395 protein-coding genes, 1 tRNA gene, 3 pseudogenes and 2 riboswitches (1 of these 401 only partly in view) are annotated in these 453,653 nt (G+C 70.2%); of the genes and pseudogenes, 155 read left to right on the forward strand and 244 right to left on the reverse strand.

Annotation, left to right across the window (positions count from 1 at the left end; all coding sequences use genetic code 11):
* Together AB0H78_RS05325 and AB0H78_RS05330 are read right to left on the reverse strand one after the other, a co-directional pair.
* Positions 1-2,996, reverse strand: partial view of a hypothetical protein gene (locus tag AB0H78_RS05325; RefSeq protein ID WP_363232898.1) — the 5' portion only. 373 nt of this gene lie to the left of the window's left edge; only the first 2,996 of its 3,369 coding nucleotides appear in the window; its start codon is at positions 2,994-2,996; its stop codon lies off the left edge, out of view.
* Positions 2,997-3,021: 25 nt separating this feature from the next.
* The gene (locus AB0H78_RS05330) at positions 3,022-4,092 is read right to left on the reverse strand and encodes a tetratricopeptide repeat protein (protein WP_363232899.1); all 1,071 of its coding nucleotides are present in this window, start codon (positions 4,090-4,092) and stop codon (positions 3,022-3,024) included.
* A 322-nt stretch (positions 4,093-4,414) separates the two neighbouring features.
* On the opposite strand from AB0H78_RS05330, the gene AB0H78_RS05335 reads away from it, so the two are divergent.
* Entirely contained in the window at positions 4,415-5,668 is a 1,254-nt protein-coding gene (locus AB0H78_RS05335) for a family 16 glycosylhydrolase (protein WP_363232900.1), read from the forward strand.
* A gap of 39 nt (positions 5,669-5,707) precedes the next feature.
* Here AB0H78_RS05335 and AB0H78_RS05340 read toward each other — a convergent pair whose 3' ends face one another.
* Positions 5,708-6,646 carry an EamA family transporter gene (locus AB0H78_RS05340; RefSeq protein ID WP_363232901.1) on the reverse strand — a complete coding sequence of 313 codons (939 nt, stop codon included), beginning with the start codon at positions 6,644-6,646 and terminating at the stop codon, positions 5,708-5,710.
* Between the two features lie 110 nt (positions 6,647-6,756).
* Here AB0H78_RS05340 and AB0H78_RS05345 point away from each other — a divergent pair, with 110 nt between their 5' ends.
* Positions 6,757-7,284 carry a MarR family transcriptional regulator gene (locus tag AB0H78_RS05345; protein ID WP_363232902.1) on the forward strand — a complete coding sequence of 176 codons (528 nt, stop codon included), beginning with the start codon at positions 6,757-6,759 and terminating at the stop codon, positions 7,282-7,284.
* A gap of 28 nt (positions 7,285-7,312) precedes the next feature.
* Positions 7,313-7,966: a class I SAM-dependent methyltransferase gene (locus AB0H78_RS05350; RefSeq protein WP_363232903.1), complete on the forward strand. Its 654-nt coding sequence runs from the start codon at positions 7,313-7,315 to the stop codon at positions 7,964-7,966.
* Positions 7,967-7,973: 7 nt separating this feature from the next.
* On the opposite strand, the gene AB0H78_RS05355 is transcribed toward AB0H78_RS05350, so the two are convergent.
* Both AB0H78_RS05355 and AB0H78_RS05360 read right to left on the reverse strand, forming a co-directional pair.
* A complete protein-coding gene (locus tag AB0H78_RS05355) occupies positions 7,974-9,218 on the reverse strand; it encodes a cytochrome P450 (protein ID WP_363232904.1) in 1,245 nt (414 codons plus the stop codon).
* Entirely contained in the window at positions 9,215-10,480 is a 1,266-nt protein-coding gene (locus tag AB0H78_RS05360) for a cytochrome P450 (RefSeq protein ID WP_363232905.1), read from the reverse strand. Before AB0H78_RS05360 ends, AB0H78_RS05355 begins: the two co-directional genes overlap by 4 nt.
* Before the next feature lie 333 nt (positions 10,481-10,813).
* Between AB0H78_RS05360 and AB0H78_RS05365 the strand changes: the two genes are divergently transcribed.
* Entirely contained in the window at positions 10,814-11,269 is a 456-nt protein-coding gene (locus AB0H78_RS05365; protein WP_363232906.1) for a hypothetical protein, read from the forward strand.
* A gap of 6 nt (positions 11,270-11,275) precedes the next feature.
* Here the strand turns inward: AB0H78_RS05365 and AB0H78_RS05370 are convergent, their stop codons facing one another.
* Positions 11,276-12,094: a maleylpyruvate isomerase family mycothiol-dependent enzyme gene (locus AB0H78_RS05370; RefSeq protein ID WP_363232907.1), complete on the reverse strand. Its 819-nt coding sequence runs from the start codon at positions 12,092-12,094 to the stop codon at positions 11,276-11,278.
* Positions 12,095-12,171: 77 nt separating this feature from the next.
* On the opposite strand from AB0H78_RS05370, the gene AB0H78_RS05375 reads away from it, so the two are divergent.
* From AB0H78_RS05375 to AB0H78_RS05385, 3 genes are all read left to right on the forward strand, one after another.
* Positions 12,172-12,867, forward strand: a complete 696-nt coding sequence (locus AB0H78_RS05375; RefSeq protein WP_363232908.1) for a type 1 glutamine amidotransferase domain-containing protein — start codon at positions 12,172-12,174, stop codon at positions 12,865-12,867.
* Positions 12,868-12,959: 92 nt separating this feature from the next.
* Positions 12,960-14,228 carry a VWA domain-containing protein gene (locus tag AB0H78_RS05380; protein WP_363232909.1) on the forward strand — a complete coding sequence of 423 codons (1,269 nt, stop codon included), beginning with the start codon at positions 12,960-12,962 and terminating at the stop codon, positions 14,226-14,228.
* Entirely contained in the window at positions 14,228-15,004 is a 777-nt protein-coding gene (locus tag AB0H78_RS05385; protein WP_363232910.1) for a hypothetical protein, read from the forward strand. Before AB0H78_RS05380 ends, AB0H78_RS05385 begins: the two co-directional genes overlap by 1 nt.
* Positions 15,005-15,039: 35 nt before the next feature.
* Here AB0H78_RS05385 and AB0H78_RS05390 read toward each other — a convergent pair whose 3' ends face one another.
* Entirely contained in the window at positions 15,040-16,245 is a 1,206-nt protein-coding gene (locus AB0H78_RS05390) for a hypothetical protein (protein ID WP_363232911.1), read from the reverse strand.
* On the reverse strand, positions 16,242-17,888 hold the full coding sequence (locus tag AB0H78_RS05395) for a ubiquinol-cytochrome c reductase cytochrome b subunit (RefSeq protein ID WP_363232912.1): 1,647 nt from the start codon (positions 17,886-17,888) through the stop codon (positions 16,242-16,244). The genes AB0H78_RS05390 and AB0H78_RS05395 overlap by 4 nt, the downstream gene beginning before the upstream one ends.
* Before the next feature lie 126 nt (positions 17,889-18,014).
* Between AB0H78_RS05395 and AB0H78_RS05400 the strand changes: the two genes are divergently transcribed.
* Positions 18,015-19,481 carry a membrane-associated oxidoreductase gene (locus AB0H78_RS05400; protein WP_363233428.1) on the forward strand — a complete coding sequence of 489 codons (1,467 nt, stop codon included), beginning with the start codon at positions 18,015-18,017 and terminating at the stop codon, positions 19,479-19,481.
* Between the two features lie 12 nt (positions 19,482-19,493).
* Here the strand turns inward: AB0H78_RS05400 and oxc are convergent, their stop codons facing one another.
* Together oxc and AB0H78_RS05410 are read right to left on the reverse strand one after the other, a co-directional pair.
* Positions 19,494-21,254, reverse strand: coding sequence for an oxalyl-CoA decarboxylase (gene oxc / locus AB0H78_RS05405; protein ID WP_363232913.1), 1,761 nt, complete (start codon positions 21,252-21,254; stop codon positions 19,494-19,496).
* Positions 21,255-21,377: 123 nt separating this feature from the next.
* Complete coding sequence (locus tag AB0H78_RS05410) at positions 21,378-22,310, reverse strand: LysR family transcriptional regulator (protein WP_363232914.1); 933 nt, start codon at positions 22,308-22,310, stop codon at positions 21,378-21,380.
* A gap of 428 nt (positions 22,311-22,738) precedes the next feature.
* Between AB0H78_RS05410 and fusA the strand changes: the two genes are divergently transcribed.
* Entirely contained in the window at positions 22,739-24,796 is a 2,058-nt protein-coding gene (gene fusA, locus AB0H78_RS05415) for an elongation factor G (RefSeq protein ID WP_363232915.1), read from the forward strand.
* Positions 24,797-24,845: 49 nt separating this feature from the next.
* Here the strand turns inward: fusA and AB0H78_RS05420 are convergent, their stop codons facing one another.
* The gene (locus AB0H78_RS05420; RefSeq protein ID WP_363232916.1) at positions 24,846-25,433 is read right to left on the reverse strand and encodes a PadR family transcriptional regulator; all 588 of its coding nucleotides are present in this window, start codon (positions 25,431-25,433) and stop codon (positions 24,846-24,848) included.
* Between the two features lie 71 nt (positions 25,434-25,504).
* Here AB0H78_RS05420 and AB0H78_RS05425 point away from each other — a divergent pair, with 71 nt between their 5' ends.
* The gene (locus tag AB0H78_RS05425; protein ID WP_363232917.1) at positions 25,505-25,897 is read left to right on the forward strand and encodes a nuclear transport factor 2 family protein; all 393 of its coding nucleotides are present in this window, start codon (positions 25,505-25,507) and stop codon (positions 25,895-25,897) included.
* 88 nt (positions 25,898-25,985) lie between these two features.
* Positions 25,986-26,807, forward strand: coding sequence for a methyltransferase domain-containing protein (locus AB0H78_RS05430; protein WP_363232918.1), 822 nt, complete (start codon positions 25,986-25,988; stop codon positions 26,805-26,807).
* 9 nt (positions 26,808-26,816) lie between these two features.
* Here AB0H78_RS05430 and AB0H78_RS05435 read toward each other — a convergent pair whose 3' ends face one another.
* Positions 26,817-27,803, reverse strand: a complete 987-nt coding sequence (locus AB0H78_RS05435) for a LacI family DNA-binding transcriptional regulator (protein ID WP_363233429.1) — start codon at positions 27,801-27,803, stop codon at positions 26,817-26,819.
* A 251-nt stretch (positions 27,804-28,054) separates the two neighbouring features.
* On the opposite strand from AB0H78_RS05435, the gene AB0H78_RS05440 reads away from it, so the two are divergent.
* The 5 genes from AB0H78_RS05440 to AB0H78_RS05460 all read left to right on the forward strand — a co-directional run bounded on the left by AB0H78_RS05440 (position 28,055) and on the right by AB0H78_RS05460 (position 35,038).
* Positions 28,055-28,981, forward strand: a complete 927-nt coding sequence (locus tag AB0H78_RS05440; RefSeq protein WP_363232919.1) for a sugar ABC transporter permease — start codon at positions 28,055-28,057, stop codon at positions 28,979-28,981.
* A gap of 5 nt (positions 28,982-28,986) precedes the next feature.
* Entirely contained in the window at positions 28,987-29,937 is a 951-nt protein-coding gene (locus AB0H78_RS05445; RefSeq protein WP_363232920.1) for a carbohydrate ABC transporter permease, read from the forward strand.
* 69 nt (positions 29,938-30,006) lie between these two features.
* Positions 30,007-31,350: a sugar ABC transporter substrate-binding protein gene (locus tag AB0H78_RS05450; RefSeq protein WP_363232921.1), complete on the forward strand. Its 1,344-nt coding sequence runs from the start codon at positions 30,007-30,009 to the stop codon at positions 31,348-31,350.
* A gap of 40 nt (positions 31,351-31,390) precedes the next feature.
* Positions 31,391-33,430: a beta-galactosidase gene (locus AB0H78_RS05455; protein WP_363232922.1), complete on the forward strand. Its 2,040-nt coding sequence runs from the start codon at positions 31,391-31,393 to the stop codon at positions 33,428-33,430.
* A 174-nt stretch (positions 33,431-33,604) separates the two neighbouring features.
* Positions 33,605-35,038: an MFS transporter gene (locus AB0H78_RS05460; RefSeq protein WP_363232923.1), complete on the forward strand. Its 1,434-nt coding sequence runs from the start codon at positions 33,605-33,607 to the stop codon at positions 35,036-35,038.
* On the opposite strand, the gene AB0H78_RS05465 is transcribed toward AB0H78_RS05460, so the two are convergent.
* The 5 genes from AB0H78_RS05465 to AB0H78_RS05485 all read right to left on the reverse strand — a co-directional run bounded on the left by AB0H78_RS05465 (position 34,989) and on the right by AB0H78_RS05485 (position 39,935).
* Positions 34,989-35,711 (reverse strand): hypothetical protein, encoded by a 723-nt coding sequence (locus AB0H78_RS05465; RefSeq protein ID WP_363232924.1) that lies wholly within the window; start codon positions 35,709-35,711, stop codon positions 34,989-34,991. The two genes, AB0H78_RS05460 and AB0H78_RS05465, sit on opposite strands and share 50 nt — an antisense overlap.
* Before the next feature lie 12 nt (positions 35,712-35,723).
* Positions 35,724-36,638 carry a carbohydrate ABC transporter permease gene (locus tag AB0H78_RS05470; RefSeq protein ID WP_363232925.1) on the reverse strand — a complete coding sequence of 305 codons (915 nt, stop codon included), beginning with the start codon at positions 36,636-36,638 and terminating at the stop codon, positions 35,724-35,726.
* Positions 36,635-37,567, reverse strand: a complete 933-nt coding sequence (locus AB0H78_RS05475; RefSeq protein WP_363232926.1) for a sugar ABC transporter permease — start codon at positions 37,565-37,567, stop codon at positions 36,635-36,637. The genes AB0H78_RS05470 and AB0H78_RS05475 overlap by 4 nt, the downstream gene beginning before the upstream one ends.
* The gene (locus AB0H78_RS05480; protein WP_363232927.1) at positions 37,564-38,832 is read right to left on the reverse strand and encodes an extracellular solute-binding protein; all 1,269 of its coding nucleotides are present in this window, start codon (positions 38,830-38,832) and stop codon (positions 37,564-37,566) included. Before AB0H78_RS05480 ends, AB0H78_RS05475 begins: the two co-directional genes overlap by 4 nt.
* 83 nt (positions 38,833-38,915) lie before the next feature.
* Positions 38,916-39,935: a hydroxyacid dehydrogenase gene (locus tag AB0H78_RS05485; RefSeq protein WP_363232928.1), complete on the reverse strand. Its 1,020-nt coding sequence runs from the start codon at positions 39,933-39,935 to the stop codon at positions 38,916-38,918.
* A 200-nt stretch (positions 39,936-40,135) separates the two neighbouring features.
* Between AB0H78_RS05485 and AB0H78_RS05490 the strand changes: the two genes are divergently transcribed.
* The 3 genes from AB0H78_RS05490 to AB0H78_RS05500 all read left to right on the forward strand — a co-directional run bounded on the left by AB0H78_RS05490 (position 40,136) and on the right by AB0H78_RS05500 (position 43,906).
* Positions 40,136-41,254 carry a substrate-binding domain-containing protein gene (locus tag AB0H78_RS05490; protein ID WP_363232929.1) on the forward strand — a complete coding sequence of 373 codons (1,119 nt, stop codon included), beginning with the start codon at positions 40,136-40,138 and terminating at the stop codon, positions 41,252-41,254.
* Between the two features lie 100 nt (positions 41,255-41,354).
* Entirely contained in the window at positions 41,355-42,872 is a 1,518-nt protein-coding gene (locus AB0H78_RS05495) for an alpha-L-arabinofuranosidase C-terminal domain-containing protein (protein ID WP_363232930.1), read from the forward strand.
* Positions 42,873-42,886: 14 nt separating this feature from the next.
* On the forward strand, positions 42,887-43,906 hold the full coding sequence (locus AB0H78_RS05500; protein ID WP_363232931.1) for a LacI family DNA-binding transcriptional regulator: 1,020 nt from the start codon (positions 42,887-42,889) through the stop codon (positions 43,904-43,906).
* 52 nt (positions 43,907-43,958) lie between these two features.
* Here AB0H78_RS05500 and AB0H78_RS05505 read toward each other — a convergent pair whose 3' ends face one another.
* Both AB0H78_RS05505 and AB0H78_RS05510 read right to left on the reverse strand, forming a co-directional pair.
* Positions 43,959-44,513, reverse strand: a complete 555-nt coding sequence (locus AB0H78_RS05505) for an isochorismatase family protein (RefSeq protein ID WP_363232932.1) — start codon at positions 44,511-44,513, stop codon at positions 43,959-43,961.
* Between the two features lie 100 nt (positions 44,514-44,613).
* Complete coding sequence (locus tag AB0H78_RS05510) at positions 44,614-45,069, reverse strand: nuclear transport factor 2 family protein (RefSeq protein WP_363232933.1); 456 nt, start codon at positions 45,067-45,069, stop codon at positions 44,614-44,616.
* A 153-nt stretch (positions 45,070-45,222) separates the two neighbouring features.
* On the opposite strand from AB0H78_RS05510, the gene AB0H78_RS05515 reads away from it, so the two are divergent.
* On the forward strand, positions 45,223-46,242 hold the full coding sequence (locus AB0H78_RS05515) for an NADP-dependent oxidoreductase (RefSeq protein ID WP_363232934.1): 1,020 nt from the start codon (positions 45,223-45,225) through the stop codon (positions 46,240-46,242).
* Positions 46,243-46,278: 36 nt separating this feature from the next.
* A complete protein-coding gene (locus AB0H78_RS05520) occupies positions 46,279-46,680 on the forward strand; it encodes a MerR family transcriptional regulator (RefSeq protein WP_363232935.1) in 402 nt (133 codons plus the stop codon).
* Here AB0H78_RS05520 and AB0H78_RS05525 read toward each other — a convergent pair.
* Entirely contained in the window at positions 46,643-47,233 is a 591-nt protein-coding gene (locus tag AB0H78_RS05525; RefSeq protein WP_363232936.1) for a hypothetical protein, read from the reverse strand. The genes AB0H78_RS05520 and AB0H78_RS05525 overlap by 38 nt on opposite strands.
* Positions 47,234-47,365: 132 nt before the next feature.
* Between AB0H78_RS05525 and AB0H78_RS05530 the strand changes: the two genes are divergently transcribed.
* Positions 47,366-50,653, forward strand: a complete 3,288-nt coding sequence (locus tag AB0H78_RS05530) for a BTAD domain-containing putative transcriptional regulator (protein ID WP_363232937.1) — start codon at positions 47,366-47,368, stop codon at positions 50,651-50,653.
* Positions 50,654-50,711: 58 nt separating this feature from the next.
* On the opposite strand, the gene AB0H78_RS05535 is transcribed toward AB0H78_RS05530, so the two are convergent.
* Positions 50,712-50,796 (reverse strand) — tRNA-Leu (locus AB0H78_RS05535).
* Between the two features lie 178 nt (positions 50,797-50,974).
* On the opposite strand from AB0H78_RS05535, the gene AB0H78_RS05540 reads away from it, so the two are divergent.
* Positions 50,975-52,279 carry a DUF2254 domain-containing protein gene (locus AB0H78_RS05540; RefSeq protein ID WP_363233430.1) on the forward strand — a complete coding sequence of 435 codons (1,305 nt, stop codon included), beginning with the start codon at positions 50,975-50,977 and terminating at the stop codon, positions 52,277-52,279.
* Positions 52,280-52,327: 48 nt separating this feature from the next.
* Here AB0H78_RS05540 and AB0H78_RS05545 read toward each other — a convergent pair whose 3' ends face one another.
* From AB0H78_RS05545 to sucC, 3 genes are all read right to left on the reverse strand, one after another.
* The gene (locus tag AB0H78_RS05545; RefSeq protein WP_363232938.1) at positions 52,328-53,869 is read right to left on the reverse strand and encodes an aldehyde dehydrogenase family protein; all 1,542 of its coding nucleotides are present in this window, start codon (positions 53,867-53,869) and stop codon (positions 52,328-52,330) included.
* A 121-nt stretch (positions 53,870-53,990) separates the two neighbouring features.
* On the reverse strand, positions 53,991-54,893 hold the full coding sequence (gene sucD / locus AB0H78_RS05550) for a succinate--CoA ligase subunit alpha (protein WP_363232939.1): 903 nt from the start codon (positions 54,891-54,893) through the stop codon (positions 53,991-53,993).
* A 2-nt stretch (positions 54,894-54,895) separates the two neighbouring features.
* Positions 54,896-56,041: an ADP-forming succinate--CoA ligase subunit beta gene (gene sucC / locus AB0H78_RS05555; RefSeq protein ID WP_363232940.1), complete on the reverse strand. Its 1,146-nt coding sequence runs from the start codon at positions 56,039-56,041 to the stop codon at positions 54,896-54,898.
* Positions 56,042-56,217: 176 nt separating this feature from the next.
* On the opposite strand from sucC, the gene frc reads away from it, so the two are divergent.
* The 3 genes from frc (at position 56,218) to AB0H78_RS05570 (ending at position 61,153) form a co-directional block, all read left to right on the forward strand.
* A complete protein-coding gene (gene frc / locus AB0H78_RS05560; protein WP_363232941.1) occupies positions 56,218-57,447 on the forward strand; it encodes a formyl-CoA transferase in 1,230 nt (409 codons plus the stop codon).
* Positions 57,447-59,576: an acetate--CoA ligase family protein gene (locus AB0H78_RS05565; protein WP_363232942.1), complete on the forward strand. Its 2,130-nt coding sequence runs from the start codon at positions 57,447-57,449 to the stop codon at positions 59,574-59,576. Before frc ends, AB0H78_RS05565 begins: the two co-directional genes overlap by 1 nt.
* A gap of 179 nt (positions 59,577-59,755) precedes the next feature.
* On the forward strand, positions 59,756-61,153 hold the full coding sequence (locus tag AB0H78_RS05570) for an OFA family MFS transporter (RefSeq protein ID WP_363232943.1): 1,398 nt from the start codon (positions 59,756-59,758) through the stop codon (positions 61,151-61,153).
* A gap of 139 nt (positions 61,154-61,292) precedes the next feature.
* Here the strand turns inward: AB0H78_RS05570 and AB0H78_RS05575 are convergent, their stop codons facing one another.
* From AB0H78_RS05575 to AB0H78_RS05645, 15 genes and pseudogenes are all read right to left on the reverse strand, one after another.
* A complete protein-coding gene (locus AB0H78_RS05575) occupies positions 61,293-62,471 on the reverse strand; it encodes a sugar phosphate isomerase/epimerase family protein (protein WP_363232944.1) in 1,179 nt (392 codons plus the stop codon).
* A gap of 95 nt (positions 62,472-62,566) precedes the next feature.
* A pseudogene (locus AB0H78_RS05580) lies at positions 62,567-63,955 on the reverse strand (nucleotide pyrophosphatase/phosphodiesterase family protein); the annotation flags it as partial.
* A complete protein-coding gene (eboE, locus tag AB0H78_RS05585) occupies positions 63,952-65,121 on the reverse strand; it encodes a metabolite traffic protein EboE (RefSeq protein ID WP_363232945.1) in 1,170 nt (389 codons plus the stop codon). The gene eboE and the pseudogene AB0H78_RS05580, both read right to left, overlap by 4 nt.
* A 2-nt stretch (positions 65,122-65,123) precedes the next feature.
* A complete protein-coding gene (locus tag AB0H78_RS05590) occupies positions 65,124-65,975 on the reverse strand; it encodes a TatD family hydrolase (RefSeq protein WP_363232946.1) in 852 nt (283 codons plus the stop codon).
* A gap of 11 nt (positions 65,976-65,986) precedes the next feature.
* Positions 65,987-66,568, reverse strand: coding sequence for an EboA domain-containing protein (locus tag AB0H78_RS05595; RefSeq protein WP_363232947.1), 582 nt, complete (start codon positions 66,566-66,568; stop codon positions 65,987-65,989).
* A complete protein-coding gene (locus AB0H78_RS05600; RefSeq protein ID WP_363232948.1) occupies positions 66,559-67,407 on the reverse strand; it encodes a sugar phosphate isomerase/epimerase family protein in 849 nt (282 codons plus the stop codon). Before AB0H78_RS05600 ends, AB0H78_RS05595 begins: the two co-directional genes overlap by 10 nt.
* A complete protein-coding gene (locus tag AB0H78_RS05605; protein WP_363232949.1) occupies positions 67,404-68,423 on the reverse strand; it encodes an SCO3242 family prenyltransferase in 1,020 nt (339 codons plus the stop codon). Before AB0H78_RS05605 ends, AB0H78_RS05600 begins: the two co-directional genes overlap by 4 nt.
* A complete protein-coding gene (locus tag AB0H78_RS05610) occupies positions 68,420-69,565 on the reverse strand; it encodes an inositol-3-phosphate synthase (RefSeq protein WP_363232950.1) in 1,146 nt (381 codons plus the stop codon). Before AB0H78_RS05610 ends, AB0H78_RS05605 begins: the two co-directional genes overlap by 4 nt.
* A gap of 115 nt (positions 69,566-69,680) precedes the next feature.
* Complete coding sequence (locus AB0H78_RS05615) at positions 69,681-73,382, reverse strand: ThuA domain-containing protein (RefSeq protein ID WP_363232951.1); 3,702 nt, start codon at positions 73,380-73,382, stop codon at positions 69,681-69,683.
* Positions 73,383-73,645: 263 nt separating this feature from the next.
* Positions 73,646-74,650, reverse strand: a complete 1,005-nt coding sequence (locus AB0H78_RS05620; protein WP_363232952.1) for a sugar phosphate isomerase/epimerase family protein — start codon at positions 74,648-74,650, stop codon at positions 73,646-73,648.
* A gap of 13 nt (positions 74,651-74,663) precedes the next feature.
* Positions 74,664-75,860, reverse strand: a complete 1,197-nt coding sequence (locus AB0H78_RS05625) for a Gfo/Idh/MocA family oxidoreductase (protein ID WP_363232953.1) — start codon at positions 75,858-75,860, stop codon at positions 74,664-74,666.
* Between the two features lie 53 nt (positions 75,861-75,913).
* The gene (locus tag AB0H78_RS05630) at positions 75,914-76,963 is read right to left on the reverse strand and encodes a substrate-binding domain-containing protein (protein WP_363232954.1); all 1,050 of its coding nucleotides are present in this window, start codon (positions 76,961-76,963) and stop codon (positions 75,914-75,916) included.
* A gap of 51 nt (positions 76,964-77,014) precedes the next feature.
* Positions 77,015-78,061: an ABC transporter permease gene (locus tag AB0H78_RS05635; RefSeq protein ID WP_363232955.1), complete on the reverse strand. Its 1,047-nt coding sequence runs from the start codon at positions 78,059-78,061 to the stop codon at positions 77,015-77,017.
* Positions 78,058-79,578 carry a sugar ABC transporter ATP-binding protein gene (locus tag AB0H78_RS05640; protein WP_363232956.1) on the reverse strand — a complete coding sequence of 507 codons (1,521 nt, stop codon included), beginning with the start codon at positions 79,576-79,578 and terminating at the stop codon, positions 78,058-78,060. Before AB0H78_RS05640 ends, AB0H78_RS05635 begins: the two co-directional genes overlap by 4 nt.
* A 110-nt stretch (positions 79,579-79,688) precedes the next feature.
* The gene (locus AB0H78_RS05645) at positions 79,689-80,870 is read right to left on the reverse strand and encodes an ROK family transcriptional regulator (RefSeq protein WP_363232957.1); all 1,182 of its coding nucleotides are present in this window, start codon (positions 80,868-80,870) and stop codon (positions 79,689-79,691) included.
* A 202-nt stretch (positions 80,871-81,072) separates the two neighbouring features.
* Between AB0H78_RS05645 and AB0H78_RS05650 the strand changes: the two genes are divergently transcribed.
* Both AB0H78_RS05650 and AB0H78_RS05655 read left to right on the forward strand, forming a co-directional pair.
* The gene (locus tag AB0H78_RS05650; protein ID WP_363232958.1) at positions 81,073-82,233 is read left to right on the forward strand and encodes a low temperature requirement protein A; all 1,161 of its coding nucleotides are present in this window, start codon (positions 81,073-81,075) and stop codon (positions 82,231-82,233) included.
* On the forward strand, positions 82,230-83,027 hold the full coding sequence (locus AB0H78_RS05655) for an NAD(P)H-binding protein (RefSeq protein ID WP_363232959.1): 798 nt from the start codon (positions 82,230-82,232) through the stop codon (positions 83,025-83,027). Before AB0H78_RS05650 ends, AB0H78_RS05655 begins: the two co-directional genes overlap by 4 nt.
* Positions 83,028-83,058: 31 nt before the next feature.
* On the opposite strand, the gene AB0H78_RS05660 is transcribed toward AB0H78_RS05655, so the two are convergent.
* The 4 genes from AB0H78_RS05660 to AB0H78_RS05675 form a co-directional block, all read right to left on the reverse strand.
* The gene (locus tag AB0H78_RS05660) at positions 83,059-83,736 is read right to left on the reverse strand and encodes a GntR family transcriptional regulator (protein ID WP_363232960.1); all 678 of its coding nucleotides are present in this window, start codon (positions 83,734-83,736) and stop codon (positions 83,059-83,061) included.
* A gap of 123 nt (positions 83,737-83,859) precedes the next feature.
* Positions 83,860-84,804, reverse strand: coding sequence for a beta-ketoacyl-ACP synthase III (locus AB0H78_RS05665; protein WP_363232961.1), 945 nt, complete (start codon positions 84,802-84,804; stop codon positions 83,860-83,862).
* Between the two features lie 144 nt (positions 84,805-84,948).
* Positions 84,949-85,098, reverse strand: coding sequence for a hypothetical protein (locus AB0H78_RS05670; protein ID WP_363232962.1), 150 nt, complete (start codon positions 85,096-85,098; stop codon positions 84,949-84,951).
* Positions 85,058-86,419 (reverse strand): OFA family MFS transporter, encoded by a 1,362-nt coding sequence (locus tag AB0H78_RS05675; protein WP_363232963.1) that lies wholly within the window; start codon positions 86,417-86,419, stop codon positions 85,058-85,060. Before AB0H78_RS05675 ends, AB0H78_RS05670 begins: the two co-directional genes overlap by 41 nt.
* Before the next feature lie 150 nt (positions 86,420-86,569).
* Here AB0H78_RS05675 and AB0H78_RS05680 point away from each other — a divergent pair, with 150 nt between their 5' ends.
* The 7 genes from AB0H78_RS05680 to AB0H78_RS05710 all read left to right on the forward strand — a co-directional run bounded on the left by AB0H78_RS05680 (position 86,570) and on the right by AB0H78_RS05710 (position 94,891).
* Positions 86,570-87,559 (forward strand): 2-dehydropantoate 2-reductase, encoded by a 990-nt coding sequence (locus AB0H78_RS05680; protein WP_363232964.1) that lies wholly within the window; start codon positions 86,570-86,572, stop codon positions 87,557-87,559.
* Positions 87,560-87,632: 73 nt separating this feature from the next.
* Positions 87,633-89,552: a molybdopterin-dependent oxidoreductase gene (locus AB0H78_RS05685; protein ID WP_363232965.1), complete on the forward strand. Its 1,920-nt coding sequence runs from the start codon at positions 87,633-87,635 to the stop codon at positions 89,550-89,552.
* Between the two features lie 4 nt (positions 89,553-89,556).
* Complete coding sequence (locus AB0H78_RS05690) at positions 89,557-91,398, forward strand: NAD(P)H-dependent oxidoreductase subunit E (protein WP_363232966.1); 1,842 nt, start codon at positions 89,557-89,559, stop codon at positions 91,396-91,398.
* On the forward strand, positions 91,395-92,252 hold the full coding sequence (locus AB0H78_RS05695) for a 2Fe-2S iron-sulfur cluster-binding protein (protein ID WP_363232967.1): 858 nt from the start codon (positions 91,395-91,397) through the stop codon (positions 92,250-92,252). The genes AB0H78_RS05690 and AB0H78_RS05695 overlap by 4 nt, the downstream gene beginning before the upstream one ends.
* A gap of 25 nt (positions 92,253-92,277) precedes the next feature.
* Complete coding sequence (fdhD, locus tag AB0H78_RS05700) at positions 92,278-93,117, forward strand: formate dehydrogenase accessory sulfurtransferase FdhD (protein WP_363232968.1); 840 nt, start codon at positions 92,278-92,280, stop codon at positions 93,115-93,117.
* 84 nt (positions 93,118-93,201) lie between these two features.
* Positions 93,202-93,295, forward strand: a riboswitch (ZMP/ZTP riboswitch).
* A 21-nt stretch (positions 93,296-93,316) separates the two neighbouring features.
* Positions 93,317-94,204, forward strand: coding sequence for a tetrahydrofolate dehydrogenase/cyclohydrolase catalytic domain-containing protein (locus tag AB0H78_RS05705; RefSeq protein ID WP_363232969.1), 888 nt, complete (start codon positions 93,317-93,319; stop codon positions 94,202-94,204).
* 87 nt (positions 94,205-94,291) lie between these two features.
* Complete coding sequence (locus AB0H78_RS05710; RefSeq protein ID WP_363232970.1) at positions 94,292-94,891, forward strand: hypothetical protein; 600 nt, start codon at positions 94,292-94,294, stop codon at positions 94,889-94,891.
* Here the strand turns inward: AB0H78_RS05710 and AB0H78_RS05715 are convergent.
* Entirely contained in the window at positions 94,874-95,362 is a 489-nt protein-coding gene (locus AB0H78_RS05715) for a MarR family winged helix-turn-helix transcriptional regulator (RefSeq protein ID WP_363232971.1), read from the reverse strand. The genes AB0H78_RS05710 and AB0H78_RS05715 overlap by 18 nt on opposite strands.
* A gap of 86 nt (positions 95,363-95,448) precedes the next feature.
* On the opposite strand from AB0H78_RS05715, the gene AB0H78_RS05720 reads away from it, so the two are divergent.
* The gene (locus AB0H78_RS05720; protein WP_363232972.1) at positions 95,449-96,363 is read left to right on the forward strand and encodes a zinc-binding dehydrogenase; all 915 of its coding nucleotides are present in this window, start codon (positions 95,449-95,451) and stop codon (positions 96,361-96,363) included.
* Here AB0H78_RS05720 and AB0H78_RS05725 read toward each other — a convergent pair.
* On the reverse strand, positions 96,350-97,372 hold the full coding sequence (locus AB0H78_RS05725; RefSeq protein WP_363232973.1) for a bile acid:sodium symporter family protein: 1,023 nt from the start codon (positions 97,370-97,372) through the stop codon (positions 96,350-96,352). The two genes, AB0H78_RS05720 and AB0H78_RS05725, sit on opposite strands and share 14 nt — an antisense overlap.
* 127 nt (positions 97,373-97,499) lie before the next feature.
* Between AB0H78_RS05725 and AB0H78_RS05730 the strand changes: the two genes are divergently transcribed.
* Positions 97,500-98,366, forward strand: a complete 867-nt coding sequence (locus AB0H78_RS05730) for a LysR substrate-binding domain-containing protein (protein ID WP_363232974.1) — start codon at positions 97,500-97,502, stop codon at positions 98,364-98,366.
* A gap of 60 nt (positions 98,367-98,426) precedes the next feature.
* Here AB0H78_RS05730 and AB0H78_RS05735 read toward each other — a convergent pair whose 3' ends face one another.
* Positions 98,427-99,431 carry an AsnC family transcriptional regulator gene (locus AB0H78_RS05735; protein WP_363232975.1) on the reverse strand — a complete coding sequence of 335 codons (1,005 nt, stop codon included), beginning with the start codon at positions 99,429-99,431 and terminating at the stop codon, positions 98,427-98,429.
* Positions 99,432-99,546: 115 nt separating this feature from the next.
* Here AB0H78_RS05735 and AB0H78_RS05740 point away from each other — a divergent pair, with 115 nt between their 5' ends.
* The 5 genes from AB0H78_RS05740 (at position 99,547) to AB0H78_RS05760 (ending at position 107,879) form a co-directional block, all read left to right on the forward strand.
* Positions 99,547-101,043, forward strand: a complete 1,497-nt coding sequence (locus tag AB0H78_RS05740; RefSeq protein WP_363232976.1) for an MFS transporter — start codon at positions 99,547-99,549, stop codon at positions 101,041-101,043.
* A gap of 232 nt (positions 101,044-101,275) precedes the next feature.
* Positions 101,276-103,072, forward strand: a complete 1,797-nt coding sequence (locus tag AB0H78_RS05745; protein WP_363232977.1) for an AMP-dependent synthetase/ligase — start codon at positions 101,276-101,278, stop codon at positions 103,070-103,072.
* Positions 103,073-103,173: 101 nt separating this feature from the next.
* Positions 103,174-104,442 (forward strand): ABC transporter substrate-binding protein, encoded by a 1,269-nt coding sequence (locus AB0H78_RS05750; RefSeq protein ID WP_363232978.1) that lies wholly within the window; start codon positions 103,174-103,176, stop codon positions 104,440-104,442.
* 18 nt (positions 104,443-104,460) lie between these two features.
* Complete coding sequence (locus AB0H78_RS05755; protein ID WP_363232979.1) at positions 104,461-107,154, forward strand: ATP-binding cassette domain-containing protein; 2,694 nt, start codon at positions 104,461-104,463, stop codon at positions 107,152-107,154.
* Positions 107,151-107,879: an ABC transporter ATP-binding protein gene (locus AB0H78_RS05760; protein WP_363232980.1), complete on the forward strand. Its 729-nt coding sequence runs from the start codon at positions 107,151-107,153 to the stop codon at positions 107,877-107,879. The genes AB0H78_RS05755 and AB0H78_RS05760 overlap by 4 nt, the downstream gene beginning before the upstream one ends.
* On the opposite strand, the gene AB0H78_RS05765 is transcribed toward AB0H78_RS05760, so the two are convergent.
* The 6 genes and pseudogenes from AB0H78_RS05765 to AB0H78_RS05790 form a co-directional block, all read right to left on the reverse strand.
* The gene (locus AB0H78_RS05765; protein ID WP_363232981.1) at positions 107,872-110,307 is read right to left on the reverse strand and encodes a PQQ-dependent sugar dehydrogenase; all 2,436 of its coding nucleotides are present in this window, start codon (positions 110,305-110,307) and stop codon (positions 107,872-107,874) included. The two genes, AB0H78_RS05760 and AB0H78_RS05765, sit on opposite strands and share 8 nt — an antisense overlap.
* Before the next feature lie 35 nt (positions 110,308-110,342).
* On the reverse strand, positions 110,343-112,406 hold the full coding sequence (locus tag AB0H78_RS05770) for a glycosyl hydrolase family 8 (RefSeq protein WP_363232982.1): 2,064 nt from the start codon (positions 112,404-112,406) through the stop codon (positions 110,343-110,345).
* A gap of 35 nt (positions 112,407-112,441) precedes the next feature.
* Entirely contained in the window at positions 112,442-113,824 is a 1,383-nt protein-coding gene (locus AB0H78_RS05775; RefSeq protein ID WP_363232983.1) for a CBM35 domain-containing protein, read from the reverse strand.
* 196 nt (positions 113,825-114,020) lie between these two features.
* Positions 114,021-114,431 carry a carbohydrate-binding protein gene (locus AB0H78_RS05780; RefSeq protein WP_363233431.1) on the reverse strand — a complete coding sequence of 137 codons (411 nt, stop codon included), beginning with the start codon at positions 114,429-114,431 and terminating at the stop codon, positions 114,021-114,023.
* Positions 114,411-115,176 (reverse strand): annotated as a pseudogene (locus AB0H78_RS05785) (Tat pathway signal sequence domain protein); the annotation flags it as partial. The gene AB0H78_RS05780 and the pseudogene AB0H78_RS05785, both read right to left, overlap by 21 nt.
* Positions 115,173-116,402 (reverse strand): glycoside hydrolase family 88 protein, encoded by a 1,230-nt coding sequence (locus AB0H78_RS05790; protein WP_363232984.1) that lies wholly within the window; start codon positions 116,400-116,402, stop codon positions 115,173-115,175. The pseudogene AB0H78_RS05785 and the gene AB0H78_RS05790, both read right to left, overlap by 4 nt.
* Before the next feature lie 286 nt (positions 116,403-116,688).
* Here AB0H78_RS05790 and AB0H78_RS05795 point away from each other — a divergent pair, with 286 nt between their 5' ends.
* On the forward strand, positions 116,689-117,525 hold the full coding sequence (locus AB0H78_RS05795) for an aldo/keto reductase (RefSeq protein WP_363232985.1): 837 nt from the start codon (positions 116,689-116,691) through the stop codon (positions 117,523-117,525).
* A gap of 60 nt (positions 117,526-117,585) precedes the next feature.
* Here the strand turns inward: AB0H78_RS05795 and AB0H78_RS05800 are convergent, their stop codons facing one another.
* Positions 117,586-118,518 (reverse strand): AraC family transcriptional regulator, encoded by a 933-nt coding sequence (locus AB0H78_RS05800; protein WP_363232986.1) that lies wholly within the window; start codon positions 118,516-118,518, stop codon positions 117,586-117,588.
* Positions 118,519-118,600: 82 nt separating this feature from the next.
* On the opposite strand from AB0H78_RS05800, the gene AB0H78_RS05805 reads away from it, so the two are divergent.
* On the forward strand, positions 118,601-119,455 hold the full coding sequence (locus AB0H78_RS05805; protein WP_363232987.1) for an NmrA family transcriptional regulator: 855 nt from the start codon (positions 118,601-118,603) through the stop codon (positions 119,453-119,455).
* On the opposite strand, the gene AB0H78_RS05810 is transcribed toward AB0H78_RS05805, so the two are convergent.
* Positions 119,443-120,372 (reverse strand): YafY family protein, encoded by a 930-nt coding sequence (locus AB0H78_RS05810; protein WP_363232988.1) that lies wholly within the window; start codon positions 120,370-120,372, stop codon positions 119,443-119,445. The genes AB0H78_RS05805 and AB0H78_RS05810 overlap by 13 nt on opposite strands.
* A gap of 39 nt (positions 120,373-120,411) precedes the next feature.
* Here AB0H78_RS05810 and AB0H78_RS05815 point away from each other — a divergent pair, with 39 nt between their 5' ends.
* Positions 120,412-120,897 (forward strand): hypothetical protein, encoded by a 486-nt coding sequence (locus AB0H78_RS05815; protein ID WP_363232989.1) that lies wholly within the window; start codon positions 120,412-120,414, stop codon positions 120,895-120,897.
* A complete protein-coding gene (locus AB0H78_RS05820; RefSeq protein WP_363232990.1) occupies positions 120,894-121,349 on the forward strand; it encodes a hypothetical protein in 456 nt (151 codons plus the stop codon). The genes AB0H78_RS05815 and AB0H78_RS05820 overlap by 4 nt, the downstream gene beginning before the upstream one ends.
* Here AB0H78_RS05820 and AB0H78_RS05825 read toward each other — a convergent pair.
* Both AB0H78_RS05825 and AB0H78_RS05830 read right to left on the reverse strand, forming a co-directional pair.
* Positions 121,333-122,064, reverse strand: a complete 732-nt coding sequence (locus tag AB0H78_RS05825) for a class I SAM-dependent methyltransferase (RefSeq protein ID WP_363232991.1) — start codon at positions 122,062-122,064, stop codon at positions 121,333-121,335. The genes AB0H78_RS05820 and AB0H78_RS05825 overlap by 17 nt on opposite strands.
* A 14-nt stretch (positions 122,065-122,078) precedes the next feature.
* Positions 122,079-122,384 carry a 4a-hydroxytetrahydrobiopterin dehydratase gene (locus AB0H78_RS05830; protein WP_363232992.1) on the reverse strand — a complete coding sequence of 102 codons (306 nt, stop codon included), beginning with the start codon at positions 122,382-122,384 and terminating at the stop codon, positions 122,079-122,081.
* A 51-nt stretch (positions 122,385-122,435) separates the two neighbouring features.
* On the opposite strand from AB0H78_RS05830, the gene AB0H78_RS05835 reads away from it, so the two are divergent.
* Positions 122,436-123,242 (forward strand): helix-turn-helix transcriptional regulator, encoded by an 807-nt coding sequence (locus tag AB0H78_RS05835; protein WP_363232993.1) that lies wholly within the window; start codon positions 122,436-122,438, stop codon positions 123,240-123,242.
* Between the two features lie 4 nt (positions 123,243-123,246).
* On the opposite strand, the gene AB0H78_RS05840 is transcribed toward AB0H78_RS05835, so the two are convergent.
* Positions 123,247-124,635 carry an NADP-dependent succinic semialdehyde dehydrogenase gene (locus AB0H78_RS05840; RefSeq protein WP_363232994.1) on the reverse strand — a complete coding sequence of 463 codons (1,389 nt, stop codon included), beginning with the start codon at positions 124,633-124,635 and terminating at the stop codon, positions 123,247-123,249.
* A 163-nt stretch (positions 124,636-124,798) separates the two neighbouring features.
* Between AB0H78_RS05840 and AB0H78_RS05845 the strand changes: the two genes are divergently transcribed.
* From AB0H78_RS05845 to AB0H78_RS05855, 3 genes are all read left to right on the forward strand, one after another.
* Complete coding sequence (locus tag AB0H78_RS05845; protein ID WP_363232995.1) at positions 124,799-125,350, forward strand: GNAT family N-acetyltransferase; 552 nt, start codon at positions 124,799-124,801, stop codon at positions 125,348-125,350.
* 126 nt (positions 125,351-125,476) lie between these two features.
* The gene (locus AB0H78_RS05850) at positions 125,477-127,534 is read left to right on the forward strand and encodes a phosphocholine-specific phospholipase C (protein ID WP_363232996.1); all 2,058 of its coding nucleotides are present in this window, start codon (positions 125,477-125,479) and stop codon (positions 127,532-127,534) included.
* Between the two features lie 132 nt (positions 127,535-127,666).
* Positions 127,667-128,629 carry a cation diffusion facilitator family transporter gene (locus AB0H78_RS05855; protein WP_363232997.1) on the forward strand — a complete coding sequence of 321 codons (963 nt, stop codon included), beginning with the start codon at positions 127,667-127,669 and terminating at the stop codon, positions 128,627-128,629.
* On the opposite strand, the gene AB0H78_RS05860 is transcribed toward AB0H78_RS05855, so the two are convergent.
* The 5 genes from AB0H78_RS05860 to AB0H78_RS05880 form a co-directional block, all read right to left on the reverse strand.
* Positions 128,630-130,441 carry a hypothetical protein gene (locus tag AB0H78_RS05860; protein ID WP_363232998.1) on the reverse strand — a complete coding sequence of 604 codons (1,812 nt, stop codon included), beginning with the start codon at positions 130,439-130,441 and terminating at the stop codon, positions 128,630-128,632.
* Positions 130,438-131,499: a MoxR family ATPase gene (locus AB0H78_RS05865; RefSeq protein WP_363232999.1), complete on the reverse strand. Its 1,062-nt coding sequence runs from the start codon at positions 131,497-131,499 to the stop codon at positions 130,438-130,440. The genes AB0H78_RS05860 and AB0H78_RS05865 overlap by 4 nt, the downstream gene beginning before the upstream one ends.
* 82 nt (positions 131,500-131,581) lie before the next feature.
* Positions 131,582-132,928 (reverse strand): amino acid permease, encoded by a 1,347-nt coding sequence (locus tag AB0H78_RS05870; protein ID WP_363233000.1) that lies wholly within the window; start codon positions 132,926-132,928, stop codon positions 131,582-131,584.
* A gap of 20 nt (positions 132,929-132,948) precedes the next feature.
* On the reverse strand, positions 132,949-135,018 hold the full coding sequence (locus AB0H78_RS05875; RefSeq protein WP_363233001.1) for a phage holin family protein: 2,070 nt from the start codon (positions 135,016-135,018) through the stop codon (positions 132,949-132,951).
* A 24-nt stretch (positions 135,019-135,042) separates the two neighbouring features.
* Entirely contained in the window at positions 135,043-135,447 is a 405-nt protein-coding gene (locus AB0H78_RS05880) for a hypothetical protein (RefSeq protein ID WP_363233002.1), read from the reverse strand.
* Between the two features lie 295 nt (positions 135,448-135,742).
* Here AB0H78_RS05880 and AB0H78_RS05885 point away from each other — a divergent pair, with 295 nt between their 5' ends.
* Both AB0H78_RS05885 and AB0H78_RS05890 read left to right on the forward strand, forming a co-directional pair.
* On the forward strand, positions 135,743-136,516 hold the full coding sequence (locus tag AB0H78_RS05885) for an MBL fold metallo-hydrolase (protein WP_363233003.1): 774 nt from the start codon (positions 135,743-135,745) through the stop codon (positions 136,514-136,516).
* Positions 136,513-137,172: a VTT domain-containing protein gene (locus AB0H78_RS05890; RefSeq protein ID WP_363233004.1), complete on the forward strand. Its 660-nt coding sequence runs from the start codon at positions 136,513-136,515 to the stop codon at positions 137,170-137,172. Before AB0H78_RS05885 ends, AB0H78_RS05890 begins: the two co-directional genes overlap by 4 nt.
* Here AB0H78_RS05890 and AB0H78_RS05895 read toward each other — a convergent pair.
* From AB0H78_RS05895 to AB0H78_RS05905, 3 genes are all read right to left on the reverse strand, one after another.
* On the reverse strand, positions 137,169-138,182 hold the full coding sequence (locus AB0H78_RS05895) for an MBL fold metallo-hydrolase (RefSeq protein ID WP_363233005.1): 1,014 nt from the start codon (positions 138,180-138,182) through the stop codon (positions 137,169-137,171). The two genes, AB0H78_RS05890 and AB0H78_RS05895, sit on opposite strands and share 4 nt — an antisense overlap.
* A 32-nt stretch (positions 138,183-138,214) precedes the next feature.
* The gene (locus tag AB0H78_RS05900) at positions 138,215-139,441 is read right to left on the reverse strand and encodes an aminotransferase class I/II-fold pyridoxal phosphate-dependent enzyme (RefSeq protein WP_363233006.1); all 1,227 of its coding nucleotides are present in this window, start codon (positions 139,439-139,441) and stop codon (positions 138,215-138,217) included.
* Positions 139,442-139,506: 65 nt separating this feature from the next.
* Positions 139,507-140,217, reverse strand: coding sequence for a GAF and ANTAR domain-containing protein (locus AB0H78_RS05905; RefSeq protein WP_363233007.1), 711 nt, complete (start codon positions 140,215-140,217; stop codon positions 139,507-139,509).
* Between the two features lie 80 nt (positions 140,218-140,297).
* Here AB0H78_RS05905 and AB0H78_RS05910 point away from each other — a divergent pair, with 80 nt between their 5' ends.
* A complete protein-coding gene (locus tag AB0H78_RS05910) occupies positions 140,298-141,530 on the forward strand; it encodes a PAS domain-containing protein (protein ID WP_363233008.1) in 1,233 nt (410 codons plus the stop codon).
* Here the strand turns inward: AB0H78_RS05910 and AB0H78_RS05915 are convergent.
* On the reverse strand, positions 141,436-142,269 hold the full coding sequence (locus AB0H78_RS05915) for an RNA polymerase sigma factor SigF (protein ID WP_363233009.1): 834 nt from the start codon (positions 142,267-142,269) through the stop codon (positions 141,436-141,438). The two genes, AB0H78_RS05910 and AB0H78_RS05915, sit on opposite strands and share 95 nt — an antisense overlap.
* A 257-nt stretch (positions 142,270-142,526) precedes the next feature.
* Between AB0H78_RS05915 and AB0H78_RS05920 the strand changes: the two genes are divergently transcribed.
* The 3 genes from AB0H78_RS05920 (at position 142,527) to AB0H78_RS05930 (ending at position 146,377) form a co-directional block, all read left to right on the forward strand.
* Entirely contained in the window at positions 142,527-144,323 is a 1,797-nt protein-coding gene (locus tag AB0H78_RS05920; RefSeq protein WP_363233010.1) for a thiamine pyrophosphate-requiring protein, read from the forward strand.
* 85 nt (positions 144,324-144,408) lie between these two features.
* On the forward strand, positions 144,409-144,831 hold the full coding sequence (locus AB0H78_RS05925) for a CBS domain-containing protein (RefSeq protein WP_363233011.1): 423 nt from the start codon (positions 144,409-144,411) through the stop codon (positions 144,829-144,831).
* Between the two features lie 73 nt (positions 144,832-144,904).
* Entirely contained in the window at positions 144,905-146,377 is a 1,473-nt protein-coding gene (locus AB0H78_RS05930; protein ID WP_363233012.1) for a phosphatase PAP2 family protein, read from the forward strand.
* Here AB0H78_RS05930 and AB0H78_RS05935 read toward each other — a convergent pair.
* A complete protein-coding gene (locus AB0H78_RS05935) occupies positions 146,349-147,287 on the reverse strand; it encodes a cation diffusion facilitator family transporter (RefSeq protein ID WP_363233013.1) in 939 nt (312 codons plus the stop codon). The genes AB0H78_RS05930 and AB0H78_RS05935 overlap by 29 nt on opposite strands.
* Positions 147,288-147,348: 61 nt before the next feature.
* Here AB0H78_RS05935 and AB0H78_RS05940 point away from each other — a divergent pair, with 61 nt between their 5' ends.
* Positions 147,349-147,519: a hydrophobic protein gene (locus AB0H78_RS05940; RefSeq protein ID WP_363233014.1), complete on the forward strand. Its 171-nt coding sequence runs from the start codon at positions 147,349-147,351 to the stop codon at positions 147,517-147,519.
* A gap of 59 nt (positions 147,520-147,578) precedes the next feature.
* Here AB0H78_RS05940 and AB0H78_RS05945 read toward each other — a convergent pair whose 3' ends face one another.
* From AB0H78_RS05945 to AB0H78_RS06000, 12 genes are all read right to left on the reverse strand, one after another.
* Entirely contained in the window at positions 147,579-147,857 is a 279-nt protein-coding gene (locus AB0H78_RS05945) for a gas vesicle protein K (protein ID WP_363233015.1), read from the reverse strand.
* On the reverse strand, positions 147,854-148,045 hold the full coding sequence (locus tag AB0H78_RS05950; protein ID WP_363233016.1) for a gas vesicle protein: 192 nt from the start codon (positions 148,043-148,045) through the stop codon (positions 147,854-147,856). The genes AB0H78_RS05945 and AB0H78_RS05950 overlap by 4 nt, the downstream gene beginning before the upstream one ends.
* Positions 148,042-148,839, reverse strand: a complete 798-nt coding sequence (locus tag AB0H78_RS05955; RefSeq protein ID WP_363233017.1) for a GvpL/GvpF family gas vesicle protein — start codon at positions 148,837-148,839, stop codon at positions 148,042-148,044. Before AB0H78_RS05955 ends, AB0H78_RS05950 begins: the two co-directional genes overlap by 4 nt.
* Positions 148,836-149,165, reverse strand: a complete 330-nt coding sequence (locus AB0H78_RS05960; RefSeq protein ID WP_363233018.1) for a gas vesicle protein — start codon at positions 149,163-149,165, stop codon at positions 148,836-148,838. Before AB0H78_RS05960 ends, AB0H78_RS05955 begins: the two co-directional genes overlap by 4 nt.
* Positions 149,162-150,250 (reverse strand): SRPBCC family protein, encoded by a 1,089-nt coding sequence (locus AB0H78_RS05965; protein WP_363233019.1) that lies wholly within the window; start codon positions 150,248-150,250, stop codon positions 149,162-149,164. Before AB0H78_RS05965 ends, AB0H78_RS05960 begins: the two co-directional genes overlap by 4 nt.
* Positions 150,243-150,863, reverse strand: a complete 621-nt coding sequence (locus AB0H78_RS05970) for a DNA primase (RefSeq protein WP_363233020.1) — start codon at positions 150,861-150,863, stop codon at positions 150,243-150,245. The genes AB0H78_RS05965 and AB0H78_RS05970 overlap by 8 nt, the downstream gene beginning before the upstream one ends.
* Entirely contained in the window at positions 150,860-151,096 is a 237-nt protein-coding gene (locus tag AB0H78_RS05975) for a gas vesicle protein GvpG (RefSeq protein WP_363233021.1), read from the reverse strand. The genes AB0H78_RS05970 and AB0H78_RS05975 overlap by 4 nt, the downstream gene beginning before the upstream one ends.
* 6 nt (positions 151,097-151,102) lie before the next feature.
* Positions 151,103-151,819, reverse strand: a complete 717-nt coding sequence (locus tag AB0H78_RS05980; RefSeq protein WP_363233022.1) for a GvpL/GvpF family gas vesicle protein — start codon at positions 151,817-151,819, stop codon at positions 151,103-151,105.
* Positions 151,816-152,241, reverse strand: a complete 426-nt coding sequence (locus AB0H78_RS05985; RefSeq protein WP_363233023.1) for a gas vesicle structural protein GvpA — start codon at positions 152,239-152,241, stop codon at positions 151,816-151,818. The genes AB0H78_RS05980 and AB0H78_RS05985 overlap by 4 nt, the downstream gene beginning before the upstream one ends.
* 40 nt (positions 152,242-152,281) lie before the next feature.
* A complete protein-coding gene (locus AB0H78_RS05990) occupies positions 152,282-152,629 on the reverse strand; it encodes a gas vesicle protein (RefSeq protein ID WP_363233024.1) in 348 nt (115 codons plus the stop codon).
* 71 nt (positions 152,630-152,700) lie between these two features.
* A complete protein-coding gene (locus tag AB0H78_RS05995; RefSeq protein WP_363233025.1) occupies positions 152,701-154,563 on the reverse strand; it encodes a transketolase in 1,863 nt (620 codons plus the stop codon).
* Position 154,564: 1 nt separating this feature from the next.
* Positions 154,565-155,887, reverse strand: a complete 1,323-nt coding sequence (locus AB0H78_RS06000; RefSeq protein WP_363233026.1) for an NAD(P)/FAD-dependent oxidoreductase — start codon at positions 155,885-155,887, stop codon at positions 154,565-154,567.
* A gap of 153 nt (positions 155,888-156,040) precedes the next feature.
* Here AB0H78_RS06000 and AB0H78_RS06005 point away from each other — a divergent pair, with 153 nt between their 5' ends.
* Positions 156,041-157,144, forward strand: a complete 1,104-nt coding sequence (locus AB0H78_RS06005; protein WP_363233027.1) for an enolase C-terminal domain-like protein — start codon at positions 156,041-156,043, stop codon at positions 157,142-157,144.
* A 20-nt stretch (positions 157,145-157,164) separates the two neighbouring features.
* Here the strand turns inward: AB0H78_RS06005 and AB0H78_RS06010 are convergent, their stop codons facing one another.
* The gene (locus tag AB0H78_RS06010; protein ID WP_363233028.1) at positions 157,165-157,920 is read right to left on the reverse strand and encodes an MBL fold metallo-hydrolase; all 756 of its coding nucleotides are present in this window, start codon (positions 157,918-157,920) and stop codon (positions 157,165-157,167) included.
* A gap of 43 nt (positions 157,921-157,963) precedes the next feature.
* Positions 157,964-158,308, reverse strand: a complete 345-nt coding sequence (locus AB0H78_RS06015; RefSeq protein WP_363233029.1) for a phage holin family protein — start codon at positions 158,306-158,308, stop codon at positions 157,964-157,966.
* Positions 158,309-158,450: 142 nt separating this feature from the next.
* Here AB0H78_RS06015 and AB0H78_RS06020 point away from each other — a divergent pair, with 142 nt between their 5' ends.
* The 3 genes from AB0H78_RS06020 (at position 158,451) to AB0H78_RS06030 (ending at position 160,273) form a co-directional block, all read left to right on the forward strand.
* Entirely contained in the window at positions 158,451-159,260 is an 810-nt protein-coding gene (locus AB0H78_RS06020) for a class I SAM-dependent methyltransferase (protein WP_363233030.1), read from the forward strand.
* Positions 159,261-159,329: 69 nt separating this feature from the next.
* Positions 159,330-159,686 (forward strand): VOC family protein, encoded by a 357-nt coding sequence (locus tag AB0H78_RS06025; RefSeq protein WP_363233031.1) that lies wholly within the window; start codon positions 159,330-159,332, stop codon positions 159,684-159,686.
* A complete protein-coding gene (locus tag AB0H78_RS06030) occupies positions 159,683-160,273 on the forward strand; it encodes a TIGR03086 family metal-binding protein (protein ID WP_363233032.1) in 591 nt (196 codons plus the stop codon). The genes AB0H78_RS06025 and AB0H78_RS06030 overlap by 4 nt, the downstream gene beginning before the upstream one ends.
* Positions 160,274-160,292: 19 nt before the next feature.
* Here the strand turns inward: AB0H78_RS06030 and AB0H78_RS06035 are convergent, their stop codons facing one another.
* Positions 160,293-162,260: a DUF5107 domain-containing protein gene (locus AB0H78_RS06035; protein WP_363233033.1), complete on the reverse strand. Its 1,968-nt coding sequence runs from the start codon at positions 162,258-162,260 to the stop codon at positions 160,293-160,295.
* A 74-nt stretch (positions 162,261-162,334) separates the two neighbouring features.
* Entirely contained in the window at positions 162,335-163,231 is an 897-nt protein-coding gene (locus AB0H78_RS06040) for an arginase family protein (protein ID WP_363233034.1), read from the reverse strand.
* Positions 163,232-163,297: 66 nt separating this feature from the next.
* Here AB0H78_RS06040 and AB0H78_RS06045 point away from each other — a divergent pair, with 66 nt between their 5' ends.
* Positions 163,298-163,633: a DUF6204 family protein gene (locus AB0H78_RS06045; RefSeq protein ID WP_363233035.1), complete on the forward strand. Its 336-nt coding sequence runs from the start codon at positions 163,298-163,300 to the stop codon at positions 163,631-163,633.
* 17 nt (positions 163,634-163,650) lie between these two features.
* On the opposite strand, the gene AB0H78_RS06050 is transcribed toward AB0H78_RS06045, so the two are convergent.
* The 4 genes from AB0H78_RS06050 to AB0H78_RS06065 all read right to left on the reverse strand — a co-directional run bounded on the left by AB0H78_RS06050 (position 163,651) and on the right by AB0H78_RS06065 (position 166,011).
* A complete protein-coding gene (locus AB0H78_RS06050; protein ID WP_363233036.1) occupies positions 163,651-164,796 on the reverse strand; it encodes a hypothetical protein in 1,146 nt (381 codons plus the stop codon).
* A gap of 78 nt (positions 164,797-164,874) precedes the next feature.
* Positions 164,875-165,429, reverse strand: coding sequence for a GNAT family protein (locus AB0H78_RS06055; protein ID WP_363233037.1), 555 nt, complete (start codon positions 165,427-165,429; stop codon positions 164,875-164,877).
* A gap of 13 nt (positions 165,430-165,442) precedes the next feature.
* Entirely contained in the window at positions 165,443-165,772 is a 330-nt protein-coding gene (locus AB0H78_RS06060; protein ID WP_363233038.1) for a hypothetical protein, read from the reverse strand.
* Entirely contained in the window at positions 165,769-166,011 is a 243-nt protein-coding gene (locus tag AB0H78_RS06065; protein ID WP_363233039.1) for a LapA family protein, read from the reverse strand. Before AB0H78_RS06065 ends, AB0H78_RS06060 begins: the two co-directional genes overlap by 4 nt.
* 176 nt (positions 166,012-166,187) lie before the next feature.
* On the opposite strand from AB0H78_RS06065, the gene AB0H78_RS06070 reads away from it, so the two are divergent.
* Positions 166,188-166,922, forward strand: coding sequence for a GntR family transcriptional regulator (locus AB0H78_RS06070; protein ID WP_363233040.1), 735 nt, complete (start codon positions 166,188-166,190; stop codon positions 166,920-166,922).
* A gap of 49 nt (positions 166,923-166,971) precedes the next feature.
* The gene (locus AB0H78_RS06075; protein ID WP_363233041.1) at positions 166,972-168,069 is read left to right on the forward strand and encodes an adenosine deaminase; all 1,098 of its coding nucleotides are present in this window, start codon (positions 166,972-166,974) and stop codon (positions 168,067-168,069) included.
* On the opposite strand, the gene AB0H78_RS06080 is transcribed toward AB0H78_RS06075, so the two are convergent.
* The 9 genes from AB0H78_RS06080 to AB0H78_RS06120 form a co-directional block, all read right to left on the reverse strand.
* Entirely contained in the window at positions 168,047-169,858 is a 1,812-nt protein-coding gene (locus tag AB0H78_RS06080; protein WP_363233042.1) for a CocE/NonD family hydrolase, read from the reverse strand. The genes AB0H78_RS06075 and AB0H78_RS06080 overlap by 23 nt on opposite strands.
* Positions 169,859-169,958: 100 nt before the next feature.
* The gene (locus AB0H78_RS06085) at positions 169,959-170,891 is read right to left on the reverse strand and encodes an LD-carboxypeptidase (RefSeq protein WP_363233043.1); all 933 of its coding nucleotides are present in this window, start codon (positions 170,889-170,891) and stop codon (positions 169,959-169,961) included.
* Positions 170,888-172,861: a prolyl oligopeptidase family serine peptidase gene (locus tag AB0H78_RS06090; protein WP_363233044.1), complete on the reverse strand. Its 1,974-nt coding sequence runs from the start codon at positions 172,859-172,861 to the stop codon at positions 170,888-170,890. Before AB0H78_RS06090 ends, AB0H78_RS06085 begins: the two co-directional genes overlap by 4 nt.
* A 16-nt stretch (positions 172,862-172,877) precedes the next feature.
* Positions 172,878-174,209, reverse strand: a complete 1,332-nt coding sequence (locus AB0H78_RS06095; protein ID WP_363233045.1) for a M20/M25/M40 family metallo-hydrolase — start codon at positions 174,207-174,209, stop codon at positions 172,878-172,880.
* The gene (locus AB0H78_RS06100; protein ID WP_363233046.1) at positions 174,202-175,035 is read right to left on the reverse strand and encodes a M55 family metallopeptidase; all 834 of its coding nucleotides are present in this window, start codon (positions 175,033-175,035) and stop codon (positions 174,202-174,204) included. The genes AB0H78_RS06095 and AB0H78_RS06100 overlap by 8 nt, the downstream gene beginning before the upstream one ends.
* 69 nt (positions 175,036-175,104) lie before the next feature.
* Complete coding sequence (locus AB0H78_RS06105) at positions 175,105-175,836, reverse strand: class I SAM-dependent methyltransferase (protein ID WP_363233047.1); 732 nt, start codon at positions 175,834-175,836, stop codon at positions 175,105-175,107.
* Between the two features lie 73 nt (positions 175,837-175,909).
* On the reverse strand, positions 175,910-178,351 hold the full coding sequence (locus AB0H78_RS06110; protein ID WP_363233048.1) for a SpoIIE family protein phosphatase: 2,442 nt from the start codon (positions 178,349-178,351) through the stop codon (positions 175,910-175,912).
* Between the two features lie 83 nt (positions 178,352-178,434).
* Entirely contained in the window at positions 178,435-180,807 is a 2,373-nt protein-coding gene (locus tag AB0H78_RS06115) for an MFS transporter (protein WP_363233432.1), read from the reverse strand.
* A gap of 248 nt (positions 180,808-181,055) precedes the next feature.
* Positions 181,056-181,499, reverse strand: a complete 444-nt coding sequence (locus tag AB0H78_RS06120; RefSeq protein WP_363233049.1) for an SRPBCC family protein — start codon at positions 181,497-181,499, stop codon at positions 181,056-181,058.
* A gap of 114 nt (positions 181,500-181,613) precedes the next feature.
* Between AB0H78_RS06120 and AB0H78_RS06125 the strand changes: the two genes are divergently transcribed.
* Both AB0H78_RS06125 and AB0H78_RS06130 read left to right on the forward strand, forming a co-directional pair.
* Positions 181,614-182,639 (forward strand): Rv2578c family radical SAM protein, encoded by a 1,026-nt coding sequence (locus AB0H78_RS06125; protein ID WP_363233050.1) that lies wholly within the window; start codon positions 181,614-181,616, stop codon positions 182,637-182,639.
* A 22-nt stretch (positions 182,640-182,661) separates the two neighbouring features.
* Entirely contained in the window at positions 182,662-183,213 is a 552-nt protein-coding gene (locus AB0H78_RS06130; RefSeq protein ID WP_363233051.1) for a GNAT family N-acetyltransferase, read from the forward strand.
* Here AB0H78_RS06130 and AB0H78_RS06135 read toward each other — a convergent pair.
* The gene (locus tag AB0H78_RS06135; protein WP_363233052.1) at positions 183,162-183,728 is read right to left on the reverse strand and encodes an adenylosuccinate lyase; all 567 of its coding nucleotides are present in this window, start codon (positions 183,726-183,728) and stop codon (positions 183,162-183,164) included. The two genes, AB0H78_RS06130 and AB0H78_RS06135, sit on opposite strands and share 52 nt — an antisense overlap.
* Positions 183,729-184,016: 288 nt before the next feature.
* Here AB0H78_RS06135 and AB0H78_RS06140 point away from each other — a divergent pair, with 288 nt between their 5' ends.
* The 9 genes from AB0H78_RS06140 (at position 184,017) to pssA (ending at position 194,814) form a co-directional block, all read left to right on the forward strand.
* Positions 184,017-185,798, forward strand: a complete 1,782-nt coding sequence (locus AB0H78_RS06140; protein ID WP_363233053.1) for a 3-hydroxybutyryl-CoA dehydrogenase — start codon at positions 184,017-184,019, stop codon at positions 185,796-185,798.
* A 73-nt stretch (positions 185,799-185,871) separates the two neighbouring features.
* Entirely contained in the window at positions 185,872-186,699 is an 828-nt protein-coding gene (locus AB0H78_RS06145) for a TetR family transcriptional regulator (RefSeq protein WP_363233433.1), read from the forward strand.
* A 385-nt stretch (positions 186,700-187,084) separates the two neighbouring features.
* A complete protein-coding gene (gene ccrA / locus AB0H78_RS06150) occupies positions 187,085-188,422 on the forward strand; it encodes a crotonyl-CoA carboxylase/reductase (RefSeq protein ID WP_363233054.1) in 1,338 nt (445 codons plus the stop codon).
* Positions 188,422-190,449, forward strand: coding sequence for a protein meaA (locus AB0H78_RS06155; RefSeq protein ID WP_363233055.1), 2,028 nt, complete (start codon positions 188,422-188,424; stop codon positions 190,447-190,449). The genes ccrA and AB0H78_RS06155 overlap by 1 nt, the downstream gene beginning before the upstream one ends.
* Entirely contained in the window at positions 190,446-191,405 is a 960-nt protein-coding gene (locus AB0H78_RS06160) for a CoA ester lyase (protein ID WP_363233056.1), read from the forward strand. The genes AB0H78_RS06155 and AB0H78_RS06160 overlap by 4 nt, the downstream gene beginning before the upstream one ends.
* A 5-nt stretch (positions 191,406-191,410) precedes the next feature.
* The gene (locus tag AB0H78_RS06165) at positions 191,411-191,914 is read left to right on the forward strand and encodes a MaoC family dehydratase (RefSeq protein ID WP_363233057.1); all 504 of its coding nucleotides are present in this window, start codon (positions 191,411-191,413) and stop codon (positions 191,912-191,914) included.
* Positions 191,915-191,941: 27 nt separating this feature from the next.
* Positions 191,942-193,147 (forward strand): acyl-CoA dehydrogenase family protein, encoded by a 1,206-nt coding sequence (locus tag AB0H78_RS06170; protein ID WP_363233058.1) that lies wholly within the window; start codon positions 191,942-191,944, stop codon positions 193,145-193,147.
* A gap of 169 nt (positions 193,148-193,316) precedes the next feature.
* Positions 193,317-193,973, forward strand: a complete 657-nt coding sequence (locus AB0H78_RS06175; RefSeq protein ID WP_363233059.1) for a phosphatidylserine decarboxylase — start codon at positions 193,317-193,319, stop codon at positions 193,971-193,973.
* Positions 193,960-194,814 (forward strand): CDP-diacylglycerol--serine O-phosphatidyltransferase, encoded by an 855-nt coding sequence (gene pssA, locus AB0H78_RS06180; protein WP_363233060.1) that lies wholly within the window; start codon positions 193,960-193,962, stop codon positions 194,812-194,814. Before AB0H78_RS06175 ends, pssA begins: the two co-directional genes overlap by 14 nt.
* 83 nt (positions 194,815-194,897) lie before the next feature.
* Here the strand turns inward: pssA and AB0H78_RS06185 are convergent, their stop codons facing one another.
* The 5 genes from AB0H78_RS06185 to AB0H78_RS06205 all read right to left on the reverse strand — a co-directional run bounded on the left by AB0H78_RS06185 (position 194,898) and on the right by AB0H78_RS06205 (position 199,812).
* Positions 194,898-196,163 (reverse strand): ABC transporter substrate-binding protein, encoded by a 1,266-nt coding sequence (locus AB0H78_RS06185; RefSeq protein ID WP_363233061.1) that lies wholly within the window; start codon positions 196,161-196,163, stop codon positions 194,898-194,900.
* Positions 196,160-197,218 carry a branched-chain amino acid ABC transporter permease gene (locus AB0H78_RS06190; RefSeq protein WP_363233434.1) on the reverse strand — a complete coding sequence of 353 codons (1,059 nt, stop codon included), beginning with the start codon at positions 197,216-197,218 and terminating at the stop codon, positions 196,160-196,162. The genes AB0H78_RS06185 and AB0H78_RS06190 overlap by 4 nt, the downstream gene beginning before the upstream one ends.
* Before the next feature lie 145 nt (positions 197,219-197,363).
* Positions 197,364-198,254 carry a branched-chain amino acid ABC transporter permease gene (locus tag AB0H78_RS06195; protein WP_363233062.1) on the reverse strand — a complete coding sequence of 297 codons (891 nt, stop codon included), beginning with the start codon at positions 198,252-198,254 and terminating at the stop codon, positions 197,364-197,366.
* Positions 198,251-199,024 carry an ABC transporter ATP-binding protein gene (locus AB0H78_RS06200; RefSeq protein ID WP_363233063.1) on the reverse strand — a complete coding sequence of 258 codons (774 nt, stop codon included), beginning with the start codon at positions 199,022-199,024 and terminating at the stop codon, positions 198,251-198,253. The genes AB0H78_RS06195 and AB0H78_RS06200 overlap by 4 nt, the downstream gene beginning before the upstream one ends.
* The gene (locus tag AB0H78_RS06205; RefSeq protein WP_363233064.1) at positions 199,012-199,812 is read right to left on the reverse strand and encodes an ABC transporter ATP-binding protein; all 801 of its coding nucleotides are present in this window, start codon (positions 199,810-199,812) and stop codon (positions 199,012-199,014) included. The genes AB0H78_RS06200 and AB0H78_RS06205 overlap by 13 nt, the downstream gene beginning before the upstream one ends.
* A 177-nt stretch (positions 199,813-199,989) precedes the next feature.
* Here AB0H78_RS06205 and AB0H78_RS06210 point away from each other — a divergent pair, with 177 nt between their 5' ends.
* Entirely contained in the window at positions 199,990-201,195 is a 1,206-nt protein-coding gene (locus AB0H78_RS06210; protein ID WP_363233065.1) for a helix-turn-helix domain-containing protein, read from the forward strand.
* Between the two features lie 9 nt (positions 201,196-201,204).
* On the opposite strand, the gene AB0H78_RS06215 is transcribed toward AB0H78_RS06210, so the two are convergent.
* Entirely contained in the window at positions 201,205-201,645 is a 441-nt protein-coding gene (locus AB0H78_RS06215) for a MarR family transcriptional regulator (protein ID WP_363233066.1), read from the reverse strand.
* A gap of 115 nt (positions 201,646-201,760) precedes the next feature.
* Here AB0H78_RS06215 and AB0H78_RS06220 point away from each other — a divergent pair, with 115 nt between their 5' ends.
* Complete coding sequence (locus AB0H78_RS06220) at positions 201,761-203,257, forward strand: MFS transporter (protein WP_363233067.1); 1,497 nt, start codon at positions 201,761-201,763, stop codon at positions 203,255-203,257.
* Positions 203,258-203,325: 68 nt separating this feature from the next.
* Here AB0H78_RS06220 and AB0H78_RS06225 read toward each other — a convergent pair whose 3' ends face one another.
* The gene (locus tag AB0H78_RS06225; RefSeq protein WP_363233068.1) at positions 203,326-204,486 is read right to left on the reverse strand and encodes a glycerate kinase; all 1,161 of its coding nucleotides are present in this window, start codon (positions 204,484-204,486) and stop codon (positions 203,326-203,328) included.
* 141 nt (positions 204,487-204,627) lie between these two features.
* Here AB0H78_RS06225 and AB0H78_RS06230 point away from each other — a divergent pair, with 141 nt between their 5' ends.
* From AB0H78_RS06230 to AB0H78_RS06240, 3 genes are all read left to right on the forward strand, one after another.
* Complete coding sequence (locus AB0H78_RS06230) at positions 204,628-206,295, forward strand: BCCT family transporter (RefSeq protein ID WP_363233069.1); 1,668 nt, start codon at positions 204,628-204,630, stop codon at positions 206,293-206,295.
* Positions 206,296-206,365: 70 nt separating this feature from the next.
* Positions 206,366-207,088, forward strand: coding sequence for a Sir2 family NAD-dependent protein deacetylase (locus AB0H78_RS06235; protein ID WP_363233070.1), 723 nt, complete (start codon positions 206,366-206,368; stop codon positions 207,086-207,088).
* 91 nt (positions 207,089-207,179) lie between these two features.
* Complete coding sequence (locus AB0H78_RS06240) at positions 207,180-207,404, forward strand: hypothetical protein (RefSeq protein ID WP_363233071.1); 225 nt, start codon at positions 207,180-207,182, stop codon at positions 207,402-207,404.
* Here the strand turns inward: AB0H78_RS06240 and AB0H78_RS06245 are convergent.
* Genes AB0H78_RS06245 through AB0H78_RS06260 form a run of 4 tightly spaced genes read right to left on the reverse strand, consistent with a single transcriptional unit; the run spans position 207,401 to position 211,375 of the window.
* Entirely contained in the window at positions 207,401-207,898 is a 498-nt protein-coding gene (locus AB0H78_RS06245) for a methylated-DNA--[protein]-cysteine S-methyltransferase (protein WP_363233072.1), read from the reverse strand. The two genes, AB0H78_RS06240 and AB0H78_RS06245, sit on opposite strands and share 4 nt — an antisense overlap.
* A gap of 12 nt (positions 207,899-207,910) precedes the next feature.
* Positions 207,911-209,380: an AlkA N-terminal domain-containing protein gene (locus AB0H78_RS06250; protein ID WP_363233073.1), complete on the reverse strand. Its 1,470-nt coding sequence runs from the start codon at positions 209,378-209,380 to the stop codon at positions 207,911-207,913.
* Between the two features lie 49 nt (positions 209,381-209,429).
* Positions 209,430-209,963: an O-acetyl-ADP-ribose deacetylase gene (locus AB0H78_RS06255; protein ID WP_363233074.1), complete on the reverse strand. Its 534-nt coding sequence runs from the start codon at positions 209,961-209,963 to the stop codon at positions 209,430-209,432.
* Positions 209,960-211,375: an NAD(P)/FAD-dependent oxidoreductase gene (locus tag AB0H78_RS06260; RefSeq protein ID WP_363233075.1), complete on the reverse strand. Its 1,416-nt coding sequence runs from the start codon at positions 211,373-211,375 to the stop codon at positions 209,960-209,962. The genes AB0H78_RS06255 and AB0H78_RS06260 overlap by 4 nt, the downstream gene beginning before the upstream one ends.
* Positions 211,376-211,461: 86 nt before the next feature.
* Between AB0H78_RS06260 and AB0H78_RS06265 the strand changes: the two genes are divergently transcribed.
* Positions 211,462-212,268, forward strand: a complete 807-nt coding sequence (locus tag AB0H78_RS06265) for a nucleotidyltransferase domain-containing protein (protein WP_363233076.1) — start codon at positions 211,462-211,464, stop codon at positions 212,266-212,268.
* 23 nt (positions 212,269-212,291) lie between these two features.
* Here the strand turns inward: AB0H78_RS06265 and AB0H78_RS06270 are convergent, their stop codons facing one another.
* Positions 212,292-213,128 (reverse strand): inositol monophosphatase family protein, encoded by an 837-nt coding sequence (locus tag AB0H78_RS06270; RefSeq protein ID WP_363233077.1) that lies wholly within the window; start codon positions 213,126-213,128, stop codon positions 212,292-212,294.
* A gap of 302 nt (positions 213,129-213,430) precedes the next feature.
* Here AB0H78_RS06270 and AB0H78_RS06275 point away from each other — a divergent pair, with 302 nt between their 5' ends.
* Positions 213,431-214,828: an APC family permease gene (locus AB0H78_RS06275; RefSeq protein WP_363233078.1), complete on the forward strand. Its 1,398-nt coding sequence runs from the start codon at positions 213,431-213,433 to the stop codon at positions 214,826-214,828.
* Between the two features lie 61 nt (positions 214,829-214,889).
* On the opposite strand, the gene AB0H78_RS06280 is transcribed toward AB0H78_RS06275, so the two are convergent.
* Positions 214,890-216,683 (reverse strand): gamma-glutamyltransferase family protein, encoded by a 1,794-nt coding sequence (locus AB0H78_RS06280; RefSeq protein ID WP_363233079.1) that lies wholly within the window; start codon positions 216,681-216,683, stop codon positions 214,890-214,892.
* A 43-nt stretch (positions 216,684-216,726) separates the two neighbouring features.
* Positions 216,727-217,173, reverse strand: coding sequence for an N-acetyltransferase (locus tag AB0H78_RS06285; RefSeq protein ID WP_363233080.1), 447 nt, complete (start codon positions 217,171-217,173; stop codon positions 216,727-216,729).
* Between the two features lie 100 nt (positions 217,174-217,273).
* On the opposite strand from AB0H78_RS06285, the gene AB0H78_RS06290 reads away from it, so the two are divergent.
* From AB0H78_RS06290 to AB0H78_RS06315, 6 genes are all read left to right on the forward strand, one after another.
* The gene (locus AB0H78_RS06290; protein ID WP_363233081.1) at positions 217,274-219,085 is read left to right on the forward strand and encodes a methylmalonyl-CoA mutase family protein; all 1,812 of its coding nucleotides are present in this window, start codon (positions 217,274-217,276) and stop codon (positions 219,083-219,085) included.
* On the forward strand, positions 219,085-221,262 hold the full coding sequence (scpA, locus tag AB0H78_RS06295) for a methylmalonyl-CoA mutase (protein ID WP_363233082.1): 2,178 nt from the start codon (positions 219,085-219,087) through the stop codon (positions 221,260-221,262). The genes AB0H78_RS06290 and scpA overlap by 1 nt, the downstream gene beginning before the upstream one ends.
* A 5-nt stretch (positions 221,263-221,267) precedes the next feature.
* Positions 221,268-222,266 (forward strand): methylmalonyl Co-A mutase-associated GTPase MeaB, encoded by a 999-nt coding sequence (meaB, locus tag AB0H78_RS06300; RefSeq protein WP_363233083.1) that lies wholly within the window; start codon positions 221,268-221,270, stop codon positions 222,264-222,266.
* A riboswitch (cobalamin riboswitch) is annotated at positions 222,264-222,480 on the forward strand. (Overlaps the previous gene by 3 nt.)
* Before the next feature lie 164 nt (positions 222,481-222,644).
* A complete protein-coding gene (gene metE, locus AB0H78_RS06305; protein ID WP_363233084.1) occupies positions 222,645-224,963 on the forward strand; it encodes a 5-methyltetrahydropteroyltriglutamate--homocysteine S-methyltransferase in 2,319 nt (772 codons plus the stop codon).
* 139 nt (positions 224,964-225,102) lie between these two features.
* A complete protein-coding gene (locus AB0H78_RS06310; protein WP_363233085.1) occupies positions 225,103-226,152 on the forward strand; it encodes a biotin/lipoate A/B protein ligase family protein in 1,050 nt (349 codons plus the stop codon).
* Between the two features lie 21 nt (positions 226,153-226,173).
* Positions 226,174-227,106 carry a hypothetical protein gene (locus AB0H78_RS06315; protein ID WP_363233086.1) on the forward strand — a complete coding sequence of 311 codons (933 nt, stop codon included), beginning with the start codon at positions 226,174-226,176 and terminating at the stop codon, positions 227,104-227,106.
* On the opposite strand, the gene AB0H78_RS06320 is transcribed toward AB0H78_RS06315, so the two are convergent.
* On the reverse strand, positions 227,103-227,771 hold the full coding sequence (locus AB0H78_RS06320; RefSeq protein ID WP_363233087.1) for a response regulator transcription factor: 669 nt from the start codon (positions 227,769-227,771) through the stop codon (positions 227,103-227,105). The two genes, AB0H78_RS06315 and AB0H78_RS06320, sit on opposite strands and share 4 nt — an antisense overlap.
* Positions 227,768-228,862: a sensor histidine kinase gene (locus AB0H78_RS06325; RefSeq protein WP_363233088.1), complete on the reverse strand. Its 1,095-nt coding sequence runs from the start codon at positions 228,860-228,862 to the stop codon at positions 227,768-227,770. Before AB0H78_RS06325 ends, AB0H78_RS06320 begins: the two co-directional genes overlap by 4 nt.
* Positions 228,863-229,044: 182 nt before the next feature.
* Here AB0H78_RS06325 and AB0H78_RS06330 point away from each other — a divergent pair, with 182 nt between their 5' ends.
* Positions 229,045-230,022 (forward strand): carboxymuconolactone decarboxylase family protein, encoded by a 978-nt coding sequence (locus tag AB0H78_RS06330; RefSeq protein WP_363233089.1) that lies wholly within the window; start codon positions 229,045-229,047, stop codon positions 230,020-230,022.
* Positions 230,019-230,279 (forward strand): hypothetical protein, encoded by a 261-nt coding sequence (locus tag AB0H78_RS06335; protein WP_363233090.1) that lies wholly within the window; start codon positions 230,019-230,021, stop codon positions 230,277-230,279. Before AB0H78_RS06330 ends, AB0H78_RS06335 begins: the two co-directional genes overlap by 4 nt.
* A gap of 26 nt (positions 230,280-230,305) precedes the next feature.
* Here AB0H78_RS06335 and AB0H78_RS06340 read toward each other — a convergent pair whose 3' ends face one another.
* The gene (locus AB0H78_RS06340; RefSeq protein ID WP_363233091.1) at positions 230,306-232,345 is read right to left on the reverse strand and encodes a glycosyl hydrolase family 28-related protein; all 2,040 of its coding nucleotides are present in this window, start codon (positions 232,343-232,345) and stop codon (positions 230,306-230,308) included.
* A gap of 221 nt (positions 232,346-232,566) precedes the next feature.
* Here AB0H78_RS06340 and AB0H78_RS06345 point away from each other — a divergent pair, with 221 nt between their 5' ends.
* Positions 232,567-233,721 carry a peptidoglycan bridge formation glycyltransferase FemA/FemB family protein gene (locus tag AB0H78_RS06345; RefSeq protein WP_363233092.1) on the forward strand — a complete coding sequence of 385 codons (1,155 nt, stop codon included), beginning with the start codon at positions 232,567-232,569 and terminating at the stop codon, positions 233,719-233,721.
* A 15-nt stretch (positions 233,722-233,736) separates the two neighbouring features.
* Here the strand turns inward: AB0H78_RS06345 and murF are convergent, their stop codons facing one another.
* From murF to AB0H78_RS06380, 7 genes are all read right to left on the reverse strand, one after another.
* Complete coding sequence (murF, locus tag AB0H78_RS06350) at positions 233,737-235,098, reverse strand: UDP-N-acetylmuramoyl-tripeptide--D-alanyl-D-alanine ligase (protein ID WP_363233093.1); 1,362 nt, start codon at positions 235,096-235,098, stop codon at positions 233,737-233,739.
* 166 nt (positions 235,099-235,264) lie between these two features.
* A complete protein-coding gene (vanX, locus tag AB0H78_RS06355; RefSeq protein ID WP_363233094.1) occupies positions 235,265-235,888 on the reverse strand; it encodes a D-Ala-D-Ala dipeptidase VanX in 624 nt (207 codons plus the stop codon).
* A complete protein-coding gene (gene vanA / locus AB0H78_RS06360) occupies positions 235,881-236,948 on the reverse strand; it encodes a D-alanine--(R)-lactate ligase (RefSeq protein WP_363233095.1) in 1,068 nt (355 codons plus the stop codon). Before vanA ends, vanX begins: the two co-directional genes overlap by 8 nt.
* The gene (locus AB0H78_RS06365; RefSeq protein ID WP_363233096.1) at positions 236,941-237,927 is read right to left on the reverse strand and encodes a D-isomer specific 2-hydroxyacid dehydrogenase family protein; all 987 of its coding nucleotides are present in this window, start codon (positions 237,925-237,927) and stop codon (positions 236,941-236,943) included. The genes vanA and AB0H78_RS06365 overlap by 8 nt, the downstream gene beginning before the upstream one ends.
* A 287-nt stretch (positions 237,928-238,214) precedes the next feature.
* A complete protein-coding gene (locus AB0H78_RS06370) occupies positions 238,215-238,427 on the reverse strand; it encodes a hypothetical protein (RefSeq protein WP_363233097.1) in 213 nt (70 codons plus the stop codon).
* 160 nt (positions 238,428-238,587) lie between these two features.
* A complete protein-coding gene (locus AB0H78_RS06375) occupies positions 238,588-239,679 on the reverse strand; it encodes a HAMP domain-containing sensor histidine kinase (RefSeq protein ID WP_363233098.1) in 1,092 nt (363 codons plus the stop codon).
* Positions 239,676-240,368, reverse strand: a complete 693-nt coding sequence (locus AB0H78_RS06380; protein WP_363233099.1) for a response regulator transcription factor — start codon at positions 240,366-240,368, stop codon at positions 239,676-239,678. Before AB0H78_RS06380 ends, AB0H78_RS06375 begins: the two co-directional genes overlap by 4 nt.
* Positions 240,369-240,890: 522 nt before the next feature.
* Here AB0H78_RS06380 and AB0H78_RS06385 point away from each other — a divergent pair.
* The 3 genes from AB0H78_RS06385 to AB0H78_RS06395 all read left to right on the forward strand — a co-directional run bounded on the left by AB0H78_RS06385 (position 240,891) and on the right by AB0H78_RS06395 (position 246,642).
* Positions 240,891-241,607: an STAS domain-containing protein gene (locus tag AB0H78_RS06385; RefSeq protein WP_363233100.1), complete on the forward strand. Its 717-nt coding sequence runs from the start codon at positions 240,891-240,893 to the stop codon at positions 241,605-241,607.
* A 52-nt stretch (positions 241,608-241,659) separates the two neighbouring features.
* Complete coding sequence (locus tag AB0H78_RS06390) at positions 241,660-244,524, forward strand: hypothetical protein (protein WP_363233101.1); 2,865 nt, start codon at positions 241,660-241,662, stop codon at positions 244,522-244,524.
* A gap of 141 nt (positions 244,525-244,665) precedes the next feature.
* Complete coding sequence (locus AB0H78_RS06395) at positions 244,666-246,642, forward strand: glycoside hydrolase family 43 protein (RefSeq protein WP_363233102.1); 1,977 nt, start codon at positions 244,666-244,668, stop codon at positions 246,640-246,642.
* A gap of 47 nt (positions 246,643-246,689) precedes the next feature.
* On the opposite strand, the gene AB0H78_RS06400 is transcribed toward AB0H78_RS06395, so the two are convergent.
* The 3 genes from AB0H78_RS06400 to AB0H78_RS06410 all read right to left on the reverse strand — a co-directional run bounded on the left by AB0H78_RS06400 (position 246,690) and on the right by AB0H78_RS06410 (position 251,060).
* Positions 246,690-248,324, reverse strand: a complete 1,635-nt coding sequence (locus AB0H78_RS06400; protein ID WP_363233103.1) for an amidohydrolase — start codon at positions 248,322-248,324, stop codon at positions 246,690-246,692.
* 112 nt (positions 248,325-248,436) lie between these two features.
* Positions 248,437-249,936 carry an NCS1 family nucleobase:cation symporter-1 gene (locus AB0H78_RS06405; protein WP_363233104.1) on the reverse strand — a complete coding sequence of 500 codons (1,500 nt, stop codon included), beginning with the start codon at positions 249,934-249,936 and terminating at the stop codon, positions 248,437-248,439.
* 107 nt (positions 249,937-250,043) lie between these two features.
* Positions 250,044-251,060 carry a TIGR03842 family LLM class F420-dependent oxidoreductase gene (locus tag AB0H78_RS06410; RefSeq protein WP_363233105.1) on the reverse strand — a complete coding sequence of 339 codons (1,017 nt, stop codon included), beginning with the start codon at positions 251,058-251,060 and terminating at the stop codon, positions 250,044-250,046.
* 236 nt (positions 251,061-251,296) lie between these two features.
* Here AB0H78_RS06410 and AB0H78_RS06415 point away from each other — a divergent pair, with 236 nt between their 5' ends.
* Positions 251,297-252,502, forward strand: coding sequence for an MFS transporter (locus AB0H78_RS06415; RefSeq protein WP_363233106.1), 1,206 nt, complete (start codon positions 251,297-251,299; stop codon positions 252,500-252,502).
* Here the strand turns inward: AB0H78_RS06415 and AB0H78_RS06420 are convergent.
* The 5 genes from AB0H78_RS06420 to AB0H78_RS06440 all read right to left on the reverse strand — a co-directional run bounded on the left by AB0H78_RS06420 (position 252,442) and on the right by AB0H78_RS06440 (position 259,143).
* Positions 252,442-253,440: a hypothetical protein gene (locus AB0H78_RS06420; RefSeq protein WP_363233107.1), complete on the reverse strand. Its 999-nt coding sequence runs from the start codon at positions 253,438-253,440 to the stop codon at positions 252,442-252,444. The two genes, AB0H78_RS06415 and AB0H78_RS06420, sit on opposite strands and share 61 nt — an antisense overlap.
* A gap of 69 nt (positions 253,441-253,509) precedes the next feature.
* A complete protein-coding gene (locus AB0H78_RS06425) occupies positions 253,510-254,790 on the reverse strand; it encodes a TRAP transporter large permease subunit (RefSeq protein WP_363233108.1) in 1,281 nt (426 codons plus the stop codon).
* 3 nt (positions 254,791-254,793) lie between these two features.
* Positions 254,794-255,366 (reverse strand): hypothetical protein, encoded by a 573-nt coding sequence (locus AB0H78_RS06430; RefSeq protein ID WP_363233109.1) that lies wholly within the window; start codon positions 255,364-255,366, stop codon positions 254,794-254,796.
* Positions 255,363-257,492, reverse strand: a complete 2,130-nt coding sequence (locus AB0H78_RS06435; protein WP_363233110.1) for a hydantoinase/oxoprolinase family protein — start codon at positions 257,490-257,492, stop codon at positions 255,363-255,365. Before AB0H78_RS06435 ends, AB0H78_RS06430 begins: the two co-directional genes overlap by 4 nt.
* 40 nt (positions 257,493-257,532) lie before the next feature.
* Complete coding sequence (locus AB0H78_RS06440) at positions 257,533-259,143, reverse strand: FAD-dependent oxidoreductase (protein ID WP_363233111.1); 1,611 nt, start codon at positions 259,141-259,143, stop codon at positions 257,533-257,535.
* A gap of 182 nt (positions 259,144-259,325) precedes the next feature.
* Between AB0H78_RS06440 and AB0H78_RS06445 the strand changes: the two genes are divergently transcribed.
* Positions 259,326-260,429: a LacI family DNA-binding transcriptional regulator gene (locus tag AB0H78_RS06445; protein ID WP_363233112.1), complete on the forward strand. Its 1,104-nt coding sequence runs from the start codon at positions 259,326-259,328 to the stop codon at positions 260,427-260,429.
* A 10-nt stretch (positions 260,430-260,439) separates the two neighbouring features.
* On the opposite strand, the gene AB0H78_RS06450 is transcribed toward AB0H78_RS06445, so the two are convergent.
* From AB0H78_RS06450 to AB0H78_RS06460, 3 genes are read right to left on the reverse strand one after another with little or no spacing between them, the layout of a single operon-like run.
* Positions 260,440-261,534: an Ldh family oxidoreductase gene (locus tag AB0H78_RS06450; protein ID WP_363233113.1), complete on the reverse strand. Its 1,095-nt coding sequence runs from the start codon at positions 261,532-261,534 to the stop codon at positions 260,440-260,442.
* A 30-nt stretch (positions 261,535-261,564) separates the two neighbouring features.
* Complete coding sequence (locus AB0H78_RS06455) at positions 261,565-262,842, reverse strand: lysine 2,3-aminomutase (protein ID WP_363233114.1); 1,278 nt, start codon at positions 262,840-262,842, stop codon at positions 261,565-261,567.
* A gap of 3 nt (positions 262,843-262,845) precedes the next feature.
* On the reverse strand, positions 262,846-263,574 hold the full coding sequence (locus AB0H78_RS06460) for a TauD/TfdA family dioxygenase (RefSeq protein ID WP_363233115.1): 729 nt from the start codon (positions 263,572-263,574) through the stop codon (positions 262,846-262,848).
* Positions 263,575-264,191: 617 nt separating this feature from the next.
* Here AB0H78_RS06460 and AB0H78_RS06465 point away from each other — a divergent pair.
* Genes AB0H78_RS06465 through AB0H78_RS06480 form a run of 4 tightly spaced genes read left to right on the forward strand, consistent with a single transcriptional unit; the run spans position 264,192 to position 268,864 of the window.
* Entirely contained in the window at positions 264,192-265,373 is a 1,182-nt protein-coding gene (locus AB0H78_RS06465; protein WP_363233116.1) for a cytochrome P450, read from the forward strand.
* Positions 265,373-266,239: an alpha/beta hydrolase gene (locus AB0H78_RS06470; RefSeq protein WP_363233117.1), complete on the forward strand. Its 867-nt coding sequence runs from the start codon at positions 265,373-265,375 to the stop codon at positions 266,237-266,239. Before AB0H78_RS06465 ends, AB0H78_RS06470 begins: the two co-directional genes overlap by 1 nt.
* Positions 266,240-266,255: 16 nt before the next feature.
* A complete protein-coding gene (locus AB0H78_RS06475) occupies positions 266,256-267,620 on the forward strand; it encodes a hypothetical protein (protein ID WP_363233118.1) in 1,365 nt (454 codons plus the stop codon).
* On the forward strand, positions 267,617-268,864 hold the full coding sequence (locus AB0H78_RS06480; RefSeq protein WP_363233119.1) for an MFS transporter: 1,248 nt from the start codon (positions 267,617-267,619) through the stop codon (positions 268,862-268,864). The genes AB0H78_RS06475 and AB0H78_RS06480 overlap by 4 nt, the downstream gene beginning before the upstream one ends.
* 3 nt (positions 268,865-268,867) lie before the next feature.
* Here the strand turns inward: AB0H78_RS06480 and AB0H78_RS06485 are convergent, their stop codons facing one another.
* A complete protein-coding gene (locus AB0H78_RS06485; RefSeq protein WP_363233120.1) occupies positions 268,868-269,467 on the reverse strand; it encodes a TetR/AcrR family transcriptional regulator in 600 nt (199 codons plus the stop codon).
* A 90-nt stretch (positions 269,468-269,557) separates the two neighbouring features.
* On the opposite strand from AB0H78_RS06485, the gene AB0H78_RS06490 reads away from it, so the two are divergent.
* Positions 269,558-270,511 (forward strand): alpha/beta hydrolase, encoded by a 954-nt coding sequence (locus tag AB0H78_RS06490; RefSeq protein ID WP_363233121.1) that lies wholly within the window; start codon positions 269,558-269,560, stop codon positions 270,509-270,511.
* Positions 270,512-270,527: 16 nt separating this feature from the next.
* On the opposite strand, the gene AB0H78_RS06495 is transcribed toward AB0H78_RS06490, so the two are convergent.
* From AB0H78_RS06495 to AB0H78_RS06510, 4 genes are all read right to left on the reverse strand, one after another.
* Positions 270,528-273,350 (reverse strand): NHLP bacteriocin export ABC transporter permease/ATPase subunit, encoded by a 2,823-nt coding sequence (locus AB0H78_RS06495; protein ID WP_363233122.1) that lies wholly within the window; start codon positions 273,348-273,350, stop codon positions 270,528-270,530.
* A gap of 1 nt (position 273,351) precedes the next feature.
* On the reverse strand, positions 273,352-275,478 hold the full coding sequence (locus AB0H78_RS06500; protein ID WP_363233435.1) for an NHLP family bacteriocin export ABC transporter peptidase/permease/ATPase subunit: 2,127 nt from the start codon (positions 275,476-275,478) through the stop codon (positions 273,352-273,354).
* Positions 275,479-275,579: 101 nt separating this feature from the next.
* Positions 275,580-276,383, reverse strand: coding sequence for a DUF2118 domain-containing protein (locus AB0H78_RS06505; protein WP_363233123.1), 804 nt, complete (start codon positions 276,381-276,383; stop codon positions 275,580-275,582).
* Between the two features lie 184 nt (positions 276,384-276,567).
* The gene (locus AB0H78_RS06510) at positions 276,568-276,795 is read right to left on the reverse strand and encodes a type A2 lantipeptide (protein ID WP_363233124.1); all 228 of its coding nucleotides are present in this window, start codon (positions 276,793-276,795) and stop codon (positions 276,568-276,570) included.
* 528 nt (positions 276,796-277,323) lie between these two features.
* Here AB0H78_RS06510 and AB0H78_RS06515 point away from each other — a divergent pair.
* Both AB0H78_RS06515 and AB0H78_RS06520 read left to right on the forward strand, forming a co-directional pair.
* The gene (locus AB0H78_RS06515; RefSeq protein ID WP_329126083.1) at positions 277,324-277,419 is read left to right on the forward strand and encodes a putative leader peptide; all 96 of its coding nucleotides are present in this window, start codon (positions 277,324-277,326) and stop codon (positions 277,417-277,419) included.
* Positions 277,420-277,516: 97 nt separating this feature from the next.
* A complete protein-coding gene (locus tag AB0H78_RS06520; RefSeq protein ID WP_363233125.1) occupies positions 277,517-278,944 on the forward strand; it encodes a sulfatase-like hydrolase/transferase in 1,428 nt (475 codons plus the stop codon).
* Positions 278,945-279,143: 199 nt separating this feature from the next.
* Here AB0H78_RS06520 and AB0H78_RS06525 read toward each other — a convergent pair whose 3' ends face one another.
* Positions 279,144-280,367, reverse strand: coding sequence for a restriction endonuclease (locus tag AB0H78_RS06525; RefSeq protein WP_363233126.1), 1,224 nt, complete (start codon positions 280,365-280,367; stop codon positions 279,144-279,146).
* Positions 280,364-282,205: a DUF4357 domain-containing protein gene (locus tag AB0H78_RS06530; protein WP_363233127.1), complete on the reverse strand. Its 1,842-nt coding sequence runs from the start codon at positions 282,203-282,205 to the stop codon at positions 280,364-280,366. Before AB0H78_RS06530 ends, AB0H78_RS06525 begins: the two co-directional genes overlap by 4 nt.
* Positions 282,206-282,527: 322 nt before the next feature.
* Between AB0H78_RS06530 and AB0H78_RS06535 the strand changes: the two genes are divergently transcribed.
* Complete coding sequence (locus tag AB0H78_RS06535; protein WP_363233128.1) at positions 282,528-283,097, forward strand: hypothetical protein; 570 nt, start codon at positions 282,528-282,530, stop codon at positions 283,095-283,097.
* 206 nt (positions 283,098-283,303) lie between these two features.
* On the opposite strand, the gene AB0H78_RS06540 is transcribed toward AB0H78_RS06535, so the two are convergent.
* The 6 genes from AB0H78_RS06540 to AB0H78_RS06565 all read right to left on the reverse strand — a co-directional run bounded on the left by AB0H78_RS06540 (position 283,304) and on the right by AB0H78_RS06565 (position 290,010).
* Positions 283,304-284,431, reverse strand: coding sequence for a hypothetical protein (locus tag AB0H78_RS06540; protein ID WP_363233129.1), 1,128 nt, complete (start codon positions 284,429-284,431; stop codon positions 283,304-283,306).
* A gap of 78 nt (positions 284,432-284,509) precedes the next feature.
* A complete protein-coding gene (gene hydA / locus AB0H78_RS06545; protein WP_363233130.1) occupies positions 284,510-285,910 on the reverse strand; it encodes a dihydropyrimidinase in 1,401 nt (466 codons plus the stop codon).
* A gap of 46 nt (positions 285,911-285,956) precedes the next feature.
* Positions 285,957-287,243: an aspartate aminotransferase family protein gene (locus AB0H78_RS06550; RefSeq protein ID WP_363233131.1), complete on the reverse strand. Its 1,287-nt coding sequence runs from the start codon at positions 287,241-287,243 to the stop codon at positions 285,957-285,959.
* Positions 287,240-288,082 (reverse strand): nitrilase-related carbon-nitrogen hydrolase, encoded by an 843-nt coding sequence (locus tag AB0H78_RS06555; protein ID WP_363233132.1) that lies wholly within the window; start codon positions 288,080-288,082, stop codon positions 287,240-287,242. Before AB0H78_RS06555 ends, AB0H78_RS06550 begins: the two co-directional genes overlap by 4 nt.
* 144 nt (positions 288,083-288,226) lie before the next feature.
* Positions 288,227-289,597 carry a hypothetical protein gene (locus tag AB0H78_RS06560; protein WP_363233133.1) on the reverse strand — a complete coding sequence of 457 codons (1,371 nt, stop codon included), beginning with the start codon at positions 289,595-289,597 and terminating at the stop codon, positions 288,227-288,229.
* A 47-nt stretch (positions 289,598-289,644) separates the two neighbouring features.
* Positions 289,645-290,010 (reverse strand): helix-turn-helix domain-containing protein, encoded by a 366-nt coding sequence (locus tag AB0H78_RS06565; RefSeq protein WP_363233134.1) that lies wholly within the window; start codon positions 290,008-290,010, stop codon positions 289,645-289,647.
* 132 nt (positions 290,011-290,142) lie between these two features.
* Here AB0H78_RS06565 and AB0H78_RS06570 point away from each other — a divergent pair, with 132 nt between their 5' ends.
* Positions 290,143-290,784 (forward strand): NAD(P)H-binding protein, encoded by a 642-nt coding sequence (locus tag AB0H78_RS06570; RefSeq protein WP_363233135.1) that lies wholly within the window; start codon positions 290,143-290,145, stop codon positions 290,782-290,784.
* A 27-nt stretch (positions 290,785-290,811) separates the two neighbouring features.
* Here AB0H78_RS06570 and AB0H78_RS06575 read toward each other — a convergent pair whose 3' ends face one another.
* Positions 290,812-291,063: a helix-turn-helix transcriptional regulator gene (locus tag AB0H78_RS06575; RefSeq protein ID WP_363233136.1), complete on the reverse strand. Its 252-nt coding sequence runs from the start codon at positions 291,061-291,063 to the stop codon at positions 290,812-290,814.
* Between the two features lie 41 nt (positions 291,064-291,104).
* Here AB0H78_RS06575 and map point away from each other — a divergent pair, with 41 nt between their 5' ends.
* Positions 291,105-291,872: a type I methionyl aminopeptidase gene (map, locus tag AB0H78_RS06580; protein WP_363233137.1), complete on the forward strand. Its 768-nt coding sequence runs from the start codon at positions 291,105-291,107 to the stop codon at positions 291,870-291,872.
* 1 nt (position 291,873) lies between these two features.
* Here map and ggt read toward each other — a convergent pair whose 3' ends face one another.
* Positions 291,874-293,682, reverse strand: coding sequence for a gamma-glutamyltransferase (gene ggt, locus AB0H78_RS06585; RefSeq protein ID WP_363233138.1), 1,809 nt, complete (start codon positions 293,680-293,682; stop codon positions 291,874-291,876).
* Between the two features lie 90 nt (positions 293,683-293,772).
* Here ggt and AB0H78_RS06590 point away from each other — a divergent pair, with 90 nt between their 5' ends.
* Positions 293,773-294,516: a hypothetical protein gene (locus tag AB0H78_RS06590; RefSeq protein ID WP_363233139.1), complete on the forward strand. Its 744-nt coding sequence runs from the start codon at positions 293,773-293,775 to the stop codon at positions 294,514-294,516.
* Here AB0H78_RS06590 and AB0H78_RS06595 read toward each other — a convergent pair.
* The gene (locus tag AB0H78_RS06595) at positions 294,455-295,090 is read right to left on the reverse strand and encodes a hypothetical protein (RefSeq protein WP_363233140.1); all 636 of its coding nucleotides are present in this window, start codon (positions 295,088-295,090) and stop codon (positions 294,455-294,457) included. The two genes, AB0H78_RS06590 and AB0H78_RS06595, sit on opposite strands and share 62 nt — an antisense overlap.
* 202 nt (positions 295,091-295,292) lie before the next feature.
* Here AB0H78_RS06595 and AB0H78_RS06600 point away from each other — a divergent pair, with 202 nt between their 5' ends.
* Positions 295,293-296,462 (forward strand): Ig-like domain-containing protein, encoded by a 1,170-nt coding sequence (locus tag AB0H78_RS06600; protein ID WP_363233141.1) that lies wholly within the window; start codon positions 295,293-295,295, stop codon positions 296,460-296,462.
* A gap of 129 nt (positions 296,463-296,591) precedes the next feature.
* On the opposite strand, the gene AB0H78_RS06605 is transcribed toward AB0H78_RS06600, so the two are convergent.
* The 9 genes from AB0H78_RS06605 to AB0H78_RS06645 all read right to left on the reverse strand — a co-directional run bounded on the left by AB0H78_RS06605 (position 296,592) and on the right by AB0H78_RS06645 (position 304,319).
* Complete coding sequence (locus AB0H78_RS06605; protein WP_363233142.1) at positions 296,592-297,452, reverse strand: amino acid ABC transporter permease; 861 nt, start codon at positions 297,450-297,452, stop codon at positions 296,592-296,594.
* A complete protein-coding gene (locus AB0H78_RS06610; RefSeq protein WP_363233143.1) occupies positions 297,449-298,093 on the reverse strand; it encodes an amino acid ABC transporter permease in 645 nt (214 codons plus the stop codon). The genes AB0H78_RS06605 and AB0H78_RS06610 overlap by 4 nt, the downstream gene beginning before the upstream one ends.
* Positions 298,094-298,106: 13 nt before the next feature.
* Positions 298,107-299,021 (reverse strand): glutamate ABC transporter substrate-binding protein, encoded by a 915-nt coding sequence (locus AB0H78_RS06615; RefSeq protein ID WP_363233144.1) that lies wholly within the window; start codon positions 299,019-299,021, stop codon positions 298,107-298,109.
* A 13-nt stretch (positions 299,022-299,034) separates the two neighbouring features.
* Positions 299,035-299,778: an amino acid ABC transporter ATP-binding protein gene (locus AB0H78_RS06620; protein WP_363233145.1), complete on the reverse strand. Its 744-nt coding sequence runs from the start codon at positions 299,776-299,778 to the stop codon at positions 299,035-299,037.
* 124 nt (positions 299,779-299,902) lie between these two features.
* Positions 299,903-300,352, reverse strand: coding sequence for a DUF6278 family protein (locus tag AB0H78_RS06625; RefSeq protein WP_363233146.1), 450 nt, complete (start codon positions 300,350-300,352; stop codon positions 299,903-299,905).
* A 54-nt stretch (positions 300,353-300,406) separates the two neighbouring features.
* On the reverse strand, positions 300,407-301,186 hold the full coding sequence (locus AB0H78_RS06630; RefSeq protein ID WP_363233147.1) for an exodeoxyribonuclease III: 780 nt from the start codon (positions 301,184-301,186) through the stop codon (positions 300,407-300,409).
* Positions 301,187-301,215: 29 nt separating this feature from the next.
* A complete protein-coding gene (locus tag AB0H78_RS06635; RefSeq protein WP_363233148.1) occupies positions 301,216-301,854 on the reverse strand; it encodes an MBL fold metallo-hydrolase in 639 nt (212 codons plus the stop codon).
* 13 nt (positions 301,855-301,867) lie between these two features.
* Complete coding sequence (locus AB0H78_RS06640; RefSeq protein WP_363233149.1) at positions 301,868-303,151, reverse strand: alpha/beta fold hydrolase; 1,284 nt, start codon at positions 303,149-303,151, stop codon at positions 301,868-301,870.
* A 19-nt stretch (positions 303,152-303,170) separates the two neighbouring features.
* Positions 303,171-304,319, reverse strand: coding sequence for a tyrosine-type recombinase/integrase (locus AB0H78_RS06645; RefSeq protein WP_363233150.1), 1,149 nt, complete (start codon positions 304,317-304,319; stop codon positions 303,171-303,173).
* 385 nt (positions 304,320-304,704) lie between these two features.
* On the opposite strand from AB0H78_RS06645, the gene AB0H78_RS06650 reads away from it, so the two are divergent.
* Together AB0H78_RS06650 and AB0H78_RS06655 are read left to right on the forward strand one after the other, a co-directional pair.
* Complete coding sequence (locus tag AB0H78_RS06650; protein ID WP_363233151.1) at positions 304,705-305,820, forward strand: hypothetical protein; 1,116 nt, start codon at positions 304,705-304,707, stop codon at positions 305,818-305,820.
* 227 nt (positions 305,821-306,047) lie between these two features.
* On the forward strand, positions 306,048-306,497 hold the full coding sequence (locus AB0H78_RS06655; protein ID WP_363233152.1) for a DUF4240 domain-containing protein: 450 nt from the start codon (positions 306,048-306,050) through the stop codon (positions 306,495-306,497).
* Positions 306,498-306,681: 184 nt separating this feature from the next.
* On the opposite strand, the gene AB0H78_RS06660 is transcribed toward AB0H78_RS06655, so the two are convergent.
* Positions 306,682-307,494 (reverse strand): DUF4253 domain-containing protein, encoded by an 813-nt coding sequence (locus AB0H78_RS06660; RefSeq protein WP_363233153.1) that lies wholly within the window; start codon positions 307,492-307,494, stop codon positions 306,682-306,684.
* Positions 307,495-307,642: 148 nt separating this feature from the next.
* Between AB0H78_RS06660 and AB0H78_RS06665 the strand changes: the two genes are divergently transcribed.
* The 3 genes from AB0H78_RS06665 to AB0H78_RS06675 all read left to right on the forward strand — a co-directional run bounded on the left by AB0H78_RS06665 (position 307,643) and on the right by AB0H78_RS06675 (position 311,658).
* Entirely contained in the window at positions 307,643-307,981 is a 339-nt protein-coding gene (locus AB0H78_RS06665; RefSeq protein ID WP_363233154.1) for a DUF4265 domain-containing protein, read from the forward strand.
* Positions 307,982-308,064: 83 nt separating this feature from the next.
* Positions 308,065-308,880, forward strand: a complete 816-nt coding sequence (locus AB0H78_RS06670; protein WP_363233155.1) for an SUKH-3 domain-containing protein — start codon at positions 308,065-308,067, stop codon at positions 308,878-308,880.
* Positions 308,881-309,498: 618 nt separating this feature from the next.
* A complete protein-coding gene (locus tag AB0H78_RS06675; protein WP_363233156.1) occupies positions 309,499-311,658 on the forward strand; it encodes a pentapeptide repeat-containing protein in 2,160 nt (719 codons plus the stop codon).
* A 462-nt stretch (positions 311,659-312,120) separates the two neighbouring features.
* Here AB0H78_RS06675 and AB0H78_RS06680 read toward each other — a convergent pair whose 3' ends face one another.
* Both AB0H78_RS06680 and AB0H78_RS06685 read right to left on the reverse strand, forming a co-directional pair.
* A complete protein-coding gene (locus AB0H78_RS06680) occupies positions 312,121-313,125 on the reverse strand; it encodes a hypothetical protein (protein WP_363233157.1) in 1,005 nt (334 codons plus the stop codon).
* Positions 313,126-314,059: 934 nt separating this feature from the next.
* Entirely contained in the window at positions 314,060-315,445 is a 1,386-nt protein-coding gene (locus AB0H78_RS06685; RefSeq protein WP_363233158.1) for a hypothetical protein, read from the reverse strand.
* 154 nt (positions 315,446-315,599) lie between these two features.
* Between AB0H78_RS06685 and AB0H78_RS06690 the strand changes: the two genes are divergently transcribed.
* Positions 315,600-316,325 (forward strand): type II CAAX endopeptidase family protein, encoded by a 726-nt coding sequence (locus AB0H78_RS06690; protein WP_363233159.1) that lies wholly within the window; start codon positions 315,600-315,602, stop codon positions 316,323-316,325.
* 5 nt (positions 316,326-316,330) lie between these two features.
* Here the strand turns inward: AB0H78_RS06690 and AB0H78_RS06695 are convergent, their stop codons facing one another.
* Entirely contained in the window at positions 316,331-318,085 is a 1,755-nt protein-coding gene (locus AB0H78_RS06695; protein ID WP_363233160.1) for an alpha/beta-hydrolase family protein, read from the reverse strand.
* Between the two features lie 115 nt (positions 318,086-318,200).
* Between AB0H78_RS06695 and AB0H78_RS06700 the strand changes: the two genes are divergently transcribed.
* The 4 genes from AB0H78_RS06700 to AB0H78_RS06715 all read left to right on the forward strand — a co-directional run bounded on the left by AB0H78_RS06700 (position 318,201) and on the right by AB0H78_RS06715 (position 320,747).
* Positions 318,201-318,911 carry a spermidine synthase gene (locus AB0H78_RS06700; RefSeq protein ID WP_363233161.1) on the forward strand — a complete coding sequence of 237 codons (711 nt, stop codon included), beginning with the start codon at positions 318,201-318,203 and terminating at the stop codon, positions 318,909-318,911.
* Positions 318,912-319,005: 94 nt separating this feature from the next.
* Positions 319,006-319,503 (forward strand): pyridoxamine 5'-phosphate oxidase family protein, encoded by a 498-nt coding sequence (locus tag AB0H78_RS06705; protein WP_363233162.1) that lies wholly within the window; start codon positions 319,006-319,008, stop codon positions 319,501-319,503.
* 125 nt (positions 319,504-319,628) lie between these two features.
* Complete coding sequence (locus tag AB0H78_RS06710; protein ID WP_363233163.1) at positions 319,629-320,042, forward strand: phage tail protein; 414 nt, start codon at positions 319,629-319,631, stop codon at positions 320,040-320,042.
* 30 nt (positions 320,043-320,072) lie between these two features.
* Positions 320,073-320,747: a 2-phosphosulfolactate phosphatase gene (locus AB0H78_RS06715; protein ID WP_363233164.1), complete on the forward strand. Its 675-nt coding sequence runs from the start codon at positions 320,073-320,075 to the stop codon at positions 320,745-320,747.
* On the opposite strand, the gene AB0H78_RS06720 is transcribed toward AB0H78_RS06715, so the two are convergent.
* From AB0H78_RS06720 to AB0H78_RS06740, 5 genes are all read right to left on the reverse strand, one after another.
* Positions 320,719-322,476 carry a trehalase family glycosidase gene (locus tag AB0H78_RS06720; RefSeq protein ID WP_363233165.1) on the reverse strand — a complete coding sequence of 586 codons (1,758 nt, stop codon included), beginning with the start codon at positions 322,474-322,476 and terminating at the stop codon, positions 320,719-320,721. The genes AB0H78_RS06715 and AB0H78_RS06720 overlap by 29 nt on opposite strands.
* A gap of 50 nt (positions 322,477-322,526) precedes the next feature.
* On the reverse strand, positions 322,527-323,351 hold the full coding sequence (locus AB0H78_RS06725; RefSeq protein WP_363233166.1) for a carbohydrate ABC transporter permease: 825 nt from the start codon (positions 323,349-323,351) through the stop codon (positions 322,527-322,529).
* Positions 323,348-324,319, reverse strand: coding sequence for a sugar ABC transporter permease (locus tag AB0H78_RS06730; RefSeq protein ID WP_363233167.1), 972 nt, complete (start codon positions 324,317-324,319; stop codon positions 323,348-323,350). Before AB0H78_RS06730 ends, AB0H78_RS06725 begins: the two co-directional genes overlap by 4 nt.
* Positions 324,320-324,339: 20 nt before the next feature.
* A complete protein-coding gene (locus AB0H78_RS06735) occupies positions 324,340-325,587 on the reverse strand; it encodes an extracellular solute-binding protein (protein WP_363233168.1) in 1,248 nt (415 codons plus the stop codon).
* A gap of 71 nt (positions 325,588-325,658) precedes the next feature.
* Positions 325,659-326,684 carry a LacI family DNA-binding transcriptional regulator gene (locus AB0H78_RS06740; protein ID WP_363233169.1) on the reverse strand — a complete coding sequence of 342 codons (1,026 nt, stop codon included), beginning with the start codon at positions 326,682-326,684 and terminating at the stop codon, positions 325,659-325,661.
* Between the two features lie 205 nt (positions 326,685-326,889).
* On the opposite strand from AB0H78_RS06740, the gene AB0H78_RS06745 reads away from it, so the two are divergent.
* A complete protein-coding gene (locus AB0H78_RS06745) occupies positions 326,890-330,552 on the forward strand; it encodes a LamG-like jellyroll fold domain-containing protein (RefSeq protein ID WP_363233170.1) in 3,663 nt (1,220 codons plus the stop codon).
* Here AB0H78_RS06745 and AB0H78_RS06750 read toward each other — a convergent pair.
* The 6 genes from AB0H78_RS06750 to AB0H78_RS06775 are packed head-to-tail and all read right to left on the reverse strand — an operon-like array spanning position 330,549 to position 334,350.
* On the reverse strand, positions 330,549-332,294 hold the full coding sequence (locus tag AB0H78_RS06750; RefSeq protein WP_363233171.1) for a proton-conducting transporter membrane subunit: 1,746 nt from the start codon (positions 332,292-332,294) through the stop codon (positions 330,549-330,551). The two genes, AB0H78_RS06745 and AB0H78_RS06750, sit on opposite strands and share 4 nt — an antisense overlap.
* Positions 332,291-332,638 carry a sodium:proton antiporter gene (locus AB0H78_RS06755; protein ID WP_363233172.1) on the reverse strand — a complete coding sequence of 116 codons (348 nt, stop codon included), beginning with the start codon at positions 332,636-332,638 and terminating at the stop codon, positions 332,291-332,293. The genes AB0H78_RS06750 and AB0H78_RS06755 overlap by 4 nt, the downstream gene beginning before the upstream one ends.
* A gap of 21 nt (positions 332,639-332,659) precedes the next feature.
* Positions 332,660-333,418, reverse strand: coding sequence for an MnhB domain-containing protein (locus tag AB0H78_RS06760; RefSeq protein ID WP_363233173.1), 759 nt, complete (start codon positions 333,416-333,418; stop codon positions 332,660-332,662).
* Positions 333,415-333,693, reverse strand: coding sequence for a DUF4040 domain-containing protein (locus AB0H78_RS06765; RefSeq protein WP_363233174.1), 279 nt, complete (start codon positions 333,691-333,693; stop codon positions 333,415-333,417). Before AB0H78_RS06765 ends, AB0H78_RS06760 begins: the two co-directional genes overlap by 4 nt.
* Positions 333,686-334,135 (reverse strand): monovalent cation/H+ antiporter complex subunit F, encoded by a 450-nt coding sequence (locus tag AB0H78_RS06770; protein ID WP_363233175.1) that lies wholly within the window; start codon positions 334,133-334,135, stop codon positions 333,686-333,688. Before AB0H78_RS06770 ends, AB0H78_RS06765 begins: the two co-directional genes overlap by 8 nt.
* An 11-nt stretch (positions 334,136-334,146) precedes the next feature.
* Positions 334,147-334,350, reverse strand: coding sequence for a hypothetical protein (locus AB0H78_RS06775; RefSeq protein WP_363233176.1), 204 nt, complete (start codon positions 334,348-334,350; stop codon positions 334,147-334,149).
* Between the two features lie 150 nt (positions 334,351-334,500).
* Here AB0H78_RS06775 and AB0H78_RS06780 point away from each other — a divergent pair, with 150 nt between their 5' ends.
* Positions 334,501-334,758 (forward strand): Rho termination factor N-terminal domain-containing protein, encoded by a 258-nt coding sequence (locus AB0H78_RS06780; RefSeq protein WP_363233177.1) that lies wholly within the window; start codon positions 334,501-334,503, stop codon positions 334,756-334,758.
* Positions 334,759-334,777: 19 nt separating this feature from the next.
* Here the strand turns inward: AB0H78_RS06780 and AB0H78_RS06785 are convergent, their stop codons facing one another.
* From AB0H78_RS06785 to AB0H78_RS06830, 10 genes are all read right to left on the reverse strand, one after another.
* Entirely contained in the window at positions 334,778-335,362 is a 585-nt protein-coding gene (locus tag AB0H78_RS06785) for a hypothetical protein (protein ID WP_363233178.1), read from the reverse strand.
* The gene (locus AB0H78_RS06790; RefSeq protein ID WP_363233179.1) at positions 335,362-336,498 is read right to left on the reverse strand and encodes an ROK family glucokinase; all 1,137 of its coding nucleotides are present in this window, start codon (positions 336,496-336,498) and stop codon (positions 335,362-335,364) included. Before AB0H78_RS06790 ends, AB0H78_RS06785 begins: the two co-directional genes overlap by 1 nt.
* Before the next feature lie 25 nt (positions 336,499-336,523).
* A complete protein-coding gene (locus AB0H78_RS06795) occupies positions 336,524-337,342 on the reverse strand; it encodes an ATP-binding cassette domain-containing protein (RefSeq protein ID WP_363233180.1) in 819 nt (272 codons plus the stop codon).
* Entirely contained in the window at positions 337,339-338,376 is a 1,038-nt protein-coding gene (locus AB0H78_RS06800) for an ABC transporter permease (protein WP_363233181.1), read from the reverse strand. Before AB0H78_RS06800 ends, AB0H78_RS06795 begins: the two co-directional genes overlap by 4 nt.
* Entirely contained in the window at positions 338,373-339,353 is a 981-nt protein-coding gene (locus AB0H78_RS06805; RefSeq protein ID WP_363233182.1) for a sugar ABC transporter substrate-binding protein, read from the reverse strand. The genes AB0H78_RS06800 and AB0H78_RS06805 overlap by 4 nt, the downstream gene beginning before the upstream one ends.
* Positions 339,354-339,456: 103 nt before the next feature.
* On the reverse strand, positions 339,457-340,458 hold the full coding sequence (locus AB0H78_RS06810) for a sugar ABC transporter substrate-binding protein (protein WP_363233183.1): 1,002 nt from the start codon (positions 340,456-340,458) through the stop codon (positions 339,457-339,459).
* A 116-nt stretch (positions 340,459-340,574) separates the two neighbouring features.
* The gene (locus AB0H78_RS06815; protein WP_363233436.1) at positions 340,575-341,327 is read right to left on the reverse strand and encodes a GntR family transcriptional regulator; all 753 of its coding nucleotides are present in this window, start codon (positions 341,325-341,327) and stop codon (positions 340,575-340,577) included.
* A 55-nt stretch (positions 341,328-341,382) separates the two neighbouring features.
* Positions 341,383-342,231, reverse strand: coding sequence for a carbohydrate ABC transporter permease (locus AB0H78_RS06820; protein WP_363233184.1), 849 nt, complete (start codon positions 342,229-342,231; stop codon positions 341,383-341,385).
* On the reverse strand, positions 342,228-343,172 hold the full coding sequence (locus AB0H78_RS06825) for a sugar ABC transporter permease (RefSeq protein WP_363233185.1): 945 nt from the start codon (positions 343,170-343,172) through the stop codon (positions 342,228-342,230). Before AB0H78_RS06825 ends, AB0H78_RS06820 begins: the two co-directional genes overlap by 4 nt.
* A complete protein-coding gene (locus AB0H78_RS06830) occupies positions 343,172-344,509 on the reverse strand; it encodes an ABC transporter substrate-binding protein (RefSeq protein ID WP_363233186.1) in 1,338 nt (445 codons plus the stop codon). Before AB0H78_RS06830 ends, AB0H78_RS06825 begins: the two co-directional genes overlap by 1 nt.
* A gap of 209 nt (positions 344,510-344,718) precedes the next feature.
* On the opposite strand from AB0H78_RS06830, the gene AB0H78_RS06835 reads away from it, so the two are divergent.
* The 3 genes from AB0H78_RS06835 to AB0H78_RS06845 all read left to right on the forward strand — a co-directional run bounded on the left by AB0H78_RS06835 (position 344,719) and on the right by AB0H78_RS06845 (position 348,891).
* Positions 344,719-345,735, forward strand: a complete 1,017-nt coding sequence (locus AB0H78_RS06835) for a LacI family DNA-binding transcriptional regulator (RefSeq protein ID WP_363233187.1) — start codon at positions 344,719-344,721, stop codon at positions 345,733-345,735.
* 131 nt (positions 345,736-345,866) lie between these two features.
* On the forward strand, positions 345,867-347,822 hold the full coding sequence (locus AB0H78_RS06840) for a cellulase family glycosylhydrolase (protein ID WP_363233188.1): 1,956 nt from the start codon (positions 345,867-345,869) through the stop codon (positions 347,820-347,822).
* A 64-nt stretch (positions 347,823-347,886) separates the two neighbouring features.
* The gene (locus tag AB0H78_RS06845) at positions 347,887-348,891 is read left to right on the forward strand and encodes a Gfo/Idh/MocA family oxidoreductase (protein WP_363233189.1); all 1,005 of its coding nucleotides are present in this window, start codon (positions 347,887-347,889) and stop codon (positions 348,889-348,891) included.
* Here AB0H78_RS06845 and AB0H78_RS06850 read toward each other — a convergent pair.
* On the reverse strand, positions 348,881-350,089 hold the full coding sequence (locus tag AB0H78_RS06850) for a cytochrome P450 (RefSeq protein ID WP_363233190.1): 1,209 nt from the start codon (positions 350,087-350,089) through the stop codon (positions 348,881-348,883). The genes AB0H78_RS06845 and AB0H78_RS06850 overlap by 11 nt on opposite strands.
* Positions 350,090-350,102: 13 nt before the next feature.
* Positions 350,103-350,522 carry a PaaI family thioesterase gene (locus tag AB0H78_RS06855; RefSeq protein WP_363233191.1) on the reverse strand — a complete coding sequence of 140 codons (420 nt, stop codon included), beginning with the start codon at positions 350,520-350,522 and terminating at the stop codon, positions 350,103-350,105.
* An 89-nt stretch (positions 350,523-350,611) separates the two neighbouring features.
* Between AB0H78_RS06855 and AB0H78_RS06860 the strand changes: the two genes are divergently transcribed.
* Entirely contained in the window at positions 350,612-351,388 is a 777-nt protein-coding gene (locus AB0H78_RS06860; protein ID WP_363233192.1) for a hypothetical protein, read from the forward strand.
* On the opposite strand, the gene AB0H78_RS06865 is transcribed toward AB0H78_RS06860, so the two are convergent.
* Genes AB0H78_RS06865 through AB0H78_RS06875 form a run of 3 tightly spaced genes read right to left on the reverse strand, consistent with a single transcriptional unit; the run spans position 351,351 to position 354,431 of the window.
* A complete protein-coding gene (locus tag AB0H78_RS06865; RefSeq protein WP_363233193.1) occupies positions 351,351-352,535 on the reverse strand; it encodes a cytochrome P450 in 1,185 nt (394 codons plus the stop codon). The genes AB0H78_RS06860 and AB0H78_RS06865 overlap by 38 nt on opposite strands.
* Before the next feature lie 4 nt (positions 352,536-352,539).
* A complete protein-coding gene (locus AB0H78_RS06870; protein ID WP_363233194.1) occupies positions 352,540-353,220 on the reverse strand; it encodes a response regulator transcription factor in 681 nt (226 codons plus the stop codon).
* Positions 353,217-354,431, reverse strand: a complete 1,215-nt coding sequence (locus AB0H78_RS06875) for a histidine kinase (protein WP_363233195.1) — start codon at positions 354,429-354,431, stop codon at positions 353,217-353,219. The genes AB0H78_RS06870 and AB0H78_RS06875 overlap by 4 nt, the downstream gene beginning before the upstream one ends.
* A 145-nt stretch (positions 354,432-354,576) precedes the next feature.
* Between AB0H78_RS06875 and AB0H78_RS06880 the strand changes: the two genes are divergently transcribed.
* Positions 354,577-354,783: a hypothetical protein gene (locus AB0H78_RS06880; RefSeq protein ID WP_363233196.1), complete on the forward strand. Its 207-nt coding sequence runs from the start codon at positions 354,577-354,579 to the stop codon at positions 354,781-354,783.
* Between the two features lie 25 nt (positions 354,784-354,808).
* On the opposite strand, the gene AB0H78_RS06885 is transcribed toward AB0H78_RS06880, so the two are convergent.
* Positions 354,809-355,426, reverse strand: coding sequence for a dihydrofolate reductase family protein (locus tag AB0H78_RS06885; RefSeq protein ID WP_363233197.1), 618 nt, complete (start codon positions 355,424-355,426; stop codon positions 354,809-354,811).
* 190 nt (positions 355,427-355,616) lie between these two features.
* Here AB0H78_RS06885 and AB0H78_RS06890 point away from each other — a divergent pair, with 190 nt between their 5' ends.
* A complete protein-coding gene (locus tag AB0H78_RS06890; protein WP_363233198.1) occupies positions 355,617-356,339 on the forward strand; it encodes an SDR family oxidoreductase in 723 nt (240 codons plus the stop codon).
* A gap of 163 nt (positions 356,340-356,502) precedes the next feature.
* On the opposite strand, the gene alc is transcribed toward AB0H78_RS06890, so the two are convergent.
* Entirely contained in the window at positions 356,503-357,615 is a 1,113-nt protein-coding gene (gene alc, locus AB0H78_RS06895) for an allantoicase (RefSeq protein ID WP_363233199.1), read from the reverse strand.
* Positions 357,616-357,617: 2 nt separating this feature from the next.
* Complete coding sequence (allB, locus tag AB0H78_RS06900; RefSeq protein WP_363233200.1) at positions 357,618-358,961, reverse strand: allantoinase AllB; 1,344 nt, start codon at positions 358,959-358,961, stop codon at positions 357,618-357,620.
* A 217-nt stretch (positions 358,962-359,178) separates the two neighbouring features.
* On the opposite strand from allB, the gene AB0H78_RS06905 reads away from it, so the two are divergent.
* Entirely contained in the window at positions 359,179-359,979 is an 801-nt protein-coding gene (locus AB0H78_RS06905) for an IclR family transcriptional regulator (protein WP_363233201.1), read from the forward strand.
* A 10-nt stretch (positions 359,980-359,989) separates the two neighbouring features.
* On the opposite strand, the gene AB0H78_RS06910 is transcribed toward AB0H78_RS06905, so the two are convergent.
* From AB0H78_RS06910 to AB0H78_RS06930, 5 genes are read right to left on the reverse strand one after another with little or no spacing between them, the layout of a single operon-like run.
* Positions 359,990-360,895 (reverse strand): ABC transporter ATP-binding protein, encoded by a 906-nt coding sequence (locus tag AB0H78_RS06910; RefSeq protein WP_363233202.1) that lies wholly within the window; start codon positions 360,893-360,895, stop codon positions 359,990-359,992.
* Positions 360,892-361,650, reverse strand: a complete 759-nt coding sequence (locus tag AB0H78_RS06915) for an ABC transporter ATP-binding protein (protein ID WP_363233203.1) — start codon at positions 361,648-361,650, stop codon at positions 360,892-360,894. The genes AB0H78_RS06910 and AB0H78_RS06915 overlap by 4 nt, the downstream gene beginning before the upstream one ends.
* Positions 361,647-362,489, reverse strand: coding sequence for an ABC transporter permease (locus AB0H78_RS06920; protein WP_363233204.1), 843 nt, complete (start codon positions 362,487-362,489; stop codon positions 361,647-361,649). Before AB0H78_RS06920 ends, AB0H78_RS06915 begins: the two co-directional genes overlap by 4 nt.
* The gene (locus tag AB0H78_RS06925) at positions 362,486-363,538 is read right to left on the reverse strand and encodes an ABC transporter permease (RefSeq protein ID WP_363233205.1); all 1,053 of its coding nucleotides are present in this window, start codon (positions 363,536-363,538) and stop codon (positions 362,486-362,488) included. The genes AB0H78_RS06920 and AB0H78_RS06925 overlap by 4 nt, the downstream gene beginning before the upstream one ends.
* A gap of 1 nt (position 363,539) precedes the next feature.
* Positions 363,540-365,081, reverse strand: a complete 1,542-nt coding sequence (locus AB0H78_RS06930; protein WP_363233206.1) for an ABC transporter substrate-binding protein — start codon at positions 365,079-365,081, stop codon at positions 363,540-363,542.
* 262 nt (positions 365,082-365,343) lie between these two features.
* Between AB0H78_RS06930 and AB0H78_RS06935 the strand changes: the two genes are divergently transcribed.
* From AB0H78_RS06935 to AB0H78_RS06945, 3 genes are all read left to right on the forward strand, one after another.
* The gene (locus tag AB0H78_RS06935) at positions 365,344-366,603 is read left to right on the forward strand and encodes a serine hydrolase domain-containing protein (RefSeq protein ID WP_363233207.1); all 1,260 of its coding nucleotides are present in this window, start codon (positions 365,344-365,346) and stop codon (positions 366,601-366,603) included.
* Positions 366,604-366,677: 74 nt separating this feature from the next.
* Complete coding sequence (locus AB0H78_RS06940; protein ID WP_363233208.1) at positions 366,678-367,544, forward strand: GNAT family N-acetyltransferase; 867 nt, start codon at positions 366,678-366,680, stop codon at positions 367,542-367,544.
* Positions 367,541-369,133 (forward strand): helix-turn-helix domain-containing protein, encoded by a 1,593-nt coding sequence (locus tag AB0H78_RS06945; protein ID WP_363233209.1) that lies wholly within the window; start codon positions 367,541-367,543, stop codon positions 369,131-369,133. Before AB0H78_RS06940 ends, AB0H78_RS06945 begins: the two co-directional genes overlap by 4 nt.
* A gap of 10 nt (positions 369,134-369,143) precedes the next feature.
* Here the strand turns inward: AB0H78_RS06945 and AB0H78_RS06950 are convergent, their stop codons facing one another.
* The 9 genes and pseudogenes from AB0H78_RS06950 to AB0H78_RS06990 form a co-directional block, all read right to left on the reverse strand.
* Complete coding sequence (locus AB0H78_RS06950) at positions 369,144-370,394, reverse strand: cytochrome P450 (protein WP_363233437.1); 1,251 nt, start codon at positions 370,392-370,394, stop codon at positions 369,144-369,146.
* A 129-nt stretch (positions 370,395-370,523) separates the two neighbouring features.
* A pseudogene (locus AB0H78_RS06955) lies at positions 370,524-370,904 on the reverse strand (carboxymuconolactone decarboxylase family protein); the annotation flags it as partial.
* A gap of 40 nt (positions 370,905-370,944) precedes the next feature.
* The gene (locus AB0H78_RS06960) at positions 370,945-371,940 is read right to left on the reverse strand and encodes a 3-oxoacyl-[acyl-carrier-protein] synthase III C-terminal domain-containing protein (RefSeq protein ID WP_363233210.1); all 996 of its coding nucleotides are present in this window, start codon (positions 371,938-371,940) and stop codon (positions 370,945-370,947) included.
* Between the two features lie 17 nt (positions 371,941-371,957).
* Positions 371,958-373,190, reverse strand: coding sequence for a beta-ketoacyl-[acyl-carrier-protein] synthase family protein (locus AB0H78_RS06965; protein ID WP_363233211.1), 1,233 nt, complete (start codon positions 373,188-373,190; stop codon positions 371,958-371,960).
* The gene (locus tag AB0H78_RS06970) at positions 373,187-373,435 is read right to left on the reverse strand and encodes a phosphopantetheine-binding protein (protein WP_363233212.1); all 249 of its coding nucleotides are present in this window, start codon (positions 373,433-373,435) and stop codon (positions 373,187-373,189) included. Before AB0H78_RS06970 ends, AB0H78_RS06965 begins: the two co-directional genes overlap by 4 nt.
* 82 nt (positions 373,436-373,517) lie before the next feature.
* Positions 373,518-374,522, reverse strand: coding sequence for a beta-ketoacyl-ACP synthase III (locus tag AB0H78_RS06975; protein ID WP_363233213.1), 1,005 nt, complete (start codon positions 374,520-374,522; stop codon positions 373,518-373,520).
* A gap of 97 nt (positions 374,523-374,619) precedes the next feature.
* The gene (locus AB0H78_RS06980) at positions 374,620-375,318 is read right to left on the reverse strand and encodes a polysaccharide deacetylase family protein (protein WP_363233214.1); all 699 of its coding nucleotides are present in this window, start codon (positions 375,316-375,318) and stop codon (positions 374,620-374,622) included.
* A gap of 22 nt (positions 375,319-375,340) precedes the next feature.
* Positions 375,341-376,036 carry an ABC transporter ATP-binding protein gene (locus tag AB0H78_RS06985; RefSeq protein WP_363233215.1) on the reverse strand — a complete coding sequence of 232 codons (696 nt, stop codon included), beginning with the start codon at positions 376,034-376,036 and terminating at the stop codon, positions 375,341-375,343.
* Entirely contained in the window at positions 376,033-377,082 is a 1,050-nt protein-coding gene (locus tag AB0H78_RS06990) for an ABC transporter permease (RefSeq protein ID WP_363233216.1), read from the reverse strand. The genes AB0H78_RS06985 and AB0H78_RS06990 overlap by 4 nt, the downstream gene beginning before the upstream one ends.
* Positions 377,083-377,217: 135 nt before the next feature.
* Between AB0H78_RS06990 and AB0H78_RS06995 the strand changes: the two genes are divergently transcribed.
* Positions 377,218-378,402, forward strand: coding sequence for a sensor histidine kinase (locus tag AB0H78_RS06995; protein ID WP_363233217.1), 1,185 nt, complete (start codon positions 377,218-377,220; stop codon positions 378,400-378,402).
* The gene (locus tag AB0H78_RS07000) at positions 378,399-379,025 is read left to right on the forward strand and encodes a response regulator transcription factor (protein WP_363233218.1); all 627 of its coding nucleotides are present in this window, start codon (positions 378,399-378,401) and stop codon (positions 379,023-379,025) included. The genes AB0H78_RS06995 and AB0H78_RS07000 overlap by 4 nt, the downstream gene beginning before the upstream one ends.
* A gap of 30 nt (positions 379,026-379,055) precedes the next feature.
* Here AB0H78_RS07000 and AB0H78_RS07005 read toward each other — a convergent pair whose 3' ends face one another.
* Complete coding sequence (locus AB0H78_RS07005) at positions 379,056-379,373, reverse strand: DUF5955 family protein (RefSeq protein ID WP_363233219.1); 318 nt, start codon at positions 379,371-379,373, stop codon at positions 379,056-379,058.
* Positions 379,374-379,528: 155 nt separating this feature from the next.
* On the opposite strand from AB0H78_RS07005, the gene AB0H78_RS07010 reads away from it, so the two are divergent.
* The 9 genes from AB0H78_RS07010 to AB0H78_RS07050 all read left to right on the forward strand — a co-directional run bounded on the left by AB0H78_RS07010 (position 379,529) and on the right by AB0H78_RS07050 (position 388,116).
* Positions 379,529-380,134, forward strand: a complete 606-nt coding sequence (locus tag AB0H78_RS07010; RefSeq protein ID WP_363233220.1) for a nucleotidyltransferase family protein — start codon at positions 379,529-379,531, stop codon at positions 380,132-380,134.
* Between the two features lie 217 nt (positions 380,135-380,351).
* Positions 380,352-381,974, forward strand: coding sequence for a malate synthase A (gene aceB, locus AB0H78_RS07015; protein WP_363233221.1), 1,623 nt, complete (start codon positions 380,352-380,354; stop codon positions 381,972-381,974).
* 325 nt (positions 381,975-382,299) lie between these two features.
* Positions 382,300-382,857 (forward strand): transglycosylase SLT domain-containing protein, encoded by a 558-nt coding sequence (locus AB0H78_RS07020; protein ID WP_363233222.1) that lies wholly within the window; start codon positions 382,300-382,302, stop codon positions 382,855-382,857.
* Positions 382,858-382,878: 21 nt separating this feature from the next.
* The gene (locus tag AB0H78_RS07025; protein WP_363233223.1) at positions 382,879-383,376 is read left to right on the forward strand and encodes an excalibur calcium-binding domain-containing protein; all 498 of its coding nucleotides are present in this window, start codon (positions 382,879-382,881) and stop codon (positions 383,374-383,376) included.
* A gap of 49 nt (positions 383,377-383,425) precedes the next feature.
* Complete coding sequence (locus tag AB0H78_RS07030) at positions 383,426-385,033, forward strand: TerD family protein (protein WP_363233224.1); 1,608 nt, start codon at positions 383,426-383,428, stop codon at positions 385,031-385,033.
* Between the two features lie 59 nt (positions 385,034-385,092).
* Positions 385,093-385,590, forward strand: a complete 498-nt coding sequence (locus tag AB0H78_RS07035) for a GNAT family N-acetyltransferase (RefSeq protein WP_363233225.1) — start codon at positions 385,093-385,095, stop codon at positions 385,588-385,590.
* Positions 385,591-385,606: 16 nt separating this feature from the next.
* Positions 385,607-386,659 carry an amidohydrolase family protein gene (locus AB0H78_RS07040; protein ID WP_363233226.1) on the forward strand — a complete coding sequence of 351 codons (1,053 nt, stop codon included), beginning with the start codon at positions 385,607-385,609 and terminating at the stop codon, positions 386,657-386,659.
* Between the two features lie 36 nt (positions 386,660-386,695).
* Positions 386,696-387,268: a TIGR03086 family metal-binding protein gene (locus AB0H78_RS07045; protein WP_363233227.1), complete on the forward strand. Its 573-nt coding sequence runs from the start codon at positions 386,696-386,698 to the stop codon at positions 387,266-387,268.
* A gap of 101 nt (positions 387,269-387,369) precedes the next feature.
* Positions 387,370-388,116, forward strand: coding sequence for a hypothetical protein (locus tag AB0H78_RS07050; RefSeq protein WP_363233228.1), 747 nt, complete (start codon positions 387,370-387,372; stop codon positions 388,114-388,116).
* A gap of 15 nt (positions 388,117-388,131) precedes the next feature.
* Here AB0H78_RS07050 and AB0H78_RS07055 read toward each other — a convergent pair whose 3' ends face one another.
* The 4 genes from AB0H78_RS07055 to AB0H78_RS07070 form a co-directional block, all read right to left on the reverse strand.
* A complete protein-coding gene (locus tag AB0H78_RS07055; RefSeq protein WP_363233229.1) occupies positions 388,132-389,373 on the reverse strand; it encodes a cytochrome P450 in 1,242 nt (413 codons plus the stop codon).
* Positions 389,370-389,999 carry a TetR/AcrR family transcriptional regulator gene (locus tag AB0H78_RS07060; RefSeq protein ID WP_363233230.1) on the reverse strand — a complete coding sequence of 210 codons (630 nt, stop codon included), beginning with the start codon at positions 389,997-389,999 and terminating at the stop codon, positions 389,370-389,372. The genes AB0H78_RS07055 and AB0H78_RS07060 overlap by 4 nt, the downstream gene beginning before the upstream one ends.
* 104 nt (positions 390,000-390,103) lie before the next feature.
* A complete protein-coding gene (locus AB0H78_RS07065) occupies positions 390,104-390,787 on the reverse strand; it encodes an alpha/beta hydrolase (RefSeq protein WP_363233231.1) in 684 nt (227 codons plus the stop codon).
* A 10-nt stretch (positions 390,788-390,797) separates the two neighbouring features.
* Positions 390,798-391,436, reverse strand: coding sequence for a TMEM175 family protein (locus AB0H78_RS07070; protein ID WP_363233232.1), 639 nt, complete (start codon positions 391,434-391,436; stop codon positions 390,798-390,800).
* 126 nt (positions 391,437-391,562) lie between these two features.
* Here AB0H78_RS07070 and AB0H78_RS07075 point away from each other — a divergent pair, with 126 nt between their 5' ends.
* Complete coding sequence (locus AB0H78_RS07075; RefSeq protein ID WP_363233233.1) at positions 391,563-393,998, forward strand: polysaccharide lyase 8 family protein; 2,436 nt, start codon at positions 391,563-391,565, stop codon at positions 393,996-393,998.
* Between the two features lie 84 nt (positions 393,999-394,082).
* On the opposite strand, the gene AB0H78_RS07080 is transcribed toward AB0H78_RS07075, so the two are convergent.
* Positions 394,083-395,567, reverse strand: coding sequence for an HAD-IA family hydrolase (locus tag AB0H78_RS07080; RefSeq protein WP_363233234.1), 1,485 nt, complete (start codon positions 395,565-395,567; stop codon positions 394,083-394,085).
* Positions 395,568-395,658: 91 nt separating this feature from the next.
* Entirely contained in the window at positions 395,659-396,786 is a 1,128-nt protein-coding gene (locus AB0H78_RS07085; protein WP_363233235.1) for a substrate-binding domain-containing protein, read from the reverse strand.
* 108 nt (positions 396,787-396,894) lie between these two features.
* Between AB0H78_RS07085 and AB0H78_RS07090 the strand changes: the two genes are divergently transcribed.
* Both AB0H78_RS07090 and AB0H78_RS07095 read left to right on the forward strand, forming a co-directional pair.
* A complete protein-coding gene (locus AB0H78_RS07090) occupies positions 396,895-398,499 on the forward strand; it encodes a glycoside hydrolase family 13 protein (RefSeq protein ID WP_363233236.1) in 1,605 nt (534 codons plus the stop codon).
* A 117-nt stretch (positions 398,500-398,616) separates the two neighbouring features.
* Positions 398,617-399,492, forward strand: a complete 876-nt coding sequence (locus tag AB0H78_RS07095) for a chitosanase (RefSeq protein WP_363233237.1) — start codon at positions 398,617-398,619, stop codon at positions 399,490-399,492.
* Positions 399,493-399,581: 89 nt separating this feature from the next.
* Here the strand turns inward: AB0H78_RS07095 and AB0H78_RS07100 are convergent, their stop codons facing one another.
* The 8 genes from AB0H78_RS07100 to AB0H78_RS07135 all read right to left on the reverse strand — a co-directional run bounded on the left by AB0H78_RS07100 (position 399,582) and on the right by AB0H78_RS07135 (position 406,695).
* The gene (locus AB0H78_RS07100) at positions 399,582-400,991 is read right to left on the reverse strand and encodes a nucleobase:cation symporter-2 family protein (RefSeq protein WP_363233238.1); all 1,410 of its coding nucleotides are present in this window, start codon (positions 400,989-400,991) and stop codon (positions 399,582-399,584) included.
* A 225-nt stretch (positions 400,992-401,216) separates the two neighbouring features.
* Complete coding sequence (locus AB0H78_RS07105; protein WP_363233239.1) at positions 401,217-402,602, reverse strand: 8-oxoguanine deaminase; 1,386 nt, start codon at positions 402,600-402,602, stop codon at positions 401,217-401,219.
* Positions 402,603-402,650: 48 nt separating this feature from the next.
* Positions 402,651-404,036 (reverse strand): nucleobase:cation symporter-2 family protein, encoded by a 1,386-nt coding sequence (locus AB0H78_RS07110; protein WP_363233240.1) that lies wholly within the window; start codon positions 404,034-404,036, stop codon positions 402,651-402,653.
* A gap of 67 nt (positions 404,037-404,103) precedes the next feature.
* Entirely contained in the window at positions 404,104-405,027 is a 924-nt protein-coding gene (gene pucL, locus AB0H78_RS07115; protein ID WP_363233241.1) for a factor-independent urate hydroxylase, read from the reverse strand.
* 5 nt (positions 405,028-405,032) lie between these two features.
* Entirely contained in the window at positions 405,033-405,443 is a 411-nt protein-coding gene (gene uraH / locus AB0H78_RS07120; RefSeq protein WP_363233242.1) for a hydroxyisourate hydrolase, read from the reverse strand.
* Positions 405,440-405,952: a 2-oxo-4-hydroxy-4-carboxy-5-ureidoimidazoline decarboxylase gene (gene uraD / locus AB0H78_RS07125; protein ID WP_363233243.1), complete on the reverse strand. Its 513-nt coding sequence runs from the start codon at positions 405,950-405,952 to the stop codon at positions 405,440-405,442. The genes uraH and uraD overlap by 4 nt, the downstream gene beginning before the upstream one ends.
* 120 nt (positions 405,953-406,072) lie before the next feature.
* Positions 406,073-406,435: a helix-turn-helix domain-containing protein gene (locus AB0H78_RS07130; protein ID WP_363233244.1), complete on the reverse strand. Its 363-nt coding sequence runs from the start codon at positions 406,433-406,435 to the stop codon at positions 406,073-406,075.
* Entirely contained in the window at positions 406,432-406,695 is a 264-nt protein-coding gene (locus AB0H78_RS07135) for a hypothetical protein (protein WP_363233245.1), read from the reverse strand. The genes AB0H78_RS07130 and AB0H78_RS07135 overlap by 4 nt, the downstream gene beginning before the upstream one ends.
* 120 nt (positions 406,696-406,815) lie before the next feature.
* Here AB0H78_RS07135 and AB0H78_RS07140 point away from each other — a divergent pair, with 120 nt between their 5' ends.
* The 3 genes from AB0H78_RS07140 (at position 406,816) to AB0H78_RS07150 (ending at position 410,264) form a co-directional block, all read left to right on the forward strand.
* Positions 406,816-407,640 carry a TIM barrel protein gene (locus tag AB0H78_RS07140; protein ID WP_363233246.1) on the forward strand — a complete coding sequence of 275 codons (825 nt, stop codon included), beginning with the start codon at positions 406,816-406,818 and terminating at the stop codon, positions 407,638-407,640.
* 64 nt (positions 407,641-407,704) lie between these two features.
* On the forward strand, positions 407,705-408,595 hold the full coding sequence (locus AB0H78_RS07145) for a 2-hydroxy-3-oxopropionate reductase (protein ID WP_363233247.1): 891 nt from the start codon (positions 407,705-407,707) through the stop codon (positions 408,593-408,595).
* Positions 408,596-408,806: 211 nt separating this feature from the next.
* Positions 408,807-410,264: a catalase gene (locus AB0H78_RS07150; RefSeq protein ID WP_363233248.1), complete on the forward strand. Its 1,458-nt coding sequence runs from the start codon at positions 408,807-408,809 to the stop codon at positions 410,262-410,264.
* Between the two features lie 333 nt (positions 410,265-410,597).
* Here AB0H78_RS07150 and AB0H78_RS07155 read toward each other — a convergent pair whose 3' ends face one another.
* Entirely contained in the window at positions 410,598-411,107 is a 510-nt protein-coding gene (locus AB0H78_RS07155; protein ID WP_363233249.1) for a GNAT family N-acetyltransferase, read from the reverse strand.
* Positions 411,108-411,437: 330 nt separating this feature from the next.
* Between AB0H78_RS07155 and AB0H78_RS07160 the strand changes: the two genes are divergently transcribed.
* Positions 411,438-412,025: a TIGR04222 domain-containing membrane protein gene (locus AB0H78_RS07160; RefSeq protein ID WP_363233250.1), complete on the forward strand. Its 588-nt coding sequence runs from the start codon at positions 411,438-411,440 to the stop codon at positions 412,023-412,025.
* A 72-nt stretch (positions 412,026-412,097) separates the two neighbouring features.
* On the opposite strand, the gene gcl is transcribed toward AB0H78_RS07160, so the two are convergent.
* Complete coding sequence (gcl, locus tag AB0H78_RS07165; RefSeq protein ID WP_363233251.1) at positions 412,098-413,888, reverse strand: glyoxylate carboligase; 1,791 nt, start codon at positions 413,886-413,888, stop codon at positions 412,098-412,100.
* 197 nt (positions 413,889-414,085) lie between these two features.
* Here gcl and AB0H78_RS07170 point away from each other — a divergent pair, with 197 nt between their 5' ends.
* A complete protein-coding gene (locus AB0H78_RS07170; RefSeq protein WP_363233252.1) occupies positions 414,086-414,844 on the forward strand; it encodes a hypothetical protein in 759 nt (252 codons plus the stop codon).
* Between the two features lie 82 nt (positions 414,845-414,926).
* A complete protein-coding gene (locus AB0H78_RS07175) occupies positions 414,927-415,619 on the forward strand; it encodes a phosphatase PAP2 family protein (protein WP_363233253.1) in 693 nt (230 codons plus the stop codon).
* Between the two features lie 22 nt (positions 415,620-415,641).
* On the opposite strand, the gene AB0H78_RS07180 is transcribed toward AB0H78_RS07175, so the two are convergent.
* The 22 genes from AB0H78_RS07180 to AB0H78_RS07285 all read right to left on the reverse strand — a co-directional run bounded on the left by AB0H78_RS07180 (position 415,642) and on the right by AB0H78_RS07285 (position 445,486).
* On the reverse strand, positions 415,642-416,976 hold the full coding sequence (locus tag AB0H78_RS07180; protein ID WP_363233254.1) for a glutamate-1-semialdehyde 2,1-aminomutase: 1,335 nt from the start codon (positions 416,974-416,976) through the stop codon (positions 415,642-415,644).
* A 7-nt stretch (positions 416,977-416,983) separates the two neighbouring features.
* On the reverse strand, positions 416,984-417,535 hold the full coding sequence (gene rfbC / locus AB0H78_RS07185; RefSeq protein ID WP_363233255.1) for a dTDP-4-dehydrorhamnose 3,5-epimerase: 552 nt from the start codon (positions 417,533-417,535) through the stop codon (positions 416,984-416,986).
* Complete coding sequence (locus AB0H78_RS07190) at positions 417,532-418,770, reverse strand: polysaccharide pyruvyl transferase family protein (RefSeq protein WP_363233256.1); 1,239 nt, start codon at positions 418,768-418,770, stop codon at positions 417,532-417,534. Before AB0H78_RS07190 ends, rfbC begins: the two co-directional genes overlap by 4 nt.
* Positions 418,767-419,714, reverse strand: coding sequence for a glycosyltransferase (locus AB0H78_RS07195; RefSeq protein WP_363233257.1), 948 nt, complete (start codon positions 419,712-419,714; stop codon positions 418,767-418,769). Before AB0H78_RS07195 ends, AB0H78_RS07190 begins: the two co-directional genes overlap by 4 nt.
* 7 nt (positions 419,715-419,721) lie before the next feature.
* Positions 419,722-421,041 (reverse strand): hypothetical protein, encoded by a 1,320-nt coding sequence (locus tag AB0H78_RS07200; RefSeq protein WP_363233438.1) that lies wholly within the window; start codon positions 421,039-421,041, stop codon positions 419,722-419,724.
* A gap of 5 nt (positions 421,042-421,046) precedes the next feature.
* Positions 421,047-422,336, reverse strand: coding sequence for a DUF4910 domain-containing protein (locus AB0H78_RS07205; protein ID WP_363233258.1), 1,290 nt, complete (start codon positions 422,334-422,336; stop codon positions 421,047-421,049).
* Complete coding sequence (locus AB0H78_RS07210) at positions 422,324-423,349, reverse strand: SDR family oxidoreductase (protein ID WP_363233259.1); 1,026 nt, start codon at positions 423,347-423,349, stop codon at positions 422,324-422,326. The genes AB0H78_RS07205 and AB0H78_RS07210 overlap by 13 nt, the downstream gene beginning before the upstream one ends.
* A gap of 6 nt (positions 423,350-423,355) precedes the next feature.
* On the reverse strand, positions 423,356-424,033 hold the full coding sequence (locus tag AB0H78_RS07215; protein WP_363233260.1) for a PIG-L deacetylase family protein: 678 nt from the start codon (positions 424,031-424,033) through the stop codon (positions 423,356-423,358).
* Entirely contained in the window at positions 424,000-424,794 is a 795-nt protein-coding gene (locus AB0H78_RS07220) for a sugar phosphate nucleotidyltransferase (RefSeq protein ID WP_363233261.1), read from the reverse strand. The genes AB0H78_RS07215 and AB0H78_RS07220 overlap by 34 nt, the downstream gene beginning before the upstream one ends.
* On the reverse strand, positions 424,791-426,044 hold the full coding sequence (locus AB0H78_RS07225) for a class I SAM-dependent methyltransferase (protein WP_363233262.1): 1,254 nt from the start codon (positions 426,042-426,044) through the stop codon (positions 424,791-424,793). Before AB0H78_RS07225 ends, AB0H78_RS07220 begins: the two co-directional genes overlap by 4 nt.
* Entirely contained in the window at positions 426,041-427,282 is a 1,242-nt protein-coding gene (locus AB0H78_RS07230; RefSeq protein ID WP_363233263.1) for a glycosyltransferase, read from the reverse strand. Before AB0H78_RS07230 ends, AB0H78_RS07225 begins: the two co-directional genes overlap by 4 nt.
* Before the next feature lie 2 nt (positions 427,283-427,284).
* Entirely contained in the window at positions 427,285-428,637 is a 1,353-nt protein-coding gene (locus AB0H78_RS07235) for an O-antigen ligase domain-containing protein (RefSeq protein ID WP_363233264.1), read from the reverse strand.
* A 1-nt stretch (position 428,638) separates the two neighbouring features.
* Positions 428,639-430,186 carry a right-handed parallel beta-helix repeat-containing protein gene (locus AB0H78_RS07240; protein WP_363233265.1) on the reverse strand — a complete coding sequence of 516 codons (1,548 nt, stop codon included), beginning with the start codon at positions 430,184-430,186 and terminating at the stop codon, positions 428,639-428,641.
* Positions 430,187-430,195: 9 nt separating this feature from the next.
* Entirely contained in the window at positions 430,196-432,139 is a 1,944-nt protein-coding gene (locus AB0H78_RS07245) for an alginate lyase family protein (protein ID WP_363233266.1), read from the reverse strand.
* A complete protein-coding gene (locus AB0H78_RS07250; protein WP_363233267.1) occupies positions 432,136-434,337 on the reverse strand; it encodes a bi-domain-containing oxidoreductase in 2,202 nt (733 codons plus the stop codon). The genes AB0H78_RS07245 and AB0H78_RS07250 overlap by 4 nt, the downstream gene beginning before the upstream one ends.
* Before the next feature lie 17 nt (positions 434,338-434,354).
* On the reverse strand, positions 434,355-436,289 hold the full coding sequence (gene asnB, locus AB0H78_RS07255) for an asparagine synthase (glutamine-hydrolyzing) (RefSeq protein ID WP_363233268.1): 1,935 nt from the start codon (positions 436,287-436,289) through the stop codon (positions 434,355-434,357).
* 3 nt (positions 436,290-436,292) lie between these two features.
* Positions 436,293-437,813 carry a Wzz/FepE/Etk N-terminal domain-containing protein gene (locus tag AB0H78_RS07260; RefSeq protein WP_363233269.1) on the reverse strand — a complete coding sequence of 507 codons (1,521 nt, stop codon included), beginning with the start codon at positions 437,811-437,813 and terminating at the stop codon, positions 436,293-436,295.
* On the reverse strand, positions 437,810-439,225 hold the full coding sequence (locus AB0H78_RS07265; protein ID WP_363233270.1) for a Wzz/FepE/Etk N-terminal domain-containing protein: 1,416 nt from the start codon (positions 439,223-439,225) through the stop codon (positions 437,810-437,812). The genes AB0H78_RS07260 and AB0H78_RS07265 overlap by 4 nt, the downstream gene beginning before the upstream one ends.
* Positions 439,222-440,502, reverse strand: a complete 1,281-nt coding sequence (locus tag AB0H78_RS07270) for a glycosyltransferase family 4 protein (protein WP_363233271.1) — start codon at positions 440,500-440,502, stop codon at positions 439,222-439,224. Before AB0H78_RS07270 ends, AB0H78_RS07265 begins: the two co-directional genes overlap by 4 nt.
* Positions 440,492-441,817, reverse strand: coding sequence for a nucleotide sugar dehydrogenase (locus AB0H78_RS07275; RefSeq protein WP_363233272.1), 1,326 nt, complete (start codon positions 441,815-441,817; stop codon positions 440,492-440,494). Before AB0H78_RS07275 ends, AB0H78_RS07270 begins: the two co-directional genes overlap by 11 nt.
* A gap of 79 nt (positions 441,818-441,896) precedes the next feature.
* Positions 441,897-443,375: a sugar transferase gene (locus AB0H78_RS07280; protein ID WP_363233439.1), complete on the reverse strand. Its 1,479-nt coding sequence runs from the start codon at positions 443,373-443,375 to the stop codon at positions 441,897-441,899.
* Between the two features lie 569 nt (positions 443,376-443,944).
* Complete coding sequence (locus AB0H78_RS07285; protein ID WP_363233273.1) at positions 443,945-445,486, reverse strand: AMP-binding protein; 1,542 nt, start codon at positions 445,484-445,486, stop codon at positions 443,945-443,947.
* Positions 445,487-445,643: 157 nt separating this feature from the next.
* Here AB0H78_RS07285 and AB0H78_RS07290 point away from each other — a divergent pair, with 157 nt between their 5' ends.
* Positions 445,644-446,288, forward strand: a complete 645-nt coding sequence (locus AB0H78_RS07290) for a LysE family translocator (protein ID WP_363233274.1) — start codon at positions 445,644-445,646, stop codon at positions 446,286-446,288.
* A gap of 89 nt (positions 446,289-446,377) precedes the next feature.
* On the opposite strand, the gene AB0H78_RS07295 is transcribed toward AB0H78_RS07290, so the two are convergent.
* Positions 446,378-447,478, reverse strand: coding sequence for a winged helix DNA-binding domain-containing protein (locus AB0H78_RS07295; RefSeq protein ID WP_363233275.1), 1,101 nt, complete (start codon positions 447,476-447,478; stop codon positions 446,378-446,380).
* A gap of 154 nt (positions 447,479-447,632) precedes the next feature.
* On the opposite strand from AB0H78_RS07295, the gene AB0H78_RS07300 reads away from it, so the two are divergent.
* The 4 genes from AB0H78_RS07300 (at position 447,633) to AB0H78_RS07315 (ending at position 453,624) form a co-directional block, all read left to right on the forward strand.
* Entirely contained in the window at positions 447,633-448,760 is a 1,128-nt protein-coding gene (locus AB0H78_RS07300; RefSeq protein WP_363233276.1) for a magnesium and cobalt transport protein CorA, read from the forward strand.
* Positions 448,761-448,867: 107 nt separating this feature from the next.
* Positions 448,868-449,242: a hypothetical protein gene (locus tag AB0H78_RS07305; RefSeq protein WP_363233277.1), complete on the forward strand. Its 375-nt coding sequence runs from the start codon at positions 448,868-448,870 to the stop codon at positions 449,240-449,242.
* 123 nt (positions 449,243-449,365) lie between these two features.
* Entirely contained in the window at positions 449,366-451,669 is a 2,304-nt protein-coding gene (locus tag AB0H78_RS07310) for an NB-ARC domain-containing protein (protein WP_363233278.1), read from the forward strand.
* A gap of 92 nt (positions 451,670-451,761) precedes the next feature.
* A complete protein-coding gene (locus AB0H78_RS07315; protein ID WP_363233279.1) occupies positions 451,762-453,624 on the forward strand; it encodes a rhamnogalacturonan lyase in 1,863 nt (620 codons plus the stop codon).
* Positions 453,625-453,653: the final 29 nt, after the last annotated feature.

Consider the following 453,653-nt stretch of genomic DNA (forward strand, 5'->3'; position numbering starts at 1 on the left):
TACTCGGACAGATCGAGGGCCTCCTCCAACAGCAGCCTGGCCTGGTGGAGTTCCCCCTGGCGCACGGCCAACCAGCCCGAGGACGTCACCCTGTCGGCATGCTCGAGCAGCATGTCCGTGCAGGACTGCGCCTCGGCAAGAGCCGCCCGGGCATCGGCGGCGCGGCCGGTGGCCCGGTACGCATCGGCCAGCCCGTGGCAGACCCTGGCGTGCAGACCCATGGTCTGCCAGTCCTCACCCAGTTCGGGGACGGCGTCCCACAGCCTGTCCTGTGTGTGGCCGAGCAGCACGACGGCCTCGGCGGGCTCCCCGCAGGCGGTCAGGGCGGCCGCCTCGGCCACCCTGGCCTCGATCTCGCCCGGCAGCGACCGTAAGAGCTCGTGGAGTTGGAGATACGCCCGCCCCCGCGAGTCGTGGATGACCGCGAGGTCCCGGTTGCCGCCGCCGACCAGCCGTTGCTGGTCGAGCGACTGCTGGTAGGACTCCAGAGCGATGCGGATGCTCCCTCCGCGTGCCTGGACGTCCCCGATGTTCCGCAGCAGTTCCGCGCGCTGGGCGGGATACGGGCCGGAATCGACCAGGGCGAGCGCCTGCCGGTAGGCGCTCAGGGCCCGTTCGGCGGCGCCGGCGTCGCCCTGTGCGGACTTCTGTTCCCAGAGCCTGCCGAGCCTCGCGTGGGTACGGGCGACCCGCTCGGGCCCTGCCGGGTCCGGGTGACGGAGAGCTTCCTGACAGGTCCTGATCGCCTCGTCGACATTTCCCTGGGACCGGTACACGTTGGCGATGTCCAGGAGCCGAACGGCGTACTGGCCGGGAGCCGCCCGGCTGTCGGTGAGTTTCAGGGCCTGCCGGTAGTTCGCCAGGGCGGTCTCGTACTCCACGGCTTGTCCGAGATCGCCCATGCGCTCATGGGTACGTCCCAGCCGCTGATGGACCTGGGAGAGCGCAGTGCTCGTGGCGCCCGAATGCGCGGAGAGACCTTGGTAGATCTCCACGGCTTCCTGCAGCCGGTCGGATGCGGCGGCGAGATCGCCCCTGTCGTACGGGCGGTCGTGTTCCAGATCGGCGAGGGCGACCAGTGCGATGGCCCGGGAGCGCCGTTCACTGATCTCGGTCTTGATCCTGAGACTCTCCAGGAGCATGTCCAGCGCCTGCTGGTGGACTCTCTCCTCACGGTCCCTGCTCTGCCGGGCGAGGGAGTTGGAGAGCAGCCCCCCGAGCGAGGTCAGTGCGTAGGCCTTGCAGCGTTTGGCCTCCAGCGAGGTGCCGCTGAGTTCCTCGGCGAGTGCCAGGCTGCGCCGCAGCCACTTCTTCGCCAGATCCGGGCGGCCCTTCCCCCAGTAGCTGTGTCCCAACTGGTAGGCGATGAAGGGCACATCGGGAGAGTCGGCGAGCCGGAGGCCGATCCGCCATGCCTGCTGGAAGAGTTCGTGCGCCCGTTCCGATGTCGCGGACGAGTCCTGGTGCACCTCGGCGAGCTGGACCAGTGCCCTGACTCTTGAGTACGGGTCCCCGGCCCTCTCCGCACACCGGCGCGCCTCGTCCGCCTCGCGGGCGGCCTCCTGGACGCGGTCGTTCAGCTGGAACAGTGCGGATCGGACCACATAGACCTCGGTCAACTGGGCTGCCCGGTCCACGCCTTGTTCCTCAAGGGCCCGGTTGGCGTGCAACGCGTCGTCGAGCAGCCGCTGCCCCGCTCCCCAGTCGCCTGTGACGTCGAGCCAGAGTTCGAGGTGGCGCCACAGCTCGTGGACCGCACGCCAGGCGCCGCGACGGCATGCCGTTTCCTCGGCCTGCAGGAGGTTGCGCCTGGCCTCCTCCAGCTTCTTGAAGTCCTCCTGGTGCCGACGGGCGTATCCGGTGTAGTACGCGATCATCCGCTCGGTCCTGATGCCCGCGTCGTCCGAGGAGTAGCGCCGGGTGTGCTGGGACACTTTGAACACGGATGTGTTCACCGGGTCGCGCTCCACGCGGGCCGCGTGCTCCAGCTGTTCGAGGAGGTCCAGGCACTCCTCCTCACCGAGTCCCTCGACGGCGGCGAGGGCGGCCGCCGACGCCCCGCTCTCCGCGAACACGCCGAACGCCTGGAGCAGCGACTTCTCCTGGACCGTCAGCCCGGCGTCGAATTCGCTGTCGGGGTCGTTGACCAGCTTGTCCGCCGTGGTCCGCCCCTCGGAGAGCGCGCGTCCACTGAGCACGATGCTTCCCGGATGGTGGCCCAGGGCACGGCAGATGCTCCGGCACTCCTGGTCGGACAGCAGGCCCGGCGGGGAGAACCCTCTGAGGAGCCGTACCGCCCTCTCCTCGGACAGCGGCCCCAGAACCAGCTTCTGCGCATCGCGCAGCGACAGTTCACGGGCGTTCGTTCCGAGCAGCAGACGATCGGTGACGGACTGGATCCGCAGGACCTGGCCTATGTCCCTTTCACTGTTGACGTCGTCGATCACGATCAGGTACTCGTGGTCCGCCGACCTGAGCCGCCTTCGCAGCGCCGTGAGCTTGCCCTCTCCCTCCTCGTAGAGGACGTCCGTGTAACCGAGGCCCCTGGCCAGCGTGTCGGCCAGTTCGGTGGCGGAGGAGGGCCCGCCGTCTCCGAGCGTCACCCACAGGGTCTGGCCCGCGAGGCTCGGCGCCGCGCAGGCGGCGGCCAGCAGGGCGCTGACACCCATGCGGTAGCCGGTGACCACCACGGGGAACTGTCCGGCCCGCTCCAGCGCGAGCAGTCGCTCCAGTTCCTCTTCCCTGATGAAGGGAAGGGGCGGAACCGGCGGGGTGATCCGGGCCCGGGCCGCCTCTTTCGCGTCCTTCAGGCTCCCCGACAGATCACCGCGGTTGCCGGGCACGGGCAGTCGGCCGACAGCCCCCGAGTCCGCCGGCCGGCGCCAGGACCGCATCGGACCCGGACCGGCGCGCCGGAAGGCGGATCCGTCGTCCGGCGGCCGGTCCAGCCACGGCTGGACCGGCAACGGGACATCTGATTTCAGCTGGTCCGCCACGGGTGCCACACCGCCCCGGCCCGGCTCACGGCTCTCGCCGCTCGGCGAGTTCCTGGCGTACGTAACCCAGGGCGCGATGGGTCGTCACCAGATCCCGGCGCGGCTGAGGATCCTGCTTCTTGAGCTCGACGGCCTCCTCGTACGCCGACTCCGCCTCCTCCAGCCTGTCCTGCGACTGGTGTACGTCGCCGATGTCGTGCAGGACCACGCCGCAGTACCCCAGGTCGCCCTCGCTGCGCAGCAGCGCCAGCGCCCTGCGGTAGTACGCCAGCGCGTCGTCGTAGCCGCCGGCGGCCCCCGCGTCGCCCATGAGTTCGCAGGTCCGGCCGAGGTGGTGGAGCGCACCGGCGAGCAAGTGGCCGTTGGCCTCGCTGAGATACCCCTCCGCCTCCCGTCCCGCCTCGACCGCCTCCTGCAGCCGCCCGGCGGACCGGTGTACGGCGGCGATCTCGTCCAGCAGCAGGCCGCAGGTGGCCGCGTCCTCGACCGGGTCGACCACGGCCAGCGCCTTCCTCAGCGCCGCCAGCGCCTCCTCGTCCTGCCCGGCAGCCCGGTGGGCCCTCGCGCACCGGACCAGCACGGCGCTCTGCTCCTGGCGTGCCCCCACCCCTTCGGCCGAGAGCAACTCATGTCCTTCGTAGAGCAGTTCCAGTGCATCGAGCGGCCGACCTGCCTCCATGAGGAGGTCGCCGGTCGTCACCAGTTCCTCCGCGAGCCGCCGCTGGGAGACCTTCGGATACGACCTGACCGTCTCCAGTACCTCCAGCTGTACGGCGACGGCGCCATCGGTCCTCCCCAGCGCCTGCAGCACCCCGCTCAGGTCGTACAGCGCGGAGACCAGCGCGTCCCGGGTGCCGGGGTCGTCGCGCAGATGGTCCGCCGCCTCGCTCAGGGACTCGGCTGCTTCCTCCAGACGTCCGGCGGATCGCCGGCACCGGGCGAAATCCGCCAGCACGACTCCGTAAAGCCCCGGTTCGTCCTTGGCGTCGATCGCCCCGAGGGCATCGATGAAGGCGTCCCCCGCCCGGTCGAGGAGTTCCGCGCGCGACCTCGGCTCCGCCGTATGCCGACCGTCCGTCGCATCGTGTGTCGTCATGACGCCACGCCCATCCGGTTGTGCGCCCGCCCGACGCGGGCCTCCTGCCCTCAACAGGGCCTGGGACGACGGGGCGTTACACGGCGGCACGGTCCGCTCCGGACAACTCCCCCGATACCAGACGCTACTGAGCCGAACGGCCGGGGACCATACGACGAACGGCCCATGCCACCACCGGATGCATCCATTTCTTGAACGTGACGTGGTCCATACCAAGCCCTTGACAGGCAGTTAGTTCACTTCTTAAATCACGCAGTGAACTAAGCAACGCTGTCATGCGCACAACAGACGCCTTCCCCCACGTGTACCGGAAGGGAGAGTCATGGACTTTCCGCACCCCGCACGGCGCCTGCTCCTCGCTGTGCTCTCCGCATTCGCCCTCGCGACGGCCCTCGCCGTCCCCACGGGCAGCACCCCGTCGGCCTCCGCGGCCCAGGCCGCCGCCGTCACCTTCTCGGACACCTTCGACGGCCCCGCAGGGGCGGCCGTCGACGGGTCCAAGTGGCAGATCGAGACCGGCGACAACGTCAACAACCACGAACGGCAGTACTACACGGCCGGCAACAGCAATGCGGCGCTCGACGGCCAGGGCCACCTGGTGATCACGGCGCGCAAGGACAATCCCGGCAACTACCAGTGCTGGTACGGAAGATGTGAGTACACCTCCGCCCGGCTGAACACCTCGGGCAAGTTCACCTCGACGTACGGACACGTCGAGGCCCGGATGAAGATCCCGCGCGGCCAGGGCATGTGGCCCGCCTTCTGGATGCTCGGCAGCGACATAGGCCAGGTCGGCTGGCCCAACTCCGGTGAGATCGACGTCATGGAGAACGTCGGCTTCGAGCCCTCCACCGTCCACGGCACCATTCACGGCCCCGGCTACTCGGGTTCCGCGGGCATCGGTGCGGGCTACACGCTCCCCGGCGGCCAGGCCTTCGCCGACGCGTTCCACACCTTCGCCGTGGACTGGGCACCCGACTCGATCACCTGGACCGTCGACGGCGCCGTCTACCAGCGGCGCACCCCGGCCGATCTCGGCGGAAACCAGTGGGTGTTCAACAAGCCGTTCTTCCTGATCCTCAACCTCGCGGTCGGCGGCTACTGGCCCGGCGACCCCAACTCCAGCACCACCTTCCCGCAGCAGCTCGTCGTCGACCAGGTGCAGGTCAGCACCAGCAGCACCCCGCCCGCATCGGCCGGCACCATCACCGGGATCGGCGGCAAGTGCGTGGACGTGGCCGCCGGGTCCGCCGCCAACGGCACCGCGGTCCAGCTGTACGACTGCAACGGCACCACCGCCCAGAAGTGGAGCGTCGGATCCGACGGGACGATTCGCGCGCTGGGCAAGTGCCTGGACGTGGCGAGCGGCGGCACCGCCGACGGATCGCTGGTCCAGCTCTACGACTGCAACGGCACGGCGGCCCAGAAGTGGACCGTCACCGGGGCGAAGGACATCGTCAACCCACAGGCGAACAAGTGCCTGGACGCGAAGGGCAACACCTCCGCCAACGGCACCCGGCTCCAGATCTGGACCTGCGGCGGGTCCGCCAACCAGAAGTGGACCGTCACCGGCTGACCGCCGCCGGCATACGGCCCACCGCGTGGCCCGGTCTCCTCAGGACCGGGCCGCGCGCTGGCCGAGCAGCACACTCGCCACCACCAGGACCAGACCGCCCAGCTGCCAGAGGGTGAGCGTCTGGCCGAGCACCACGAGACCGGCCAGCGTCGCCATGATCGGGTTGGCCAGTCCGAGGAAGGAGACCGAGGCGGCCGGCAGCCGCTCGATGCCGCGGAACCACATGGCGTACGCCAGGGCCGTGCCGATCAGGCCGAGATAGGCGAATCCCGCGATGTTGGCGCCGCTCAGAGCGGGCGGCATCCCCTCGAAACCGAACGCGAGGGGCACCAGCACCAGCCCGCCCACGGTCAGCTGCCACCCGGTGAACGCCAGGAGCGATACGCCCTCGGGCCGGCCCCAGCGCTTGGCGAGCAGCACGGCGAACGCCATGAGGGTGGTGGCGAGGATCATCGCGCCCAGCCCGAGCGGGTCGACCACGGCCGAGCCCCGCAGGACCAGCAGACCCACCCCGATCACACCGACCAGACCGGCCCCCAGCGTGCGCCGGGTCGGACGCACCTTCAGGACCACGACCCCCAGGCTCGCGACGAGCAGCGGCAGCACCGCGCCGACCGTGCTGGCCACACCGCCCGGCAGCCGGTACGCGCCGAGGAAGACCAGCGGGAAGAACGCACCGAAGTTCAGCAGGCCGAGGACCGCGGACTTCCACCACCACGACCCGCTCGGCAGGCGCCGGGTGACGGCCAGGAGCACCAGACCCGCGGGCAGTGCCCTCATCATCGCGAGCAGCAACGGGCGGTCAGGGGGCAGCAGTTGGGTGGTGGTGACGTAGGTGGTGCCCCAGGTGAGCGGCCCGATGGCGGCGAGCGCGGCGTTCATGGCGGCGGACCCACGGGCCGGTGCGATGCCTGCTGCATTGCCCGGTGCGGTGCCGGATGCGGCTGCGGTCCCGCGGTGCGGTGTGGCGACGGACATGACGTTCCCCCTCAGCATTGATATTCTCAACGTTGAGATAAATCATCGCCCGCCGATAGGCGAACGTCAAGTATCTCAACGTTGAGAGATTCATCAGACCGGAGCGGACCGTGCCCCAGAAGCCCCAGCAGGAAGCAAGCGACGCCGTCGACGTGGTGGCCGCCCAGTGGCGCCACGAGCGGCCCGATCTCGGCCATCTCGACGCGATGGCACTGGTCGGCCGCATCAGCCGGGCCAACAACCTGATGCAGAAGGGCATGAAACCGGTCTTCGCCCGGTTCGGCCTGGAATTCGCGGAGTTCGACGTCCTGGCCACCCTGTGCCGGACCGGCGCCCCCTACGAACTGACCGCCGGCGGCCTGCTGCGCTCGGCGATGGTCACCTCGGGAGCCATCACCAACCGGCTCGACCGGCTGGAGAAGAAGGGCCTCATCGAGCGCATCCCGCACCCCGAGGACCGTCGGGCGGTCAAGGTCAGGCTCACCACCGAGGGCTTCGACCTGGTGAACGCCGCGGTCGAGGCCCACGTCGAGAACGAGGCCAGGATGCTGGCCGGGCTGACGAAGACCGAGCGCACCGCGCTCGACACGGGGCTGCGCCGTCTGCTCGTATCGCTCGGAGACACCGAACTGGGCTGATCGCACCGCCGACGGAAGGGAATCCGCCATGTCCGACGCCCCCGGCACCTCGATCGCGTACTGGGACGCCGCCGCCACGACGAAGACGTTCACGCATCCGCTGCATCTGCCGTGGCTGGACGGGGTGGACCGCGACGCGGCGGTCCTCGACTACGGCTGCGGGTACGGCAGGACCCTGGCCACGCTCCACGAGGAGGGCTTCGGGAATCTCACCGGAGCCGACATCTCACCGCGGATGATCGCCGAGGCGCGCCGCCGTCAACCCGCCTCCACCTTCGCCGTGTTGGACGCCCCGCCGGCGCTCGACGCCGCGGACGGAAGCTTCGACCTCGTGCTGCTTCTCGCCGTACTGACCTGCGTCCCCGGCGACGAGGCCCAGCACGGGCTCGTCCGCGAGGTGCACCGCGTACTGAAGCCCGGCGGGCTGCTGTACATCAGCGATCTGCTGCTCCAGGAGGACGCGCGCAACCGAGAGCGCTACGCGCGGTTCGCCGGGCGCCACGGCAGCGCCTACGGCGTCTTCGAGACCAGCGACGGAGCGGTCTGCCGCCACCACCCCGCCGACCACTTCACCTCGCTGCTGGCCGGATTCACGGTCACCGGAACCCGGCGCCCCACCGTGGCCACCATGAACGGCCACGCATCGGCCGCCGGGATCCAGTTCCTGGCCCGCAAGGACTGAGCCCTTCCTAGCCGTTCAGCAGGACCGGGAAGGACGCCTTGTCGTTCTGGGTGAGTACGGGGAGATTGCGGATCTCCTCCGGCGCGACGGCCAGGCGCAGCCCGGGGAAACGCTCGAAGAGCGCGGGCAGTGCGATGGCCGCCTCCAGCCGGGAGAGCGCGGCGCCGGGGCAGATGTGCGGGCCGTGCCCGAAGGTCATGTGGCGGATCGGGGTGGTCCGGGTGATGTCGAACGCGTCGGCGTCCGGGCCGTGCTGCTCGGTGTCGCGGCCGATCGCGCGGTAGGAGATCACCACGCCCTCGCCCTGGGGGATGACGCTGTCGCCGACCGGGATGTCCTCGGTGGCGAAGCGCATCAGCAGGTGGGTGATGGAGGGGTCCCAGCGCAGCGACTCCTCGATCACCGTCTCCCAGGAGACCTCCCCCGCCAGGACCAGGGCCAGCTGGTCGGGGTGGGTGAGCAGGGCGCGTACGACGTTGAGGATGAGTCCGATGGTGGTCTCGTGTCCGGCCGCCACCATCGCCTTGAGGTTGCCGACGACCTCTTCCTCGGTGAGCGGCTCGCCGCCCTCGTCGGCGAGGATGAGCCCGCTGGTGAGGTCGTCCGTGGGGTGCGCGGTCTTCTCCCGTACCAACTCGGTGTAGAACACGTCGAGTTCGGCGAGGACCGCCATGCGCTCCTCGTGCGGGGTGAGCATCGAGAAGAAGGCCTTGTACGCCTTCATCAGCATCGGATGCTGCGCCTCGTCCACGCCCATCAGATGCCCCACCACGCGCATCGGCAGCGGCTGCGCGAAGGCCGACTTGAGGTCCACCGCCCCGTCGACCGCCTGCTCGGCGAGAGCGTCCAGGAGCTCGTGGGTGAACTTCTCGATGTCGGGGCGTATCGCCTCCAGCCGCCGCGGGGTGATCGCCTGGGAGGTCTTGGTCCGCAGCCTGCGGTGCTCGGCGCCGTCGACGGTGAACATGGAGCGGCCCGCGTCGATCATGCCGATCAGCGGCCAGGCGTGCGTCACCGCCCCGGACTGCCACAGGGACCAGGCGTCCAGGTCCTTCACCAGGCGCTGGTCGGTGAGGAGTTGGCGCGCGTCCGCGTGCCGGGTGACGGCCAGCGCGGGGACACCGAGCAGCTCGATCCTGACGAGCGCACCGGCCTCGCGCAGCCGCGCCGTCTCACCGTCCAGGTCCGTCACCATCGGGTCGATGGCGAGAGCCGATGCGGCAGCGGCAGCGGCGGCGTGAGGGCAGTTCACAGGTGACCTCCAGTGGTACGTACGGGGGTGAAACCGACCGGCAGCGAGGTCATCCCCCGAAGGAAGGAGGACGGCCGCCGGACCAGGGACTCTGTGGGCACCGTCAGATCGATGTCGGGCAGCCGGTCGAGCAGCACCTCGATCCCGGTGCGGGCGAGGATCTCGGCGATCTCCTGCGCGGGGAAGGGGCAGCGGTACTCGCCATGGCCGAAGGAGAGGTGTGCGCTGTTGCCGCCCTGGCCCGCACCCGTGGGCAGGATGTCCTGGCGGATCAGCGGGTCGGCGTTGGCCGCGGCCAGGCCCAGCAGGAGCATGTCGCCCGCACGTATGACCTGTCCGGCCAGCGACGTGTCGCGGGCGGCCCAGCGCCCGGCGAGTATCTGGGTCGGGGCGTCCTCCCAGAGAGCCTCGTTCATCGCTTCGGCGACGCTGTGGCGGCCGCCGGAGAGCGCGGTGGCGAACCGGTCGTCGGTGAGCATCAGCCGGATGGAGTTGCCGATCCAGTCGGCGGTCGGGAGGTGTCCCGCCGCCGTGATCGCCATCAGGTCGAGGGCGTACTCCTCGTCGGTGAACGGCGCGGGGTCGGCGAGCATCCGGCTCGTCACGTCGTCGGCAGGCTGTGCGCGCCTGGCCGCGACGAGGCGGAACATGTGCCCGGCGAAGTCCACTTGGGCCTGCTGGGCCCCGGCGCCGCCGTCGGCGAGCTCGTTGATCACCTTCGCGATCCGTGCGCCGTCCTTGTCGGGGAAGCCGACCAGCCGTGCCAGGACGAGCACCGGCAGCAGCATGGCGAATTCCGCGACCAGGTCGGCGGTCCCGCGGTCACAGAACGCGTCGATCAGGCGGTCGGCCAACTCCTCGCTGTGGCGGCGGAGTTCGAAGGGGTCGACCTCCTCCAGCGCGGGTCCCACCATGGCCGCGTGCCGCCGGTGCTCGGCGCCGGCGGTGAAGTAGATGGACGGTGCGGGCCTGCCGACCATGGGCAGCAGCGGCCAGTCCGCGGGAATGTTCTCCCACTGGTTCCAGAGGCTGACGTCGCGCGGGTACAACTCGCCGTCGCTGGCGACCTGGTGGAGCTCGCGGTAGCCGATGACGAGCCAGGCGGGGATGGCGCCGGGCAGTTCGACCCGGACGACCGGGCCCTGATCGCGGCGCATGTCGCGGTAGAGGCCCAGCGGGTCGGTGAGGAACCGCTCCCCGCTGAGCGGGACCGCGGGGCAGCCGCCGACGGGTGCGGACGTGCCGGGCGAGGGGTGCGTCATCGTACGGACTCCTGGGGCGACGGTTCAGCGCGTTGCGGCCAAACGATCAACGCGAGACCACTATAAGGAAGTTGAGTGACCAAGCTGCTACCTCAATCTTCCACTTGTGTCACTTCCGTGATCACAAAACCCCCACATCCGCACATGGGCGATCACATCGACTCCCGCTCCGCGCGCATGTCACAAAGCCCACCCCCCAGCCGTCATCAGGGTGAGGTGGGGGACAACCCCCACTCGACTGGGGGATTAACCCGGTCGCCCCAGGGTCCCGCGCTCCCTAGATTCATAACTGTCCCCGCAAGACCCGCTCAACTCGCCCTACGGAGGCTCCCCGTGACCACCCACCGCCCGCTCGTCGCGGCCTTCCTGCGCTTCGTCGTCTGCGGTGGCGGTGTCGGCCTGGCCTCCAGCGGCGTCCTGATCGCCCTGCACGGCCGCATGCCGATGGTCCTCGCCAACGCGCTGGTCACCGTCGTCTCCACGGTGATCGCGACGGAGCTGCACGGCCGGATCTCCTTCCGCAGCGAGCGCCGCGGCTGGGGGGTCCACCTCCAGTCGGGGATGACGGTCGCGGTGAGCTACGCCTTCACGACCGGCGCCCTGCTCGCCCTGTACGCCGTCCACCCGGCCCCCTCCCCCATGACGGAACAGGTCGTCTACCTCTCCGCTTCGGCACTGACCGGCATCGGGAGGTTCGTGGTGCTGCGGGCCGTGGTCTTCGCCCGGCGTACGACCACCGCGGTGGCCCCGCTCGGCAAGCCCGCGGTGCCGATGGCGATGGCGGCCTGAGCTTCCTCAGGGCGCGGTGAACAGCGCGGGGAAACGGGGCGCGAGCCAGGGCTTGCGCCCCCAGGTGACGACATGGCCGCGGGCCATGGAACCCCACGGCCCCCGGCGGCCGAGCGCCATCAGAAGAAAGTCGACCGGTTCGGTGAGGATGACGCAGTCCGGGCGCGCAGGGGGCTCCTCCGTCACGGTCACCGCTCCCCGGGCGAACGTCGCACCGAACCGGCTGCCGCCCCACAGCCTGATCTCGTACCGGGCGCTCAGCGTGGCGATCGCCGCTTCGTCGACCGCCCGCCCCATGGCCGCGAGCATGAACGGCATGGCCAGTTCGACCCTGGCGCGGTCGATCATGTGCGGACGCCCCAGCGCACGGGCGAGGTCCCAGCCGTGGCCCAGCATGTGGGTCAGCAGGTACGAACCGAGTTCGGCCTGCCCCATCGGGCCCATCGGCGTAATCACGGTCCCCTGCTCAGGGTTCCGCTCCACCGCGTCGAGGAACGCCTCGGCCTGCGCCACGATCATCGCGGCCAACGGCTCCGCACCGCGCTCGCCGAAGGCGGCGAGCGCATCCTCGTTGGCCGCCGCCAGACTCTGCGGTGTGCCGTCGCCGTAGCTCCGCTCGTGCCCCGCCGCCAGCTCGGCCATCAACTGGTTCGCCAGCGCCAGGTGCGCCGCCGCCTCGCCCACGGTCCACTGCGATCCGGGGACCGGACCATCGGTGCCGGCCGCCCCGCGCACCAGCTCGGCGATCTCGGCGGCCGTTTCACGTATCGCGGAGCCGAGGCTCCCGGCACCCCCGGCACTCCTCGTGCTCGCTGTGCCGGACATCGTTTTCCTCATTGGCCGACTATCGCCGATCGGCCTACCTTCGAGGAAGAGGAGAGAAGAGAGAGGAGAGACGCGACATGGCAAAGATCCTTTTCGTGGTGACGGGGTCCGACCACTGGACGCTCGCCGACGGGACCAAGCATCCGAGCGGCTACTGGGCCGAGGAGGTCGTGGCCCCGTACCAGGCATTCAGGGAGGCCGGTCACGAGATCGTGGTCGCGACCCCCCGAGGTGTCCTGCCGACCCTCGATCAGGGGAGTCTGGCTCCCCAGTTCAACGGCGGCCAGGAGGGCGCGGACCGGGTGGCCGCCGGGCTCACCGCCATGACCGAGCTGCGGAGTCCGGTGAAGGTGGAGGACGTCGACCTGGATGCGTACGCGGCGGTCTTCTACCCCGGCGGTCACGGTCCCATGGAGGACCTCGCGATCAGCGCGGCGTCCGGCAGCCTGCTCGTGCGGACCCTGGATTCGGGCAAGCCCCTCGGCCTGGTCTGCCACGGTCCGGCCGCGCTGCTCTCCGCCGCCAGGGACGACGGCTCCCACGCCTTCGCGGGCTACCGGATCACCGGCTTCACCAACACCGAGGAATCCCAGTCGGGCTTCGCCGAGCGGGCCAGGTGGCTGCTCCAGGACCGGCTCGTCGAGGTGGGCGCGGAGTTCCAGGAAGGCACGCCCTGGGCTCCGTACGTGGTCGTCGACCGCAATCTCGTCACCGGCCAGAACCCGGCCTCCGCCGCCCCGCTCGCCCAGGAGCTGCTGAAGAAACTGATCTGACAGCGGCCGCGCCCCGGCGGCCCGACCGACGCCGAACTGCATTCCGGGACCCACGATTTGGGCCCGGAAACGATCTTCCGTAGGATCCGGCGATGATCATAAGCAAACGGCTGGCCGCCGGGGTGTGCGCGCTGCTCGCCGCCCTGGCCGTCGGCTTCTCCCCCACGGGGGCCGCAGCCGACGGACCGGACGCCAAGCCGTCCCCCAAGGTCGATCTCGTGCTCGACGTCAGCGGTTCGATGCGGACGCGCGACATCGACGGCCAGTCCCGGATGACCGCCGCCAAGCAGGCGTTCAACGAGGTGCTCGACGCGGTCCCGTCCGACGTCCAGCTCGGCATCCGCACGCTGGGTGCCGATTACCCGGGAAACGACCGCAAGACCGGCTGCAAGGACACCGCGCAGCTCTATCCGGTCGGCCCGCTCGACCGCACCGAGGCGAAGACCGCCGTGGCCACCCTCGCCCCCACGGGCTGGACGCCGATCGGGCCCGCCCTGCTCAAGGCGGCGGACGACCTCAAGGGCGGTGACGCGACGCGACGCATCGTGCTCATCACCGACGGCGAGGACACCTGCGCGCCGCTCGACCCGTGCGAGGTGGCGCGTTCCATCGCCGCGCAGGGCACCCATCTGGTCGTCGACACGCTCGGCCTGGTCCCCGACGCCAAGATCCGCAAGCAGCTGACCTGCATCGCGGAGGCGACCGGCGGTACGTACTCCTCGGTGCAGCACACCGACGAACTCACCGGCAGGGTCACGCAGTTGGTGGACCGTGCCGCCGATCCGGTGGCCGTCCCCGTGGCAACGGCGGGTGCGGCGCAGTGCACGGACGCGCCGCAGCTCAAGGCCGGTCTGTACACCGACCGCGAGAAGTTCTCCGAGCACCGCTGGTACCGGGTGGACGTGCTGCCCGGACAGGAGCTGCGCGCCTCGGTGAGCGTCGCGGCCGACCGCGCCGTCGGCCCGGACTACGGAGTGCTGTTGCGGGCGGTGACCCTCAGCGGGCGGGAGATCGTACGCGGGGAGCAGTCGGGAACGGGCAGAACCGATGTGATCTCCTCCGGTCTGCGCTACCCCAAGGCCCCGCAGGACGACGACGACACCGAGCCGAAGCCGGAGACCGTCTGTCTGCAGGTCAGCAACTCCTTCTCGGCCGCTGCTTCGGTCAAGACCACGCCCGGCCTGCCCGTCGAACTGACCGTGGACCTGGTGAAGTCGCCCGACGCGGCCTCCGACGTGGCCGCCTTCGGGCTCGGCCGCGGCTGGTGGCTGCTGGGCGCCCTGGTGCTCACCGGCTTCGTCGCGGGTGTGCTGTGGGGCTGGATCTCGCGCTGGCGCGTGGCCGTATGGAGGAGCAACTGATGCGTACGACAAAGATGCTGGCGGCTGCGGCACTGACCGCGGCGGCCCTGCTCACCACCGCCGGACCCGCCGTGGCCGACTCCCCCTCACCGAGCCCCTCGGCGAGCGGGGACGCCGCCGCGCCGACGCAGGCCGGCACCTCCTTCCGTACGGCGACGGTCCTGCGGCAGGACGAGGCGGGCACGGCCGACGCGTCGACCGGCGACTACCTGTACTGGGTGTTCCCCGCCGACGCCGGTGAGCGGGCCACGGTCCGGGCCACGGTGAAGCTCCCCGAGGCGGCAACCCGGCACGGCGCGTCCACCTGGCAGGTCGACGTCTACGACGGGCTGCGCCGCCGCCAGGCCTGCACCCACGGCAGCCAGACCCGCACCGCCGCGGCCGATGCCGCGTCGGTCGAGGTCAAGTGCACCCTGCGTACGGTCCGTGCCTGGTCCGAGCCCTGGGCCAACGACCCGCTGCCCGGCAGCTATTACGTACGCCTGACCGTCACCGCCCTGCCCGAGGAGGACCAGGGCCTGCCCGTGCACGCCGAGGTCGAGGCGACATCGGCGGACGCGGGCGGCGCCCATGCGGTCGACGGGACCCTGGCCGCCCCGCTGGTGACCGGGACCGCCACCGCCGCGACCGCCGCCGCCCCATCGGACGACGGCTGGTCGTCGGGCTGGTGGACGGACCGCTGGCTGTGGACGGTGGGCGGTGGCGTCCTGGGCGCGCTGGCCGCGATCGGCGGCTACACGCTCACCCGCGGCGCGGGGCGGCCCGCGCGCAGCTGAGCCCCAGAGCGGAACGGAGGGGAGGCGGCCGGCGCCTACCGGCGCTTCCCCTCTCCCGCCCGCCGCGCCACGACCAGCACCCTGCCGTTGTCGATGCGCAGCCCGCCGAGTTCGGCCTTCTCCTCGGACAGGTGTTCCACGTGGACCCGCGCGCGGGGGAAGCGCACATGCAGCCACTGGGCCAGTGCGGGGGCGTCGAGCAGCGCGGGCCCCACCTCGCCGGGCGGAAGTCCGGAGACGCGCCACCGTACAACGCCCGTACCGAACACGGCCCGCTCCAGCTGCTCCAGCCAGCGGGCGAGAGGGCGCCGCAGGCCCGCATACGCGTCGTCGTGGACGGCCTGGTCGAGCAACGGCCGCGCCCAGGTGGAGAGTTCGGCCACGGGCCCGGTCGCGTCGATCCCGGATCTGCCCTTGCGCGACATCCTCAGCCTGGCCCGGCCGTGCTCGATCCGCACCACCTCGATGCGGCTGCCCGAAGGCAGTGGGTGCGCACCGGCCCACCACCCGAGACCGGTGAAGGGCGAGTCCACGTGCGGACCGCCGGGTCTCCAGACGCTCTCCAGCCCGGCCAGCACATCGGCGAGATCACTCACGGCGGGGACCGGCCGGGGTTCCGTGACACAGGGGTGGCGCAGCAGGGCCGTGTCCTGGGCAATACGCTCCGCCGTCGAGATCAGCGAGACCACCGAAGAGGGGTTGCCGAAGGGGCGCACCCGGGTCTCCAGGGTGTCCAGGCAGACCATGAGGTGGTCGGGTCGACAGAGCAGCCCCGTGGCCAGAGGGCGCGCGAACGGTTCGGTGGAGCCCTCACGCACCGGGACCGGCTCCGGCAGCAGCGGGGAGAGCTGCCTCAGCCATCGGTCGAGGTCGGCTCCGCTGAGTACGGGAGCGGCCAGCCGTACGCGGCCCGAGGGGGTGGCCCGGGCCCGCAGCAGCGGCGGGCCCTGCTGACCGGCTGCGGGCACCGGCATGATCTCCACGGTCGGAGAGGAGAGTTCGGCGCCCGGCGTCGTGGAGACGTACAGTGATGCGATCCCTGCCCCGCCGAACACCTCGGCGAGCGCGGCGGCATCGAGCCCGGTGTGCAGTTCCCTGCCGTACGGCTGGTCCTCCCACCGCACCTCGCCGACGACGGTGAACCGCGAGTCGCCGACCAGACATTCGCGTACCCACTGGATCCACTCCCCGAGCGGCTGCTCGCCCGCGTGCCAGACGATGCCCCGTCCGCTGTGCGTCAATGGTGCTTCTCTCCGCCGCTGTTGAGCTCCTTGTACTCCTCGGCCGTGGCCTTGGGCACGTGGGTACCCGGACCGTACATGGCGTGGGCGAGCCTCGCCCGCAAGCGGTCGGAACGCCTGGGCGTGCGCTTGACCCCGTTGGCGTCGACCAGTGGTCCGACCTCGAAGGGGCGGTGCTGCTCGTGTGCGGTCAGCTTGTGCAACTGCGCCTGGGTGAGCGGCTCGTGGACCTCCACGAACTCCCCGTGCGGCAGCCGCTTGAGGGTCCCGCTCTCCCGTCCGTGCAGCGCCAGATCGCGGTCACGGTGTTGCAGCCCCAGGCAGAACCGGCGGGTGACGACGAAGGCCACCACCGGGACGAGGAAGAAGGAGATCCGCACGAACCAGGTGATCGAGTTGATCGAGAGATGGAAGCGCGTGGCCCACAGGTCGTTGCCGCCGCCGATCAGCAGCACCGCGTACAGGGCGAGCCAGGCGACGCCGAGCCCGGTGCGGGTCGGGGCGTTGCGCGGGCGTTCCGCGATGTGGTGTTCGCGCCGGTCGCCGGTCACCCAGGCTTCGATGAACGGATAGACCGCGATCACCGCCATGATCAACGGGAAGAGCGAGAAGGGAATGAAGACCCCCAACTGCAGGGTGTGACCCCAGGCGTTGATCTCCCATCCCGGCATCACCCGGATCAGCCCCTCGGAGAACCCCAGATACCAGTCGGGCTGGGCTCCCGTGGAGACATAGTCGGGGCGGTAGGGGCCCATCAGCCAGACCGGGTTGATGGAGGCGACCGCGCCCATCACCGCCAGCACCCCGAAGACCAGGAAGAACATGCCGCCGGCCTTGGCGACGTAGATGGGCAGGAAGGGCGCTCCCACCACGTTCCGCTCGGTCCGTCCGGGCCCGGCGAACTGGGTGTGCTTGTGGTAGAAGACCAGGATCAGGTGGGCGACGACCAGGCCCAGCATGATTCCCGGCAGCAACAGCACGTGGACGGGATAGAGCCGCGGGATGATGTCGTGCCCCGGAAACTCTCCGCCGAAGAGGAAGAAGGAGAGGTACGTCCCGACCACCGGGACCGAGAGGATCGCCCCCTGCGCGAAACGGATGCCGGTGCCGGACAGCAGGTCGTCGGGGAGCGAGTAGCCGGTGAGACCGGTGATCAGGCCGAGCATCAACAGGGTCCAGCCGAAAAGCCAGTTGACCTCGCGCGGCTTGCGGAAGGCGCCGGTGAAGAACACCCGCATCATGTGCACGAGCATCCCGGCGACGAAGATCAGCGCGGCCCAGTGGTGGATCTGCCGGATGAGCAGCCCGCCGCGTACATCCATGCTGATGTCGACGGTGGACTCGAAGGCCCGGGTCATCCGGACGCCGTTGAGGGGTGCGTACGAGCCGTCGTAGACGACTTCCGCGCTGCTCGGGTCGAAGAAGAGGGTGAGATAGACCCCGGTGAGGATCAGGACGATGAAGCTGTAGAGGCAGATCTCGCCCAGCATGAAGGACCAGTGGTCCGGAAAGATCTTGCGCATATTGGCCTTGGCGATCTGACGGAGGCCGATCCTGCTGTCCGCCCAGTCGGCCAACTTCTCGCCCTTGCCCGGCGGTTCAGGCCTTCCACTGGGCTGGGTGCGCTCGATTCGTCCGCTCATGCGACTCCCCCTCAGGCGGCTACCAGAGTCCCACGTCGCTCCGCCGCAGCCAACGGCCTTGGCGCGTCCAGGTGTTCGCCTGAGGGATGTTGACACCGCGTGGCCGGGCACGACATCGTCCCGTCGATGGAGATCACCGATCTGACGCCGGTCGAGCGACGCGTCCGGGACGCCTTCCTGCACGGCGAGTCCCTGGACCTGCGGCAGGACCCGGAGGAGGAGACCGCGCTCGGTCACAGCTGGGGCGAGGACCGGACGGTCCGCGCGTCGGTGCTGCGCTGGCTCCTGCTGTCCGGCGACCGGGTGGACGGCAGCACCGCCGGACTGTGGCTCACGGGTGCGCGCATCGTGGGGCGCCTGCATCTGGCGTACGCCGCCATCGAGCCCCCGGTCCATCTGGGCCGGTGCCACTTCGAAGAGAGCCTGTCGCTGTACGGGGCGCAGCTGCGCCAGCTCGAACTGGGCGGCTCGCACCTGCCTGCCCTGAACGCCGCCACCGTGCGCATCGACGGAGTGCTGCGCATGACGGGCTGCCGTGTATCGGGGGCGGTGGAACTGGGCGGTGCGAGGATCGCCGGGGCACTGTTCCTCGACGACGCCGAGATCGGCGACGCCGGTCAACAGGAGGCTCCTGCACTGCAGTTGAACCACGCGGTGCTCGACGCGGACATCTGGGCCGTCGGTCTGGTGTCCCACGGACAGGTGCGACTCCTGGGCACCCAGGTCGCCGGTACGGTCAATCTGGACGACGCCCGCCTGCACCATCCGGGCCGCACCGCACTCCACGCGGAGAATCTCACCGTCGGCGCTGATGTGCGCGGCATGCGGTTCACCGTCGAGGGCCTGATGAATCTGCGCGGCGCGCGCATCCCGGGCCAGCTGAACCTCGCGTACGCCACGCTCGCCAACCCGGGCGGCATGGCGCTGCGGGCCAGCGCCACCGTCATCGGCGAACTGTGGCTGCGGGAAGCCGCGCCCGTCGAGGGGCTGGTCAATCTGCGCCGCGCCCAGATCGATGTCCTGCACGTCGCACCCGACGTCTGGCCCGAGGCGGTCCGTCTCGACGGACTCTCCTACACGACGCTCTCACCTCACGAACCCGCCGAGCGCAGGCTTCCCCTCCTCGAACGCGACGCGGGCGGCTATGTCCCGTACGCCTACGAGCAGTTGAGCGCCGCCTACCGCAGGATCGGCGACGACCACGCGGCCCGGACCGTACAGCTGGCCAAGCAGCGCCGGCGCCGCTCCACGCTCGCCTGGCACGGCCGGCTCTGGGGGAAGCTGCAGGACGTCACCGTCGGCTACGGATTCCGGCCCGTCCGCGCCGCCGTCTGGCTCTTCTCCCTGCTGCTCGCCGGAACCGTCGCCTACGCCCTGCACCACCCGCAGCCGCTGAAGGCCGGCGAGGCCCCGGCCTTCAGCCCGCTGTTCTACACCCTCGACCTGCTGCTGCCGATCATCGACTTCGGGCAGGAACGCGCCTACACCCCGGTCGGGTGGCTGCAGGCGCTCTCGTACCTGCTCATCGTCACCGGCTGGATCCTGGCGACGACGATCATCGCCGGGATCACCCGCGCCGTCAGCCGCCAGTGACGGCGCCGGCTCTCACTTCTTCGCCGCGGTGATGTTGCCGCCGGTGATCCCCTTCGGGTTGAGGTGGGCGATGTGGCCGCTCTCGGTGCCGGCCGAGGGGTCGATCACGCAGTCGATGAGCGCGGGATCACCCGATGCCAGCGCCTCGGTGAGCGCGGCGGTGACCTCGGCGGGTGTGGTCGCGCGGTAGCCCTTGCCGCCGAACGCCTCGATCATCCGGTCGTGGCGCGCCGCGGTCATCAGGGTGGTCGGCGAGGGGTCGCTGGTCAGCGGGTTGACGTCGTCGCCCCGGTAGACACCACCGTTGTTCATGATCACGGTGACGACGGGGAGCTGGTAGCGGCAGATCGTCTCCAGCTCCATGCCGCTGAACCCGAAGGCGCTGTCGCCCTCGACGGCCACGACAGGCGCCCCGCTCTCGACGGCGGCGGCGATCGCGTACCCCATGCCGATACCCATGACCCCCCAGGTGCCGCTGTCGAGGCGGTGGCGCGGCACCTGCATGTCGATGACGTTGCGGGCGATGTCCAGTGCGTTGGCGCCCTCGTTGACGAGGTATGTCTCGGGGCGCTCGCGGATCACGTCGCGTACGGCCTTCAGCGCGCCCATGAACTGCATCGGGCTCGGGTCCGCCTCCAGGCGCTTGGCCATCTTGGCCGCGTTCTGCGCCGTACGGGCCGCCAGTTCCTCCGTCCAGGCCGCGGGCGTCGCGATCTGGCCGGGCTTGGTCCGCTCGGCGATCGCGTCGAGCACCGACTCGATGTCACCGACGAGGGGGGCGGCGATCGGCTGGTTGCTGTCGATCTCCCGGGGCTCGATGTCCACCTGGACGAACTTCGCATCCGGGTTCCACGAGGGCGCCTGCCCGTGGTTGAGCAGCCAGTTCAGCCGGGCGCCGACGAGCATCACCACGTCGGCCTTCTTCAGCGCCAGCGAACGGGCGGCGGCCGCGGACTGCGGGTGGTCGTCGGGCAGCAGGCCCTTGGCCATCGACATCGGTACGTACGGAATGCCGGTGGACTCCACGAAGCTGCGGATCTTCTCGTCCGCCTGCGCGTACGCGGCACCCTTCCCGAGCACCACCAGCGGCCGCTCGGCGCCTGCCAGGAGCTCGATCGCCCGGTCCACCGCCTCGGGCGCGGGCAGTTGGCGCGGGGCGGGGTCGACCAGCCGGCTCAGCGTCCTGGCGCCGTCCTCCGCGTCCAGGACGGAGCCGAGCACGGCGGCGGGGATGTCGAGGTAGACGCCGCCGGGGCGGCCGGATATCGCGGTGCGCAGCGCGCGGGCGATGCCCCTGCCGATGTCCTCGACGCGGCTCACGCGGTAGGCGGCCTTGACGAAGGGCTGGGCGGCGGCGAGCTGGTCCATCTCCTCGTAGTCGCCCTGCTTGAGGTCGACGAGGTGGCGCTCGCTGGAGCCCGAGATCTGCACCATCGGGAAACAGTTGGTCGTCGCGTTCGCCAGCGCGACCAGGCCGTTGAGGAATCCGGGCGCCGAGACGGTCAGGGCCACGCCCGGCTTCTTGTTCAGGTATCCCGCCGCCGCGGCCGCATGCCCGGCGTTGCTCTCGTGCCGGAAACCGATGTAGCGGATGCCCTGGGCCTGGGCGAGGCGCGCCAGGTCGGTGATCGGGATGCCGACCACCCCGTAGATCGTGTCGATGTCGTTGAGTTTGAGTGCGTCGACGACCAGGTGGTACCCGTCGGTGAGCTCGGCCTGTGTTTCGGTGGCCGCCGCGATGTCCTTCGCGGCGGGGACAGTTGGGGCTGTCATGGTCCGAGGTCCTCCTTGGGCAGTCCTGCCTGCGGCTACTCCTCACACTCTCGGGAGTGGGCGCGCCCGCGTCCAAGACCTATTCGCGACCAGCCGATAAACAGCGTCTATCGAGTGGTCGCGCTACCGCACCCGGTGCTCGGCGGCCAGCGGCCGGTCGAAGAACTCGTCGAGCGCGAGCCCCGTGGCCGCGTTCACGAAGGCCCGTGCGGCGACCGACCCGGGGGTGGCCGCGTGGATGGCCACCGACACCTGTGCGCGGGCGTCGGGTTCGACCAGCCGTACCGCCCGGGTCCTGCCGATGACGGGCATCGCCTGCAGCCACGAGTGCGGCACGATGCTCGCCCACTCGCCGACGCCCACATGCGCGTAGAGGGAGGCGATCGAGTCCGTCTCCACCTGCGGGGTCACCACGACGCCGATCTTCGCGAACACCTCGTCGATGAGCTGGCGGATCCTCATGTCGGGGGTCAGCAGCGCGAGCGGCAGCTGGGCGGCATCGGCCCAGGTCATGGTGTGGGTCGGCGGCATGAGCTGGTCTCCCGAGACCAGCAGCATGTACCGCTCCTCGTAGAGCGGCGTCACCACCAACCCCTCCTGGTCGCCGGGGGCGATGTGGGCGATGACGGCGTCCAGCTCGAACTCGGCTATCTGGCGCAGCAGTTCCTTGGTCGACAGACGCGAGCGCACCTGCACCTTGGCCAGCGGATGCGCCGAACAGAAGGCCCCTACGGGGAGCGCCAGGGTGGTGGAGGCGGTGGGTTCGGTCCCCAGCCGCAGGGTGCCGGTGATGCCCGACTGCACGGCGGCCACTTCGGCCTTGAACGCGTCCTGTTCGGCCAGGATCCGTTTGGCCCATACGACGAGCCGCTCGCCCTCGGGGGTGAGGCCCTCGTAGTTGTGCCCCCGGTTGATCAGCGTGACATTGAGCTCGCGCTCGAGCTTGGCGATCGCGGCGGAGAGCGCGGGCTGGGAGACGTAACAGGACTCGGCCGCCCGGGCGAAGTGCCGCTCCCGGGCCACGGCCACGAAGTACTCGAGCTGACGAAACAGCACTGGCAACTCCTCCCTGCCCCCGGCACCCCCGCTGACCTGCGGCTGATCCTACAGATCCGCGATGTGTCGATCGATGGTCCGGCGCCGGGAAAAATACGGTGCACCGCCGCGCAAGGATCACTACGCTCGTCCTGCGCACCGCCACCAGGGTCGGCCGCGCCTGCCACGGGCCGAACAGGCCGTGGCCGTACGGGAGATGCGAAGGGAGCACCGGTCATGCGACGCCTCGGCGACAGCACCACCGCCACCGCTCCCCGGACGCGTTACGACGTGATCCCGGTGTCTCCGCGCACCTGGTGACCGCTGCGCGGCCGTCACCGGATCCCGCGACGAACACCTGACACCGGCGAGCCTTCTTGTCGCGTGTCCCCTCGTCCTCGTATCGCGCCGCCCTGAGTTCTTACCGCCCGACCCGAAAGGCGCCGGCCGTGCGCACCCATGTCCCCACCCACACCCGTCTCCTCCCCCTGTCCACCGTCAGGAACCTGGGCATCCTCGCCCATGTCGACGCGGGCAAGACCACCGTCACCGAGCGCTTCCTGTTCCTGACCGGCGCGATCCACCGGCTCGGCGAGGTCCACGACGGCACGACCGTCACCGACTTCGATCCGCAGGAACGCGACCGCGGGATCACCATCTCCGCGGCTGCGGTCAGCTGCGACTGGGACGGGCACCGGATCAATCTGATCGACACTCCAGGACACGTCGACTTCGCCGACGAGGTGGAGCGCGCGCTGCGCGTGCTCGACGGCGCGGTCGCGGTGTTCGACGCGGTCGCCGGGGTGGAGCCGCAGTCCGAGTCGGTCTGGCGCCAGGCCGACCGGTACGGGGTGCCGCGCATCGCCTTCGTCAACAAGCTGGACCGGATGGGCGCCGACCTCGACACGGCGGTGGCCTCGATCCGCGCCCGGCTCGGCACCGTGCCGCTGGTGGTGCAGCTGCCGGTCGGACGGGAGTCCGGGTTCACGGCCGTCGTGGATCTGGTCCGGATGCGGCTGCTGACCTGGGACGGCGACGGTACGTACGCCGAAGGACCGGTGCCCGAAGGGCTGTTGACGCAGGCGCGGCAGCGGCGTGCGGTGCTGGACGAGGCCGTGGCCGGGCTGCACGCCCGGGCCCTGGAGGAGTACGTCCACGACTCCGCGCTCAGCGACGCGACGCTCGCCGCCGCACTTCGTGCGATCACACTCGACGCGGACAGCGGCGGCGTGGTGGTGCTGTGCGGTTCGGCGTACCGCAACCGCGGGATCGAACCGCTGCTCGACGCGGTGACGGCGTACCTGCCCTCGCCGCTGGACGTACCGCCGGTGCCCGGCCGGGCCGCCGCCGACCCGGCGGAGCCCTTCGCCGCACTCGTCTTCAAGGTCGCGGCGACGGCGACAGGCCGGCTCACCTATCTGCGGGTCTACGCGGGAACGATGAGAAAGGGGGACCTCGTGCTGGACACGGGAGCGGGCCGCACCGAGCGCATCGGGCGGATCGTGCGGGTACAGGCCGACCGGCACGCGGAGGCGGAGCTGGCGGTCGCCGGGGACATCGTCGCCGTGGCCGGGGTGAAGGCCGCGCGTTCGGGCGCGACGCTGTGCGCGCCCGGGGCACCGCTGCTCCTGGAGCCGCCTTCCGTACCCGATCCCGTCGTCTCGGTCGCCGTCGAGGCGGTCCGTGGCACGGACACCGGCCGGCTGGCCGGCGCACTGGCCCGCCTCACCGAGGAGGACCCGTCGCTCCGTGCGCGGACCGACCCCGAGACGGGCCAGACCCTGCTCTCGGGCATGGGCGAACTCCATCTGGAGGTCGCGGTGGAGAAACTCCGCAGTACGCACACGCTGGACGTCCGGGTCGGCCGGCCGCGTGTGTCGTACCGGGAGACGGTGGTACGGGGTGTGTCGGATCTCGTGTACCGGCATGTCAAACAGGACGGCGGGGCAGGGCAGTTCGCCCACATCGTCCTCGAGGTCCTGCCGTACGACGAGGGGCACTTCGCCTTCACGTCGACGGTGGCCGGAGGCCGGGTGCCGCGCGAGTTCGTGCGCGCGGTGGAGGCCGGCTGCCGGGACGCGCTGGCGGAGGGACCGCTCGGCGGGCATCCGGTGACCGGGGTGCGGGTCGTCCTGACGGACGGTGCGACCCACACCAAGGACTCCTCCGACCTGGCGTTCCGCACGGCGGGCCGGCTCGCGCTCCGCGAGGCTCTGCGGGCGGGCACCATGGTGCTCCTGGAACCGGTGGCCGAGGTGACGGTCACCGTGCCCGACGACGCCGTGGGCTCGGTCCTCGGTGACCTGGCCGCCCGCCGCGGCCGGGTCACGGACTCGGCGGTACGGGGCGCGACGGCGGTGGTCACCGCCACGGTCCCGCTGGCCGAACTGTTCGGCTACGCCTCCCGGCTCCGCGGCCGCTCCCAGGGCCGCGGGACCTTCACCACCCGGCCGACGGGTTACGCACCCGTACCGGCCGGAGTGCCTGAGGCACCGACGGCCCGATAGCCGCGGCCGACGGCCGCCGTGGCCCGCGCACCTCGCGGGCCACGGCGGCTCACGTCGGGCTCGGCGCGGAAGGTCTGACGCGCTCCGCGGTGCGGCGTTCGAGGATCTCCAGCGTCCGCCGCGCCCAGCGCAGGTTCTCCTCCTCGAAGGAGATGCCGCGCATCAGCGTCAGATACGGCCCGATACGGTCGCTGTCCCTCAGGAACTCCTCCTCGCCCAGGCCTCCGAGAAGATGGAGCCGCACCCGTTCATAGCGGGCGAGCTTCCCGTGCGCCCAGTCCATGCGCTCCTCGATGTGGCCGCGTACGGCGTCGACGTCACCGACGTCCAGCGCCTGCACCTTCACCATCAGCTCGTCGCGGGTCGCCGTGGGTCTGGGCTCCTTGGCGGTGAACGCCGCCATGTCCGCCCGGCCGCTCTCGGAGAGCGTGAACATCCGCTTGTTCGGCCGGCGTTCCTGGGGCACGACCCGCGCCTCGACGAGCCCGTCCGCGGCCAGCCGGTCCAGTTCGCGGTAGAGCTGCTGGGGCGTCGCCGCCCAGAAGTTGGACACGGAGACGTCGAAGATCTTCGCCAGGTCGTAGCCGGAGGCCTCGCCCTCCAGGAGCGCGCCGAGCACCGCGTATTTCAGGGACACATGGACACCGTACATCGATGCGATTACTGTCACCCGCACCTATTCAACAAATTGACCATGAGGTGCCGACCATGCTCCCCTTCCGCAAGGCCGTGGAAGCGAACGACCACGCCGCGATCGAAGCCCTCCTGGCGGAGAACGTCGTCTTCACCAGCCCGGTCGCCTTCAAGCCGTATCCCGGCAAGCCCATGACCGCGGCCATCCTGCGCGGGGTCACCCGCGTCTTCGAGGACTTCCGTTACGTACGGGAGATCGTCAGCGCCGACGGCCGCGACCAGGCTCTCGTCTTCGTGGCCCGCGTGGGCGAACGCGAGATCAACGGCTGCGACTTCCTCCACCTGGACGAGGACGGCCTCATCGACGACTTCACCGTCATGGTCCGCCCCCTGTCGGCCGCCCAGGCGCTGTCCGCCGCCATGGGAGCGCAGTTCGAGCAGATCGCCCGCGAGGCTGCCGGAGCCTGACCCGACCGGGCCATCGACACCCCGGCGGTCACCGTCCAGGATGGCGGGTACACCTCCATGCGCCCCGCCGATCCGCCGGGAGACCGCCGTGAACGAGAACCGCGCGTATGCCTTCGAGGACCGGGCCGCCGAACATGAGCGGCTGCTCGCCCAGGCCAGGGTGTTCGAGCCGTTCACCCGCAGACTGCTCCTCGACGCGGGGCTCGCCCCGGGGATGCGCGTCCTCGATCTGGGCAGCGGCGCGGGGAGCGTCTCGCTCCTCGCAGCGGAGATCGTCGGCCCCAAGGGCTCGGTCGTGGGGATCGAACGCGACCCCGGGGGCGTCGCCCTCGCACAGCGGTACGCCGAGGACGCCGGATTCGGCCAGGTGGAGTTCCGCCAGGGCGACGTACAGACCCTCGAGGGAGTGGAGCCGGGATTCGACGCGGTCGTCGGACGGCTGGTCCTGATGTATCTGCCCGACCCGGCGGCCGCACTGCGCGAGGCCGCCGCGCGGACCTCCACCGGGGCCCCGGTCTGTATGCAGGAGGCCGACCTGTCGTACGTCTGGTCGACGGTGAGCAGCCCGCTGTGGGAGCAGTGCCGCGGCTGGTTCCACACGGCTCTGGAGAAGGCGGGCGCCGCGCCGCGCATGGGACTCGCCCTGCACGACGTCTACCGCGATGCCGGGCTGCCCGCGCCCCAACTGCGCCTGGAGGCAACCGTCGAGAGCGGCCCGGACGCGTCGGTATTCGGCTGGGCCAACGTCGTCATCGGCATACTCCCCCTCCTGGAGCGCCTGGGGATCGCCACCCGCGAGGAAGTCGGCCCGGCGACGCTCACCGACCGCCTCCGCGCGGAACTCCTCGACCAGGACGGGCTGCTGATCAGTCCGCTGATGATCGGGGCATGGAGCGAAACCTCGGCGTGATCGCCCCGCTCATCCGGCGGGCGCCGCCGTGCTCCCCCGTACGACCAGACGTGTCTCCACCAGCGTCGTGCCGCGCGCCGTCCCGCTCTCTCTGACCTGGCTCAGCGCCCCCTCGACACAGAGGCGGCCGACCTCGGCGAAGTCCTGGTGCACCGTGGTCAGCGGGGGCAGGAAGGAGCCGGACTCGGGAATGTCGTCGAAGCCGATGACGGAGACGTCCTCGGGGACTCTGCGGCCGCGCTCGTGCAGCGCGCGCAGCAGGCCGAGCGCCATCTGGTCATTGGCGGCGAACACCGCGGTGCAGTCGGCCTGTTCGGCGAGGACCAGGCCCGCGCGGTAGCCGGACTCCGCGGACCAGTCGCCGCGCACGGGCTGCGGGACCTCGCATCCCGACTCGGTGAGCACCGCACGCCAGGCGGCGGTCCTGCGTTCCGCGGCGTACGACTCCTCGGGGCCCGCGAGGTGGCGGACCGTACGGTGACCGAGGCCCAGGAGGTACTGGACGGCCGCGCGCGCCCCTCCCGCCTGGTCGGTGTCGACGACGGTGTAGCGGTCGCCCGCGTCGGAGTCCACGACCACCACCTTGACGTGCGGGGGCAGTTGGAGCCTGACCGCGTCGAGGAGGTGGACCTCCATGATGACGATGACGGCGTCGACGGCCAGTTCACCGAGGCGGGAGAACGCGCCGCGCACCTCGTCCTGGGTGGGGACGGCGACGGGGAGCAGGGTGACCGCGTAGCCCTCCTGTGCGGCGGCGGTCGCGATCCCCTCCAGGGTGCGGACGTTTCCCGTACTGGAGAGGGAGAAGGTGATGACGCCGATGGTGCGGAACTCGCCCCGCTTGAGGGCGCGCGCCGCACTGTTGGGCCGGTAGCCGAGCTCCTTCATCGCGGCGAGGACCTGACTGCGCGTCTCCTCGTTGACCCCGGGGAAGCCGTTCGACACCCGGGAGACCGTCTGGGACGAGACCCCGGCGAGCTGTGCGACGTCCGCCATGGAGGCGCTCTGCGAGCGGCGCCGGCCACGGGCCTTCACCTGCTCTCCGACACCGGCTTCCGCCGCTCCGCCGTCCGTTGTGTCCACCCGTGCCTCTTCCTGACCCTTGACCCTCGCCACCAGCGCAGTGTAGACATGCCGACACCGCATGTTTACGTAAACATAACAGCTGCCACCTGCATGCACGCAGAAATGTTTGCGTAAACACAAAGGGCATCACCCGCGAGAGCAGTTCGAGTGAGGGACCCCAGATGACGACGCTCCAACCGCCGGCCGCCGCAGTCCGGCACCCGGTCGAACCACCGGCGCGACGTGCGCGCCGCTCATGGGCGGGATGGGGGTTCATCGGCCCGTTCGTCCTCGTCTTCGTCCTGGTGTTCCTGGCGCCCCTCGCGTACTCGGTCTATCTCAGCCTCTTCAGGACCCAGCTCATCGGCGGCACCACCTTCGTCGGCCTGGACAACTACCAACAGGCTCTCCAGGACGGCCAGTTCTGGGACGGCGTCCTGCGCGTCGGACTCTTCCTCGCCGTCCAGGTCCCGATCATGCTGGGCATCGCCCTGCTCGTCGCGCTCGCGCTGGACAGCGGCCGGCTGTACGGCAAGGACTTCTTCCGGATCTCCGTCTTCCTCCCCTACGCGGTCCCCGCCGTCGTCGCCTCCCTCATGTGGGGCTTCATGTACGGAACCCGCTTCGGCCTGGTCGGCGACATCAACGACGCACTGGGCACCCAGCTGCCCAACCCGCTCTCCCCCGACCTCGTCCTGGCGTCGATCGGCAACATCGTCACCTGGGAGTTCGTCGGCTACAACATGCTGATCTTCTACTCCGCGCTGCGCGTCATCCCGCAGTCCCTCTACGAGGCCGCGGAGATCGACGGCGCGGGCCAGTGGCGCGTCATCTCGGCGGTCAAGCTGCCGGCGATCCGCGGCGCCCTCGTCATCGCCACGATCTTCTCGATCATCGGCAGCTTCCAGCTCTTCAACGAGCCCGCGATTCTGCAGAAGCTCGCACCGAACGCGATCACCACCGACTACACCCCGAACTACTACACCTACTCGCTGTCCTTCTCGGGCCAGCAGCACAACTACTCCGCGACGGTCGCCATCGTCATGGGCGTGATCACCATGGTCGTCGCCTACGTGGTCCAGCTGCGCGGCATGCGCAAGGAAGCGTGAGCGCCATGACCGTACCCACCACCACCGCCACCACCGAAAACGCACGGCCCGCGGTACGCCTCAGGTCCGCCGCCCCTCGCCTGCGAACACCGCGCCGCCGCCACCGTCCAGGACGGCCGAAGCGCAGCATCCTGCTCACCGTGCTCACCGGCGTCGTCCTGCTCTACAGCGTGCTTCCCCTGGTGTGGCTGCTGATCAGCGCCACCAAGACCCAGGGGGGCCTGGCGCGTTCGTTCGGCCTGTGGTTCGACAGCGACTTCGCGCTCTGGGACAACATCACCGAGACCTTCACGTACCAGGACGGCGTCTTCCTGCGCTGGCTGCTCAACACCCTGATGTACGTGGTGGTGGGCGCGGGCGGTGCGACCTTCCTCGCCGTACTCGGCGGATACGCGCTCGCCAAGTTCAAGTTCCCCGGCAGGCGCGCCGTGTTCGCGGTCGTCATCGGCGCGGTCGCGGTGCCCACCACGGCACTCGCGGTCCCCACCTTCCTGATGTTCAGCAAGATCGGACTGACCGACACCCCGTGGGCGGTCATCATCCCGTCGCTGATATCGCCGTTCGGCCTGTATCTGATGTGGGTCTTCGCCAGCGAGGCGATCCCCACCGAGCTGATGGAGGCCGCCCGGATCGACGGCGCGAGCGAGCTGCGCACCTTCTTCCAGGTCGCCCTGCCGCTGCTCGCGCCCGGTACGGTCACCGTCCTCCTCTTCACCACGGTCGCGACCTGGAACAACTACTTCCTGCCGCTGATCATGCTCAAGGACCCCGACTGGTACCCGCTGACCCTCGGCCTCGACGCCTGGAACAAACAGGCGGCCACCGCCGGTGGCGAGGCCGTCTTCAACCTGGTCATCACCGGCTCGCTCATCACCATCGTGCCGCTGATCGCCGCCTTCCTGCTGCTCCAGAAGTACTGGCAGTCCGGCCTCGCCGCCGGAAGCGTCAAGGAGTAGTCCCCGTACGGCAGTTCACCCTCACCCATCCCATTCCGGGCCCGACCACGAAGAAGTGGAAGCATCGCCATGCCCAAGAACACCACCGGCCGCCTGCTGCGCGGCGTAGGCATCCTCTCCGTCCTCGCCCTGGGGGCGACCGCCTGCGGCGGCTCCGACGACGACACCTCCAGCAACAAGCAGGTCGGTGCGGCCGACGTCCAGGCCGCGCTGAAGAAGGGCGGCACCGTGACGGTGTGGGCCTGGGAGCCCACGCTGAAGCAGGTCGCCGCCGACTTCGAGAAGAAGTACCCGAAGGTCCACATCAAGCTCGTCAACGCGGGCACGGGCAACGACCAGTACAAGGCGCTGCAGAACGCCATCTCCGCGAAGAAGGGCGTCCCCGACGTCGCGCAGATCGAGTACTACGCGCTCAGCCAGTACGCGCTCACCAAGGACGTGAGCGACCTCAAGCCGTACGGCGCCGACAAGCTGGCCTCCACCTTCTCGCCCGGCCCGTGGAACTCCGTGAAGGCGGGCGACGGCATCTACGGCCTGCCCATGGACTCGGGCCCCATGGCGCTCTTCTACAACAAGAAGGTCTTCGACAAGTACAAGATCGCCGTACCGACGACCTGGGACGAGTACCTCGACGCGGCCCGCACGCTCCACAAGGCGGACCCGAAGGCGTACATCACCAGTGACATGGGTGACGCCGGCCTGACCACCAGCCTGCTGTGGCAGGCGGGTTCGCACCCGTACAAGGTCGACGGGACGAAGGTCGGCATCGACTTCTCCGACGCGGGTGCCAAGAAGTACACGGACACCTGGCAGAAGCTCATCGACGAGAAGCTCGTCGCGCCCGTCTCGGGCTGGAGCGACGACTGGTACAAGGGCCTGGCCGACGGCACGATCGCCACGCTCCCCACCGGTGCCTGGATGCCCGCCAACTTCGTCTCCGGCGTGAAGGGCGCGTCGGGCGACTGGCGCGCGGCCCCGCTGCCGCAGTGGACCAAGGGCGAGACCGCCTCCGCCGAGAACGGCGGCAGCTCGCTCGCACTGCCCACGCTGGGCAAGAACAGGGAACTGGCGTACGCCTTCACGGAGTACGCCGACTCCGGCGCCGGTGTGCAGACCCGTATCAAGAACGGCGCGTTCCCCGCGACGACGAAGGACCTGAACTCCACGGAGTTCCAGAACACCGAATTCCCGTACTTCGGCGGCCAGAAGGCCAACCAGATCTTCGCCGAGTCCGCGAAGAACGTGCCCACCGACTGGAAGTACCTCCCCTTCCAGGTCTACGCCAACTCGATCTTCAACGACACCGTCGGCAAGGCCTACATCTCCGGCACCAAGCTGACCGACAGCCTCAAGTCCTGGCAGGACGCCTCGGTCAAGTACGGCTCGGAGCAGGGCTTCACCATCCAGAAGTAACCCGCCCCGGCTCCCCCTGTTCGCTCTTGGAAGGACCTGCATGACCTCCCCTCTCACCTCCCGTTTCCCGTATCCGGCGGGCAGCGACGGCAGCCGAAGGCTCGGCTACGGCGCGGACTACAACCCCGAGCAGTGGCCGCGGGAGGTGTGGGAGGAGGACGTCCTGCTGATGCGCGAGGCCGGGGTGAACACCGTCTCCCTCGCGATCTTCTCCTGGGCCAGACTCCAGCCGGACGCGGACAGCTGGGACTTCGGCTGGCTCGACGAGATCATGGACCTGCTGCACGCGGGCGGCATAGGCGTCGACCTGGCCACCGCCACCGCGTCCCCGCCGCCCTGGCTCACCGCAGCGCACCCGGAGATCCTGCCGGTGACCGCCTCCGGCGAGACGCTGTCGCCGGGGGCACGGCAGCACTGGCGGCCCACGTCGCCGGTGTTCCGTACCCACGCGCTGCGTCTGGTACGGGAGTTGGCGACCCGGTACGGCAACCACCCGGCGCTCGTCGCCTGGCACGTCAACAACGAGCTCGGCTGCCACAACGTCTACGACTTCTCCGACGACGCGGCCCGCGCCTTCCGCGGCTGGCTGCGCACCCGCTACACCACCCTCGATGCGCTCAACCACGCCTGGGGTACGGCCTTCTGGTCCCAGAGGTACAGCGACTGGGAGCAGATCCTGCCGCCCCGCCTGGCCGCATCGCACCCCAATCCGACGCAGCAGCTGGACTTCAAGCGCTTCTCCTCGGACGCGCTCAAGGACCATCTGCGCGCCGAGCGGGAGCTTCTGCGCGAGCTCACCCCGCAGACGCCCGTCACCACCAACTTCATGGTCATGCCGGGCACCAAGGGCATGGACTACGCCGACTGGGCCGATTCGGGCCTGGTCGACTTCGTCGCCAACGACCATTACGTCGTCCCCGGCCCCCAGGACCGCGACGAGCTGTCCTTCTCCGCCAACCTCACGAGCGGCATCGCGGGCCACCGCCCCTGGTTCCTGATGGAGCACTCGACGAGCGCCGTCAACTGGCAGCCCGTCAACACCCCCAAGCGCGCGGGGGAACTCGCCGGCGACTCGCTGACGCATGTCGCGCACGGCGCGGACGCGGTCTGCTTCTTCCAGTGGCGCCAGTCGGCCGCGGGCGCCGAGAAGTACCACTCGGCGATGGTCCCGCACGCGGGCCGGGACAGCGACCTCTTCCGCGCTGTCGTCGAACTCGGCGCCACACTCGATGCGTTGGCGCCCATCGCCGGGTCGGTCCGCGAGCAGGCCCGGGTGGCGATCCTCTTCGACTGGGACTCCCGGTGGGCCTCCGAGCAGGACTCCCACCCCACCTCCCTGCTGGACTACCACCAGGAAGCCCTGGACTGGTACTCCGCCCTCCTCGCCCTCGGCATCCGCTGCGATGTCGTCACCCGCCACGCCGGCGACCTCTCCGCGTACGACGTCGTGATCGCGCCCGTCCTGCACGTGGTGCCCGCGGCCCTCGCCAAGGATCTGACGCGCTACGCCGAGGGCGGCGGCCACCTGGTCACCACGTACTTCTCCGGGGTCGTCGACGAGAACGACCACATCTGGCTCGGCGGCTATCCCGGCGCCGTGCGCGATCTCCTCGGCATCCGCATCGAGGAGTTCGGCCCGCTGCCCGACGGTGAGAGCGTCGCCCTCGACGACGGCACGTCCGGCACCCTGTGGAGCGACCGAATCACCCGGACCGGACCTGACGTCGAGGTCCTCGCCCGCTACAGCACCGGCCTGTACGCGGACCTCCCTGCGGTCACCCGCCGCACCACGGGCTCCGGCTCGGCCTCGTACGTCTCCACCCGGCTGGGCGCCGAAGGCCTCACCGCACTGCTGCCCAAGCTCCTCGCCCCGGCCGAGGTGGTCAGCGAACTCCCGGCATCCGCACGGGGGTTGGTGGAGACCGTGGTCCGCAGGGACGACACCCACCGCTATCTCTTCCTGATCAACAGGAGCGAGGCTCCGGTCGGGCTTCCCGAGCTGTCCGGGGACGTCCTGACGGGCAGCGCACCCACCGTGGCGCCCGGATCCGTGACCGTCCTGCGCCAGCCCCTCCACTGACCGGCGACGCTCCAGGACCGAAGGCCGCCCGGCACGCGAAGGACATCGCGTGCCGGGCGGCCGTGCGTCCGGGGGTGCCCCGACCGGCCCGCCCGGGTGGCCGCCGTTCCCGCGCTGACCGACGCTGAGGTCTGATCATGGCCGTCGTCCGCGCACGCACCGGGGAGCCCCCGCATGAGCGTCACCTCCAGCATCGGGAGCAGGCCCCCGGCCCGCATCGGCGCGCTGATGGCCGCCCTGCTCGCCGCGAGCTTCGCCTTCCAGCTCAACGCGAGCATGCTCAGCCCCGCGCTGACCACCATGGCGGACGAGCTGCACACCAGCTCCTCCACGATCGGCTTCACCCAGACGGCCTTCTTCACGGCCGCCGCGCTCTTCTCCCTCTTCCTGCCGCGCCTCGGCGATCTCATCGGCCGCCGAAAGGTCCTGGCCGGGATGATGGCGCTGATGGCGGTCGGCTGTGTGATCTCCGCCCTCGCCACGTCCGTCGGGGTCCTCGCGGTCGGCCGTGTCATCCAGGGCGCATCGGGACCGACGATTCCGCTGGCCCTGATCATGCTGCGGGTCGAGGTCGCCGACCCCAAGCGGTACGGCACCCTGCTCGGCGTCATCACCGCGATCAACGGCGGCATCGCGGGCATCGACTCGTTCGTCGGCGGCTATCTGGCCGACCACCACGGCTATGCCTCGATCTTCTGGACGATGGCCGTGGTGGCGGTCGTCGCCACCCTGCTCGTCCACTTCCTGGCCCGTGAGTCCCGGGCGGAGGAGACGCCGCATATGGACTGGCCGGGTGTGGCCGTGCTCGTCGTCTCCGTCGGCGCCCTGCTCATCGCCTTCAACGAGGCCGGCAAACTGGCCGACGCGAACTGGTCGCTCGCCGTCGGCCTGACCGTGCTCGCCGCCGTCGCCTTCTGGGTGTTCTGGCGCATCGAGGCCCGTACGGCTCAGCCGCTGGTCGCCACACGTCTCCTCAAGCGCCGTGCCACCTGGTCGATCCTGCTGTGCACGATGCTGACCATGACCGGTGTGTTCGCCATCATGAACGGCCTCCTCCCCGCCTTCGCCCAGGACTCCACGGCTGGTCTCGGGCTCGGCGCGGAGGGCTCCACCTGGTGGACCCTGACGCCCTACGCCCTGGCCGGTCTCGCCATGGGGCCCGTCGCCGGACGTCTGGCCTCGACGATGGGGTACGGCCGTATCCTGCGCATCGGCCTCGTCGCCACGGCACTCGCCACCGCACTGGCCCTGCTCGCCCTGTCCGCAGGCTCCCCCGGCCTGCTCCTGACGGTGTCGATCCTGCTCGGTGTCACCTACGCGGGCACCGCGAACATCATGCTCAACGGCCTGGGCATCGTCCTCTCGCCCCGCGAGAACCCCGGCTTCCTGCCCGGCCTGAACGCGGGCTGCTTCAATCTGGGCGCCGGCCTCAGCTTCGTCGTCCTGTACGCGGCCATGGATGCCGTCACCCCCTCCTCGCCGTCGTCGGTGGCCGGCTACAGCGCAGGGGTCATCACCGGCCTCGTCCTCATCGTGGCGGCGCTCTGCGCCTCCCTCCTCATCCCGAAGCCTGTGGAGGCAGAGGCCCCGGACCCCCATCGAGCATGAACCGGCAGTTGCGCCATACGACGAACAGCACACAGCCGGGCAGCACGGCCAGACCTAGCAGCGGTGCCTGGTTGACGAGCAGCAGCGCCGCAGCCATCAGGACGAGATTCATCAGGGCGAGCAGCCCGTGCCTGACCACCGCGTAGGGCGCGAGCAGGAAAATCCGCATCCCGGAGTCGTCGCTCTGCGCCCGGTGGGCGAGGGCGACGGTCCAGGAGAGTGCCATCAGGAGCGCGAGGACCGCGGCCATCGGCACAAGTGCCGCGCCCACAGGGGTGGTTCGCATCACCACGACATCGGTGACGGCTGCGGTCGCCACCAGGAGGAAAGGCACCGAGACCCTTAGCGCAGGTCCGTAGAGCCGTCGGTAGGCGCGGCCGAACCGTCGCATGCGGGCGTCCCCGTCCTCTGCCGTATCCGCGAAGAAGGCGAAGGCGGCAGCGACGGAGGGGCCCGGGAGCAGGAGCAGCAGCGGCCCGAACAGCACGGGGTGGCGCCAGGGTTGATGCCAGACCTGCAGCGCGGCCAGCAGCGGGAGGTTGGCCAGCGCGACCCCCAGATTGACGATCAGGATGCGCTGGACGTGGGACCAGATGAGTTCCCAGGAGCTGTGGGCGACGTTGAGCCGCAGCCGTGCGCCCTGGGCGGGAGCGGAGGCGCGTGCACTGCTCATGTCCTCGCCCCCTCAGCCCTTGACGCCGGTGGTGGCGATGCCGCGTACGAAATAGCGCTGGCCGAACAGGAAGATCACCAGGATCGGCAGCACGGACAGGGCCGAACCCGTCATCATCATCGCGTACTCGGCGTCGTACTGGCCGATGAAGGCGCGCAGGCCCAACTGCACGGTCCACAGGCTGTTGTCCGTCAGATAGATGAACGGGCCCATGTAGTCGTTCCAGGTGTTCACGAAGGTCAGCAGCGCGAGGCTGGCGAGGGCCGGCTTGGAGAGCGGAAGGATGATCCGTGCCCAGATGCCGTACTCGCTGAGCCCGTCGAGGCGGGCCGCCTCGCTGATCTCGTCGGGGATCGTCAGATAGAACTGGCGCATCAGAAAGACACCGAACGCGCCGAACGCCTGGAGCAGGATCAGGGAGAGGTGGGTGTTCACCAGGCCCAGCTTCTGCATGATGACGTACTGCGGGATCATGTACGCCTGCCAGGGCACCGCGATGGTGGCGATGTACCCGGCGAACAGCAGATCCCGGCCGGGGAACCTGATCTTCGCGAAGCCGTAGGCCGCGAAGCTCCCGGTGAGCACCTGGAGAAAGGTGATCACCACGCTGAGGAAGAGCGAGTTGCCCAGATAGGCGGCGAACGGGACCCGGGTCCAGATACTGCTGAAGTTGGACCACTGGAACTGTTCGGGGATCCACTGGATGGGCACGGTGAACACGTCGCGGTCGGCCTTGACCGACGAGATCAGCATCCAGAAGAACGGCAGCAGCACCGCGCAGGCCACCGCGATCAGCATCAGATAGAGGGCGATCCGGCCTGCCGTCCTCGCCACGCCCCGCCCGGGGCGGACCTGGCTCCGCGCGGGCCCCGAGGACGGGGACGCGGTCGTACCTGCGCCGTCCTTGCGCAGCACAGTGGTGTTCATCGCTCGCTCCTTCGCTGCCACTGGAACTGGACTGCCGTGACCACCAGGCAGATCAGGAAGAGCGCGAGGGAGACCGCCGAGGAGTAGCCGAAGCGCCCCTGGGTGATGCCCTCGCGGAAGATCAGCTGCGAGAGCACCAGGGTGGAGCGGCCGGGTCCGCCCTCGGTCATGACCTGCACCAGGTCGAAGATCTTGAAGCTGGAGACCGTGAGCATCACCAGGACGAAGAAGGTCGTGGGCCGCAGGCACGGCAGGGTGACGTGCCAGAACCGCTTCCAGGGACCGGCCCCGTCCACCCGCGCCGCTTCGTACAGTTCGGCCGGGACGGTCTGCAGGCCGGCCAGGAAGAGCACCATGTAGTAGCCCATGTCCCGCCACACACTGGTCATGATCAGCGCGGGCATCGCCCAGTCCTGGGAGCTGGTCCAGCCGGGCGGGTGGGCGATGCCGATGGAGTGCAGGAACTGGTTGACCGGGCCGGTCTCGGGGCTGAGCAGCATGTTCCAGACCACTGCGACGGCCACGAGCGAGGTGACGTACGGGAAGAAGAACGCGGTCCGCAGGATGCGGACACCGCGCAGTTTCTGGTTGAGCAGGACGGCCAGTCCCAGGGACGCCCCCAGGGTGAGGGGGATGTGGCCGGCCGCGTAGTAGCAGGTGTTCTGCAGCGCGGCCCAGAAGTTGTCGTCGTCCCACATGCGCCGGAAGTTGGCGAACCCCACCCAGTTCGGGGAGCTGTAGGAGTCCCAGTCGGTGAAGGAGATCGCGAACGCACCGATGATCGGGACCAGGGTGAGGGCCGCGAATCCCAGGAAATTGGGGAGGATGAAACTCCAGCCGATCAGCGTGACGCGTCGGCGCCTGCGCCGTGCAGCGGCGCCGTGCGCCGCGGAGCCGGTCCGCGGCGACTTGGTGACCGCACTGCTCACTTGACTTCGCTCTTCACGCGGTGGTCCATCTCCTTGATGCCCGCGTCGATGGACTTCTCGCCGCTCATCACCAGTTCGTGCTCCTCCTTGAGGATCTGGTCGACGTCGGACGACTTGTCGCTGACCGGCATTTCGAGCTGCACCGTCGTCGGCTCCATGGCCTTGCGGGACGCCGCGTCGTTCGGCATGCCGCTGACGGAGAAGAAGGTGTCCAGGATCTTGCTGCTGCTGTACGCGGGGACGACACCGATCTTCGCGATCGCGGCGGCGCCCCCGGGCCCGGCGGCCCAGGTCACGAACTTCTGTGCCGCATCGGCGTTGTGCGCCTTCTTGTTGACCGCGAAGGCGGTCGGCGATCCGAAGGTGACCGTCTTGCCGTTGTCGTCGACCTGCGGCATCGGCGCCATGCCCCAGTCGACGGGGTTCTTGCCCTGCGCCTTCTCCTGGAGGAGCGTGGCCGCCCACCAGGTGCCCATCGGGACCATGGCCGCCTTGCCGGTGGTGAGCTGCGAGTCGTAGGTGATGTTCTGGCTGGAGGCGGTGGAGAACGGCAGGGCCGCCTTGGCCTTCTGCAGGTCGAGCGCGATCGTGTACTGGTCCTTCATGAAGGCGTAGTCGCCGCCGAGCTGGTCGCCGCCGGTCTGCGCGGAGGCGATCGCCTGGACCACGGAGCGCCAGGTGTGCTGGTAGGTGCCGTAGACCTTGTCGGCGCCTGAGCCCTTGGTGAACTGCTTGCCCAGCTGCTCGTACTGGGCCCAGGTCAGATGGGACATGTCGGTCTTGCCGACCAGTGCCTTGTTGTAGAAGAGGGCCCAGAAGTCCTGGCGGTAGGGCAGGGCGTAGTACTGGCCCTTGATGTCGAAGGTCTTGAGCCCCGCGTACGACGCCTGGTCCAGCTTGGCGGCCTGGTCGGTGAGCGGCTTGAGCTGGCCGCGGGTGGCGTAGCGGGCGTAGTCGGTGACGTTCTTCATGGTGAGGATGTCGGTGGTGTCACCGCCCGCCAGCATCGTGGTGATCTTCTCGGGGTAGTTGTCGGCGAGGATGTCGACCGGCTGGATGTCGATGTCGGGGTTCTGGGCCTCGAATCCGTCGATCAGCGCTTTGAACTCGGGGGTCTTGTCGTAGTTCCAGAGCGCGAGCTTGACGACGGTCTTCCCGTCGGACGAGCCGCTGTTGCTCGTACCGCTGGCGTCGCAGCCGGTGAGGACCAGGCTCACGGCCACGGCCAGGGTTGCTGTGCCGGCAAGGTTCTTCTTCAGTCTCATCTGGGCGGCTCTCCTTTGAGCTCTCGGCAGTGCATGAGGGGCGTGAAGGGGACGGGGGGTGGCTCGGTGCGGAGGGGAGCAGGTCAGGCGCTCAGGCCCAGCGCCCAGCTCTCCGCGGTGATCTCTGCTTGGAGGGGCTGACGGGCGACCCAGCGGGACAGCTCGTCGAGTACGTGGTCGGTGAGGCGGCCGATCTCGCTGCCGAGGGATCCGGCGATGTGCGGCGTGATCATCACCTGGGCCGGCTTGCGCAACGCTGCGTCGGCGGGCAGCGGTTCGGGGTCGGTGACGTCGAGGATCGCGAACAGCCGGCCGGAGGCGCACTCCGCGGCCAGCGCGTCGGAGTCGACGAGCGAGCCGCGGGCGGTGTTGACGACCGTCGCGAAGTCGGGCAGCCGGCTCAGTTCAGCGGCGCCGATCAAGTGGCGGGTCTCGGTCAACTCAGGGGCGTGCACGGACAGTACGTGCACCTGCGGGAGCATCTCGTCGAGCGGGACCAGCGTCGCGCCGGCCCGGCGCACCTCGTCCGGATCCGCGTACGGGTCGGCCACCAGGCAGGTGGTGCCGCGCAGCACCTGGAGCAGTTCGACGACCTGCCTGCCGATCCGTGAGAAGCCGACGATCCCCACGGTCCGCTCGAAGTTGGACAGGTCCCCGTAGCCGGTGACCGATCCCCAACCGCCGTACGCGCGCTGCTTGTCGGCGGCGAGGAACGGCGCCTTCTTCCCCGCGAAGATGATCGCGGCGAGGGTGTATTCGGCCACCGGGACGGCATTGGCGTCCGCGGCGCTGGTCACCCGGATCCCCCGGCGCCACACCTCCTGGCCGACCAGGCCCCGTACGCTTCCCGCGCAGTGCAGCACGGCCTTCAGCCGGGGCGCTGCCGCCAGCCGTACGGGGGTGAGTGCGGGCGCACCCCAGGAGGTGATGAGCACCTCGGCGTGTGCCAGTCGTTCGCGCGACGGGGCGGAGTCGAGCTCATCGGTCCAGCAGGGGTCGTCGAGCGACACCGTCTCCGCCAGGCGCTTCAGCCGTGCACGGTCGAAGTGCCCCTCGAAGCTGGATCTGCTCATCACGACCAGAGCGCGGGCCTTGGTCTGCATGGGGTGCGTGCTCCTCCGACTCGTGGCAGTTGCCCCCTGGGCAGATGCCGTTCATGTTTCCGACGAGTTCCGGCCAGAACACGCTGAGTCAGAGATAGTGGTCGCGCGCACAAAACCACTAGAGCTCGAACAGGCATGAAACAATCCGATCACATTCGAACATCGCGCCGGTGCTCCGCACCCGCCGGGAGGAGAGCCTCATGGGGGATGAGCAACTGTTCGCCCTGCAGCGCAGGGAGAAGCTCATGGACCGGCTGCGCCTGCACGGCGCCGTTCGCGTACGCGAGCTCGCAAAGGATCTGTCGGTCAGCGAACTGACGATCCGCCGCGACATCGCCGCCCTGGCCGGACGGGGGCTGCTGACCCGGGTCCACGGCGGAGCCACGCTGCCGTCCTCGCTCGACCAGCCGCCGGCGCGGCGCCGCCGACCCGCCGGGCCCGCTTTCACGATCGGGATGGTCGTCCCCTCGCTGGACTTCTACTGGCCGCAGATCGTCAGCGGCGCACGCAACGCGGCAGCCGCGCACGGAGTCAACGTCCAGCTGCGGGGCTCCAGTTATGACCAGGCCGAGGACCGCCGGCAGATTGTCCGGCTGACCGAATCAGGACAGGTGCAGGGGCTGCTGCTCGCGCCCAACCTGGAAGGTCCCGGTATGCACGAGATGATCGACTGGATCGGCCGGCTGCCGGTCCCGGTCGTACTCGTGGAACGCCGGACCCCGCAGTGGACACCCACCCCGTCCCAGCTCGAATGGGTGCGCAGCGACCACGCGGTGGGCGTGGAGATGGCGGTGCGCCACCTCCATGGACTCGGCCACCGCCGTATCGGCCTCGTCCTGTCGAAGGGCAGCCCCACCTCGGCCCACCTCGCGGTGGGCTGGGATCGTGCCTGCGCCGCACTCGGTCTGCCCGCCGACTTCCTGATACGCGAGAGCGTCGCGCTCGACGTCCCCGGGCACCGCCGGATCATCGCCGACATCCTCGACAGGTGCCGGCGCACCCGTATCACCGCACTGATCGTGCACAGCGACCCCGACGCCCTCTCGGTGGTCCAGTACCTGACCGAACAGGGAGTCCGCGTCCCCGACGACCTGGCGCTCGTGAGCTACGACGACGAGGTCGCCCACCTCGCCGATCCGGCGATCACGGCCGTGCGACCCCCCAAGACCCTGGTGGGCCGCACAGCCGTCGAGGTGATGCTGGCACGGCTGCTCGAAGGGAGCCGACGGCCCGCTCAACGCGTCTCGATCCTCCCGGAGTTGCAGATCCGCTCCTCGTCGCTCCCGGGTTCGGTGCCGATACCGCCGAGACCCCGCTGACCGCACTCTTGACGGATCCGGGGCCGTGCGCTTTTTATCGATACAAACAGCCTCGGCGCGCACCGGCCTCATGTCGCGCCTCCCGCCCTTCGGAGTCCTCGTGCCCCAAGTCACCGCAGTCATCAACCTGGACCTCCCGGGGCCGACGATCAGCCGTCACCTCTACGGCCACTTCGCCGAGCATCTCGGCCGCTGCATCTACGGCGGCTTCTGGGTCGGCGAGGACTCGGAGATACCCAACGAGGGCGGCATCCGACTCGACGTCGTGGAAGCCCTGCGCGCGCTGAACATCCCCAACCTGCGCTGGCCGGGCGGCTGTTTCGCCGACGAATACCACTGGCAGGACGGCATCGGGCCACGCGAGCAGCGGCCCAGCATGGTCAACACGCACTGGGGCAACGTCGAGGAGAACAACCACTTCGGCACCCATGAGTTCATGGCCCTGTGCGAACTGCTGGGCGCCGAGCCGTACATCAACGGCAACGTCGGCAGCGGCACCGTCCGGGAGATGAGCGAGTGGGTCGAGTACCTCACCCGCGACGGCGACAGCCCCATGGTGCGCCTGCGCAAGGCCAACGGGCGCGAGGAGCCGTGGCGCGTGAAGTACTGGGGCATCGGCAACGAGACCTGGGGCTGCGGCGGCAACATGCGCGCCGAGTACTCCGCCGACCTGGCCCGGCAGTACGCCACGTACTGCCGCGACCACGGCGACAACACGCTCTACCGCATCGCCTCGGGCGCCAGTGACGCCGACTACAAGTGGACCGAAACGCTGATGCGGCAGATCAGTTGCTTCGGCTGCGAGGCCACCCCGAAGAACTTCTTCCAGGGCATCTCCGTGCACCACTACACGCTGTCGGGGCCCTGGGAGAAGAAGGGCAGCGCCCTGGACTTCGACACGGACGACCACTACCGGACGATGGCCGCCGCACAGCACATGGACCGGATCCTCACCGGTCACTCCACGGTCATGGACGTCTACGACCCGCGCCGCACGGTCGGCCTGGTCCTCGACGAGTGGGGCACGTGGTGGGACGTCGAGCCGGGCACCAACCCCGGTTTCCTGTTCCAGCAGAACGCGCTGCGCGACGCACTGGTCGCGAGCACCCACTTCGACGTCTTCCACCGGCACGCCGCCCGGCTGCACATGGCCAACATCGCCCAGACCGTGAACGTCCTGCAGGCCATGGTTCTCACCGACGGCGACGCGCTGGTGCTCACCCCGACGTACCACGTGTTCGAGATGAACAAGGGGCACCAGGACGCCACTTCGCTCGCCGTGCACGTGCGCGGCGCCGACATCTCCCGCCGGGTGGGAGACGTGGACCTGACCACCGTGTCCGCCTCGGCCAGCGTCAAGGACGGAAGGGTCCTCGTCTCGCTGACCAATCTGGACGCCGACGAGCCCGCCGAGCTCACCCTCGACCTGCGCGGCGGCACGCTCGGCGAGCTGGAGGCCCGGCTGCTGACCGCCGACGCACTGCAGGCGCACAACACCGCCGACACGCCGGCCGCGGTGGCCCCTCGTCCCTTCGACGCGCTGAAGACCACCGACCAGGGCCTGACCCTGACGCTGCCACCGCATGCGTTCCTGACGCTGAGCGGGCTGCTGAGCTGACCACCCCGCAGACGATGACGACACTCAAGGACGTGGCCGAGGCGGCCGGTGTCTCGGCGATGACGGTCTCCAATGTCATCAACGACCACCCCCATGTGCGCCCGGCCACCCGCACACGGGTCCTCGCGGCGATGGCCCGCCTCGACTACCGGGTCAATGTGGCCGCCCGCAACCTCCGCACGGGCCGCACCGGCGTCATCGGCCTCGCCGTCCCCGAGGTGAACGCCACCTATTACGGTCTGCTCGCCACCGCCATCATCGCCGCGGCCGAGCGGCGCGGTCTGCGGGTGTGCATCGAGCGGACCGGCGCACGTACGGAGAACGAGCTGGCGGCGCTGTCCCGGTCCAGGAACCGGCTGTACGACGGCCTCATCCTCACCACTGTGGGCCTGGGAACCCGCGATGCGCAGCGGCTCAAAGCGGACCTTCCGGTGGTGCTCCTGGGCGAGCGGATCTTCGGCGGCCCCGTGGACCATGTCGCCATGCCCAACGTCGACGCCTCCCGGGCGGCCACCCACCACCTCATCGAACGGGGATGCCGCCGCATCGCGTTCCTGCGCGGTACGGTCGGCGACACCCCCGAGGACGTCGATGTCTCCAGCCTGCGACAGGCCGGCTACCGGCAGGCATTGCGCGACGCCGGCCTGCCCCTCGACGCGAGCCTGGAACAGTGCCTGCCGTCGTTCACCATGGCCGCCGGAGCCGAGCTCGCCCGGACCATGGCCGGCGAACGCCTCGACTTCGACGGTGTGTTCTGTGTGACCGACACCGTGGCCATGGGCGTGCTGCGCGGCCTGGCCGACGCGGGAGTGCGCGTTCCACAGGACGTCAAGGTGATCGGTTTCGACAACGTCGACGAGAGCGCGTACCTCGTCCCTTCCCTGTCCACCGTCGCCCCTGACCACACCATGATGGCCGAGCGGGCGGTCGACTTCCTGGTCCGCCGGATCGAGAACGAGGGGGACATGGCCGCCCCGGAGGAGTTCATCGCCCCGTACACCGTGGTGGTGCGTGAGTCGACCGAGGGGCGATGATTCCGCTGCTGCTTGCTCAGCCTCGGCCTCAGCCTCGGCCTCAGCCTCGGCCTCAGCCCGCGAATTCCACCTCCGCAGCGGCGACGGTGCCGGCCGTACGACCGGGCGCCGCCTGGTGGCTCCAGTACAGGTTCGTATGGGCGATGACCAGATCCGGCGTCGGAGAGCCGTACTCGGTGCGGTCCCCCGTGGTGTGCGCGTCACCGACGAGCGTGACGTCGTACCCACGGGTGAAAGCGCCGTGCAGTGTGGACCGGATGCAGGCGTCGGTCTCCGCACCGGCGACGAAGAGCCGGCCCACGCCCAGCCCTCCGAGCACCTTCTCCAGATCCGTGTCCTCGAAGGCGTCGCCGTAGTTCTTGTGCACCACGGTCTCCGTCGGCCGCACGACCAGTTCGGGAACGAACTCCCATTCCTTGCTGCCCCGTTCGAGACCCTCGTCGGAGTGCTGGACCCAGACGACAGGGACGCCCTCGGCCCTCGCCTTGTCCGCGAGGGCCGCGATCCGGCCCACGATCGCATCCCGGTCGTAGGCCGATGCGACCACGTCGTTCTGCACATCGATGATGACAAGTGCGGTGCTGGGGCGGTCGGGAAGTGTGGTCATGGCCGGCAGATCTCCTCGGTCGCATTCCGCGGAACGGGCTTCGTGCTCCGTCCGTCGGCCTCCACCGTAGAACCTGCCTCTGACAACGGCCGGTTCAGCGCTAGCGCACCGGAATCAGCAGCGGGCCGTCTCCCTCCGCCCGCGGTCCGAAGATCCGCCGCTCCCCCTCCGTGATCCGTACGTCGTTGATGCTCGCCTCGCGCCGCCGCATCAGCCCCTCCGGTGTGAACTCCCACAGCTCGTTGCCGTAGCTGCGCCACCACTGACCGGCCGTGTCGTGATGCTCGTACTGGAAACGGACGGCGATCCGGTCGTCCGTGTACGACCAGAGTTCCTTGCGCAGCGCGTAGTCCAGCTCGCGCTCCCACTTCTCCCGCAGGAACTCGGTGATCTCCTTGCGTCCTTCGACGAACCGGTCCCGGTTCCGCCAGACCGAGTCCTCGGTGTAGGCGAGTGCGACCTTTTCCGGGTCGCGGGTGTTCCACGCGTCCTCGGCGGCCTGGACCTTGCGTCGCGCGGACTCCGCGTCGAACGGCGGAAAGGGCGGCTTGCTCATCGGTGTCTGCTCCTCATCGGTGTCTTCCGTGTCTTCTGCAAGGCGAACGCACGGAAGATCGCATTCCTTACCTTGACCCTCACGTGCGGGTGAGGAGTTACCTTCCGGTCGCCGCTCCGCACCACGGCGGGGCACCGTCCTGGAGGTCGTGTCATGTCGTTGCCGTCCGTAGGCCGCACGGTTCAGCTCGTCCAGCGCTCGGAGGCGGTGCCGGGGCCCGCGGACCTCACCGTGGCCGAGACCCCGGTGGAGCGGCCCGCGGCCGGTCAAGTCCTGGTCCGCAACCGGCACTTCCTGGTGTTCGCCGGGCTGATGACGCTGATCAAGGGGGAGGTGGAGGACGCACCCCTCCCTCCGCTGAAGCCGGGTGATGCGCTGTTCGGCCCGGCCGTCGGCGAGGTCGTGGCGACCGGCCCCGGGGTGTCCGGGGTCGCGACCGGTGACCTGGTCTCCCATCTCGTGGGATGGCGGGAGTACGCGGTGGTCGACGCGGATGCCGTACGCCTCGTACCGGACGGCCACCCCGACCCGGTGGCGTTCCTGTCCACGGCATCCGCCGCGTACGGGTCGCTCACGCGGCTCGCACGGTTGCGGAAGGGAGAGACCGTTCTGGTCACCGGGGCGGCGGGCGGGGTCGGTTCGCTGGCCGGACAAGTGGCGCGGCTCCTCGGAGCGGGCCGGGTGGTGGGCACCACCCGTACGCCGGCCAAGGCGGAACGACTGCGCGCGGAGCTGGGGTACGACGCGGTCGTCGTCCCCGGTGCGGACCTCGGCCGGCAGCTCGCCGAGGCCGCACCCGAGGGGTATGACGTGGTGATCGACAACGTCGGGGGCGCACAGCTCTCGGCCGCGCTCGTACAGGCCAGGCAGGGTGCGCGCGTGGTGGTGGTCGGAGCGCTGTCAGGTCAGTCCGATCCGGCGGTGGAGCCCGGCACCTCACCGGCCACGATCGACACCTTCGCACTCATCAGCCGGTCGGTCTCCCTGCTCGGCTACCAGACATTCGACCACCCCGGGGTCGAGGAGGAATGGCAGGAACGCTTCGCCGACTGGCTGCGCACCGGTGAGATCGCCTACCCCCGGGTGGTCATCAGCGGCATCGATCGGGCGCCCGGAGCGTTGCAGGAGCTGTACGGGGGCCACCACTTCGGGACCCTGATCGTCGAGGTCTGAGCAGACCCGACGAACCGAGCGAGAGGACGTGCCCGGATGCGCATCGGAGACGCGGCAGCCGCCGCGGGCACCACACCACGCGCCCTGCGCTTCTACGAGGAGCGCGGTCTGCTGCCGGCACCGCGCCGTACGGCCACGGGACAGCGGCTGTATTCCGGGGCGGACGTGGCCCGGATCCGGGCCGTCCGCTGGCTCCTCGGCAACGGCCTCACCGTGGAGGACGTACGCGCCTGCGCCGACCGTCTCGATGTGCTGATCGCCGACCCGGAGCGGCGCTGCACCGCGTCGGCTCCGGGAACCGCCTCGGGCGTCGTACAGAGCCGTGTCGATGCGCTCGACGCGGAGATCGCCCGGCTGACCGCCCTGCGCGACCGGCTGTCGACCCATCTCGCCCCGGCGGTCACGCCGAGCGCGACGCCGGCGTCCGTCGTGCGGTGAAGGTCTCCCCCCTCGACCGGGATTCGCGTACCAAGGGGTGCTGCTCGCCCGCCAGCCAGATCCGGTCCTCGTGGTCCACCTGACAGCCGAACCGTTCGGGCAGGCCGCGCAGATACGCGACGGCGGCCGCGGTGAGGCGGATCCGGCCGGATCCGAGGCGCGTGAGCCCGTCCGGCCCGAGGAGAGCGGTGAGCCGGGCGAGATGACGGCGGGGCAGGTCGGCGAGATAGACGGTGGTCGAGCCCGTGGCCAGTTCCATGGCCTGCAGAACGTCTCCGTAGTAGGCGTGGCGCAGGACGGCGTGCACGGCCGACTCGACGCTGAACAGCCCTGAGCCGACCTGGTCGCAGGCGAAGATCCGGCCGGGGCGTGCCCTGGCGTAGGCGAACCAGGTTCCGGCGCGGGAAGGGAGGGCGTAACCGATCGGATAGCCGCCGGGAAGCCCGTCCTCCAGGCACACGTAAACGATCTCGGCGGCATCGCTGCGCTCCTGCGTGAGGTGAAGTCCGCGCTGTCGCAGCAGCGTTGCAAGATGTCCATCGACAACTGTCATGTGCGGATGCCTTTCACGAGTCGGGGCGGCGACCGCTCCCCCAGGCGGCCGCCGCACTTGCACACGCTGACGGAAGACGCTGCAATACCCATGAAATCTTGATGATGTGTGTGGTGGGACGGGGGATGCTGAGTGGGCGGGGGATCTCGGCAGCGGCTGCGGTTCGCGGTGCTCGGACCGGTGCGGGCGTGGCGCGACGGCGCACCGCTGAACCTCGGGCCGGTCAGGCAACAGGCCGTGCTGGCCGCACTGTTGCTGCGCCCGGGGCGGCTGGTGAGTCGTGAGCAGTTGCTCGACGCGGTCTGGGGCGACAGCCCGCCGGGGTCCGGCCACAAGGTGCTGCCCAGTTACGTCTACGCGGTGCGCAGGTCACTCGACGAGGAAGGAGTCGGACCCGCCGCGTCCCTGATCCGCGGAGAGCGCGGCGGCTACCGCTTCGCCGGGGACGGGACCCTGCTCGATGTGACGGAACTCGGCGCACTGGTCGAGGGCGCCGGGCGCGTGCGGGCTGTCGGGGACCTGGCCGCCGCGGCCGCTCAACTGGCTTCTGCACTGGGCCTGTTCACCGGTGAACCGCTGGCCGGCCTGCCGGGACCGTACGCCGCCGCCGAACGACAGCGGCTTCTGCAGCGCCTGCAGACGATCCGTATCGAGCGGGTCGACTGCCTGGTGCGACTCGGCCGGCACACGGATGCGCTCGACGAACTCGCCGAGACGAGCGGCTCCGGCCCGTACGACGAGTCGCTGCTTGCCCTGCGCATGCGCGCGCTGTACGGGTGCGAGCGCCAGGCCGATGCCCTCACCGCCTACCAGGAGATGCGCATCCGCCTGCGGGACGACCTCGGTGTCTCCCCGGGCGAGGAGCTCCGCCGGGTCCACGACGCGGTGCTGCACCAGGACGCCGCCGGTCTCGCCGGTCCGGCCCCGGCGCCCCCTCCCCGAGACGCTCTCCCCGTACCTGCCGAACTGCCGCACGTCACCCCGGGGTTCGCGGGACGCGTCGACGAACTCGCCCGGCTGGACGCCATGCTGTCACCGCACCCCGGCCGGATACCGGACAACACCGTGGTCATCTCCGCCATCGGGGGCACCGCGGGCATCGGCAAGACCGCCCTCGCGGTGCACTGGGCCCACCAGGTCCGTGAGCGCTTCCCGGACGGCCAGCTGTACGTGAACCTGCACGGCTTCGACCACGAGCGGAAGCCGCTGGAGACCGGTGAAGCCTTCGAACTGCTCCTGCGCAGCCTGGGGTCGGAGGCCTCGCAGATCCCCGCGGACACCGAGGCGCAGGCACGGGCGTACCGCACGCTGACGGCCGGCCGCCGGCTTCTCGTCCTGCTGGACAACGCCGCTTCGGCCGAACAGGTGCGCCCCCTGCTGCCCGGCAGTCCGACCTGCTGCGTCGTCGTCACCAGCCGCAACCGGCTCGGGGACCTCGTGGCCAGGGACGGCGCGCGGGCCCTGCCGCTGGACACCTTGCAGCCGGACGAGGCACGCACGCTGCTGAGCACGGCTCTGGGCGCGGACCGGCTCGCCGCGCAGCCGCAGGCGGCCGACCGGCTGATCGAGCTCTGCGGCGGTCTTCCGCTGGCGCTGCGGGTGGCCGCCGCCCGGCTCGCCGGGGATCCGGGGCTGGGCCTGGACGATCTGGTCGCGGACATGTCCGAGGGCAGCCGGCTCGAGGCCCTCGACCTCGACGGCACCGTGAACTCCCCGCTGCGGATGGCCTTTTCCGTGTCGTACGACGTGCTCGCGCCCGAGGCGCAACGGCTGTTCCGGCTGCTCGGCCTGTTTCCCGGGGCGGAGTTCACCGCGCAGGTCGCGGCCGCCCTGCTCGCCATCCCTCCGGCGCGGGCCAGGCGGCTGCTCGGGGCGCTGGCCGCCGCCCATCTGATCGACCCGGCCGCGGCGGGCCGCTACCGCTTCCACGACCTCCTGCGGGAGTACGCGCGGGAGTGCGCGCGGGCGGAGGAGACGGCGACGGACCGCGACGCGGCGCTGGAACGTGTCCTGAGCTGGTACGTGCATGCCACGCGCGCCGCCGCCGACACCGGTTTCTTCCCCGAGCCGCCCGATGCCTTCGGACCCGTGGAGCAGTCGGCCCTTCCGTCCGCCGCCGAAGCCGGGCGGTGGCTGGAGGCGGAGCGGGCCAATCTGCTCGCAGTGATCCACCACGCGGGCCTCCACGGCCGCCACCCGGTCGCCGCACATCTGCTCTCCGCCCTGTTCGGCTACATCTGGCTCCATGTGCCCCGCGCGACGTGGAAGTCCCTCGCGCGAACCGCGCTGGCTCCGGCCGTGGCGGCGGGAGACCTGACCGGCCAGGCCGTCGCCCACAGCTGCCTCGGCATCATCGAGTGGGACCTGGGACGCCCCGGGAAGGCGGCGGACCACTGCACGCGGGTCCTGGAGATCGGCCGCGAGCTCGACTGGCCCGCGGCGGAGGCCATGGCCCTCGGCGTCAGCGGCTTCGTGGACTGGAGCACGGCACGCCTGGACCGCGCGCACGAGCGGCTGACCGCCGGTATCCGGATCACCGACGCCATCGGAAACCGCCACTTCGAGACCTTCGGGCTGCTCGGCCTCGGGATGACCGCACGCGACCTGGGACGGCTGCCGGAGGCCGCTGGACACCTGGAGCGGGTCATCAGCCGCAACGCGCAGACGAGTTGGTGGGACGACAGCCTGGCGCTGCAGGTCCTGGGCTGGGTCCACTGGGAACTCGGCCGCTTCACCGACGGCCTCGACATCCTGGCCCCCAAGGTGAACGCCGACGACGGCGGCGGCTATCGCAACGGCCGCGCGATGATGCTGGACGCCGCCGCGAAGATCCATGTGGAGCTCGGCCGGTACGACGAGGCCCTGGCGCTGGCGGACCGGGCCTTCGCCATGGTCGGGGACCCGGGCCGGCCATGGATGCAGTCCAGCGTCCTGAACACCGTGGCCGCCGCGCACCGGAATCTGTCCCGGTGGGACACGGCGCTGCAGGCCGACACGGAGGCTCTGGCCCTGGCCCGCGCGGCACGATTCCGCCGCGCCGAGGCGGACAGCCTCATGGGGCTCGCCCTCACCCACCGCCGCCGCGGCCACCACCTGGAGGCCCGCCGGTCCGCCGAGGAGGCGCTGCATCTGTCCCGCGCGTACGGATTCCGTGTGGTGGAGGGTCAGGCCCTGACCGTCCTGAGCGCCGCGGCGCGCTCCGAATCGGCGTACGCCACGGCCCTGGAGTTCGGCAGCGAGGCCCTCACCATCCAGCGGGAGACCGGCCACCGCCTGGGCGAGGCCCGCGCTTTGACGGCCCTGGCCCACGCCGAACGGGCGACCGACGGTACTGCCGCGGAACTCCTGCGACAGCAGGCAGCGGAGATCTACGCGCAGGTGGGCGCACTGGCGCAGGCCCACCGGGACCTCGAGTGGTGATCAGGCGTCTCCACGAAGAAACCCCTGGTCGGTGAATCGACCAGGGGTTTTTCCTAAGTGTCCGAGGGGGGACTTGAACCCCCACGCCCGATAAAGGGCACTAGCACCTCAAGCTAGCGCGTCTGCCATTCCGCCACCCGGACAAGGTGTCTGTCGTTCGCGGCGTGTTCCCCGCGGCGACATGGAAAACAATACCAGGGGTTCGGGGTGGGCTTCACCTGCATTTCCCGTGGTCACGAGTGGCGCGACCAGCGGATGTCGCTGTGTGTTGCCGAGGGTTGGCGGAGTGTGACCCATAGCCTTCGCCGGGTGAGCGATGCGATGAGTGCCTACCGCCGGCCCCGGCTCCTGTCCCCCGTGCGGGAGCATCTGCGGGACAACTTCTGGTTCGCGCCCATGGCCGCGATGGTGCTGGTCATGCTGGCCTGGACGGTGGCGTCCGACCTGGACACGGAGTTCGTGCGGCAGTTTCAGGCCGACGGGGACTACGACACGCTCACCGAGTTCGCGAAGGTCACGGAGGACGTCAAGCCCGTCATCTCGACCGTGAGCTCCGCCATGATGACCTTCATCGGGGTGGTGTTCTCGATCTCCCTGGTGGCCGTGCAGATGGCTGCCGGGCAGTTCAGTCCGCGGGTGGTGCGGATCTTCGTGCGGTCGCGGATCACCAAGTCCACGTTCGCGGTGTTCCTGGCCACCTTCGTGCTGTCGCTCGCCGTGCTGTCGTCGTACGAGAGCGAGACCGATCCGCGGCTCCTGACCGAGGTGCCGTTCGTGCAGAGTCTGCTCACGCTGGTCATGGTGGCGCTCAGCCTGCTGCTGTTCGTGGCGTATGTGAACTCCACGCTGCGGCTGATGCGGGTGGGGCAGGTGGTGGACCGGATCGCCAGGGAGGCCTTCCGGACGCTGGCGCTGCAGCCGGGGACGTGGGACGCCGCGTGGGAGATTCCTGCGGAGACCGGAGTCGTACGGCACGCGGGGCGCGCCGGGGTGCTGCGCGATGTGAACATCGCCCGGCTCGTGCTGATGGCCCGGCGCCACGGGCTGGCGGTACGGCTCATTCCGCGCATCGGGGACTTCGTCGTGCCGGGTGCTCCGCTGCTGTCCGTGCACGGCGGGGCCGTACCCCGCCGTGCGTCCATGACCGTGCGGTCGTCGGTTTCCGTGGCGGCCGAGCGGACCTTCCACCAGGACCTGGGGTTCGGGCTGCGTCAGCTCTCGGACATCGCGCTGAAGGCCCTGTCGCCCGCCGTGAACGATCCGACCACCGCCGTGCAGTGCCTGGACCGGATCATGCAGCTGCTCGCGTCGGTCGCCATGCAGCCGCTGGGCGCGGTGCAGCACCGGGATGCGAAGGGTGACGTACGGCTGGTGCAGCCCGTGCCGGAGTGGACCGACCTGGTCAATCTGGGGCTGGCCGAGGTGCGCGGGTGCGCCATCGGCTCGCCACAGGTGACGCGGCGGCTGATGGCGGTGCTCGACGATCTCGTGGAGCTGGCGCCCGCCGGGCGCAGGGGCGTGCTCATGCACCATCGTGAGCTGCTCGTACGCGCCGTGGAGCGGGTTGTTCCCGAGCCGGCGGACCGGGTTTTCGCCCTCACTCCCGATCATCAGGGCATCGGCTGAGGTGGGCGGCGCCTCCCCGGCCTGGGAGGCGCCGCCCGTGTGGGGTTCCTACGGAATGAGCTGGTAGTCGGGGAAGTTCCCCGGCAGCCGCTCGCCCGCAGGGCCTTCGGTCACGGCCTTCACCAGCAACTCGCCGCCGACGAAGGCTCCGCGCCAGGAGGCGCCCAGTCCGCCGAAGAGTTCGTCGCGGTCGCCGCGGGAGCGGGGCTTCGACCTGCCGATCTTGAAGGCGCGGATCTGGGGTGCGAGGCGTTCGTACGTCGCCTCGTCGTCGGTGGACAGGGTGGCCACCAGCGCCCCGTTCGAGGCGTTCATGGCGGCCAGGAGCTCCGCCTCGGTGTCGACCAGGACGATCGTGTCGACCGGGCCGAAGGGTTCCGCGTGGTGCAGCGGGGAGGAGGGAGGCGGGTTCAGGAGGGTCACCGGCTGGAGGTAGGCGCTGGTGTCCTGGCCGGGCAGGAAGCGGGCCTGGTCGGGCGTCGCGCGGTGCAGGGGTACGGCGCCGCGGTCGATCGCCTCGGCCACCTGGTCGCCGAGCTCCTTGGCCTTCGCCGCGTTGATGAGCGGGCCGAAGTCGAGTTCGGGGAGCGGGTCGTCCGGGTGCTCGACCGCCAGGGGGTGACCTGTGCGCAGCGAGCTGACGGCGGGGAGGTAGGCCCCGAGGAACTGGTCGAAGGCGCTGCGCTGGACGACGAAGCGGGGGTAGGCGGTGCAGCGCTGCTTGCCGTAGTCGAAGAGCTTGGGGATCACGGAGGACAGGGAGTCGAAGTCCGTGCAGTTCCAGATGCCCCAGGTGTTGAGGCCCTCCTGTTCCAGGATGTGGCGCTTGCCCAGGTCGGCCACGGCGGTGGCGATACGGGCGCCGGTGTCGCGGCCGCCGACGAAGGAGACGCAACCGATTTCCGGGGAGCGTACGAGGGCTTCGGAGAGTTCGCCGCCGCTGCCGCTGACCAGGGTGACGGGGATGCCTTCGCGGGCCGCGAGGGCGGCGGCCAGGGTGAGGCAGGCGACGCCGCCGTCGGTCGGGGCCTTGGCTATGACCGCGTTGCCGGCCAGGGCCTGCACCAGCATCGCGTGGACGAGGACGGACATGGGGTAGTTCCAGCTGGCGATGTTGGAGACCGGGCCCGCGAGGGGGGTGCGGCCTTCGAGCATCGTGTCGATGCCGTCCACGTACCAGCGCACTCCGTCGATGGCGCGGTCGACGTCGGCCTGGGCGAGGCGCCAGGGCTTGCCGATCTCCCAGACGAGGAGGAGGGCGAGGAGTTCACGGTGTTCGGTCAGGGCGTCGAGGGTGGCCGAGACGCGGGCGCGGCGCTCGGGCAGCGGGATGTGCCGCCAGGCGCGGTGCTGGTCGAGCGAGGCGGCCACCGCCTGCTGGGCGGTGGCGGCGTCGAGGCGGGGCGGGCCGGCGATGGGGCTGCCGTCGACGGGTGAAGTGGCGGGCAGGGCGCGGCCGTCGGCCCGCCACGCGGATCCCCAGAGGTTGAGGACGCGGTCGCCCTGGAAGGCCTCGGGGGCGACGGCGAGGCAGCGCTGCCAGGCGTCGGACCAGGTGGTTCCGGGCTTGATGATGAGGGTGGGTGCCATCGGTACGGTTCTCCGCTCGTGGTGGGCGGGGCGAGGTGAGTGGCGCACACGGCTGCCCTCGCACAGGGCAGCCGTACGGTGAAGGTAGTGAGGGGTGTGCGGTCGCGCTATGTAACTGTCTTTAATTGTGGGTGACTTCACTTACGGCATCGAGCTGCGCGAGGACCAGTGCGGCGGTCTCGGACGGGGTCGATCCGACGGAGACGCCCGCGGCTTCGAGGGCTTCCTTCTTGGCGCGGGCCGTGCCGCTGGAGCCGGAGACGATCGCCCCCGCGTGCCCCATGGTCTTGCCCTCGGGGGCGGTGAATCCGGCGATGTATCCGACCACCGGTTTGGTGATGTGCTCGCCGATGTACGCCGCCGCGCGCTCTTCCGCGTCGCCGCCGATCTCGCCTATGAGGACGATCAGTTCGGTGTCGGGGTCGTCCTGGAAGGCGGCGAGGCAGTCGATGTGCGTGGTGCCGACAACGGGGTCTCCGCCGATGCCGACCGCCGAGGAGAAGCCGATGTCGCGGAGCTCGTGCATGAGCTGGTAGGTGAGGGTGCCGGACTTGGAGACCAGGCCGATCCGGCCGGGCTTGGTGGCGATGTCGGCGGGGATGATGCCTGCGTTGGACTGTCCGGGGCTGATGAGGCCGGGGCAGTTGGGGCCGATGACGCGGGTGCCCTTGTTCTTTGCGTACGCCTGGAAGACCACGGCGTCGTGGACGGGGATGCCTTCGGTGATGACGACCGCGAGGCCGATCCCCGCGTCGGCCGCCTCGATGACGGCGGCCTTGGCGAAGGGCGGAGGGACGAAGATGACGGTCACGTCGGCGCCGGTGGCGGCCATGCCCTCGGCCACGGAACCGAAGACGGGGACGGTGCGGTCGTCGAAGTCGACGACCTGGCCCGCCTTGCGGGGGTTGACCCCGCCGACGATCTCGGTGCCCGCGGCGAGCATACGGCGGGTGTGCTTCATGCCTTCGCCGCCGGTCATGCCCTGGACGAGGACCGTGGACTCCTTGGTGAGGAAGATGGCCATCTTTATCGGACTCCCTGGGTCTGCGTCGCGAGTTCGGCCGCGCGGCGCGCGGCGCCGTCCATGGTGGTGACCTGTGTGACGAGGGGGTGGTCGCGGTCGGCGAGGATCGCGCGTCCGCGGGCGGCGTTGTTGCCGTCGAGCCGTACGACCAGGGGTTTGGTCAAGTGGACCGATTCCAGGGCCTGGACGATGCCGTCGGCGACCGCGTCGCAGGCGGTGATGCCGCCGAAGACATTGACGAGGACGGAGCTCACCTGGGGGTCGGAGAGGATGACGGAGAGGCCGTCGGCCATGATCTGGGCGGAGGCGCCGCCTCCGATGTCGAGGAAGTTGGCGGGCTTCGCGCCGCATCCGGCGACGACGTCGAGGGTGGACATGACCAGGCCGGCGCCGTTGCCGATGATGCCGACGCGGCCGTCGAGCTTCACGTAGTTGAGGCCCTTGGCGGCTGCCGCCGCCTCCAGTGCGTCGCCGTGCGGGTCGGCGTGGTCGGAGCCCCAACGGGCCTGCCGGAAGGCCGCGTTGTCGTCGAGGGTGACCTTGCCGTCGAGGGCGAGGATCCGTCCGTCGGTGGTGCGGACCAGGGGGTTCACCTCGACGAGGAGGGCGTCCTCGCGGACCAGGACCTGCCAGAGCTGTTGCAGTACGGTCGCCGCCTCCGTGGGAAGTCCGGCCGCGGCGGCGATGTCGGCGGCCTTCTCGGCGGTGACCCCCTCGGCCGGGTCGACGGGGACGCGGACGACGGCTTCGGGGCGGGTGGCCGCCACTTCCTCGATCTCCATGCCGCCCTCGGCGGAGGCAATGGCGAGGAAGGTGCCGGCCGCGCGGTCCAGTACGTAGCCGACATAGAACTCGGCCTCGATGTCGACCGGTTGGGCCAGCATCACCTTGCGGACGGTATGGCCTTTGATGTCCATCCCGAGGATCTGACGGGCGGTGAGTTCCGCCGATGCGGCGTCGGTGGCGAACTTGACGCCGCCCGCCTTGCCCCGGCCTCCGGTTTTTACCTGTGCTTTGACGACGACCCGGCCGCCGAGCGCCTCGGCGGCCGCCCTCGCCTCGCGCGGTGCGGCCACAACTGCCGCGTCCGGCACCGCGATGCCGTGGTCCTTGAAGAGTTCCCTTGCCTGGTGCTCATACAGATCCATGCCGGCTCCTGACTCGGTGGGAAAAGTGCCGCACGCCCCCTGGACACCACCCCTCGAATGGGGGATAACAAGGTTCATACAGTATTCGTCGACTGTATGCAATGTACCGAGCGGAGCATCGACTGCTTCAACTCCCCTGTTCCAGAACCAAGTTCACGCAGTGAGGGGCCCTTGGCATGACCAAAGCTCTAGAAGGCGTACGCGTCCTCGACATGACCCACGTACAGTCCGGGCCCTCGGCCACCCAGCTCCTCGCCTGGCTCGGCGCGGACGTGGTGAAGCTGGAGGCACCTTCCGGGGACATCACCCGCAAGCAGCTCCGCGACCTCCCGGACGTCGACTCGCTCTACTTCACGATGCTCAACTGCAACAAGCGGAGCATCACCCTCAACACCAAGTCGGAGCGCGGCAAGGAGATCCTCACGGAACTCATCCGCCGCTCGGACGTGATGGTGGAGAACTTCGGCCCGGGCGCCGTCGACCGGATGGGCTTCACCTGGGAGAAGATCCGGGAGATCAACCCGCGGATCGTCTACGCCTCCATCAAGGGCTTCGGCGACGGCCCGTACACCAACTTCAAGGCGTACGAAGTCGTCGCGCAGGCCATGGGCGGCTCGATGACCTCCACCGGTTTCGAGGACGGCCCGCCGCTGGCGACCGGCGCCCAGATCGGGGACTCCGGTACCGGCATCCACGCCGTGGCCGGCATCCTCGCCGCGCTCTTCCAGCGGGAGAACACCGGGCGCGGGCAGCGCGTCAACGTGGCCATGCAGCACGCCGTGCTCAACCTCTGCCGGGTGAAGCTGCGCGACCAACAGCGCCTTGCCCACGGCCCGTTGGCGGAGTATCCCAACGAGGACTTCGGCGACGAGGTGCCGCGTTCGGGCAACGCGAGCGGCGGCGGACAGCCGGGCTGGGCGGTCAGGTGCGCCCCCGGCGGGCCCAATGACTACGTCTACGTCATCGTGCAGCCCGTCGGCTGGCGGCCGATCAGTGAACTCATCGGGCGGCCCGAGCTGGCGGACGACCCCGAGTGGGCGACGCCGGAAGTGCGGCTGCCCAAGCTCTCCAAGATGTTCCAGCTCATCGAGGAGTGGTCCTCGACCCTTCCCAAGTGGGAGGTGCTGGAGAAGCTCAACGCCCACAACGTCCCCTGCGGACCGATCCTCTCCACCAAGGAGATCATCGAGGACGCCTCGCTGGCCGCCAACGAGATCGTCGTCGAGGTCGAGCACCCGGAGCGCGGCACCTTCACCACCGTCGGCTCCCCGATCAAGCTCTCCGACTCCCCCGTCGACGTGCTCACCTCGCCGCTGCTCGGCGAGCACAACGCGGAGGTGTACGTGGGTGAACTCGGCCTGGGCGACGAGGAATTGCGCCTTCTCAAGACGGATGGAGTCATTTGATGTCACCCGACAAGGCAGCGGTCCGGCAGGTACTGGACGCCGCACTCGCCGAGGGCCGCAGCGCCCTCACGGCGCCCGAGGCCAAGCGGATCGCGGATGCGTACGACATCCCGGTCCCCGCCGAGGCGCTCGCCGAGTGCGCGGACGAGGCCGTGGCGCTCGCCGACCGGATCGGGTTCCCGGTCGCGATGAAGATCGTCTCCCCCGAGATCGTGCACAAGACGGACGCGGGCGGCGTACGGATCGGGGTGCGGAGCCATGCCGAGGTGCGCGAGGCCTTCGCCACGATCGTCTCCAACGCCCGCCGCCACGACCCCGATGCGACCATCCTGGGCGTCCAGATCCAGCAGATGGTGCCGGCCGGGACCGAGGTGATCGTCGGCACGGTCACCGACCCCACCTTCGGCAAGATCGTCGCCTTCGGCCTCGGCGGAGTGCTGGTGGAAGTCCTCAAGGACATCACCTTCCGGCTCGCCCCCGCCACCGAGGACGACGCCCTGTCGATGCTGGACTCGATCCGGGCCGCGGAGGTGCTGCGCGGTGTCCGGGGCGGGGCAGCCGTCGACCGCACCACGCTCTCCCATCTGATCGTCGGCGTCTCCCGGCTGGCCGCGGACTTCCCCGAGATCGCGGAGATCGACCTCAACCCGGTCTTCGCCTCGGCGGACGGGGTGATGGCGGCCGACGTACGGATCCTGCTCGGCGGGGAGACGGCGGCGCCCCGGCGCTCGTACAGCCGCGACGAGATCCTCACCTCGATGCGCCGGCTGATGCAGCCGCGCTCGATCGCCGTGATCGGCGCCTCCAACGAGGAGGGGAAGATCGGCAATTCGGTCATGAAGAACCTGGTGGCCGGGGGCTTTACGGGAGATATCCACCCGGTGAACCCCAAGGCTGACGACATACTCGGCCGTAAGGCTTACAAGAGCGTCATGGATGTTCCTGGTGAGCCTGATGTGGCGGTCTTCGCGATCCCCGCGAAGTTCGTCGCCTCCGCCCTCGAAGAGGTCGGCCGCAAGGGCATACCGAACGCCGTCCTCATCCCGTCCGGCTTCGCCGAGACCGGCGAACAGGCCATGCAGGACGAGCTCGTGGCCATCGCCGAGCAGTACGGAGTGCGGCTGCTCGGACCGAACATCTACGGCTACTACTCGACCTGGCACGACCTCTGCGCCACCTTCTGCACGCCGTACGACGTCAAGGGCGGCGTCGCTCTGACCTCGCAGTCGGGCGGCATCGGCATGGCGATCCTCGGCTTCGCGCGCACCACCAAGACGGGTGTCTCGGCGATCGTCGGGCTCGGCAACAAGTCGGACCTGGACGAGGACGACCTGCTGACCTGGTTCGGCGAGGACCCCAACACCCAGTGCATCGCCATGCACCTGGAGGACCTCAAGGACGGCCGCGCCTTCGTCGAGGCGGCGCGGGCGACCGTGCCCAAGAAGCCGGTCGTGGTCCTCAAGGCGGGCCGCACCAGCGCCGGCGCGAAGGCGGCGGGCTCGCACACCGGGGCGCTCGCCGGGGACGACGCCGTGTACGAGGACATCCTCAAGCAGGCGGGGGTGATCAGGGCGCCCGGTCTGAGCGACATGCTGGAGTACGCCAGGTCGCTGCCCGTGCTGCCCACCCCCAAGGGCGACAACGTCGTGATCATCACGGGGGCCGGCGGCTCCGGCGTCCTGCTCTCCGACGCGATCGTCGACAACGGGCTGACGCTGATGGAGATCCCCGACGACCTGGACGCCGCGTTCAAGGCCTTCATCCCGCCCTTCGGCGCGGCGGGCAACCCGATCGACATCACCGGAGGCGAGCCGCCCTCCACGTACGAGGCGACGATCCGCCTGGGCATGGAGGACCCGCGGATCCACTCCCTGGTCCTCGGCTACTGGCACACCATCGTCACTCCCCCGATGGTCTTCGCGGAGCTGACGGCGCGTGTGGTCGCGGAGTTCAGGGCCCGCGGCATCGAAAAGCCGGTGGTGGCGTCCCTGGCGGGCGACGTCGAGGTCGAGGAGGCCTGCCAGTACCTCTTCGAGCGGGGGGTCGTGGCCTACCCGTACACGACCGAGAAGCCGGTCGCGGCGCTGGGCGCGAAATACCGGTGGGCGCGATCGGCGGGGCTCCTGTGACGCCGACACCCCACCCGGCCGGGGGGCCGCGGGCCGCAGGGCTGTGGGGAGGCGGCCGATGACGTGAGTCATGAGGGGTGGTCCCGGCCCGATTCGGGCCGCCACCCCCGGCCTTCGGCCGACGAATGGCACTGGACAGGGGGCGCTGGCCAGGTTCCTTCGACGTCAAGGGGACGAACATGAGCACGGATGGTGCAAGCCGGAGCGCGCAAGGTGTCGCGTACCGGGAAGTGACGGACAGCAAGGGCCGCATCTACCGGGTCGGCGAAACCGACCGGGACATCCTCGGGCACTCCCGCAAATTCATGGTGTACATGCCATGGATAGCCATGATGGCCATCAGCGTGTCCGAGTACGCCTACGGTTCGGCCGAGGACACGCTCTCGGAGGCGCATGGCTGGACGCAGAGCAACACCTTCTGGATCCTGAGCGTCTGGGTGTTCTTCCAGGCCGGGATCGCATTCCCCGCGGGGTGGATGCGGGAGAAGGGGATACTGACGGCCCGCAGGGCCATGTTCGTGGGCGCCGGGCTCTGCTTCATCGGCTTCCTCGCGCTCTCCCACTTCCACAACGTATTCGCCGCGATCTGCGGCTTCGGCGTCATCGGCGGTCTGGGTTCGGGGCTCATCTACGCGACCTGTATCAACATGGTCGGCAAGTGGTTCCCGGAGCGCCGCGGAGCGAAGACCGGTTTCGTCAACGGCGGCTTCGCCTACGGCGCACTGCCTTTCATCTTCATCTTCAACTACGCGTTCGACACCGGTAACTACAACGAAGTCCTCGACCTCATCGGCGTCTATGTGCTGATCGTGGTGGCCATCTGCGCCTGGTTCTTCAAGGACCCGCCGAAGAACTGGTGGCCGGCCGAGATCGACCCGCTGAACTACAGCGGCAACACGAAGACCGCCGCCAGCCTCGCCATGAACCCCCCGGCGGTGAAGCAGTACACCCCCAAGGAGGCCATCAGGTCCGGTGCGCTGCCGCTCATGTGGATCACCCTGGTGATGACGGCGGGCGTCTCCATCTTCGGTATCTCCTTCCAGGTGGACTTCGCGAAGGAGGTGGGCTTCGGCCCGCTGGTCGCCGCCTCGTCGATGGGCATCATGGCCGTTGTCAACGGCGTCGGGCGTGCGGTGGTGGGCTGGCTCTCGGACATCTGGGGCCGCAAGCTGACCCTGGTGTTCGTCATCGTGGCACTGGGTCTGGCCCAGTTCGGCATCATCTGGGCCGGGAACATGCACAGCGAGTGGCTGTTCCTGTTCTTCGCCTTCCTGTCGGGCTTCGGCGGCGGCGCGTTCTACCCGATGTTCGCGGCACTGACCCCGGACTACTTCGGTGAGAACTACAACGCCACCAACTACGGCCTGGTCTACAGCGGAAAGCTGGTCAGCGGCCTCTTCGGCGGCGGGCTCGGTTCCATGGTCGTGGACTCCTGGGGCTACAACGGCGCCTACGCCCTGGCAGGCGGCATCTCCATGGCGGCCGCGGCCATCGCCCTCCTGCTGAGGCAGCCGGGCAGGTCCGAGATCCGCAAGATCACCCCGAATCCGCAGCCCGTGAGCAGGGAGGTCGTCTGACCCCCTTCTCCACGGTCTGTGCCAAAGGCCCTCGTCCCCGGACCGAGTCCAGGGGCCGAGGGCCTTTGGCGTGAGCGCGACGCGTCAGCAGTTCCTCTCGCGCAGCCCCCTCAGACGCGTGAGCGGAGCGGGAGGAAGGTCAGCACTTCTTCCCGCGCAGCGCGGCCAGGTGGTCGTAGCCGATCTTCGCGTGCTTCAGGGACTGGCCCGGGTCCGTGCCGCTCGGTGCGTTGTCCTGCTCGACCATCGGGTTGCGGTAGTTCTGCTCGCCGACCCGGCTGAGGAAGGTGGTGTAGTCGATGACACCGGTGCCGAAGGGCACCATGTCGTAGCCCATGCCATTGGTGTCGTTACGGGTGCCGTCCTTGGCGTGGAAGAGCGGGTAGCGCTTGTTGTGGGCGCGGACCAGGGCCGCCGGGTCGAAGACCTTCTCCCGCGTGGAGCCGTCGTGGGCGGTGTAGGTGTGGAACTTGTACTGCGCGACGTGCGCCCAGAAGACGTCCATCTCGAGCCACACGGTCCTGGGGTCGCTGACCTTGAGGAAGTACTCGAGCTTGCGGATGCCGGAACTGCGGGTCGGACGGCCCTGGGCATCGAGGGGGCCGCCGTCGAGCAGGAAGTCGTACGCCCCGTCGTGGTTGTGGGTGTACAGCTTGATCCCCGCGCGGTGTGCGATCTCTCCGAGCGCGTTCCACTTGTCGGCGGCCACGTCCCAGTCGGCCTTGTACGCACTGTTCGTCGGGTCGCCGCCCGTGCCCATGTGGTCCATCCCGAGGATCCCGGCGATCTCCAGGTGCTTCTTGAAGGTGTCGGTGTCGGGCTGGCTGAGGGGCCAGGAACCGGGGATGAAACCGTGGTTGCCCTGAGCGCTCAGCCCGTACTCGTCGAGCCAGGAGCGCAGCAGTTTGGCACCCTCCACGGATTCGAGGCTGGCGCCGCCGGGGGCGTTGGCGTGCTGGCCGTAACCGGCGAACTCGACCTGCTTGTAGCCGTAGCGGGCCAGCTCCTTGAAGACCTCGCGGAAGCCGGAGGGCAGGTCGGTGGAGAGCGGGTCACGGCCTGTGGCATCACGCACGGTGTAGATGATGATGCCGCGCTTGCGGGCGGGTACGAGGACGTTGCGGCGGCCCTGACCATGGCCGGTGCCGCTCTCCGGCCGTGCCTGCGACTGGGCGAAGGCGGGTGACGCGCCGAACACCGGGGCGGCGATGGCGCCGGCGGCGGCTGCCGTGCAGGTGGAGAGGAAGTTGCGGCGGTTGATGCCGAGGCGCTGTCTGAGGGATTCGGCGGAGTGGTCGTGGGAGTCGAAGGTGCTCACGATTGCCTCTCTTCTGCGTGCGGGGCGGGTGCCGTTGACGCGTTGTCAGTGGCGTGTGCTGCACTTGCCGTATCCGCTTCTCCGCCGGGTCGGGCCAGGCCCGCCAGGCCGAGGAGCAGGGACTTCACATCGGTGGCCGATACGCGGTCGCCGAAGGCGCGGGGGGTGGAGCTGATGATGAGCGGACCTGTTGCGTCGCTCAGAGGGAGGCGGCCATGGCTGCCGCGAATAGGTGAGGGGTCCAGGGGGACCACGGCCATCCGGTAGCGCATGCCGAGTTTCTTGCGGGCCAGGGCCTTGGCCGCCTTGACCTTGACGTACGGGTCGAGGGGGTCGAGGAAGAGCTCGACCGGGTCGTAGCCGGGTTTGCGGTGGATCTCGACGAGCTGCGCGAAGTCGGGGGCGCGGGCGTCGTCGAGCCAGTAGTAGTACGTGAACCAGGCGTCCGGGTCGGCGACGGCGACGAGTTCGCCGGAGCGGGGGTGGTCGAGTCCGTGCGTCTTCTTGCCCTCGTCGTCGAGGAGTTGCTCAATTCCGGCGAGGTCGCGGAGGGCTTCGCGGGTGGCTTCGAGGTCCTCGGGGCGGCGGACGTAGATGTGGGCGATCTGGTGGTCGGAGACGGCGAAGGCCCGGGAGGTCATCGGGTCGAGGTACTCCATGCCGTCCTGGGTGTGCACCTCCAGGAGTCCGGCCCTGCGCAGCGCCCGGTTGATGTCGACGGGGCGGCTCACCGGGGTGATGCCGTACTCGGAGAGTGCGACGACGGTGCGGCCCTCGGCCTTGGCGTCGTCGAGCAACGGGGCGAGGACGGCGTCGAGGTCGGCGGCCGCCTTCAGGGAGCGCGGGTCGTCGGGGCCGTAGCGCTGGAGGTCGTAGTCCAGGTGCGGGAGGTAGCAGAGAGCCAGGTCGGGGTGGCGGGTGGTGAGGAGGTGGCGGGTCGCGTCGACGATCCACTGCGAGGAGACGATGTCGGCGCCCGGGCCCCAGAAGTGGAAGAGGGGGAACGTGCCGAATTTCTCGGTGAGTTCGTCGTGCAGGGCCGGGGGGCGGGTGTAGCAGTCGGGTTCCTTGCGGCCGTCGGCGTAGTAGACGGGGCGGGGGGTGACGGTGAAGTCGGTGTCGGCGCCCATCGCGTACCACCAGCAGACATTGGCCACCGTGTAGCCGGGGTGGACGCGGCGGGCGGCGTCCCAGATCTTGTCGCCCTCGACGAGACCGTTGTGCTGGCGCCAGAGGAGGACCTCGCCGATGTCGCGGAAGTACCAGCCGTTGCCGACGATGCCGTGCTCGGAAGGGGCGGTGCCGGTGAGAAAGGTGGACTGGGCGGCGCAGGTGACCGCGGGCAGCACGGTGCCGAGCGGGGCCTGGGAGCCGGACCGGGCGAGGGTCTTGAGGCGGGGCATGTGGTCGAGGAGTTGCGGGGTGAGGCCGACGACGTCCAGCACGAGGAGCGGGTGGGGGTGCTGCGGGGTGGTCGCGGTCACGGGAGCTCCTTCAGTCCGAGGTCGGTCAACAGGTCGCGGGCGAGGGTGAGTTCGGCGGCGATCCCGTCGGCGAGCTGGGTGCGGTTGCGCGGGCGCAGCTCGGCGGGGAGCGCCTGCCAGGTGTAGGTCTCGACTTCGAGGTGGCGGGTGAGTGGGTGTTCGCCGCCGACCAGCCGCGTCAGCGTGTCCTGGAGCACGGGGAGCGTGGAGGTGAGCGGCGGGGCCGGTGGGGCGTGCAGTGGGACGTGGAAGTGGGAGCGCCAGGGGGTGGCGTCGGGGAGGTCGCCGCCGGTGAGGGCGGCGTCCAGGTCGTCCGTTCCGCGCAGGCCCGTACGGGTACGGGTGCGGGTCTGGTGGAGGAAGCGGGGCTCGGCGAAGTCGGCGAGGGCTTCACGGACTTCGGGGAGGTGGGGGTGTTCGGCGTGGAGGGCTGCGGAGAGCTGCGCCTTGGGGATGGGGATGCCGGCTGCGCCGAGCGCGCGGAGTGCCGTTGCGGGGTCCTCGAAGGAGGTGGCCAGATGGCAGGTGTCGATGCAGATGCCGATACGCGGTGAGCCGATGGCGGTGAGCGGGCCGATCGCGTCGGCGGTGGTCTCCACGGTGCAGCCGGGTTCCGGCTCAAGGGCGATGCGTATCGACTTGCCCGTGAGTTCCTCGAGTGCGTCGAGGCGGCCGGCGAGGGTGGTCAGGGCCGCGTAGGACGTATCGGCCGCGGCGTCGTCGAACTCCGTGCGCCAGGCGAGAGGGAGGGTGGAGATGGATCCCTCGGTGACGTCGTCGGGGAGCAGGCCGGCGAGGAGACGGGCCAGGTCGGTGGTGTGGGCGAGGCGTTCGGGATCGGCCCAGTCGGGCTTGTACACCCGGTATTTGACCTCTTCGGCGCCGAATCCCTCGTAGGGGAATCCATTGAGGGTGACGACTTCGAGGCCGCGCTGGTCGAGTTCGCCGCGCAGGCCGCGCAGGGCGGCCGGGTCGGTGATCAGGGCCCTGGCTGCATCCCTGGCGAGCCAGAGGCCGATGCCCAGGCGGTCGCGTCCGAGTCGTCTGCGTACGGGTTCGCAGTGGTCGCGCAGCTGGTCGCGTACGCCGTCGAGTGTCTCGGCGGGGTGGACGTTGGTGCAGTACGCGAGGTGGACGATCGAGCCGTCGGGATGGCGGAAGCGCATGGTCAGGCACCTCCGCGGAGGATGGAGTTGCCTTCGTGGGTGGGCTGTCGGGGTGCGACGGGATCGAGGCGGAGGCGTCCGCTGAGGCCGTAGAAGGCGACCGGGTTGTCCCAGAGCACCTTCTCCACGTCGCCTTCGGTGAAGCCCGCATTGAGCATGGCGTCGGCGACCTTGCGGGTCTTGAGCGGGTCGCTCTTTCCCCAGTCGGCGGCCGAGTTGACGAGGACGCGTTCGGTTCCGTAGGTCCGCAGGACCGCGACCATCCGGTCCTCGTCCATCTTGGTGTCGGGGTAGATGGAGAACCCGAGCCAGCAGCCGCTGTCAGTGGCGTCTTTTACGGTTGTTTCATTGAGGTGGTCGAGAAGGACACGGCCCGGGGGGAGGTCCGATTCACGGACGACGTCGATGGTGCGGCGCAGGCCGGTGAGTTTGTCGCGGTGCGGGGTGTGGACCAGGGCGGGCAGGCCGTGGTCGGCGGCCAGTTGGAGCTGGGCGGCGAATGCGGCGTCCTCGGCGGGGGTCATCGAGTCGTAGCCGATCTCGCCGACGGCGACGACGTTGTCCTTGACTAGGTAGCGGGGCAGTTCGTCGAGCACGGGGGTGCAGCGGGGGTCGTTCGCCTCTTTGGGATTGAGGGCGAGCGTGCAGTGGTGGGCGATGCCGTACTGGGAGGCGCGGAAGGGTTCCCAGCCCAGGAGCGCGTCGAAGTAGTCGAAGAAGCTGGCGGGCGAGGTGCGGGGCTGGCCGAGCCAGAAGGACGGCTCGACGAGGGCGCGTACCCCTGCGTCGTACATCGCCTGGTAGTCGTCGGTGGTGCGGGAGGTCATATGGATGTGCGGATCGAAGATGCGCATCGGCGGGACTCCTACTCCTCGGCGGCGGTCAGGGACAGGACGTGGTGGAGGTCGAGGGGGATCTCGCGGCCCGCGGCGGTGCGTTCTGCGGCGTAGTCGCGGAGCATCCTGGCGAGTTCGGCGTCGCCGTGCGCGCGGGCGGCCAGATCCGCGACGGCGTCGACTGCGACGCCGGTGAACAGGCACTTCAGGACGGCGTGCCGCCAGGAGTGCGGGTCGAGGTGGGCAGCGGCGTAGGGGCCGACGGCTGCGGCGATCAGGTGGGTGTCGTTGGTGCGCAGGGCGTCTTCGACGAGCGGGAGGGCGGTGGGGCCGAGGGCGGGGAGGTGCGGGAGGGCGAGGAGCACGGCCTGGCGTTCGGCGGCCGATCCCTGTTGGTAGAGGCGGGTGACGGTGGAGGTGTCGGCGCGGGCCTCGGCGAGGAGGAGGGTGCGGATCGTGCCGGCGTGCTCCTGGCTGCACTCGCGGGCCGCGGTCGCGAATCGCATCTCCCATACGGGTACGGCCTGTTCAGCCTCGGCGAGCGCTTCGTCGAGCCAGGCGCGGGCCGCTCCGGGGAGCAGCGCGTCGAGTTCCTTGCGGGTCATCGGCATGCCGGGGCCGCCTTACGGAGGAAGTCCAGTGAGGTGCGGGCGAGTTCGGGGCCGGCGTGGGAGTGGCGGGGCAGCTCGACGACGGTGAGGCCCTGATAGCCGGTGGCGGCGAGTGCTTCGAGGACGGGCGGGAAGTCGATCTCGCCGTCCCCGAACGGGAGGTGTTCGTGGACGCCGCGCCGCATGTCCTCGATCTGGACGTGCCGCAGCCAGGGTGCGGCCTCGCGTACGCAGTCGGCGGGCGAGGCCTCTTCCAGGCACTGGCAGTGGCCGATGTCGAGGGTGAGGCCCAGGAATTCAGGGTCCCCGAGGGTCCGGCGCAGGTGGTGGAAGTCGGCGAGGGAGGAGAGGAGGTGGCCCGGTTCGGGCTCGACGGCCAGGGGGATGCCGGCCACCGCGGCGGTGTCGAGGACCGGGGTGAGCGCTTCGGCGAGGCGCTTCCAGGCGGTGTCGGGGTCGGTGCCCTCGGGGGTGACCCCGCTGAAGCAGTGCACGGCGTGGGCGCCCAGGTCCGCGGCGACCTGCACGGCCGTCTTCAGCAGGCGTATGCGGGCGGCGCGGCCTTCGGGGTCCGGGTCGAGGAGGGAAGGGCCGTGCTTGCTGCGGGGGTCGAGGACGTAGCGGGCGCCGGTCTCGACGGTGACGGAGAGACCGAGGCGTTCCAAGGTGTGGGCGACTCGGCGGGTCCTGGCGCCGAGGCCCGGGCCGACGGGGTCGAGGTGCATGTGGTCGAGGGTCAGGCCGACGCCGTCGTAGCCGAGGTCGGCGAGGAGGTGGAGCGCGTCGTCCAGGCGGAGGTCGGTGAGGCCGTTGGTGCCGTAGCCGAGGCGCAGCGTCATGTGGGGCTCACCTTCCGTGCAAGCTTGCGGGCCAGCGGGGCGAGGGCTCCGATGGCTGCGGCGGTTCCGGTCGCGCCGGTGCGGGCTGCGAGGGCGGACTGGAGCGGGATCATCGCTCGGATGCCGGCGCCTACTGCGCGTTGGGTGAGGGGTGGGGAGGGGTTGAGGGCGGCGTGGAGGTAGGGGCGGGTCGCGGTGGCGAGGTAGGCGAGGGCGGCGGGGGTGGCCGCTGCGCGGGCCATGTCCCCAATCCCGCCCCTCCCCGGCTGTGCCATGTGCGGCTCCGCCGCGTGGGGGGCTGCGCCCCAGACCCCCGAGCCCCGGTAAGCGGGGGCTTCGCCCCCTGCGCCCCCGTACGCGACCTCCGGCCGCGTGTCCTCAATCGCCGGACGGGCTTGATTTTCGCGACACCGGCTCGCAAGCCCCGCAGCGGCGGCGCTGATCAAGGACGTCACCGCCAGCGCTGCCAGGGGCGCCCGCGTCGAGCCGCCCTCCACCTCGTGCCGCGACACCGTTGTCACCGCGTACGTGTGCGCCCCCATCAGCGCCGCCGGAGTCAGCGCGTGACGCACCCCCGGACCCGTCGCCACCGCCCCCATCAGGACATCCAGCGCCCGCGCCGCCCCCATCGCCGCAGGACCGGCCGGAGTCCGCTTCCACACCAGGTCGTACGACCAGACCGTCGCCGCCAGCGCCGCCGACACCCCCAGCGCCCGGCCTCCCGCCCGGGACGCCAGGGCCAGGCCCGCTCCCGTCAGTGCCATCGACGCGCCCAGCGCCGCGCCCGCGCTGATCCGGCCCGAGGGGATCGGGCGGTGCGGGCGGTCGATCGCGTCCTCCTCGCGGTCCGCCCAGTCGTTGAGGGCCATTCCCGCTTCGTAGAGGCAGAGCGAGGAGGCGATCGCGTACGCCGTACCCCTGTTGAGAGGGTGTCCCGCCGCGCCCGCGAGCGCGTCTCCCGGCACCGTGAACAGGGCCGATATACGCAGGAGTTCAAGCCATGCCCCCGCCGTCACCGGGACTCCCCCAGCTCCGCCGCGAACGCCAGCAGTGCGCCGTACTGGTCGGCGAGGCCCGCCGGGCCGCCTCCGTCCGGGTCCTTGAAGTAGAAGCCGAGCCGGGACAGCGGGCCGGTCATGCCCACCTCGTGCGCCCGCGCCACCAGCCGTGCCAGATCGAGGACCAGCGGTGCGGCGAGCGCCGAGTCGCAGCCCTGCCAGATCGTCTGGAGGATCATGCGCGATCCGAGGAAGCCGTCGAAGGCGATGTGATCCCAGGCCGTCTTCCAGTCGCCGAGCGCGGGGACGTCGTCGATATGGACCTCGCCCTCGGGGGTCGTTCCGAGGGTGTCCGCGAGTACGCGCTCCTTGCCCGCGTTCTTCGCGGCCGCGGCCCCCGGATCGGCCAGTGCCGCCCCGTCGCCGCCGCCCAGCAGATTGCTGCCCGACCAGGCCCGGACCGCCAGCGCGCGCTGGACGAACATGGGGGCGAGGACCGAGCGCAGCAGGGTCTGGCCCGTCTTGCCGTCGCGGCCCGCGTGGGGAAGTCCGCAGGTCGCGACGGCGTCCTGGAGGGCCGCCGCGCGCAGCCCGGTGGAGGGGGTGAAGTTGATGTACGGGCAGCCGGCCCGCAGGGCGGCCGCCGCGTAGAGGGAGCTCGCGGGGAGCCTCGCGTCGCCGGGCGCGGGGGCGGGCTCCGTGGAGGAGACGTTGACGACCACCGCGCGGGCCAGGCCGCGGTTCGCGACGAAGGAGGTGATGTCGGCGGCGAAGGCGGTGATGAGTTCGTCGTCGGTGCGGGGGTCGCCGGGGAGCGGGCCCCCGGGGCGTATCTGCTCGTCCGCCGCCGCGAGTTCGGCCCGTACCGCCGACGGCAGCCCGTGGGGCAGCACACCGCCTTCGGCGAGGGCCTCGGCCCGCTTGGGGAGCGGGCAGCTCGCCGTGTCGTGGCCGCCGAAGACCAGTGAGGCCAGGGCGGGCAGACCCGCGCCGGCGAAGGGCGGTGTCTCGGTGACCATGCCGGTCGCCGGGTGGAGTCCCGCGACCACCGCCGCGCTCCCCGCGACCGCGGTGGTGGCGACGGAGCCACGTGCTCCGACGAACCAGACTCCGACTCCGACTCCGGCTCCGACTCCGACTCCAATGCCTGCTGCGGACACGGGCTGCCTCCCTGGGGTGGTGCGGGTTCTCTCCGGTGTACGGACGGGGGTGAGGGGCGGCGGGCAGGGGTTCGGCGAGTCCCCCTGCCCGCCGCCGTCCGGTGGCTGCCCTCGGCTAGGCGGAGGGCAGTTCCTTGAGTTGGATGTTGCGGAAGGACACGTGGTCGCCGGCCGAGTGGTTCTGCAGGCCGATGTAGCCGTCCTTCAGGCTGCGCACCGGGTCGGTGTTGGTGAAGTCGTTGACCTTCACGCCGTTGAGGAAGATCGTGAGCCGTTCTCCCTGCACCCGGATTTCGTAGCTGTTCCACTGGCCCGGGGGCCTGAGCACCCGGTCGCGGGCCTTGAGGTCGGCCGACTTGAAGGAGTAGACCGAGCCCGTCGTGCGGTCGGGGGCGTCGGTGGCGTCGATCTGCACCTCGTAGCCCTTGTTGACCGCCGACCACGGGTCGTCCGACTCGGGGAAGCCCACGAAGACGCCCGAGTTGTCGTCGCCGGTCATCTTCCAGTCCAGCTTCAGCGAGTACGCGTTGAACTGCTTGGCCTGGTAGTAGAGCAGCCCCATTCCGTCCTGGGACTGCAGTTCACCGCCGACGACGTTGAACTTTCCGGGACCTGCCTGCTTCCAGCCCTCCAGGGTCTTGCCGTTGAAGAGCGGGCGGTAGTCGGTGGAGGGCTTGCAGTCGGCCTTGACCTGTCCGGCCGCGTACCGCAGTCCGCCCAGCAGGTGCTGGCGGAAGGCCGGTTCGGCGTACGACTCCTTGGTGTGGCCGAGGCCGGTGTAGAAGGAGCGGCCGCCCTGGTAGGCCTGGCACCAGGCGATCGGGTGGTCGCCCTTCATGGTGCCGCCGGTGTAGGTGGTCTCGTCGAGGGTGGCGAGCACCTTGGCCGTACCGCGCGGGTTGGTGCGGTAGTTGTAGAGCTCGTCGGTGTGCTCCCAGCTGTCGCCGAGGTGCGCGGTCGCCGGGTTGGTGTGGTCCTCGATGCGTACGGTCGCGGGCTGGATCTGTGGGTGTCCGGCGAAGTACGCGCCGACGAGTCCGCCGTAGAACGACCAGTCGTATTCGGTGTCGGCCGCCGCGTGCACGCCCATGTATCCGCCGCCGGTGGTGATGAAGTTCTCGAACGCCTTCTGCTGGTCGGCGTTGAGCACGTCACCGGTCGTGGAGAGGAAGACCACCGCGTCGTAGCGGGCGAGGTTGCTGGTGGTGAACTGGGCCGCCTCCTCGGTGGAGTCGACGGTGATGTTGCTGGACTTGCCGAGTTCCTTGAGGGCCGCGATGCCCTCGGGGATGGCATCGTGCCGGAAGGCCGCGGTCTTGGAGAAGACCAGGACCCGCTTGGCGGTCTTGTCGACGGGGGTGTTGGAGAGCTCGAAGTCGTCGATGTCGTAGAGCGCGCCGTCGCCGCCCTTGAAGACCAGGAAGAGTTCGGTGGCCTTGCCGGGTACGGACCGCAGGGGTACGTCGATGTCCTGGAAGGTCTCCCAGCTGCCGGTCACCGGCACCGGCGCGGAGCCGAGCAGGGTCCCGGTCGCCGATCCTGCCCGTACCTCGATGAATCCGCCCGCGCCGCCGGAGGAGATCCGTGCGGTGAGCTTGGTGGAGCCGGCGAGGATGTAGGGCTTGAAGGAGATCCAGTCGTCGTTGTCGATGTCGCCGACGGTCTTGCCGCCTTCCGCGGCCGCCTTGTCGTACGTCTTGATGCCGGACGAGCCGGTGAAGTGCTCGGCTTGGCGGTGCCTGGGCTGGAGCTGCGCCTGGTCCTTGCCGGTGAGCGCGGCCTGGCCGCCGCCTCCGCCGTCGGTGTATTCGGCGTCGACGACTCCGAAGACGTTGGCGTTGGGGTCGTGTCCGCCGTCGATGGCGGTGTTGATGGTGCCGGTGCAGCCGGTGGTGGAGGTGATGAGGTGGCCGTGGCTGTCATGGCCGAGGACGAAGTTCACCTTGACCTTGGCGCAGTCGATCGCCGGGTCCTCGGGGTCGGTGACCTTCACCTTGAAGGGGACCTTGTCGCCGAAGGTGAACAGCGCTCCATCGCCCGGCAGTTCAAGGGTGACCTTGGGCGCGGTGTTGCCGACCGTGATGTGCGCGCTCGCCGATCCGGTGCGGCCCGTGGGGTCCTTGGCAGTGACGGTCGCGGTGTAGGTGCCGTTCTTCTTGTACGTGTACGTGGGGTTGGCGTCGGTGGACTTGCCGCCGTCGCCGAAGTCCCAGGAGTACGTGAGGGCGTCGCCGTCGGAGTCCGTGGTGCCGGCCGAGGAGAAGGCGACCTTCAGCGGGGCATGGCCCGAGGTCTTGTTGGCTGCCGCCTCGGCGACCGGGGAGTGCCCGCCGGTGGCGTTCTCGATGCGGTAGAGGCCGGTGTTCTCGTCGCCGCCGAACCAGGCGGTGCCGTAGTCCAGGACGTACAGCGCTCCATCAGGGCCGAAGGCCATGTCCATGACCTGGGTCCCGGTCCAGGGGATCGGGTTGATGGACTCGACGGTGCCGTCGTCGGTGGAGGAGATGCGCTTGATCCAGCGGCGGCCGAACTCGCCGGCGAAGAAGTCGCCGTCGTACGCCTCGGGGAACTTGACCGGGGAGTCCAGGTTCGCGTCGTAGTGGTAGACGGGCCCGCCCATCGGGGACTCGGATCCGGTGCCGAACTCGGGCACCGAGCCGTTGTCGTACGGGATCCAGGCCGGCTGCGCGGGCGGCAGGTCGGTGATGCCCGTGTTGTACGGCGAGGTGTTCTTCGGGGCGTTGCAGTCGAAGGTCGCGCCCGAGACCTTCGTCTCGAAGTCGTACGCGACGTACGGGTCGTTCTTGCCGGTGCAGAACGGCCAGCCGAAGTTCCCCGGCTTGGTCACCCGGGCGAACTCGACCTGTCCCGCCGGTCCGCGCTTGGGGTCGGCCGCGCCCGCGTCGGGCCCGTAGTCGCCGACGTAGACGATGCCGGTGGCCTTGTCGACGCTGAAGCGGAAGGGGTTGCGGAAGCCCATCGCGTAGATCTCGGGGCGGGTCTTGGCCGTGCCCGGAGCGAAGAGGTTGCCGTCGGGGATCGCGTACGACGCGTCGTCGTTGACCTTGATGCGGAGGATCTTGCCGCGCAGGTCGTTGGAGTTGCCGGCGGTGCGCCGGGCGTCGTAGGCGGGGTTGCGGCCCGGGCGCTGGTCCATCGGGCTGTAGCCGTCGGAGGCGAAGGGGTTGGAGTCGTCGCCGGTCGACAGGTAGAGGTTGCCCTGCGCGTCGAAGTCGATGTCGCCGCCGACGTGGCAGCAGATGCCGCGGGTGGTGGGGACTTCGAGGATCTTCTTCTCGCTGGCGTTGTCGAGGGTGCCGTCCGCCTTGAGGGTGAACCGGGACAGCTGGTTGATCCCGTCGAACTTGGCGAAGTCGGCGGCGGTGCCGGTGTCGGGGGCGTCGCCTGCCGGAGTGCTCAGCGGGGGCGCGTAGTAGAGGTAGATCGCCCGGTTCTCGCTGAACTTGGGGTCGATGGCGATCCCCTGGAGCCCTTCCTCGTCATGGGAGTAGACGGGGATGGTGCCGACGACCCGGGTGTTGCCGGCGGCGTCGGTGGAGCGCAGGTCGCCTTCGCGCGAGGTGTGCAGCACGGTGCGGTCCGGGAGGACGGCGAGCGACATGGGCTCACCGGTCTCCTCCCCGCCCTTGGCGAGGGTGACCTGCTGGAAGTCCTCGGCCGCGGCGGCATCTGCGGCCTTGGGGGCCGGTTCGGCGGATGCGCCCTGCGGGGCACCGAGGGTGAGGGTGGCTGCGGCGAGAAGGCTGCCGGTGAGGAGTGCGAGTGCTTTCCGGGCTCTGAGCCGTTTTCTGTGCACGAGTGTCCTCCGGGATGACCGGTCGGTCGTACGGGGCGGGTTGCCGTGGCTTCCGTCGTGCGCCGTCACTCAGGTGCCACACGTTGCTTAAGTCCTGTACACGTCAGGGAACGTAGCCCCGTTCGTCCGGGACCGAAAGCCCTTGCGCAGCAGTTGTGTCAACTTCTTCCAGGGTCAGGACAAAGCCGTTCCCGGGCAGCAGGGACCGGCCCGGCGGCGCATCGGCCGCCGGGCGGCGACCTGCGGGTACTACGGACGCGCCCCTACTCGCCGCCTCCGAATGCGGCGTCGAAGGAGGCGGTGGGCAGGTCGAAATCGAGGCGCTTCAGATGGGCGAGCGCCTCGGGGGCGCCCGCCAGCCGGTCCATCCCCGCGTCCTCCCACTCGACGGAGACCGGCCCCTTGTACGCGATGGAGTTGAGCATCCGGAACACGTCCTCCCACGGCACGTCGCCGTGCCCGGCCGAAACGAAGTCCCAGCCGCGCCGGGGATCGCCCCAGGGCAGGTGCGAGCCGAGGCGGCCGTTGCGGCCGTCGAGGCGCTTGCGGGCCTCCTTGCAGTCGACGTGGTAGATCCGGTCGCGGAAGTCGTAGAGGAAACCGACCGGGTCGAGGTCCTGCCATACGAAGTGGCTCGGGTCGAAGTTCAGCCCGAACGCGGGACGGTGGCCGACCGCCTCCAGGGCGCGCTGGGTGGTCCAGTAGTCGTACGCGATCTCGCTGGGATGCACCTCGTGGGCGAAGCGCACCCCCTCGGCGTCGAAGACGTCCAGGATCGGGTTCCAGCGCTCGGCGAAGTCCTCGTAGCCGCGCTCGATCATCCGCTCGGGGGCGGGCGGGAACATCGCGACCAGATGCCAGATGGAGGACCCCGTGAAGCCGATGACGGTGTCCACGCCGAAGGCGGCGGCCGCGCGCGCGGTGTCCTTGATCTCCTGGGCCGCCCGCTGCCGTACGCCCTCGCCCTCGCCGTCGCCCCAGATGCGGGCGGGCAGGATCGCCTGGTGGCGTTCGTCGATGATCGAGTCGCAGACGGCCTGGCCGACCAGATGGTTGGAGATCGTCCAGCACTTCAGTCCGTACTTGTCGAGCAGCTGGTGCCTGGAGTCGAGGTACCCGGGGTCGGCCAGGGCCTTGTCGACCTCGAAGTGGTCGCCCCAGCAGGCGAGTTCGAGACCGTCGTAGCCGAAGTCGCGGGCGAGCCTGCAGACCTCCTCCAGCGGCAGATCGGCCCACTGGCCGGTGAAGAGTGTGAACGGGCGTGACATGAGTCGAGACCTCCTAGAGCTGTACGGGGGTGTAGACCGAGTTCTTCTGGGCGCTCTCCTCGACCGCGGCCAGCACCCGCTGGACCTGCAGTCCGTCCGCGAAGGAGGGCTCCGGGTCGCGTCCCGCGGCGATCGCTTCGACCAAGTCGCGGGCCTGGTGCACGAAGGTGTGCTCGTAGCCCAGCGCGTGGCCGGGCGGCCACCAGGCCTCCAGGTAGGGGTGTTCGGGCTCGGTGACCAGGATGCGTCGGAAGCCCGAGGTGACGGCCGGCTCGGTGTGGTCGTGGAAGGAGAGCTCGTTCAGCCGCTCCAGGTCGAAGGCCAACGAGCCGCGCTCGCCGTTGAGTTCGACCCGCAGGGCGTTCTTGCGGCCCGACGCCATCCGGGTCGCCTCGAAGGAGGCGAGCGCCCCGCCTTCGAGCCGCCCCGTGAACAGGGCGGCGTCGTCGACCGTGACCGGGCCGCGCTCGGCGCCACCGGCCGCGGAGAGGCCGCTGGAGACCCCGGCGAGCAGCGGCCGCTCCCGTACGAACGTCTCGGTGAGCGCGGAGACCCCCGTGAGGTACTCCCCCGCCAGGTACTGCGCGAGGTCCACCGCGTGCGACCCCAGGTCGCCGAGCGCGCCCGAGCCCGCGTACTCGCGCTTGAGGCGCCAGGTCAGCGGGAACTCCGGGTCGACCAGCCAGTCCTGGAGGTAGGTGACCCGTACGTGCCGCAGCGCCCCGAGCCTCCCCTCGGCGATCATCCTGCGGCCGTACGCGACGGCCGGCACCCTGCGGTAGTTGAAGCCGGCCATCACCAACTGACCTCGGCCCCTGGCCCGTTCGGCCGCCTCGGTCATCGCATCAGCCTCGGCGACCGAGTTGCCGAGGGGCTTCTCGCAGAGCACATGCTTTCCGGCTTCCAGCGCCGCGATCGCGATCTCCGCGTGGCTGTCGCCCGGGGTGCAGATGTCGACGAGCTGTACGTCGTCGCGGGCGATGAGGTCCCGCCAGTCGGTCTCGGTGGCCGCCCAGCCGTGCTTCCGCGCGGCGGCCCTCACCGCCGTCGCATCACGGCCGCAGACGGCGGCGAGCACCGGCCGCAGGGGCAGGTCGAAGACACGGCTCGCGGTGCGCCACCCCTGGGAGTGGGCGGCGCCCATGAACGCGTACCCGACCATGCCCACGCCGAGCGTCGGCGGCGGGGCCTCATTGTCCGTCTGGTCCATGCGGGATCCTCCTGTTCGTTCACGCGGTGGGGGCGGGGTCCTGCTCGGCCCGGTCAGGCGAAGCCGGTGGGCAGGTACTGGTCGATGTTGTCCTTGGTCACGACGGCCGAGTAGAGGGTGATCGAGGAGGGGATCTCCAGCTCCGACATCCCCGCGATGCCCTTCTTCTGGCCCAGTGCCCGCGCCAGGTCGATGGCGGAGGCGGACATGGTGGGCGGGTAGAGGACCGTGGCCTTCAGTACGGAGTTGTCGGCCTTGATGGCGTCCATCGCGGACTTGGCCCCGGCCCCGCCGACCATCAGGAAGTCCTTGCGGCCCGCCTGTGCGATGGCGCGCAGCGCGCCGACGCCCTGGTCGTCGTCGTGGTTCCAGAGCGCGTCGAACTGGCTCTGCGCCTGGAGGAGTTGGGCCATCTTCGCCTGGCCCGACTCGACGGTGAAGTCGGCGGCCTGGCGGGCCACCTTCTTGATGTTGGGGAAGTTCTTCAGGGCGTCGTCGAAGCCCTGGGTGCGCTGCTTGGTCAGCTCCAGGTTGTCGATGCCCGCGAGCTCGATGACCTTGGCGTTGGGCTTGTCCTTGAGCTGCTGGCCGATGTAACTGCCGGCGTTGAAGCCCATCCCGTAGTTGTCGCCGCCGATCCAGCAGCGGTAGGCCTGCGGCGACGCGAAGACCCGGTCCAGGTTGATGACGGGGATGCCCGCCTTCATGGCCTGGAGGCCGACCTGGGTGAGGGCCTTGCCGTCGGCCGGGAGGATCACCAGGACGTCGACCTTCTTGTTGATGAGGGTCTGCACCTGACCGATCTGGGCGGCCGTGTCGTTGGATCCCTCGGTGATCTCCAGGGTCACCTCGGAGTACTTCTTGGCGCGCGACTTGGCGTTGTCGTTGATCGCGTTGAGCCAGCCGTGGTCGGCCTGCGGCCCCGCGAAGCCGATGGTGACCGGGGTGCCGGGCTTGTCGTCGGTGGCGGCCGGCTGGTTGCTGACCGTGTTCTCGGTCTTCTTCGGTTCGTTGCTGGTGCAGGCGGTGAGGAGGGCGCCCGCCGACACGGCGGCGGTGCCGAACAACATCCCTCTGCGAGAAGTAACGCTCTTTTCTGGCATGGCAGTTGAACCCCTTCGTTCAAACGGGAGGAACAGGAACAAGCGCGAGCGTCAAGCCTCGCTGTCGCGCGTGGTGTGGATCTGGACCAGCACGGCGACGACGATGATCGCGCCCTTGGCGATCTGCTGGGGCGCGGTCTGCAGGTTGTTGAGGGAGAAGATGTTGGTGATCGTCGCGAAGACGAGGACACCCAGGACCGAACCGACGATCGTTCCGCGGCCACCACTGAGCAGGGTGCCGCCGATGATCGCAGCAGCGATGGCGTTCAGTTCGTACTGATCTCCGTTGGTGTTCTGCCCGGATCCGGAGAGGACGATCAGCATGAAGGCGGCGATCCCGCAGCACAGACCGGAGAGCAGGTAGAGATAGAGACGCTGGCGTCGCACGTCGATGCCTGCCAGCCGAGCCGCCTCCGCGTTGCCTCCGGTGGCAACGGTCCTCCGACCAAAGGTCGTACGGTTCAGGACGAGCCATCCCGCGATCGTGACCCCGGCGAAAATGAGGACCAGCGGCGGAACACCCAGGGGGTATTTGTCTCGGACGCTGAGGTCGAGTATCGACTTCAGGCTCACGATCTGCGTCTTGCCGTCGGTGATCTGCAGCGCAAGGCCACGTGCCGAGGCGAGCATGGCAAGGGTCGCGATGAAGGGCACCATGCGCCCATACGCGATGAGCACCCCGTTGACGAGGCCGCAGCCCAGCCCGACGATCACGGCAGTGAACAGAATGCCCAGGAAGCCATACTCCTGGGTTGCCAGCGTGGTCGCCCACACAGAAGCGAGAGCAACCATGGCTCCGACCGAGAGGTCGATGCCTCCGCCGATGATCACAAACGTCATACCGACCGTGACGACACCGATCACCGAAGCCTGGGTCAGCACGAGTTGGAGGTTGGACACGGCGATGAACTGATCCGGCTTGGTGAATCCGCCCACCGCGATCAGTACGGCGAGCACCCCGACGAGCGACAGATTGCGCACGTCGAGCCTGAGCCCGAGGGACGGCCGCGAACCGCGGGACCGGGGTGTCTTCTCGGTGGTGGTCACGGCTGGACCGTCCTGTTGCGCCGGCGATGCGGGCTGCGGCTGCGGAGTCATGGCGTCGGGCTCCCTTCCATCACGAGGTCGAGTACGCGGTGCTCGTCGAGCTCGCGGGCGTCCGCCGTATGCACGACGCGGCCCTCGCGGAGCACCAGCACCCGGTCGGCGAGGCCCAGGACTTCGGGGACCTCGCTCGATACGAGAAGTACGGCCAGGCCCTCGTCGGCCAGCCGGCGGATCACGGCATAGAGCTCGGCGCGGGCGCCGACGTCGACGCCCCTCGTCGGCTCGTCGAGGAGCAGGACCCGGCAGCCGCGCAGCAGCCAGCGGGCCAGGACGGCCTTCTGCTGGTTGCCGCCGGAGAGGGTGCGGATCCGGGCGTCGGGGTTGTCGGGCCGCAGCGACAGCTCGCGCGTGGCGGCCTGCGCCGCCTTGCGCTCGGCGCCCCGGTCCAGCCAACCCCCGCGCGAGAAGCGGGACATGGAGGACACGGAGACGTTCCGTGTCACGGATTCGAGCATCAGCAGCCCCTGGGCTTTGCGCTCCTCCGGCGCGAGCCCGATGCCGGCGCGTACGGCGGCGCGGACGCTGCCTGGGCGCAGGGCGCGCCCGTCGACGTACACCTGCCCCTTGCCCGCCTTGCGCGCTCCGAAGATCGTCTCCAGGATTTCCGAGCGCCCCGAGCCGACGAGTCCGGCCAGGCCCACGATCTCCCCGGGTGCGATGGAGAGGTCGAGCGACTCGAACTCGCCTTCCCTGGCGAGGCCTTCGACCCTGAGGACGGGTTCGACGGCCTTCGCGTCGGCGACCGGCCGCTCGGGGAACACGTACTCGACGTTGCGGCCGGTCATCAGGGCCACGACGTCCCGCGTCGGGGTGTCCTTCGCCGGAAGCCCGACGGCGACGGCCCGCCCGTCCTTGAGGACGGTCACCCGGTCGCCGATGCGGCGGATCTCCTCGAGACGGTGGGAGATGTAGACGACGGCCACACCGTCGGCGGTGAGCGTGGCGACGATGCGGAAGAGGTTGTTGACCTCGTCGGGGTCGAGTGCGGCGGACGGCTCGTCCATGACGATGAGGCGTACGTCGTGGGAGAGCGCGCGGGCCATCGACACGATCTGCTGCTGGGCGGCCGAGAGCGACCCGACGAGGCTTCCCGCGTCGATCTCCGGGTGCCCAAGTCGCTTGAGCAGCGCGGTGGCCGAGGTCTTCGCCGCCTTCCCCCGTACGACGAAACCGGCTGCCGTCGGTTCGTGTCCGAGGTAGACGTTCTCGGCGACCGAGAGGTGCTCGACGAGGTCCAGCTCCTGGTAGATGGTCGCGATGCCCAGGCGCATGGCGGCGATCGGCGACTTGAGGGCGACGGTGTCGCCCCGCCAGGTGATCCTGCCCTCGTCGGGCTGGTGTGCGCCGGCCAGGACCTTGATCAGCGTGGACTTGCCCGCGCCGTTCTGGCCGAGCAGGCAGTGGACTTCACCGGCGAGGACCTCCAGGTCCACGCCGTCGAGGGCGCGCACGCCGGGGAACGACTTGGTGATGCCGGACATGGTGAGCAGCGGTGGTTCTGGTGCCATGACGGTTCCCCTTGGGCGGGTGCAGGCCGGTTTCAGGGCAGGGCAGGGCAGAGCGCGGTGCTGGTGCGGTGTGCGTCGACGTGCTGTTCCGTGCGGTACGGCTCTCCGGATTACGCCGGCGAGAAAAGGTGGTCGCTGATGAGCCGGGCCGCGCCGATCACTCCGGCCTGCGGTCCCAACTCCCCCAGGACGATGGGGAGATTGCCGGTCGCCAGGGGCAGCGACTGGCGGTAGACCTGGGTGCGTACGCTCGCGAGCAGCGTATGACCGAGGCCGGTCACCCCGCCTCCGATCACCACCAGGCCCGGGTTGAAGAAGGAGACGAGTCCCGCGATGACCTGCCCGACCCGGTTTCCGCCCTCACGGATCAGGTCGAGCGAGGTGGCATCGCCCGCGGCCGCCGCGGCCGCGACATCGACGGCGCTGAGCCGCCCCGCCACGTCCAGGCGTCCCGCGAGTTCGGCGGAGAGTCCGGCGCGTGCCGCGTCCTCGGCGTCGCGTGCGAGCGCGGCGCCGCTGAAGTGGGCTTCCAGGCAGCCCCGGTTGCCGCAGGCGCAGGGGCGTCCTTCCGGTTCGACCTGGATGTGGCCGATGTCGCCCGCGCTGCCCGTCACACCGCGGTAGACCTCTCCGCCGACGACGATCCCGCAGCCGATGCCGGTGCCGATCTTGACGCAGAGGAAGTCGCCCACGGAACGGGCGACGCCCGCGTGCTGCTCCCCCATCGCCATCAGGTTCACATCGTTGTCGACCATGACCGGGCAGCCGAGCTCCTGGCTGAGCGCCTCCCGTACGGGAAAGCCGTCCCAGCCGGGCATGATCGGCGGCGCGACCGGCACCCCCTCGGGGAAGCGGACCGGTCCCGGGACGCCGATGCCGGCGCCGTCGAACCCTTCCGCGACCCCTGAAGCCTTGAGCTTGGCCGCCAGGGCGAGCACCTGCTCGAAGACGGCGACCGGTCCTTCCCGGACATCCATCGGGTGGTTCAGGTGCCCGAGCACTTCCAGTTCGGCGTTGGTGACGGCCACATCGATCGAGGTCGCCCCGATGTCGACGCCGAGGAAACGCAGTGCGGGCGCGAGCCGGATGTTGTGCGAGCGGCGGCCGCCGCGGGAGGCGGCGAGGCCGTCCGCGACGACGAGTCCCGTCTCCAGGAGGCGGTCGACCTCGACCGCCAGCTTGGAGCGCGAGAGATCCACCTGATCGCCCAGCTGTGCGCGGGAGTTGGGCCCCCCGTCGCGCAACAGGCGGAGCAGTCGCGCCTGATGCGCGTTCGCAGGTCGTGCCGTCATGCGCCTCACGTGCCCTCCCCGCCTCATCGGCCGTGTCCTCATTGGGCTTTGGAGGGGAACGTAGCAGCGGTTGCCCGGAGTGGGAAGAAGTTGCGCATGAATCAGTGACCACTTTCTCCACACTGAGGACAAAGCCGTCCCGAGACACCGCTCGACTATCGTGTCGCGCGCATATTCGATCTACGCACCGCTGGGGGAACACATGCCGACGGAAGAGCCGGCCGCGCGCCGGGTCACCACCCTGGAACTCTTCTTCGACCTGGTCTTCGTCTTCACTCTCACCCAGCTGACGGTGCTGCTGACCCACGATCTGACCTTCCGCACGGCCGGCCGGGTCCTGCTGATCTTCATCGTGCTGTTCTGGATGTACGGCGCGTACGCCTACCTCACCAACCAGGTGCCGCCCGAGACCAACGCCCGCCGGCTGCCCCTGGTCCTGGGCATGAGCGGCTTCCTGATCTGCGCCCTGGCGATCCCCCGCGCCTTCGACGGCGGCGGGGTCGCCTTCGGCCTCGGCTTCCTGCTCGTCGTCATCGTCCAGAGCTCGCTCTACGCACTGATCCACGGTCTGTACGTACTGAGCTTCGCGGTGCCCAATCTGACGACCGCCGTCCTCATCACCGTCGCGGGCACCCTCGACGGCCATGCGGCCGAGGCGCTGTGGCTGGTCGCGATAGCCGTGCAGAACCTCGCGCCCATCCTCTCCAGCCGGATCAACGGCGATTACGCGGGTGGCCGCAGCGTCGTCTCCGACCGGGTCGGTGCCCTGGACCCCGCCCACTTCGTGGAGCGCCACGGTCTGCTGCTGATCGTCGCGTTCGGCGAGTCCGTCATCGCGATCGGAGTCGGCACCGGGAACCTGCACCTCGATCTGAGCCTGTACGGAACCGTCCTGCTCTCCCTCGCCCTGGCGACCGCGCTGTGGTGGACGTACTTCCTGCGGGACGAAGCGCTCGCCGAGGCCGCACTCCACCGGGCCACCGGCCTCGCCCGCTTCCGGCTCACCATGGCCGCGTACTACTACTGCTTCGTACCGATGCTGCTCGGTGTCGCGGTACTGGCCGCCGGTGTGAAGAAGTCCATCGGCCACCTCCCCGAACACCTCCCGGCCGGACCCGCCGTCGCTCTGGCCGGCGGCATCGCACTCTTCCTGGCGGGCAACGTCGCCTTCCGCGCGGCGCTGCGCATCAGCCCGCTCGGCTACCGGGCGGCGGCGACGGCGGCCGTGCTCGCCACGATCCCGCTCGGCACGGCAGTGTCCGCACTTGTCCAACTCTGCGCCCTGGTAGCCGTATTGGTGGCTATGCTCGCGGCGGAGGCCCGCTGGGGCCACTGCACACAGCGCGAGGGGAAAACCGCATGATTCTGGTGACGGGCGCGACCGGCAACGTCGGCTCCGAGGTGGTCCGTATCCTGACCGCGGCCGGCGAAGAGGTCAGGCCCTTCAGCCGCTCCACCGGCGGCGACCTCAACGACCCCAAGAGCGTGGCCGCACAGCTCGACGGGGTGAGCGCGGTGTTCCTGCTGCCGGGGTACGAGAACTTCGCGGAAACCCTCGCCGAGATCCGATCGGCCGGCGCGGAGCGCGTGGTGATGCTCTCCAGCAGCTCGGTCCCCGGCGGCGACCTCAACAACGCCGTCGCCCGCTACATGATCGAGTCGGAGGTGACGGTACGGGAGTCGGGCCTGCCCTGGACCTTCCTGCGCCCGGCCGCCTTCATGTCCAACACCCTGCGCTGGCTCCCGCAGTTGAAGGCGGGCGACGTGGTGCGCGACGCCTTCCCCTCGGTGCGGGTCGCCTCGACCGATCCGTACGACATCGCGGCCGTCGCCTCCCTCGCACTGACCGGACCCGAGTACGAGGGCCACGCCTTTGCCCTCTCGGGCCCCGAATCGCTGCTCCCCGGCGACCGGCTCCGCATCCTGGGCGAGGTGCTCGGCCGGGAGCTGACCTTCACCGGCCTCACGGACGACGAGGCCAGGAAGGAGATGGAGGCGGCGATGCCCCAGCAGTACGTGGACGCCTTCTTCAGCTTCTACGTCGACGGGACCCTCGACGAGTCGCCCGTACGGGACACGGTGAAGAACCTCACCGGACGCGAGCCGCGCAGCTTCCGGCAGTGGGCCGAGGACCACGCGGACGCGTTCGCCCGGTAGGTGTTCCGCGGCTTCAGCGCCTTCGGCGGCTTCAGCCCTCTTCGCGGTGGTGGTAGGTGGTGCGGGTGTGCTCCGTGTGTGCCCGCATGACCGCCGTCGCGCGCTGTTCGTCGCGGTCGGCGATCGCGGTGATCAGCTCCCGGTGCTCGATCCAGGACTGCCTGCCGCGCTGGCGGGCCACGGGCTGGTAGTACCAGCGCACCCTCCGGTCCACCTGTCCGGCGAGCTCACTGAGGACGACATTGCCCGCCAGCTCCATCACCTTCGCGTGGAACTCGGCATTGGTGGCGACGGCGAGGTCTATGTCGTCCTCGGCGACCGCGTTCTCGCCCTTCGCGCAGAGCGCCTCCAGGGCCGCGATCCCCGCAGAGCCCGAGTTGGCCGCTGCCAGCCGGGCGGCCTCCGCCTCAAGGAGCGTGCGGACCGAGAGCAGCTGGTCGGCCTCCGCCTCGGTCGGCTCGTGCACGAACGCGCCCTGGGCGGGCCGCAGATCGACCCAGCCCTCCGTGTTCAGCCGCTGCAGCGCCTCGCGGACGGGCTGCCGTGACACCCCGAGATGTCCGGCCAGTTCACTCTCGACCAGATGCTGACCCGGCTGCAGGGCGCGCGTCGTGATGAGCTCGAGCAGCGCCTCGTACACCCGCTCCCGCAACGGTCCAGGGCGTTCCAGTTTCGGCACGGTCCCCTGCGGCAGTCCGGTGGTCAGCATCCCGATCCCCCTTCAACAGCACATCGGCGTAGAGCAATTGGCTATCGTCTACAGTCTACCGAGCACAATGGCCAGTATGCCGATGGGTTGCGGCGAGTGATGTACGCTTCATTCACTCGCGCCTCACGGGCAGCGGACGACCTGCCCCGCATAGGACAGATTTCCACCGAAACCGAAGAGCAATACCGGTTCGCCTGAGGCGATTTCACCCCGTTCGACCAGTTTCGACAGCGCCATCGGGATGCTGGCGGCCGAGGTGTTGCCGGACTCGACGACATCGCGGGCGATCACCGCGTTCACCGCGCCGATCTTGGCCGCGACCGGCTCGATGATCCGCAGGTTGGCCTGGTGCAGTACGACAGCGGCCAGGTCCTCGGGGGTGATCCCGGCCTTCTCACAGACCTTGCGGGCGATGGGCGGCAGCTGGGTGGTGGCCCATCGGTAGACGGACTGGCCCTCCTGGGCGAAGCGCGGGGGCGTCCCCTCGATCCGTACCGCATGCCCCATCTCGGGCACCGAACCCCACAGCACCGGGCCGATGCCCTCGCTGCCGTCCGGGCTCGCCTCGACGATCGCGGCGCCCGCCCCGTCGCCGACCAGGACGCAGGTGGTGCGGTCGGTCCAGTCCGTGACCTCGGTCATCTTGTCCGCGCCGATGACCAGGGCGCGGGTCGCGGCTCCCGCGCGCACCGCATGGTCGGCGGTGGCCAGGGCGTGGGTGAAGCCCGAGCAGACGACATTGAGGTCCATGGTGGCGGGCGAGCCCATGGAGAGGCGGGCCGCGACCCGGGCGGACATGTTCGGGGAGCGGTCGATCGCCGTGGAGGTGGCGACGATCACCAGGTCGATGTCGGCCGCGGTGAGGCCCGCGGCGGCGATCGCCTTGGCCCCGGCGTGCGCGGCGAGCTCGTCGACGGGCTCGTCGGGGCCTGCGACATGACGGGTCTCGATGCCCACCCTGGTACGGATCCACTCGTCGCTGGTGTCGACGATCTTGGCGACGTCGGCGTTGGTGAGCACCTTGGCGGGCTGGTAATGGCCGAGTGCGGTGATGCGGGTACCGGTCATGCCCGTGGGCCCCTCTGCTGCTGACGTCAGGAGCCCTCCAGTCTCGTCAGCGACTCACGGGTACGAGGGCGCGTAAAGCAACAGGATTCGGGCGAAGGTCTTGGAGGCTTCCGACTTACCGCTTATCCGCAGCTCACCCTCGTGTCATCCGGTGAAGAGCTGTTTGGCCTTGAGGACAAGCTCGTACAGACCGTAGGCGAGAGGCGCCCCGACCCACAGCCAGGCGAAGACGATCAGCCCGGTACGGCTCCGCTCAGGCGGGGTGCTGCTCGGTTCGGACGCCGCTGTCGTCATCTGCTGCCTTCCTCGGGGAGGGGATGTGGTGGTGGCGCGGGTGCACGGGCCTGATCAGTTCATTGGCGACGAAGCCGACGACCAGCAGGCCGATCATGATGGTGAAGGAGAGCCCGTAGAGCGTGGCCCCGCTCTTGCCCGCGTCCTTCTGCGCGTCGGCGACCCGGTTGACGATCAGCGGGCCGAGGACACCGGCCAGTGACCAGGCGGTGAGCAGCCGGCCGTGGATGGCGCCCACCTCGTAGGTGCCGAAGAGGTCCTTGAGGTACGCGGGGACGGTCGCGAAGCCGCCGCCGTAGAAGGAGAGGATCACCAGCGCGCAGATGATGAAGAGGGGCTTGGAGGAGTCGCCGAACTGCGCGATCAGCAGGTACATCAGGGCGCCGACGCCCAGATAGACGCGGTAGGTGTTCTTGCGGCCGATCAGGTCGGACGTCGACGACCAGCCGATGCGGCCCGCCATGTTGGCGGCCGAGAGCAGCGCGACGAATCCGGCGGCCGCGGAGACCGAGACCGGGGAGCCGGTCCCGGAGAAGAAGTCGGTGATCATCGGAGCGGCCTTCTCCAGGATCCCGATACCCGCGGTGACGTTCATGCACAGAACGAGCCACAGGCACCAGAACTGCGGGGTGCGGATGGCACTGTTCGCGGAGACCTGGGGTCCTGTGCCGTTACGTACCGACGGTGCGGCCGGGGCGGCGGGGGCGGCCGCGGGAGGGGTGCGCGGGACACGTACCAGGAGCACGCCCAGGGACATGAACAGCGCGTAGACGAGGCCGTGCACCAGGAAGGCGAGCGCGATGCCGTGGCTGTCGCGGCCGAAGGAGTCGAGCATCTGCGTGGACCACGGCGAGGCGATCAGCGCGCCGCCGCCGAAGCCCATGATCGCGATGCCGGTGGCCATGCCGGGGCGGTCGGGGAACCACTTGATCAGGGTCGAGACCGGGGAGATGTAGCCGATGCCCAGGCCGATCCCGCCGACGAAGCCGTACCCGAGCACGATCAGCCAGTACTGGCTGGTCGCGGCGCCGAGGGCGGAGATGAGGAAGCCGGAGGAGAAGCAGACCAGGGCGACGGCCATCGCCCTTCGCGGGCCGTTGCGCTCGACCCATCTGCCGCCGAAGGCCGCCGAGAGGCCGAGCATCACGATGCCCAGCTGGAAGGGCAGCGCGCTCTGAGTGCCGGAGAGGTCGAGTGCGGATTCGAGCGGGGGTTTGAAGACGCTCCAGGCGTAGGCCTGGCCGATGGAGAGGTGGACGGAGAGGGCAGCGGGGGGAATGAGCCAGCGGCTCCAGCCGGGTGGGGCGATCGGCATGGTCATGTCCATGAACCCTAAGAACAGCCAAAGGAGTTGGGAAGAGCTGCGACACCCCTTGTCGACCGAACTTGCATACTGTAGACAATATTTATTGACGCAACCGTGAGTGCGAGCGTCCCCTTCGGCATCCCTCAACCGATTCGGAGCCTCACCATGAAGGTCGCAGTCCTCGGCGCCGGAGCCATCGGCGCCTATGTCGGAGCGGCGCTGCACCGCGCCGGCGCCGACGTCCATCTCGTCGCCCGCGGGCCGCACTTGGCGGCCATGAAGCGGGACGGCGTCCAAGTCCTCAGCCCGCGCGGCGACTTCACCTCGCGCGTGCACGCCACCGACGATCCGTCCGACATCGGCCCGGTCGACTACGTCTTCCTGGGCCTGAAGGCCAACTCCTATGCGGCGTGCGGGCCGCTGATCGAGCCGCTGCTCCAGGAACACACCGCGGTGATCGCCGCGCAGAACGGCATCCCGTGGTGGTACTTCCACCGGTACGGCGGCCCGCACGCGGGCCATCGCGTCGAGAGCGTCGACCCGGGCGGCGCCGTCAGTGCCGTACTCCCACCGGAGCGGGCGATCGGCTGCGTCGTGTACGCGGCAACGGAGCTCGCGGGGCCGGGTGTTGTGCAGCACCTGGAAGGAACCCGCTTCTCGATCGGCGAGCCCGACCGGTCCGTCTCCAAGAGGTGCCTGGAGTTCAGCGAGGCGATGCAGGCGGGCGGCCTCAAGTGCCCGGTCGAGCCCGACATCCGCAACGACATCTGGATCAAGCTGCTCGGCAACATCTCCTTCAACCCGCTCAGCGCGCTGACCCGCGCCACCATGCGCGAGATGTGCGTGCACCGCGACACCCGCCAGGTCATCGAGGTGATGATGGCCGAGACCCTGGCCGTCGCCTCCGCGCTCGGCTGCCGCCCGGACATCTCGGTCGAGAAGCGCCTCGCGGGCGCGGAACGGGTCGGCGACCACAAGACCTCCACCCTCCAGGACCTGGAGAAGGGCAAGCCGCTCGAACTCGACGTGCTGCTCGCCGCGGTGGTGGAGCTGGCCGAGGTCACGGGCGTCGCGGTGCCGACGCTGCGGACGGTGCACGCCATCGCGGATCTGCTGTCCGTCTCGACGGCCGCCGCGATCGCGGCGGCCGCCTGATCACAAACCCCTTGCACAAGGCTTCCGTTCAGAAAGCGGCTACAGAATACTGTATGCAATGAGGAGCGCATCGGTGAAGAAACGCGACCGCACACCCAAGACGTACGCCCGGCTCACCCACCCGCTCGTACGCGACGAGAAGGGCGGCCCACTGCGGCGGGCCACCTGGGACGAGGCACTGGAGCGCGCCTCCGCAGGGTTCAGGGAAGCGCGCGAGACCCATGGACCCGACGCGTTCGCGATGCTCTCCTGCGCCCGCGCCACCAATGAAATGAACTACGTGGCGCAGAAGTTCACGCGCGTGGTGATGGGCACCAACAACGTCGACTCCTGCAACCGCACCTGCCACGCGCCCAGCGTGGCCGGCCTCTCCGCCGTCTTCGGCTCGGGCGGCGGCACCTCCTCGTACGCCGAGGTGGAACACACCGACCTCATAGTGATGTGGGGCTCCAACGCACGCTTCGCCCACCCGATCTTCTTCCACCACGTGCTGAAGGGGATCAGGAACGGGGCGCGCATGTACGCCGTCGACCCGCGCCGCACCTCCACCGCCGAATGGGCGGAGAGCTGGCTGGGCCTCAACGTCGGCACCGACATCCCGCTCGCCCATGCGATCGGCCGCGAGATCATCCACGCGGGCCTGCACAACCGGGCGTTCGTGGAGCGCGCGACCACCGGATTCGAGGAGTACGCGGCCCTCGTCGAGCCCTGGACACTCGGCCTCGCCGAGAAGGTCACCGGGGTCCCTGCCGCCGCGATCCGCGAGCTGGCCCACGCCTACGCCCGGGCCGAACGCGCGCAGATGTGCTGGACGTTGGGCATCACCGAGCACCACAACGGCACCGACAATGTGCGCGCACTGATCAATCTGTCGCTTCTGACCGGGCATGTCGGCCGGTTCGGCTCAGGGGTGCAGCCCCTGCGCGGCCAGAACAACGTCCAGGGCGGCGGCGACATGGGTGCCATCCCCAACAAGCTGCCCGGCTTCCAGGACATCCTCGACGACGGCGACCGGCGCAAGTTCGAGGTGGCGTGGGACACCGTCATCCAGCCGCGGTACGGAATGACCCTCACCGAGATGTTCGAGGCGATGGAGCACGGGGACCTGCGCGCCGTGTACTGCATCGGCGAGAACCCTGCCCAGTCGGAGGCCGACAGCGAGCAGGCCGAGCGCCGGCTGCGCGCGCTCGACCACTTCGTCGTCCAGGACATCTTCCTCACCAAGACCGCCGAGATGGCGGACGTGGTGCTGCCCGCGACGGCCGCCTGGGCGGAGACAGAGGGCACAACGACCAACAGCGAGCGGCGAGTTCAGCGGGTGCGTGCCGCGCTCACCCCGCCCGGCGAGGCCCGCGAGGACATCGACATCATCTGCGAGATGGCGCGGCGGCTCGGCCACGACTGGAAGTTCGCCGACTCCGAAAGCGTATGGAACGAGCTGCGGGCGCTGTCCCCCGACCACTTCGGGATGACGTACGACCGCCTCGAGGAGCAGCAGGGTCTGCAGTGGCCCTGCCCGGATCTGTCGGAACTCCCTTCGACCTTCCTGCACGGGCGGCTCTGGGAGCCCGAGTTGGCCGACCGCGGGCGCCTCGCCCCCTTCGGCCTGGTCCAGCACGATCCTCCGGTCGACCTGACGGACGAGGAGTATCCGATCCGGCTCACGACGGGACGGCGTCTCGACTCGTACAACACCGGTGTCCAGAGCGGGAGTTTCGCCTCCCCGCTGCGGCGCGGCGAGTACGTCGAGCTGTGCCCGGAGGACGCCGAGCACTACGGGGTCGCGGTGGGCCAGGAGGTGCGCGTCGTCTCACGGCGCGGGGCCGTGACCGCCCCGGTGTGGGTGGACCCCGCGCTACGGCCCGGGCTGGCCTTCATGACCATGCACTTTCCGGATGAGGTGGACACCAACCAGCTGACGATCGAGGCCAATTGCCCGATCGCGGGGACGGCGGAGTTCAAGGCGTCCGCGATACGGATCGAGAGGAGCTGAACCAGTGGACCTGCACTTCGGCGACAGCAAGCCGACGGACGAGGAGCGAGCGGCCGTCGATGCGCTGCTCGGACCGCCCGAGTCGGCGTGGGAGGGCGCGGAGGACCGTACGGATGCGGATCTGCGCTGGGCGCGCGGCGGGCGGGCGGCGCGCGAGCGCCGGGACCAGCTGTTGCCGGGGCTGCACGCGATCAACGACCGGGTGGGGTGGATCAGCGAGGGGGCCCTGGACTATCTGTGCCGCCGGCTGACGGTGCCGCCTGCGGAGGCGTACGGGGTCGCGACGTTCTACGCGATGTTCGCGGTGAAGCCGCGGCCCGCGAAGGTGGTGCATGTCTGTACGGATCTGGCGTGTGCGGCGAAGGGTGCCGCGAAGGTGTGTGCGGGTCTTGAGGCCCGGCTGGGTGCGGCCGGGGCGGCGGCCGGGGGCGGTGTGGTCTGGCAGGAGAGCCCCTGCCTCGGGCTCTGCGAACGTGCCCCGGCGGCGCTGGTGATCCAGGCGGGGGTCCCTGCGGGGCCTCTCCGCCCGTACGCCACCGCGGTCATCGGACCCGCCACTCCCGACGCCGTCGTCCTCGCCGCGACCGCGCCGGAAGCCGCTCCGGGCGAACCTGCCGCCACCATGGCCGTCCCCCAGGCCGGCCAGCAAGGCCTGACCCTTCTGCGCAGGGTCGGGGTCGTCGACCCCGCCTCCCTCGACGACTACCGCGCCTACGGCGGCTACACCGCCCTGCGCCGCGCCTTCGACCTCGGCCCCACCGACGTCATCCGCGAGGTGACCGACGCCGGGCTCGTCGGGCGCGGCGGTGCCGCCTTCCCCACCGGGCGCAAGTGGCAGGCCACCGCGTCCCAGGCCGAAGGCCCCCACTACGTCGTCTGCAACGCCGACGAGTCGGAGCCCGGCACCTTCAAGGACCGGGTGGTCATGGAGGGGGATCCGTACTCCCTCATCGAGGCGATGACCATCGCCGGATACGCGACCGGGGCGCACCTCGGCTACCTCTACATCCGAGGCGAATACCCGCGCGCGACACGCCGGTTGGAGCACGCCATCGCCCAGGCCCGCGCCCGCGGCTTCCTCGGCGACGACGTCCTCGGGCAGGGTTACGCCTTCGACATCGAGCTCCGGCGCGGCGCGGGCGCATACATCTGCGGTGAGGAGACCGCCCTCTTCAACTCCATCGAGGGGTACCGGGGCGAGCCCCGCTCCAAGCCTCCCTTCCCCGTGGAGAAGGGCCTCTTCGGCAAGCCCACCGCCGCCAACAACGTCGAGACCCTCGTCAATGTCCTGCCGATCCTCAGCCAGGGCGCAGCCGCTTTCCGCGCGGCCGAGAGCAAGCTCTTCTGCGTCTCGGGCAATGTGGAACGCCCCGGAATCTACGAACTCCCCTTCGGCGCCACGCTAGGCGAGCTCCTCGACCTCGCGGGCAGGCCCGAGACCCTCAAGGCCGTTCTCCTCGGCGGCGCGGCAGGCGGTTTCGTACGGCCCGACGAAATGGACATCCCCCTCACCTTCGAGGGCACTCGAGCCGCCGGCACCACCCTCGGCTCCGGCGTCGTGCTCGCCTTCGACGGGACCGTGCCACTGCCCCGGCTCCTCCTCCGCATCGCCGAGTTCTTCCGCGACGAGTCCTGCGGGCAGTGCGTGCCGTGCCGCGTCGGGACCGTGCGGCAGGAGGAGGCGCTGCACCGGATCCTGGACCGTACGGGAGCCGAGGCCGCCACCGACATCGCCCTGCTGCGCGAGGTCGGCCGGGCCATGAAGGACGCCTCGATCTGCGGTCTCGGCCAGACCGCGTGGAATGCCGTCGAGTCCGCCATCGACCGACTGGGAGCGTACAAGTGACCGTCACACCCCTCGGAATCCCGCGCCGGCTCATCGAGTTCACCCTCGACGGCCAGGAGATCCGCGTCCCGGAAGGGTCGACCCTCCTGGAGGCCTGCCGGGGCGCGGGCAAGGACATCCCGACGCTCTGCGAGGGTGACACCCTCACCCCGAAGAACGCCTGCCGGGTCTGTGTCGTCGAGGTCGAGGGCGCCCGTACGCTCGCCCCGGCCTGCTCGCGCCGTGCCGAGGCGGGCATGGAGGTGCGCACGGACACCGAGCGCGCCCGGCACAGCCGCAAGGTCGTCCTTGAGCTCCTCGCCTCCTCCACCGATCTCTCGACGACGCCCCGCGCCGCCGAGTGGATCAAGGAGTACGAGGCGAAGCCCGGCCGGTTCGGGGCCGACGCCGCGCGTCTCAATGAAGAGCCCAAGATCGACAACGACCTCTATGTCCGCGACTACGACAAGTGCATCCAATGCTACAAGTGCGTGGACGCCTGCGGCGAGCAGTGGCAGAACAGCTTCGCGATCTCGGTCGCCGGCCGCGGTTTCGACGCCCGTATCTCCACCGAGCACGACGCCCCGCTCACCGATTCCGCCTGCGTGTACTGCGGAAACTGCATCGAGGTCTGTCCGACCGGAGCCCTCAGCTTCAAGTCGGAGTTCGACATGCGCGAGGCGGGCACCTGGAGGGAGGAGGAGCAGACGGAGACCACCACGGTCTGCGCCTACTGCGGGGTGGGCTGCAACCTCACGCTGCATGTCCAGGAGAATGAGATCGTCAAGGTCACCTCGCCGCACGACAACCCGGTGACCCACGGCAACCTCTGCATCAAGGGCCGTTTCGGCTACCAGCACGTACAACAGCGCTGATTTCAAAGAGTGAGGCTGATCACCAATGGGACGGGTCACCGAGCGCCGCCGCGTCATCCGCATCCGGGACGGAGCGGTCTCCACGCGCCCCGACACCCTCGTCGCCGAGGAGCCGCTGGAGATCCGTCTCAACGGCAAGCCCCTCGCCATCACGATGCGCACCCCGGGCGACGACTTCGCGCTCGCGGCGGGTTTCCTGGTGAGCGAGGGGGTCCTCGCCACGGCCTCGGAGCTGCAGTCGATCGTGTACTGCGCGGGGGCCACGGTCGACGGCTCGAACTCGTACAACGTGGTGGACGTGAGGCTCTCGCCCGGCACCCCCGTCCCCGACATCACCCTGGAACGCAACGTCTATACCACCTCCTCCTGCGGCCTCTGCGGCAAGGCCAGCCTGGACGCGGTCCGCACCACCGCCCGCCACCCCATCGCCGACACTCCCCCGGTCCGCGTCGAGCCCGAGCTGCTCGCCGCACTCCCCGACCGGCTGCGCGCCGCGCAACAGGTCTTCGACCGGACCGGGGGGCTCCACGCGGCGGCGCTCTTCTCGCCACAGGGCGAGCTTCTGGATATACGGGAGGACGTGGGCCGCCACAACGCGGTCGACAAGCTCGTCGGGCGTGCCCTGCAGAACGATGACCTCCCGCTCTCCCAATGCATCCTGCTGGTGTCGGGACGGGCCTCCTTCGAGCTGGCCCAGAAGGCGGTGATGGCCGGGATCCCGGTCCTGGCCGCCGTCTCGGCGCCGTCGTCGCTGGCCGTGGACCTGGCCGCCGAGACCGGGCTCACCCTGGTCGGCTTCCTGCGCGGCCAGAACATGAACGTGTACGCGGGCGACGAGCGCATCGCCCTGCACACCGGGGTCTGAGCGCCCCGCTGCACGGGTCGGTGGCCGAGCCGGCGGGGAGCGCCCCCTGCGCCGGCCGGCCCACGGCCCGCGCCCGTTAGAGTGAACGCGGGCCGTGACTGGCGCTGAGGTGGATCACCACCGGGGAGCGGACCCGTCGGCTCCGTGCCGTCCGCTGCCGCGCGCCTGGGCGATTCACCACGATCCCCAGGAGCCCCGTATGTCCCAGTCCCCCACGCAGTCCCCGACCCCGGCCGCCCACGCCGCCCGTCTCATGGACGGCACCGCCCTCGCCCGCACGACCCTCGCGGACGCCGCCGCCTCCGCGGCCGGGATCCGCCGCCGCACCGGGGTGACCCCGTGTCTGGCGACCGTGCTGGTCGGCGAGGATCCGGCCTCGGTGACGTACGTGAAGATGAAGCAGAACCGCTGCGCCAAGGCCGGGATCGAGTCCCGCCACATCGCGCTCCCCGCCACCATCACGACCGCTGAACTCGTCGCCGCGGTCACGGAGTTGTCGAACGACCCCACCGTGCACGGCATCCTGCTGCAGCACCCGGTGGGCCCGCACATCGACGAGCGTGCCGCCTTCGAGGCGATCGACCCGGCCAAGGACGTCGACGGGGTGACCATGCACTCCTTCGCCGCGATGGGCTTCGGCGAGCCAGGCTTCGTCTCCTGCACGCCCGGCGGGATCATGCGGCTGCTCGACGCGTACGACGTCGCCCTCAGCGGGAAGCACGCCGTGGTCGTGGGCCGCAGCGCCATCCTGGGCAAGCCCGCCGGGATGCTGCTGCTCGCGCGGGACGCGACGGTGACGTACTGCCACTCGCGGACCGTCGATCTGGCCGCGCACATCCGGCAGGCCGATGTGCTGGTCGCCGCCGTGGGGAAGCCGGAGTTCATCTCGGGTGCCGACATCAAGCCGGGCGCCGTGGTGATCGACGCGGGCTACAACCCGGGCAATGTCGGGGACGTCCACTTCGAGAGCGCCGCCGGGCGGGCGAGCCTGATCACCCCCGTGCCGGGCGGTGTCGGCCCCATGACGATCGCCGTACTGCTCGCCCAGACCGTCGAGGCGGCCGCACGGCAGTTGAACACCCTCTAGAGTCCCGGACATGGACCTCGCAGACATATCCCGGCTCCTTCCCGGACCCGTGCCCGCGCACCGCACCACGGCGGTACGGTCAGAGGCGTGACGCACCAGCCGTCCACCGCCCAGCGCCGGGTTCTGCGCACCGCCGACCCGGAGTCCGGCCTGCTGCAGGGCCCGGCCCCCGCGCTGGCCGCGCTCGTCGCCCAGGGGCTCGCGGTGCGGCATCCGAGGCCGCCGCACCGGCACTACCTCACCCCGGCCGGGCAACAACTGCGCGAGCAACTGGCCGACGAGGCGGTCCCGTTGAAGTCCGCGGACACCGCCGGGGTGTTCGCGGCCAGGACCGGGACGGGCGGCGAGGGGCCGCAGCCCGACGATCCGGCGCGGCTGCGCGAGGTGCGCAGCGCCTGGGCGGGACTCCTGGAGATGCGGCGGGTCACCAATGCGGACCGGACCGCGGACCGGCCGTGCGCCTGGGAGCGTACGCATCTGACACAGTCGGCGGCGCTCGCCCTGGAGGCGGCCGGCTGCCGCGGCTATCTGGTGGCGGAGACGGCGCAGCCTGAGGCGGTGCGGGTGGCGGGCCCTGACGCGCAGGAGTACGCGGAGGCTCTGGAGGGGGCCGGCTGGCAGACCTCCGCACACCTCGACCGCCGGGCAGGCGCAACGTATCTGCTGGCCTCACCCCGTCGCAGCTGACTCCCCTTCGGACGCTTCTGGCCCTTCGGCTCCGTGCACGACCCTGGCCAGCAGCGCGGTGAGCTGCTCGCGCTCGTGTGCGTCGAGGGGGGCGAGGAGGGTGTCGTTGGCGGCGTCGCCCAGCGCTTCCAGGCGCCTCAGCCGTCTGCGCCCGGCGGCCGAGACGGTGATGGCGTTCTTGCGCCGGTCGGCGGGGTCGGGAGTGCGCGTGACCAGGCCCTCCTGCTGGAGCTCGTTGACGACGGCGACCATGTCCTTGGGATCGATCTTCACCGTGCGCCCCAACTCGGCCTGCGAGACCGGTCCGAGTGCCGCGACCGCGGTGAGCACGGCATGGTGCGCCATCCGCATGCCCTCCTGAGCGAAGGCCTCCGCGACCAGTCGGTGACCGCGGGCGGACGCGCGACCGAGAAGCCAGCTGGGGAGTGCGGTGATGCGCTCCAGGCCGGGCGGTGGAGTGTCGGATGCCATGCCGGAATCCTAGCGCGGAAAACGTTGGACCTCCCAACGAATCTCCACTACCGTTGGTGCTCCCAACGAATGATGCGGAGGCGCCGATGCGACACATACGGCATGACGACGACGGTCTGCACATAGAGAACGCCGCACCACCCGAGCCCGGCCCCGGCGAGCTCCTCGTGCGCACGGAGGCGATCGGCGTCACGCTCCCCGTCGTACGGAAGGTGGCGGCCGGCGAGCCCACCGAGCTCGGTGGAGAGGTCGCGGGCGAGGTCGTCGCCGTCGGGGCGGGGGTGAGCGGGTTCGCGGTCGGCGAGCGGGTCACCGGGCTCTGCTTCAAGGACGGCTACGCCGAGTTCACCGTCCTCACGGAGGCGATGGCCTCCAAGATCCCCGAGGGCGCGAGCGCGGTGGACGCGGTGGCGCTGGTACGGGCCGGGCTCGTCGCCCGCGGTGCGTACGAGGCCGCCGGGCATCTGGCCGGCGAGTCGGTCCTGGTCACCGCCGCCGCGAGCGCGACCGGGCACATCGCGCTGCAACTGGCGCGCCTGGGCGGGGCGTCGCGGGTGGTGGCCGCCGTCGGCTCGCCGGACAAGGCGGAGTTCGTACGGGGTTTCGGGGCCGACGAGGTCGTGACGTACGGACAGGAGAACTGGGGCGAGCCGGTCGATGTCGTCCTGGACGCCGTCGGCGGAGCGCTGCTCTCCCCCGCGATCGCCGCTCTCGCACCGAACGGACGCCTGGTGGCGTTCAGTTCGGGAGGCGGCACGATCCAGGCCTACGACCTGCTCGTCGGCGCCAAGACGGTCATCGGCTTCCAGATGGCGATGATCGCCCGCGAGCAGCCCGCCCGTTACGCGGCCTGGCGCGAAGGGCTCTGGGATCTGCGCGGCGCGGGAAAGATCCGTACCGCCGTCGCGGCCCGCTTCCCTCTGGAAGACGCCGCGAAGGCGCACGAGCTCATCGTCTCGCGCGCCAACCTCGGCAAGGTGGTGCTGGTCACCGGGCCATAGCGGGGACCTGCGCGGCCGTCTCCTCCACCTCGGGGAGCGGGTCGCGCGAGCGTCGCTTGGCGATGACCGCGCAGACCATCAGCTGCATCTGGTGGAAGAGCATCAGCGGCAGGACGGCGAGGGAGGCCTGCGCCCCGAACAGCACGCTCGCCATGGGCAGTCCGGCCGCCAGGCTCTTCTTCGACCCGGCGAACTGGATCGCGATCCGGTCACCGCGCCCGAAGCCGAGCCGCTTGGCCCCGTACCAGCTCAGCGTGAGCATCGCGGCGAGCAGCACCGCCTCCACCGCCAGCAGTCCGAGCAGCCGTACGAAGCTGACCTGGCCCCAGATGCCCTGCACCATGCCCTCGCTGAAGGCGGTGTAGACGACGAGCAGGATCGAGCCCCGGTCGACGTACCCGAGGACCTTCTTGTGCTTGACGAGGAAGCCGCCGACCCAGCGGCGCAGCAACTGCCCGGCCAGGAAAGGCACCAGGAGCTGCGCCACGATCTTCAGCAGCGAGTCCGCGGAGAAACCTCCCCCACTGCTGCCCAGGACCAGCGCGGCCAGCACCGGGGTGACGACGATCCCCGCGAGCGAGGAGAAGGAGCCCGCGCAGATCGCCGCCGGGACGTTGCCGCGCGCGATCGAGGTGAAGGCGATCGACGACTGGATGGTGGAGGGCACCAGGCACAGGAACAGCAGCCCATTGGCGAGTTGGGGCGTCAGGACGAAGGGCACGAGGCCCTTGGACGCCAGCCCCAGCAGCGGGAAGGCCACGAACGTGCAGGCCAGTACGGTCAGATGGAGCCGCCAGTGCCGAAGCCCGTCCATCGACTCCCGGGTGGAGAGCCGCGCCCCGTAGAGGAAGAAGAGGAGCGCCACCGCTCCGGTCGAGGCCCCGCCCGCGATGTCGGCGGCCCCGCCGCCGGCCGGCAGCAGTGCTGCCAGGGCCACGGTGGAGATCAGGGCGAGGATGTACGGATCGATCGGCAGCCAGGACGGAAGCTGCAACGTGCGGCGACTCATGAGCTCCACTTGCTCTCGTGACGACCTCGGACAGGTGCGTGGCCTCCCCATCCTCCTCTCTCGGCCCATGATCGGGAATCCTGCATACCACTCTGACTGTCATCACGTTCTGCGATAACGTCGGCGTATGTACGATCCCGCGCAGCTCCGCACCTTCCTGACCGTCGCGCAGACCCTGAGCTTCACCCAGGCCGCCCACCGCCTGGGCCTGCGCCAGTCCACGGTCAGCCAGCATGTGCGCCGGCTGGAGGAAGCGGCGGGACGCACCCTCTTCACCCGCGACACCCACAGCGTGGAACTGACCGAGGACGGCGAGGCGATGCTCGGTTTCGCCCGCACGATCCTGCAGGCCAACCAGCGCGCGGCGGCCTTCTTCGCCGGATCCAGGCCGCGCGGGCGGCTGCGCTTCGGCGCCTCGGAGGACTTCGTCCTCACCCGCCTCCCCGAGATCCTCGAATCCTTCCGCCACGACCACCCCGAGGTGGACCTGGAGCTGACCGTGGGGCTCTCCGGCACGCTGCACAAGGAGCTGGAGGCGGGCCGCCTCGACCTGGTGCTCGCCAAGCGCCGCACCGGCGACACCCACGGCGAACTGGTCTGGCGCTCCCCGCTCACCTGGATCGGCGCCCCGCGCCTGCGCATCGACCCCGACCGCCCGCTCCCGCTGATCCTCTTCCCGCCGCCCGGCATCACCCGCGCCCGCGCCCTTGAGGTCCTGGAGCGGCACCAACTGCCCTGGCGCATCTCCTGTACGAGCACCAGCCTGAGCGGACTGATCGCCGCGGCCCGCGCGGGCCTGGGCGTCATGGCACACACCCGCGGGCTCATCCCGCCGGGGCTGACCCAGCTCCCGGCGCGGGCCGGTCTTCCCGATCTGGGCGACGTGGACTTCGTACTGCTGCAGGGGCGGGAGGCGGGCGGGGCGCGGGAGGCGGCGCGGGCGCTGTCCTCGGCGATCCTGGCGGGCGCGGATCGGCTGCACCGGCAGCTCTAGGCTCCGACAGGTCTGGGCTCGGACAGGTCTGGGCTCCGACAGGCCTGGGCTCCGACAGGCCTAGGAGAGGCCGCGGCCCGGGCGGCCCTCCTCGTAGCTCAGCTGCTTGATGCGGCGCAGGATCGGCGACGTCTCGATGTGCTGGACTCCTTCCAGCTTGCCGAGCCGCTCGCTCAGGTAGGCGTACAGGGCGGCCGAGTCGCGGCAGACGATCGTCGCCAGGATGTTGCACGGCCCCGCCGATGCGGCCGCGAACGCCACCTCGGGGTGGTCGGCCATCGCGCGGCCCACGGCGTCGAGCGATGCGGGCGCCGCGGTGATCCAGAGCAGGGCGAACATGCGGAAGCCGAGGGGTTCGGCGTCCAGTTGCACGTCCACGAAGAGGTCGCCGGATGCGAGCAGTTGGTCGAGACGGCGGCGAACGGCCGTCTCCGAGCGGCCCGTTGCCTTCTGCAGTTCGGCGAAGGTGGCGCGGCCGTCGTGTTTGAGGGCGGTCACCAGCGGCTCGTCCTCGGGTGAGAGAGGAGCACCGGCCGTCCCTTCGGCGTACTGGGGGGTGAGTGCCGCCACCTGTTCGGCGCTCAGCGCGCCGCTCTTGCCGAGCCAGCCCTGCGGGCCGCCGTAGAACCGGTGCATGAGCTGGTGGTCGCGGATGTCGGTGATGCTCGGGGTGCGCGGGAGCTTGCCGAGGATCAGCTCGTCGTCCGCCTCGCGGGTGCGGGCGAGCGTCATGCACGCCACTTCCGTTCCACCGGAGGACAGCACGATCCAGGCGGTGTCGGGGCGGCGGGCGAGCGCCCGGGCGATGGAGTCCCCGGCGTCCGGGGTGCAGCGCAGCCGCAGCATCCGCCAGTTGTCCCGGTCGAGGGCGGAGATGTCCCGGACTCCGATCAGCCGCAGTCCGGTCTCCGTGCGCAGCCGTCGGTAGCGGCGCGCGACGGTCTGGTCCGATACGCCCAGGACCGTCGCGATCCGGCTGAACGGGGCCCGGCCGTCGGTTTCCAGGGCCTGGAGCAGTTGCAGGTCCAGGTCGTCGAAGGTGGCGGCCGGTGCGTGGGATTCCACTGACCCGTCCCTGCTCTCTGTCGGATTCCGGCGAAAACGTGAAAGCGCCTGGTGATTATCGGCGTCAGGGCCCGATCGTACGGAGGCAGGTTCGGATTCGTAAAGGGAGAACATCATGCGTAAGTGGGGGCCGCTCGTCGCGGTGTGTCTCGGAACGTTCATGCTGCTGCTCGATGTGTCGATCGTGATCGTCGCGCTGCCCGACATGGCGGGGTCGCTGGGCGCATCGCTCTCCGATCTCCAGTGGGTCATCGACATCTACGCGCTGGCGCTCGCCGCGCTGCTGCTCGGCGCGGGCGCCGCGGCGGACGTGACCGGGCGGCGGCGGATGTACGTGGCCGGGACCGGATTCTTCGCCGCGGCCTCGCTGGCGTGCGGTCTGGCCACCGGTCCTTCGATGCTGATCGCGATGCGCACGCTGCAGGGGGTGGGCGGGGCGGGGATGCTCGCGACCACGCTGTCGCTGCTCGGCGCCGCCTATCAGGGGCGGGACCGTTCGTTCGCGCTCGGCATCTGGGGTGCGGTGAGCGGCGCGGCCGCGGCGCTGGGGCCGATTCTGGGCGGGGCGCTGACCCAGGCGCTGGACTGGCGGTGGATCTTCTTCGTCAACCTCCCGGTGAGCGTGGCGGCGATCTGGCTGACGCTGAGGACGGTGAGCGAGTCGCGCAGCCCCGCGGGGCGCCGGGTCGACTGGGCGGGCACGGTGGTCTTCGCGGTGTTCGCGGGCGCGCTGACCTTCGCCGTGGTGCGGGCCGGGGAGGACGGCTGGGGATCGTTCCGTACCGTGGCCACCCTCGCCGTCGCAGCCCTCGCCCTGGCCGCCTTCGTCGTGGTCGAGCGCAGGGCCGCGCAGCCGCTGCTCGATCTCTCGCTGCTGCGCCGGCCGTCGTTCGTCGTGATCATGGCGGGTGCGATGGCCTTCAACGCCGCGGCGTTCGGTGTCTTTCCGTATCTCTCCATCTGGCTCCAGACGCTGCTCGGCATGAGCCCCGTCAAGGCCGGTCTGGCCCTGATGCCGCTCGCCGGGGCCGCCTTCGTGGTGGCCGCGGTCGGCGGGCGGCTGCTGCACGGGGTGGAGCGCCGGTACCTCATCGGGGGCGGTCTGCTGCTGATCGGCGGAGGCACGCTGGGGCAGGCGGTGCTCGGGGCCGGGTCCGACTGGACGGCGCTGCTCGCCGGGCTGACCGTGGCCGGGTTCGGCGTCGGGCTGGTCTCGCCCGCGCTCGGGGGCGCCGCGCTCGCGTCCGTACCCGCGCACAGTGCGGGGATGGCGGGTGGGGCGGTCAACACCGCACGGCAGCTCGGTTACGCGCTGGGGGTCGCCGTCTTCGGGACCGTACTCACCTCACGGATGACGGATGATCTGGACGGTTCGGCCCGGGCGGCGCACGCGCTGGCCGGCGGCGGGGCCGCGACGCTGCGGCCCGGGATCCCCGATCATGTCCTGCACACCGCGTTCGCCTCGGGTCTTGACGCGGCGCTGCTGGCCGCGGGGGCGGTCGCGATTCTCGCCGGGTTCGCCGTGTTGCTCTTCCTCCGGACGCCCGCACCCGTGGCCGCGGCGCAGGCCGGGCCCGTGCTGCAGCCGGCCGCTCCGGTAGCGCGTCCGTGATGCGGGCGTACAGATTCCGTGGAGATTCCGGTCCGGGGAACTTACCGTTCGGTCAGGAGTGCGCCCGACGCTTCCCCATGTGGGCAGGTTTCCGCCGCTGACCTGTGGGGATTCCGTATCGCCGGGCACAATGCCCCCTCTCCCGCCGGACGGCGCGGTGAGGTAGCGTCACGGCGCTGTGCGGAGCGTCACATAGGAGCAGGTCATCTTGCGCGAGTTCACTGTCCCACCCATGGCGACGGCGCCTCAGGTAGGCGGACTGGCGGACGTCGTGTTCGACCATGCCGAGGCGGACCCCCATCGGGTCGCCCTCGGACGGAAGGCCGACGGCCGCTGGACCGACGTGTCCTCGGCACAGTTCCGCGACGAGGTGCTCGCGCTCGCCAAAGGGCTGCTCGCCGAGGGCGTCCGCTTCGGCGAGCGCGTCGCGATCATGGCCCGTACGCGCTACGAGTGGACCGTCTTCGACTTCGCGCTCTGGTCGATCGGCGCCCAGCCCGTTCCGGTCTATCCGACGTCCTCGGCCGAGCAGGTCTTCTGGATGCTGTACGACTCCGAGGTCACCGCCTGCGTCGTCGAGCACGAGGACCACGCCATGACCATCGGCTCGGTGATCGACCGCCTGCCGCACCTCAAGAGACTCTGGCAGCTGGACGGCGGCGTGGTCGACGAGCTGGTCGCCGCCGGCTCGCACATCGACGACGAGGTGGTCGAGCGCCACCGGCGGGCGGTGACCCCCGACTCGGTCGCCACGATCATCTACACCTCGGGGACGACCGGCCGCCCCAAGGGGTGCGTGATCACGCACGCGAACCTGATGTACGAGGCCGACACCATGGTCAAGCGGTGGGAGCCGGTGTTCCACTCGAAGCGCGGGGACGAGGCGTCCACGCTGCTCTTCCTGCCGCTGGCCCACGTCTTCGGGCGGATGGTGGAGGTCGCGACGATCCGCGGGCGGGTCAAGCTCGGCCATCAGCCCGAGCTCGCCGCCAAGGCGCTGATGCCCGATCTGGTCACGTTCCGGCCCACCTTCATCCTGGCCGTGCCGTACATCTTCGAGAAAGTCTTCAACGGGGCGCGCAGGAAAGCCCAGGCCGACGGCAAGGAGGGCCCCTTCGACAAGGCCGTCGACGTCGCGGTGCGCTATGCCGAAGCCATGGAGCACAAGGCGTTCGGGATCGGCCCCGGCCCCTCGGCGGGTCTGCGGATGCAGCACCAGTTCTTCGAGAAGGTCGTGTACTCCAAGGTCCGTGACGCGATGGGCGGGCGGGTGCGGCACGCGATGTCGGGCGGTTCCGGCATGGCGCGCCAGCTCGGTCTGTTCTTCGCGGGTGCGGGCGTCACGATCTACGAGGGGTACGGACTGACCGAGTCGACGGCAGCCGCGACCGCCAACCCGCCCGAGCAGACCCGTTACGGAACCGTCGGTCAGCCGATCCCCGGATCCACGGTGCACATCGCGGACGACGGCGAGGTGTGGGTGCACGGCGCCAACGTCTTCTCGGGTTACCTCAACTCCCCCAAGGAGACCGACGCCGTACTGAACGAGGGCTGGCTGGCCACCGGGGACCTGGGCGCCCTCGACGAGGACGGCTATCTGACGATCACCGGGCGCAAGAAGGAGATCCTGGTGACCTCCGGCGGCAAGAGCGTGTCGCCCGGCGTCCTGGAGGAGCGGGTCCGGGCCCATCCGCTGGTGGCCCAGTGCCTGGCCGTCGGCAACGACCGGCCGTACATCGCAGCCCTGGTCACGCTCGACCAGGAGGCCGTGGACCACTGGCTGTCGATGCACGGCAAACCTCCGCTCTCGGCGGCCGACCTGGTCCGCGATCCCGATCTGGAGACGGAGGTGCGGCGGGCGGTCGTAGCGGCCAACACTCTGGTCTCGCAGGCCGAGTCGATCCGTACGTTCCGGATCCTGGCCCATCAGTTCTCCGAGGAGCACGGGCTGCTCACCCCCTCCCTGAAGCTGAAGCGGCGGGCGATCGAGACGGCGTACAGCGAGGAAGTGGAAGCGCTCTACCGCTGAGGACGTTTCTGACGGGCCGTCAATTGGCGCTGCGTCAGTTATTGACGGTCCATCAGATACCCACGCAGAATGCGGGTCACCCCAGAGGGAGGGACCCCACTGTGTTGCGTTCCGTCCGCACCGCTGCCACGGCCGCCGCCGTGCTGCTGCTCGCCACCGCCTGCAACTCCGCCTCGACGAACGGCACTTCCGGCAACTCCGACAGCAAAGGGAGCGCGGTCCGCGGCGTGACCGCGGACTCCATCAAGGTCGGCGGGATCGTCTCGATGACGACCGCGAGCGGCTACAGCAAGAAGGACACCGACCTCGGGGCGAAGGCACGCTATCTGCGCGCCAACGCGGAGGGCGGGATCAACGGCCGGAAGATCGACTATCTGGGCGCGGAGGACGACGGCCAGGACCCGTCGAAGAACCTGGCCGCGGCACGCAAACTGGTGCAGCAGGACAAGGTGTTCGCCGTCGCCCCGATGAGTTCGATCACCTTCGCGGGCTCCGACTTCCTCGACCAGCAGAAGGTGCCGACCTTCGGCTGGGGCACGCTGCCGTCCTTCTGCGGCCCGAAGCACATCTACGGCTTCAACGGCTGCCTGGTGCCGATGCCGGGCGGGACACTCAACCAGACCTGGCCCGAGGGGCTTTCGAAGGTACTGGGCGGGGCGAAGGGCAAGAGCGTCGCGCTGATCGCCAATGACAGCGACGCGGGCAAGTTCGGGGTGCGGACCTTCGTCCAGGGCTTCAAGGCGGCCGGGTTCAAGGTGGGTTACGCCAAGGCCGCGGTGCCCGCGACGACGCTGCCGAGCGACTGGTCGGCGTACACCAAGGAGATCCTGCGCAGCGGCGCGGGCGGCAAGGCTCCCGACGCGGTGGTCTCCGTCATGCAGACCCCGTACAACATCGGTCTCTTCACGGCGCTCAAGCGGGCCGGCTACAAGGGCGTCATCTCCGACCCGACCGACTACGACCCGGGGCTGCTCGCGAAGGACGCGACCAAGCAGGCGCTGGACGGGGTGCAGGTACTGCTGCAGTTCGAGCCCTTCGAGTCCACCGCCCCGGCGATGCAGCAGTTCAAGGACGACATCAAGAAGGCCGCGGGCGGCAAGGACGTCCCGCTGAACATGCACATGATGACCGGCTACATGTCGGCGGATCTCTTCCTCTCGATCGCCAAGAAGGCCGGAAAGGACCTGACGGCCGAGTCCTTCCAGCAGGCGGCCGCCTCCTTCTCCGACACCGGGACGCTGGTGGGCGACCGCAGCGAACCCAAGGGACAGAAGGAGAGCTTCGGGTGCGGGGCGCTGGTGCAGCTCAAGGACGGGGCGTACCAGGTGACTTCGCCCTTCAAGTGCTATCCCGCGATTCCCTTCAAGTAGTGGGGACGGCCGGCTGCCATGGGTGATCTGCTGGGCTTCGTACTGAGCGGGCTGGTGTCGGGGGCGCTCTATGCGCTCCTGGCCACCGGCCTCGTGCTGTCGTACTCCGCGTCCGGGCTCTTCAACTTCGCGCATGGCGCGACGGCGTATCTGTGTGCGCTCGGCTTCTACGAACTGCACTCGGGGCTGGGCTGGCCCGCCGTCCCGACCGCGGTGCTCATCGTGTTCGTGGTCGCGCCCGGGATCGGGTGGGGGCTCGACCGGCTGATGTTCCGCAAACTGGCCCGGGTGGGCGAGACCGCGCAGATCGTGGCGACGATCGGGCTGCTCGTCGCGCTGCCGGCCGCCGGGCTGTGGGCCGTCGAACTGCTGGACGACGCGGGCGCCTCCGTGGTCCCCGCGGAGAACCAGTTCGGGCTGCCGGGGGTCGGGCCGAGCCCGGCGAAGTCCTGGCAGCTGATGGACGGGGTCGGCATCGACTCCGACCAGCTCATCACCTGGATCGCCACGGCCGTGGTGGCCGTGGGGCTGTGGGTGCTGATGCGGCACACGAGGCTGGGGCTCCGGCTGCGGGCCTCGGTCGACGACCGGTCGCTGGTGGAACTGCGCGGGATCAGCGCGGACCGGCTCTCGTCGGTGGCGTGGATGCTGTCGTCGGGGCTCGCCGGTCTGGCGGGGGTGCTCGCCACACCTCTCCTTGGGCTCTCCGCACAGGACTTCACCCTCTTCCTGTTCGTATCGGCCACGGCGGCCGTGCTGGGGCGGTTTCTGTCGGTGCCGCTGGCCTTCGCGGGCGGTCTCGGGCTCGGCGTTCTGCAGAATCTCACCGCCGGGTACGCGTCGTTCGCCGACAGCATCACCGGTTTCCGTACGGCGGTCCCGTTCCTGATCCTCTTCGCCGGGCTGCTAGTCATGACCCGGCGGCAGCGGGCCGCGGGCACGGCAGCCGTGGACGCGCCGCCGGTCGACTATCTGGCAGGACGCTCGTGGGCGCGCAGGTGGGGTGTGTGGGCGGCGGGTGCGGTGCTGCTCGCTGCCGCGTTCTATACGGTCACCACCCCCTTCTGGAGCGGAATCCTGGCCCAGGGGCTCACGATCTCCCTGGTCTTCGTCTCCTTCACCGTGGTGACGGGGCTCGGCGCGATGGTCTCGCTCGCGCAGGCCACCTTTGTGACCGGGGCGGCGCTGGTGGCCGGGCTGCTGATGAGCCACGGCTGGCCCTTCATCGCCGCTGCCGCCGTGGGAACGTGCGTGGCGGCCCTCCTCGGGGCCGTGGTCGCGCTGCCCGCACTGCGGCTGGGCGGCAGGAGTCTGGCGCTCGCGACGCTGGCGCTGGCCTTTCTCGCCGACCAAGTGCTGTTCCAATTCCGGTGGTTGAGGAACGGGGACACCGGGTGGGAGATCCCGCGTCCGGTCTTCGGACCGGTGGATCTGGGCGACGACCGGGCGATGGGCGTGGCGCTGGTCGTGCTGGTGACGGCCGCCGTGGCCGCGCTGAGCGCGCTGCGGAACTCGCGGGCCGGGCGGGCCATGCTGGCGGTGCGCTCGGCTCCCGCGGCGGCGCTCGCCTCGGGGGTCTCGGTGATCGCCACGAAGCTGCTGGTCTTCACGGTGTCGGCGGGGCTGGCCGGATTCGGGGGCGTGATGTACGCCTCGTACAACACCCGTATCACCGCTACCGACTTCACCGCGATGTCGGGGCTGATCTGGCTCGCGGTGGTGGTGGCCGCCGGGGTGCGCAGGCCGCAGTTCGCGGTGGTGGCGGGGCTGGTGTTCGCGCTCGTACCGCATCTGATGACGGAGTACGTGACGTCCTCGGCGCATCTCCCGGTGATCCTCTTCGGGCTCGCGGGGCTGGCACTGGCCAACGATCCGGACGGGTACTGCGCGGCGGTGTCCGCACGGTGGCACCGCAGGCGGGCGGCGGCCGCGGCCCTCCCGGACGAGGCCCCGGAGCCGGCGCCCTCGCCGCGCCGGCCGGTCGCGAACGAGGCGGCCGGGCCCGCCACGGAGGCCGCGCTGGAGCTGCGGGGCGTCCGCGCCGGGTACGAGGGCTCCACCGTCCTGCACGGCGTCGATCTGTCCGTACGGCCCGGGGAGATCCTGGCGCTGCTCGGGCCCAACGGGGCCGGGAAGTCGACCACATGCCGGGTCGCCGCCGGGGCACTGAAACCCTCGGCCGGGACGGTGTACGCGGGCAGCAGGGACGTCACCGGCGAGGGACCCGTGCGCCGCTCGCGCGGCGGGGTCGTCCTGGCGCCGGAGGGGCGCGGGATCTTCCCCGGGCTCTCCATTGAGGAGAACCTCGCGCTGTACGTCGAGGACAGGGAGGGACGCGACGCGGTCTACGACCGCTTCCCCGCCCTGGCCAACCGCCGCGGCGTCACCGCCGGCTCGCTCTCCGGTGGTGAGCAGCAGCTGCTCGCGCTCGCCCCGCTCCTCCAGCGGCCTCCAGCGGTCCTCATCGCCGACGAGCCCTCGCTGGGTCTGGCCCCGCGCGTCGTCGACGAAGTGTTCGCTCTGCTCACGGAGTTGAGGGACCGCGGGAGCGCGCTGCTCCTGGTCGAGGAGAAGGCCGCCGAGGTGCTCGGGATCGCGGACACCGTGGCGTATCTCGCGCAGGGGCGGGTCTCCTGGTGCGGGCCGCGCGCCGAGGTGGAGGACGACCGGCTGACCGAGGCTTATCTGGGAGTGGGGGCGAAGACCGTATGAGCCATCTGCTGGAGGCCACGGGGGTCGGCGTGCGGTTCGGGGGCGTACGCGCCCTGGACGGCGTCGACCTCGGGGTGCGCCGTGGCGAGGTGTGCGGGCTGATCGGGCCCAACGGGGCCGGAAAGACCACCCTGTTCGACGTGGTGTCGGGGATCCGCAGGCCCGACGACGGGCGCGTCCTGCTCGACGGCGCCGACATCAGCCGCCGCTCCCCCGTCTGGCGGGCCAGACACGGCATCCGCCGCACCTTCCAACGCCAGCAGCTCTTCGGCCAGTTGAGCCTTGCGGACAATCTCCTCGTCGCGCAGGAGTGGCGCGGCGGGCGGCGGAAGACGGCTGGTCGCCGGTCGCGGGCGGCGACCGTACTGCGCGAGTGCGGTCTGGACGCGCTCGCCGGTACGTACGCGGGCGTGCTGCCCGTCGGCCAGGCCAGGATGGCGGAGCTGGCGCGCGCTCTCGCCGACCCTCCCCGGGTGCTCCTCCTGGACGAGCCGGCCTCGGGGATGTCCGGCGAGGAGCGGGCCCAACTCGCGGCCGTCGTACGGCATCTGGCCGACGAGGAGGGGTGCGCGGTGCTGCTCGTCGAGCACAACGTCGCCTTCGTGATGGAGCTCTGCAGCCGCGTCGTCGTTCTCGATCTCGGGACGGTGCTCGCCGAGGGCGACGCCGCGGACGTACGGAAGAATCCCGCCGTCCGCGACGCCTATCTCGGGAGCGCTACTTGATCGCGACCTTGAAGATCTTGTCCGAGCCCGCCGGTTCCTTTCCGTTGTTGTCGCAGTTGGTGGTGGAGAGCCAGAGCGCGTCCTGGCCGGGCACCTTGGTGACGGTGCGCAGCCGGCCGTAGGTGCCGACGTAGTACGCGGCCGGGGTGCCGACGTTCTCGGTGTCGCCCGAGATCGGGATCTGCCAGAGGCGTTCGCCGCGCAGGGACGCCATGTAGATGACGTTGCGGACGATCGCGATGCCGCTGGGCGAGGCCTCGGAGACGGCCCAGGTCTTCTTGGGGTTGGTCATGCCCGAGGTGGAGCAGGTGCCTTCGCAGGTGGGCCAGCCGTAGTTGGCGCCCGGCTTGATGAGGTTGAGCTCGTCGAACTTGCTGTCGCCGAACTCCGCCTCCCAGAGGCGGCCGTTGCGGTCGAAGGCCAGGCCCTGCGGGTTGCGGTGGCCGTAGCTGTAGACGTAGGTGCCGAAGGGGTTTCCGGGGGCCGGCTGGCCCGCGGTCGTCAGGCGAAGGATCTTGCCGTTGAGCGAGGCCTTGTCCTGCGCGAGGTCGGGGGTCTGGGCCTCGCCGGTGGAGGCGTAGAGGTAGCCGTCGGGGCCGAAGAGCAGGCGTCCGCCGTTGTGGTAGCGGTTCTTCTTGATGCCCTGGAGCAGGCTCTTGTACCCGGTCAGGGTGGTGCCGTCGTAGGTCATCCGCGCGATGCGGTTGCCTTCGGACGCGGTGTGCATGAAGTAGACGTAGTGGTTGGTGGACCAGTTCGGGTCCACGGCGACCCCGAGCAGCCCGCCCTCGCCGTCGGTGGTGACGACGTTCGGGACGGTGCCGACCTGGGTCCTGGCGCCGGCCGGGGTGACCTTGAAGACCTTGAAGCTGTCCCGCTCGGTCACCAGGGCACTGGAGGAGTCGGGCATCCAGTACGTGCCCCAGGGGATCGTCCAGCCGCTGGAGAGCGTCGAGATCGACGAGGGCACTCCGCCGTCGGACGAGCAGGTGGGGGTGGTGAAGGTGACGGCGTTGCTGGGTGCCGAGACGTTGCCCGCCTGGTCCTTGGCGACCACGGTCAGGGTGTAGGGACTGTTGCAGGCGAGTCCGGTGAGGGTCGTGGTGGTCGCGGGCGGGGTGCCGGTGACCGTCTTGTAGACGGTGGCGCCACTGCGCACCTCGTACGCGGTCACGGCCTTGTTGTCCGTCGCCGCACCCCAGCTGAGGGTGACGCTGTTGGCGGTGAGGCCGCTGGTGGTGAGGGTGCCGGGGGCGGACGGTGCGGTGGTGTCGGAGCTGGCGAGCGTGGTGCAGTCGATTGCCACGGACGCCGGGGAGGTGTTGCCGGAGGCGTCGCGGGCGATCGCGGTGAGGTTGTACGTGGTGTTGGCGGTGAGCCCCGTCAGGGTCTTGCCGGTGGCGGTGCCGGGGGCCTCGGCGAGCTTGTTGCCGTGCTCATAGATGTCGTACGCGGCGACGCCCACATTGTCCGTGGACGCAGCCCAGTTGAAGGTGATCGAGTCCTCGGTGACCCCGGTGCAGCTGGTCGTGCCGGGCTGGGTGGGGGCCTGGGTGTCGGCGGCCGTGCCGGCGGTGAGCTTGTCGAGGTTGGGGCCGCCGCCCGCTGTGGTGGCGGTCGCGCGGATCTTGTTCGCACCGACGACGAGGTTCGCGTTGACGGTCTTGGTGGCCCAGGTGTCCCAGTCGGCGGTGGCCGGGAAGGAGACGGCCGGGGCGACGACCGTGCCGTTGACGGAGATGTCCATCGGGCGGTCGGCCGCGGTGCCGTTCGCGTACCGCAGGGCGAGCGAGGCGCTGCCCGCCGTGGCGGCGCTGACGTTGAACTCGACGTAACTGCCGGTGATGTTGGTGTAGTCCACGAACCCGGTGCCGGTGTAGCCCAGGTGGTTCGTGGCCACGGTGCCCTGGCCGACGGTGGCGTCCTCGGCCTGGTAGGCGGTGCCGGCCGGGGCGGCGACCCCGAAGTCCACGTAGTCGATGTTGGCCAGGCCGGTGGCCGTGGTCGCCGTGAGCCGGATCTTGTTGCTGCCCGCGGTGACGGGGGCGGTCAGGGTGGAGACGGCCCAGGTGTCCCAGTCGGCGGTCGGGGGGAAGGAGCGGCCCGCGGAGACGTTCGCACCGTTGACCGCGACATCGGCGGGGCGGTCGGCCGTGGTGCCGTTGGCGTAGCCGATGGAGATCGTGGCCGTGCCGGCGGTCGCCGCGTTCACGGTGAACTCCACATACACATCAGTGGCGTTGGTGGTGTCCACAAAGCCGGTGCCGGAGTAGTTGAGGTGGTTGGTGGCCACCGCGCCCGAGGAGATCGAGGCGCTCTCCGCCTCGTAGCGCGTGGCGGCCGCGCTCGCGGGGACCGCCTGGACCAGCCAGGCGAGGAGCATGGCGACGGCCGCCGCCGCCACCGCTCTGGTTCGTGCGGACCGCATGGGGCCCTCCTTGGTGAGGGGATCGGGGGTCGGCATTACGGCACCCAGTAGTTTCCGGAGGCGACGATCATGGACTGGAACTGGACGCTGCCGCCGTAGTAGAGCGAGGGGTCGATCGCGGTGCCGGCGAGCTTGGTCCAGAGCGCGTCGAGCCAGGCCTGGGAGCCGGGGTCGGTCATGGCGGTGACGACGAACGGCGCGGTGAACGCCATGTCGTGGCCGGTGTCGAAGGCCGTGCCCGAGAGGTGGTAGCCGGTGACGATGCTGCCCGGGTTGGAGCCCGTCTTGGACTTGATCCAGGAGTTGAGCTTGCGGGCCGATGCGAGCGAGGCGGGATCGCCGCTGGTGACGGCGTCGGTGCCGATCCGCCAGGGGTCGCGGCAGGCGTTCCAGCCGTAGTCGCCGTCGTTGGGGCTCTCGAGGACCTGGCCCGGGGCGGGTACGGGGGTGGTGTTGGTGTTGACGACGAAGTCGGCGAGGAGCCCGGTGGATGACGCGTACTTCGCCTGCTGGGAGGTGATCAGGCTCTGGTGGGCGGTGCGGATGGTGTCCCAGGCGGTGTCGCCCGTCGCACGCCGGAAGGCGCGGAAGTGGTCGATCATCCAGTCCGAGGAGCGGGAGATGTTGTAGTACTGGTCGCCGGAGGTCGACCAGTCGCCGAGCAGCAGCAGATGCGTCGAGGAGTTGATCTCGTTGGACTTGATCGCGTTGATGTGGCGGACGGCCAGGTCCTTGTAGTTGTACGTGCCGGTGCTGCCCCACTGCTTGTCGGCGAGCAGCAGCCCGTATGCCACGTCCATGTCGCCGTCGGTCGCCGAGTCGCTGCCGTCCACGCTCTTGCAAGAGGAGTCCTGCTCGGCGGCGAGGAGGTTGGAGTTGTGCACGGAGGGGTGGGCGAGCACGTACTTGACCATGCCGTCGAAGACGGTTTTGGCGTTGGGGTCGGCGCCGGCCATGGTCGCGGTGACGACCATGCCGTAGCCCTGGCCCTCGGCGACATAGGGGTGGTCGGCGTCGGGCGAGATGGTCTCGTACCAGCCGTTGCCGCAGTTCTGCTTCACGAAGGCGGACTTCCAGGCGTTGTACTTGGCGATGACGGCCTGGTCGAGCGCGGACTGGGTGCCGCTTGGCTTCAATATCCCGGCGGTGTACGGGAATTGGTGGCTGCCGAAGGGCACGGCGGGGCCGCTTCCGCCCGTCGCCGGAGCCCCCAGGGTGAGCTTGTCGAGGTTGGGGCCGCCGCCTGCCGTCGAGGCGGTGGCCCGGATCGTGTTCGTACCGGAGTTGAGCGAGGCGTTGACCGTCTTGGTGGCCCAGGTGTCCCAGTCGGCGGTGGCCGGGAAGGAGGCGGCCGGGGCGACGACCGTGCCGTTGACGGAGATGTCCATCGGACGGTCGGCGGCCGTGCCGTTGGCGTACCGGAAGATCAGCCCGGCCTGGCCGGACGCGCTCGCGTCGACCGTGAACTCCACCGACGAACCTGCGACGTTGGTGTAGTCGACGAATCCTGTGCCGGTGTAGCCGAGGTGGTTCGTGGCGATGGCGCCCTGGCCGACGACGGCGTCTTCGGCCTGGTAGTCGGCGGAGACGGCCGGGGCGTCGAGGTCGGCGTAGTCCAGGTTGGCGAGGCCGCCCGCGGTCGTCGCGGTGAGCCGGACGGTGTTGCCGCCCGCCTTGACCGGTATGGAGAGCGTGGAGTCGGCCCAGGTGTCCCAGTTCGCCGTGGCCGGGAAGGAGCGGGCGGCGGAGACGGTCGTGCCGTTGACCGCGATGCCGGCGGTGCGGTCGGCGGTGGTGCCGTTCGCGTAGCGCAGCCGGAGGTTCGCGGTGCCGGCGGTCGCGGAGTTCACCGTGAACTCCACATACACACCTGCGGCGTTGGTGGTGTCCACGAAGCCCGTGCCGGAGTAGTTGAGGTGATTCGTTGCCACCGCGCCCGAGGAGATCACCGCGTTCTCCGCCTCGTAGCGGGTGGTGGCGGCGTGTGCGTCGGGCGAGAGTGCGGCGAGTCCGAGGAGGGCGACCGCGGCCGCCGTGCCGAAGACCGCGGGGTGCCTGAATCGAGATCTGGAACTGGATCTGGATCTGGATCTGTGCATGATCATCCTCTCCTGATGGTCCATCAGCCCAAGGGTCAGCCCTGGTACTGGACGACGATCTTGGTGAAGTCGTACGGCGACTGCGCCACCCCGCTGCAGGCGTCGCCGTCGGTGCCCGAGCCGCACGCGCGGTCCCGGTTGACCGACCAGAAGGCGAAGCGCGCGATGTGGTGCGTCTGCGCGTACGCGAGGATCGTGCGGAAGTCCGCCGCCGTGACCGTCTCGTCGGACTCGTCGGTCTTGCCGTTCATCGAGGAGACCCCGATGTGGCGGTAGGCCGTGTCGTCCGAGTAGCCGTACGCCGACTTGACCGCGGCCTTCAGGCCGTCGAGTGCGGCTGTGGTGGCCTGGCCCATGGTGCCACTGTGGCCGCCGAAGTCGAACGGCATGATGACCCAGCCGTCATTGGCCAGCCCGGCTGCCGCACCCTTCTTGATCAGGTCCGTGCCCGTGGAGTCGGGGCCGGTCGGGGTGGTGCCCATCGTGACGTAGGTGACGAGACCCGGGTTGTTGGCCTTGACGGTCTTCAGGGCGTCGACCACCCGCTGGCGGACGGTGCCGTTGGTGAACTCGGTGTCCTCGATGTCGATGTCGAGCGCCTTGAGGTGGTAGGCGGAGATCACCTTCTGGTACGCCCCGGCGAGCGCCGAAGCGCTGGAACACTTCTCGCCGAGCTTGTTGCCGCTCCAGCCGCCGACCGAGATGACGACGTCGCCGCCCGCACCCCGGATGGAATTGATCGCGGCCTCATCGGTGCCGCCGGTCAGCGCGCGGTCGCCGTCCCACTTGGGGTTGCAGGTGCCGTCGGAGAGGATGAAGGCGAGCGTGAACCACTTCACTCCTGTCGCGGTCATGACATCCGTAGGCTTCTGCGGATTGCCCCACCCGAGGTATTCGTACGGGGCTGCGGCCATCGCGCCCGGCCCGGTCGCGGCCTGCGGGGCGACATCCAGATAGTCCACATTGGGGCCGCCGTTGGCGGTGGTGGCGGTGGCCCGGACGGTGTTGGCGCCGGCCTTCAGCGTCGCGGTGAGTTTGGTCGAGACCCAGGTGTCCCAGGACCCCGTTCCATTGAAGGCCTTGCCCGTGACTATCGGGGTGCCGTTGACGGAGATGTCCATGGGGCGGTTGACGGTGGTGCCGTTGGCGTACCGCAGGGTGATATCCCCGCTGCCCGCGGCCGCAGCGTTCACCGTCCACTCGATGTAGCCGCCGGCGATGTTGGTGTAGTCGACGAAGCCGCTGCCCGAGTAGCCGGTGTGGTTCGTGGCCGTGGCGGCCTGCGAGAGCGTGGCGCTCTCGGCCTCGTAGCGGGTCGTGGCCGCCGATGCGGTACGGGCGGCGCCGAGCAGCGCCGCCAGGCCGAGCGCCGTGGCGAGCACGGCAGCCAGGAGCCGGGGACGCAGGGTCGTTTGCACGTGGATGGGGCCTCTCTGAGTCACCGTTAGGAAAGGTTCCTAACCATCCCTGCATAGCAGCGCCTCGGCCCACGGTTGTCAATGGCCCCGGCAAACTCAACTGACCGGCCATTCAGTCGTGTTGGGATATTTCACGGCAGCGCCAGGAGGGCGACGGCCACTGCCCGTCGCCCCGCCGGCCCGCGCGCCCCCTACCTCAACTGATGGTGATCTGGTCGACGTTGGGTCCGCCGCCCGCAGTGGTGGCGGTCGCGCGGATGATGTTCGTCCCGGACTTCAGAGGGATGGCGAGGGAGCTGGTGGCCCAGGTGTCCCAGTCGGCCGTGGGATTGAAGGCGCGCCCCGCGGAGACGACCGTGCCGTTGACCGTGATGTCCATGGGGCGGTTGGCGGTGGTGCCGTTGGCGTACCGCAGACCGAGCGTCGCACTGGCGGCGGCCGCGGACTCGACATTCCACTCGACGTAACTGCCGGAGATATTCGTGTAGTTGACGAATCCGCTGCCGTTGAACCCGGTGTGGTCGGACTCCACGACCCCCTGCGAGATCCGCGCCTCCTCCGCCTGGTAGACGCCCGACGCACCGGAGACCAGCTGATAGCCGCGCATGGCGGTGGTCAGCAGATAGGTGTCCTGGAGCGAGCCCGAGGTGTCACCCAGCGAGCGGTAGATGCCCCACTTGGGACGGGTGCGTTCCGTGATGAGGGTGTCGACGCCGTTCTTGGTGACGTCGACGAGGGTCGCTCCCGTACTGTCGCGCAGCACCCAGCGGACCATTCCCGACGTACCGTCGCCCACACGGATGGTGAAGTCGACGTCCGTCCACCGGTCGTGCAGCGGATCCAGACTGGTACGGCCCACCAGCACTCCGGCGATGGGGAGTTGGAGCTCGATGGTCTGGGGTCGTCGCCTTGAGCGAGCCAGGGATGTACATCGAGTAGGTGGTGCGCCAGGTCTGCCCTGCGGTCCACTGGAGGTAGGGGCCGCCCGCCGGGGTACGCATCCCGGTGACCTCCTGGCGCTGACGGTCGGTCGAGGTGTCCCGGTCGACCATGTGCATGTTCCAGCGATAGTTGGCACCTTCGGTGAAGATGTGCGGCTGCCCGGCGGGATGCGAGTCGGCGCGGTCGTCCTCGATCGACTCGAAGGCGGCGAGGCCGTCGACGGCGGCGGACGGCGCCCAGCGCTGCTGCCAGCTGGAAACGGCGAGCGCGCCGGCGCCGGCGGCGGAAGCGGCGCCAGGCGCGGTGGCCGCGTGCGCGGGGAGCGGCAGTCCCGCCGCCGCTGCCGCGCCGCCGAGTGCCGCGCCGAGAACCGTTCTTCGGGTGGGGTGATGGCCGTTGACCGGGTTCATCGAGTCCTCATCTGCTCGTTCATGATCAGGAAGGCGCCGAGGCCGTGGAAGTCGTTGGTGGCCCGGGTGCGGGCGACGTAGTACGCGTAGTCGCCGACGTTGGTGCCGACGGTGATGTCGCTGAGGCTGGTACGGCCGTCCGCACCGAGGGACAGCTTGGCGAGCACTCCCTGGTAGCCGCGTTGGGCGACGGTCGCGTAGCGCTGGTCGACGTAGCCCTGCTGGGCGCCCCGGGAGAGCGCGTAGGTGAACATCGAGGAGCAGGACGTCTCGGTCCAGTTGTCGCTGCGGTCGCCCTTGTCCATGACCTGGAACCAGCGGCCGGTGACCGGGTCCTGGGTCCGCTCCAGGCCGGCGGCCAGATTGCGCAGGATCGTCAGGAGCTGGGGCCTGCGCGGGGCGTCGGCCGGGATCGCGTCGAGGACGTTGACGATCGCCATCGAGTACCAGCCGACGGCGCGGCACCAGTGTTCGGGCGCGAGGCCGGTCGTCGGATCGGACCAGGCCGCCGTGCGCGACTCGTCCCAGGCGTGCTTGAGGAGACCGCCGGAGACCTGCAAGTGGCTTCCGTACACGGCGAGTTGCTTGGCCGCCTCGTCGTTGGTGTACGCGGAGTCGTGGAACTCCTTGCCGTACTCGACGAGGAAGGGATTGACCATGTAGACGCCGTCGGCCCAGAGCTGGTGGGCCCGGCTGCTGGTGTCGGCGTGCCAGAAACCGCCGTCCGCGGTGCGCGGGTAGGTCTTGAGGCGGTCGCGGATGGTCTTGGCCGCGGTGGCGTAGCGCGGGTCGCCGGACTCGTGGTGGAGGATCACCAGGAGCCGCCCGGCCTGCATCGAGTCGAGGCTGTTGAAGGACTGGTTGATGACACCGTTCGCGTCCACGAAGCGGTCGACGTAGCTCTTGATGTACGAGAGGTACGCCGGCTTGTGGGTCCGCTTGTAGGTGAGGTACTGGCCGTAGAGGTAGAGGCCGACCGGGTACGACCAGCTGCCGATGGTGGTCGGCGTGTAGCGGGCCGTCGTGGAGTCGACCATCGCCGTCGACCAGTCGGTGGCGGCGGCCGGGACGCTCCATCGGGCCTGCGGCCCGGCGGGATGCGCGGAGGCCGCGTGGGGCGCGGCCAGTCCCGTGCCGGCGAGGACTCCGGCCAGCAGCAGCGCGCACGGAGCGCCCCGCCGTGGCCGTCCCGGACTTTCATCCGATGTATTGGGGGCATTCCACATGGACAGAGCCTGCCTTCCCGAGGTCGGGGTTCAGGAGCGAGCGATGTGGTGCATTTGAGGGGCTCGGCCAAGCGCGGTTGTTCACAAGGGTGTACCGCGTTCAGCTATCTGCCATAGGGTTGCGTCTTGTTGGTACACGGTCAATGGTTCGCACCAAGAAGGTCGGAGCTGTATCGCGCCAATGTCGGGACCTGCACAGGACTGCCACACGAGGGGAATGCGCGGATCCGCATCTTCGTTGACCATGGGAGTACCAACCGACGACGACGTAAGGAACCGACCGCTCGTGAGCAAGGTCCCCTTCATCACCCTCAACAACGGCGTTCAGATGCCCCAGCTCGGCTTCGGTGTCTGGCAGGTTGCCGACGACGAGGCCACGAAGGCCGTCGGCACAGCACTCGAGGCGGGTTACCGCTCCATCGACACCGCGGCGATCTACGGCAACGAGGAGGGCACCGGCAAGGCCATCGCCTCCTCCGGGATCGCCCGTGACGAGCTCTTCGTCACCACCAAGCTGTGGAACACCGAGCAGGGCTACGACTCGACCCTCCGCGCCTTCGACGACTCCCTCGCCAAGCTCGGCCTCGACCATGTCGACCTGTACCTGATCCACTGGCCGGTCCCGGCCAAGGACGCGTACGTGGACACGTACAAGGCCTTCGAGAAGATCTACGCGGACGGCCGCGCCAAGGCCATCGGTGTCTCGAACTTCCCCGCGGACCACCTGGAGCGCCTGATCGGCGAGACCTCCGTGGTGCCGGCCGTGAACCAGATCGAGCTGCACCCCCAGCTCCAGCAGTCCGCCCTGCGCGCCCTGCACGCCCAGCACGGCATCGCCACCGAGGCGTGGTCGCCGCTGGGTCAGGGCAAGGGCCTCCTGGAGGTCCCGACGATCGTCGCGATCGCCCGGAAGCACGACCGCACCCCGGCCCAGGTCGTCCTGCGCTGGCACCTGCAGATCGGCAACGTCGTGATCCCCAAGTCCGTGACCCCGTCCCGGATCCAGGAGAACTTCGACGTCTTCGGCTTCGAGCTCGACGCCGACGACCTCGCCGCGATCACCGCGCTCGACGAGGGCAAGCGTCTGGGGCCCGACCCGGCCGAGTTCAACCTCGGCAGCTGATCACAGCACCCGCCCGCCCCGAACGCCGTCCGGCCCAACAGCCGGGCGGCGTCTCGTCGTTCAGCCCTGCGCGCGGTGCTCCTGCGGGCTGATGCCGCGCACCCGTTTGAAGGCGGCGCTCAGCGCGAACGAACCGCTGTAGCCCACCTTCCTGGCAACCGCCTCGATCGTCGCGTCCGTCGTACGGAGCTGGTCCGCCGCCAGGGCGAGCCGCCATCCGGTGAGGTACGACATCGGCGGCTCACTCACCAACTCACTGAATCTGCGCGCGAGTTGGGCCCTCGACACCCCCGTCTTCGTGGCCAGCAGCGCCACCGTCCACGGGTGTGCGGGATCGTCCTGCATCAGCCGCAGCGCCTGGCCGACCACCGGGTCGCCCATCGCCCGGTACCAGGCGGGGGCCTCGGCCTGCGGCCGGGAGAACCAGGAGCGCAGCACCGCGATCAGGAGCAGGTCGAGCAGCCGGTCGAGGACCACGCTCTGGCCCGGCTCGTCCCGGGAGATCTCCTCGTCGAGCAGCGGCATCAGGGAGGAGTTCCACACCTCCGCGGGCAGGAGCAGGAGACCGGGGAGCGCGTCGAGGAGCCTGCGGGTGAGCTCACCGCCCATCAGATAGGTGCCCACCAGCATGGTGGCCGAGCCGTCGGGGGCGTTGCCCCAGGTCCGCACCCCCAGGTCCATCGAGACCGAGAGCGGCTCCCCGCGCAGCGTGGAGCACGTCCCGCCGGGGCCGATCAGCCAGCTGGGCTCGGCGTCCGGCGCGCAGGCCACGGTGTACGGGGCGGGGCCGCGCGCGACGGCGACGTCGCCGGGGCGCAGCCGTACGGCCTCGCCGGTCCCGGGTATCACCCAGGCCTCGCCGCGGGCCATGGTCATCAGGCAGAGCGGTGCCTCGTCCTCGATCCGTACCGACCAGGGCGGCTCCATCACCATGCGCAGCAGAAAGGCCCCCCGGGCCCTCGGTCCGTCCAGAAGTCCGGCGAGTGCGTCCATGGGCAGGAAGCGTAGACGCACGCACATGGGGGTGCGTCTCTGGGACATGGGATCGGCGCGGGCGGGCGGCCAAGCTGGACGCATGACGAAGAACACGCAGCAGGAGACGGTGTTGGTGACGAGCGCGACCGGGAAGACCGGTCGCCGGGTGAGCGAGCGGCTCGCCGCGCGCGGGGTGCGGGTGCTTGCCGGTTCGCGGCAGGGTGCGGTCCGCTTCGACTGGGAGGACGAGGGGAGTTGGGGTCCGGCGCTCCAGGGCGCGGACGCGGCCTTCGTGGCGTACTACCCCGACCTCGCGGCCCCCGGCGCGGATGCGGCGATGCGGAGTCTGGGGCGGATCGCGCTCGCGGCGGGAGTGGGGAGGCTGGTGCTGCTTTCGGGGCGCGGTGAGCCCGAGGCGGCCAGGGCGGAGAGTGCGCTGCGGGAGTCGTACCCCCAACTCACTGTCGTACGGGCCGCGTTCTTCGCCCAGAACTTCAGCGAAGGCCCCATGATCGAGGGCGTGCTCGCCGGCGAGGTCGCCTTCCCCGGCGGTGACACGGCCGAGCCGTGGATCGACGCCGACGATCTGGCCGACGTGATCGTGGCGGCGCTCACCGAGGAGGGACACACGGGGCTCGTGCACGAGGTGACGGGACCGCGGCTGCTGACCTTCGCGGAGGTCGTGGCGGAGATCGGGCGCGCGACGGGGCGTGAGGTCGGGTACGTGCCGGTCTCCGAGGAGGAGTACGCGCACGCGCTCCAGGAGTACGGCATGCCGGGCGGCGAGGCGGAGTGGCTGGCCGGGCTGTTCACGACGCTGCTCGACGGGCACAACGCGGCGACGACCGACGGGGTCAAGCGGGTCCTCGGCCGGGAGCCGCGGGACTTCACGGAGTTCGCCCGCGACGCGGCGGCTTCGGGGGCCTGGGACAGCGAGGGCGCTCAGGAGGCGTAGAGCGCGGCGAGCTGCGCGGCCGTCCCTGCGAGGCGGTCGCGCAGCTCCGCGGGTTCCATGACCTCGATGTCCGCGCCCAGTTTGAGGAATTCGCCGTGGGCGTGGTCGAGGGACTCGATGGGCACGGTGGCGGTCGTACGGCTGTCGGCCCCCGGCGCCCAGACGACGGAGAGCGCCTCGGCGGCGCGCTCCGTGATCCGTACGACGGCCTCCCCGCGCTGGAGCCGCGCCCGGAAGTCCTCCTGGTACTGCTGCCAGTAGGCGGCCAGATCGAACTCATCGGGGACGGTGAACCGCTCGTCCCGTGGGGTGAGTTGCAGGATCTGGTCGACGCGGAAGGTGCGCGGCCAGGGCCCCGCGATCACATACCAGCGCCCTGCCTTGAGCACCAGGCCGTACGGCTCCAGGCGCCGGTCGACCTCGGTCGGCTCCTTCCAGCGGCGGTAGCGGACGTCGATGACCCGGCCGTTCCAGACGGCGTCGGCGACGTCCTGGAGGAACGGCACGGGCTCGTCCTTCGCGTACCAGCCGGGCGCATCCAGATGGAACCGCGACTGCATACGGTCGACGTGCCCGCGCAGCTCGGCCGGGAGCGCGGCCCTCAGCTTCAGCTGGGCGGCGGCGAGGACCGAGCCGAGGCCGAGCTCGGCGGCGGGGCCCGGGATGCCGGAGAGGAAGAGGGCTTCGGCCTCGCCGGTGTTGAGGCCGGTCAGTTTCGTACGGTAGCCCGCCAGGACCTGGTAGCCGCCGGCGTGCCCCGCGTCCCCGTACAGCGGGACGCCCGCGGCGTGCAGCGCCTCGACATCGCGGTAGACGGTACGGACCGACACCTCCAGCTCGTCGGCGAGCTGGGCGGCGGTCATCCGCCCCCGGGTCTGGAGCAGCAGAAGGATCGAGACAAGTCGGCTGGACTTCACTGACACAGGATGTCAGTGAAGGGGTCCTACCTTCCACTCATGGCTTTCGCAGAGAAGTTCCTGACCGTGCTCCCGCCCATCGAGGTGGCGGGCCGCCGCATCAAGCGCTACCACGTCACCGCGAACCCGGCGGGCATCGAGCCGGAGGTGGAGAAGGCCGCGTACGCGGTGCTCCCCGAGCTGCTCCCGCCGCCCGACACCACTCCCCCGGCGACCTTCGTGGTGGTGCACCGGGGCGGCGACACCGGCGCGTACCTCAATGCGTACAGCTGGGTGTGGGACAACGTCCTGCACTTCGGCGGGGCGGCGGCCGGGCAGCCGGAGCTCGACTGCCCCGACCTCGACCCCGCCCACTTCATCAGGCTCGACCGCGAGCGGTCCTGGATCGGCTGTGTGTGGGAGCTGCCGCCGCTCGTCCATGAACGCGACGCCTGGGTACGGCACATGCTCGCCCCCGACCGCCCCGACCTCGACGCCTATCTCGCAGATTCCCTTCCCGCCGGCACCACTGGAGACCGCTCATGAACGACTTCGACTTCCTCGTCGGCGACTGGGACGTCGCCAACCGCTGGCGTACGGACTTCCTCGACGAGGCCGGCGCATGGGAGGAGTTCCCTGCCACGTCCCACGGGAGCCGCCATTTCGACGGCGGCGCCAACTTCGACGAGATCGACTTCCCGACGAAGGGCTTCGCGGGCCTCACGCTGCGGCTGTTCGACACCGAGCGCAAGGAGTGGTCGCTGTACTGGGCGAGCAAGCGCACCGGCACGCTCTTCCCGCCGGTGACGGGGCGGTTCACCGAGGACGGACGGGGCGAGTTCTACGGCGACGACACCCATGACGGCAAGGAGATCAGGGCGCGCTTCATCTGGTCGGGGATCTCGGAGACCACCGCCCGCTGGGAGCAGGCCTTCTCCGTGGACGGCGAGAAGACCTGGGTCACCAACTGGATCATGGAGTTCACGCGGCGCGCCTGAGCGCGACAAGCCGGAAGACCGGGTCGGGGCGCGGCGCGTCCGGGTCGGGGAGTGCGATGAGCCGCTCCGCGAGCGCCTCGGCCTCGGCGCCGCGGGCGCTGAGCCGCGAGGTGTACTGGCCGGCGAGCATCGCCTCGGCCGTGCGCCGCGGGGAGCGGCCCTGACCGCATCCCGGAAAGTACGTCTGCTCTGCGGGGAAGAGCCCGGCCGCGGCTCCGTACGCCTCGATCCGGTCGCCCCGGTCGAAAGCCGCCGTCGTCTGGTACGGCGCCAGCACGGCGTCGATGTCGCACCCGACGTCGTGCCCCGCGTCCTTGTCGACGGTGGTGACGAACACCCCGCCGGGCCGCAGCACCCGCGCGGCCTCGGCCACCACCGCCTCGGCCTCCGGCACCAGATGCAGCAGCCACACCGCGCTGACCGCGTCCAACGAGGCATCAGGGAACGGCAGTCGGCGTACGTCGCCGATCACGACCGCACCCGGCACCCGGTCGGCGGCCTTGCGGGCCATGCCGTACGAGGCGTCCGCACCCAGCACCCGCAGTCCCGGCCGGTGCAGGCGCTCGGTCACGATCCCCGTGCCGCACGCGATGTCGAGCAGGGTGTGCGCGCCGTCGGGGATCAGGCGCAGGACGGCCTGCGCCGCGGCCTCGGCGCGGGGCACGCCGCCGCGCGTCGCGTCGTAGTGGGCGGCCTGAATGTCGTAGTCCAGCATGCCCCCATGATCGCTCAGACTGCGCTGTGCGCGGAAGCGATCGCCTCGACCCTTTGCGCCAGGGCGAAGTCCTTCTCGGTGACGGCACCTCCCGCATCGTGCGTGTGCACGGTCAGAGAGAGGGTGTTGTAGCCGAGGGTGAGGTCGGAGTGGTGGTCCAACTCCTCCTGGATCTGCGCCACATGGACCACCATCGCGGTGGCACCGAAATGGGTGGAGAGCTGGTAGGTGCGGGCGATGCGGTCGCCCTGGAGGGACCAGCCGGGCAGCTCGCGCAGCCGGTCCTCGATCTCCTTCTGCGACAAAGGCTGTGTGGGCACGGCCGGTCCTTTCTCCGCGTGCTGACGTGCGTGCCCTTTACGGTAGTCGTTATGACGACTGTTGCGACCGGCACGGGACTGGGGCCGCTGCTGCGCGGCTGGCGCGAACAGCGCAAGGTGAGCCAGCTGGAACTGGCGCTGCGCGCCGATTCCTCCGCGCGCCACATCAGCTTCATCGAGACGGGCCGCTCCCGCCCGAGCGAAGAGCTCATCCTGCGCCTCGCCGAGCACTTGGACATCCCGGTCCGCGAGCGCAACTCCCTTCTGCTGGCCGCGGGTTATGCACCGCAGTACGCCCAGACCGCACTCGACGACCCGTCCATGGGGGCCCTGCGCGAGGGGATCGAGCGGCTGCTGACCGGATACGAGCCGTACCCGGCGCTGGTGGTGGACGGTACGTACACGGTGGTCGCGGCCAATCGCGGCATCGCGATGCTCCTGGACGGCGTACCGGAACACCTCCTCGCACCGCCGCTGAACGCGATGCGCCTGACCCTCCACCCCGAGGGCCTGGCCCCCAAGATCCTCAACCTGCGCGAGTGGCGCGGGCATCTGCTGCACCAGATGGAGCGCCAGATCGCGCTGGCCCGCTCACAGCCGCTGCGGGAGCTGTACGAGGAGGTGTCCGCCTATCCGCTCCCGGAGCCCACGGGCCCCGACGACCGCGAGGACCCGGACCCCTACCCGTACTTCGCGCTGCCGTTGCGCATCGAACACGAGGGACATGCGCTGTCGTTCATCTCGTCCATCTCGACGTTCAACACCCCGATGGACGTGACGGTCGCCGAGCTGGCCATCGAGACGTTCCTCCCGGCGGACCCGGCGACCGTCAAGTACCTTCAGTCGCCGGGCGGCTGACCGGCTAGCCGTGCCAGACGGTGGTGATGTTGCAGAACTCGCGGATCCCGTGAGCGGCGAGCTCGCGCCCGTACCCGGAGCGCTTGGTGCCGCCGAAAGGCAGAGCGGGATGTGAGGCGGTCATGCCGTTGAAGAAGACTCCGCCGGCGTCCAGGTCCCGTATGAAGCGCTCGGTCTCCGCCTCGTCCCGTGTCCAGACGTTCGAACTCAGCCCGAACGGCGTGTCGTTGGCGACGACGATCGCCTCGTCGATGCTGTGGACGCGATGGACCGTCGCCACGGGGCCGAAGGTCTCCTCCGCGTAGATGCGCATCTGCGGGGTGATCCCGGCGAGCACGGTCGGTGCGTAGTACCAGCCGAGGTCGAGCCCCTTGGGCCGCTCCGCACCGCAGAGCACGCTCGCTCCGAGGCGTACGGCGTCGTCGACGAGCTCCTCCAGGTCGGCGCGGCCCTGCTCGGTGGCGATCGGGCCCACGTCGGTCCCTTCCTCCATCGGGTCGCCGACGGTCAGTGCGGCCATCCCGCCGGTGAACCGCTCCACGAAGGCCTCGTAGACGTCCGCGTGCACGATGAAGCGTTTGGCCGCGATGCACGACTGGCCGTTGTTCTGTACACGTGCGGTGACCGCGGTGTCGGCGGCCTTCTCGACGTCGGCCGACGGCATCACGAGATAGGGGTCGCTGCCGCCCAGCTCCAGGACGGTCCGCTTCACCTCGTCCCCCGCGATCGCGGCGACCGAGCGTCCGGCGGGCTCACTGCCGGTGAGGGTCGCCGCCGCCACCCGGGGGTCGCGCAGGATCTCCTCGATGGCGCCGGAGCCGACCAGCAGGGTCTGGAAGCAGCCGTCGGGGAAGCCGGCCCGCTGGAACAGCCCCTCCAGGTAGAGGGCGGTCTGCGGGACGTTCGACGCGTGCTTGAGCAGGCCCACGTTGCCCGCCATGAGGGCCGGGGCGGCGAACCGTACGACCTGCCAGAGCGGGAAGTTCCACGGCATCACGGCCAGCACCACGCCCAGCGGCCGGTAGCGGGTGTAGGCGCGGGAGGCGCCGGCGTCCTTCACGTCGGCCTTCGACGGCAGTTCGTCGGCGAGCAGCTCCTCGGCGTGGGAGGCGTACCAGCGCATCGTCTTCGCACACTTCGCCGCCTCCGCGCGGGCCGCCGCCACGGGCTTGCCCATCTCGGTGGTCATCGTGCGGGCGATCTCGTCCCGGTCCTGGTCGAGGAGGTCGGCGGCCCGCTCAAGGAGCCGCGCCCGCTCGTCGAAGCCGGTGTTGCGATAGGTCCGGAAGGCCGCTGCCGCGGTGGTGAGCCGCTTCTCGGTCTCCTCGGGCCCCAGCGCATCGAATGTCAGCAGCGTCTCGCCGTTCGCGGGGTTGACCGTAGCGATGGCCATCGGGAACTCCTCCTCGCACTCGCTTCTCCGACCCTCCCGCGCCCGGCACGGGCACGCAAACGCGGGCAGGTCTGGTCGCGTGCCCCTCGCAGGGCGTTTCATGCGACGCGCCCGCCGCCTCCCGCGCCGACGGCCCGGTGTCCGACCGGGCAGGATGGCCCGGATGGACCACCCTCTCGACGTTCCCGAACTCGACGCCCGCGGGCATCTGCTCCGGCCGTGGGCGCTCACGGACCTGGACCTCGTACGCGAGGCGGCGCGGGACCCATACATCCCGCTGGTCACCACCGTGCCCTCGCCGTACTCCGACGAGGAGGGCACCGCCTTCGTGGAGCGGCAGTGGGAGCGGGCGGCCACGGGCAGCGGGTACCCGTTCGTCGTCGTGGGTGACGACGGCAGGCCCGTGGGTTCGGTCGGCCTCTGGCTGCGGGATCTCGGCCAGGGCCGGGCGTCGATCGGCTACTGGACCGTGGAGTCCGCGCGTGGCAGGGGCGCCGCCGGCGCCGCGCTCGCGGCGGTCGCCGCCTGGGCGCTGGACGAGCTGCGGATCCCGCGCGTCGAACTGCATGTGGAGCCGTGGAACGCGGCGTCGCTGCGCACCGCCGAGCGGGCCGGTTTCCGGCGCGAGGGGCTGCTGCGGAGCTGGCAGGAGATCGACGGGGAGCGGCGGGACATGATCGTCCACTCGCTGCTGGGCACCGATACCCGCCTGTGACGCGGCTGTTCGTGATGCATACCCCGCGCCGTAATACAGCCGACACGCCCCCTTCCCTTCCTCTCGATGCTCTTGGAACATTCCGCTAGCCACTGTTCCCCCTCACACCTCAAGAGGCCCCCACACATGTCAGAGCTGAATCGGCGTCGCTTCCTTCAGATCGCGGGCGGTACTGCGGGCTTCACCGCTCTCTCCGGCTCCATCGACCGTGCCGCCGCGATCCCTGCCACGCGGACCACGGGCTCCATCAAGGACGTCGAGCACATCGTCGTGCTGATGCAGGAGAACCGCTCCTTCGACCACTACTTCGGTGCGATGAAGGGCGTACGCGGCTTCGGGGACCCCCGGCCCGTCACGCTGCCCAGCGGCAAGCCGGTCTGGAACCAGTCGAACGGCGTCGCCGACGTGCTGCCGTACCACCCGGACGCCGAGGACCTCGGCATGCAGTTCATCGCGGGCCTCGACCACGACTGGGCGGGCGGCCACCGGGCGTTCAACGGCGGCAGGTACGACCAGTGGATACCCGCCAAGTCGGCCGGCACGATGGCCCATCTGACGCGCGAGGACATTCCGTTCCACTACGCGCTCGCCGACAAGTTCACGGTGTGCGACGACTACCACTGCTCGTTCATCGGCGCGACCGACCCCAACCGCTACTACATGTGGTCGGGCTTCGTCGGCAACGACGGCAAGAACGGCGGCCCGGTCCTCGGCAACCAGGAGGCGGGCTACGACTGGACGACGTACCCCGAGCGCCTGGAGGCGGCCGGGGTCTCCTGGAAGATCTACCAGGACATCGGCGACGGTCTGGACGCGGCCGGATCCTGGGGCTGGATCGACGACGCGTACCGCGGGAACTACGGCGACAACTCCCTGCTCTACTTCAACAAGTACCGCAACGCCAAGCCCGGTGACGCGCTCTACGAGAAGGCGCGTACGGGCACGAACGCCAAGGCGGGCGACGGCTACTTCGACGTGCTCAAGGCCGACGTAAAGGCCGGGAAGCTCCCGAAGATCTCCTGGATCGCCGCCCCCGAGGCCTTCTCCGAGCACCCCAACTGGCCCGCCAACTACGGCGCCTGGTACGTCTCCCAGGTCCTGGACGCACTCACCTCCAATCCCGAGGTGTGGAGCAAGACGGCCCTGTTCATCACCTACGACGAGAACGACGGCTACTTCGACCACGTCGTCCCGCCGTACGCGCCCGCATCCGCCAACCAGGGCCTCTCGACGGTCGACACCACGCTCGACTACTTCCCGGGCAACGTGAGCTACGCGGCGGGCCCCTACGGCCTCGGCCAGCGCGTCCCGATGACCGTCGTCTCCCCCTGGTCCACCGGCGGCTACGTCTGCTCGGAGACCTTCGACCACACCTCGATCATCCGCTTCATGGAGAAGCGCTTCGGCGTCGGCGAGCCGAACATCTCGCCCTGGCGCCGTGCCATCTGCGGCGACCTCACCTCCGCCTTCGACTTCAGCCGCCGCAACACCACGCCCGCCACCCTGCCGGACACCGACGCCTACGAGCCGCCGGACAAGGTGCGCCACCCCAGCTACGTACCGAAGCCGCCGGCCAGCCCCTCCCTGCCCAAGCAGGAGCGCGGCTCGCGCCCCTCGCGTCCGCTGCGGTACGCCCCGCTGGTGGACGGCGCGGCTACCCCCTCGACCGGCCGCTTCACGCTCACCTTCAGCGGCGGCACCGCGGCCGGCGCACACTTCTACGTCACCTCGGCCAACCGCACGGACGGCCCGTGGACGTACACCGCCGAGGCCGGAAAGACGATCTCGGACACCTGGAACGCCGCCTACTCCAAGGGGAGCTACGACCTGACCGCGCACGGCCCGAACGGCTTCCTGCGCACCTTCAAGGGCCCCGGCTCCACGGCGGGACCCGAGGTGAAGGCACGCCACATCGCCGCGAGCGGCAATGTCGAGCTGACCCTGACGAACGCGGGCACCGCCGCCGTCAGCCTCAAGATCACCAACGCTTACGGCGGGGCGTCGCAGACCGTCTCGGTGCCCGCGGGCGGCAAGGTCGTCCGTACGGTGGATCTGAGCCGCACCGCCCGCTGGTACGACGTGAGCGTCGTCTCCGACAAGGACGCAGGCTTCCTGCGCCGGCTGGCCGGCCACGTCGAGAACGGAGCACCCGGCGTCAGCGACCCGGCGATCGCCACCAGCTGACCGCCGAGAGAAAACAGCAGGTCAGAGCCCTGTTACTGGTGTTGACAACGGTCACCAGTGCAGCCTTTGCCGATCGTCGCCCGGTGCGCTTCACTTCGGATGCCGGAGCACACGACCGACGGGGGCAGGGCGATGACCGAAGAGCACGGCCACGATCATGGCGGCCACTCCCACTCCCATGGGGTGGCCGCCGACGCGGACCGCCGCTGGCTGGCCACGGCGCTCGCGCTCATCACCGGCTTCATGGCCGTCGAGGTGGTCGTCGGCGTCCTCGCGCGCTCCCTCGCGCTGATCTCGGACGCGGCGCACATGCTCACCGACGCCGCCTCGATCGTGCTGGCCCTCATCGCGATGCGGCTGGCCGCCCGCCCGGCGCGCGGCGGATTCACGTACGGCCTCAAACGCGCCGAGATCCTCTCCGCGCAGGCCAACGGCCTGACCCTGCTCCTGCTCGCCGCCTGGCTCGGATACGAGGCCGTGCGCAGGCTCATCGACCCGCCGCAGGTGGCGGGCGGGCTCGTGCTGGTCACCGCGCTGGCGGGGATCGCCGTCAATGTCGCGGCGGCCTGGTGCCTGTCGAAGGCGAACCGCACCTCGCTCAATGTCGAGGGCGCCTACCAGCACATCCTCAACGACCTGTTCGCCTTCATCGGCACCGCCGTGGCCGGACTCGTCGTGGTGCTCACCGGCTTCGTACAGGCGGACGCCATCGCCACCCTCGCCGTCGTCGTCCTGATGGTCAGGGCCGGTTACGGGCTGGTCCGCGACTCCGGCCGGATCTTCCTGGAGGCCGCCCCCGCCGACCTCGACCCCGACGCCATCGGCGACCGCCTCGTGGGCAACCCGTCCGTCGCCGAGGTCCACGACCTGCACGTCTGGGCGATCACCTCCGGCCAGCCCGCCCTCTCCGCGCACGTCCTCGTCGACCCGGGCGGCGACTGCCACGCGGTCCGCCGCGACCTGGAGAAGCTCCTCAGCCACGACTACCGCATCGACCACACCACGCTCCAGGTGGACCACACCGCGGCCCCGGACCTGGCCCACTGCGGCGATCCGCACGGCCCCGTGCACAGGGACGCACCGCACGCCCACTAGCTAGCGCATACGGAAGACAGGGCCCCGCGCGGTGAAGGGCAGCGAGGCTCCCTCGGGCACCAGATAGGCGTGCTCGCGCCGGACCCGCAGCACATCGCACCAGCCGTCGGTGATGACGAGCACCGGCGCGCCGGGCGGGAAGTCCTCCGCGCGCTGGAGCAGATCGATCCCCGGCTGCAGTTCGGTGCCTCCCCGGCCCCGCACGCGCACCCGCCCGGCGATCTCCGTCGGCGGCAGATAGCCAGCGTCGTGCGCGGCCGCGTCGCAGAAGACGACGCGGGCGGCGGGCACGTCGCGGGCCTCCGCGTACGAGGCGATCGCACCCAGCGCCTTGCCGAGCAGCGTGCGGCTCATCGAACCCGAGGTGTCCAGGACCACGCCGAAGGTGCAGCGGGCGATCTCCTCGGGCGGATGGTAGCGGCCCGCCCGCGGGATGTCCGGGGTGGCGGCCTGCCGGCGGGAGGGGCGGGCGAAGCTGCGTACGGGCTGCGGGCGGGGCACGAACTCGTCGAACCAGCGCGCCAGTTGGGCGTCCCATGGCACCGGAGGATGCGCGAGCGCCCTGATCTCCTCGATCAGCCCGGCGGGCAGAAAGCCCCGGTCTCCGCTCGTGTGCAGGTCGAATCCCTGGGCGAGACCGCGGCGGTAGAACTCGTCCAGATCGACGGTGCGGCCCGCCTGGTGGGCGAGCGGCTCGCCGAGGATGTCGCCCACACCCTTTCCGCGCAGGGTGGCGAGGCGCCGGTGACGGCGCTGGTCGGTGACGATGCGGTCGTAGACCTCCTCGGCGGAGAGGCCCTTCAGCCCGGCGTCGTACAGCAGCCCTTCGGGCATCTCGCCCACGCCCATCTCGCACAGCCAGCCGTTGACGACGTAGTCCGCCGCGACATTGAAGAGGTACGGGTCGCGGGCGCCGCGGCGCTCGCCGTGCCGCAGGGCGGCGTGCAGCATCTCGTGGCCGAGGACGAAACGCCATTCCTCGTCGGTGTACTGGCAGAGCGGGTTGAGGTAGATCTCGCCGGCCGCCGCATTGACCGCGGCGACGGAAATGCCCTGGGCGCGGGCGAGTTCGGCGTCCGCGACCAGGCTCATGCCGGATGCGATCCCGCCGAGCAGCGGATAGGAGGAGACGAACCAGCTCAGCGCCCGCTCCCAGGGACGCAGCCGTACGCGCGCGCCGCTCAGGGAGTCACGGCGGCCGCCGGCGACATCCATGGCAGCGGACATGGCGGCGGTCAGGGCGTGGGCGAAGACGAGCTGCCAGTCGGTGGGCGTGCCCTGCCCCTGCCATCCCTGCCAGGAGACGAGGACCTGGTCGGGGCCGCCGCCCGCCGTGCCGCAGTTCTCGTACGCGACCGGAATTCCGTCGCGCCGCCACCGCGCGGCCAGCTGCTCCTCGTCGCCGCCGGGGTAGGCCGCAGGAAGGTCGTCGGGCGCCTGACCCACGGGGAAGGTGAGCAGGAAGCGGTTGACCACGGCGCAGCGCGCGGCCAGTTCGAAGCGGTCGGGCTGTACGCGCTCGCCCTTCGCGGCCGGGACGTGCCCGAACCCGAGGTGAAGGGTGCAGTGGGCCAACGCCCAGGCCCAGTCGGCGGGTTCGGCCCGCCGGGTGGCATGGGCGTGGATCGTGCCGGCGGAGTCGACGGCCGCGAGCCCCTGCGGCGGCACGCGGGTGCAGGTCGTCGTACGGCAGATTTTCACGTTCAGCGCGCCCAGCGCCGGGTTCCGCTTGAGCAGTGCGAGCCCGGCGGCGAAAGCCTCGGTGGCCGGATCGGCCTTGGCCTTCGCGGCCTTGCGAGGACCGCTGTTCACCGCCGTGCCTCGACGAGACGCGGCATGTCGCGCGCGGCCTCGACGAGGAACCAGGCGGGCAGCACGGGCTGCCCGTCCGTGTCGTCCGCGATGACGGTCTGGGCCACCTCGACGGAGATCTCGGCGAGCTGCACCAGCAGCGACTTGGCGCGGTACGCGGTCTGCTGCATGGCCGGCGAGACATGCTCCTTGCGCGCGGGCAGCTCCTTGACGAGGCGCCCGCGGAACGCCTCGGCGAGGTAGTAGAGCAGGTCACGGTCCTCGATGCGCTGGGGCCAGGAGGCGTCGCCCTTGATGATCGCCTCGATGCCGTACGCATGGCGGACGATCTTGATGTAGCCGCAGAAGGACACGGCGTGCGCGGGCGTCAGCGTGCCGTGCGCGATGACCTTGAGGGTCTCCTCGTCGAGCGCAGGACCGAAGGAGTGCAGGGCGTCGGAGAGCATGTGCCAGGAGCGGGGTGTGGAGAAGGGCTCCTCGGTCTTGGGCGGCTGCGACCAGAGGTGGTCGGGCCGGTCGTCGAGGTAGTCCACGATCCACGGGTGGATGCCGTTCTCGCCCGCCCACACCAGCCAGTCCCCCGCGGAGGCGCGGAGATGGACGTGGGTGAGGCGGTTGACGAGGGCGGAGGCGATGGGGCGCGCGAGGGCGTTGTCGGTGGCGCGGTTTCCGGCGCCGATGACGATGGAGCCCTCGGGAAGTTCGTAGGAGCCGATGCGCCGGTCCAGGATCAGCGAGTAGAAGGCCTTCTGGACGTCGGGGGTCGCGGCGTTGAGCTCGTCGAGGAAGAGGCAGTACGGCTCGTCGCGCGCGATGGCCTCCGGCGGGCAGAAGACGGAGCGACCGTCGCGGATCTGCGGGACGCCGATGAGGTCTTCGGGGGCGAGCTGCGTACCGAGCAGGCTGACGCACTCCAGGCCGAGCGAATCGGCGAACTTCCGTACCAGCGACGACTTTCCGATGCCGGGAGCGCCCCAGAGGAACACCGGCCGCACGGTCGCGAGTCCGAGCAGCAGCTCGGGTATCTGGGCGGGCGTGACGGTGACGGCGGCCTGCAAGAGGGGGCGCTCCTTTTTCCATGGGTACGGGATGTCCGTTGCGCCCAGTGTGCGTGGCGCGCCCCCCGAGTGCAGCTGGTTTTCAGCCGGCCCGGACCCTGCGGGCCGCCATCCACGCGTAGACCAGCACGCCGGCGAACAGGAACAGCACGCCCTGGTAGACCGCTTGGTAGCCGGAGCCCGCCACCAGCCACATCGAGAAGACGAAGGCGAGGACGGCCAGGACCGCGTCGCGGGTCAGCCGGGAGCGGTCGACGCGGCTGCTCTGGCCCGAGGCGAGGAAGAAGATCTGGGCCGCTGTCGCCAGGAGGTAGGGGACGGTCGCCATGAAGGTGGTGACCAGGACCAGGATCTCGAAGACGCCCGCCGAGCCCGCCGCGTAGTTGTAGACGGTCAGCGAGGAGGCGAGGACGACCGTCACCAGGACACCGACCGTCGGGACTCCGCGCCGTTTGCGGGTGAAGGCCTTCGGGAACAGCCCGTCCTTGGCTGCCGCGTACGGGGTCTGGGCGCTCAGCAGCGTCCAGCCGTTGAGGGCGCCGACCATCGAGATCAGTGCGGCGTACGCCACCGCCGTGCCGCCCCAGGAGCCGCCGAACATCGCGTTGACGGAGTCGGAGAAGGGTGCTGTGGAGTCGACCAGTTTCGCGTGGGCGACCGTACCGAAGACGGAGAGCGTGCCCAGAAGGTAGATCACGGCCGCACCGACCGTGCCGATGATCGTCGCGAGGCCGACGTTGCGGCGCGGGTTGCAAACCTCGCCCGCGCTGACGGCCGCCGACTCGACGCCCAGGTAGCTGAAGAGCAGGATCGCCGCGGAGGCGGAGATCGCGCCGAGAGCGGAGTCGTCACTGGCCTGGAAGGGGCCGAGGTTCGCCGGGTCGAAGAAGAAGAGTCCGCCGACCGCGACCAGCAGGAGCGGGGCGAACTTCAGGACGGTGGAGACGAGTTGGACCCCGCCCACGTAGCGAGTGCCCGCGAAGTTGGCGAGCGCCGGCAGCCACTGGATCACCAGGGCGGCCAGGCACGCGGACCATTTGTGGTCGTTCACCGGGATGAGGACGTCGAGATAACCGACGGCCGCCACGGCGAGCGCCGCGTTCGACACCCAGGTGGTGATCCAGTAGGACCAGGCCGCGAGGAAACCGGCGAAGTCCCCGAACGCCTCCCGTGCGTAGACGTAGGGCCCGCCGGTCTCGGGGTGCTTCTCGGCGAGCCGCCCGAAGACCAGGGCGAGCGCGATCGCACCGAGCGTCAGGACCACGAAGGCGACCAGGGCGATCGTGCCGTAGGGGGCGACCGAGGCGGGCAGCAGGAAGATGCCGCCGCCGATGATGTTGCCGAGGACGAGGGCACTGGCGACCGGCAGCCCGAAGGTTCTTGCGTGCCTGCTCTGTTCCGGTGGCGCTGCCGCCTCTGGTGCTGTCATGCGGGAAACGCTGCACCACTTCAGGCGGTTTTACCGGGTACGGCGCGTTCCGTCACCTGATGAGGTGGATCCAGCGGCACCTGCGGGCCTTCGCACTCGCGCAGCCAGCCTCGGAGGGTGCTGTGGATCTGCTCCGCCCCGACCAGTTCTCCCGGTGCGGAGAGGTCGAGCGGGGAGAGCAGGAAGGGGTGCGACTGCTCGCCGCCGAGGCCGCCGTGCGAGCCGATCTGCTCCTCGAAGGCGTGCACCTCGCCGGTGTGCGGGTCGTAGCTCGAATTGACCATGACGTCGGCGACGTGCGGGAAGGAGTCCGTGCGGCGCACCGCGTCGGCCGCACCTTCCCCGAGGTGCTTCAACGGGCCTGCGTGGTCGGCCAGTTCGACGACCGGGACCTCCACCCCGTCCGCGGCCAGGACGACGGAGCCGTGCTCTTCGCTCCGTACGAGGAGGAAGCCGATGCCGGGGTGGTTGGCGAGGGTGGACAGCAGTGCCGGGTGACGGCGGTCCAGCTGTTCGCGGGTCATCCGGCCGGGGACGTCGGGGAAGGAGATCAGGCCGAGGTTGCCGGAGGCGAGGACGATCGGGTCGGACTCGGGTCCTGGACGCGACTCCTCGCCGTCGAGGACCGGCCTGTGCAGGGCGACACGCACCGCGTACCGCGCCTCGGCGCCGCTCCTGGTGCGCTGCGCGCGGCGTGGCACCGGGAGCCCGCTGCCCGCTCGGACCAGGTCCTTGAGCGTGAGTCCGTACGCGCCCTCGAAGGTCTCGCCGGGGCTCTGCCCGTGGTCGGAGAGCAGCACGATCCGGTAGGCGCGCGGGGCGTGCTCGGCGACCGTGGCGAGCAGCGCCAGGGAGCGGTCGAGGCGGCGGAGCACCTTCGCGGCGTCCCCGCTCCGGGGGCCGCTGTGGTGGGCGACCTCGTCGTAGGCCACCAGGTCGGCGTAGACGGCGGTACGTCCGGCGAGCATGTCCCCTATCACCGCGGCGACGACCACGTCCCGCTCGATGACGGTCGCGAAGGCCCTGATGAAGGGGTAGAGACCGCCGCGCGGGATGCGGGGGCTGTCGCGGCGCAGCCGTGAACGGGTCGACTCGCCGATCTCGCGGCCGACTTCGGCGACGAAGGACATGGCGGTGCGCACCGCGTTCGCCGGGTCGGAGAAGTACGCGAAGTAGCCCGCTCTGGAGCGGTTGTGCTTCTCGCGGCGCGCCGCCTTGGACAGCACCAGGGCGAGTTGGTCGGCGCCCCCGCTGAAGAGATTCCCGCGGCTGGCGCCGTCCACGGTGAGCAGCCCGCCGTCGCCGGTCCGCTCGATGGCGCGGCGCTGCAGTTCGGCCGCGCTGGCCGGCCGGTTGGAGACCATGAGCTCGCCGGTGTCCTTCTCGTACCAGCGGAAGGCCGGGATGTCGTGGTTGGAGCCGTGCAGGATGCCGATCTGGCTGGCGCCGGTCTGGCTCGACCAGTCGGTGCGCCAGGCGTCGAGGCGGTGGGTGGCGCCGATCATGGACGCGACGGTGGGCATCAGCCCCTCGTCGACGGCCCGGCTCAGTGCCGCGTGACCGACCCCGTCGAGCTGGAGGAAGAGCGTGCCGGGCGCTCCGCTGCCTCCGCCGTCCTCGCCGCTCCTTCTGCGCCGCCGGTCCGCGAGGCGCGAGAGTCTGCGCCGGTAGGCGGTGTCGTCGCGTACGGCCAGGGCCGCACCGGTGGCCGAGGCGACCGCGGACATCACGGCGGCGACCACGACGGCGGTCTCCGCGTTCGCCTCGCCGCGGCCGTCGGGGATCAGACTCAGCGCGAGCAGCAGCAGCGAGCCGTTGAGGAAGAAGACCAGCAGTCCGAGGACAAGGGCGGGGACGAGGAGCAGGGCCCGTACGGCCAGCGGCCACACCAGCGCGGTGAGCAGCCCGAAGGCTCCGGCGCCCCAGCCCGCGGTCATGGCGACCCGGGTGAGGCTGTCGCCGTCGTCGGACTCCAGCTGGAAGTCGGGCAGGATCCCGGCGAGGGCGAGCATGGTGAGGGTCGAGACCGCCCACACCGCGACCACTCGCAGAACCGCACTGCCCGCCGTACGCCATCGCCTCTGATCCACGCTGCTCAGCGTGTCATAGGACGATCAGCAACCGTCGTAACCCGCCGTCGGCATGGAGAGACGGCGGTGGATGCTGGCCTTCATGCGGGCGTTGTACTCGGGCTCGTCGAGGCCGGCGGTCTCCAGCCGTACGCCCCGTCGCTCGCACTCCTGGGCGAAGGCGCTCGGGGAGGTCAACGCCCTTCCCAGGACACGGTCGTTGGGGGCGACGAACAGATCGACGTCACCCGCTTCGACATCCGCCCACAGAGCGGAGTGATCGGGCCGCAGTCCGTAGAAGAGCAGCTGTCTGGTGACGATGTAGCCGTTGTCGGCGGCCCAGCGCGCGCACATGGCCTGCTGGCTGCGGGTGTCCACCAGGAAGGGGTCGAGGTCGAGCTCTTCCAGCGGTGTCAGGCTGGCGATCACCGCCACCCGTACTTCGCCCATGGTCCGCCCCCGCCCCGCCGCTCATTCCTGTGCGCCGACCCTACTCTCACCTCCGGCTCACGGAGGTGCCGAGTACCCGCACGAATGGCAGATCTTCCAGCCGTCCTGCGTGACCGCCAGGACTCCTCCGCAGCGCGGACACTGCGCCGAGTGCATGGCCATCGGCCCCGCCTCCCAACCCTTTGCCGGAACCGCTACCCAATGAACGCCGGGTCAGGCATGACAAGTGGGACACGTTGTCCGGGGCCGTCGGCGCATAGGCTCGGGGCGGAAGGCAACAGCGAGGAGGCGGCACGTGGCGGTCGAAGTGACCTGGTGGGGACATGCCAGCTGCACCGTCGAGGACTCCGGGGTCAGGGTGCTGACCGACCCCCTCTTCGTCCGCAGGCTGGCGCATCTGCGCCGCCGCCGCGGTGCGGTGCCACCGCCCGAGGCCGCTGTCGCCGAGGCGGTTCTCGTCTCGCATCTGCACTCCGACCATCTGCATCTGCCCTCGCTGGCCCGTCTCGCGCCCGGCACCCGGCTGCTCGTGCCCGACGGGGCGGTGCGTGCGGTGCCCGGGCTGCGGCGGCTGGGGCTCGATGTCACGGAGGTCACCGCGGGCGACGAGGTGAAGATCGACGAGCTGCTGGTCCGTGCGGTGCCCGCCCGGCACGACGGACGCAGACTGCCGGTGGGGCCGCACCGCTCGCCGGCCCTCGGCTATGTGATCGAGGGCGAGGCCCGTACGTACTTCGCCGGCGACACCGGTCTCTTCGACACCATGGCCGACGAGGTGGGCACGGTGGACGTGGCGCTGCTCCCGGTCGGCGGCTGGGGTCCCTTCCTCGGGCACAGTCATCTGGACGCGCACCGTGCCGCCGAGGCGCTGCTGCAGCTGGCGCCGCGCTCGGCGGTGCCGGTGCACTACGGCACGTACTGGCCGATCGGGATGGACGGGGTGCGGCCGCACGAGTTCCACGCACCGGGCGAGGAGTTCGTACGGCAGGCCAGGCGGCTGGCGCCCCAGGTGACGGTGCACCGGCCGGCGCACGGCGAGCGGGTACGTCCCGAGGTGTTCGCCCGATGATCCTCGCGGAGCTCGCCCGTACGGTGCCGTCCGAGGACGCCCAGCAGGCTGTCGGCTATCCCACGCTCTTCCTGCTCGTCGCCTTCGGATCCCTGGTGCCTGTCGTGCCCACGGGAGCGCTGGTGAGTTCGGCCGCCGTGGTCGCCTTCCACCAGACGGATCCCTTCTCCCTGCTCGGCGTCTTCGGCGTCGCGGCCCTCGCCGCGTTCCTCGGGGACCTGGGCCTGTACTGGCTGGGACAGCGCGGCGTCCGCTCCAAGAACGGTTCGCGGTGGCTGGAGGCGCTGCGCAGGCGGGTGCCGCAGGAGCGCCTCGAACAGGCGCAGTCCAAGCTCGACGCGCACAGCAAGTCGGTGCTGGTGCTCTCCCGGCTCCTGCCCGCGGGCCGTATCCCGGTGATGCTGGCGTGTCTGCTCGGGAAGATGCCGCTGCGCGCCTTCGCGCGCGGCGACATCGTGGCGTGCCTGGCGTGGGCGGCGGCGTACCAGCTGATCGGGATCCTCGGCGGCTCGCTCTTCGACGAGCCGTGGAAGGGCGTCGTGGTGGCGATCGCGCTGACCCTGCTGGTGAGCGGCGCACCCGCGCTGTGGCGCAGGATCCGCAGACCCGCGGGGAAGACGGAGAAGACGGAGACCACTGCGGCCAAGAGCGCCTAGAGCAGCTGTGAGGCGCCCACCGGGAGGTCCCACAGGTCCTCGCGCGGGCGCTCGGCCTTCTCCCATGCCCTGCGGACCCGGGTCAGCGGCTCCATGACCGGCTCCGCGGAGAGCAGGAACGCACCCCAGTGCATGGGCGCCATCCGGCGCGCGCCCAGGTCGTGACAGGCCTGGACCGCCTCCTCGGGGTCCATGTGCACGGGACCGAGCCACCAGCGCGGGTCGTACGCGCCGATCGGCAGGAGCGCCAGGTCGATGCCGGGGTACCGGCGGCCGATCTCCTCGAACCAGTGGCCGTAGCCGGTGTCGCCCGCGAAGTGGACGCGCTGTCCCTGCTGGTCGGTGAGGACCCAGCCGCCCCAGAGGGAACGGCAGGTGTCGGTCAGGGTGCGCTTGGACCAATGGTGGGCGGGGACGAAATCGAACCGGACGCCGTCCAGTTCCGCGGCCTCCCACCAGTCGAGGTCGGTGACCCGGGTGAAACCGCGGCGCCTGCACCAGCGGCCGAGGCCCGCGGGGACGAAGAGCGGGGTGTCGCGCGGGAGGCGTTTGAGGGTGGGGGCGTCGAGGTGGTCGTAGTGGTTGTGGCTGATGACCACCGCGTCGACGGCGGGAAGGTCCTCCCAGCGGACCCCGACCGGGGTGACCCTGGCCGGGGTGCCGAGGATCTTCCGGGACCACACCGGGTCGGTGAGGACGGTGAGCCCGCCGATGCGCACCACCCAGCTGGCGTGGCCCACCCAGGTGACGGCGACGGTGGTGGTGTCCACGACGGGCATCGGTCCCGGGGCGTACGGCAGCTGCGGGATGTCGCGCAGACCTTCGGGGCCGGGCCGCATGGCGCCCTCGCGGGCGAGGCGGGCAAAGGCGCGTACGCCCGGAAGGGGGGCGGTGAGGCGGTCGGCGAAGGATTTGGGCCAGCGCCTGCTCTCGCCGAGGGGGCGTGTCCCGGTGAGCGGCCTGGTCGCCGGCTGGGGCTCGGCGAGGGTCCGCTCGGTCTGTTCCGTCATCGAGGGGGCTCCATTCGGTGCCGGAGGTGAGGTCATCGCAGTTCGTCGAGGGCCGATCCGAAAATGCTCAACGCTTCGATCACATGCGGCAATTCGAGCGGTTCCCCTGCGGTGAGGGACTCCAGACGCTGCTCCTGGGTTGACCCGAGGAGCTGTCCTGATCCGAACCGGACGCGCAGCGCGGCCAGATCGTCGCCGAACCGGTGGCCGCCGGGGACGGGGACACCGATGCGGGCGGAGAGGTGGTCCTCCAGTTCCATGGCGTCGCCGACGCCGCGCTCCGCGAGGCCCCCGGCGAGCGGGGACAGGTCGGCGTAGAAGTGGCGGCCCGCCTGGGGCGGGCGGGCGAGCGCCCCGGAGGCGAGGACCGCGCGGTGGGCGGCGGCGGTCACCACGCCGTGCAGGACCGCGGCCCTGCGGACGCGTTCGGCCGCGGGCTCGGGCTCGCCCAGGGCGTAGGCGGCCGCGGCGGTGACCGGACCGCCGATGCGGGCGCCGATCGCGGTGAGGACGTCGAGGGTACGGGCCCTTCGGGCGGCCCCGTCGGCGGTGTCGGGGAAGCGGGCCACGGCGGCCGGCCAGGCGGTGGGGAGGTGCGACCCGGAGAGGTCCATGAGGACGGTGACGTCGTCGGGGCACATCTCGGCGGGGCTGAGCAGCATGGTCTCCTGCGGCCGGTGCAGGCTGTCGCGCCAGGTCTCGTCGCTGATGATGTGCAGGCCCTCGGCGACGGCCGCCTCGCAGGCCTCGTGGACGAGCTCGGGCGGGGCGACGGTCGCGGTGGGGTCGTCGACGACGGAGAGCAGCAGCAGGCGCGGGTCGCCGCCTTCGGCCCTGATCCTGCGCACGGTCTCCAGGAGGGCGTACGGGTCGGGCACGCCGCCGCACTCGGCCGGGGTCGGCACGTGGTAGGCGGGGCGCCCCAGGAGCCGGGCCTGCGGGGTCCACCAGGCGGGGCACGGGCGGGGCAGCAGGATGTCCCCGCCGTCGGCGGCGAGCAGGGCGAACAGGAGCGGGCCGGCGCCGGGCGCGGACACGACGTACTCGGGTTCGCAGTGCAGTCCGCGCCGGTCCCAGTACCCGGCGGCGGCCTCGCGGATCACGGTCGAGCCGCCGGGCGGCTCGGGTTCGGTGCGGGAGGCCGCGGCGGCGACGACCGCGGCGAGTTCGGGCAGTACGGGCAGGCCCGGCTCGGGCGCCGGGGGACCGTAACGGACGGGGCCACGGCTCTGCCGGCCCGATCTCGCCGTCCGCTGCATGCCTGTGCCTCCGGTGCTCGCCTGTACCGCGTACCCCAGAGCCCTTTATATGCACATTTAGGACATCAGGCGAACCGGGTCAGCTCCTGTTCCAGAGCGCTTCCCCCGGATTCGCCGACCGAGTCGGCCACCGCTTCGGCGACGTCCGCCAGCTTGCGGTTGGTGCGCTGCGAGATCCGGCGCAGGATCTGGAAGGCCTCGGCCGCGTCGCAGCCCAGGACATGCATCACGATGCCGCTGGCCTGGTCGATGACCGGGCGCGAGCGCAGGGCGTTCTCCAGCTGGTCGACCTCGGCGAGGACGGCTCGGTAGTGGCGTTCGCGTACGAGGTTCGCGGTGGCCTGTTCGCCGAGGAGGGCGACCGGGCCGCGGACGGCGTCGTCGAGGGCGCCCGGGCGGAAGCTGTAGAGGCTGAGCGTGACCTCGATGCCGCTGCGGCGGAAGGGGAGGGTCACGGCGGACCTGATGCCCGAATCCAGCGCCACCGCGCGGTAGTCGGGCCAGCGGTCCTCCGCCAGCAGATCCCACGCGTCCACGGGTTCCCCGCTGTCCAGCGCAGTCAGAATGGGCCCTTCGCCTGCTGCCAGCTGGACGGCGGCGAGGGCCACCAGGTCCGGATGGGTGGCAGTGGTGCGGCGCTCCGCGCCCGCGTCGGCGACGGTCACCACGGCACCGCAGCAGGCTGCGGTGTGCCGCACGGACTGTTCAGCGAGCTCGGTCAGTTTCCATACGGTGGCAGCGGTTTCGGAGCCTTGTCGTCCGGTCTGGGACAGCATCAAAATCGCCCTTCCTTCCCTGTGGTCCGGCTTCCCGCTGCCCGCCCCGCAAAACGGCCGTACCAGCTAACTTTCTCCCCATGACACAGATGGACGAGTTCGGCGGAGATCTGGCGGACTTCGTCAGACGCGTGGGGGAACTGAGATCCGCGCGGGCCTTGCCCGCGCAGGAACAGCAGACGGTGCTGGATGCCGCGCTCTTCGAACTGGAGCACGCGGCCGAGAACTTGTGGCCGCGCTACGAGCAGCTCGCGGCCGCGGTCACCGGCAGCGCGGCCACCGCAGGCGCGGAGGGCGGCGACCGGCAGGAGACACGGCTGCTGAAGGCACTGTTCCAGCGGATGCCGCTGCCGGTGGTCCTGGTCGACCGCGAGACCGTCGTACGGCGGATGAACTTCGCGGCGACCCGGCTCACCAACGTGCGCGCCGGCTATGCGACGGGCCGGCCGCTGGCCGCTCTGCTGACGCCGGGCGACCGGGCGGCCTTCCGCTCGCAGGCGGCTGCCGTCGCGCGCGGCGAGGGCGACCGCAGCCTGACCGTGCGTCTGCAACAGCGTCCCGGAGAACCGCTGCTGGCGACATTGAGCGCACTGCGGCCGCCGGACGAGCCGCACCCGGCGGTGCTGGTCGCCTTCCAGGCCGGGCTCTCGCGCACCGCCCGCGGGGCCGTCGCCGTGGGCGGCGAGCGGCGGCCGCCGCTGCCCGATCTCACGGGGACGACGCGGCACGCGGAGCTGATGGACCTGCTCGACGCGATGACAACCGCTCTGCTCGGCACGGAAGGCGGTGACCGCGGCGGCGTGCTGGTGGCGGCGTCGCACGTCCTGCACGGGCGGTTCGCCGACTGGGTGGTCGCGGACCTGTCGGGGCCGCTGGGGCGTACGGCGGTCTGCGGCCCGGAGGGGGCGGACGCCGCGGCCCTGCGCGATGCGTTGCTCGCGCAGGACCCGGAGAGCTGCCCGCTGGTCGCGGAGGCCGCCCGCGGAGGCTCCGCCAGCCTCCAGGTGCGGCCCGAGGACACCGAGGGCTTCGGCCGCGACGAGGCGGGCGCGGCCATCCTCGTGCGGGCCGAGGTGACCTCGCTGCTGTGTGTGCCGCTGACCTTGCCGAGCGGTCCCGTACAGGGGGTGCTCACGCTGTTCCGTACGGGCGCCCGGCGGGCCTTCTCCATGGCCGAGGCCCAGGCCATGGACGTGATGTCACGTCACGCGGCGCTGGCTATGCGGCGTCCCGCAGCTGTGCCTGTGCCGGGGCAGGGCGGGTCTGCTGATCCCGCATCGCCTGATCCCGCAGCCGGGTGCAGCACCGGCTGATCAGCCGGGAGACGTGCATCTGTGAGATGCCCAGGTCCTCTGCGATGCTGCTCTGTGTCATGTCGCGGAAGAACCGCATGTAGAGGATCTTCTTCTCCCGCTCGGGCAGGCTGCGCAGTGCCGGGCGGACCGCCTCGCGGTCGATGACCACGTCCAGGGCGGCGTCGGGGCCGCCCAGCGAATCCTGCAGTGTGTAACCGCCGTCGCCGCCCGGGAGTTCGGCGTCGAGCGAGAGCGCGCTGAAACTGTCGAGCGCTTCAAGGCCCGCCTTGGCCTCTTCCTCGGTCATGCCCGCGCGCTCGGCGATCTCCGCGAGTGTGGGGGGCCGGCCCGAGGTCTGGGCGAGGTCGCGGCGCGCGGTGCGGACCCGGTTGCGCAGGTCCTGGACGCGGCGCGGCACATGGAGGGTCCACATGTGGTCGCGGAAGTGCCGTTTGATCTCGCCGTTGATGGTGGGGACGGCGAAGCTCTCGAACGCGGCGCCGTGTGCGGGGTCGTAGCGGCCGACCGCCTTCACCAGGCCGAGTGCCGCCACTTGACGCAAGTCCTCCAGGCTCTCACCGCGGTTGCGGAAGCGGCCGGCCAGCCGGTCCGCCATCGGCAGCCAGACACGGATCAGTTCCTGGCGCAGCGCTTCGCGTTCGGGCCCCTCGGGCAGACCGGACAGCCGCTGGAAACGGGCGGCGGTGTCGGGGGCGTCATGGTGCGGATGCTTCTTCGCAGTGACGGGGTGACGCATCGGGTTCCAGCTCCCTGTGAACAGTGCGGACGGATGGGTTCACCGCGGGAGGGGTCCGGCTTCGGCCAGGTCACGCCCGGAGCGTCGTACACCGCTCCCACGGACGTGCCTCCGGTCCGAAGCACGAGGATCGCGTGCCCGGCTTCCTTCGGGACAAACGCAACCGGCCTCCGGCCGCCGGGTTTTGCCCGTACGCAGCCAGGTACCCGACCGGTGCGGCCGGATCCGGCGCGCAACCCGCTTCTGGAGGTCCGTACATGAGCACCGATGTCGCCGATGTGATCCTTGCGCGGCTGCGCGAGTGGGGTGTGGAGTGTGTCTTCGGCTACCCGGGCGACGGCATCAACGGTCTGCTCGCGGCCTGGGGGCGCGCGGACGACCAGCCGCGCTTCATCCAGTCCAGGCACGAGGAGATGTCGGCGTTCCAGGCGGTCGGCTATGCCAAGTTCGGCAACCGGCTCGGCGTGTGCGCGGCGACGTCGGGGCCCGGCGCGATCCATCTCCTCAACGGCCTGTACGACGCCAAGCTCGACCACGTCCCGGTCCTCGCGATCGTGGGCCAGACCCACCGCTCCGCGATGGGCGGCTCGTACCAGCAGGAAGTCGATCTGCACTCGCTCTTCAAGGACGTCGCCTCGGAGTTCCTGGAGACGGTGACCGTCCCCGAGCAGCTGCCGAACGTCATCGACCGGGCGATCCGCACCGCGTACGCGCGCCGCTGCCCGACCGCGATCATCGTCCCGGCCGACGTACAGGAGCTGACGTACTCCGCGCCGACCCACGACTTCAAGATGGTGCCCTCCAGCATCGACCGCACCAGCTGGACCGCGATGCCGTCGCCGGACGCGCTGGAGCGGGCGGCCGATGTGCTCAACTCCGGTGACAAGGTGGCGATTCTGGCCGGGCAGGGTGCGGCGGGTGCGCGCACCGAGGTCCAGGAGGTGGCCGAGCTGCTGGGCGCGGGGGTGGCGAAGGCGCTGCTCGGCAAGGACGCGATCGGTGATGAACTCCCCTATGTCACCGGGTCGATCGGGCTCCTGGGCACCCGGCCCTCGTACGAGATGATGCGCGACTGCGACACGCTGCTCACCATCGGATCCAGCTTCCCCTACTCGCAGTTCCTGCCGGAGTTCGGCAAGGCCAGGGCGGTGCAGATAGACATCGACCCGCACATGATCGGGATGCGCTATCCGTACGAGGTGAATCTGGTCGGCGATGCCCGCGCCACGCTGCGCGGACTGCTCCCGCTGCTGCGCCGCAACGAGGCCCGCGACTGGCAGGAGGAGCTGGCGGCCTCCGTGGTCCGCTGGGAGCAGGTCATGGAGCGCCGGGCCGGTCTGTCGGCGGATCCCGTCAACCCGGAGTACGTCGCGCGCACGCTCTCCCCGCTGCTCCCCGACCGTGCGATCGTCACCTCCGACTCGGGTTCGGTCGCCAACTGGTATGCCCGGCACATCCGTCTGCGCCCGGGGATGAACGGCTCGCTGTCGGGGACGCTCGCCACGATGGGGTGCGGTGTGCCGTACGCGATCGGTGCGAAGTTCGCGCACCCGGACCGTCCGGCGATCGCGCTCGTGGGGGACGGTGCGATGCAGATGAACGGGATGGCGGAGCTGATCACCGCCGCCAAGTACTACCACCGGTGGGAGGATCCGCGCCTCGTGATCGGCGTCTGGAACAACCGCGACCTCAACCAGGTCACCTGGGAGATGCGCGCGATGGGCGGTGCGCCGTCCTTCCTGGCCTCGCAGTCGCTGCCCGATGTGTCGTACGCGGCGATCGCCGAGTCGGTGGGCCTGGAGGGCATCCGCGTGGAGAAGCCGGAGGCGGTGGAGGCGGCGTGGCAGGCGGCGCTCGGTGCGGATCGCCCGGTGGTCGTGGAGTTCGTCACCGACCCTGCGGTGCCGCCGATTCCCCCGCACGCCACCTGGGAGCAGATGGAGGCGACGGCGCAGGCCGTACTGAAGGGCGATGCGGACCGGGTGGCGATGGTCAGGCAGGGCGTGAAGGCGAAGCTCCAGGAGTTCCTGCCGGGCGACCGCGGTCAGCGATGACGCATCACCGGCCCGTCCTGCATGACGCCGTCCGATTCGGGTACTCCGGGCAAGGTCACCCCAGCCCAGAGACGAGGCGGAAGCGATGGCTACGTTGGTCCGGGAAGTCATGACGGCAGGCGTCGCAGCCGTACGGCCCGACGCCTCGCTCGTCGAAGCGGCGCAGCTGATGCGCGCGCAGGACATCGGCAATGTGCTGGTCGCCCAGGGCGACCGGCTGATCGGGATACTCACCGACCGGGACATCACGCTGCGGGCGGTCGCCGAGGGGGTGGATCCGCTGACGGTCAGCGCCGAGGCGGTCTGCACTCCCCTGCCCGTGTACGTGAGCCCCGACGACGAGGTGGCTGCGGCGATATCGCTGATGCGCAAGCATGCGGTGCGGCGGCTGCCCGTGGTGCAGGACGGCCGGCCGCTGGGATTGGTGAGCCTGGGCGACCTCGCCCGCGACCTCGAACCGGGTTCCGTGCTCGGCGAGATCAGCGGCGCCCCGTCCGAACCGGGGTGACGCCGTCGTGGCGTACCTCTCACGCGGCCCCGCCACCGGCATGGATACGCGGTCGCGGGAGAGGCTGGTCACCATGTCTCCCAATGTCACTCCGGCGGCCTGGCTCAGCACGCAGGACCGCTCGCTCTTCCACTTCGCGGCGAGCCGGCACTGGCCGGGCGCCGAGCGTGTGCTGCCCCGGCTCAGCAGGGGCGCCAACCATGGGCTGCTCTGGGCCGGGGCGGCGGCGGGCATCGCCACTGTCGGCGGCTCCACCCGGGCCCGCCGGGCCGCGGTGCGCGGCATCGCCTCGCTGGCGGTGGCCTCCGCGGTGGTGAACACCGTCGCCAAGCGTTCGGTGCGCAGGTCCCGGCCGATACTGGACGCCGTACCGGTGATACGACAGCTCAAGCGCCAGCCCATCACCACGTCCTTCCCCTCCGGGCACGCCGCGTCGGCGGCCGCCTTCGCCACTGGTGTCGCCCTGGAGTCGAAGGGCTGGGGCGCCGTGGTCGCGCCGGTCGCGTTCTCGGTGGCCGCGTCCCGTGTCTACACCGGGGTGCACTATCCGAGCGATGTGCTGATCGGTGCCGCGCTGGGCGTGGGCGCCGCTTTCGCCGTACGGGGACTCGTCCCCACGCGTGACCAGATCCCCGCGCCGGGCCGACCGCACACCGACGCCCCGAAGCTGCCCGCGGGCAAGGACCTGGTGGTCGTGGTCAACAAGGCGTCGGGTTCGGCGACGGCCAAGGCCGCCCTCGTACGGGACGCGCTGCCGGCCGCCGAGATCCTGGAGTGTGCGCCGGAGGAGGTGACCGCCGCGCTCGAGAAGGCCGCGCGGCGCGGCCGGGCGCTGGGGATCTGCGGCGGCGACGGAACGGTCAACCGGGCCGCGGTGGTCGCCGCCCGGGAGGGTGTTCCCCTCGCGGTCTTTCCTGGCGGCACGCTCAACCACTTCGCGTACGACATCGGGATCGAGGAGGTCCACGACACCTGCCGGGCGCTGGCGTCCGGGGACGCCGTCAAGGTGGATCTGGGGCGCTTCTCCCCCGGCCCCGAGGACACCGCGCACGGCTACTTCCTCAACACCTTCAGCATCGGCGTCTACCCCGAGATGGTGCGGGTGCGCGAGCACTGGTCGCCGCGGATCGGGGGCTGGCCGGCCGGCGTGCTCGCGGCGGTGAAGACACTCACCGACCAGCGGCCGCTGGAGGCCGAACTGCGCGGCAAGCGCGTCGCGTTGTGGATGCTCTTCGCGGGCAACTGCATGTACCAGCGGATGGGGCCGACGCCCGGGCGCCGGTTCGACCTGGCCGACGGGCTGCTCGACGTACGGGTGGTGCGCGGCGGCCGCCTGCCCGGACTGCGGCTGCTGGCCGCCGCGCTCGCGGGTCCGCTCTCCCGCTCGCCCGTCCATGCGGCCGAGCGGCTGCGCCGGGTACGGATCGCGGGCCTCGCGCCGGGCACCTCTCTCGCCTACGACGGTGAAGTGACCGCCGCGCCCTCGGAGTTGACCATCGACAAGGAGATCGAGGCACTCACGGTGTACCGGCCGCTTCCGCTGTAGCGGCGGTCGGCGCGTCCGTCACATCGAGGAACACCTGGTCGGCTTCCGGCCAGGTGTTCTGGATGGAGCTCCTGATCCGCATCGAGACCTCCTCCACGTGCTCGCTGTCCATTCCCGGCACCAGGTCGATCCGCGCGGCGACCAGGGTCGAGTCCATCCCGAGCCGCATGGTGAGCAGCGTCTCCACCACGTCGATCTCCGGCTGGGCCTTCAGCAACTCCTCGATGCGACCGCGCAGTTCGGGGTCCGCGGCCTCGCCGATGAGCTGCGTCCTGGCGTCCTTGCCGAGCCGGTAGGCGACGTACACCAGGAGCACACCGATGGCGAGGGAGGCCGAGGCCTCCCAGACGACCTGCTTGGTCACCATGTGCAGGGCCATGCCGCCCATGGCGAGCAGGACCCCCAGCACCGCTGTGCCGTCCTCGGCGATGACGGTGCGCAGGGCGGGGTCCTTGCCGATGCCGCCCTCCTGGCCGCGCACCTGGAAGATCGCGCGGGCGAGCGAGGTGCCCTCGGCGAGCAGGGCGACGAACAGGACGATCAGGCCGGCGATGTAGGCACCGGTCGATTCCTCGTGGTTGCCTCCGCGCAGCGCCTCGATCCCCTGGAGGACCGAGAAGCAGCCGCCCATGACGAAGATGCCCACGGCGGCGAGCAGCGACCAGAAATAGCGCTCCTTGCCGTAGCCGAAGGGGTGTTTGCGGTCCGCGGGCTTGCGGCTGCGGCGCAGGGCGGCGAGGAGGAAGACCTCGTTGAGGCTGTCGGCGACCGAGTGCGCCGCCTCGGAGAGCAGCGCGGGTGATCCGGCGAATGCCCCGCCGACCGCCTTGGCGACGGCGATGACGAGATTCGCGATGAGTGCGACCAGCACGGTGATCCGTGTTTTCCGGTCGGAGGAGTTCTCGGTCACATCAACTCTCCGTGTATGAGGGGGAATTGCGGGCACTCGATGATTCCAAGGAGGTACAACTATGGTTCCCGTCATACTCGTTCTGCTTCTCGCACTGCTGCTTTTCGGTGTCGGATTCGCCGTGAAGATTCTCTGGTGGGTGGCGATCGCCGTACTGGTCGTCTGGCTGCTGGGGTTCGTGATGCGGAGCACTTCGCATACAGGTACACGGTCCCGCTGGTACAGGTGGTAATGAAAGCAAGCGAAAAGGGCGGCGGCCTCCGGGTCGCCGCCCTTTTCGTGCTGCCGTGTTCATTGCTGTGTGGGGAGCAGGGGCCCGAGAGGCCCCAGATCGATATTGAGGTCCTCCGGTTCCAGGCCGAATTTGTCGCGCAGAATTCCCATGCGGTCGTCGAGCAGCATCAGCGTCATGCCGATCCGCTCCTCCTGCTCCTCGGTGAGCTCGCCGGTCTCCATGCGGCGCAGGGCCTGGCGCTCCATCAGCTGACGCAGCAGCTCCACGACGGTCAGCACGAGCCGTGACAGGTCGCGCTCCACGGTGTCGGGGTCGAGCTCCACACGCTTGCTCACAGCGGCTCCTCGAAGGGTGAGGGGACCTCGGCGTTGACCGAGCTGATCAGGGCGTTGAGGTCGATCCGTACGAGGTCCACATCCGCGATCCGCAGGGTGAGATCCCCCGCGATCACCACGCCGCCCGCCAGCAGGCGGTCCAGCAGGTCGACCAGCGCCAGCTCGCGCTGCGCGAGCGGGGAGGTCACCGGTCCTCCGGAGTGCCGGCGAAGGAGTACGGGGCCCAGGGGCCGGTCAGTTCGACGCGTACGCCGGGCGTCTGCGACCTGAGGCGGTCGAGTTCCTCGACGAACGCCTCGCTGCTCTCGCGCGCCACCAGATAGGCGGCGTTGAGGACGTTGTGGCCGCTCGCGCCGGGCAGATCGGCCTGCTGGGGGCGGTGCAGCGTGTCGGCCTCCGCACGCAGGCTGAGCTCGGCGTGCAGCCGGCGCGACACCTCGTCGGCGCGCTCCCAGCCGGTCTCGCGGGTGTTCCGCTCCTGGAGGCGGCGGCGCAGATAGTCGCGGCCGCTGCCGGCGCCGGTCTTGAGTACGGGCGCCGGCTCCCCCTCGGGCTCCGGTTGCGCGTCGGCGCCCGGGAGGCTGTCGGCGTACACCTTCACACCCCACTCGACCCGCCCGTCGAGGCGCTCCAGCGTCTGGACGAAACGGTCGTGGCCGTCCTCCAGCAGCCGCCGTACCCCGCTGTCGTCGCGGCAGACCGTGGCCAGACGCAGCGGCAGCGGACAGGTGACGGTGGTCAGCGCGGAGACGACCGCCTGATGGGTGCGGGCGGTCGTGGTGAGCCAGTCGAGGTCCTCCAGATGGGCCCGGAGGGGAATCTCGTTGAAGTCGTCGGCCGGCACCGGGCTGACCACGGCGACCAGGTCGCCGTGGTGCAGGAACCGGGGCGGCTCGCCGTCGAGCCCTCGGACACCGTCGGGGAGGACGGAGTCGAAGGAGCGGGTCACGGCGTACACATAGCGCAAATGGTTTTCGTTCATGCGCGGTCCTCTGTTGTTTCCCGAGCCGCCTCCAGCTCGGCTATGCGGTGCTGCAACCGGTCGTTTTCGTCGGCCAGTTGACGGCGCCGGGCGCCGGAGGAGAGCGACGGGTCGTCCTCCCACCAGTCGATGCCCATTTCCTTCGCCTTGTCGATGGAAGCGACGATCAATCGGAGTTTGATCGTGAGCAGCTCGATATCGAGGAGATTGATTTTGATGTCTCCCGCGATCACGATGCCCTTGTCCAGTACGCGCTCCAGAATGTCGGCGAGATTCGCGCTGCCTCCGGAGCCGTACGGGTCGGACATTCTGGCCGGGCTCGTCATCGACGGCCCCGACCGGTCGAGCCGGCGTATTCACGCTGCTTGCGCGTGTCCTCCTCGCCGGGCTCCTCTTCCTCTTCGTACTCGCCCTCTTCGTCGTCGTACGCCTCGGCCTCGGGCTCCTCGCCCTCCTCCTCGTCGGCGTACTCCTCCTCCGGCGCTTCCTCCTCGTCGTACTCCTCGCGAGGCTCGCCGTCTTCCTCCTCCTCGCCCTGCGCGTCCAGAGCCTCCTGCTCCTCCTGCTCCTTCTGCTCCTCCTCTTCGGCGACCGCGTCCTCGTGCGTGCGGACCACTTCGCCGTCCTGGATCTCGCCGCGCCAGCCCTCGTCGGCCTCTCCGCGCATCGCGATGTGCCGGGCGAAGTGCTTGAGGTCGAGCCGGGCCCGCCGGCCCTGGGCGCGCCAGATGTTGCCGGTCTTCTCGAAGAGCCCCTTGGGGTAGTACTCGATGACCAGCAGGATCCGGGTGATGCTGTCGCCCAGCGGGTGGAAGGTGACGACGCCCTTGGTGGTTCCCTTGGCGCCCTCGGAGGTCCAGGAGATACGCGCGTCCGGGATCTGCTCCTTGACGTGCGCCTTGTAACTCCGGCTGGACCAGAAGACCTTGAGCTGCCAGTCCGACGTGGTGTCGTCGGCGGTGGAGGCGCTCTTGACCCCCTTGGCGAAGGTGGAGAAGTCCTGGTAGCGGGTCCACTGGTCGTAGGCGTCGCGTACCGGCACACCGACGTCGATGGACTCCATGATGACGACGGGCTTCTTGCCACCGCCGCCCTTGCGGTTCTTCTTGCCGCCGATGTTCTTGAAGACGTTCTTGACGTTGTCCTTCAAGTGCGACGCTCCGATCTCCAGGGCCCCGCGCACCGGGCCCTTGCCCTCGGCGAACTTGCGTCCGCCTTCGAGAGCGAGCTTGGCGAAGCCGGGGCTGTTGCCCTCGGCGATGTCGTTGAGCTTGAGCGTGGACTCGCCGAGCTTGCGGCCCGCCGAGGTCAGCAGGTTCACGGCCTGGGCCGCGAGATATCCCTGCAGTTCGCTCTTCAGTTTCTGGGCGGCGTCCTGGTCCACGCCCAGCATCGACTTGGCGTCAGCCATGGTCCCGGCCTCCCCTCGACGCGGTCTTCTTGGCCGCTGTCTTGCGTGCCGGGGCCCTGCTCGCGGTGGTCTTCTTCGCGGTGGAGCGGGCGGTCTTCTTGGCCGTACCGGAGGATGCGGACGCCGTCTTCTTGGCCCTGCGCGGGGCGGGGCGCTCCTTGCGCTCCTCCCGGTCCTCTTGTTCCTCCCGGCCTTCGTCCCGCTCCTGGTCCTGCTCCTGTTCCTGGTCTTCCGCCTGCGGCTCGGCGTCCTTCTTCTTGCTCTTGCCGGGGACGTCGGGCAGTTGGTCGGAGACACCGGAGATCCGGTCCTGCACACCCAGCGTGCGGTCGTGCAGCCGGTCCGCGAGACCGTTGACCTGGCGGGTGACGAGCGCGCCGGTGGCGGCCTTGCCGACACCGCGCAGGTCGCCGCGCAGCTGGTCGCCTATCACCTTCAACTGCGGGTTGTTCTGGAGCTGTTGTGTCGCGAACTCGGCGAGCGCACGCGGGCTGAGCTGCAGCTTCTTGCCCATCACCAGGGTGCCGATGCCGAAGGCGAGCTTCGCCTTCTTCGTCCGGCCGAGCAGATAGCCCCCGCCGACGGCGAGTCCGAGTACCAGTCGATTGTTCATGCTTGGGTATTCCTGTTCTCCAGTCGCGCGAGAAGCTCGTCCTCGCGCCGGTCGAATTCGGCCTCGTCGATCTCGCCCGCCAGGAGTTCCTGCTCCAGGGCGGCGAGTTCGCGCTGTATGGCCGAGGGGTCGTAGTACTGCCGCTCCGCCTCGTCGACCACCTGCCGCAGCACCCAGGCGGTGCCGCGGACGGGTGCGACGGGCAGGAGCAGCAGCTCTCCCAGCAGGCCCATGTCAGCTCATTCCACGAAGCTGTACGGAGGCAGCGGACCGTGGATCTGGATGATCAGCTGCGGCTGCTCCTTCTGGAGCGCGCCGACGGCTGCGACGAATTCATCCGCCTTGTCCTGCTTCACCAGGAACGACACGTTCGCCAGCCAACCTGTGCTCTCCGGACCGATGTTGACGGTCTCCGAAGTGCCTTCCAGTGCCTGCTGCACCAGGGTGGCGTCCTTGGCCTCGCGCAGCTGGACGGCGGCGACGACGCGCTCGCCGAGCCGCAGCTTCTGCTCGTACGTTCCTCCGCCGGCGGCCCTGTTGGCCTCGCTGAGGGTGCGCAGCTCCGGGTCCTCGGCGAGCACCTGGTGCAGTACGGCCTCTTCGTCGTGGGACGCCTTGAGGTTGTACTCGACCTTGCCGTCGAGGGCGTCGAGCCGCTCCAGGTAGTGCTGCTCGCGCTCGGCGAGCACGGACTTGACCTGGTCGTCGTCGGTCGAGACGCCGCCGAAGCGCATCGGCAGGACAGGGCCCGCGGCGCCGGCTTCGGCCAGGACGTTCTGGTGGGCCAGCAGATCGCGGCGCTTGGGCCGCAGATTGTCGGGTGCGTCGCTGACCAGGGCGATCAGCTTGCCCTGCTTCAGGGCGCGCACCGGCTGTGCCGGGTCGCCGACCCCGCCCATCGCCTCGGGGAGGTTGGGGTGGTCGGCGCGGGCGATTCCGTAGACGTAGGTGCTCATTCCTGCTCCTCCTTCCGGCGGGAGGTCGTACGACGGGCACGCGGGCGCTCCTCGCGCTCGCCGCCCCCGTCACGGGCCTGCTGGAACGCGTCCGAGACGGTCTGCGCGGCTCCCGACAGGGCGCCCTTGGTCTTGCCGCGCGCACCGGACTCGGTCATGTCGCCGACGATCTCGGGCAGCCCCGGGCTCTTGTTGGCGCCGGTCTCCAGGTCGAGTCGGTTGCACGCTTCCGCGAACCGCAGATAGGTGTCGACACTGGCGACCACGATGCGGATGTCGATCTTCAGAATCTCGATACCGACGAGCGAGACACGCACGAACGCATCAATCACCAGACCTCGGTCGAGAACTAGCTCCAGGACGTCGTAGAGGCCGCTGGTGCCGCCTCCGCCTCCTCCTTGCTGTGCCGGGACAACGGTCATGGACCGGCCCTCCTTACCTTCTTGACGATGGTGGGTGCGGTCAGGCGTTTCGGTCCGCCCGGCCGCGTTCGTAGCGGCGGATGCGCCGGTAGCCGACGAGTTCGTCGTCCGGGCCGAGCTCGACCTCGTACGAGGCGAGCAGGCTCATCGTGTCGGGAACCCTGGCCAGTTCCAGGACCTCGATCTTGAGCAGCCAGCCGTCCTCGGAGCGCTCGAAGGACGAGACCGATTCGGCCTGCATCCCGGTGAGTTCCTCGAGTTGCTTGCGCGCTTCGCGCAGCACCTCCACGGCGCTCGCCCGGCGCTGCCGGGCGGGCCGGTGCCGGCTCTGGGTCCTCTTCTTCGGCGCTTCGTCCGCTGTGTTGTTCGTGTCGGCTGAGTTCGTCATGGCGTTTTCGCCACCCCCTCGCCCTTGCGGGTAGCCCTACTCTCCGCGCCCAAACACGGTGGGCGCGGCCGTCAGGCCACCACCGCGCGTTCGACCAGCAGCCGGACCGTGGCCGCGACGCTGTCGGCGTCGATGCCCGCCGCGGACTGCTGCTCCTCGGGTGTGGCCGATCCCGGCATGTTCCGTACGGCCATACGCACCAGGCGCGGCGCGGGGCGGCCGTCCGCGAAGGCCTCGGCCACCGCGTCGCCGATGCCTCCCTCGGGGTGGTGGTCCTCCACGGTCACCAGAGCGCCCGTCTCGTCCGCCGCCGTGCGCAAGGTCGCCTCGTCCACCGGCTTGACCGAGTAGAGGTCGATCACCCGTACCTCGATGCCTTCCGTGGCGAGGATCGCGGCCGCGCGCAGGCAGGCGTGGAGCGTGTGGCCCGCCCCGATCAGGGTCGCGGCGTCCTCGCTCCCGGAGCGCAGCACCTTGCTGCCGCCGATGGGGAAGGTCTCGTCGGGGCCGTAGATCACCGGGGTTTCGCCCCGGTCGGTACGGAGGTAGCGGATGCCCCGCGCCCCGGCCATCTCGGCGACCAGCTTGGCCGCCTGCGGGGCGTCGCAGGGGTACAGGACGGTGGAGCCGTGCACCGAGCGGAACATCGCCAGGTCCTCCAGGCCCATCTGGGACGGCCCGTCCTGGCCGATGGCGACGCCCGCGTGCGAGCCCACCAGGTTCAGCTCGGCGCCGCTGATCGCCGCCATCCGGACGAAGTCGTGCGCCCGGGTGAGGAAGGCGGCGAAGGTGCAGGCGTAGGGAGTGTAGCCGCGTGCCTGCATGCCCACGGCCGCGGCGACCAACTGCTGTTCGGCGATGTAGCACTCGAAGTAGCGGTCGGGGTGTTCCTTGGCGAAGAACTCCGTGCGCGTCGAGTCGCCGACCTCGCCGTCGAGGGCGACGACATCGCTGTAGGCCGTGCCGAGGGCGGTGAGCGCCTGTCCGTAGGCATCACGGGTGGCGACCTTCTCCCCCAACTCGTAGCGGGGAAGCGTCAGATGGCCGCTGCGGTCCGTGCGGGGCAGGTGTGCCGCGTCCGGCTTCGCGACGTCGACCTGGACGAAGCGCGGGCCGCCGAGCTCCTCGATCGCGGCCTCCGCGTCCGGCAGCGGTTTGCCGTGCATGCCTTCGCGGTCCTCCACGGCGGCGACACCGCGCCCCTTGCGGGTGCCCGCGATGATCGCGGTGGGCTGCCCCTCGGTGGAGCGGGCCTCCGCGTATGCCAGGTCGATCGCATCGACGTCGTGTCCGTCGATCTCGATGGTGTGCCAGCCGAAACCGCGCAGCCTGCGGCCGTACGCCGCCAGATCGCGCTGGTGACGGGTGGGGCCGCGCTGGCCGAGACGGTTGACGTCGACGACGAGCGTGAGGTTGTCGAGGTTCTCGTACGCCGCATGCTCGGCCGCCTCCCAGACGGAGCCTTCGGCCATCTCGCTGTCTCCGCTCAACACCCATACGCGGTAAGGGAGTTGATCGAGCCTCTTGCCCGCGAGCGCCATGCCGACCCCGACGGGAAGTCCCTGGCCGAGCGAGCCTGTCGCCACGTCCACCCACGGGATGCGCGGTGTGGGGTGGCCTTCGAGCCGGCTGCCGTGGCGGCGGAAGGTGAGCAGTTCCTCGTCGTCGACGGCTCCGGCCGCCCGGTACATCGCGTACAGGAGCGGCGACGCATGGCCCTTGGAAAGGACGAAGCGGTCGTTGCCGGGGTGCTCGGGCTGGTCGAAGTCGTAGTGGAGGTGGCGGGTGAGGAGCACGGCGGCGAGGTCGGCCGCCGACATGGAGGAGGTGGGGTGGCCGGAGCCTGCCGCGTCCGCCGCCCGTACGGCGTCCACGCGCAACTGCTGTCCCAGTTCGGTGAGTTCGAGGTTCTCGGCGGGGTCGGTGGTGCTCATCTCAGTCCTTTCCGGGGGCTCCGGGTACGCGCGCGAGTTCCGGTGCCGAGCTGTCCAGCGGCACCGAACCGGAGCGCACGAGGCCCAACTGGACCGCTTGGCGCGGCAGTACCGCCTCCAGCATCCAGTCGGCCGCGACGCGCACCCGGTTTCCCGGCATGGCGGCGAGGTGGTAGCCGTAGGTCACCGCGGAGGCGAGCGGCCCGGAGAGCGGCACGCCGAGCGGGTTGGCGGCGGCCTGCACCCCGCCGAGGTCGACCACGAAGCCCAGGTCGTTGTGTTTGTAGGTGTGCCGTTCGCCGAATCCGAGCGATGCGGCGACATTGCGGCCGGCCACCTTTCCCTGGCGGCCGGCGTGCTGTGCGGTCATCGGCGTGAACTCGCCGGGCCGGGTGAGGTCGGGGACGGCCGCCGCGTCCCCGCAGGCGAAGACTTCGGAGCGGCCGGGGACGTTCAGCTGCGGGTCGACGAGCAGCCGCCCGCGCTCGACGGGCAGCCCGACGTCCGAGACGAGCGGATCGGGGCGTACGCCCACGCACCAGACCAGGGTCCGGGTGTCGATGAACTCGCCGTCGTCCAGCAGGACTCCGTCGGCGGTCGCCTCCTTGACGGAGGTTCCGGTACGGACGTCCACGCCGCGCCGCCGCAGCACCCGGTCGGCGGTCGTGGAGAGCCGCCGGTCGAGCTCGGGCAGCAGCCGGTCCGCGATGTCCAGGAGGAGCCAGCGCGGCTTCTCGCGCCCCTTCCACCCCGGCTGCTTGCGGACCAGCGCATCGGTGAACAGCTTGCCCTGCGCGGCGACTTCGGTGCCTGTGTAGCCGGCGCCGACGACCACGAAGGTGCAGCGCGCGCCGCACTCGTCCGGGTCCGCGGCCCCGGCGGCGAGCTCGATCTGGCGGGTGATGTGGTCGCGGAGGTAGAGCGCCTCGGGAATCCCGCGGAAGCCGTGGGCGTGTTCGGCGATCCCCGGCACGGGCAGAAGTTTGTTGACGCTGCCGACGGCCAGGACGAGCCGGTCGTACTCCAGCGTGCCGGTGTTCCCTTCGGGGCCCGTGTAGCGCACCTGCCGGGCGTCGAGGTCGACGCCGTCCGCCTCGCCGAGAACCAGGCGCACGTGGGGCAGCGTCCCCGGCAGGGAGACGGTGACCCTGCGCGGCTCCAGGATTCCGGCGGCGACCTGCGGCAGCAGGGGCAGGTAGAGGAAGTAGTCGGTCGAGTTGAGCAGCACGATCTCGGCTTTGTCGCGGACGAGCCGGGAGAGAGTGCGGGCGGTTTCGAAGCCGGCGAATCCGGCTCCTACGACGACGACGCGCGGTCGGTTCACGTTCGACTCCGGGTGACGGTTTGGGGTCGTACGGACGGACTTGCCGCGTGCCCGGGGCAGCGGCCGTCAAACACCGTGCCGGGCGGGTTTCCGCGCGCCGGACGCGGACACCCGCCTACCAGAGACACCTCCCCCACGTCTGGCGAGCAGGCCATGAAGCATCAACTCCCCCTGGAACAAATGATGGTGTCGGCGTACACCGTTCCCACCGACGCCCCGGAAGCGGACGGCACGTCCGCCTGGGACACCACGAAGGTGGTGATCGTCGAGGCACGGTCGGGCACGACGTACGGCACCGGCTGGAGCTACGCGCCGCTGTCCGCCGGCGCCCTCGCCCAGGAGCAACTGGGCCCCGCCTTGATGGGATCGGACGTCTTCGACATCGCCGCGCTGCACGAGGTGATGTGCCGCACGGTCCACGCCGCCGGCCGGTCGGGGGTCGCCTCCTGTGCGATCTCCGCCGTGGACCTGGCTCTGTGGGACCTCAAGGCCCGGCTCCTGGACCTGCCGCTCATACGGCTCCTGGGCGCGGCCCGCGCGTCCGTGCCGGTCTACGGCAGCGGCGGGTTCACCACGTACCACGACACCCATCTCGCCTCCCAGCTCAACGGCTGGGTGCACGGCCAGTCCATCCCCCGCGTCAAGATCAAGATCGGCGAGTCCTGCGGGCGGTCCGTCCGGCGCGACCTGGAGCGGACCAGGCTGGCGCGTGAAGTGATCGGCAGGCAGGCCGAGTTGTACGTCGACTCGGCGGGCGCCTACCAGCGCAAGCAGGCGGTACGGGTGGGCCTGGCCCTCGCCGAGCAGGGCGTCGACTGGTTCGAGGAGCCGGTCGACCCCGAGGACCTCGCGGGGCTGCGCCTGGTGCGCGACGCGGTGTCCTGCGATGTGACGGCGGGCGGACACGCCTGCACTCCGCCGCAGTTCGCCCGGCTCGCGGGCGGTGGAGCCGTCGACTGCCTGCAGATCGACGCGACGCGATGCGGAGGGCTCACGGAGTTCCTGCGCGCGGCGGCCGTCGCCAAGGCGCACGGTCTGCAGGTGTCCACCCGTGGCGCCCCGCACGCGCATGTGCACGCGGCTGCGGCCGTCCCCAATCTCCGGCATCTGGAGTGGTTCCACGACCATGCCAGGGTCGAGGCGATGCTCTTCGACGGGGTGCTGGACCCGACGGGTGGCACGGTGGCGCCGGGCGGCTCGCCGGGTCATGGCCTGTCCCTGCGCCATGAGGCCGCCGAGCCGTACCGGATCGCCTAGCCGGAGTACGCCGGCCACAGCTACAGCGCGAAGGTCTCCCCCGGCTTCAGCAGGTGCAGCCTGTCGCTCAGGCCCGCCTCCGCGAAGGCGTCGACCAGCGTGTCCGGGCCCTGGCTGAAGTGCCCCCACTGCTCGAAGTGCAGCGGTACGACATGGCGCGCGCCCAGGATCCGCGCGGCCTCTGCGGCCGCCGCGCTGGGCAGGGTGAGATAGGCGTCCCCCAGCAGCGGGGTCTGTGCCCCGCCGGCGAAGAGGACGGCCACGTCGACAGGCCCGAAGCGGGTCGCGATGTCACGGACCACGTCGAGCGAGGCGTTGTCCCCGCTCACGTAGACCGTGGGCAGCCCGTCGCCGTGCAGGACGAAACCGGTGACCTCGCCGGTGAGGTGGTCGGTGCCGTCGGGGCCGTGCTGGGCGCGGACGCCGGTGACGCGCACGTCGCCTATCTCGTACGTCTCGCCGTTGGGCAGCGCGGTGACCACGTCGCCGAGGCGCTCGCGTGCGGCGGCCGTGGTCAGCACCAGGGGAACACGGGAGAGGTGGGCGCGGCCCGCGCGGTCGAGGTTGTCGGGGTGCTGGTCGTGCGACAGCAGCACCGCGTCGACCGCTCCGGTCTCCTCGGCGGTGAGCGCGGGGCCCGCCGTCTTGACGAGCTTGCGGTCACCGAGCGGGTAGTCGCCGGGGGCATCGAAGGTGGGGTCGGTGAGCAGGCGTGTGCCACCGATCTCCAGGAGGGCGGTCGGGCCGCCGACGTACTGCACGCTCAGTTGGCTCATACCCGACGCAACGCGGCCGCGGGCCCCGCTGTTCCCGCGCAGGTCAGGTCCTGCGCGGTGCCTGGGTGGGGATGGGCGGGGCCTCGGACGGCATGGGCGGCGCGTCGGCGACGGCCGGACGGGACTCCTGTTTCGCCGCCTGCTTGAGCATCACGGCCGCCCCGAGCAGCAGGGCGCCCACGATCAGCGCGGCCGCCCAGGCGGGCAGCACGATGGCCAGGGCGAGGACGAGGAAGGCGATGAGGGCGGCCCCTCCATAGAGCCCCGCCGCACCCGCGCCGGCGTACAGCCGTGCCGTGTGACGTTGTTTCCTGGTCTGTTCGCGCAGCTCGTCCTTGAGCGTCTCGCGGACGACCTGGGCGACGTTCTCCGACAGGTTCGTATCCATGGAGCACGCGTACCCGCCGCGTCCGGCGGCTAACGCGACGAAGCCCGCTCGGTCCACATCGCGAGATGGGGATCTCATTATTTGGCGCAAGGTCATAAAGTGAGTGCACCACAAAGGGAGTTCACCGAAAGGGAGTCCGGCCATGTCGAAGGAGACAGCCGTATACACGCACGGCCACCACGCATCCGTACTGCGCTCGCACACCTGGCGCACCGCGGAGAACTCGGCGGCGTACCTGCTCGGTGAGCTGAAGCCCCATATGAAGATCCTGGACATCGGCTGCGGCCCCGGCACCATCACCGCCGATCTGGCCGCACTGGTCCCCCAGGGCCATGTCACCGGAGTGGACATCGCCGCCGGGATCGTCGAGCAGGCACGGGCGCTGGCCGCCGAACGCGGCCTGGACAACACGGACTTCGCCGTCGCGGACACCAACGCGCTGGACTATCCCGACGACACCTTCTGTGTGGTCCACGCCCACCAGGTGCTGCAGCACGTCGGTGACCCGGTGCAGGCGCTGCGCGAGATGCGCCGGGTGACCAAGCCGGGCGGCATCATCGCGGTACGCGACTCCGACTACGGCGCCTTCACCTGGTTCCCGCAGTCTCCGGGCCTGGACGAGTGGGCCGCCCTCTACCAGAAGGTGGCCCGCTCGAACGGCGGCGAGCCGAACGCCGGACGCCGGCTGCGGTCCTGGGCGCGGGCGGCCGGCCTGGAGGACATCACGTCCACCGCTTCGACCTGGGTCTTCGCCACTCCCGATGAGCGCGCCTGGTGGGGCGGGCTGTGGGCGGACCGTACGACCGCATCCGTCTACGCACAGCTGGCGGTCGACGGCGGGCACGCGACGGCGGACGGGCTGGAGGCGATCTCCGGGGCCTGGCACACCTGGGCGGCGGACGACGACGCCTGGTACATGGTCCCGCACGGCGAGATCCTCTGCCGCGTCTGAGGTGGCGGTGCGGGGCCGGACCGGACCATTCGATCACGCGGTCCGTCCCCGCCAACTACCCTGGCGGGCATGGAGATTCTCGGCACCACGTTGCGTATCTGCGTCGACGACCTCGAGACTTCGGTGTTCTTCTACGAACGCCTCACCGGCGCCCGGGCGCTGCGCTTCGAACGCGGCGGCGTCTCGGTCGCCGCGATCGGCTGCTTCCTCCTGATGAGCGGCCCCGAGTCGGAGCTGGAGATCCTCCGCAAGGTGACGGCGACCATCGCGGTGAAGGACGTCGACGACGCTCGCGCCACCCTCACCGACGTCGGCGCGCACATCCTCGTCGGTCCGGTCGCGACTCCGGTCGGCCGCAATCTGATAGCGGTGCACCCCGACGGATCCGTCTTCGAGTACGTCGACAGGAAGGCGCCCACCTCATGAGCGACCTCATCGCACTCCACCGCCGCGTCATGGAGACCACGACGGAGGTCGTCGCCACGGTCCGCCCCGACCAGCTGGCGCTCCCCACCCCCTGCGGGGAGTGGAACCTCTCCCGGCTGCTGGCCCATATGACCGGCCAGAACCACGGATTCGCCGCCGTGGCCCGCGGCGAGCGCTCCGACGCCTCGGTCTTCGCCGACCGCCCGGTGGACGAGGACCCGCCCGCCGGATTCGCCGCATCGGCCGCCGACGTGCTCGCCGCCTTCGGCGAACCCGGCGTCCTGGAAAGGGACTTCTGGCTTCCCGAGGTCCGTGACGGGATCACGCTTCCCGGCCGGATCGCGGTCGGCTTCCACTTCATCGACTACGTGGTCCACGGCTGGGACGTCGCGGTGTCGGTCGGCGCCCCGATCACGTTCGACGAAGAGGTCCTCGCGGCGGGCATCCCGATCGCCGAGGCGGTCCCTGACGACGCCTCCCGCAAGGCGCCGGGCGCGTCGTTCGCGCCCGGGCTGGACAACGCGCCGGGCGCGAAGGCCTTCGACCGGATCCTGACCCTGCTCGGGCGCGATCCCCGCTGGGGCTGAGCCGCGACGGCGCCCGGGCTCAGGACCCCGGGCGCATCCGGAAGTCGTACGCCTGCGGCAGCGGTTCGCCGGAGACCGTGGACCACATGTCGCCCAGGATCTCGGCCCCTTCGCGGAGGTCGGCGACCTCGAAGCCCGCCTCGAAGATCGCGCGTACCGCCTCGATGTCGCCTTCGGCGAGCAGGAGTTGGGCCTCGATGAAGCGGAACCGGCCTCGTTCCGTGACGGCCGGCCTCAGGCGTTCGAAGACCGTACGGGCCTCGGCGGTGCGGCCCGCGGTCAGCAGCGCCTCGATCGCCTCCCGGCCGAGAGCCGCAGCGACCGCCCGCCAGACGGGCGCCTCGCGGCGCTCCTCGCAGAAGTCGTCGAACGCTTCGGTGTAGCGGTCCGCGGCCCGTCCCGGATTCCCCTCGCACTGGTCGGCGACGGCCAGGCAGCGGAGCAACGGCCAGCGGGATGGGGCCAGTTGGAGGCCGCGCTCCCAGCTGCGCACCGCCTGAGCGCTGTCGCCCGCATGCCACTGGGCGACACCGAGGTGGTACTCGGTGAGCGGCTCGGCGGGGGCGGTCTCCAGCATGTCGCGCCAGTGCGGGGCCACCAGGGTGGGACCTGGCGGGATGACGCGCCGGGGCACGGGGAAGGTCCCCGAGCGGTACAACTCCAGCCAGGGGGCCTGCTCTTCGTCGAGCGTGGACTCCTCGAAGGGGGTGCCGGGGAGCTTGTGTCCCGCGCGCAGGACCTCCAGCGCACCCCAGCCGGATCCGGTGGCCAGGGTCTCGGTGGGCTCGTGGTCGGCGTACGGAAGCCAGGCCTCGTACGCCGCGTCGACCTGGGCGCGGGGCAGTGCCGCCTCCAGGCTCGCCTCGGCCTCGCCGCGGGCGGCGGTCCAGTCGGCGCCGTGCACTGTCGCGGGGTCGGTGGAAAGGGGCCCGTACGCCTCCAGCCAGCTGAACTCCGCGCCCGCCTCCAGCTTGAGGTGCTCCAGCTGGGTGCGGGCGAGGCCGGCCTGGATCTCCGCGTACCCCGGTGTGCCCGGTTCGGTCAGCCACTCCTGCCAGCGGCGGCCGCCGGACCCCGAGCCCCACAGGAAGAGCTTGCGGCCGCGCAGTTGGTCGGTGGAGGTCTGGACGAGGCCCTGGCCGGTCGCGTCGAGGGAGGTGATCCAGCGGCGGGCGCCGTCGGGGAGCTCGTAGAAGTAGTCGGCGGCGTGCTCGCTGCGCAGCGGGTAGCTGCGGTCGATGCCGTCCAGTTCCGGTACGGGGACCCGGCGCAGGCTGCGTTCGTAGCCGAAGTGCCAGGCCTCGTCGGCGGGGGCGACGATGCGCGTCGTCTCGTCCTCGGGGACGGCGATGTTGGACCACCAGTAGGTGGGGACGGCGTGCTCGTGCGGGTTGCGTATGCGGACGCCGACGTACAGGAAGTCGGAGTCGGCGGGGAGCCACAGGTCGATCTGGTACGGAAGGTCGCGCAGCCGCTCCCACTCCCAGAGGCGGACCATCTCGCCGCCGTCGGGGGCGGGGACCAGGGCGGCGTGGAGCGGGGCGCAGGTGAGGGTGGTGTGGCCGGTGGCGCCGATGTTCCACTCGATGCCACCGGAGAACCAGGCGCCGTTGAGGGCGAAGTCGGCGGGCTGCAGCACCGGGTTGCGGTAGAGCAGTTCACGGCCGGTCGGCTTGTGGAAGAGGGACTGGATGCGGCCGCCGAGACCGGGCAGGACGGTGACCCGCAGACGGTCGTTCTCGATCACGATCGCATCGATGCCGGTCGGCGTGCGCTCGCGTCCGTATCCGTCGAGGACGCGGACGGGCAGCAGGGTGCGCAGCGGCTCGTAGCCGATCTGCCGCGCCATGTCCCGGGGGAGATCGCTGCGGCCCTCGGTGTCGACACCGTGCGCCTCGTCGAGCGGCCGGAGCGCCGGCAGCGGGTTCTCCGGCCCCAACGCGGCGGCGGGCAGGGTCAGTACGGCATGTCGCACAGTCGTGGCCAAGGCAGCCTCCTCGATCCATTGCCTTGGTGACCATGGAACACTGGCCGCTCCCTGCTGACCAGGGGTTCCCCTGGTCAGGATTGCGCAAAAGCGTCCACCACGAGGTCGGCGAGCAGGGCGCCCGCAACCCCTTCGGGGTCAAGGTCCGGGTCGTAAACGGTCAGATTCAGGCCCACGCAGCGCTCGGAGCGCAGCAGCCTCGCCAGCAACACCCGCAGTTCGTCGGGGAGCAGCCCCTCCGGGTCGGGGCTGTCGACGGCGGGCATGATGCTCGGGTCGAGGACATCGGCGTCGAGATGGACCCAGAAGCCCTCGGTCACCGGCGCTTCGAGGCTCAGCACGGCACCGTCGGTGAGCTCGGACAGACCCCACCGGCGCAGTTCGCCGACGGTCATGACCGGGATCTTCAACTCGGCCAGTTCCGCGCGCTCCTCGTCGTAGTCACGGATGCCGAAGACCCGGACGTCCTCGTCGCGTACGTACGGACGGAGCCCCTCCAGGTCGGTGAGATCGCGCTGCCCGCGCCCGGTGGCGATGGCCAGCTCCTCCCCCGCCGCCGCTCCGACCCCGTCCGAGTTCCCCGGGTGGCGGAAGTCCGAAGAACCGTCGATCACCGCGATGCCGTACCGGCCGATCCGGCGCAGCGCGAGCGAGGCGCCGAGCTGGATGGAGCAGTCGCCGCCCAGGACGAGGGGGAAGTCCCCGGCCCGCACATGGTGTTCGATGCGGTCGGCGAGGCGGGGCGTGTACGCGGCGATCGCGGCCGCGTTGAAGACGCCGTCGCCCTCCTGCCAGTTCCCGCGGTCGTAGCGGGGCGGCACGACGACCCCGCCCTCGTACGCACCGAGCCGCTGCACCAGGCGCTGCTCGCGCAGCGCTCCGGCCAGCTTGTAGCAGCCGGGGACGGTTCCGGGCGCCGGGGGCCGCAGCCCCAGGTTGGACGGGGCGTCGATGACCACGATGCGTCGCATGGGGCCCATCGTCTGCGCCGTACCCTGGTGCGTCAACGGCGGATGACCACGAGAGGGCAGCACAGCATGAGCACGAGCCACACCTACCGGGTGATCGTCCGCGGGGTCTGGGACGGCCTGACGGACGCGTCCCGCAGCACGCTGCTCGCCGAGGCCGGTGAACACGGCCTCGCCGGGATGCAGTTCACCGAGGAGGGCTCGCTCACCTACGACGCCGTGCTCAAGCACTTCTCGTACCGCTACGTCGTCGTCTCGGACGCGGCGGACGGCGAGGAGATGGCCGGCGCGATCGCCGAGGACCGCGCCGAGACCTCGCTCACGGCTCTCGGCCACGGCTTCCGCGATCTGCGCTCGACGGTCACCGACATGGACACGATGAAGATCAACCGCAAGGGCCGCTGAACCCTGACCCCAGCGCCTCAGGAACGGGCGAGCCTGCCGCATCCCCCGGTCTGCCCGGCTGCGATCCCCTTGCTGCGGTCGTACGGATCGACGGCCGGTCCGCTCGGGGCTGGGCCCGTCTGCCGGTCGGCGTCGAACTGCGGGTGCAGATAGCCGTCCCAGACCTCGCACGCCGAATTTCCGATGTCCTGCTGGTACTCGACGATCTGCAGCTTGCCGGGAGTGACCCGATAGCGGGCCGGGTCGAGGAGCGACACGTCCAGGACGCGGCGCACCACGGTCCTTTCGACCCGGTCGGCCCCTTCGGCCGCCTTCACCAGCGGGTAGACGAAGGTGTAGTCGGCATGGACGTAGACGCCGCCCTGCTTGCCGGTGGAGAAGGTCATCCGGCCGCGCGTCTTGACCACATCGCCGACGAGCCGCACCTCGCTCGGATCGAACCGGCTGAAGAGGGTCACCGGATCGTGCTTCTGGTCCGGTGCACGCAGCGCGGTCTCGATCCGGGTGTGCATCTCGGGCTGCAGCGGGTCGAGGAGGGAGATGGCCTTCGCGGGCCGCTCGCCGCGCAGGGTGCGGGGGTCGAGGTCGGCGGCGACGAGGAACTCCTTGGTCTTGCGCAGCGCGAAGTCGACCTGCTTCGTGGAGAGGCCGCCGACCGGCCGGCCCTTCGGCACGACGATCCCGGCGGCCCCGTCGGCGTACGACAGGGCGGGCGAGCCGGTGAACGGTGCGTCGAGGGTCGGCTGCCCGGGGAACTTCTCGGTCGGCGCCGAAGAGGGCTGTGCGGTCTCCTCGCCGAGCGACGGTGCGCTCGTGGCGCCCGCCCCCGCGGCGCCGTCGGAGCCGCCCGAGCCGTCGATGAGGTCGAGCGCCTTCGACGGGTTCAGTGCGAACAGCAGCACTCCCGCCGCCACCACGCATCCGGCCACCGCCAGCCAGGGACGGCGCTTCCTCGTACCGCCCAGCGGTGCGGCGCGCCAGGCTTCGGGCCTGACCCCGGCGGCCTCCTGCTGCCTCAGCCGCTCCGTCACCATGCGCGCACGCGCCGAAGGCTCCTTGGGCGCTGAGGTGCGTATCGCCCCCTCGGTGTCCCGCTCGAACCGCTCCCACACGTCGTCGGGCAGGGACGGTTCGTCTTCGGGCGCTGGCGGTCTTGCGGTCATCTCGGGCCCCCCACAGGCTGATCGGTCAACCCGGTTGATTTACCAGTGGGTACGGCCCGAACACAAATCCGGACGAGGTCAGCCGGTGACCATCTCAGCGGTGATCGCCCAGCGTTCGTGGTCCCGCCAGGCCCCGTCGATGTGCAGGAAATCCGGCGAGTAGCCCTCCAGCCGGAAGCCCGCCCTGCGCACCAGGGCGATCGACGCCTCGTTGGAGGGCTGGATGTTGACCTCGAGCCGGTGCAGTCGCAGCGTCCCGAAGACGTACCGCACCACCAGGCCGAGCCCCTCGCCCATCAGGCCGCGGCCCGAGGCATGCGCGAAGGCGCCGTATCCGAGCGCTCCGCTCAGAAAGGCGCCTTCGACGATGTTGTTGATGTTGATGAAGCCCGCTATACGGCCCGGGGCTCCGCCGTCGAGCTCGCAGAGAAGGAACCCTGCCTTGGTGGGGTCCTCGATCAGCCGCTTCGCGTAGCTCGTGTACGCCGCGTCCTCGGTGGGCGGGAAGAGCCACGGGTGGTGCAGGGTACGGCTCTCCCGGGCCAGCGCGGTGAACTCTTCCGCGTCTTGGAGCGAGAAGGTCCGTATGCCCACGCGTGGGCCCTCGGCGAGATACACGACGTTTTCAGACATGGCGCCAGGTTACTCAGCCGGTCGGCGCGGCCTTCTTGGGGCACTTCTCGTCGGTCTTCACCACACCGATGCTGACCGACTGGTCGTCCAGCTTGGTGCCGGCGGCCGGGGACTGCGAGCAGACCTTCCAGCTGAAGGGCCAGAGCACATTGCGATGGGTGCCGCTGACGTCGCGGACCTCCACATGCGTGCGGTAGTCGAGGTTGTTGAAGACGCTCATCAGGCCTCTGCCCTTGAAGTCGGGCATGGGCGGTCCCGATTCGGCCACTGCCGCCGAGGCCGCGCCCATCGAGGCCGTCAGGGCGAGGACTATGCCCGCCGTCACCGTTGCCGCACGCTTCACTTGTTCCGCCTCCTGAAGAAATAGCCGCCGCAGAGCGCGCCGACCACGAACATCGCGAGCAGGGCCATGTAGAGCGGCATGGAGACTTCGGGGATCAGCAGCCGGATCTTGACCTGGCGGGTGTTCTCGAAGATGAAGATCAGCGCGAGGACCGCGAGAGCGATCACAGCGATCCTGGCCGGCGTGAACTGACCGCTGAGGCCGCTCTTGCCGCTGCTCGTCGTTTCCTTGGGGCTCATGGTCAGGCCCTTCTCCTGGGTGTGGCACTGCCCCCGGGTTCAGCATGGACAGACCACGGGCCGGGGCGCGGCAGGTAGCGGGCCGTACGGGTGAAGCGATCCGAACGCGAGCCTCCTTGTCAGACAAGTGCGCGCCCGGGAAGATGGTGGCTTCATCCGGTGCGTGAGGAGCTCCAGTGGCAGTCGGCGGACAGCAGCGCAGGCCGGTCGTCGTCCTGTACGAACGGATCGCGGACGCGATCAACGCGGGGACCTACCCGCCGGGCTCGACCCTGCCCTCGGAACCGAAGCTCGCGTCCGAGCTGGGCGTGAGCCGGCCCGCGCTGCGCGAGGCGCTGCTGCTGCTCCAGGAGGACGGGCTGCTCTCGGTGCGCCGCGGGGTCGGCCGAACCGTCAACGACAGCCCGCCCAGGCGTGGTTACGAACACATCCAGCCTCTGGAGGAGCTGCTGGCGGCCAGGGTGCGGCCGCTGTTGCGCACGCTGGAGGAGCCCACCGACTTCACCACCCAGCAGTTGCTCGCACCCGCCGGTTCGGTGCTCCCCTTCTGGGAGTCCCTGCTGGCCGGGGACGATGCGGCGGCCGTGCTCAGCCAGGAGTGGGCGGCCCCCGGCGACGTACTGGAGAAGGTGCATCCGGGGTTCGCGGGAGCGCTGGCATCCGCGCAGGGGCCCGCCTCGTCCCTGCTGGCCGTGCTCGTGGGGGCCTCGCGCGGGGTGCGGCTGACCGCGCGCAGCAGCGTGAGCGCGACGCTGCTGGGGCAGCGGCGCGGTGAGCAGCTGGGGCGCGCGGCGGACACCCCGGCCGTACTGGTCACCCAGGTCGTACGGTGCGCGGAGGTCCCCGTACTGGCGGCGAAGCACATGCTGCCGACCGGGGCGCCCGCCCTGCCGGTGCTGCAGTCGAACTGAGACGCCCCTCACGGCGGAGTTCCCATGTCGTGCTCTACACTCCCCGCTCATGCACTTGTCTGACATCCTCCGCGCACCCAAGGCCGTACTCCACGACCACCTCGACGGCGGACTGCGCCCCGCGACCATCGTCGAGCTGGCCCGCGAGGCCGGATACACCGCTCTGCCCACCGAGGAGCCCGACGCGCTCGCGCTCTGGTTCAGGGACGCTGCGGACTCCGGATCGCTGGAGCGGTATCTGGAGACCTTCGCCCACACCTGCGCGGTGATGCAGACCCGCGAGGCGCTGGAGCGGATCGCGGCGGAGTGCGCCGAGGACCTGGCGGCGGACGGTGTCGTCTACGCCGAGGTGCGGTACGCCCCCGAGCAGCACCTGGAGCGCGGGCTCACCCTGGACGAGGTCATCGAGGCCGTCAATGCGGGGTTCCGGGAGGGCGAGCGGCGCAGCGGCGGCCGGATCACCGTCCGCGCGCTGCTGACCGGCATGCGGCACACCGACCGGTCGCTGGAGATAGCCGAGCGAGCCGTCGCGCACCGCGAGCACGGGGTGGCCGGCTTCGACATCGCCGGTGGCGAGATCGGCAACCCGCCGTCCCGCCATCTGCCGGCCTTCCAGCACCTCAAGCGCGCCAACTGCCACTTCACCATCCACGCGGGCGAGGCCGTCGGCGCCGAATCCGTCCACGAGGCGGTGCAGGTGTGCGGCGCCGAGCGCATCGGGCACGGGGTGCGGATCACCGACGACATCGCCGAGGACGGCACGCTGGGGCACCTGGCCGCGTACATCCGCGACAACGGCATCACCCTGGAGATCTGCCCGACCTCCAACCTCCAGACGGGTGCCGCCAAGAGCTACGCCACGCACCCGCTGGACCTGCTGCGGCGGCTCGGCTTCCGGGTCACGCTCAACACGGACAACCGCCTCGTGTCCGGCACCACCATGAGCCAGGAGTTCCGGCACATGGCGGAAGCCTTCGGTTACGGACCCGAGGTCTTCGAGGAGCTCACGGTCGCCGCCGTCGAGGCGGCGTTCCTGCCGCTGCCGGAGCGGAGGCGGATCATCGACGAGGTGATCCGCCCCGGCTACGCGGCGCTCGGTTCTTCGGCGCCCGGTTCTTCGGCGCTCAGTTCTTCAACGACCCGCTGACGACGGGGAGTTCGAGCGCCCCCGTGGATCCGTGTCCGGGGGCGCCGACCACCGTCACGGGCTTGATGCCCCGGTTGCCGACATAGGCGTCGTCGCTCGCGGCGATCACGAACTCCAGGCGGTGCCCGGCCTCGTAGCGGTGCACGATGGCGGGGAGGTTCACCGTGAACGGCTTGTTCACGTCCGGCACGCGAACCGGTGCGACGAGCCGGTTGACCAGCGTCTTGGTGCCGTCCGGCGCCACGTCGTAGACCTTGGCGAAGAGGACCAGCTTGTCCGCCGCGTCGCCGGAGCGCTGGGTGTGCGCGGCCACCGGCGAGAGGACCTTGAGCGTGGCCTTCGGCGAGCCGACGACGTCGACCGCTTCGGTGAGCGGGGCCGTCGACCAGCCGAGGTAGGTGCCGGGGGTGTCGAACGGCTTGGGGTCGGGAATGCCGAGCGACCCTCCGAGGGAGAACTCGGAGTGGCTGGTGGGGATCAGCAGGTTCGCGTACGTACGGGCGCCCCTGGCGACCTTGTGCCGGTTGTCGACGAGCTTTCCGTCACCAGAGAGGTAGAGCTTCTGGGAGAGGGCGGGGACGGAGCGGGCCTCGCCGTAGCCGCTCTGGTAGGCGCGGTAGTACGCGAACTCCGCTCCGGTGTCGGTGGAGCGCTTGTGCTGGAGGTAGCGGTCGAACCAGGACAGGATCCGCTGCCCGGTGTAACTGGTCTCCAAATTGCCCTGGGCGAGGTTGAGTTCACCCGGCGCCTGGCCGCCGCTGTGGCCCCAGGACTGCCAGATCATCTTGGTCTCGGTGCCCTGCGCCTGTAGCGTCCGGTACGTCGCCGTCGCCTCGTTGAGGTTGAACAGGCTGTCGGTCTGGCCCTGGATCAGGAGCGTGGGTGCCTTGACGCCCTTGAGGTACGAGACCGGGGAGACGCTGCGGGCGTAGTCCTGCATCGCCTCGGTCTTGTCGCCGGGGTAGCTGCCGGAGTTGAGCAGCCGCATCGTGTCGCAGGCCTGGGTGACGAAGTGCAGACAGGCCAGCGAGTTGATGCGGGACGGGTCAAGGCTGCCGGGGTCGAGGATCGGCTGGCTCTCCCCGATGAGGTAGAAGCCGTTGGACCACTGGTACTTGAAGACTCCGGCCGTGTTGGAGCTGACTCCCCTGCGCTGGCCCGCGTTGTTCGGGTCGAGCGCGTAGGAGAGGTCGTTCCAGGTGATCATCGGGACGAGTGCGTCGATACGGTGGTCGACCGAGGCCGCCGCCATCTGGACCGCGCCGCCGTACGACCCGCCGAGCATGCCCACCCGGGGATCGCCCGGGCCGTCGCGGGTGACGTAGTCGGCCTTGGTGCCGTCGTCCGCGGCGAGGCTGCCCGCGAGGAAGTCGACGAGCTTGGAGGCCGCCCGGCCGTCGATGCGCGGGTCGTCGAGGGAGATCAGGCAGCCGGACTTGCCGAAGCCGAGGCCCGAGTAGGCGAGCGCCACATAACCGCGGGCCGCGAAGGCCTTGGCGGTGGCGTCGGTCGAGCCGTCCGACTTGGAGCCGCCGAAACCGTTGGTGGTGAGGATGGCGGGTGCGGTGTGCTGCTTGTCGACGCCCGCCGGGCGGTAGAGGTCGGCGTCCACAGTGCAGCTGCGGCCGCCCGCCTCGACGGTGAACTTCAGCGGGGTGACGGTGTATTCGGCTGTCGTGGCGCTGGCCGGACCGGAGAACGTCAGCGGTGCGGCGATGGCCGCCGCACCCATGGCCATCGCGAGCGCTTTACGGGATCTGGACAGGACGACCTCCACACTGAGGACCATGTACCGACCGGTAGGTACGGCGCCGCGCTCATGCTGTGACACGTGTCTCACCTGTGTCAACGCTCGTGACAAGAGTTGTTGAGGAGGGGGAAGTTCCGGATCAGCTCAGGGCCGGCACATCCAGGGTGAGAGTGCCGGCGTCGGCGTCGAGCAGTGCGGGCACACCCAGCGGCATGGTCTCCATCGTGGGGCAGTGGCCGAAACCGAACGCCTCGATGACGGGTACGCCCAGGGGGCCGAGCCGGTCCAGGAGCACGGCGCGCACATCGTCGTACGGTTCGCACTCCTCCCAGGAACCCAGCGCGATCCCGGCGACGCCGTCCAGCCAGCCGGAGCGCAGGAGTTGGGTGAGCATGCGGTCGAGGCGGTACGGATCCTCGCCGATGTCCTCGATCAGCAGCAGCCCGCCGCGCGCCGACGGACGGGCGTGCGGCGTTCCGACATCGGCGGCCAGCAGACAGAGGCAGCCGCCCAGCGTGACGCCGCGGGCCTGGCCGGGAACGAGGGTGCGGGCGGTGCCGAGCCCGAGGGTACGCACCGATTCGGGCTCGAAGAGGGTGGCCCGCAGAGACTCCTGGGAGTGGGCGTCCTTGAGGAAGGCCAGGCCCGCGACCATCGGTCCGTACAGGGTCGAGATCCCCAGCCGGACGGCGAACGCCTCCTGCAGGGCGGTGATGTCGCTGTAGCCGACGAACGCCTTGGGTCCTGCGGCGCGCATCGCCGTCCAGTCGACCAGATCCACCATCCGCTGGGCGCCGTACCCGCCGCGGGCGCAGAACACCGCGTCCACCGACGGGTCGCACCACGCCTCCTGGAGGTCCCGGGCCCGCGCCTCGTCCGTACCGGAGAGGTAGTCGAACCGCGGGTGCCCGTCCAGGACGTGGGGCATGACGACGGGGTCCAGGCCCCAGCCGCGCAGGACGTCGAGCCCCGCCTGAAGGCGGTCCTCGGGCGGCGGCCCGCTGGGCGCCACGACGGCGACCCTCGCCCCCGGCCTCAGTCGCGCGGGCCGGGTCAGGGGCGTGAGGGTCACTTGTCGAGCTCCAATACGGGGATGTCGGGGCGAGCGATGCCGAACGTCTGTGCGTACAGGGAGAGTTCGGCCTCCAGCGCGCGGATCAGGGTGTCCTCCCTGCGGAAACCGTGCCCCTCTCCCTCGAAGGTGAGGTACGCGTGCGGGATGCCGCGTCCGGTCATCCGGGCGAGGAAGCGCTCGCACTGCACGGGCGGGCAGATCACGTCGTCCAGGCCCTGGAGGAGCAGGAAGGGTGCGGTGACGCTCTGCGCGTGCTGGGCGGGCGAGCGGTCGCGGTAGCGGTCGGGGACCTCGGCGAAGGGCCCGATCAGGCTCTCCAGATACTGCGATTCGAAGTCGTGCGTGCCGTCCGCCGATGCCCAGTCGGTGAGGTCGAGAATCGGGAAGAGGACGGTGCCGCAGGCGTAGACGTCGGTGAACGCGAGCGAAGCGGCCGTGGTCCAGCCGCCGGCGCTGCCGCCTCGGATCGCCAGCCGGCCGGAATCGGCCGTGCCCTCGTCGGCGAGCGCCCGGGCGACCGCCGCGCAGTCCTCGACGTCGACGACTCCCCACTGCTCGCGCAGCCGGTTGCGGTATTCGCGTCCGTGGCCTGCCGATCCGCCGTAGTTGACCTCGGCGACGCCGATGCCGCGCGAGGTGAAGTAGGCGATCTCCAGGTCGAGTACGAGCGGTGCGTGACCGGTGGGCCCGCCGTGCGCCCACACCACGTAGGGCGGGAGCTCGTCGCCGGGCGCGATCCGGTCGGGGCTGTGCGGCGGGTAGATGTGGGCGTGGATGTCGCGGCCCTCGGGGCCGGTGAAGAGGCGGATCTGCGGCTCGGGATAGTACGCCGGGTCGACGGCGTCCTGGTGCGCCGAGCCGATGACGCGGGTCCGGCCCGTACGGGTGTCGAGCTCCACGATCTCGTGCCCGCTGCGCGGGCTGGCGGCGACGCCGACGACCCGGGTGCCGTGCACCGCGAGGGTCGAGCCCCATGCGGTCCACGGGCCCGCGGCGTCGACCAGTTCACCGGTCTCGGGGTCGAGGATGCCCAGGGTGGTGGTGCCCGCGCCGTGGACGACGGCGATCAGACCGTTGGCCAGCGGCTGGAACCACTGCAGTCCGATCTTCCAGAGAGGTCCGCCGAACTCCTCCTCGCGCGGGCAGAGCGGGGCTTCGTCCGTGCCCCGGTAGAGGTTCCACCAGCCGTTGCGGTCGGAGGCGAACAGCAGGTGGCCGTCCGCCGTCCAGCCGACCTGCGGGATGGACTCCTCGGTGCCGCCTGCCACGCTCCTCACCCCGGTGAAGGGGCCCGCCGCGGCGACCTCGCCGAGCATCACCTCGGTGCCGTCCCACGGCATCCTGGGGTGGTCCCAGCCGATCCACGCGGCCTGGCGCCCATCGGGCGAGACCTGGGGTCCGGTGACGAAACGGTGCCGCCCGTCGGAGAGTTCGCGTACCGCGCCCCGGTCGTCGGCGGCCGATCCGTCCAGCGGTACGGCGGCGATCACCCGGCGCACATCGGTCGGCTTCTCGCCGGTGAACTCCTCCAGGACACACCAGACCTCACCCGCACCGGCGTGGATCGTGGGATCCACCCAGCGCAGCCCGCCGCCGACCGGGGAGAGGGGCGTGAGCGGCCTGGGCGCGGCGTCGCCGTCCGGTTCGTAGGCGTACAGCCGCTGGTCGGGGAAGTGGACGAAGACGACCAGCGGGGTGCCGGTCCCGCCCACCGCTCCGGCCCAGGGCCGGCCGCCGTACTCGATGACACGGCTGCGTACGTTCCAGGGGGCGGGCAGCACCGATTCCTCCGCGCCGTCCGCCCGTCGCCGCATCAGCGCACGCCTGCCCCCTTCGGCGGGCCGCGGCGCGGTCCACCAGATCTCGTCGCCGACCACTCCGACGTACTCGGGCATCCCGTCGTGCGAGGCCGCGAGCGCCCCGTCGATCGGCGACGGCCAGGTTCCGTACGGCCCTGTGGGCACCATGTTCCCTCGACTCCCCTCAGGCGGACTGCAGATAGTGGTCGAGCACCTTGACTCCGAAGTGCAGACCGTCGACCGGGACGCGCTCGTCCACTCCGTGGAAGAGCGCCTGGTAGTCGAGCCCGGCGGGCATCCGCACCGGCGAGAAGCCGTAGCCGGTGATGCCGAGCCGGGAGAACTGCTTGGCGTCGGTTCCGCCCGACATGCAGAACGGCACCACGTGCGCCCCCGGAGCGAACCGCTCCACGGCTTCCCGCAGCTTGGCGAACGTCGGGGAGTCCACCGGCGCCTGGAGTGCGACCTCCTGGTGCGCGAACTCCCAGTCCACGTCGGGCCCCGTGAGCCGGTCGAGCGCCTCGCGGAACTCGTCCTCGCCGCCGGGCAGCACCCGGCCGTCGACGAACCCGGACGCGTGACCGGGGATCACATTGATCTTGTAACCGGCGTCCAGCATCGTCGGGTTGGAGCTGTTGCGCACGGTCGCCTCGACGAGTGCGCCGGCCGGACCGAGCTTCTCCAGGAGCGTGTCGACATCGAATCCGGCGGCCTCGACGTCCGTCTCGATGCCGTACAGCGCGGCGAGTTCGCGCAGCGCGGCCCGCACCGTCGGGGTGAGCCGCACGGGCCACTCGTGCTCGCCGATCCGGGTCATGGCCGCGGCCAGCCGGGTCACCGCGTTCGCCCGGTTCACCTTGGAGCCGTGACCCGCACGTCCGTGGGCGGTGAGCTTCAGCCAGCCCGTGCCGCGCTCGCCGGCCGCGATCGGGTAGATCTCCATGCCCTGGCCGGGGTGGAAGGTGTAGGCCCCGGATTCGCTGATGCCTTCGGTGCAGCCTTCGAAGAGTTCGGGGTGGTGATCGGCGAGGAAGCCCGACCCGTCGATCGCGCTGGCCTCTTCGTCGGCGGTGTACGCGATGACGATGTCGCGCCGCGGCCGGATTCCGGCCCGCGACCATGCCCGTACGACGGACAGCACCATCGCGTCCATGTTCTTCATGTCGATCGCCCCGCGGCCCCACACCATCCCGTCCCTGACCTCCCCGGAGAAGGGGTGGACGGTCCAGTCGGCGGGTTCGGCGGGGACGACGTCCAGGTGCCCGTGGACGAGCAGGGCGTCCGCGGAGGGGTCCGTGCCCTCGATCCTGGCGACCACGTTGGTGCGCCCCGGTGTCCGCTCCAACAGGACGGGTTCCAGGCCGGTTTCGGCCAGTCGCTCCGCCACGTACTCCGCGGCCGGGCGCTCCTGGCAGTCACCGCCGCCCCGGTTGGTGGTGTCGATCCGGATCAGGTCCGAGGTGAAGGCGACCACCTCGTCGAGTGCCTGGGAATCGACGTCCCTCATGTCAGCCATACTGCTCCTCCACTGCGGCCGAGACGATCGTCGTGACGGCCTTGAAGGTCCGAATGGCCTCATACATCGTCTCGCTGGTGTACGCGACACGCCGTTCACCGGTCCGTTCGGCCCCCGGCACCACGGTCGCGGCGTCCGCCAGATGCTCGGCGTCGAACTCGAGGTCCACGGTGAACTCCCGGCCCTGCACCGGTGCGTGCCGTACGGCCAGCGATGTCGCGTCCTTGGCCGCCGCGCGGATGTCGGCAGCGGTTCGGGCCGGGGTGCGGCACACCGCCGCATACCGCGAGACATGGTCCTTCACCGCGACCTTGCGGGCCTCGGGCGCATACCCCAGAGCGTCCTCGCAGGCCAGGTCGTCACCGGTGAAGAGCACCACGGGCACGCCGTACTCCGCGACCACATGGGCGTTGAGCAAGCCCTCGCTCGCGCGCTTCCCGTTCAGCCACACGCCGGTGATCTGGTTGGCCAGATACGTGTGCGCCAGCACGCCTTCCATCCCGGCACCCGTGTGGTACCCGATGAAGGCGATGCCGTCGACGTCTCCGTGCTGCACGCCCTCCACCATCGAGAGCGACTTGTGGCGGCCGGTGAGCATCTGTACGCGCTCGTCCAGCTGCTCGAGCAGCAGATTGCGCATCGACCAGTGGGCCTCGTTGACGAGCACCTCATCGGCGCCTCCGTCGAAAAAGCCGAGCGCGGCCGCGTTCACATCGGAGGTGAACATGGAGCGGCAGCGCTCCCACTGCGGGGTGCCCGGCAGCACATCGGCCGGCCAGGTCACCCCCGTCGCGCCCTCCATGTCGGCGCTGATGAGGATCTTCATGCCTCGAAACCGTACGCGGTCGGGATCCTCCGATCCAGGCCTGTGGATAAGTACTAGAGGTCTAGACCTCTAACTCCGCCCCGCACGCCCCACGACCAGCCATTTCGACGGCAACTCGATCAGCGAGCCGTCCGACCGGTGCTCGGTCGTCGTCAGCGGCAGTTCGCCTTCCGCGACCACCGCCAGACCCGCCGTCCTGAAGTACTCGGGCAGCTCCGCGTCCGCCACCTCACCCGGCGCGATGCCGTGCGCGAAGATCGGCCGCATCTTGGCCGGCGGTCCGGCCGGACCCTGCGCGATCCCCATCATCAGCGGCTTCGCCTCCTGCGAGGGCTCCACCACGAACGCCCGCCCCCGCTCCCCCACGAGCGTCGCGATCGCGTCGGCGAGCGACTGGCGGTCGGCGGGCTCGCTCTGGTGCAGCACCCCGCGCATATAGACATGCGCGTCGCCCAGTTCGGCGTGGAGCTGCTGTACGGCCTTCTCGTCCACCGCGTCGAGCTGCTCGAACCGCACCTGCCCCGAGGCGTCCTGGTGGCGGGCGTGCTCGATGGCGGCCGACGACAGGTCGACGCCCAGGATCCGCTCGAACCGCCCGGCGAGACATCGTGTCTGCGTGCCGTTCCCGCATCCCAGGTCCACCACCGGCAGCCCCTGATCGGTGAAATGCCTCTCGAAGAGGGCGAGATGCAGGAGGGCGGTGAGCGCGGGTTCCGCGTCCCAGAACACCGCCCCCGGCTCATCGGGCGCCTCGCTCCAGAACCCTTCCCAGGCGTCCTTGTACCGACTCGTCACACTCATGGCCAGCTCCCCAGGATGCGGCGCGCACAACGTCAAGATCGGTTTACCGCGCCCCAGTTGCCCGCACAACCCGTCAGCGCATACCTTCACGCGCAGTTCGAGCCGGGCGTGCGCCCCGCGGCAGCGACAGTTCGAACCAGACGGTCTTCCCGTCCCCGCTGCGGCTCGATCCCCACTCCCGCGCCAGGCGGCTCACCACCCGCAGCCCGCGCCCCGCCTCGTCCCCGGGACCGGCGCTCAGCAGGTCGGGCAGGGCATGACTGTCGTCGACCACTTCACAGAGCAGCGTCTCGGACCGCACCAGCCGGAGCCCGACACGGCGGCCTCCCGCGTGCCGTACCGCGTTGGTCACCATCTCGCCGACCAGCAGCTCCGCGTTCTCCGACACCGCGTCGAGGCCCCACTCCAGCAGCTGTGCGCGCACCAGCCGCCGCGCCCTGCCCACCTCCTGGGGCTCCGACGCCAGCTCCCAGCGCGCGACGTCCTCGGTCGCGATGCCGTTCAGCCTGGCCATCAGCAGCGCGACGTCGTCCTTGCGCCCGCCGCGCGTGTTGAGGGCGCGGATGATCGTGTCGCAGGCGTCGTCCATGGAGGCGGCGGGGTGGGCGGCCGATTCGCAGAGCGTGGCGAGCCCGACCCCGATGTCCTCCCCGCGCACCTCCACGAGACCGTCCGTGCACATCACCAGCCGGTCCCCGGGCGCCACCGTGATCCGTACGGTCTCGAAGGGCACCCCGCCCACTCCGATCGGCGCGCCTGACGGCAGTTCGAGCAGCTCGCTGCGGCCGTCCGCCGCCCGGACGAGCACCGGCGGGACATGGCCCGCGTTCGCCATGAGCAGTTCGCCGCGGACCGGGTCGTAGACGGCGTACAGACAGGTCGCCAGATAGTGCTCGCCGAGCCGCTGCGCCAGGTCGTCGAGGTTGCGCAGGAGCTGTGCGGGCGGCAGGTCGAGGGCCGCCATCGTCTGTACGGCGGTCCTCAACTGCCCCATCATCGCAGCCGAGTTGAGCCCGTGGCCCATCACGTCGCCGACCACCAGCGCGATGCGCGATCCCGGCAGCTTGACCGAGTCGAACCAGTCGCCGCCGACCCGTCCCAGGAGCGTCCCCGGCAGATAGCGCGTCGCCGTGTCGCACCCGGTCATCCGCGGGGTGACCTGCGGAAGCATGCTGTCCTGGAGGGTGTCGGCGACGTTCTCCTGGTAGGTGTACATACGGGCGTTGTCCAGCACGAGACCGGCACGGGCGGCGAGTTCGGCGCCGGTGAAGCGGTCCATGTCGTTGAAGAGGGCGCGGCCCGGGTGACGCAGCAGGATCATGAAGCCGAGCACCACGTTGCGCGCCTTGAGCGGCACGACCAGCATGGAACGGCCGCTGATCAGCGGCCTGATGTCGCGCTTCTCGAACTGCGAGGCGATGGCGGTGCCCATCTGCTCGCTGATCCGCGGGACGAGTACGGGCTCCCCGGAGGTCATGCACTGGAAGAACGGCGTGTGGGACGGGAAGGGCATCGACTCACCGACCGGCACCACGTCGTCCCAGCGTCCGGGTGCGTCCACGTGCTCGAGGGCGACCCGGTGCCACATGGTGGTCTCGTCGGGCGGCCCGTCGGGGAAACCTTCGCCCGCCATGACCTGTTCGCGCAGATAGGTGCCCGCGACGTCGGTGAAGCGCGGCACGACGGCGGCGCTCACCTCGTGGATCGTACGGGCGAGGTCGAGGGAGGAACCGATGCGGCCGCTCACCTCGTTGAGGAATTCGAGCCGTTCGCGCACGGCGGCGTATTCGAGGTCCTGCTCCGGGTCCGCGGGTGCCACCGGCTGTCCCGCCACCACCGCCGCGGACCGCTGCCGGCGCCCCGTATCCCCGGTCCGCTGCGGAACGCCCCAGTCCGGGGTCACCGGAACCCGGTCGTGCTGGCTGAACTCCAGGACCGGATAGCCCAGTTCGAGCACCTGAGAAACGATACGGCGGCTCTCGCCGACGCTCATGCTCGGCAGGATCTCCGGCAGCCGCCCGGCCAGTTCCTCGGAGCCGAGGAACTCCGTGTGCAGCGCGAATCCGGGCGCTATCCGCTCCATGCCGCCGTCTGCGGAGTCCGCGGAGTCCGCGCGCAACTCGGAGGCGTCGGCGGCCAGTACGAGCAGCCGCTCCGGACCGGGACCGACCAGCGGATACGCCCACCAGAGCACATCGAGCCGTGCGTGCCCCGGCTCCGAGAGGCGGGCACGCCCGGCGGCCGGATAGGCGGTCAGTCCGTTGAGCGTGGCGTCCAGACCGGGCCCGAGCTCGCCGTAGTCGGGCCCGAACCCGTCGGACGCCTCGTCCTCGCCCAGCGCACCGGAGACCGGCATCAGCTCGACGGCGGGCTGCCCCACCGCCTCCTGCCGGGAACGTCCGAACAGCCGCCGCGCACCGGTGGACCAGTGCGAGACGAGGCCCTGCCCGTCCACGACGACGACGGCCAGCGGAATGCGCCCTGCCACTGCGTACTGCGGAGTATCACGCTCCATGGATCCACCGTACGACCCTCACGGAGCAGTGCGCGGGCGAAGGACCGAATAGGTCGTGCGCCCGCGCACATTCTGACAATTAGTCAGTCCTCGTGCCCCAGCTGGAGATCGCGCTCGGTCCTCCCACCGCCCGCGACCTGCAGGACCGTCGCCACCGGCGGGTAGCCCGCCGCGATCACGGTGTACTCGCCGGAGGACAGATCCACGAAGCGGAAGGTGCCGTCGGGGCCCGTGGTGAGCGTGTCCACCACATTGCCGGCCGCATCGAGCAGTGTGACCCGCGCGTCCTCCACCGGACGCCCGCCGCCGGCCCGCACCGTGCCGCGCAGCACCGCCCCGCCGGCCAGCTCGATGTCCTGCCGGGTCTCACGGGCCGCCTGCACACTCACCGGCAGTGCGGCGGGGCGGAAGGCGGGTGCGCTGGCCGCCAGGGTGTACTCCCCGGCCACCAACTCCGTGATCACATACGAGCCTTCGCGCCCGCTCCGGGTCGAGGAGACGACCTCGCCCCGGACGTCGGTGAGCGTCACGGCGGCGTCGCGCACCGGCGTCCCGTCGGCCGTGACGACGGTTCCGGCGAGCCGTCCGGCCCCGCCGAGCACCACGTCCAGGTCGACCGGACGCTCGCCGACGGTGACGGTGACGGCCTGCGGCTGGTGCCCGCCGGCCGCCGCGATCAGTACGTACGAACCCGAACCCGGAACGCTCAGCGCATACCGCCCGTCCTCGCCGCTCGCGCCCCGCCCGATCTGCCGCCCGGTGACGTCGATGAGGGTGAGGGCGGCACGCGGGACGGTCGATCCGTCGTGGTGGTGGACATGGCCGCAGACCGGAACTCCCGCCCCGTAGGAGGGATAGGGCGCCGGGGCTGCCGCGGTACGGGCCTGCGGGACGGCGGCGTCGGGCTCGGCGGTGGGGGCGTTGTGGGACACCAGCGGTTTCTCCTTGAGGAAGAAGGCGATCAAGAGGCCGAGGACGAGCACCGGCACCAGGAAGAGGAAGATCCGGGGCATCGCGTCGGCGTACGCCTGGATGTAGCCGTCGCGCAGTGCGGCGGGCATCGAGTGGACCAGCTGCGGGGTGATCGACTCGGGGTCGGGCAGGTGCGCGCCCGCCGGGAGCCGGTCGGCCAGCGCATCCGCGAGACGGTTGGCGAAGAGCGTCCCGAAGACGGCGGCGCCGACGCTGCCGCCGATCTGCCGGAAGTAGTTGTTGGCACTGGTGGCGGTGCCGATGTCCGAGGGCGGTACGGAGTTCTGCACAGCCAGCACGAGCACCGGCATGATCAGGCCGATCCCGACCCCCAGGACGGCCATCCCGATGCTGTACTCCAGCCGCGAGGTGTCCACTTCGAGGCGCGAGAGCAGCCACATTCCGACGGCGGACACCGCGCTGCCGACGACCGGGAAGGCCTTGTAGCGTCCGGTGCGGCTGATGAGCTGTCCCGAGACGACCGAGGCGCCGACGATGCCGCCCATCATCGGCAGCATCATCAGCCCCGATTCGGTGGCGCTGGCCCCGTCGACCATCTGCAGGAAGGTCGGCAGATAGCTGGCGGCTCCGAAAAGCGCGACGCCGACGACCGCGCCGACGAGCGCCGTCACATTGAAGATCCCGTCACGGAACAGCCGCAGCGGGATGATCGGTTCAGGCGCGAAGTGCTCGACGACCACGAAGAGCAGGGCGGTTCCCAGCGCGCCGGCCGCGAGCCCGAGGATGGTGCGCGAACCCCAGGCGTACTCGGTGCCGCCCCAACTGGTCAGCAGCACCAGGCAGGTCGACGCGGCCGCGAGCAGCAGCGCGCCGAGCACGTCGAGACGGGGTTTCGCGGTGGGCTTCGGCAGCTTCAGTACGAGGGCGATCATCACCAGCGTGAGAAGGCCGAACGGCACATTGATGTAGAAGCACCAGCGCCAGGAGGCATGGTCGGTGAAGAAGCCGCCGAGCAGCGGACCCGCGACCGAGGCGAGCCCGAAGGCGGCGCCGATGAGGCCCATGAAGCGCCCGCGCTCACGGGGCGGCACGATGTCCGCGATGATCGCCTGCACGCCGATCATGAGTCCGCCGCCGCCGATGCCCTGGACGGCGCGGAAGGCGATCAGTTCGTCCATCGACCGTGACCAGCCGGCCAGTGCCGAGCCGATGACGAAGACGACGATCGCGAAGATGAAGATGGACTTGCGTCCGAAGAGGTCGCCGAGTTTCCCGTAGATCGGCAGGCCGATGGTGGAGGCCAGCAGATACGCGGTGACCGCCCAGGACATCTTGTCCAGGCCGTGCAGCTCGCCGACGATCTTGGGCAGCGCGGTCGCCACGATCATCTGGTCCAGCGCCGCGAGCAGCAGGGTGAGCATCAGCGCGAGGAAGACCATCCGCACACGGGCCGGGCTGAGTTCGTCGTACTGGTACGAGGGCCGGTCGCCCTCGGGCGGCGGCGGAGGTTCGACCGCGGTCACCACCCGCTCCGCCTCGGCCAGTTCGTCCTTCACCAGCGTGATCCCGCCCACCTGCTGCTCCCCTTCGTCGCGCCTGCGCCCCGCCTTCCCGGAATTTTTCGCATTCCAAGACAAGAGGGTGCAAGCGAGACGATTGGCGCGCCAGGCGCACGCCGGGGGCTTTACCGCCGGTGGGAGCCCCTACGGCGTACAACGGAGCCGTACAGAAAACCACTCGAACCGGTGAGCATCATGTCCACCCGGACGGGTTACTTGCCCACTTCGGCTGCAAGCTTGTCGAGGATCGCGTCGTAGATGCGGCCAAGTCCCTTGGGGGCGAAGGTCCTCTCGAAGAATCCGCCGATGCCGCCCGCGCCGTCCCAGACGGTGGAGACGACGACCCGCGACTGCTTCTCGCCGGCCGGGGTGACCGTCCAGGTGGTCACCATCGAGGAGTTGCGGTCCTTCTCCACCAACTGGCCGTCGGTGGGCTCGGAGACCTCGAGCAGGCAGTCGCGGATGCGCTTGCTGGTCGCCTGGAGCTTCCAGTGGACGAGGGTGCCCTCACCGTCGCCGCCCTCGCGCACCTCGAATTCGCTGAAGTGCTCGGGCAGCAGCTTCGCACGCGTCCCGGAGTAGTCGGCCAGCGCGTCGAACACCGTCTCCGCATCCGCCGCGATGGTCCGCTCCGTGGTGGCCTCTACCTGCGCCATGCCTGTTCCTCTCGTGGTGCGTACGGGGGATGCCCCATTCTCCACCGCCGCGGGGCCCGCACGATCATGGGAACACATGTTCTATTGTGGGGCGCGAGCAACCGAGGAGGCACCATGCGCTGGGACAATCTGGCCGAAAAGCGCGCAGAGAACCGTACGGGGCTCTTCGACGCGGAGTCCGTGACGACGCGCACCTTCGACACCCCCGAATTCCGTGGCGTCACCTTCCATGAGGTCAGGGCCCGTTCGATCGTGAACCGGGTGCCGGGCGCCTCACAGATGCCGTTCGAGTGGACGGTCAACCCGTACCGCGGCTGCACCCACGCCTGCGTCTACTGCTTCGCCCGCAAGACCCACAGCTATCTGGACCTCGACACCGGTCTGGACTTCGACTCGCAGATCGTCGTCAAGATCAACGCACCGGAGCTGCTGCGCAGCCACCTCGCCTCCCGCCGCTGGCAGGGCGCGCACATCGCGATGGGCACCAACGTCGACTGCTACCAGCGCGCCGAAGGCCGCTACCGCCTGATGCCCGGGATCATCGCGGCCCTGCGCGACCACGCCAACCCCTTCTCCATCCTCACCAAGGGCACGCTGATCCTCCGCGATCTGGAGCTGCTGCGGCAGGCGGCCGAGGTCACCGAGGTCGGCGTCTCCGTGTCCACCGGCTTCGTCGACGAGGAGCTGTGGCGCACCGTCGAGCCCGGTACACCCTCGCCGCAGCGCCGCCTCGACGCGGTGCGCACCCTCACCGACCACGGGATCGGCTGCGGGGTGCTGATGGCCCCCGTCATCCCCTTCATCGGCGACCGCCCCGACCAGCTGCGGGCGACCGTGCGCGCGATCGCGGCCTCCGGGGCGACCTCGGTCACCCCGCTCGTGCTCCATCTGCGGCCCGGTGCCAGGGAGTGGTTCATGGCCTGGCTGGGCACGCACCATCCGCATCTCGTACGGCGCTTCGAGCGGCTGTACGCGGAGGGGGCGTACGCGCCGAAGTGGTACCAGCGGCGCATCACCGGCCAAGTGCACGCACTGGCGGCCGAGTTCGGCATCGGCCCGTCCCAGCGGGGCGTGGCACGCCGGGTCCCGTCGGTCAGGGAGCCCGACCTGCCGGGGCAGACCCAGCTGACGCTGCTCTGACGCCCTGGATATCGTGCACCGCATGGACGTACGGATCCGGGACATGACCGCCGACGACTGCCACGCGGTGGCGGTCGTCCGGGTGCGCGGCTGGCAGTACGCCTACGCCGGGCTGATGCCGCAGCCGTACCTGGACTCCCTGGACATCGAGGCGCAGGCGGCCCGCCGCCGCGAGATCTTCGACGCCGGCCGTTCCACGGTGGTCAACGTGGTCGCCGAGCGCGAGGGCGAAGTGATCGGCTGGGGCTGCTGCGGGCCGTACCGCGAGGACGACGGCACGCGCACGGCGGACGGCGAGCTGTACGCGCTCTACCTCCTGCCCGAACACCTCTCCACCGGCACGGGCCGCGCCCTGACCACCGAGCTGACCGCCCGCGCGGCCGCCGCCGGCTTCCCCGTACTGCGGCTGTGGGTCCTCAAGGGCAACGCCCGCGCACGCCGCTTCTACGAGAAGGCCGGCTTCGCCGCCGACGGCGCCGAGGAGCCCTTCGAGGTGGACGGCGTCCTCGTCCCCGAGCTGCGCTACTCCAGGCCGCTCAGCGCCACGGACGCCGCCCCGCTCAACTTCGGGTGACCCAGGGCGTCTTCGAGCACGGTGCGCGCCCGCCCGTCCCCCAGCCGCCCCAGCCCCTCGACACAGGCCAGCGCCACACGCCAGTACGGGTCGCCGGGTGCGAGCAGCCGGCCCAGCGTGGCGATCAGCACCGGCACGGACTCCGGCGCCCGCAACTCGGCCAGCAGTCGCACCGGTTGCAGCGCGTAGGCCGTACGCAGTTCATTGGTGGCCAGCGCGGCCGCGGCCCGTGCCGAACGCGGGTCGCCGAGCCGGGCCAGGGCGTACGCGGCCGAGACACAGCGCTCCGGGTCCCGGTGGTTCAGGAACAGCACCAGCGCCTCGAAGGCCCGCCGGTCGCCCGCACAGCCCAGCCGGAAAGCAGCGGCCTCCCGCGCCCAGAGCGGCCGCCCCGCCTCGGTCAGCACCCGCGCCAGCTCTTCACGGTCCTCGGTCTCCAGCAGCCGCGCGCAATCCTCCGAGCCGCCCGACTCGTCCCGCAGCCGGTCCCCGAGCGACCTCAACTCCTCGTCCATGCACCGAAGATTAATCGCGATCCAGATCACATCTCTCCAGGGCTGGCGCGCTCGTTACTCGCCGGTTAACCTCATGTGAGCGGGGCACACCCCGCAAGAGCGCAAGAGCAGTTCCTCAGGGCGGCCTGGTGACGCAGCCGCCAAGAGTGTTCGTCGGTTCAGCAGTTTCTTTATGCGCACGTTCTTTATGCGCAGGTACGGCGTGCGGCCCGGGACAGGGCCCGTCGGCTCCTTTTCACGACGCTCAACGACACTCCCTCAGTCGTCACTCATCCCTGGAGTCCCCTGATGGACACCCCTCTCCGTACCATCGCCGTCGTCGGTCTCGGCACCATGGGCACCGGTATCGCCGAAGTCCTGGCCCGCGCGGGCCGTGAGGTCATCGGCATCGACGTCAGCGACGCGGCGGCCCGCCGGGCCGTGGCCGCGCTCGAAGCCTCCACCGCACGTGCCGTGCAGCGCGAGCGGATCACCGAGGAGGAGCGCCGCACCGTCCTCGCCCGGTTCCGCACCTTCTCCGACCTGCAGGCGGCCGCCGATGCCGAGCTCGTCATCGAGGTCGTCCCGGAGTCGTACGAGATCAAGCAGCAGGTCTTCCGCGCGCTGGACGCGATCGTCTCGCCGACGACCGTCCTGGCGACCGGCACCAACGCGCTCTCGGTGACCCGTCTCGCCGCCGAGTCCTCCCACCCCGAACGCGTCCTGGGCCTGCACTTCTTCAACCCGGCACCGGCCATGAAGCTGGTCGAGGTCGTCTCCTCCGTGCTCACCGCACCGCCCGCCGTCGAGGCGGTCACCGCACTCGCCCGCGAGCTGGGCAAGGAGCCGGTCGCGGTCGGCGACCGGCCGGGGTTCGTCGCCGACGGGCTGCTCTTCGGCTATCTCAACCAGGCCGCATCGATGTACGAGGCCAAGTACGCGTCCCGCGAGGACATCGACGCCGCGATGCGCCTGGGCTGCGGGCTGCCGATGGGCCCCCTGGCACTCCTCGACCTGATCGGGATCGACACGGCACGCACGGTCCTCGAAGCGATGTACGCCTCGTCCCAGGACCGGCTGCACGCCCCCGCCCCGATCCTGGGGCAGCTCAGCGACGCGGGGCTCACGGGCCGCAAGGCGGGGCGCGGCTTCTACACGTACGAGCAGCCGGGCAGCGCGGACGTCGTCCGCGACGCCCTCACGCCGCTCGACTCCGCGCAGTCCGCGCCCGGCCGTGAGATCCGCTCCGTCGGCGTCGCCGGCTCCGGGACGATGGCCTCGGGGATCGCCGAGGTGTTCGCCAAGGCGGGGTACGACGTCGTGCTCGCGGCCCGCTCCCTGGAGAAGGCCGAGACCGCCAAGTCCCGTATCACCAAGTCTCTTTCGCGCTCTGTCGACAAGGGCAGGATCACCGCGGAGGCGCGCGACGAGACCCTGGCCCGCATCACCCCGGCCGGTTCGCTCGACGCCTTCGCCGAGGTCGACCTGGCCGTCGAGGCGGTCGCCGAGGAGCTGGAGGTGAAGCAGCAGCTCTTCGCCACGCTCGACAAGGTCTGCAAGCAGGGCGCGGTGCTCGCCACCACCACGTCCTCGCTGCCCGTCGTCGCCTGCGCCCGCGCCACCTCGCGCCCGCAGGACGTCATCGGGATGCACTTCTTCAACCCCGCTCCCGCGATGAAGCTGGTCGAGGTGGTCCGTACCGTCCTCACCTCCGACGACGTCCACGCCACCGTCCGCGAGGTCTGCACGAAGGTCCGCAAGCACCCGGTGGACTGCGGCGACCGGGCCGGATTCATCGTGAACGCGCTGCTCTTCCCGTACCTCAACAACGCGATCAAGATGGTCCAGGAGCACTACGCGACGCTGGACGACATCGACGCCGCGATGAAGCTCGGCGGCGGCTACCCGATGGGTCCCTTCGAGCTCCTGGACGTCGTCGGTCTCGACGTCTCGCTCGCCATCGAGCGGGTCCTGCACCGCGAGTTCCGCGACCCGGGCCTGGCCCCGGCTCCGCTCCTGGAGCATCTGGTGGCCGCGGGCTGCCTCGGCCGCAAGACGGGCCGGGGATTCCGCGAGTATGCCCGTCGCTGACGAGAGCGCCGGGTGGGGCGGGCTGCTGGAACCCGACAGCGGCCTGCCCCCACAGGCGCACCTTCCTGCGCATATGCAGTACGTTCGGACCATGCCCACGCCTGCCAGGTCATCCCGCTCCGCCGCGACGCCCGACGTACCTGAAAGTGCCGCAGGCACCCGCGCCGCCGCCCAACGGCTGAAGATGCGCAGGGAACTGGCGAACGCGGCGATGGAGCTGTTCTCGGCCAAGGGGTACGAGGCGACGACGGTCGACGAGATCGCGGCGCAGGCAGGCGTCGCCCGCCGGACCTTCTTCCGCCACTTCCGCTCGAAGGAAGAGGCGATCTTCCCCGACCACGACGACACCCTGGTGCGCGCCGAGGCGGTGCTGAACGCCGCCCCGCCGCACGAGCACCCGCTGGACACCGTCTGCCGGGGCATCAAGGAAGTCATGCGGATGTACGCGTCCTCGCCCGAGGTCTCCGTCGCCCGCTACAAGCTCACCCGCGAGGTCCCCACCCTGCGCGAGGCCGAGATCGCCTCGGTGGCCCGCTACGAGCGGCTGTTCACCCGCTATCTCCTCGGCCACTTCGACGAGCAGGCGCACCACGACGGCAACGACGACCCGCTGCTGGCCGAGGTCGCCGCTTCCGCGGTCGTCACCGCCCACAACCACGTGCTGCGCCGCTGGCTGCGGGCCGGCGGCCAGGGCGATGTGGAGACCCAGCTCGACCACGCCTTCGCCATCGTGCGGGACACCTTCGGCACGGGCATCGGCGCGGGGCGTACGGCGGAGACGCCCAGGCCCGCCGCCGTCACCGCACACACCACCGGCGAGGTCCTGGTGACCGTGGCGCGTACCGACGCACCGCTCAGCGAGGTCATGCGGACCATCGAGCAGGCGCTCAAGAAGCGCTGACCGCGACAGCATCACCACAAACGGCTGCCCCTTCCGGGGCGGCCGTCTTTTTTGTGCCCACAAACGATCGATCATCGCTCACTTGTTACGTAAAGATTTCACCTGAGCGGAGATATTGGCACTCAGTGTCTTGCCACCTGGCACGGGGTGTCATACGTTGATGTTGTCCGGGCGGCCGGCGTGCAGAAACCTTTCGTACGCCGGCTGTCCCCGCAATCCACGTGAATGCGCGCCCGGACGCCTGCGTCACAGGCAACCTCCCGCGCCCTACCCGGCGCTGCCACAGCACCACCTTCGCCGAACCGACGGCACACCTCCACAGCAGCAATCCCGACGTACCCCTCAAACGTGTTCCCCTCGAACGCGCTTCGCCGGAGGCATCACCGTGAAGGAAATCCTGGACGCGATCCAGTCGTCCGAAGCCAAGTCCGCGGACTTCGCCAACCTGCCCCTCCCCGAGTCCTACCGCGCGATCACCGTGCACAAGGACGAGGCGGAGATGTTCGCGGGCCAGGAGTCCCGCGACAAGGACCCGCGCAAGTCGCTCCACCTGGACGACGTGCCCGTGCCCGAACTCGGCCCCGGCGAGGCCCTGATCGCCGTCATGGCCAGCTCGGTGAACTACAACTCCGTCTGGACCTCGATCTTCGAGCCGGTCTCGACCTTCGGGTTCCTGGAGCGGTACGGAAGGCTCAGCGACCTGAGCAAGCGCCACGACCTGCCCTACCACGTCATCGGCTCCGACCTGGCGGGCGTCGTGCTGCGCACCGGCCCCGGTGTCAACGCCTGGCACCCGGGCGACGAGGTCGTCGCGCACTGCCTGAGCGTCGAGCTGGAGTCGAGCGACGGTCACAACGACACGATGCTCGACCCCGAGCAGCGCATCTGGGGCTTCGAGACCAACTTCGGCGGCCTCGCCGAGATCGCGCTCGTCAAGTCCAACCAGCTGATGCCCAAGCCCGGCCACCTCAGCTGGGAGGAGGCGGCGGCGCCCGGACTGGTCAACTCCACCGCGTACCGCCAGCTCGTCTCGCGCAACGGCGCGGGGATGAAGCAGGGCGACAACGTCCTGATCTGGGGCGCGAGCGGCGGACTCGGCTCGTACGCCACCCAGTTCGCCCTCGCCGGCGGCGCCAACCCCATCTGTGTCGTCTCCAGCGAGCAGAAGGCCGACATCTGCCGGTCGATGGGCGCGACCGCGATCATCGACCGCAGCGCCGAGGGCTACAAGTTCTGGAAGGACGAGCACACCCAGGACCCGAAGGAGTGGAAGCGCTTCGGCAAGCGCATCCGCGAGTTCACCGGCGGCGAGGACATCGACATCGTCTTCGAGCACCCGGGCCGCGAGACCTTCGGTGCGAGCGTCTACGTCACCCGCAAGGGCGGCACCATCACCACCTGCGCCTCGACCTCGGGCTACATGCACGAGTACGACAACCGCTACCTGTGGATGTCGCTGAAGAAGATCATCGGCTCGCACTTCGCCAACTACCGCGAGGCGTGGGAGGCCAACCGGCTGGTCGCCAAGGGCAAGATCCACCCGACGCTCTCCAAGGTGTACTCCCTGGAGGACACCGGGCAGGCCGCCTACGACGTCCACCGCAACCGCCACCAGGGCAAGGTCGGCGTGCTCGCGCTGGCCCCCCAGGAGGGTCTCGGCGTCCGCGACGAGGAGATGCGCGCCCAGCACATCGACGCCATCAACCGCTTCAGGGACATCTGATGACAGCCCGTCAGAAGGATCGCCCCTGGCTGATGCGCACGTACGCCGGCCACTCCACGGCCGAGGCGTCGAACGCGCTGTACCGCAGCAACCTCTCCAAGGGCCAGACCGGACTCTCGGTCGCCTTCGACCTGCCCACCCAGACCGGCTACGACCCCGACCACATCCTCGCCCGCGGCGAGGTCGGCCGGGTCGGTGTCCCCGTCTCCCATCTCGGTGACATGCGCAGGCTGTTCCAGGACATCCCCCTGGAGCAGATGAACACCTCGATGACGATCAACGCCACCGCGATGTGGATGCTCGCGCTCTACCAGGTGGTGGCCGAGGAGCAGGGCGCGGACATCACCAAGCTCCAGGGGACGACGCAGAACGACATCGTCAAGGAGTACCTGTCGCGCGGGACGCACGTCTTCCCTCCCGGTCCGTCCCTGCGGCTGACCACCGACATGATCACGTACACGGTCAACCACATCCCCAAGTGGAACCCGATCAACATCTGCAGCTACCACCTCCAGGAGGCGGGAGCCACCCCGGTCCAGGAGATCGCCTACGCGATGTCCACCGCGATCGCCGTCCTGGACGCGGTGTTCGCGTCCGGGCAGATCCCGGAGGACCGCAAGGGCGACGTGGTCGCGCGCATCTCCTTCTTCGTGAACGCGGGCGTCCGCTTCATCGAGGAGATGTGCAAGATGCGCGCCTTCTCGCGCATCTGGGACAGCATCACGCGGGAGCGGTACGGCATCACCGACGCCAAGCAGCGCCGCTTCCGCTACGGCGTCCAGGTCAACTCGCTGGGCCTGACCGAAGCCCAGCCGGAGAACAACGTCCAGCGCATCGTCCTGGAGATGCTGGCCGTCACCCTCTCCAAGGACGCGCGCGCCCGCGCCGTCCAACTCCCGGCCTGGAACGAGGCGTTGGGGCTCCCCCGCCCCTGGGACCAGCAGTGGTCGCTCCGCATCCAGCAGGTCCTCGCCCTGGAGAGCGACCTCCTCGAATACGAGGACATCTTCGCCGGGTCGCATGTCATCGAGGCCAAGGTCGAGGAGCTCGTCGAGGAGTCGCTCGCCGAGATCGACCGGATCCAGCAGATGGGCGGCGCGATGGCGGCCGTCGAGTCGGGCTACCTCAAGTCGAACCTGGTGGCCTCGCACGCCGAGCGCCGGGCCCGGATCGAGGGCGGCGAGGAGAAGATCATCGGCGTCAACTGCTACGAGGCGACCGAGCCGAGCCCGCTCACCTCGGACCTCGACGGCGCCATCATGACGGTCGACCCCGCGGTCGAGGCCCGGGTCGCCGCCTCCCTCACCACCTGGCGCGACACCCGCTACCAGCCGCCCTTCAACCACCCGCGCCCGTGCAAGGCCCTGGAGAAGCTGAAGGCGGCCGCGGCCGGCGACGCGAACCTCATGGAGGCCACCCTGGAGTGCGCCCGCGCCGGTGTCACCACCGGCGAATGGGCGGGCGCGCTGCGCGAGGTCTTCGGCGAGTTCCGCGCCCCGACCGGCGTGAGTTCGGCCCCGGTGGCGGTCACCGCCGAGAAGGGCACCCCGCTCGCCGTCGTACGGGAGAAGGTCACCAGGACCGCGGAGGACCTGGGCAGCGGCCGGCTCCGCCTCCTGGTCGGCAAGCCGGGCCTGGACGGGCACTCCAACGGCGCCGAGCAGATCGCGGTGCGTGCGCGTGACGCCGGCTTCGAGGTGGTCTACCAGGGCATCAGGCTCACGCCCGAACAGATCGTCTCCGCGGCCCTCGCGGAGGACGTGCACTGTGTGGGCCTGTCGATCCTCTCCGGATCGCACTCCGCCCTGGTGCCCGACGTACTGGACCGCCTCCGCGAGGCGGGCGCGTCCGAGATCCCCGTGATCGTCGGCGGCATCATCCCCAACAGCGACGCCGAGGACCTGAAGCGCGCGGGAGTCGCCGCCGTCTTCACCCCCAAGGACTTCGGCATCACCGAGATCATCGGCCGTATCGTCGACGAGATCCGGACAGCGAACAAGCTCGACCCTCTGGAGGTCCCCGCATGACCGTCAACCGTCTCCGCCCCCGTCGATCCTGCCTTGCTGTGCCGGGTTCCAATCCGCGCTTCCTGGAGAAGGCCCAGGGCCTCCCCGCCGACCAGGTCTTCCTCGACCTGGAGGACGCCTGCGCGCCGCTCGCCAAGCCGGAGGCCCGCCACACCATCGTCAAGTTCCTGAACGAGGGCGACTGGACCGGCAAGACGCGCGTGGTGCGGGTGAACGACTGGACGACCGAGTGGACCTACCGCGACGTGGTGACCGTCGTCGAGGGCGCCGGGCAGAACCTCGACTGCATCATGCTGCCGAAGGTGCAGGACGCCCAGCAGGTCGTCGCCCTCGATCTCCTGCTCACCCAGATCGAGAAGACGATGGGCTTCGAGGTCGGGAAGATCGGCATCGAGGCACAGATCGAGAACGCCCGAGGCCTCAACAACGTCAACGCGATCGCGGAGGCCTCGCCGCGCACCGAGGCGATCATCTTCGGCCCGGCCGACTTCATGGCGTCCATCAACATGAAGACCCTGGTGGTCGGCGAGCAGCCGCCGGGCTACGGCGCCGACGCGTACCACTACATCCTGATGAAGATCCTGATGGCGGCCCGCGCGAACGACCTCCAGGCGATCGACGGCCCCTACCTCCAGATCCGCAACGTGGACGGCTACCGCGAGGTCGCCAAGCGCGCCGCCGCGCTCGGCTTCGACGGCAAGTGGGTCCTGCACCCCGGTCAGGTCGAGGCGTCGAACGAGATCTTCTCGCCCTCGCAGGAGGACTTCGACCACGCCGAGCTGATCCTGGACGCGTACGACTACTGCACGTCCGAGGCCGGCGGCAAGAAGGGCTCGGCGATGCTCGGCGACGAGATGATCGACGAGGCCAGCCGCAAGATGGCGCTCGTCATCTCGGGCAAGGGCCGTGCCGCGGGCCTGCAGCGCACCTCGAAGTTCGAAGCCCCGGAGGCCTGAGGATCATGCAGTTCGGCCGCACCTACGAAGAGTTCACCGTCGGGGACGTCTACAAGCACTGGCCCGGAAAGACGGTCACCGAGTACGACGACCACCTCTTCTGCCTCCTGACGATGAACCACCACCCGCTCCACATGGACTCCAACTATGCGGAGAAGACGACCGACTTCGGGAAGAACGTCGTCGTCGGGAACTACATCTACTCGCTCCTCCTGGGCATGTCCGTGCCGGACGTCTCCGGCAAGGCGATCGCCAACCTGGAGGTCGAGTCGCTGAAGCACATCGCGCCGACCTTCCACGGCGACACCCTGTACGGCGAGACGACGGTCCTCGACAAGACGCCGTCGAAGTCCAAGTCCGACCGCGGGATCGTGTACGTGGAGACCAAGGGCTACAAGCAGGACGGCACCGTCGTCTGCGTGTTCCGGCGCAAGGTGATGGTCCCGACCGAGACGTACATCAAGGAGCGCGGCGGAGAGCAGCCCGGCCGCCCGTCGCCTTCCCACTAACTACGCAGAGCCCAGGGAGAAACAGTCATGGCGCGTCTCGCCCAGACCGCGGGTCTGACCGACATCCAGCAGGAAATCCTGGCCACGGTCCGTGATTTCGTCGACAAGGAGATCCTCCCTGTCGCCACCGCGCTGGAGCACCGCGACGAGTACCCGACGCAGATCGTCGAGGGACTCAAGGAGCTCGGCCTGTTCGGGCTGATGATCCCGGAGGAGTACGGCGGCCTCGGTGAGTCCCTTCTCACGTACGCGCTGTGCGTGGAGGAGATCGCCCGCGGCTGGATGAGCGTCTCGGGCATCATCAACACCCACTTCATCGTGGCGTACATGCTCAAGCAGCACGGCACCCAGGAGCAGAAGGACACCTTCCTGCCGCGGATGGCGGCCGGCGAGGTGCGTGGCGCGTTCTCGATGTCCGAGCCGGGGCTCGGGTCCGACGTGTCGGCCATCACGTCCAAGGGCGTCAAGGACGGCGACGAGTACGTCCTCAACGGCCAGAAGATGTGGCTGACGAACGGCGGAACCTCGACTTTGGTGGCTGTTCTGTGCCGAAGTGACGAAGGACACCCTGAGGGCACCGCGCCCCACAAGTCGATGACGACCTTCCTCGTCGAGAAGGAGCCGGGCTTCGGTGAGGTCCGCCCCGGACTGACCATCCCCGGCAAGATCGACAAGATGGGTTACAAGGGGGTCGACACCACCGAGCTGATCATGGACGGGCTGCGAATTCCGGCCAATCGCGTACTTGGTGGTGTTACGGGCCGCGGCTTCTACCAAATGATGGACGGCGTGGAGGTCGGCCGGGTCAACGTCGCAGCGCGTGGGTGCGGTGTCGCACAGCGTGCCTTCGAGCTGGGTGTCGATTACGCACAGCAACGGCACACCTTCGGAAAGCCGATCGCCCAGCACCAGGCAATCCAGTTCAAACTGGCCGAGATGGCTACCAAGGTGGAAGCCGCTCATGCGATGATGGTCAATGCAGCACGCAAAAAGGACTCTGGGGAACGAAACGACCTCGAAGCAGGGATGGCGAAGTACCTCGCCTCCGAATACTGCAAAGAAGTCGTGGAGGACGCCTTCCGTATCCATGGCGGCTACGGGTTCTCCAAGGAGTATGAGATCGAGCGCCTCTACCGAGAGGCCCCGATGCTCCTCATCGGTGAAGGTACCGCCGAGATCCAGAAAATGATCATTGGGCGGCGACTCCTCGAAGAGTACCGATTCCAGGGCTAATTGTCCGGTTCGAGGCGATTTAGACGCGAAGAAGATCACACCCAGTCATCTTGTTCCGGCCGCCGAATGGGCTTCCTGGCTTGCCCAGTTGTGGCCCGCAACCGATAACATCGCCCGAAAGCCGCCGTCCCCCGTTGCAGCGCGGCATCATCCGCTACGAAGGTCATCCATGCCCCACAGCAAAACCTCTGCACCACGCGACGGCGTCCTCAAGGGCCGCCTTGCTCGCGGAGCATCGCCGTGGCTTCTGCCGACCGTCGCCACTGCGGCGTTCAGCCTGACCCGGGCCCGCAGGTCCGGACGCTGGGCTGCCGTCGCCGTGCCCACCACCGCTCTGGCGGCCGGCATGCTGTGGTTCTTCCGCGACCCCGAGCGTGAGATCACCCAGGGCCGGGTGATCTCGCCGGCCGACGGCGTGGTGCAGAGCATCATGCCGTGGAAGGACGGACGTACCCGCGTCGCGATCTTCATGAGCCCGCTGAACGTCCACGTCAACCGCGCGCCCCTGGCGGGCACGGTGACGTCCGTGGAGCACATCCCCGGCGGTTTCGTACCGGCGTTCAACAAGGAGAGCGAGAACAACGAGCGCGTCGTCTGGCACTTCGACACCGAGCTCGGTGACATCGAGATGATCCAGATCGCCGGCGCGGTCGCGCGGCGCATCGTTCCCTACATCCCGCAGGGCACGAAGGTGGAGCAGGGTGAGCGGATCGGCCTGATCCGCTTCGGCTCGCGCGTCGACATCTACCTTCCGGAGGGTGTCGAGGTCGCGGTCGAGGTCGGCCAGGCCACCACCGCGGGGGTGACTCGCATTGACCGTGGTTGATCCCGACACACAGGCGGGCTGGGTGCCCGAGTCCGAGCTCGAGGACGACGCCGAGGACATGCCGCTCTCCATGCGGTTGTCGATAGCGGACACCCTCACGCTCGGCAACGCCACGTGCGGATTCATGGCGGTGTACTTCACCACCACCGGAATCCTCATCCCGCACCTCCAGGGCAGCACCGAGTCCGGCATGGCGCGGCACTCCGCCGCGACCGCCGTGATCCTGATGCTCATGGCAGCGATCTTCGACCTCTGCGACGGACTCGTGGCCCGCAAGCTGCGGTCCTCGCCGATGGGCGCGGAGCTGGACAACCTCTCCGACCTGATCAGCTTCGGGCTCGCCCCGGCCTATTTCGTGCTCGTGTACGGAATGGTCGCGGACGACGCCCATCAGCGGGTCGCGGCCGTGGCGGCGGTGGTCGTGCTCCTTGCGGTCGTCCTCAGACTCGCGCGCTTCTCGTGCGTGACGTTGAAGGACGGCATGTTCCAGGGCATGCCGAGCCCCTTCGGGGCGCTCACGGTGGTCTCCATCGTGCTCCTGGAGCTCCGCTTCGTCCCGACGCTGCTGGCCGTTCTCGGCGTCGCCTGGCTGATGGTGAGCCGGGTCGAGTACCCGAAGCCGCGCGGCATCCTCGCGGTGGCGATGCTCAGCTGGATCGTGGGCGCGATGGGCCTGCTCGCGGCCTGGGCGTTCGACGCTCCCGGCGGCACGCTGCTGCTGCAGACCGGCTGTGCGCTGCAGGTGGTGCTCGGCGCGGTGATCCCGCTCTTCGCCACGGCGCGGCGGGTGAACACCTTCCGGGGGAACCGGCGCGAGGCGCGGACGGCGCAGCTGCCGTAGCGGCTCCGTAGGCGTACGCAACGAATCGAAGGGCCCCGGGTGCGGATCTCGCACCCGGGGCCCTTCGTCGTGCCGGGAACCGGTCAGGAACCGGGTGTGAAGGACTCGGCGGCCTTGGCGACCGCCGCCTCCTGGACGACCTTCAGGCCGCCGGGGACCTGAAGGTCGGGCTTCATGATCACGGACTCGCGGGTCGACGGGGACTTCGGGTCCGAGAGGTCGTGCGCCATGCCGAAGCCGTTGTCGTAGTCCTTGATGGTGAGCAGCGCCTTGTCGATGCCCTCGCGGGTGAGGTTCTTGTCCGCGCAGGCCTTCTTCAGCACCTCGCCGTAGACGGAGGCGGCCGACCAGCCGGCCACCACGCCATTGTCCAGGCCGTCCTTGGGGTACGCGGCCGCGTACTCCTTGGCGAGCTTCGTGGGGGCCGGTTCCGTGGAGCCGATGGGGAGCGTGGAGGCCGCGATGTAGTAGTTGTTCGCCAGGGCGGGGCCCGCGGCCGTCTTCAGGAGCTGCGGGGCGAAGGCGGAGTTGTTGCCGATGATCGGGACGTTGAACTTCACCGCCGCCGCGACGCCGACCAGGGAGGCCGCCTGGCGCGGGCCCGCGCTGAGCACGATGGCCTTGACGCCTGCCTGCTTGAGGGCGGCGACCTGGGCCGACATGTCGTTGTCGGTCGGTTTGATCTTCTGCTCGACGACGGTGAGGCCCGCCTGTTCGGCCGCGTACTTGGACCCGGCCAGGGCGTTCTCCCCGTAGTCCCCCTCGAAGTAGACATGGCCGATCTTGTCGCCCTTGGCGATCTTCTTCTGGGTGAGGAGATAGTCGACCGCGTTGATCGTCTCGACGTCGTACGTCGCGCCGAGGACCCGGATGTACGGGCTACCGAGCAGCGACGCCGACCAGGCCTGCGGCAGGACCAGGCCCTTGTCCTGGCCGTCGATGCGCTGCTTGACGGCGGCGACGAACGGGGAGCCGATGAACTGGACGTAGCCCAGCACCTTCGGCTCCAGCTCGGTGTAGGCGGCGACCGCCTTCTGCGGGTCGTAGCCGTGGTCACGTACGGTCAGCTCGATCTTGCGGTTGCAGATGCCGCCCGCGTCGTTGGTCTGCTTCACCCAGAGCTGCTGGGCCTGGGTGACGCTTTTGCCGAGCGAGGCGTAGACGCCGGTGAGGTCGGTCAGGACGCCGAGCGGGATCGTCGTGGCGGTGACCCCGTCGCCGGTCTTCACTCCCCCCGAGCTCTTCTGCGCCCCGTCGTCCTTGTTGGCCTTGCTGCTGCATCCGGCCGCCCCGATGGTCAGGGCGAGCGCGGCCACTGCCGCCGCGCAGATCCTCGGCCTTGGTTTCATGATTTCTTCTCCCTGGTCATGGTGAGACGGGTGAGGCCTCCCGGCAGGAACAGCACCACCGCGACGATCGCGGCGCCGTACAGATAGCGGGCAGCCTCGCCCGGTGCGAGCCCGCCGCCGGTGCCCGGGGTGGAGACCAGCGGGAGGGAGTCGCTGTAGCGGGTGAGGAGCTGCGGCAGCAGCGAGACGAAGACCGCGCCCGCGACCGCTCCCCTGACCGTGCCCAGACCGCCGATGACGATCATGGCGAGGTACTCCAGGGAGAGGGTCATGCCGAAGTACTCGGGCACGGTCCGCTGGAAGATCAGGGCGAGCAGGACGCCGGCGAGGCCCGCGTACATCGAGGACAGGACGAACACGGCGGCCCGGTAGCGGGCGACCGGGACGCCCATGACGCCGGCTGCTATGCGGTGGTCGCGGATGGCGTTCATGGCCCGTCCCGGGCGGCTGCGCAGGACTCCGCGGGCGAAGAGACCGCCGGCGAGGAGGGCGAGCAGGGCCGCGTACCAGAGCTTCTCGGAGGACTGGAAGGGGACGGCGGCGATCACGGTCTCGCTGTCGTCGAAGGTGAAGCCGAAGAGGGAGAGCGGGGGGACGGCCCGTCCGTTGAAGCCGCCGGTGAGACCGCGCGCGTTGAACAGCAGATGCTGTCCGATGAAGATCAGCGCGAGGGTGGCGATGCCGAGGTAGGCGCCCCTGAGCCGTCCCGCGATGGGGCTGAAGAGCCCTCCTGCGACGCCTGCGAGGAGTACGGCGAGGATGACCGCGAGCCAGCTGGGCAGCCCGAGTCCGGTCAGCCGGTGTCCGGACTCGACGGTGGATTCGCCCGCGAAGACGCAGTAGCCGTAGGCGCCGACGGCGAGGAAGAAGGCGTGCCCCATGGAGAGCTGCCCGGTGGCGCCGGTGAGGAGGTTGATGCCGATGGCGCCGATGGCCGCGGCCATCGCGAAGACTCCGGCCTGCAGCCAGAACCGGTCGACGTAGAAGGGCAGCGCGAGCATGAGGACGCCGCCGGCGATCCATGCGTACGTACGGGGACTGCGCAGTGGGGCCAGCGGTCCGGGGCCGCTTTTGGTGCCGGTGGGCTTGTCCGCGCCGTCGCCGGGTCCGCGTACGCCGCCCGCGTCGCGCGGCGCGGGGACACGGGTGTCGCCGGAGGTGGTGGCCCGGGAGCGGGCGGGGTCGGGAGTGCGGTCGGTGTCAGACACGGGCCGGCTCCTTCGTGCCGAAGAGGCCTGCGGGGCGCAGGAGCAGGACCGCCACCATCACCAGGTACGGCGCGAGGTCGCCGATGCCCCGGCCGAGGAAGGTCAGGTCGCTCTGGTAGCCCGTGGCCAGCGATTCCGTGACGCCGACGACCAGGCCGCCGACGAGCGCGCCCGTCGTGGAGTCCAGGCCGCCGAGGATCGCCGCGGGGAACGCCTTGAGCGCGGAGAGCGAGGTGGCCCGCTCCAGGCCCGGTGTCGGGAAGACCGTGAGGAAGAGGGCGGCCACCGCGGCCAGTGCGCCGGCCACCGCCCAGGCCGTGAGCGAGACCCTGCCCAGGCGGACGCCCATGAGGGCCGCGGTCTGCGGGTTCTCGGCCGCGGCGCGCATCGCGACTCCCCAGGAGGTGTAGCGGAAGGCCAGCAGGAAGGCCCCGATGAGGACGGCTGCCGCGCAGAAGGCCGCGATACGGGTCTGGGCCACCGAGACCGAGCCGAGGGTCACGACGTGGTCGCCCCAGGGGTCGCCGAGGGCCAGTACGTCGGTGCCGATGCGGCGGGTCAGCTCGGTGGTGAGCAGGATGTCGACGCCGATGGTGACGATCGCCAGGACGCTGTGGTCGCTGCCCCGGTAGCGGCGCATCACCAGGAACTCGACGGCCGCGCCGACCACCGCAGCCCCTGCGATGCCGACGGCGAGCGCGGGCCAGAAGCCGAGGTCGTCGTGGAGCCTCGCGGTGACGTAGCCGCCCGCGAGGAGCAGCGAGGCGTGGGCGAAGTTGACCACTTCGGTGGCCTTGAAGATCACGACGAAGCCGAGCGCGATCAGGGCGTAGACCGATCCGACCGAGACGCCGTTGATGAGGAGTTCGAGGAACGTCGTCATGTCGCGGCCCCCAGGTAGGCCCGGACCACGGCCGGGTCGTTCTGTACCTCGGCCGGGGAACCGCCCGCGATCCGGCGTCCGAAGTCGAGCACGGTCACCGCATCGGCGAGCCGCATCACCACCCCCATGTCATGTTCGACGAGCACGATCGATATCCCGAGGCTGTCGCGCACACCGGCCACCACGGCCGCCGTACGCCGCCGCTCCTCGGCGTTCATTCCGGCCACCGGCTCGTCCAGGAGGAGCAGTTCGGGCTCCATGCACAGCGCCCTGGCGAGCTCGACGAGCTTCTGCTTTCCGTACGGGAGCGACCCGGCGGGCCGCTCCAGGTCGTCTTCGAGGCCGACGAAGGCGGCGATCTCCCTCACCCGCTCCAGGTGTTGGCGTGCCTCGCGGGCCGCGGCGGGCAGCCGCAGTCCGGCGGAGACGAAGCCGGTGCGGGTGAGCCGGTGGCGGCCGAGCAGCAGGCTCTCGGCGACGGTCGCGCGCGGCGGCAGGGCGATGTTCTGGAACGTACGGGCGACGCCGAGCGCCGCGATGCGGTGCGGGGCGAGTCCGGTGAGCTCCTGCCCGCCGAAGCGGACGCTGCCCGCGGTGGCGCGATAGACGCCGGACAGGACGTTGAAGCAGGTGGACTTGCCCGCCCCGTTGGGCCCGATGACGGCGTGCACGCTGCCGGGCTCGACGGTGAAGGAGACCGCGTCGAGTGCGGTGAGCCCGGCGAAGCGGACGGTCAACTCCCTTACGGTCAGGGTGCTCACGCGGACCACCTCCGCAGGACGGGGTGGGAGGCCTCGGCGCGCCCCGCGTCCTCGGCGGCCGTCTCGTCGACCACGCCCAGATACCTGCGGCGCACCTCGTCGGACGCGGCCAGCGATGCGGCCGGCCCGGAGAGGGTGACCTCGCCGACTTCCAGTACGTACGCGGTGGAGGCGAGCCGCAGCGCGAGCGCCGCGTTCTGTTCGACGAGGAGCACCGAGGTGCCCGCCTCGTTGATCTCCTGGACAGCTTCGGCGATCCGCGCGGCCATCAGCGGGGCCAGACCGAGCGACGGCTCGTCGAGCAGCAGGATGCGCGGGCCTGCCATCAACGCCCGGCCCAGCGCCAGCATTTGCTGTTCGCCACCGGAGAGCAGCCCGGCCCGCTGACGGGCCCGGTCCGCCAGTACGGGAAAGAGCGCGTGCACCCGGGCGAGCGCCGCGGCGGTCTCGCGGCGGCCTCCCGAGGCGCCGAGTGCCCCTGCCCGCAGGTTGTCGGCCACCGTCATGCGGGCGAACACCTGGCGCCCTTCGGGGACTTGGACCACTCCGGCAGCCACCATCCGGGCCGCGCTCAGCCGGTGGACCGGCTGCCCGTCGAGCGTCACGGAACCGCCCGTCACCGCGCCCCGGTGGAAGCCGAGGGTGCGGGAAATCGCCCGCAGCAGAGTGGACTTACCTGCGCCGTTGGACCCGAGCACAGCGACGACAGCCCCGTCAGGGACCTCCAGGGACACGTCCCTGAGCGCCCGCACCGGGCCGTAGCCCGCGACCAGACCACGCACGTCGAGCGAGGCCATGCATCCTCCATCCACTGCCCTGTTGGCCCCACAGACCAGCACCGGGCAGGCCCGTAGTCCACGGCCCAGAGCCGAATCGCTGCCGATGACCAGCGGCGGGAGGCCTCGGCTGTGCGCGCGCACAAGCACTGCACAAGGGGTGTCGCCGCTCGCCCGCCGGTGGCATCCTCACCAGCCATGAGTCGCCGCCGAGCGCGCACCGATCAGGAGTGGTCCGTCCTGGTGAGCGCCTCCCGGCTGCTCCTGGACCGCATACCGCAGCTGACGGACCAGCTGATCGGGGAACTCCAGGCACATTCGCCCCAGTTCGACCTCGCGGTGCCCCGCGACGAGCACTGGCAGCAGATCAGCGAGGCGCTGCGGTACGGGATCGAGGCGATCGCGGCACCGCGCTCGGCGCCGCGCCGGGATCTGGCGTACGCCGAGGAGCTCGGCCGGCGGCGCGCCGAGCAGGGGCTTCCGCTGGATCTGCTGCACCACGCCTATCGGCACGCGGGCTATCTGGTCTGGAACGAACTCCTCGCGATCGTCGCCGAGAAGGAGCCCGAGGCCCTGACGGTGCTGGTGCACACCGCGGCCCAGATGTGGGCGGCGGTCGACCGGCAGGCGACGACGGTCGCGGAGGCGTACCGCTCCACCGAACAGGAGCTCAACCGGCGCAGCGACGAGCGCGTACAGGCCCTGCTGGACGCCCTGTTGGAGGGCAGGGCGGCGCCGGGGCTCGCGGCGCGGGCGGCCGCCGGGCTCGATCTGCCGGAGCAGGGGCGGTACGCGGTGGTGGTGCTGCGCGTGGAGCGGCAGGGCGGGCGGGAGACGTTCCACCGGGTCACGGCCGCGCCGGGGATGCGGTTCTTCTGGCGGATGCGTACGGACTGCGAGGTGGGGGTGATCGCCCTCGGGGACACGGCGGGCCTGTCGGAGCTGGCGGAGGTGCTGGGTGGACGCTGCGCGGGGCCCGGCGGGATCAGCCCGGTGGTGGAGGGGCTGGCGGATCTGGGGCTCGCGCGGCGGCTGGCGGAGACGGCGCTGCGCACCTGCGCGCCCGACGGCTCGGCGGGCTCCGGCATCGTACGACTCGACGAGCGGCTGCCCGCGGCCCTGGTGGTGAGTCAGCCCGAGCTGGCGGAGCGGCTGGTCACCGACGTCCTGGGGCCGCTGCTCGAACTGGATCCGGCGGACCGGGCGGTGCTCCTGGAGACGCTGGACGTCTGGCTGGAGTGCGAGGGGTCGGCGGGGCGGGCGGCCTCGCGGCTGTACTGCCACCGCAACACGGTCTTCAACCGGCTGCGGCGCCTGGAGCATCTGACGGCGCGCTCACTGTCGCGGCCGCGCGATCTGATCACGCTGACGCTGGCACTGGATGCCTTCCGGCTGACGTCCTGAGGAGCAGACTCAGGCGGCGGCGGGCGTCTTGACGAAGACGCGCTCCAGCAGTTCGTAAAGGGTGCCGCGGTCCTCGGCGCTCAGCGCGTCCAGACCGGCGAGCGTGGTGTGCATCCGGGCCCGGACGGCGTCGACGGTGCGGGCGCCCTCGTCCGTGATGACGACGATCTTGACCCTGCGGTCGGTGGGGCTGGCCTCGCGGCGTACCAGTTCGCGCTTCTCGAGCCGGTCGATGATCCCGGTCATGTTGGAGGCGTCGCAGGCCAGCGTGGTGGCGAGCGAGCGCATCGCGGCGGGCTCGCGGCGCAGCACGGTGAGCGTCTTGCCCTGGCTGGCGGTGAGGCCCTCGCCGGCGGCCGCGGCGGTGAAGTCGCCGTAGTAGGAGGCGAGCGACACCGAGAGCAGCTCGATCAGTTCGGCCTTGCTGGCGGTGCTGGCTGTTCCTGGCATGTGACCCACTCTACTCCTAGAAACTTGACGTTCTCAACCTTTGATGTTTACGGTCTACTCATTGCTTGAAGTCCTCAAGCATCAAGGTTCTCAAGTAGTTGGAAGAGCTTTCCCCGTGACTCACGCACAGCACGCGGCCACCGCGCCCCGCAGGACCGGACAGACCTCGCTCGTCCTGGTCCTCGGGCTCGCCGCCATGGTCGTCTCGATGATGCAGACCCTGGTCGTCCCGATCCTCGGGACCATCCAGAGCGATCTCCACACCACGACGGCGAACGTCAGCTGGGTGACCACGGCCACCCTGCTGTCGGCCGCGGTCTTCACCCCGCTGCTCGGCCGCTTCGGCGACATGCACGGCAAGAAGCCCACCCTGGTCGGCGTCCTCGTCGTGATGATCGCGGGCTCCGTGCTCGCCGCCACCACGACCTCGCTGACCTGGCTGATCGTCGGCCGGGTGATGCAGGGCGCGGCCACCGCGATCTTCCCGCTCGCGCTCTCCGTGCTCCGCGAGGAGATCAAGCCCGAGAAGCTGCACGGCGCGATGGCCCTGGTCAGCGGCACGCTCGCGTTCGGCAGCGGGCTCGCGCTGGTCGGTGCGGGACTGCTCACGCAAGGCTCGGACCCCGACTACCACCGGGTCTTCTGGCTGGCGGTCGTGCTGGCCGTCGTCGCGCTGGCCGGTGTGCTCTTCGCCGTACCCGCCTCCCGTACGAAGACCGGCGGCCGCACCGACTGGCTCGGCGCATCCGCACTCGCCCTGGTGCTCACCTTCGTCCTGCTGCCGATCTCGCAGGGCCACGAGTGGGGCTGGACCTCCGGCCGCACGCTGGGGCTCTTCGCCGCCGCGGTCGTCATGGCGGGGGTCTGGGTGCTCATCGAGCTCAAGGTCCGCGAGCCGATGGTGGACATGAAGATGTTCGTGCACCGGCCCGTGCTCTTCACCAACCTGGCGGGACTGCTCCTCGGCTTCGCGATGTTCTCGCAGTTCATCGGCGTCTCGTACCTGGTGCAGGTCCCTGACGCGGTCACCGGTTACGGTTTCAGCGCCTCGGTGCTCCGCGCCTCCGTCGAGTACTTGCTGCCGACGACGATCGTCTCGCTCTTCGCCGCCCAGTTCGGCGGGATCCTCGTCCGCAGGATCGGCGCGCGCTTCACCCTCGCCGCCGGCGCCGCCTTCGGTGTCATCGGCTTCACCTGGCTCACGCTGGCGCACGACACCACCGGTTCGGTGATCGGCGCGGGCATGGTCATCGGGCTTGCGATCAGCTTCGGGTACGCCTCGATGCCCGCGCTCATCGTCGCGAGCGTCCCCGCCCACCAGACCGGCATCGCCAACGGCATCAACTCGATCTCCCGCTCGGTCGGCAGCGCCGTCGCGAGCGCGGTGATCACCTCGCTGCTGGCCTCCAAGACCATCGCGAACCTGCCCGCCGGAGTGCCCGCACTGCCCCAGGAGAGCCAGTTCACGCTGAGCTTCGCCCTGGCGGGAGTGGCGTTCATCGGTGTGGTCGTCGTCGCCCTGGTCGGCCTGAACGCGCGGCACGCGCCGCGTACGGTGGCCGCCGCCGCGGCGGCTCCGAAGGCGGAGGTACGGGAGACCGCCTCGGTCTGAGCGCGCACATGGATGCGGGGCCCGCGCTCGGCGCGGGCCCCGCATCCATGTTCCGATGTACGGCCGGATCAGCTCAGGAAGTCGCGCGCGATGTTCTCCGCGACCTGCTCCAGAAGCGGTCCCGCCTCGGCGATGCAGCGTGCCGTGTCCGGCTCGATGTCGGTCAGTGCGTAGGCCCGCCGGATCCCGGCCTTCCCGAGCGCCTCGGGCCGCAGCGCGAGACGGCCGCAGACCGCGATGACCTCCTTGCCCGCAGCACGGGCCGCCGCGGCGACTCCCGCCGGGGCCTTGCCGTGCAGGGTCTGCTCGTCAAGGGAACCCTCGCCGGTGATGACCAGCGTCGCGCGCTCCAGCGCCGGGGCGAAGCCCAGCACGTCGAGCATCACCTCGATGCCGGGACGGAAGCTCGCGCCGAGGCCGACCAGCGCCCCGTAACCGATGCCGCCGGCCGCACCCGCGCCCGGCGAGAGGGCGGCGTCGGCGGCCTTCTGGCCGATCGACTTCTCCAGTACGGCCGCGAAGTGGGCGAGCGCCTCGTCCAGGATCGCGACCTCCTCGGGGGACGCGCCCTTCTGCGGGCCGTACACGGCGGGGGCACCCTTGGGCCCCGTCAGCGGGTTGTCGACATCGCTGGCCAGCACGATGTCCGTACCCGCGAGGCGCTCGTCGAGCCCGGAAAGATCGGCGGACGCGAGATCGCGCAGTCCGCCGCCGCCGGGGCCGACCGGCTGCCCGTTCGCGTCCAGGAACCGCGCTCCGAGCGCGGCCAGCATCCCCGCGCCGCCATCGGTCGTGGCGCTGCCGCCGACGCCGAAGACGATGGAGCGGGCGCCCGCGTCCAGAGCGGCGCGCAGGAGCTCCCCGGAGCCGTACGTCGTCGAGGTGAGCGGTGCGAAGACCCCCTCGGGCAGGTGCTGGAGGCCCGAGGCCTCCGCCATCTCGACCACGGCGACCCCGTCGCGCAGGGCGAAGGCGGCAGTGCGCCGCTCGCCCAGCGGCCCGGTGACCGCTGCTTCGTGGCGCTCGAAACCGGCCGCCACCGCGGCCGCGACCGTACCGTCGCCGCCGTCGGCGACCGGCAGTGCCTCGACCCGTACGCCGGGGGCGATGTTGTGCAGCCCGGCCGTCACCCGCTCGGCGACCTGTACCGCCGTGAGCGAACCCTTGAACTTGTCCGCCGCCACCAGTACCTGCGGGGCCCCGGCCACTGCTCCGTCCGTCGTCGTCACCTTGTTGATCCCTTGCTTTCGAACAGACAGTCGCGCCGAGCCGACCCTATCCGCACGACCTGCCCGCTGCCCATGGCTGACGGCACACCGAACGGCGAGCCAGGCCGATATATCCCGTTATGGGACCCATAGTGGTGCGGCATGACCACGGATACGGAACCGATCGAGGACCCCGCACACGACTCCCCCGACCTCACTCTGGTCACCATCGGCGTGCTCGCCGTGATCGCGGTGGTCGCCTGGGCAGCCCTCGGCAAGGACTCCTTCGACAGCGCCTCGTCCACCGCCCTGACCTGGGTCCTCTCCAATTTCGCCTGGCTCTTCGTGACGGCCGCCGACTTCTTCCTGGTGCTCTGCGTGGTCCTCGCCGTGAGCCGCTACGGACGGATCAGGCTCGGCCCCGACGGATCCGAGCCCGAGTTCACCAACCTGGCGTGGATCGCGATGATGTTCAGCGCGGGCATGGGGATCGGCCTGATGTTCTACGGTGTCGGCGAACCTCTCCAGCACTACGTCGACCCGCCCCCCTCGTCCGGTGTCGCCGCGCAGTCGGGCGCCGCGGCCCGCACCGCGCTGGAGTACTCCTTCTTCCACTGGACCCTCACCCCCTGGGCGATCTACGGCATCGCCGGGCTCGCCCTCGCCTATGCCGGCTTCCGCAAGTCCCGCGGAAACCGCCTCAGTTCGGCCTTCGTCCCGCTCATCGGCGCCCGCCGCGCAAACGGCACGCTGGGCCGGGCCATCGACCTGCTCGCGGTCTTCGCGACCGTCTTCGGTACGGCCACCAGCCTGGGCCTGGGCACCCTCCAGGTCTCCGAGGGCCTCCACATCACCTCGAACGTCACCGACTCCCAGACCACGCAGCTGATCATCATCGGCGCGCTCTCGGCGGCCTTCGTGCTCTCCGCCTTCTCCGGGCTCAACAAGGGCGTGAAGTGGCTGAGCACCCTCAACATCGTGCTGGCCGCATCCCTGATGGTCTTCGTCTTCGTACTCGGCCCGACGGTCTACATCCTCGACGCCATCCCGGCCTCGGTCCTCGGCTATCTCCACAACCTGCTCCCGATGGCCAGCCGCACCGGCGCCTTCACGGACGCCAAGTGGCTGGGCTCGTGGACGATCTTCTACTGGGCGTGGTGGCTCTCCTGGGCGCCCTTCGTCGGCACGTTCATCGCCCGGATCTCCAAGGGCCGTACGATCCGCGAATTCCTCATGGGCGTCCTGCTGGTGCCCAGCGGCGCGACCGTCATCTGGTTCTGCGTGATGGGCGGCACCGCGATCCGGCTCGACGCGACGGGCGCCGCCGACATGGCGTCCACGGTCAAGGACGGCGCCGAGGCCTCGCTCTTCGCGATGCTCGACGCGCTGCCGCTGGGGACGGTCACCTCGTACATCGCGATGGTCCTCGTCATGACGTACTTCGTGACGAGCGCGGACTCGGCCTCCCTGGTCATGGGCTCGCTCACCAGCCGCGGCTCGCTGCACCCGCCGACCTGGCTGGTCATCACCTGGGGCGTGCTGATGGCGGGGGTCGCCGCGGTCCTGCTGGTCGCAGGCGGCCTCAACTCGCTCCAGACGGCGACGATCCTGGTCGCGCTGCCCTTCGTGGTCGTGATGCTGCTGCTGTGCTGGGCCCTGGTGAAGGACCTCCGCGAGGACCCGGGCGCGGGCCCCGCACGCCATCACGCGGCGCACGGACTGCGTGACGCGGCACGGGTGATGGTCGGCGGGGCCGCGGGCGGGGCAGGAGGCTCGCACCATCACCGGCTGCGCAGGGCCGCCAAGTCCCGCAGCGAATCGGACAGTTGAGGGCGGGGGCCTGGAGCGGTGCCCGTAAATGCACGCGCACCGCTCCAGGTCCCGTGCGTACGCTCGCCCCATGACGCTCATCGCCCTGCTGACCGGTGCCGGGATCTCCACGGACTCCGGCATCCCCGACTATCGCGGCCCGAACGGGCTGTGGCGGCGCGATCCCGGGGCCGAGAAGCTCGTCACGTACGACTACTACATGGCCGATCCGGAGATCCGGCGCCGCTCCTGGCTGATGCGGCGGGACGCCGAGACGTGGGGCGCCGAGCCGAACGCCGCGCACGTGGCGATCGCGGAGCTGGAGCGTTCCGGTACCCCGGTCCGGGTGCTCACGCAGAACGTCGACGGACTGCACCAGATGGCGGGGCTGCCGCCGCGCAAGGTCCTCGAACTGCACGGCACGGCGCGGTCGGTGCTCTGCACGGACTGCGGGGTGCGGTCGTCGATGGCCGATGCGCTGGCGCGGGTGGAGGCGGGGGAAGCCGATCCGCCGTGCCTGGCGTGCGGGGGCATCCTCAAGTCGGCGACGGTGATGTTCGGGGAGGCGCTGGATCCCGCGGTGCTGGGCGAGGCAATGGGGATCGCGAAGGCGTGCGAGGTCCTGATCGCGGTCGGCACGACGCTTCAGGTGCATCCCGCGGCCTCGCTGGCGGGGATCGCGGCGGAGGGCGGGGCCCGGCTGATCATCGTCAATGCGGAGGCCACGCCGTACGACGCGATGGCCGCGGAGGTCGTACGGGAGCCGATCGGGACGGCGCTGCCGAAGCTGCTGGCGGGCTACCGGCTGGGGTGACCCCGCTGTGGCCGGGCGGGGTCCGCCGATCTCCGCGAGACTGGGAACGGCAGCTGACGGTTGCAGCACCCAGCCAGGGCAGGAGCACCGCATGGAGCACACGGACGCCGACCTCTCCGCGACATTCGGCAAGGAGTACCGGGCCCTGCCCGACCACATGAAGGCCCTGCTGCTCGCGGACATCCGGCCCGAACAGTCCGTGCGGGGCTTCCAGCGGTCCCTCGGCGGCACACGCCCGGGCCTCCTGAAGTCGTACGCCGAGCTGCTGGAATCGAAGGCCGAGCACGAGCGCTGGGTGAAGGAGTCGAACGCCTAGAACAGCGCGTCGTCCTCCGCCCCGCCCTCGAACGCCAGCAGCCGCTGCTTGCGGTCCAGGCCGCCGCCGTACCCCGTGAGGCTTCCCGTCGATCCGATCACGCGGTGGCACGGCACAATGATCCCGATCGGATTCTTGCCGTTCGCCAGGCCCACCGCCCGCGAGGCGCCCGGCTTGCCCAGCTCCTCCGCGAGCTCGCCGTACGTCCGCGTCTCGCCGTACGGGATCTTCCGCAACTGCCCCCACACGCAGCGCTGGAACTCCGTCCCCTCCAGCCGCATCTCCAGGTCGAAATCCTTCAACTCGCCGCCGAAGTACGCCTCCAGCTGGCGGGCCGTCTCCCCGAAGGGGCCCGGGTCCGGTACGCCGAAGGTCTCCTCCGGTGGGCGGTGGCGCTGGGCCGTCATGTAGAGGCCGCTCAGGACCCCGTCCGTCGCGACGAGGGTCAGCGGGCCGTACGGGCTCTCGACGATCGTGTGCTGCTTGTCGGGCATCTGTGAACTCCCTTACGCCGGCAGGTGGTTGATGGGGTGGGCGTCCGTCGCCCACAGGTATTGGACGGCGTACGCGCGCCACGGCCGCCACCCCGCCGCCCGCGCGGTCAGCGCCGCCGGTGTCGAGGGGAGGCCGAGGCCGGCCGCCGCGCGCCTGACCCCCAGGTCCGAGGCGAGGAACGCGTCCGGGTCGCCCAGCGCCCGCATCGCGATGACCTCCACCGTCCAGGGGCCGAAGCCGGGCAGCTCCATGAGCTGGGCGCGGGCCTTGTCCCAGTCGCTGTCGATGCCCAGTCGGAGCGATCCTTCCGCCAGCGTGCCGACCAGTGTGGTCAGCGTCGTGCGGCGGCTGCGCGGCAGGGCGAGGGTCTCGGGGTCCAGCGCGGCCAGGGCTTCGGAGGTGGGGAAGAGGTGGGTGAGGCCGCCCGCCGGGTCGTCGACCGGCATCCCGTGCGCGGTGACCAGGCGGGCCGCGTGCGTACGGGCCGCGGCCGTCGACACCTGCTGGCCGAGCACCGCCCGTACCGCGAATTCCGCCGCGTCGACGGTACGCGGCACCCGCCGGCCCGGGGCCTTGTCGACGAGCGGGGCGAGCAGCGGATCGGTGCGGAGCTGGTCGTCGACGGCGACCGGGTCGGCGTCGAGGTCCAGCATCCAGCGGCAGCGGCTGATCGCGTGGGTGAGGTCGCGCAGGTCGGTGAGGGAGAGCACGCAGCCGATGTGGTCGGCGGCCGGGGTGAGCGCCACGATTCCGTGCCCGTACGGGAGGGACAGCGTGCGGCGGTAGGCGCCGTCGCGCCACTCCTCGACCCCCGGGATGCCGGTCGCGGCCAGGTGGCCGAAGAGGTTGTCGGGGTTGAGGGGGGCGCGGTACGGGAGGCGGAGCGAGATCGCGCCCGGGGTCTGGGCGGAGATGCCGCGTGCGGCGCGGGTGCGGAGTTCGCCGGGGGCCAGGGCGAAGACCTCGCGGACCGTGTCGTTGAAGGTACGGATCGAGGAGAAGCCGGCGGCGAAGGCCACCTCCGCCATGGGCAGCGGGGTCGTCTCGATCAACAGCCTTGCAGTCTGGGCGCGTTGGGCCCGGGCCAGGGCGAGCGGGCCCGCGCCCAGTTCGGCGAGGAGCTGGCGTTCGATCTGACGGGTGGAGTAGCCGAGGCGGGCCGCGAGGCCCGGCACGCCTTCCAGGTCCACCACCCCGTCGCGGATCAGCCGCATCGCGCGGGCGACCGAATCGGCGCGGGCGTTCCACTCGGGCGATCCGGGGGTCGTGTCGGGCCGGCAGCGCTTGCAGGCACGGAATCCGGCCTGCTGGCAGGCCGCGGCGCTGGGCAGGAAGGTCATGTTCTCGACCTTCGGCGGCACGACCGGGCAGCTGGGGCGGCAGTAGATCCTGGTGGTCAGGACGGCCGTGAAGAACCAGCCGTCGAAGCGGGCGTCCTTCGACTGGACGGCGCGTACGCAGCGCTCGGTGTCGGTGTGCATGGTTCAAGCATCCGGCACCCGGGCCGCTGCGGCTGGCGGAAATCCGACATCAGCCTTGAACTGCCAGGGCCTCCGCGAACTCACCGAACGCGTATTCGTCGAAGAGTACGAAGCGGACCTCGTCGACGGGCGGCCCCGCGCTCTCGCGCACCGTGCGCAGCGCGATGCGCGCACCGTCGTCCATCGGCCAGCCGAAGATGCCCGTCGAGACGGCGGGGAAGGCGACGGTCTTCGCGCCCAGTTCCGCCGCGACCTTCAGGGCCTCGCGGTAGCAGGAGGCGAGCAGGGCGGAGCGGTCGTCGTGGCCCGACCAGACGGGGCCGACGGTGTGGATGACCCACTGGGCGTCGAGCTTTCCCGCGGTCGTCGCGACGGCCTGCCCGGTGGGCAGCCCCTTGCCGTAGTGCGAGGCGCGCAGGGCGCGGCAGGCCTCCAGGATCTCGGGCCCGCCCTGACGGTGGATCGCGCCGTCGACCCCTCCGCCGCCCAGGAGCGAGGAGTTGGCGGCGTTGACGATCGCGTCGACCCGCTGATCGGTGATGGAGCCGCGTACGAGCGTGATGGCCGTCATGGGGCTCATCATGCCTGGCGCAGGCGGCGCCAGACGGCCTTCGCCGCATTGTGCCCGGACATGCCATGGACGCCGGGGCCCGGCGGGGTCGCGGACGAGCAGAGGAAGACGGCCGGGTGGGAGGTGGTGTACGGCGACAGCGACATCTTGGAGCGCAGGAGCAGTTGGAGTCCGGATGCGGCGCCGCAGGCGATGTCCCCGCCGACGTAATTGGCGTTGCGGGCGGCGAGTTCGGGCGGGCCCGCCGTGGCGCGGGCGAGCACCAGGTCGCGGAATCCCGGTGCGAAGCGGTCGAGTTGGCGCTCGACGGCGTCGGTGAGGTCGCCCTGCCAGCCGTTGGGGACATGTCCGTACGCCCAGAAGACATGCTTGCCCTCCGGTGCGCGGGAGGGGTCGACGAGGCTCGGCTGGACCGTGATGAGGAACGGCGTCTCGGGGGCGGTCCCGCCTGACGCCTGCTTCAGCGCGGCGCCGATGTCCCGGCTGAGCGGTCCCACCTGCACCGTCCCGGCGGACCGCGGTTCCTCCGCGGTCCAGGGCACGGGCCCGTCCATCGCGTAGTCGATCTTGAAGAGGCTCGCGCCGTAGCGGTAGTTCTCATACGCGCGTCCGAGGTCCGCGATCCGGGCGACCGCGGTCGGCGAGGTGTCGAAGATGTACGCGCGGGCCGGCGGCAGGTCGTCCAGTCTCTTCACTTCGAAGCCGGTGTGCACCACGCCACCGCAGTCCCGCAGATAGCCGGCCAGCGCATCGGAGATCGACTGCGAGCCGCCGCGCGCCACCGGCCAGCCGCCTTCGTGCGCGGCGAGCGCGAAGATCAGCCCGACCGCGCCGGTGGCCAATCCGCTGAGCGGGGCGATCACATGGGCGACCAGACCGGCGAACAGCGCCCGCGCCCGCTCCTCACGGAAGCGTTTCATCAGCCACGTCGACGGCGGCAGCCCCGCGAGTCCGAAGCGGGCGAGCGTGAGGGGGTCGCGGGGCAGCGCGGTCAGCGGCAGCGACATGAAGTCGCGGGCCAGGGTGTCCCATTTGCCGAGGAACGGGGCGACGAGCCGCCGGTACGTTCCCGCGTCCGCGGGGCCGAAGGAGGCGGCGGTCTCGGCGACCGAGCGCGACAGCACCGCGGCCGTGCCGTCGTCGAAGGGGTGCGCCATGGGGTAGCGGTGCTGCAGCCACTCCAGGCCGTACCGCTCCAGCGGCATGGTCCCGAAGACGGGTGATCCGATGCCGAGCGGATGCGCGGCCGAACACGGGTCGTGCCGGAATCCGGGGAGCGTCAGCTCCTCGGTCCGCGCACCTCCGCCGACGGTGTCGTGGGCCTCGAAGACCTCGACGGACAAGCCTCGTCTGGCGAGCTCCACGGCAGCGGTCAGTCCGTTGGGTCCCGCCCCCACGACGACGGCATCGAGCATCGACGGCACCTTGGGACTCCTTCGTCAGCCGGTGGCCAAGAGCCCCAGGGTATTCCTGAGCACTGACAGCCGGGCCGCCGGTAGCCTCGCTGACCATGAATCCGTCTGTCGCAGCCATGGCCGAACGCCTCACCGCGCTCCCCTCGATCCGTGCGGTGGCCCTGGGCGGCAGCCGCGCGCGAGGCACCGAACGCCCCGACTCCGACTGGGATCTGGGCCTCTACTACCGCGGCGCCCCCGACGTCTCCGCCCTCAGCGCTCTGGCGGCGGAGTTCGCGGACGAGCCGGTCGAGGTGGCCGGGCCCGGCGGCTGGGGCCCCTGGGTCGACGGCGGCGCCTGGCTGCGGGTGGACGGTGTCGCGGTCGACTGGATCCTGCGTGACCTCGACCGGGTGGAGCGGGTCTGGTCGCAGTGCCGCGAGGGCCGGTACGAGGTGGGGATCCAGCCCGGCCACCCGCTCGGCTTCTGGTCGCCCGCGTACCCGGGCGAGGTGGCGCTCGGTCGCGTACTGGCCGATCCCAAGGGCGAGTTGACGGCCCTCAAGGCCGAGACGGCCGTCTACCCGGAGCCGCTGCGCACGTCGTTGTGCGAGGCGTCCTGGGAGGCGGAGTTCTCGGTGGCCGCGGCCCGCAAGTCGGCGGGGAGCGGCGACGCCCTGCATGTGTCGCTGTGCCTGTCGCGGGCGATCGGCATCCTGACCCAGTCGCTGCACGCCGACCACCGCACCTGGTGCCTCAACGAAAAGGGGGCCCTGGCCGCGGCGGCCCGGCTTCCGCGGACCCCGCCGGATTTCATGGCGCGGGCGACGGCGGCGCTGACGGGCGCGGGCCCGGAAGCGGTCGACGTGGCCGACGCCCTGGTGAAGGACGTACGGGCCGTACTGGACGGAGGTCGGGCGTGAGGTACCGCGCCCGGTGAACGGCTTCAGTCGATGGCCCCCGCGGAGAGGATCACCGCCACCCGGCGCGCCGTAGCCGCGTCCCTGGCCGCCGTGAAGGGGAGCGTGTTTCCGCCGGTGATACGGAACGGCTCGCCCGTCAGCGTCAGGTGCGCGCCGCCCGCCTCCTCGACCAGGAGCAGGCCCGCCGCGTGGTCCCAGGCCAGCTCCCAGTTGAAGGCGACGGCGTCCACGTTTCCGCGCGCGACGGCCAGGTACTCCAGGCCCGCCGATCCGCACGGGCGGGCGGCGACGCCCTCGGCCGACTGCAGGGACAGCAGGGAGCGCTTCTGCTCGGGCGTGGTGTAGTCCGGGTGCGAGTGGGCGATCTCGAGGACCGCTCCGGGCGCGGGGCTTCCCGCGTGCAGCACCTCGCCGTTGAGGCGGGCGCCGCGGCCCCGCACCGCCACCGCCATCTCGTCCAGCGCGGCCGCGTAGGTCCATGAGGCGAGCAGCTCGCCCCGGTGCGCGAGGGCGACCAGGGTGCAGAAGCCCGGTTCGCCCTGTACGAACTGACGCGTGCCGTCGACCGGGTCGACGATCCAGACCGGGGCGTCGCCGTGCAGTGCCTCGTACGACGAGGGGTCGGCGGCCACCGCCTCCTCGCCCACGACCACCGAGCCGGGCAGGAGCGCCGTCAGGGACGCCGTCAGGTGCTCCTCCGCGCCGCGGTCGGCGACGGTCACCAGATCGTGCGGTCCCGACTTCTCCGCGATCTCGTGCGCGGCGAGCTGACGCCAGCGCGGCAGGATCTCCACGGCTGCCGCCGTGCGGACCGCCTCCTCGACCTCGGACAGATTCCCCGCGAGCAGTTCAGTGATCATGCCCCCCATCTCAGCACGGACCGGTGACAGAGAAAGTTGCGGGTCGGTTTTCCACTCTCCGCTTCGGATGGCGCACCTGGCGAAATCCGTTGCGACGTAGGTCACATGGTGATGGTTATCGCGGCGATCGCGCCTGACGGGTGCGGATTCCGTCGGCCTGGAGGTCTTGACGGGATCTTGTCGCCGACCGTTTGATGCCCGTACCGCATTTCCCGGGGGACTCCCCCGGACCCCCGGCCGCACGCGACCCGGAGGCGATAGCCCCCTTCCCCACCCCGCTCCACCCAGATCGGATCTCCCGCATGACCGACACGCTCCGGCCCGCTGCCCCTCCGGCGGCCGTAGGCGACGCCGAGGCCCGCCCCCGTACGCTCACCCGCTCCATCGGGGTCGTCGGCGGCACTCTGCTGACCCTGTCCTGCCTGACTCCCGCCTCGACGCTCTTCGTGATCGTCCCGCCGTTCTTCGCCGATCTGGGTACCGGCACCGCACTCACCATCGCCATCGCGGCCGTGCTCTGCGTCGCCGTGGCGTTCTGCTACTCCGAGCTCGGCACGCTCGTCCCGAGCGCCGGCGGCGAATACGCCATGGTCGGCACGCTGCTCGGGCGGATGGCCGGCTGGCTGGTCTTCGTCCTCTCTCTGGTCGTCGTCATGATCGTTCCGCCGATCATCGCGCTCGGCACCGCCGAATACCTCGCCCCGATCGTGCACATCGACGGGCAGCTCGCGGGCGCCGCCGTGATGCTCCTGGCCACCGTCGTGGGCCTCTTCGATCTGCGCGCCAACGCCTGGATCACCGGCATCTTCCTGGTGCTCGAAGTGGTCGCCGCCGCAGCGGTCGCCTTCCTCGGCTTCAGCCATGTCTCGCGCCCCGCCTCGGTCCTCGTCGACCCGGTCGTCGGTTCGGGCAGCGCGACCAGCCCGCTCACCGCGGCCGCCGTCATCTCGGGGCTCGCGCTCGCGCTCTTCGTGCTCCAGGGCTTCTCGACGGCCGTCTATCTCTCCGAGGAGATGGAGCAGCCGCACCGCACCGTCCCGCGCACGGTCATGTGGACCCTGGCCATCGGCTCGCTCGTCATCCTCGTCCCGACGATCGCCATCACGCTCGGCGCACCCGACCTGGCGACGCTGGGCGAGGGCAATCTCGCCGCGATGGTCGAACAGTGGAGCAACAGCACCGTCGGCACCTTCATCAGCCTGTGCATCGCGCTCGCCATCATCAACGCGGGCATCGTGATGGTGATCCAGAACTCCCGTGTGCTGTACGCATCGGCCCGCGACCGCGCCTGGCCCGAGCCGGTCAACCGCGCCTTCGCCTCGCTGAGCAAGCGGTACGGCTCCCCGTGGGTGGCGACGCTGTTCGTGGGCGTCCCGGGCGCGGTCCTGTGCTTCGTCCCCGTGGAGACGCTGAGCGGCGTCACGGGCGTCGGCGTGGCCGCCCTCTATCTCGTGGTGGCGGTCGGGGCTCTCGCGGCCCGGCGCAAGCCCGCCGGGGGGCGCACGGTCTGGCGGATGCCGCTGTGGCCCGTCGTGCCGGTGGCGCTGATCGCCGTCCTCGCGTACGTACTGACGCAGCAGACCGCGCAGGACCTGCTCATCGCCGGCGGTGTGATCGCCGCGGCCTGTCTCTACTGGCTGTTCTACCTGCGGCCCCGGCAGGACAGCCGCTGGGTGATCACCCTGCCCGACGGGCAGTAGGCGCGCAGAGCACGAGAGGGGCCCTTCCGTTGCGTACGGGAAGGGCCCCTCTCGCTTGGGCTCAGCGCCCGACCGCGTACCCCTGCATGCCGCGCGGATTGGCCGCCGCGCTCAGCACACCGGTCCGCGGGTCACGGGCGACCGCGCACAGCCGCCCCTCCGACCAGGCGTCGCCGACCGTCACGTCGTGGCCGCGGCGGCGCAGTTCCGCGACCACGTCGTCGCCGATGCGCGACTCGACCGTCAGCGAGCCGGGGCGCGTCGCGCGCGGGTAGAAGGAGCTGGGGAACGAGTCGTTGTGCCAGTTCGGGGCGTCGACCGCGCCCTGGAGGTCGAGTCCGCCGCGTACGGATCCGCGCAGTGCGACCGCGAGGAAGAAGTGCAGCTGCCACTGGTCCTGCTGGTCGCCGCCCGGTGTGCCGAACGCCATGACCGGGACGCCGTCCTTCAGGGCGAGGGACGGGGTGAGGGTGGTGCGCGGGCGGGCGCCGGGGGTCAGGGAGTTGGGCAGGCCCTCGTCCAGCCAGGCCATCTGCAGGCGTGAGCCGAGCGGGAAGCCGAGCTCGGGGACGACCGGGTTGGACTGCAGCCAGCCGCCGCTGGGGGTCGCGGCGACCATGTTGCCCCAGCGGTCGACGACGTCGAGGTGGCAGGTGTCGCCGCGGGTCGCGCCGTCCGGGGCGACGGTCGGCTCGCCCGCACCGGCGACGATCCCCATGGCGTCGAAGCCGGGCTCTCCGGCGATGCTGGCATGCGCCTGCCTGCTGAGACGGGGCTCGCGGCCTTCGGGGCTGCCGGGGCGCAGTTCGTGCGAGGCCTTCTCTCCTATGAGGGCGCGCCGTCCGGCGTTGTACGCGTCCGAGAGCAGCGCGGCCAGCGGCACTTCGGCGGCGTCCCCGTACCAGGCCTCGCGGTCGGCCATGGCGAGCTTGCAGCCCTCGACGAGGAGGTGGACGTACTCGGCGCTGCCGTACCGCGGGAGCTCCTCGGGGAGGATCGCGAGCTGCTGGAGGAAGGCCGGGCCCTGGCTCCAGCCGGCCGCCTTGCAGAGCGTCCAGCCCTTCCAGTCGTACGTCGCCGGGGTCTCGTACGTCGCGGAGAAGCCCGCCAGGTCGGCCGCGGTCAGCGTGCCGGTGTGGCGCTTGCCGCTGGTGTCGAGGGTGGGGCGGTCCGACTGGCGTACGAGCGCCGCGGCGATGAAGCCCTCGCTCCAGATCTTCCGTGCCGCCTCGATCTGCTCGATGCGGTCGTCGGAGGCGGACTCCTCGATGAGCCGGCGCCAGGTCGCGGCGAGTGCGGGGTTGCGGAACAGCTCGCCGGGCTGCGGCGGGTTGCCGCCGGGGAGGTAGATCTCGGCCGAGGTCGGCCACTCGGTCTCGAAGAGTTCCCGTACGGCTTCGACGGTCGCGCCGATGCGCTCGACGGGGGCGTGCCCGTCCTGCGCATACCCGATGGCGTACTTCAGCACGTCGGCCAGGGACTTGGTGCCGTGGTCGCGCAGCAGGAGCATCCAGGCGTCGAAGGCGCCGGGCACGGCGGCGGCCAGCGGCCCTGTGCCGGGGACCAGTTCGAGGCCGAGCGAGCGGTAGTGCGCGACGCTCGCGCCCGCCGGGGCGACGCCCTGGCCGCAGAGCACCTGCACGTCGCCGCCGGCCGGGGCGAGGATGACGGGGAGGTCGCCCGCGGGGCCGTTGAGATGCGGTTCGACGACATGGAGGACGAAGCCGGCGGCGACGGCGGCGTCGAAGGCGTTGCCGCCGTCCTCGAGGACGGCCATCGCGGACTGGGAGGCGAGCCAGTGGGTGGACGACACCATGCCGAAGGTGCCTTGGAGGGTCGGCCGGGTGGTGAACATGCGATGGTTCTCCGTCAGTTGAGGATAAAAAGGGGCAATCGGGTCAGCGTGCTCCGTACGCCACTTTCCTGAAAGGCCAGTCGGCCGCGAGCCAGGCGCCGACCGCTTCGTACAGCGGACGGTCCAGCGCGGCACGGTCCGCGCGCACCCAGGAACGCACTTCGGTGACGGTCGGGTCGTCCCAGTCCGGGTACAGGTACACACACCCGATCACCTCTTCGCCGTCGAGGACGGTGAAGGCGAAGCCGCTCCGCGCGGCGAAGTCCTGTGCGTGCCGCACGAGATCGGCGAGGTTCTCCGCGCTCCCCATGCCCTCGGCGGGCGGCCAGCGCCGGGTGAATCCGGGGGTGGCACGGATGTGCTCGATGCTGGAGGTCCAGGCGGCGAGATCGCGGTCGTTGTGCTCGGGGCCCAGCGGCTCGAGCCGGAAGCCGTCGCCGTCCAGGCGCAGTGGCACGACGAAGCCGTCGGGTACGAAGGAGTCTGGCATCCCCGCACGTTAACGCGCCGCCGTGTCCGAAAACAGAAGAGGGCAAGGTCACAGCCCTTCGGCCTGCCGCTCCTTTGTGGCGCTGTCCTAGCATCCGAGCATGACGGTCCTGCCTGACGACGAACTTCCCCTGGCTGCCGAGTTCCCGGCCGCAGCCCATGAGCAATGGCAGCGCCTCGTGGAGGGCGTACTGCACAAGTCGGGCAAGGATCTCGCCGGCCCGGCCGCCGAGGCGGCGCTGTCCACCGCACTGGAGGACGGGCTCATCACCCGGCCCCTCTACACCGCGCGCGACGCCGCATCCGATGCCGGGCTTCCCGGCTTCGCCCCGTACGTCCGTGGTGCCCGCGCGGAGGCGAACGCCATCAGCGGCTGGGACGTACGGCAGCAGTACGCGGCGTTCGGTGAAGGCACCGTCCTCGCGGACCTGGAGAACGGTGTCACCTCGCTGTGGCTGGTCGTCGGCGAGGGCGGCTTTCCGGTCGCTTCGCTTCCCCGCGCACTCGACGGCGTCTACCTCGACCTGGTGGCCGTCGCCCTCGACGCGGGACGGGATGTGGAGCGCGCCGCACGGGAGTTGCTGCGGCTGTACGAGGAGCAGGGCGTCGCGCCCGAAGCGGCCCGCGGCAGCTTCGGGGCGGACCCGCTGGGCCATGAGGCCCGTACGGGTGAGGCGTTCGGCTTCGAGCCCGTAGCGGGCCTCGCCCGCGAGTGCGCCGAGGGGTATCCGGGGCTGCGGGCGCTGACCGTGGACGCACTGCCTTACCACGAGGCCGGTGGCTCCGCCGCGCAGGAGCTGGGCTGCTCCCTTGCGACCGGCGTCGCCTATCTGCGCGAGCTGACCGGGGCCGGTCTCACCGCCGAACAGGCCTGCGGCCAGCTGGAGTTCCGCTACGCGGCCACCGCCGACCAGTTCCTGACCATCGCCAAGCTGCGGGCCGCCCGCCGCCTGTGGGCCCGGGTCGCCGAGGTGTGCGGGGCGGCAGGCGCCGGGGCGCCGCCCCAGCACGCCGTGACCTCGCCGGTGATGATGTCGCGGCGGGACCCGTGGGTGAACATGCTGCGCACCACGGTGGCCACCCTGGCCGCCGGAGTGGGCGGCGCGGACTCCGTCACCGTGCTGCCCTTCGACCACGCACTCGGCCTTCCCGACGCCTTCGCGCGGCGCATCGCCCGCAACACCTCGACCATCCTGATCGAGGAGTCGCATCTGTCGCGGGTGATCGACCCGGCGGGCGGCTCCTGGTACGTGGAGCAGCTCACCGACGAACTCGCCCATGCGGGCTGGGAGTTCTTCCAGGAGATCGAGCGGACCGGGGGCATGGCCGCGGCCCTCCGCTCGGGCCGGCTGGGCCAGGAGCTGGCGGCCACCTGGGAGGCGAGGAGCGCGAAGCTCGCCACCCGGCGTGAACCCGTCACCGGCGTCAGCGAGTTCCCGCATCTCGCCGAGCCCCCGGTGGAGCGCGAGCCCGCTCCGGCGCCGCGCTCCGGCGGGCTCCCCCGCGTACGGCGCGACGAGGCGTACGAGGCGCTGCGCGCCCGTTCCGACGCACACCTCGCGGCGACCGGCGCCCGGCCGCGGATCTACCTGGCCGCGCTGGGGCCCGCCGCCGCCCACACCGCCCGCCTCACCTTCGCCTCCAACCTGTTCCAGGCCGGTGGCATCGAGCCGGTCGCCGAGGGCACGTATGCGGAAAGCGGCGCCATCGTGGCCTGCCTGTGCTCCAGCGACGCGCTGTACGAAGAGCAGGCGGCCGGTGCCGCCGAGGCCCTCAGGTCGGCAGGCGCGGCCCAGGTGTTCCTCGCCGGGCGCCCCGGTTCGTACGACGGCGACGTCGACTCCTATGTCTTCGCGGGCTGCGACGCCGTCGGCATCCTGTCCGCCACCCTCGACGAAATGGGCGTGTCCTGATGGCAATCCCCGACTTCTCCGGGATCGATCTCGGGGCACCTGCCGCTGGTGGCGGACCCGACGAGTGGCGTACGGCCATGAAGAAGGCGACCGGCGGTGACGACCTGGTGTGGGAGACCCCCGAGGGCATCGCCGTCAAGCCGCTCTACACCGGGCAGGACACGGAGGGCCTGGACTTCCTGGGGACCTTCCCGGGGATCGCGCCGTATCTGCGCGGCCCCTACCCGACGATGTACGTGAATCAGCCGTGGACGATCCGCCAGTACGCGGGGTTCTCCACCGCCGAGGAGTCCAACGCCTTCTACCGCAGGAATCTGGCGGCCGGCCAGAAGGGCCTGTCCATCGCCTTCGACCTGCCCACCCACCGCGGTTACGACAGCGACCACCCGCGCGTGACGGGCGACGTCGGCATGGCGGGCGTGGCCATCGACTCGATCTACGACATGCGCCAGCTCTTCGACGGCATCCCCCTCGACAAGATGACCGTGTCGATGACGATGAACGGCGCCGTCCTTCCGGTACTCGCCCTCTACATCGTGGCCGCCGAGGAGCAGGGCGTACCGCCGGAGAAGCTGGCCGGGACCATCCAGAACGACATCCTCAAGGAGTTCATGGTCCGCAACACCTACATCTATCCGCCGAAGCCGTCGATGCGGATCATCTCCGACATCTTCGCGTACACCTCGCAGCGGATGCCGCGCTACAACTCCATCTCGATCTCCGGCTATCACATCCAAGAGGCGGGCGCGACAGCCGACTTGGAGCTGGCCTACACCCTCGCCGACGGCGTGGAGTATCTGCGGGCGGGTCTGGGCGCGGGCCTGGACGTGGACGCGTTCGCGCCCCGCCTCTCCTTCTTCTGGGCGATCGGCATGAACTTCTTCATGGAGGTCGCCAAGCTGCGTGCGGCGCGCCTGCTGTGGGCGAAGCTGGTCAAGGAGTTCGACCCGAAGAACGCCAAGTCCCTTTCGCTGCGCACCCATTCGCAGACTTCCGGGTGGTCGCTGACGGCGCAGGACGTCTTCAACAATGTGACGCGTACGTGCGTGGAGGCGATGGCCGCCACCCAGGGCCACACCCAGTCCCTGCACACCAACGCCCTCGACGAGGCGCTCGCCCTGCCCACGGACTTCTCCGCGCGCATCGCCCGCAACACCCAGCTGCTCATCCAGCAGGAATCCGGCACCACGCGGGTCATCGACCCGTGGGGCGGCAGCGCGTACGTGGAAAAGCTGACCCACGACCTGGCCCGCCGGGCCTGGCAGCACATCAGCGAGGTCGAGGCGGCGGGCGGCATGGCCAAGGCCATCGACGCCGGCATTCCGAAGCTGCGCATCGAGGAGGCGGCGGCCCGCACCCAGGCCCGTATCGACTCGGGGCGCCAGCCGGTCATCGGCGTCAACAAGTACCGGCTGGACGGCGACGAGAAGATCGACGTACTGAAGGTCGACAACTCCTCGGTGCGCGTGCAGCAGATCGAAAAGCTCCGCCGACTGCGCGCTGAGCGCGACGAGAGCGTCTGCCAGGACGCGCTGCGGGCCCTGACGCACGCCGCGGGCGACGGCTCCGGAAATCTGCTGGAGCTGGCCGTGGACGCGGCCCGTGCGAAGGCCACCGTCGGGGAGATCTCGGACGCCCTGGAGAAGGTGTACGGGCGCCACTCCAGCCAGATCCGTACGATCTCCGGCGTGTACCGCAACGAAGCAGGCGACTCCCCGTCCGTCGAGCGCACCCGCACCCTCGTGGACGCCTTCGAGGAGGCCGAGGGCCGCCGCCCGCGCATCCTGGTCGCCAAGATGGGCCAGGACGGCCACGACCGCGGCCAGAAGGTGATCGCCACCGCCTTCGCCGACCTCGGATTCGACGTCGACGTCGGCCCGCTCTTCCAGACTCCGGCGGAAGTCGCCCGTCAGGCCGTCGAGGCGGACGTGCACATCGTCGGGGTCTCCTCGCTGGCCGCCGGGCATCTCACGCTCGTCCCCGCGCTGCGCGAGGAACTCGCCCTGGAGGGACGCGAGGACATCATGATCGTGGTCGGCGGGGTGATCCCGCCGCAGGATGTGCCGACGCTTCTGGAGATGGGCGCCGCGGCCGTCTTCCCGCCCGGCACGGTGATCCCGGACGCGGCGCACGACCTCGTACGCCGACTGGCCGCCGATCTCGGCCACGGCCTCTGAGCCCCATGGCGATCGACCTCGATACGTACGTGAAGGGCGTACTCGACGGGAAGCGCGCGCAGATCGCGCGCGCCGTGACCCTCGTCGAGTCCACCCGCCCCGACCACCGGGCCCTGGCACAGGAGTTGCTGACCGCGCTGCTCCCGCACAGCGGGAAGGCGCGGCGGATCGGCATCAGCGGAGTGCCGGGCGTCGGCAAGTCGACGTTCATCGACGCGCTCGGCACGCTGCTCACCGGGCTCGGGCACCGGGTCGCGGTGCTGGCCGTCGATCCGTCGTCCACCCGTACGGGCGGCTCGATCCTGGGCGACAAGACCCGGATGGAGCGCCTCGCGGTGGACCCTGCGGCGTTCGTACGGCCTTCGCCCACCGCGGGCACGCTGGGCGGGGTCGCCCAGGCGACCCGCGAGTCGATCGTGGTGATGGAGGCGGCGGGGTACGACGTCGTGCTGGTGGAGACGGTCGGCGTCGGACAGTCGGAGACGGCGGTCGCGAACATGGTCGACTCCTTCCTGCTGCTGACGCTGGCCCGTACCGGGGACCAGTTGCAGGGCATCAAGAAGGGCGTCCTCGAGCTGGCGGACGTGATCGCCGTCAACAAGGCGGACGGCCCGCACGAGCGCGACGCGCGCGGTGCGGCACGCGAACTGGCCGGCGCGCTGCGGCTCATGCACCCCGCCGACGCGGCGTGGACGCCGCCCGTACTGTGCTGCAGCGCCCGCGAGTCGACCGGTCTCGACACCCTCTGGGAGCGCCTGGAGCAGCATCGCGCCACGCTCGAATCGACCGGCGCTCTCGCCGCCAAGCGCCGTGACCAGCAGGTCGACTGGACGTGGGCGATGGTCCGCGACGAGCTGCTGCGCCGGCTGCACACCGACCCGGACGTGCGCGCTCTCACACCTGGCCTCGAACAGCAGGTGCGGGACGGCGAGTTGACGGCCACCAGCGCGGCGACGAGCATCCTGCGGGCATTCTCGCGCGACGCGGACCGGGGCATCGGTTAGCCTGGCCGTGCAGCTGGTTCGCCCTGTCCGCCAGACAGACGCGTCGTAAGAGGGAACCCGGTGGGAATCCGGGACTGCCCCGCAGCGGTGAGCGGGAACGACCGCCGTCATACGCACTGGATCCGCACGGATCCGGGAAGCGACGGCCAGTAGGAATCTGCCCCGGCAGATGTGCCCGCGAGTCCGAAGACCTGCCCGTTGCCCGCACGCGACCCGTTCGTGTGCGGAAATCCCGGTGACCTCGTGGGCGGGTCGGCGTACATCTCCAGACGGACGACCGCGCCGACGGCGCGGGTGGGTTCCGTCCGGTCTGTCGTCCCTTCGCGTCCGTGTCCCGTCCCCGGGATTCTCAGGAATCGTCTCGCGAAGGAGATTTCCGTGACAGCCAAGCCCGCAGCCGCGGCAGCACGAGCCACCGTGTACGGCTACCCCCGCCAGGGACAGAACCGTGAACTGAAGCAGGCCGTCGAGGGGTACTGGAAGGGCGGCGTCAGTGCCGATGCCCTCCGGCAGACCGCCTCCGAACTGCGCCGGTCCACCTGGCGGCAGCTCGCCGGTGCCGGCATCCACGAGGTGCCCACGGGTGACTTCTCGTACTACGACCACGTCCTGGACACCAGCGTCATGGTCGGCGCGATCCCCGCCCGCCACCGTGACGCCGTCGCCGCCGACCCGCTCGACGGGTACTTCGCGATGGCACGCGGCACCCAGGACGTGGCACCGCTGGAAATGACCAAGTGGTTCGACACCAACTACCACTACCTCGTACCCGAGTTGGGCCCCGACACCGTCTTCGCCGCCGACTCCGCCAAGCAGGTCGCGGAGCTGAAGGAGTCCCTCGCGCTGGGCCTCGCGGCCCGCCCCGTGCTCGTCGGCCCGATCACCTATCTCCTGCTGGCCAAGCCCGCCCCGGGGGTGGCCGCGGACTTCGAGCCGCTCACGCTCCTGGACCGCCTGCTGCCCGTGTACGCGGAGGTCCTCGCCGACCTGCGCGCCGCGGGTGCCGAGTGGGTGCAGCTGGACGAACCGGCCCTGGTCCAGGACCGCACCCCGGCCGATCTCAACGCCGCCTCCCGCGCCTACCGCGACCTCGGAGCCTCCGCCGACCGTCCGAAGATCCTGCTCGCCTCCTACTTCGACCGGCTCGGCGAGGCCCTTCCCGTACTCGCCAAGGCGCCGGTGGAGGGCCTCGCGCTGGACTTCACCGGAGCCGCCGCGGCCAACCTGGCCGATCTCGCCGCCGTCGGCGGTCTCCCCGGCAAGCGCCTGGTCGCGGGCGTCGTCGACGGCCGCAACATCTGGATCAACGACTTCGAGAAGTCCCTGTCCACCCTCGGCACCCTGCTCGGCCTCGCGGACCGGGTGGACGTGGCGGCCTCCTGCTCGCTGCTGCACGTCCCGCTGGACGCGAGCGCCGAACGGGACGTCGAGCCGCAGATCCTGCGCTGGCTCGCCTTCGCCCGGCAGAAGACCGCCGAGATCGTCACGCTGGCGCGCGGACTCTCCCAGGGCACGGGCGCCGTCGCCGCCGAACTCGCCGCCAACCGGGCCGACTTGGCATCGCGCAGGCACTCCCCCATCACGCGCGACCCGGCCGTCCGCGCCCGCGCCGCCGCGGTCACCGACGCGGACGGCCGCCGCTCCGAGCCGTACGAGAAGCGTGCCGCCGCCCAGCGTGACCGGCTGGGGCTTCCGCTGCTCCCGACGACCACGAACGGCTCGTTCCCGCAGACCCGCGAGTTGCGTGCCGCCCGCGCCGATCTGCGCACCGGGCGCATCGACACGGCCGGCTACGAGGAGCGCATCGGCACCGAGATCCGTGAGGTCGTGGCCTTCCAGGAGAAGGCGGGCATCGACGTACTGGTCCACGGCGAGCCCGAACGCAACGACATGGTGCAGTACTTCGCCGAGCAACTGACCGGATACCTCGCCACGCGGCACGGCTGGGTGCAGTCGTACGGCACCCGCTATGTCCGCCCGCCGGTCCTCGCCGGTGACATCTCGCGCCCCGAGCCGATGACGGTGCGCTGGACCTCCTACGCGAACGCGCTGACCGACCGCCCGGTCAAGGGCATGCTGACCGGCCCGGTGACGATGCTCGCCTGGTCCTTCGTCCGCGACGACCAGCCGCTCGGCGACACCGCACGCCAGGTCGCCCTCGCCCTGCGCGACGAGGTCGGCGACCTCGAGGCGGCGGGCACTTCCGTCATCCAGGTCGACGAGCCCGCCCTGCGCGAAACCCTGCCGCTGCGCGCCGCGGGACGCCCCGCCTATCTGGACTGGGCCACCGAGTCCTTCCGGCTGACGACCGGGGGCGTACGGCCGGACACCCAGATCCACACGCACATGTGCTACGCGGAGTTCGGCGACATCGTCCAGGCCATCGACGATCTCGACGCCGACGTGATCAGCCTGGAGGCGGCCCGCTCCCACATGCAGGTCGCCCGCGAACTGGCCGCCCACGGCTACCCGCGCGAGGCGGGACCCGGCATCTACGACATCCACTCCCCTCGCGTGCCCTCCGCCGAGGAGGCGGCAGCCCTGCTCCGCAAGGGACTTGAGGCCATTCCCGCCGCGCGGCTGTGGGTCAATCCCGACTGCGGTCTGAAGACCCGCGGCTGGGCCGAGACCCGGGCTTCACTGGAGAATCTGGTAGCCGCCGCGCGCACGGTGCGGGCGGAGCTTCCGCGGTCCTGACGCCGGAGAAGGGCCGGGAGGCGGGGGTCCTCCGCCTCCCGGGCCCTCGGGGCGGAATAGCGAAATGTCCGCCTCGGTTACCGTATGGGCAGGCCCTGGCAGTGGCCCGGGCGCGATGTCCTACGGGTGCGGAGAGAACATGCACGGCGAGTACAAGGTCCCCGGCGGCAAGCTGGTCGTAGTCGATCTGGACGTCGAAGAGGGCCTGCTGAAAAACGTCCGCGTCGCCGGAGACTTCTTCCTCGAACCCGACGAGGCGATCCTCGCCATCAACGGCGCCCTGGAGGGCGCGCCCTCCGACACCGGCGCGGCCGGGCTCGCGTCCCGTATCGAAGCGGCCCTCCCCGCCGGGACGACGATGTACGGCCTGACCTCGGAGGGCGTCGCCGTCGCCGTCCGCCGCGCGCTCGCCCAGGCGACCGACTGGACCGACTACGACTGGCAGCTCATCCACGAGCCCGCGCAGTCCCCCGCGCTCCATCTGGCGCTCGACGAGGTCCTCACCGCCGAGGTGGCGGCGGGCCGGCGTCCGCCCACCCTGCGCGTCTGGGAGTGGGCCGAGCCCGCGGTGGTCATCGGCTCGTTCCAGTCCCTGAGCAACGAGGTCGACCCCGTGGGCGCGGAACGGCACGGCATCACGGTGGTCCGCAGGATCAGCGGCGGCGGTGCGATGTTCATGGAGCCCGGGAACACCATCACCTACTCGCTGTCCGTGCCCGAGTCCCTGGTCTCCGGCCTCTCCTTCACCGACAGCTACGCCTACCTGGACGAATGGGTGCTCGACGCGCTCGGCGACATGGGGATCAAGGCCTGGTACCAGCCGCTCAACGACATCGCCACGGAAGCCGGGAAGATCGCCGGCGCCGCACAGAAGCGGATCGCGAGCGGGGGTGTGCTGCACCACGTGACGATGGCGTACGACATCGACGCCGACAAGATGACCGAAGTGCTGCGCATCGGCCGGGAGAAGCTCTCCGACAAGGGCACGAGGAGCGCGAAGAAGCGGGTGGATCCGCTGCGCCGGCAGACGGGTCTGCCGCGCGGGACGGTCATCGAGAAGATGATCGATTCCTTCCGGGACCGGTACGGTCTGACCGAAGGCAAGGTCACCGCCGAGGAGCTGGCCCGCGCGGAGGACCTCGTGCGCACGAAGTTCGGGAACGAGGAGTGGACCGCGCGCGTGCCGTGACCGCGTGCACCAGGGGGAGTGATGAAGCGAACCGGCCACTGGAGCGGGCTTTCGCTGAACGTCGCGGAGCCGGCCGTCCCTCCGTTGCGGATGGAGACCGCGGACGGGCGGCGGATGGTGCTGCGCCAGGGCGCGGATCCGGTGCTCTTCGCGGTCCAGCGGGTCACGCACCGCGGTGTGCACTACGCCCGCACCGGCCGCTACACCTCTCCCCTGCCACAGCTGCGCGCCGTGCGGGCCCGCACCCTCCGCGAGGCCTGCCCTGACGACTCCGCCTGGTCCGCGCGCTGGGCGCAGCACTTCGCCGGGCGGCTCGACGCGAGCGTCAACGGGCCTTTGCACGAAGGGGATTGGCGGCTCGTACAGGGGATGCCGAAGTGGGCCGTCGACCGGCACTGGCCGAAGCTGCTCGACTTCGATCCCGACCGGGGGCACCTCACCTGGTTCGGCTACGGCGATCCGGACGAGGACGCCAGGGACGTCCTGCCGCTGCGCGCCCTGTCGGACCCGGACTCCGCGCGGGTGAAGGCCTTCCGGCGCCAGTACCGCGAGGGCGTGCTGCCACCCGTACTGCTGTGGTGGCTCAGCGGGCTCAACTCCCTTGTGGTGCTGGACGGTCACAACCGCCTCGTCGCGGCCCTCGCCGAAGGCGGGCGGCCGTCGGTCGTGATCCTGGCGCGGGCGCCGTCCGACGCCTGGGTGGAGTGGGCCGCCGGTCCGCGCATGGTCGAGTACGAGAAGCGGACCGCCCACTACGAGCGGCAGCGCGCGGAGGGCGATGCGCTCGCCGGGGTCCGGATCGCGGGCGAGAGCCGTCGCTTCGCCGACGACCTCCGCTCCCTCGGCACCGCCCCCGACCTGACCCGTGCCTGGCCACTGCGGGGCGGTGCGCGGGCGTGGCTGCGCGAGGCGGCGGATCACGTCCCCGGGTGGAGCCCGGACGCGGAACGTTAGAGCTGGTTGCCCTGCGCCACGACCAGCCCCGACTCGTAGGCGAAGACGACCAGTTGGGCGCGGTCGCGGGCACCCAGTTTGGTCATCGCGCGGCTGATGTGGGTCTTGACGGTGAAGGGGCTGATGACCATGTGGGCGGCGATCTCCTCGTTCGACAGACCCCGGGCGGCCAGCGCCGTCACCTCGCTCTCGCGGCGGGTCAGCGCTTCCAGGCCCGGTGCCGTCGCCCGGTCCGGTGGACGGGCGACGAACTCGCCGATCAGCCGGCGGGTGATCGACGGGGAGAGAAGGGCGTCGCCGCGGGCCGCGACCTCGATGGCGCGGAGCAGTTCGTCGGGCTCGGTGTCCTTGAGGAGGAAGCCCGCGGCCCCGGCCCGCAGGGCCTCGAAGACGTACTCGTCGAGGCCGTAGTTGGTGAGGATGACGACATGGACGGCGGCGAGCGCGGGGTCGGCGGCGATCTCGCGGGTCGCCTCGATGCCGGTCATCACCGGCATCTGCACATCGATCAGGGCGACATCGGGCATCGTCGTACGGACCAGTTCCACGCCCTGCCGGCCGTCCGGCGCCTCGCCCACCACCTCGATGCCGTCCTCGGCGTCGAGGAGCGCCCGGAAGCCTGCGCGCATCAGGGCCTGGTCGTCGACGAGCGCCACCCGGATCATGCCGCGCCCAGGGGGAGTTCGGCCCGTACGGTGAAGCCTCCGCCCTCCCGTGGCCCCGTCTGCAGCGTGCCGCCGAGCGCCGTGACGCGCTCCCGCATCCCGGTCAGTCCCGTGCCGGGGTCCGAGGGGTCGCAGGGCGGCCCGTCGTCCTGCACGCAGACCGTCAGCATCCGTTCCCTGTAGGTGAGTTGCACTCCGGTCTCCGCCCGGTCCGCGTGCCGCGCCACGTTCGTCAGCGCCTCCTGGACGATGCGGTACGCGGCACGGTCGACCTCCGCGGGCAGCGGCGCCTCGCGGTCGCCCGTGACGGTCAGCCGCGCCGCCAGGCCTGCGGCGCGGGCCCGGTCCAGGAGGTCGTCGAGGCGGGAGAGGCCCGCGTCGTCGGGTACGACGTCCGTACGCAGCACCTCCAGCGTCGAGCGCAGCTCGCGCATCGCCTCACCGCTCGCCTCCTGGATGGCGAGCAGGGCGGCCGGCACCTCCTCACCGCGTTTGCGCGCCAGATGCACGGCAACTCCCGCCTGCAGCTTGACGATCGAGATGGAGTGCGTGAGCGAGTCGTGGAGTTCGCGGGCGATCCGCAGCCGCTCCTCCCCCGCCCTGCGCAGCGCGGTCTCCTCCCGGGTCCGTTCCGCCTCGGCGGCCCGCTCCTCCGTCTGCTTCAGATACGCCTGCCAGTTCTTGCCCGCCACCCCGGTCAGCGCCGCGCAGACGAACCAGCCGAGCAGGAGCACGACGGTCTGTGTGCCGGGGCCCGTGACGGCGAAGCCCACCACGAAGGTGGCGCTGGCGGCGACCGCCACCGTACGGCGGCCGTTGCTGGCCACGACGTGGACGCCGGCCAGAACGGGGAAAGCGGCCAGGGTTCCAGGGTCCGCATGAACGAGGTAGCCGAGCATGCAAGCCGTGATGACGGCGAGGAGCACCGCCGGGGCACGGCGGTGGAGTGCGAGCGCCGTCACGGCGAGGACGATCAGCAGCCAGTCGAGTGCACCGGGTCCCGGTCCGTCCCCGATGTACGCGGCGACGAGTACGACGGCGCCGACCACGGCGGCAACTGCCGTCTCCTTGACGCTGGTTGGCACGGTCACTGCACTCTCCCCGACTTCGTGGGCCTCCGGCACGATAGCCCGCACCGCACCCCTGGCGCCTCATCCCCGCAGACCGCTTCCGCACTACTCCCGCCGCAGTAGTCCGTACTCCGTCACGACCGCCCGGCGCAGCGCCGACTTCCTCCGGCCGTACGACGACCAGGGCCGTTCGCCCGGACACGATGGTGACCATGACAGCCAACGGACCCTTCCGTTACACCTCGCCCGCCCCGCCCAAGTCCGCCACCGGACCGGTCGCGGACGCCTATGCCCAGATGAGTTCCGACTTCGGCATCGACGACCCCGCGACGTTCGTGGTGCTCTCCGACGCCCCGACGATCCTGACCGCGGCCTGGGCGCTGATGCGCGAGTCGCTGCTGGTGGGTGCGGCGTCCCGGAAGGAGAAGGAGCTCGTCGCGGCCGGGGTGTCCCTCGCCAACCGCTGCCCGTTCTGCATCGACGCGCACACGGTGCTGTTGCACGCCACCGGCGACCACCGCCTCGCGGAGACCGTCGGGCGCGACGACGTACCGGCCGACCCGTATCAGGCCCGGCTGCTCGCCTGGGGCAAGGACGTGCGGACTCCGAAGCCCTTCCCCGCCGAGCGGACGCCCGCCTATCTGGGCACGGCGCTCGCCTTCCACTTCATCAACCGCATCGTCTCGTCGCTGGTGACCGAGAACATGCTGCCGGGCAATGTGCAGCGGTTCCGGGTCGTACGGAGCCTGGCCGGGCGCACCGTCGCCGGCGCGGTCCGGCGTGAACTGAGCCCCGGTGACAGCCTCGTGCTGCTCGATGCCGTCTCCGGCGACCCGCCTTCGTGGGCGGCGGGCACTCCGGTCGGTACGGCGTACGCGGCTCTGCTCACCGCTGCCGCCTCCGGTGCGGGCCTGCTCTCGGAGGAGGACCAGGAGCTCGTGGCCAAGACGGTCACCGCCTGGGACGGCGGCCACCCCGAGCTGACCGGCGACTGGCTGCCCGACCGCACCGAGCGGCCGGGGGCGCGGCTCGCGCTGCTGGCCGCGCTCGCGCCGTACCGCATCACCGACGAGGACGTCGCCGCCTGGCGCCGCCCGGAACACCGGGACCACTGTCTGGTCCATCTCATCGCGTACGGCGCGATCATCGCCGTCGCCCGCATCGAGGGGCAGTCCGTATGAGCACCGTCACCGAAGCAAGAGCCTGCGAAGGGTATGTCTTCGCCGACCGGGCCGAGGCCGTCCACGACCTGGCCCACACGGTGCGCCCCGGCGACCGCTTCGACTTCGTCTGCCCTCGGCCGCCCGCTCCGTCATCGGAGACCGAACTGGACTGGGTGCGCGAGGTGTTGTGGAACATGGGCTGCCGGAACGTGTCCGTCACGGCGCTCGCCTCCGGGGACGGAACCCTGTGGGTGGTCGGTGCGGAGCGCTCCTAGCCGGGAAGGAGCGCCCCGCGCCGGGGTCACCAACCGGAGGGAGCCGGTGGTGTCACGACCGGGGGGCGGTCGTCACAGGTGAGGGTGTTCGGCAGCTCCCAGCCCGCCAGCCAGGGGCCGGTGGTGCCGCCTCCGTCGTTGCCGCCGAGGTCGGTGAGGGCGAACTCCGAGCCTGCCGGGGTGAAGTGGAAGGACCCGCAGTTGTTGACACCGACGGCGCCCACATTGCGTGCGTCGACGTTCTCGAAGGACGCGGATCCTGCCGCCCTGGCACTGACGACCGAGGTGCCCGTGCCGTCGACCCTGATGTCCTTGAAGCGGACGCCCGTGATCGAGTACAGGTCCTTCACCGGGAAGTCCGTGACGAGCATGATGGCGTTGTAGGTGTTGTCGAGGAAGTGGTCTCCGGCCACCTCGATGTCCGCGTCGATGTTCTTCTCCAGCGCGTACATCCAGATGGCACCGAGCCCGATGTTCCAGTTCAGTTCGTACGTACCTGCGCGGACCGTGGTGTTGTCGGTGATCCGCAGCTTTCCGGTGAAGGCCTCGGCGCCGAAGCGGGATCCGATGTGGAGGGCGCTGCCTTCGCGGACCGGGTCGGCGATCAGATTGCCGCTGACCGTGTTGTCGGTGCCGCCGTAGACCGCGATGCCGTTGGCGAGGACCGGTGACTGCACGGTGTTGTGGGAGAAGGTGTTGCGGGCGTTCGCGGACTTCTCCGACCACATGGCGAGTCCGTCGTCGCCGGTGTTGCGTACGAAGTTGTCGGACACGACCGAATCGGTCACGCCGGTGTGGAAGTTGAGGCCGTCGGCGATCTGGTCGGCGATGACATTGCCGGTGACGGACAGCTTCGTCATCGGCCCGTCGAACCACAGCCCCACCTTGGTGTGGTGGATGTAGAGGCCGTCGACGGTGGAGTTGCTCATCGCTCCGCCGACGCCGTTGACCTGGTCGGTGTCGATGCGTGTCCGGACGTCGCCCTCGATGGCGAATCCCGAGAGATGGACGTTGCTGCTGCCCCCGGCCGATGCGTCCTTGCCGTAGAAGCCGACGCCGGTGTGCACGGAGCCGTCGGGGGCCGGGGTGGTGAGGGTGGTCTGGCGGCCCTTGAAGATCGTGTACCAGCTGCCCGCGCCCTCGATCGTCACGTCGTCGACGACGATGTGGCGGTTCACCTGGTAAGTGCCGGGCGGGACATAGACCTTGAGGTGGTGACGCCGGGCGAAGGCGATCGCCCGGTCGATCGCGTCGGCGGAGTCGCGCCGGCCGAGCGGGTCGGCGCCGAAGGCCAGGACGTTCGCGGCCCTGAGGTCCACATGCGGCAGTCCGACCTGCTGCGAGTCGAGGAGGTCGATGACCGTCCAGGCGGCACGGCTCCCGGCGGGGGCGGTGAGACGGACCGTGTCGCCGGCGCGGTAGGTGCGGCCGAGGAGCAGGCGCTGCTCGTCGTAGAAGTGGTTCGGCCTGAACGGCTTGGCTATGGCGGGTGCCGGCGTCGTGGCGTCGGGCACGCACGAGCACTCGGTGATCCACCAGTCGGAGTGCAGCAGACCGGCGCCCGGGTCGTTGCTGAACGGGTACTGGTTGTAGAGCCAGGCGTACTGCGAGGTGAGCGTCATGGTGGCGCGGCGCTTGCCGTTCACGGCGACGTCGAGCGGAGCGGTGATGCCACCGCCGCCGGGGGCGTCCGGGATGCTGTAGCGCACGGTGATGGCGTCGGCGGTGCGGGGAAGCGTGAACTCGACGTACTGCCCCGGCGTCAGCTTGACCGCCTTGCGTCCCGATGCCTCGGCGGGAAGCGTGTACGCGCTGCGGTCGGGCCCGATGACGGTGCCGCTCGTCGCCGCGCTCTCCGCCTCCTGCTCGTCGAAGCCGGGGTCGGCGCCGCGGCCCTCCACGAGCGAGGGGGCGAGGGCGGCGCGGGTGACGGTCGGGGCGGGTGCCGCGGCGGTGTCCGCGTGTGCGGTGCCGCCGGGACCGAGCGCGGCGACGGCCATCGTCACGACGACGGCGGCGCAGGGTCTCCACAGCGACCTGATGGTGCTCCGTGTACTCCGTGACATCGACGGCTCTTTTCTCGCGGAAGGTGAGGCGACAGTAGAGGTCGCGCCCCGAGCCACACCAGAGCCGTGCAAGGTTTTTTTGGTCTGATGTCGTCAAATTGCGCAAGAGCATCAGCCTTTTGCGTGAGCGGTCAGCGCGGTGCGCGCCTGAGCGGCGCATATCGTCGGTGTATCGAAAAGCGGATACGCGCCGGCAACACAGGGCCGACTTGGCTGGCGTCATGTCCTCTCGCGAACCAGCACCGCTGTCCCTCCCTGTGACGCTGAGCGTCGCTCCGCTCAGCGACGCCGAGCACCTGGCCTTCGTGCGGGCGCGGCGGTCGGTGAACTTTGTGCAGACCCCGGCGTGGGGGCGGGTGAAGACGGAGTGGCGCAGCGAGTCGCTCGGATGGTTCGAGGGCGGGCGGCTTGTGGGGGCAGGGCTTGTCCTTCACCGGCCGGTGCCGGGACTGTCGCGGTTCACGCTCGCGTATCTGCCGTGGGGCCCTGACATCGACTGGTCCGGGGACATCAGTGCGTGGCTCGACCCGCTGGCGGCATATCTCAAGACGCGTGGCGCCTTCGCGATCCGGCTGTGCCCGCCGGTGCGGACGCACACCTGGGATGCGGCGCAGGTCAAGGACGGTGTGGCCGATCCGGGGGTACGGCGGCTCACCGGGCTCCCCGACGGGCACGTAGATCCGGTCGGTGCCGAGGTGGGCCGACGGCTCCGGGCGGCCCGCTGGCTGCCGCAGAGCCCTGAGGACGGATTCGGGGCCGGGCAGCCGCAGTTCACGTACGAGGTGCCGCTGGCGGGAAGGTCCGAGGACGACGTCCTGAAGGCCATGAACCAGCAGTGGCGCCGCAACATCAAGAAGGCCGCGAAGGCGGGGGTCGAGGTCACGGTCGGTGGTGCGTCGGACCTCGCGGCGTTCCACGAGCTCTACGTGCACACCGCCGCGCGCGACGGATTCACGCCGCGCCAACCGGCGTACTTCGAGACGATGTTCTCGGAGTTGAGCGCCGAGGATCCCGAGCGGATCACGCTCTATCTGGCGCGCCACGAGGGCGAGTTGGTGGCCGCGACGATCCTGGTGCGGGTAGGCGGACGCGCCTGGTACGTGTACGGCGCCTCCTCGACGGCCAAGCGTGAGGTGCGGGGTTCCAACGCATGCCAGTGGGCGATGATCCGTGACGTGCTGGCGGCGGGCTGCGACGTGTACGACCTGCGGGGCATCACGCCGACGCTCGACGCCGCTGATCCGCATGTGGGCCTGATCCGGTTCAAGGTCGGCACCGGGGGGCGGGCGGTGCGGTACGTCGGGGAGTGGGATCTGCCGCTGCGCCCGCTGGTCTACCGCGCCTTCGACCTGTACATGCGGCGGCGCGGGCGCTGAGCCCGCGCCGCACGGTCACCCGAGTGCGGCGGCCACCTCGTCGAGGCGGGCGCCGCGCGACGCCTTGACGAGGACGACGTCGCCGCCGGTGAGGATCTCACGCAGCCAGGCGACGGCCGCTCGGTTGTCGGTGAACGCGAGCGCCCGCGCCCCCACGGCGTCGGCGAGGGGACGGGCGGTTTCGCCGACGACGGCCACCAGGTCGGCGCGGGAGGCCGCGTACGTGCCCACCGCCCGGTGTTCGGCCTCACTGTCGGCGCCGAGCTCGAGCATCGCGCCGAGTACGGCGATACGGCGCCTGCCCGCGATCGCGGCGAGCGCGTCCAGGGCGGCTCGGGTGGAGTCGGGGTTGGCGTTGTAGGAGTCGTTGAGCAGGGTCGCGCCGCAGGCCAGAGTGCGGAGCTCCATGCGCCACCGGGACAGTGAGGCGGTGCTGAGGGCCACCGCCGAGGTGACCAGCGGGATGTCCGCCGCGAGTCCCGCCGCGGCGGCGGCCGCCGCGTTGAGTGCCTGGTGGGCGCCCACGAGCGGCAGCGCGACCCGGGCCGAGGCGCCGGAGGTGCGCAGCGTGAAGGCCGGCCGGCCCAGGCGGTCGAGGGCCAGGTCCTGGACACGCACGTCGGCGTGTTCGGCGCGGCCGAAGGTCAGGACCGGCCCGTCGGTCAGCGCGCGCATCGCGACGACACGCGGGTCGTCGGCGTTGAGGACGGCGATGCCGCCGGGTGCGAGGCCGCGCACGAGTTCACCCTTGGTCCGTGCGATGGCAGCACGGGAGCCGAACTCCCCGATGTGCGCCTGGCCGACGTTGAGTACGACCGCGATGTCGGGTGCGGCCAAGCCGGTGAGGTGGGCGATGTCCCCGACGTGGCGGGCGCCCATTTCGAGGGCGAGGAAACGGGTGTGTGCGTCGGCGCGCAGCATGGTCAGGGGCACGCCGAGCTCATTGTTGTACGAACCATAAGTGGCGACGGTCGGCCCGGCGCCCGAGAAGACCGCGGACAGCAGGTCCTTGGTGCTGGTCTTGCCCTGCGAGCCCGTCACCGCGACGACGGCAAGCCGCTCGCGCAGCCGGGCCACCCAGTGGGCGGCGAGTGTCTGCAGTGCGGCCGGTACATCGTCGACGACGACGGTGGGCAGCGGCGTCGGCCGCGAGCCGAGCACGGCGGTCGCACGGGTGCGGCCGGCGTAGTCGTGGCCGTCGACACGCTCACCGGCCATGGCGACGAAGAGCCCGCCCGGTTCGCCGTGCCGGCTGTCGAGGACGGCCGGGGCACTCACCGTGACGGTCGCATCGCCCGTGACCCGGCCGCCGACGAGCGCGGCGATCTCGGCGAGGGAGAGAGGGTGCGGGGCCCGGGTTGGCTTGCTCTGAGTCATGACTTCAGTTCAGGCGGCCGGGTGTTGCCGGGGCGTATGCGGTTCTCGATACGCCGGCGATACGCGGCTGGGCTCGGGTGCCATCCCTGCCCTTGCCGCTCGGCATCGGGGGGGGCGAAGAGAGACGGGCCGCGGCTCCAGCCGGACCGCCGGAGCCGCGCCGTACTCATCCCAGACTCACCTGTGTGATGGGAAAGTCGAAGTAGGTGTCCGGGTAGGGCTCGTCCGTCAGCGTGTAATGCCACCATTCGCAGGCGTAGGAACTGAATCCGCTGGTCTCCATGATGGTGCGAAGGCGCCTGCGGCTGTCCGCCACGAACTCCGAGATTCCTTCCGCCCCATGGTGCGAGACCGAGTCCATCAGGTCGTGGTCGCCGCCCATGGCGGCGAGGTCGCCGCTTTCCAGGTGATACAGCGTCAGGTCGACGGTACTGCCGCGGCTGTGGCCCGACTTGGCTGCCACATATCCGTTCTCGAACATCTCGGACCGGTCGATATGGGGGTAGTGGCGCTGCTTGGTGCGGCCGTCATCCGGCTGCTCGGACCAGCGCACGAAGGAGTTCACGGCACGTTGTGGGCGGTATCCGTCCCAGAGAAGAAGGCCGAATCCGTGCGACGCCGCCTCTTCTCGCGCGCTCTGCAATGCCGCGCACAGGGCCCTGGTGCCGACGATGCGATTGGCCAGGTAGCCGGCGACCGGTTTTCCGGTGAAGTTGTCCCAGGTGGCGTACTTGGCGTCCCAGCGGATCCCGTCCATGAACTCGTCTATAAAGACGAAGTCGTTACGCATCAGCCTGCTCCGTCGAAGTCAGGGACCGTGCGAGCGCCCCGGTCACCAGACGGTCGATCACATCGGACAGCGGAACCCCGGCGGCGGCCATCATCCTCGGATAGCGGCTGTAGGAGGTCATTCCGGGGAACGTGTTGACTTCGTTGAGGACGACGTCTCCGTCGTCCTTGAGGAACAGGTCCACGCGGGCGAGTCCGCTGCACCCCAGAGCGCGGAAGACGGCCTTCGCCACGTCCTGGACATGGGCCCGGGACTCGGCCGAAATATCGGCGGGGACGATCGGCGTCGAATTGTCGGAACCGGTCTCGGGCGCGCCCTCCTGGTGGATCCGGAAGAACCCATGGGACAGGGCGATTCGGTCGACTTCCCCCGCGGTCAGCTCCGTTCCGGCACCCAGGATGGCGCATCCCACCTCGCTGCCGACGACCGCCTCCTCGACCAGGACTTTCCTGTCGTACCGCCGGGCGACGTCCAGCGCGGCCGGCAGTTCTTCCGCATGCGCCACCTTGCTGACCCCGAAGGAAGATCCCGAGCGGGCCGGCTTCACGAAGACGGGATAGGTGAGCCGGTCGGCGTCGATGTCCTCGTCCGCCACGACCGTCCAGAAATTCGGCGTGGCGATTCCGGCGCCGGCGGCGACGAGGTAGGCGAGGGACTTGTCCATGCCCAGCGCGGAACTCTGGACGTCGCAGCCCACGTACGGGATTCCGGACAGCTCGAGCAGGCCCTGGATCGCGCCGTCCTCCCCGAGCCGGCCGTGCAGGACGGGCAACACGACATCCAGGCCGATCGTCTCGTACTTCCCCCGATCGAGGACGAGCAGTCCGCGCACATCGCGGTCCGGGGACAGCGCGGCGGATCGGTGGGCAGCGCTCTCCCAGTCGGCGGCGGGTCCCTCGCAGAGTTTCCAGGTGCCTTCGCGTGTGATCCCGATGAAGTACGGCTCGTACGTGTCCGGGTCGAGGTTTCGTGCGACCTCCTGCGCGGACTTGACGGAGATGGGGTGTTCCTCCGAGCAGCCTCCGAAGAGGATTCCGATCCGAAGCTTGGCCTTAGGCATGCTGATTCCTGCTTTCGAATTCCAGGCAGTTGGTGATCGAGTTCTCTACCGTGTCGCTCAGGGCGCGGTCCGTGTAATACGCGGTGTGCGGGCTGATGAACGCGTTCGGCATTTCCTGCAGCCGCAGCAGCGGCTTGCTGTCGATGGGCGCGTTCCGTCGGTCGGCGTAGAAAACGCCTTCCTCGCCCTCGACGACGTCGAGGGCGACACCGCCCAGACGCCCGTCCTCCAGCGCCTCGACCAGCGCGGTCGTGTCGATGAGGGCGCCACGCCCGGTGTTGACCACGAACGCGCCGGGTTTCATCCGTTGGAGGCGCTCACGGTCGAGGAGGTGGTGCGTCTCGAAGTTGAGCGGGGCATGGAGCGTGACGACGTCGCTCGACCTCAGCAGGTCATCGAGCGACACCTCGTCGCCGGGGCCACCGGATGCCCCGGCGCCATTCTTGTACACCAGAATCCGGCATCCGAAGGCGCGGAGCCTTTCTATGACGGCCGCGCCGATGCGCCCCGTTCCGACCACGCCGACAGTCAGGTCGCGCAGCTCTTTCCCCCGTACGTCGTGCAGCCGATAGTCGTGCACATCCGCGCGGCGGACAGTGGACTTGGCGTGACGCAACGCCATCAGTAGCATCATCACCGTGTAGTCGGCGACGCCGTCGGGGGAATAGCAGACGTTCCCGATGGAAATTCCGACACGGTCCGCATAATCCGTGTCGATGTGGTCGTAGCCGATGCTCCTTGTGGAGATGTAGGAGACACCGACGCGGCTCAGCGCGCGAAGTATCGCCGGGGTGATCCGGGTCTTGTGATCGACGCTGACGCACCGGTTTCCGGACGCCAGGTGGACGTTGTCCTCGGACACCGCGGACTCTGTGATCGTCGGCGTCATGCCGACACGAGGCGCCAGCTCACGGAACCGTGCGGCTTCCTCCCGACCGCATCCGAAAGCGGTGATTCCCACTGGTTCGCTGTAGGTCATACCTCCATTCAAGGGAACGGGGTGTTGCCGGCGCGTATGCAGTTCTCGATACGCTGCCAATATGTTGTCGGTTCCGCGTTGCCGGCCCGCGCGGTGTCGGCCGAACGGCGCGCTTTCCGGCCGGCCCTACCTCGACTGAGCCGGTTCTTCCCTGCGGCCGCGGAGAGCCGGGGCACCGGCGGATCAGCCGGAGAGGTCCTTCCAATAGCGGGCGGAAAGTGTGCAGCGGTCGTCGTAACCGTGGTGCTGGTAAAAGGCATTGGCGGCAAGCCGTGAGCGCTGCGTCGTCACTTCGACGGCGGAGCAGTTCCATTGTCGCGCCAGCTGCCGGCGACGCGTCCACTTAGCTGGGCCACCAGGACCGCGCTGAACGGATGGTCGAACCAAAAGGTGAAGCGCTCTTCGACATCCGGTGCCGTACTGGCGTAACCGAGTTGGCACAGCAGACCGGCGATCTGGTCGGCATCCGCGGGAGTGGCTCGGCGTACGGTGACTGTCACGTCGTCAACCTGCGTTTCTGTGGATCGGTGCTGCCGCGTGGTGATGCGCTGGACGCGTTCCTCGATCGCCCACCGGCGTGTGTGAGCCCCACGTGGTGCTCGATCAGACCGAACGCGGCTCGACACGGCCGCATCAGCCGCGTAGTCGGCGGGGCGCGTATCACGACCGCGGGGACGTGCGCGCGGGCAGTTCCACCGTGATGCACAGGCCACCGGTGTCGCGCGGGGTGAGGGTGAGGGTGCCGTCGTGTGCGCGAGTGATGCTTGTGACGATGGCCAAACCGAGGCCGACACCCGTCTGGTTGGCGTGGATGCGCTCGGTGCCCCTCTGGAATGGTTCGGTGAGTGTCGAGACCAGGTGTGGAGGCATTTTCTCGCCTGTGTTTTCGACCGTGAGCATCACGGTGCCGGGGCGGGCGCTGGTGGTGACCCACACCCTTCCCTCTGCGGACAGATTGTGGACGATCGCGTTGTGCACGAGGTTCATGGTCAGTTGCAGCAGGAGCGCCGGCGATCCGCTCGCGAGGGTGATGTCGCCGCGGGTCTCGATGGTGACGCCGTTCTTCGCTGCGAGGGGGAGCAGCGTTTCGGTGGCTTCCTCCGCCATGAGGGACAGGTCGACCAGTTCTCGGGTGAAGGATCGCTGGTCGGCCCGGCTGAGCAAGAGCAGTGCTTCAGTGAGGTCGATCGCTCGGGTGTTGACAGCTTGGAGGCGGTCGAGGGCTTCGCCGGTGTCGTGTGATGGATCGGTGCGGGCCACGTCGAGAAGTGACTTCGAGATTGCCAGCGGGGTGCGTAGTTCGTGCGAGGCGTTTGCCGCGAATCTCTGCTGCTCGGCGACGTGTGCTTCAAGCCGTGTGAGCATCGCGTCGAAGGCGTCGGCAAGTTCGCGGAACTCGTCCTGGCGTCCCGGCATCTGGATACGGTGCGAGAGGGATCCCGTAGCGGCCGTGCGGGTGGCGTTGGTGATGCGAGCCAGGGGGGCGAGCATACGACCGGCGAGGATCCATCCTCCCAGGAGGCCGAACACGAGGAGGAACACCATGACTGCGGCTGCCGTTGGCGCGAAGCCCTGCACGAAGTCGGTGACCGGGTTCCTCTTCCAAGCCCCCTGCTCGTTGGTTTGTATCCACCCCTGTCGCAGGAGGAACACTCCTGCGGCGGCGAGCGCCAAGGCACCAGCGAGCATGAGGAATCCGGCGTAGCTGAGGGTGAGCTTGAGGCGGACACTCAATCCAGGCGCTCTGCTCACGGTCGCTCCCCCCGATTCCCGGCCTGCGGCCGTGCATTGATTCGGTAGCCGGCCCCGGAGACCGTGACGATGATCCACGGTTCACCGAGACGCTTGCGCAGTGCCGAGACGGTGATTCGGACAGCATTGGTGAACGGATCGGCGTTCTCATCCCACGCGCGTTCCAGAAGTTCCTCGGCGCTGACGACACCACCCTCGGCGGCGACGAGGACCTCGAGTACGGTGAACTGCTTACGCGTCAGCGTGACGTAGCGGCCGTCCCGGTAGACCTCGCGTCGGAACGGATCCAGCCGCAGCCCCGCGATCTCATGGACCGCAGGCCGGCTATGGGCGCGCCTGCGGTCGAGCGCGCGGAGCCTGAGGACCAGTTCCCGCAGATCGAACGGTTTCGTGAGGTAGTCGTCGGCGCCGAGTTCGAAGCCGGATGTCTTGTCGTCGAGGCGGTCTGCCGCGGTGAGCATGAGGATAGGCATGCCGCTGCCCGAGGCGAGGATGCGTTTGGCGATCTCGTCACCGGAAGGGCCCGGGATATCGCGGTCGAGGACAGCGATGTCGTACCTGTTGATGCTCAGCATTTCCAGGGCGATGCCGCCGTTGCCCGCGAGGTCGGCCGCGATCGCTTCCAGGCGCAGGCCATCGCGGATGGCTTCCGCCATATAAGGCTCGTCCTCGACGATCAACACACGCATACTCTCGATGTTAGGAGCGGGCACATATCGCCCGCGTATCAAAAACCGCATACACGCGGCCAACACCCGCCACCGTCCATCAGCGCCGCGATCTGCCAGTCGACGAGCCCTCGATCAGTGTCACTCCCGAGGGGGGGCATTGGTGCGGACGGCGAGGGAACACCGCTGGTCATACCGACGGCCTCCCGCGCCATGTCCGAACCCCTCGGCGGCGTCAGCCTCAGCTGCACGATCCGTACGGGGCCGTTCCGGGCCGCCGGACGGCGGGCAGGCGGCGGACGTTGCCGAGGGCCGCGCTCTGTTCCGGTAGACGGACGATCACGTCGTGCTGTGCGGCCAGGCGCGAGACGGCGAGTACCTTGAACGCGGTGAATTCGGCAACGGTCTCATCCCGCTGAGCGGGTAGCCGTCGCAGACGAACGCCGGACCCGCGGCAGGCAGGGTGATCACTCAACGTAAGCGCGGCGCCTCCCTCTAGCGTGGTCGCGCGGGGGATGGGTCGGCACGGCGAAGGATGGCGACGTGGAGTGGTCTCGGCCGGTTCGGTTTCTGCGGATCGCCGTCACTCCGGCGGGCAGTCGCGTCACGATCCGGGTGGCCGGGGAGCTGGACATCGCCTCGGCGCCGGCGCTCGACCGTGAACTGAGGCGCGCCCGGGAGAAGTTCGGCGCCATCGATCTCGACCTGAGCCGGGTGACGTACTGCGGCGTCGCAGGGGCGAACGTGCTGCTGGACGCGCACCGGCAGACGGCCGCCGACGGCGGCACGTTCACGGTGTCGCGGGCCCACAACTCCGTACTGCGTCCGCTGGAGGTCTGCGGCGACGGCGAAGCCCTCGTACTGGTACGAGGGGTGGTGACGGCGCCGCTGTCCCCGCACGAGCAGCGCCGCCGTCAATCGCTGGTGTCCCAGACCCTCGCGGTGGCGCTGCAGATCACCGGGGCGCCGATGGGCAATGCCCAACTGCTGGATCCAGCGGGCCAGGTCCTGCGCATCACCACCCAGCACGGCTTCCACCAGCCGTTCCTGAGCTTCTTCGAGACGGTGGGCGAGCGGGACACGGCCTGTGGGGTGGCGGCCCAGGACCGTAAGCCCGTCTTCGTCGAGGAGACGGCCGCCTCCCCGTCTTCCTGGGCACCCCGGGTGGTGTCCGTGCACCGCCCGCGGCCCACGCTGTGGCAGGGCGAGCAGCGCCAGGCCCTGGAGTCGCTGGCCGCCGCGGCTTCCCTGCTGCTCTGAGCCCTCGAAATTCCGTTGGCTTCGCCCATCCTCTCCTGCATCCTTCATCCCAATGAGAGTCGAGCTTGCGGGTGGGGTGGTGACGTCCGGTCACCACGTGTGGTTGCCGGGGGATTCCGGTCCGGTACGGATGGTGGACGAGTCGGACGGTGCCGACGGATCCGCAGTGGCATGGGGGCCGGACGGGGCGAGCGACGCGGAAGCCCGGGATGCGGTCGCCGAGTTGGAGCGCATCGTCGCGACAGGCGGTGCCCTCGCGGCCGGGGCGGGCATCGATCTCGGCAGCGGATTCCGGTCGGCCCGGCTGTCCGGGGGCAGAGGCGAGCAGCGGGATGCGGTGCTGGCCGCGCTCAGGATGCTGGGAGCCGAAGGGGCGGGGCGCCTCGGTGATCAGGCCCGCGTCCTCGTCGCACTGTTCGGACCCTCGGCCACCAAGCGGGTCGGCGCAGCGGCCGCTCGGGCGGTCGCCGACGAACGGTGGGCCGCGCTCCATCTGGCGTGTGCCGCGAGCGACGTGCTCGGTCCGGAGCAGCTGGAGCGGATCCTCGCACTGGAGGCCCCCGAGGGCTCCAAGATGGTCTCGGGCAGCCTCCCGTCGGTCCTCGGCGCGCATCTGCGACAGGTGTGCGAACAGGTGCCGCCGGCACGCCGGTCGGCGTTGCTGATGGACCTCTGGGAGCAGGTGCTCGGACATCACGCCCGGCGGGCCCGGCGCAGGCGGCTCCTCGCGACCCAGGGCAGACAGGACCGTATCGACGATCTGCGGGCCCGGCGCAGCACGTTCGAGGACGGTGAGATCCTGCACTTCCTCGGGCTCGCTCTGTACGGTCGCGAACCCTCGCTGGCCGACGCGGCCCGGTGGACGGTGCCCTCCCATTACTGGCAAGGGCTGCTGAACCGTACGGTCAACGACGCTCTCGCCGCCACCGCCCTGCTCCGCACCGCCGTGGCCGTTTCGGATCATGGTCTGCGGGAGGGGCTGGAGCGCAGCCACTCCGTCCTCGCGGCCGCCGACGCCACCTTCGGCGACGCGGCGGCGGCCAGGTCCGCGCGCCATGCGCCGGGGCACACCGGACTTCCCGCACGCCCCGGCAGTTGCGTACGCGACATCCATCGCAGGCTCCACAAACCCGGACCGGAGGACTCCAAGCTCGACGGCTACGTGATGCCCCGCCTGGCGCGAGCGCGCGAGTACGCCCTGCTGGTCTCCGAAGAGCTGACGACGCTGCTGGGCGCGATGACCCCGGTCCCCGAGGAGATACTGACGACCTGGGCGGCGGGCGGGCTGCGGTCCTGGCGCGCCGAGGTCGGCTTCACCTCCGTACGTCCGCCTTCCGCATGGGACACGCACCCCCCGCACCTCCGCCGCGTGCACCACCTCTCGGGCACCCTCGCCGATCGGCTGGGCCGGCTGCAGGACCCGGCGCCCGCCGAGGTGGAGGTGGTCGGCGATCTGCTGTGGTACGCCGAAATGACCGATGCGCTCGCCCAGTTGTACGGGCACGAGGCCGCGCGGCACGGGCAGTTCGGCGAACGGTGGCTCGACCACGACCCGGCACCCGCGCCGACAGAGCCCCTGACGTCGCCGCTCGAGTCGATCACGCTGGCCGTGGCGGGAGCGGCCCAGCTCGTCGCGCTCGGCGCCCGCCCCGCCAAGAGCACCGGCGGCTGGACCGCCCACATCGCCGCTCTGCACACCGGCCTGGACATCGCGGCGGCGCTCAGCGGCGAGTTCGCCGTCCCCGCTCGGATCGGCGACCTGGACAGAACCGTGGTCCCCGGCACCCGGACCCGCTTCCGGGTGGCCCGCACCGCGCGCACCCTCACCGAGTGGTCCACCTACATGGGCAATTGCATCGCCGGTCCGCCGTACGTCGACAGCGCGGCGAAGGGCCACAGCGCACTGGCGGCCCTGTTCGACGAACACGGTCGCATCCTCGTCAACGCCGAACTGCGCCCCAAGAGGCCTGCCGCACGCGGCTGGTGGATCACCGAGATCGCGGCCCGCTTCAACGAATCACCCGATCCGGCCCTCGCGCAGAGCTTCCGGGCCTGGGTGGACACCATCCCCGGCCCCGGCATCACGGAGCCCGGCGGGAGCGCCGACGACGAGGTGCGGCCGGATCGTCGCGTACGCCGGCGGGCCACCTCTCACCCGCACCTGGCCGAGGCGGTGGGGCCCGCGCTCACGGATCTGCTGGAGCGGTCCCGGGACCTCCCGGACATGGACGAGGCGCTCGGCTGCCTGGCGATCCTCGCGGACACCGCCCCGGATGCCGCACTGTTCCGAATGCGCCGCCTCTCGCCCGAGTCGCTTGCTGCCGCGTGCCAACAGGCCCTCGGCCGGGGGGACTTGGACGTGGTGCGGCTGTGGAACGCCACCGGAGTCCGCCCGCTGGCCACAGCGGTCGACGGCCTGGCACCGCCCCTGCGGGACCGCTTCGGGCGGCTCGCACTGCTGGCAGGTTCCGATCCGCTCCCCAAGTCCCTGCGCCGGCTGGTGAAGTCGCCCGCCGTGGCGACCGCGTACTCCATGGACCTGGTGACCCTCCGCGTGCGTGCGGCGCTGGGGCGGCTGATGCACGACGGCGATGAGGTCATGGCGCGCTCGTTGGCCCGGCGTACCACCGTGCCACTGCTCTGCGCCGCCGTCGTCGCCGTCAACTGCCGTACCCCCGGCGCCGAACTCACCCCGATCGCACCGCCGCGCATCATCACCGTGCCGGGATTTCCTGCGGCCGACCTCGCCGATCCTGACGGGCCGTGGCAGCGCGCGCTGCCCGCGGCCCGCGAACTGGGCGCGGAAACCACGGCATGGTGGGACCGGATCGCGGAGCACGGTCTGCGCATACCCACCGCCTGGCTCGGCGCCGGGGGCTGGCCTGCGCTCTGGTCCCGCGCCCATCTCGCTGCCTGAGACACCCGCCCCCAGGCGTTTCCACCACGGTCGGGACGACATCCTCCGAGCCTTCGTCCAACCCATTGCAAAAGGGGTGTACGAGCGCTAGCGTCCCGCAGGCCACCCCCGCCCCTCCGCACCGGGACCGAGGAAAACTCCATGGACACAGAGAAGTTCACCCTGGACCGCCGCGCCGTTCTGCGGTCCGCCGCCGGAGTCGCGGCGCTCGGCGGATTCGCCGCCCTGCCCGGCACGACCGCCAGTGCCGCCACAGGGACACAGCCCCAGAGCGCGGCCGACACCGGAGTGTTCACGCCCGGGCAGCCCTGGCTCGATACCAACGGCCAGGTGATCCAGGCCCATGGCGGCCAGGTGACACCCGCCGAGGACGCGGCCGGGCAGCGTATCTGGTACTGGTACGGCGAGGACCGGAGCAAGGGCTACTACAACAGCCCGGGCGTGCACGTCTACTCCTCCCGCGACCTGCACACCTGGACGGACGAGGGCCTCGCGCTGCGGTCCATGGAATCGGCCGAACAGTTCGACACCGACCCGTACTTCACCGCGCTGTACACGGGCTACGACGCCGAACAGCGCGCGGCCGTGTACCGGGATCTGAGCACCCGGCAGATCAGCACGAGCGTCAACCCGGCCATCCTCGAGCGGCCCAAGGTGATCCACAACGCGCGCACCGGGAAGTGGGTGATGTGGGTGCACGCCGACGGCCCTTCGGCGACATCCGGCGCCCAGTACGCCAAGGCCCGTGCGGGCGTCGCCGTCTCCGACTCCCCCACCGGACCGTTCCGCTACATCGACAGCTACCGGCTGCACGTGGCCCCGGCCGGCGAGCCGAACTACCAGCCGGACAACCCCGGTATGGCCCGGGACATGAACCTCTTCGTGGACGACGACGGGGCGGCGTACATCATCTACTCCAGCGAGGAGAACTACTCGCTGTTCATCTCACGCCTGGACGACGACTACACCTACCTCGCCACACCGCCCGAATCGGCGGTCAAGGGCGTCGACTTCATCCGCCCGTACATCGGCGCCCACCGGGAAGCACCCGCGCTCTTCAAGTTCGACGGCACGTACTACCTGATCACCTCGGCCGCCACCGGCTGGAGCCCCAACCCCGCCGCGTACGCCACCGCGACCGACATCCTCGGCGAGTGGACCGACCACGGGAACCCGGCCACCGGCGGTGACGCGGCCACCACGTACTCCTCGCAGTCCACCTGCGTCGTCCCCGTCGACCCGAAGGCCGGCCGCTACATCTACATGGGCGACCGATGGACCCCTTCGGACCTCGCCAACTCGCCTTACATATGGCTGCCGTTGACGTTCGGCGAGGGCGACTCCATGACGCTCCCGTGGCACGAGAGCTGGACCCTCGACGACCTCACCCCGCAGACCCGCTACCGCGTCGACGCCGAGATGCCGGGGCACGTATGGCTCGGCGACGGCGAGGACCTGCCCCGCCGGGTGCGGGTGCACATCGACGGCAAGGCCCGTTCCTCCAGGGTCACTTGGGACACCGCGGCGCTCGCCGCCCCCGGGATGCGGACCGTCACCGGCACCCTGCGCGACTTCGGCGACCGCACCTTCACACGCCAGGTGCTCGCCGTGCCGAAGAAGGTCCGTTACGCGGTCAACGCGGGCGGCGACCGCACCGCGGACTGGACGCAGCTCATGGCGGTGGCGGGCAGGACGGCCCCGACCCTCAACTCACTCCCCGAACAGCCCTTGGGTGCCGACCCGAAGACCGGCGCGGTCTGGGGCTGGACCAGCGAAGGAAGCCTGCCGCGCACCGTCAGCGGCGGCGATCTGTACACGACGCTGCGGTACGCGGTCTCCGGGCGGACCCTCACCTACACGTTCGGCGGCCTCGACCCGGCACGCCGCTACACCGTCCACACCGGCTGGTTCGACCCCTGGCCGTCGGCCAATCGCGCCGCAAGGGTGCAGGTCAACGGCGTGACGATGGAGGAGCAGCGGCTGTTCACCGCGGAGCCCGCGGCCGGTGCGTACGCCGGGATCAAGCCGTCGGCGGACGGGATCATCGTGCTCGACGTGATCCCGACCCGCTCGCCCGACATCCAGCTGAGCTGGGTGATGGTCGCAGCGGAGCGCTGAGTCAGGCGGTGATGCCCTGCGGCCATGTACCGCAGGGCACCACTCCCTCAGCTCTGGTGGACGAGCGTGCCGCCGACGTACGTCCGCTCCACCCTGGCCCTGGAGATCTCCTCGGGCGGCGCCGCGAGGATGTCCCGGTCGAGCACGATCAGGTCGGCCAGGTGTCCCGGGAGCAGGCTGCCCGCGTCGTCGTGGCGGTTCACATGGGCGGAACCCGCCGTGTAGGCGGCGAGGGCGGACAGCGGGTCGATCCGCTGCTCGGGCAGGAACACCCGCTCGTCGTCGCTCTCCGGTTCGCGGCGGTTGACGGCGACATGGATGCCCGCAAGCGGGTCCGGGCTGGAGACGGGCCAGTCGCTGCCCGCCGCCAGGGTGGCACCGGAGCGCAGCAGATCACCGAAGGGGTACTGCCAGGAGGCGCGTTCGGGGCCCAGGTACGGGATGGTCAGCTCGTCCATCTGCGGCTCGTGCGCCGCCCAGAGCGGCTGGATGTTCGCGATGGCGCCGAGCGCCGCGAAGCGGGGCAGGTCGTCGGGGTGGACGACCTGGAGATGGGCCAGGTGGTGGCGGTTGCCGCGCCGCCCGTTGGCGGCGACCGCGGCCTCGACCGCGTCCAGCGCCTCGCGTACCGCACGGTCGCCGAGCGCGTGGAAGTGGACCTGGAAGTCGAGCGCGTCCAGCGCGGCCACATGGCCGAGGAGCGCCTTCGGGTCGACGAAGCTCAGCCCGCTGTTGGCCGTGGCGCAGCCGCAACCGTCCAGATACGGGGCGGTCATCGCGGCCGTGAAGTTCTCCGCGACCCCGTCCTGCATGATCTTCACCGACCCGACCCGGAACCGGCCGTGATTCAACTCCGCGCGGCGCGCGATGAGTTCGGGGATCTGCTCGGCGCCGCGCTCACGGTCCCACCACAGCGCACCGCTCACCCTGGCGGTCAGCGAACCGTCCCGGGCGGCCGACAGATAGGCGTCCGAGGGGTCGCTCATGCCGTTCAGGTCGCCGAGCAGCGCGTCCTGCCAGCCCGTGATCCCCAGGGAGTGCAGAAGCTTCTGGGCCCGCAGCAGCCCCGCGCGCCGGTCCTGCGGTGTGCTCGGCGGCACCAGGCGCGAGACCAGAACCGTCGCGCCCTCCTGGAGCATCCCGCTCGGAGTGCCGTCCGCCTCCCGCTCGATGCGCCCGTCGGCCGGATCCGGCGTGTCGGCGGTCAGCCCCGCCAGCTCCAGGGCGCGGGTGTTGGCCCAGGCCCCGTGATGGTCCCGGTTGGAGAGCAGCACAGGCCGGTCGGGAACCACCGAGTCGAGCAGCCGGCGGCTGGGCATCCCGCCCTCGAAGCTCTCCATCGACCAGCCACCGCCGGTGATCCACTCCTGCTCGGGGTGCGCCTGGGCGTAGACGCGGATCCTCTCCAGATACGTACCGACGTCGACCACCCCGGTCAGGTCGCACTGCGCCAGCTCGCTGCCGCCGCCCACCGCGTGGATGTGGGCGTCCTGGAATCCGGGCAGCAGCAGCTTGCCGGTGAGGTCCACGACCTCCGTACCGGGACCGATCAGCTCCCGTACCTCGTCGTGTCCGACGGCGGTGATCCGCTCCCCGGTGACGGCGAGCGAACTCGCCCGGCTGCGGGCCGGGTCCATGGTGAGCACAGGACCTCGGGTGAAGACCAGATCGGCCTTGGTCATGGAACGCTCCAGAGCGTGCGGAAACGGTGGGACGGTCGCCATGCAAGCCGGGCGACCGCCCACACGTCAATGCTGTTGACGTAAGCCTCCGCCGTCCGGGCTCAGGACCGGATCAGGGTGCGGAGGTCCGCCGCCCCGCCATCAGCGCCACGTACACGAGGAACGACGAGGCGAGCCCGACGGCCCAGCCGTAGTCGGCGAGCGGTTTGAGGATGGGGATCAGCCCGTCGACCGGGAAGGGGCCGGCCTTGCTCCCCTTCGCGTCGAGTGTCGAGTACGAGCCGCCGACCGCCAGGATCCCGCCGACCGCGAAGGCTGCGACAGCACGCCAGTTCCAGCCGCCGGAGTACCAGTAGCGGCCCTCGGGTCGGTAGAGGTCGGCGACGTCGAGGACCGTACGGCGGATGACCCAGTAGTCCGCGATCAGGATCCCGGCCACCGTACCGAGCAGCCCGCCGACCACGCCCAGCCAGGTGAAGATGTACAGCTCGGGCGTCGAGGTCAGCTTCCACGGCATGACGACCACACCGATCACACCCGTGATCAGCGCGCCCGTACGGAAGTTGATGAGCTTCGGAGCGAGGTTGGCGAGGTCGTACGCGGGTGAGACGACGTTCGCCGCGATGTTCACGGAGATCGTCGCGACGAAGACGGTGATCAGCGCGAAGAGCAGCCCGAAGGTGTTGTCGGTCTTGCCCGCGAGTGCGACCGGGTCCCAGATCGCCGCGCCGTAGACCTTCTCCGAGCCGGAGGTGACGAGCACCGACATCAGCGCGAAGAGCGTCATCGTGGTGGGCAGGCCCAGGGTCTGGCCCCAGACCTGGGCGCGCTGTCCTTTGCCGAAGCGGGTGAAGTCGGGGATGTTGAGCGAGAGCGTGGACCAGAAGCCGATCATGCCCATCAGGCCGGGGAAGAAGACCTTCCAGAAGTCGCTGCCCCAACCGACCTTGGAGGGCTCGTCGAGCAGCGGGCCGAAGCCGCCCGCCTTGTTCGCGATCCAGATCAGCAGGACCACCGCACCGACCAGGACGAAGGGTGCGGCCCAGTTCTCGAAGCGGCGCAGGGTGTCCATTCCCCGGTAGATGACGGCGAGTTCGATGACCCAGAAAATCGCGAAGCAGAGCCACAGCGTCCAGGGGTAGCCGCCGATGTGCCCGGCGTCCGTCCAGCCGCCGAAAATCTTGCCCAGCAGGATGAAGATCCCCTGTCCGCCGATCCAGGTCTGGATGCCGAACCAGGCGCAGGCGACGGCCGCCCGGATCAGGGCAGGGAGGTTCGCGCCGCGCAGGCCGAAGGAGGCGCGGGCCAGGACCGGGAAGGGGATGCCGTACTTGGGGCCCGCGTGACCGGTGAGCAGCATGGGGAGCAGGACGATCACATTGGCCAGGGCGATCGTGAGGACCGCCTGCTTCCAGTCCATGCCCAGGGCGACCAGGCCGGAGGCCAGGGTCCAGGAGGGGATGCAGTGGGCCATGCCGATCCACAGGGCCACGAAGTTGTACGTCGTCCAGGTGCGCCCGGATTCGGGGACGGGGCGCAGATCGTCGTTGACGTAGCGGCCGTCGGGTATCTCGACGGCCGACGGGTGGGTCGGTATCGCGGTTTCGGTCATGAAAGGGCACCGGCCTTCGTTCGGGGACGGGTAGGGAGAAGCCCCCTCCCCGGGACGGCGGGGAGGGGACGATCACAGGTGCGGGTGCGGGTGCGGGTGTCGGGGTGTCAGGCGAGTGCGGGGATGATCCGGGCGCCGTAGGTGTCGATGACCGACTCCTTCTCGTCCTGCATGTTGTAGAGGGCGAACTGGTCGACTCCGAGGGCGCGCAGGATCTTCAGTTTCTCGATGTGCGTCTCCACGGTGCCGATCAGGCAGAAGCGGTCGACGATCTCGTCGGGGACGAAGGCGGTGTCCGGGTTCCCGGTCCGGCCATGGTGCGAATAGTCGTACCCCTCACGGGACTTGATGTAGTCGGTGAGTTCCTGCGGGACCAGATTCGAGCTCGCCCCGTACTTGGAGACCAGGTCGGCGACGTGGTTGCCGACCATCCCGCCGAACCAGCGGCACTGGTCGCGGGCGTGCGCGAGCGCCTCGGGCGAGTCGTCCTCGGTGACGTACGCGGGGGCCGCCACGCAGATCTTCACCTCGGAGGGGTCGCGGCCCACGGCCACGGCCGCGTCCCGTACCGCCTTGACCATGTACTCGGTGAGGTACGGATCGGCCAGCTGGAGGATGAAGCCGTCCGCCTCCTCCCCCGTCATCTTCAGCGCCTTAGGTCCGTACGCCGCCATCCAGACCGGGACCTCGGACCCTTCCGGCGCCCAGGGGAAGCGGACCGTCGTCCCTCCGAGTTCGGCCTCCCGGCCCGCGCCGAGCGCCTTGATGATGCGCATGGCGTCGCTGATCCGGGCGAGGGTGTTGGGGGCGCGGCCCGCGACGCGCATGGCGGAGTCGCCGCGGCCGATGCCGCAGACGGTGCGGTTGCCGTACATCTCGTTGAGCGTCGCGAAGGTGGAGGCGGTGACCTCGGGGGTGCGGGTGCTGGGGTTGGTGACCATCGGGCCGACGATCAGATGGTCGGTGGTGGCGAGAATCCGGCTGTAGATGACGAAGGGCTCCTGCCAGAGCACCGCCGAGTCGAAGGTCCAGCCGTGGCTGAAGCCGTTGCGCTCGGCGCGCTGCATCAGCTCGACGACCGCGGAGGCCGGCGGGTCGGTCTGCAGGACGAGTCCGAAGTCCATGGGCACCACTCCTGGTTGAGGTGAGGACACATACCCTGCGGACGTTGCGCCCGCGTTACGTGCTCAGGCGAATCTCCCCCGTCAGACCGTGTCTGACCTTGTACGGAGCCGCTGCGCAGGCGACCCGCGGGGGCACAACTCTGGACTCCTTTCCGGGCGTTGGCAAGGGTGGGTCTACGCGCGTCCACACTTCCGGCGAACGGGACAGCTCTGAATCGTTCAACTACCCTTGTCCGATGCCGGTTGGACTGATCGCACTCGCCCTCGGGGGCTTCGGCATCGGTCTGACCGAGTTTGTCATCGCCGGTCTGCTGCCGGAGGTTGCGCAGAGCCTCGGCGTGTCCGAGGCGGCGGCGGGATGGCTGATTTCCGGATACGCGCTGAGCGTGGCCATCGGCGCGATCGTGCTCACGGCCGCGACCGCGAGGCTGCCCCGCAAGCACGTGCTGGTGGGCCTTGTGGGGCTGTTCGTCGTGGGCAATCTGCTGTCCGCGGTGGCACCGGACTACCGGGTGATGATGCTCGGGCGGATCGTCGCCGCACTGTGCCACGGCTCGTTCTTCGGCATCGGCTCGCTGGTCGCCCGCTCGCTGGTCGCGCCGGAGCAGAAGTCGCGCGGAGTGGCTGTCATGTTCGGCGGGCTGACGCTGGCGAACGTGGCGGGCGTGCCGTTCGGCGCGCTGGTCGGTCAGGTCTGGGGGTGGCGGGCCACGTTCTGGGTGATCACCGGGATCGGGGTCCTCGTCCTGGCGGGGATCATCGCCCTGGTCCCCGGCGATTCCGGTGGCGGCGAAGGCGCGCCGAGCACCCTGCGGGCCCAGCTGCGCGCGTTCCGCTCCGTGCAGGTCTGGCTGACCCTCGCCGCCACCGCACTGGGGTACGGCGGGATGTTCGGCGCCTTCACCTATCTCGCCTACACGTTCACCCGCGTCAGCGGCTTCTCCGCCGCTGACGTCTCCTGGCTGCTGATGGTGTACGGCAGCGGGCTCGTCCTCGGCAATCTGGTCGGCGGCCGGGCCGCCGACCGCAACCGCGACCGGACGCTGATCGTGGCGCTGGCCGGGCTCACGCTCACGCTGGTCCTGTTCGGACTGCTGGCCGCCAGTCCGGTCGCGTCGGTGGTCCTGGTCTTCCTGATGGGCGTGTCCGGTTTCGCCGGCGTACCCGGCATGATCACCCGCGTCACCGACCACGCCCATGGTGCACCCCTGGCCGCCGGCGCCAACGTATCGGCCTCCAACGTCGGCAACGCTCTCGGTGCCTGGCTGGGTGGTCTGGCCGTGACCGCAGGACTCGGTTACACCGCACCGCTCTACGTCGGTGCGGCGATCGTCGCCGCCGCGACCGTCGTCATGACGGTCGCGGCGGGTCTGTCCGTACGTCAGGCGCGGGCCACCGCGATCGCCCCGGCGAGGCGTTCGCCCGCCTCGAAGACCATGTAGGGGACTCCGCCGTCGGTTCCGAAGGACGGTGCGGCGGCGCGGCCGTTCTCCGGCGCCGTGGAGCGGGAGTTGTAGAAGACCCCCAGGTGCTTGCGGAGGGTGAAGTCGTTGCCGACCTCGGTGATCATGATGTCGCCGCCGCTCTCCTTGTCCTTGTTGTAGACGACGTAGGTGGAGCCGTTCCTGTTGAGCAGGTGGGGGCCGCCCACGTTGATGGCGCCCACGTCGCTGTGGCGGATCAGCGGCTGCTGGTCGAAGGTCCAGTTGCGTCCGTCGGCTGACCAACCCCAGTGGATGTCACGGTGGTTGGTGGTGTTGTTGAGCATAAAAACCATGACGTACTTGGCGCCGCGCGAGGGCACGTCCTGGCGGAAGACCCGGGCGTACGAGGTCTCGGTCGTGCCCGAGGGGAGCATCGACGCGGAGAGGACCACCTTGTCGTAGGTGAAGTGGATGCCGTCCTTGGAGCGGGCGAGGCGCGTGGTGGTGTTCTCGCCGTGGAAGTAGAGCCAGAGCTCCTTGGCGTCCTCGTTCCACAGGACGTGCGGGGAGGAGACGTGCGAGACGGAGTAGTGGGGCTGCCAGTTGTTGGAGACGATGGGGTTCGTCGGGTACTCCGTGAACGGGCCTTCCAGGGAGTCGCCGTAGGCGAGGCAGATCCCACCGGGCGCGTCGTGCGGTGCGTAGTAGAGGTAGTAGCGGCCCAGCGGGTCGGCTATGCGGCCCGCGACTCCGCGGATGCACGGAAAGATGATCTCGCCGGTGGGGTTGTACTTCAGCTTGGACGGGGTCAGCAGCGTCTTCACGTAGGTGTAGTCGGGGAATCCGCCGGGTGCGGCGGACGCGGTGGGGGTGGCGAGACCTCCGACGGTGAGGACCGCGCCGGTGGCGGCGGCGGTGCGCAGGAAGAAGCGGCGGTCGAACTGCGGCTCATGCATGTCGGCTCCGATGGTGAGGGGTATCAGAGGGCGTCGGCGGGTGCGGCAGGTGGAGCAGGTTCAGAGGCTTCAGAGGTACGTGGCCGCGGTGACGCACAGGCCGCCGAGGGCGACCACCCAGACGTAGGGCAGCGTGCGGGCCATGACCTGTTGCGGGGAGACGCCCGCGTACTGGGAGCTCCACACGGTCTGCGTGCTGGTCGGGTCGGCGACGCCGAAGACCTGGTTGTACGAGGTCGCCATGCCCAGGACCGCGACGGCCGGGTAGATGCCGGTGGCGATGAGGACTCCGGCGATTCCGGCGCCCAGGCCGAAGACGTTGAGCGGGCCCCGGTAGAGGCAGAGCGGGACGAGCGCGGTGAAGACGAGGACGAACAGGACCGGGTTCTGCGGGCTGACGGCTTTGACGAGGGGTTCGAGCGCGTCGACCGCGCCCGGGAGTTTCACCGCGGCGAGCAGGATGCCGATGGCGACGAACAGGGCGATGGGGGCGGCGGCCACCTCGAATCCGCCGTACAGCGTGCGCAGGAGCCGCTTGTTCATGTCGCGCGGGCGTGTGGTGGTGAGGAGCGCGTACAGGACCCCGGCCAGCAGCGAGGGGATGATGGCCAGTTCGAAGCCGAGCGCGAGGACCAGCGGGACGGCCGGGGTGAGCAGCGCGTACCAGGGGGCGTCACCGAGTCGCTCGCGGCGTGAAGTGGACTTGGTGGCGGCGGACTTGAGCGACCAGGTGTGTTCCACGCCCCGGCGGCGCGATTCGATCAGTACGTAGGCGACGGCGGCGACCAGCGCGAACGGGAACAGCTTGATCATGAATCCGCGCACGGTCGGGACCGGCAGTTCCAGGGCGGTGGAGAAGAACTGCCACAGGGGCAGTTCGAAGGGGATGCCCACCGCGATGCCCATCAGGATCGTGCCCGCCGCGGTCACCTTCGGGATGCCGACGGCGATCATCGCCGGGATCCCGATGAGGCCGGCGAGCATCGCCGCCGGGGCCGAGCCCGTGACCGTGCCGACGAGTGCGGAGACGGCGAGTACGCCCAGGGCCACGACGACCGGGCGGTCGCCGCCGAACTCGACGATCTTGCGTACGAGCGTGCCCGCGATGCCGGTCTCGTCGAGCAGTTTGCCGAGCCAGGAACCCAGGAGGATCGCGATCATCGTGGCGGCCAGCGCCGGGGCGCCCTCCTGGAGGACCGTGTCGAAGACGCTGTTCTTGCCGGTCAGCGGGGCGCCCGCGACAAAGGCGATGACGATGGCGAGCAGGACGAGCGCGAAGGCCGTGGGGAGTTTGCGGGTGAGCATCGCGGCGACGCCGGCCGCCATGACGAGAAGAATGACGACGCCCATGGTTCAGTTCTCTCTTCTGGCGGCGAGCGCCTCGGTGAGGGCTTCGGTGAGGAGGAGCGGGCTGCGGCCGAGACCGCAGACGGTGCGTGCGTAGGCGTGCGCGGCGAGCTCTTCGGCGCCGGCGACATGGGCGTGGACGCTGCGTCGGCCCAGGCGCAGCACCGTGTGGCCGAGTGCCTGTTTGAGGGCGACCCTGGTGGGGCCGTGGTGGAGCTGTTCGTGCGCGCACTCGTGGGCGAGCGCGGCGGCGCGCACCGAGCCCTTCGGGTACCGGTCGCGCCAGCCGCGTGCGTCGATCAGCGCCTCCGCGAACGCGATGGTGTCGGTGTAGAGCTCGACGGTCGCGGGGCGCGAGCGGTAGCGGGCGAGCAGGAGCTCCGTGAGGCCGCCGTCGCGCTCCACGACGCGTGCGCGGCAGGGCCGGGGCGCGAGCCGTGACCCGAACTCCTGCGCGGCCAGGGCCCATTGGCGCAGGAGCGCGGGGTCTCGGCCTTCGTGGGTCGGGGTCTGCTGGAGGAATCTGACGGCGAGGTCGAGGTCCTGGTCGTGTTCGTGATCCACGGCGGTCGCGCTCATGTCCGTACCTCCAGTACGGCGACGACCGCCTCGTCCGCACCCCGCGAGGCGAGTTCGCTGCGGGCCAGCGCCAGCAGCGGTCCCGGTTCGAGGACACCGGAGAGGTCGGCAATACGGGTGCCGAGCAGCAGCCGCAGCGCGGGGGCGCGGACGCCGCCGTCCCCGTAGGAGGTGGCTTCCCGTACGAGGCGGGCCAGGACGTCCGGGGCGCCGGCGACCGTGGTCGTCTCGACCTGGGCGTCGGGCACGTGGAGGCGTACGACGCCGTCCGTGTCGACGACCCGTACCGGATGGCGGGTGGCCCGGAACCGGCGCCTGACCTCGGTGCCGTACACGGTGTGGGTGGGCGTGCCCGCGAGGGCGCGCACCGCGGACGGGTCGGACTTGAGGCTGGCGGCGGCCGCCCGCAGCCGCTCGTCGCCGTCGGCGCGGTGGGCGCGGTCCTGGGTGCGCAGCTCGGTGGCGCCGGTGGCGATCGCCCGCACGGTGTTGGTCTGCGGGTCGACGGTCACCTCCACCTCGACCTCGGCGGCCGATGCGCCCTGCGCGACGACCGCCTGTTCCGCTTCCGCCCGCACCGCCAGGATCTGCTCCTGGGTGACGCCGGGGATGATCCGCTCCACCTGCTCCCTGACCAGCGCGAGAGCGACCCCGATCGGGCTGATCACCTCGCTGTGCTGCGCGATCCGGCCTTCCAGGCCGGCGGTGAGCGCCAGGTGCGGGGTGACGGATGCGGCGCCGCCTCCTCCGCCGACCAGCACGGCGGTGTCCTTGTCGATGCGGTAGTCGCGCATCATCGTCTCGACGACGCTCCGCACCTGTGCGACGCCCGCGTCGAGTATGCGCGTCGCGGCGGTCGCCACGTCGACGCCGAGCAGGGCGGCGAGCGGTGCGATCGCGGCGCGTGCGACGTCCTGGTCGCTGCGTGCGAAGTCGCCCTCGGGGACCCGGCCGAGCGCGTTCGCCGCGCAGGTCATGGTGAGCGCGAAGCGCCCGCCCGCCGCGTCGAGCACGGCATGGTCGTCCGCGTCGTCGTCCATCGGCCGTACGGTCGTCACGGTGGCGTCGCGCAGATCGTCGAGGGTGGCGAAGCACGCGTAGGGAAGCCCCGCGATGTGTGCGCTGCGCGGTCCGACGCCGGTGACGGCGCCGCCCGCGATACGTACCATCGAGCCGCCCCCGACGCCCACGGTCCGCACGTCGAGCGCGTTGAGGTACGAGGTCCTGCCGAGGATCGTCGCGTGCCGGACGGCGACCTTCCCGCGCCGTACGACACTGATGTCCGTGGACGTGCCGCCCGTCTCCAGGAACACGCCCTCGCTGATCCGCTCCTGCATCAGCGCACCGGCAACTCCCGCCGCGGGACCGGACAGTACGGTCAGCAGCGGGCGCCTGCGCATCTCGTCCAGCGACATCACGCCGCCGTCGCAGCGCATGACCATCAGCGGTGCGCTCACCCCCGCCTTGACGATGGAGGCGTCCACGAGGTCGGCGGTGGCCAGCATGCGCGGCAGGATCGCGGCGTTGACGACCGCGGTACGGGTCCGCTTGTGCAGTCCGTAGAGCGAGGTGATCTCGTGGGCGGCGGTCATGGGCAGCCCGGCGTCGCGGGCCGCGTCGAGCACCGCCTGTTCGCCCTCGGGGCGGTCGACGCTGAACGGCTCGCTGGCGACGAGGACTTGGGCCCCGGCTGCGGCGACCTGGGCGACGGCGGCGCGCACTTCGGCGCCGTCCGCCGGGTCGGCGACATGGGCGTACGCGAGCGGGAGCCGTTTGCCCGCGGTGAGTTCGAGCCTGCCGAAGGAGGCGAGCCGCCGGGTGAGGACCGCGGCGGGTCCGCTGCCGATGCCGATCAGTCCGACGGTGGCCACGTCGCCCTCGAGGAGGGCGTTGGTGGCCTGGGTCGTGCCGTGTGCCAGGAAGGCGACGTCGGCGGGGTCGTGGCCGGTCTGTTCGAGGAGCGTGTCGAGCGCCTGGACGATGCCGTGGGCGACGCCGTCCTTGTGGTGGTGGCTCGTGGGGACCTTCACCTGCCCCAGGAGCGCGAGCGTCGTGGCGTCCACGGCCACGGCGTCGGTGAAGGTTCCGCCCACGTCGATGCCGACGCGGATGCGGTGGGTGGTCATGTCGGTGCGCCTCCTTGGTGCTGGGTCGGTCGGGTCGGTGTCAGTAGCCGCGTACGTCGGGCCAGTGGCGCTGCATGCCGGCGCGGTCGAGGATCCGGGCGAACTGCTCGAACCGCTTGTCCTCGGACTGGACTTGGTGCGGCTCGACGCCGTCGCTCAGGCAGTGCGCGGCCAGGGCGCCGGCGACCTCGCCGACGTTCCACTCCACCGGGTGGAGCCGGTAGCAGCCGTTGGTGATGTGGGTGGTGCCGATGTTCTTGCCCGCGGGCAGCAGGTTGCGCATCCGCCGGGGCAGCAGCGCGCCGAGCGGGATCTCGAAGGGCACGGAGCCGATGTCGATGTAGTTGTCGCCGCCCGTGGAGGGGTGCAGGTCGATGCGGTAGCCGCCGACGCCCACCGAGTCCCGGTGCTTCGTACCGCCGTAGGGGCCGACCAGGTCGATGGCCACGTCGTGCTCGGTGACGGTGGTGACGGCCTTGATGCGGCGGGACTCCCGTACGTACGGAGCCTTGGCGAGCCCGTCGGCGGTGCCGGTGACGTCGGGGCGGATCCGCAGCCCGGCGAAGCCGGTGCCGCCGTCGGCGCGGGGGGCCTCGGTCTGCAGCCAGTACAGGACGGAGAGGGACAGCTGCCGCGCTTCGGCGAGCGCCTGAGCTGAGGTCTCCTCGCCCGCGCCGACCAGGGGCTTGAGCCAGTAGTCGTTGAGCGGCCAGTTGACCAGGGTGATGTCCGAGTCGTACGCGCCGGGCCTGTGCAGTTTGCGGGCCAGGATGCGGCGGAAGCCCCACAGTTCCTTGTCGCCCGCGTCCGCGCTCTGATCGGCCGCGACGTCCAGCGGGTCGAGTTCGGGGTTGGGCACGAAGGTGCGCGGTACGGGTTCCAGCGAGCGCGGGTCGGGGGCCGAGAAGCCGAGCAGCGGTCCCGGCCAGAAGTCGGGCCGGTAGGACCGCCAGAAGTCGTAGTCGGCCGGGCGGTCGATGGTGTGGTTCTCGCCCTCGTGATGGGAGAGCGCGAAGCAGACGGTGATGCCCTGCTGATTGAGCGGCTGCGCCTCGTCGGGGGCGTGCGGTTCGTCGAACTCGGCGCGGGATTCCGCACCCAACGCGTGCTCCACGTCGGCGAGTTCGAGCAGCTCACCGGTCTCGGTGGCGTCGATGACATAGGAGGCGCTGACCGTACGGCGGCTGCCGTCGCGCAGATCCTCCAGCGTGATGGCGCGCACCGTGTCATGGTCAGACTCGGCCTGGACCGCGCGGTGTTCGGTGAGGACGGTGAGCCGTCCCGACGCGCGGTGCGGCGCGAGCATGGCTTCCAGTACGGCGAGCGCGACCCGCGGCTCGTGACAGAGCTTGCTGACGCGTCCGGCGCCCGGATTCAGCTGGGTGAGGGCCAGCGCCTCGGAGCGCATCGGGTACCACTGGCGGTAGAACCCCCGTATACCCTCGCGCAGTTGACGGTAGGACGCCGTGGTGCCGAACTGCTCGACCCAGGGGTGCTCGTCCGGCGGGACGGCCTGCGAGGTGAGCTGGCCACCGATCCAGTCGGTCTCCTCGGTCAGGACGACGCTGCGTCCGGCGCGGCAGGCGGCGAGCGCCGCGGCCACTCCGCCGAGTCCGCCGCCCACGATGAGGATGTCCGGTGCGGAAGTCACGTATCTCCTTCTGAAAGTGCGTGCCCGGGGCAGGAACCCGGCCCGTTAATGCGTATTACTAATGCGCATTAACGAGTACTGTGAGGGGCGTCACGACGGCGGTCAAGAGAGCGAACACAACTTTCTCGTCCACCCGTTGGGTGCGATGATGCGCATTACTCACAGGGGAACGAGGGACCAGGGTGGAGCAGCCCAAGAAGCGGGTCAGGCCGGGCCGCGTACCGGCACCCGGCGGTCGCACCTCGCGCCCCCGGCAGGCGGAGGTCGCCCGGCTGGCCGGCGTCTCGCAGGCCACCGTGTCGCTGGTGCTCTCCGCCAAGGGCACGGACCGCAAGGGCCCGAACATCTCGGAGGAGACCCGGCAGAAGGTCCTCGACGCGGCCCGCACGCTGGGCTACGTGCCGGACCCGGCCGCCCGCAGACTGGCCGCCGCGCGCAACAACCTGCTCGGCGTCTTCAGCTTCACGGCCACCTTCCCCACCGAAGTCCAGCACTCCTACTACCCGTTCCTCGTGGGCGTGGAGCGTGAGGCGGCCGCGCGCGGCTACGACCTGGTCCTGTTCACCGGTTCGAGCACGGGCGGCGCGGGCGCCGCGGGCCCCGAGGCCCTCAGCCGGGTACGCCTCGCCGACGGGTGCCTCTTCCTGGGCCGGCACGCGCCCCTCGCCGAACTCAAGCGCCTGGTCGACGACGGTTTCCCCGTGGTCCACCTGGGACGCAGGGAGGAGCTGGAGGGACTGGCCTGGGTCGGCGCCGACTATGTGAGCGCCAGCCGCGAGGTCGTCACGCACCTCGCGCGGGCGGGCCACCGGCGGATCGTGCTCGTACGGGAGGACGACGACGCGCCCGCGTCGGCGGACCGCCAACAGGGCTTCCTGGAGGGGCTGGAGGCGAACGGCCTGACCGGCGGACCCGCCCCCGTCTTCCGCTCCCCCGACCCTGAAAAGGACCTCACGGTCTCCCGGCTGCGCGCGTGGATGGCCGAGGGGGTCACCGCGTTCGTCGCGGAGGAGACGGACACGGGCGCGGCCTGGCGCGCCCTGCGCGCGGCCGTCGCCTCGGCCGGTCTCGACTGCCCCGGCGAGGTGTCGCTCGCCCTGCTGGGCAGCCCTCCCGCCGACATGACGGCGGGACCCGAGCCGACCGGATTCGACATCCCCCGGCCTCAGCTGGGTGCGGCCGCGGTACGGCTCCTCGCCGCGCTCGTCGCGGGCGAGGAGGCCGGGGAACCGCTGGTGGCCTGCGCGTTCAGGCAGGGCGGGACCTCGGGCCCGCCACAGGGCTGAGCGGGGAGGTTCAGGCCGGGGGCCGGCGGGACGGCCCGGGGAGGCCGAGACCGTCGGCCAGTTCGGACAGCAGCGCCGCGGTGCGGTCGTCCAGAGGGATTCCGGTCGTACGTCGCGCCTGTTCGTTCGCGCGCTGCGGGTCTCCTGGGGCGAGCACCGGTGCGTCGCCGGACGGTGGCGCCTGGCGCACGGTGGTCAGCAGCTCGTCGAGGCCCGCGGCGAACGGCTGCTCACCGGCGAAGCAGCCGGGGTCGATGGCCAGCACCAGATGGCCGATCCGGCGGCCGCGGCCTGCGGTGCCCTCGCCCACCTGGGACAGCTGCCAGTCCGGTGGTGTGCCGGTGAGCACGGAGCCCAGGAGTGTCACGGCCATGGCGAGGCCCTGCCCCTTGTACCCGCCGAGCGGCGACAGCGCGTGCGCCGCGTCGGGGTCGCCGGTCGGCCGCCCCTGCGGGTCGGTGGCCCAACCACCGTCGAGCTCCCGGCCCTCCGACCGGCGCTGCTTGATCTCCCCGTAACAGACCTGGCTGGTGGCCATGTCCAGGGCGAACTCCCCCTCACCGCTGCCCGCGGCCACGCTGATCGGGTTGGTGCCGAACAGCGGCTCGACGCCGCCGAAGGGGGCCACCCGTGAGGCGGCCGAGGTGACGGCGAGGCCGACCAGGCCTGCACGGGCGAGCCGGCGGGTGTAGACGGAGGCGGCTCCGAAGTGGTTGGACTCGCGTACGCCCACAGCGGCCACGCCGTACCGCTCCGCACGCTCGGCCGCGTACCGGGCGGCGGCCAGACCGGCGACGACGCCGAGCGCTCCGTCCGCGTCCAGCAGCAGCCCGGCTCCCCGGTCGCGCACCACCTGGATCGTGGGCTTCGGGTCGGCGATGCCGTCCCGCAACTCGTCGAGGTACTGGGGCAGCAGGCGCAGTCCGTGCGTGTCGATGCCGCGCAGGGAGGTGTCCACCAGGGCACGTGCCACGTCCTCGGCGTCCCCGCGAGGGACGCCCGCCGCCAAGAGTGCGGCCGTGGCCAGCGTCCACGCGGCGTCCTCCCCTATCAGCGCGATGCCGTCACCGCTGGGCTTGGTCTCACGGTCGAGCGACGTGGTCATGGCGGACTCCAGGAGGAAGGGTGGGCGCACTCACGGGAGAGCGCGTCCCGGGAACCACGAGCCCAGTGCGGGCCGCAGATCGTCGAACCACTCGGCGGCCGGGTCGAAGGCGGCGAAGAACGGGCGGCCCACCAGAGCGGGGTCGCGGGCCTGGAGCAGCCTCAGGATGAATACGCGTTCGCCCGCGATGTCGGTGACGCCGTCGACCTGCACCTTGCCCGGGAATGCCGACATCACCGGTCCCCGGGCGGACCTGGCCAGCCCGGACACCTGTCGTACGGCGTCGGTGTAGATGCCGAGCGCCTCGGCCAGCGGTACGCCGAAGAAGTTGCGGGCGCCGGTGTCGCGCTCGACGAACATGTAGTAGGGAACGACGCCCAGTTCGACCTGGCGCTGCCACATCCGGGCCCAGACACCGGCGTCGTCGTTGATGTGCCGTACCAGCGGCGCCTGGGAGCGGACGACCGCGCCGGTGGCCCTCAGCCGCTCCAGGGCACGGCGGACGAGCGGAGTGTCCAGCTCCCTGGGGTGGGAGAAGTGGGCCATGACGGCGACGTGCCGTCCGGCCGCGACGCACCGCTCGAAGAGCCGCAGCAGGTCGTCGGCGTCGCTGTCGCCCACGAACCGGTCGGGCCAGTACGACAGGGCCTTGGTGCCGAACCTCAGGGTCCGCACCTGTTCCATGGCCGGGTCGAGCAGCGGCTCGACCCAGCGGCGCAGCACCGGCGTCTTCATGATCAGCGGGTCGCCACCGGTGAACAGGACGTCCGTGACCCGGGGTTGGCCGGTGAGGTAGCCCGTGAGGTCGGCCGGGTCGCGCAGCGCTTGGCGCAGGTCGGCGTCGCCCACGAACTGGGCCCAGCGGAAGCAGTATCCGCAGTACGCGTGGCAGGTCTGCCCCTGCGAGGGGAACACCAGCACCGTCTCGGGGTACTTGTGCTGCAGTCCGGTGAGCGGACGCCCGCCGAGCCGGGGGACGTTGGCCTCCAGCTGACCGCCGGGATGCGGATTCAGCCGGACCTGGGCCTCGGCCGCCGCCTTGCGCATCACTTCGCGGGGCGCTTCGGCATCCAGGAGCGCCGCGATCGATGCGTAGATGTCGGGCGAGAGCATGTCCCGGTGCGGGAAGGTGAGTTGGAAGATCGGGTCGTCGGGCACCGCCGACCAGTCGATCAGCTGGTCGACGACGTAATCGTTCACCTTGAAGGGCAGGACCGTCGACACGACCCGCAGATCCCGCAGCTGCGTTTCGGACAAGCCCCGGTCGCGCGCCAGCACCGCCAGGCGTTCGTGCGAGTAGGACCTCATTCTTCAGCCGTGCTCGCCGAGCCAGTAGCGGGTGAGATGACGCCGCGTGTCCCGGTACTCCGAACGGGCGTGCATCATCCGCTGGTTGTCCCAGATCAGGACAGCGTCCTCGGGGATGAGCACCGAGACACGGTGGTCCCGGAAGAACTCCATGGCCCGCTCCGCCAGTTCCAGGCCGAGGCGCCCCAGGGGCAGGCTTTCCGGATCCGGTGCGGCGTCCAGGGGCGGGTCGTAGTCGCCCGCGGTGAACAGGTTGTAGCTGAAGCGGATCACCTCCCGGCCGTCCGCCGTACGCTCCACGGAGGGGCGGCGCAGGCCTGCGGTGCCGACGCCGGAGATGTTGTGCCCCAGCCAGTCGACCTGCCGCTCGTACAGGACCCGCCGTGTCTCGTCGTCGAGCGTGGCGAGAAAGGCCCGCCCGTCGGCAAGCCCGGTGTGGCCGCTGCCGCAGGTGGCCTGCACCCGGCAGTGCAGGGCGAGATGGCGCGGGGGCGGATCCCAGCCCGGCGCTTCGGTGTGCACGAGGATGGTGTTGGTGCTCTTGGAGTACCTGCGGTTCTCGTAGCCGGGGACGGCCTTGACCTGATAGCGCAGCCGGCCGTCGTACTGAGGCATCACCGGGCCGAACCGGCCCAGGGCTTCGGCGGCCTCCTCGTCGGTGCGGATCCCGTCGATCAGGGTGTAACCCTGCTCGACCAGCTCTTGGGCGTGGTGGCGGACAGCGGCAGTCATGGCGTAGCTCCCACGAAATACAGAGGGCTGATTGTGTCCCCACAACCGGTGAACGGCTCACCGAAGAAAAACGGATTGGATCAACTGACCAGAAGAGCATGAGCGCATCCCCAACCCGTGTCAACAAGCTGCGGAAATCGGCACTCTTGACATCTCCGGCCGACGTCGCTATTTCGCTTGCGAAAGGAGGCACAATCGGGCAATACCGCCTCCATCCGGGTTAATCTTTCGACTTCCCGATGCCGTGTTGACATCGCCGCACGGGGGCCTTCATGCTCGTCAAGTCCGCTGATCCACAAGAGAGTTCGATCGACGGCTGGCCCGTTCGGTCGCTCTCGCCATACCGGCTGGGGAGGTGAAGTGACATGAAGCGTCTCATCAACAAGGTATTCGCCGCGAAGTCCCTGTCGGGCTATTACGCCTGGCACTGACGATTCACGCAGCTGCATTCCGGAGCATTCTCCGGCGGTGACCCGGGAACGTACAACCTGTTCCCGGGTCGCCGTACACCGGAAAGGCTGTGGAAACTCTTTGTAAAATGCTTGCGGCCTATATGGAGGTGCGCCATCGGTACCGGGCACCGCAGCCCCGTCCGGCTGGGCATGTCGCGTGTGGACATGCACGAGGCCTACGAGCAGGACCGGCTGGGCTTTCTCCTCGCGACCGTCCGTGAGCACGGACCCGTCGTCGAGTTGTCCCCGGGCACGGTCCTGGTGGCCGATCCCGAGGCCGTACATGAGGTGCTCAAGCGCACCAACACCGACTTCCTGATGACGCAGAACCGGCAGAAGCGGAGCACTGCGGGCCATCGGGGCGAGGCCGAGCTCGACAGCTGGATGACGACGCGGCGCGCGACCCTGTCGGCTCTGGCGGGCGAAGCGGTCGACGCCCACCTCGACTGGTACGCGACGCAGGTCGGTGCGCTGGTCGACGCCTGGAAGCGGCGCGGCACCGTCGACGATGCCCTGCCCGAACTGACCGACCTCAGTACGCTCGCCTTCGCCCAGCTGTGCCTGGGCCGCGACGACCCCGAACTGCGGTCCCTGGTCACCGCCTTGCAGCTCGCGCTGCTGCCGATCGTCGGCAGCAACCTCCGGCTGCCTGCGCCGCTGGCGGCACTCTCACCCACGCGCCGCCGTGCCGTGCGCGCCCAACGCGACCTGACGGAGCTGCTGCACCGACGGGTCGCCGAGCCGTCCGCGGGCGGACTGGCCCATACGCTGCGTTCCGCGGGGGTACCCGCAGACCCGCTCGTACGGATGCTGACCTCGATGGCGTTGGCGTCCCGCCTGGTCTCGGCCGCCGCGATCAGCTGGATCATCGCCGGCCTGGGCGATCCCGGCGGACAGAACGGGGACGGCCCGCTGACCGCGACCGAGGTGGCGCACGCCGTCGACGAATCGCTGCGGCTGTGGCCCCCGACCTGGATGCTGTTCCGCGAGACCGACCGCGAACAGCTCTGCGCGAGCTGGCGGATACCCGCCGACGCCGCCGTGATGGTCTCGCCGTACGTCAGTCACCGCGACCCCGCCGTCTACGCCGACCCGCTGCGCTACGCACCGGACCGCTGGGAGGACCTCAGCCCGGGGCCCGGCGCCTATCTCCCCTTCGGCGGCGGCAGCCGCTGGTGCCTGGGCGGCCGGCTCGGCAAGGCACAACTGCTCACCGCCGCCTCGGTGATCAACCGCGAGGCGGTGATCACCACCACGACCGCGCCGTCCACGCCGAACGTCCGGTCCAGCATGATCCCCGACCACTTCTCCTTCCACGTGGTCGCCCGACCTTCCAGGAGTTCCTGATGCGTGTCCTGGTCCGTGGCGTTCGCCTCCACGTGTCCGCCATCGGCGAGGAATGGGAGGGTGGGACCCGACGCCCGGCCATCGTCGCCCTGCACGGCGGTCCTGGCATCGACGCCGGCATGCTGCGGCTCACCATGGGGCCTGCGCGGTCGTGGGCGCAGGTCGTCGTGCCGGACCAGCGGGGCCACGGACGCAGCGACCACGCGGACCCCAGCACCTGGAACCTCGACGAATGGGCCGACGACGTCGCCGAGTTGATCGATGTCCTCGGCCTCGACCGCCCGCTGGTGCTCGGCACGTCCTTCGGCGGCTTTGTCGTACAGCACTACCTCGCACGCTATCCGGAACAGGCAGGCGGCGCCGTCCTGGTGGGCAGCAGCCCGCGCCAGGCCGGTCACGACGAGATCGTCGAGCGGTACCGCGAACTCGGCGGCGACCGGGCCGCCGCGGTCATGCGGCGCTCCCTGACCGACCGGTCCGACGAGGCGGAGCGGGACTGGGCCGAGGTCTGCGCCCCGCTGTCCGCGCGCCGCCCGCCCGACACCCGGGTCGACGAGGTCCGTGCGCGGCGGATCGCCACACCCGAGGTCAACGCGCACTTCATCCCCACCCTCGACCGGCTCGACCTGCGCCCGGGGCTGGCCGCCGCCCGCTCACCGGTCCTCGTCATGGTCGGCGAACTCGACCCGCTCGTACCGCCCGCCGTCGCCGCCGAGGCGGTCGACGCGCTGCCGCCCGGCCTGGGCGAGTTGTGCGTCGTCGAAGGCGCCAGCCATCAGGTGCTGTGGGACCAGCCGGAGCGGGCGCACGCCGCCATCGAGCAATTCGCCGCCACGCGGCTGCGCGCGGCGGCCACCGCGCCCTGACGTACGGAGACCAGGAATGACTTCCCCCTTCCCCACCCGCCGCGCGACGATCGACGCCGCCCTCCACGACCTCCGCGAAGTGTCCTCCCCGTACGCCCAGGATCGTTTCGTCACCCGGCCCTCGGTGGAACCGCCCGCGCTGTTGCGGCGGCTGGAGTCGGCGTGCACCGACGTGTTCGCCGGGATCGACGCCGTCCTGCGCGACGTGTGCGGGGGCGACATCGCCCGGCTGGGCGCGCTGTGCAGGGCGACCCCGGAGGAGATCTCCCTGCTGGGCCACCAGCCGCACCAGGACTGGGCGACGATAGCCCGGCCCGACGTGATCATCTCCGGTGGGCGCACCCTGGTCGTCGAGGTCAACAGCGATTCCCCGGCAGGGCTCTTCGGCCTTCACGACATACTGGCCAGGGCGCAGGAACAGCTGCTGGAGACCGGCGGGGACCGGCCCGTCGCCCCGTCACCGGCCCTGCCCGCCCTGCTCAAGGGCGTGGCGGGCGAGATCCGCCGCGACGACGGCCTCTTCGCCATCTGTTACTGGGCGCATGAGCGCGACGAGGGTCCGCTGAGCTGGCAGTACGACCTGTTCGTCGCGGAGCTGGCCCGGCTCGGCGTCGAGGCCGTGTACTGCGCGGTCGAGGACCTGGAGTTCGGCGTGGACGCGGTCACGTACCAGGGCCGCCCGATCGGCCTGGTCTACCGGTGCTTCGAGTCACCGGCCCAGGACAACGCCCGCGAACAGGAGAAGCTGCGGGTGCTGTTCGAAGCGGCTCGCGACGGCATCGTCGGTCTGTTCACCGGCTACCGCGGCGAGACGCTCGCATCCAAGGCGGTGCTCTCGGTGCTGACCGACGAGAAGATCGTCGGCGGCATCGACACGGCCCTGGCCGCACGGGTACGACGCAGTGTGCCCTGGACCCGCATCGTCGAGCCCCGGGAGACCTACCGCGACGAGCGCCAGGTCGACCTGGTTCCGTACCTCGTGGCTCATCGCGAGGAGCTCCTGCTCAAGCCCGTACGCGGGCACGGCGGCCGCGGTGTCGTCATCGGCAGGGAGGTGGACGACGCCGCGTGGCGGGCCCTGGTGGAGCGCGCCGCGGCCGACGGGCCGTCCGGCTCCTGGTGGATCGCACAGGAACTCTTCGTGCCGGACGCCGTCACGGTCACCCACACCGACAGCGCGCTGCGGGAGATCACCACGGAGACGGTCAGCGTCGACGGCTGTTTCATCGTCGACGGCACAGCGGTCGGTGTCCTGCGGCGCTACGCCATCAACGACAACACCACCCTCAACATCAATCCGCGCAGCGGGTACGCCGCCTCGCCGGTCTGGTGGACGGCCGGGACGGACTCCGTCGGCAGCGTCGCGGAGCGGGGCCGGTGAGGAAGGCCCCTCTGGCCACCCTGCTGTGGACGTCCGCCGCGACATCCAGCATCGGGGACGGCATTCGCGTGTCGGCGTTCCCGCTGCTCGCCGTGGCGGTCACCCGCGACCCGGTGGCCGTCACGGGTGTCACCGCCGCCCAGAAGGTGCCGCAGCTGCTCTTCGGTATGCATGTCGGCGCGTTCGTCGACCGCGCCGACAGGATCTCGCTGGTCCGCAACGTCCAGCTCGTACGGCTGCTCCTGGTCGTCGGCCTGGTCGCGCTGGTCGCCACCGACTCCATCACCCTGTGGGCGCTGTACGTGCTGTCCGTCGTCCTGGGCATCGCCGAACTGCTCGCCGACACCGCGCTCCAGGCGCTCACCCCGGAGATCGTCGCCGACCAGGGCCTGGAACACGTCAACTCCCGGCTCAGCGGCGCCCAGTCCATCGGAGAGGACTTCGCGGGACCGGCCCTGGGCGGGGTGCTGTTCGGCGTGGGCCGCTGGCTGCCCTTCACCTTCGACGCGGCGACCTTCGCGGTCAGCGCCGCCCTCTTCGAACGCCTCCGCGCCCGCCTCCCCGAGCGCAGGCCCGCGCCTCGCACCGGGGGCTCGCTCACCCGCGAGGCCGTGGAGGGCTTCCACTTCCTGGTCCGCCAGCCCGTGCTGCGTTCCATGGCGTTGTGGGTGGCCGTGATCAACGGGTCGGTCGGCGCGGCGACCGCCACCTTCGTGCTCTACGCGACGGACACCCTGGACGTGTCGGCCACCGTCTACGGCGTCCTGCTCACCGGAACCGGTGTCGGCGCACTGCTGGGAGCGGTCGTCTCCTCCCGCGTGGTGCGGCTGGCCGGCCGGGCCGGCACGATGTTCGGCGCCAGTGTGCTGGCCGGTGCGGCCACGCTGGCGATCGGCGTGACGCACAGCTTCTGGCTGATCTACGCGCTCCAACTGCTGACCGGTCTGGCCGGCGTGTCCTTCTCGATCGTGGCCCGGAGCCTGCGCCAGAGCGTCACGCCGATCGAGCTGATGGGGCGCGTCACCGGGATGTACCGCCTGATCGGTTTCGGTACGGTCCCGGCGGGCGCGATCGCCGGGGGTTTCCTGGCCCGGCAGTTCACCCTCGGCACCCCGTTCGTCGTGGCCGGTGCCGCGATACTCGCCGGCACCCTCACCTTCGGCGCGAACACCGTACGAGAACACCGGCGCGCCGGGACCCGGCCGACGACCTCTCCCGACGACAGGGCGCGGACGCACCGGTGACGGTCAGCTTGAAGCCCGGGGCGCGCTCAATGCCTGGGCGAGCGCGCCCAGACTGATGTCGACGATCGCGTGGAGCTGCTTCCGGCTCGCCCCTGCCCTGCTCATCACGGCCAATGACTGATTGACCGCCGCGATGTACGCGGCGAAGTTCTCGGCGTCGCTCGCGGTCAGCTTCGCGGCGGTCAGAGCGGTCCGCAGCCGCGCACGCTGCAGGCCCAGCGCTTCGATCGCGCGCGCGGCGATGCCGGGGCTCAGCACCGGGATCGCCATCGTGGTCTGGGTGACCAGGCATCCGTCCGGCAGGTCGGGGTCGGCGATGCGCTTCAGCGTGACGTCGAAGAACGCCCGTACTGCCCGCAGCGGCTCTTCGGACGCAACCGAGAGGGCCTGGTCGTAGCTGTCTCCGTACCGCGCGGTGTAGCGGTCCAGGCAACGCGCATAGAGCGCGTCCTTGTCGCCGAGCGAGGCGTAGATGGAACTGCGGTTCAGTCCGGTCGCCCTGGAGAGGTCGTCGACCGACGTGGCGGCGTATCCGGCGCGCCAGAACTGGACCATCGCCGCGTCGAGCGCGGTGTCCACATCGAACTGCTTCTTCCCGGCCATAGCGCCTGCACCTCGTTCCTGACCCGAGCGGTCGCGGGTCAGCCCATCCTATCCTGAACTGAACAGTTCATGATGCGTTAGCCTCGGGCCATGACCGATGATGCAACCGCCACGAAGCGTTCTCCCGGCCGGAACCCGCTCTCCGGGCTGCCGCTGCACGATCTTGCGGGCTTCACCCACCGCTGGGCCGACGCCGGAGGCATCCGCCTTCACGCCATGGAAGGCGGTCGGCCGACCGGCCCCGCCGTCGTCCTGCTCGCCGGATTCCCGCAGACCTGGTGGGCTTGGCGCAAAGCGATGCCGGGCCTTGCCGAGCGATTCCGCGTGATCGCGGTCGACCTGCCCGGACAGGGACACTCCGACCGCCCGCACGGCAGCTACGACACGCACACGGTCGCCTCGTACATCCAGGCCGCGCTCACTGCGCTCGACGTGCCGAGGTACTGGCTCGCCGCCCACGACATCGGGGCCTGGGTCGCCTTCTCGCTGGCCCTGAAGTACGAAGAGCGCCTGCACGGTGTCGCCCTGCTCGACGCCGGCATCCCCGGCATCAGCCTCCCGGCCGCCGTCCCCACGGATCCCGACCGGGCGTGGAAGACCTGGCACTTCGCGTTCCACCTGGTGCCGGATCTTCCCGAGACGCTGCTCGCCGGTCGCGAGCGTGACTACGTCGACTGGTTCCTGAAGGCCAAAGCACTCTCCCCCGACACGTTCGACCGTGCCGAGACCGACCACTACGCCGCCTCCATCGCGGCAGAGGGCGGACTCCGGGCGTCCCTCGCGTACTACCGCGACGCCGCGGAATCGGCCCGCGGGAATCACGAAGCCCTCGGGCAGCGGCACTTGACCCTCCCGGTCCTGGGGATCTCAAGCTCCCACGGCTCGATCCCGGACATGGCGGCTTCCCTCAGCCCCTGGGCGGACCACACGACCGGGGTCGTCATCCCCGATGCCGGACACTTCATTCCCGACGAGCAGCCCGCCGCGGTGGTGGACGCGCTGACCGCGTTCATCACCCGCGAGCGCTCCGAGGAGCGCGGGTGAGAGGCGGCCGACCGCCTCACGCCATCTGACGCCGCACCAGTGCGTGCAACCGCCCACCCGTGTCCGCGAGGAGATCGGCCGGGGCGCCCTGCTGGACGATGCGGCCCTCCGACATGACGATCACCCGGTCAGCGTCCAGAACCGTCGACAACCGGTGGGCGATCACGACGCGGGTCGCGCGGAGCGCACGCGTACTGTCGATGACGGTGCGCTGCGTCTCGTTGTCGAGCGCGCTCGTCGCCTCGTCGAAGAAGAGGAGCCGCGGGCGGCGGATGAGGGCCTGCGCGATCATGAGGCGCTGACGCTGCCCGCCGGAGATCGCGTCGCCGCCCGCGATCATCGTGTGCAGGCCCATCGGCATCCGCTTGATGTCCTCGGCCAGCCCCGCCATCGCCGCCGCCTCCCACGCCTCCTCCTGGGTGAACGCCTCGGCGCCGCAGATGCAGTCGAGGATCGAGCCGGTCAGCGGCGACGCGTTCTGGAGGACGACACCGCACTGGCGCCGTACGGCGGCCTGGTCGAGCGCCGCCAGGTCCTGGCCGTCGTACAGGACGCTGCCGGCGACGGGTGCGTCGAAACCGATGAGCAGGCGCAGCAGCGTCGACTTGCCGCAGCCGCTCTCGCCGACGACCGCCACGAACTCGCCCGCACCGATCGACAGGGTCACCCCGTCGAGGACCAGCGGGCCGTCGTCGGTGTAGCGGAAGGAGAGGCCGCGGGCGTCGAGGGCGCCGGTCAGCTCGCCCGGTTGGGTCGCCGCCCCGCGGACCTCGGGCTCCGCGTCGAGCACCGGCTTGATCTGTTCGTACATGGGGAGCACGGCGGCCGCCGAGATCAGCGCACCGGTGAGCTGGGTGACGGACGTCAGGAGCATCGTCACCGAGGTGTTGAACGTCAGGAACGCCGCCGCCGACATGCTGCCGCGCGCGGGACCCGCGAGCAGCATGAACATCACGAGCGAACAGAGCGGCAGATAGACCGAGTTGAGGACCGTCGTCGCGTTCTTGATGCGGCCCGCGCGGCGCTGCAGCTCGCGGCTCTGCGCGAACTCCTTCGCCCATGCCGCGTAGGCGAAGCTCTCCGCCCCGGCCACCCGCAGCTTCGGCAGGCCGCGCAGTGTCTGGTACGCCTGGTTGTTGAGCTTGTTGCCGAGCTCGACGAGGCGTCGCTGCCAGCGCAGTTCCCGCAGACCGAGCGCGAGGAAGACCCCGGCCACGACCACCAGCATGCCGATGGCGGTCACCGCCAGCGGCACGCTGAAGAGCAGGAGGATCACCAGGTTCATCGCGCCGATCGTCGTCGACTGCATGACCACGGGGCCGACCCCGGAGAGCAGTCGCCGGATCGAGCTGATGCCCATCGCCGCGCTGGCCAGCTCACCGGTGGAGCGTGCCGCGAAGAAGCGGGTGGGGAGTCTCAGCAGCCGGTCCCAGACCGCCGGCTGGAGCACGCTCTCGATACGGCCCTCGACCCGCAGGACGGTCAGGTTCTGCACCAGCATGAAGAACGCCGATACTACGCCGGCGACGACGATCGCGAGCGACACCTGGGTGATGAGGCCGGTCTCGGCGTTCGGCACGAACGTGCCGAGCACCTGACCCGTGGCGAACGGCACGAGCGCGCCGAGTGCGACGGTCACCAGGCCCGCGAGCAGCAGACGGCGCAGGTCACCGCGCATGGCGGGCATGCTGAACCGCATCAGCTTCCAGGGGCTCAACGGCCCGTCGGGCAGCGGTCGGTAGAGCATCACCGCCCGCTCCTCGAAGTCCTGGGCACGGTCCGCGTCGATCCGGGTACGGCGCTCGCCTCCCGCCTGCACCGCCTCGTAGCCACCGCGCCGCCACAGCAGCGCCACCGGCACCCCGGACGCGCCGCGGTAGCCGACCAGCGGACCCGCGTCCTGCCGCCACCAGTCGCCGGCCAGGCGCACCGGACGGGTACGCACGCGGGAGGCGACCGCGATCTGCTCGACCGGGTCGATGCGGTCACTGACGGCGCCCGCGTGTCCGGGTGCGACGAGCCGGATACCGGCGGCGTCCGCGACCACCTTGCAGGCCGCGTACGTCGCGTCGACGCCGGCCTCCGCGCCGCGGGCGCGCCGCCGCTGGGAGCCGATGGAGGCCAGCAGCGCCCGGTCGGCCTGCGCACGGACCGCCTCGCCCGCGCGGATGCCCGCCGCGGCGCGGTCTTCGTGGGCGCTTTCCAGGCGTTCGATCCAGCGGTCGAGCGTGGCGAGCAAGCGGTACTGCTGGTTCACCATGCGCTGCCACAGCGAGGCGTCGATCAGCAGGTCGGCTGCCGCATCGGCGGAGTACGCGGCGCCGTACTGGACGCTGCCCGGGACGAGTTGGGGCCAGAGCACGTCGTCGTCACCCTCGACAGGAGAGCCGTGCTCCTGGGCGTCGACGGTGCGCCCGTCGAGCGGCGCCTCGAACAGGATGCGCTGACCGCGCCCCACACCGAGCGCGAACGCCTCCTCCACGAGACTCCACGCATACGATCCCCCGGCGTGGGCGGGCAGCGCGTACGGCAGCTCGCGCAGCGGGATACGGCGCACCTGGCACCCCGCCAACGGCCGTCCCACCAGGGTGTGTTGCGTACTCTCGACCGGCCCGAGGAGCAGCGTGCCCGGTTCCAGGCGTCCCAGGAAGTGCCAGTGCCCCTGTGCGTACGCATCCACCGCGAACAGGTCGAGGGCGCCACCCACGACGAGCCACAGCACATGCGGCCCCTCCAGGGGCAGCGTGCGCAGGCCCGCGCAGTCGACCGGCGCTCCGAGCCCTCCGAAGGCCGCCACCACCTGGTCGGACGAGGTGAATTCCGGTTCCGTATACGTCACTTCAGTGCTCTCTCACCAGCTCGGCGTACGGACCACCGGCCGCCACCAGCTGCTCGTGTCGGCCCCGCTCGACGACCTGGCCCTGGTCGAGGACCACGATCTCGTCGCTGTCCCGCACAGTGCTCAGACGGTGCGCGATGACGACACAGGCACAGCCGCGCCGCCGGATGTTGTCCATGACGGTCTGCTCGGTCTCCGCGTCGAGGGCGCTCGTCACCTCGTCGAGCACGAGGATGCTGGGGCGGCGCACCAACGCCCTTGCGATCTCCAGGCGTTGGCGCTGCCCGCCGGAGAAGTTGCGGCCGTCCTGCTCGACCCGGCCGTGGATACCGCCGGGGCGCCGCGCCACCGTCTCGTACAGGCAGGCGTCGCGCAGCGCGTCCGAGACGGCCTCGTCGGAGATCGACGGGTCCCACAGGGCGATGTTGTCGCGGACGGTGCCCTCGAAGAGGAAGACGTCCTGGTCGACGAAGGACACGGATGCCGCGAGCGCTCCGCGCGGGATGTCGTCGAGGCGCCGGTCATCGATCCTGATGACGCCCTCCCACGGCGCGTACAGTCCCGAAATCAGCCTGGACACGGTCGACTTGCCGCTCCCCGAGCCGCCGACGAGCGCCACCTGCCGGCCGGGGCCGACCGTCAGCGAGAATCCGGACAGGAGCGGCTTGTCGAGCAGGCTGTAGCCGAACGTGATGTCGTCCAGCTCGACGTGGCCCCGCAGGCGGCGGGTGTCCCGCACCTGCTCCGGGCGCGCGTAGAGGTTGTCGACGGGGAAGTCCTCGACGTCCTTGAGCCGGGCCACGTCGGCGGCGAAGTCCTGGACGCGGCCCGCGACGCCGTTCAGCCGTGTGATGGGCGCGGTGAAGCGGGTGACCAGCGCCTGGAAGGCGACCAGCAGACCCACCGACAGATGTCCCTCGACGGCCCGCAGGCCACCGATCCACAGGATCAGCGCACTGTTGAGGGTGGCGAGGGTCGGCGCGACGACGCCCAGCCAGGCGCTCGGTACGCCGAGGCGTTGCTGCTCGTCGAGGGTCGTGGCGTGCTGCCCGGCCCACCGCCGGAAATAGCCGTTCTCACCGCCGGTGGCCTTCATCGTCTCGATCAACTGCAGGCCGGTGTAGGAGGTGTTGGTGAGCCGGGCCGTGTCCGCGCGCAGCTTCTGGGTGCCGGTCGCCCGCAGTCGTACGACGATCCGCATCGCCACCACGTTCAGGAGCGCGATGCCGACACCGAGCATCGTCAGCTGCGGGTCGTACGTCCACAGCAGCGCCGCGTACAGCAGCACCACGATGCCGTCCACCCCGGCAGCGGTGAGGTCGCGGGCGAGGGTCTCGGCGACCGCGTCGTTCGACTGCAGTCGCTGCACCAGGTCTGCGGGGCTGCGCTGCGCGAAGAAGGTGACGGGCAGGCGCAGCAGGTGTCTGAAGAAGCGGGCGCTGCCGAGTGTCGAGGAGATGATGCGCCCGCGCAGCAGATTGGCCTGCTGCAGCCACGTCAGGACACCGGTCAGCGCGACCATCGCGCCCATCGACGCGAACAGGGCGCCCAGCAGCGAGGTCTGCTCACCGATCAGGAACAGGTCGATGTAGGTGCGGCTGAGCGCGGGCAGCGTGGCACCGACGGCGACGAGCAGCAGACTCGCGAGAAGCGCGGCCAGCATGGTGCCGGTGGTGCCGCGCAGGCGTCCCGGGAGTGCCGCGAGGACTCCCGGCCGGCGCCCTCCCCTCCGGAAGGAGTCGCCCGGCTCCAGAACGAGCACGACGCCCGTGAAGCTGGTGTCGAACTCCTCCATCGGTATGAAGCGGCGGCCCTTGCCGGGGTCGTTGACGCGTACGCCGCGACGGCCGAAGCGGCGTCCCATGCCGTCGTAGACGATGTAGTGGTTGAACTCCCAGAACAGGATCGCGGGACCCTGCACCTCGGCCAGGGCGTCCGTCTCCATCTGCATGCCCTTGGCCGTGAGGCCGTAACTGCGGGCGGCCTTGAGGATGTTGCTGGCGCGCGAGCCGTCCCGCGAGACGCCGCACGCGATGCGCAGCTCCTCCAGCGGCACGTGCCGGTCGTGGTGCGCGAGGACCATCGCCAGGGCCGCGGCACCGCACTCGACGGCTTCCATCTGGAGCACCGTGGGCGTGCGCACCGTCTTGAGCCGCTTGGGCGGCGGGGAGACCGGACGGCCCCGGCGGCGGTCGTGACGACGGCCCGCCGGGGGCAGTGAGGTGGTGGTCACGGCAGCAGCCAATCGATGGGTCGTTGCTCGGCGAGATGCACGGCGCCAGGGGTGAGGGTCATGGAGGGAAGTGCGTACGGCGGCCCGTCCCCGGTCGACCAGGCGTAACCCGACTTCGTGGAAGCCGAGGCGGTGAGCTTCACCAGCACGGGCACGCGGGCCCCGCCCTGCGTGAACTGCGCGGCCAGTTCCCCGTCGCCGAGGAAGTCCGCGACCTGGCGGCGCGTCTGCGCGCCGCGCCCGACCGCCTTCACCGTTCCCCGGAGCACGCCGTACTGCTGCGCCTGCGGGACGGTGAGGTCCACGGCGGCGCCGACGGGGACGTTCCCCGCACTGTTCGCCGGCACGTAGAGCATCGCGAGCAGCGGGTCGTGGGCCGAGCCGGTCTTCTCCACGGTGGCGACGTCGGAGCCGGTGGTCACGACCGAACCGATGCGGGCGACGAGCGCCGTGATGCGCCCCGCGTCGATGGCGCGCACGACGACCCGATCGCCCTGCTGCGTACGGATGTCGAGGAGCGGCGCACCCGTGGCGACGCGCTGGCCCTCCTGCACATGAAGGCCGGTGACCTGGCCCGTCACCGGGGTCTGCAGGACATAACTGCCCTGTGCGTACGTGAGGATGCCGCTCGCCTTCAGCGTCGAGGGCACCGATCCCGTCACGGCCCACACACCGGCGGCCGCCATCACGACCAGGGTGACGGCGAGCGCGAGCAGCCCCTGCGGCCGTGCGAGGCGCACCGGCAGATCGAGCTCCTCCGGGGACTGCAGTTTGGACAGGGCCTTCTGACGGAACTGCACGGGGTGGTTCTTCCCTTACGTTGCGGGACGCGCGCCCGGCCGAGGACAGGGCGGCCGCCGGGACAGCACCGAGGCCCCGGGACCTGGCTGGTCCCGGGGCCTCGGTGCTGCCCGGCCGATCGCCGGGCGGACTCCAGGGTCGCTGCCGGCCACACCGGCGGCGACAGGAGCCGATGGTTCCGACTTAGAGGCCGGAGACCAGACCGGTCGCCAGGCCCGAAACGGCACCGGTGTTGACACCGGTCAGGCCGCTGACCGTGCCGACGAGACCGCCGACGACGCCCGAGACCGGAGCGATGCTGTCGACCGTGCCGGAGACCTGGCCGACGACGCCGCCGAGAAGGCCGCCGGATACGTTGTCCAGCTCGGCGTCCGAGATCTCGAGGGTCTCGACCTTGGGGGAGTTGCTCATAATTGAGCCGCCCTTCTCTATGTCTGGTGTATTTCGAAATGACGCGGAAGGCCTGCGAGTCGGCCGAACCGGGCGCATCGGCTTTCCGCGATGCGCAGGATCAAAGCACGCCCACGTCGCGCACAGCCAATCGCGCGTTCGACCGTCGAGCGGGATGTGCGAGATCAATTGCCGTGCGGTGCAGCCCTGTTCACCGCCCGGTGGCAGCTCCTCCACAACCTTCACCGGAGGCCTGCCGAATACGCCGATCGCACTCTCGTCAAACGGGACACCCGCGCATCAAAGACGCGCGTCGCGAGTTCCCCGGATTGAATAGGTGCGAACTCTCGTGACTGCCCCGCGCATTCGGTGTGCAGGTTTCCGATCCACGGCGCCACGAGGATCGGAGCGCTCTACATCGAAGCGCTTCGATATGATTCTGCGCGACGTGACCCACCACCCCGTGAGGTGCTCCGACCAGCAGCCTGATGTCTTGTCCACCGGACGGGTGTTGACAATCCTGCTCAGCCCGCGCGAGTCTTCCGGATCATGCAGCCCCTCCGTGACCGTACGGTCACTCTTGTGGAGCGCCGCCACGTCGACCTGGTCCGTGTCGCGAGCGCCATCTGTCGCTGCGCCTCCTGAATCCACCCACTCCCCCTTTTTCCCGGGCCTCCCTCGGGCCCGCTTTCCGCATGGGTAGCCGGCGCCATCGCGCCGCTCCCTGCTCAGGAGCGCACGTATGTCTCTGCACGACGATCACAAGCCCCGCATCTCGCGCCGCACCTTCGGTGGCGCCGTCGGAGCCGGCGCGGCAGCAGCGGCCGTCGGCCTGCCCGCCACCGAAGCAGCAGCAAGCACCCACCCCGCACCGAAGGAGCGGCCGTTCCGAGCCGCACCCGACCGCCGCCCCTCGCGCCGCCCCAACATCCTGTTCATACTCGGCGACGACCTCGGCTGGGCCGACCTGTCCTCGTACGGATCGCCGCACATCAAGACCCCCAACTTGGACCGCCTGGCCCGGGAGGGCGTCAGATTCACCCACTCCTATGCGGGTTCGGCAACCTGCTCCCCCACCCGCTTCAGCCTCTACACCGGCCGCTACCCCGCCCGCACGAAGGGCGGACTCGCCGAGCCCATCGCGGACAGGACGGTGGGCCTCGACCCCACCCACCCCACCCTCGCGTCACTGCTGCGCGGCGTCGGCTACTCGACCGCGCTGATCGGCAAGTGGCACTGCGGCTACCTGCCGGACTACTCCCCCACCAAGTCCGGCTGGGACGAGTTCTTCGGGAACTTCGGCGGCGCACTGGAGTACTACTCCAAGCTGGGCCTCGGCGGCGAGTACGACCTCTACGAAGGGGACGCCGAACACAAGGACCTGCGCTACTACACGCGGATCCTCACCGAGCGGGCACGCGACTACCTGCACCGCGACCACGACCAGCCATGGCTCCTGAACCTCAACTTCACGACGCCGCACTGGCCTTGGATAGCCGACGGGGACACGGAGGAGAGCGCCGAGATCGTCCGTAGGGTCAAGGCCGGGGACAAGAGCGCGCTCTGGCACCAGGACGGAGGCTCGGTCGCGAAGTACACGGAGATGGTCGAGGACCTGGACCGCTCCATCGGCGAAGTCCTGCGCGCGCTCAAGGAATCCGGACAGGAGCAGGACACCCTGGTCTTCTTCGCCTCCGACAACGGCGGTGAGCGCTGGTCGTACCAGTGGCCCCTGTCGGGCGAGAAGGCCTCGCTCCAGGAGGGCGGTATCCGGGTTCCCGCGATCGTACGGTGGCCCGCACGACTGAACGGCCACCAGGTCAGCGACGTACCGCACTTCAGCCCCGACTGGACGGCAACACTCCTGGAACTCGCCGGCGCCCGCCCGCACCCGGCCTACCCGCTGGACGGCACGAGCCTGGCCGGATACCTGCTGAGGGACGAGGAGTTGAGCGAGCGCGACCTGTTCTGGCGGGTGCGCGGGGAGCGGGCGCTGCGCCGCGGGGACTGGAAGTACTACCAGGGCAAGAGCGGAAAGGACCAGCTCTTCAACCTCGCGGAAGACCAGCGCGAACTGGCCGACAAGGCGACCGACGAACCGAAGAAGCTGAGCGCACTGCGCGCCGCCTGGGAGCAGACGAACAGCGGCCTGCTGCCGTACCCGGCCTGACCGATCCCCTGAGGGGGTCGTCGGGGCCCAGGCTCTCCAGAGTGGACAACGGGAAGAGGCTGGTTTCTCGAGCGCGTCGCAGCTCTCCCGGAAGGTGTTCGCGAGGGCGAGCTGCGGCACGACGGTCTCCTCACGGCAGGACAGCGGACGACCGGCATCTCGATGCGGACATGCATGAACTTTTGCCCCCGCCGAGCGGTCATTGGCGTGTCCCGTGCACCATCTCCCTTACCAGCAGTCCCACTTCATCCAGGAGCCCTGCCGGTTCCTGGTCGAGGCCGAGGGCATGCTGATGCAGTACGGTTCCGGCCTGCCGCACTTGGTGCCGGGTGTGCGGGGCGTTGCCCTTCGCGTACACGAGATGTCCGGAGCCGAGCCCGAGGGCGGTGCAGTAGGCGAGCATCTGATAGAGGTCGGCGTCCGGATACCCGTCCGGTTTCCCCGCCTTGTACTTGGCGTCGGCGACGAGCAGGGGCTGCCCTCCGTCCCCGTACCAGACGAAGTCGGGCCGCATCCGGATCGCATCGTCCTCGTCGAGATGGACCCCCTTGGCCTGGAGGCTGCCGCGTCCCCCGTACGGCAGGAGCGCCTCGCACAGGGCGACGCACACGAAATCCTCGAAGAGCTTGTTCATGTCGAAGAGGAATCCGTCGATGCGCAGAGCCCCGGCCCGGTGTTCCGCCGACGCACCGTCGAGGATGGCTCGTGCGAGGTGAAGGGCTTGCCGGTAGCGGGAGTTGAGCCGGGTCGCGCGCCACGGTGGCAGTTCCTGCCCGCGCACCAGCGGTGCGACGTCCGCGAGCCGGGCCCGCTGATGCAGCAGCCGGACGCGTACGGTGCGCGGCACCCCCGGCACCCGCAGGAGCCGTTCGACGGCTGCGCGCAGCAGCCTATTCTCCGCGATGTCGGTGGTGAACTCGTCGTAAGCGATCTCGACGGGCAGCGCGGCGCCGAACCGCCGCCGGATCTGTTCGGCCTCGCGGATCCGCCCCCGTACGACGAGGGACGACTCCTCGGTGTGCCGGTAGCCCTGCAACAGGCCGCGCCCGAGGGCCCGTTCGACCTGTCGCTCGAAGGCGTACGCGAGGGCGGGCAGCAGCTCGCGGTGCTCGGCCACGTCGACATCGCCGTCGCGCCAGCCGCGCGGGTCGAGGCTGTAGCCGAGGAGGAAGAACAGCCGGCCGATAGCGACCTTCGGAGTGATCCGCAGGGTGATGGCCTCCTCCCCCGCCACCTCAAGGCGCACGGCTCCGACCTTGCTTCCGGCTTTCAGCGTCCACTTCCCGGCCACGTACGGATCGGGTGCGGCGTCGACGATCCGTGACGCGGCGAGCGCGCGCCCGACGGCATCGGGCAGTGGCCGGCTCACCGGCCGCGCATGCTCGACGAGCTCGATGACCGCGCCGTCGCTGCCGTCGCTCATGCTCCGGTCTCGCGCGCGTCCGGGGCAAGGTCGGGCAGGGCCGCACGGAGCGCGGCGAGCCCGTACTGCTTCTCGATGTCCCGGCCCTCCCCGTAGTGGTGCTCCTCGAGCAGGGGGAGGATCTTGGTCCGCCAGGTCCGCTCGATTCCGCCGTCCCGGTACACACCGGGCTTCATCAGATACGAGGGCCCGATCCTGAAGTCGGCCTCGTCGATGCGGGAGTTGAGCTCGTCGAGCAGGTCGGCAGGCTCGGAGTCTCTCCCCTCGTCGGCCAGCCATCGCCGCAGCAACCCGCTGGTCGGCTCGGTGCGCGGCGACAGTTCGACGAACGCGAACCGCCGTCGCATCGCCGCGTCGACGAGCGCGATGGAACGGTCGGCGGTGTTCATGGTGCCGATGACGAAGAGGTTGGGCGGAAGCGCGAAGTCGTCGCCCGAATACGTGAGCCGGACCGTCTTCCTGCGGTACTCGAGGAGGAAGTACAGCTCGCCGAAGACTTTCGCGAGATTGGCCCTGTTGATCTCGTCGATGATCAGGAAGTGCGGGATGTGCCGGTTTCCTTCACGCGAGGCCAGATCGGCCAGCTCCCGCAAAGGCCCTGCGGTCAGCCGGAACGCGACCTCGTGGGTCTCGGGATCCTCCTGCGGCCTGAACCCCTCGAAAAAGTCCTCGTACGAGTACGAGGGGTGGAACTGGACGAGCTTGACCTGCTCGGGCCCGCCCCCGAGGAACTCGGCGAGCTTCATGGCCAGATACGTCTTGCCCGTGCCGGGCGGGCCGTACAGCACGAGCTGTTTGTCGTCCCACAGGAGATCCCGCACTTCCCGCAGCCACGCCACATCGTGGACAAGCAGAGACTGCACCAACTCGGCGTCAGGAACGGGAAGTTCGAGCTCACGTCTGGCGACGATCGCGGGAAGTTCGAGGCTCGCGTCGCGGTCGGCGGCCTCGGCCTCCTCGATCAGATCGGCGTCGCTCATGCCCAGACCGTCGAGCAGGTCTTTCACCGTGGTCAGATCGACGACGTCGTGCTGAGTGGACAGCCGCTGCTGGAGCTCCTCCGGCAGCTTGTCGTAGGCGTACCCTTCGCCCTGCCACTGCACGGCGCGCCGCAGATTCGACCGCCCGTCCTCGGATTCGATCTGCTCGACGGCTCCCGTGATCTCGCCTACATACAGGATCCCGCCGGAGAGCGTGCACACCGTGTCGCCGGGCCTCATCCGGGCGATGAAGGAGTGGAACTCTTCGACCAGCTGCTTCTTCTGGTTGTACGTCGCCGCGGACTCGTAATCCTCCTCGACGGCGGCCCGTACCTGGTCCACGCTCGCGACCTGCCCGAACTCCTGCCGCAGGTGTTTGGCGGCGAGAGTGACGAGCTCCTCGGGCAGCCACATTCGCTGCACGAGGTCGAGCCCGGTGACGTTGGAGCCACGGACCAGCCAGGCCCGGCTCGGGCCCAGCCACAGGTTCTCGATGTAGTCGGAGAGCGGGTTCCCGTCCTCGGTCTTCCACTCGAGCCAGCCGTTGGCACTGCGTCCGACGAGGATTTCCGCGGCGGCGGAGGGCGAATTGCAGTCGATGTCCTCGAAAGTCTCGAGCCAGCCGGGCCAGGTCTCGGACTCCCGGATCACCCCCTCGGCGATCTTCCGCTCCCGCAGCCCGTACGCGGACGGCACCCGTACCGCGAACGAAGGCACCACCTCGGGCCGGACCGGCGACCCGGCCAGCACGATGAACTTCTGGCTTCCGTTCGTGCCCTTTTCCTTCAGGAGGCGACCGGCGGCCAAGGGCCCGTTGTTGGGCAGCCGCAGACGGAATTCGGGGTACTCGCCGGCCATTGCTCTCCTCGTTCGGTGCGCGGCCTGGTCGCCGTCGATCTCACATTACGTTCGTGTCGTGGCCGACAGGCCGAAGGACGGCGGCCTCGACGGACGCCCGCGGATCACGGGCGCGACCCCCGGCAGCGTGGTGAGGCAATGGAGGCCGAGGAAGTGACGCATCGTAGAGTTCTGACCAAGGCAGGATGTCGCCGGGCAAGGGGGAAGCGTGGAGAGCAGGTCGACGACCGTCAGAACGCCGAACGTGGAGGACCTCCTGAGGGCAGCGTCCCTCACCACCTCTGAACTCGCCGCAACAGTAGGCGGGTTCGAAGGGGATGTGATGAGCATGGTGCGCTCGTCCATCCACACCGCCGGGCGGGTATTCGCCGAACTCGACGCGTGCGATGCGGCCATCGACAAGGCCGCGGAGAGCGCAGCGAATGTGGCGGACCGACTGCAGGCAGCGGTGGCCGCCGAGAACTCGGACGCGGTATCCGCGGAGTTGTCGAAGCTCAAGGAATTGATAGCGGAGGTGCGCCGTTTCGATGAGCCTCGACGCCTGATGAACCGCGTGCTCGGCCGTGCCGAGACCGAGCCCCATCGCTACGGGCAGGTCCCGAAGCTCACCTTGGCCGACCTTCCCGACCTTCCGTCCTCGTACAGCGACGGGGAGTTCGACGACCTCATGGCCATGGCGCAACGGGAAGCGGAGCTCGCCCCACGGCTCGCGGCGGCGCACGCCGAGCGGATCGCCAGGACGGGCCGGCACTTGGAGGCCGTGGTCCAGCAGCTCGCACAGACCGGCTTCGCGGATAGGGAGTTCACGCGGGCCATGGCTCGTGAGGCCGAGATCGCCTCCGGACTGTGGCATACCTGCCTGCTGCAACGGATGATTCGAGATCGGCTCTAGTCACCTCGGCCCACACAGCCTTGCCGCCCGGCGGATACGGTTCCACGCTCCAGCGGTCGGCGAGCGCGTCGTCATCGACCTGAGTCAGTAAGCCCAATGCGTGGAACTCCTCGCTCAGTTCCCCGCACGCACGTTGTACAGGCAGCGGAGCCACCAGGACCTTCTGCGTCGGATGCTGCCCTCTGCGGCGCCCGGCCCATGTGTGGTCATGGGCGTCGAGCTGCCGCTGGCGCCGTGAGCGCCCGGCTCTGGAGAGCACCGAGGACCCACGGGAGGTCCTTGCGGTCGGCGGTGATGAACACCGGAACGCCGTTGTCCTCGCATTCCAGGACGAGGGGTTTCGTCTTCTTGTCGGCCAGGCCGGCACCCGGATCTGTCCAGTACTCAGGGCGGACGCGGACCGGGGCGAGGCTGGGTGGGAGCTGACGGTGGAGGAGGGCTCCAGCGGGTTCGATCGACACGGCAAGAAAACCGGGGCCGGCGACGAGGGGTGCGCCATGGCTCGCGTAGGGGATCTCACCTCGTACGGCACCTGCGAAGACCCGTTCCCCGGTGGGCACCAGTGGTTCCATGGCCACCGTGTCATCCCCACGCTGCCGCCACCAGGCGATCAGTCCGATCATCGGGCTGACCACGAGCATCACCAGGGCACTGGCGCCGGTGACCAACCATGCCGCCCCCATACTGCCGGCAGTCATCGCCGCGAAGCCGGCAACGCCCGCGACCACCCCGCAGCCAAGCATCGGCACCCAGAGCTGCCAGGGCGACCGGCGCCGGGACAGGTGGGAGAGTTTGGCCCACCAGAGCCAGCTCCACATCCCGTACAGGCCCATGATCCCGGCGGGCAGCCCCCATGCCATGGGCGCCCCGTAGTCGTCGCGTGGATCTGCCTGGGAGTATTTACGGCCGCTTGGGTAGTCGGCGAACCTGGCCTGGCCTCGCCAGTAGGTCAACTCGATGTCCTGTCCGACCGAGGCCACCGGGGCTTCCGCCGGGCTGCCCGAGAAGGTCACTCCTCTGCGCTGTCCGCCCGCCTCGACAAAGACGAGCTGGTAGTAGTCGTTCCCCTTCGGCTTGTCGTGCGTGGTGATCTCGGCGACGGTCCCTGGGACGGAGCGCAAGCAGTCGTCCCCGCCGTGCGCTGCACACGGCCGCGCGGCGTTGAAGTCCCGGCCCTCGTCGAACCGGGAGGGGGCCACGATCAGCAGCAGCACCGCTGACACGGCCAAGGCGAGGCAGCCGAGTGTCGCGGAGGCATAGATCCCTGCCCGGTTCCGACGACGCGACGTGCCGGAATTGTCGATGATGACCACCCGCACATTCTGCCTCAGCATGCACGTCGGACTCGTCGCGCTCTTCGACATAGTCGGCGACCTCACACTCAGCCCCACCAGCTGAAACGCCGGCCACTGTCAGTCGAGATACTGGCTGGTGGCACGCGGGAGGAACTTGCCGTGCCCGGCCCGTCCCTTGTACTCGCCAGCCTCGATGATCACCTCGCCGCGCGACAGGACCGTCTCCACCCGGCCCGTGACCCGCTTGCCCTCGTACGCCGAGTAGTCGACGTTCATGTGATGCGTCTCGGCCGAGATGACCTGCTCGGCGGCCGGATCGTAGATCACGACATCCGCGTCGGCACCCGGCGCGATCGTGCCCTTCTTGCCGTACAAGCCGAACATCCTGGCCGGCGCGGCGCACGCGATCTCGATCCACCGGCGGCGGGTGATGTGTCCGTCGACCACACCCTGGTGGAGCAGATCCATGCGGTTCTCCACCCCCGGCATCCCGTTGGGGATCTTGGAGAAGTCGCCGCGACCCAGGTCCTTCTGGCCCGTGAAGCAGAACGGGCAGTGGTCCGTGGAGACCACCTGAAGGTCGTTCGTGCGCAGGCCGCGCCACAGGTGCGCCTGGTGCTCCTTGGGGCGAAGTGGCGTGCTGCAGACGTACTTCGAGCCCTCGAAGTCCGGCTCCGCCAAGTTGTCCGTCGACAGGAAGAGGTACTGCGGGCACGTCTCACCGAAGACCGGCAGGCCCTCGTCGCGGGCCCGGGAGATCTCGGCCAGGGCCTCCATCGCCGATACGTGGACCACGTAGACCGGCGCCCCCGCCACCTGCGCAAGCTTGATCACCCGATGCGTCGCCTCGGCCTCCAGGAGCGCCTTGCGCACCTCGCCGTGGTAGCGCGGATCGGTCTCGCCGCGGGCCAGCGCCTGTTCCACGAGCACGTCGATCGCCATGCCGTTCTCCGCGTGCATCATGATCAGGCCGCCGTTCGCGGCGCCCTTCTGCATCGCGCGCAGGATCTGGCCGTCGTCGCTGTAGAAGACACCGGGGTAGGCCGTGAAGAGCTTGAACGAGCTGATCCCTTCGCCGACCAGCAGGTCCATCTCTTTCAGCGTCGACTCGTTGACGTCCGACATGATCATGTGGAAGCCGTAGTCGATCGCACAGTTGCCCTGGGCCTTCGCGTGCCAGGTGTCCAGGCCCTCGCGCAGCGAGCCGCCGACGCTCTGGACCGCGAAGTCGACGATCGTGGTAGTGCCGCCCCACGCCGCCGCCCGCGACCCCGTCTCGAAAGTGTCGGACGCGAACGTCCCGCCGAACGGGAGCTCCATGTGGGTGTGGGCGTCCACGCCGCCCGGGATGACGTACTTGCCCGTCGCGTCGAGGGTGCGCTCCGCGGTCCAGGCCGCGGCGGGCTCGCTGCCGTGGGCGGCGAGGGCGGCGATCGTGCCGTCCTCGATCAGGACGTCGGCGTGGATCTCGTCGGCGGCGGTGATGACCAGTCCGCCCCGGATGACCGTACGGCTCATGCTTCCTCTCCCTGCTCTCTCCGTGAGCGCTTCCTCCGTGAGCGGCTCAGCACAGCGTGCGCAGCGCCTGCTCGATTACGGCGGCGCCTTCCTCGGCCTCCGCAACCGTCAGCGTCATCGGGGGTGCGATGCGCAGCACGCTGGTGTTGTGGCCGCCTCCCTTGCCGATGAGGAGTCCGCCTTCGCGGGCGGCTTCCAGGACGGCCGCTGCCGCCGCAGGGTTCGCCTCGTCTGTGCCCGGCTGCACCAGCTCGATGCCGATCATCAGGCCGTGGCCGCGTACTTCCCGTACGAAAGGAGACTGCGCGGCGATCGCCCGCAGCCGCTCCGTGAGCAGTCCGCCGACCCTGCGGGCGTTGCCCTGGAGGTCGTGTTCGAGGAGGTACGTGAGGTTCGCGAGGCCGGCCGCCATGGTGACCGGGGAGCCGCCGAAGGTCGAAATGGAGTTGGCGTCAAGGCAGTTCATGACTTCGGCGCGGGCCACGACGCCGCCGATCGACATGCCGTTGCCGATGCCCTTGGCAAAGGTGAGGAGGTCGGGCGGGCCCTTATCGCCGTGGGCCTGCCAGCCCCAGAAGTGGTCGCCGGTGCGGCCCCAGCCGGTCTGTACCTCGTCCGCGATCCAGAGGATGCCGTGCCGGTCGAGGACTTCGCGGAAGGCGGCGTACAGGCCGTCGGGCGGTGCGGTGAAGCCGCCGACGCCCTGGATCGGCTCGGCGATGAGAGCGGCGACGTCGCGGGTGTGGCCCAAGAGGTCTTCCAGGTCGGCGACGCAGGCCGCGATGAACTCGCCGTCGCTCAGGTGCGCGTACGGTCCGCGGCTGCGGACCCCTCCGTGGACGTACAGCGTCTGCAGTGGAGTGAGGCTCGTGGGCGACCAGCCCCTGTTGCCCGTGATGCCCACGGTCGTGAAGGACCGGCCGTGGTAGCTGTTGCGCATCGCGAGGATCTGGTTCGAGTTGCGGTACGCGGTCGCCAGCAGGAGGGCGGTGTCGTTCGCCTCCGTGCCCGAGGTGGTGAAGAAGACCCGGGCGTCGGGGATGCCGGACAACGCGGCGATGCGTTCGGCCAGTTCGACCATCGGGCGGTTGAGGTAGAGCGTCGACGAGTGGATGATCCGGCCGGCCTGCTCGGCCACCGCCTTGGTGACCTCGGGGAGCGCGTGCGCGGTCATCGTGGTGAGGATGCCGCCGAAGAAGTCGAGGTATTTGCGGCCCTCGGCGTCCCAGACGTGGCGGCCCTCGCCGTGGGTGATCTCAAGGGGGCGGTCGTAGTAGAGCGCGAGCCAGTCCGGCAGAACTGCCTTGTGGCGGTCGTGGAGTTGATCGGTCACGGCTGCACCAGCCCCTCGTACGCGTCGGGTCGGCGGTCCCGGTAGAACGCCCACTGCTGGCGTACTTCCTCGATCAGGTCCATGTCGAGATCCCTGACGACAAGTTCTTCCTCCTTGTCGGAGGCGACGTCGCCGACGAACTGGCCGCGCGGGTCGACGAAGTAGCTCGTGCCGTAGAAGTCGTTGTCGCCGTACTCTTCCTGCCCGACCCGGTTGATCGCAGCGATGTAGTACTCGTTGGCGACGGCGGCCGCGGGCTGTTCCAGCTGCCAGAGGTAGGAGGAGAGACCGCGCGAGGTGGCGGACGGGTTGTAGACGATCTGGGCGCCGTTCAGGCCGAGTTGGCGCCAGCCCTCGGGGAAGTGGCGGTCGTAGCAGATGTAGACGCCGACCTTGCCGACCGCCGTGTCGAAGACGGGCCAGCCCCCATTGCCCGGCTTGAAGTAGTACTTCTCCCAGAAGCCCTTGACCTGGGGGATGTGGTGCTTGCGGTACTTGCCGAGGTACGTGCCGTCGGCGTCGATCACCGCCGCGGTGTTGTAGTAGACCCCGGGCTGCTCCTCCTCGTAGACCGGGACGACGATCACCATCGAGGTCTCGCGGGCGAGGGCCTGCATCCGCTGGACGGTCGGCCCGTCCGGGACCGCCTCCGCCCAGCGGTAGTGCTCGGGCTCCTGTACCTGGCAGAAGTAGGGGGCGTTGAAGACTTCCTGGAAGCCGATGATCTGCGCACCCTGCCGGGCCGCCTCCCGGGCATGCTCCTCATGCTTGGCGATCATGGACTCAGCGTCGCCCGTCCAGGTTGCCTGGACGAGTGCGGCCCGTACGACCTTGGCCATGACTTGCTCCCTTACACAGGACGTCAGAGACCTTCTACGCCCGTAGACTCCAGGGCGTTGCAGGAGAACGTAAGCCCCCGTACCGGGCAGGGCAAGACCATCGCCGTCAACAGGCCGAGTCGATCATGTTTCGCACCGATTCGATCAGTTGGCGAAGCCGGCCACCCTCAAGGCGTGCAGTACGTCGCGCTCCCTGGACGCCGAGACCCCGGCCGCGGCCGCGAGCAGTTTCGGTACGAGACCGACGGGGTCCCCTTCCGCGATCCGGGCCGACTCCTCCGGTGTCCGCACCTGGACGAAGGCGTCGAGCAGCGCATCCGCCTCCCACCCGCGCCCCGCGTCGCCGAGCTCCAGGACGGCGTCGGCGATCTCGTCGGCGGACCTGGACACCCCCTGACGCAGCAGCTGACCGGAGTCCTGGGTACGGCCGGCCGCAGCCAACGCGCCTGCGGCCGAAGCGAGTTGGCCGGGCGGCAGCGAAGCCACCTCCCAGAGCAGGCTCGCCCAGTCGGCGGCGAGCCCGGCGCGGTGCAGTTCCTCGGCCAGTACGGGCAGCTGCCCCGGATCCCTGCCCGCGGCCTCGCACAGCACCCCGTGCGCCTCGCCGCTGCGCCCCTCGGCCCGCAGCCGGAGCAGCAGGCCCACGGTCTCCGCGGCGGCCCGCCGGGCTGCCGCGCCTTGCTGCGGCCGCGCCCCATCCGGCTCCGCCCGTCCCTCGCGCACTGCCCGCCCCTCGCGCACCGTCCGCTCCTCGCGTGCCCCGCCCCCGAACCGCGCCCCGCGCGGCACCGCGGCGGGGGCCTGGTCCGTGGGCGGCATGGGCAGGGCGGGCGCGGGCATGGCGCCCTCGTCGTCCTCGATCCCGGCGAACCGTGCGCCGCGCGGCCGACGTCGGGGCTTCGGCTCGGCCTCGACCGGCGCAGGGGGCCGCTCCTCCGTACGTACGGACACCGCACCACCCCCGCCGTCCCTGAACCACCCCTCAGGCACGGCGAGTCGAGGCTCCACGGCAGCATCCGTCACCGCCAGCCGAACCCTGAGCTCCTCACAGCGGGCCCCCGCCCGACGTCCGTCGTCGCGCACCCAGGCCAGCTCGTCACCGATCCGCCGAGCCTCTGCCCCGTCGGCCGCATCGCGCAGCAGTTGCGCGAGCTGCTGCTCGCGCCCGGCCACGTGCCCCCGTTCGGCGCGCATCATCTCCAGGCGCTCGGCCACCGCGTCGCGCCCGCCGGGACGCCGGTCGTACGCCGCCGCCGAGGCGCCGTGCAGCGTCCGGGCCCGCACTGTCTCGCCTTCGGCGAAAGCAGGGCCGCGCACCTGGGACAGGTCCTGCAGAAGCGAGGCGACCACATCCCAGGGCGGGACCTCCCGGCCGTCGAAACAGGCCCGCATCCCCTCGGGATCGCGTTGCCAGAACACTCCGTACCAGCCGCTGCCGCGGTCGAGGAGCGCCGCGAGTTCCCGCAGGTACCGTGCGAACGTCCCGACCTCAGCCGGGAGTTGACCCACTGCCATGGTCGTATTCGAGCGCAGCTGTGTTACGTCCGCGCTACGCCGCGTTTTCAGGAACGGTACGCTCCGCGCGCCTCGGCGATCTCCGGCGCATGTTCGCGCGCCCACGCACAGGCCCCGTCGAGGGGGCCGATCAGCGAGCGCCCCAGCAAGGTGAGTTCGTACGTGACGCGCGGCGGCCTCTCGTCGTGGACCGTACGCGTGAGAAACCCGTCGCGCTCCATCGCCCGCAGCGTCTCGGTGAGCACCTTGGGCGTGACCCAGTGCAGCGGGACCCGCAGCTCGGAGAAGCGGCGCGGCCCCGCGTCCAGGCAGCGCAGCACCCAGCCGGTCCATTTGTCCCCGACCCGGAAGGGCATGGGCCGGTCCCCACAGCCGGGGCCGGGGAACATATCCGCGCTCAACGGCTCTGTCATGCACCCCACTTTAGGCAGCCCCGCAGCCCCGCAGCCGCGAAGCCCCCCAGTACCTTTGCAGATACCGGCACCCCCCGTTCTACGGTCGCTGACATCACAGCAGGCCATCCACGGACACACCAGGGGGTTCCCATGGGCAGCATCGTCGTCTTCGGCGCAGGCGGCCGCGTCGGCCGGGCAGCGACCGCGGAGGCCGTCGGCCGCGGTCACACGGTCACCGCGGTCGTCCGCGATCCGCGCAGGCACGCGGATCTGGCGGGTCCCGGCATCACGGTCGTACGGGGGGACGCGACGGACGCCGCATCGGTGGCGGGCGCCGCAGCGGGCCACGACGCGGCGATCAACGCTTCGGTACGGCTCGACATCCCGTCCCAGGACTATTTCGTCGCAGCGGCCCAGGCCCTGATCGAAGGGCTCGGCAAGGCAGGCGTGCGCCGCCTCGTCGTCATCGGCATCGCGACCACCCTGCAGACCGCTCCGGGGGTGCGGGTCATGGACGACCCGTCCTTCCCCGAGGAGCACCGCGCCTTCTCGCAGGGGCATGTGGCCGAGTTCGAGACGCTCGCCGCAGCCGGTCCCGATCTTGACTGGCTGATGGTGGTCCCGCCGATGAACCTCGACCCCGAGGGCCCGAGGACCGGCGGCTACCGCATGGCCGACGGCACGGTCCTGGACGGTACGGGGCACATCGCGCACCCGGACCTGGCGATCGCCCTGCTCGACGAGATCGACGAGCCGCGCCACCACCGCATCCAGCTGGCGGTCGCGGACTGAGCAGTGCGACCGGTCACACGGACCAGGTCACACGGGCACCAGCGCACACCGGATCACGATGTCGTCCATCGACAGACCGAGCGCACGGGCCAGCGCGGAGATCGTGAAGAACGCGGGCGTGGGCGCGCGCCCGGTCTCGATCTTGCGGAGGGTTTCGTCAGAGATCCCGGCGCTCGCCGCCACCTCGGCCATGGAGCGCGCACCGCGCGCCTCGCGGAGCAGCTGACCCAGGCGGGCGCCGCGTTCACGTTCTTCGGGGGTGAGCGGAGTACGTACCATGCCGTTATTCTAATACCAGTCCGACCGGTATAGTAATTGGCATGGTCGAACTGAAAACAGCCACACATGTCGATGCCATGCGCGAGGCCGGCCGGGTCGTCGCCCAGGCTCTCACCGCCGTACGCGAAGCCGCCGCGGTCGGCGTCTCCCTCCGCCGCCTCGACGAGGTGGCGCACGCCGTCCTCCGCGAGGCGGGCGCCGGCTCCCCCTTCCTGAACTACCACCCGGCCTTCGCGCCGATGCCCTTCCCCGCCGTCCTCTGCACCTCGGTCAACGACGCGATCGTGCACGGCATCCCCACCGACTACCGGCTGCGCGACGGCGATCTGCTCAGCGCCGACTTCGGGGCGAAGCTGAACGGCTGGGTGGGCGACTCGGCCATCAGCTTCACCGTCGGCCGTGCGCGGAACGCCGACACCCGGCTGGTCGACACCGCCTTCGAGGCCCTTGAAGCGGGCATCGCCGCGGCCGTCGTCGGCAATCGCATCGGCGACATCTCCCACGCCATCGGCCGGGTCTGCCGCGGCGCCGGATACGGCATCCCGGCCGGCTTCGGCGGGCACGGCATCGGACGCTCCATGCACGAGGACCCCGGCGTCCCGAACGAGGGCCGCCCCGGCCGCGGCATGCCGCTGCGCCCCGGCATGGTCATCGCCATCGAGCCGATGCTGATCGCGAGCGGCAAGGACGCGTACTACGAGGCGCAGGACGGCTGGACCCTGCGCACCTCGGACGGCAGCCGTGCCGCGCACGCCGAGCACACGGTGGCCGTCACCGAGGACGGCCCCCGCATCCTCACCGCGCTCTGACTCAGCCGCGCCCGCTCGGGGAGGGCGACACCACCATCGCCGAGCCGCCGCCCCTGCGCACCGTCTCGGCCGCCGCGAGCCACCGCCCGTCCGGGAGCCGCTGCACTCCGGTGGCCGCCCCGATCTCCGGATTCAGCACAAAGGTGTGGCCGAGCGCTTCGAGCTGCGCCCTCAACGGACTGTTGTACAGGGCGGGTTCGAGCTCGGTGTTCGCCCCATTCCGATTGCTGGCCCTGGGCGCCGCGATCGCGTCGACCAGCGGCAGCCCGCGGTCCAGGTGGCCCAGGAGCGTCTGCAGCACGGTCGTGATGATCGTCGCGCCACCCGGGGAGCCGGCCGCGAGGACCGGCTTCCCGTGCTGCAGCACGATCGTCGGGGAGATCGAGGAGCGCGGCCGCTTGCCGGGGCCCGGCAGGTTCGGGTCGTGGACCGTCGGGCTCGCGGGGGCGAAGGAGAAGTCGGTGAGTTCATTGTTGAGCAGGAAACCGCGCCCCGGCACCGTGATGCCGCTGCCGCCCGTCTGCTCGATGGTCAGCGTGTAGGCGACGACGTTGCCCCACTTGTCGGCGACGGTGAGGTGCGTCGTGTTCTCGCCCTCGTACGTCGTCGGGGCAGCGGCCCCGCTGCTCGCGCACGCCGCCGGATGCGACGGGTCCCCCGGCGCGAGCGGGCTCTTCAGTACGGCGTCGTCCTTGATCAGGCACGCCCGCGAGTCGGCGAACCGCTGCGAGAGGAGCCCCTTCGTCGGTACGGACTCGAAGGCCGGGTCCCCCACCCAGCGCCCCCGGTCGGCGAAGGCGATCCGGCTCGCCTCGATGTAGTGGTGCAGATACTGCACCTGGGACGCCTTCGAAAGGTCGGTCCGCTCAAGGATGTTGAGGGCCTCGCCCACGCTGGTGCCACCCGAGGAGGACGGCGCCATGCCGTACACATCGAGCCCCCGGTAGTTGACCCGCGTCGGGGACTGGATCTTCGCCTCGTACGCCCGCAGGTCCTTCTCCGTCAGATCGCCGGGGCGCGCCACACGCGTGGAGCCCGCGGCCACGGGAGGTTTCCGTACGGTACGGACGATGTCCTCGCCGAGATCACCGTGGTAGATCGCACCGACCCCCTTGCGCCCCAACTCCTCATACGTGCGCGCCAGATCGGGGTTCTTGAAGGTGGACCCCACCACCGGCAGCTGCCCGCCCGGCAGGAAGAGCTTGGCCGTCGCGGGGAAGTCCGCGAACCGCGCCTGGTTCCCGGCGGTCTGGGTGCGGAAGGTGTCGTCGACGGTGAACCCGTCCCTGGCGATGCGCTCGGCCGGCTTCAGCACCGACTTCAGGGACTTGCTGCCCCACGTGTCGAGCGCGGTGTCCCAGGTCGCGGGTGTGCCCGGGGTGCCCACGCCGAGACCGCTGGTCACCGCGTCGGCGAAGGCGAGGGGCTTGCCGTTCTCCAGGAAGAGCGAGGAGGTGGCGGACTTCGGGGCCGTCTCACGGCCGTCGATGGTGTGCACGGTGCGGGACTTGGCGTCGTAGTAGACGAAATACCCGCCTCCGCCCACTCCCGCCGAGTACGGCTCGGTGACGCCGAGGGCGGCCGCCGTGGCCACGGCGGCATCCACCGCGTTGCCGCCCTTGCGCAGCACCTCGATACCGGCGGCCGACGCGTCCGTGTCGACGCTGGACACCGCTCCCCCGTAGCCGACCGCAACAGGCGCCTTGACCGGCGGACTTGGCGTCGCGGATGGCGGGGACGCCGCTCCCAGCGAGACCGCCGTGGCGGTGACGGCGAGGAGCGAGAGCTTCCGTGCGGTGGCGCGACGCATCAAGAGACCTCCATACGACGGACGTCCGCGCAGCGTAGTCCTCGCACCGACGGTTCGTCATGAGCACGTCGGTCGGTACGATGCCGCACCATGACCGACGACGTACGCAACATCCTGCTCGGCGTCATAGCCGCCGGCCTCAGCGCCGCCGTTGGCTGGCTCGCCCGTACCTACCTCTGGCGCCGGAAACTCCGCCGCAAACAGGCCTTCTTCGGGCTCCCCGGCAACTCCGAGTGCGTGCTGGTCGTCAACCGCGAGGCCGGCGGCGACGGCGCCGTGCACCGCTTCGACGTCTTCGCCCTCCTCGAACTCGCCGCACTGATCAAGGACTGCGGCGCGCACGCCCAGATCATCACGGGCGACACCGCCCAGCAGGGCATCGGCGAGCGCACCGAATTCTGCGTCGGCGGCCCCGCCTCCAATCGCCGTATGACGGCCCACCTCCAGTCCCTGCTCCCCGGCATCCTGGTCAACACCGACGTGGAGCCGGGCCCGGACCGCGGCGCCCTGCAGATCGGCAGCGAGCGCTACCGCCTGGAGAACGGCAAGGTCGCCTACGTACTGATCGCCCGCCTCACCACGGGCCCCGAGGCCCGCCCGGTCTTCCTCTTCTGCGGCCAGCAGGCGATCACCAATCAGGCGGCGTCCCGCTATCTGGCCCGCAACCACGAGAAACTGGCGCGCAAGTACGGTGACAAGTCCTTCTGCCTGCTGCTGAAGGTCGTCAACTCCCAGGCCTACGGCCCCGATGTGGTGGAGCTCGTCGCCGACGTCACGCGGGCGGCTCAGACTCCGGCGCCCGCTCCCCGTACGACGCATCGCGCAGATCGCTGACCGGAAGGGCCGCAGGCGCGGACTGCCGGATCAGGGCGAGCAGCCCGGCGGGGTCGAAGTCGAAGATCTGCTCCTCGAAGACCAGGCCCTGGGCGTCGTCGTCACGCCCGAGCTGGGGCGCGATCCTGCCGTACGTCGCGCGGGCGCGGCTCAGCCGGGGCAGTGCGGCCGTGTCCGGGGCGTAGTCGACGACCACGTACTGCCGGGTGCGGCTCCCCTCGGTGACGGCGACCGCGCTCACGCCCGCGAGCGCGTCCCAGGGGAGCGTCGACCCGGGCCAGGCCGGCAGCCGTACGGTCAGCCCGTCCGCGTCCGCGCGGACCCGCATCGGCCGCACCAGATGCGCCGCGAAGGCCACGGCGATCGCGGCCAACAGCACACCGCCGATCACCATCATGATGCCCGCGACCGCGCCCTGATTGGGGCCGTCGAAGACCGATCCGGTGGCCGCCGCCCAGGCGATCACCACCACCACGGCCGCGACCGGTATCCACTGCAGCTTCCCTCGCAGCCGCAGAGTGATGCCTTCCTCCGCCTGCGCCGTGTACGCCGTTGAGTCCGCTGAATTCGTCACACCGAGAGCTTGGATCGTCTCGGCCGCTCGCGCCAGGGGTTCGCTGAATTCTGGTCAACAGGGCGGCGGCAATGCGGCCGGGACCTTGGTCCCGACCGGCCGGGGACCTTGGACCTTTCCGTAATTTCACCGCGAAGATCCGCAACCAGGACATCCTGATCGGACTCTCCACAGGGGACCCACCCCTTTTGGAGGAGCCGTCTTGAGCCCCATACGCAAGGCCACCGCCGTCGGCACCACGGCCCTCGCTGCAACGCTCGCCGCCGCCCTCACCGCCTGCTCGGGCGGCGGTACGAGTCCGGGCGGCCGGTCCGTGGCGGCGGCCCCTCGTATCGAGGTAAGCCTCACCGGTCAGCAGGCGAAGGCAGGCGCACCGGTGAAGGTGACGGCCACCGACGGAAAGCTGAAGCAGGTCACGGTCTCCGGCGACAAGGGCGGGGCGCTCGCAGGCACCCTCGCCGCCGACGGCAGGTCCTGGACGTCGACCCGCAAGGCCGCACCCGGCACCGGATACACCGTGCAGGCCACCGCACCGGACGGCGGGACGGCCAAGGCCTCCTTCGCCACGGCCGCCGCCGCCAAGGTGAACAAGCTGACGCTGGCCCCGGGCAAGAACACCACGGTCGGTGTCGCCCAGCCGCTCTCGATCGTCTTCGACCACCCGGTGAAGAACCGGGCGGCCGTGGAGAAGCAGCTGAAGGTCTCCACCTCGAACCACACCGAGGGCTCCTGGGGCTGGATGCAGGACTACTCGGGCAAGGACCGCGTCGACTGGCGCCCGAAGGAGTACTGGAAGCCCGGCACCAAGGTCACGCTCAAGGCCGACCTGAACGGCACGGACTCCGGCACGACCGGCGGCTTCTTCGTACGCGACTACGCCACCCAATTCACCGTCGGCAGGAGCCAGTCGATGAAGGTGAACCTCGACACCAAGCAGCTCACGCTCTACCAGGACGGCCGCCAGGTGAAGCAGATCCCCGTCTCGGGCGGCGCCCCCGGCGGCGAGAAGGCCTCCTGGAAGGGCGTCGCGGTGCTGATGTCGAAGGAGGGCACGATCAACATGCGCTCCGAGACCGTCGGCCTCGGCAGAAGCTACGACAAGATGGTCGACGACTCGATGCGGCTGACCTGGTCGGGGATGTACGCCCACGCCGCGCCCTGGAACGCCGCGTACTTCGGGAACACGAACCACAGTTCGGGCTGTATCGGCATGAGCGACGCCGACGCCGACCACCTCTACGGCCTCGCGCAGGTCGGCGACCCCTTCGAAATCACCGGGTCGGACGCCAAGGGCACGGTCGCCCTCAACAACGGCTACGGCGAGTGGAATGTGAGCTGGGCCGACTGGCAGACGAAGAGCGCCCTGCGCTGACACGGCGCCTGCCACGGCCACGGCCTCTGGTGACAGAGCACAACCCGACCGGCGCGCAGCTGACCTTCTCCTCGCCGGCTGCGCAAGAAGTGATCACCGGCTGCTGCCGGACGGGCATGGCCCTACGAGCTACTGCACACCCGGCAGCAGCGTCCCTGGTTCGGCCGGACCCACGTCCACGGCCTCGGTCTTCGGGTTGCGCTTCTGTCTCCTGGCCGTCCAGTTGGCGAGCCAGGAGAGCAGCATGCACATCCCGATGTAGATCGGTGAGATCACCATCACCACGGGGATGAACGGCAAATCGTAGTCGAGATTCGACGCGATGAGCTTGCCCGCGTGAAGGAACTCCTCATAGGTGATCAGATAGCCGAGCGAGGTGTCCTTGAGAGTCACCACGAGCTGGCTGATGATCGTCGGCAGCATCGCGCGCACCGCCTGCGGCACCAGGACATGGGTCATGACCTGTGTCTTGCGCATCCCGAGCGCGTACGCGGCCTCGCGCTGTCCGCGCTCCACGTTGCCGATGCCGGTACGGAAGATCTCGGCGAGCACCGACCCGTTGTAGAGGGTGAGTCCGGTGACCAGCGCCGGCAGCGGCTGCACCTTGAGCGCCACGAAGATGAAGAAGATCATCACCAGTACGGGCATGGCGCGGAAGAACTCCACCAGGAGCGTCGCCACCCACCGCACCGGCCGGTGGACGGAGAGCCGCCCCACCGCGAGGACCGCACCGAAGGCGAGCGAGAGCACGGCGGCGTACGCGAAGGCCTTGAGCGTGTTGCCGAGGCCGCGCAGCAGCAGTTCCTGAATGCCCTTGTATTCGAAGGGCGTCCACTTCTGGGCGGTGAACTGGTCGGTGTCGAAGAGGAGATACAGCACCCAGGCGAGAAGCCCGGCGATGAGGATCGTGGAGAGGACCCCGTACAGCGCGTGCCGCTTGCGGGTCTTGGGCCCGGGAATGTCGTAGAGGGCGGTGGAATCTGCGGTCATCGGGCGACTCCATAGCGCTTCTCCAGCACATTGAAGAGCGCGCTGATGGTGAGTGTGATGATCAGGTAGCCGACGGCGATCCAGACGAAGGTCCAGATGATGCTGTAGCCCAGCTCGTTGAGGGTTTTGTAGGTGCCCAGGAGCTCCGTGACGCTGAAGGCGCCGGCGATCGCCGAGTTCTTGGCGAGCGCGATGATCGTGGAGCCGATCGGTGGGATGACGGAGCGGAACGCCTGGGGAAGGACGACGGTGGACAGTGTCTGCCCGAAGGTCATCCCGAGGCTGCGGGCCGCCTCCCCCTGCCCCTTGGGCACGGTGTTGATGCCGGAGCGCAGCGCCTCGCAGATGAACGCCGAGGTGTAGCAGCCGAGCGCGAGTACGGCGAACACCTTGAAGGGCAGCACGAGTCCGAAGCGCGGCAGCCCGAGGAGGACGGCGAAGAAGAGCAGGGTCAGCGGGGTGTTGCGCAGGATGGCCACCCAGACCGTGCCGAAGACCCGGAAGGAGCCGACCGGCGCGACGCGGAAGGAGGCCATCAGGAAGCCGAGTACGAGGGCCAGGACCGAGGCGTAGACGGTCAGTTCGACGGTGCCGAGGAAGCCGTCGCCGTAGAGCGAGAAGTTCTGCGTCAGTACGTCCATGGGGGCTTCCTCCTCAGCTCGCCGGGTAGCGGTCGATGGGCGGGGCGGGGGCGGCCTTGCGCCCGGAGAGGCCGAGCGTGGCGTCGTACGCCTGCTGCCAGTCGCCGTTCTTCTCGCGCAGCGCGATGGCGTCGTCGAGGGCGAAGCGCAGGGCGTTGTCGCTCTTGGGGACGCCGATGCCGTAGGGCTCCGCGGAGAAGGGCTTGCCGACGACCTTGAGCTCGTCGGGGACCTTCGCCGCGTAGCCGCTGAGGATGGTGTCGTCGGTGGTGACGGCGTCGACCTGATAGGTCAGCAGGTTGTCGACACAGATCGAGTAGGTGTCGTACGCGACGAGTTCGGCCTTGGGGTAGTCGCTCTGGATGCGCTGGTACGGGGTGGAGCCCGCCGCCGAGCAGACGCGCTTGCCGTCCAGGTCCTTGGGGCCGTTGATGTCGTTCTCGTCGGTACGCACCAGCAGCCCCTGGCCGGCGAGGTAGTACGGGCCGCCGAAGCCGACGAGCTTCTTGCGGTTGTCGTTGATGGTGTAGGTGCCGACGTAGTAGTCGATCTGCCCGTTCTGCAGGGCGGTCTCCCGGTTGGCGGAGGCGATCGTCTTGAACTCGATCGTCTTGGGGTCGAAGCCGAGGGACGCCGACATCATCTTGGCGATCTCGATGTCGAAGCCGGAGTAGACGCCGGTGGCCGGGTCCTTCTCGCCCATGTAGGGCTGGTCCTCCTTGGCCCCGACGACGAGGTGTCCGCGCCGCTTCGCCTTGCTCCAGGTCGAGGAGGACGGCAGCTGGAACTGTGCGGCCACGCGGTACACGGGGAGTTCGTCGGGCTGCGGCCCCTTGACCGGCGGGCTGCCCTCCTTGCCGCAGGCGGCGGTGAGGACCGCGAGCGCCGTGAGGACGAGCGCGGCGAGGGTTCTTTTCGTACGCACCATGAATCCGCCCCCGTCAGTGCTTGAGGATCTTGGACAGGAAGTCCTTGGCCCGGTCGCTCTCCGGGTGGGTGAAGAAGTCCTCCGGGGTACGGTCCTCGACGATCTTCCCGTCGGCCATGAAGACGACCCGGTTGGCGGCGGAGCGGGCGAAGCCCATCTCGTGGGTGACGACGACCATCGTCATGCCGTCGCTCGCCAGCTGCTGCATGACCTCCAGGACCTCGTTGATCATCTCGGGGTCGAGCGCCGAGGTGGGCTCGTCGAAGAGCATGACCTTGGGGTCCATGGCCAGGGCGCGGGCGATGGCCACGCGCTGCTGCTGGCCGCCGGAGAGCTGGGCGGGGAGCTTGTCGGCGTGGGCCTCGAGACCGACGCGCTCCAGGAGTTCGTGCGAGCGCTTGTCGGCTTCGTCCTTCTTGCGCCCGCGGACCTTCTGCTGGGCGAGGGAGACATTGGCCAGGACGGTCTTGTGCGCGAAGAGGTTGAAGGACTGGAAGACCATCCCGACCTCGGCGCGCAGCTTGGCGAGCGCCCGGCCCTCCTCGGGGAGTGGCTGTCCGTCGATCGAGATCGTGCCCGACTCGATCGTCTCGAGTCGGTTCATCGTCCGGCAGAGCGTTGATTTGCCCGAGCCGGAAGGCCCGATGACGACCACCACCTCCCCGCGTCCGACGGTGAGGTTGACGTCCTGGAGGACGTGCAACTTCCCGTAGTACTTGTTGACGTCACTGAGCTCGATCAACGGATCGACGGCCATACGCTGTCCTGCCCACTCATCGCTATGTCGAGGTCAGCGCAAACTATCCATCCCAAAAAGGGACTTCACACTCGACACGCACGAATCAGGCATAAGGCGTATTTGTCATAAATCGCTGAACTGGTCAGTTCTCCGCGGCTTCCGCGTACACCTGGGAGAGTTCCGGGGCGCCGGTCGCCACCCAGTCGCCGCCGACTTCCACCACATCGATCTCGCGCCCCGACTCCAGCCGTACCACCGGCTTTCCCTCGGGCCAGACGTCCCAGGCAGCCCCGCGGACCGTCTTCACGATGACGGTCCCGAGGTAGAGCCCCGCGTCGTTGCCCAGCCAGGGAAGCTCTTCCGGATCGGCCGTGGCACCGCGCCAGCGCGGCGGCAGCTGGTCGAGCGCCTCCAACGACTCCGGGGAGTCGTCGAGTTGCAGTCCGTTCTGCCCGGCACGCGCTCTGAGCAGCTCGCACTCCGAGAGCAGTTCGGCCACGCCCTCCGGATCGCTCTCCACCGCGGCGACCAGAGTCGCCGCGTGCTGCTCGCCGTGCCGCTTGCGCCAGTTGTCCAAGAAGGGAATGTTCACACTGCTCAGCCTGTCATCCAGGTGTACAGCAGCACCACAGGCACGCGGCGTCGGTCAGATCTCGAGATCGACCACGACCGGAGCATGGTCCGAGGCGCCCTTGCCCTTGCGCTCCTCGCGGTCCACATAGCTGTCCTTGACGGCCTTGGCGAAAGGCTCGTTGCCGTAGACCAGGTCGATGCGCATGCCCTTGTTCTTGGGGAAGGCCAGCGCGCGGTAGTCCCAAAAGGTATACGGACGGTCGTACTTGAGCGGGCGCGGCATCACATCCGAGAGACCCGCCTCGCGCAGGGCGGTGAGCGCGGCGCGCTCGGCGGGGGTGACATGGGTGGCGCCCTCGAAGACCGCCGGGTCCCAGACGTCCTCGTCGGTCGGGGCCACATTGAAGTCCCCGAGGACGGCGAACGGCCGTCCGCCCGCCACATCTGCGGCCACCGCCGCCTGCAGCGCTTCGAACCACCGCAGCTTGTACGCGTAGTGCTCGTGGTCGACCTCGCGGCCGTTCGGTACGTACACCGACCAGACCCGGACCGGACCGCAGGTCGCCGAGACGGCCCGCGGCTCCTGCGCGCCCTCGTACTCCGGACCGCCGGGCAGGCCACTGACGACGTCGTCGAGGCCCACCTTGGAGAGCAGCGCCACTCCGTTCCACCGGCCGGTGGCGGTGACCGCGGACTCGTAACCGAGCTCGCGCAGCTCGTCCCGGGGGAACTGCTCGGCGGAGCATTTGGTCTCCTGGATGCACAGCACATCCGTGCCGGTGTTCTCCAGCCAGGCGAGCACCCGCGGGAGGCGGGCGGTGATCGAGTTGACGTTCCAGGTCGCGATGCGCATGTACGTAACCTAACCGCTGGGTCCGACAGTCACAGCTGCGTGGCGTCGCCGGGCGTCATCCGGGAGTGCTCGGCGCCGCCCAGATTGCCGATGTGCAGGTCGTAGATCCCCCGGGCCAGGTCCTTGAGCAGGCCGTCGTGGATGTCGATGGCACGCTGCGGCTTGACCGCGCGGACGTAATCGATGACCTCGGAGACCTTGTTCCACGGGGCGTGCACCGGGAGCATCAGCGTCTCGACCGGGGCTTCGGGGACCGTGAAGGCGTCGCCCGGGTGGAAGAGCGAACCGTCCACCAGATAGCCGGTGTTGGTGACCCTCGGCAGATCCGGGTGGATCACGGCGTGCAGTTCCCCGTGCGCCGTCACGTCGAAGCCGGCCGCGGTGAAGGCGTCGCCGTGACCGACCGCGTGGACCCGGCCGGGGAAGGCGGCCGAGAGCTGGTCGGCCACCGCGCGAAGCGTCCAGATCCCGGCGGCGGGATTCGCCTCCATGGCGGCCCGCAGCCGGTCCTCGCTGAAGTGGTCGGGGTGCTCATGCGTGATCAGGATCGCGTCCGCGCCCAGCGCCGCGTCCTCTTCGCTGAAGGCGCCCGGGTCGATGACGAGCGTCTGCCCGTCCTTTTCCAGCCGGATGCAGGCATGGCCCATCTTGGTGAGCTTCGTTGTCATGGCTTCCATCCTGCTACGCGTCGGGCGTGGTCTCCTGCTGGATCACGGACTGCGCCACCTTGAAGGCCGCATTGGCCGCCGGAACACCGCAGTAGACGGCGGTCTGCAGAAGCACTTCCTTGATCTCGGCCGGGGTGAGGCCGTTGCGCAGGGCCGCCTTCAGATGGAAGGCGAGCTCCTCCAGATGGCCGCCCGAGACCAGCGCGGTCAGCGTCACCGCGCTGCGGGTGCGGCGGTCCAGCCCCTCGCGGGTCCAGATCTCGCCCCAGGCGTAGCGGGTGAGCAGCTCCTGGAAGTCCTCGGTCGTCTCGTCCGAGGTGGCCAGCACCTGGTCCACATGGGCGTCGCCGAGCACCTCGCGGCGCACCTTGAGGCCCGCGTCGTACGGATCGGGACGGCCGGCGGAGGCGGACTCCGCATCCACCGGCACCGGGGCGATCGCGGCGATGGGGGTCACGGGGACGGAGAGCGCGGGTGCCGGGGTCTGGAGCGGCAGGGAGATGGACGTGGAGGTGTCCTGCCAGGAGGCCGTGAAGTGGTGCGCCAGCAGATCCGTGACAGCAGCCGGCTGCTCCACCGGCGCCAGGTGCGAGACACCGGGGACCATCGCGAGGCGCGCGTCCGGTATGCCCGCGACCAGAGTGCGGGCGTCGCCAGGCCCGGTCACCTGGTCCTCGGACCCGACGACCACCAGGGTGGGGACACCGATGCGGCCCAGCTCGCTGCGGACGTCGAAGGCGGCGAGTGCCTCACAGGCGGCTATGTAGCAGCCGGGATCGGTGGTGCGGACCATCTGCACGGCCCACTCGACGATGGCCGGCTGCGCGGTCGCGAAGGTGTGCGTGAACCAGCGCTCGGGCGCGGCACGCGCCATCGGGTCGAGGCCGTTGGTACGGACGATGACGCCGCGCTGACGGAACTCGTCGGCCGTCCCGAACCGTGCCGAGGCGGCGACCAGCGCGAGCGTCGCGACCCGGTCGGGGTGGCGCAGCGCCAGCTCCATGCCGATCGCGCCGCCGATGGAGCAGCCCGCGTACCCGAAGCGCTGCACGCCCAGCTCGTCGAGAGTGGCGAGCAGCCGGTCGGCGATCTCCGCGATCGAGGTCACGGGATGGGCGGGGGCACCGCCATGACCGGGCAGATCGAATCTGAGCACCCGCCACTCACGGGACAGCTCGGGGGTCTGACGGTCCCACATGTGCCAGGTCGTCCCCAGCGAGGGACCCAGAACCAGAACAGGGGCGTCCTCAGGCCCGTCAAAGCGGTATTGCAGGGTTTCAGCGCTTGTCGTACTCACCGACTCACGCTCTCACATCTCACATTTTCATCAGGTGAGGGGTGGGCTCCCCGACCAGACCTCCCCATGCAACGGCCGCCGGACGCAGATCCTCCACATCCGGCTTCACGTACCACTGCTTCGTGGCCTTGACGTTGGTGTGCCCCGCCCACCGTGCAAGGAGGTGATCCGGAACCCCGTTGTTCGCGAGATATGTGAGACAGCTCGCGCGGGCGTCGTAAAGACGCACACGCCGCAGCTGGTTCAACGCCATGATCTTGTGGACGCTCCCCCGCAGGTCCTTCCCGTTGAGCGCCCGACCGAGCTCGTCCACGAACACATAGCCGCTGCTCACATACTCCGCTCCCGCTGCACGCTCCTCCGCGGACTGCACCGCCGCAAATTTCCGCAAGGCATCACTGACCAGCCCAGGCAAGGGAAGCAGCCGCTCGCCGGCGGTAGATTTCACGCTCTTCTCCACCACCGTGTGGTTCCCCATCATCGTCCGGGTGTTGGTGATGCTCAGGGTCCCGTGGTCCAGGTCGATGTCGGACCAGCGCAGTCCGCAGACTTCCGCCGGTCGCAGCCCCATCAAGGAGAGCAGCATTGGGGCGCGCAGCCGTTCGTCCTCCACCGCAAGCACAAAGGAATGGACCTCCGTTACGGTCCACGGCGCCACCACCGTCTTCGTCAAGCGCTCGGCCTTGCGCGACTTGCGTGGGATCGTGACGTCCTGGGCAACGTTCACGGCAACGAGTCGCCGCTTCACGGCCCCGTTCAGCGCGTCCTTCAAACGCGCGAGAGACATCTCCACCGAGGCCACGCTCAGGCCGGTACCCGCAATGCCGCTTCGGACCCGGCCCTCGCTCAATGCCCACGCCGTGACATCGTCCTCGGCGAGGCGCTGAAGCCGGATACGCCCCAGCTTGCTCCGCACACGGTCCAGAGTCGCCACATAGCTGCTGATCGTGGTCTCTTCCAGGTCCTCCGCCTTCTTGGCGATCCACAGGTCAAGCCACTCATCCACGGTGATGCTGTTGGGCGCGACGAGCGTCCCTTCGTAGCGGCGGTGCGTGATAGACGCATACGCGGCCTTGGCTTCCCGCAAGGTGGCGAACGTCCGGGTCAACTGCCTGCGCTTGCCCGTTTCGGGATCGCGTCCCGCATCGACCACAAAGCGGTACCGCACCTGCCCCTTCGCGTTCGGCGCAAGCTTCTTGATAGCGGACAGGACCCATCACTCTCCTCGGACGACTGACGACAGGGTTCGCTTGGGCCACACCAGACGCATCCGACTGCGACCTGCATCAATCGTCGCCACGATTCCCGGTTTCGGTAACCGGGAACCATCTGCTACAAGGCTGGAGACTCTTGGTGCAGAGCTTCGTGATGAGGAGTCCCGCTGACGGGTCACTGGGAGTTCGCCCCACTTCTTGAAACGTCCGCACCGTGCTGGCCGAGATGGCGTCGTACGCCTTGCGTCATACATGCCGGCCAGCCGGATCTTGGCCACCATGTGGGTCAGATGTCGTTCACCAGCGGCAGGCAGTACGTAGATCCTCGATGATGGACTGATGACCACACCTGCTCGCCAACCGCTCGACGCTGCTGCCCGCGCGCGTCTAAAAGCAGTCGTGTTCGACACCAACGCCTTCGGCCACGGCCTGCCCGATCTGCGGCAACTGCGTCTCACATCTGAGCAGATGAGAGACGCCGACCTTGAGACGTGGGTTCCGGATCCGGTTGCCTGGGAATGGGCCGAGCATCTCTCCAGGGAGGTCGAGACGCACCGCACCACAACCCAGTCAGCGATCAAACGCATGCGGCGAGGTGGGATCCATGCCGAGGTCCCCATATTGCCGAGCGCAGACCCGGCTCAGACGATCGAGGTCTTCCTCACGGCACTTGAGGACGTCCCCGATCTGACGGTGCTGCCTCTCAGCGGCGAAGCGGCCCGCGCGGGGCTACGCGATCAGATCATGCAAACAGGTCCAGGGCGACGCAAGCAGAACGTGAAGACCGGCGCGTCCGACTCTGCGTGGCTGCGCGACGTTCTTACGGCTGCGGGCGGGTCCTTCGCAGGCGTCCTGCTCCTGACTCAGGACCGGGCCGACATCTATGCGGCTTGCCATGGATTGGGAGTCTCCCCTCCAACGATGCTGACTGTTCGAGATCTTGCTCAATCCGTGCTCGGGTTCGTGACCGATCCAGGCCACATCGCGCAGTTGATCAGCGCCTACTTCACAGGACTCCTCAAAGAACTGCGTCAACTCTCCCGCGACGGTCTTCCCACTCTTCCCGAACTCGACCTCGGGATCATCGAGATCGATCCGCGCCTCCTGGACGGCGGCTGCCACGGGCCGCAAACGCAACTCCACGACGTATCCATCCACCACATTGACCGCGTGGCGAAGGTATCTGACGTCAGCGTCGATACCGACATTGCTGAGCAGACCTCGTCGGCTGTCGGCAAGCAGGCCACCTCAGGAACCGCCGAAGCGACGATCGAGGTTGTTGCCGACCTTGAAGTGTGGACTTACGAAATCGACAGGGACGGGGAGATCCAGATGGACTCGCACATGTTGTACGACACACGGGTGCTCGCCCCGATCCTCGTCAGAATCGAGAATGGACTTGTCCTCAGCATCTCGCCGCTCGGGGAAACACGGGCCGTACGCTCCACCGAGTAAGCCAGGAGGAGATTCGCCCGACGGCGCGCATTTCCGGTGCAGGGGCCTGCACTTGTCGCCTAGCAGCAGACTCGGGAGGGCCAGAGAGTTGACGATCGCTCCCCGCCCAGCGGCTCTCTACTGCGCGGACGGGTCCATACGATGACGCACAGAGTCAGCTACAACAGAATCACGCGAGGTCAGGGGATGCTACCGAGGTGCCAGTCTCTTGCGTCATGCTCAGGAACATGAATGAAGACGCGTTCTGGCAGCTCATCGAGGAATCCGCACCCATCGGCCCAGACCCTGACGCCGAGCAGCTTGCCGCAGCCCTGACCCAGCGCTTGGCCAATGCACCGCTGCCAATGGTTATCGGCTTTGCCGAGCAGCTATCGTGGATGCTCTACCGCCTGGACCGCGAAGTGTACGGACGCGAATTGCCCGGCGACGCGTTCCTCTACACGCGCTGCGCCATCGTCGCAGCTGGCCGTGCCACCTACGAACAAATCCTGCACGATCCTTCGGCCTTCGCACCCTACGCGCGCGACCTCATCTGGGCCGAGGCCGTGCTCTACGTTCCAGACCGGGCATACAGCCACCTCACCGGGGAGCAATGGGATCGAAGCACTCGCTACTCCTTCGAGTCGTACTCGAACGCCGAGGGTTGGCCAGATCAAGCGTCAAGCGACGCGCCGTAAGTCTTGGGTGCCCGTGTGGACGAGCTAGTCCATCTGTACTGAGCACCACAGCTCACGGTGTGGTGGCAAGTGCCTTCAGCGTTGGGCAACTAGCCCGGCGAGGTACCCAGTTGCTCCCCGGGACGTCCACCAGAACGGTGCCCTGTAAGGCTGCGCAATCAGGGGAAGAAATCTACTGCTGTGGTCAGTCCCACCAGAAGTCCCAGGAGTTCATGCCGACGATACGTTCTGCATAGCCGACCAGGGTGTAAGGGCGAGACCCCTGCCAGATGTTGTCGGGGCAGAAGGCGAAGTGCTCAGCGGCAACCAACAGGGCGTCCTCCGTACTCATCGGGGGTGCCGCAACGCTGAGGTGGAGGGTGCTGAAGCCGACGGCTACGACGCGTGCACCAAAGCGACGCTCCCAGGCGCGTACAACGGCAGAGAATTTGGCTGTGTCGTTGTCGTAGTTGGCGGGACCGTCCCAGCCGGCGGTGGTGAGGGAGTCCGCACCACAGGCAGCGGCGATGAGCCCGAGACGTGCCTGGGAATGTTGTTCGGTGAAGACCCGCGCATACTCAGCGGCCATCTCATCGGCGCCCCTCACGGGCTCGTGGCTGAGGACCGAGCTTGGCCAAGTCTGCCCGAACGGTGCGGTGACGGCGAGTCGATCGCCCTGCGCCAGCAGGTCATCGTCCTCGTCGGTCCTCGTGTACTCGCCCCACCACCGCGCCAAGAGATCGGACGGATCGTGCGCACTAGGTGATGACATGCGCTCAGGAAATAGCTCGCCAGACGCCCATGGCCGGAATGCGTCATGGCCTGGCTCGTCGGCGTCAAGAAGAAGGGGCCACAGCCCCGATGCGCTGTGCTCGGCGAGCAGGCAAGTCCACAACTCGACAGAGGCCGGGGAATCACTCAGCCACAGTGGCTGCACATCGCCGTCGCCTTCGTCAGATGTGATCATCCGGCCCGGCGGGAGCGAAACAGTGAGCGAAGCAAGGAGTTCAGGGGTCACAGGTGGAGGCTAGTTCGAGGGTCTGACAAGGCGGGAGGAGATAGCGCTCTGCCGCCGTAGTGTGATCAATCGCGTTCGCCGAAGCCCGCTACAGGACGGTCGGAGCGGTGAGGACGATGACGCGGTGACAAGGACTTCTGATGACCAAGTGAAGGTCCATTTCCTGATGGAGTCAGACGAAGACGGCTGGGCTCCGGTAGGTGTGGAGAGCCTGTGGGCGATCGACCTCGGGAATGACACGGTGCGGTCGGACAACACCCCGTGGTTCGTCCGTGGAGTCGCCAGCGACGACATCCTCCGAGTTGAGATTGACGATGAGGGTGTCCGCTGGGCCGGCCAGACGGTGCAGGCTTCGGGAAACTGCACCATTCGGTTGATCGTCATGAAGGACGGCGGGTCGGATGCCGCCCGCCAGACCATGCTGGAGACCTTTCACCGCCTCGGCACCACCGGTGAGGGGATCGAGCTGCGAGCCGCACCGGATTGACCTTGTAGAGGCCAATGCGCGCTCGGCGGTTGGTCGTTGCCCGGGAATTGACGCCGTTGCCCGCGGCAGCGCATCGTCAGTGCATGGCCAAGGAAGGAACTCCGCGCAGCCACGACGCGGCATGGGCGGAGATGCTGGAGGGATGGCGGCCACCACACCGCGAGAACGATTGGTCCTCACCCTCGATGTGGCGCCTACTGCAGGCCGCGCTGCGTGATCCGTTGTTTCGTTCGATGTATCCATGGACTTCGATGAGCATGTTGAACGTGTCGGAGTTCGATGAATTTATGGACTGGGGCAAAGAGTCCTTCCCCTCGATCGCTGCCGCGTCCGGCACGTACACGGTGGTCGCCCATCCGGCGCGCGAGGGCCGACCGCTACTGGAGACGGACGACCCAGCAGCCGCGGTGTCCTACATGTCACGGCTCGTGCGCCAGCAACGCATCGGACAGGCGACTAGCGCAGAGGAGATCTTGCGCACCGCTGGGTGGCGGCCGGGACGGACCATCGACATCACGAACTGGCGCACCCTCCTGGAAGCCGGCGGCTTGCAGATGCACGAATCTGCAAGCACCTTTCTGCGCGAGTACGGCGGCCTGTCCATCGGAAACGGAGGACCAGGCATTACCAGCGCGCGGGAAACATTTGAGTTGGATCCGCTGCTGGCACTGGGCGAGGAGGACCGGTTTCTCGACTGGGGTGATGAAATCGGGCGTCATCTCTTCCCCCTGGGCGAGTTGTGCGATGGACGCTTCTTCCTCGGCATGGATGAGTTCAGTGAGATCTACCTGATCGAGACTTGGATCGCCCGATTCGGACCGATGCCCGACGGATTGGACAACCTTCTCTTGGGAGTCCAGCCAATCGATCCCCGCCATGCCGAAAACGACTCGGCGTAGCACGAAGTTCCCTGCACGGTCCGCGTGAGAACGCCTGAGTTGGCATCCTTGGACGCGGTCTACAGAAGGTGCAGACTCGCTTTTCCGCGAACCGTGCACGGCTCCTGCAGATGCTGGATCGTGAAGGACCCATTAAGCAGCTCGCATCCTGGCAATCGTTCACAGACGACCTGCGTATCGCGCTGAGTAGTAGTTGCTGACCGCCCGGCGTCGAGGATCCGCGAGTCGACGGCGCCCGGAAACAGCTTCATCCCCCTGACAGCCCTTCGCACGTCACCTACAACTGTCCCGTCCCAGAGGCAGCGCTTCAGGGCATTGGACGAGACAACGGGTCTGATGCAGAGGTGGGGCAGGTCAAGATGTCACCCGATCGTGCGGCAGACCCGACTCGCTTTCGCCACCCTGCGCACGCCTGGTCCGCACGGCGTGACATCACCTGAGAAGGACAGCCCCTGCGTCCTACGAAACGCTACCCGCGGCCGACCCAACCCCGCCCCGCCGCTTGCTGTCGGACCACACGGAAGATTTCAGTAGCGCACGGTTCACTTCAGGACGCCCTTCAGTGCCGCAGCGAAGATTCAGTGCAATCTCAGAGGCTGGATCGGCAACTATCCGGCCGTGCTTGATCGTCCTTCAGGCATGCCACACCCAAGACCCGAACCGGACCCAACTCCGCCTGCCTGGCCACACTGTGGCCACGGTGCCACCCCGGATGACCCTGTCGGCTGCCGAGGCATCCACATCCCTGGTCACACCGTATGCCTCGCCCACCTGGCCGACGCCGAGCGTGATGTCTACCTGGGCACCCTGAACCCGGGCGCCGACCTCGACCACCGCGGCACCCCCATCACCGAAGACCTTCTGAACCGGATACTTGACGCCCTGCGTGACCCCACCACGGCGCGCCCCCGCTTCGGCACGGCCTGGTTCGAATCAGCAACCTTTGAGGGCATGGCCCAGTTCGAGTCGGTGACCTTCGAGGGCGCAGCAATGTTCGAGTCGGCAGTCTTCGAGGGCATCGCCAGGTTCCCGGCGGCGATCTTCAAGGGCACCGCCAGGTTCCACTCGGCAACCTTCAAGGAAGCCGCCTGGATCGGCTCGGCCACCTTCAAGGACACCGCCCAGTTCGAGTCGGCGGTATTCCATGGCGCCGCCGAGTTCCGGTCAGTTACCTTCGAGGGTGGCGCGGGATTCAAGTCGGCGATATTCCATGGCGATACCGAGTTCGAGTCGGCAACCTTCCAGGGATTGGCCCAGTTCGAGTTGGTGACCTTCGAGGGCGACGCCGGGTTCGGGCGGGCGACCTTCCAACACTCCGTCAACTTCAATTCGGCGAACTTCCGTAAGACCATCTGGTTCGCTTCAGCGACCTTCGCGGGCGCCGCCCGGTTCGCGTCGGTGACCTTCGAGGGCATCGCCCTGTTCAGCGATGCGACCTTCGAAAACTCCGCCCTGTTCATGTCAGCAACCTTCCAGCTCACCGCCGGGTTCCTATCAGTGACCTTCGATGGCACTGCCAGCTTCCAGTCAGTGACCTTCGAGAGCAGTGCCCTATTCACGTCGGCAACCTTCCACAGCAACGCTGAGTTCCAGTGGGCGACCTTTCAGGACGACGCCCGATTCGAGTCGGCGACCATCTACGGCGATGCTCTGCTCGAGCAGGCGGTTTTCGAACGGTCGGCCAACCTCGGGCCGTTGGTGTGCGCGGGGCGGGTGAAGTTGTCCGGGGCGCTGTTCGGCGGCCCGGTGACCCTCTCGTTCGCCGCGCGCCGACTGGAGTGTCGGCGGACCCACTGGTCATCAACGGCTGAGCTGCGTCTGCGCTACACCACGGTGGACTTCTCCCACGCCGTCTTCGAGTACCCCCTCACGATCGCCGCTGAGGCCACCCCCTTCGTTCGCCCCGACGGACAGACGGTGGCGGAACAGGCTGTTGCCGGCGCACCCGACGCCACGGTGCGGATGGCCTCGCTGCGTGGCGTGGACGCGGCCCATCTGGTCCTCGCCGACGTCGACCTGTCGGGGTGCCTGTTCACCGGGACAGTGCATCTGGACCAGGTCCGGCTGGAGGGCAACTGTTCTTTCGATCAAGTGCCGCCGCGCATGCAGTGGCGGCGCTGGCGCCCCATCCGGTTCGCCCAGCGCCGCACCCTTGCCGAAGAGCACCACTGGCGCGCGAGCCAGCCGACCGTAGTCCGCGGCTGGAATGTGGCGGTGCTCGGCTCCGGACATGTCGGGCCGTTGCAACTGGCACCGGTGTACCGGGCGCTACGCAAAGCATTCGAGGACGGCAAACACGAGCCTGGGGCAGCCGACTTCTACTACGGGGAGATGGAGATGCGCCGCCACGCCGACGACATCCCCCGAAGCGAGCGGAACCTCCTGACCGCCTACTGGGCGCTGTCCGGCTACGGCCTGCGTGCCTCGCGAGCCGTGGGCTGGCTCGCTGCCGCCATGCTCCTCACCATCATGCTGCTGATGGGCTTCGGGCTCCCGAAGGGCTCCCCGAAGCAGGAAGCGACCGGAACCGTGCCGCCCGGCGGCGGCAGGGTCACCTTCGAGATCGACAAAGCCGATCCCCAGAACCCCACCGGGGACAGGGTCACCGGCGAGCGCTTCGAGAAGGCCCTGAACGTCACGCTCAACTCAGTGGTGTTCCGCTCCGCCGGCCAGGACCTGACCACCACCGGCACTTACATCGAGATGGCGTCCCGCGTGACCGAGCCGATCCTGTTGGGCTTGGCGGTCCTGGCCGTCCGCAACCGCGTCAAACGCTGACTCCAGCGCACCCATGGTCAGGGACGGCAGAGCGCCGCAGCCACCGGACATCGAAGCAGCCAGTGCGCCCGGACAGCCATGAGTTGCCGCACGGAAGATTTCAGTGCCCAGGTCACAGTCCCGCCCACTGAAATCTTCCGTGCGGCCTAGCACTTACACCTGCGCTCGTCGGTTCGGACGGCGACGACAAGTGGCGGCTATGCGGTCGTGGGGAGGATGCAGTGCTGTTCGGCATCGGTATCGAGACACCCGGGACATCGGAGAGCGCCCGCCGCAGGTTGGTGACGAGCCACCTGCTTGCCGAAGACCATGTCATCGGGCGGGACTGGGTGCCATCGAGGGAGATGACAGTTTGGTCTCATCGATGCTGAGGGTGCTGTCTATGGCAAGGCTGCCTGAAACCTGATCACGTCCGCATTGGCGATGACTTGACGACCCGAAGGAGCCCTCGCTAGCGGTGGCCTACCGCCACGGGGTCTGGGCGCGCTGGGCCTCTCGCTGTGCGGAGAGAGCGTCTGCTCGGGCCATGGACAGGAGGTGGACGAGCCGCCCGGCTGAGTTGGTGGTCCACCAGCAGCGGGCCTCGGGAGAGAACGCGGCCTTGGGGACGTTGTCGATGGCCTCTTGGTAGACGGCTGGTGAGTCGTGCCACTCAGTGTCGGCGATCACCCGCAAAGAGCGAGTCGAGAGACCATCAAGGATGGTGAAGAGCTGAGGGAGGGCGGTCAGGCGGTGTCGGCTGTGGCTGGCTTGGCGGACACCGCCCGGGTATTGGGCCCAGAGGAGGTACTGGGCCGGCCAGGGCAGATCGATCACCTCGCCCCCGTCGTAGGCCACGACCACCGGCTCGGCCAGGGAAGCGGCAATGCCGGTCACCATTCCTCGCCCCGTGTCGTGTAGTTGATCGACCAGTCTGGTCACCCACGACTCATCGCGAAGGTCGCGCTTGATTCCGCGCTCCAAGGCATCGCGAGCGCGGGCCCATCGCGCCGCGACAGGCGAGGTGTGGTCGTGCTGCTCGGCAGGGGCGAGACGCATGAGGGCCCGGAGCCACCCCTCACACCATCGGTCGAATCCATACTGGTAGTCATAGCGGGCCGGGTCCGACGAGGTGTCCTTCACCTCTTGTGCGGCCAGGGCTTCCTCGCAGATCTCCTCCCACATCTCCTGCCAGGGGAGCCGGAACTTCCCAGGCCGACGGCGACGGAAGTCGGAGTCGAGGAGCGCGGCCGTTCCGATCAGCAGTAGCTCCTCCCTGGACTCCCCGTCTCGGTACGCGTCGACATGGCGTGCCGCCAACCGTTCCTGGGCGGCGTCCAGTGCCAGGAGCGGCTTGCGCAGCAGACGGTGGGCGTCCTTGGAGTCGCTGCCTCCCGGGCCGTGCATGCCGAATGCGAGAACGTCGCAGTACGCCTCCAGGTCATGTCCGGAGTCGAGCCGATCAGCCAGCGCGCGCAGCGCTTCCATACGTGAGATCAGATGGCGGGCCTGCGTGTAGTAGTCAGGGAACGGGCTGGGACAACGCCGACAGCCGCCGGGCTCGGGAACGTCGGCCATGCTGCCGCGGTCCGGTACACGCAGGCTGACACCAGCCCGCTGCGCAGGGACTCGGAACGCCCCGCACTCCGCCGACAGGTGGAGCACTGAGCCGGTAGCTGACTGCCACAGCGGTACGTCCATGCCTGCCAGGGGACCGAGTGGAACATCGCGTGCCGTTGGAAGAGGAACCTCGTCATCTGCTGCAACGCTCGGGGGCATGCTCGTGAGCTCCTGGCTAAGGATGCCGGATGTGTGCCGCACCAGCCTGTCGTATGCCCGAAGGTCAAGACATGGCTTTCGCCGATCGGATGGAAGATCACGTGTCACGTTCGTGTCACCACTACCGTCGACGCACCTGGATCACAAAGGCTCCACCTGCGTGAACGGCGTCGGTCTAGACCACGTAGACGCCATAAGACGCCTTCGCCCACCTGTGCCAGGTCGTCCCCAGCGAGGGACCCAGAACCAGAACAGGGGCGTCCTCAGGCCCGTCAAAGCGGTATTGCAGGGTTTCAGCGCTCGTCGTACTCACCGACTCACGCTCTCACATCTCCCACTTTCACCCAGCGAGGGGTGGGCGCCCCGACCAGACCTCCATATGCAACGGCCGCCGGACGCAGATCCTCCACATCCGGCAAGGCGTCCTCGCCGATTTCAGACGACCACGGCACCGAACACCCGCCATCCCGTCGCATCACGGCCGATTTGTGCGGTCTCGGGGTCCGCGGGGTTGTACGTGATCTCGGCCCGCTGCGCGGCTCCACCCCATGTGGACGCCGAACCCCCCTCCGCCGATCGTCGGCCCTCGCGGCCGTGAGGACCGTTCAAACCGGATGTCGCCGCAGAGGCAGCCGGCCCCAGGTCAGTTGGACCTGCGCCGTGCCCTGAGAACCATTCCTGAACCCACCACCAGCAGGGCCGCCACAATGCCCAGCAGGCTGCCGTACGTTCCTGCCCCTGTCTCGGCCAGTTGCGGCGCAGGCGTGGCCGGGGCGGGCGCGCCTGGGGCGGGCTCTGCCGAGGGGACCGGCTCGGCGGAGTCGTCGGGGGAGCCTGGAGACGCGCTCGGACCGGGTGCCGACTCCGGAGCCTCCTCGATCCGCAGTGTGGCGACCGACCGGACACCGACAGGCGAACGGGAGCCACCGCTCGCAGCCGCCGTGAGTTCGGCGCCGAGCGTCAGCAGGCCCGCCGGCGCCCCTTCGGCCACGGCCACGGTCAGTGCTGTGGTGGAGGAGCCGGACGGCTCCAGCGTCGTGCCCTTCGGGAGTGCTGCGGTGAGCGTGCCGTCGGGGTGGGCGGTCAGCGGGATGCGCTTGCCCTGCACGGTCACCGTCACATCGTCGGCCTTCAGGCCCGCCGGGCCTTTCAGCGTCAGTTGCGTGCTGGTGTCCGGGTATTCGGGACCGTCGGCCGGGTTCGTGTACGTCACCGAGACCGCGGCCGGCTTTCCCCCCGCGACGATGCGCTTCGGAGAGGTCAGAGCCGCCTTGGCCCGGCCCTCGACGGCGAAGTCGTAGGTGGTCCCGGCGACCGTGACGCCGTCCACGTAGGTGTCGAGTGCCGCCGTCGGTGAGCCCAGCCGGCCCACCCGGGCGATGACACCGAGAGCTCCGTCTCCAGGAGCGGTGCAGGCAGAGGCGAATTCGGTGAGCGTCGCGTCGCCCTGCGCCGGGAACGTCGCCACGGCGCGCGAGGTGCGCCACGAGGACGTCCCCGAGGCCACGAAGCTCTGCCAGGTGTCGGGGACGACACCGCTGCGGCCTTCGCTGTCGGTATTGCGCCCCGGTTCGAAACTGATCGTGGTAAAGACCCCGCCGCACAACATGGGGAACTGCAGATTTGCCCCGGCGTTCGCAGCGGTGGACTGCGCCGAGTTCTGGTACGCGGAGTAGGAGATCCCGGAGGCCAGGAGAGATGCCAGCGTGATCGGAGCAGCGAAAGCCCGGGCCGCCTGGGAGGTTTCTCCGCCCCCGATACCCAGGTGAAGACTGCCGTTGAGCCATTGGGCGTCGGCGAAGGCGGCGACCGCCTGGGACCCGTGGGCGATTCCGGCGTTCGCCGGGTCGTCCTGGAGTCTGAACCACGGCCCTGCGGCCCCGAGGTCACCCGGGGGGACGACCGTCGCGTCCGCGGCGGCAGCCGTCGGCACACCGGCTCCTGAGAGGGCGAGTGCGGCCGCCAGAACAAGGGGAACGAACGCGGGGCGACGCTTCATCACGGGCGGCAGCATCGAGATCTCGTACATGAATGTCCTTTTAGCAGCCCATGCGTGAAGAGCGGCTCATCCCGATCCACACCGGCGCAGGAATCACGGGGACGGCCGTATCCCGGCCCCGTCCGCCCGCTGCCCGCGCGCCGGTCGAATGGCCGCGGTCGGCCGCCGGCCGCACGATGGCCTGGTGTCAGCGTCAGCCTCCCTTCGACTGCGCCGCCCGGTCCCGACCGGGTTCGCCGTCGGGGTCACCGTGGTTCTGCTGGTGCTCACCAATCTGGCGAACAACCGGTGGGCCCGGTCCTGGGGGCTGCCCGTCTCCCTGCTCGTCACCGTTGCGCTGCTCGGCATCGTGTACTGGTCCGGCGGCGGATGGCGCGACGTCGGGCTCGCGCGGGACACGCTCGGCCGCGGACTGCGCTGGGCGGCCGCTCTCATCGGAATCGTGGCCGCGGTCTACGCGTGCGGGGCGGCACTGCCCTGGACACGCGAGCTCTTCGCGGACCAGCGCAACAGTGGGCTCGGGGCCGGCGAGGTGGCCTGGCGTGCGCTGGTCGATGTGCCGTTCGGCATCGTCATGCTGGAGGAGGTCGCGTTCCGCGGGGTCCTGTACGGCCTGGTGCTGCGCCGCAGAGGGCATCTCACGGCGACCTTGTTCTCCTCGACGCTGTTCGGCCTGTGGCACATCCTGCCGAGTCTCTCCCTCGCCACCGCGAAACCCGCCCTGGACCCGGGCTTCGGGGGCACGGTCCTCGGCACGGTGCTGGTCGACGTCGGAGCCGTACTCTTCACCGCGGCGGCAGGCTGCCTCTTCTGCGAACTGCGCCGCCGCAGCGACAGCCTGCTGGCACCAATGGGGCTGCACTGGGCCACCAACGCCCTGGGCTACATCTTCGGCTTTCTCCTGCGCTAGGCCCGTCAGTACGGGGACTCCCGCTGCTCGATATGGCGGCGCAGGCGCGCCGTGTCCTGCGCCGTCCACCCCTCGCGCGGAACGATCGCGGCCCAGCCGTCCACCGGCCCTGCCCCGTACCGGTGCCCGTGCGGGGCCTCTACCCCGTAGGACACCGCCATGTCGATCGTCGTCTGCCAGAAGGTGACGAGCGGAAACCAGCGGATCTCCGAGGTGATGTCGGGACCGAGCGGCTTGTCGAGCCACTCGGGGCGGCGGAGCAGAAGGCCCGTGGACCACCACACCACCGGGTCGGAGGCATTCTGCAGATAGACGACGCGCGGGTGTCCCCAGGCCCCTTCGGGCCGCCGCAGATCCTCTTCGGGGAACTGCGCCACGCGTACGTTCCTGCCCCCTTGGTACTGCGGCCGCCACACCGGGCTTCCGGCGTCCCGGTGATCCCTGATCTCCTGCGACATCGGGGCGAAGTTGGGCGTGCCGATCACCAGCGCCCCGTCGGTCCTCGCGAGCAGGTCGTCGACGCCGTCGAACGACGATTCGACGGCATAGCCGCCCAGGCTCTCCCCGGTGACGACGAGCTTCGGGCGATGGCCCTTCGGGAGAGCCGACCACTTCTCGTGGACGGCCTCCACGAGATCCCGGGTGGCCTGCGCGGCCCGTTCCTTGTCCACGAGGAAGGACACCCAGCTGGGCAGGTAGGAGTACTGCACGGCGACGATGGCGGTGTTGCCGTCGTGCAGGTACTCCAGCGGCTCGCTGATGTCGGAGTTGATCCAGCCCGTGCCGGTGGTGCCCGCGATGGCCAGGACGTCGCGGTCGAAGGCGCCGGTCCGCTCCAGTTCCCGTACGGCCAGCGTCGCCTTGCCCTTGAACGGGTCCTCGTCCCCGCTGAAGGCTTCCGGCGCCGACGCGCTGATGTAGATGCGCACGGGGTCCTTCGCGGGCCGCCCGGTGAAGTCGCTGATCTGCTGTCGGGTCAGTACGGAACCGATGAAGTTGCGCCCCTGGAAGCCGAGGTCCTGCCAGGCGACCAGCGAACCGGGTCCGCCGGAGACGAGCGGCGACACCGGCTTCTCGATGCCACCCCTGGTACCGCCGTTGACGGTGTACGCCATCCGGTCCGCCACATCGATGACGCCCCGCTGGAACACCACATTGCGCAGCCCCACGGTGACGATCAGGGCGCTGAGCGCGAATCCCACCGCGATCGCGACCGGCAGCGGAACGAAGCGGTGCAGCAGCCGGATCAGCCGTCGTGACCCCAGCCGGATCGAGCGCGCCACCAGCAGAATCAGCGCCCACAGCAGGACGGCGATCAGCGCGATCACCGGGATATGCCAGGCCAACGCCTCGGGCAGGCCCTGGAGTTCACGCAGTCTGCGCTGCATGTGAGCGCTCTCCCAGATCAGCAGGACGCTGAGCACCGGGCCGAGAATCCAGTACGCCTGCCAGATCCTCGCCCGCGTCACGCGGCCCGGCCGCCAGCGGAACAGGGCGCGGCACGCCGTGCTCGCCACCGAACCCACGGCGTATCCGAGGGCGGCGGAGATCCCGCCGACGACGCCCTGCAGAAGCCATGGCCGCGGCACCAGCGAAGGTGTCAGCGACATCCAGAAGAAGACGGTCGCACAGCAGACCCCGGTGAAGTCCGGCCAGCGCCTCACCAGGTACGAGCTGTTGGCCCTGTCCCTATAGGGTTTCCGTGCAAACCCGACGAACCGCTGCCTGAGCGGTTCCTTCCCAGGGGTCTCTTTGCGCATGATCCGCACGCTAACCGTCTGCCGGCGAATCCCCGCGCGCCCACGCAGTACGTGACCGCCCAACGGGTCAGGCACCCTCGTCTGTCGTGACCCGCGGCGCAATGGAGGAGATTCGATGAGTACACGATTCCAGGAGCTCGACTGGCGCCAGACGCCCTTGGGCGAGCTGGCGCTGCGCCGCCGGTGGTACCCCGGCATCGGCAAGGACGTCTACGAGATCAAGCTCAACGACGAGTTCCTGATGTCCAGTCTGTTCACCTTCGCCGAGGAGGAGTTGGGACGTCTCGCCCTCGCGGAGCTGACGGAACCCGCGGTCGACGTGCTCGTCGGCGGGCTCGGCCTCGGCTGCACCGCCGAGGCGGTGCTGGCGGGCGAGAACCTGCGCTCCCTGGTCGTCGTCGACGCACTCGGTGAAGTGATCGATTGGCACCGGAAGGGACTGATTCCCGCCGGGGTGGCATCGGATCCCCGATGCAGCTTGGTGCATGGCGACTTCTTCGCGCTGCTCCGCTCCGACGGCGGGCTCGACCCGTCCCGTCCCGGCCGGCGGTTCCATGCCATCGTCGTCGACATCGACCACTCGCCCCGCCATCTGCTGCACCCCTCGAATGCGGATCTCTACGAGGTCGAGGGCCTGCGGAGGTTGAGAGAACAGCTGCTTCCCGGCGGGGTGTTCGCGCTCTGGTCGAACGACGCACCGGACGAGCGGTTCACCACGACGCTCACACAGGTGTTCACCGAGGTGCGGGCCGAAATCGTCACCTTCGACAACCCCCTGCAGGAGCGCGAGGCCGCCAACACCGTCTACCTCGCGAAACGGGCGTGAGCCCTGGATGTCGAGAACGTCCTGCCCGCTCCGTCCCAGGGGCACGAGCGGCCAGGAACGAGTCGCTCGGCGACGCCGACGAGGAGCGATCACCATGCAACCGACCGAGGTCACCGAGATCCTGAACCAACCGGTCAGCCAGGAGCTGCTGGCCCGCGACCTGACCCGCCTGGCCTACATCGCCACGGATGGGACACCGCGCAGTATCCCGATCGCGTTCGCCTGGAACGGCACGGAGATCGTCCTGTGCACGTCGAAGAACGCCCTGAAACTGCCCTCGCTGCGGAAGAACCCGGTGGTGGCCCTCACCATCGACACCGAGGTCCACCCGCCGAAGATCCTGCTCGTCCGCGGGCGCGCGGAGCTGGACGTCGTCGACGGCATCCCGGACGAGTATCTGCAGATGAACGGCAGTTACGAGATGACGCCCGAGCAGCGCGTCGAGTGGGAGGCCGAGGTCAGGTCGCTCTACGACGGCATGGTCAGGATCGTCGTCACCCCGACCTGGGCGAAGCTCATCGACTTCGAGACCACCCTGCCCACCGCGGTCGAAGAGCTGATCCGGCAACGGGCCGAACGGCAGCACGCCTGAGATCCGCGGGGCCGGAGCTGCCCGAAATACGCCGATCGGCGCTCGACAGCCTCCACGCCCGGAAATAGCGTTCGCCTCCGGGCCGTCGGCAACCGGGCGGGCGGCCGCGCGAAGGGGCGGTCCACATGGGGATCTACGACGGCGCCATCTCGGCCAACCGCTTCTCGATCACCATCGACGGCTACGAGATCGCCTCCTTCGGCCAGTTGAGCATGGTCGGCACCGTCGAGGTCATGTACGACGCGGCCGGCAAGCCGGTGGCGCCTGGCAGTCGGGCCCGCGCCGTGCTCCAACGCGGGCTGACCTCGTCGACGGAGCTGTGGGGCTGGCACCAGGCCGCGGCGTCGGGCAGCGCCGCGGGACGTCGGAGCGCCACGCTGGTGGGGTACACGCCTGACGGCAAGGCGGTGGTCAGGTACTACCTGGAGAAGGCCTGGCCGGTGAAGATCGAGGTGGGCCCCGTCCCGGGCACGACCACGCAGCAGCTCTGCGAGACCCTCACCCTCAACTGCGAGGTCCTGTCCCGCATCAGCCCGTAGCCCGGATCGGGGGTGCGCGATCATGACCGGATGCACACTCGATTCCTTGGTATCCCTGATCTGGTCGACACCCCGTCCGTGGCGGTCGTGGTCGACGTCATGCGCGCTTTCACCGTGGCCGCCTGGGCTTTCGCCCAGGGGGCGGAGAAGATCGTTCTGGCCGGGTCGCTGGACGAAGCTCTGGCGCTCAAGGGCCGCCACCCGGATTGGGTGGCGCTCAAGGACGGTCCGGCCGCGCCCGGGTTCGACGCCGTCAATTCGCCCGGCCTGCTGCGGTCGATGGACCTCGGCGGACGGACCGTTGTGCAGAAGACCACGGCGGGGACGGTCGGCGCCCTTGCGGTGAAAGACGCGTCGCTGGTGCTGTGCGCCGGTTTCGTGGTGGCCGAAGCAACGGCCGGGCTCCTGCGGACACACGAGTGCGAGAGCGTCACGTTCGTGGTCACGGGCGAGGACGGGCAGGCCGATGAGGATCTGGCGTGTGCCCAGTACATCGCCCGGCGGGCCACCGGCGCCGGCACGGATGCGGCCGAGTTCCTCCGCCGTGCCGGCGCGTCACGCGCCGCCGCCGAGCTGGCGGAGGGCGTACGCCAGGGAGTTCATCCTGATGACGTCGCCCTCTGCCTTGAGCTCGACCGGTTCCCCTTCGCCATGGTGGCGACCCTGGAGGACTCGCTCATGGTTCTCCGTCCGCGCCCCGCGTGACACCCCGGCCCGCGTGCGCTTCGGCGAGCAGGAGGTAGCTGCTCGCCGTCCAGGTGTACGCGCGGTCGCGCAGGCCCTCCCCGGTCAGGGCGTCGAAGTTCTCGGCGAAGCCGTGGGTCTCGCACAGCGCGCGGAAGCGGGTGCTGATCTCGTCCGCCAGCCGGTGGCGGCCCGCGCGGCGCAGCCCGTCCTCGATGAGGACCGTGGTGGGGGCCCAGATCGGGCCGCGCCAGTAGCCGTCGGAGGTGTAGTGCGGTGAGGTCGGCACTTCGGTGGCCAGGCCGTACGCGGTCAGGTGGGTTTCGATACGGGCCGCCAGCACGCCGCTGACGGCATCCGGCAGGTGCTCGCCCAGCACGATGGGCATCAGGTCGAGGAGGCTGGAGCTGTGCCGGCTGTCACCGCTCTCGACCCCCCGGGCGGCGAACCGGTCGCCGTTCCACAGCTGGTCGAGCATCGCCCGCTGCGTCGCCTCGGCCGTGCGGGTCCAGCGGAGGACTTCGTCCGGCAGGTTCAAGTACGTGGCGAGGTCGGCCAGTTCACGCAGTTGCAGGACGAGGAAGGCGGCCAGGTCCGCCGTGACGACCGCCCGTTCGGGGTCGAAGGTGGTGGCGTTGTCCCAGCCGCTGTCGTTGCCGTGCTGGTAGTGGGGCAGCGCGTCACCGGGGGCGCGTCGCGAGGTGAGCCAGAACTCCGTCCAGCGCGTCAGCCTGTCGTACGTCTCCGCCAGTTCCGCCCGCCCGGGCGGCGTAGGCAGCCGGCGCCTCAGGTGGCCGAACGCCCAGCCGTGGATGGGCGGTTTGACGAAGTTGCGGAGGATCTCGGAGTGGGTGACGGAGTCGGGCAGCGCCCCGGCCGCGTCCTGGTGGTCGAACGGCAAGTGGTACTGATCCCAGGCCAGTTCGGGGTGTCCGGGCGCCAGGGCCAGGGCGTTGAAGCAGTGGTCCCAGCTCCAGACCTTGTCCATCCAGTGCTTGGACATGAGGACACCCGGCCGGGCGAGGAAGCCCGCAGGGCGGACCGTCGCCGACCACACCACGTAGGCGGCGAGTTCGGCGGCCGGGTACGCGGCCGAGCGCCATGGGGCCGCTGTCTCGACGAAGTCCGCGAAGGCGTTCCTCTCGGCTTCGACGATCTTGTCGAAGGCTGCCGCCCGGGTGTACGCGGGGCGGGCGGTGTCGAGTTCCTCGATCGCGATCTCCCAGAGGCCGTCGGCGTCCATGGCGACGGTCAGACCGCGTTCCCCGCCGTTCAGGGCCTGGCTTCCGACGATGTCGGCAGCCGTTCCGCGGAGCACGGTGACGCGGTAGCGGCGCCCGGTCTCGTACGAGGTGAACACGTGCGCGCCCGCGGCCGCGTCGCGAAAGAAATAGGTGCCGCTGAACGGGGTCAGGGTCCGTGCGGCCGCGCCGACACGCAGCGCCATCCCCGCACCCCGCAGCCGTACCGTGTCGGGCGACTCGTAGGAGAGATCGACCCGGCCGGCGGCGCCGATCCAGCTCAACAGGCCTGGCGCGGCCTCTACTTGGGTCTCGGCCCGCTCGCCCGTCGCGGCGTCCAGCGGCACGAGGCGGAGTACGCCGTGCATGCCGTTCTGGTGCGAGACGAGGTGGAGGTCCTCCGCCCGGGTCTTCTCCGCCACCACCGGGGAGATGTCGAACCAGGACCCGTACGTGCTGAACGGGATGTCGTGGAGGGAGAAGGCCGGGCCTGATGGGGCGGCGGTCATGAACGGTCACTCGATTCTCGCGCAGGGGCGGAGGAGGAGAGGGGAAGACGTCAGTCCTTGACCGCGCCGGCGGTCACGCCCGCGGCGACGTAGCGCTGCGCGAGGACGATGATGACCGCGGCGGGCAGCGAGGCCACGACCGCGGTGGCCATGATGGCGTTCCACTCCTGGTTGTTGTTGCCGATGTAGTGGTAGATGCCGAGGGTGATCGGCTCGTGCGGGCCGCCGTTGACGAGCGTGCCCGCGAAGACGAAGTCGGACCAGGACCACAGGAACGCGAACAGGGACACCGTGACGACCGCGTTGCGGCTCATCGGCAGGACGATCGACCAGAAGGTGCGCAGCGGACCAGCGCCGTCGGTCTTCGCCGCCTGCATCAGTTCACCGGGGATCCCGGACATGAACGCGGTGAAGATGAGCACCGCGAAGGGCACGGCCAGGGTGGAGTCGGCGACGATCAGGCCGGGGACGGTCTGGAGCAGGCCCAGGCTGAGGTAGATGGCGTAGAAGCCCATCGCCATGATGATGCCGGGGATCATCTGGGCGGCCAGCAGGACGAAGCTCAGGATGCCGCCGCCGCGCGGGCGCAGCTTGGCCAGGGCGTAACCGGCGGGGGCGGACAGGGCCACGGTCAGCACGACGGTGCCGAGGCCGATGGCGAGGCTGGTGCCGAGGTACGGCAACTGCTCGTGCAGGACGGTGCGGTAGCCGGCCAGGGTGCCGTGGACGGGGAACAGGTCGGGCGGGCTCTTGCGCATGTCCTGGTCGCGGGTGAAGGAGACGTTCACCATCCAGTAGACCGGGAAGAGCATGATCGCGGTCAGCAGGACACCGACGGCTGTCTTCCCCCGGCTGCGCTTGGTGCTCTGCCTCATGACCAGGCCTGCTTTCGCTGTACGCGGATGTACACCAGGCCGAAGGCCAGGGCGGCGACGACGAGGAGGTTGCCGACGGCCGCGCCGGGGCCGAAGGCGGGCAGCACGTTGCCGAATCCGAGCTGGTAGGACCAGGTGGCGAAGGTCGTCGACGATTCCGCCGGGCCTCCCTTGGTCATGATCCAGATGATGTCGAAGACCTTGAGCGTGTAGACGAGGCCCAGGAGCAGGGTGATCGCGGACACCGGCCGCAGCAGCGGGAAGGTGATGCTCCAGAACCGCCGCCACGCGCCCGCCCCGTCCAGGGCCGCGGCCTCGTACAGACCGGCCGGGATGGACTGCAGGCCGCTGTGCAGGACGACCAGGTTGAACGGGACCCCGATCCAGATGTTGGCGATGATCACCGAGATCAGTGACCAGGTCGGCGAGGTCAGCCAGTTCACCGGGCCGATGCCCACGCCGTGCAGGACGGCGTTGACCACGCCCGAGTCGCTGTTGAGCATCCACGACCAGGTGGAGGCCGACACGATCAGGGGCAGCAGCCAGGGCACCAGGAACAGGGCCCGCAGGGTGGCGGAGAGCCGGAAGTGCTGGTGGAAGAAGACCGCGAGGGCCAGGCCGATGGCGTACTGGAAGACCAGGCACACGGCGGTGAACAGGGCGGTGTGCAGCAGGGCGGGCAGGAAGGTCGCGTCGGCGAGGACGGTCCGGTAGTTGTCGAGGCCCGCGAACGGGGCGTTGCCCTGGACGAAGGAGCGGACGGTGTAGTGGCGCAGGCTCAGATCGAGGTTGCGGTAGAGCGGATAGGCGTAGAAGAGGGCGAGGTAGAGGACCACCGGGGCGAGGAAGGCCCAGGCGGCCCACTGCTGGGAGGTGGGGCGGCGGCGCGCCCGGCGCGGAGCCGCTTCGGCCGGACCGGCGGGTCCGTTCACCCGCCGGGAGCGCGGCACTTGTGTGGCGTGGCTCATCAACAGGGCCTGGACTTCCGCTACTTGACGGACGACTGGGCGGCGGCGAGCGCGTCCTTCGGGGACTTCGAGCCGCTCAGCGCGGACTGGACGGCCTTCCACATCTGCTCGGAGATCCTCGGGTACTTGGTGCCCAGGCCGTCGCCGGTACGGCCCTTGGCCGCTCGGACCGCGTCCACCCATGGCTTGAGCTCGGCGTCGGCCGCCAGCTGCTTGCCCTGCACCTCGGCGGTGGGCGCGATGTAGGAGAGGGTGGTGTCGGTGTCGTACAGGCTCTGGGTGCTGGTGAGACACGCGGTGAGTTTCTGCGCGGTGGCGTAGCGGCCGGTGCTGCTCTGCACCGGGATCGTGACGAACTCGCCGCCGGTCGGGGCCGCGGCGCTGCCGCCGTCGGCTCCGGGGATGGGCAGGACGCCGTAGTCGAGTCCCGCCTTCTTCGCGTTGGCGAGCTGCCAGGTGCCGTTCTCGGCGAAGGCGTAGTCGCCGGTCTCGAACTCCTGCCAGCTGGTCGTCTGGGTGTTGTTGAGTACGGAGTTGGGGGCGTAGCCCTTCCCCAGCCAGTCCTTCCACAGGGTGAGTGCGGAGACGGCCGCGGGCGAGTCGAGTTCGGTCAGTTTCGCGTCCGCGCCCCAGAACCACGGCAGGAACTGGAAGCTGCCCTCCTCGGTGCCGATCGCGGAGAAGGTGATGCCCTTCTTGCCCGCCTGCTTGGCCTTGGCGAGCGCCGCTGTGAGGGTCGGCCAGTCCTTGACCGAGGTGATGTCCACGCCGGCGTCCTTCAGGACCTTCTTGTTGTAGTAGAGGGCCAGGGTGTTGGCGCCGATGGGGGTGCCGTAGGTCTTGCCTCCCAGTTGGCCGGCGGCAAGGAGGTTGGGGTCCACGCCCGAGGTGTCGAGCTTGTTGTCGTCGGTGGTGGTGAGGATGCCTGCCTCGGTCAGGGTCGACACCACCGGGTTGTCGACGATGAGGACGTCCGGGGAGTTGTCCTGCTGCGCGGCGAGGAGCGCCTTGTTCGGCAGATCGCTGGTGTCGAAGCCGGTCCGCTTGATCTTCACGCCCGCCTTGGCGCCGCAGGAGTCGAGCAGCTTGACCCAGGCGGAGCCCTTGGCGAACTGCGGATAGGGGTCCCAGACGGTGTACGTACCGTCGTCCGCGCCCTTCGCCCCTGTGCCTCCGGAGCCGGAGCCACAGGCGGTGGCGCTGAACGCGAGTGCCAGGACGGTCACGGCCGCGGCCTTCAGGCGGCGCTTTCCGGAGGAGCTGTTCATCGCTGGTTCCTTTGGTTTGGGCATGCGGGTGCCTGGGCGGGGTGGGCGGGGTGCTGAAAGGTGGGGTGCGGTCAGGGCGTCGCGGGGGTGCCGCCTGCGGGTCCGGTGCTGGCCCGGAGGGAGATGGGCGGTACGAGGAGGTGGTGGCGGGGGGCGGCGGCGGGGTCGGCGAGCCGCTCCACGAGGAGGTCCACGGCGAGGCGGCCCAGTTCCGCCGCCGGTACGTCGGCCGCGGTGAGCTGCGGGGTCACCGTCTCCGCCCAGCGACCGGCCACGACGCCGGTGACGGAGAAGTCGCGGGGTACATGACGGCCGGCCTCGGCAAGGCCCCGGTAGAGCCCGCCGAGTGCGGCCTCGTTGAGGGTGACCAGGGCCGTGGTGGCCGGGTCGTCGTTCAGGATCTGTTCCACACACCGCTGGCCCGAGGCGGCGTCGTCCCCGCAGCAGTACGTACGCACGGTCAGCCCGCGCTCTGCCGCGGCTTTGGTGAAGCCGTCCAGGCCCCGTTGCGCCGACTCGTACCCGCTCCGCAGCAGTTGTTCGGGGCGGTTGACGAAGGCCGCGCGGCGGTGGCCGAGATCTGCCAGATGGCGGACGCACGCCTCCACCAGCGCGGTGTGGTCGAGCCCCGCCCACCAGCCGTCCTCGGGATGGGCGGTACGGCCGATGGCGACAAAGGGAAAGTCCGCCGCGGCCAGATGGTCCGCCCGGTCGTCCTCGAGGCGTATCTCCATCAGGATCGCGCCGTCGACCCGCCGCTCTCCGAGGAGCCGCTGGAAGGAGCGGTCGCTGTCCACGCCGCTGGGCGACAGGAGCACGTCGTAGTCGCAGGCCGCGGCGGCCTCCACCACACTGCCGATGAAGTCCAGTTGCATGCCGGTGTAGTGGTTGCCGGCCGGCGGGAAGATCAGGCCGAGCGTGCTGGTCCTGCCGTTGGCCAGGGCGCGGGCGCTGGCGCTGGGCCGGTAGCCCAGTTCGTCGACGACCTGCTGGATCTTTCTGCGGGTGGCATCCGAGACCGGGCGCTTGCCGCTCAGTGCGTAGGACACGGTGCTCCGCGAGACACCGGCCAGCCGGGCGATCTCACCGATGTTCACGGGAACTCCTTCGTCGAACCGGTTCGCGTGAAGTGAAGGTAGGAATCGGCGGAACGACTGTCAAGAGTCTGGACTCACTTCGCCAAAACCCGCTGAACAAAGGGAAGTTCCCCGTACCGGAGGGATTGCTGACCACTTTTCCCGGTGCTAGCTTCCTCGAACCGGTTCGACGTACATCTCCTACTCAGGATTGAGGACGCGATCCATGCCCTCCGCTGACAGATCCGCCCGGCGCCGGGGCCCGGCCGCCGTGGCCCTGACACTCGGCGCCGGCCTGCTGGTCACACCCGCCGCACCCGCACAGGCGGCCGACGCACCCCGGCCCGCCGCCCACTACACCTTCGACCAGGACGACCTCGCCTCCGGCGAGATCGCCGACAGTTCGGGCAACGGCCTGACCGCGAGCCTGCTCAACGGACCCACCGCCCGGTCCGTCGCCGGTGCCGACGGCGGCAAGGCACTCGCCCTGCCCGGCGGGGCGTCCACCTCCGACGGCGCATACGTCCGGCTGCCGCGCGAAGTCGTGGGTGAGGCAACCGACTTGACGGTGTCCGCTCGCGTGAAGTGGGGCGGCGACACGTCGTCCTGGCAGCGGATCTTCGATCTGGGCAGCAACGACACCAGGTATCTCTTCGCGACCCCGTCCAACGGCGGTGGTGTGCTCCAGACCTCCGCGACCACCGGCGGAGGCGGCGCGGAGGCGCAGACTCGCGGATACGCGATGCTGCCCGCGGACGAGTGGCGTACGGTCACCGTCACGCTGGACTCCACCGCGGGGCGGGTCACCACCTATCTCGACGGCGCGGCGGTCTCCTCCGCCGCGACCGGCATCAAGGCCGGTGATCTCCTGGACAGTTCGGCCACGGCAGCCGGCTACCTCGGCAAGTCCTTCTACCCCGACCCCCTGTTCAAGGGCGCGATCGACGACTTCGTCGTATGGCATGCGGCGCTCAGTGCCGAGCAGGTGGCCGGCACGGTCACCACCGTGCCCACGCTCGTCGCGCTCTCCAAGACCTCCTTCGAGGCCCGGACCACGGCCGGTACGGCTCCGTCCCTGCCCGCCGCCGTCCGCTCCTCCTTCTCCGACGGCTACGACCGGGACACGCCGGTCACCTGGGACGCCGTACCGGCGGAGAAGTACGCCGCACCCGGGACGTTCACGGTGGCGGGAACGGCCGCCGGACGCGCCGTGCGGGCGACCGTGACCGTGGTCCGCGAGGGCGAGCTCACCGTCGACCTCGCCTCGGACACCGGTGCGTTCCACGGGGGCGCCTCCGGCACTCTCTACGGCGTGTACGGCCCCGACGTCCCCACGAACAATCTGATGGAGGGCATGGGCCTGCGCACCGTCTCCACCAAGGCGCAGGACGGTCCGCAGCACCCGGGTGCCGACGCCCTGGACGTGGTCAAGCCGCTCGCCGATTCCACCGACGGCGACGTGTACATCTACATGACGGACATCCACCGCGGCTTCCCCTACCAGTGGCCCGGGAACACACCGGCCGAGAAGCTCAAGCTCTACCAGGAGAAGATGGCCCAACAGGTGGACCAGGTACTGAAGTTGCCGGAGAAGTACCAGGACAACATCGTCTTCGTGCCGTTCAACGAGCCCGAGGGCAACATGTTCGGCACCGGCGAGTGGAGCTCCAACAAGGTCAGCTGGCTCACCGACCCCGCCGACTACTTCGCCGCCTGGGACAGCTCCTACCGCCTCATCAAGGCCAGGATGCCGGACGCCCGCATCGCAGGACCCAACACCAGCGTCCTCTACGACCAGGTGAAGGGATTCCTCACCCACGCCCTGGCCGCAGGCACCCTCCCCGACGTCATCACCTGGCACGAACTCAGCCACCCGGAGGCGGTCCGCGAGAGCGTCGCCACGTACCGCGCGTGGGAGAAGGACCTCTTCAAGGGCACCACGAGGCAGGGCACCCAACTCCCCGTCAACATCAACGAATACGCCTTCAACTACCACACCTCCGTACCCGGCCAGATGATCCAGTGGGCGTCCGCGATCGAGGACTCCAAGGTCGACGCCGACATCGCGTACTGGAACATCGACGGCAATCTCTCCGACTCCGCGGTGCAGTCCAACCGCGGCAACGGCCAGTGGTGGCTGCTCCATGCGTACGCCTCGATGAGCGGGCACACGGCGAAGGTGACCTCACCGTTCCCCGGCGAGAACTACACGATGCAGGGCGTCGCCACACTCGACGAGCAGAAGCGCCAGGCCAGGCTGCTCTTCGGCGGGTCCTCCGGAAAGGGCCACATCACCTTCGCGGGCATCCCGGAGAAGCTCTTCGGAAGCCGGGTGCACGCCTGGGTGCGGGAGATCGAGTGGAGCGGACAGCTGGGCGACTCCCCCGGGCCGCAGCTTCTCGGCGAGAAGGACCTGACGGTCGGTGACGACGGCTCGGTCGTCGTCGACTTCGGCGACGGCGCGCTGCCGAAGCTCTCGGACTCCTCGGCGTACGAGATCGTCCTCAGTCCCGCGGGCAAGGCCACGGGCACCCAGTCCCCGCCCACGCGCTGGAAGGCTTCGTACGAGGCGGAGGACGCCGCCCACACCGGCACCGGCTATACGAAGAACGGGCCGGAGGGCTCGCCCGCGGACGTGTCGAAGTTCTACACCTCCGGCGGATACGACGTCGGCGGGCTGCGCACAGGATCGGACGTCACCCTGGACTTCACCGTCGACGTGCCCGAGGACGGCACGTACGACCTGAGCGTCTTCGCCAACTCCCTCAACACCTTCGACAAGGTGAAGGAACAGGGCCCCACCAACGTCTTCCTGCGTGTGGACGGCAAGGCGGCCGGCGAACAGGAGCTGCACCTGCCGCTCGGCTACAAGTGGGTGGTGTGGGACCACACCGACACCAAAGTCCCCCTCACCAAGGGCAGGCACACCCTGACGCTCGCCGCGAAGAGCCTCGACGGCAAGCGCAGCACCCAGGGCGACGCCATCGTCGACCACCTCGCGCTCTCGCTCCCCGAGGCGTCGGCCACCACGCAGGTGTACGAGGGCGAGCTGGCCTGGCTCGGCGGCGGCGCGCAGCCCCTCTACACGCTGCCGAAGCAGGCCAAGGCCCCCGCCACCGGTTCGGGCGCGGCCCGGCTCCCGCGCGGCGGGACCGCCACGTTCTGGGTCTACTCCCCCGCCGACCGTGAGGCCACGCTCAGGGTCGACACCCTGGAGGGCACCGGCGCCCGGCTCACCGTGAACGGACACGACGTCCTGCAGCTGTCCAAGGGCAGGAACAGCACGGCGGTCTCCCTCTCGGGAGGCATCAACAAGGTGACGCTGACCGGCAGTTCGCCCACCACACTCGTCGACCGCCTCACGGTCGCACCCACCCAGGGCGCACTCCCGGCACGCACGTACGAGGCGCAGGATGCCAAGCTCACGGGCTCGGCCACGCTCACCCCGCTGTCCCTGGCCACCGACGGCACGGCCATCACCGGAATCGGCGGCGCCCCCGGCAACACCAACACCGCGACGTTCACCGTGGAAGCGGACAAGCCCGGTCTGTACGCGCTGCGCGTCCGCTACTCCAACCCCGAACAGTCCGAGGCCACCCACTACAACCCCGACCCGCTCGCCCGCCATGCCGACATCACCGTCAACGGCGGCGCGGTGCAGCGCGTCGGCTTCCCCCACAGCTTCCACGCCAACAACTTCTGGGAGCTGACGGTCCCCGTCCGCCTCACCAAGGGAAAGAACACGATCGCCTTCGGCTCCGGGGAACTGCCGAACTTCGACGGCACCACGTACGCCTCGGACACCTTCCCCGGCGTACTGCTCCGCTCCCGCTACGCCCCGCTGATCGACCGCATCACGGTGGCGCCCTACGCGCGGGAGAGGAGCTAGAGAATGCCGGGAATCGTCAGGGCGCCGAGCAGCGCGGCGCCCATGAGCAGCCAGGCGACATAGTCGCCGATGTGCCCTGAATGCAGCCGGCGCAGGGGTCCGGTCCAGCCGTACGGCTCCTGGTGAGCGGGGGCGCGTACGGCGGCCGTGGCGAGTCCCACCGCGAGTGCCGCCGAGACGAGGCCCAGCAGCAGCCCGGCCGGCGACCAGTGCGGGGCCTCGTGCGCCGGCACCCCGAAGGCGCGGCCCGTCGCGGCCGTGAGGCCGGGGGCCAGGCCGACGGCCAGCGATCCGGCGAGCAGCACGGCCGGCACGGCGGCCATCGTGGCGGGGACCCGGCCGAGCTGGGCCGTGGTCTCCGGCTTCTCGCCCTCCCCGTCCGTCTCCTGCGCCGGGTCGCCCGTGGGCCGTGGCCCCAGCCCGAGGAAGACACGCGCCGCGACCCGGAGCACCGCTCCGGCGGTCACGGCGGACACGGCGACGAACAGCACGGTGAACGCACCGCCCGCCGCCTCCTCCGTGACCCCCTTGCCCAGCGCGGTGCCGAACGGCGTCAGCCCGGCCAGGGCCAGCCCGCCGACCGCGAACAGGGCCCCGGTCAAGGGGAGTTGGCGGGCCTTTCCGTACAGCTCGTGCTCGTCGACACTCCCGAAGCGGTCGAGCAGGATGCCCGTACAGGCGAACAGGGCGGCCTTCGCGCCCGCGTGACCCACCACGTACAACGCCACGCCCGCGTCGGCCTCCGGGCGCAGGAGCCCGATCCCGATGAGGAAGAGCCCGGTGTGCGCGACGGTCGAGTACGCGAGGAGCCGCTTGATGTGCCGCTGCTGCCAGCACATCACCGCGCCGACGAGCGCCGTCAGTACGCCGAGCACCATGAGCGCACGCCCGGCGTCCGGCGCGGGCACTCCGCCCGGACCGGCGAACACCGTGCCGTACACCCGCCATACGCCGTACACGCCGACCTCGACCATCACCCCGGACAGGAGCATGCACACCGGTGTCGGTGCGACCGCATGGGCATCGGGCAGCCAGAAGTGGAACGGCACGGCGGCCGCCTTGACCAGCAGGCCGGTCAGGACGAGCACGAACGCGCACAGGACCAGGGCGTCCGGGCCGCCGCCGTGCGCGGCGAGCGCCCGCCCGATCTGCCGCATCCCCAGCTCGCCGGTGCGCGCGTACAGGAGCACGATGCCGGTCAGAGTGGCGTACGCGCCAAGGGAGTTGACCACGCCGAAGGTGAGCGCGCCCTGGACCGCCTTGGCCTCCTCCACCCGGTATCCGGTCAGCGCGTACGCGACGACGCTCATCAGCTCGAAGAAGACGAACGCGTTGAACAGGTCACCGGTGAGCGCGAATCCGCACATGCCCGCCTGGAAGAGCAGGACCAGCGCGGGAAAGGAACCGGCATGGCCGCGTGGCGGTTCGTCGAAGTAGTGCCAGGAGTAGAGGAGTACGGCGACGACGAGCAGCGACACCAGGGCCGCGAGCCCCAGCCCCGGGCCGTCGCCGACCAGCGAGATACCCACGCTCCCGCCGCCGTGCGGGCGCCACCCGCCGACCCATTCGACGTCGTCCGGCGAGGCGTGGGACAGGAGAACCACGGCCAGCACGGCCGTGGCCAGCGCGAAGGCGCAGCCGATCGACTCGGCCACCACTCTGGGCAGCCGGCGCCCTGCGGCGACCAGTGCGGCGGAGCCGGTCAGCGGCAGCGCCACCACCATGGGGAGCAGGTGATTCATCCGCGCAGCTCGGAGAGTTCGTCGGGGTCGACTGTGCCGTGGCGTTTGGCGACCTGCACGACCAGGGCGAGCAGCAGGGCGGTGACGGTGGCCCCGACGACGACATCGGTGAGCGCGAGCGCCTGGACGACGGGGTCGACCAGCGGTCTGGACCCGGGCTCCAGGTCGGAGTGGACGGGCGCGGTACCGCCGTCGCGGTATCCGACGGAGAGCAGCAGGACGTACGTGGAGGACTGGCAGACCGCCAGGCAGCCCACCGCGTGGACCAGATGGCGGCTGGTGGCCAGGCCGTAGCAGCCGGCCAGGAAGATCCAGCCGGCGACCAGGTAGGGCAGTACGGACATCACGGTCGTCTCACGCTCGCTTCACACTCCCTGTTCGTCGTGTTCCTCGCCGGGCTCCACGATCTCGACGGCCTGGTCGAGGAAGCGTGCGAGCAGCACGACCACCGCGCAGGCGACCTCCATGCCCACTGCCGCGTTGAGCAGCGGTACGAATCCGCCGGAGGCCAGGGTGTTGAACGTGCCGTACGGGAGAAGGGTGTTGGCCAGGAATGCCGAGCCGCCGATCAGCCCGGCGACGCCGATGACGACGTAGGCGCCCTCGGCCACGGCGTCCCCCACCTCGTACAGCCCCAGGGGCCGGATCCGCTCCAGGGCCCGGTAGTCCACGCCGATGTAGAGCAGATGCACCGCGGTCGCCAGGACGACCCCGCCCTGGAAGCCGCCGCCGGGGCTGAGCTGCCCGTGGGCGACGACGTAGAGGCCGACGAGGACGGCCACGGGCAGCATGGCGAGCGCGTAGCGCCGCACCGGAGGGGCGACACGGGCGGGGGCGGGCGGGACCTGGCGCTCGTCACGGGTCTGGCGCAGCAGGACGACGGTGCCCAGGACCGCGGCGAACAGGATGCTCTCCTCGCCGAGGGTGTCGAAGGCACGCTGGTCGAAGTTGACGGCGGAGATCACGTTGGAGGTGCTGCGGGCGAGCGCGGCGTGCGTGGCCCGCTCGCCGTAGGGGTGGAAGACGCCCCCGAATGCGGGGAGTTGAAGGCAGGCGGCGACGAACAGGGCGGCCAGGCCCGCGCCGCCCACGCCCAGCACCCACATCCGCAGCCGTCTGCTCACCGCTCCGCGCCCTTGTCGTGCTGGTCGTGCCGGCCGTGTCCGCGGCGCCGTACCTTACGTACCGAGAGCAGGATCAGCAGCGGCGTCAGCGCCGAGCCCACCGCCAGCTGCAACAGGGCCACGTCGGGCGCCTGCAGGACGGTGAACAGCACGGCCAGCGTCAGCCCGAGCACGGCGAGGACCAGCGCCTGGCGGGCCGGATCACGGACCGCCACGGCCGCGGTCGCCGATGCGGCGACGAGCAGCAGGGACACGACGATCAGCGCGTCAGTCACGGCGCCCTGCCCGGGATGCGCCGGGGAAGCCGCCGGACAGGGCACGGGATGCGATCACGTTCCCGGTGGCCAGCAGTGCGCCGATGACGAGCAGTTTCGCGGTGGTCCTGCCCGGTGCGGCGGCCGTGCACAGCAGCACGGTCACCGCGCCGGTCGCCACGGCGGCTGCCACCGTCAGCGCTCCGGCCGCCGGCGGGATGCCGGTCAGGTCCTCGGCGAGCAACCGGGCGTAGACGAGGGTGCCGACCGGTCCGAGGACGGCCAGCACGAGTGCGAGATCGGCGTACGAGGGCCGTTCGTACCCCTGGGCGAGGAGGAGCAGGACGAGGCAGACCACGGTGGTGCCCATGTTCTGCGCGACGACCCGGCGCCCGAGCGGCCCGGTCGCCACGCCCCACACCACGGGGGCGACGCCCGCGCCGAGCAGCACGGTCGCGCTCATGAGCCATGCGTTCACCGGGCGGCCGCCGCACGCCGCGCGCCGACCGCGGCGAGTGCCGCCAGCAGCGCGCAGCAGCCTCCGACGATCACTTCCAGCGTGTCCACCTCGCTGATCAGGACGAGCCACAGGGCGCCCAACACCACCCACCACCCGAGGACTTCGGCGGCCGGACCGGCAGCACGCCTCAGCGGTCCGCGGTGCTCCGCGATGGGCATGGGCGTCCTCCTCGACGTGACGTGTGCGTGGACCGACGGGTGCCCGGCAGAACTGAAGCAAACCAGGCCCTCGCCTGGCATGCCCCGGGGACACGGGGTAGACGTGGAGGAATCAGGTTTGTCCCTATGGCCGTGCAGGAGTGAGACGTCGTGCCGACACCGCAGATCAAGGACGAGAAGACCTATCAGGCGCTGCGCCGCGAGGGCGCGGGCAAGGAGAAGGCCGCACGGATCGCCAACAGCGCCGCCGCCACGTCACGCAGCGCGGTCGGGCGCAAGGGCGGCAAGGCCGGTGCGTACGAGGGCCGCACCAAGGAGGACCTCTACGCCGAGGCGAGGAAGATCGGCATCGAGGGGCGTTCGAAGATGACGAAGCAGGAGCTGATCGAGGCACTGCGCAGCCGCTGAGCCACGCGGACGCGAGGCGTCAGGGCCTGGTCGCCGAGACGACGTACACCATCGGGCTCGCCGGCTGCGTCAGGTCGACGGTGATGTTCACCGTGGGCTGCGGGTCCTTCTGCGTGAAGGTGGTCCCGGCCCACGTGCGGTCGGCGGGGAAGGTCCAGCCGACCACCTCCGCGTCGCTCGCGCTGATCGTCACCTCGCCGTCCTTGAGGGCGGACGTGGCGGTGCCGACGCCCTTCATGAACTGGTCGAGGCCCGCGGCCGTCGTACGGAACTGGGTGTAGAGGCGGCTGACTTTCCAGTTGCTGGTCTCGTAGTAGCCCGTGGAGGTGGATCCCGCCGGGACCGGGACGTCGTAGATCGAACGCTGGACGGTGGAGGGACGCCCGGGCAGCAGCCCGGTGGCGGCGGCCTCCTTCTCCTTGTCGCGGCCGCTCTGGCGGCTCTGCTCGGCGGAGATCAGCAGATAGCCGGCCGGTACGCCCACCAGCAGCACGATGATCAGGAGCGTGATCACCCGGCGGCGGATCACATGCCTACGGTCCTCGGGAGGCTTGCGTCCGGGCTCGTCCGGGGGCGAGGACTGGCGCGGCACCGATGTGGTCATCACGCGGATCCCCCGGCCGTACGGGAGGTGCGGGCGTAGCGCTCGGCGCGCTCCACCCGCCGCCGGTTGGCGCGGCGGAAGCGGCGGGCGATCAGCCGGGCCAGGTCGGCTGCCCCGACCATGCCGGCCTCGGGGCCGAGCTCCGCCTTCACGATGCGAGCTTCGGGGCGGTAGCCGCGGCCGGTCAGCTGGCGCTTGAAGGCGTCGCGGGCGGGGCCGATGAGGAGGTCGTCGGCGGCGCTGACGCCGCCGCCGATCACGAAGCAGGCCGGGTCGAGGGCGGCGGCCAGGTTGGCGATGCCCACCCCGAGCCACTGGCCGATGTCCTGGAAGAGCTCGATGCACATCGCGTCGCCCTCACGGGCGAGCTCGGTGATGAGTGGTCCGGTGATCTCGGGGATGGAGCCCTTGACGCGCTCGATGAGGTTGTACGCGACCGGGGAGTCGGCGGCGGCGAGCTCCCGGGCCTCGCGGACCAGGGCGTTGCCGGAGCTGTACTGCTCCCAGCAGCCGCGGTTGCCGCAGGGGCAGCGGTGGCCGCCGGGGACGACCTGCATATGGCCGAACTCTCCCGCGACCCCGTACTTGCCGCGCTTGACCTGGCCGTCCTCCAGGATCGCGCCGCCGATACCGGTACCGAGCGTGATCATGACCAGGTGGTCCTCGCCGCGTCCCGCGCCGAAGCGCCACTCCGCCCAGGCGGCGGTGTTGGCGTCGTTGTCGACCATGACGGGGACCGCCAGGCGGGCCTGGAGTGCGTCGCGCAGCGGCTCGTCGCGCCAGGCCAGGTGGGGGGCGAAGAGAACGCGCGAGCGGTCGGCGTCGACCCAACCGGCCGCCCCGATGCCCACCGCGTGGACGTCGTGGCGGTCGGAGAGGTCCAGGACGAGCTCGGTGATGACGTCCTCGACGACCTTGGCGCTCTTGGACTTGTCGGGCGTCTCGGTCTTGATCCGCTCCAGGATCACACCGTCGGCGTCGACGACGCCGGCCATCACCTTCGTACCGCCGATGTCGATGCCGACCGTCGGGACCCGTGGTGCCGTGAGGTGCGAACGGCGCTCGCGGGTGCCGACGGTCCTCAGGACGGTGGCGCGGGCGGAGCCTCGGTGCGCGAAGTCGCGGTACGTACTCATCGGGCCGATTCTGCCATCCGCGACATCACGAGGCGTCCGGGGACTCCTTGGGGGACCCCGCCGGGATGACGTGGGCGCGCTGCAGCTCGTGGCTGAGTTCCTCCAGCTCGCTGCCGCCCGCCATCTGGCGCGTCAGCTCGTCGAGGGTGATCTCGTCCTTGGTGTAGCTGCCGAACATGGTGCCGCGCTTGAGGAGCACGAACCGGTCGCCGACCAGGTGGGCGTGGTGCGGGTTGTGCGTGATCAGGACCACGCCGAGGCCCTGGTCGCGGGCGGCGGCGACGTACTTCAGGACGACGCCGGACTGCTTGACGCCGAGCGCCGCGGTCGGTTCGTCGAGAACGAGGACCTTGGCGCCGAAGTGGACGGCGCGGGCGATGGCCACGCACTGGCGCTCGCCACCGGAGAGGGTGCCGATGGGCTGGTCGACGTCGCGCAGGTCGATGCCCATGCGGAGCAGTTCGGCGCGGGTCGTCTCGCGCATCTTCTGCACGTCGAGACGCTTGAGGGGGCCTGCGCCCTTCGTCGGTTCGGAGCCGAGGAAGAAGTTCCGCCAGACCGGCATCAGGGGGACGACGGCGAGGTCCTGGTAGACCGTGGCGATGCCCTTGTCGAGGGCCTCGCGCGGCTTGGTGAGGGTGGTCTCCTCGCCGTCGATCCGGAAGGTGCCCGCGTCGTGCTGGTGCAGACCGGCGATGATCTTGATGAGGGTGGACTTGCCCGCGCCGTTGTCGCCGAGGACACAGGTGATCTCGCCCGCGTTGACGAGGAGCGAGACGTCCTCGAGGGCCTTGATGTTGCCGTAGTACTTCGCTACGCCGTCGAGTTCGACAAGAGCAGTCATCGGGAAGCCTCCGCTCGCTTGCGTACCCAGGCGTTCAGCAGCGTGGCCAGGAGCAGCATCGCCCCCAGGAAGAACTTGAACCAGTCCGGGTTCCACTCCGCGTACACGATGCCCTTGCTGGTCATGCCGAAGATGAACGCGCCGACCGCCGAGCCCACAGCGGAGCCGTAGCCGCCGGTGATCAGGCAGCCGCCGATGACGGCCGCGATGATGTACGTCAGCTCGTTGCCGACGCCCTCGCCGGACTGCACCACGTCGTAGCTGAAGAGCAGGTGCTGGCCGGAGATCCAGGCCGCGAAGGCCACACCCATGTAGAGGCCGATACGGGTCTTGACGACCGGTACGCCGACCGCGCGGGCCGCGTCCGCGTTGCCGCCGACCGCGAAGATCCAGTTGCCTGCCTTGGTGCGCAGCAGGATCCAGGTGGCGACGACGATCAGAGCCGCCCACCACAGGATGGTCACCTTGAGGTTGACCGAGCCGATGGTCCACTGCGAGGCGAAGACTTCCTTCGCCGAGGAGAAGCCCTGCATGTTGCCGATGGACTTCGTCGAGACCGTGCCGCTGATGAGCTTGGTGAAGCCGAGGTTCAGGCCGGTCAGCATCAGGAACGTGCCCAGCGTGATGATGAAGCTGGGGAGTTTGGTGCGGGTCAGCATGAAGCCGTTGAAGGCGCCGATGAGCAGCGTGACCAGGAGGGAGACGAAGACTCCCACCCAGACGTTCGCGGTCATCTGGTAGCTGAACATCGAGGAGATCAGCGCGGAGCTGGTCACCAGCACACCGGCGGAGAGGTCGAACTCGCCGCCGATCATCAGCAGGGCGACCGGGACCGCCATGATGCCGATGGTCGACGCCGCGTAGAGCACGGTGGAGAGGCTGGAGAGCTGCAGGAAGCTGTCCGCGACGATCGAGAAGAAGATGAAGACCGCGATCGCGCCGACGACCGAGCCGAGCTCGGGGCGGCCGAGCAGTTTGCGCAGGGGCGAGGGCTTGAGCAGCCGTTCGTCCACCGGTGGTGCAGTCGTGCTCATCGAGTCCCCCGCTCCGTGTACTTCTCCAGGGCCGGCGCGTCTTCCTTGGTGATGATCTGGGGTCCTGTGAGGACCGGCTTTCCGCCGCCGAGCACATTCAGGTTGTACTTGTAGAGCCAGATGAGGTCCACGGCCTCGTACCCCTGGAGGTACGGCTGCTGGTCCACGGCGAAGCCGAGGGTGCCGGCGGTGAGTGCGGTGGCGACCTTGGCGTTGAGGTCGAAGGTGTCGACCTCGGCCGAGGAGTCCGCGGTCTGCTTGGCCTGGACGGCGGCGTCCGCGAAGGGCGCGCCGAGGGTGACGACGGAGTCGATGGACTTGTCGGCCTGGAGCTTGGCCTCGATGGAGGCCTGGACGTCCGGCATGTTGGTACCGTCGACGTACAGGTTCTGCATCGTGCCCTTGAAGGTCTTCTTCGCTCCGGCGCAGCGCTGCTCGTGGCCGACGTTGCCCTGCTCGTGCAGGACGCAGATCGCCTTCTTCTTGCCGCGCCCGTTCAGCTCGGTGCCGACCGCCTCGCCGGCGATCGTCTCGTCCTGGCCGATGTGGGTGAGCGCGCCGAACGCCTTGGAGACCTCGGAGCCCGAGTTCACGGTGATGACCGGGATGCCGGCCTTCGTGGCCTTGGCGACGATGTCCTTCATCGCGTCGGGCTTGGCGAGCGTCACGATCAGACCGTCGACGCCCTTGGAGATGTAGGAGTCGACGAGCTGGGCCTGCTGCTGGCCCTCGTCGCTGTGGGCGTACAGGAAGTCGATGTTGTCCTTGGCGGCCGCCTGCTTGGCGCCGTTCTGGACGATGTCCCAGAACGTGTCGCCATCGCCCGAGTGGGTGACCATGGCGACCTTCCAGCGGGGTGTGTTCACCGCCGCCTTGCCCGATGCCGCCTCGGCGGCACGCTCCTCGGCGCGCTTGCCGCCGGTGCTGCTGCATCCCGCGAGGGACGCCCCGAGGACCGCCGCCAGCACCGCGCTCACCGCGCGTACTCCTGTCCGAACCCTTGCCACGACGTGGTGCCCTTCTTGTTTCCCCGTACATCTCGTGCGGGCCAAGTATGGGTCACGTGAGGTCGAGGGGCCGTCATCGGGTACCGGCGGCGGTGTACTTCTCCAGTGCGGGTACGTCCGTCCTGGTGACGATCGTGGGGCCGGTCAGGACCGGCTTTCCGCCGCCGATGACGTTGAGGTTGGTCTTGTAGAGCCACAGTTCGTCGATGGCGAGGTAGCCCTGGAGGTACGGCTGCTGGTCGACGGCGAAGCCGATCGCGCCGGACTTCATGGAGGCGACGACCTTGGCGTTCAGGTCGACGGTGTCCACCTCGGCCGACGAGTTCGCGTCGCCCTTCGCCTTGACCGCGGCGTCCGCGACGGGCGCGCCCAGGGTGACGATGACGTCGGTGTCCTTCTCGGCCTGGAGCTTCGCCGTGATGGAGGAGGTGACGGCGGGCGTGTTGGTGCCGTCGACGTTGAGGTTCGAGATGCTGCCCTTGAAGGTCTTCTTCGCTCCTGCGCAACGCTCTTCGAGCGAGACGTTGCCCTGCTCGTGAATGACGCAGACCGCCTTCTTCTTGCCCTCGGCGTTGAGCTTCTCGCCGATCGCCTCGCCCGCGACGGTCTCGTCCTGGCCTATGTGGACGAGCGCGCCGAGTTTCTGCGAGAACTCGGCTCCGGAGTTGATGGTGACCACGGGGATCCCCGCCTTGACGGCTTTCTTGACCACGTCGCTGACCGCTTCGGGCTTGGCGAGCGTGACGATGATCCCGTCGACCTTCTGGTCGATCGCGGCCTGGACGAGCTGGGCCTGTTCCTTGCCCTCCTTGTTGGCGGAGTACAGGAACTGCACGTTGTCCTTGGCGGCCGCCTGCTTGGCACCGCTCTGGACGATGTCCCAGAACGTGTCGCCCTCACCGGAGTGGGTGATCATCGCGATCTTCAGCCGAGGCGTGGAGACACCTTTGCCGCTGCTCTGCTGCGACGGCTTCGGCTCGGAGTCCTTGCCGCCCGAGCTGGAACACCCGGCGGCGGCGAGTGCGAGCGCGGCGACGAGGAGCACTGACGCGGTGCGGGTACGGGTCGTACGCATGGGGTCCGCCTTCTCTCCCGGCCGCCGGGTTGCGGCAGAGGAGTTCTAACGGCGGGCGCGCTGCCCCGTCAATGGTTTGTCAGAACATTCTTACGAACCCGGCACTTCTCAGGGTCTCAGGGGCGGACGAGGAGCTGGAACTCGAAGGCGTAGCGCGAGGCCCGGTAGGCGTGGGTGCCGAACTCGACGGCCCGTCCGTTGGAGTCGAAGGTGGTGCGCTGCATGGTCAGCAGCGGCGCCCCGTCGGCCTCCTCCAGCCGCAGGGCCTCGGCTCCGGCGGCGGCGCGGGCGCCCACCGACTGGCGGGCGCTGTGCAGGGTGATGCCTGCCGCGCGCATCATCCGGTAGAGCCCGGTCGCCTCCAACTGGGCGGTGTCCAGGGCCAGTAGACCGACGGGGAGGTAGTTGCAGAGGTGCGCCATCGGCTCGTCGTAGGCGAGCCGCAGGCGCTCCACGTGGTGGACCTCGCTGCCCTCGGGGAGCGCGAGGGCGGCCGCGATCTCGGCCGTCGCAGGGACGGTGTCGTTGCACAGGACGCGGGTGGTGGGGCGCTGGCCGGCGGCGAGGAGGTCGTCGTACAGGCTGCTCAGTTCGAGGGGGCGCTTGATCTGGCTGTGGACGACCTGGGTGCCGACGCCCCTGCGGCGTACGAGCAGGCCCTTGTCGACGAGGGACTGGATGGCCTGGCGGACGGTGGGGCGGGAGAGTCCGAGGCGGGCCGCGAGGTCGATCTCGTTGCCGAGGAGCGATCCGGGGGTGAGCCTGCCGCGCTCGATGGCCGCCTCCAGTTGCTGGGCGAGCTGGAAGTAGAGCGGGACGGGACTGGTGCGGTCCACGCCGAGTTCAAGACTGAGCGCGGGGTCGGCCATGGGTTTGGACACGGGGCGAGCGTAGCCCTCGTCCGGTTGTCAGGACAAAGGGTCGTCACTTGGTCGCTCCGCGCGTGAAGCCGTTGTAGATGTAGCGCTGCAGGAAGAGGAAGACCGCGAGGGTCGGCAGGATCACCAGGACCGCGCCCGCCGAGATGATCTCCCAGTGCGCGCCGAAGGGGCCCTTGAAGCGGAAGAGCGAGGTGGAGATCGTGCCGAGGTCGTCGGACGGCATGTAGAGGAAGGGGATGTAGAAGTCGTTGTAGACCGTGATGCCCTTGATGATGACGACCGTGGCGATCGCCGGCTTCAGCAGCGGGAAGATGATTTTCCGGTAGATGGTGAAGGCGTTGGCCCCGTCGAGGCGGGCCGACTCGTCCAGGGAGATCGGGATGCCCCGGATGAACTGCAGAAAGATGTAGATCGAGACGATGTCCGTGCCCATGTAGAGGGCGATGGGCGCCCAGCGGGTGTCGAACATGCCGAAGCTGTTGACGATCTGGAAGGTCGCCACCTGGGTGGTGACCCCGGGCACCAGTGTCGCGATCAGGAAGAGCGCGACGACCAGCTTCTTGAAGCGGAACGTGAACCGGTCGATGGCGTACGCCGTCATGGAGCCGATCAGCACCGTGCCGGTGATGGAGAAGAGGAGGATGAACGCCGTGTTGCCGAAGGCCGACAGCATCCGGCCGTCCTCGAAGGCCGTGACGTAGTTCCCGAAGTTCAGCCAGTCGTGCGGCAGGGTCAGCGCCCCGTCGGAATCCGCCATCTCCTGCGCGCTCTTGAGGGAGGTCAGGAAGACGGCGGCCAGCGGGAGCAGGACGACCAGGGATGCCGCGACCAGGGACGCGTAACGCAGCGTGGAGGCCGTCCTGTTCACGCCGTGGGCGGTGTGCGCGCTCATACGAGGTCGACCCTTTCGTCGGGGACGAGCCGGCGCTGCACCCAGGTCACCGCCAGGATGATCAGCAGCAGCACGATGGCGGCGGCCGAGGCGAGCCCCGTCTTGTTGAACTGGAAGGCGAGCTTCACGGTCTGGATGACGAAGGTCTGCGTGCCGGTCGCGCCGCCGGTCATGATGTACGGGATCTCGAAGGCGGAGAGAGAGCCGGAGATCGACAGGATCACGGTCAGGCTCAGGATCGGCTTGATGCTGGGCGCGATGATGTGCCGGAACTGCTGCCAGCGATTGGCGCCGTCGAGCTCCGCGGCCTCGTACAGATCACCCGGGATCGACTGGATCGCCCCGAGGAAGAGCACGAAGTTCAGGCCGAGGTAGCGCCAGACGGACACCCCGGCCATGGAGCTGTTGGCGGACTCCGCCGTGCCGAGCCACGCGCGGTGGCCGTCGGCGCCGAAGAGGCCGAGGACCGTGTCCAGGGTGCCGCCCTCCTGGAAGAAGTAGAGGAAGACGAAGCCGATGGCGACACCGTTGATGAGGTACGGGAAGAACAGCAGCCCCTTGAAGAGGTTGCGGAAGCGGATGTCGAAGCTGAGGATCGTGGCGAAGTAGAGCGCCAGGGCGATCTGCACGACGGACGCGGCCAGGTAGTAGAGGCTGACGAAGAAGACCTGGAACAGCTCGGGGCGGGTGAAGAGTTCGGTGTAGTTCTCCGCCCCGGTGTAGTGCAGTTCGGGGCTGATGCCGTCCCAGTCCGTGAAGCTGTACGCGATCATGTTGGCGACCGGGGCGTACGTGAAGACCCCCAGGAGCGCGAGCGGCGCGGCGAGGAAGAGCCAGGGGGTGACCGAGCGCCAACGCCGGGCGCGTGCGGGGGCTTTGGCCGGGGCCGGACGGGCTGGCCGCCGTACGGGAGGAGCCTGGTGTGCGGTCGTCTGTGCCATCACTGCCCTGCGGACTTCTGCGCGGCGGTCCAGCGCTTGGAGAGGTCGGCGAAGAACGACTCCAGGCTCTGCTTCTTGGCGCCGCGGGCGATGTCGACCAGGTTCTGCCGGTAGTCGGGCTTCTGCAGACCGATCTCCGACTCGTTGTCGACCGTGTTCACCTGCGCCCCCTTCGTCTGGTCGAGCTCGATGAACTTGACCCCCGCGTCCTCGTACGGCTTGAGGATCGCGGGCAGCGGGGCCGACTTGAGCGGCGAGATGGTCAACTGCGAGTCCGCGTAACCCGACTTGTCGGTGAACCAGTCGATCCAGGCGCGGGCCGCCTCCTTGTGCGAGGAGTGGATGTTCACCGCCTGGTTGTAGTCCGGCGAGGTGACCGGGCAGTACTTGCCGTCCACCTGGGCGGGGAAGGGCATGAAGCCGATGTCGTCGGGGTTCGTGCCGACGCTCTTCGCGGCGCCCTGCATCTGCACGGTCGCCCAGGAGCCGAGCCACATCGTGGCGATCTCGCCCTTGGCCAGCTTGGTCTTGGACGCCTCCCAGGCGGTGGTCGTCGGATCCTTCTCCGCGTACCCGTCGTGCACGATGTCGTAGAGCAGGGTGTCGATGGTGCGCAGCTCGCCGCCGTTCTTCGCCCAGGGGTCGGTGGTGGTGAGCTTGTTGTTGGCCTGGACGTCGCAGCTCAGCGAGCCGTTGGCGAAGGTCCAGGCGGTCATCGGCCACTTGTCCTTGAAGTTCGTGTAGTACGGGACCGACTCCGTCTTCGACTTGATCTGTTTCAGGTCGGCGAGGAACTCGGCAGGTGTGGTCGGCCACTTGGTGATCCCGGCCTGGGCCCAGACCTTCTTGTTGTACGTGAAGCCGGGGATCGAGCCCATCGGGCTCTGTCCGTACGTCTTGCCGCCTACCGTGGTGAACGCGGTGAAGCGGTACTTCTTGCTGCGCTCCGCCTCGGTACCGAGGGACGCGAAGAACTTGGGGTAGTCGTCCTTGGGGATCACGCCGGGGATCATCAGGACGTCGCCGTAGTTCTCCGTGTTCATCCGGATCTTGACCTCGCCCTCGTAGTCGGTGATGGCGTCGAACTTGACCGTCACCTTGGGGTAGATCTTGTTGAACTCGGCCGCGTACCGCTTCATCGTGCCGTCCTGCACCAGGTCGGTCTTGTGCGTGAGGACGGTGATGGTCCCGGAGACCTTGTCCGGGTCCGTGGGGGCCTTCGCGTCCGCGCCCTTCGTGCTGCCTCCGCTGCCGGTGCAGGCGGCGGTCAGCAGCGCGGTGGCGACCAGCGCGGCGGCGAACGTCGTGGTCCGTGTCCGTATCCGTATGTGCACCATGGCTGTTCCCTAGCTCGTCGTGGCACGGATGGAGGGCCGAACGGCGGTCCGCACGCCGTCGGTGCCGTGAAATTAAGGGCGTTGCAAAGCCGGAGTCAATGCCGGTGCATTGCTTTTCTGCTCGGCGATGTCCGACGATGTCGAGCATCATTCCCTGCCGTCTACTGAACCGGATTAGTCGAAATGAATCGAACTCCCAGGTCCCGCACGTGAAGCGGCCCACCATGGCGGACATCGCCCGTCGCGCCGGGGTCACCAAGGGCGCCGTGTCTTTTGCGCTCAACAACCGTCCTGGCGTCTCCGAGCCGACCCGCCGCCGCATCCTCGCCATCGCCGAGGAGCTCGGCTGGCAGCCCAACAGCGCGGCCCGCGCGCTCTCCGACGGCAGGGCTGGGGCGTTCGGCCTGGTCATCGACCGGCCCGCGCGCACGCTCGGCCTGGAACCCTTCTTCATGCAGCTGATCTCCGGCATCCAGTCCGAACTCATCAGAGATGCAACGCCGTTGGTGCTCACCATGGCCGAGGACCAGGAGGCGGAGGTCGCGCTCTACAAGTCGTGGTGGGCACAGCGCCGGGTGGACGGCGTGTTCCTGGTGGATCTGCAGGCCGACGACGCCCGGGTGACGGTGCTCGAACAGCTCGGTATGCCGGCCGTGGTGATCGGCGCCCCGGTCGGCACGGGCGCACTGCCCGCGGTCTGGAGCGACGACGCGGCTTCCGTACGGACACTGGTGAGCCACCTCGCCGACCTGGGACATCGCAGGCTGGCTCGGGTGGGCGGGCCTCAGCGGTTGCGGCACACCGTGATCCGTACGACCGCCTTCGACGCGGCGGTACGGGAGTTGGGCCTCTCCGGGCGCACGGTGGAGACCGACTACAGCGGGGAGGCGGGCGCCGCGGCCACCCGGGAGCTGCTGTCGGGAGGGCCGGCAGCACCCACGGCGATCATGTACGACAACGACGTCATGGCCGTCTCCGGCCTGGCCACGGTCCAGTCGATGGGGCTCCAGGTGCCCTCCGACGTCTCGCTCGTGGCCTGGGACGACTCCGCCCTCTGCGAGCTGGTGCACCCGCCGCTGACCGCCCTCAGCCGAGACATCGCCGGATACGGAGCGCATGCGGCGCGGCTGCTGCGGGCGGCGGCCGGAGGCCTTGAGGTGGCGGACCTCCAGGACCCGGCCCCACGGCTGACGCTGCGGGGAAGCGTGGCCGCGCCGACCAAGTAAACTGGTATATCGAGGGGTTGACGCTAAACCGGTACAGCGGTTCACTTCGATGGACAGCGCGGCACGCCCGTCCGCAACGGGCCGCGTCCGTCATGCCAGCTGCCTTCAGCGCCCTCAGGGAGAATTCACCGATGGAGCGTCCTGCTGCCCGCATTCCCGCTGTCCGCAATCCCCTTGGCCACTCCCCCGCCGCCTGGCTGGGCGCCAACTTCTGGTCCCGCGCCGGGGGCCCGCTGATGTGGCGCTCGTACGACGGGAGCACCGTCACCGAGGAGCTGCGCGTCCTGCACGAGCACGGGCTGAACATGACCCGGTCGTTCTTCTACTGGCCCGACTTCCACCCCGAACCGCACCGCGTCGACGACGTCCTCTGCGACCGCTACAAGGACTTCCTCGACCGCCACCTGGAGCTCGGCATGACCACCGTGCCGACCTTCATCGTCGGCCATATGTCCGGCGAGAACTGGGACCCCGTCTGGCGCGGAGGGCGCGACCTCTACACCGACGTCTGGCTGGTCGCCCGCCAGGCGTGGTTCGCCCGCGAGATGGCCCGCCGCTTCAAGGACCACCCGGCCGTCGCGGGCTGGCTGATCTCCAACGAGATGCCGATCTACGGCGCCGAAGGGGCATCGCGCGAGTCGGTCGCCTCCTGGGCACAGATCCTGGTCGACGCGGTGCGGGCGAGCGGCGCCACCCAGCCCGTCTCGCTCGGCGACGGCGCCTGGGGCCTGGAGAACTCCGGTCACGACAACGGCTTTTCGCTGCGCGACACCGCCGCGCTCACCGACTGGCTCGGCCCGCACGTCTACCGCATGGAGGACGACGTGGTGCGCCAGCACTACGCGGCCGCCTGGGTCTGCGAGCTGACCGGGAGCTTCGGCCGGCCCGTCGTCCTGGAGGAGTTCGGGCTGACCTCCGACTTCGCCTCGGGCGCACACGCCGCCCGCTACTACCGCCAGGCCCTGCACAACTCGCTGCTGGCCGGCGCGACGGGCTGGATCGCCTGGAACAACACCGACTACGACACGCTGCGCGAGCAGCCGCCGTACAGCCACCACCCCTTCGAGATGCACTTCGGGCTGACCGACTCCGAAGGCACCCCCAAGCCACAGCTGCTCGAACTCCGTGACTTTGCCGGGGTGTTGAAGAGCGTGGACTTCGACCGGTGCACGCGCGCCGGGACGGACACGGCGCTGGTCGTCTCCTCTTACCTGGACACGCTCTACCCCTTCACCCGGCCCGAGGACCGCAGGCATGTGGAGCAGACCGGCCGGCAGGCGTGGATCGCGGCCCGGCTCGCGGACGCTCCCGCCGCTGTGGTCCGCGAGAGCAACGGGCTGCCGGAGGGGCACCGGTTGTATCTGGTGCCCGCCACCAAGCAGTTGCTCGCCTCCGGCTGGTTCCGGCTGGAGGAACTGGCGCGCGGCGGGGCGACGGTCTATGTCTCGTACTGCGCGGGAAGCCACGACGAACAGCGCGGCCCCTGGTACGCGCACCTCGATCAACTCTTCGGCGTACAGCATCAGCTGGAGTACGGGATGGTCAACCCGATCGAGGACGAGGAGACCGTGCTGACCTTCCGGCAGCCCTTCGGGAACCTCCCCGAGGGCGCCGTCCTGACCTTCCGCACCGCGGGCACCGACAGCAGCAGATCCTTCCTCCCCGTGGAAGCAGCCGGGGCCGAGGTGCTGGCGACCGACGGCCGGGGCCGGCCGGCGCTGCTCCTGCGCCGGGTCGGCACCGGGAGCGTCGTGCTGTGCACCTATCCGCTGGAGCACATGGCGGCCGTCACCCCGAGGGTCAATCCGGAGGCGACGAGCAGGCTGTACGACGCCCTCGCCGCGCACGCGGGCGTACGGCGCCCGGTGACCGTCGACGACTCCAGGGTCGCCGTGGACCTGCTGCTCCACGAGGACGGCCACCGTTTCGTCTGGCTCGTCAGCCAGTGCCCGGAGGAACTTCGCGTGAAGCCGGTCGTCGAGGCCGGGCACCGGTTGTCGCAGCTGACGGGCGGCGCGGCGGACACGGTGCTGCTGGAGCCGTACGGGGTGGTGGTGCTACGCCTGGATGCCGCGACCGCCCCTTAGCCCACCGGGAGTTTGTCAGGACATACCGTTGACAGGACCGGTCGGGCGACGGCACGTTGGGGCCATGCGTATCGGACTCATCGGCACGGGACGGATCGGCTCATTCCATGCGGGCGTGCTCAGCGCCCACCCCCGCGTGGACACCCTGGTGCTCGCGGACACCGACGGGGCGCGGGCGGTGGACGTGGCGCGCAGGACCGGCGCGAGCGCCGCGGATTCGGTGGACGAGCTCCTCGCCTGGGGCCTCGACGCGCTGGTCATCGCCTCCGCCACCTCCTCTCACGCCGAACTGATCGCCCGGGCGGCCCGGCTGGAGATCCCCGTCTTCTGCGAGAAGCCGATCGCCCTCGATCTGGCCGGGACCCTGGCCGCGCTGCAGGAGGTCGAGAGGGCGGGGAGCGTTCTCCAACTGGGCTTCATGCGGCGCTTCGACGCGGGATACGCCGCGGCGCGCGAGCTGGTGCGGTCCGGGGCGCTCGGGCGACTGCACACCGTACGCGCCATGACGTCCGATCCCGCACCGCCGCCCGCCGCGTATCTACCGCTGTCCGGCGGGCTCTACCGCGACTGCCTGGTCCACGACTTCGACATCCTGCGGTGGGTGACCGGCCGGGAGGTCGTGGAGGTGTACGCGACCGGGTCGGACGCGGGGCCCGCGATGTTCCGCGCCGCCGGGGACATCGACACGGCCGCCGTGGTGCTGACCCTGGACGACGGGGTGCTCGCCACGGCCACCGCGACCCGATGCAACGGAGCGGGGTACGACGTCCGCATGGAGCTCGCCGGGGAGCTCGACCAGATCGCGGCCGGGCTCGACGACCGTACGCCGCTCACCTCGGCCGAACCTCAGGGCCCGCCGCCTGCCGACAAGCCGTGGCCCGGCTTCCTGGAGCGCTTCGCCCCCGCCTATGAAGCCGAGTTGGACGCCTTCCTGAGCGTCGTACGGGGAGAGCTCGCCAACCCCTGCGACGGCCGGGAGGCCCTGCACGCCCTGCGCATAGCCGAGGCGTGCGAGCTCTCCCGGCGCGAGCGCCGCCCGGTGCGGGTGGCGGAGATACCTACCAGCTGACGGGCAGCGCGTGCGGGCCCCGGATGAGCATGCCCGTACGCCAGGAGACCGCCGCCGGGTCGATGTCCAGGGCGAGGTCCGGGCAGCGCTCCAGGAGGGAGCGGATCGCGATGCGGGCTTCCAGGCGGGCGAGCGGTGCGCCCAGGCAGTAGTGGATGCCATGGCCGAAGGAGAGGTGGCTGCGCGCCTCGTGCCGGGCGATGTCGAAGCGGTCCGGGTCCTCGTAGCGGGCCGGGTCGCGGTTGGCGTCGGAAAGCGCGACCAGGACCAGTTCGCCGCCGCCAGGAATCACGGTGCCGCCGATGTCGAGGGGCTCGGTGGTGAAGCGGTAGGTCGGCGTCTCCACCGGGCCTTCGTAGCGGAGCATCTCCTCGACGGCCTGGTCGATGAGGCCGAAGTCGGCGCGGAGTGCGGCCAGTTGCTCCGGGTGGGTGAGCAGGGCCAGGACGCCGTTGGAGATGAGGTTGACCGTCGTCTCGTGGCCGGCGACCAGCAACAGCCAGGCCATACCGAGGAGTTCCTCGCCCGTGAGCCGGTCGCCCTCCTCGTCCGAGGCGGTGATGAGCGCGCTCATCAGGTCGTCGCCGGGCTGCTCGCGCTTGGAGGCGACCAGCCGGGAGAGATACGCGGGCATGGCCTTCACCGCGGCGGTACGCGCCTCGGGGTCGGTCGAGGAGATCGCGGTGTTGGACAGCTCGCGGAACGACGCCCGGTCGAGGAAGGGGACGCCGAGCAGTTCGCAGATCACGCCCATGGGGAGCGGGAAGGCCAGCGCGTCGACGAGATCGGCCCTGCGGTGCGGGGCGGCGAGCATCGCGTCGAGGAGACTTTCGGTCATCTCCTGGATGCGCGGGGTGAGTTGCTCGATGCGGCGGGGCGTGAACGCGCGGGTGACGAGCCCGCGCAGCCGGGCGTGGAACGGCGGGTCGGAGCTGAGCATGGTGCGGCCCGAGGCGACCTGCGCGACGCCGAGTGCGGGCGAGGCGTTGCGCCACTCCTTGGAGAGCCGGGGGTCGGCGAGGAGCGCGCGCCCGGCCTCGTATCCGACGACGAGCCAGGCGTCGGCGCCCTCGGGCATCCGGATGCGGTGGACGGGGCCGGCCTCGCGGAGCTTCGCGTAGACGGGGTACGGGTCGCGGGTGAAGTCCTCGCCGAGCGCGGCGAGATCGACTATGGCGGCGGGGGCATCGGCGGTCACGGGCGGCGTCCTCTCAAGACGACTGTGCGGACAGTACGGTGCCTTGCGCGACGGCGCACAGGGTCTCGGCGCCGTCCTCCTTCACGGTGAACAGATCGCAGCGGGCGGTGGCCTGGCGTCGTCCCGCGTGGACGACTTCGGCGCGGGCGACGAGGCGGAGGCCGGTCGCGGGCCTGACGTACTGGATGGAGAATCCGCTGGTCAGGACGGCGGGACCGAGCGCCGAACCGGCGGCGAAGGTGAGCGCGTTGTCGGCTGCGTACGCCAGGACCCCGCCGTGCAGAAAGCCGTTCTGCTGGTGCAGCTCCTCGCGGATGCCGATCTCCAGTACGGCCTTTCCGCCGCCGAAGGCGGTGATGCGGGCCTGGACGAGACGGCTGAACGGCTGGCTCTCCAGGGCCTTGCGGGCCATTTCGAGATCGAACTCCTGCATGGATCGCCCCTCCGCATGATCGGTCGGCCCACCCTAACTCCACCGCGTACCGGCGCACTTCTACTCTGGTGGCGGGGAGGCGAGGCCAGGTGTTCCAGCGGTGGTGGTTCGTGGGGCAGATGCGTCCGGGCGGTGGCGCGGGCCCGGTGCGGGGGAAGGGGCCGAGCAGGGAGGCGCAGCACCTGATCATCGAGGAGTGGGAGGCCGCGTACGAGCGGTTGCAGCGGATCGCCGCCGAGCGGGTGGCGGCGGTGGGGGATGTTCTGCGAGAGGCCGAACTCCCGTCTGGTGAGCAGGAGTTGGATGCCGTTGCTCGGCGCGACTACCAGTGGGCCCTCGATGCCTTCGCCGCTGCGGGGAAGGTGCTCGACGAGGCGGGCGATCTGCCGGACCTGGCCGCCGCGGCGGTGCTCGCCGAGCGGGCGCTGGAACGGTTCGCCGCCGTCCACGCCCGGCTTGCCGGGGCGGCGCATCCGCCCAGACCGGCCGAGCGCTGCTACTACAACCCCTTGCACGCGGCCGCCGAGCGCCCCCACCGCCCCGAGAAGCGCAGCGCCAGGCGCCGGGTGAGGCCGCGGGAGGCCGCCGCGGACCGCAGACCCGGCTGCGCGTCGTGCCGTAAGGCGATCCTGGCGGGGCAGGCCCCCGATGTGCTGCCCGCGCTGATCCCGGTGAAGGTCTCGCGCCTGCGCACGGCCCGGGTCCTGGTCCCGTACTACTCGGTGCCGCAGAAGTGGTCGCTCTGGTCGCTCTCGGCCTGTGGGGCGTACGGGGACGAGTGGCCGGCGCTCGTGCTGCAGGGCGAGCACCGCAGGAGGCGCCCCAAGATCACCAGCGCACCGGCAGGCGGCGCACGCCGCGCATGAGCATGCCGGGGATCCAGTCGTACGGGGCGCGGTCGGGGTCCAGGGCGAGGTCGGGGCAGCGTTCCAGGAGGGAGCGGACGGCGATGCGGCCCTCCATGCGGGCGAGCGGCGCGCCCAGGCAGTAGTGGATGCCGTGGCCGAAGGCCAGATGGCCCTGTGCCTCACGGCGGATGTCGAAGCGGTCGGGGGCGTCGAAGCGCGCCGGGTCGCGGCCGCCCGCGGCGAGGACGACCAGGACGGTCCGGCCCTCCGGGATGACCGCGCCGGCGATCGGGACGGGTTCGCGGGCGAAGCGGAAGGTGGCGCCCTCGACCGGACCGTCGTAGCGGAGCATCTCCTCGACGGCGTTGTCGATGAGACCGAAGTCGGCGCGCAGGGCGGCCAGTTGATCGGGGTGGTCGAGCAGTGCGCGCACGCCGTTGCCGATCAGGTTGACGGTGGTCTCGTGCCCCGCGACCAGCAGCAGGAAGGCCATGCCGATGAGCTCTTCGGAGGAGAGGCTGTCGCCGTCCTCGTGGCCGGTGGCGATGAGGGCGCTCAACAGGTCGTCGCCGGGGGTGGTGCGGCGTTTGTCCTCGACGAGTTCGGCGAGGTAGGCCCCCATCTTGCCGACGGCCTCGCCCTCCGCGTTCGGGTCGGTCGGGGCGACGATCTCGTTGGACCACCTGCGGAAGGTGTCACGGTCCAGGTCGGGCACGCCGAGCAGTTCGCAGATGACGGTCATGGGCAGCGGGAAGGCCAGCGCGTCGACGAGGTCGGCGGCGCGGTCCGGAGCGGAGAGCATCGCATCGAGAAGTTCGTCGGTGACCTGCTGGATACGGGGCCTGAGCGCCTCGATACGGCGCGGGGTGAACTCCCGTGCCACCAGCTTGCGCAGCCGGGTGTGGTGGGGCGGGTCGGACTCCAGCATGTTGGCGTTGACGGGGCTGTCGGCGAAATCCCAGTCGTTGTTGGCGCGCCAGTCCTTCGACAGCCGGGGATCGGCGAGGGCGGCCCGTGCCGCCTCGTGGCCCACCACCATCCAGAAGCTCATGCCGTTGCGGTGGACCACTTCGTGAACGGGCCCTGACTCGCGCAGTTTCGCGTAGTACGGATACGGATTCGCGACGAAGTCGTCGCCCCACGTGCCGAGATCGTTGTCCGCCATCGCATCAGCCTACGTGGCCGCCTCCGTCGAGCACTCCCGCGTCGTGGACCAACAGCGCGATCTGGACACGGTTGTTGAAGCCGAAGCGCGACAGGATCCGCGAGACGTGCGTCTTCACGGTCGGCACGCTCATATAGAGCCCGGCGGCGATCTCCGCGTTGGACTGCCCCCGCCCGACCGCGACCGCCACCTCCCGCTCCCGCTCGGCGAGTTCGGCCAGCCGGTCGCGTGCCCGGCCCTGCCGGTCGTCGGGGGCCGCGCCCGCCACGTGCGACATCAGCTGCCGTGTCACGGCGGGCGAGAGGACCGGTTCGCCGCCCGCCACGCGCCGTACCGCCGCGACGATCTCGGTGGGCGGCGTGTCCTTCAGTACGAATCCGGCCGCCCCGGCCCGCAGCGCCCGCAGCACCTGTTCGTCGGCGTGGAAGGTGGTGAGGACGATGACTTCGGGTGCGTCGGATTCGGCGCGCAGGCGTTCGGTGGCCGTCAGCCCGTCGACACCCGGCATCCGGATGTCCATGAGGACGACATCGGGCCGCAGCCGGGCGACCGCGTCCGCCACCTCGCTGCCGTCGGCCGCCTCCCCCACGATGGTGATGTCCTCGGCGCCGCCGAGCATGAGGGCGAGTCCGGCGCGTACGAGCGGGTCGTCGTCGACGATGAGCAGCTGGATGGTGGTGGTCATGCGGGCCACGGTAGCCAGGCGCCGACGAGGAAGCCGCCCTCCCCCGTGGTTCCGTGGTCGAGACGGCCGCCCGCGAGGGTGGCGCGTTCGGTCAGCCCGATCAGTCCCTGCCCGGATCCGGGGACCTTCTCGAAGTCGCCGACGGGGGCCGGATTGTGCACCTCGACGGTGAGCCCGTTGCCCCGGCTGCCCTCGACGGTGACGGTGACTTCCGTTCCCGGCGCGTGTTTGCGGGCGTTGGTGAGCCCTTCCTGCGCGATCCGGTACGCGGTACGGCCGGTGGCGGCGGGGACCGTCTCCGGGTCGGCGACCCGGAGTTCGAGTGCCACCTTCATCCCGGCCTGCCGTGACTCGGCGACCAGCGCCTCAAGGGTGGCCAGGGTGGGCTGCGGACGGTGCTCGTCGCCCTCGCCCGGCGCCCGCAGCACCCCGATGATCTCGCGCAGGTCCTGGAGCGCCTCGTGGGCGCTGTCACGGATGACGCCTGCCGCTCTGGCGACCTCGGCGGGCGGTGCGTCAGGACGGAATTCGAGGGCGCCCGCGTGCACGCTGAGCAGCGTCAGCCGGTGTGCGAGGACGTCGTGCATCTCGCGGGCGATGGCCTCACGTGCGAGCCGCTGGGCCTGCTCGGCACGGAGGTCGGCCTCCGCCTCGGCGCGCCGGGCCCGCTCCTGCAGTACGACGAGGAGCTGGCGCCGGGAGCGTACGGCCATCCCCCAGCCGATCACCAGCAGCGTCAGCAGCGCCCCGATGAGCGTCGCGGAGAGCCAGCCCGACGTCGGGTCGGGGCGCAGCCAGGTGCCCACTCCCCCACCGATCACCGAGGCGATCCCGATCAGCGCGACCGGCTTGAACGACCGGTGCACGGCCACGCCGAACAGCGCGACCAGTGAGGCGCCGGCGACCAGTGGTGCGATCACGTTGAGGGCGACGAGCCCGACGGCGATCCCGACCGGCCACCTCCTGCGCAGCCACAGCGCACAGCAGCCCAGGGCGCCCGCCACCTGGTCGGCGAGGGTGACGAGGTCGGAGTTGTTGGCCTCGGAGAGGGTGTCGAGGACCAGGATGCCGATCCCCGCGGCGATCAGGAACGCCGAGATGTCCACGATCCAGTCGCGGGCGGTACGGCGCGGCTGTCGCTCCCCGTCGGTCGACGAGACCGGATCGGCGAGGGCCGAGGGGAGCAGCCAGGGGTATTCCGGACGCGTCATATCGACAAAACTACGCACGTGGCGGCGCTGATGGGAGTGCTGATCACGGAGTGGAGACCAAAGTTTCCCCGGCTCAGCCTTTCGGACCGGGCAAGGCACCCGAAGGCCGATACCGGTGGCGCCGGGCCACGGACATCCTTGCGGCATGAAGAAGATCTTCGAAGTGGCCGGGGTGCTCCTGCTGATCAATGGGGTGGGCGGACTGCTCCACGCATGGTTCGACTGGTTCCCGCTCACGGGCCTGGTCGCCCGGATCGGCTTCCTGGACGGGTACGAGGTCTTCGCCGACATCGTCCTCGCGGTGGCGGGCCTCGCCGTACTGATCGCCTCGGAGCGGGTCCCCCGCCACTAGGCGCGTCCTGCGCCCAGCGTCCTGGTCACTGCTCGGTGGCGAAACTCCCGTAGGTGGGGCGGCCGTTGAGGTCGTACGTGGAGATGGTGACGCCCTTACTGGTGACCCGGGAGGCGGTGTGCCGGAAGGCGGTGGGCCGGGCGCCGTCCGCGAAGAGCCGCTTGCCGGTGCCCAGGACGACGGGGAACGTCAGCAGATTGACGCTGTCGATCAGGTCGTGGGCCATCAGCGAACTGGCAAGGGCTCCGCTGCCGTGGATCTGCAGCTCGCGCCCCGGCTGCTCCTTGAGCGCGGTGATGTCCTTGACCAGGTCGTCGGCTCCGATGATCCGGGTGCCCTTCCAGTCGGCGCCGGTCAGGGTGGTGGTCGCCACGTACTTGGGGAGGGTGTTGAGGCGGGAGGCGATGGGGTCGGGGCCGGTCGCCGTCGGCCAGAAGGACGCGAAGATCTCGTACGTACGACGGCCGAGGAGGAAGGCGTCGGCGCGGTCGAAGACCTCGGTCATGAAGGTGCCGAAGTCCTCGTCGTCGAACGCGAACGACCAGCCGCCGTGCGGGAAGGCTCCGGTGGTGTCCTCCTCGGGGCCGCCGGGAGCCTGGTACACGCCGTCGAGGGTGACGAACTGGGTGAGGGTGATCTTCATGGCACGGGCCCTTCGCTCGACTGCGGTGTCCTTGTGCCCTTCGGACTCCGCCCTCGCCCGTAACTCATCGCCCTGCCCGGCGTGGGTCCCTGCTCGGCGTCCGATTCCCGCCGGTGCGGTGAGGGGGTGCGGCGGTTTTATTGAGCCCGCAACCACTTCTGGTGCGAACCGCTGAACAAGGGATTCTGAGATGTCTTCACTCGACGGCAAGACGGCACTGGTCACCGGCGGCAGCCGGGGCATGGGCGCGGCGATCGCGCTGCGGCTGGCGCAGGAGGGCGCCGATGTGGTGATCACCTACGTACGGAACGAGGAGGCGGCCCACGAGGTCGTCCAGAAGATCGAGTCGGCCGGGCGGCGGGGGCTCGCCCTGCGGATGGACGCGGCGGGTGCGGTGGCGCGGGCCGCCGAGGAGTTCGGCGGGCTCGACATCCTGGTCAACAACGCGGGCATCGGGGTGCTCGGTCCGATCGGGGACCTGTCGGTGGAGGACGTGGACCGCACGCTCGACATCAATGTCCGCGAGGTCTTCCTGGGCTCACAGGCGGCGGCCGGCCTGCTGCGGGACGGCGGGCGGATCATCTCCACGGGCTCGGGGCTCACGCAGTACGCGGGCGGTCCTGGCGGCTCGCTGTACGCGATGAGCAAGTCCGCGCTGACCGGGCTCACGAAGTCCCTGGCTAGGGAGCTGGGCGGCCGGGGCATCACGGTGAACGTGATCCACCCGGGCCCGATCGACACGGACCTCAATCCGGCGGACGGCCCGTACGCGGAGCCGCAGCGGGCGGGGACGGCACTGGGCCGCTTCGGCGACCGCGACGAAGTCGCCTCGCTGGTGGCGTACTTGGTGAGCGCGGAGGCGGCGTACGTGACGGGGGCCGAGGTCGCGGTGGACGGGGGCCATGCGGCGTAGGGGCCGGGGGTGGGATTTCCCCCACCCCGCCCCTTCCCGAAACCGGGGCTGCGCGCCCCGGGCCCCCGCCTTTGCGGGGGCTACGCCCCCTGCACCCCCGTACGCGGCCTCCGGCCACGTGTCCTCAATCGCCGGACGGGCTGGAGGGAACCCCGGGACGGGGTCAGCCGCCCAGTTCTGCGTGGCGTGCCGCCAGGGCGGTCGCGCCCGCCTCCGTCAGCGAACCGAACAGGCGCAGGCGCGAGATGCCGCCGTCGGGGTAGATGTCCACCCGGACATGCGTTCCCACCACCGGTGCCGGCAGCACGAAGCGGTGGTTCGTGTCGGGCTGGAGGCGGGTCCGGGGGAGGATCTCCGTCCATTCCCCGCTCTCGCCGTCGCGCAGCGAAAGCGCCGCCCAGCCCGCCGAGTTGCCCTTCAGGTACGCCGTGTCGATCTCGACGGCGCGGATCTCGGACTGGGCGGCCAACTGGTAGCGGATCCAGTCGTTGCCCTTGTCGCGGCGGCGACGGGTCTCCCACCCGTCGTCCATCTTCCGCGAGCGGCCCGGCTGGATGGTGTTGGTGGCCGGGGAGTAGAAGCGGTCGGAGGCGTCCTCGACCTGGCCGCCGTTCTCCAGCGCCACCACGTCGAACGTGCCGAGCGCCGTCAGCCACGCCGGGTCGGGGGCGACCTCGCCGTGGACGCGCAGGCGGGCGATCCCGCCGTCGGGGTGCTGGTTGACCCGCAGGTGGGTGAAGCGCTGCGCGACGTCGACCTCGAAGCCGTTCGCCGCGTGGCCGCCAATGGCCGTACGGGGGACGAGCGTTGTCCACTTCACGTCGGAGGCGAGGAGGTCGTCGGGCGACGGGGAGCCGGCCACCGACGCACCCTCGACCGAGACCGCCTGCGGGTAGTTGCCGCGGAAGTGGGCGGTGTCGACGACGATGCCGCGGATCACACCGGGCGCCCCGAGCCGTACGAGCGCCCAGTCGTGGTCGTCCTCGGTCGGGTGCGGCTCGCCGGCCGAGACACCGCGCCTGCGGCGGGTCTCCCAGCCGTCCATGATCTTGCCCTTGTGGCCGAAGCGCTCGGGGTCGAAGTGGGCGGGCTCGGGTATGAGCATGTTCTCGCGCTCGGCGAAGAACTCGTCGTTCGCGGCGATCACACCCGCGCCGAGCCGGCGGTCGGCCAGGTCGACGAGCGCGGTGAAGGGGAGGTCGCCCGTGCGGTAGTCGGCGTACGGGTCGCCACCGCCGTAGGGGCTGGCGTCTCCGGTGAAGTGCTGTGTCGCCACGGTCAGTTGTTCCTTTCGAGGAGGCGCCCGGCGGGCTCGGCGAAGGTGCCGTTGTCGAGGATCCGTTCGCCGCGCAGCCAGGTGGACCTGACGACGCCGTGCAGGGTCTTGCCCGCGTACGCGGTGACGCGGTTGCGGTGCTGCAGTTCCGCCGGGTCGACGGTGAAGGTCTCTTCGGGCGCGAGGACCGCGAAGTCCGCGTCGCGGCCCGCCTCGATGGCGCCCTTCTGGGTGAGGCCTACGAGTTCGGAGGTGCGCGTCGACATCCAGCGCACGACGTCTTCGAGGGAGTGGCCGCGCTTGCGGGCCTCGGTCCAGATGGCCGGGAGGCTCAGCTGGAGGCCGGAGATGCCGCCCCACGCGGTCGCGAAGTCGTCCGTCTTGAGGTCGGCGGTGGACGGCGAGTGGTCGGTGACGATGCAGTCGATGGTGCCGTCGGCCAGGGCCTCCCACAGCAGGTCCTGGTTGGCGCCCTCGCGGATCGGCGGGCAGCACTTGAACTCGCTTGCCCCGTCCGGGACTTCCTCCGCCGTCAGTGTGAGGTAGTGCGGGCAGGTCTCGACGGTCAGCTGTACGCCCTCGCGCTTGGCGGCGGCGATCAGCGGCAGCGCGGCGGCGGACGACAGGTGCAGGATGTGGATCCTGGCGCGGGCGCCGATGCTCTTGGCGACGGCGATGAGGCCCTCGATCGCCACGTTCTCGGAGACGGGCGGCCGGGTCTGCAGGTAGTCCGCGTACTTGGGGCCGCTCAGGTGCGGAGCCACGTCCAGCTCGTGCGGGTCCTCGGCGTGCACGATCAGTAGTCCGTCGAATCCGGCGATCTCCGCCATGGAGGCGGACAGCCTCTCCTGGTCCAGGTGCGGGAACTCGTCCACGCCCGACGGCGACAGAAAGCACTTGAAGCCGTAGACACCGGCGTCGTGCAGCGGCTTGAGGTCCGCCACATTGTCCGGAAGCGCGCCGCCCCAGAAGCCGACGTCGATGTGCGCCTTGGTGCGGGCCACGTCCTGCTTGATGCGCAGGTGGTCCGTCGTGGTGGTCGGCGGGAGGGAGTTGAGGGGCATGTCCACGAGCGTGGTGATGCCGCCGGCCGCCGCCGCGCGGGTGGCGGTCCAGAAGCCTTCCCACTCGGTGCGGCCCGGGTCGTTCACATGGACGTGGGTGTCGACGAGGCCGGGGAGGAGGACGTCGTCGCCGAAGTCCTCGACGCGGGCCCCGGCGGGCACCTCGGCGTCGTACGGCAGCAGCGCCGCGATCTTCCCGCCGGATACGGCGACCGTCGCGGCCCGTGTCCCCTCGGGGGTGATGACGCGCGTGGAGCGCAGCACAAGGTTGACGTCGGACACCCGAGCCCTCACTTCCGTACAGCGGTATTCAACATTCTGTTGACGAAGTCTTCACTCCGGGCGGATCCCCGTCAAGGGTCACCCTTCCCCTTGGAGGTTTCCACAATATGAAAGGGATATTTCGCAGTGCAGAATGTAGTGATCTACGCATGGGGTAGGCCCGACCCTGCCCGGTAGGCTGCTGACCTGCCTGCCCGCCTCGAAAGGAACCGCGCCCGTGCCGACTTCCAGCGCCACCGACGCTTCCAAGCCTGCCGCCGCCGGCGGGGGTGTCCAGTCCCTTGAGCGCGCCTTCGATCTTCTCGAGCGAATGGCCGACGCCGGGGGCGAGGTCGGCCTCAGTGAGCTCTCCGCCAGCAGCGGTCTGCCCCTGCCCACCATCCACCGGCTGATGCGCACGCTGGTGGCCTGCGGTTACGTACGCCAGCAGCCCAATCGGCGCTATGCGCTCGGCCCCCGGCTGATCCGGCTCGGCGAGTCCTCCGCGCGGCTGCTCGGGACCTGGGCGCGGCCGTATCTCGCGCGGCTGGTCGAGGAGACCGGCGAGACCGCGAACATGGCGCTGCTCGACGGGGACGAGATCGTCTACGTCGCGCAGGTGCCCTCCAAGCACTCGATGCGGATGTTCACCGAGGTGGGGCGCCGGGTGCTCCCCCACTCCACCGGCGTGGGCAAGGCGCTGCTCGCGCACACCCCGGCCGACGAGGTACGCGCACTGCTCGGGCGGACCGGTATGCCGGCCGCGACCGAGAAGACGATCACCACGCCCGAGGGCTTCCTGGACGCGCTCGAACTCGTACGGCGCACGGGGTACGCGGTCGACGACAACGAGCAGGAAATCGGGGTGCGGTGCCTGGCGGTTCCGGTGCCCAACTCCCCCACGGCCGCGGCGATCTCGATCTCGGGCCCGGCGGGCCGGGTGACCGAGGCCGCCACGGAGAAGATCGTGCCGATCCTGCAGGGGATCGCCCAGGAACTGTCGACGGCGCTGGCGAGCACGGGGTCGCCGCAGGCCTGAACAGGCCCTGTCACGAAGGCGCGTGGAGCCAGCAGGCGGCCGGGCCGAAGTCCGGCTCCTTCAGGCGGCAGATGTCCATCGCGTGCGGACAGCGGGGATGGAAGCGGCACCCCGACGGCGGGTCGGCCGGATCGGGGACGTCGCCGGGCAGTTCGGCGGGAAGGTTGCCGAGCCCGTCGGGGTGCGGGACGGCACGCAGGAGTGCCTGGGTGTAAGGGTGTTGGGGAGAACTCCAGACGGAGGCGGTCTCGCCCGTCTCGACGATCCTGCCCAGGTACATCACCGCGATCCGGTCGGCGATCAGCCGGACCACGGACAGGTCGTGGCTGATGAACAGCAGCCCGGTGCCCGCGTCCACGGCCAGGTCGCGCATGAGGGTGGCGACCTGGGACTGGGCGGAGGCGTCCAGCGAGGAAATGGGTTCGTCGCCGATCAGCAGGCTGGGCCGGGCGGCCAGGGCGCGGGCGATGGCGATGCGCTGGCGCTGGCCGCCGGAGAACTCGTGCGGATGCCGGTCGGCGAACTCGCGCGGGAGTCCTACCCGTTCCAGCAGGTCGGCCGGGGTGACCGGGTCCCCCGAGACGCGCAGGCCGTCGGCGATCTGGTCGCCGACGCGGCGCCGCGGGTTCAGCGAGGAGTACGGATCCTGGAAGACCATCTGGATGCCGGTCAGCGTCCTGCGCCGCAGGCCCAGCGGGGTGACCGGGCGGCCGTCGAAGGTGATGGAGCCGCCCGCCGTCGGGTGCAGCCCGCAGACGGCGCGGGCCAGCGTCGACTTGCCGCACCCCGACTCGCCGACCAGGCCGACGACTTCGCCCCTGGCGACCGTGAGGTCCACACCCGCGACCGCCCTGACGGCGGGCCGCCCGGGGGTCCGGTGTTCGACGGCAAGGTCCTCGATACGGAGCAGGGTCACGGCAGGGCCTCCAGCAGGGCACGGGTGTAGGGATGGGCGGGCTCGCGCAGCACGGTGGCCCGCGGGCCGGACTCCACGACCAGGCCGGAGCGCATCACGCTCACCTCGTCGGCGATCGCGGACATGACGCCCAGATCGTGGGTGACGAGCAGGACGGCGAGCCCGAGCTCGTCGCAGAGTCCGCGCAGCAGCCGCAGGATCCCGGCCTGCACGGTCACGTCGAGCGCGGTGGTGGGCTCGTCGGCGATGAGCACCTGCGGATCGCAGGCCAGCGCCACCGCGATGGCGATGCGCTGCCGCATGCCGCCCGAGAACTGGTGCGGATAGCGCGTCAGCGCCTCCGCCGGGCCGGGAATGCGGACCTTGGCCAGCAGTTCGACGGCGCGTGTCCGCGCCTCGGTCCGGCCCAGGCCCAGGTGCAGGCGCATGTGTTCGGTCAGCTGCCGGCCCACGCTGAGCATGGGATGCAGGCTGGTGGCCGGGTCCTGGAAGACCATGGCGATCTCGTTGCCGCGTACCGCGTTGAGCTCCTTGTCCGGGAGCCCCAGCAGGTCGCGCCCCGCCAGCTCGATCCGCCCGCTGGCCCGTGCGCCGTACGGCAGGAGACCCAGGACGGCGAGGCCCGTCATGGTCTTGCCCGAGCCGCTCTCACCGGCGAGCCCGTGCACCTGCCCCTTCCGCAGACCGAGGTCGACGCCGCGCAGCACCTCCGTCCCCCGGATCGTCACCCGCAGATCGGTGATCGTGAGGGTCACAGCGCACGCTCCTTGATGGCGCGGGCCGTCCGAGGGTCGAGGGCGTCGCGCAGTGTGTCGCCGAGGAAGTTGAACGCCAGGACCACCGTCAGGATCGCCAGTCCGGGGAACGTCGCCACCCACCAGCTGTCGAAGACCTCGACCCCCGAGGCGACGGTCGCGCCCCACTCCGCGGACGGCGGCTTGGCGCCCAGGCCCAGGAACGAAAGGCCGGACAGGAGCAGCAGCGCCGTACCCATGTCGAGCGTGGCGAGGACCAGGATCGGCCCTGTCACGTTGGGCAGCACGTCCACACGCAGCGAGCGCCACACCGAGTAGCCGAGCAGCCTTCCGCTGAGTACGTACTCCTGCCCGCGTACGGCGAGCACCAGGCCGCGGCTGACGCGCGCATAGGCCGCCCAGGCCACGACGAGCACGGCGAGGACCGCGTTGGTGAGGCTGGCGCCGAGCGCGGCGGCCACCACCATGGCCAGGATGATCGTCGGGAACGCGAAGACGAGATCGGTCATCCGCATGATCACTTCGTCCGCCCACTTGCCGAAGTACCCGGCGACGGCGCCCAGCAGCCCACCGATGAGGACGGAGAGGGCGACCAGGAGCAGTGTGAGCGGCAGCGATACGCGCGCCCCGTACACGACCCGGCTGAGGATGTCGCGGCCGAGCTGATCGGTGCCGAACCAGTGCCCCGGGCCCGGCTCGGCGAGGCGGGGCAGGTCCTGGGCGAGCGGATCGTGCGGCGCCACCAGGGGTGCGGCGACGGCGATCAGCAGCCAGGCGAGCACCATCACGCCTCCGACGACGGCCTGCGGCCGCCGCCACACTTCGGGCAGCCGTTTCATCGCAGCCTCACTCGGGGGTCGATGACGCCGTACAGGACGTCCACGATCAGATTGATGACGAGATAGACGACGCCCACCACCAGGCCGACGCCCATGATGGCGGGCAGGTCGAGGGTGGTGGCGCTCTTGTAGGCGTACTGTCCGATCCCCGGCCACGCGAAGATCGACTCGACCAGTACGGTGCCCGACAGGAGGCTGCCGAACGCAAGCCCCGCCACGGTGATGACCGGCACCAGCGCGGAGCGCAGCACGTACCGCGTGAGGATCACGCGACCCGGCAGTCCCTTGGCCCGGCCCGCGCGGACGTGGTCCTGGCCGAGCACTTCGAGTACGGCGCTGCGTGTGAAGCGGGTCAGCAGCCCGATGGTGTAGAGCGACAGCACCAGCGCCGGCGCGATCAGATGGCCGAGCGCGCTGGAGAAGACGTCCCACTGCCCGGTCAGTGCCGCGTCCACCGTGTGCAGGCCGGTGATGGAGCGCGGTGCGCCGAGTCCGGGGTCGACGCGGCCGCTGCCCGGGGTGATCCGCAGGCGGTAGAAGAAGACGTAGAACGTCAGGAGCGCCAGCCAGAACGTCGGCACCGAGATGCCGATCAGGCTCAGCATCCGCAGCACATGGTCGGCCAGGCGGTCCCGGCGCAGAGCCGCGATCAGGCCGAACACCACGCCCAGCGCCAGCGACACCAGGATCGCCACACCCGCGAGTTCCAGCGTCGCGGGCACGGACTCCGCCAGGTCGTCGCCGACCGGCCGGTGGGACTGCTGGCTCATGCCCAGGTCTCCGTGCAGCAGCGCCTCCAGGTGGAGCACGTACTGCTGCGGGAGCGGCTTGTCGAGCCCTTGCTCGCTGCGCCACTGCGCCACGATCACCGGGTCGCTGAGCGCCCGCTGCCCCAGGTTCGCCGCGACCGGGTCGCCGGGCACCAGGTTCGTCAGCAGGAACGTCACCAGCGTGACGCCCCAGACCAGCACGAGCGCGATGAGGACTCTGCGGGCGAGGAACGTGGCGAGCGGCCTGTTCCGCCGTACGCGGTCTCGTAGGGTCGTCACGTCACTTGGCGCCGAGGTCGGCGATGTCGACGGTCCACACCGGGTGGTACTTCACGCCGGTCACCGAGGCGGCCGCCACGATGTTCTGGCTGGGCTGGATGAGCGGGACGAACGGGCCCGAGGCGTTCAGCCGGGTCTGCATGTCGGCGTACGCCTGCTTGCGTGCGTCCTCGCCGATCGCGGTGGCCGCCTTCGTGCCCGCGGCTTCCAGTTCCTTGTCCGCGCCCGCCTTCCAGCCGACGCGCAGCCCGACGGGCTTGCCGGGCAGGAACACCAGGTAGTCGCTGGGGTCGGGGTAGTCGGGGCCCCAGTACCAGAGGCCCATCTCCTCTTTGCCGTTGCGGTAGTTGTCCGCCGCGGTGGAGATGGGGGCAGGCGCGAGGTCGACGGTGATGCCGACTTCCTTGAGGTTGGCCTGGATGCGCTCGGCCAGCGGCTGGAAGGACAGGCCGTTGACGGTGAGCTCGCTCGGATACTCCAGCTTGACCGACGGGTGGTCAAGTCCGCTCGCCGCCAGCGCCGCCTTGGCGCCCGCCACATCCCGTGTCGCCGCCTGCACCGGCGGGAGCGCGCCGACGAGCTGCGAGGGGATCAGTCCCGGCGCCTGCACCGAGCCCGCGCCGGCCAGTTCCAGCAGGCCCGCGTAGTCGACGCCCTTGCGCACCGCTTCCGCGAACTTCGGGTTCGACGTCGTTTTGCTGACCGACGGGTTCCGGCTGGTGGCCAGATAGATGACGTTGGCCGACGCGGCCTTGGTCACCTGTGTGTTGCCGGGCATGGCCTTGACCTGGTCGCCGGAGAGGTTCAACGCGACCTGGCTGTCGCCGCGTTGCACATTGAGCTTCTGCGTCGCCGCCGCGACGTTGCGTATGACGACCTTGTCGTAGGCGGGCTTGCGGCCGTAGTACTTCGGGTTCGCGCGCAGCACCACCTGGCTGCTGACGTTCAGGGACTCGATCGTGTACGGACCCGACCCGGCCGACGCCGAGTTCAGATACCGCTCGGCCTTGTCCTTGGCGTCGGCCGTCGCGCCGTGCTCCTTGGCGACCTTGCTGTTGAGGATCCCGAGCACGGGGTTCGGGAGAATGTACGGGAGGGCCGGGTTGGGCGCCTTCGACGTCAGCGTGATCGTGGAGGCGTCGGCCTTGGCGACCTCCACCCCGTCCAGAAGGAACGACGGGGTGCCCTTCATGTCGCGTACGCGGGTCAGCGAGAAGACCACGTCGTCCGCGGTGAGCGGCGAGCCGTCGCTGAACTTCACCCCCGAACGGAGCTTGAGCGTCAGCACCTTGCCGTCGTCCGACAGCTTGAACGACGTGGCCAGGGCCGGCACCGGCCTGGTCACGTCGTCGCCGTCGAAGGTGAGCAGCGTGTCGTAGACGGACTTTCCGACGAACATGCCGGTCGTCTCGAACATCCGCCCAGGGTCGGCTGTCTTGAGGTCGAAGGACGTGTCGATGACCAGGGTCCGGTCACCGGCCTGCTCGGACCCCGAACCGCTGCCGGAGCAGGCGGTCATGGCCAGAGCACCAGTGAGCAGCATGGCTGCGAATCTCGTGCGGGGCATCATGGCCGGAACGCTAGGCCCGGCGTCCGGGCGCTTCTTCGGACCGTCGTACGAACAGGCGGGCTCCCGTTCGTGCGCGCGGCCAACCGGCGGCCGGTTCGTGCCGGAGCACGAACCGGTGGGCGAGATCTCGTGCGGCCGAACTTAGCCAGGGTGTGCCGCCTCTGGGGACGATGTCGATCCCGCAGGCACCAGCCGGGGGGCACGTACCTGCCAGCCTCGCCACGGAAGGAACCCGATGTTGCGTAAGTTGCGTATGTTCCGTCGTTCCAGAACCGTCCTCATCGCGAGCATCATGGCCACCGCCGCGACCACGATCCTGGTCGGGTCACCTGCGACGGCGGCCACAACCTCCACGACGTCCACGACGGGCAGTGGAAATGCCGCTGTCCAGCGCGCACTTGACGACGCGGTGAGCGCGGGCGGCGCGCCGGGCATCCTCGCCGAGGTCCAGAGCGGCAGCACCGGGTGGTTCGGTTCCGCCGGCCTCGGCGACACCGCGACCGGACGCAAGCGGCTGGCCTCGGACCGCTTCCGTATCGGCAGCACGACCAAGACCTTCACCGCGACCGTCCTGCTCCAACTCGTGGGCGAGGGGCGGTTGGGCCTCAACGACACGGTCGAGAAGTGGCTGCCGGGGGTGGTGCGGGGCAACGGCCACGACGGAAGCAAGATCACCGTACGGCAGCTGCTCAACCACACCAGCGGCATCTACAACTACACCAACGACCAGGGGGTGGTGGACAAGCTGGTCGGTCCCGGCTTCCTCGAGCACCGCTTCGACAGCTTCCAGCCGAAGCAGCTCGTCCAGATCGCGATGAACCATGCGCCGGCCTTCGCACCGGGCACCTGGTGGGCCTACTCCAACACCAACTTCATCCTCGCGGGGATGATCGCCGAGCGGGTGTCGGGTCATTCCCTCGCCACCGAGGTGACCCGGCGGATCATCGTGCCGCTCGGCCTGGCCAACACGTATGTGGGCGGCCAGAGCACCAGCATCTACGGGCCGCACTCCCAGCACTACTCCAAGCTGCTGCTGCCCGACCCCGCGGCCCAGATCTACGACGTGACCGACCTGAACCCCTCCTGGGCGGGCTCGGCGGGGGACATGGTCTCCACCTCCGGCGACATCAACCGGTTCTACACCAGCCTGCTCCGCGGCCGACTGCTGCCCGCCGCCCAGCAGAAGGAGATGTTCACCGCCGTACCGACCAAGGAGTGGATACCGGACACGGGGTACGGGCTCGGTCTGATCACCCAGAAGCTGTCCTGCGGTGTGCAGGTGTGGGGGCACGGCGGCACGATCCATGGCTCGCTGTCCTGGTCGATGGGGCTGCGCGACGGATCGAAGATGGCGACCACCAACATCAACGGCGACTGGGTCGACCAGGGCGGCATCTCCAACAACGTCATGCAGGCGGCTTTCTGCCCCGCGACCAGCACCAGCACCAAGCAGACGGCGACGCCCTCGGCGGTCCGCCCGCTGCAGCTCTTCTGACCTGCCCGTAGCGGCCCCCGCCGCACGGCGGTGTGGCGGGGGCCGCGCACCACGAACATGAAGGAGACGACTGCATGAGTGCGCTGGAGTTCCCGGCCACGGCGGCGTCCGACCTGGCCCAGCGGCGGTCGGGGGTGGCCATCAGGGAGCTGTCGCAGGAGTCGGAGTTCAGAGACGCCTGCGCCCTGATCGACCGGGTGTGGCCGCCCGGGCCAGGCAACCCGCTGATCAACATGGCACTGCTGCGGGGGTTCGAGCACTCGGGCAGCTATGTGGCCGGAGCGTACGAGGACGGCCTGATGGTCGGCGTGTGCGTCGGCTTCCTCGCGGCGACCGGACTGCACTCCCATCTCGCGGGCGTCGACCACCGGGCCCGCGGCAAGGACGTCGGGTTCGCCATGAAGGTCCACCAGCGGGCCTGGTCGCTCGAACGCGCCATCACCAAGGTGACCTGGACCTACGATCCGCTGGTCAGCCGGAACGCCTACTTCAACCTGACCAAGCTGGGCGCGCTCCCCGAGCAGTACCTGCCGGACTTCTACGGCGCGATGGACGACGGCGTCAACAAGGGGCAGGAGTCCGACCGGCTGCTCGTCGGCTGGGACCTGGCCGCTCCGGCCGTCGCCGCGGCCTGCGCCCTCCGCCCCCGGCACGCGACACCGGCCCCGGACACCGCCGCGGGACTCGACGTGAATGCGGACGGGCTGCCGGTCAGGGGCCCGCTCGACGGCCCCTGTCTCACCGTGCGAATCCCCTCCGACATCGAGGCGATGCGCGTCGAGCGGCCACGGGCCGCGCGCGCCTGGCGCGCGGCGCTGGGCGACACTCTCGGAGCCCTTGTCGCCGACGGTGCGGCCGTCACCGGATTCACCCGCGACGGCCGGTACGTCATCGAGCGGAAGCCGGCGCTCCGGGCCGCGGCCGGCGGGTCGCGGTCATGAGCGGGCGGGTCGTCCTCGGCCGGGTCCTCGCCGACCTGGGCTCGACGTTCATCGTCGACACGGTCGGTGAGCCCGATCCGGCCCGGCCCGTCGGCGGGGTGCTGATCTACGACCCGCAGGACGCCCCTGCGCAGTTGCCGGGAGCGATCGTGCTGGGTGTCGGGGTCTATGACGCCGAGGACGTCACGACCCTGGTCGAGCGGGTTGCCGGGCTCGGCGCGGCGGCCGTGGTCGTCCGGGCACCGATCGCCGCGGACGCCACGGTGGAGGAGGCTGCCTCACGGGCCGGGATCCCGATACTCGGCCTGATGCCCGGGGCGTCCTGGGCACAGGTCGCCGCGCTGCTGCGATCCCTGCTGTCCGTCGACGAGTTCGGCGGTGAACCCACGGGCGACCCGGCAGGTGAACCGGTGGGCGAGCCGCTCGCGGGCGATCTGTTCGCGCTGGCCAACGCGATCTCCGCGCTCCTCGACGGGCCCGTGACAGTCGAGGACCGCGACTGCCGGGTGCTGGCCTTCTCCAGCCGCCAGGACGAGGGCGACGACTCCAGGATCGCGACGATCCTGGACCGCCAGGTCCCGGCGGACAAGCTGCGGGTCCTGGAGGAGCGCGGCGCGTTCCGCGCGCTCTACTGCGACGACCGGCCGCTGTATCTGGAAGGCGTCGTGGAGAAGCCGCGGGTCGCGATCGGGGTCCGCGCGGGCGGTGAGATCCTCGGCTCGATCTGGGTCGTGGTCAAGGAGCCGCTGACCGAGAACCGGGAGCGGGCGCTGACCGAGGCCGCCAAGGTCGCCGCCCTGCACCTGTTGCGCCGCAGAGCGGGTGAGGATGTCGGGCACCGGCTCCGCGCCGACCTGCTGGCCACCCTTCTGGAGGGCGGTCAGGGGGCTCCCGGCGCCGCCACCCGGCTCGGACTCTCCGCTCAGCCCGCCTGCGTACTGGCCCTCGCGGCGACCGACGGTTCGCCGGTCGCCGACCAGGTCGTGGCCGCCGACCGGATCGCCAACGCGCTGGCCCTGCATCTGAACGCCATCCACCCGAGGACGGCCACGGCCACGCTCGGCGGCGTCACCTACGCGGTCCTGCCGACCGCGTCGGACGAGGCGGCCCGGCGGGTCGCCGAATCCTTCCTCGACCGGATCGGCGACCGGATCTACCCCGTCATCGGGGTCGGTGGGATCGCGGCGCGGCCCGAGGACCTGCGCCGCTCCCGCGCGGATGCCGACCGTGCCCTGCGGGTCCTGCGCGACCGGCGGCCCGATCTCAGGACCGCCCGCCTCGCCGACGTCTATGTGGACGCCCTGCTGCTGGAGTTGACCGACCGGATCGCCGCCGACGGCGGCGGTCCGCCCGACGGCCCGCTCGTCCGGCTGCGCGCCTACGACGCCGAGCACAACACGGCCCTGACCGAGACCCTCGCCGCCTGGCTCGACACGTTCGGGGACGTCATCGCCGCCTCGGCAGCCATGCACGTCCATCCCAACACCTTCCGCTACCGCCTGAAGCGCCTCTCGGAGGTGTCCGGTCTCGACCTCGCCACCTCCGGAGCACGCTTCGAAGCGATGCTCCAGCTGCGGCTTGCTCTCTAGCGGACCGCGCTCACCAGGCGACGGGGAGTGCCTTCAGTCCGTAGACGATGTTCCCCGTGCTGTAAGCGAGTTCGCTCTCCGGCACCGCCAGGCACAGCCCGGGGAGCCTGCGCAGCAGCGTCTCCACGATGATCTGCAGTTCGACCCTGGCCAGCGTCTGCCCCAGGCACTGATGGACACCGAAGCCGAACGCCAGGTGCCGCCGGGCGTCGTCCCTGGCCAGGTGCAGCTCGTCGGGGTCGGCGCCTCCCGCGCCGCCGAACACGGCGGGGTCCCGGTTGGCGGTGGAGAGCATGCAGATGACTCCGTCGCCCGCGCGAACCGTCCTTCCGGCGATCTCCACGTCCTCGGTCGCCGCCCTGCCCAGACCGAGATGGATGATCGTCAGCCAGCGCAGCAGCTCCTCCACGGCACCGGGTACGAGCGCGGGGTCGGCCCGCAGAGCGGCCGCCCGCTCCGGGTCACGCAGCAGTGCCAGCATGGCGATCGCGCTCATGCTGGCGGTGGACTCGTGCCCGGTGACCAGCAGCATGAAGCCCAGTGACGCGGTCTCCTGCGCGGTGAGGTCCTCGCGGGCGGCCAGCCGGCTGAGGATGTCGTCGCCCGGGTGGTCGGCTTTGTGGGCCGCGAGACCGGCGAGATAGTCCATCAGCCGGCGGTGGGCCCCGGCGGCCTGCTCCGGGGTGGTGGAGTTGTCGAGCAGGGTGCGGCTCAGCGACTGGAAGAGGTCGTGGTCCTCGTACGGGACGCCGAGCATCAGGCAGATCACGAGCGAGGGCACGGGGAGCGCGAAGTCGCCGACCAGGTCGGCCGGTTGGCCCTTGGCCACCATGCGGTCGATCGTCTCGTCGACGACGGCCTGGATGCCGGGGCGCAGCGCCTCGATCCGTCTGACCAGAAAGTCCTTGGTGACCATCCGGCGCAGACGGGCGTGCTCGGGGTCGTCCATGCGGATGAAACTGGGCTTCGCGGTGGCCAGTTGGCGCTGTCCGGGCGAGAGGAAGGGGAAACCGGGGGTGCGGGCGTCGGCGCTGAAGCGGGAGTCGGCGAGGACCGACCTGACCTCGTCGTGGCCGGTCACCAGCCAGCAGGGGGTGCCGTCCGGCAGCGTGGCCCGGGTGATCGCGCTCTCGCGGCTCGCGTGCGTGTAGGCGGGCGGCGGGTCGAAGGGGCAACTCCCGTACGCGGCAGGGACGCTGAGGGGTGTGGCGGGGACAGTGTCAGGGGTGTCGGACGGCGTGCGCAGCGTACGCAGCGTCATGCACATCATCGAGCACTGCCCGACCAGGACCAGGAGCTCGATCAGCTGCTGCTCCTGGAGACGGCGTGACAGCGCCGCCCAGACCGCGTCGGGGACGTCGGCGTGGTCGAGGAGCGCGTCGGTCGCCCGCAGGAGGGCCAGGTCGTCGGACCCCCATGCGTAGGCGTCCAGGGGTTCTGCGGTCGCACGCGTCTCGTCGGGGCCGAGGCCCGTCGTGGCCGACTGGGACGCGTGCCGTGACCAGACGAAGTCGGAACCGAGACGGTGGGCGGTGCGCAGGACGGCGAGCTCCCGGTCCCGTACGGCCAGGGTGCCCTCGTGGGTGAGCACCTTGGCGAGCGAGAGCCAGGCGGCGGCCAGTTGCGGGTGGTGCGCCAGGGTGCCGAAGAGGTTGACCCGGCCGGGGCCGTCCTTCTTCGAAGCCTCCAATACGGCGTGGAGGGGCTGCGGCCAGTGGGCCGGTGGGACGGGCGGAATACGGGGCGTGGTCGTGGGCGCGGTCGGGTTCATGGACTGCCTCCGGGCAGGTACGGGCGGGGAAGTGCGGCGGTCACCACTCGCAGACGACGAAGCCCGCGCTGGCGCCGCTGGCGAAGCCGAACAGGCCCACCAGGTCGCCCCGTCGGAGCCTGCCGGTCCGCACGGCGGTGGCCAGTTGGAGGGGCAGGGTGTTGGTGGCGACGTTGCCGTGGTCGGGGAAGGTGGAGAGGATCCGGTCGGGCTCCACGCCCACCCACGCGCAGGCGACCCTGGTGAAGGCGACCGACGGCTGGTGGATGCAGACGAGGTCCAGGTCGCCAGGTTTCAGGCCGAGTTCGCGCAGCCCGCCATGGATCTTCTCCGGCAGACCGTCGAAGGAGTCCACCAACTGCCCCGAGTCGATGCGCAGATGGCCCAGGGTGCGGTGGTTGGCGTACGGATTGGGCAGGGTGGCGGCCGGCCAGCCCGAGGAGTTGGCGTAGAAGCGGGAGCCGAGGATGCCGGGCCGCTCGGAGGCCTCGACCAGAAGGGCCGAGCCCAGGTCGCCGGTGGAGAGGCTGGGCAGGGCCGTGACGGCGTCGGCCGGGTCGTCGAGGACCCAGCGGCTCTCCCGGGTGCTCACTTCTCCGGTGGTGACGAGGATGCGGCGGTACCGGCCCGAGCGGATGAACGCGTCGGCGATCTCCAGTGCGTTCAGGACGCCGTTGCAGGCGTTCTTCACGTCGAACACCGGTGCGTGCAGGCCGAGTTTGTCGGCGACCACATGGGCGGTCGCGGGCTCCTCCATGTCGGCGAGGATGCCCGCGAACAGCAGCAGGTCGATGTCCGCCGGGTCCGTCCCTGTCTCGTCGAGTACGGTACGGGCCGCCCGCGCCGCGAGGTCGGACGGCTGGTCCTCGGCCGGGGCGACGGTCCGCTCGATCAGTCCGTACATGTGCTGCAGCACCCCGCGGGAGAGGGAGATGCCGGGGTTGCCCGCCCGGAAGCGGTCCTCGGCCTCGGCGGCGCTCTGGCGCCCTTCGGGGATGTGGACGGCGGCGTGGGCGATGGAGCTGTATAAGGTCAACGGGCTTGCTCTCTCGGTCAGTTGGCGCGGAATGCCAGGACGACGTTGTGGCCGCCGAACCCGAAGGAGTGGCTGACCGCCGCCCGTACGTCCTGCCTGCGCTCCACGCCGGTGACGCAGTCCAGGTCGAAGGCGAGGGCCTGTGGGGTGAGGTTGGCGACCGGCGGCACCGTGCCGTGGTGGATGCTCAGGACGGTGAGCGCCGCTTCGAGCGCCCCTGCCGCGCCGAGGCTGTGGCCGAGCACGCCCTTGGCGGCGGTGACGCTGGGGCCGTGCGGCAGGACCCGGCCGATCAGCTCGGCCTCCATCGCGTCGTTCTTCGGGGTCGATGTGCCGTGCGCGTTGACATGGTCGATGTCCGAGGGGTGCAGGCCCGCGTCCGCCACGGCCCCGCGCAGCGCGACCTCGGCGACGGTGCCGCCGGGGGCGGGGGCGGTCGGGTGGTGGGCGTCGGAGCTCATCGCCGTACCCGCGAGTTGGGCGTAGCCGAGGCGTCCGCGGGCCCGTGCGTCCGCCACCCGCTCCAGGACCAGGATCGCGGCGCCCTCGGAGATGACGAAGCCGTCCCGGTCGGCGGCGAAGGGGCGGGAGGCCGCGGAGGGGTCGTCGGTACGGGAGGAGAGCGCCCCCATCCGCTGGAAGCCGGTGGTGACGACCGGCGTGATCGCCGCCTCCGCGCCCCCGGCGACGGCGATGTCGCAGGCCCCGCTCAGCAGCAGGTCACGGGCGACGGCGAGGGCACTGGCACCCGAGGCGCAGGCGGTGTCGGTGGCCAGGGACGGGCCGCGGGCGCCGAGGTCGAGGAGGACCTCACCGGCGGCCATGTTGGAGATCAGCAGGGGGATCAGTACGGGCGACACGAGGTCCGGGCCGGCCTGCTGGAACCGTACGGCCTGCTCCTCCAGATGGGCGGCGCCCGCGAGACCGGAACCGATCACCACCGCCACCCGGGCTCCGTCCCAGGTGGCGGGAGACAGGCCCGCGTCGGCCACGGCCTCGCGGGCGGCCAACACGGCCAGCTGCGTGAAGTACGCCATCCGCCAGGCCTTGCCGCCGCCGATCCGCCCCTGCCCCTCGGTCATCGGGGGGATGCGGCAGGAGAAGTCGACGGGCAGGTCCTTGAGTTGGGGGTCGGTCGCCGCGGTCGCCGCGCCGCGCCGTACACCGTCCCAGGTCGCCTCGCGGCCGACACCGGCCGGGGAGATCATCCCCAGTCCGGTGACGGCGACCGCGCGTTCTCCCGCACTCACTGGGCGCCTGCCAGGGCGAGCTTGGCCTGGAGGGCCGCGATGAGGCCGGCGACCGTGGTGGCCTTGGTGGCCTCGTACTCCTCGACCTTGACATCCAGCTGCTCCTGGAGGGACAGGGCGAGTTCGGCCAGCGAGAGGGAGTCGAGGTCGAGGCTCTCCAGGGTGGCGTCCGGTGTGATGTCCGCCGGTGCGACCTCGAACTTCTCGGTCAGTACGCGGTGGACGGCAGTGGTGGCGTCGGGCATGGCGGAAGCCTTTCGGTGGGAAGCGGAATGGAGGAAGTGGGTCGGCCAGGTGCGGTCGCCGGGTGGGGTCGGCCAGTTGGGGTCAGCAGGTCGCGGGGCCGAGGTCCGGCCAGAGCAGGGCCGCCGAGCCCCAGGTGAGCCCGGCTCCGAAGGAGGTCAGCAGGACGCGCTGCCCCGCCTTCAGTTCGTCGCGGTCCACCGCATCGGCCAGCGCAAGCGGAATGGAGGCCGCACCGGTGTTGCCGACCCGCTCGATGTTGGCGATGTGCCGGTCGGCGGGGAGGGCGAGGCGCTCGCCCACGGCGGTCAGGATCCGGGCGTTCGCCTGGTGGGCGACAAGACGGTCGACTTCGTCCACGGACCAGCGGGCGCGCCCCAGCACCGTGCGCGAGGACTCGGTCATCCGGGTCACAGCGTGCTGGAAAACCTCGCGCCCCGCCATCGTGAAGTGCCGGTCGCCGGGGGTGAACCGGTCCGGTTCGGCCCGCTCCCGGGCGCCGCCCCCGGGGACGGCGATCAGGTCGTGCCCCGTGCCGTCGCTGCCCAGGTCGAAGGCGAGCACGCTGCCCGGTTCGCCCTGCTCACCACGGCGCAGCACCACGGCTCCGGCGCCGTCCGCGAACACCACTCCGGCGCTGCGGTCGTCGGGCGCGATCAGGGTGGAGTACACCTCGGCCGCCACGAGCAGGACGCGTTGGGCGATGCCCGCGCACAGGATCCCGGCCGCGGTGGCCAGACCGTAGACGAAACCGCTGCAGGCGGCCGAGACGTCCCAGGCCGCGGCGCCTTCCCTGCCGAGACGGGAGGCCAGCCAGGGTGCCATCGCGGGTATCGGCTGGTCACCGGTCGAGGTGGCGACCAGGACCGCGTCCACCGGCGGGCCGCCCGCCAGGGCGAGGGCGCGGACGGCCGCTTCGAGCGCGAGGTCGCCGGTGGAGGTCCCCGGGCCGGCCCAGTGGCGTACGCCGATTCCGGTGCGGCGGCGCACCCAAGCGTCGTCGACGCCCCAGGCCGTAGGCAGCTCGGCGTTGGTCACCGCCCTCGGCGGAACCCAGCCGGCGACGCTCTCCAGAACAGCCGCGGTCACAGGCGTTCCCCCTCGCGCAGAAATGATTCACCGGAAGAAGCGGAATGCGATCTTCCGGTTGCGGAGAGTAAAACACGACGCGAGGGGGCGCCGGCCGTCACGACGGGAGGTAGTCCTCCAGCCGGGCGACGGAGAGACCCTGTTCAGCGATCGTGCGCATGAGTGTGCGGGTCGCCGCGGAGAGGGTGGTGCCGTGCAGTTCGTACGGCGTGAAGAAGTGGAACAGGATGATGTCGCCGGGATGCAGGCGGTGGTCGGCGCTTCCGTAACGCAGGCCCTTGGGCTGCATGCTGGCCGACCAGAGGACGACCGTAGGCAGCCCGCAGTCGGCGGCGGCCCGCAGGGTGGTGGCGTCGTAGCGGCCGCCCGGTGGGCGCAGCAGCGTGGGGCGTTCCCCGAACTCCTGTTCAAGGATGCCCTGTTGTCCGCAGATCTCGGCGCGCTGGCCCTCGTAGGAGAGCTTGGTGAGCCGGGCGTGGGTGACGGTGTGGTTCTGCACCTTGTTGCCGAGCGCATGCAGCGGGTCGAAGTACCGGTAATGACTGCCGGCCATGGAGTCGGTGAGGAACATCGTGAAAGGGGTGCGGAGTTCGCGCATCAGCCGTACGAACTCCGGGTCCTGCGCCGTGCCGTCGTCGATGGTGAGGAAGACGACCCTGTCGTGGGTCGGGACGCGGCGGACGAGCTGGGCCGGGTCGGGCGGAGCGCCGCCCGCGGCGGGCGCCGCAGCGTCGCAGCCCGCCGCCAACACCGCAGTGACCAGCAGGAACAAGGCCATTCGCACTGTTTTGCGCATGGCGCCGATCGTGGCAGCCGCCCTATGCGGCCTCGGTCACCGACGCGCTGAGCCGCCCGTCGGCCATCGTCACCGTACGGTCCATCCGGTCCAGGTGCGCGACGTCGTGCGTCACCAGTACCGTCGCCGTGCCGCGCTCCCTGGTCAGCGTCACCAGCAGGTCGAGGACCGAGGCGCCGCGCTCGTGGTCGAGCGCGCTGGTGGGTTCGTCCACCAGCAGGACGGAGGGCTCGTTCATCAGGGCGCGGGCGATGTTCACCCGCTGGCGCTGACCTCCCGAGAGCTGGTGCGGGCGCCGGTCCGCCTTGTCCGTCAGGCCGACTGCCGCCAGCAACTCCCTTGCCCTGTCCCGGACTTCACGTACCGGTCGGCCGGAGAGGTGTGCCATCACCTGCAGCTGTTCGACCGCCGTCAGCGACGGCAGCAGATTGGGCTGCTGGAAGACGATGCCGATCCGCGAGCGCCGCAGCTCCGCCTTTTCCGCCCGGCTCAGCGCGCCCGTCTCCCTGCCGTCGACGACGACCCTCCCCCGGTCAGGGGCGACGAGGGTCGCCGCCACCGCGAGCAGGCTCGACTTTCCGGAACCGGAGGGTCCGACCACCGCGGTGAGCGTCCCCGCCGGGACCTCAAGCGACACGGCGTCCAGCGCGGTGAGGCGGCCTTCACCGTCGGGGTAGGTGAGGGTGACGTCGTCGAGGAGAAGGTTCGAGCGGGTCATCGGGCACTTCCCAGGGCAGTCAGCGGGTCGACGGCGGCGATCCGCCGCACGGAGAGCCCGGCGCCGATCGCGCCGAGGAGGATCAGTACGCCGGCGGGCGCGAGTGCCGTCGTCGGGTCGAGTACGAAAGGAACGTCCGCCGGGACGAGCACCCCGACCCCCGCCGCGAGCCCGGTGCCGAGCAGCGTCCCTGCCGTCAGCATCACCACCGCTTGGCCGAGCGCGTCGCGCAGCAGATACGGCGTGGAGGCGCCCAGCGCCTTGAGCACCGCGATGTCGCCGCTGCGCTGGATCGTCCAGACGGTGAAGAACGCCCCTATGACGAGGGCCGAGATGGCGAAGAGGAATCCGCGCATCAGCTGGAGCGACCCGTTCTCCGCCTGGTAGGAGGGGAGCGCCGAGAGCGAGTCGTCGATCGAGAGCGTGCTGGTGCCGGCCGCCCGGTCCCCGGCCGCCAGGTCCGCGCCGCCGTCGGTGGTCAGCGCGACCACCGTGCCCTGCTGTCCGGCGGCGAGCGAGGTCCAGACGACGGGGGTGTGGCTGTAGGAGTCGTCGCCCGTCACCGCTGTCACCTTCAGCCGCTTCCCCGAAAGCTCGACCGTGTCCCCGGCCGAGGCCTCCAGGTCCTGGGCGGCCCCGGTGGAGAGCACCACGCCGTCCGGGCCCGGGGCCACGGGCGCGGGTCCCGAACCGCCCTGCACCGCGAAGTCCGACACCGCGGCCGTACGGTCGCCCGCCGACGCGTTGAGCGTCGAGATGGCGATGGGCTGTGCGCTCGTCACGCCCGGCTGAGCGGCCCAGCTCCGCACGGCGCCCGCCGGCAGCTGCGAGGCGGTGAAGGACGGCGACTGCCCGGAGGCCGGCTCCGCGAAGGCCAGATGGTCGGCCGACGAGGACAGTCCGGTGACGGCCGAGGTGTTGTCCCTGGCCAGCCCCGCGGTCAGTCCCGACAGCAGCCCGACGAGCAGCGTGATCAGTACGATCACGGCCCCCATCAGGGCGAACCGGCCCCTGGCAAATCTCAGATCTCTCAGTGCGACGAACATGTCCTCAACCCTGCTGGCAGCAGGGTGCCCGGGGCATCGCGCCACGGATGGCTCCGCCCGGATCAAAAGACGGAGCCTGCAATCAACCTTTCGATTGACCCGGCGGCGAATCCGTCCGCCTACGCTGAAAAGGTCATGGATCCCCGTTCCCTCACCCCCGCCCTGCGTGCCCTGCGCGTCTGTCTGCATCTGCTGATGGCGGGGCTGCTCGCCCTCGCCGCGGCCAAGGCCCTCGCGGACCACGCCGCGAACGCCCCCGCCGTGGTGGCCGCCGCCGCGGTGGTCGGCGGGATCTACGCGCTCGGCGCCGCCTGGCCCTCCGTCCGTACCTCGCGCACCGCGGCCGCCCTCTGGCTCGGGGCCCTGGGCGCCGCCTGGCTGGTGCTGCTCGCACTCTCGCCCGACGGCCTGTGGATCGCCTTCCCGCTGTACTTCCTCCAGCTGCATCTGCTGCCGGTGCGCTGGTCGCTGCCGGTGGTGGCCGCCACGGCGGGGGCCGCGATCGCCGGCTACCTCGGGCACGGCGGGCCGCTGAATCCGGGTGCTTTCATAGGGCCGCTGCTCGGCGCGGCCGTCGCCGTGGCGACCGTACTGGGCTATCAGGCGCTCTACCGCGAGAGCGAGCGGCGCCGCCGGCTCATCGAGGAGCTGATCGCCACCCGGGCCGAACTCGCCGCCGCGGAGCGGACGGCCGGCACGCTCGCCGAGCGCGAGCGGCTCGCCCGCGAGATCCACGACACGCTCGCCCAGGGCCTCTCCTCCATCCAGCTGCTGCTGCGCGCCGCCGGACGGACGCTGCCCGCCGACACCCCGGCTGCGGCCCACATCGAGCAGGCCAGGCAGGCGGCGCAGGACAATCTGGCCGAGGCGCGCCGTTTCGTACGGGAGCTCACGCCGCCCGACCTGGAGCAGGGGTCCCTGGCCGGGGCGCTGGAGCGGCTTTCGGCCCGTACGCCGGGGTCACGCTTCTCGGTGAGCGGTACGCCGGTCGCCCTGCCCACTCCGTACGAGGTGGCGCTGTTGCGCATCGCCCAGTCGGCGCTCTCCAACACCGTCCTGCATGCCGGGGCCGGCCGCGCCGAGATCACCCTCAGCTACATGGACACCGCCGTGGCCCTGGACGTGGTGGACGACGGCCGGGGCTTCGACCCGTCATGCACCCCGGCCGCCCCGGCGGCGGACGGCGGTTTCGGGCTGCCCGCGATGCGCTCGCGCGCCGCCTCGCTGGGCGGCACCTTCACGGTCGAGTCCGCGCCCGGGGAGGGCACCGCCGTGGCGGTCACGCTGCCGCTTCCCGCGACCGAGAGGGCCGCCTCATGACGATCCGTCTGCTGCTCGCCGACGACCATCCGGTGGTACGAGCCGGAATGCGCGCCGTACTGGAGACCGAGCCGGGCTTCGAGATCGTCGCGGAGGCGGCGACGGCCGAGCGTGCGGTGGAGCTGGCCGCGACCGGGATCGCCGATGTGGTGCTCATGGACCTGCAGTTCGGGGAGGGGATGCACGGTGCGCAGGCGACGGCGGCGATCACCGCGGCCGCCGGGTCGCCCCGGGTCCTGGTGCTGACGACGTACGACACCGATGCGGACATCCTTGCCGCGGTCGAGGCGGGCGCGAGCGGCTATCTCCTCAAGGACGCCCCGCCGGAGGAGCTTGCGGCCGCGGTCCGTACGGCAGCGGCGGGCCAGTCGGCACTCGCGCCCGCGGTGGCGCTGCGGCTGATGGACCGGATGCGGACCCCCGCGCAGGTGCTGACCCGGCGCGAGCTGGAGGTGCTGCAGCTGGTCGGGGACGGTCTGTCCAACCAGCAGATCAGCAAGGAGCTCTTCCTCAGCCAGGCGACCGTGAAGTCCCATCTGGTGCACATCTACGCCAAGTTGGGGGTCGATTCGCGGACGTCGGCGGTGGCGGCGGCCACGGCGCGGCGGCTGATCAGGCGGTAGGAGCGGCAGGAGCTGTGGGACGCGGGCAGGTCAGCGCTGTTGCGGCGGGTTCCCGAAGAGGTCCACCGCGTTGCGTACGTCCGCGAGCGAGACCGCCAGTGCGCTGACCGAGCCGATCGCCCCCGCGATCAGCAGCAGCGAGCGGCGCAGCCGCGGGATCTCCGGCACACCGCTGAGCGCCATCGCGTTCAGGGCCGCCAGTTCGTCCTCGGCGATGCCGCGGTCGGCGAACTCCCCCGGGTGGCCGGCCAGTTCGCGGCGAAGCCGGGACACGGCGGAGCGCAGCTCCGTCACCCTCGGATCCTCGTCGATGCCGGTCACGCGCCTCTGTCCCACGTTCTGCAACAAAATTCTCCCCCTCGCACGCCTTTGTGCCGGCCCCGTGCGGGCGTTGGTCGGACGCCGGGGGCCGCGGGCAAGTTAACGCCACTTGGAGAGCTTTCCGCCACTCCGTAGACGGAATTGAGGCCGAAGGACCGGTGTCCGTGAGGTATCCAGTTCCCATGGTGAGTACGGAGACAGAGGGACGGGTCGCGGGGCTGCTGCTCGCGGCGGGCGGCGGCCGGCGGCTCGGCGGGCGGCCCAAGGCGCTGCTCGAGCACCGGGGGCGGCCGCTGGTCGAGCATGCGGTGGAGGTGCTGCGCGAGGGCGGGTGCGAGGTGGTGCACGTGGTGCTCGGCGCGGCTGCCGCAGAGGTACGGGAGCGGGCCGAGCTGCCGGGATGCGTGCTGGTGGAGAACCCGGAGTGGGAGGAGGGGATGGGCTCCTCGCTGCGGGCCGGGCTCGGTTCGCTGGCCTCCTCGGGGCTCGGCGGCGCGCTCGTGTCGCTGGTCGACCAGCCGGGGATCGGGGCGCGGGCGGTGGCGCGCGTGCTCGATGCGTACCGCTCCCCGACGAGCCTTGCGGCAGCCGCGTACGACGGGAAGCGCGGACACCCCGTCCTCTTCGGGGCCGGCCACTGGGAGCCGATCGCGGAGAGTGCGGTGGGCGATCGCGGGGCACGCGACTATCTGCGGGCCCACCGGGAGGCGATCACGCTCGTCGAGTGCGGCGATGTGGCCGAGGACTACGACATCGACACCGCCGCGGACTTGATCCACTTGGAGTGACGGAGCTGGCACTCAGCGACAGCTTCTGTCGACTCGGAGAATCTCGACGTCAACAGACCGTTGAACTTCCACCATGAGGAAACTAGTATCCACACGTCAGAAGCGCCCGACCCCCAGACGGCGCCCGCGACCGTAACTCGGCTCCTGTGGCACTCCGTGCCATAAGTGCAAGCCCGGCGGCCGCCCAGGGCACCGCCGCTGTTAGGAGTGACAGCTCATGTCCGCACCAGCGCCGTCCCCGCTGGCCATCGTCGATGCCGAGCCCCTGCCCCGGCAGGACGAGGTCCTGACCGATGCGGCCCTCGCCTTCGTGGCCGAGCTGCACCGGAACTTCACGCCGCGCCGCAACGAGCTCCTCGCCCGTCGCGGAGAGCGCCGCGCGGAGATCGCCCGCACCTCCACGCTGGACTTCCTGCCCGAGACGGCAGCGATCCGCGCGGACGACAGCTGGAAGGTCGCGCCGGCCCCGGCCGCGCTGAACGACCGCCGGGTGGAGATCACCGGTCCGACCGACCGCAAGATGACCATCAACGCCCTGAACTCGGGCGCCAAGGTCTGGCTCGCCGACTTCGAAGACGCCTCGGCTCCCACCTGGGAGAACGTCGTCCTTGGCCAGCTCAACCTCACGGACGCCTACGCGCGCCGTATCGACTTCACGGACGACAGGTCCGGCAAGTCGTACGCCCTCAAGGACGCGTCCGAACTCGCGACGGTCGTCATGCGGCCGCGCGGCTGGCACCTGGAGGAGCGCCACCTGCAGCTCGACGGGCAGTCGGTCCCCGGCGCGCTGGTCGACTTCGGCCTCTACTTCTTCCACAACGCCAAGCGGCTCATCGAGCTCGGCAAGGGCCCGTACTTCTACCTCCCCAAGACGGAGTCCCACCTGGAGGCCCGCCTCTGGAACGACGTCTTCGTCTTCGCGCAGGACTACGTCGGCATCCCGCAGGGCACCGTCCGCGCGACCGTCCTGATCGAGACGATCACGGCGGCGTACGAGATGGAGGAGATCCTCTACGAGCTGCGCGACCACGCCGCAGGGCTGAACGCGGGCCGCTGGGACTACCTCTTCTCCATCGTCAAGAACTTCCGCGACGGCGGAGAGAAGTTCGTCCTGCCCGACCGCAACCTGGTGACGATGACCGCCCCCTTCATGCGGGCGTACACCGAGCTCCTGGTCCGCACCTGCCACAAGCGCGGCGCGCACGCGATCGGCGGCATGGCCGCCTTCATCCCCTCGCGGCGCGACGCCGAGGTCAACAAGGTCGCCTTCGAGAAGGTCAAGGCGGACAAGGACCGCGAGGCCGGCGACGGCTTCGACGGCTCCTGGGTCGCCCACCCGGACCTGGTGCCGATCGCCATGGCCTCCTTCGACGCGGTGCTCGGCGAGAAGCCGAACCAGAAGGAGCGGCTGCGCGAGGACGTCTCGGTGGCCCCCGGCGACCTGATCGCGATCGACTCGCTGGACGCGAAGCCGACGTACGAGGGACTGCGCAACGCCGTCCAGGTCGGCACCCGCTACATCGAGGCGTGGCTGCGCGGCCTGGGCGCCGTCGCCATCTTCAACCTCATGGAGGACGCGGCCACCGCGGAGATCTCGCGCTCGCAGATCTGGCAGTGGATCAACGCCGGGGTCGTGTTCGAGAACGGCGAGACGGCCACGGCCGACCTGGCCCGCAAGATCGCCGCCGAGGAGCTGGCCGCGATCCGCGAGGAGGTCGGCGAGGAGGCCTTCGCGGCCGGCAAGTGGCAGCAGGCCCACGATCTGCTGCTGACGGTCTCGCTCGACGCGGACTACGCGGACTTTCTGACGCTGCCCGCGTACGAGCAGCTGCGCGGCTGAGGCGTCTGCGCTCCATAAGAGGAAGTACCGACCGAGGTCCCGTGGCTGTGCGATACGCCACGGGACCTCGGTCGTGTACGAACCCGCCTAGTACGGAGCCGAACGGCCTCCGGCGGGCTTCGACGGACCTCCGGAAAGGCATCCCACCGCACTGAGCTGCGGAAATGCGCCTTTGTTCCGCATTGGACGTTTGACTCCTCAATACGGCATCACGTAGTAGATGCCCTCTTTGCGCCTATTGGGCGGCTTCCTCCATGGTGAATCGGTCGCCCAGCCCCGCCAGGGCTTTCGGCGGCACTCCCCGTCCCCGAAGCTAGGCCTCCCCGTGTCCCGTTATGCCCTCCGCCTCCCCAGCCAGGCGTCCCGCACCACCGTCACCGCTGTCTGCGCCGCGGTCATGCTGGTGGGCGGCTCGTCCTCGGTGGCTTTCGCCGCCTCGTCCGTCTCCACGCCCACCTCACTGACGGCGGCGAGCACGACGGCCGCCGCGAAGACCACGACGGCGAAGAAGACCGCGACGAAGACCGCGTCCGCGAAGACCGCGTCGACCACGAAGACGTACGCGAACAACCTCGACGGCTGGATCGACGAGTCGCTGGACATCATGGCGGCGCACGGCATCCCCGGCACGTACAACGGCATCCACAAGAACGTCATGCGCGAGTCCTCGGGCAACCCGAACGCCGTGAACGACTGGGACATCAACGCCCAGAACGGCATCCCCTCGAAGGGCCTGCTCCAGGTCATCCAGCCGACGTTCGACACGTACCACGTCGCCGGAACCGCCGACAATCTCGTCGACCCGGTCGCCAACATCGTCGCCGCGTCCAACTACGCGTACCACGTGTACGGATCGATCGACAACGTCAACAGCGCCTACTGATCACGCAGGAATCCCGCACTCATGAGCACCCCTCAGTGGAACCAGTACGACTTCAACACCCCTGCGCCCGACGGCCCCCGGCCGGGTCGGAGCAAGAAGAAGGGGTACCTTCTCGCCGCGGGCGGCGCGGCCGTCGTGTTCCTCGCCGGTGTCGGCGTCGGCACCTCCGGTGACGCGCAGGACGCTTCGGACGCTGCCCCCAAGGCGACGGCGACCGTCACGGCCCAGCCTTCGGTAACGCCCACGGTGACCGAGACGGCGAGCCCGAAGGCGACCCCGACCGTGACGAAGACCGTGACAGCCGCGGCCGAGCCCACGAAGTCGACCAAGACGGCCAAGTCGGCCAAGACCGGCGGGACTTCCGACTCCACGGCGGAGGACACCAGCGGTGCCACCGCCAAGTGGTACAAGAACTGCGACGCGGTCCGTGCCGCGAACGCGGCTCCCATCCACCGCGGCGACCCCGGTTACGACAGCCATCTCGACCGGGACGGCGACGGCGTCGGCTGCGAAAGCTGATGTGATGGGTTTCGGATTCCGTGTCGGTGTGCCGGGACTGCGGGTGCGTGTGTCGACGCGAGGTGTACGCACCTCGGTCGGTCCGCGTGCCGCGCGCGTCAGCTTCGGATCGGGCGGCACCCGGCTGTCCACCGGAGCCGGGCCCTTCTACGCCTCGACGTCCCTCGGCGGCAGGTCCTCCTCCCGCAGCAGGCGCCCCGCATCCCCCTCCGGCGCCCCCGTGCGGGTCCAGCAGCAGGCCGAACGCGACCGGGCCGTCGCCGAACTGCAGCGCATACGCCGGGAGACGACCACCGTCCACCTGCAGGACTTCGCGCCGTGCCGGCCGCCGCAGATCCCGCCGCCGCCCCACCACGACCTCGACTGGGCGCGGCGGGCGGCCGAGGCCCACCACCTCGACGGCATCGGCATCCTTTCCCGTACGGACCGCTCAACCGCCAGAGCGCAAGCGGCAGTTGACGCACCCGCCTACCTCGCCGCCGAGCAGGCACGGCTTGCCGCAGTCCACGCCCGCATTGAGTCCGAGGCCCGCCAATGGTGGACCCTGCTGACTGTCAACAACGAGGAGACGGTGTGCGGCGCGGTCAATGAGGCGTTCGCGGACAATCCGGCCTCCGGGTGTGCGGTCGGCGTTTCGGGGAGCGTGCTCTCGGTCGTCGTACGCCAGCCGGACCTCGACTCGCTGCCGACGAGGACACCCGCGCTCACCCCGGCCGGGCGGCCCACCGTCAAGAACATCACCCGGCGCGACCGCACCCAGTGGTGGATGACGTCCATGGGCTCGCACGTCGTGGCCACCCTCAGAGAGGCCTTCGCCGTCGCTCCGGGCATCACCGCCGTCGATCTGGCCGTACTGACCCGGATCCCGGACACCCGGCGCCTCGGGATCGTCGCGTACGGTCGGTGGACGCGCCAGGCCGTCGAGTCCGCGCACTGGCGTACGGCCGAGGACGCACTGCGCTTCCTCGACCTCGGCACGGGCGTCGAATGCGCCGTCACCACCACCGTCAAAGCCCTTGATGTGTCCCGCATCCCAGGCCTCGCCGGGCTGCTGGGGGACGTACGCGAGGAGACGCTCGGTGATCTGGAGTCCGGTCTGTCGGCCCCGCCGCGCACCGCGCCTGCGACACGGCCGTACGTGCCGCTTCCCTTCGCCGACTGGAAGAGCGGGGCGACGGCCGTCGTCCTGCGCCCGGGCCAGAACGTCCCCCTGCCGCCGGCCGCGGAGGAGCTGCTCGGTCTCCGCGCGTCCTCCGTCACCGGCATCGATCTCTCCGTACTGCTCCTCGACGGCCGCGAACGCGTCGCCCGCGACGCGGACTTCGTCTTCTACAACCAGCCCACGGGGGCGCACGGCGCCGTCCGGCTCACCGGGGACGACCGTGCGGAGCTGCACCTGGGCAGACTGCCCGATTCCGTACGCCGCCTCGCCCTGACCGTCAGCGCCGACACCCCGCCCGGGGTCCGGCTCACGCTCTCCTCGCCTTCGGGCGGCAGCTGGCGCTTCGAGGTGCCGCCCGCCGACGGCATCACCGCTCTCGTTCTCGTGGAGCTCTACCGCCACGGCCCGCACGGATGGAAACTGCGCGCTGTCGGCCAGGGCTGGTCCGACGGGCTCGCGGGACTGGCCCGTGATTACGGCGTGGACGTGAACTGAGTACCGGATCAAGGAATTCCGGTGTGCCGGGCCGCCGGTGCGTGATACGTCTCCCTGTCATGGACGATCTTGTGACTGAGCGGCTGGTGCTCCACCCGATGAGCGTCGCCGAGGCGGAGCGCGTCGTGGTGGGCGAGCCGGGCGACGGTGATCTATGGGCTTCCGGCTATCCCGCGCCCGGTGATGTCGAGGGGGCCGCGCACTTCCTGGAGCACTGCGCGGGCACCGGTGATCCGCAGCCGTTCGGCAATTATGAGATCCGGCGCCGCTCCGACGGGCTCGCCATAGGAGGTCTCGGCTTCAACAGGCCGCCGGACGAGGAAGGAACCGTACCCATCGGGTACGGGCTGATCCCCGAAGTGCGCGGCCAGGGCTATGCGTCGGAGGCACTGCGCGGGCTGCTGGAATTCGCTCGCGATCTGGGGATCAGGACAGTGATCGGGGACGCCGACCTCGACAACCTCGCCTCGCAGCGCGTGATGGCCGCCGTCGGCATGGAGCGGACCGGGGCGGACGAGCAGGTCGTGTATTTCCGGATCGAGTGGCCCGAGCTGTAGTGGCTACGATCGGGCCATGCTGCGGATACGGGGCGTCGTGCTGCCCGAGCGCGAGGAGCGCACCTTCTGGATCGACGGAGGCCGGCTGCACACTGCCCCGCCGCCGGGTGCGGCGGACGCCGAACCTGTGGTGGACGGTGGGTGGTTGCTGCCGGGGCTCGTCGACGTGCATACGCATCCCGGGGCCGAGAAGCCCGGGTCACCCTTCGACGAGGCGCTGCTGCGGCGGCAGTTGACCGAGCACCGGGACGCCGGGGTGCTCGCGGTGCGTACGCCGGGGACCGCCGCGCGGATGCCGGGGTGGGTCGCGGAGGATCCGGAGCTGCCGCGGGTGTGGTCGGCGGGGCGGTGGCTGGCGACGCCCGGGCGGTTCTTTCCCGGGTTCGGGCGCGATGTGACCGAGGCGGAGCTGGTGCGCGCCGCCGTCGAGGAGGCCGCGGCGTCCTCGGGGTGGTGCAAGGTCGTCGGCGACTGGAAGCTCGACGAGCCGCCCGTGCCGCTGGAGCTGCTGACCGCGGTCGTGGCCGCCGTCCACGCGGCCGGGGGCAAGGTCGCCGTGCACTGCCAGTCCGCCGAGGGCAGCCGCAACGCCGTGCTCGCGGGCGCCGACAGCCTGGAGCACGGGATGAGCCTGGATCCGGGCCTCCTGGACCGTATGGCCGCGCAGGGCACCGCCTTCGTACCGACGCTGGGTGCCTTCGTCGGATCCGCCCCCGAGCAGCGGGCCGCCGCGCCCAGTGCGCGCAGGGATCTGTGGCTGGCGGGCTGGGACGCGCTTCCAGGAACGGTGCGGGCCGCGCACGAGGCGGGGGTGACCGTGCTCGCCGGGACGGACACCTTCCCCTGCGGCACCGTCGCCGGCGAGGCGGCGCTGCTCGCGCGGGCCGGTCTGCCCGCGCTCGACGCGCTGGGAGCCGCCTCCTGGACGGCGCGCGCGTGGCTGGGGCTGCCGGGGCTCGTGGACGGGGCGCCGGCCGATGTCGTCGCGTACGCCACCGACCCGACGCGCGAGGTGGGCGCGCTGCCGCATCCGGCCCGGATCATCCTGCGGGGACGCGTCGTGCGCTGAGCGATGAGTTCTGGGCGCGGGGGCAGTCTGCACCGTATGGAGATCTACGATTTCGAACCCGCTGTCCGCCCCGTGGCCACGCTCCTCGACGCCGTACGGGACGACCAGCTGGACGACCCGACCCCCTGTCCCGACTACGCGGTACGCGAGCTCCTCGCTCACCTCCTCGGCCTGACCGCAGCCTTCCGCGCCGCCGCGGACAAGGAATTCGGCCCGCTGACCGGCACCACCCCGGGCACGGTGCGGCCCGTGCTCGACGAGGACTGGCGCACCGTGCTGCCGCGGAACCTCGACGCGCTCGTCGCCGCCTGGCGCAACCCGGCCGCCTGGGAGGGCGACACCCAGGCCGGTGCGGTCGACCTGCCCGCGGGCGTCGCGGCCGCGGTGGCCGTCGACGAGCTGGTCGTGCACGGCTGGGACCTGGCCCGGGCGACCGGGCAGCCGTACGAGCCCGACACCGCGTGCCTCAAGATCGCGGAGGGGATGCTCGACAGCGGGTCCGTGCGACGCGGAGTGACCTTCGGGCAGATCGTGGCGGTGCCCGAAGGCGCTCCACTGCTCGACCGGGTGATCGGGCTCAGCGGCCGGGACCCGGGCTGGAAGCCGTAGGCGGGAGCGGGCACAGCGGCCCTGGCCAGGCCTTATACAGAACATACGCGCACAATAGGAGGCATACCGCACGAAGAGAACCGAGCCGAAAGGCGTGTGGCATGTCCCAGACCTGCGAAGTCGGCGAGTGGCTCGCCTTCGACGGAGGGCTCGAAGTACTCGTCGAGGATCTCGAGCCCTTCGCCCCGACCCACCTGGACCGCGACCACCAGGACGGTGACACCTACGTCCGTTTCACCGTCTGCGCCCGCAACACGGCGCCACCGGCGCGCAAGGCGATGCGCGCCCACCGCAGAGAGCACCCCAGGGCCCCCGCGCCCTCCGGCGACCTCAGCGAGGCGGCGCGCACCCGGATGATCGAGAAGCGGGCCGCCGAGCGCGTCCAGGCGATGAAGAAGGCCAAGGCCGCGGTCCACATGGAGGTGGAGGCCAGGGTCCAGCTCTGGGCCGACGAGGTACGGGCGCACCGCACCCACGACCCGGATCAGTCCATCCTGACGGGGTTGCACACCACGGTTCCGCGCCGCAGGACCCGGAAGGCGACGTATGCCTTCCGCGTCCCGGCCGCCTCCCTCGACCACGTGCGCGTCGTGATCGTCCCCTCGGTCAACGACCGGCTGCAGGAGGAGGCGGAGTGGACCGCCGGGGTCGAGGCCCCCGACGCGTCGCTGCTCGAGGACTCGCTCCAGCGCGACGACGGCACCGACGAGGACGCGGAAGCCTCCGAGGGCGACGACGAGCCCGAGTCCGAGTCCGAGGTACGGCAGCCGTCGTTCAGGGAGCGCCGCCAGAACAAGCGCGACCACCGGCGCCAGCAGATCAAGTCGACCAACGGCGCGGTGCTGTAGGCCTGTTGGAGCCGTTCAGGTGAACCGCACCGGAAGGTACTTGATCCCGTTGATGAAGTCGGAGCGCATCCGGCGCGGTTCGCCGGTGAGCTCCGCCCCGGCGTGGCGCCGGAGCAGCTCCCGGGTGAGCGCGGTGATCTGGGTGCGCGCGAGACCCGCGCCCAGGCAGTAGTGCGGCCCTCCCCCGCCGAAGCTGAGGTGGTCGTTGGGGGCGCGCCGGATGTCCAGCACGTCCGGGTCGGTGAAGACCTCCTCGTCGCGGTTGGCCGAGGTGAAGTAGAGGACGGCCTTCTGGCCGGCCCGGACGGGAACGCCGTGGATCTCGGTGTCGCGGGTGGCGGTACGCCGGAAGTTGTGGATCGAGCCGTTCCAGCGCAGGAACTCCTCGGTGGCGGTGGCCCACAGCGCGTCGTCGTCGACCCCGGCGACCAGTTCGGCCCGTACCTCCGGATGCTCGACGAGGGTGAGCATCGTCTGCGCGAGGAGGTTGCGGGTGGTCTCGTTGCCCGCGACGCAGAGCGTCACGAAGAACATGTTGATCTCGTGCGCCGAGAGCCGCTCGCCGTCGACCTCCGCATGGACGAGGGCGCTGAGGATGTCGTCCCTGGGGTCTTTGGCGCGCTCGCCGGCCAGCAGGTCGCAGTACATGTAGATCTCGGCGGCCGCGTTCTGCCCGTCCTCCTCGCTGGTGCGGAAGTCGGGGTCCTGGAATCCGACCATACGGTTCGACCAGTCGAAGATCCGGTCCTCGTCGGCGGCCGGGACGCCGACCATCTCGCAGATGATCTGCAGCGGCAGCCGCGCCGCGATCTCCTCGACGAACTCGACCTCGCCGCCCTTCGCGGCGACGGTGTCCGCCAGGGCCGCGGCCCTGCGCCCGATGTCCTGGGTGAGCTTGCGGATCATCCGGGGCGAGAAGGCCGTGGAGACCAGGCGCCGGTAGCGGGTGTGCTTGGGCGGGTCCATGCCGACGAGGGTCAGGCCCAGGCTCGCGAGGGCCTCGGGAGTCTGGTCGCGTATGAAGAAGGAGCCCAACTCCACGGACCACAGGTCGGGTTCACGGCTCAGGGCGACGATGTCCTCGTGCCGGGTGACGGCGAAGAACCCCTCCTGGCCGCCGGGGAGTTCATGCCAGTGGACGGGGTCCTCGCGGCGGAGCCTGGCGAACTGGTCGTGGGGCACTCCCTGCGCCCAGGTGTCCTCGAGCAGATCGATCTCGGGTACGGAGGGGCGGGCGGTTTCGGCGGCATCGCTCATGGCCGGTCCTTTCGGGGGCGTTCGTCGAGTCCGAGAAGCGTGCGCAGGGCGCCGACGACCAGTGCGTCGGGTACGCCGTGCGGGTCGAGCCGGTGCTGCAGCGCGCATCCGAGGAGTACGCCCAGGACCAGGGCCCCGGTCTCCTCGGGCGGCCCGGGCAGCGGGGATCCGGTGGCGTCGGCCCAGTCGGCCAGGCCCTCGCCCAGCTGGGTGCGGATCTGCGCGTACCGCTCCGCGAGCCGGGAGCCGACCAGCGGGGAGCGCGCGCCGTGCAGCCAGAGCTCCATCTCCAGGAGCAGCCAGGCGTCCCCGCGGTCGGCCTGCGGGCGGGTGATGGAGCCCCACATCGCGCCGAAGTGCGCGGCGGGGTCGGAGCTGCCGGCGAGTTCGGCCGTGAGCTGGTCGGCGGTGCGCTCCTTCCAGACCTCCAGGAGGGCCAGGAGCAGTCCCTCTTTGCCGCCGTAATGGCTGTAGAGGGCGCCGGTGGTGCGCCCGGCCGAGGCGGCGACCGCCTCGGCCGAAACGGCGTGGAATCCCTTGCGTGCGAAGAGCTCGGCCGCGGCGTCGATCAGCCGCGCCCTGGTCTCCGACTTGCGCTCGGCCTGGCTGCGTACCGTACGGGCCATGGGCGTCGCCCCCGGGAGGCGGAGTTATATCGGTTCTCCGACATAAGACGACCCTCCCGCCGAACTGACGGTCCGTCAACCCATCCGACAGGGACGGCACTTCATCAGCTGGTGAAGAACTCCGTCAGCTGCTCGACGAACTGCTGCGGCTGCTGCGCGTGCACGTCGTGCCCGACGGGGATGGTGATCAGCCGGCAGTCGGGGATCGCCGCGGCCATGTCGTGGAGCATCTCCTGCGGCATCGCACTGTCGGGCCCGCCCGCCACGATCAGGGTCGGCGCCACGATCTCCTCGATCCGGTCGGCCCACTCGGGGTCGGGGGCGGAGACCTGGGCGAAGAGGGCGGGCACCAGGTTCGTGTCGTAGTCGACAGGGCCCTCGGGCGTCGCGGATCCGAACGGCTCGCGAGGGTAGGGCGGCGCGGGGTCCTCCAGGGCGAGACGCTCGACCCGGTCGGGATGATCCTGGGCGAGCAGGAAGGCGACCAGGCCGCCCATCGAGTGCCCGACGATGCCGACCCGGTCGAGGGCGAGCTCGTCGAGGAAGCCGAGCACGTCGTCGCGCATGAGCTCGAAGCTGTACTCGTCGGGCCAGTCGCTTTCACCGTGTCCGCGCAGGTCAAGGGCGTAGACACGCCATTCCTCGCCGAGCAGCGGCCCCACTTTGTCCCAGGAGGCGGAGGACCCGGTCAGCCCGTGCAGCAGCACGACCGGCGAGCCGAAGGGGTCTCCCCAGCTCCGGTACGCCAGCCGTACGTCCCCGACATCCACCACTCCGCGATCATCCATGCCGTCGACGCTACAGGGCTTCCGGCACTGCTCCCGCCGCCCCTTCGACGGGCTTCGTCGGTACGGGCAGCTGGTTGAAGCCGTAGTAGACCGCGAGCAGCCCGTGCACCGCGAGCGTGAGCGGAGCGGAGACGAAGGACAGGCCGACGGTGGCCGGATAGACCAGGCCGCCGAGGGCGAAACGGCGGATGGTCGCTCGCGCCGCCACCGTGTCCACCCGGTCGTCGAAGAGGTGGCCGGTACGGGTGAGGTGCCACCACAGGAGGTGGTAGTTGACCGCCATCACCACCATCAGCCCGCTGTAGACGGCCGCCGCCGCATGCGAGCCACTGCTGTCGCGCAGATACTCGGCCATCAGCGCGGCGGGCCAGGGCAGTGCGGCGACGGTCATCAGCAGCAGCAGATTGAGGAACATCAGCGTGCGGTCGACCCTCACCACGAAGCGGAAGATCTGGTGGTGGTTCAGCCACATGATGCCGATGACCAGGAAACTGACGACATAGGCGGCATACGAGGGCCACTGGTCCCCCAGCGCCGACCAGAGACCGTCCCCGGCATGCTCCGGAACCTTGATCTCCAGGATGAGCAGCGTGGTCGCGATGGCGAACACCCCATCGCTGAAGGCCTCCAGCCTCCCTGATTCATTCATGACGAACATCCCCCTCAAATGATCGTTCGATCAATTTCGTTCCAACCGTTGAGCGTTTGAGCGCGAACGTGTTAGAAAGCGCTTGCCCACGAGTGACTTCCCCTTCACCTGGCTCCCGGAGATCCCATGACGCCTCCCTGGTCCCGCCGTGGCTTCATCGCCGCAACCGGCAGCACAGCTCTCGCGGTTGGCGCCTTCGGCCTGCCCGTGACCCCCGCTCTCGCCGCCGGTTCCACAGCCCAACAGGCCGCCGAAGCCGACGAGTTCGCGACACTACGTGCCAAGTGGCGGGAGCTCTACCTCGGCACGGGGTTCAGTCCCACCGCCGAGCCGTTCAAGACCAAGCTGGCCGCCCTCGGCACGCAGGCGGCCGGGTTCCGTACGGCCATGGCGCCGGCGACGGGCTCGCTCTGGCCCGACCTCGTCTATCTGGACCCCGAACCGGACACCGACACCGAGTCCGTCGCCTTCTCCGAGAAGATGAACACCAGTTACAACCGGTTGCGGACGATGGCCGAGGCCTACTCCCAGCCCGGCACGGGGCTGACCGGCGACGCCGCCCTCAAGGACACCATCCTGACCGGCCTGGACCATCTGCACGCCGATGTCTTCAACGAGAACAAGGCCTCGTACGGGAACTGGTGGAACTTCCAGATCGGCTCCCCGCAGGCCCTGATGGACATATCCGTCCTCCTCTACGACGAGCTGTCCGAGGCGCAGATCGCGAGCTACGTCGCCGCCGTGGACAAGTTCCTCCCCGAGTCGCTCCTCGCCAAGTACACCGGCACCAGCACCGGTGCCAACCGCGTCGACCTGTGCCGCGGCATGATCCTGCGCGGCGTCGTCGGCAAGAACGGCGACAAGATCAAGGTCGCCCGCGACGCGCTCTCGCCGGTCTTCCCCTACGTCACCACCGGGGACGGCTTCTACGACGACGGCTCGTTCGTCCAGCACACCTCGATCCCCTACATCGGCGGCTACGGCGCCGTGCTCAACGACGGCCTCGGCCGCCTCTTCGCGCTGCTGCGCGGATCGAGCTGGGAGGTGACCGACGCGGGCAGCCAGCAGTTCCTCGACACGATCGAGGCGGCCATCGCCCCGTTCGTCTACAACGGCCTGATGATGGACAACGTCTCGGGCCGCGGCATCACCCGTATCGGCACCGACGACCACATCCGCGCCCACGGCGTCATGGGCTCCATCGTGCTGCTCGGCCAGGGCGCGAGCGCCGAGGAGAACGCGCGCTGGCGCGCCATGGTCAAGGGCTGGCTGCAGCGCGACTATTACGGTCCCGCCCTCAAGAATCCCGGCCTGAGCCTGGTCAACCTCTCGCGGCTTCAGACGCTCCTCGACGACACCACCGTCACGGCGGCGCCCGAGCCCGTGGAACACCGCGTCTTCCACAACATGGACCGTGTCACCCACCGCCGCCGCGACTGGGGCGCCGGTCTCTCCCTGGCCTCGAACCGCATCGCGCACTACGAGTTCGGCAATCTGGAGAACTACCGCGGCTGGCACAGCGGTTCGGGCTGGCTCCAGTGGTGGGGGTCCGACGCCGGTCTCGGGCAGTACTCGGACGCGTACTGGCCGACGGCCGATCCCTACCGGCTGCCGGGCACCACCGTCTCCACGAAGAAGCTCGCCGACGGCGAGGGCGGCGCCTGGGCCAACCCCCGTACCGACTCCGCCTGGGTGGGAGGCACGGGCGACGGCGAGTACGGCACGACGGGCCAGCTCCTGCAGGGCCTCTCCTCCACCATGCACGCCAAAAAGTCATGGTTCTGGCTGGACGACTCGGTGGTCTGCCTGGGCGCGGGCATCACCTCGGCGGACGGCGCCACCGTCCAGACCACCTTCGACAACCGCAACCTGGGCGGATCCGGCGCCCCCGCCCTGCTCCTCGACGGCAGGCCCCAACCCTCCACGCAGGGCTGGTCGGTGACCGGCCGCCGCACCCGGTGGGCCCATCTGTCGGGCCACGCCGGGTACGTCTTCCCGGGCGGTACGGCGCTGAACGCGCTGCGCGAGGAGCGCACCGGCACCTGGAAGGACATCAACGGCGCCAGCGGCACCACCGCCCCGGTCACCCGCCGTTACGCGACGCTCTGGCAGGACCACGGCACCGACCCGAAGGACGCCGGGTACGCGTACATCCTGATGCCCGGGGCGAGCGCGCTGCGCACGGCGGCCCGCGCACTGGACACCCACTGGCTGGAGATCACCGCCAACACCCCGCAGCAGCAGGCCGTACGGGTCCCCTCGCGCGGCTTCACCGGGATCAACTTCTGGGAGGCGGGCACGGCGGGCGCGGTCACGGCGAGCGCACCGGTGAGCGTGCAGATCCGCGAGAAGCACGACGGTACGGCGACGATCACCGTCGCCGACCCCTCGCGCGTCGCCAAGGACGGGCTGACGCTGACCTGGCGCCGCCGGGTCACGTCCGTCGTCTCCAAGGCCCCTTCGGTCACAGCGGCCGAGGCGGGGCGCGAGCTCACGCTCACGTTCGGCGATCTGAGCGGCCTGCGCGGCGCCACCCAGACGGTGAAGGTCAGGCTCCGCTGATCCTGCGGTACGCCAAGGGGGCGGCCCGGACCGACGATCGGCCCGGACCGACGATCGGTCCGGGCCGCCCCCTTGGCCGTACGGCTACTGGAAGTCGCGCAGGAGCTCGCCGAGTCCGGTGAGCACCCGCCGCCCCGGTGCCGCCTGGACCGGCACGAAGGACGGCACGGCCGCGACCCGGCACCCCGCCGCTTCGCCCGCCGCGATGCCGGCCGGGCTGTCCTCCACCACCAGGCAGCCGGCCGGGTCCACGCCCAGGGCGCGGGCCGCGGCGAGATAGGGGTCGGGGGCGGGCTTGGTGGCCGGGGTCTCGCCGGCGGCGACGGTCGTACGGAAGGACTCGGCACCCAGCACCTTCAGCACCGCGTCGACCACGGGGCGCGGCGAGGCCGACACCAGGGCGGTCGGGATGCCCAAGTCGTTGAGGCAGTCGAGAAGTTGGCGCGCTCCGGGCAGCAGGACCGTGTCGGCCTCGACCGCCGCCAGGAAGCGCGCGTCCAGGTCCGCGGCGATCTCCGCCAGCGGGCGGGCGGCGTCCGAGGCGCGGAAGAGGTGGGCGGCGGTGTCCTCGACGGCGCGGCCGACGACCTCGGGGACGTCGGCGTCGGCGAGCCGATGGCCGAGCCCCGCCGCGACCTCCTCGGCCGTCGTCCACCACAGCGACTCGGTGTCGACGAGCGTGCCGTCCATGTCGAAGAGGACAGCCTGCGGAACGACCGTGAACGGCCGCCCGTCCAGGGTCCAGTGCGAGTCGGCGGGGCGGCCGAGTGCGGCGAACACCTGGGCCGCCACGTCCTCGTGGTGGAGGGTGCGCACGGTGGCCCCGGCCGGGATGTCGGGTCCCGAGCAGGCGATCCAGGCGGTGCGTTCCTGCTCGGACCGGCCGCCGTGGCCGCCCTCGTCGCGGTGTCCGTGGTCGGTGACGACGATGACCGTCCAGGCCTCTTCGGTGTACGTCGCCCGGCCGCGCACCGCGGCGAGCAGCCGGCCGAGCCGCTCGTCGGCGCGGGCTATGGAGTCCGCGTACTCCGGTACGCAGCCCAGGATGTGGGCGGTCTCGTCGGTCGCGCCGAGATAGACGAACGAGGCCTCGGGGTCCTCCTCGGCGAGCACGCGGACGGCGTCCACCGTCATCTGTTCGTCGACCGCCTCCCAGTCCTCGCACGTCTCGGCGGCCGGGGCGACATGGCTGAGCCGGCTCGGTTCACGGAAGAGCGGGCCGCCGTGGGCGACCGTCACCAGCGGCTCCCAGGCCGCGGCGACATAGGTGCGGCGGCCGTCGCCCCGGGAGAGGCGGGTGGTGAAGTCGGGGAAGACCGTGAGGCGGTTGCCGCTGAAGTCGTTGCTCCAGACGGCGTGCTTCTCGACGCCCACCCCCGTGACGATCGTCGCCCAGCAGGGACCCGACATGGTGGGCGTCCCGGGGCGGATCTCCACCGGTGCGAGAAATCCGGCCGCGGCGACGGAGTCCAGATGCGGGGTGTCCACGGTGCGCAGGGTGTCGAGACGTACGCCGTCGATACCGACGACCAGAACACGGCGGGCACGGTCGCGTACGCCAGAAGCCATGACAGTGAGGTCCTTTCAGAGACGAACTCCGGCCATCTTTCGACCAAGAACGATCACCGTCAAGAGCGTTCGGGCAAACGATCAGAAACGCTCAGAAGGACACCGGGTTGCCGGACGATGCACGGACCCGCAGTTCCGGGAGGAGTTCGACGTGGCGGCGCGGCGCCGGCACACGGTCGCCTCGGCGCCGCTCGGCGATCCGGTCGAGCAGCAGCCCGGCCGCCGTGGAGCCCACAGCCCGCTTCGGCGGGGCCACCGCGGTGAGCGGCAGTCCGGCCAGGTCGGCGACCTCGTCGTCGTACGCGACGACCGCCAGCTCCTCGGGCACCCTGACGCCCCTGGCCTGCAGCCGCGGCACCAGCACCACGGCGTCCGCGTCGCTGTGCACCAGCACCGCGGTCACACCGTGCCGGCCCACCGCGTCGCAGAGATACTCCAGCGTCCGGTCGAACCGGTCGGCCTCGGAGACCGCAGGGGCGGTGTCCAGCGGCGATGCGGGCACCTCGTCGAGGCCGAGCGCGGCGATCGCCGCGCGGTGGCCGGTCCTCAACTGCGCCGCGGTGGGACTCTCCTGCGCGGCCAGGGCGATCCTGCGGTGGCCGAGCGCGGCAAGCTTCCTGACCGCCTCGGCGGCTCCGAACGCATGGTCGGTGGCGACCAGGTCCAGCGCGGCCGCCGGGCTGCCGGGCCCGGCACGCCGCTCCACCAGAACCACGGGCACCTCCAGGAGACCCGCCCAGTCGCCCTCGCCCGCGCCCTCGACGGCCTGGCCGCCGCCCCAGTCCGGCGTCAGCAGCAGCCCGTCCACGCCAGCGGCCAACAGGCGTGCGCTCTGGGCGGCGTCCTCGCCGGAGAGATAGCGGTGCAGCCCGATCGTGAGGCGCCCACCGCGCGCCTCGACCGTCTCGCGGGCTCCGCGGACCACGTCGGCGAAGTAGTAGTCGGTCGAAGGCACCACCATGCCGACCACGATTCCCTCGTCGCGCGGCACCGGCACGGCCGGGGACGCGGGCGAGAGCGCCGCACCGGACTCCCCCGGCCACAGCACGGAGCCGTGCAGCCGCCGCACCCTTCCCTGCCGCGCCAGGATCTCGATGTCCCTGCGCAAGGTCACGGGCGATACCCCCAGTTCGCTCGCCAGCTCGGCCACCCGCAGGCTGCCGCGCTGTTCGACGATTTCGAGGACCCGGTCGTGACGCTGGTCGACATGAAGGCGCATGACCGTCACTCTAGGGCCCTGGCCGTATCGATCGAAGAGCGAGCGAATGAGATCGTATCGATCGCATTCCCGTTGACGGGCTTCGCCGTCCCTGCCTAGATTCGGTGCATGCATCGTGCCGACACCAGCCCGTGGTGGCGTTCCGCAGCCATCTACCAGGTCTATCCGCGCAGCTTCGCCGACGGGGACGGCGACGGGACCGGTGACATCGCGGGCATCCGCGCACGCCTGCCCCATCTGCGGGATCTGGGCGTCGACGCGGTCTGGATCAGCCCCTGGTACCCCTCCCCCATGGCCGACGGCGGCTACGACGTCTCCGACTACCGCGACATCGATCCCCTCTTCGGCACCCTGTCCGAGGCGGAGGCGCTGATCGACGAGGCGCACACCGCGGGCCTGCGGGTCATCATCGACATCGTGCCCAACCACTGCTCGGACCGGCATCCCTGGTTCCAGGAGGCCCTTGCCGCGGGCCCCGGCTCCGCGGCGCGCGAGCGCTTCTGGTTCCGCGAGGGCCGGGGCGCGAGCGGCGAACTGCCGCCCAACGACTGGCAGTCCGTCTTCGGCGGGCCCTCCTGGCGGCGGGTGACCGAGCCCGACGGGACACCCGGCGCGTGGTACCTGCACCGCTTCGCACCCGAGCAGCCGGACTTCAACTGGGAACATCCGCAGGTGCGGGCCGAGTTCGAGTCGGTCCTGCGGTTCTGGCTGGACCGGGGCGTGGACGGCTTCCGTATCGACGTCGCCGACAACCTGGTCAAGGACCCCGCACTGCCCGAGGTCACCGCCCAGGCCCCGTCCCCCTGGTCCGACCAGGACGGCGTCCACGAGATCTACCGCGGCTGGCGCAAGGTCATCGACTCCTACCGGCGCGAGGGCGTCTTCGTCGGCGAGGTATGGACCGCGGACCCCGGGCGCTTCGCCCGCTATCTGCGCCCGGACGAACTGCACACGGCCTTCAACTTCGCCTTCCTGCAGAGCCCTTGGGAGGAGACGGCACTGCGCGCGGTCATCGACGCTACCCTCGCCGCGCACGCGCCGGTCGGCGCCCCGGCCACCTGGGTGCTCTCCAACCACGACACCACCCGGCATGTCACCCGCTACGGCCGCACCGACACCTCGTACGCCCTGGACGGTCTGCGCGTCCACGGCGCACCCGTCGACCTGGAGCTGGGCCTGCGCCGGGCACGCGCCGCCGCACTGCTCACCATGGCGCTGCCCGGCAGCGTGTACGTCTATCAGGGCGACGAGCTCGGCCTCTGGGAGGTCGAGGACATCCCCGCCGCCCTGCGCCAGGACCCGACCTTCCTGCACACCGGGGGCGAGGACCTGGGCCGGGACGGCTGCCGGGTGCCGATCCCGTGGGGCGACGAGAGCCCCACCGCCGCCGCGCCGTGGCTGCCGCAGCCGGCCGCCTGGGCGGCGCTGAGCGTACGGGCACAGAGCGGCGACCTGGATTCGATGCTGGCGTTCTACGCCGCATCCCTGCGCATCCGCAGGTCCGAACTCGCGCCGAACCCTGACGAGTTCCGCTGGCTCCCCGCACCGGAAGGCGTCCTCGCCTTCGACCGCGGCACTGTCCGCAGCGTCACCAACCTCTCCGCCGGGCCGGTCCCGCTGCCCGCCCATGACGAACTCCTGCACGTCAGCGCCCCGTTGACCGGCGGCCTCCTGCCGCCGGACACCACCGCCTGGCTCCGCCCGCCCCGGTAGCGGCCCTTCCCTTTTTTCAACTCACTTGTACCGAAGGGGTGTACGAGTCTCTCCGCTGCCTGATAGGAAAGCTTCCTAACAGAACACCGGTACGACGAACACTCCTCTGGAGGTCTGGTGAACGTCCCCCACCGCCGCACCACGGCACGCCGTACAAAGATCGTCTCCCGCACGCTGCTCGGCATCATCCTGGTGGCCATGCCCGTCACCGCGTACGCCGCCACCCCGCACTCCGGCGCACAGCAGTCGCAGCAGTCGCAGCAGTCGCAGCAGGTGGCAGCCGCCACCGGGCTCGACGACCCGGCGAAGAAGGAGATCGCCATGAAGCTGGTCTCCAGCGCGGAGAACTCCTCACTGGACTGGAAGGCGCAGTACAAGTACATCGAGGACATCGGCGACGGCCGCGGCTACACCGCCGGCATCATCGGCTTCTGTTCCGGCACCGGAGACATGCTGGACCTGGTCGAGCTGTACACCGACCGGGTGCCGGGCAACGCCCTCGCCAAGTACCTGCCCGCCCTGCGCAAGGTCGACGGCACCGACTCGCACTCGGGTCTCGGCTCGGGCTTCGTCAGCGCCTGGAAGGCCGCGGCGAAGGACACCAAGTTCCAGACGGCGCAGAACGACGAGCGCGACCGGGTGTACTTCAACCCGGCGGTGAAGCAGGGCAAGGCCGACGGGATCGGCACACTCGGGCAGTTCGCGTACTACGACGCGATCGTGATGCACGGCGACGGCGGCGACTCCACCGGCTTCAGCGCGATACGCAAGCGCGCCCTCGCGAAGGCCAAGACCCCGGCGCAGGGCGGCAACGAGACGACGTATCTCAACGCCTTCCTCGACGCCCGTGTCTGGGCGATGCAGCAGGAGGAGGCCCACAGCGACACCAGCCGCGTCGACACCGAGCAGCGGGTGTTCCTCAAGGCCGGGAACCTCGCCCTGAACCCGCCGCTCGACTGGAAGGTCTACGGCGACCCCTTCCACATCGGCTGATCCTTCGGTCGGACCTTTTAGCCTGACATGCCCATGACGCCCGTACCGGCTGCAGCCGGTACGGGCGTCATGGTGCGCGTACGAGAAGATCAGTGCACGGCGGCGACCTCCGCCACCGCCTGCTGCTCCAACTCCTCCGGCTCCGGCTGCTTTCCGAAGTGGTTGAACGCCAGGTTGAGGACGATGGCCACCACGCACCCGGTGGAGATCCCCGAGTCGAGCACGACCAGCATGTTCTTCGGGAAGGCGTGGTAGAAGTCGGGCGCCGCGATCGGGATGAGCCCGATGCCCACGGCGGCGGCCACGATCAGCGCGTTCTCGCCCTTCTCCATGGCCGCACCGGCCAGCGTCTGGATGCCGCTCGCGGCCACCGACCCGAAGAGGACGATGCCCGCCCCGCCGAGCACCGGCAGCGGTACGAGGGCGATCACCGAGGCCGCCATCGGACACAGCCCGAGGAGGATCAGGATCCCGCCGCCCGTGGCGACGACGAACCGGCTGCGCACCTTCGTCATCGCGACGAGCCCGATGTTCTGCGCGAAGGCGCTGGCCATGAAGCCGTTGAAGAGCGGGCTCAGCGCACTGCCCAGGGTGTCGGCACGCAGTCCGCCCTCGATGGTCCGCTCGTCCGCGGGCCGTCCGACGATCTTGCCGAGCGCCAGCATGTCGGCGGTCGACTCGGTCATACAGACGAGCATCACGATGCACATCGAGACGATCGCGGGGATCTCGAACTGCGGCGCCCCGAAGTGGAAGGGCGTCGGGAAGCCGACCACGTCGGCGTTCTTGATGGCGTCGAAGTTGGTCATGTCGAGCGGGATCGCGATGAGCGTCCCGATCGCGAGGCCGAGCAGGATCGCGATCTGCTGGAGGAAGCCGGTGAGCAGCTTGCGCAGCGCGAGCACGATCACAAAGGTCAGCGCGGCCATGCCGATGTTCTTCATCGAGCCGTAGTCGGAGGCAGTCGCGTCCGGCCCCTGGGCCCACCGGAAGGCGACCGGCAGCAGCGAGACACCGATCAGGGTGATCACCGTGCCGGTGACGACAGGCGGGAAGAAACGGAGCAACTTGCTGAAGTACGGGGCGAGTACGAACCCGAGCACGCTCGCCACGATGATCGCGCCGAAGATGACGGCTATCCCGTCGTGGCCCCGGTCCTTGCCGATCGCGATCATCGGAGTGACGCCGGCGAAGGAGACGCCGTTGACGAACGGGAGCCGGGCGCCGACCTTCCAGAATCCGAGCGTCTGGAGCAGGGTGGCTATGCCGGCGGTGAAGAGACTGGCCCCCACGAGGAAGGCCGTCTCGGTCGCACTGAGGCCCACCATGGGGCCGACGATCATGGGCGGTGCGACGACGCCCGCGTACATCGCGGCCACGTGCTGCAGACCGCTGGTGAACATCTTGAGGGGCGGAAGCGTCTCGTCGACCGGATGCTTCTCGTGGTCGGAGGTGGTGGTGAGGACTGCATCTGTACGAAACCTGGGCTTGGCGGCCACGGCGGTTCCTCCGGTCGGTTACACGTCGGCAGTGACGCGGGTGTCTGGGAGGTGGTGCGAAGGCATGCAAAATGGTGCATTTATTCGTCAGTGCAGGTACGTCACCGCCCCGGGGAGCGCGTGCACTTGAAGCACGCGCTCCCCGGCAACGGCTGCCGCGCACCCCGCTCGGGTGCGCGGCGACCGGCCGGGGACCGTCCTCCCCGGCCGGACCTCAGGGGAGGACTAGGCCTGCGCGGCGATCCGCGCCAGGCGCTGCGCCTCGTCCCGCGTGGAGCGGGCGATGGCGTCCTCGTCCACCGTGGTCAGGTGGTTGTCCTCGACGACGGTCTTGCCGTTGACGAGGGAGAGCGTGACCGGGGCCGCCGCGCCGAAGATGAGCGCGGTCACCGGGTCGGCGATCGATGCGTGGGCCAGGGTGTCCAGCTTCCACAGCACCAGGTCGGCGAGCTTGCCCGGCTCCAGGGAGCCGATCTCGGCTGCCCGGCCGAGGACTTGGGCGCCTCCGTACGTCCCCAGGCGCAGTGCCTGGCGGGCGTTGAGGGCGGCCTCGCGGTGGGCGCCGAGGCGGTTGATGAGCAGCGCGTTGCGCAGCTCGGTGTGCAGCTCGCCCGACTCGTTGGAGGCGGTGCCGTCGACGCCGAGGCCGACCGGGACGCCGGACTTCAGCATGTCGGGTACGCGGGCGATGCCGGCGGCGAGGCGTGCGTTGGAGGACGGGCAGTGGGCGACGCCCGTTCCCGTACGGGCGAAGGCGGCGATGTCGGAGTCGTTCATGTGGACGCAGTGCGCCATCCACACGTCGTTGCCGAGCCAGCCCGTCGACTCGAAGTAGTCGGTCGGGCCCATCCCGAACAGCTCCTTGCAGAACTGCTCCTCCTCGACCGTCTCGGAGCCGTGCGTGTGCAGACGGACCCCGCGCCGGCGCGCCAACTCGGCGCCCTGCTTCATGAGTTCGGTGGACACGGAGAACGGCGAACACGGCGCGACCGCGATCTGCGTCATCGAGTCGAAGGAGGCGTCGTGGTGCTGGTCGATGGTCGCCTCGGTGGCGGCGAGCGCGCCTTCGAGGGTCTCCACGGCGAAGTCCGGCGGCAGGCCGCCGTCCTTCTCGCTGCGGTCCATGGAGCCGCGGGCGAGCGTGAACCGTACGCCCATCTCGGAGGCCGCGCCGATGATCGCGGAGGAGAGATCGCCGGAGCCCTTGGGGAAGACGTAGTGGTGGTCCATCGCGGTGGTGACACCGCCGCGGGCCATCATGGCGAGGGAGCCCTGGGCGGCCGAGCGGGCCATCTTCTCGTCGATGCGCGCCCACGTCGGGTACAGCGCCACAAGCCAGTTGAAGAGGTTGTGGTCGGTGGCCAGGCCGCGGGTGATCCACTGGTAGAAGTGGTGATGGGTGTTGACCAGGCCCGGGGTGACAAGGTGGCCGGTGCCGTCGATGCGGCGTACGACGTTCTCAAGACCCTCGGGTGCCTTGCCCGCCCCGACCGATTCGATGCGGTTCCCGGCGACGACCACATGGCCCGATGCGTACTCGGTGTCCTGGGCGTCGACGGTCGCGATGGCGACGTTCTCGATGACGATGCGCGCGGCTGCCGTTGCTGCCATGGCGGTGCTTCCTTCTTCTCTCGGATGCGATGTGGGCACGGCAGGACCCTAGGAGGATTTGAGTGCCGCAGCCGCGTGGCTCCGGGTGCCGAGATGGTGGAAAAACAGGTTGAGCAGGACCGCGACCAGTGCGCCGGCGCTGATGCCGGAGCCCAGGACGGTCTGCGCCCAGGCGGGAAATTGTGCGTAGAAGGTGGGCGCGGCGAGCGGGATGATGCCCGCCCCGAGTGCGACCGCGACCAGGATGATGTTGGAGCTGTCGTCGAGTCCGGCCTCGGAGAGGGTACGGATGCCGCTCACCGCGATCGACCCGAAGAGCACGATCCCGGCGCCGCCGAGGACCGGCATCGGCACCATCGAGACGACCGCGCCGAGGACCGGGAAGGTGCCGAGGATGATCAGGGCGCCGCCCGCCGCTGCGACGACGTACCGGCTGCGGACACGTGTCAGCGAGACGACGCCGACGTTCTGCGCGAAGGCGCTGGTGGGAAAGCCCCCGAACATCGGCCCGATGAGGGTCGCGATGCCGTCCGTGCGCAGGCCGCGGGTGATGGTGGGTCCGTCGCAGCCTCGGTCGCAGATCTCGCCGAGGGCCAGCATCCCGGCCGACGACTCCGTCATCAGCACCAGCATCACGATGCAGAGCGAGAGGATCGCGGCGGGCTGGAACTCGGGGGCGCCGAAGGAGAAGGGGGTGGGGAGGGCTGCGACGGGCGCCGATGTGATGGCACCGAAGTCGGCCATCCCGAAGGGGATCGCGGCCAGCGTGCCGATCAACAGGCCCATCAAGAGGGCGACTTGCTTGAGGAAGCCCTTGCCGAAGCGCTGGATCACCAGGATCACGGCGAGGGTGAAGGCGGCGAGCGCCAGATACTTCATGGCGCCGAAGTCGGCGGCGGTCTTGTCACCGCCCTGCGCCCAGGAGACCGGGACGGGCATCAGCGTGACGCCGATGAGGGTGATGACGATGCCGGTGACCAGCGGCGGGAAGAAGCGCAGCAGCCGGCCGAAGAAGGGGCCGACGCAGAGGCAGAACACTCCGGCGACCATCACCGCGCCGTAGATGGCGGGGAGTTGGTGTCCGGGCGCGGTGTTCTCGGCGATGGCGAGCATCGGGGCGATGCCGGCGGAGGAGGCGGCGTTGACGAACGGCAGCCGGTTTCCGGCGAACTTCGCGACGCCCAGGGTCTGCAGGAGCGTGGCGAGCCCGGCAATGAGCAGGCCGGCGGCGATCAGCCGGGTCATCCCGGCGGTGTCCAGGCCGACGGCCTGGCCGATGATGAGCGGAGGGGTGACGACGCCGGCGTACATGGCGGCGATGTGCTGCAGCGCGGCGGGGATCAGCCGTGCGGCAGGGAGTTTCTCGTCCACCGGGTGGGCCGGTGGGGCCGGACATGGGCCGTCTGAGGGCCGTTGAACTGGCGTCGTTGCCATGGGAGTTCCCTCCGGTCCGCCGCACCCCCCGCCGGCTCGGGCCGGCGGGGAGCGCGTGCGGTCGGCGTCAGAGGTTGGTCATGTCGACCGGGATCTGCGGCTCGACTCCGTCCCGCAGCACGGTGGCCTCGATCAGGCCGTACGGGCGGTCCGCCGCGAAGTAGACCTCGTTGTCGTTCTTCAGCCCGAAGGGCTCGAGGTCCACCAGGAAGTGGTGGTTGTTCGGCAGCGAGAAGCGGATCTCGTCGATCTCGCTCCGGCTGTTGATGACGCGCGAACCCATCTGGTACAGGGTCTGCTGCAGCGAGAGGGAGTACGTCTCGGCGAAGGCCTGCAGGATGTGCTTCTTGGCCTGCTCGTACGAACGCTCCCAGTTGGGCATCCGCTCGTCGTCGCTGGTCCAGTTGTAGCGCCAGGCGGCGGCGACGTCGGTGCACAGGATGCGGTCGTACGCCTCCTTGAGCGTCGTGTACTTGTCCTTGACGTAGCCCCAGAACTCCGAGTTGGTGGAGTTCATGACCGTCAGGTCCTTCAGACCCGAGATGATCTCCCACTTCTCACCGTCGAAGGTGATCTGCGTGGTGCGCAGTTCCTGGCCCTTGCGGGCGAAGGAGTGGTTGACCTGGTCCGAGCCGATGAACTTCGAGTTGTTGTCCGAGGTCGCGATGCGCTCCCAGGAGTACTCCTCGATCCGGATCCGCGCGACCTTGATCGGCTCCTGCGTCGTCACGAAGTGGCGGGCGAGGTGGATGCCGAACTGCTCGGCGGACTCGATGCCGAACTCCTTGGCGAACGCGAACACCGTGTTCTTGGTGGTGTCGGTCGGCAGGACGTTGGCGTTGGAGCCGGAGTAGTGGACGTCGTCCATGTCGCCGGAGAGGGCGACGGAGACGTTCAGGTCCTTGATGTGGTGGGTGTCGCCGTCCCGCGTGATCTTGACGACGCGGTTCTCCGCCTTGCCGTACTGGTTCTGTCCAAGAATCGTGGGCATGTCTGCTAGCTCCCTCGGTATACGGAGTAGCCGAACGGGTTGAGCAGCAGCGGTACGTGATAGTGCTCGCCCGCGGTGACGGCGAAAGTGATCGCCACCTCCGGGAAGAACGCAGCGCTGTCCCTTACGCGGGGGGCGTCCTGCTGTGCCTCGGCGGCTTGCTTGTCCTTGCTGTGCTGGTTTTCAAAGGCGTACTGCTCGGTCTGGAAGTCGAGCCGTACGTGGGTGGTTCCTTCCGGCAGCGCCGGCAGGTCCTTCACTCGCCCGTCCGCATCGGTCTTGGAGACGCCGTGGGCGCTCCAGGCACCGTCGAGTCCCGTCCGTACGGACAGCTCGACGGGCACTCCCTCTGCGGGCCGGCCGATGCTGGTGTCCAGGATGTGCGTGGACACCGATGCGGTGGTCTCGGTACTCATGCGGTCTCTTCCTCCACGAGGCGGGTCAGCCGGATGCGGTTGATCTTGCCCAGCTCGGTGCGCACGATCTCGCGCTCCTGCTCGGGCGTATTGCCGATCCGGGCCTTCATCGCGTCGCGCATCTGCTCGCCGGTCGCGCCGGTGGCGCAGATCAGAAAGACATGTCCGAACGTGTCCTGGTAGGCCAGGTTGAGCTCGAGCATCTCCACTTTGAGCTCTTCCGAGGCCCCGGCCATCCCCCGCTGCTCGCGGGAGGAGGTCGGGTCTCCGGGCTTCGGCCGCCCGATCGGCGGGTGTCCTGCCATCGCTTCGGCCAGATCCTCGGCGGTCAGTTCGGCCATGGCGGCGTCGCTGGCGAGGAAGAGGGTTTCGGCGGTGGCGTACGGACGCTGGGCGAGCAGTTTGCTCCCCCATGCCGAACTGGCGCACACCTCGTGGAGCGCGGCCAGGGCCGCACTGTCCTGCTGGGTGTTGAACCGGGAAAGTGCCGGTGAACTGGTCGAAGTCACGGGAGCCTCCGTGGCCTTGGTGCTGGACGGGCTGCGCACAGCTAACGCCCTCGGAAACACCGCGTCAACACTTTGTTGAAAACTTCGCGTTACAAAGAGGACAGGAAGTTACCTGTTGGTTCACTCCGAGCGGTTCAGGTAGTTGTAGACCGTGAAGCGGGAGACACCCAGTGCCCCCGCGACCGTTTCCACCCCGTGCCGTACGGAGAAGGCGCCGCGCGCCTCCAGCGTGCGTACGACCGACTGCTTGGCCCGGCGGTCCAGCTCGGACAGCGGCACTCCGTGCCTGCGTTCCATCGCCGCCAGAATGTGATCGAGGGAGTCCGAGAGCTGGGGCAGGCGTACGGCGAGTACGTCCTCGCCCTCCCACGCCAGTACGACATCGTCGGCCCCGGCCTGGTCGGGCCCGAGTATCTCGGCACCCATGGCGTCCACCAGCGGCTTCACCGCGGCGAGAAGGGGGTGCTCTCCCGGCTCGGTCACTTCTGGCCCTCCCCGTCGCTCTCGCCGATGACGTTGACCTGCAGCGAGACGCGCGTGGCGCCGGCCGCCAGGGACTTGCGCAGCAGCGCGTCGACCGCGGTGAGCACCGCGTCCGCGCCGCCTTCGGCCGTGTTGCCGAAGGGCCCCACGTCCACAGCGTCCAGGGCGGCGCTCTCCACGACCTCACGGGCGACCAGCGCATGCGCGGGGGCCTCGTCGAGGTCGAAGGGCTCGGTCGTGAACTCCACTCTCAATCGCACGCGCTCAACTTAACTCGCGGGCGACGAAATCCGGGAGGCCCTCTTGACAGCTCTGCCGGATTGAAGGCAACCTTCCATCAGGCAGAAAACAACTTCCGCAATACGGAAGGAGCGCATTCGATGGGCCTCAAGGACCAGCGCTTCGATGTGAACCTTTCGATCCTCTTCACGGAACTCCCGCTCCTGGAGCGCCCGGCGGCCGCGGCCGCCGCGGGCTTCACGGCGGTCGAGCTGTGGTGGCCATGGATCGAGACCCCCACGCCCGGGCAGGCCGAGCTCGACGCCCTCAAGAAGGCGCTCGACGATGCCGGCACCCAGCTCGTGGGGCTGAACTTCTACGCGGGCAAGCTCCCCGGCCCGGACCGCGGAGCCCTCTCCGTACCCGGCGAGGAGTCGGACCGTTTCCGCGCCAACATCGACGTCGCCGCGGACTTCGCGGCCTCGGTCGGCTGCAAGGCGCTCAACGCGCTCTACGGCAACCGCGTCGAGGGCACGGACCCGGCGGTCCAGGACGCACTCGCCCTGGAGAACCTGGTGCTGGCGGCCCGTGCGGCCGACCGCGTCGGCGCGATCCTGCTCGTCGAGACCCTCAACAAGCCGGAGTCGCCGCTCTACCCGCTGGTGAGCGCCCCGGCCGCGATCGAGGTCATCGACAAGGTGAACCAGCTCAGCGGACTCGGCAACGCCAAGTTCCTGCTGGACATCTACCACCTGTCGATGAACGGCGAGGATGTCGCCGCCGTCATCGACACCTACGCCGACAAGACCGGCCACGTCCAGATCGCGGACAACCCGGGCCGTGGCGCGCCGGGCACCGGATCGCTGCCGCTCGAGGACCTCCTGGAGCAGCTCGGCAAGGCGGGTTACGAGGGCTGGGTCGGCCTGGAGTACAAGCCGGGCGACCGCCCGAGCGCCGAGGCCTTCGACTGGCTCTCGGTCAACTGACCATATTTACCTGCGTGTTGCTGTATCTACCCGGGGGAAACCCCCGGACCCCGGAGGCATTCCGATGAGCACTCTCCCCAAGATCGCATGGGTCGGCCTCGGCATCATGGGCTCCCCCATGGCCGAGAACCTGATCAAGGCCGGCTACTCCGTCACCGGCTTCACGCTGGAGCAGGACAAGCTGGACCGTCTCGCGGCCGCCGGCGGCTCCGCCGCCTCCTCGATCGCGGCAGCGGTGAAGGACGCCGACGTCATCGTGACGATGGTGCCCGCGTCGCCGCACGTCGAGGCCATCGCGTACGGCGAGGACGGCATCCTGGAGAACGCCCGCCAGGGCGCCCTGCTGATCGACATGTCCTCGATCACCCCGCAGACCTCGGTGGACCTGGCCAAGGCCGCCAAGGACAAGGGGATCCGCGTCCTGGACGCCCCCGTCTCGGGCGGCGAGGCCGGCGCGATCGAGGCCGTGCTCTCCATCATGGTCGGCGGCGAGAAGGCCGACTTCGACGAGGCGAAGCCGCTGCTCGACGCGCTCGGCAAGACCATCGTCCTGTGCGGTCCGCACGGCTCGGGCCAGACGGTGAAGGCCGCCAACCAGCTGATCGTCGCGGTCAACATCCAGGCCTGCGCCGAGGCCGTCGTCTTCCTGGAGAAGTCGGGTGTCGACCTCGCCGCCGCCCTGGACGTCCTCAACGGCGGTCTGGCCGGCTCGACGGTCCTGACCCGCAAGAAGGACAACTTCCTGAACCGGGACTTCAAGCCCGGCTTCCGGATCGACCTGCACCACAAGGACATGGGCATCGTCACCGACGCCGCCCGCAACGTCGGCGCGGCTCTGCCCGTCGGTGGAGTCGTCGCCCAGCTGGTCGCCTCGCTGCGCGCCCAGGGCGACGGCGGCCTGGACCACTCGGCGCTGCTGCGCGGGGTCGAGCGTCTGTCGGGCCAGCAGGTCTGAAGCTACGAGGGGAGCACGACTCCCTCGTAACTTCCCCCAGATTTCCGGGCGGCGGTGGCGCTGACACCTGTCCTGTCGCGCCCAGGCGTCGCCGCCGCCCGGAACACCACACTTCCATTTCAACAAACTGTTGACGTGACGTTCGTGGCGAATTTACGCTCCTCGCACCCCGTCACCCAGCCGTCAGCAGATCCAGCACGGAAGGTCCACCATGTCGAAGCGCGTGCTTACGACCGAGTCAGGCGCCCCGGTAGCCGACAACCAGAACTCCGCATCCGCCGGCCCCGGTGGTCCGCTGCTCCTTCAGGACCAGCACCTGCTGGAGAAGCTCGCCCGGTTCAACCGTGAGCGCATCCCGGAGCGCGTCGTGCACGCACGCGGCTCCGGCGCGTACGGCTACTTCGAGGTGACGGACGACGTCACCGGCTTCACCCGCGCCGACTTCCTCGGAACCGTCGGCAAGCGCACCGAGACGTTCATACGTTTCTCGACCGTGGCCGACTCGCTCGGCGGCGCGGACGCGGTCCGTGACCCGCGCGGCTTCGCGCTGAAGTTCTACACCGAAGAGGGCAACTACGACCTCGTCGGCAACAACACCCCGGTGTTCTTCATCAAGGACCCGATCAAGTTCCCCGACTTCATCCACTCCCAGAAGCGCGACCCCTTCACGGGCAAGCAGGAGGCGGACAACGTCTGGGACTTCTGGGCGCACGCCCCCGAGGCCACGCACCAGGTCACCTGGCTGATGGGCGACCGCGGCATCCCGGCCTCGTACCGCCACATGAACGGCTACGGCTCGCACACCTACCAGTGGACGAACGCCGAGGGCGAGTCCTTCTTCGTCAAGTACCACTTCAAGACGAACCAGGGCGTCCGCTGCCTCTCCGCCGAGCAGGGTGCCGAGCTCGCGGGCAAGGACGGCAACAGCCACCAGACCGACCTGCTGCAGGCCATCGAGCGCGGGGTCAACCCGTCCTGGACCCTGTACGTCCAGGTCATGCCGGCGGCTGAGGCGGCCGACTACCGCTTCAACCCGTTCGACGTGACGAAGGTGTGGCCGCACAGCGACTACCCGCTGCAGCGCGTGGGCCGTCTGGTCCTGGACCGCAACCCGGAGAACGTCTTCGCCGAGGTCGAGCAGGCCGCGTTCTCCCCGAACAACTTCGTTCCCGGCATCGGTCCTTCGCCCGACAAGATGCTGCAGGGCCGCCTCTTCGCGTACGCCGACGCGCAGCGCTACCGGGTGGGCATCAACCACACCCTGCTGCCGGTCAACGCCCCCAAGGCGACGACCGCCGTCAACTACGGCCGCGACGGCGCCATGGCGATCCGCAACGGCTCGCGTACGGACAAGAACTACGAGCCCAACTCCTACCAGGGCCCGGCCCAGACGGACGCGGCGCTCGCAGCCCCGTCCGCCGTGACCGGCTGGACCGGCGCGCAGGCCGCTCCGGCCCACGTCAAGGACGACGACTTCTTCCAGGCGGGCGAGCTCTACCGCCTGATGTCGGACGACGAGAAGTCCCGTCTGATCGCCAACATCGCAGGCGGCCTCTCGCAGGTCACCCGCGACGACGTGATCGAGAAGAACCTGGCCCACTTCCACGCCGCGGACGTCGAGTACGGCAAGCGCGTGGAAGAGGCGGTCCGCGCCCTGCGCGAGGACTAGGCCTCACATCGCTAGACCGCTAGACCGCGGTGGCGACCTGACGGGAGGTCAAGTCGCTGCCGTAGTCCGGACCTTCGGCCCATGAGGGGTGACCGGGGGACGGACGAGACTGAGGACCGCGGCGGAGTTCGCGATGCCAGTGCGGTGGTGAAGACCCCCGGCCCGCTCCTGACCTGAAGGAGCGGCCCCGGAGCGGTCAATCGCCCCGCCGCGGTCCCCTTCTTCCTCCGCCCGGCGGCGGGCGAATGTACTGGTACGCCCAGTCTCGTGTCGCCGGGCGGCACCAACTCTCCACCGAACTGCCCGCCTTCAGCTCCTTCGAAGGCGGGCAGTTCAGCGTGGGGCGGGGGCCCAGCGCAGCGTCATGTCGGGCAGGTTCTCCATGTTGCGGGTGCCGTCGTTCGTGTCGAGGACGGTGAATCCGTGCCGCTCGTAGAAGGCGCGGGCTCCGGTGTTCTGCTGGAAGACGTGCAGGCGCAGGCCTCGTGGGCTGTGCGACCTGACCTCGTCGAGGAGCAGGGTGCCGATCCCCTGGCGGCGGGCGTCGGGCCGCAGATAGAGATGGTCGAGCATGTCGCCGTCGAGGGCTGCGTATCCCAGCACTTCGTCACCGCTCTCGGCGACCCAGACCCGGCACTCCTGGAGCACGACCTCCCGGACCCACCGGACGACCTCCTCGTGCGTGCGCTTCTGCGGCGGCAGGTAGGGCATGGTCGCCGCACGCGAGGCCTGGTGGACGGTCGCGATCGCTTCCGCGTCCGCTGTCACGGCAGGCCGTACCACCGCCTTCACCGGCACCGGTTGCGCCCGACTCCCGGCGCCAGACGCCCTGTTGGCGTCCATGCGCGCGCAGCGCCGTGCAGTCGGCGCAGATCGGTACGGCGTCTGCCCCGGCCGTACGGGCGTCGACCCCAGGAGGACCGGTCGTGTCCGCGCCTGGCGCTCCGGGCCCTCCGGGGCTCCGCGCACAGCGCCCGGATGCGTGCGGCGTCGACGGCGAGCGGCGTCAGGACGTACCGGGGAAGGTTCATCGCGCCATCCCACCACCGGGGATCGAGGACTGCCACCCATTTCCCGTCCTGCGTACCTCAAGCTTTGCTCTGAACACGACCCCGCACGCTTGCGCTGCCCCCGCCGGCGGGCATATCCCTCCCCTAGGGGGAGGTGGGCTTCATGGAGGATGGGTCATCACAGCTCAGCGCAGAGGCAGTTGGGATGCTGCGGGGCGGATCGCGCGCCGCCGTCACCGTGGCCGTCGTGGCGTTGGCACTGCGGGGGGCCGTCACGCCGGGGAAGCCCGGCACGCTGCAGACGTCGGGGACGGCCAGTGGCGCCGAGGGGGCGCTGGAGAAGGCCGTGCATGCCGTACTGCACCGGCCGCTCCCGCTGCGGGATCTGATCGAGGCGCCGCGGGTGCAGGCCGCGCTGGAAGAGGTACGGCGGCCGCTGGTCGAGGGCGGGCTGTGGCGGGAGCGCATGCCGCACCGGACGCGGGCGGGGAAGCAGGCGGTGAAGGAGCTGATGGGTGGGCTCGTACTGCCGGACGGGCCCCATGCCGCCCATGACGTAAGGGAGTTGGCGTGGGATGTGCCCGAGCGGCTGCTCGCCGTCGCGCTGTACGGGGACGCGGGAGTGGCTGCCGTCGTGCCGCATCTCGCCAGGGAGGGCGGGCTCGTCGGGCGGCTTCGGGGCGATGGCGGCAAGGTCGCCCGTGGGGAAGGGGGCCACGCGTACTCCTGCGGGGGCGGGGGCGTCGTCTGAGCGGACGCGCAACGGCCCCCGCCCCGGAGTCAGGTCCGGGGCGGGGGCCGTCCCCCCGTATGAGGCCGCGGGTCAGGCGGTCTTGAGCGGGAGGATCGCCGTCGGGGCGTGACCCGGCTCCGTCGCGATCTCCTCGAACTCCTTGACCGCGCTGATGTCCGCGGTCGGGCTCATCGAGATGTTCGTGACGCGCTCCAGGATCGCCTCGACGACGACCGGCACCCGGTACTCGGCGGCCAGCTTCTTGGCCTCCTCGAACGCGGGGAGCAGCTGGTCGGGCTCGGTGACCCGGATCGCCTTGCAGCCCAGGCCCTCGACGACCTTGACGTGGTCGACGCCGTAGACGCCCAGCTCGGGGGCGTTGATGTTCTCGAACTCCAGGTTGACCTGGAAGTCGATGTCGAAGCCGATCTGCGACTGCCGGATCAGGCCCAGGTAGGCGTTGTTCACCAGCACGTGGACGTACGGGATCTTGTGCTGCGCGCCGACCGCCAGCTCCTCCAGCATGAACTGGAAGTCGTAGTCGCCGGAGAGCGCGACCACGGGCGTCTCGGGGTCGGCGGTGGCGGCACCGAGGGCGGCCGGGATGGTCCAGCCCAGCGGGCCCGCCTGGCCGGCGTTGATCCAGTGGCGCGGCTTGTAGACGTGCAGCATCTGCGCGCCGGCGATCTGGGAGAGGCCGATGGTGGTGACGTAGCGCGTCTCCGGGCCGAAGGCCTTGTTCATCTCCTCGTAGACCCGCTGCGGCTTCATCGGCACGTTGTCGAAGTGCGTACGGCGGTGCAGCGTGGCCTTGCGCTCCAGGTGGGATGCGACCCAGGCGGAGCGGTCGGGCAGCTCGCCCGCGGCCTTCAGCTCCTTGGCGATCTCGACGAAGAGCTCCAGGGCGGCCTTCGCGTCGGAGGCGATGCCGAAGTCCGGGGCGAAGATCTTGCCGATCTGGGTCGGCTCGACGTCGACGTGCACGAACTTGCGGTCCTTGGTGTACACGTCCAGCTTGTAGCCGGTGTGACGGTTGGCCCAGCGGTTGCCGATGCCCAGGACGAAGTCCGACTCCAGGAACGTGGCGTTGCCGTAACGCGTTCCGGTCTGCTGGCCCATCATGCCGGCGTTCAGCTCGTGGTCGTCCGGGATGACGCCCCAGCCCATGAGGGTGGGGATGACCGGGGTGTCGGTCAGCTCGGCGAACTCGACCAGCAGGTCGGAGGCATCGGCGTTGAAGATGCCTCCGCCGGCGATGATCAGCGGGCGCTCGGACTCCAGCAGGAGCTTGATCGCCTTCTCGGCCTGGGCGCGGGTGGCGGCCGGCTTGTAGACGGGCAGCGGCTCGTACGTCTCGGGGTCGAACTCGATCTCGGTCATCTGGACGTCGATCGGGAGGTCGATGAGGACCGGGCCCGGACGGCCGGAGCGCATCAGGTGGAACGCCTGCTGGAAGACGCCGGGGACCTGGGCGGCCTCCAGGACGGTGGTCGCCGACTTGGTGACCGGCTTGGCGATCGAGGCGATGTCGACGGCCTGGAAGTCCTCCTTGTGGAGGTAGGCGACGGGCGCCTGGCCGGTGATGCAGAGGATCGGGATCGAGTCGGCGATCGCCGAGTAGAGACCGGTGATCATGTCGGTGCCCGCGGGGCCCGAGGTGCCGATGCAGACGCCGATGTTCCCGGCGTTGGCCCGGGTGTAGCCCTCGGCCATGTGGGAGGCACCCTCGACGTGGCGGGCGAGGGTGTGGCTGATCCCGCCGCCGGCCTTGAGGGCTGCGTAGAACGGGTTGATCGCCGCTCCCGGAACGCCGAACGCGTTGGTGACGCCTTCGCGCTTGAGGATCTCAACTGCCGCTCGGGCAGCGGTCATACGAGGCATTGAGTACTCCTGCTCGGCCTGTCGGAGTGGGCTCCTGTCGCGCCAGACCTGAGATCGCCCATTTCCGTATTGCGGAAGTTCATTTCTGCTATACGGAAGCAATCTAGAAGCTGCCCGCGCGGCAGTCAAGAGAGGTACACAGAGCCGGATGTGCGAAGTCCCTCCCCAGGCCCTCGCTCCTGGTGGACGATGGACCCATGGGAGAGGCCCCGAAGGAGAACCTGGCGGCGACGAGCGTGCAGGTGCGCTGCCCCGCCTGCCGGCGCGAGCACGACTACGCGGCGCCCGTCTACCCCTGCGCCTGCGGAGCCCCCGTGCTGCCGCCGCTCACCCGGGGCGCGCCCACTGAGCCGATCACCCATCGCACCTGGTCGGAGGGGTGGGTCACGGTCCGGTGCACCGCCTGCGGGCGGCAGGACCAGTGGCCGCAGCCGGAGCTGGGCTGTGGCTGCGGCACGGTGCTGCGGATCCCGGTCGAGCCGGTACGCGCCGAGGCGGTACGCACCGACAGCGCGCCCCCGCCCCCGCCCGCCCACATCCCACTGCCCCGCACGGCCGCCGCTCCCCGCCCCGCCTTCCGCCCGGAGCCCGTACGGACCGCGTACGAAGCCGTCATCACGGCCGCGCGCTATCTCACCTGGCTGGGCTTCGAGGGCGTCGCACCGACCGCCGCACCGGGCGAGCGCCCCGCCACCGGCATCGATCTGCGCGGCCACGGCCTGATCGCCTCCGTCGACCAGGCCGCCCGGCCCGCGGCGCTCCGTGACATCGAATGCCTCTGGCTGCACGGCCTGAGCAGCACGTCACGTACGGCGTTCTTCTCCCTGACCGGATACGCCGACGACGCCCTGGCCCGCGCGGAGGAGCTCCGCATCCCGCTGTTCGTCCTGGATCCGGCGGGCACCGCCCGGCCCTCGAACGGCCCGGCCGACGAACTGGTGAGTACGGGCGCCTGATCCGGGCGGGATGCCAAGACGCCGTCGAGCGCGGGCAGTTACCCTCATTGGAGGGTATGTCCGACACGACGGGGGGCTCGCGTTGGATCGCCTGCCAGAAACAGACCTGGAAGCGACCGGCCCGCCGGCGCCCGCCGTGCTGCCCACGGCGCTGCGCGCACCACTCGGGCTGATCGCGGTCCTCGCCGCGCTGGTGGTCGCCGTGCTCGGCGTCCTCTACGCGGGCCACAGCGAGTCCGGCAGGGTGGACAGATGGTTCGTCCTGCCGACGCAGGACAGTGTGCGGCCGCCGTGGCGGACCGTCGCTCTGTTCCTGGACTTCTGGGGGGAGCCCGCCGGATCGGCGGTGCTGATCGCGGCCGCCGTGGCGGGCTGCCTGCTGCTCCGGCGTCCTCGCGCAGCGGTGTTCGTCGTCGTCGGCACCGCCCTCGCCGTGGGGACGACCACGCTGGTCAAGTCCCTTGTGGGACGCACCATCCATGGTGACGACAATCTGTCCTATCCGAGCGGACACACCGCTTTCGCCACCGCGCTCGCCCTCATGGCGGCGCTGCTCACGATCGGCAGGCTGGGGCTCGGCAGGACGGCGAGCACCCTGCTCGTGGTCACCGCCGCGCTGGTGGCCGGCTCCGCCATGGGCTGGGCCGAGGTCGCCCTGAGCGCGCACTACCCGACCGACGTCCTCGGCGGCTGGTGCACCGCGCTGGCGGTGATCCCGGCCGCCGCCTGGCTGGTCGACCGGGTGGCCGACCGGCGGCGGCCGGGGCGTCGCTGAGCCGAGGCGACCTCACCTCACGTCACGCCAGGCGGCGGAACACCGGCTTCACCGGCCGCCCGGCCAGCCAGGGGGCGGGGCCGCCGGCGTCGAGTGCCTTCCGGTAGACCGCACAGGCCTGTGCGACCACATCGACGGTGCGGTCGATGTCGGCGTCGTCGAGCGCGCTGCTCACCACGAACGACGGGGCAAGGATTCCGCCCGCGAGGAGCTGGCGCAGGAACAAGGTGCGGTACTCCTGTGACGGTTGCCCGTTCTCGTCCAGCGTGGCGAAGACCAGATTGCTGGCCCGGCCACGGACGACGACATGCTCGCCGACGCCCGAGCTCGCCGCGACGTCGCGGACACCGGCGGCCAGCCGCTCACCGAGGGCGTGCAGCCGGTCGGTGATGCCCTCTTCGGCGTAGGTGGTCTGCACGGCCATCGCGGCGGCCAGGGAGTGCGTTTCCGCGCCGTGCGTGGTGGACAGCAGGAACACCCGGTCGTCGGAGTGCCGCAGCCCACCCCGCTCCATCAGTTCGCGGCGTCCGGCGAGCGCGGAGACGGCGCACCCGTTGCCCAGCGCCTTACCGAAGGTGGAGAGGTCGGGGACCACGCCGTACAGACCCTGGGCGCCCGCCTCGGACCAGCGGAAGCCGGTGATCATCTCGTCGAAGACGAGTACACAGCCGTGCCGGTCGGCGAGTTCGCGCAGTCCGGCGAGGTAGCCGGGCGGTGGCTCGGCGTGCCCGGCGGGTTCCAGGATCAGACAGGCGATCTCGTCCTCGTACCGGGTGAGCAGCGCCTCCGTCGCGGCCAGGTCGCCGTACGGAAAGGCCACGGTGAGCTCGGTGGTCGCCGCCGGGATGCCGGCGGACATCGGCGTGGTGCCGATGAACCAGTCGTCGACGGAGAAGAACGGATGGTCGCCGCAGATCGCCACCCGCGGTCGCCCGGTGAAGGCGCGGGCGAGGCGCACCGCGGCGGTGGTGGCATCGGAGCCGTTCTTCGCGAACTTCACCATCTCTGCGGTCGGCACCGTGGCCAGGAAACGTTCCGCGGCCTCGACCTCCACGATGGATGGCCGTACGAAGTTGCTGCCGCGGTCGAGTTCCCGCCGCACCGCCTCGGTCACACGCGGGTGGGCGTGACCGAGACTGACCGACCGCAGCCCGGAGCCGTACTCGATGTACTGGTTGCCGTCGATGTCCCACACATGGGCACCGCGGCCGTGGCTGATCACCGGGGCCAGGTGCTCGGGATACTGGTCGTCGCCCTTGGCGTAGGTGTGCGCGCCTCCGGGGATCATGGCGTGCAGCCGCTCGTTCGCCAGCCGCGACCGGGGCAGGTCGAATCCGCCGATGTCGTTGGTGTTCACTCTGTCCTCAGCTCTCTAGGTGCTTGAGTACCGCGGCCAGGGGCGGCGCCTCTCTGTCCCGCTGGGACATCGATATGGCCGGCAGCGGCCAGGGGATGGAGAGTTCGGGGTCGTCGAAGGCGATCGTCACGTCCTCGGCCGGATCGTGCGGGCGGTCGATCCGGTACGAGGTGTCGGCGGTTTCGGTCAGCGCCTGGAAGCCGTGCGCGCACCCCGCCGGGATGTACAGGGTCGTCTGCGTCTCGCCGGACAGCTCGAAGAACCCCCGGCCCAGGTACGTCGGCGAGTCCGGCCGCAGGTCCACGACGACGTCGAAGATCTGCCCGTACGAGCACCGCACCAGCTTGGCCTCGCCCGCGCCGGAGCGCAGATGCAGGCCGCGCAGCACGCCCCGCGCCGAGCGGGACAGGCTGTCCTGGATGAAGGAGTCCGGGTCGATGCCCACCGAGCGGACCACATCGGCGTCGAAGGTGCGGCAGAAGAAGCCGCGCTCGTCGGCGAAGGGCGTCGGTTCGAAGAGGTACGCGCCCGCGATCTGCGGGACTTGGGTCGCTTTCATGGTGTCTTCCGCTCTGTGGGGGCGTGCGGGTGGCCGGTCGCGGGGAACAAGGCCGCGCTCAGGGCCGTGAACTGGTCCTCGATCTGCCGGGCGGCGACGAGGTTCCGCTCGGCGAGGGTCTGCCTCAGCTCGGCCGACCTCTGCTCCAGCTCCCGGAACTGCTCGAGGAGCCGGTCGGCGTCGACCTCGCCGGCCGGGTGGCAGTACGCGGCAAGGCCCATCCGGTCCATGACCGCCTCGCTCTTCGCCGCATAGCTGAGGGCGAGCGTCGGTGTGCCGGCCTTCAGCGCGCAGATCAGGTTGTGGTAGCGGGTTGCCACCACGGTGTCGGCGGCCGCCGTCTCCTTCATCAGGTCGTCCAGCGAGGCCACTTCGGCGTCGGTGACCAGCGGTGAGTCCACCGCGTCGAGGATCGCGGCGACCACCGGCGCATCGCACGCGTCGCCGGTGAGCAGGCGGACCGGCCTGCCGTCGTCGACCAGCGCGCGGACGAACCGGATCACCCCGTCGAGGTAGCGCCGGTGGATCTCGTCCGCCCTGGCGCGGTCGTCGTTGCCGCCGTGGAAGTCCATGACACCGACACAGACCGTGCCCGGCGGGCCCGAGGGCGCGTTCGTCCGCGGTGCCGGCAGGGCGAACGCGAGGTCCGGGTGGACCCCGTCGTGCGCCGTGTCCACGCCCATCTCCCGCATCGCGTCGCGGGACGGGTTGTCCCGGTACGAGCGGAAGGCGGCCAGCCGCGCCGACCAGCGCACCAGGGCCCGGGTCGGCCGGTTGCCGATCGGGGCGGCACCGACTCCGACCAGGGCGACCGGGGTGCGCAGCAGCCGGCCGCTCGCGCAGAGCAGGAACAGGGAGTACGGGAAGCCCCACGGCCGCAGCGGCAGCGTGGCCTCCAGTACGCCCATGCCCGGCACGATCACCACGTCGTGCCCGCGCACCCAGGCAGCTGTGCGGAAGGCGTCGACGAATTTGCCCAGCCCCTTGCCCACGACCGCGCCCACACGTGACGCGGTCCGGTACTCGCCGCGGTTCCAGTGCAGCCGCGTCGTGGGAATCCCGTACCGCGCCGCGACCACCTCGGCTCCGCCGCACAGCGCGTCCACGACCGCCCGCGGGTGCTCGGCGCGCAGATAGCCGAGCACGGCTTCGAGCGATCCGTCGTTGCCGAGGTTGCCGGAGCCGAGCAGGCCGAACACCCCTACGCGCACAGGGGTTTCCCTGGCGGCTGTCACACCTGCCTCCCCTCACGGCCGGCGACGAGGGCGTCGACGGACACGGTGAGTTCGGCCGGGTCGACCGGGGCGCGGTCCTCGACCCGCTCGCCGGTGCCGGGCCTGACCCGGCTGGTCATCCATGCGGCGAGGTGGCGGCGGCATGCGCGCCGGTCGGCCGGGGACAGCGGCGCCCGTCGTATCGCCGAGGTGAAGCCCCAGAGGTACTCGGCGAGCAGCCGGGGCGTCGGGTGCAGCAGGCCTGCCCTGCGCGGGTCCAGGTTGATGCACCGGGAGCGCTTGGAGGGGTTCGCCCGCTCGGCGCGGGTGGGGTGGTCGCGGCGGAAGTACAGCAGCTCGGGCACCTGGTGGAAGCGGCCGTGCAGCGCGATCTCGGCGACGAAGGTGCGGTCCGCGTGGTGGTAGCTGTCCAACGGCTTGACCCGGCGCAGCACATCGGCCCTGATCACCCCGTAGAAGTCGTCGCCACCGGGCTCGAACAGCAGGCTGCGGAAGCGCTCCGGTGCGTGCGGGGAGCCGGTGTCGAGCGTGTACTCGTACGGGACCGTCACCTGGCCCGCGCCGTCGATGATCGCCTGGTCGCTGTGCGCGAGGATCACGTCCGGCTGTTCGTCGAGCGCCTCTATGCAGCGGCGCAGCAGGTCGCGGGCGTACAGGTCGTCGTGCGAGGCCCACTTGAACAGCTCGCCGCGGCACTCGTCGAACACCCGGTTGTGGTTCGGGGTCGCGCCGATGTTCCGGGGCAGCCTGAGGTAGCGGATGCGTGAGTCCTGGGCCGCGTACTTGTGGCAGATCTCCTCGGTCCCGTCGGTCGACGCGTTGTCGGAGACGACCAGTTCGAAGTCCTCGAAGGTCTGGCCCAGCAGGGCGTCGAACGATTCGGCCAGGTACTCCTCGCCGTTGTACACGGGGAGGCCGATGCTCAGTCTGGGTCGAGCGGTCATGAGGTCCTCACTTTGGAGATGGTGTGGGGGTGTTGGAGAGGGTGAGGGCGTCGCGCTCGCGCAGGGCGGACCGCAGCTGCAGCCACCACACCGCCGAAGCGCAGACGTTCGCGGCGGCGACGCCCCAGGCCGAGCCGACGGTGCCGGCCAGGGCCGCCCCGCCGAGCCCTCCGCCGACGTAACAGAGGGAGGCGAACAGCTGGCAGCGCAGGCTGCGCCGGGCCGCGGCCAGGGCGCGCAGCCCGGCCGCCGCGCCGACTCCGAGGCCGGCGCCCGCGACGCCGACCGTGGCGGGCACGATGAGCTGCGAGGCGGAGTGCCAGACCTGGCCGAGCACGTGTTGGCCCGCCCAGTCCGGCACCAGCAGCAGTGCGCCGCCCCAGAACAGCGCGGCGGTGGCCAGTCCGCCGGCCAGCAGGAAGCAGAAGGAGCCCAGCCGGTGCGGGGTCTGCCGCAGCACCCGGGCCGCCTCCGGGACGGTGACGAGCGAGAGGCCCATCAGTACGGCGAGGAACGGGCCGAGCAGGAGTTCGGCGCCGCGGACCGCACCCACGGCGCTGACCCCGGCGATCGCGCCGAGCCCGTACGCCCGCAGTTGACTCGCGCCGCTGAGGCTGACGTTCTCGACCAGGTAGCGGTAGCCGAGGTCGCGCTGCTCGCGCAGCCACGCGCGCGCCCGGGTCGGCCGGGGCCGGATGCCGGACTGGAAGCAGCCGTACGCCGCGGCCACCGCGGCGGTCCCGCCCCAGGCGAGCACGAAGGCTTCCACCGTGCCCACGCGAGCCGCGATCACCAGGGCAGGGAGGAGCGCGATGCCCCACACGACGTCGTTGAAGAACGCCTTCCTGCCGGCGCCCGCGGCGAAGAACGCGAACCGCCACGCGTCCTGCAGCAGCAGCCCGGGCAGCACCACACCGAGGACGGTGAACGCGGTCCCCAGACGGCCGCCGAAGCCCAGCCCGATCACCAGGGCCACCACGCCGATGACACATCCGACGCCGAGCGCGGTACCCATGGCCCGGGCGGTCGCCGCGCGCCATGCCGCGTCCGGCGCGTCGCTGAAACGCACCACGAGCGGGTCGGATGCCAGCCCGCGGGAGATGTTGAGCACCACGCCGTAGGTCACCCAGGTCAGGGTGAACAGACCGAACGCGGTCAGCCCCAGCGAGCGGGCCACGTACATCCCCACCAGGAAGTTGCTGATGCTGGATGCCGCCTGGTCGGCCAGCCCCCAGGACAGTCTGCGGGCCATGGACCGCGAGAAGGACGGCCGGGCGTGTCCGGCCGGGGCCTTCGCTACCGGGGTCCTCTCCCCCTCGGTGGTCATCGGCGTCATGCCTTGATCAGCCCGGCGCCGCGCAGGGCGTCGGCCGCGGCGGCGACGGTGTCGAACGGCAGACCGGCCCGCTCGGCGACGTCGAGGAGACTGTGCTCGCCGTCGGAGAGGCTGAGCACCCAGAGCATGGCCATCTGGGCCTGCTTGGTGTCGCTGCGGCCGCCGAGCGCGTCGTACAGACCGCGCCGGCCCAGCTGTGGTTCGCCGTACGGGCTCAGGTTGAGGTACCGCCGGTTGCGGTCGAGCACGGCGAACGCCTCGCGGCAGACGGCGAGGGTGTCCTCCATGGCCTCCGGGGTGACGAAGTCCGGGTTGTCCGCCGAGGTGTGGTACTCGGGATAGCCGGCGTACGGGGTACGGCTGAGCGAGCCCACGCCGAGATTGAACCCGGGCGAGCAGTACTGCCGCTCGTCGTAGCCGTACGGGGTGAACTCCCGTGTCTCGTGCGGCCGTTCGGAGACTTGGAGGACGTGTCGCATCACCCGGTCGATCTCGGCGTCGCCACGCCTGCTCTGTTTGTACGTCAGCCGGCCCCGGTCTCCGGCGCAGGCCAGCACGAGGCCGTGCTTGACCCTCTCCACCCGTTCCGCGTTGCGGGCCAGCCAGGTGATCGCCCCGATGGTGCCGGGCGCGAAGATGAACCGGTAGGTGTAGTACGGCGTCTGCTCCGCTTCGGCCAGTGCGCGGGCGAGGTACGTCGCCACGGCGATGCCGGCCAGGTTGTCGTTGGCCAGCGACGGGTGGCAGACGTGGCAGGAGACGATCACCTCGTCGGAGACCTGCCCGGGGACGACGTGCTCGGCATAGGTGAGGTGGCCGTCCGCGAGGGTGGAGTCGATGCGTACCTCGTACTCACCGTCCTCCATCGCGTCCAGGGTCTCCTGGGCCAGGCAGAAACCCCATTCCGGTGTGTAGTAGCTGGTGCGGTACGGCACCCAGGACGGTTGGTCGGGAAGGGTGTGCAAGTGCCCGCGCAGCTCGGCCAGTTGCATGGTCGCCGAGACAGGGACGCTGTATCCGAGCACATGCAGGCTGGACGCGGCGAAGTCGACGACCCGGCGGCCCGAGGAGTCGGCGACGTACGCGTCCCGGATGTTCCACTCCTGCGGCACCGTCCAGTCGAGGACCTGCGTCCCGGTCGGCACCTCGTGCACCTGGAGCGGGATGTACTCGCCGACGATGTCCAGCGTGGCACGCACGCCGTCGCCGGTGATGCTCCGGCAGAGCGGATACAGCCGCTCCACCAGCGTATGCATCTCCGGTCCTGTCCCTGTCATCGGCGCCACCGCAGGGTCTCGTCGACGGTGCCGGCCTCGGAGGCCGCGCGCAGGACGGCGAGGCGGGTGAAGCGTCGCTCGAAGTCCTCCGCCGTGAGCCCGTGTTTGCGGTAGGCGTCGGCGAGTTCGAGGGCGCCGGCCTTCACCGTCCACTCGCAGTCGAAGCCGGGAATCGCGGCGCGGAACTTGGAGAAGTCCACCCGGTAGGACCGCGGATCGGCCCCGGCCTCTCCGGTGATCACCACCTTCGCGCCGGACACCGCCTCGGCGACCTGCTCGGCGATCTGGGCCACCGTGACGTTGTTGATCTCGCTGCCGATGTTGAACGCCTGGTCGTGCACCGCTTCGCGCGGTGCGCTCAGCGCGGCCGTGAAGGCGCGGGCGATGTCGGCGGCGTGCACCAGCGGGCGCCACGGGGTGCCGTCGGAGAGCACCAGGACCTCGCCGGACAGCAGCGCGTGGCCCACCAGGTTGTTGAGGACGATGTCGGCGCGCAGCCTCGGTGAGTAGCCGAAAGCGGTGGCGTTGCGCATGTACACCGGGGTGAAGTCGCCGTCGGCCAGGGCGTGCAGGTCGTCCTCCACACGCACCTTGGACTCGGCGTACGGCGTCACCGGGCGCAGCGGGGCGTCCTCGGCCACCAGGCCGGAGCCGCCGGAGGCGCCGTACACCGAGCAGGTCGACGCGTACAGGAAGCGCCGCACTCCCGCCTCGCGGGCCAGCCGGGCCAGGTGTACGGACGCGTGGTGGTTGATGTCGTATGTGAGGTCGGGCGCCAGCGATCCCAGCGGGTCGTTGGAGAGCGCGGCCAGGTGGATCACGGCGTCGACCCCGGCCACGTGTTCGGCCGTGACGTCGCGCAGGTCCACCCGGTGCCCTGAGGGGTCCGCGGGAGGCGGGCCCAGGACGCAGTCGGCGAACAGGCCTGCGTCGAGTCCGACGACCTCGTGTCCTGCGGCTGCGAGGACCGGTGCCATCACGGTGCCCAGATAGCCTTGGTGTCCGGTCAGTAGTACGCGCAAGGTGGTTCAACCCCCCAGGTTGAGAACGAGTTTGGTCACGGCGAACGCCTCGGCGTAGCGCTCGTGGCATTCGATTCCGCGGATGCGGGCGAGGCCGAGGAAGGCCTCGCGGTCGTACCAGGGCCGGTGCCGCTGCGAGGCGTAGTGCTCCTGCAGCAGCCGCACCTTCTCTTCGGCGATTTCCGGCGCGAGCGGCTGGTAGGCCACCGGGCGGCCGAGATCGCCGTCCCACTTGACGATCTCGTAGCCGAGGACGAGGTGGTCGCGGAACGCGGTGGGGATCAGCTTCGCCAGGCCGCGGTGGTCCTGGTGTGCGTCATCGGTGCGCGGGGCGAGGATCAGGTCGGGATCGGTGCCCGCGCGCAGTTCCTCGACCGCCGCCTTGGCCTCTTCCCAGTGCACGGGCATCCGGCCGTCCGGCAGTTTGAGCACGGTCAGCCGCAGGTCGGCGCCCGGGCAGAACGCGGCGAGCGCGGCCTGCTCCTCCTGTTCGCGTTCGGTGCCGCCGCCCGAGAGCACCAGCGCGTCGACGCGGATGCCAGGACGCGCGTGGCACAGCGTGAGCAGGGTGCCGCCGGCGCCGATGGCGATGTCGTCGCAGTGCGCGCCCACCGCGACGATCCTCTCCGGCGGCCGACCGCCCAGTCCGATCACGCGCCCACCCCTGCGTTGTCCCGCTCCCATACGGCCCACGGGCGGTCGCCCCTGGCGTAGGCGGAGTCGAGCGCGGCGCGCTCCTTGACGGTGTCGGTCGGCTTCCAGAATCCGCGATGCTGGTGCGCCACCAGCCTTCCCCGCTTGGCCAGTTGGGCGCATCCGTCGGCGACCAGGTCACCGCCCTCCGGGATGTGGTCGAAGACTTCCTGGCGGAGTACGAAGTAGCCGCCGTTCTCCCACATCGGCAGTTCGCTCACCGGGGTGATGCCCCCGACCAGACCGTCCTCGCCCAACTCCACGCAGTGGAAGGAGGATTGGGGCGGGACCACCATCATCGACGCACCGGCGTCGCGTGCGGCGAAGCGGTCGATCATCTGCGGCAGCGGGGCGTCGGTGAGCACGTCGGCGTAGTTGGCGAGGAACATCTCGTCGCCGTCCAGGTGGTGGCGCACCCGGCGCAGCCGCTCCCCGATCGGTGACTCGATGCCGGTCTGCGCGAACGTGATCGTCCAGTCCGAGATGTCGGTGGAGAGCAGTTCGGTCTTCCCGCCGCGCAGCACGAAGTCGTTGGACGTCGTCTCCTCGTAGTTGAGGAAGAAGTCCTTGATGTGGTGGGCGCCGTAGCCGAGGCACAGGATGAACTCCGTGTGCCCGAAGTGCGCGTAGTAGCGCATGACGTGCCAGATCAGCGGCCTGGGGCCGACCATCGCCATCGGCTTGGGCACGTCGTCGGATGCTCCGTTGCGCATGCGCATCCCGTAACCGCCGCAGAACAGGACGACCTTCATACCGCACCCTCTTTCACGACGGGCACCTCGACGATGCTCAGTTCCGGGATGGGGAAGACCAGGCGGCCGCCCCACTCCCCCACGTACGACAGCTGCTCGACCAGTTCGGCCCGCAGGTTCCAGGGGAGGACGAGTACGTAGTCCGGTTTGTCGGCGGCGATCTGCTCGGGCGGCAGGATCGGAATGCGGGTGCCCGGCGTGAACCTGCCGTGCTTGTACGGGTTGCGGTCGACCGTGTACGCGAGCAGGTCGGGGCGGATGCCGCAGTGGTTGAGCAGGGTGTTGCCCTTGCCCGGGGCGCCGTAGCCGACGACCGTCTCGCCGCGTTCGGCCGCGGTGATGAGGAACTTCAGGAGGTCCCGGCGCACCTTGGCCACCCGTGCGGAGAACTCGGTGTACCCCGACAGTTCCTGCAGCCCGGCGGCCTTCTCGCGCGCCAGTACGTCGGCCACGCGCGGGCTGGGCTCTCCGGCGGTCTCGGCCGGCCGCGACCAGAGCCGGATGGAGCCGCCGTGCGTGGGCAGCAACTCGACGTCCACCAGGGTGAGTCCGCCGCTCGCGAGGGCCCGGATGGCGGAGGCGACCGTGTAGTACTGGAAGTGCTCGTGATAGATCGTGTCGTACTGGTTGTCCTCGATCAGGGTCAGCAGGTGCTGCACCTCGATGGAGACCCAGCCGTCGTCGGCGACCAGGGCCCGCAGCCCCTGGGTGAAGCCGATGACGTCGGGGATGTGCGCGTACACGTTGTTGGCGACGACCAGGTCCGCAGGTCCGTGCTCCTCGCGGGCGGCCGATGCCGTGTCCGGGCTGAGGAACGCCGTGAGCGTGGGCACCCCCGCGTCCCGGGCCGCCGCACCGACGTTGACCGACGGTTCGATGCCCAGGCAGCGGATCCCCCGGTCCACCACATGCTTCAGCAGGTAGCCGTCGTTGCTCGCGACCTCGACCACGAAGGCGTCGGCGCCCAGGCCCACCCGCTGCACGGCGTCGTCGACGAACGTGCGCGCGTGCTCCACCCAGGAGGTCGAGAAGGAGGAGAAGTACGCGTACTCGCTGAACGTCTCCTCCGGTGTGATCAGCGGCGGTATCTGCGCCAGCCAGCAGTCGGTGCAGACCCGCAGGTGCAGCGGGTACGCCGGTTCGGCCCTGTCCAGTTGGTCCGCGGCGAGAAAGCTCTCGCACGGCGGCGTCGCCCCGAGATCGACGACACTCGTCATCGCTTGTGAGCCGCAGAGTCGGCATTGCGTCATGTGCTGTCCCCATCCCCCCTGCTCGCGCGGGAATCCCCGCCGCGAGTCTGTGCTGACCGACCCGCGATCGCGGTGCGGTACTCCTCCAGCAGGCGCTCCAGGCCGACGGCCGGGCTGAAGCCCTGTTCGTAGCGGCGCCGGGCCGCCTGGCCCATCTCCCGGTTGCGGGCAGGACCCTCCGCGATCCGGCGGATGCAGGACGCGAGCGAAGCGCTCTCGCCCGGCCGGTGCAGCAGCCCGGTCACCCCGTCGTCGACGAGTTCGACGAAGGCGCCGTGGCCGGCGGCGACGGTCGGCACCCCGGCCGCCATCGCCTCGACGACGACCAGGCCGAACGCCTCCAGCCACGTCGAGGGCGCCACCACGGCGACCGACCGCGCGATGGCCTTCTGGCACTCCGCCGTGTCGTACAGGCCGACGTAGCGCACGTCGTCCCTGCCTGCCGCCCACGCGGTCACCTCGTCCTCCAGCGGCCCGGTGCCGACGATCATGAGCGGCACCCCCACACCGCCGCCCGCCGCGATCTCGTCCCACGCGGCCATGAGCAGCCGCACCCCCTTGGCCTCCGCGAGCCGGCCGAGGTAGAGCAGATGCTCGCCGTCGCCCTCCCTGCGGGCGTCCGGGTCGGGGACGAAGTTGTGCTTCACCGCGAGCCGTTCGGCCGGCATGCCCGCCCCCACCAGGACGTCGCGCTGTGCCGCGGAGATGCAGAGGAACCGCTCCACGCCGGTCCACCACCGCCGCCGGTTGACGGACAGGCTGACCGCGAGCGGCACCGTCGCCAGGCGCGAGCCCCGGTAGCAGCCGTGCCGTACGGCGGGCAGCGGCGTCGAGCCGACGCACTCGGTGCACGGCTTGCCGTCGCGCTGGAGCGTGCCGGGCGGGCAGACCTGGGTGTAGTTGTGCAGCGTGGCGACGGCGGGCACGCCCGCGTCGGCGCAGGCGGCAAGAACCGCGGGCGACAGCAGCGGGAAGACGTTGTGGACATGGACGATGTCCGGCCGCTCGGTGCGCAGCCGGGTGGCGAGTTCGGTGCGGACCGCAGGGTTCCACGGCACACGGAGCGGCAGCGCGGCCTTGGCAAGGAGCGACAGGGAGGCGATGTCGTCGCTGCGCCGCTCGAACACCTCGACCCGGTGGCCGGCCGCACGCAGCAGCTCCACCTCCTGGTCGACGACCTTGTTCTCGCCGCTCGGCTGCGCCGAGGCGTAGCGGTTGTGCACCACGAGGACGTCCATGCTCACCTCACCTCCCGGTCCTGGGCCCAGCGTGGGATACGTCGTCGGGGACCCGGGGTCACCGGGACCGGGGGTGCCTGGACCGGGAGCGCCTGGACCGGGAGCGCCACAAGCGGGGTGCCGGCCGCAGGCGCCGCCAACAGCGAGGCGGCCAGGGCCAGATGCAGCAGATACGGGGAGGCGTCGCCGAGGCCGGCCTCGGTGTACGACGCGATCGCGCAGTAGCTGATCAGGAAGATCGCGCAGGCCCGCTCCAGCGACGGCGGCCGCAGCAGCGCGACACCGCCGAGCACGAGGATGATCGACGCCACCAGTGCGACACCGATCAGGCCCTGTTCCTGGTAGACGGCCAGCCAGCTGTTGTCGATCGGCAGCCCGCCGTACGACTTGTCTCCCAGGCCCATTCCGAACGCCTGTTCCGCGGTCGTCCTGGGCGCTGCCAGGAGGGCGTCCCAGACCTTGGCCCGGCCGGTGAGGTTGGAGAAGTTCTCCTGGCTCTGTCCGCGCAGGAACCACGCCTGGAGAGCGGAGGCGAATCCGACCGCGGCCACCACGATGACCACCACCGTCCAGGTGAAGAACCGCCGGGCGGCGGCGCTGGTCAGCAGGAGCGAGCAGATCGCCAGCGCGAGACCGATGAACAGGCCGAGCGTGGCCGTGCGGGTATGGGTCAGCGCGAGCAGGACGAAGGACGGCACGATGACCACCGCCGCACTGGCCTTGTCGATCCTGCGGCCCAGCAGGAGCAGCGCGGTGAGCCCGATGATCACCGCGGCGTACTGCCCGATCTGCGGCGGTGTGAGCGGCCACAGCGCACCGACGAGGCGTCCGCCGTAGGTGTCGGCCAGCGCCGCGCCCGGCGAGATCACCAGGCCGGCGGCCACCGTTCCGAGCACAGCGAAGTACACCCTGATGTGGTGGCGTACGAACGTCAGGCCGCCGGGCCACCAGCGGCTGAGCAGCCATAGCGTGCCGACGAAGAGTGACAGCCGGGCGCAGCGGAACAGCGCACCGAATCCGGACTCCAGGTCCACGCTGGAGATCATGCTCGGCACCAGCAGCAGGGTGAGCAGGAGGATGTAGGCGCTGGCCCGGATGCGCAGCCGGAGATTGACGGCGAGCGCCAGCGTGAACGCGCCGACCAGCGCACCCATGGTGGCCATCTGGATGAGGGAGCGGGGCAGCGGGATGATGGTCTTCGCCCCGGCGGAACCGAGCGTGTTGAGGATCAACAGCCCCCAGACGACCCCGACGAGTCTGGGGGTGCGGGGTGTCGGGTCCGATGCGCCGGCGGTCTGGGTGCCGGCCGTGACCGGTCCGTCCGCCTGCTGTCCTTGCCGCAGGTCTGCGCTCATCTCAACCACCTGCCTGTGCGCGGAAGGTGCTGCCCTTGTCCTGCTGGTACGGCGCGCGCTGCCACTCCCCGGAGGTGATGACCTTGCTCGTGTCCTGGGCGACGAACTTCCACGGTCCGATGTAGGTGTTGTCGTGCCAGCTGTTGTGCTGGGCGAGGGTGATCGCCTCGGCCACCCGCTCGCCCTTGTACGGCGACCAGTCCGGGTAGGTGCCGTAGTTGGAGAGGACCGCCATGCGGTCGCACTTCTCGGTGCACTTGACGACGGACGTCTCCAGCACGAAGCGGTTGTCGTGGATGTCCACCCGCTGGGTCTTCCACCGGCAGTCGGCGTAGAGCGGGGGCTTGGCGATCGCCGGTTTCGCGCAGCTGCCGGTCTTCTTCACCAGCAGGGTGCAGTCGCCGGACGAGGTGTTGGCCGGGCTGTTGCAGAACCGGTCGGCGTTCTCCCACAGGGTGATCCCCGACCAGTTGTTCTCCAGCTCGTTGCCGTAGATCTCGATCTTGTCGGTGCGGGCCTTGACCCGGGGTTCGCCGCCGGATTCCGAGATATAGACGGTGGCAAACGGGAAGCTGTCGCCCGCCTTGGCCTGCTTGCGGCCGTCGACCCAGTTGTTCCGCCGGATCGTGTTGTTCCTGATGACCGCGTTGTAGCTGGTCTCGTAGATCAGCGCGGCACCGTCGTTGGCCTCGATCACGTTCTTCTCGATACGGAAGTCGTTGTTGTTGGTGTCCGCCCACAGCCCGGTTCCGCGGTTGTCGTGGACCCAATTGCCGCGCACGTCCGCGCCGTTGACGGCCCAGAACTTCACGCCTCCGGTACAGCCGCAGCCCTTGCGCAGCCGCTCCCAGTCGCCGGTGTTGTTGCCCACGATCTCGTTGCCTTCGAGCACCAGGCCGCTGAGAAGGCCGGTCCCCTTGTACGCGTTCAGGCCGTACTGGCCGTTCTCGCGCAGGCAGTTGGCGCGCATCTGCTGGCGGGAGCCGGCCATCAGCCCGGCTGCCGAGTTGTACTGGATCGTCGCGTGCTCGATGACCCACCCGTCGGCCGAGTCGTGGTTGACCACACCCTCGTCCTGCGGCGCGACGAAGTGCTGCACCGTCAGATGGCGGATGGTGACATCGGGGGCGCTGCCGCCGAACGCGTACTGGTTCTTCTTCCCGCCGTCGAACACCGCGCCCGGCGCACCGAGGTACTGGTCCCCCTTCTTGGGGAGGACCTGGGCGTAGCGGTCCGCTTCGAGCCTGTGCTTGCCCGGCCGGAGCCAGAACGTGGTGCCCGGGGGGCTGTTCTTGGTCTTGGCCGCCAGGTCGCCGACCACCGCGGGGTCGACCGTCACCGCGCCGGCAGGCGCCTTCGCGGGGCCGGCCGCGGGCTTGGCGCACACCGAGGCCACGGGCGTGGACGACGGCGCGGCCTTCGGCTTCGCCCCGGCGTCCGACGTGCCCGTTCCCGTGCCCGCGCCCGTACTGTCACAGCCGGTCGCGGCCAGCAGGACCAGCGCGAGCGGTGCCACCGCCAGCGCCCAGTTTCTCCTCTTGATCCCCACGTGCGCCCCTTATCCGCGGAACCTGAGCACGGTGGTGAAGCCCTCCGTGCCGTCGGCGGAGCCGGTGCCGGTGCCGACCAGTGTCGTACTGGGTTGCTTACGCCCGAATCCGGCGGAGTACCAGCCCAGCGGCGGGTCGCTCTCGCCGCGATGCGCCCGCCAGGACAGCTGCCCTGGCAGGTCGAGCACCGCTCGGCGGTCCTCGCCGTCCCGCGTCCAGGTGAGCTGGGCCCGGTTCCCCACCAGGTCCGCGGTGATCTCCGGGCCGAGGTGGAACGCCAGGCGCACGGAGCGGCTCGGGCCCCGTACCTCGTCGATCACCCTCAACTCCTGTGTTGTGGACTCCAGTTCTACGCGGCGAAGGTGCACGGCGCCCTGGTAGCCGTCGTGTTCGGCGCTCCAGTGGTCCGCTGCCGCTTCCAGGACCCGGCTGCGGGCGTGCCTGGTCCACAGGAAGGGGCCGCCGGAGACGGACTGGTCGTCGCCGTCCAGCTGCAGGGTGTTGTGGCCGAGGGTCGACCGGAAGTACTGCCGCCACTTGGGCTGCCCGTGGTAGCAGAACGTGCCCGGGTCGGCGAGCACATCGACCCCGTCGCGCCGGACCTCCACGGACAGCGCGTCCGCGTGGGCGTGCGCGGCGATGGACAGGAAGCCGTGCGGACCGCCGTCGCAGCGGCACCAGATCTCTTCCGGACCGCGCAGGATGGTGAGCCCCGCGTCGGCGAAGTGCGCCGGCCGGCTCGCCGGGCGGGACACGGTCGGGCTGCCGGGCTTGATGAGCGCGGCAAGGAGCGGGGTGCGCACATCGGTGCCCGTCACGTCCGGCCACCAGTCGAGCCGGCCGAACACGGCCTCCCCGGTGGCGAGCAGCGAGGCCCAGCGGTCGGTGCCCGTACCGTCCACGATCAGACCGTGGCCGTCGTCCGCGTCTCCCTGGCGCGGCGGCCGCAGCCGGTTGTCCACGATGGCCGCGAGCGCGTCGGTCATCCGCAGCAGTACGAGGCGTACGGTCGCGGGAACCGGGACACCGGCGGCATTCGCTTCGGCCACCGCGGCAAGCCCGAGTTCAAGGACCAGGCCGTGATATTCGGTGGCCAGTTCGCGGTTGAGGCCGGAGAGGAAGGTGTTGCCGCGCAGGTGCCGCTCCAGCGACCGCAGCGCGCCGGCCTGCCAACGCGCGGAGGAGGGAAAGAAGTTGAACGCGCAGGCCGCGGCGAGCTGTCCTGCGGCCTCGGCGATGATGTGGTTGTTCGCCGACGACCCCCGGCTGGGGAAGGCGGCCAGCCAGCGCTGGTGGTGCCAGATCTGGTTCAGCGCCACCGGGTTGTCCTCGAACAGCCCGGCCGCGCCCGGCCAGCCTTCGAGCAGCCGGCGGACCCACACCCAGGACAGCAGCCGGATGCCCAGTTCGATGCCGCTGATCCAGTGCACGCCGCGCAGCGGCGGATTGGCCTCCCACCACGACCGCAGATGCTCCGCCACGCGCTCGGCATACCGCTCGTCGCCGGTGATCGCATAGGCGGCGGCGAGCACGGTCAGGTGCTGGTGCCGGGACGGTTCCCAGATCTGCTTGATGTCGCCGACCGCGTCCTCGCTGCGGTACGGCACGTCGAAGGCGTAGCCGGACGGGGCGCGGCGCCCGGTCTTCGGGTCGAGCCACCAGTCCGGGTCGGCCAGGTCTTCGCGTAACACCCCGAAGTACTCGGCGTGCCCGTCCATCAGCCGGTCCGCATCGGCGACGAGGCGTTTCGCGGCGTCCGGAGGTACGGCGGCGATCGTCCCGGCGGGCAGGACCGCGGTGAACCGGGCGCCGGTCACGGTCGGGCCGTCGGGCTGGGCCGAGCGCCACCGGCGTCTGCGCACCGCGTCGCCGGCCCGGCCGCCGATCTCCTGCGGCCCCATCCGGGACAGCCGCCGCAGGTACCAGCCTGGACTCCCCGAGCTCACAGTCATCGCGGCCTCGCCAGCGTCACCGGCGCACCGCCGGCCAGGCCGACCTGCACGGCGAGGGTGGCCGCGGTGGTGGCGACGAGCGAGTCCAGCGGCACCGGCATCGGGCCGCCGGTCCGTACGGCCTTGATGAACGCGGCCAGTTCGGCGTTCTGGCCCTTGTCCCGGGCCTTGGGCAGCCGCGAACTGACCCACTTCTTGGGCCCGGCCCCGCCCTCCGCGTACACCGAGGCACGGACGAAGTCGTCGAGCCGCAGCGCGCGGCCGTCGGCGATCAGGTCGAGCGTCTCCTTGGGGAGGCCGGCTGGTCCTGTGGTGACGTAGCTGATGGTGGCGGTGGATCCGTCCGGATAGCGCAGGACGACCTGAAGGTCGTCGTTGCCGTGCGTGGCGACCGCGTACACCGAGACCGGGTCGGCCCCGAGCAGCCAGTTCGCCGTGTCGATGAAGTGCCCGCCCTCGCCGGCGAACCGCGAGCCCTCGCTGCTCTGCTGGAGGTACCAGCTGCCGTGCTGGAGCCGGCCCGCGTTGACCAGATAGCGCAGGCTCGCCGGTCCGCTCCGGGTGCCGAACCGTTTCTTGGCCTCCTGGAGCAGCGGCGCGAACCGGCGGTTGAAGCCCACCTGCAGGCGGTCGTTGCCGGACTCCTCCACCGCCGCGAGCACGCCGGCCAGTTCGTCCTCGGTGAGGGCCAGGGGCTTCTCCACGAACACGGTCTTGCCGGCGAGCAATGCCTGGCGGGTCAGTTCGGCGTGCGAGCTGTGCCGGGTGACCACGAACACCGCGTCGATGGACTTGTCGCCGAGCACGGCGTCGAGGTCGGTGGTCGCCTCGGCGAAGCCGAACTTCCGCTGCGCGTTGGCCGCGGACAGCGCCGTGGTGGTGACGACCGTGGCCAGCTCGACGCCTTCGCGCCCCGCCAGGTGCGGCAGCAGCATCGACGTCGCGTAGTTCCCCGCGCCGACGAACGCGAGGCGCACCGGGGCACTGGCGACCCGCGCCGCACTCCGCTTGACCTCGACCGCGACGGCGGGCACGGCCACCTCCGGGGCCGCCTTCTCCGCTGCCTCGACCTCCTGCTCGGGGTAGCGGAACAGCACGGCCACGGCCTTCAGTTCGCCGTCCTTCAGACGCTGGTACGTCTCGACGGCGTCGTCGAAGTCGGCGACGTGGGAGATCAGGGGCTCCACGTCGACGCGGCCGCGGGCGACGAGGTCGAGGAAGCACGCCAGGTTGCGGCGCTCGGTCCAGCGCACGTATCCGATCGGGTAGTCGCGGCCCTCCAGTTCGTACGCGGGGTCGTAGCGCCCGGGACCGTAACTGCGGGAGAAGCGGACGTCGAGTTCCTTCTCGTAGTACGCGTTCCACGGCAGGTCCAGCCGGCACTTGCCGATGTCGACGACCCGGCCGCGGTCCCTGCAGAGCCGGGCGGCCAGCTCGACGGGCTGATTGCTGCCGCCGCCGGCGGCCAGGTACACCTGGTCCACGCCGTGCCCGCCGGTGAGTTCGGCGACGGCCGCCTCCACGGCCTTGGACTCCGGATCTCCGCAGGCCACGGCGCCCGTACGCTCGGCGAGCTCGCAGCGCGCCGGGTCGGGGTCGACGCCGACGACACGTACACCCGCTGCGGTGAGGAGCTGTACGACCAGCTGGCCGATCAGCCCGAGGCCGATGACCAGCGCCACCTCGCCGAGCTGCGGCTCGCCCTGGCGGACGCCCTGCATCGCGATCGACCCGACGGTGCCGAAGGCCGCGTGGCGCGGCGCGAGGCCCTCGGGCACCGGGGCGTAGAGGTTCTTCGGCACCCAGTTCAGCTCGGCGTGCAGGGCGTGTTCATTGCCGGCGCAGGCGACCAGATCGCCCACCGCCACATCGTCGACGCCCGCGCCGACCTGCTCGACCACTCCGCACAGCGAATAGCCGAGCGGCGTATAGGAGTCGAGCTTGCCCATCACCTTGCGGTACGTGGCGGGCACCCCGTTGGTGGCCACGCTCTGCATGACCTTGGCCACCTGGTCGGGCCGGGAGCGTGCCTTGCCCACCATCGACATGCCGGCCTCGGACACCTTCATGAGCTCGGTCCCGGTGGAGATCAGCGAGTAGACGCTGCGGACCACCACACCGCCCGGCTTGCACCCCGGCACCGGTACGTCGAGCAGCGCCAGCTCGCCGCTCTTGTAGTTCTGTACAACCTGCTTCACCCGAACTCCTCTGATTCCTAAGCCGTGTTGTGAGTGCTCTGGCCGGACCCGGAGATCGCGCCCCGATACCAGTACTCGAGGGTCAGTACGTGCCACAGATGCTTGGAGAAGTCCCGCTGCCCCGAGGCGTCCTCGGCGACCATCCGCGCCAGCGCGTCGCGGCGCAGGAACCCGGACCGTACGAGCTCGCCGTCGTTGATGACCTCGCGGACCAGCGGCGCCAGATCCCGGCTCATCCAGGCCCGCAGCGGCGCGCTGAACAGGCCCTTGGGCCGGTAGACGATCTCCCGGGGGAGGATCGAGGTGGCCGCCTCCTTGAGGACGGCCTTGCCCTGCCGTCCGGCGATCTTGCGGTCGCCCGGCACGGCGAACGCCGCCTTGACCACCTCGACGTCCACGTACGGCACCCGCACCTCGGTCGACGCGGCCATGCTGGAGCGGTCCGTGTACGCGAGGTTGAGGCCCGGCAGGAACATCCGGGCGTCGCCCAGGCACATGCGGTTGACGAAGTCGTCGAGGTTGTTGTCCTCGTAGACGTCCGCATGCTCGGTCAGTACGTCGTCGACCGTCCCGGCCAGGTCCGGGTCGATCAGCGCGAGCAGCTCCTCCTGGTCGTACATCGTGTAGCTGCGCCGGAACGCGGTCTCCTCCGGCAGATCGGCGAAGGAGAGGAACCGCTTCGCGAAGCGCACCGAACGGAATCCCCGGCGTGACGTGGCGACCGGCAGCCGGTCCACGACCCTGGAGATTCCGCTGCGCAGGGGTCGCGGGACGCGCTGGTAGCGCAGGGCCAGGGTGTTGGCCAGGTGTTTGCGGTATCCGGCGAACAGTTCGTCGGCGCCCATGCCCGAGAGCATCACCTTGACGCCTGCTTCCCGGGCGGCCGAGCAGATCAGGTACGTGTTGATCGCGGCGGGGTCGCCGATCGGCTCGTCCAGGTGGTGCGTCATCTGCGGCAGCAGGTCGAGCACGTTCGGGGCGATCTCGATCTCGTGGAGGTCGACGCCGAACTGCTCGGCCACCTGCCGGGCGTAGCGCAGGTCGTCGGGCATCGCCTCGAACTTGGCGTCCTCGGCGCGGAATCCGATGGTGTACGCGGAGATCCCCGGCCGGTCGCGCGCCGCCAGCGCGGTCAGCCAGCTGGAGTCGAGGCCGCCGGAGAGGAAGGTCGCCACGGGGACGTCGGAGAGCAGGTGGCGCCGGGTCGACTCCTCGACGACGGCGGCGATGTCCGGCAGCTCGCCGGACCTGGCCCGCTCCTGGCCCTCGGTGGCGACGTCCCTGAGGTTCCAGTAACGGCCGCGGTCCACCCGGCCGTCGGGCCGCCGCCGCAGCCAGCTGCCCGGCGGCAGCTTCTCCGCCTCGCGGTACGCGCACCGTGAGTCGGGCACCCAGTAGTAGAGGAGCGAGGCCACCATCGCCGCATGGTCCACCTCCAGCTTGCCGTCGGTCGCGGCGGCGAGCGCCTTGAGCTCGGAGGCGAACGCCAGGCCCTCGCCGCGCCGGATCAGGAACAGTGGCTTGATGCCCAACTGGTCACGGGCGAGCGTGAGTTCGCCGGAGCGCTCGTCGAAGATCCCGAACGCGAACATGCCGCGCAGCCGGGGCAGGCAGTCCGTGCCCCAGCGCCGCCAGGCTTCGAGCACCACCTCGGTGTCGGACGTACCGCGGAAGCGCACCCCGGCGGACTCCAGTTCGGTACGCAGCTCCGGCGCGTTGTACAGCTCGCCGTTGTACGTCAGGGCGAGGCCGTCCTTGACCATCGGCTGGGCGCCGGTCTCGGACAGGTCGATGATGGCCAGCCGTCGGTGCCCGAGCTGTACCGTGCCGTCGCCGACGGGGTGGCCGTAGCGGCCGGCCCCGTCAGGACCGCGGTGGGCGAGGGCCTCGGTGAGCCGGTCGGTGACGACCTTGCCGTCCGGCCATCGGTACGTACCTGCGATGCCACACATGACCTACCACGCCTCCTGGTCGTTGTGCGGACCGCCTGCGGCCCACATCGGCTGCCGCTCCGGCCGCAGTTGGGCCGTCCCGTGCAGCCGTTCGGGTCGCTCGCTGCGGCCACGCAGCGCGGTGTCGAGGCCGTCCCACAGCGTGCCGTCGGTACGGTCGCGCGGATCGGGGTCGATCAGCACCACGCCGATGACCGGAATCTGCTGGTCCGCGAGTTGCCGGGCCACGGTGTGCAGCCATGCCGAGCTGCCGCGCCCGGCCCGTACGACGAGCACGGTCCGTGTGCCGAGGTACTGGAGGTCGGTCCATGCCGTGCCGGGCGCCACCGAGCCGATGCCGAGCCGGTGCTGCTGCGTCGAGACCTCCGCGGCGTGCTCGCCGCCGACCACGGTGACATCTCCCGACTTCGGGCGGCGCTTCGCGAGGTGCGCGCCGGGCAGTCCGTCGATGATCACCGTCGGCCCGTCCGCGGCCAACGCCCCGGCGACGTTCAGGGCGATCGTGCTCGCGCTGCGCGCGCAGCCCAGTTCCAGCAGCGACACCGGTTCCGCGGAGCCGCGTACGGTGCGGGCCAGCGTGGCGGTGAGGCGTGTCCGTGCCTTCCGGGTCCGCCGGCGCCGCCACGGCCTGCCCGACCTGCGGGGCAGTTCCGCGATGACCGAGGCGCCCAGGTTCGCCGCGATGTCCCGGCGCAGTACGGGGCGGTCCGCCACCACGGTGCCGACCGCGGCCACCACGAGCCCGAGGACGAGCCCCAGGACGAACCCGATCGCGGCGTTGGTGACGACGGTCTTGGGCAGCGAGTGCCGTACCGCGTGCGCGGCGTCCACGATCTGCGTGCCGGCGATCACCTTGGGTGTGCCGGTGCGGGCGTCCGCGGCGCGCAGGTCGAAGTCGGCGATCCGCGAGTTGAGTTCGGCGCGGCGGGCGAAGAGCGACTCGAGGCTCGCCGCCGCTTTGGGGTCGCTCGCCGAGGTCTGGGTTCCGATCGATTCGTTGACCTGGGTGAGCTCGTCCCGCATACGGTCGCGCTGGTCGATCAGGGCCTTGGACTCGGCTTTCGCGGTGTCCAGCATCCGCTGCACATGGTCCGTGACGAACACGGTGGCCAGCGCCTCGGCCCGGGCCACCGCTTCCGCGTCGGTGTCGCCGGTCACATCGATCTGCAGCAGGTTGTTGGTCAGGCCGGTGCCCCGGTAGTCCTTCATGAAGTTCTCCGGCTGCTCAGGGGACTTGAGCTCCTGAAGGGCCTTGCGGGCGATACGCGTCGTCCCGAGCAACTGGACGTCGGTGCGCATCAGCGTTCCGGTGTCGTTCGCCTGGTCCTCCGCGTGCGTGACCAGCACCTTGACCACCGCGGTCGGCGGCGGGGGCATCAGGACCGCTGCCGCCGCTCCGAGCAGGAGGCCGAGGACTGCCATGGCGCTCCAGAGATGGCGGCGCCTGCGTACGGCGACCACCAGACCCTGCAGGTCGAAGAGCGGAGCGGCCGGCGACGACTCCGCCGTCTTGTCCGTCGTCATGCCGAACCTCCCGTCGTCTGGCCGCGCCCCGCGAGCGCCGGAGCGGCGTGGTCCGGCGGCTGTCCGCCGGACCGTCCCGGAAGGGCACGGACCCTGTCGGCGACGACGATGCCGACGACCTCCTGCCTGGCGTCCGCGCATGCCTCGGCGATGCCGGCGAGCTCCTCCGCGGTCCAGCTGCCCGCGCTGAGGACGACCAGGGCGCCGGACTCGGTGTCGCGGTCCGGCACGGTCGGCCGGTCCACCGACACCTCCACCACCCGCAGCATGGGGTTTCCACTGCTCGACGAGGACGAGGATGAGGAAGGGGACGAGGACGTGTCGTTCCCGGCCTCGGCGACGAGCTGCTCGGCGGCCCGCAGCGCGATCTCGTCGCCCTGCGGCACGACCGTCAACAGGCGCCGGGGGTCAGGGCGTTGGTCTCTGACGCGGGCGTACACCCGCCGGTAGCGGATCCTTCTGCCGGCCTCGTCGCCCGCCCTCTGCGGGACCTGCTCGTCCCACCGGGTATCGGCGCCGAGTACTCGGCGCACCAGGGCCCACGGGCCGCTGCCCTGCGGCTGGTGCGCGTGCCGTTCCTCGGGGACCTCGACGATGCCGAGGAGCGAGGAGCCCAGTGCCGCGGCGATCTCCTGTTCGGTGCGCAGCCGGCGGTCCATGCGTGCGGCGACGAGATGGCCGACGATCCCGAGCAGGAAGAACAGCAGCGCCCCGCCGACGACGAGTTGCATCTTCGTCGGCGGCGCCTCGCCCGTCGGCCGGGCCGCGGGGCCCATGACGGCCATGTTGGCCGCCGCGGTCGCCGGGTCGGCCTCGTTCAGCTTCGTCATGGCCTCTTCCAGCGAGGTGCTCAGTTTCTGGAGCGCGGTGCGGGCCTGCACGCTCTCCACGCTCTGCCCCGGATCGGCCGCCTTGGCCAGCTCGGTGATGCGGCGGTTGGACTCCACCACCTGCTTGCGCAGGTCGTCGAGGCCCGATGTCGCCGTGGAGCCGGAGCTCCCGCCCGCGAACCGCGCGGCGAACGTGACGAATTCCTTGGCCAGCAGGTCGGCGAGCTGCTGGGCGCGCTCGGGGGTCTCGGCCGTACCCGAGATCGTGATGATGTTCCCGTCGGCGGCCTTCGCACCCACCTGGTCCCGCAGTTCGCTGCCGCTGACGCCGTTCCAGCCGAGCTTGTCGGCCGTACGGTCGATCACCGTCGAGCTGGTCGCGATGTCCACCTGGGTCAGCAGCTGGCGCTCCTCCCACTGCCCCGGCAGCAGGACCGATGCCGAGGCCGTGTACCGCGGCGGGAACGCCACCGAGGCGCCGTAGCCGACGAGCGCGCCCACGATGGCGACGATGACGAGGAACCGCCAGCGCCAGCGGAACATCCGCCCGATCGTGACCAGACGAATCGTGTCGTCGCTCACGTGCGCCGCCTCTTCCCCGTACGAAGCCGTCCGCCGGCCTTCACCGCGGTGCGGTCCTGGCAGGCGGCGGCGTATGCGGCGAGCAGCGACGCCTGTGAGTTCCGCCAGGAGAGCGGCCCATTGACGCGCTCCTGACCGATCTTGCCCATCCGGGCCCGCTGTTCCGGATCGTCCAGCAACCGCACGACGAGCCCGGCGAATGCGGCCTCGTCGTCGTCGGCGGCGTAGACGGCGGCGTCACCGGCGGAGACGCGCGCCTCCTTCAGGTCGAACGAGACGACCGGCCTGCCCATCGCCATGTACTCCAGGACCTTGTTCATGGTCGACACGTCGTTGAGCGGATTGCGCGGGTCGGGCGAGAGGCACACGTCCGCGGTCGACAGATAGCGCACCAGGTCGGCGTCCGGGATGCGCCCGGTGAACTGCACCTGCTCGGCGAGTCCGAGCTGCCGCGACAGCTCCACCATCGCGTCGAAGGCGTCGCCTGAGCCGATGAACACGGCATGCCAGTCGGTCCGCCCGAGCTCGTCGCGCATCTTCGCCAGGGCACGCAGGGCGTAGTCGACGCCGTCCTGAGGACCCATCACACCGAGATAGCACAGCAGATGAGGCTTGCCCTGCTTCAACTCCGGTTCGGGTGCGACCGGTTGGAAGCGCTCGACCTGGGGTGCGCTGCGCACCACGAAGACGTCCTCGGGGCGCCGGCCGCCGCGGCGTACCGCGACGTCACGGTAGCTCTCGTTCGTGGCGAGCACGATGTCCGCGGCCCGGTAGGTCCGCCGCTCCAGCGCGCACACGGCGCGGTAGAGCAGGTCCTCGCCTCGGTCGAACCGTGAGAGGTACAGCTCGGGCACCAGGTCGTGCTGGTCGAATACGAACCGCGCGCCGCGCCGCTTCAGCCACCGCGCCGCCAGGAACAGCAGGTCGGGCGGGTTGCAGGCGTGCACCACGTGGACCGGGCCGACCTTGCGGGCCAGCCGGGCCGTGTGCCACAGCGCCGATCCGTACTCCCTCAGATAGCCGGCCGGTCCTCCGGTGGCCGCGCGCAGCGGGTAGCGGTGGATCCGTATCCCCTCGATCTCCGCTTCCGGCTCGGTGTCCCGCTTCTCCCCCTGGGGGCAGATGACATGCACCGTCCAGCCCGCGTCGCGCAGCGTCGTGCACTCCTGCCACACCCGCCGGTCGAACGGCACCGACAGGTTCTCCACGAGGATCAGCGCGCGCCGTCCGTGCCGGTCGCCGCCGGCGGTTTCTTCAATCGTTGTGTCACCAGACAAGGCCCATGTACCCCGGTTCGGAACGACGCGCCTCGGCGTCGGGAAGGCGGATGAGGTCGACGATCACCGGTCCGTCGCCATGGGGCAGTGCCGAGAGGACGGCCGGATCCTTGGTTCCGACCAGGCACACCTCGGCGTGTTCGAGCACCTCGTCGACCGAGTCGGCGAGCAGCTGCGCGAGGTGGGGCAGCCGGGTCTCGATGTACTCGCGGTTCGCGCCGATCAGCCGGGACAGGCTCACGTTGGCGTCGTAGATCCGCAGGTCGTACCCCTTGCCGAAGAGCCTCTCGGCCAGCTCGACGAGCGGGCTCTCGCGGAGGTCGTCGGTTCCGGGCTTGAAGGAAAGGCCGAACAGGCCCACCCGGCGCTTGCCCGTGCGCTCGACCAGGTCGACCGCGCGCTGGAGATGGTCGGAGTTGGACGCCAGCACATGCGAGAGGATGGGCACCGAGACGTCGGCCCGCTTCGCGGCGTGGACCAGGCTGCGCAGGTCCTTGGGCAGGCAGGAGCCGCCGAAGGCGAAGCCGGGCCGCAGGTAGGCGGGGCTGATGTTGAGCTTGCGGTCGGCCAGGAACACGTCCATCACCTGGTGCGAGTCCACGCCGAGCGCCTGGCACACCGCACCCAGCTCGTTCGCGAAGCCGATCTTGAGGCCGTGGAAGGAGTTGTCCGCGTACTTGATCGCCTCGGCCACCGGGATCGGCACCCGGAACACCTCGCCGGGCACGCCGTCGTACAGCTTCTGCACCACGTCGCCGCTTGCCGGGTCGAGCTCGCCGATGACGGTCTTGGGCGGGTCGAAGAAGTCCTTCACGCTCGTGCCCTCGCGCAGGAATTCCGGGTTGACCGCGATCCCTACGTCCACGCCGGCCGTGCCGCCGACGTACTTCTCCAGGATCGGGAGCAGCAGATCCAGGCAGGTGCCCGGGAGCATGGTGCTGCGGAACACGACGGTGTGCCGCCCGCCGCGCCGGTCGGGATCGGCCAGCGCGGCACCGATCTCCTCGGTGACCCGCTCCAAGTACGTGGTGCACAGACTGCCGTTGGACTCCGACGGTGTGCCGACGCAGATCAGCGATATCTCGCTGCCGGCGATCGCCTCGCGGACGTCGGTGGTGGCGCGTAACGCCCCGCTCCGTACGACCTCGGCGGTGAGTTCGCCGATCCGTTCCTCGACCACCGGGGCCTTGCCGTCGTTGACCAGGTCGACCTTCACCTGGTTCACGTCCACCCCGATGACCTCGTGGCCCATGCCGGCCAGGCACGCGGCCGAGACACAGCCCACATAGCCGAGCCCGAAAACACTGACCTTCATGACGCGTTCCTCCCCCAAGGCAGGCCCCTGCGGCCTGCGGTCCGCGTGACGGCCGTACGTCGGCCCCCGCACCCGCGCATCAGTACGCCCCCTGCCCGCGAAGCACCGCGCGCAGCGTCTTCCACAAGATCACCGTGTCCAGGGCGAGCGACCAGTCCTCCACGTACCGCAGGTCGAGGCGGACCGCCTCCTCCCACGGCAGGTCGCTGCGTCCGCTGATCTGCCACAGCCCGGTGAGTCCGGGCTTGACCAGCAACCGGCGCCGTATGTCCGGGCCGTACGCGGCGGACTCCTCCGGCAGCGGAGGGCGCGGGCCGACGAGCGACATCGAGCCGGTGAGTACGTTGAACAGCTGCGGGAGTTCATCGAGCGAGTACCGGCGCAGCACCGCTCCCACCCGGGTCACCCGCGGATCCAGACGGACCTTGAACAGCAGGCCCGCGCCCTCGTCGCGGTCGGCGAGCGCGGCACGCGCCCCGTGGGCCCCGGTGACCATCGTGCGGAACTTGAAGATGGTGAACTCGTCGCCGTCCTTGCCGACTCGGCGCTGGCTGTACAGCGCCCCGCCCCGGCTGTCCACCAGCACGAAGAGCCCGACGAGAATCATCAGCGGCGCGAACACCACCAGCAGAGCCGCCGCGCCCAGCCGGTCGACGAACCCCTTGATCACCCGGCGGCCCCCGGAGAAGGTCGGCATGCTGACCCTCAGCAGCGGGATCCCGAGCACGCCGTCGACGTGCAGCCGCGGTCCCGCCACCTCCATCAGCACGGGGGCCACGACCATCTCGGCATCGCTGCCTTCGAGGTTCCAGGCCAGCCGCTGCAGCCCGTCCGGCGACCAGTGCGGGGCCGCCGTGACGGCGACGACGCGGTAGCCGTCGCGCTGGACGTGGGTGGCCACGTCCTCGAGACGCCCGACGACCGGCACGTCGTCCAACAGGTCGCCGTCGAGGCCGAGTCCGTCCGGCGTGCACACCGCCTCCACCCGCCAGCCCAGGTGCGGGAACTTGCGGGTTCTGGCGATCAGGTCGCTCACGGTGTCCGGGCTCCCGGCGGCGAGCACCGGGCGCAGGCACCGCCCCTCCTTACGCTGCTTGTGCAGCCAGAGGCGGAGCACATACCGCGCGGTCATGGTGACGAGCGCGATCGCGGGGATCGCGACGAAGATCCATAACTTGATGTTGCGCGAGGTGAGGGCGATCCCGCCGAGCGCCAGTACGACGGTCGCCGTGAACAGCGCCCGTCCGAGCCGGCGGAACTCCTCGGCACCCTGGCCGAGCACGGCCGGTGCCCACGCCCGGCTCACCGCCAGCGCTCCCAGCACCAGGAGTTCGGTGCAGAAGGCGAGAATTCCCCACTTCTCGTGCCAGTTGGCCGCGTCCCTGGCCCCGAAGAACTGGCCTATGGACGCCACCACCAAGGCGGTCGCCACGGTATCGCCGGTGATCACGGTACGTCGGTACCGCTGCTCCCAGTCGTTCCCGAGCTGGTTGATCGCCCCGTCCGACAGGCGCCCGTGCGCCAACGGAAAAGGGCCGACTAATCCCCCCTGCCCCACAGAATCTCCCCCGGTCTTCAGCGGTACGACATGGTCGCCCAACACTGCCCCTCCCCCCGGGAGACCCCCGTCCCCCGCACAGTCCCGCCCCATGGGAGGTCCTCGCCCCCCGAGCCGCGCTGTTCATCTCCCCGCAGGGCCCCCGCCCTGCTCATGACTTGCCGGCCACTTGAGCACTGCACGCACAGGCCCGTCGAGACCTCGGTACTCCCCGCACCTGAGGCCCTGACCACCCATAACACCAGGCCAATGGATTGCCATTTGTCGGTTTGTATCCCGGCAAGTGAAGCAACGTCACTCTAGAGCACCGGAACCCTGCTGAAGAGGGGGATGTGTGGAATTCGTGCCCAAGATATGAAGCCGTTTACCCGGGCCTACGTACGCCTGCCGGTTCCTTGACAACGAAGTCGTACCGCGCGACCTGCGGCGACGGTTCGGCGCAACCGGAAGGGAGGACCACGAAATCTGCGCCTGCCTTCGCCAGGCCCCCCGGCCTTCACCGGCTCCGGCACCAACCGCGCCCCCTGAGACCCTTCAACCTCCAAGCGGAGGGGCGGTGTTGAGGGCGGTCAGTTGACGCCGCGGTCCAGGCCGTTCCAGTAGGGCTCGCGCAGCTTGAACTTCTGGATCTTTCCCGTGGCCGTACGCGGAATCGCGTCGCGGATCTCGACGGAGGTCGGCGCCTTGTACCCGGCCATCCTCTCCTTGCAGTACGCGATGATGTCGGCCTCCTGCACCGTCGCCCCGTCGGTCAGCACCACGAGGGCCAGAATCGTCTCGCCCCACTTCTCGTGCGGTACGCCGATGACAGCGACCTCGGCGACCGCCGGGTGGCTGAAAATGGTGTCCTCCACCTCGATGGACGAGACGTTCTCACCCCCCGTGATGATCACGTCCTTCTTCCGGTCCGAGATCGTCAGGTGGCCGTCCGCCGCGTCGATCGTCCCGCCGTCGCCGGTGTGGAACCAGCCGCCCTCCAGGGCCGCTTCGCTCTCCTCGGGCTTCTCCCAGTACCCCTGGAGCACGGTGTTCGAACGGGCCAGGACCTCACCGGACTCCGCGACCTTCAGCCCGACCCCGAGCGCGGGAACTCCCGCACGGGACAGCCTCCGTGCCCGCTCCTGAGCCGGCAGTGCGGCATCGGCGGGCCGGGTGCGGTTGAACGTGAGGAGAGGGGAGGTCTCGGTCAGCCCGTAGATCTGGGTGAACTCCCAGCCCAGTTCCTCGCCCATCCGCTGGATCATCCGGCTCGGCGGCGGCGCTCCCGCGCACACGACACGCACCTTCTCGCGGCCGGGGATCTCACCGTCCCAGGTCGCCGCGGCGTCGAGGACGGCGTTCCACACGGCGGGCGCACCGCACATCAGCGTGACGCCGTGCTCCTCGACGCGGCGCAGGATCTCCGCCCCGTCCACCTTGCGCAGCGCCACCTGTTTCACGCCGAGTCCGGCCATGACGAAGGGCATCCCCCAGCCGTTGCAGTGGAACATCGGCAGCGTGTGCATGTAGACGTCGCGCTCCCAGGCCCGGGTGTGCAGGCCGAGGGTGAGGCCGTTGACCCAGATGTTGCGGTGCGTGAGCTGTACGCCCTTGGGGCGGGCGGTCGTGCCCGAGGTGTAGTTGATGGTCGCCGTGGCGTCCTCGTCCGGGTCCGCCCACGGGCGCGGCTCCACACCGAACCGCATGACCTGCGTGTCGGTCTCCTCGCCCAGCACGAAACGGTGGCGCGCCTTGACCCCGGAGAGCGCACCGTCCAGCTCGGGGTCGACCAGGAGGACCGAGGCACCGCTCTGCCGCACCATGTAGTCGATCTCGTCCGGCTTGAGCCGGAAGTTGACGGGCACGCACACCCGGCCGCTCATCGGTACGGCGAACAACAGCTCCAGCATCCGGGTGGAGTTGTGGCTGACCACCGCCACCCGCTCCCCCGGCCCCACCCCCAGGGCGTCGAAGCCGGCCTGCCACGCGCGGACCCGTTCGCCGAGCTGTCCGTACGTGGAGGTGGGCACCGGCCGGGCCGGCTGGTTCGGCTCGTCGACCACTCCGGGCGTCGAAGCGAAGCCCCACTCGGCACGGTCGAGGAAGTCGGAGATCGTCATCGGTGTGCGCATAGTGCTGTCTCTCCCCGTGATGGGCGGGCTCGTCACCACCATCGTGGTGTCCGTGACCTGGATCTCGCCACCCCCTCGCCCGGCCGTGCGCGGTTCTCCACAACCGTGGCAGCGACCGCGCCACCCTGCTTGGATGGGCCGCAAGGGGGTGTGGGACATGGTGTCCACCGATCGTTTTCTCGCCTTCGCGGCGATGTCACTGCTGATCATCTCGATCCCGGGGCCGAGCGTCCTGTTCATCATCGGCCGGGCGCTCGCCCACGGCCGCAGGACGGCTGTCGCCACCGCGCTGGGCAATGTGTTCGGCTCGTATCTGCTGGTGGTGATCGTCGCGCTGGGTGTCGGGGCGGTGGTCGAGCGTTCGCTGGTGGTCTTCATGGCCCTGAAGCTGGCGGGGGCCGCGTATCTGGTGTTCCTGGGCGTACAGGCCTTCCGGCACCGCAAGGAGATGAAGCTCACCGCACGCACACCCGAGGCCCCGGCGGCGCGCGGGGATCTGCGCACGGTGGCCGACGGCGCTCTGGTGGGGCTGACCAACCCGAAGGGGATCGTCTTCTTCGCCGCCGTACTGCCGCAGTTCGTGAACCAGGCGGCCGGTCATGTGCCCGTGCAGATGCTGCTGTTGGGCCTGATCCCGATCTCGATCGGCCTGGTCACGGACACCCTCTGGGGCCTGACGGCCTCCGCGGCGCGCTCCTGGTTCGGCCGCTCGGAGCGCCGCCTGTCGATGATCGGCGGGGCGGGGGGCTTCGCCATGATCGGGCTCGGGGTGACGGTGGCGGCCACGGGCCGGGCGGACTGAGCCGGGGCGCCCGGGGCGTCAACGGCACGTCAAAGTGCGGCGCCGGGGAGCTCTGTCGGTGGCTGCCAACGACATGCTGCGCCGCGACGTCACTGCGCCGTGAAGTCCACGAAGCGCACCTCGCGTTCGGCGGCGCCTGTCATGGAGGCGAGCAGCCGCTCCCCCTCCTCGGCCAGCGCGGCCCGCTCGGCGCGCGTCGGCTTCCCGAACGGTTCGATCTCCAGATGCGCGGCGCCCTTCCCCTCCTTGAGCCGCCACACCCCGGCGAGGAACCCGTCGAGCAGGAAGACGCAGTAGGCCTGATTCCCTTTCCAGGTACGGCCCTTGTACTCGGCCGGGCCCATCCGCGACCGGTCGGCGTGCGAGAGCAGCAGATTGTCGAACTCGGGGAGGAACCGGGGCGGGGCGGGGGTGTCCGCGTCGGGCCTGGGCGCGTCGGGCAGATCGAAGAGCTCGACTCCGCTCTCCTCGTCCCGGAACGTGACGAGCTGAGGCCGCAGCCGCTCGAAGACCTCCTTCAGCCGGGTCAGCCCGGCCCAGGTCTGCATGTCCTTCACCGACGCGGGCCCGAAGGCGCCGAGATAGCGCAGCACGGTCTCGTCGGGCGCGGGTACGTCTTCGGGCTTGCGCCCCAGCCAGTGCTCGATGGTGGTGAGCGCGACCTGGCCGCTCTTCCCCCAGAGCCCGCGCGGCGTGACCTGGACGAGGGGAAGGGTGCACCGGGCGGCGACAGAGAGGGACATCGGGTCGGCGTCCGGCCACTCCTGGAGCAACGCCTCCCTGATCTCCTTCATGGTGCGGGGGCGCTCCTCGACGAGCGCCCGCGAGAGCTCCCCGAGCCGCTCGATTCCGACCCCGACGAGGCCCGTGCGGAATATCTTCAGCTCTCGGTCGCGGGCCCCCTGGACCAGCGGCCGCAGGGTGAGGGCGTCGTCGGCGGTGTGCAGATGAATGGTGGAACGCATGGTCACCATCCGGACGGCTCCGCGCTCCTCGAGCAGCGTGGAGAGCTCCTCGGGCCGGAAACCGTCGAGCCTCGACCAGAGGGCGTAGTACGGCGGCCTGACGTTCTGCGCCTGCAGACCGAGCAGGTGCGCGACGGCGTCCTCGGCGGACATCGCGGCACGGCTCAGCAGGAGCTGCCGCTGGAGGGTGGCGCGATTGAGGGCGCGGGTGCTCATCGTGTCCATGACTGGCACGTTATCCACCCTCGCGGACACCTTCTGTCCTCATCGAAGAAATCTCTCCACCCCGCCAAGGCGATATGGGGCGTATATCCTGTCCCGGAGCACGATCAGACCGGACGCACGTACGAGGCGACCCGAGCCGGGAGGAGCAGCAGCGATGCGCAGGCCCCCTTGGCGCCACCGGCCCCCGCCGCCCACGACCCGGCCGCTCCCGCCGGCCACCGCGCCGTCACCCGAGACGCCGGCCCCCGCGCCGAACGACAACGGAAGCGTCGTCCACGCCGCGCTCTACCGCGACGGCCGCCGCGTCTCGACCCCCGACTCGCTCGCCGACACCTTCCGCCAGCTGCGCCGGCACCCGGACGGCATGGCCTGGATCGGCCTCCATCGCCCCACCGAACCCGAACTCCTCTCCCTGGCCGCCGAGTTCGACCTCCACCCGCTCGCCGTAGAAGACGCCCTGGAGGCCCATCAGCGCCCCAAACTGGAGCGCTACGGCGACACGCTCTTCGTCGTACTGCGCGCCGCCCGCTATCTGGACGCCCAGGAGGAGGTCGACTTCGGCGAACTGCACGTGTTCCTCGGCAGGGACTTCCTCATCACGGTCCGCCACGGCGCGGCCCCCGACCTCTCCGCCGTACGCAAGCGGATGGAGGAGACGCCCCAACTCCTTGCCCTGGGACCGGAAGCCGCGCTGTACGCGATCCTCGACGCGGTCGTCGACGGGTACGCACCGGTGGTGACGGGCGTACAGATCGACGTGGACGAGATCGAGACCGAGGTCTTCAGCGGCGACCCCGAAGTTTCACGCCGTATCTACGAACTCTCCCGGGAAATTGTGGAGTTCCAGCGCGCGACCCGCCCCCTGGTGGGGATGCTGCACGCGCTGATGGCCGGATTCGCCAAGTACGGCACGGACGAGGAACTGCAGCGCTATCTGCGCGATGTCGCCGACCACGTCACGCACACCAGCGAACGCGTGGACGGCTTCCGCCAGGCCCTGACCGAGATCCTCACGGTCAACGCAACGCTCGTCACCCAGCAGCAGAACGCGGAGATGCGGGCCCTGGCGGAGGCCGGTTTCCAGCAGAACGAGGAGATCAAGAAGATCTCCTCCTGGGCCGCCATCCTCTTCGCCCCCACCCTGGTGGGAACGATCTACGGCATGAACTTCGAGAACATGCCGGAGCTGGGCTGGAGGTTCGGCTACCCCTTCGCGATCGGCCTGATGGCACTGGTCTGCGTGAGCCTGTACTTCATCTTCAAGAAGCGCGACTGGCTCTGATTCCCCCGGCACGCGCATCTCCTCCCGGGGCTTGGAAGTGTCACCGACTGCGGTGACACTGGGGGAAGCGGCCCCCACCCCGTCCGCGGCAGCCCCGGGAGGGCGGCATGGAGCAGGTCCAGCAGGTCCTGACCGAGGTCATGAGGATCAGAGGGGCGCTGGGAGCCGTCGTCGTGGACTACCTCAGCCGGGTCACCCTCGGCGTCCAGGGCAACGGCACGGAACTCGATCTGCACAAGGTCGGGGAGGTCGACACCGATGTGATCCGGGCCAAGTTCCACGCGCTGTCCGTGCTCGGCTATCCGCCCGGCGATCTGCAGGACATCCTGGTCACGCTCACCGACGAGTACCACCTCATTCATCCGCTGTCGCAGCGCAAGCTGCAGGGGGTCTTCATCTATCTCGTACTCGACCGCAACAGTGCCGCCCTGGCCGTGGCCCGCGCGCGCCTGCGCGAGATCGAGGAGGCATTCGACCTCTGAACCTCCGCCCGCCGAACCCCCGGTCTCAAGGCCGCACGCACGGGGCTACGCTGGGAACGGAAGTCGCCGCAGTCGGCTGGAGGCTGTCGCGTGAGTGATCAAGTCCCTTGCCCCAAGGGGAACTTGCCTGCCCGGTTCTCCACGTTCATCGGCCGCGAAACGGAGATCGGGACGATCGGCCGCGCCCTGCGGATCCGGCCCCTGGTCACCGTCACCGGGGTCGGCGGGGTGGGCAAGACCCGGCTCGCGGTCCAGGCGGCGCTCGCCGTCCAGGACCGTTTCCCGGACGGGATCTGGCTGGTGGAACTGGCCGAACTGCACACCGAGGAGCTGGTGCCGCGCGCCGTCGCCGATGCCCTGGGGCTGCGGGAACAGGCCCTGCGTCCGCTCGTCGAGATCCTGGCCGACGCCCTCACCGGCAAGCGGCTGCTGCTGATCCTGGACGGCTGCGAACGTCTGGTCACCGGCACCTCCGCGCTCGCCGCCGCCCTGACAGCGGCCGTACCGGGTCTGCGCATCCTGTCCACCAGCCGGCAGCCGCTCACCCTGCCCGGCGAACACCTCCTGCCGCTCGCCCCGTTCGCACACAATGGTGAACTCGACGACGCCGTAAGGCTGTTCATGGACCGGGCGGCGGCCAAGAGTTCCGACGTCGTACCCCCCGCGGACCAGCTGGAAGCCGTACGAACCCTCTGTGCGCGCCTGGAGGGAATTCCGCTGGCCATCGAACTCGCCGCGGCCCGGCTGCGCCTGCTCTCCGTGGAGCAGATAGATGCCATGCTCCAGGACCGCTTCCGGCTCCTGTCCCACCACAGCCGCGGCGCTCCCCCGCGCCATCACACCCTGCGCGCGGCGATCGGCTGGAGCCATGAACTGTGCACGCCCGCCGAGCGGTTGCTCTGGGCCAGGCTGTCCGTCTTCACCTCCTCCTTCGACCTGGAAGCGGCCGAGGCGATCTGCTCGGACGCCGACCTCCCGCAGCAGGACGTCTCCGGCGTACTGCGGGAACTGGCCTGCAAGTCGATCCTGATCCAGGACGGCACCGGCGAGCACGCCCGCTTCCGGATGCTGGACACCGTGCGGGAGTACGGACGCACCTGGCTGCGGGAGCTCGCCGACGAGGACCGGATCGCGGACCGGCACGCGGCGTTCTATCTGCGCCTCGCCCGCCAGGCGGAGGCCGCCTGGTCGGGCCCCGGCCAGCCCGCCTGGTACACCAGGATGACCGCCGAGCACCCGCACGTCAGGGCCGCCATCGAGCACCTCCTCACCCACCCGGGACGCGGCAGACAAGCCCTGGAACTCGCCGCCCGGATGTGGTTCATGTGGGTCGCCTGCGGGCGGCTGCGCGAGGGCCGCCTCTATCTCGACCGGGCCCTGCGCCTGGACGTCGAGCCCTGCCGTGAGCGTACGAGAGCCCTGTGGACCTGCGGCTGGATCGCCGGCGTCCAGGTCGACGCGGCCGGCGCCACCCCGTATCTGGAGGAGGCCGCAGCCGCTGCGGCCGCACGCGACGATCCGGAGGCCGCCGCCTTCGCCCTGCAGTGGCTGGGCCTGGTCGCCTTTCTCCGCGGCGACTGGGACGGCGCCATCACCCTGCTCGACCGGGCCGTGGCCCAGCACGGTCCGCACACCTCGCTCAACCCCGGCCCCGTCCCGGCCCGCACCCTGCTGGCAGCGGCCTGGCTGGCCCGCGCCCGCACCGACCGGGCCGTGTCGATCCTGACCGAGGCCCGCTCCCTGTGCACCGCGTCCGGCGAGATCTGGATGCGCTCGCACATCGACTGGCTGCTGGCGCAGGCCGACCGCGCCAAGGGCCGCTTCTCCGCCGCGGTCGCCCGCACCCGTGACGCCCTGTGGGTCCAGCACACCTTCCACGACGTGATCGGCATGGCCGTCGCGCTCGAAGTACTCGCCGGTCTGCAGGCCTCCCTCCTCGAAGCGGACCTCTCGGCCCATCTGCTGGGATCCGCCGACCACTTGCGCCACGCCTACGCCGTCTCCGTCGCAGGCGCCCCCTTCCTGGCCGCCATCAGGGCACAGGCCACCACCACCGCCCGCGAGCAGCTCGGCTCCGACGCCTTCGGCCTGGCCTTCGCCGAGGGCGCCCGGATGGACATGCCCGAGGCGGTGGCCTACGCCCTCGACGCCCCGCTCACCCCGCCCCCGCCGGCCCCCATCGCCTACCGCAGGCCGCTGAGCGCCGCAGAGGTCTCGGTGGCCCAGCACGTCGCCCGCGGTCTCACGGACCGGGCGATCGCGGAGCGGCTGCGGCTGGATCCGCGCACCGTCGACGACCGCATCCGTGACGTACTCGCCACCCTCGGCCTCGCCGACCGCGCGGAGCTCGCCACCTGGGCGGCCTGGCGCTGGCCCGCGACGACGGGCGCCGATGCCACGGACGCCCCGCGGAACAGCGGGAGTTGAGGGCAACCTTTCGCGCCCCGGCGGCGACATCAGCACGGACATGCCTTCCGCCATGCCGCCGACTCGCCTTCGACCGCGCAGGAGGATTCACCGTGCAGTACTCGCATCGATCCCGACGGCGCCCACTGCTGACAGCACTCATCGCCGGAACACTCGCCGCCGCCGGTCTCATCGCCCTGCCCGACACCTCGTCCGCCGCGACCGCCCGCCAGGTCGAGGCGCTCGACCGGGGCGTGGTCAGCGTGCACACCGACGCGGGGAACCTGGTCAGCTGGCGCTGGCTGGGCACCGACTCCGACACCGTGGCGTTCAACGTCTACCGGGCGGGTACGAAGCTCAACTCCGCCCCGGTCACGGGCTCCACGAACTACTTCCACTCCGGCGCGCCCGCCCAGGCCGACTACACGGTGCGCGCCGTGGTGAACGGCGTCGAGCAGGGCGACTCGGTGCACGCCGTGCAGCTGCGTACGGGCTACAAGGACGTCCCGATCTCCGCCCCGGCCGGTGGCACGACCCCGGACGGGGTGGCGTACACCTACGAGGCGAACGACGCGAGCGTCGGCGATCTCGACGGGGACGGCGCACTCGACTTCGTACTGAAGTGGACGCCGACGAACGCCAAGGACAACTCCCAGTCGGGCTACACCGGCAACACGATCGTCGACGGCATCAAACTGGACGGCACCCGGCTGTGGCGCATCGACCTCGGCCGCAACATCCGCTCCGGGGCGCACTACACCCAGTTCCAGGTGTACGACTACGACGGCGACGGCAAGGCGGAGGTCGCCATGAAGACCGCCGACGCATCGGTCGACGGCGCGGGGAAGGTCATCGGCTCCGCCTCCGCCGACCACCGCAACTCCAGCGGCTATGTCCTGTCGGGGCCGGAGTATCTGACCATGTTCAACGGGCAGTCGGGCGCCGCGATGGGCACCGTCGACTACGTCCCGGCGCGCGGCACCGTCTCCTCCTGGGGCGACAGCTACGGCAACCGCGTGGACCGCTTCCTGGCCGGTACGGCCTATCTCGACGGCGCCCGCCCCTCGCTGATCATGGCGCGCGGTTACTACACGCGTACGGTGATCGCCGCCTGGGACTGGCGCGGCGGAGCCTTCACCCGCCGCTGGACCTTCGACACCAACTCCTCGACCAACAGCGGCAAGGGGTACGACAGCCAGGGCAACCACAGCCTGTCGGTCGCCGATGTGGACCAGGACGGCAAGGACGAGATCGTCTACGGCTCGATGGCCGTGAACGACGACGGATCGGCCCTGTGGACCACGAAGAACGGCCACGGCGACGCCCTGCACGTAGGCGATCTGGACCCCTCACGCCCCGGCCTGGAGGAGTTCAAGGTCGACGAGGACTCCTCGAAACCGTCCTCGTGGTTCGCCGACGCGAAAACGGGCCAGGTGCTCTGGTCGACGCCCGCCAACGGCGACAACGGGCGGGGCGTCTCCGGTGACATCTGGTCCGGCAGCCCCGGCGCCGAGTCCTGGTCCTCGGCCGAGTCGGGCATCCGCAGCCCCTCGGGCGCGGTCGTCGGCCGCAAGCCGTCCAGCACCAACTTCCTTTCCTGGTGGGACGGGGACACCACCCGCGAGCTCCTCGACTCCACCCACATCGACAAGTACGGCACCGGCGCCGACACCCGGCTGCTGACCGGCGCGGGCGTGCACTCCAACAACTCCACCAAGGCCACCCCTTCGCTGTCGGGCGACATCCTCGGCGACTGGCGCGAGGAGGTGGTGTGGCCGACCACCGACAATTCCGCGCTGCGGATCTACTCCACTCCGTACGAGACGAGCACCCGCATCACTACGCTCCTCCACGACACCATGTACCGCACGGCCCTGGCGTGGCAGAACACCGCGTACAACCAGCCGCCGCACCCGAGCTTCTTCATCGGCAGCGGCATGGCGACCGCGCCGCGGCCGGTGGTCACCGCGCCCTGACCCGACAGGAGTCCGCTTGTTCCCCGAAG

This window comes from Streptomyces sp. NPDC050738 (assembly GCF_040654175.1).
Classification (GTDB): domain Bacteria; phylum Actinomycetota; class Actinomycetes; order Streptomycetales; family Streptomycetaceae; genus Streptomyces.

What these genes read in the sequence shown, in the direction of transcription:
- AB0H78_RS06275 (WP_363233078.1), top strand. Translation starts at nt 213,431, where the DNA reads ATGACCGACACGCTCCGGCCCGCTGCCCCTCCGGCGGCCGTAGGCGAC.
- AB0H78_RS05590 (WP_363232946.1), bottom strand. Translation starts at nt 65,975, where the DNA reads ATGCGCATCTTCGATCCGCACATCCATATGACCTCCCGCACCACCGAC.
- AB0H78_RS07170 (WP_363233252.1), top strand. Translation starts at nt 414,086, where the DNA reads ATGGGAGAGGCCCCGAAGGAGAACCTGGCGGCGACGAGCGTGCAGGTG.
- AB0H78_RS06080 (WP_363233042.1), bottom strand. Translation starts at nt 169,858, where the DNA reads ATGGTCCTCAGTGTGGAGGTCGTCCTGTCCAGATCCCGTAAAGCGCTC.
- AB0H78_RS05895 (WP_363233005.1), bottom strand. Translation starts at nt 138,182, where the DNA reads ATGACGGAACAGACCGAGCGGACCCTCGCCGAGCCCCAGCCGGCGACC.
- AB0H78_RS07155 (WP_363233249.1), bottom strand. Translation starts at nt 411,107, where the DNA reads ATGGACGCCAACAGGGCGTCTGGCGCCGGGAGTCGGGCGCAACCGGTG.
- AB0H78_RS06285 (WP_363233080.1), bottom strand. Translation starts at nt 217,173, where the DNA reads ATGCCAGACTCCTTCGTACCCGACGGCTTCGTCGTGCCACTGCGCCTG.
- AB0H78_RS06410 (WP_363233105.1), bottom strand. Translation starts at nt 251,060, where the DNA reads ATGGACTTCGGACTCGTCCTGCAGACCGACCCGCCGGCCTCCGCGGTC.
- AB0H78_RS06215 (WP_363233066.1), bottom strand. Translation starts at nt 201,645, where the DNA reads ATGCCAGGAACAGCCAGCACCGCCAGCAAGGCCGAACTGATCGAGCTG.
- AB0H78_RS06265 (WP_363233076.1), top strand. Translation starts at nt 211,462, where the DNA reads ATGAATCCGTCTGTCGCAGCCATGGCCGAACGCCTCACCGCGCTCCCC.
- eboE (WP_363232945.1), bottom strand. Translation starts at nt 65,121, where the DNA reads ATGCGCTTCCGCCATCCCGACGGCTCGATCGTCCACCTCGCGTACTGC.
- pucL (WP_363233241.1), bottom strand. Translation starts at nt 405,027, where the DNA reads ATGCCCACGATTCTTGGACAGAACCAGTACGGCAAGGCGGAGAACCGC.
- AB0H78_RS06940 (WP_363233208.1), top strand. Translation starts at nt 366,678, where the DNA reads ATGAGTGCGCTGGAGTTCCCGGCCACGGCGGCGTCCGACCTGGCCCAG.
- AB0H78_RS05815 (WP_363232989.1), top strand. Translation starts at nt 120,412, where the DNA reads ATGGCTTTCGCAGAGAAGTTCCTGACCGTGCTCCCGCCCATCGAGGTG.
- scpA (WP_363233082.1), top strand. Translation starts at nt 219,085, where the DNA reads ATGGCAATCCCCGACTTCTCCGGGATCGATCTCGGGGCACCTGCCGCT.
- AB0H78_RS05790 (WP_363232984.1), bottom strand. Translation starts at nt 116,402, where the DNA reads ATGTGGAATGCCCCCAATACATCGGATGAAAGTCCGGGACGGCCACGG.
- AB0H78_RS05990 (WP_363233024.1), bottom strand. Translation starts at nt 152,629, where the DNA reads ATGACGAACTCAGCCGACACGAACAACACAGCGGACGAAGCGCCGAAG.
- AB0H78_RS05970 (WP_363233020.1), bottom strand. Translation starts at nt 150,863, where the DNA reads ATGAACAATCGACTGGTACTCGGACTCGCCGTCGGCGGGGGCTATCTG.
- AB0H78_RS06005 (WP_363233027.1), top strand. Translation starts at nt 156,041, where the DNA reads ATGAAGCATCAACTCCCCCTGGAACAAATGATGGTGTCGGCGTACACC.
- AB0H78_RS07035 (WP_363233225.1), top strand. Translation starts at nt 385,093, where the DNA reads ATGGACGATCTTGTGACTGAGCGGCTGGTGCTCCACCCGATGAGCGTC.
- AB0H78_RS06310 (WP_363233085.1), top strand. Translation starts at nt 225,103, where the DNA reads ATGCACGGCGAGTACAAGGTCCCCGGCGGCAAGCTGGTCGTAGTCGAT.
- AB0H78_RS06720 (WP_363233165.1), bottom strand. Translation starts at nt 322,476, where the DNA reads ATGACCGCCGCCCCATCAGGCCCGGCCTTCTCCCTCCACGACATCCCG.
- AB0H78_RS05900 (WP_363233006.1), bottom strand. Translation starts at nt 139,441, where the DNA reads ATGCAGCGGACGGCGAGATCGGGCCGGCAGAGCCGTGGCCCCGTCCGT.
- AB0H78_RS07195 (WP_363233257.1), bottom strand. Translation starts at nt 419,714, where the DNA reads ATGACCGCTCGACCCAGACTGAGCATCGGCCTCCCCGTGTACAACGGC.
- AB0H78_RS05890 (WP_363233004.1), top strand. Translation starts at nt 136,513, where the DNA reads ATGATCCTCGCGGAGCTCGCCCGTACGGTGCCGTCCGAGGACGCCCAG.
- AB0H78_RS05395 (WP_363232912.1), bottom strand. Translation starts at nt 17,888, where the DNA reads ATGAGCGGACGAATCGAGCGCACCCAGCCCAGTGGAAGGCCTGAACCG.
- AB0H78_RS06840 (WP_363233188.1), top strand. Translation starts at nt 345,867, where the DNA reads ATGGAGCGTCCTGCTGCCCGCATTCCCGCTGTCCGCAATCCCCTTGGC.
- AB0H78_RS05930 (WP_363233012.1), top strand. Translation starts at nt 144,905, where the DNA reads ATGTCTCCCAATGTCACTCCGGCGGCCTGGCTCAGCACGCAGGACCGC.
- AB0H78_RS06725 (WP_363233166.1), bottom strand. Translation starts at nt 323,351, where the DNA reads ATGAGGCAGAGCACCAAGCGCAGCCGGGGGAAGACAGCCGTCGGTGTC.
- AB0H78_RS06605 (WP_363233142.1), bottom strand. Translation starts at nt 297,452, where the DNA reads ATGACCGCAGATTCCACCGCCCTCTACGACATTCCCGGGCCCAAGACC.
- AB0H78_RS06700 (WP_363233161.1), top strand. Translation starts at nt 318,201, where the DNA reads ATGAGTACACGATTCCAGGAGCTCGACTGGCGCCAGACGCCCTTGGGC.
- AB0H78_RS06470 (WP_363233117.1), top strand. Translation starts at nt 265,373, where the DNA reads ATGCGTGTCCTGGTCCGTGGCGTTCGCCTCCACGTGTCCGCCATCGGC.
- AB0H78_RS07000 (WP_363233218.1), top strand. Translation starts at nt 378,399, where the DNA reads ATGACGATCCGTCTGCTGCTCGCCGACGACCATCCGGTGGTACGAGCC.
- AB0H78_RS06290 (WP_363233081.1), top strand. Translation starts at nt 217,274, where the DNA reads ATGACGGTCCTGCCTGACGACGAACTTCCCCTGGCTGCCGAGTTCCCG.
- gcl (WP_363233251.1), bottom strand. Translation starts at nt 413,888, where the DNA reads ATGCCTCGTATGACCGCTGCCCGAGCGGCAGTTGAGATCCTCAAGCGC.
- AB0H78_RS05400 (WP_363233428.1), top strand. Translation starts at nt 18,015, where the DNA reads ATGGAGATCACCGATCTGACGCCGGTCGAGCGACGCGTCCGGGACGCC.
- AB0H78_RS07055 (WP_363233229.1), bottom strand. Translation starts at nt 389,373, where the DNA reads ATGAGCGATGCCGCCGAAACCGCCCGCCCCTCCGTACCCGAGATCGAT.
- AB0H78_RS06245 (WP_363233072.1), bottom strand. Translation starts at nt 207,898, where the DNA reads ATGCCCGACAAGCAGCACACGATCGTCGAGAGCCCGTACGGCCCGCTG.
- AB0H78_RS05540 (WP_363233430.1), top strand. Translation starts at nt 50,975, where the DNA reads ATGAGTGCCTACCGCCGGCCCCGGCTCCTGTCCCCCGTGCGGGAGCAT.
- AB0H78_RS05715 (WP_363232971.1), bottom strand. Translation starts at nt 95,362, where the DNA reads ATGGCATCCGACACTCCACCGCCCGGCCTGGAGCGCATCACCGCACTC.
- AB0H78_RS05880 (WP_363233002.1), bottom strand. Translation starts at nt 135,447, where the DNA reads ATGGGCGAAGTACGGGTGGCGGTGATCGCCAGCCTGACACCGCTGGAA.
- AB0H78_RS05755 (WP_363232979.1), top strand. Translation starts at nt 104,461, where the DNA reads ATGGGTGATCTGCTGGGCTTCGTACTGAGCGGGCTGGTGTCGGGGGCG.
- AB0H78_RS05840 (WP_363232994.1), bottom strand. Translation starts at nt 124,635, where the DNA reads ATGGCCATCGCTACGGTCAACCCCGCGAACGGCGAGACGCTGCTGACA.
- meaB (WP_363233083.1), top strand. Translation starts at nt 221,268, where the DNA reads ATGGCGATCGACCTCGATACGTACGTGAAGGGCGTACTCGACGGGAAG.
- AB0H78_RS06280 (WP_363233079.1), bottom strand. Translation starts at nt 216,683, where the DNA reads ATGTTCACCACCCGGCCGACCCTCCAAGGCACCTTCGGCATGGTGTCG.
- AB0H78_RS05770 (WP_363232982.1), bottom strand. Translation starts at nt 112,406, where the DNA reads ATGCACAGATCCAGATCCAGATCCAGTTCCAGATCTCGATTCAGGCAC.
- AB0H78_RS06485 (WP_363233120.1), bottom strand. Translation starts at nt 269,467, where the DNA reads ATGGCCGGGAAGAAGCAGTTCGATGTGGACACCGCGCTCGACGCGGCG.
- AB0H78_RS06425 (WP_363233108.1), bottom strand. Translation starts at nt 254,790, where the DNA reads ATGGGCGTCGTCATTCTTCTCGTCATGGCGGCCGGCGTCGCCGCGATG.
- AB0H78_RS06685 (WP_363233158.1), bottom strand. Translation starts at nt 315,445, where the DNA reads ATGTACGAGATCTCGATGCTGCCGCCCGTGATGAAGCGTCGCCCCGCG.
- AB0H78_RS05625 (WP_363232953.1), bottom strand. Translation starts at nt 75,860, where the DNA reads ATGGACCAGACGGACAATGAGGCCCCGCCGCCGACGCTCGGCGTGGGC.
- AB0H78_RS06670 (WP_363233155.1), top strand. Translation starts at nt 308,065, where the DNA reads ATGGCCAAGGAAGGAACTCCGCGCAGCCACGACGCGGCATGGGCGGAG.
- AB0H78_RS07230 (WP_363233263.1), bottom strand. Translation starts at nt 427,282, where the DNA reads ATGGACGTCCTCGTGGTGCACAACCGCTACGCCTCGGCGCAGCCGAGC.
- AB0H78_RS06210 (WP_363233065.1), top strand. Translation starts at nt 199,990, where the DNA reads ATGAGTCGCCGCCGAGCGCGCACCGATCAGGAGTGGTCCGTCCTGGTG.
- AB0H78_RS05460 (WP_363232923.1), top strand. Translation starts at nt 33,605, where the DNA reads ATGAGCGTCACCTCCAGCATCGGGAGCAGGCCCCCGGCCCGCATCGGC.
- AB0H78_RS07110 (WP_363233240.1), bottom strand. Translation starts at nt 404,036, where the DNA reads ATGGCAACGACGCCAGTTCAACGGCCCTCAGACGGCCCATGTCCGGCC.
- AB0H78_RS05570 (WP_363232943.1), top strand. Translation starts at nt 59,756, where the DNA reads ATGAGCACGGATGGTGCAAGCCGGAGCGCGCAAGGTGTCGCGTACCGG.
- AB0H78_RS07025 (WP_363233223.1), top strand. Translation starts at nt 382,879, where the DNA reads ATGAGCACCCCTCAGTGGAACCAGTACGACTTCAACACCCCTGCGCCC.
- AB0H78_RS06340 (WP_363233091.1), bottom strand. Translation starts at nt 232,345, where the DNA reads ATGTCACGGAGTACACGGAGCACCATCAGGTCGCTGTGGAGACCCTGC.
- AB0H78_RS06335 (WP_363233090.1), top strand. Translation starts at nt 230,019, where the DNA reads ATGAGCACCGTCACCGAAGCAAGAGCCTGCGAAGGGTATGTCTTCGCC.
- AB0H78_RS05600 (WP_363232948.1), bottom strand. Translation starts at nt 67,407, where the DNA reads ATGACGCTGCGCCTCGGCTACGGCACCAACGGCCTCACCGACCTCCGC.
- AB0H78_RS06755 (WP_363233172.1), bottom strand. Translation starts at nt 332,638, where the DNA reads ATGTCCGTACTGCCCTACCTGGTCGCCGGCTGGATCTTCCTGGCCGGC.
- AB0H78_RS05680 (WP_363232964.1), top strand. Translation starts at nt 86,570, where the DNA reads ATGAAGGTCGCAGTCCTCGGCGCCGGAGCCATCGGCGCCTATGTCGGA.
- AB0H78_RS05725 (WP_363232973.1), bottom strand. Translation starts at nt 97,372, where the DNA reads ATGAGTCGCCGCACGTTGCAGCTTCCGTCCTGGCTGCCGATCGATCCG.
- oxc (WP_363232913.1), bottom strand. Translation starts at nt 21,254, where the DNA reads ATGACAGCCCCAACTGTCCCCGCCGCGAAGGACATCGCGGCGGCCACC.
- asnB (WP_363233268.1), bottom strand. Translation starts at nt 436,289, where the DNA reads ATGTGTGGCATCGCAGGTACGTACCGATGGCCGGACGGCAAGGTCGTC.
- fdhD (WP_363232968.1), top strand. Translation starts at nt 92,278, where the DNA reads ATGGGACGGGTCACCGAGCGCCGCCGCGTCATCCGCATCCGGGACGGA.
- AB0H78_RS06040 (WP_363233034.1), bottom strand. Translation starts at nt 163,231, where the DNA reads ATGCGACGCATCGTGGTCATCGACGCCCCGTCCAACCTGGGGCTGCGG.
- AB0H78_RS06075 (WP_363233041.1), top strand. Translation starts at nt 166,972, where the DNA reads ATGCACTTGTCTGACATCCTCCGCGCACCCAAGGCCGTACTCCACGAC.
- AB0H78_RS05465 (WP_363232924.1), bottom strand. Translation starts at nt 35,711, where the DNA reads ATGAGCAGTGCACGCGCCTCCGCTCCCGCCCAGGGCGCACGGCTGCGG.
- AB0H78_RS05525 (WP_363232936.1), bottom strand. Translation starts at nt 47,233, where the DNA reads ATGACAGTTGTCGATGGACATCTTGCAACGCTGCTGCGACAGCGCGGA.
- AB0H78_RS06025 (WP_363233031.1), top strand. Translation starts at nt 159,330, where the DNA reads ATGGAGATTCTCGGCACCACGTTGCGTATCTGCGTCGACGACCTCGAG.
- AB0H78_RS06140 (WP_363233053.1), top strand. Translation starts at nt 184,017, where the DNA reads ATGGACACCCCTCTCCGTACCATCGCCGTCGTCGGTCTCGGCACCATG.
- AB0H78_RS06490 (WP_363233121.1), top strand. Translation starts at nt 269,558, where the DNA reads ATGACCGATGATGCAACCGCCACGAAGCGTTCTCCCGGCCGGAACCCG.
- AB0H78_RS06680 (WP_363233157.1), bottom strand. Translation starts at nt 313,125, where the DNA reads ATGGAAGCGCTGCGCGCGCTGGCTGATCGGCTCGACTCCGGACATGAC.
- AB0H78_RS06525 (WP_363233126.1), bottom strand. Translation starts at nt 280,367, where the DNA reads ATGAGCGACGGCAGCGACGGCGCGGTCATCGAGCTCGTCGAGCATGCG.
- AB0H78_RS05805 (WP_363232987.1), top strand. Translation starts at nt 118,601, where the DNA reads ATGACGAAGAACACGCAGCAGGAGACGGTGTTGGTGACGAGCGCGACC.
- AB0H78_RS05835 (WP_363232993.1), top strand. Translation starts at nt 122,436, where the DNA reads ATGACGACTGTTGCGACCGGCACGGGACTGGGGCCGCTGCTGCGCGGC.
- AB0H78_RS06790 (WP_363233179.1), bottom strand. Translation starts at nt 336,498, where the DNA reads ATGAGTACGTACCGCGACTTCGCGCACCGAGGCTCCGCCCGCGCCACC.
- AB0H78_RS06935 (WP_363233207.1), top strand. Translation starts at nt 365,344, where the DNA reads ATGTTGCGTAAGTTGCGTATGTTCCGTCGTTCCAGAACCGTCCTCATC.
- AB0H78_RS07140 (WP_363233246.1), top strand. Translation starts at nt 406,816, where the DNA reads ATGGGCCTCAAGGACCAGCGCTTCGATGTGAACCTTTCGATCCTCTTC.
- AB0H78_RS05640 (WP_363232956.1), bottom strand. Translation starts at nt 79,578, where the DNA reads ATGGCACCAGAACCACCGCTGCTCACCATGTCCGGCATCACCAAGTCG.
- AB0H78_RS05765 (WP_363232981.1), bottom strand. Translation starts at nt 110,307, where the DNA reads ATGCGGTCCGCACGAACCAGAGCGGTGGCGGCGGCGGCCGTCGCCATG.
- AB0H78_RS06775 (WP_363233176.1), bottom strand. Translation starts at nt 334,350, where the DNA reads ATGCCCATCGCGGAGCACCGCGGACCGCTGAGGCGTGCTGCCGGTCCG.
- AB0H78_RS06650 (WP_363233151.1), top strand. Translation starts at nt 304,705, where the DNA reads ATGACCACACCTGCTCGCCAACCGCTCGACGCTGCTGCCCGCGCGCGT.
- AB0H78_RS06830 (WP_363233186.1), bottom strand. Translation starts at nt 344,509, where the DNA reads ATGGTGCACATACGGATACGGACACGGACCACGACGTTCGCCGCCGCG.
- AB0H78_RS06655 (WP_363233152.1), top strand. Translation starts at nt 306,048, where the DNA reads ATGAATGAAGACGCGTTCTGGCAGCTCATCGAGGAATCCGCACCCATC.
- AB0H78_RS06015 (WP_363233029.1), bottom strand. Translation starts at nt 158,308, where the DNA reads ATGGATACGAACCTGTCGGAGAACGTCGCCCAGGTCGTCCGCGAGACG.
- AB0H78_RS06815 (WP_363233436.1), bottom strand. Translation starts at nt 341,327, where the DNA reads ATGGCCGACCCCGCGCTCAGTCTTGAACTCGGCGTGGACCGCACCAGT.
- AB0H78_RS06510 (WP_363233124.1), bottom strand. Translation starts at nt 276,795, where the DNA reads ATGAGCAACTCCCCCAAGGTCGAGACCCTCGAGATCTCGGACGCCGAG.
- AB0H78_RS05445 (WP_363232920.1), top strand. Translation starts at nt 28,987, where the DNA reads ATGACCGTACCCACCACCACCGCCACCACCGAAAACGCACGGCCCGCG.
- AB0H78_RS06520 (WP_363233125.1), top strand. Translation starts at nt 277,517, where the DNA reads ATGTCTCTGCACGACGATCACAAGCCCCGCATCTCGCGCCGCACCTTC.
- AB0H78_RS05490 (WP_363232929.1), top strand. Translation starts at nt 40,136, where the DNA reads ATGGGGGATGAGCAACTGTTCGCCCTGCAGCGCAGGGAGAAGCTCATG.
- AB0H78_RS07200 (WP_363233438.1), bottom strand. Translation starts at nt 421,041, where the DNA reads ATGACCACCGAGGGGGAGAGGACCCCGGTAGCGAAGGCCCCGGCCGGA.
- AB0H78_RS06710 (WP_363233163.1), top strand. Translation starts at nt 319,629, where the DNA reads ATGGGGATCTACGACGGCGCCATCTCGGCCAACCGCTTCTCGATCACC.
- AB0H78_RS05375 (WP_363232908.1), top strand. Translation starts at nt 12,172, where the DNA reads ATGGCAAAGATCCTTTTCGTGGTGACGGGGTCCGACCACTGGACGCTC.
- AB0H78_RS05380 (WP_363232909.1), top strand. Translation starts at nt 12,960, where the DNA reads ATGATCATAAGCAAACGGCTGGCCGCCGGGGTGTGCGCGCTGCTCGCC.
- AB0H78_RS05850 (WP_363232996.1), top strand. Translation starts at nt 125,477, where the DNA reads ATGTCAGAGCTGAATCGGCGTCGCTTCCTTCAGATCGCGGGCGGTACT.
- AB0H78_RS07285 (WP_363233273.1), bottom strand. Translation starts at nt 445,486, where the DNA reads ATGCGCACACCGATGACGATCTCCGACTTCCTCGACCGTGCCGAGTGG.
- AB0H78_RS05995 (WP_363233025.1), bottom strand. Translation starts at nt 154,563, where the DNA reads ATGAGCACCACCGACCCCGCCGAGAACCTCGAACTCACCGAACTGGGA.
- AB0H78_RS06105 (WP_363233047.1), bottom strand. Translation starts at nt 175,836, where the DNA reads ATGAGTGTGACGAGTCGGTACAAGGACGCCTGGGAAGGGTTCTGGAGC.
- AB0H78_RS06930 (WP_363233206.1), bottom strand. Translation starts at nt 365,081, where the DNA reads ATGCTGCTCACTGGTGCTCTGGCCATGACCGCCTGCTCCGGCAGCGGT.
- AB0H78_RS06020 (WP_363233030.1), top strand. Translation starts at nt 158,451, where the DNA reads ATGTCGAAGGAGACAGCCGTATACACGCACGGCCACCACGCATCCGTA.
- AB0H78_RS05855 (WP_363232997.1), top strand. Translation starts at nt 127,667, where the DNA reads ATGACCGAAGAGCACGGCCACGATCATGGCGGCCACTCCCACTCCCAT.
- AB0H78_RS06130 (WP_363233051.1), top strand. Translation starts at nt 182,662, where the DNA reads ATGGACGTACGGATCCGGGACATGACCGCCGACGACTGCCACGCGGTG.
- AB0H78_RS06050 (WP_363233036.1), bottom strand. Translation starts at nt 164,796, where the DNA reads ATGACCGCAAGACCGCCAGCGCCCGAAGACGAACCGTCCCTGCCCGAC.
- AB0H78_RS06415 (WP_363233106.1), top strand. Translation starts at nt 251,297, where the DNA reads ATGCCGGTTGGACTGATCGCACTCGCCCTCGGGGGCTTCGGCATCGGT.
- AB0H78_RS06135 (WP_363233052.1), bottom strand. Translation starts at nt 183,728, where the DNA reads ATGGACGAGGAGTTGAGGTCGCTCGGGGACCGGCTGCGGGACGAGTCG.
- AB0H78_RS06055 (WP_363233037.1), bottom strand. Translation starts at nt 165,429, where the DNA reads ATGTCTGAAAACGTCGTGTATCTCGCCGAGGGCCCACGCGTGGGCATA.
- AB0H78_RS06270 (WP_363233077.1), bottom strand. Translation starts at nt 213,128, where the DNA reads ATGATCACTGAACTGCTCGCGGGGAATCTGTCCGAGGTCGAGGAGGCG.
- map (WP_363233137.1), top strand. Translation starts at nt 291,105, where the DNA reads ATGGTCGAACTGAAAACAGCCACACATGTCGATGCCATGCGCGAGGCC.
- AB0H78_RS06705 (WP_363233162.1), top strand. Translation starts at nt 319,006, where the DNA reads ATGCAACCGACCGAGGTCACCGAGATCCTGAACCAACCGGTCAGCCAG.
- vanA (WP_363233095.1), bottom strand. Translation starts at nt 236,948, where the DNA reads ATGCCTAAGGCCAAGCTTCGGATCGGAATCCTCTTCGGAGGCTGCTCG.
- vanX (WP_363233094.1), bottom strand. Translation starts at nt 235,888, where the DNA reads ATGCGTAACGACTTCGTCTTTATAGACGAGTTCATGGACGGGATCCGC.
- AB0H78_RS05920 (WP_363233010.1), top strand. Translation starts at nt 142,527, where the DNA reads ATGAGCACCGATGTCGCCGATGTGATCCTTGCGCGGCTGCGCGAGTGG.
- AB0H78_RS07060 (WP_363233230.1), bottom strand. Translation starts at nt 389,999, where the DNA reads ATGGCCCGTACGGTACGCAGCCAGGCCGAGCGCAAGTCGGAGACCAGG.
- AB0H78_RS05440 (WP_363232919.1), top strand. Translation starts at nt 28,055, where the DNA reads ATGACGACGCTCCAACCGCCGGCCGCCGCAGTCCGGCACCCGGTCGAA.
- AB0H78_RS06875 (WP_363233195.1), bottom strand. Translation starts at nt 354,431, where the DNA reads ATGACGCGTCCGGAATACCCCTGGCTGCTCCCCTCGGCCCTCGCCGAT.
- hydA (WP_363233130.1), bottom strand. Translation starts at nt 285,910, where the DNA reads ATGAGCCGTACGGTCATCCGGGGCGGACTGGTCATCACCGCCGCCGAC.
- AB0H78_RS06785 (WP_363233178.1), bottom strand. Translation starts at nt 335,362, where the DNA reads ATGACCACATCGGTGCCGCGCCAGTCCTCGCCCCCGGACGAGCCCGGA.
- AB0H78_RS07040 (WP_363233226.1), top strand. Translation starts at nt 385,607, where the DNA reads ATGCTGCGGATACGGGGCGTCGTGCTGCCCGAGCGCGAGGAGCGCACC.
- AB0H78_RS06185 (WP_363233061.1), bottom strand. Translation starts at nt 196,163, where the DNA reads ATGAAACCAAGGCCGAGGATCTGCGCGGCGGCAGTGGCCGCGCTCGCC.
- AB0H78_RS05730 (WP_363232974.1), top strand. Translation starts at nt 97,500, where the DNA reads ATGTACGATCCCGCGCAGCTCCGCACCTTCCTGACCGTCGCGCAGACC.
- AB0H78_RS06715 (WP_363233164.1), top strand. Translation starts at nt 320,073, where the DNA reads ATGCACACTCGATTCCTTGGTATCCCTGATCTGGTCGACACCCCGTCC.
- AB0H78_RS05520 (WP_363232935.1), top strand. Translation starts at nt 46,279, where the DNA reads ATGCGCATCGGAGACGCGGCAGCCGCCGCGGGCACCACACCACGCGCC.
- AB0H78_RS05705 (WP_363232969.1), top strand. Translation starts at nt 93,317, where the DNA reads ATGTCCCAGTCCCCCACGCAGTCCCCGACCCCGGCCGCCCACGCCGCC.
- AB0H78_RS06455 (WP_363233114.1), bottom strand. Translation starts at nt 262,842, where the DNA reads ATGAGGTCCTACTCGCACGAACGCCTGGCGGTGCTGGCGCGCGACCGG.
- uraH (WP_363233242.1), bottom strand. Translation starts at nt 405,443, where the DNA reads ATGAGTACCGAGACCACCGCATCGGTGTCCACGCACATCCTGGACACC.
- AB0H78_RS05965 (WP_363233019.1), bottom strand. Translation starts at nt 150,250, where the DNA reads ATGGCTGACGCCAAGTCGATGCTGGGCGTGGACCAGGACGCCGCCCAG.
- AB0H78_RS05630 (WP_363232954.1), bottom strand. Translation starts at nt 76,963, where the DNA reads ATGCCAGAAAAGAGCGTTACTTCTCGCAGAGGGATGTTGTTCGGCACC.
- AB0H78_RS06745 (WP_363233170.1), top strand. Translation starts at nt 326,890, where the DNA reads ATGCCCTCCGCTGACAGATCCGCCCGGCGCCGGGGCCCGGCCGCCGTG.
- AB0H78_RS06560 (WP_363233133.1), bottom strand. Translation starts at nt 289,597, where the DNA reads ATGGCAGTGGGTCAACTCCCGGCTGAGGTCGGGACGTTCGCACGGTAC.
- AB0H78_RS05470 (WP_363232925.1), bottom strand. Translation starts at nt 36,638, where the DNA reads ATGAACACCACTGTGCTGCGCAAGGACGGCGCAGGTACGACCGCGTCC.
- AB0H78_RS06565 (WP_363233134.1), bottom strand. Translation starts at nt 290,010, where the DNA reads ATGACAGAGCCGTTGAGCGCGGATATGTTCCCCGGCCCCGGCTGTGGG.
- AB0H78_RS07260 (WP_363233269.1), bottom strand. Translation starts at nt 437,813, where the DNA reads ATGACGACGGACAAGACGGCGGAGTCGTCGCCGGCCGCTCCGCTCTTC.
- AB0H78_RS06195 (WP_363233062.1), bottom strand. Translation starts at nt 198,254, where the DNA reads ATGACGACGTTCCTCGAACTCCTCATCAACGGCGTCTCGGTCGGATCG.
- AB0H78_RS06615 (WP_363233144.1), bottom strand. Translation starts at nt 299,021, where the DNA reads ATGGTGCGTACGAAAAGAACCCTCGCCGCGCTCGTCCTCACGGCGCTC.
- AB0H78_RS06240 (WP_363233071.1), top strand. Translation starts at nt 207,180, where the DNA reads ATGGAGCACACGGACGCCGACCTCTCCGCGACATTCGGCAAGGAGTAC.
- AB0H78_RS06030 (WP_363233032.1), top strand. Translation starts at nt 159,683, where the DNA reads ATGAGCGACCTCATCGCACTCCACCGCCGCGTCATGGAGACCACGACG.
- AB0H78_RS06400 (WP_363233103.1), bottom strand. Translation starts at nt 248,324, where the DNA reads ATGACCAAGGCCGATCTGGTCTTCACCCGAGGTCCTGTGCTCACCATG.
- AB0H78_RS06450 (WP_363233113.1), bottom strand. Translation starts at nt 261,534, where the DNA reads ATGACCACGTCGCTCGACCGTGAGACCAAGCCCAGCGGTGACGGCATC.
- AB0H78_RS06890 (WP_363233198.1), top strand. Translation starts at nt 355,617, where the DNA reads ATGTCTTCACTCGACGGCAAGACGGCACTGGTCACCGGCGGCAGCCGG.
- ggt (WP_363233138.1), bottom strand. Translation starts at nt 293,682, where the DNA reads ATGCGTCGCGCCACCGCACGGAAGCTCTCGCTCCTCGCCGTCACCGCC.
- AB0H78_RS06175 (WP_363233059.1), top strand. Translation starts at nt 193,317, where the DNA reads ATGCCCCACAGCAAAACCTCTGCACCACGCGACGGCGTCCTCAAGGGC.
- AB0H78_RS07215 (WP_363233260.1), bottom strand. Translation starts at nt 424,033, where the DNA reads ATGGGAGCGGGACAACGCAGGGGTGGGCGCGTGATCGGACTGGGCGGT.
- AB0H78_RS06590 (WP_363233139.1), top strand. Translation starts at nt 293,773, where the DNA reads ATGACCGACGACGTACGCAACATCCTGCTCGGCGTCATAGCCGCCGGC.
- AB0H78_RS05960 (WP_363233018.1), bottom strand. Translation starts at nt 149,165, where the DNA reads ATGACGAGCCCGGCCAGAATGTCCGACCCGTACGGCTCCGGAGGCAGC.
- AB0H78_RS06435 (WP_363233110.1), bottom strand. Translation starts at nt 257,492, where the DNA reads ATGACCACCCACCGCATCCGCGTCGGCATCGACGTGGGCGGAACCTTC.
- AB0H78_RS06205 (WP_363233064.1), bottom strand. Translation starts at nt 199,812, where the DNA reads ATGGCCTCGCTCGACGTGCGTGGTCTGGTCGCGGGCTACGGCCCGGTG.
- AB0H78_RS06555 (WP_363233132.1), bottom strand. Translation starts at nt 288,082, where the DNA reads ATGGCCAAGGTCGTACGGGCCGCACTCGTCCAGGCAACCTGGACGGGC.
- AB0H78_RS05975 (WP_363233021.1), bottom strand. Translation starts at nt 151,096, where the DNA reads ATGGGCCTGCTGGGAGAGCTGCTGCTCCTGCCCGTCGCACCCGTCCGC.
- AB0H78_RS06695 (WP_363233160.1), bottom strand. Translation starts at nt 318,085, where the DNA reads ATGCGCAAAGAGACCCCTGGGAAGGAACCGCTCAGGCAGCGGTTCGTC.
- AB0H78_RS06395 (WP_363233102.1), top strand. Translation starts at nt 244,666, where the DNA reads ATGGACACAGAGAAGTTCACCCTGGACCGCCGCGCCGTTCTGCGGTCC.
- AB0H78_RS06610 (WP_363233143.1), bottom strand. Translation starts at nt 298,093, where the DNA reads ATGGACGTACTGACGCAGAACTTCTCGCTCTACGGCGACGGCTTCCTC.
- AB0H78_RS06855 (WP_363233191.1), bottom strand. Translation starts at nt 350,522, where the DNA reads ATGCAGGAGTTCGATCTCGAAATGGCCCGCAAGGCCCTGGAGAGCCAG.
- AB0H78_RS05870 (WP_363233000.1), bottom strand. Translation starts at nt 132,928, where the DNA reads ATGACAGCACCAGAGGCGGCAGCGCCACCGGAACAGAGCAGGCACGCA.
- AB0H78_RS05670 (WP_363232962.1), bottom strand. Translation starts at nt 85,098, where the DNA reads ATGACGACAGCGGCGTCCGAACCGAGCAGCACCCCGCCTGAGCGGAGC.
- AB0H78_RS06530 (WP_363233127.1), bottom strand. Translation starts at nt 282,205, where the DNA reads ATGGCCGGCGAGTACCCCGAATTCCGTCTGCGGCTGCCCAACAACGGG.
- AB0H78_RS05425 (WP_363232917.1), top strand. Translation starts at nt 25,505, where the DNA reads ATGCTCCCCTTCCGCAAGGCCGTGGAAGCGAACGACCACGCCGCGATC.
- AB0H78_RS05565 (WP_363232942.1), top strand. Translation starts at nt 57,447, where the DNA reads ATGTCACCCGACAAGGCAGCGGTCCGGCAGGTACTGGACGCCGCACTC.
- aceB (WP_363233221.1), top strand. Translation starts at nt 380,352, where the DNA reads ATGTCCGCACCAGCGCCGTCCCCGCTGGCCATCGTCGATGCCGAGCCC.
- AB0H78_RS06630 (WP_363233147.1), bottom strand. Translation starts at nt 301,186, where the DNA reads ATGCGCATCGCGACCTGGAACGTCAACTCGATCACCGCCCGCCTCCCG.
- AB0H78_RS07220 (WP_363233261.1), bottom strand. Translation starts at nt 424,794, where the DNA reads ATGAAGGTCGTCCTGTTCTGCGGCGGTTACGGGATGCGCATGCGCAAC.
- AB0H78_RS05505 (WP_363232932.1), bottom strand. Translation starts at nt 44,513, where the DNA reads ATGACCACACTTCCCGACCGCCCCAGCACCGCACTTGTCATCATCGAT.
- AB0H78_RS06315 (WP_363233086.1), top strand. Translation starts at nt 226,174, where the DNA reads ATGAAGCGAACCGGCCACTGGAGCGGGCTTTCGCTGAACGTCGCGGAG.
- murF (WP_363233093.1), bottom strand. Translation starts at nt 235,098, where the DNA reads ATGACTCAGAGCAAGCCAACCCGGGCCCCGCACCCTCTCTCCCTCGCC.
- AB0H78_RS06110 (WP_363233048.1), bottom strand. Translation starts at nt 178,351, where the DNA reads ATGGAGCGTGATACTCCGCAGTACGCAGTGGCAGGGCGCATTCCGCTG.
- AB0H78_RS07105 (WP_363233239.1), bottom strand. Translation starts at nt 402,602, where the DNA reads ATGGCAGCAACGGCAGCCGCGCGCATCGTCATCGAGAACGTCGCCATC.
- AB0H78_RS06010 (WP_363233028.1), bottom strand. Translation starts at nt 157,920, where the DNA reads ATGAGCCAACTGAGCGTGCAGTACGTCGGCGGCCCGACCGCCCTCCTG.
- AB0H78_RS06620 (WP_363233145.1), bottom strand. Translation starts at nt 299,778, where the DNA reads ATGGCCGTCGATCCGTTGATCGAGCTCAGTGACGTCAACAAGTACTAC.
- AB0H78_RS05370 (WP_363232907.1), bottom strand. Translation starts at nt 12,094, where the DNA reads ATGTCCGGCACAGCGAGCACGAGGAGTGCCGGGGGTGCCGGGAGCCTC.
- AB0H78_RS05650 (WP_363232958.1), top strand. Translation starts at nt 81,073, where the DNA reads ATGCCGACGGAAGAGCCGGCCGCGCGCCGGGTCACCACCCTGGAACTC.
- AB0H78_RS06380 (WP_363233099.1), bottom strand. Translation starts at nt 240,368, where the DNA reads ATGCGTGTGTTGATCGTCGAGGACGAGCCTTATATGGCGGAAGCCATC.
- AB0H78_RS07235 (WP_363233264.1), bottom strand. Translation starts at nt 428,637, where the DNA reads ATGAGCGCAGACCTGCGGCAAGGACAGCAGGCGGACGGACCGGTCACG.
- AB0H78_RS05820 (WP_363232990.1), top strand. Translation starts at nt 120,894, where the DNA reads ATGAACGACTTCGACTTCCTCGTCGGCGACTGGGACGTCGCCAACCGC.
- AB0H78_RS07145 (WP_363233247.1), top strand. Translation starts at nt 407,705, where the DNA reads ATGAGCACTCTCCCCAAGATCGCATGGGTCGGCCTCGGCATCATGGGC.
- AB0H78_RS06345 (WP_363233092.1), top strand. Translation starts at nt 232,567, where the DNA reads ATGTCCTCTCGCGAACCAGCACCGCTGTCCCTCCCTGTGACGCTGAGC.
- AB0H78_RS06865 (WP_363233193.1), bottom strand. Translation starts at nt 352,535, where the DNA reads ATGGCGGACAACGATCTCGGCACGTGGGGCGACGACTTCGTCGCGAAT.
- AB0H78_RS06065 (WP_363233039.1), bottom strand. Translation starts at nt 166,011, where the DNA reads ATGAGCCCCAAGGAAACGACGAGCAGCGGCAAGAGCGGCCTCAGCGGT.
- AB0H78_RS05515 (WP_363232934.1), top strand. Translation starts at nt 45,223, where the DNA reads ATGTCGTTGCCGTCCGTAGGCCGCACGGTTCAGCTCGTCCAGCGCTCG.
- AB0H78_RS06405 (WP_363233104.1), bottom strand. Translation starts at nt 249,936, where the DNA reads ATGACCGAAACCGCGATACCGACCCACCCGTCGGCCGTCGAGATACCC.
- AB0H78_RS05340 (WP_363232901.1), bottom strand. Translation starts at nt 6,646, where the DNA reads ATGTCCGTCGCCACACCGCACCGCGGGACCGCAGCCGCATCCGGCACC.
- AB0H78_RS07295 (WP_363233275.1), bottom strand. Translation starts at nt 447,478, where the DNA reads ATGGACACGATGAGCACCCGCGCCCTCAATCGCGCCACCCTCCAGCGG.
- AB0H78_RS06980 (WP_363233214.1), bottom strand. Translation starts at nt 375,318, where the DNA reads ATGCGCAAAACAGTGCGAATGGCCTTGTTCCTGCTGGTCACTGCGGTG.
- AB0H78_RS06990 (WP_363233216.1), bottom strand. Translation starts at nt 377,082, where the DNA reads ATGTTCGTCGCACTGAGAGATCTGAGATTTGCCAGGGGCCGGTTCGCC.
- AB0H78_RS06795 (WP_363233180.1), bottom strand. Translation starts at nt 337,342, where the DNA reads ATGACTGCTCTTGTCGAACTCGACGGCGTAGCGAAGTACTACGGCAAC.
- AB0H78_RS06145 (WP_363233433.1), top strand. Translation starts at nt 185,872, where the DNA reads ATGCAGTACGTTCGGACCATGCCCACGCCTGCCAGGTCATCCCGCTCC.
- AB0H78_RS07045 (WP_363233227.1), top strand. Translation starts at nt 386,696, where the DNA reads ATGGAGATCTACGATTTCGAACCCGCTGTCCGCCCCGTGGCCACGCTC.
- AB0H78_RS05675 (WP_363232963.1), bottom strand. Translation starts at nt 86,419, where the DNA reads ATGACCATGCCGATCGCCCCACCCGGCTGGAGCCGCTGGCTCATTCCC.
- AB0H78_RS05910 (WP_363233008.1), top strand. Translation starts at nt 140,298, where the DNA reads ATGACACAGATGGACGAGTTCGGCGGAGATCTGGCGGACTTCGTCAGA.
- AB0H78_RS06535 (WP_363233128.1), top strand. Translation starts at nt 282,528, where the DNA reads ATGAGCATGGTGCGCTCGTCCATCCACACCGCCGGGCGGGTATTCGCC.
- AB0H78_RS05660 (WP_363232960.1), bottom strand. Translation starts at nt 83,736, where the DNA reads ATGCTGACCACCGGACTGCCGCAGGGGACCGTGCCGAAACTGGAACGC.
- AB0H78_RS07050 (WP_363233228.1), top strand. Translation starts at nt 387,370, where the DNA reads ATGTCCCAGACCTGCGAAGTCGGCGAGTGGCTCGCCTTCGACGGAGGG.
- AB0H78_RS06945 (WP_363233209.1), top strand. Translation starts at nt 367,541, where the DNA reads ATGAGCGGGCGGGTCGTCCTCGGCCGGGTCCTCGCCGACCTGGGCTCG.
- AB0H78_RS07010 (WP_363233220.1), top strand. Translation starts at nt 379,529, where the DNA reads ATGGTGAGTACGGAGACAGAGGGACGGGTCGCGGGGCTGCTGCTCGCG.
- AB0H78_RS06825 (WP_363233185.1), bottom strand. Translation starts at nt 343,172, where the DNA reads ATGGCACAGACGACCGCACACCAGGCTCCTCCCGTACGGCGGCCAGCC.
- AB0H78_RS07090 (WP_363233236.1), top strand. Translation starts at nt 396,895, where the DNA reads ATGCATCGTGCCGACACCAGCCCGTGGTGGCGTTCCGCAGCCATCTAC.
- AB0H78_RS05595 (WP_363232947.1), bottom strand. Translation starts at nt 66,568, where the DNA reads ATGCCGATGACCCGCAAGGAACTCGACGCGCTGCTCCCCGGAGCGGCC.
- AB0H78_RS05955 (WP_363233017.1), bottom strand. Translation starts at nt 148,839, where the DNA reads ATGAACGAAAACCATTTGCGCTATGTGTACGCCGTGACCCGCTCCTTC.
- sucC (WP_363232940.1), bottom strand. Translation starts at nt 56,041, where the DNA reads ATGGATCTGTATGAGCACCAGGCAAGGGAACTCTTCAAGGACCACGGC.
- AB0H78_RS06950 (WP_363233437.1), bottom strand. Translation starts at nt 370,394, where the DNA reads ATGACGCTGCGTACGCTGCGCACGCCGTCCGACACCCCTGACACTGTC.
- AB0H78_RS05500 (WP_363232931.1), top strand. Translation starts at nt 42,887, where the DNA reads ATGACGACACTCAAGGACGTGGCCGAGGCGGCCGGTGTCTCGGCGATG.
- AB0H78_RS06870 (WP_363233194.1), bottom strand. Translation starts at nt 353,220, where the DNA reads ATGACCACCACCATCCAGCTGCTCATCGTCGACGACGACCCGCTCGTA.
- AB0H78_RS06570 (WP_363233135.1), top strand. Translation starts at nt 290,143, where the DNA reads ATGGGCAGCATCGTCGTCTTCGGCGCAGGCGGCCGCGTCGGCCGGGCA.
- AB0H78_RS06845 (WP_363233189.1), top strand. Translation starts at nt 347,887, where the DNA reads ATGCGTATCGGACTCATCGGCACGGGACGGATCGGCTCATTCCATGCG.
- AB0H78_RS05510 (WP_363232933.1), bottom strand. Translation starts at nt 45,069, where the DNA reads ATGAGCAAGCCGCCCTTTCCGCCGTTCGACGCGGAGTCCGCGCGACGC.
- AB0H78_RS05545 (WP_363232938.1), bottom strand. Translation starts at nt 53,869, where the DNA reads ATGGCACCCACCCTCATCATCAAGCCCGGAACCACCTGGTCCGACGCC.
- AB0H78_RS06730 (WP_363233167.1), bottom strand. Translation starts at nt 324,319, where the DNA reads ATGAGCCACGCCACACAAGTGCCGCGCTCCCGGCGGGTGAACGGACCC.
- AB0H78_RS06735 (WP_363233168.1), bottom strand. Translation starts at nt 325,587, where the DNA reads ATGAACAGCTCCTCCGGAAAGCGCCGCCTGAAGGCCGCGGCCGTGACC.
- AB0H78_RS05985 (WP_363233023.1), bottom strand. Translation starts at nt 152,241, where the DNA reads ATGACCGTTGTCCCGGCACAGCAAGGAGGAGGCGGAGGCGGCACCAGC.
- AB0H78_RS06250 (WP_363233073.1), bottom strand. Translation starts at nt 209,380, where the DNA reads ATGCACACCGACACCGAGCGCTGCGTACGCGCCGTCCAGTCGAAGGAC.
- AB0H78_RS06165 (WP_363233057.1), top strand. Translation starts at nt 191,411, where the DNA reads ATGCAGTTCGGCCGCACCTACGAAGAGTTCACCGTCGGGGACGTCTAC.
- AB0H78_RS07070 (WP_363233232.1), bottom strand. Translation starts at nt 391,436, where the DNA reads ATGAATGAATCAGGGAGGCTGGAGGCCTTCAGCGATGGGGTGTTCGCC.
- AB0H78_RS05720 (WP_363232972.1), top strand. Translation starts at nt 95,449, where the DNA reads ATGCGACACATACGGCATGACGACGACGGTCTGCACATAGAGAACGCC.
- AB0H78_RS06230 (WP_363233069.1), top strand. Translation starts at nt 204,628, where the DNA reads ATGACCACGGATACGGAACCGATCGAGGACCCCGCACACGACTCCCCC.
- AB0H78_RS05360 (WP_363232905.1), bottom strand. Translation starts at nt 10,480, where the DNA reads ATGACGCACCCCTCGCCCGGCACGTCCGCACCCGTCGGCGGCTGCCCC.
- AB0H78_RS06235 (WP_363233070.1), top strand. Translation starts at nt 206,366, where the DNA reads ATGACGCTCATCGCCCTGCTGACCGGTGCCGGGATCTCCACGGACTCC.
- AB0H78_RS05435 (WP_363233429.1), bottom strand. Translation starts at nt 27,803, where the DNA reads ATGGCGGACGTCGCACAGCTCGCCGGGGTCTCGTCCCAGACGGTCTCC.
- AB0H78_RS06390 (WP_363233101.1), top strand. Translation starts at nt 241,660, where the DNA reads ATGAGAGTCGAGCTTGCGGGTGGGGTGGTGACGTCCGGTCACCACGTG.
- AB0H78_RS06995 (WP_363233217.1), top strand. Translation starts at nt 377,218, where the DNA reads ATGGATCCCCGTTCCCTCACCCCCGCCCTGCGTGCCCTGCGCGTCTGT.
- sucD (WP_363232939.1), bottom strand. Translation starts at nt 54,893, where the DNA reads ATGGCCATCTTCCTCACCAAGGAGTCCACGGTCCTCGTCCAGGGCATG.
- AB0H78_RS07305 (WP_363233277.1), top strand. Translation starts at nt 448,868, where the DNA reads ATGGAGCAGGTCCAGCAGGTCCTGACCGAGGTCATGAGGATCAGAGGG.
- AB0H78_RS05940 (WP_363233014.1), top strand. Translation starts at nt 147,349, where the DNA reads ATGGTTCCCGTCATACTCGTTCTGCTTCTCGCACTGCTGCTTTTCGGT.
- AB0H78_RS05455 (WP_363232922.1), top strand. Translation starts at nt 31,391, where the DNA reads ATGACCTCCCCTCTCACCTCCCGTTTCCCGTATCCGGCGGGCAGCGAC.
- AB0H78_RS05845 (WP_363232995.1), top strand. Translation starts at nt 124,799, where the DNA reads ATGGACCACCCTCTCGACGTTCCCGAACTCGACGCCCGCGGGCATCTG.
- AB0H78_RS06320 (WP_363233087.1), bottom strand. Translation starts at nt 227,771, where the DNA reads ATGATCCGGGTGGCGCTCGTCGACGACCAGGCCCTGATGCGCGCAGGC.
- AB0H78_RS06635 (WP_363233148.1), bottom strand. Translation starts at nt 301,854, where the DNA reads ATGACAACGAAGCTCACCAAGATGGGCCATGCCTGCATCCGGCTGGAA.
- AB0H78_RS06770 (WP_363233175.1), bottom strand. Translation starts at nt 334,135, where the DNA reads ATGAGCGCGACCGTGCTGCTCGGCGCGGGCGTCGCCCCCGTGGTGTGG.
- AB0H78_RS06920 (WP_363233204.1), bottom strand. Translation starts at nt 362,489, where the DNA reads ATGAAACGGCTGCCCGAAGTGTGGCGGCGGCCGCAGGCCGTCGTCGGA.
- AB0H78_RS06170 (WP_363233058.1), top strand. Translation starts at nt 191,942, where the DNA reads ATGGCGCGTCTCGCCCAGACCGCGGGTCTGACCGACATCCAGCAGGAA.
- AB0H78_RS06365 (WP_363233096.1), bottom strand. Translation starts at nt 237,927, where the DNA reads ATGACCTACAGCGAACCAGTGGGAATCACCGCTTTCGGATGCGGTCGG.
- AB0H78_RS06160 (WP_363233056.1), top strand. Translation starts at nt 190,446, where the DNA reads ATGACCGTCAACCGTCTCCGCCCCCGTCGATCCTGCCTTGCTGTGCCG.
- AB0H78_RS05760 (WP_363232980.1), top strand. Translation starts at nt 107,151, where the DNA reads ATGAGCCATCTGCTGGAGGCCACGGGGGTCGGCGTGCGGTTCGGGGGC.
- AB0H78_RS05335 (WP_363232900.1), top strand. Translation starts at nt 4,415, where the DNA reads ATGGACTTTCCGCACCCCGCACGGCGCCTGCTCCTCGCTGTGCTCTCC.
- AB0H78_RS07245 (WP_363233266.1), bottom strand. Translation starts at nt 432,139, where the DNA reads ATGACTGTGAGCTCGGGGAGTCCAGGCTGGTACCTGCGGCGGCTGTCC.
- AB0H78_RS05635 (WP_363232955.1), bottom strand. Translation starts at nt 78,061, where the DNA reads ATGACTCCGCAGCCGCAGCCCGCATCGCCGGCGCAACAGGACGGTCCA.
- AB0H78_RS06430 (WP_363233109.1), bottom strand. Translation starts at nt 255,366, where the DNA reads ATGAGCGCGACCGCCGTGGATCACGAACACGACCAGGACCTCGACCTC.
- AB0H78_RS06120 (WP_363233049.1), bottom strand. Translation starts at nt 181,499, where the DNA reads ATGGCGCAGGTAGAGGCCACCACGGAGCGGACCATCGCGGCGGATGCG.
- AB0H78_RS05740 (WP_363232976.1), top strand. Translation starts at nt 99,547, where the DNA reads ATGCGTAAGTGGGGGCCGCTCGTCGCGGTGTGTCTCGGAACGTTCATG.
- AB0H78_RS06100 (WP_363233046.1), bottom strand. Translation starts at nt 175,035, where the DNA reads ATGAAGATCCTCATCAGCGCCGACATGGAGGGCGCGACGGGGGTGACC.
- AB0H78_RS06090 (WP_363233044.1), bottom strand. Translation starts at nt 172,861, where the DNA reads ATGGTGCCCACAGGGCCGTACGGAACCTGGCCGTCGCCGATCGACGGG.
- AB0H78_RS07275 (WP_363233272.1), bottom strand. Translation starts at nt 441,817, where the DNA reads ATGAAGGTCAGTGTTTTCGGGCTCGGCTATGTGGGCTGTGTCTCGGCC.
- AB0H78_RS06810 (WP_363233183.1), bottom strand. Translation starts at nt 340,458, where the DNA reads ATGCGTACGACCCGTACCCGCACCGCGTCAGTGCTCCTCGTCGCCGCG.
- AB0H78_RS06750 (WP_363233171.1), bottom strand. Translation starts at nt 332,294, where the DNA reads ATGAATCACCTGCTCCCCATGGTGGTGGCGCTGCCGCTGACCGGCTCC.
- AB0H78_RS05485 (WP_363232928.1), bottom strand. Translation starts at nt 39,935, where the DNA reads ATGCAGACCAAGGCCCGCGCTCTGGTCGTGATGAGCAGATCCAGCTTC.
- AB0H78_RS07150 (WP_363233248.1), top strand. Translation starts at nt 408,807, where the DNA reads ATGTCGAAGCGCGTGCTTACGACCGAGTCAGGCGCCCCGGTAGCCGAC.
- AB0H78_RS07300 (WP_363233276.1), top strand. Translation starts at nt 447,633, where the DNA reads ATGCGCAGGCCCCCTTGGCGCCACCGGCCCCCGCCGCCCACGACCCGG.
- AB0H78_RS06880 (WP_363233196.1), top strand. Translation starts at nt 354,577, where the DNA reads ATGAAGAAGATCTTCGAAGTGGCCGGGGTGCTCCTGCTGATCAATGGG.
- frc (WP_363232941.1), top strand. Translation starts at nt 56,218, where the DNA reads ATGACCAAAGCTCTAGAAGGCGTACGCGTCCTCGACATGACCCACGTA.
- AB0H78_RS06460 (WP_363233115.1), bottom strand. Translation starts at nt 263,574, where the DNA reads ATGACTGCCGCTGTCCGCCACCACGCCCAAGAGCTGGTCGAGCAGGGT.
- AB0H78_RS05800 (WP_363232986.1), bottom strand. Translation starts at nt 118,518, where the DNA reads ATGGACGCACTCGCCGGACTTCTGGACGGACCGAGGGCCCGGGGGGCC.
- AB0H78_RS06800 (WP_363233181.1), bottom strand. Translation starts at nt 338,376, where the DNA reads ATGAGCACGACTGCACCACCGGTGGACGAACGGCTGCTCAAGCCCTCG.
- AB0H78_RS06970 (WP_363233212.1), bottom strand. Translation starts at nt 373,435, where the DNA reads ATGCCCGACGCCACCACTGCCGTCCACCGCGTACTGACCGAGAAGTTC.
- AB0H78_RS05645 (WP_363232957.1), bottom strand. Translation starts at nt 80,870, where the DNA reads ATGACGGCACGACCTGCGAACGCGCATCAGGCGCGACTGCTCCGCCTG.
- AB0H78_RS05385 (WP_363232910.1), top strand. Translation starts at nt 14,228, where the DNA reads ATGCGTACGACAAAGATGCTGGCGGCTGCGGCACTGACCGCGGCGGCC.
- AB0H78_RS07290 (WP_363233274.1), top strand. Translation starts at nt 445,644, where the DNA reads ATGGTGTCCACCGATCGTTTTCTCGCCTTCGCGGCGATGTCACTGCTG.
- AB0H78_RS06045 (WP_363233035.1), top strand. Translation starts at nt 163,298, where the DNA reads ATGAGCACGAGCCACACCTACCGGGTGATCGTCCGCGGGGTCTGGGAC.
- AB0H78_RS05780 (WP_363233431.1), bottom strand. Translation starts at nt 114,431, where the DNA reads ATGCGCGGCTATCAGCTGGTCTCCGGTGCGTCGGGCGTCTACCAGGCG.
- AB0H78_RS05925 (WP_363233011.1), top strand. Translation starts at nt 144,409, where the DNA reads ATGGCTACGTTGGTCCGGGAAGTCATGACGGCAGGCGTCGCAGCCGTA.
- AB0H78_RS07065 (WP_363233231.1), bottom strand. Translation starts at nt 390,787, where the DNA reads ATGGATGATCGCGGAGTGGTGGATGTCGGGGACGTACGGCTGGCGTAC.
- AB0H78_RS05350 (WP_363232903.1), top strand. Translation starts at nt 7,313, where the DNA reads ATGTCCGACGCCCCCGGCACCTCGATCGCGTACTGGGACGCCGCCGCC.
- AB0H78_RS06125 (WP_363233050.1), top strand. Translation starts at nt 181,614, where the DNA reads ATGCGCTGGGACAATCTGGCCGAAAAGCGCGCAGAGAACCGTACGGGG.
- AB0H78_RS06820 (WP_363233184.1), bottom strand. Translation starts at nt 342,231, where the DNA reads ATGAGCGCGCACACCGCCCACGGCGTGAACAGGACGGCCTCCACGCTG.
- AB0H78_RS06540 (WP_363233129.1), bottom strand. Translation starts at nt 284,431, where the DNA reads ATGCTGAGGCAGAATGTGCGGGTGGTCATCATCGACAATTCCGGCACG.
- AB0H78_RS07085 (WP_363233235.1), bottom strand. Translation starts at nt 396,786, where the DNA reads ATGCGCCTTCATGTCGACCAGCGTCACGACCGGGTCCTCGAAATCGTC.
- AB0H78_RS05620 (WP_363232952.1), bottom strand. Translation starts at nt 74,650, where the DNA reads ATGTCACGCCCGTTCACACTCTTCACCGGCCAGTGGGCCGATCTGCCG.
- AB0H78_RS05915 (WP_363233009.1), bottom strand. Translation starts at nt 142,269, where the DNA reads ATGCGTCACCCCGTCACTGCGAAGAAGCATCCGCACCATGACGCCCCC.
- AB0H78_RS07080 (WP_363233234.1), bottom strand. Translation starts at nt 395,567, where the DNA reads ATGGCTTCTGGCGTACGCGACCGTGCCCGCCGTGTTCTGGTCGTCGGT.
- AB0H78_RS05980 (WP_363233022.1), bottom strand. Translation starts at nt 151,819, where the DNA reads ATGAGCACCTACGTCTACGGAATCGCCCGCGCCGACCACCCCAACCTC.
- AB0H78_RS07225 (WP_363233262.1), bottom strand. Translation starts at nt 426,044, where the DNA reads ATGACGCAATGCCGACTCTGCGGCTCACAAGCGATGACGAGTGTCGTC.
- AB0H78_RS05745 (WP_363232977.1), top strand. Translation starts at nt 101,276, where the DNA reads ATGGCGACGGCGCCTCAGGTAGGCGGACTGGCGGACGTCGTGTTCGAC.
- AB0H78_RS07160 (WP_363233250.1), top strand. Translation starts at nt 411,438, where the DNA reads ATGGAGGATGGGTCATCACAGCTCAGCGCAGAGGCAGTTGGGATGCTG.
- AB0H78_RS06420 (WP_363233107.1), bottom strand. Translation starts at nt 253,440, where the DNA reads ATGCATGAGCCGCAGTTCGACCGCCGCTTCTTCCTGCGCACCGCCGCC.
- AB0H78_RS06465 (WP_363233116.1), top strand. Translation starts at nt 264,192, where the DNA reads ATGCACGAGGCCTACGAGCAGGACCGGCTGGGCTTTCTCCTCGCGACC.
- AB0H78_RS06330 (WP_363233089.1), top strand. Translation starts at nt 229,045, where the DNA reads ATGGTGACCATGACAGCCAACGGACCCTTCCGTTACACCTCGCCCGCC.
- rfbC (WP_363233255.1), bottom strand. Translation starts at nt 417,535, where the DNA reads ATGAAAGCGACCCAAGTCCCGCAGATCGCGGGCGCGTACCTCTTCGAA.
- AB0H78_RS06095 (WP_363233045.1), bottom strand. Translation starts at nt 174,209, where the DNA reads ATGGCTGACATGAGGGACGTCGATTCCCAGGCACTCGACGAGGTGGTC.
- AB0H78_RS05825 (WP_363232991.1), bottom strand. Translation starts at nt 122,064, where the DNA reads ATGCTGGACTACGACATTCAGGCCGCCCACTACGACGCGACGCGCGGC.
- AB0H78_RS05905 (WP_363233007.1), bottom strand. Translation starts at nt 140,217, where the DNA reads ATGCTGTCCCAGACCGGACGACAAGGCTCCGAAACCGCTGCCACCGTA.
- AB0H78_RS06985 (WP_363233215.1), bottom strand. Translation starts at nt 376,036, where the DNA reads ATGACCCGCTCGAACCTTCTCCTCGACGACGTCACCCTCACCTACCCC.
- AB0H78_RS05330 (WP_363232899.1), bottom strand. Translation starts at nt 4,092, where the DNA reads ATGACGACACACGATGCGACGGACGGTCGGCATACGGCGGAGCCGAGG.
- AB0H78_RS07075 (WP_363233233.1), top strand. Translation starts at nt 391,563, where the DNA reads ATGACGCCTCCCTGGTCCCGCCGTGGCTTCATCGCCGCAACCGGCAGC.
- AB0H78_RS05450 (WP_363232921.1), top strand. Translation starts at nt 30,007, where the DNA reads ATGCCCAAGAACACCACCGGCCGCCTGCTGCGCGGCGTAGGCATCCTC.
- AB0H78_RS05480 (WP_363232927.1), bottom strand. Translation starts at nt 38,832, where the DNA reads ATGAGACTGAAGAAGAACCTTGCCGGCACAGCAACCCTGGCCGTGGCC.
- AB0H78_RS06515 (WP_329126083.1), top strand. Translation starts at nt 277,324, where the DNA reads ATGCAGCCCCTCCGTGACCGTACGGTCACTCTTGTGGAGCGCCGCCAC.
- AB0H78_RS05665 (WP_363232961.1), bottom strand. Translation starts at nt 84,804, where the DNA reads ATGACCGGTACCCGCATCACCGCACTCGGCCATTACCAGCCCGCCAAG.
- AB0H78_RS06155 (WP_363233055.1), top strand. Translation starts at nt 188,422, where the DNA reads ATGACAGCCCGTCAGAAGGATCGCCCCTGGCTGATGCGCACGTACGCC.
- AB0H78_RS06885 (WP_363233197.1), bottom strand. Translation starts at nt 355,426, where the DNA reads ATGAAGATCACCCTCACCCAGTTCGTCACCCTCGACGGCGTGTACCAG.
- AB0H78_RS06575 (WP_363233136.1), bottom strand. Translation starts at nt 291,063, where the DNA reads ATGGTACGTACTCCGCTCACCCCCGAAGAACGTGAACGCGGCGCCCGC.
- AB0H78_RS06255 (WP_363233074.1), bottom strand. Translation starts at nt 209,963, where the DNA reads ATGATGAGCCCCATGACGGCCATCACGCTCGTACGCGGCTCCATCACC.
- AB0H78_RS06475 (WP_363233118.1), top strand. Translation starts at nt 266,256, where the DNA reads ATGACTTCCCCCTTCCCCACCCGCCGCGCGACGATCGACGCCGCCCTC.
- AB0H78_RS05655 (WP_363232959.1), top strand. Translation starts at nt 82,230, where the DNA reads ATGATTCTGGTGACGGGCGCGACCGGCAACGTCGGCTCCGAGGTGGTC.